333 protein-coding genes, 4 tRNA genes, 1 pseudogene and 1 riboswitch (1 of these 339 cut by a window edge) are annotated in these 461373 nt (G+C 53.6%); of the genes and pseudogenes, 201 read left to right on the top strand and 137 right to left on the bottom strand.

Going from position 1 to position 461373, the window contains the following annotated elements:
• From PLIM_RS05895 to flhA, 3 genes are all read right to left on the bottom strand, one after another.
• Window positions 1-491: the 5' portion of a P-loop NTPase gene (locus PLIM_RS05895; protein ID WP_013109406.1), read on the bottom strand. The gene continues 469 nt to the left of window position 1, outside the view; 491 of the gene's 960 nt are visible here — the first part of the coding sequence; the start codon lies at window positions 489-491; its stop codon lies off the left edge, out of view.
• A 76-nt stretch (window positions 492-567) separates the two neighbouring features.
• Complete coding sequence (gene flhF / locus PLIM_RS22530; RefSeq protein WP_013109405.1) at window positions 568-2448, bottom strand: flagellar biosynthesis protein FlhF; 1881 nt, start codon at window positions 2446-2448, stop codon at window positions 568-570.
• A 94-nt stretch (window positions 2449-2542) separates the two neighbouring features.
• Window positions 2543-4696, bottom strand: coding sequence for a flagellar biosynthesis protein FlhA (gene flhA, locus PLIM_RS05885; protein WP_013109404.1), 2154 nt, complete (start codon window positions 4694-4696; stop codon window positions 2543-2545).
• A gap of 379 nt (window positions 4697-5075) precedes the next feature.
• Between flhA and PLIM_RS22525 the strand changes: the two genes are divergently transcribed.
• The 4 genes from PLIM_RS22525 (at window position 5076) to glgA (ending at window position 8906) form a co-directional block, all read left to right on the top strand.
• Window positions 5076-5540 carry a DUF2752 domain-containing protein gene (locus PLIM_RS22525; protein WP_148226998.1) on the top strand — a complete coding sequence of 155 codons (465 nt, stop codon included), beginning with the start codon at window positions 5076-5078 and terminating at the stop codon, window positions 5538-5540.
• A gap of 166 nt (window positions 5541-5706) precedes the next feature.
• A complete protein-coding gene (locus PLIM_RS05870) occupies window positions 5707-6408 on the top strand; it encodes a hypothetical protein (protein ID WP_013109402.1) in 702 nt (233 codons plus the stop codon).
• 66 nt (window positions 6409-6474) lie between these two features.
• On the top strand, window positions 6475-7191 hold the full coding sequence (locus PLIM_RS05865; protein WP_148226997.1) for a hypothetical protein: 717 nt from the start codon (window positions 6475-6477) through the stop codon (window positions 7189-7191).
• Between the two features lie 230 nt (window positions 7192-7421).
• The gene (glgA, locus tag PLIM_RS05860; RefSeq protein WP_013109400.1) at window positions 7422-8906 is read left to right on the top strand and encodes a glycogen synthase GlgA; all 1485 of its coding nucleotides are present in this window, start codon (window positions 7422-7424) and stop codon (window positions 8904-8906) included.
• 110 nt (window positions 8907-9016) lie between these two features.
• Here the strand turns inward: glgA and PLIM_RS05855 are convergent, their stop codons facing one another.
• On the bottom strand, window positions 9017-10006 hold the full coding sequence (locus tag PLIM_RS05855; protein ID WP_013109399.1) for a malate dehydrogenase: 990 nt from the start codon (window positions 10004-10006) through the stop codon (window positions 9017-9019).
• Between the two features lie 433 nt (window positions 10007-10439).
• Here PLIM_RS05855 and metG point away from each other — a divergent pair, with 433 nt between their 5' ends.
• The 4 genes from metG to PLIM_RS05835 all read left to right on the top strand — a co-directional run bounded on the left by metG (window position 10440) and on the right by PLIM_RS05835 (window position 16375).
• Window positions 10440-12530, top strand: coding sequence for a methionine--tRNA ligase (gene metG / locus PLIM_RS05850; RefSeq protein ID WP_013109398.1), 2091 nt, complete (start codon window positions 10440-10442; stop codon window positions 12528-12530).
• Window positions 12531-12732: 202 nt separating this feature from the next.
• Window positions 12733-13836 carry a phospho-N-acetylmuramoyl-pentapeptide-transferase gene (mraY, locus tag PLIM_RS05845; protein WP_013109397.1) on the top strand — a complete coding sequence of 368 codons (1104 nt, stop codon included), beginning with the start codon at window positions 12733-12735 and terminating at the stop codon, window positions 13834-13836.
• Window positions 13837-13902: 66 nt separating this feature from the next.
• Complete coding sequence (locus PLIM_RS05840) at window positions 13903-15123, top strand: FtsW/RodA/SpoVE family cell cycle protein (RefSeq protein WP_013109396.1); 1221 nt, start codon at window positions 13903-13905, stop codon at window positions 15121-15123.
• 301 nt (window positions 15124-15424) lie between these two features.
• The gene (locus PLIM_RS05835) at window positions 15425-16375 is read left to right on the top strand and encodes a hypothetical protein (protein WP_013109395.1); all 951 of its coding nucleotides are present in this window, start codon (window positions 15425-15427) and stop codon (window positions 16373-16375) included.
• Between the two features lie 203 nt (window positions 16376-16578).
• Here PLIM_RS05835 and PLIM_RS05830 read toward each other — a convergent pair whose 3' ends face one another.
• The 4 genes from PLIM_RS05830 to lepB form a co-directional block, all read right to left on the bottom strand.
• Window positions 16579-17523, bottom strand: a complete 945-nt coding sequence (locus PLIM_RS05830) for a sigma-70 family RNA polymerase sigma factor (protein ID WP_196349536.1) — start codon at window positions 17521-17523, stop codon at window positions 16579-16581.
• Between the two features lie 369 nt (window positions 17524-17892).
• Window positions 17893-19035: an FtsW/RodA/SpoVE family cell cycle protein gene (locus PLIM_RS05825; RefSeq protein ID WP_041403046.1), complete on the bottom strand. Its 1143-nt coding sequence runs from the start codon at window positions 19033-19035 to the stop codon at window positions 17893-17895.
• Between the two features lie 68 nt (window positions 19036-19103).
• Entirely contained in the window at window positions 19104-19892 is a 789-nt protein-coding gene (lptB, locus tag PLIM_RS05820) for an LPS export ABC transporter ATP-binding protein (protein ID WP_013109392.1), read from the bottom strand.
• A 100-nt stretch (window positions 19893-19992) separates the two neighbouring features.
• Complete coding sequence (gene lepB, locus PLIM_RS05815) at window positions 19993-21858, bottom strand: signal peptidase I (RefSeq protein WP_013109391.1); 1866 nt, start codon at window positions 21856-21858, stop codon at window positions 19993-19995.
• Window positions 21859-22418: 560 nt separating this feature from the next.
• Here lepB and PLIM_RS05805 point away from each other — a divergent pair.
• A complete protein-coding gene (locus PLIM_RS05805) occupies window positions 22419-22787 on the top strand; it encodes a hypothetical protein (protein WP_148226996.1) in 369 nt (122 codons plus the stop codon).
• A gap of 1840 nt (window positions 22788-24627) precedes the next feature.
• Here the strand turns inward: PLIM_RS05805 and PLIM_RS05800 are convergent.
• On the bottom strand, window positions 24628-26085 hold the full coding sequence (locus tag PLIM_RS05800; protein WP_013109387.1) for a DUF1501 domain-containing protein: 1458 nt from the start codon (window positions 26083-26085) through the stop codon (window positions 24628-24630).
• Between the two features lie 86 nt (window positions 26086-26171).
• Entirely contained in the window at window positions 26172-28673 is a 2502-nt protein-coding gene (locus PLIM_RS05795) for a DUF1549 domain-containing protein (RefSeq protein ID WP_230849411.1), read from the bottom strand.
• 186 nt (window positions 28674-28859) lie between these two features.
• Between PLIM_RS05795 and PLIM_RS05790 the strand changes: the two genes are divergently transcribed.
• From PLIM_RS05790 to PLIM_RS05765, 6 genes are all read left to right on the top strand, one after another.
• Window positions 28860-29210 carry a hypothetical protein gene (locus PLIM_RS05790; RefSeq protein ID WP_013109385.1) on the top strand — a complete coding sequence of 117 codons (351 nt, stop codon included), beginning with the start codon at window positions 28860-28862 and terminating at the stop codon, window positions 29208-29210.
• Between the two features lie 167 nt (window positions 29211-29377).
• The gene (locus PLIM_RS05785; protein WP_013109384.1) at window positions 29378-30022 is read left to right on the top strand and encodes a TetR/AcrR family transcriptional regulator; all 645 of its coding nucleotides are present in this window, start codon (window positions 29378-29380) and stop codon (window positions 30020-30022) included.
• A 57-nt stretch (window positions 30023-30079) separates the two neighbouring features.
• Window positions 30080-31216, top strand: a complete 1137-nt coding sequence (locus tag PLIM_RS05780) for an ABC transporter permease (protein ID WP_196349535.1) — start codon at window positions 30080-30082, stop codon at window positions 31214-31216.
• A gap of 29 nt (window positions 31217-31245) precedes the next feature.
• Window positions 31246-31941: an ABC transporter ATP-binding protein gene (locus tag PLIM_RS05775; protein ID WP_230849410.1), complete on the top strand. Its 696-nt coding sequence runs from the start codon at window positions 31246-31248 to the stop codon at window positions 31939-31941.
• 44 nt (window positions 31942-31985) lie between these two features.
• Complete coding sequence (locus tag PLIM_RS05770) at window positions 31986-33029, top strand: HlyD family secretion protein (protein WP_013109381.1); 1044 nt, start codon at window positions 31986-31988, stop codon at window positions 33027-33029.
• 428 nt (window positions 33030-33457) lie between these two features.
• On the top strand, window positions 33458-33760 hold the full coding sequence (locus PLIM_RS05765; protein WP_013109380.1) for a hypothetical protein: 303 nt from the start codon (window positions 33458-33460) through the stop codon (window positions 33758-33760).
• Window positions 33761-33769: 9 nt separating this feature from the next.
• Here PLIM_RS05765 and PLIM_RS05760 read toward each other — a convergent pair whose 3' ends face one another.
• Both PLIM_RS05760 and PLIM_RS05755 read right to left on the bottom strand, forming a co-directional pair.
• Window positions 33770-34042 (bottom strand): S1 RNA-binding domain protein, encoded by a 273-nt coding sequence (locus PLIM_RS05760; RefSeq protein ID WP_013109379.1) that lies wholly within the window; start codon window positions 34040-34042, stop codon window positions 33770-33772.
• A 746-nt stretch (window positions 34043-34788) separates the two neighbouring features.
• Complete coding sequence (locus PLIM_RS05755) at window positions 34789-35283, bottom strand: HesB/IscA family protein (protein ID WP_013109377.1); 495 nt, start codon at window positions 35281-35283, stop codon at window positions 34789-34791.
• Window positions 35284-35554: 271 nt separating this feature from the next.
• On the opposite strand from PLIM_RS05755, the gene PLIM_RS05750 reads away from it, so the two are divergent.
• Window positions 35555-37384 carry an ABC1 kinase family protein gene (locus PLIM_RS05750; protein WP_230849409.1) on the top strand — a complete coding sequence of 610 codons (1830 nt, stop codon included), beginning with the start codon at window positions 35555-35557 and terminating at the stop codon, window positions 37382-37384.
• Window positions 37385-37427: 43 nt separating this feature from the next.
• Here the strand turns inward: PLIM_RS05750 and PLIM_RS05745 are convergent, their stop codons facing one another.
• Window positions 37428-38369, bottom strand: coding sequence for a TIGR01777 family oxidoreductase (locus PLIM_RS05745; RefSeq protein WP_013109375.1), 942 nt, complete (start codon window positions 38367-38369; stop codon window positions 37428-37430).
• A gap of 435 nt (window positions 38370-38804) precedes the next feature.
• On the opposite strand from PLIM_RS05745, the gene aroA reads away from it, so the two are divergent.
• The 4 genes from aroA (at window position 38805) to PLIM_RS05720 (ending at window position 43918) form a co-directional block, all read left to right on the top strand.
• Complete coding sequence (gene aroA, locus PLIM_RS05735; RefSeq protein ID WP_013109374.1) at window positions 38805-40130, top strand: 3-phosphoshikimate 1-carboxyvinyltransferase; 1326 nt, start codon at window positions 38805-38807, stop codon at window positions 40128-40130.
• The gene (locus tag PLIM_RS22520; protein ID WP_052301505.1) at window positions 40127-42391 is read left to right on the top strand and encodes a transcription antitermination factor NusB; all 2265 of its coding nucleotides are present in this window, start codon (window positions 40127-40129) and stop codon (window positions 42389-42391) included. Before aroA ends, PLIM_RS22520 begins: the two co-directional genes overlap by 4 nt.
• A gap of 92 nt (window positions 42392-42483) precedes the next feature.
• Window positions 42484-42557, top strand: a tRNA-Arg gene (locus PLIM_RS05725).
• A 122-nt stretch (window positions 42558-42679) separates the two neighbouring features.
• Window positions 42680-43918 carry a tyrosine-type recombinase/integrase gene (locus PLIM_RS05720; protein ID WP_013109372.1) on the top strand — a complete coding sequence of 413 codons (1239 nt, stop codon included), beginning with the start codon at window positions 42680-42682 and terminating at the stop codon, window positions 43916-43918.
• 173 nt (window positions 43919-44091) lie between these two features.
• Here the strand turns inward: PLIM_RS05720 and PLIM_RS24705 are convergent.
• Window positions 44092-44604, bottom strand: a pseudogene (locus PLIM_RS24705) (transposase); the annotation flags it as partial.
• A gap of 54 nt (window positions 44605-44658) precedes the next feature.
• On the opposite strand from PLIM_RS24705, the gene PLIM_RS05710 reads away from it, so the two are divergent.
• Both PLIM_RS05710 and PLIM_RS05705 read left to right on the top strand, forming a co-directional pair.
• A complete protein-coding gene (locus PLIM_RS05710; RefSeq protein ID WP_041401244.1) occupies window positions 44659-45753 on the top strand; it encodes a recombinase family protein in 1095 nt (364 codons plus the stop codon).
• Between the two features lie 527 nt (window positions 45754-46280).
• A complete protein-coding gene (locus tag PLIM_RS05705; protein ID WP_013109371.1) occupies window positions 46281-46751 on the top strand; it encodes a hypothetical protein in 471 nt (156 codons plus the stop codon).
• A gap of 76 nt (window positions 46752-46827) precedes the next feature.
• Here PLIM_RS05705 and PLIM_RS05700 read toward each other — a convergent pair whose 3' ends face one another.
• The 6 genes from PLIM_RS05700 to PLIM_RS05665 form a co-directional block, all read right to left on the bottom strand.
• Window positions 46828-47196, bottom strand: a complete 369-nt coding sequence (locus PLIM_RS05700) for a hypothetical protein (RefSeq protein WP_013109370.1) — start codon at window positions 47194-47196, stop codon at window positions 46828-46830.
• Window positions 47197-47381: 185 nt separating this feature from the next.
• Entirely contained in the window at window positions 47382-48617 is a 1236-nt protein-coding gene (locus PLIM_RS05695; RefSeq protein ID WP_013109369.1) for a response regulator, read from the bottom strand.
• On the bottom strand, window positions 48614-49078 hold the full coding sequence (locus tag PLIM_RS05690) for a PleD family two-component system response regulator (protein WP_013109368.1): 465 nt from the start codon (window positions 49076-49078) through the stop codon (window positions 48614-48616). Before PLIM_RS05690 ends, PLIM_RS05695 begins: the two co-directional genes overlap by 4 nt.
• Window positions 49075-52500 (bottom strand): hypothetical protein, encoded by a 3426-nt coding sequence (locus PLIM_RS05685; RefSeq protein ID WP_148226995.1) that lies wholly within the window; start codon window positions 52498-52500, stop codon window positions 49075-49077. Before PLIM_RS05685 ends, PLIM_RS05690 begins: the two co-directional genes overlap by 4 nt.
• A 691-nt stretch (window positions 52501-53191) precedes the next feature.
• Window positions 53192-53539: a DUF1580 domain-containing protein gene (locus tag PLIM_RS24975; RefSeq protein ID WP_013109366.1), complete on the bottom strand. Its 348-nt coding sequence runs from the start codon at window positions 53537-53539 to the stop codon at window positions 53192-53194.
• Between the two features lie 2269 nt (window positions 53540-55808).
• Window positions 55809-56843 carry a hypothetical protein gene (locus PLIM_RS05665; protein ID WP_013109363.1) on the bottom strand — a complete coding sequence of 345 codons (1035 nt, stop codon included), beginning with the start codon at window positions 56841-56843 and terminating at the stop codon, window positions 55809-55811.
• Between the two features lie 3166 nt (window positions 56844-60009).
• On the opposite strand from PLIM_RS05665, the gene PLIM_RS05635 reads away from it, so the two are divergent.
• The 8 genes from PLIM_RS05635 to PLIM_RS05600 all read left to right on the top strand — a co-directional run bounded on the left by PLIM_RS05635 (window position 60010) and on the right by PLIM_RS05600 (window position 66019).
• A complete protein-coding gene (locus PLIM_RS05635) occupies window positions 60010-60519 on the top strand; it encodes a hypothetical protein (protein WP_013109361.1) in 510 nt (169 codons plus the stop codon).
• A gap of 68 nt (window positions 60520-60587) precedes the next feature.
• On the top strand, window positions 60588-60950 hold the full coding sequence (locus PLIM_RS05630) for a hypothetical protein (protein WP_013109360.1): 363 nt from the start codon (window positions 60588-60590) through the stop codon (window positions 60948-60950).
• Window positions 60951-61057: 107 nt separating this feature from the next.
• Window positions 61058-61279 (top strand): DUF2997 domain-containing protein, encoded by a 222-nt coding sequence (locus tag PLIM_RS05625; protein ID WP_013109359.1) that lies wholly within the window; start codon window positions 61058-61060, stop codon window positions 61277-61279.
• 161 nt (window positions 61280-61440) lie between these two features.
• Window positions 61441-62946 carry an AAA family ATPase gene (locus PLIM_RS05620; protein ID WP_013109358.1) on the top strand — a complete coding sequence of 502 codons (1506 nt, stop codon included), beginning with the start codon at window positions 61441-61443 and terminating at the stop codon, window positions 62944-62946.
• Window positions 62947-63091: 145 nt separating this feature from the next.
• Entirely contained in the window at window positions 63092-64060 is a 969-nt protein-coding gene (locus PLIM_RS05615) for a hypothetical protein (RefSeq protein ID WP_013109357.1), read from the top strand.
• Window positions 64057-64299: a hypothetical protein gene (locus tag PLIM_RS05610; protein WP_013109356.1), complete on the top strand. Its 243-nt coding sequence runs from the start codon at window positions 64057-64059 to the stop codon at window positions 64297-64299. The genes PLIM_RS05615 and PLIM_RS05610 overlap by 4 nt, the downstream gene beginning before the upstream one ends.
• A 98-nt stretch (window positions 64300-64397) precedes the next feature.
• On the top strand, window positions 64398-64577 hold the full coding sequence (locus PLIM_RS05605; RefSeq protein ID WP_013109355.1) for a hypothetical protein: 180 nt from the start codon (window positions 64398-64400) through the stop codon (window positions 64575-64577).
• A gap of 125 nt (window positions 64578-64702) precedes the next feature.
• Window positions 64703-66019: a beta clamp domain-containing protein gene (locus PLIM_RS05600; protein ID WP_013109354.1), complete on the top strand. Its 1317-nt coding sequence runs from the start codon at window positions 64703-64705 to the stop codon at window positions 66017-66019.
• Between the two features lie 917 nt (window positions 66020-66936).
• On the opposite strand, the gene PLIM_RS05590 is transcribed toward PLIM_RS05600, so the two are convergent.
• The 4 genes from PLIM_RS05590 to PLIM_RS05575 form a co-directional block, all read right to left on the bottom strand.
• Window positions 66937-68043: a J domain-containing protein gene (locus PLIM_RS05590; protein WP_013109353.1), complete on the bottom strand. Its 1107-nt coding sequence runs from the start codon at window positions 68041-68043 to the stop codon at window positions 66937-66939.
• Between the two features lie 123 nt (window positions 68044-68166).
• Window positions 68167-68856 carry a hypothetical protein gene (locus PLIM_RS05585; RefSeq protein WP_041401225.1) on the bottom strand — a complete coding sequence of 230 codons (690 nt, stop codon included), beginning with the start codon at window positions 68854-68856 and terminating at the stop codon, window positions 68167-68169.
• A gap of 498 nt (window positions 68857-69354) precedes the next feature.
• Entirely contained in the window at window positions 69355-70362 is a 1008-nt protein-coding gene (locus PLIM_RS05580; RefSeq protein WP_013109351.1) for a DUF2167 domain-containing protein, read from the bottom strand.
• 167 nt (window positions 70363-70529) lie between these two features.
• Window positions 70530-71894: a hypothetical protein gene (locus PLIM_RS05575; RefSeq protein WP_013109350.1), complete on the bottom strand. Its 1365-nt coding sequence runs from the start codon at window positions 71892-71894 to the stop codon at window positions 70530-70532.
• A gap of 1482 nt (window positions 71895-73376) precedes the next feature.
• Between PLIM_RS05575 and PLIM_RS05565 the strand changes: the two genes are divergently transcribed.
• The 4 genes from PLIM_RS05565 to PLIM_RS05550 all read left to right on the top strand — a co-directional run bounded on the left by PLIM_RS05565 (window position 73377) and on the right by PLIM_RS05550 (window position 83075).
• The gene (locus PLIM_RS05565) at window positions 73377-76787 is read left to right on the top strand and encodes an AAA domain-containing protein (RefSeq protein WP_013109348.1); all 3411 of its coding nucleotides are present in this window, start codon (window positions 73377-73379) and stop codon (window positions 76785-76787) included.
• A gap of 569 nt (window positions 76788-77356) precedes the next feature.
• Complete coding sequence (locus tag PLIM_RS05560; RefSeq protein ID WP_013109346.1) at window positions 77357-79564, top strand: tellurite resistance TerB family protein; 2208 nt, start codon at window positions 77357-77359, stop codon at window positions 79562-79564.
• Window positions 79561-80901 (top strand): ATP-binding protein, encoded by a 1341-nt coding sequence (locus PLIM_RS05555; protein WP_013109345.1) that lies wholly within the window; start codon window positions 79561-79563, stop codon window positions 80899-80901. Before PLIM_RS05560 ends, PLIM_RS05555 begins: the two co-directional genes overlap by 4 nt.
• Entirely contained in the window at window positions 80898-83075 is a 2178-nt protein-coding gene (locus PLIM_RS05550) for a DEAD/DEAH box helicase (RefSeq protein WP_013109344.1), read from the top strand. The genes PLIM_RS05555 and PLIM_RS05550 overlap by 4 nt, the downstream gene beginning before the upstream one ends.
• 156 nt (window positions 83076-83231) lie before the next feature.
• On the opposite strand, the gene PLIM_RS05545 is transcribed toward PLIM_RS05550, so the two are convergent.
• The 6 genes from PLIM_RS05545 to PLIM_RS05520 all read right to left on the bottom strand — a co-directional run bounded on the left by PLIM_RS05545 (window position 83232) and on the right by PLIM_RS05520 (window position 90752).
• Complete coding sequence (locus tag PLIM_RS05545) at window positions 83232-84131, bottom strand: hypothetical protein (protein ID WP_148226993.1); 900 nt, start codon at window positions 84129-84131, stop codon at window positions 83232-83234.
• A gap of 417 nt (window positions 84132-84548) precedes the next feature.
• Window positions 84549-87026 carry a S8 family peptidase gene (locus tag PLIM_RS05540; protein WP_013109342.1) on the bottom strand — a complete coding sequence of 826 codons (2478 nt, stop codon included), beginning with the start codon at window positions 87024-87026 and terminating at the stop codon, window positions 84549-84551.
• Window positions 87027-87044: 18 nt separating this feature from the next.
• The gene (locus tag PLIM_RS05535) at window positions 87045-88031 is read right to left on the bottom strand and encodes an AAA family ATPase (protein ID WP_013109341.1); all 987 of its coding nucleotides are present in this window, start codon (window positions 88029-88031) and stop codon (window positions 87045-87047) included.
• Between the two features lie 689 nt (window positions 88032-88720).
• Window positions 88721-89164, bottom strand: coding sequence for an IS5 family transposase (locus PLIM_RS05530; protein ID WP_081440341.1), 444 nt, complete (start codon window positions 89162-89164; stop codon window positions 88721-88723).
• Window positions 89118-89339 (bottom strand): transposase, encoded by a 222-nt coding sequence (locus PLIM_RS05525; RefSeq protein ID WP_196349534.1) that lies wholly within the window; start codon window positions 89337-89339, stop codon window positions 89118-89120. Before PLIM_RS05525 ends, PLIM_RS05530 begins: the two co-directional genes overlap by 47 nt.
• A gap of 717 nt (window positions 89340-90056) precedes the next feature.
• Window positions 90057-90752 (bottom strand): ArdC family protein, encoded by a 696-nt coding sequence (locus tag PLIM_RS05520; RefSeq protein WP_148226991.1) that lies wholly within the window; start codon window positions 90750-90752, stop codon window positions 90057-90059.
• A 1287-nt stretch (window positions 90753-92039) separates the two neighbouring features.
• Here PLIM_RS05520 and PLIM_RS05510 point away from each other — a divergent pair.
• From PLIM_RS05510 to PLIM_RS24695, 6 genes are all read left to right on the top strand, one after another.
• Window positions 92040-93776 (top strand): SIR2 family protein, encoded by a 1737-nt coding sequence (locus PLIM_RS05510; protein WP_013109336.1) that lies wholly within the window; start codon window positions 92040-92042, stop codon window positions 93774-93776.
• A gap of 194 nt (window positions 93777-93970) precedes the next feature.
• Window positions 93971-95194, top strand: coding sequence for an argonaute/piwi family protein (locus PLIM_RS05505; protein WP_230849407.1), 1224 nt, complete (start codon window positions 93971-93973; stop codon window positions 95192-95194).
• Between the two features lie 351 nt (window positions 95195-95545).
• The gene (locus PLIM_RS05500) at window positions 95546-96367 is read left to right on the top strand and encodes a Hachiman antiphage defense system protein HamA (RefSeq protein WP_013109334.1); all 822 of its coding nucleotides are present in this window, start codon (window positions 95546-95548) and stop codon (window positions 96365-96367) included.
• The gene (locus tag PLIM_RS05495; protein WP_013109333.1) at window positions 96357-99455 is read left to right on the top strand and encodes a DEAD/DEAH box helicase; all 3099 of its coding nucleotides are present in this window, start codon (window positions 96357-96359) and stop codon (window positions 99453-99455) included. Before PLIM_RS05500 ends, PLIM_RS05495 begins: the two co-directional genes overlap by 11 nt.
• 340 nt (window positions 99456-99795) lie before the next feature.
• Complete coding sequence (locus PLIM_RS24700) at window positions 99796-100410, top strand: hypothetical protein (protein ID WP_052301499.1); 615 nt, start codon at window positions 99796-99798, stop codon at window positions 100408-100410.
• A 117-nt stretch (window positions 100411-100527) separates the two neighbouring features.
• On the top strand, window positions 100528-101187 hold the full coding sequence (locus PLIM_RS24695) for a hypothetical protein (protein WP_230849406.1): 660 nt from the start codon (window positions 100528-100530) through the stop codon (window positions 101185-101187).
• 57 nt (window positions 101188-101244) lie between these two features.
• On the opposite strand, the gene PLIM_RS05485 is transcribed toward PLIM_RS24695, so the two are convergent.
• The 3 genes from PLIM_RS05485 to PLIM_RS22490 all read right to left on the bottom strand — a co-directional run bounded on the left by PLIM_RS05485 (window position 101245) and on the right by PLIM_RS22490 (window position 103484).
• The gene (locus tag PLIM_RS05485) at window positions 101245-101976 is read right to left on the bottom strand and encodes a toll/interleukin-1 receptor domain-containing protein (protein ID WP_013109332.1); all 732 of its coding nucleotides are present in this window, start codon (window positions 101974-101976) and stop codon (window positions 101245-101247) included.
• Window positions 101977-102331: 355 nt separating this feature from the next.
• Window positions 102332-102871, bottom strand: coding sequence for a hypothetical protein (locus PLIM_RS24055; protein WP_013109331.1), 540 nt, complete (start codon window positions 102869-102871; stop codon window positions 102332-102334).
• Entirely contained in the window at window positions 102861-103484 is a 624-nt protein-coding gene (locus PLIM_RS22490) for a transposase (RefSeq protein ID WP_013109330.1), read from the bottom strand. Before PLIM_RS22490 ends, PLIM_RS24055 begins: the two co-directional genes overlap by 11 nt.
• A gap of 943 nt (window positions 103485-104427) precedes the next feature.
• On the opposite strand from PLIM_RS22490, the gene PLIM_RS05465 reads away from it, so the two are divergent.
• The 4 genes from PLIM_RS05465 (at window position 104428) to PLIM_RS22480 (ending at window position 112617) form a co-directional block, all read left to right on the top strand.
• Window positions 104428-106323 carry an AAA family ATPase gene (locus tag PLIM_RS05465; RefSeq protein ID WP_041401213.1) on the top strand — a complete coding sequence of 632 codons (1896 nt, stop codon included), beginning with the start codon at window positions 104428-104430 and terminating at the stop codon, window positions 106321-106323.
• A gap of 230 nt (window positions 106324-106553) precedes the next feature.
• Entirely contained in the window at window positions 106554-107483 is a 930-nt protein-coding gene (locus PLIM_RS05460; RefSeq protein ID WP_013109328.1) for a hypothetical protein, read from the top strand.
• Window positions 107480-109132, top strand: coding sequence for a glycosyltransferase (locus PLIM_RS22485; protein WP_013109327.1), 1653 nt, complete (start codon window positions 107480-107482; stop codon window positions 109130-109132). Before PLIM_RS05460 ends, PLIM_RS22485 begins: the two co-directional genes overlap by 4 nt.
• Window positions 109129-112617, top strand: a complete 3489-nt coding sequence (locus PLIM_RS22480) for a glycosyltransferase (RefSeq protein ID WP_013109326.1) — start codon at window positions 109129-109131, stop codon at window positions 112615-112617. The genes PLIM_RS22485 and PLIM_RS22480 overlap by 4 nt, the downstream gene beginning before the upstream one ends.
• 818 nt (window positions 112618-113435) lie before the next feature.
• Here the strand turns inward: PLIM_RS22480 and PLIM_RS24355 are convergent.
• Window positions 113436-113954, bottom strand: coding sequence for a hypothetical protein (locus PLIM_RS24355; protein ID WP_013109324.1), 519 nt, complete (start codon window positions 113952-113954; stop codon window positions 113436-113438).
• A gap of 356 nt (window positions 113955-114310) precedes the next feature.
• Here PLIM_RS24355 and PLIM_RS22470 point away from each other — a divergent pair, with 356 nt between their 5' ends.
• From PLIM_RS22470 to PLIM_RS05380, 8 genes are all read left to right on the top strand, one after another.
• Window positions 114311-116224, top strand: a complete 1914-nt coding sequence (locus PLIM_RS22470) for a glycosyltransferase (RefSeq protein WP_081440216.1) — start codon at window positions 114311-114313, stop codon at window positions 116222-116224.
• Window positions 116225-117149: 925 nt separating this feature from the next.
• Window positions 117150-124493, top strand: a complete 7344-nt coding sequence (locus PLIM_RS05415; protein WP_230849404.1) for an RHS repeat-associated core domain-containing protein — start codon at window positions 117150-117152, stop codon at window positions 124491-124493.
• Between the two features lie 28 nt (window positions 124494-124521).
• On the top strand, window positions 124522-125160 hold the full coding sequence (locus tag PLIM_RS05410; RefSeq protein WP_013109320.1) for a hypothetical protein: 639 nt from the start codon (window positions 124522-124524) through the stop codon (window positions 125158-125160).
• A gap of 278 nt (window positions 125161-125438) precedes the next feature.
• Window positions 125439-126932: an IS4 family transposase gene (locus PLIM_RS05400; RefSeq protein ID WP_013109318.1), complete on the top strand. Its 1494-nt coding sequence runs from the start codon at window positions 125439-125441 to the stop codon at window positions 126930-126932.
• A gap of 326 nt (window positions 126933-127258) precedes the next feature.
• Entirely contained in the window at window positions 127259-129814 is a 2556-nt protein-coding gene (locus tag PLIM_RS05395) for an RHS repeat domain-containing protein (RefSeq protein ID WP_196349532.1), read from the top strand.
• A 325-nt stretch (window positions 129815-130139) separates the two neighbouring features.
• On the top strand, window positions 130140-130448 hold the full coding sequence (locus PLIM_RS24965) for a transposase (protein ID WP_390416242.1): 309 nt from the start codon (window positions 130140-130142) through the stop codon (window positions 130446-130448).
• Window positions 130445-130678, top strand: a complete 234-nt coding sequence (locus tag PLIM_RS23915; RefSeq protein ID WP_095522491.1) for an IS3 family transposase — start codon at window positions 130445-130447, stop codon at window positions 130676-130678. Before PLIM_RS24965 ends, PLIM_RS23915 begins: the two co-directional genes overlap by 4 nt.
• A gap of 36 nt (window positions 130679-130714) precedes the next feature.
• The gene (locus PLIM_RS05380) at window positions 130715-131311 is read left to right on the top strand and encodes an IS3 family transposase (protein WP_095522490.1); all 597 of its coding nucleotides are present in this window, start codon (window positions 130715-130717) and stop codon (window positions 131309-131311) included.
• Between the two features lie 137 nt (window positions 131312-131448).
• Here the strand turns inward: PLIM_RS05380 and PLIM_RS05375 are convergent, their stop codons facing one another.
• The 4 genes from PLIM_RS05375 to PLIM_RS05360 form a co-directional block, all read right to left on the bottom strand.
• Entirely contained in the window at window positions 131449-132411 is a 963-nt protein-coding gene (locus PLIM_RS05375; RefSeq protein ID WP_196349531.1) for a glycosyltransferase family 10 domain-containing protein, read from the bottom strand.
• A 322-nt stretch (window positions 132412-132733) separates the two neighbouring features.
• Entirely contained in the window at window positions 132734-133690 is a 957-nt protein-coding gene (locus PLIM_RS05370; RefSeq protein WP_013109314.1) for a GDP-L-fucose synthase family protein, read from the bottom strand.
• A gap of 117 nt (window positions 133691-133807) precedes the next feature.
• Window positions 133808-137176, bottom strand: coding sequence for a glycosyltransferase family 25 protein (locus PLIM_RS05365; protein WP_013109313.1), 3369 nt, complete (start codon window positions 137174-137176; stop codon window positions 133808-133810).
• 126 nt (window positions 137177-137302) lie between these two features.
• Window positions 137303-138277: a hypothetical protein gene (locus tag PLIM_RS05360; RefSeq protein WP_148226988.1), complete on the bottom strand. Its 975-nt coding sequence runs from the start codon at window positions 138275-138277 to the stop codon at window positions 137303-137305.
• A gap of 95 nt (window positions 138278-138372) precedes the next feature.
• Here PLIM_RS05360 and PLIM_RS05355 point away from each other — a divergent pair, with 95 nt between their 5' ends.
• Window positions 138373-139362 carry a glycosyltransferase family 9 protein gene (locus PLIM_RS05355; RefSeq protein ID WP_013109311.1) on the top strand — a complete coding sequence of 330 codons (990 nt, stop codon included), beginning with the start codon at window positions 138373-138375 and terminating at the stop codon, window positions 139360-139362.
• Window positions 139363-139572: 210 nt separating this feature from the next.
• On the opposite strand, the gene PLIM_RS24530 is transcribed toward PLIM_RS05355, so the two are convergent.
• On the bottom strand, window positions 139573-140082 hold the full coding sequence (locus PLIM_RS24530) for a hypothetical protein (RefSeq protein ID WP_013109310.1): 510 nt from the start codon (window positions 140080-140082) through the stop codon (window positions 139573-139575).
• Window positions 140083-140116: 34 nt separating this feature from the next.
• Here PLIM_RS24530 and PLIM_RS05350 point away from each other — a divergent pair, with 34 nt between their 5' ends.
• The 7 genes from PLIM_RS05350 (at window position 140117) to PLIM_RS05310 (ending at window position 153082) form a co-directional block, all read left to right on the top strand.
• Window positions 140117-145765, top strand: a complete 5649-nt coding sequence (locus tag PLIM_RS05350; protein WP_013109309.1) for an AmoP — start codon at window positions 140117-140119, stop codon at window positions 145763-145765.
• Between the two features lie 180 nt (window positions 145766-145945).
• Window positions 145946-146959 (top strand): hypothetical protein, encoded by a 1014-nt coding sequence (locus PLIM_RS05345; protein ID WP_148226987.1) that lies wholly within the window; start codon window positions 145946-145948, stop codon window positions 146957-146959.
• 640 nt (window positions 146960-147599) lie between these two features.
• Window positions 147600-147743, top strand: coding sequence for a hypothetical protein (locus PLIM_RS24960; protein WP_390416235.1), 144 nt, complete (start codon window positions 147600-147602; stop codon window positions 147741-147743).
• Window positions 147744-148968: 1225 nt separating this feature from the next.
• On the top strand, window positions 148969-149322 hold the full coding sequence (locus PLIM_RS05325; protein ID WP_013109306.1) for a hypothetical protein: 354 nt from the start codon (window positions 148969-148971) through the stop codon (window positions 149320-149322).
• A gap of 691 nt (window positions 149323-150013) precedes the next feature.
• Window positions 150014-150496 carry an EVE domain-containing protein gene (locus tag PLIM_RS05320; RefSeq protein WP_013109304.1) on the top strand — a complete coding sequence of 161 codons (483 nt, stop codon included), beginning with the start codon at window positions 150014-150016 and terminating at the stop codon, window positions 150494-150496.
• Window positions 150493-151635, top strand: a complete 1143-nt coding sequence (locus tag PLIM_RS05315) for a lysylphosphatidylglycerol synthase transmembrane domain-containing protein (RefSeq protein WP_013109303.1) — start codon at window positions 150493-150495, stop codon at window positions 151633-151635. The genes PLIM_RS05320 and PLIM_RS05315 overlap by 4 nt, the downstream gene beginning before the upstream one ends.
• Window positions 151636-151768: 133 nt before the next feature.
• Window positions 151769-153082: a hypothetical protein gene (locus tag PLIM_RS05310; RefSeq protein ID WP_013109302.1), complete on the top strand. Its 1314-nt coding sequence runs from the start codon at window positions 151769-151771 to the stop codon at window positions 153080-153082.
• A 427-nt stretch (window positions 153083-153509) separates the two neighbouring features.
• Here PLIM_RS05310 and PLIM_RS05300 read toward each other — a convergent pair whose 3' ends face one another.
• The 4 genes from PLIM_RS05300 to PLIM_RS05285 all read right to left on the bottom strand — a co-directional run bounded on the left by PLIM_RS05300 (window position 153510) and on the right by PLIM_RS05285 (window position 157024).
• On the bottom strand, window positions 153510-154058 hold the full coding sequence (locus PLIM_RS05300) for a histidine phosphatase family protein (RefSeq protein WP_013109300.1): 549 nt from the start codon (window positions 154056-154058) through the stop codon (window positions 153510-153512).
• 237 nt (window positions 154059-154295) lie between these two features.
• A complete protein-coding gene (locus PLIM_RS05295; protein ID WP_013109298.1) occupies window positions 154296-155132 on the bottom strand; it encodes an adenosylcobinamide-GDP ribazoletransferase in 837 nt (278 codons plus the stop codon).
• A 266-nt stretch (window positions 155133-155398) separates the two neighbouring features.
• On the bottom strand, window positions 155399-156460 hold the full coding sequence (cobT, locus tag PLIM_RS05290; protein ID WP_013109297.1) for a nicotinate-nucleotide--dimethylbenzimidazole phosphoribosyltransferase: 1062 nt from the start codon (window positions 156458-156460) through the stop codon (window positions 155399-155401).
• A gap of 3 nt (window positions 156461-156463) precedes the next feature.
• Window positions 156464-157024: a DUF6580 family putative transport protein gene (locus tag PLIM_RS05285; protein WP_148226986.1), complete on the bottom strand. Its 561-nt coding sequence runs from the start codon at window positions 157022-157024 to the stop codon at window positions 156464-156466.
• A gap of 189 nt (window positions 157025-157213) precedes the next feature.
• A riboswitch (cobalamin riboswitch) is annotated at window positions 157214-157412 on the bottom strand.
• A 619-nt stretch (window positions 157413-158031) separates the two neighbouring features.
• On the opposite strand from PLIM_RS05285, the gene PLIM_RS05275 reads away from it, so the two are divergent.
• From PLIM_RS05275 to PLIM_RS05185, 15 genes are all read left to right on the top strand, one after another.
• Window positions 158032-160320: an efflux RND transporter permease subunit gene (locus PLIM_RS05275; protein ID WP_013109295.1), complete on the top strand. Its 2289-nt coding sequence runs from the start codon at window positions 158032-158034 to the stop codon at window positions 160318-160320.
• 482 nt (window positions 160321-160802) lie between these two features.
• Window positions 160803-163109 carry a DUF1559 family PulG-like putative transporter gene (locus tag PLIM_RS22460; protein ID WP_013109293.1) on the top strand — a complete coding sequence of 769 codons (2307 nt, stop codon included), beginning with the start codon at window positions 160803-160805 and terminating at the stop codon, window positions 163107-163109.
• A gap of 331 nt (window positions 163110-163440) precedes the next feature.
• Window positions 163441-164199 (top strand): DUF1559 domain-containing protein, encoded by a 759-nt coding sequence (locus PLIM_RS05260; protein ID WP_148226985.1) that lies wholly within the window; start codon window positions 163441-163443, stop codon window positions 164197-164199.
• 189 nt (window positions 164200-164388) lie between these two features.
• Entirely contained in the window at window positions 164389-164760 is a 372-nt protein-coding gene (locus PLIM_RS05255; protein WP_013109291.1) for a BlaI/MecI/CopY family transcriptional regulator, read from the top strand.
• Entirely contained in the window at window positions 164757-165896 is a 1140-nt protein-coding gene (locus PLIM_RS05250) for a M56 family metallopeptidase (protein ID WP_013109290.1), read from the top strand. The genes PLIM_RS05255 and PLIM_RS05250 overlap by 4 nt, the downstream gene beginning before the upstream one ends.
• Before the next feature lie 107 nt (window positions 165897-166003).
• Window positions 166004-166684, top strand: coding sequence for a methyltransferase family protein (locus PLIM_RS05245; RefSeq protein ID WP_013109289.1), 681 nt, complete (start codon window positions 166004-166006; stop codon window positions 166682-166684).
• Between the two features lie 167 nt (window positions 166685-166851).
• Complete coding sequence (locus tag PLIM_RS05240; RefSeq protein ID WP_041401180.1) at window positions 166852-167700, top strand: homing endonuclease associated repeat-containing protein; 849 nt, start codon at window positions 166852-166854, stop codon at window positions 167698-167700.
• 210 nt (window positions 167701-167910) lie between these two features.
• On the top strand, window positions 167911-168252 hold the full coding sequence (locus PLIM_RS05235; protein ID WP_013109287.1) for a hypothetical protein: 342 nt from the start codon (window positions 167911-167913) through the stop codon (window positions 168250-168252).
• A gap of 370 nt (window positions 168253-168622) precedes the next feature.
• Window positions 168623-169720, top strand: coding sequence for an isoaspartyl peptidase/L-asparaginase family protein (locus PLIM_RS05230; RefSeq protein ID WP_148226984.1), 1098 nt, complete (start codon window positions 168623-168625; stop codon window positions 169718-169720).
• Between the two features lie 329 nt (window positions 169721-170049).
• Window positions 170050-171039, top strand: coding sequence for an alpha/beta hydrolase (locus tag PLIM_RS05220; RefSeq protein WP_013109285.1), 990 nt, complete (start codon window positions 170050-170052; stop codon window positions 171037-171039).
• Window positions 171040-172137: a S1 family peptidase gene (locus tag PLIM_RS05215; RefSeq protein ID WP_013109284.1), complete on the top strand. Its 1098-nt coding sequence runs from the start codon at window positions 171040-171042 to the stop codon at window positions 172135-172137. It begins immediately after the preceding gene.
• A 274-nt stretch (window positions 172138-172411) separates the two neighbouring features.
• Window positions 172412-173218 (top strand): DUF2971 domain-containing protein, encoded by an 807-nt coding sequence (locus PLIM_RS05210; RefSeq protein ID WP_013109283.1) that lies wholly within the window; start codon window positions 172412-172414, stop codon window positions 173216-173218.
• A gap of 99 nt (window positions 173219-173317) precedes the next feature.
• Window positions 173318-174370, top strand: coding sequence for a hypothetical protein (locus PLIM_RS05205; RefSeq protein ID WP_148226983.1), 1053 nt, complete (start codon window positions 173318-173320; stop codon window positions 174368-174370).
• A gap of 646 nt (window positions 174371-175016) precedes the next feature.
• Window positions 175017-175889: a hypothetical protein gene (locus PLIM_RS24050; protein ID WP_013109280.1), complete on the top strand. Its 873-nt coding sequence runs from the start codon at window positions 175017-175019 to the stop codon at window positions 175887-175889.
• Window positions 175890-176180: 291 nt separating this feature from the next.
• Complete coding sequence (locus tag PLIM_RS05185) at window positions 176181-176696, top strand: DUF6714 family protein (RefSeq protein ID WP_230849403.1); 516 nt, start codon at window positions 176181-176183, stop codon at window positions 176694-176696.
• Between the two features lie 303 nt (window positions 176697-176999).
• On the opposite strand, the gene PLIM_RS05175 is transcribed toward PLIM_RS05185, so the two are convergent.
• From PLIM_RS05175 to PLIM_RS05135, 9 genes are all read right to left on the bottom strand, one after another.
• Window positions 177000-177896 (bottom strand): formylglycine-generating enzyme family protein, encoded by an 897-nt coding sequence (locus tag PLIM_RS05175; protein WP_013109278.1) that lies wholly within the window; start codon window positions 177894-177896, stop codon window positions 177000-177002.
• Window positions 177897-178374: 478 nt separating this feature from the next.
• Window positions 178375-179850 carry an SUMF1/EgtB/PvdO family nonheme iron enzyme gene (locus PLIM_RS05170; RefSeq protein ID WP_013109277.1) on the bottom strand — a complete coding sequence of 492 codons (1476 nt, stop codon included), beginning with the start codon at window positions 179848-179850 and terminating at the stop codon, window positions 178375-178377.
• A gap of 132 nt (window positions 179851-179982) precedes the next feature.
• On the bottom strand, window positions 179983-182085 hold the full coding sequence (locus PLIM_RS05165) for an ABC transporter permease (RefSeq protein ID WP_013109276.1): 2103 nt from the start codon (window positions 182083-182085) through the stop codon (window positions 179983-179985).
• Window positions 182082-182978, bottom strand: a complete 897-nt coding sequence (locus tag PLIM_RS05160) for an ABC transporter ATP-binding protein (RefSeq protein WP_013109275.1) — start codon at window positions 182976-182978, stop codon at window positions 182082-182084. The genes PLIM_RS05165 and PLIM_RS05160 overlap by 4 nt, the downstream gene beginning before the upstream one ends.
• Window positions 182979-183014: 36 nt before the next feature.
• Entirely contained in the window at window positions 183015-185102 is a 2088-nt protein-coding gene (locus PLIM_RS05155) for a hypothetical protein (RefSeq protein ID WP_013109274.1), read from the bottom strand.
• 101 nt (window positions 185103-185203) lie between these two features.
• Window positions 185204-188014: a hypothetical protein gene (locus PLIM_RS05150; protein ID WP_013109273.1), complete on the bottom strand. Its 2811-nt coding sequence runs from the start codon at window positions 188012-188014 to the stop codon at window positions 185204-185206.
• 94 nt (window positions 188015-188108) lie between these two features.
• Complete coding sequence (locus tag PLIM_RS05145; RefSeq protein ID WP_013109272.1) at window positions 188109-188837, bottom strand: tetratricopeptide repeat protein; 729 nt, start codon at window positions 188835-188837, stop codon at window positions 188109-188111.
• A gap of 636 nt (window positions 188838-189473) precedes the next feature.
• Complete coding sequence (locus tag PLIM_RS05140) at window positions 189474-189908, bottom strand: cytochrome c (protein WP_013109271.1); 435 nt, start codon at window positions 189906-189908, stop codon at window positions 189474-189476.
• A 238-nt stretch (window positions 189909-190146) separates the two neighbouring features.
• Window positions 190147-190392, bottom strand: coding sequence for a hypothetical protein (locus tag PLIM_RS05135; RefSeq protein ID WP_013109270.1), 246 nt, complete (start codon window positions 190390-190392; stop codon window positions 190147-190149).
• A 532-nt stretch (window positions 190393-190924) separates the two neighbouring features.
• Here PLIM_RS05135 and PLIM_RS05130 point away from each other — a divergent pair.
• The 7 genes from PLIM_RS05130 (at window position 190925) to PLIM_RS05100 (ending at window position 196789) form a co-directional block, all read left to right on the top strand.
• Entirely contained in the window at window positions 190925-191251 is a 327-nt protein-coding gene (locus tag PLIM_RS05130) for a hypothetical protein (protein WP_148226981.1), read from the top strand.
• 72 nt (window positions 191252-191323) lie between these two features.
• Window positions 191324-191749 (top strand): hypothetical protein, encoded by a 426-nt coding sequence (locus PLIM_RS05125; RefSeq protein ID WP_013109268.1) that lies wholly within the window; start codon window positions 191324-191326, stop codon window positions 191747-191749.
• A gap of 129 nt (window positions 191750-191878) precedes the next feature.
• The gene (locus tag PLIM_RS05120; RefSeq protein ID WP_013109267.1) at window positions 191879-193072 is read left to right on the top strand and encodes a hypothetical protein; all 1194 of its coding nucleotides are present in this window, start codon (window positions 191879-191881) and stop codon (window positions 193070-193072) included.
• A gap of 143 nt (window positions 193073-193215) precedes the next feature.
• A complete protein-coding gene (locus tag PLIM_RS05115) occupies window positions 193216-193410 on the top strand; it encodes a hypothetical protein (protein ID WP_013109266.1) in 195 nt (64 codons plus the stop codon).
• Window positions 193400-193612, top strand: coding sequence for a helix-turn-helix domain-containing protein (locus PLIM_RS05110; protein ID WP_013109265.1), 213 nt, complete (start codon window positions 193400-193402; stop codon window positions 193610-193612). The genes PLIM_RS05115 and PLIM_RS05110 overlap by 11 nt, the downstream gene beginning before the upstream one ends.
• 61 nt (window positions 193613-193673) lie before the next feature.
• Window positions 193674-194192 carry a hypothetical protein gene (locus tag PLIM_RS05105; protein WP_013109264.1) on the top strand — a complete coding sequence of 173 codons (519 nt, stop codon included), beginning with the start codon at window positions 193674-193676 and terminating at the stop codon, window positions 194190-194192.
• Window positions 194189-196789, top strand: a complete 2601-nt coding sequence (locus PLIM_RS05100; RefSeq protein ID WP_013109263.1) for a DUF3987 domain-containing protein — start codon at window positions 194189-194191, stop codon at window positions 196787-196789. The genes PLIM_RS05105 and PLIM_RS05100 overlap by 4 nt, the downstream gene beginning before the upstream one ends.
• A gap of 327 nt (window positions 196790-197116) precedes the next feature.
• On the opposite strand, the gene PLIM_RS24045 is transcribed toward PLIM_RS05100, so the two are convergent.
• A complete protein-coding gene (locus tag PLIM_RS24045) occupies window positions 197117-197422 on the bottom strand; it encodes a hypothetical protein (protein ID WP_148226980.1) in 306 nt (101 codons plus the stop codon).
• Between PLIM_RS24045 and PLIM_RS24955 the strand changes: the two genes are divergently transcribed.
• Window positions 197349-198422, top strand: coding sequence for a tyrosine-type recombinase/integrase (locus PLIM_RS24955; protein ID WP_390416241.1), 1074 nt, complete (start codon window positions 197349-197351; stop codon window positions 198420-198422). The genes PLIM_RS24045 and PLIM_RS24955 overlap by 74 nt on opposite strands.
• Here PLIM_RS24955 and PLIM_RS05085 read toward each other — a convergent pair.
• The 4 genes from PLIM_RS05085 to PLIM_RS05070 all read right to left on the bottom strand — a co-directional run bounded on the left by PLIM_RS05085 (window position 198382) and on the right by PLIM_RS05070 (window position 202922).
• Window positions 198382-198455: transfer RNA gene (locus tag PLIM_RS05085), tRNA-Val, on the bottom strand. The genes PLIM_RS24955 and PLIM_RS05085 overlap by 41 nt on opposite strands.
• Before the next feature lie 147 nt (window positions 198456-198602).
• Window positions 198603-201131 carry a WD40 repeat domain-containing serine/threonine protein kinase gene (locus tag PLIM_RS22455; RefSeq protein ID WP_013109262.1) on the bottom strand — a complete coding sequence of 843 codons (2529 nt, stop codon included), beginning with the start codon at window positions 201129-201131 and terminating at the stop codon, window positions 198603-198605.
• 2 nt (window positions 201132-201133) lie between these two features.
• Complete coding sequence (locus PLIM_RS05075; RefSeq protein WP_041401158.1) at window positions 201134-201751, bottom strand: RNA polymerase sigma factor; 618 nt, start codon at window positions 201749-201751, stop codon at window positions 201134-201136.
• A 727-nt stretch (window positions 201752-202478) separates the two neighbouring features.
• Window positions 202479-202922 carry a hypothetical protein gene (locus PLIM_RS05070; RefSeq protein WP_013109259.1) on the bottom strand — a complete coding sequence of 148 codons (444 nt, stop codon included), beginning with the start codon at window positions 202920-202922 and terminating at the stop codon, window positions 202479-202481.
• A gap of 846 nt (window positions 202923-203768) precedes the next feature.
• Between PLIM_RS05070 and PLIM_RS05065 the strand changes: the two genes are divergently transcribed.
• From PLIM_RS05065 to PLIM_RS04975, 17 genes are all read left to right on the top strand, one after another.
• Complete coding sequence (locus PLIM_RS05065; RefSeq protein WP_041401155.1) at window positions 203769-205073, top strand: outer membrane protein assembly factor BamB family protein; 1305 nt, start codon at window positions 203769-203771, stop codon at window positions 205071-205073.
• Between the two features lie 47 nt (window positions 205074-205120).
• Window positions 205121-207244 (top strand): excinuclease ABC subunit UvrB, encoded by a 2124-nt coding sequence (gene uvrB, locus PLIM_RS05060; RefSeq protein ID WP_013109256.1) that lies wholly within the window; start codon window positions 205121-205123, stop codon window positions 207242-207244.
• Window positions 207245-207399: 155 nt separating this feature from the next.
• Window positions 207400-207840: a hypothetical protein gene (locus PLIM_RS05055; protein WP_013109255.1), complete on the top strand. Its 441-nt coding sequence runs from the start codon at window positions 207400-207402 to the stop codon at window positions 207838-207840.
• A 300-nt stretch (window positions 207841-208140) separates the two neighbouring features.
• The gene (locus tag PLIM_RS05050) at window positions 208141-208488 is read left to right on the top strand and encodes a hypothetical protein (RefSeq protein ID WP_013109253.1); all 348 of its coding nucleotides are present in this window, start codon (window positions 208141-208143) and stop codon (window positions 208486-208488) included.
• Between the two features lie 468 nt (window positions 208489-208956).
• Complete coding sequence (locus tag PLIM_RS05045; protein WP_013109252.1) at window positions 208957-209475, top strand: hypothetical protein; 519 nt, start codon at window positions 208957-208959, stop codon at window positions 209473-209475.
• 525 nt (window positions 209476-210000) lie between these two features.
• Window positions 210001-210567 (top strand): hypothetical protein, encoded by a 567-nt coding sequence (locus PLIM_RS05035; RefSeq protein WP_230849401.1) that lies wholly within the window; start codon window positions 210001-210003, stop codon window positions 210565-210567.
• A 102-nt stretch (window positions 210568-210669) separates the two neighbouring features.
• On the top strand, window positions 210670-211137 hold the full coding sequence (locus PLIM_RS05030) for a hypothetical protein (protein ID WP_013109249.1): 468 nt from the start codon (window positions 210670-210672) through the stop codon (window positions 211135-211137).
• A 219-nt stretch (window positions 211138-211356) separates the two neighbouring features.
• On the top strand, window positions 211357-211737 hold the full coding sequence (locus PLIM_RS05025) for a hypothetical protein (RefSeq protein ID WP_041401153.1): 381 nt from the start codon (window positions 211357-211359) through the stop codon (window positions 211735-211737).
• Window positions 211738-212398: 661 nt separating this feature from the next.
• Window positions 212399-212803: an SMI1/KNR4 family protein gene (locus PLIM_RS05015; RefSeq protein ID WP_013109246.1), complete on the top strand. Its 405-nt coding sequence runs from the start codon at window positions 212399-212401 to the stop codon at window positions 212801-212803.
• A gap of 143 nt (window positions 212804-212946) precedes the next feature.
• Window positions 212947-213324 (top strand): hypothetical protein, encoded by a 378-nt coding sequence (locus PLIM_RS05010; RefSeq protein WP_013109245.1) that lies wholly within the window; start codon window positions 212947-212949, stop codon window positions 213322-213324.
• A gap of 112 nt (window positions 213325-213436) precedes the next feature.
• Entirely contained in the window at window positions 213437-214090 is a 654-nt protein-coding gene (locus PLIM_RS05005; RefSeq protein ID WP_013109244.1) for a suppressor of fused domain protein, read from the top strand.
• Window positions 214091-214188: 98 nt separating this feature from the next.
• Window positions 214189-214608, top strand: a complete 420-nt coding sequence (locus PLIM_RS05000) for an SMI1/KNR4 family protein (RefSeq protein WP_081440211.1) — start codon at window positions 214189-214191, stop codon at window positions 214606-214608.
• Window positions 214609-214819: 211 nt separating this feature from the next.
• Complete coding sequence (locus tag PLIM_RS04995; RefSeq protein ID WP_013109242.1) at window positions 214820-215239, top strand: hypothetical protein; 420 nt, start codon at window positions 214820-214822, stop codon at window positions 215237-215239.
• Between the two features lie 115 nt (window positions 215240-215354).
• Entirely contained in the window at window positions 215355-215855 is a 501-nt protein-coding gene (locus PLIM_RS04990) for a hypothetical protein (protein ID WP_013109241.1), read from the top strand.
• A gap of 703 nt (window positions 215856-216558) precedes the next feature.
• A complete protein-coding gene (locus PLIM_RS04985; RefSeq protein ID WP_013109239.1) occupies window positions 216559-217050 on the top strand; it encodes a hypothetical protein in 492 nt (163 codons plus the stop codon).
• 108 nt (window positions 217051-217158) lie between these two features.
• Complete coding sequence (locus tag PLIM_RS04980; RefSeq protein ID WP_013109238.1) at window positions 217159-217548, top strand: lysozyme inhibitor LprI family protein; 390 nt, start codon at window positions 217159-217161, stop codon at window positions 217546-217548.
• A 996-nt stretch (window positions 217549-218544) separates the two neighbouring features.
• The gene (locus tag PLIM_RS04975) at window positions 218545-220023 is read left to right on the top strand and encodes a TIGR01777 family oxidoreductase (RefSeq protein ID WP_013109236.1); all 1479 of its coding nucleotides are present in this window, start codon (window positions 218545-218547) and stop codon (window positions 220021-220023) included.
• 198 nt (window positions 220024-220221) lie between these two features.
• Here the strand turns inward: PLIM_RS04975 and PLIM_RS04970 are convergent, their stop codons facing one another.
• Window positions 220222-220704: a hypothetical protein gene (locus PLIM_RS04970; protein WP_013109235.1), complete on the bottom strand. Its 483-nt coding sequence runs from the start codon at window positions 220702-220704 to the stop codon at window positions 220222-220224.
• A gap of 930 nt (window positions 220705-221634) precedes the next feature.
• On the opposite strand from PLIM_RS04970, the gene PLIM_RS04965 reads away from it, so the two are divergent.
• Window positions 221635-223863, top strand: a complete 2229-nt coding sequence (locus tag PLIM_RS04965) for a DUF1559 family PulG-like putative transporter (protein ID WP_013109233.1) — start codon at window positions 221635-221637, stop codon at window positions 223861-223863.
• A gap of 58 nt (window positions 223864-223921) precedes the next feature.
• Window positions 223922-224065 carry a hypothetical protein gene (locus tag PLIM_RS24350; protein ID WP_013109232.1) on the top strand — a complete coding sequence of 48 codons (144 nt, stop codon included), beginning with the start codon at window positions 223922-223924 and terminating at the stop codon, window positions 224063-224065.
• A gap of 72 nt (window positions 224066-224137) precedes the next feature.
• Here PLIM_RS24350 and PLIM_RS24035 read toward each other — a convergent pair whose 3' ends face one another.
• Window positions 224138-224347, bottom strand: coding sequence for a hypothetical protein (locus PLIM_RS24035; RefSeq protein WP_148226979.1), 210 nt, complete (start codon window positions 224345-224347; stop codon window positions 224138-224140).
• Between the two features lie 470 nt (window positions 224348-224817).
• Here PLIM_RS24035 and PLIM_RS04960 point away from each other — a divergent pair, with 470 nt between their 5' ends.
• Window positions 224818-225123, top strand: a complete 306-nt coding sequence (locus tag PLIM_RS04960) for a hypothetical protein (RefSeq protein ID WP_148226978.1) — start codon at window positions 224818-224820, stop codon at window positions 225121-225123.
• A 993-nt stretch (window positions 225124-226116) separates the two neighbouring features.
• On the opposite strand, the gene PLIM_RS22450 is transcribed toward PLIM_RS04960, so the two are convergent.
• Window positions 226117-228198 carry an SLC5/6 family protein gene (locus PLIM_RS22450; protein WP_013109230.1) on the bottom strand — a complete coding sequence of 694 codons (2082 nt, stop codon included), beginning with the start codon at window positions 228196-228198 and terminating at the stop codon, window positions 226117-226119.
• Window positions 228199-228658: 460 nt separating this feature from the next.
• On the opposite strand from PLIM_RS22450, the gene PLIM_RS04950 reads away from it, so the two are divergent.
• The 3 genes from PLIM_RS04950 to PLIM_RS04940 all read left to right on the top strand — a co-directional run bounded on the left by PLIM_RS04950 (window position 228659) and on the right by PLIM_RS04940 (window position 233103).
• Window positions 228659-228940, top strand: coding sequence for a small basic protein (locus PLIM_RS04950; RefSeq protein WP_013109229.1), 282 nt, complete (start codon window positions 228659-228661; stop codon window positions 228938-228940).
• Window positions 228941-229258: 318 nt separating this feature from the next.
• The gene (locus PLIM_RS04945) at window positions 229259-231019 is read left to right on the top strand and encodes a GH3 auxin-responsive promoter family protein (RefSeq protein WP_013109228.1); all 1761 of its coding nucleotides are present in this window, start codon (window positions 229259-229261) and stop codon (window positions 231017-231019) included.
• A 275-nt stretch (window positions 231020-231294) separates the two neighbouring features.
• Window positions 231295-233103: a hypothetical protein gene (locus PLIM_RS04940; RefSeq protein ID WP_013109227.1), complete on the top strand. Its 1809-nt coding sequence runs from the start codon at window positions 231295-231297 to the stop codon at window positions 233101-233103.
• A gap of 758 nt (window positions 233104-233861) precedes the next feature.
• Here PLIM_RS04940 and PLIM_RS04935 read toward each other — a convergent pair.
• A complete protein-coding gene (locus PLIM_RS04935) occupies window positions 233862-234500 on the bottom strand; it encodes a methylated-DNA--[protein]-cysteine S-methyltransferase (protein ID WP_013109225.1) in 639 nt (212 codons plus the stop codon).
• A 423-nt stretch (window positions 234501-234923) separates the two neighbouring features.
• On the opposite strand from PLIM_RS04935, the gene PLIM_RS04925 reads away from it, so the two are divergent.
• The 3 genes from PLIM_RS04925 (at window position 234924) to PLIM_RS04915 (ending at window position 237480) form a co-directional block, all read left to right on the top strand.
• Window positions 234924-235880 (top strand): DUF1559 domain-containing protein, encoded by a 957-nt coding sequence (locus PLIM_RS04925; protein WP_013109224.1) that lies wholly within the window; start codon window positions 234924-234926, stop codon window positions 235878-235880.
• A gap of 181 nt (window positions 235881-236061) precedes the next feature.
• Window positions 236062-236436, top strand: coding sequence for a carboxypeptidase regulatory-like domain-containing protein (locus PLIM_RS04920; RefSeq protein ID WP_148226977.1), 375 nt, complete (start codon window positions 236062-236064; stop codon window positions 236434-236436).
• A 69-nt stretch (window positions 236437-236505) separates the two neighbouring features.
• The gene (locus PLIM_RS04915; RefSeq protein ID WP_013109222.1) at window positions 236506-237480 is read left to right on the top strand and encodes a DUF1559 domain-containing protein; all 975 of its coding nucleotides are present in this window, start codon (window positions 236506-236508) and stop codon (window positions 237478-237480) included.
• Window positions 237481-237589: 109 nt separating this feature from the next.
• Here PLIM_RS04915 and PLIM_RS04910 read toward each other — a convergent pair whose 3' ends face one another.
• Both PLIM_RS04910 and PLIM_RS04905 read right to left on the bottom strand, forming a co-directional pair.
• Window positions 237590-238933 carry a DUF1552 domain-containing protein gene (locus PLIM_RS04910; protein ID WP_041401137.1) on the bottom strand — a complete coding sequence of 448 codons (1344 nt, stop codon included), beginning with the start codon at window positions 238931-238933 and terminating at the stop codon, window positions 237590-237592.
• 33 nt (window positions 238934-238966) lie between these two features.
• Window positions 238967-239878: a hypothetical protein gene (locus PLIM_RS04905; RefSeq protein WP_041401135.1), complete on the bottom strand. Its 912-nt coding sequence runs from the start codon at window positions 239876-239878 to the stop codon at window positions 238967-238969.
• Window positions 239879-240290: 412 nt separating this feature from the next.
• On the opposite strand from PLIM_RS04905, the gene PLIM_RS24030 reads away from it, so the two are divergent.
• From PLIM_RS24030 to PLIM_RS24950, 4 genes are all read left to right on the top strand, one after another.
• The gene (locus tag PLIM_RS24030) at window positions 240291-240530 is read left to right on the top strand and encodes a hypothetical protein (protein WP_148226976.1); all 240 of its coding nucleotides are present in this window, start codon (window positions 240291-240293) and stop codon (window positions 240528-240530) included.
• A gap of 196 nt (window positions 240531-240726) precedes the next feature.
• Entirely contained in the window at window positions 240727-241902 is a 1176-nt protein-coding gene (lpxB, locus tag PLIM_RS04895; RefSeq protein ID WP_013109218.1) for a lipid-A-disaccharide synthase, read from the top strand.
• Between the two features lie 435 nt (window positions 241903-242337).
• Window positions 242338-242607, top strand: coding sequence for a hypothetical protein (locus PLIM_RS04890; protein WP_013109216.1), 270 nt, complete (start codon window positions 242338-242340; stop codon window positions 242605-242607).
• 209 nt (window positions 242608-242816) lie between these two features.
• Window positions 242817-243068 (top strand): Imm74 family immunity protein, encoded by a 252-nt coding sequence (locus PLIM_RS24950; protein ID WP_013109215.1) that lies wholly within the window; start codon window positions 242817-242819, stop codon window positions 243066-243068.
• 612 nt (window positions 243069-243680) lie between these two features.
• Here the strand turns inward: PLIM_RS24950 and PLIM_RS04880 are convergent.
• Window positions 243681-245423, bottom strand: a complete 1743-nt coding sequence (locus PLIM_RS04880; protein ID WP_013109213.1) for a hypothetical protein — start codon at window positions 245421-245423, stop codon at window positions 243681-243683.
• Between the two features lie 403 nt (window positions 245424-245826).
• On the bottom strand, window positions 245827-247206 hold the full coding sequence (locus tag PLIM_RS04875; RefSeq protein WP_013109212.1) for a hypothetical protein: 1380 nt from the start codon (window positions 247204-247206) through the stop codon (window positions 245827-245829).
• Window positions 247207-247719: 513 nt separating this feature from the next.
• Here PLIM_RS04875 and PLIM_RS04870 point away from each other — a divergent pair.
• The 3 genes from PLIM_RS04870 (at window position 247720) to PLIM_RS04855 (ending at window position 253152) form a co-directional block, all read left to right on the top strand.
• A complete protein-coding gene (locus tag PLIM_RS04870; RefSeq protein WP_013109211.1) occupies window positions 247720-249159 on the top strand; it encodes a sulfatase-like hydrolase/transferase in 1440 nt (479 codons plus the stop codon).
• 572 nt (window positions 249160-249731) lie between these two features.
• Window positions 249732-251771, top strand: coding sequence for an ABC transporter ATP-binding protein (locus PLIM_RS22445; protein ID WP_013109210.1), 2040 nt, complete (start codon window positions 249732-249734; stop codon window positions 251769-251771).
• Window positions 251772-252192: 421 nt separating this feature from the next.
• The gene (locus tag PLIM_RS04855) at window positions 252193-253152 is read left to right on the top strand and encodes an alcohol dehydrogenase catalytic domain-containing protein (RefSeq protein ID WP_013109209.1); all 960 of its coding nucleotides are present in this window, start codon (window positions 252193-252195) and stop codon (window positions 253150-253152) included.
• A gap of 154 nt (window positions 253153-253306) precedes the next feature.
• Here the strand turns inward: PLIM_RS04855 and PLIM_RS04850 are convergent, their stop codons facing one another.
• Together PLIM_RS04850 and PLIM_RS04845 are read right to left on the bottom strand one after the other, a co-directional pair.
• The gene (locus PLIM_RS04850; RefSeq protein ID WP_013109208.1) at window positions 253307-255271 is read right to left on the bottom strand and encodes a heavy metal translocating P-type ATPase; all 1965 of its coding nucleotides are present in this window, start codon (window positions 255269-255271) and stop codon (window positions 253307-253309) included.
• Entirely contained in the window at window positions 255268-256263 is a 996-nt protein-coding gene (locus PLIM_RS04845; RefSeq protein WP_390416240.1) for a formylglycine-generating enzyme family protein, read from the bottom strand. The genes PLIM_RS04850 and PLIM_RS04845 overlap by 4 nt, the downstream gene beginning before the upstream one ends.
• A gap of 305 nt (window positions 256264-256568) precedes the next feature.
• Here PLIM_RS04845 and PLIM_RS04840 point away from each other — a divergent pair, with 305 nt between their 5' ends.
• Both PLIM_RS04840 and PLIM_RS04835 read left to right on the top strand, forming a co-directional pair.
• A complete protein-coding gene (locus PLIM_RS04840) occupies window positions 256569-259175 on the top strand; it encodes a DUF1592 domain-containing protein (RefSeq protein WP_013109206.1) in 2607 nt (868 codons plus the stop codon).
• Between the two features lie 86 nt (window positions 259176-259261).
• Window positions 259262-261151 carry a glycosyltransferase family 39 protein gene (locus tag PLIM_RS04835; protein ID WP_013109205.1) on the top strand — a complete coding sequence of 630 codons (1890 nt, stop codon included), beginning with the start codon at window positions 259262-259264 and terminating at the stop codon, window positions 261149-261151.
• A 233-nt stretch (window positions 261152-261384) separates the two neighbouring features.
• Here the strand turns inward: PLIM_RS04835 and PLIM_RS04830 are convergent, their stop codons facing one another.
• From PLIM_RS04830 to PLIM_RS04810, 5 genes are all read right to left on the bottom strand, one after another.
• On the bottom strand, window positions 261385-262023 hold the full coding sequence (locus tag PLIM_RS04830; RefSeq protein ID WP_081440207.1) for a histidine phosphatase family protein: 639 nt from the start codon (window positions 262021-262023) through the stop codon (window positions 261385-261387).
• A 364-nt stretch (window positions 262024-262387) separates the two neighbouring features.
• Entirely contained in the window at window positions 262388-263287 is a 900-nt protein-coding gene (locus PLIM_RS04825; protein WP_013109202.1) for a polyphosphate kinase 2 family protein, read from the bottom strand.
• A gap of 120 nt (window positions 263288-263407) precedes the next feature.
• Window positions 263408-265387: a tetratricopeptide repeat protein gene (locus tag PLIM_RS04820; RefSeq protein ID WP_013109201.1), complete on the bottom strand. Its 1980-nt coding sequence runs from the start codon at window positions 265385-265387 to the stop codon at window positions 263408-263410.
• A 47-nt stretch (window positions 265388-265434) separates the two neighbouring features.
• Entirely contained in the window at window positions 265435-266388 is a 954-nt protein-coding gene (locus tag PLIM_RS04815) for a YybH family protein (RefSeq protein WP_013109200.1), read from the bottom strand.
• A 346-nt stretch (window positions 266389-266734) separates the two neighbouring features.
• Window positions 266735-268066 carry an NAD(P)/FAD-dependent oxidoreductase gene (locus PLIM_RS04810; protein WP_013109199.1) on the bottom strand — a complete coding sequence of 444 codons (1332 nt, stop codon included), beginning with the start codon at window positions 268064-268066 and terminating at the stop codon, window positions 266735-266737.
• Window positions 268067-268507: 441 nt separating this feature from the next.
• Between PLIM_RS04810 and PLIM_RS04805 the strand changes: the two genes are divergently transcribed.
• From PLIM_RS04805 to PLIM_RS04775, 6 genes are all read left to right on the top strand, one after another.
• On the top strand, window positions 268508-268765 hold the full coding sequence (locus PLIM_RS04805; protein ID WP_013109198.1) for a type B 50S ribosomal protein L31: 258 nt from the start codon (window positions 268508-268510) through the stop codon (window positions 268763-268765).
• 233 nt (window positions 268766-268998) lie between these two features.
• Window positions 268999-270090 (top strand): peptide chain release factor 1, encoded by a 1092-nt coding sequence (prfA, locus tag PLIM_RS04800; protein WP_013109197.1) that lies wholly within the window; start codon window positions 268999-269001, stop codon window positions 270088-270090.
• Between the two features lie 536 nt (window positions 270091-270626).
• The gene (locus PLIM_RS04790) at window positions 270627-271304 is read left to right on the top strand and encodes an OmpH family outer membrane protein (protein ID WP_013109195.1); all 678 of its coding nucleotides are present in this window, start codon (window positions 270627-270629) and stop codon (window positions 271302-271304) included.
• Window positions 271305-271479: 175 nt separating this feature from the next.
• Complete coding sequence (locus tag PLIM_RS04785) at window positions 271480-272415, top strand: UDP-3-O-acyl-N-acetylglucosamine deacetylase (RefSeq protein ID WP_013109194.1); 936 nt, start codon at window positions 271480-271482, stop codon at window positions 272413-272415.
• Between the two features lie 205 nt (window positions 272416-272620).
• Window positions 272621-273469, top strand: a complete 849-nt coding sequence (lpxA, locus tag PLIM_RS04780) for an acyl-ACP--UDP-N-acetylglucosamine O-acyltransferase (RefSeq protein WP_013109193.1) — start codon at window positions 272621-272623, stop codon at window positions 273467-273469.
• The gene (locus PLIM_RS04775; RefSeq protein WP_013109192.1) at window positions 273466-274545 is read left to right on the top strand and encodes a Gfo/Idh/MocA family protein; all 1080 of its coding nucleotides are present in this window, start codon (window positions 273466-273468) and stop codon (window positions 274543-274545) included. The genes lpxA and PLIM_RS04775 overlap by 4 nt, the downstream gene beginning before the upstream one ends.
• A 454-nt stretch (window positions 274546-274999) precedes the next feature.
• On the opposite strand, the gene PLIM_RS04770 is transcribed toward PLIM_RS04775, so the two are convergent.
• Complete coding sequence (locus PLIM_RS04770; protein ID WP_013109190.1) at window positions 275000-277762, bottom strand: S9 family peptidase; 2763 nt, start codon at window positions 277760-277762, stop codon at window positions 275000-275002.
• Between the two features lie 492 nt (window positions 277763-278254).
• On the opposite strand from PLIM_RS04770, the gene PLIM_RS22440 reads away from it, so the two are divergent.
• From PLIM_RS22440 to PLIM_RS04740, 5 genes are all read left to right on the top strand, one after another.
• Window positions 278255-278824 carry an RNA polymerase sigma factor gene (locus PLIM_RS22440; protein ID WP_013109189.1) on the top strand — a complete coding sequence of 190 codons (570 nt, stop codon included), beginning with the start codon at window positions 278255-278257 and terminating at the stop codon, window positions 278822-278824.
• Complete coding sequence (locus PLIM_RS04760) at window positions 278821-279684, top strand: hypothetical protein (RefSeq protein ID WP_013109188.1); 864 nt, start codon at window positions 278821-278823, stop codon at window positions 279682-279684. Before PLIM_RS22440 ends, PLIM_RS04760 begins: the two co-directional genes overlap by 4 nt.
• A 151-nt stretch (window positions 279685-279835) precedes the next feature.
• A complete protein-coding gene (locus tag PLIM_RS22435; protein ID WP_013109187.1) occupies window positions 279836-281242 on the top strand; it encodes a hypothetical protein in 1407 nt (468 codons plus the stop codon).
• A gap of 497 nt (window positions 281243-281739) precedes the next feature.
• Complete coding sequence (locus PLIM_RS04745) at window positions 281740-283272, top strand: hypothetical protein (RefSeq protein ID WP_041401127.1); 1533 nt, start codon at window positions 281740-281742, stop codon at window positions 283270-283272.
• A 323-nt stretch (window positions 283273-283595) separates the two neighbouring features.
• Entirely contained in the window at window positions 283596-284048 is a 453-nt protein-coding gene (locus PLIM_RS04740) for a fasciclin domain-containing protein (RefSeq protein WP_041402968.1), read from the top strand.
• A gap of 221 nt (window positions 284049-284269) precedes the next feature.
• Here PLIM_RS04740 and PLIM_RS04735 read toward each other — a convergent pair whose 3' ends face one another.
• Complete coding sequence (locus PLIM_RS04735; protein ID WP_041402966.1) at window positions 284270-284776, bottom strand: acetolactate synthase; 507 nt, start codon at window positions 284774-284776, stop codon at window positions 284270-284272.
• Window positions 284777-284947: 171 nt separating this feature from the next.
• Here PLIM_RS04735 and recG point away from each other — a divergent pair, with 171 nt between their 5' ends.
• Window positions 284948-287059: an ATP-dependent DNA helicase RecG gene (gene recG / locus PLIM_RS04730; protein ID WP_013109183.1), complete on the top strand. Its 2112-nt coding sequence runs from the start codon at window positions 284948-284950 to the stop codon at window positions 287057-287059.
• A gap of 290 nt (window positions 287060-287349) precedes the next feature.
• Here the strand turns inward: recG and PLIM_RS04725 are convergent, their stop codons facing one another.
• Window positions 287350-288429 carry a formylglycine-generating enzyme family protein gene (locus tag PLIM_RS04725; RefSeq protein ID WP_013109182.1) on the bottom strand — a complete coding sequence of 360 codons (1080 nt, stop codon included), beginning with the start codon at window positions 288427-288429 and terminating at the stop codon, window positions 287350-287352.
• Window positions 288430-288878: 449 nt separating this feature from the next.
• Between PLIM_RS04725 and PLIM_RS04720 the strand changes: the two genes are divergently transcribed.
• Entirely contained in the window at window positions 288879-290099 is a 1221-nt protein-coding gene (locus PLIM_RS04720; RefSeq protein ID WP_013109180.1) for an FAD:protein FMN transferase, read from the top strand.
• Here the strand turns inward: PLIM_RS04720 and PLIM_RS04715 are convergent.
• Together PLIM_RS04715 and PLIM_RS04710 are read right to left on the bottom strand one after the other, a co-directional pair.
• Entirely contained in the window at window positions 290087-290533 is a 447-nt protein-coding gene (locus tag PLIM_RS04715) for a zinc metalloprotease (RefSeq protein ID WP_041402960.1), read from the bottom strand. The two genes, PLIM_RS04720 and PLIM_RS04715, sit on opposite strands and share 13 nt — an antisense overlap.
• An 89-nt stretch (window positions 290534-290622) precedes the next feature.
• On the bottom strand, window positions 290623-292716 hold the full coding sequence (locus PLIM_RS04710) for a prenyltransferase/squalene oxidase repeat-containing protein (protein ID WP_013109178.1): 2094 nt from the start codon (window positions 292714-292716) through the stop codon (window positions 290623-290625).
• 514 nt (window positions 292717-293230) lie between these two features.
• On the opposite strand from PLIM_RS04710, the gene PLIM_RS04705 reads away from it, so the two are divergent.
• Window positions 293231-296650: a PVC-type heme-binding CxxCH protein gene (locus tag PLIM_RS04705; protein WP_013109177.1), complete on the top strand. Its 3420-nt coding sequence runs from the start codon at window positions 293231-293233 to the stop codon at window positions 296648-296650.
• 359 nt (window positions 296651-297009) lie between these two features.
• Here PLIM_RS04705 and PLIM_RS04700 read toward each other — a convergent pair whose 3' ends face one another.
• The 7 genes from PLIM_RS04700 to PLIM_RS04670 form a co-directional block, all read right to left on the bottom strand.
• Entirely contained in the window at window positions 297010-297816 is an 807-nt protein-coding gene (locus PLIM_RS04700; RefSeq protein ID WP_013109176.1) for a lipopolysaccharide kinase InaA family protein, read from the bottom strand.
• A complete protein-coding gene (locus PLIM_RS04695; RefSeq protein ID WP_013109175.1) occupies window positions 297797-298942 on the bottom strand; it encodes a glycosyltransferase family 4 protein in 1146 nt (381 codons plus the stop codon). Before PLIM_RS04695 ends, PLIM_RS04700 begins: the two co-directional genes overlap by 20 nt.
• A gap of 13 nt (window positions 298943-298955) precedes the next feature.
• Window positions 298956-300020: a lipopolysaccharide heptosyltransferase II gene (gene waaF / locus PLIM_RS04690; protein WP_013109174.1), complete on the bottom strand. Its 1065-nt coding sequence runs from the start codon at window positions 300018-300020 to the stop codon at window positions 298956-298958.
• Window positions 300017-301579, bottom strand: coding sequence for a D-glycero-beta-D-manno-heptose 1-phosphate adenylyltransferase (rfaE2, locus tag PLIM_RS04685; RefSeq protein ID WP_013109173.1), 1563 nt, complete (start codon window positions 301577-301579; stop codon window positions 300017-300019). The genes waaF and rfaE2 overlap by 4 nt, the downstream gene beginning before the upstream one ends.
• Window positions 301580-301821: 242 nt before the next feature.
• Window positions 301822-303090, bottom strand: coding sequence for a phosphotransferase (locus PLIM_RS04680; RefSeq protein WP_013109172.1), 1269 nt, complete (start codon window positions 303088-303090; stop codon window positions 301822-301824).
• A gap of 8 nt (window positions 303091-303098) precedes the next feature.
• Window positions 303099-303518 carry a hypothetical protein gene (locus tag PLIM_RS04675; protein ID WP_052301494.1) on the bottom strand — a complete coding sequence of 140 codons (420 nt, stop codon included), beginning with the start codon at window positions 303516-303518 and terminating at the stop codon, window positions 303099-303101.
• Between the two features lie 108 nt (window positions 303519-303626).
• Window positions 303627-304772: a citrate synthase gene (locus PLIM_RS04670; RefSeq protein ID WP_041402951.1), complete on the bottom strand. Its 1146-nt coding sequence runs from the start codon at window positions 304770-304772 to the stop codon at window positions 303627-303629.
• Window positions 304773-305468: 696 nt separating this feature from the next.
• On the opposite strand from PLIM_RS04670, the gene PLIM_RS04660 reads away from it, so the two are divergent.
• Window positions 305469-307202, top strand: coding sequence for a sigma-70 family RNA polymerase sigma factor (locus PLIM_RS04660; protein ID WP_013109168.1), 1734 nt, complete (start codon window positions 305469-305471; stop codon window positions 307200-307202).
• 402 nt (window positions 307203-307604) lie between these two features.
• Window positions 307605-309056 carry a porin gene (locus PLIM_RS04655; RefSeq protein WP_230849399.1) on the top strand — a complete coding sequence of 484 codons (1452 nt, stop codon included), beginning with the start codon at window positions 307605-307607 and terminating at the stop codon, window positions 309054-309056.
• A 28-nt stretch (window positions 309057-309084) separates the two neighbouring features.
• Here PLIM_RS04655 and mdoH read toward each other — a convergent pair whose 3' ends face one another.
• From mdoH to PLIM_RS04640, 3 genes are all read right to left on the bottom strand, one after another.
• Window positions 309085-311136: a glucans biosynthesis glucosyltransferase MdoH gene (mdoH, locus tag PLIM_RS04650; RefSeq protein WP_013109166.1), complete on the bottom strand. Its 2052-nt coding sequence runs from the start codon at window positions 311134-311136 to the stop codon at window positions 309085-309087.
• A gap of 310 nt (window positions 311137-311446) precedes the next feature.
• On the bottom strand, window positions 311447-312106 hold the full coding sequence (locus PLIM_RS04645; RefSeq protein WP_013109164.1) for a hypothetical protein: 660 nt from the start codon (window positions 312104-312106) through the stop codon (window positions 311447-311449).
• Window positions 312103-313659, bottom strand: a complete 1557-nt coding sequence (locus PLIM_RS04640) for a glucan biosynthesis protein G (RefSeq protein WP_196349530.1) — start codon at window positions 313657-313659, stop codon at window positions 312103-312105. The genes PLIM_RS04645 and PLIM_RS04640 overlap by 4 nt, the downstream gene beginning before the upstream one ends.
• A 637-nt stretch (window positions 313660-314296) precedes the next feature.
• Here PLIM_RS04640 and PLIM_RS04635 point away from each other — a divergent pair.
• The 7 genes from PLIM_RS04635 to PLIM_RS04605 all read left to right on the top strand — a co-directional run bounded on the left by PLIM_RS04635 (window position 314297) and on the right by PLIM_RS04605 (window position 322730).
• The gene (locus PLIM_RS04635; protein ID WP_081440201.1) at window positions 314297-316102 is read left to right on the top strand and encodes an alpha-keto acid decarboxylase family protein; all 1806 of its coding nucleotides are present in this window, start codon (window positions 314297-314299) and stop codon (window positions 316100-316102) included.
• A gap of 81 nt (window positions 316103-316183) precedes the next feature.
• Entirely contained in the window at window positions 316184-317098 is a 915-nt protein-coding gene (locus tag PLIM_RS04630; protein ID WP_013109161.1) for a hypothetical protein, read from the top strand.
• A 200-nt stretch (window positions 317099-317298) separates the two neighbouring features.
• Entirely contained in the window at window positions 317299-317808 is a 510-nt protein-coding gene (locus PLIM_RS04625) for an REP-associated tyrosine transposase (RefSeq protein WP_013109160.1), read from the top strand.
• A gap of 127 nt (window positions 317809-317935) precedes the next feature.
• Window positions 317936-318421 carry an ankyrin repeat domain-containing protein gene (locus PLIM_RS04620; RefSeq protein WP_013109159.1) on the top strand — a complete coding sequence of 162 codons (486 nt, stop codon included), beginning with the start codon at window positions 317936-317938 and terminating at the stop codon, window positions 318419-318421.
• Between the two features lie 423 nt (window positions 318422-318844).
• A complete protein-coding gene (locus PLIM_RS04615) occupies window positions 318845-320893 on the top strand; it encodes a prolyl oligopeptidase family serine peptidase (RefSeq protein ID WP_013109158.1) in 2049 nt (682 codons plus the stop codon).
• Between the two features lie 110 nt (window positions 320894-321003).
• On the top strand, window positions 321004-322050 hold the full coding sequence (locus PLIM_RS22430) for a fused DSP-PTPase phosphatase/NAD kinase-like protein (RefSeq protein WP_196349529.1): 1047 nt from the start codon (window positions 321004-321006) through the stop codon (window positions 322048-322050).
• Between the two features lie 218 nt (window positions 322051-322268).
• A complete protein-coding gene (locus PLIM_RS04605) occupies window positions 322269-322730 on the top strand; it encodes an SMI1/KNR4 family protein (protein ID WP_013109156.1) in 462 nt (153 codons plus the stop codon).
• A gap of 109 nt (window positions 322731-322839) precedes the next feature.
• Here PLIM_RS04605 and PLIM_RS04600 read toward each other — a convergent pair whose 3' ends face one another.
• Entirely contained in the window at window positions 322840-323595 is a 756-nt protein-coding gene (locus PLIM_RS04600) for an SDR family NAD(P)-dependent oxidoreductase (RefSeq protein ID WP_013109155.1), read from the bottom strand.
• A gap of 285 nt (window positions 323596-323880) precedes the next feature.
• Between PLIM_RS04600 and PLIM_RS04595 the strand changes: the two genes are divergently transcribed.
• Window positions 323881-324366, top strand: coding sequence for an FHA domain-containing protein (locus tag PLIM_RS04595; protein ID WP_013109153.1), 486 nt, complete (start codon window positions 323881-323883; stop codon window positions 324364-324366).
• A gap of 14 nt (window positions 324367-324380) precedes the next feature.
• Here the strand turns inward: PLIM_RS04595 and PLIM_RS22425 are convergent, their stop codons facing one another.
• Window positions 324381-324827: a hypothetical protein gene (locus PLIM_RS22425; protein ID WP_013109152.1), complete on the bottom strand. Its 447-nt coding sequence runs from the start codon at window positions 324825-324827 to the stop codon at window positions 324381-324383.
• Window positions 324828-325043: 216 nt separating this feature from the next.
• The gene (locus PLIM_RS04585; RefSeq protein WP_013109151.1) at window positions 325044-326204 is read right to left on the bottom strand and encodes a DUF1559 domain-containing protein; all 1161 of its coding nucleotides are present in this window, start codon (window positions 326202-326204) and stop codon (window positions 325044-325046) included.
• A gap of 478 nt (window positions 326205-326682) precedes the next feature.
• Here PLIM_RS04585 and PLIM_RS23590 point away from each other — a divergent pair, with 478 nt between their 5' ends.
• The 4 genes from PLIM_RS23590 (at window position 326683) to PLIM_RS04570 (ending at window position 329662) form a co-directional block, all read left to right on the top strand.
• Window positions 326683-326856 (top strand): Flp family type IVb pilin, encoded by a 174-nt coding sequence (locus PLIM_RS23590; RefSeq protein WP_013109150.1) that lies wholly within the window; start codon window positions 326683-326685, stop codon window positions 326854-326856.
• A 330-nt stretch (window positions 326857-327186) separates the two neighbouring features.
• Entirely contained in the window at window positions 327187-327954 is a 768-nt protein-coding gene (folK, locus tag PLIM_RS22415; protein WP_013109149.1) for a 2-amino-4-hydroxy-6-hydroxymethyldihydropteridine diphosphokinase, read from the top strand.
• Between the two features lie 83 nt (window positions 327955-328037).
• On the top strand, window positions 328038-328721 hold the full coding sequence (locus PLIM_RS04575) for an HAD family hydrolase (RefSeq protein ID WP_013109148.1): 684 nt from the start codon (window positions 328038-328040) through the stop codon (window positions 328719-328721).
• A 152-nt stretch (window positions 328722-328873) separates the two neighbouring features.
• The gene (locus PLIM_RS04570; protein WP_148226973.1) at window positions 328874-329662 is read left to right on the top strand and encodes a hypothetical protein; all 789 of its coding nucleotides are present in this window, start codon (window positions 328874-328876) and stop codon (window positions 329660-329662) included.
• A gap of 66 nt (window positions 329663-329728) precedes the next feature.
• Here PLIM_RS04570 and PLIM_RS22410 read toward each other — a convergent pair whose 3' ends face one another.
• A complete protein-coding gene (locus PLIM_RS22410) occupies window positions 329729-330601 on the bottom strand; it encodes an alpha/beta hydrolase (protein ID WP_013109146.1) in 873 nt (290 codons plus the stop codon).
• A gap of 829 nt (window positions 330602-331430) precedes the next feature.
• Between PLIM_RS22410 and PLIM_RS04560 the strand changes: the two genes are divergently transcribed.
• The gene (locus PLIM_RS04560; RefSeq protein WP_013109144.1) at window positions 331431-333350 is read left to right on the top strand and encodes a vWA domain-containing protein; all 1920 of its coding nucleotides are present in this window, start codon (window positions 331431-331433) and stop codon (window positions 333348-333350) included.
• 157 nt (window positions 333351-333507) lie between these two features.
• On the opposite strand, the gene PLIM_RS04555 is transcribed toward PLIM_RS04560, so the two are convergent.
• Window positions 333508-334593, bottom strand: coding sequence for a metallophosphoesterase (locus PLIM_RS04555; RefSeq protein ID WP_013109143.1), 1086 nt, complete (start codon window positions 334591-334593; stop codon window positions 333508-333510).
• Between the two features lie 697 nt (window positions 334594-335290).
• On the opposite strand from PLIM_RS04555, the gene PLIM_RS04545 reads away from it, so the two are divergent.
• The 3 genes from PLIM_RS04545 (at window position 335291) to PLIM_RS04535 (ending at window position 339285) form a co-directional block, all read left to right on the top strand.
• Window positions 335291-338353, top strand: coding sequence for an FAD-binding and (Fe-S)-binding domain-containing protein (locus PLIM_RS04545; protein WP_013109141.1), 3063 nt, complete (start codon window positions 335291-335293; stop codon window positions 338351-338353).
• Between the two features lie 160 nt (window positions 338354-338513).
• Complete coding sequence (locus PLIM_RS24525) at window positions 338514-338792, top strand: MoaD/ThiS family protein (RefSeq protein ID WP_013109140.1); 279 nt, start codon at window positions 338514-338516, stop codon at window positions 338790-338792.
• Window positions 338793-338877: 85 nt separating this feature from the next.
• The gene (locus PLIM_RS04535; RefSeq protein WP_013109139.1) at window positions 338878-339285 is read left to right on the top strand and encodes a molybdenum cofactor biosynthesis protein MoaE; all 408 of its coding nucleotides are present in this window, start codon (window positions 338878-338880) and stop codon (window positions 339283-339285) included.
• A gap of 271 nt (window positions 339286-339556) precedes the next feature.
• On the opposite strand, the gene rpsR is transcribed toward PLIM_RS04535, so the two are convergent.
• Entirely contained in the window at window positions 339557-339841 is a 285-nt protein-coding gene (rpsR, locus tag PLIM_RS04530) for a 30S ribosomal protein S18 (protein WP_013109138.1), read from the bottom strand.
• A 331-nt stretch (window positions 339842-340172) separates the two neighbouring features.
• On the opposite strand from rpsR, the gene PLIM_RS22405 reads away from it, so the two are divergent.
• Together PLIM_RS22405 and PLIM_RS04520 are read left to right on the top strand one after the other, a co-directional pair.
• Window positions 340173-341897, top strand: a complete 1725-nt coding sequence (locus PLIM_RS22405) for a M28 family peptidase (protein ID WP_013109137.1) — start codon at window positions 340173-340175, stop codon at window positions 341895-341897.
• Between the two features lie 543 nt (window positions 341898-342440).
• A complete protein-coding gene (locus PLIM_RS04520; RefSeq protein ID WP_013109136.1) occupies window positions 342441-344483 on the top strand; it encodes a hypothetical protein in 2043 nt (680 codons plus the stop codon).
• 31 nt (window positions 344484-344514) lie between these two features.
• Here the strand turns inward: PLIM_RS04520 and PLIM_RS24345 are convergent, their stop codons facing one another.
• The 4 genes from PLIM_RS24345 to PLIM_RS04500 all read right to left on the bottom strand — a co-directional run bounded on the left by PLIM_RS24345 (window position 344515) and on the right by PLIM_RS04500 (window position 347897).
• Window positions 344515-344673: a hypothetical protein gene (locus tag PLIM_RS24345; RefSeq protein ID WP_155523241.1), complete on the bottom strand. Its 159-nt coding sequence runs from the start codon at window positions 344671-344673 to the stop codon at window positions 344515-344517.
• 172 nt (window positions 344674-344845) lie between these two features.
• Window positions 344846-345583: a hypothetical protein gene (locus PLIM_RS04515; RefSeq protein WP_013109134.1), complete on the bottom strand. Its 738-nt coding sequence runs from the start codon at window positions 345581-345583 to the stop codon at window positions 344846-344848.
• Between the two features lie 116 nt (window positions 345584-345699).
• Window positions 345700-346758 carry a flotillin-like protein FloA gene (gene floA, locus PLIM_RS04510; protein WP_013109133.1) on the bottom strand — a complete coding sequence of 353 codons (1059 nt, stop codon included), beginning with the start codon at window positions 346756-346758 and terminating at the stop codon, window positions 345700-345702.
• A gap of 371 nt (window positions 346759-347129) precedes the next feature.
• A complete protein-coding gene (locus tag PLIM_RS04500) occupies window positions 347130-347897 on the bottom strand; it encodes an NfeD family protein (protein ID WP_013109132.1) in 768 nt (255 codons plus the stop codon).
• Between the two features lie 453 nt (window positions 347898-348350).
• On the opposite strand from PLIM_RS04500, the gene rpsT reads away from it, so the two are divergent.
• From rpsT to PLIM_RS04485, 3 genes are all read left to right on the top strand, one after another.
• A complete protein-coding gene (gene rpsT / locus PLIM_RS04495; protein WP_013109131.1) occupies window positions 348351-348665 on the top strand; it encodes a 30S ribosomal protein S20 in 315 nt (104 codons plus the stop codon).
• A gap of 349 nt (window positions 348666-349014) precedes the next feature.
• The gene (locus PLIM_RS04490; protein ID WP_013109130.1) at window positions 349015-349539 is read left to right on the top strand and encodes a hypothetical protein; all 525 of its coding nucleotides are present in this window, start codon (window positions 349015-349017) and stop codon (window positions 349537-349539) included.
• Between the two features lie 42 nt (window positions 349540-349581).
• Window positions 349582-350439, top strand: coding sequence for an ExeA family protein (locus tag PLIM_RS04485; protein ID WP_013109129.1), 858 nt, complete (start codon window positions 349582-349584; stop codon window positions 350437-350439).
• 103 nt (window positions 350440-350542) lie between these two features.
• Here PLIM_RS04485 and PLIM_RS04480 read toward each other — a convergent pair whose 3' ends face one another.
• On the bottom strand, window positions 350543-351967 hold the full coding sequence (locus tag PLIM_RS04480; protein ID WP_013109128.1) for a class II fumarate hydratase: 1425 nt from the start codon (window positions 351965-351967) through the stop codon (window positions 350543-350545).
• Window positions 351968-352360: 393 nt separating this feature from the next.
• Window positions 352361-352444: transfer RNA gene (locus tag PLIM_RS04475), tRNA-Leu, on the bottom strand.
• Window positions 352445-352970: 526 nt separating this feature from the next.
• Here PLIM_RS04475 and rpsU point away from each other — a divergent pair.
• Window positions 352971-353165 (top strand): 30S ribosomal protein S21, encoded by a 195-nt coding sequence (gene rpsU, locus PLIM_RS04470; protein WP_013109127.1) that lies wholly within the window; start codon window positions 352971-352973, stop codon window positions 353163-353165.
• Between the two features lie 470 nt (window positions 353166-353635).
• On the opposite strand, the gene PLIM_RS04465 is transcribed toward rpsU, so the two are convergent.
• Window positions 353636-355828: a hypothetical protein gene (locus tag PLIM_RS04465; RefSeq protein ID WP_148226972.1), complete on the bottom strand. Its 2193-nt coding sequence runs from the start codon at window positions 355826-355828 to the stop codon at window positions 353636-353638.
• 485 nt (window positions 355829-356313) lie between these two features.
• Between PLIM_RS04465 and PLIM_RS04455 the strand changes: the two genes are divergently transcribed.
• From PLIM_RS04455 to trpD, 3 genes are all read left to right on the top strand, one after another.
• The gene (locus PLIM_RS04455; RefSeq protein ID WP_013109124.1) at window positions 356314-358851 is read left to right on the top strand and encodes an ATP-dependent helicase; all 2538 of its coding nucleotides are present in this window, start codon (window positions 356314-356316) and stop codon (window positions 358849-358851) included.
• Window positions 358852-359169: 318 nt separating this feature from the next.
• Window positions 359170-360120 (top strand): hypothetical protein, encoded by a 951-nt coding sequence (locus tag PLIM_RS04450; protein WP_013109123.1) that lies wholly within the window; start codon window positions 359170-359172, stop codon window positions 360118-360120.
• A 107-nt stretch (window positions 360121-360227) separates the two neighbouring features.
• Entirely contained in the window at window positions 360228-361307 is a 1080-nt protein-coding gene (trpD, locus tag PLIM_RS04445; protein WP_148226971.1) for an anthranilate phosphoribosyltransferase, read from the top strand.
• 631 nt (window positions 361308-361938) lie between these two features.
• Here trpD and PLIM_RS04435 read toward each other — a convergent pair.
• The gene (locus tag PLIM_RS04435) at window positions 361939-362964 is read right to left on the bottom strand and encodes a DUF1559 domain-containing protein (protein WP_013109119.1); all 1026 of its coding nucleotides are present in this window, start codon (window positions 362962-362964) and stop codon (window positions 361939-361941) included.
• 382 nt (window positions 362965-363346) lie between these two features.
• Between PLIM_RS04435 and PLIM_RS04430 the strand changes: the two genes are divergently transcribed.
• From PLIM_RS04430 to truA, 3 genes are all read left to right on the top strand, one after another.
• Window positions 363347-364723, top strand: coding sequence for a dipeptidase (locus tag PLIM_RS04430; RefSeq protein WP_013109118.1), 1377 nt, complete (start codon window positions 363347-363349; stop codon window positions 364721-364723).
• Window positions 364724-364842: 119 nt separating this feature from the next.
• Complete coding sequence (gene serS / locus PLIM_RS04425; protein WP_041402918.1) at window positions 364843-366132, top strand: serine--tRNA ligase; 1290 nt, start codon at window positions 364843-364845, stop codon at window positions 366130-366132.
• A gap of 377 nt (window positions 366133-366509) precedes the next feature.
• On the top strand, window positions 366510-367427 hold the full coding sequence (gene truA / locus PLIM_RS04420; protein WP_013109116.1) for a tRNA pseudouridine(38-40) synthase TruA: 918 nt from the start codon (window positions 366510-366512) through the stop codon (window positions 367425-367427).
• Here the strand turns inward: truA and PLIM_RS04415 are convergent.
• The 5 genes from PLIM_RS04415 to PLIM_RS04395 all read right to left on the bottom strand — a co-directional run bounded on the left by PLIM_RS04415 (window position 367328) and on the right by PLIM_RS04395 (window position 377774).
• A complete protein-coding gene (locus PLIM_RS04415; protein WP_148226970.1) occupies window positions 367328-368146 on the bottom strand; it encodes a hypothetical protein in 819 nt (272 codons plus the stop codon). The two genes, truA and PLIM_RS04415, sit on opposite strands and share 100 nt — an antisense overlap.
• Before the next feature lie 32 nt (window positions 368147-368178).
• A complete protein-coding gene (locus PLIM_RS04410; RefSeq protein WP_013109115.1) occupies window positions 368179-372207 on the bottom strand; it encodes a coiled-coil domain-containing protein in 4029 nt (1342 codons plus the stop codon).
• A 68-nt stretch (window positions 372208-372275) separates the two neighbouring features.
• Window positions 372276-374660 (bottom strand): hypothetical protein, encoded by a 2385-nt coding sequence (locus tag PLIM_RS04405; RefSeq protein WP_196349528.1) that lies wholly within the window; start codon window positions 374658-374660, stop codon window positions 372276-372278.
• Between the two features lie 200 nt (window positions 374661-374860).
• A complete protein-coding gene (lysS, locus tag PLIM_RS04400; RefSeq protein ID WP_013109113.1) occupies window positions 374861-376324 on the bottom strand; it encodes a lysine--tRNA ligase in 1464 nt (487 codons plus the stop codon).
• Between the two features lie 259 nt (window positions 376325-376583).
• On the bottom strand, window positions 376584-377774 hold the full coding sequence (locus PLIM_RS04395; protein ID WP_013109112.1) for a DegT/DnrJ/EryC1/StrS family aminotransferase: 1191 nt from the start codon (window positions 377772-377774) through the stop codon (window positions 376584-376586).
• Window positions 377775-378668: 894 nt separating this feature from the next.
• Here PLIM_RS04395 and PLIM_RS04390 point away from each other — a divergent pair.
• Both PLIM_RS04390 and PLIM_RS04385 read left to right on the top strand, forming a co-directional pair.
• Window positions 378669-379733, top strand: a complete 1065-nt coding sequence (locus tag PLIM_RS04390) for a peptidylprolyl isomerase (RefSeq protein ID WP_013109110.1) — start codon at window positions 378669-378671, stop codon at window positions 379731-379733.
• Between the two features lie 72 nt (window positions 379734-379805).
• On the top strand, window positions 379806-380585 hold the full coding sequence (locus PLIM_RS04385) for an acyl carrier protein (protein WP_148226969.1): 780 nt from the start codon (window positions 379806-379808) through the stop codon (window positions 380583-380585).
• Between the two features lie 51 nt (window positions 380586-380636).
• Here PLIM_RS04385 and PLIM_RS04380 read toward each other — a convergent pair whose 3' ends face one another.
• Window positions 380637-381068, bottom strand: a complete 432-nt coding sequence (locus PLIM_RS04380; RefSeq protein WP_013109108.1) for a hypothetical protein — start codon at window positions 381066-381068, stop codon at window positions 380637-380639.
• A 281-nt stretch (window positions 381069-381349) separates the two neighbouring features.
• Here PLIM_RS04380 and PLIM_RS04375 point away from each other — a divergent pair, with 281 nt between their 5' ends.
• The gene (locus PLIM_RS04375) at window positions 381350-382663 is read left to right on the top strand and encodes a sulfotransferase family protein (protein WP_013109107.1); all 1314 of its coding nucleotides are present in this window, start codon (window positions 381350-381352) and stop codon (window positions 382661-382663) included.
• Here the strand turns inward: PLIM_RS04375 and PLIM_RS04370 are convergent.
• Window positions 382658-383125: a YkgJ family cysteine cluster protein gene (locus PLIM_RS04370; protein WP_230849398.1), complete on the bottom strand. Its 468-nt coding sequence runs from the start codon at window positions 383123-383125 to the stop codon at window positions 382658-382660. The two genes, PLIM_RS04375 and PLIM_RS04370, sit on opposite strands and share 6 nt — an antisense overlap.
• A gap of 218 nt (window positions 383126-383343) precedes the next feature.
• Here PLIM_RS04370 and plsY point away from each other — a divergent pair, with 218 nt between their 5' ends.
• The 3 genes from plsY (at window position 383344) to PLIM_RS04355 (ending at window position 386201) form a co-directional block, all read left to right on the top strand.
• Entirely contained in the window at window positions 383344-384006 is a 663-nt protein-coding gene (gene plsY / locus PLIM_RS04365) for a glycerol-3-phosphate 1-O-acyltransferase PlsY (protein WP_013109105.1), read from the top strand.
• A gap of 586 nt (window positions 384007-384592) precedes the next feature.
• Complete coding sequence (locus tag PLIM_RS04360) at window positions 384593-385474, top strand: hypothetical protein (protein WP_148226968.1); 882 nt, start codon at window positions 384593-384595, stop codon at window positions 385472-385474.
• A 373-nt stretch (window positions 385475-385847) separates the two neighbouring features.
• Window positions 385848-386201, top strand: a complete 354-nt coding sequence (locus PLIM_RS04355) for a hypothetical protein (RefSeq protein WP_013109102.1) — start codon at window positions 385848-385850, stop codon at window positions 386199-386201.
• A gap of 138 nt (window positions 386202-386339) precedes the next feature.
• Here the strand turns inward: PLIM_RS04355 and PLIM_RS04350 are convergent, their stop codons facing one another.
• The 6 genes from PLIM_RS04350 to PLIM_RS04325 form a co-directional block, all read right to left on the bottom strand.
• Window positions 386340-387215: a transporter gene (locus PLIM_RS04350; RefSeq protein WP_013109101.1), complete on the bottom strand. Its 876-nt coding sequence runs from the start codon at window positions 387213-387215 to the stop codon at window positions 386340-386342.
• A gap of 494 nt (window positions 387216-387709) precedes the next feature.
• Complete coding sequence (locus PLIM_RS04345; RefSeq protein ID WP_013109100.1) at window positions 387710-389680, bottom strand: vWA domain-containing protein; 1971 nt, start codon at window positions 389678-389680, stop codon at window positions 387710-387712.
• Window positions 389677-390573, bottom strand: a complete 897-nt coding sequence (locus PLIM_RS04340) for a DUF58 domain-containing protein (protein WP_013109099.1) — start codon at window positions 390571-390573, stop codon at window positions 389677-389679. The genes PLIM_RS04345 and PLIM_RS04340 overlap by 4 nt, the downstream gene beginning before the upstream one ends.
• A gap of 64 nt (window positions 390574-390637) precedes the next feature.
• Window positions 390638-391381 (bottom strand): hypothetical protein, encoded by a 744-nt coding sequence (locus PLIM_RS04335; protein ID WP_013109098.1) that lies wholly within the window; start codon window positions 391379-391381, stop codon window positions 390638-390640.
• Window positions 391382-391515: 134 nt separating this feature from the next.
• Window positions 391516-393093 (bottom strand): serine/threonine protein kinase, encoded by a 1578-nt coding sequence (locus tag PLIM_RS04330; RefSeq protein ID WP_013109097.1) that lies wholly within the window; start codon window positions 393091-393093, stop codon window positions 391516-391518.
• Between the two features lie 54 nt (window positions 393094-393147).
• On the bottom strand, window positions 393148-393738 hold the full coding sequence (locus PLIM_RS04325) for a VOC family protein (protein WP_230849397.1): 591 nt from the start codon (window positions 393736-393738) through the stop codon (window positions 393148-393150).
• Window positions 393739-394068: 330 nt separating this feature from the next.
• On the opposite strand from PLIM_RS04325, the gene PLIM_RS22400 reads away from it, so the two are divergent.
• A complete protein-coding gene (locus PLIM_RS22400; protein WP_013109094.1) occupies window positions 394069-394560 on the top strand; it encodes a DinB family protein in 492 nt (163 codons plus the stop codon).
• 67 nt (window positions 394561-394627) lie between these two features.
• Here PLIM_RS22400 and PLIM_RS04315 read toward each other — a convergent pair whose 3' ends face one another.
• Window positions 394628-396286: a DUF58 domain-containing protein gene (locus tag PLIM_RS04315; protein WP_013109093.1), complete on the bottom strand. Its 1659-nt coding sequence runs from the start codon at window positions 396284-396286 to the stop codon at window positions 394628-394630.
• A gap of 334 nt (window positions 396287-396620) precedes the next feature.
• Between PLIM_RS04315 and PLIM_RS22395 the strand changes: the two genes are divergently transcribed.
• Together PLIM_RS22395 and PLIM_RS04305 are read left to right on the top strand one after the other, a co-directional pair.
• A complete protein-coding gene (locus tag PLIM_RS22395) occupies window positions 396621-397226 on the top strand; it encodes a peptide chain release factor family protein (protein ID WP_196349527.1) in 606 nt (201 codons plus the stop codon).
• A gap of 186 nt (window positions 397227-397412) precedes the next feature.
• Window positions 397413-397910, top strand: coding sequence for a hypothetical protein (locus tag PLIM_RS04305; RefSeq protein WP_013109091.1), 498 nt, complete (start codon window positions 397413-397415; stop codon window positions 397908-397910).
• 80 nt (window positions 397911-397990) lie between these two features.
• Here the strand turns inward: PLIM_RS04305 and tsaE are convergent, their stop codons facing one another.
• Window positions 397991-398476, bottom strand: a complete 486-nt coding sequence (gene tsaE / locus PLIM_RS04300) for a tRNA (adenosine(37)-N6)-threonylcarbamoyltransferase complex ATPase subunit type 1 TsaE (RefSeq protein WP_013109090.1) — start codon at window positions 398474-398476, stop codon at window positions 397991-397993.
• A gap of 437 nt (window positions 398477-398913) precedes the next feature.
• On the opposite strand from tsaE, the gene PLIM_RS04295 reads away from it, so the two are divergent.
• Both PLIM_RS04295 and PLIM_RS04290 read left to right on the top strand, forming a co-directional pair.
• Complete coding sequence (locus PLIM_RS04295) at window positions 398914-399708, top strand: gamma-glutamyl-gamma-aminobutyrate hydrolase family protein (RefSeq protein WP_013109089.1); 795 nt, start codon at window positions 398914-398916, stop codon at window positions 399706-399708.
• Window positions 399709-399946: 238 nt separating this feature from the next.
• Window positions 399947-401215: a PP2C family protein-serine/threonine phosphatase gene (locus PLIM_RS04290; protein WP_013109088.1), complete on the top strand. Its 1269-nt coding sequence runs from the start codon at window positions 399947-399949 to the stop codon at window positions 401213-401215.
• A 15-nt stretch (window positions 401216-401230) separates the two neighbouring features.
• Here PLIM_RS04290 and PLIM_RS22390 read toward each other — a convergent pair whose 3' ends face one another.
• Window positions 401231-401734: a chemotaxis protein CheX gene (locus PLIM_RS22390; protein ID WP_013109087.1), complete on the bottom strand. Its 504-nt coding sequence runs from the start codon at window positions 401732-401734 to the stop codon at window positions 401231-401233.
• A gap of 361 nt (window positions 401735-402095) precedes the next feature.
• On the opposite strand from PLIM_RS22390, the gene PLIM_RS04280 reads away from it, so the two are divergent.
• The 4 genes from PLIM_RS04280 (at window position 402096) to PLIM_RS22385 (ending at window position 406331) form a co-directional block, all read left to right on the top strand.
• The gene (locus tag PLIM_RS04280; protein WP_013109086.1) at window positions 402096-403106 is read left to right on the top strand and encodes a cytochrome-c peroxidase; all 1011 of its coding nucleotides are present in this window, start codon (window positions 402096-402098) and stop codon (window positions 403104-403106) included.
• A gap of 284 nt (window positions 403107-403390) precedes the next feature.
• The gene (locus tag PLIM_RS24520; protein ID WP_013109085.1) at window positions 403391-404626 is read left to right on the top strand and encodes a hypothetical protein; all 1236 of its coding nucleotides are present in this window, start codon (window positions 403391-403393) and stop codon (window positions 404624-404626) included.
• Between the two features lie 338 nt (window positions 404627-404964).
• Window positions 404965-405507, top strand: a complete 543-nt coding sequence (locus tag PLIM_RS04270) for a peroxiredoxin (protein WP_013109084.1) — start codon at window positions 404965-404967, stop codon at window positions 405505-405507.
• A gap of 182 nt (window positions 405508-405689) precedes the next feature.
• On the top strand, window positions 405690-406331 hold the full coding sequence (locus PLIM_RS22385; RefSeq protein WP_052301486.1) for a carboxymuconolactone decarboxylase family protein: 642 nt from the start codon (window positions 405690-405692) through the stop codon (window positions 406329-406331).
• A gap of 57 nt (window positions 406332-406388) precedes the next feature.
• Here PLIM_RS22385 and PLIM_RS04260 read toward each other — a convergent pair whose 3' ends face one another.
• Window positions 406389-407381, bottom strand: coding sequence for a vWA domain-containing protein (locus PLIM_RS04260; protein ID WP_013109082.1), 993 nt, complete (start codon window positions 407379-407381; stop codon window positions 406389-406391).
• Window positions 407382-407659: 278 nt separating this feature from the next.
• On the opposite strand from PLIM_RS04260, the gene PLIM_RS04255 reads away from it, so the two are divergent.
• Window positions 407660-408928: a DUF6263 family protein gene (locus PLIM_RS04255; RefSeq protein ID WP_041401105.1), complete on the top strand. Its 1269-nt coding sequence runs from the start codon at window positions 407660-407662 to the stop codon at window positions 408926-408928.
• Window positions 408929-409015: 87 nt separating this feature from the next.
• On the opposite strand, the gene PLIM_RS04250 is transcribed toward PLIM_RS04255, so the two are convergent.
• The 4 genes from PLIM_RS04250 to PLIM_RS04235 form a co-directional block, all read right to left on the bottom strand.
• Window positions 409016-409822, bottom strand: coding sequence for a dioxygenase family protein (locus PLIM_RS04250; protein WP_013109080.1), 807 nt, complete (start codon window positions 409820-409822; stop codon window positions 409016-409018).
• 125 nt (window positions 409823-409947) lie between these two features.
• Window positions 409948-410961, bottom strand: coding sequence for an aldo/keto reductase (locus tag PLIM_RS04245; protein WP_013109079.1), 1014 nt, complete (start codon window positions 410959-410961; stop codon window positions 409948-409950).
• A 75-nt stretch (window positions 410962-411036) separates the two neighbouring features.
• Window positions 411037-411744, bottom strand: coding sequence for a hypothetical protein (locus PLIM_RS04240; RefSeq protein WP_013109078.1), 708 nt, complete (start codon window positions 411742-411744; stop codon window positions 411037-411039).
• Window positions 411741-412442, bottom strand: coding sequence for a MotA/TolQ/ExbB proton channel family protein (locus PLIM_RS04235; RefSeq protein ID WP_013109077.1), 702 nt, complete (start codon window positions 412440-412442; stop codon window positions 411741-411743). The genes PLIM_RS04240 and PLIM_RS04235 overlap by 4 nt, the downstream gene beginning before the upstream one ends.
• A gap of 195 nt (window positions 412443-412637) precedes the next feature.
• On the opposite strand from PLIM_RS04235, the gene PLIM_RS04225 reads away from it, so the two are divergent.
• The 6 genes from PLIM_RS04225 to PLIM_RS04195 all read left to right on the top strand — a co-directional run bounded on the left by PLIM_RS04225 (window position 412638) and on the right by PLIM_RS04195 (window position 420794).
• Window positions 412638-413936: an MFS transporter gene (locus PLIM_RS04225; RefSeq protein ID WP_148226966.1), complete on the top strand. Its 1299-nt coding sequence runs from the start codon at window positions 412638-412640 to the stop codon at window positions 413934-413936.
• A gap of 470 nt (window positions 413937-414406) precedes the next feature.
• A complete protein-coding gene (locus PLIM_RS04220) occupies window positions 414407-414580 on the top strand; it encodes a Flp family type IVb pilin (RefSeq protein ID WP_013109074.1) in 174 nt (57 codons plus the stop codon).
• A gap of 625 nt (window positions 414581-415205) precedes the next feature.
• Window positions 415206-415757, top strand: coding sequence for an A24 family peptidase (locus PLIM_RS04210; RefSeq protein ID WP_013109072.1), 552 nt, complete (start codon window positions 415206-415208; stop codon window positions 415755-415757).
• A 412-nt stretch (window positions 415758-416169) separates the two neighbouring features.
• Complete coding sequence (gene cpaB / locus PLIM_RS04205; RefSeq protein WP_196349526.1) at window positions 416170-417336, top strand: Flp pilus assembly protein CpaB; 1167 nt, start codon at window positions 416170-416172, stop codon at window positions 417334-417336.
• A gap of 214 nt (window positions 417337-417550) precedes the next feature.
• Window positions 417551-419419: a type II and III secretion system protein family protein gene (locus PLIM_RS04200; RefSeq protein ID WP_013109070.1), complete on the top strand. Its 1869-nt coding sequence runs from the start codon at window positions 417551-417553 to the stop codon at window positions 419417-419419.
• Between the two features lie 154 nt (window positions 419420-419573).
• Window positions 419574-420794, top strand: a complete 1221-nt coding sequence (locus PLIM_RS04195) for a nucleotide-binding protein (RefSeq protein WP_013109069.1) — start codon at window positions 419574-419576, stop codon at window positions 420792-420794.
• 209 nt (window positions 420795-421003) lie between these two features.
• On the opposite strand, the gene PLIM_RS22380 is transcribed toward PLIM_RS04195, so the two are convergent.
• Entirely contained in the window at window positions 421004-421612 is a 609-nt protein-coding gene (locus PLIM_RS22380; RefSeq protein WP_052301485.1) for an FxsA family protein, read from the bottom strand.
• Between the two features lie 143 nt (window positions 421613-421755).
• Here PLIM_RS22380 and PLIM_RS04185 point away from each other — a divergent pair, with 143 nt between their 5' ends.
• From PLIM_RS04185 to PLIM_RS04150, 8 genes are all read left to right on the top strand, one after another.
• Entirely contained in the window at window positions 421756-422721 is a 966-nt protein-coding gene (locus PLIM_RS04185) for a nucleoside hydrolase (protein WP_013109067.1), read from the top strand.
• Window positions 422722-422781: 60 nt separating this feature from the next.
• Window positions 422782-422866, top strand: a tRNA-Leu gene (locus tag PLIM_RS04180).
• Between the two features lie 621 nt (window positions 422867-423487).
• On the top strand, window positions 423488-423883 hold the full coding sequence (locus tag PLIM_RS04175) for a hypothetical protein (RefSeq protein WP_013109066.1): 396 nt from the start codon (window positions 423488-423490) through the stop codon (window positions 423881-423883).
• A gap of 425 nt (window positions 423884-424308) precedes the next feature.
• A complete protein-coding gene (locus PLIM_RS04170; RefSeq protein WP_041402894.1) occupies window positions 424309-425856 on the top strand; it encodes an arylsulfatase in 1548 nt (515 codons plus the stop codon).
• Between the two features lie 158 nt (window positions 425857-426014).
• Window positions 426015-426386: a hypothetical protein gene (locus PLIM_RS04165; RefSeq protein ID WP_013109064.1), complete on the top strand. Its 372-nt coding sequence runs from the start codon at window positions 426015-426017 to the stop codon at window positions 426384-426386.
• A gap of 296 nt (window positions 426387-426682) precedes the next feature.
• Window positions 426683-427402, top strand: coding sequence for a hypothetical protein (locus PLIM_RS04160; RefSeq protein WP_013109063.1), 720 nt, complete (start codon window positions 426683-426685; stop codon window positions 427400-427402).
• 97 nt (window positions 427403-427499) lie between these two features.
• Entirely contained in the window at window positions 427500-427733 is a 234-nt protein-coding gene (locus tag PLIM_RS04155) for a hypothetical protein (protein WP_013109062.1), read from the top strand.
• Window positions 427734-428010: 277 nt separating this feature from the next.
• Entirely contained in the window at window positions 428011-428589 is a 579-nt protein-coding gene (locus tag PLIM_RS04150) for a GNAT family N-acetyltransferase (RefSeq protein ID WP_013109061.1), read from the top strand.
• Between the two features lie 228 nt (window positions 428590-428817).
• Here the strand turns inward: PLIM_RS04150 and PLIM_RS04145 are convergent, their stop codons facing one another.
• Window positions 428818-430395, bottom strand: a complete 1578-nt coding sequence (locus PLIM_RS04145; RefSeq protein ID WP_013109060.1) for a transglutaminase-like domain-containing protein — start codon at window positions 430393-430395, stop codon at window positions 428818-428820.
• A gap of 391 nt (window positions 430396-430786) precedes the next feature.
• Between PLIM_RS04145 and PLIM_RS04140 the strand changes: the two genes are divergently transcribed.
• Window positions 430787-431470 carry a hypothetical protein gene (locus PLIM_RS04140; RefSeq protein ID WP_013109059.1) on the top strand — a complete coding sequence of 228 codons (684 nt, stop codon included), beginning with the start codon at window positions 430787-430789 and terminating at the stop codon, window positions 431468-431470.
• 221 nt (window positions 431471-431691) lie between these two features.
• Window positions 431692-433236, top strand: a complete 1545-nt coding sequence (locus tag PLIM_RS04135) for a DUF2817 domain-containing protein (RefSeq protein WP_013109058.1) — start codon at window positions 431692-431694, stop codon at window positions 433234-433236.
• Between the two features lie 69 nt (window positions 433237-433305).
• Here the strand turns inward: PLIM_RS04135 and PLIM_RS04130 are convergent, their stop codons facing one another.
• The 7 genes from PLIM_RS04130 to PLIM_RS04100 form a co-directional block, all read right to left on the bottom strand.
• A complete protein-coding gene (locus PLIM_RS04130) occupies window positions 433306-435147 on the bottom strand; it encodes a glutamate mutase L (RefSeq protein WP_013109057.1) in 1842 nt (613 codons plus the stop codon).
• A 199-nt stretch (window positions 435148-435346) separates the two neighbouring features.
• Window positions 435347-436333 (bottom strand): ABC transporter permease, encoded by a 987-nt coding sequence (locus PLIM_RS04125; protein WP_013109056.1) that lies wholly within the window; start codon window positions 436331-436333, stop codon window positions 435347-435349.
• Window positions 436330-437895: a sugar ABC transporter ATP-binding protein gene (locus PLIM_RS04120; protein ID WP_148226965.1), complete on the bottom strand. Its 1566-nt coding sequence runs from the start codon at window positions 437893-437895 to the stop codon at window positions 436330-436332. The genes PLIM_RS04125 and PLIM_RS04120 overlap by 4 nt, the downstream gene beginning before the upstream one ends.
• Before the next feature lie 76 nt (window positions 437896-437971).
• The gene (locus tag PLIM_RS04115) at window positions 437972-439072 is read right to left on the bottom strand and encodes a sugar-binding protein (protein ID WP_230849396.1); all 1101 of its coding nucleotides are present in this window, start codon (window positions 439070-439072) and stop codon (window positions 437972-437974) included.
• A 127-nt stretch (window positions 439073-439199) separates the two neighbouring features.
• The gene (locus PLIM_RS04110; RefSeq protein WP_196349525.1) at window positions 439200-440117 is read right to left on the bottom strand and encodes a beta-propeller domain-containing protein; all 918 of its coding nucleotides are present in this window, start codon (window positions 440115-440117) and stop codon (window positions 439200-439202) included.
• A 165-nt stretch (window positions 440118-440282) separates the two neighbouring features.
• Complete coding sequence (locus tag PLIM_RS04105) at window positions 440283-441737, bottom strand: DUF1501 domain-containing protein (protein WP_230849395.1); 1455 nt, start codon at window positions 441735-441737, stop codon at window positions 440283-440285.
• A gap of 97 nt (window positions 441738-441834) precedes the next feature.
• Complete coding sequence (locus PLIM_RS04100; protein ID WP_013109051.1) at window positions 441835-444486, bottom strand: PSD1 and planctomycete cytochrome C domain-containing protein; 2652 nt, start codon at window positions 444484-444486, stop codon at window positions 441835-441837.
• A 447-nt stretch (window positions 444487-444933) separates the two neighbouring features.
• On the opposite strand from PLIM_RS04100, the gene PLIM_RS04095 reads away from it, so the two are divergent.
• Complete coding sequence (locus PLIM_RS04095) at window positions 444934-446088, top strand: XylR family transcriptional regulator (RefSeq protein ID WP_013109050.1); 1155 nt, start codon at window positions 444934-444936, stop codon at window positions 446086-446088.
• A gap of 107 nt (window positions 446089-446195) precedes the next feature.
• Here the strand turns inward: PLIM_RS04095 and PLIM_RS04090 are convergent, their stop codons facing one another.
• The gene (locus tag PLIM_RS04090; RefSeq protein WP_013109049.1) at window positions 446196-447404 is read right to left on the bottom strand and encodes a 2,3-bisphosphoglycerate-independent phosphoglycerate mutase; all 1209 of its coding nucleotides are present in this window, start codon (window positions 447402-447404) and stop codon (window positions 446196-446198) included.
• Between the two features lie 265 nt (window positions 447405-447669).
• Here PLIM_RS04090 and PLIM_RS04085 point away from each other — a divergent pair, with 265 nt between their 5' ends.
• The 3 genes from PLIM_RS04085 (at window position 447670) to PLIM_RS04075 (ending at window position 450618) form a co-directional block, all read left to right on the top strand.
• Window positions 447670-448623: a dihydroorotate dehydrogenase gene (locus PLIM_RS04085; protein ID WP_041402889.1), complete on the top strand. Its 954-nt coding sequence runs from the start codon at window positions 447670-447672 to the stop codon at window positions 448621-448623.
• A gap of 76 nt (window positions 448624-448699) precedes the next feature.
• Window positions 448700-449677, top strand: a complete 978-nt coding sequence (trpS, locus tag PLIM_RS04080; protein ID WP_013109047.1) for a tryptophan--tRNA ligase — start codon at window positions 448700-448702, stop codon at window positions 449675-449677.
• A 251-nt stretch (window positions 449678-449928) separates the two neighbouring features.
• On the top strand, window positions 449929-450618 hold the full coding sequence (locus tag PLIM_RS04075; RefSeq protein ID WP_013109046.1) for a hypothetical protein: 690 nt from the start codon (window positions 449929-449931) through the stop codon (window positions 450616-450618).
• On the opposite strand, the gene PLIM_RS04070 is transcribed toward PLIM_RS04075, so the two are convergent.
• Together PLIM_RS04070 and PLIM_RS04065 are read right to left on the bottom strand one after the other, a co-directional pair.
• A complete protein-coding gene (locus tag PLIM_RS04070; RefSeq protein ID WP_052301484.1) occupies window positions 450600-452897 on the bottom strand; it encodes an ABC transporter permease subunit/CPBP intramembrane protease in 2298 nt (765 codons plus the stop codon). The genes PLIM_RS04075 and PLIM_RS04070 overlap by 19 nt on opposite strands.
• A 67-nt stretch (window positions 452898-452964) precedes the next feature.
• Window positions 452965-453732: an ABC transporter ATP-binding protein gene (locus tag PLIM_RS04065; RefSeq protein ID WP_013109044.1), complete on the bottom strand. Its 768-nt coding sequence runs from the start codon at window positions 453730-453732 to the stop codon at window positions 452965-452967.
• Window positions 453733-454095: 363 nt separating this feature from the next.
• Here PLIM_RS04065 and fhcD point away from each other — a divergent pair, with 363 nt between their 5' ends.
• Window positions 454096-455127 carry a formylmethanofuran--tetrahydromethanopterin N-formyltransferase gene (gene fhcD / locus PLIM_RS04060; protein WP_013109043.1) on the top strand — a complete coding sequence of 344 codons (1032 nt, stop codon included), beginning with the start codon at window positions 454096-454098 and terminating at the stop codon, window positions 455125-455127.
• Window positions 455128-455180: 53 nt separating this feature from the next.
• The gene (locus tag PLIM_RS04055) at window positions 455181-457325 is read left to right on the top strand and encodes a hypothetical protein (RefSeq protein ID WP_013109042.1); all 2145 of its coding nucleotides are present in this window, start codon (window positions 455181-455183) and stop codon (window positions 457323-457325) included.
• Between the two features lie 52 nt (window positions 457326-457377).
• Here PLIM_RS04055 and PLIM_RS04050 read toward each other — a convergent pair whose 3' ends face one another.
• Window positions 457378-457959: a hypothetical protein gene (locus PLIM_RS04050; RefSeq protein WP_013109041.1), complete on the bottom strand. Its 582-nt coding sequence runs from the start codon at window positions 457957-457959 to the stop codon at window positions 457378-457380.
• A gap of 205 nt (window positions 457960-458164) precedes the next feature.
• Between PLIM_RS04050 and ispD the strand changes: the two genes are divergently transcribed.
• Window positions 458165-458929 carry a 2-C-methyl-D-erythritol 4-phosphate cytidylyltransferase gene (gene ispD, locus PLIM_RS04045; protein ID WP_013109040.1) on the top strand — a complete coding sequence of 255 codons (765 nt, stop codon included), beginning with the start codon at window positions 458165-458167 and terminating at the stop codon, window positions 458927-458929.
• Between the two features lie 58 nt (window positions 458930-458987).
• Here ispD and PLIM_RS04040 read toward each other — a convergent pair whose 3' ends face one another.
• Complete coding sequence (locus tag PLIM_RS04040; protein ID WP_013109039.1) at window positions 458988-460058, bottom strand: protein arginine kinase; 1071 nt, start codon at window positions 460056-460058, stop codon at window positions 458988-458990.
• Between the two features lie 113 nt (window positions 460059-460171).
• A complete protein-coding gene (locus PLIM_RS04035) occupies window positions 460172-460693 on the bottom strand; it encodes a UvrB/UvrC motif-containing protein (protein ID WP_013109038.1) in 522 nt (173 codons plus the stop codon).
• Window positions 460694-461373: the final 680 nt, after the last annotated feature.

The raw sequence follows: 461373 nt of genomic DNA, 5'->3' as shown, positions 1-461373 counted from the left end.
ACAATCAAGGTGTCGCAGCTTTTTTCGAGCTGAGCCAGTTGTTCGATGAAAAATGTCCTGAGCGGGACTGGGATCAGTTCCGGCTGCAGTAACAAGCGGCAGCCGGTGAGCAATTTGACGTTGCCCGGACAGTTAAGAATCACTTCTGATAGCTGTCTGGCACCAGTTCCAACATGCTCCAGATTCCAGTAACTGTGTAATCCGCACATCAGATCGAGATGAGAAACACCTTCGGCAGCATCCAGCAGGAGGACACGTTGGCCCATCTCTCCCAGTGCCACAGCCAGGTTCAGTGCATAAGTCGATTTGCCGACGCCCCCTTTTCCAGATGTCACTACGATCACCCGGCATCGCGAATCGCTTATCGCGACATCTTGCTGACCCTTGAACCACGCGATTCCGGATTGAGCTTTGAGCGAACGCAGACCTGTGGCTTGATCGCATGGGATCGCCAAGGCTTCTGACTCAGTCATGGTCAATGGTAAGGTCATGGGCTATCGAATGATGAGGAAGCGGGGCGGGATGGAACTTACTGAAAATGGATGATTCGCTGGTGGCAGATCTTGTTCAGACGGGAGAGGCATAGGCATTGGTTGTCGTAATCGAACTTGTTGCGAGAATCGATGGGCGCAGTGGTTCCGCAGAGAGAATCAGTCGGGCAATCCGCGAAGCGGCCGCTCGCTCCAGGTGATCGGGAACTTCCTGGCCTGTTGTCAGATAAGAAAGTGGCAGAGTGGAATTCAGATTGGTGGCCAGGACGGCACCATAATCCTGAATCTCATCGAGTTTTGTCAGGATGAGCTGATTGGCACCGATTGTGATGAACTTCGAAGCAATCATCGTGGTTGAACGCGGATCGCTTGCCATACTGATGCACAAGTGAATTTCGTGTGCATGGGCTTCTGCCAGAATCGCCTTGAGTTCCTGATTCTTCAGTTCATCGTAAGGACTTCTGCCAGACGTATCGATGAGGACCAGATCCATCGTCGCGTAGTCATCCATCGCACTTCGCATTTCTGCAGGCGATGAAACCACACGCATCGGGAGTTCCATAATCTCGGCATATGTCTTGAGTTGTTCAACGGCGGCAATTCGAAAGGTATCCACAGTAATGAGGCCGACTTTTCGATGCTCACGCAGCCGTGCCTGGGCTGCCAGCTTTGCCAGCGTGGTTGTTTTCCCAACTCCCGTCGGGCCCACCAATGCGACAACATGTGGAGTACCCGGTGCAATTTGCACAGGTCTGGAAAGATTCAATTCCTGCTCAATCAGGCTCAACAACAGTAACCGGGAGGCCTGTGGATCAGTCAATTCTTTGGGAGTGGCCAGGCAAGCGAGCTTTTTTAACAGTTTCCGGGCGATATTCTCTGGCAGGCCTGTCTGATTCACCAGGTGATGCCAACTGGTTGATTCGACTTCCCGCCCTTCATGCAGGCGATTCATCGAACTTGTCTTGAATTGTTCGAGACTCTTTTGAGTTTCATGGAGCCGCTGATCGATCTGCCACCATTGGGAGTCATGGACAGCATCTGCCGTGGTCAACACCGCTGGTTTTTCAATGCGCGCACCTGGCAGAGTTAATCCCGAAGGTTCGTAGGCTGGCAAGAGCGAGACTGGCTCAGCTGGTAACTCCACACCGGACGCCAGAGAGGAATGTGTTGTCGAAACGGTCGGTTCGGGTGCTGATTGCCTGACATCCTTCGCTGGAGACGACTGGTCCTGCTGCTGATCGCGAGCGGCTGGACTCGTTTCACCGGGATTGGGATCAACTGGCGATTGTTCAGAATTCTGCCGTGGTTGCCAGCGACCCAGCCCTCTGGGCGCAGGCGTGAGAGCGGGCGAATTTGAAGGAGGCGTCACGCGTGTTGGCAAAGGCGTCCGACGTGGCGACGTCGTAGTTTCCAGATGAGAAGGTGGATTCTGAACCGAGCCTGTCGTCGCAGACGGCTGTGAATTCCCCTGAATCGGTGGTGTGACCTTGGTGTTTGGCTTTTCTGGTTGATGACCCATCCCCCGGCCATTTCCCGTTGAACGGACATCATGAGTCGATGTGCCAGGCCGCGGGCTGCCAACTGCCGGTGAAGAAGGATGGCTCAGTGGACCGCTGGTACGCTTCTTGAGTTCCGCTTCTAGGGATCGAGCTGCTGATGGCCCGACACCCAGAAGTGGCGGTGGACTGGCTAATGTTTCATCCAAGGGTCGCGGAGTGGGCCGAGTGGCGGTCGACTTAGGTTTTGGAGGAGTATTGCCTGGTTTTGTCACAACCGGCTGAGGTTGGCTGGTGGCGGTGATTTCTACTTCGCTATTGGTACGTCCAAAGGGAAGCCACGAGCGATGTTCGATCTGCCGTGTATGCAGAATCGTCGCCTCAGTCCCCAGTTCCCGATAGGCCTGCTCGAGAGCATCGTCGAGCGTCGCGGCACGATAGACGCGAATGTCCCGATTCATACAAGCCCTCCGGCAACACCACAACGGGTTAAAGAAGTTTGCACTCTCAAATTCATTTGATCAGTCATGACGGCTGATAAACAAGGGGTCGTTCTCATCGCCTGGCTCCTGTCAAATCGGCCTGTGGAGCAGGCATCATGGTGGGTCTGGCTGGTCTGATGGCAGCAATACCGATCACACCATGAGGTTCGACAGCCGTATCCCGCGTGATTTCGTTCAGACTGATCACAGCCAGTCGTGGTAAGGTGCTGGACGTCATCTGTCGCACACCGGCACGCAATTGCGGGCCGCACAACAGCACGGGTGGCCGGCCAAATTGCACCAGTTTTTCCAGTTGCTTTGCCAGTTCCTGAGTAAACGACTCCACGATCTGAGGCGAGAGCTTGACCAGCATGCCGCGTTCGGTGAATTCAATCCCGGCCGACAACGTATCTTCGACGGCAGGTTCTAACGTCACGACATGCAACGTACGCTGTGAATCGCGATATTGCTGACAGATGGTGCGGCTCAAAGAATGTCGCACGTATTCCGTCAAAATGGCAATATCCTTCGTGCGATCGATGTAATCTCCTAACGTTTCCAGAATGGTTTCCAGATCCTTGATCGGGATTCTTTCCCGGAGCAGGTTTGCCAGAACCTGATGAATCACACCGATCTTGAGGACATCAGGCACGAGGTCTTCAAGCAGTTTGGGGGCTTTGCCTTTGAGTGTGTCGATCAGTTGATGAACCTGTTGACGGGAAAGTAACTCGTCAGCATACGAGCGAACAATCTCTGTCAGATGTGTGACGATCACAGCTGCCGGTTCCACAACGCTGTAGCCCAGCAGTTGGGCGCGTTCATTCTGTGAAGGTTCAATCCAGACGGCAGGTCGGTCAAAAGCCGGATCGCGGGCATCCATACCCGGAATGCGGCCAGTCGTTAAACCGGTATCGATGGCCATTAACCCGGTGGGATAAACGGCACCCCAGGCAATGGGCGTATCTTTCAGTTTGATCTGATATTCGTTCTGTTCCAGGCGAACATTATCGCGAATACGAATCTTGGGAAGAACAAGCCCCAGTTCCTGAGCGATCTTATTGCGGACTCGCGTGACTCGATCGAGAAGATCTCCATTGGAAGCCGGGTCGGCAAGGCGGATCAGGCCAAAGCCCAGTTCGACTTCCAGTGGTTCAACACCCAGATGATCTTCCGGACGAGGCTGCGGTTTCGCTGCGGCTGCTTCTTGTGTTTCTGCCTGGGCTTTTTGCAGCTTCCCTTTCTCCTGGGAGGAACGCAGAAAGTAGCCTGCGACGGCCAGTGCCAAACTTAATGAAAGCAGAGGCATCATCGGCAGGCCTGTAAACGCCATGGCGCCGACAAAGGCACTCGACACAAAAAGTGTCTCGCTGTGCCGAAAAAGCTGGCTAAGAGTTTCTTTGGAAAGATTTGATTCACTGCTGGAGCGAGTCACCAGCAGGCCAGAAGCCAGCGAGATGAGAAAGGCCGGTACCTGGGAAACCAGTCCATCGCCAATGGTCAAGGTTGTGTAGACTTTGATCGCTTCCTCAAACGGCATGCTGTGCATGAACATGCCAATGATGATTCCACCCAGAACATTAATCAGCGTGATGATAATACCTGCAATGGCATCGCCACGGACAAACTTGCCTGCACCGTCCATAGCGCCATAAAAGTCGGCTTGCTGTGTGATTTCCAGACGCCGCGCTTTGGCCACCTCTTGTGTGATGGCACCGGCATTGAGATCAGCATCGATCGCCATCTGCTTGCCGGGCATTCCATCCAGAGCAAAGCGAGCCGCCACTTCGCTGATGCGGCTGGAGCCCTTGGTGATGACGACAAACTGAATCACGACGAGAATCACGAAGAGAATGATGCCTACGACTAGTTGTCCGCCGGCAACAAACTCGCCAAAGGCTTCAATCACCTCGCCTGCCGCACTGGTTCCATCGATGTTGGCCCGTGTAAGAATCAAACGTGTCGAGGCCACGTTCAGCACCAGCCGCGCCAGGGTTGTCCCCAGTAATAGTGATGGGAAAACACTGAAATCGAGCGGCTTCGAGACGTAAATGGTCGTCAGCAGAATCACCACCGCCAGCGTAATGTTCCCCGCCAGCAGGACGTCGAGCACCACGGGTGGTAAGGGTGCAATGATCACCAGAATCGACATGACGAACAGGCCTGGCATGAGCAGACTCTGCGCGAAATTCCCGGCGTCGCGCAGATTCTGAGCGCGAGGTGCGGGCATGTGATACTCCAGGAGTGAATAGGGGCTGACAAAAACTGAAAACGAAGGGAGTCCGGCAAGCCGGGATCAACCAGGTGACGAGTTCTCTGTCGATGGATGAAAGAACTTTGAGAATTCCGTGGTGTTGTTATGAAAAAGGCTGAAGTCTGTCCAGTCGGGTTTCGCTGAGAAGCGGTTCCCAAGAGCGAGTTTTCGCTGCTTTGAATTGACGCAACGTCTTGAACCAAAACAGAAAATGGCGAAATCCCGAGGTGTTTTGCCATGCTCAGACAAGCTATAACTGTCAGTGCTGAAGACCGATGATGCCGGGAGATGCAGAATCCGCCGATAAACCACGCCTTGCAGCAGTTGTCATAAGAAACTACATAGCCACTCAAACGTGTACAGATTCATTTCCCGTCTTTCTCCGCCTCACCGCCTGTCGAACACTCATCGAGTGCTGCTGCTGTTGGCTGCAGTTCTGCTGATCAGTGGTTTTACACTTGCCGCCTTTTTGAAGCCTCACCCTTCCGGGGTGGGAACTCATCAACAACTTGGTTTCCCCCCCTGTTACTTTCTCGCCTTGTCTGGTCTCCCTTGTCCTGCCTGTGGCATGACGACCTGTTTTTCCCATTTTGTCAGATTGGAATGGATTGATGCCGCCCGATGTCATCCGGGAGGTCTCTGTCTCGCATTCTTCGCCTTGATAACAACGGTCTGGATTCTGGTCAGTGTGATTCGAGGAGTTTCATGCTTGACCAGTGATTACCTCGAAGTGTTTGCTGTGATTTCGTTTGTGGTACTGGGAATCATTCTCTTGAACTGGGTAGGACGAATTGCCTGGATCTACTGGAGTGGTTTCTGAGTCCCATCGTTGGTTTCCTGCCTTTTGCCCTTCCGCCTTTCCTCGCTGAATTCACCTCGCCTTTCTTTTCTGAATCAAAAATCCCGAATTCTTGATGACGACTTGAGGTCAGTCATGGCCAACGGATCGTTACCTCATCGAATTCCATAATGTGGAGGTCCCCTTGATGGACAACACAGCACGAACATGTGCGACTGGTTCTTCGCGTCGCGAATGGATGCGAACTGCACTGGGATTCAGCGTTCTGGCCGCGATTGGTTCAGCTCCGGGTTGTTCACTCTTTGTGATGGCCGGAAAAATGGTGCAGGGAGACCCTAAGCATACATGCCGCTTTAAGGCCATGACGGGGATCGATCTCACCAAAGGGAAACACAAAATCATGGTGGTCTGCTCGACACCGGCAGATCTCAAACAGGAAAATTCGTCCCTCGAGTATGACCTGATTGACGGAATTACCCGCCGCATGAAGCGTCGCAAGGTCGATGCCGTCGATCCGAAGAAGATCACGAAATGGCTGGATGACCATGGCGGCATCGATGGTGATCTGACAGACATCAGTCAGGATATCGAAACCAATTACATTGCCTGGGTGAACGTCCATCGATTCCAGACGACAGAAGATAATGCCCCGCGTTTGCATCGGGGAAGAATGTTGGCCGAGGTCAGTGCTTTCGAAGTGCAGGATCTGGGGGGGAGAAAGTTTCCCAGTCAGATTTTCACGACTGAGTTCAACTCGACCTATCCCGAACACCAGCCCATTTCTGAAAACGGACGATCTGCGCTGGTCTTTCAGAAAGAGTACCTGGATCGCGTCAGCGAGATGCTGGGCGAAATTTTCTTTGATAAGTCTTTGAACGACACACTTTGATCGATGTGTGATGGTGCAGAATTTTTCTGTCGTCTTGCTCTCGATTCCATATTGCCGGGGTCTGCCATGAAAACCTGGATGAAAAATCAGTCCGATGCCCATACCGCGATTGCCAGGCGTTCTTCGCGCATGCGGCTGACAGCCATGGTCTGCGCACTCACAGCATGTCTGCTGTTTCATGGTTGCAATTACGTGGTCATGATTGGCTATCTGATTGGTGGGCCACCCTCCATCGAACCTGAGTTCGATGCCATGACCAAAGAGTCGATGACTGATAAAGACGTGAAGGTTGCCGTCGTTTGTTATGCCCCCAAGGAAGTGCGCTTCAGTTTTGAAGACATTCACCTTGAAGTCAGCAAGTTTGTGACCTTCCGGCTCGACTCTCACAAGATCAAAACCGTTCCTCCCGATTACGTCAAAGCCTGGCTCGATCAGAATCCCGATTGGGATCGTGCGGAAGAAATCGGTGCGGCTTTCAAGGCGAGGTACGTCGTCTACATCGATCTCAAGGCCTTCTCGCTGTACGAAGAAGGAAGTGCCTCGCTTTACCGCGGACGTTCCGAAGCGATCGTCAGTGTCTGGAAGATGGACGAATCGTTTGAAGCGGGTGAAAAGATCTTCAGTAAAGAAATCATCTCCAAGTACCCGCTCTATCAGCCCAAAAGCGCTGCCGACGAAACACTTTCCAACTTCAAAGCACTGTATATGACCCGTCTGAGTGAAGAGATCGGCCGACTCTTCTACGAGCATTACACGGGCGATGATATGGGTGATGCGACTTAGGTCAATCTTCCGGGATAGGTTAGAGTCAATCACAGCCTGAGGTTGTCAATCTGGTATAAGACGAAAAGATGTCTGTTGAATACTGGGCTGATTGAGCAGGATCGGGTTGCAGTTGCTCGAACCTCGACGTACTGTTTCGATGATTTCCTGTATGAACTGGCCCAATTGCTGCGATTTCTCATGCGGGTGGGCCCGACAACTTCAGATGCGTCACCGACGGATGTTTTCTCATGCGGATTGTTTTGACCAGTTCTGAAGCTGTCCCTTTCTCGAAAACCGGGGGGTTGGCTGATGTTTCATCGGCTTTACCCAAGGCTTTGGCTGCTCTCGGGCACGAACTCTGGCTCATTACGCCTTATTATCCGCAGCAGGCTGAACTGAACGGGTTGGCCAAGCAGATTCAATCCACAGAGCAGTCGATCACCATTACCATCGGTCATAACGATGTGACTGCTCGAATCCTCGAATCCCGCATTCCCGGAACATCCGTTCGAGTTTTTCTTGTCGATCAACCGGATTATTTTGATCGCCCCGGCCTTTATGGAGATGCCCAGGGCGATTATCGGGACAGTTGCGAACGATTTGTGTTTCTCAGTCGCGCCGTTCTCGAAATCTGCCGCAAGTTTGACATTCGTCCGGATGTGATCCACGCCAACGACTGGCAGACGGGGCTCGTTCCTGCCTTATTGAAAATTGAAGGGCATCGCTACGGCCTCGAGCGCACCGCCAGCATTTACACCATCCATAATATGGCTTTTCAAGGCCAGTTCTGGCACTGGGATATGGTACTCACAGGTCTCGACTGGAAGTACTTCAACTGGCGACAGATGGAGTTCCACGGACAGCTCAACCTGCTGAAAACCGGGATCACTTTTGCCGACATGCTGACGACTGTCAGCCCGACTTACGCCCGGGAAATTCAGACGGCCGAATTCGGTAATGGCCTCAATGGCGTGCTGACATCCCGCCGGGAAGACCTGGTCGGCATTCTCAATGGCATTGATGAAGAAGTCTGGAACCCAGCCACCGATCCTTACATTGCAGAGAACTACGACCACACGACAGTGTCCATCGGTAAGCCCGTCTGTAAAGTGGCCTTGCAAAAGGCGATGGGGCTCCCTGTCCACATGAATGTTCCGCTCTTCGGAATGATCAGTCGGATTACTTCGCAAAAGGGCCTCGACCTGATTCTGGGATGTTCCCGCGATCTGGCCGATTTGAATGTGCAATGTGTCTTTCTGGGAACGGGAGATCCTGTCCTCGAAAAAGGATTGATGGCACTCGCGAAAGAGCATCCCGAAAAATTCGCCGTCAAGATTGGCTATGACGAAGCGCTCTCGCACCAGATTGAAGCCGGCAGTGACATTTTTCTGATGCCCAGCCAGTTCGAGCCTTGCGGCCTCAATCAGATGTACAGCCTCGCTTATGGCACTGTTCCTATCGTGAGAGCTGTGGGTGGCCTGGCCGATTCGGTCATTGATGTCACCGAAGCAAATCTCGGTAAAGGGACAGCCAATGGCTTCAGCTTCTATGAATATAAAAGCGAAGTTCTTTTCCGGCAGATCTGCCGAACTCTGGGTTACTTCCTCGACAAAACCACCTGGCTTAAACTGCAGAAGACCGGCATGACACGTGACTGGTCATGGAAACGGAGTGCTCAAGAGTATCTCAACGCCTACCAGCAGGCTTGCCTCAAGCGATCACATGGTCATTGATTCGACCAGTTGACATGGTCGATCCATCAAAAAAACCGGTCGATTGCCTCGAGGCAATCGACCGGTTTTTACGTTGAAGTCTTCTGTTTATCGAAAGAGCACCGAGGCGGTTAAGGGAGCAGATCTTTCACAGTGTCCCGCTCGGTCTTCAGTTCGTTGATGGTCGCATCGATTTTCGAGCGGCTGAATTCATCCACCTGGAAGCCCTGAATGATCTTCCAGTTTTTGCCGTCGCTGGAGAGTGGGAAGCCGCTGATGATCCCTTCTTCGACACCGTAGCTGCCATCGCTCAAGACGGCGGCTGAAATACAGGTTCCAGCCGGTGTAGGATTCACCAGACTCTTGACGGTATCAAGAGCAGCATTCGCTGCAGAGGCTGCGCTGGAAGCGCCACGGGCAGCAATCACGGCAGCACCGCGTTGCTGGACAGTCGAGATAAAGGTCGATTTCAGCCATTCATGATCAGTAATGACCTGAGAAGCTGGCTGCCCATCAATCTTGGCGTTCATGAAATCCGGGTACTGAGTGGCGGAGTGATTGCCCCAGATCGCCACGTTCTGAACGGCTGCCACAGGACGCTGGGCTTTAATGGCCAGTTGTGAAGCTGCCCGGTTCTGATCCAGACGGGTCATGGCGAACCAATTTGCACGGGGAATGTCTGGAGCATGGGACATGGCAATGAGGCAGTTGGTATTGCAGGGGTTCCCCACAACCAGCACCTTCACATCGCGAGAGGCTGCTGCATTAATGGCCTTGCCAGTATTGGTGAAGATCGGGCCGTTAATGCGAATCAGATCGCTGCGTTCCATCCCCTTTCCACGAGGAATTGAACCAATGCACAGCACCCAATCGACATCTTTGAAAGCCAGTTCGAGATTGTCACTCGAAAACTTTTCGACGCCCGCCAGAGTCGCGAAGGCACAGTCATCCAGTTCCATGTGAATGCCATCCAAAGCCCCCTGGGCCTGGGGCAACTCAATGAGGTGCAGAATAACGGGCTGCTGAGCACCAAAAATCTCGCCCGAGGCGAGGCGGAAAAGTGTGGCGTATCCAATCTGACCAGCGGCACCAGTCACTGCCACGCGGAGAGGCTTCGTCATGTTCGTTAACTCCTTAGTGCAGGCCATGTTCGGCTGCGAAATATCTCAAGGGTGGGAAAATCAAAGTCCCGGTACCAAGACCACTGTTCGGCGAGTATCAAACCTCAATGCAGGTTAGCCTGACCACTCGTGAACAGCAATTGAGCGATCAGTCCGTGTCCACAGAGAATTTTTGAAATCAGCGGAAAAACCTGACCGTTTCCGTCAAAACCTGATGGCCAGACCGTTCGCTGGATCGGGTCTGGTATCCTCAACGTAGACACCATGGCAGACAGGTTCTACGCTATCGTGCTCTGTGAGCGCTTAGTCCCAGATGATCAACGGGCCTGAATAATCAACAGCCCCAGTGAATCATCGGCCACAGTTGATCAAACCGGACCAATCGCCAGAGAGTTTGAACTCGAAGTATTGAATCGCTGAGAAATCGAGATCCATGACACGCCAGATTCTTGTGACTTCTGCTCTCCCTTACGCCAATGGCCACATTCACATTGGCCACCTGGTCGAGTATCTCCAGACTGATATCTGGGTTCGCTTCCAGAAACTGGTGGGGAACCGCTGCGTTTACGTCTGTGCTGACGACACTCATGGCACGGCCATTATGATCCGCGCCCGCCAGGAAGGCCGATCAGAACTCGAAGTCATTGGCGAAATGCGCGAGTCGCATCTCAAGGACTTCACTGGCTTCGGGATTGAGTTCGACAACTACGGCAGCACCCACTCCGATGAAAACCGGGCCCTGTGCGCCGAGATCTGGCAATCGCTTCGTCAGGCCGATCTGATCGTCGAACGGAACGTCGAGCGATTCTACGACCCGGTGGAGGAAACGTTTCTGGCAGATCGATTCATCAAAGGAACCTGCCCCAAATGTGGGGCCGAGGATCAGTATGGCGACAATTGCGATAAATGCGGTTCAACTTACGACGCGACGGAAGTCATCAACCCCATCAGCACGCTGTCGGGTGCCACACCTGTTCGCCGGGAGTCGTTGCAGCTCTTTGTCGAGTTGGAGAAGCTGCACGGCTGGCTCAACGAGTGGACGCAAACAGGCGGCCATCTTCAGGAAGAGATTGCCAATTACCTCCAGGGCCACTTTCTGAACGATCCTTTGCGCGACTGGGATGTTTCTCGACCTGCGCGTTACTTTGGCTTCGAGATTCCCGACTCGCCCGGCAACTACTGGTATGTCTGGTTCGATGCGCCGATTGGTTACATCGCCTCCACACATCAGTGGTGCAAGGCAAATGGTGAAAAACTGGAAGACTGGTGGAAGAGTGACCGGACGGAAATCCATCACTTCATCGGGAAAGATATCACCTATTTCCACACCCTTTTCTGGCCAGCCATGCTCAAAACGGCAGGGCTGAACCTGCCGAAGAAAGTGCATATTCACGGCTTCCTGAGGGTGAATGGTGAGAAAATGTCCAAGTCGAAGGGGACCTTCGTCATGGCGTCGACTTACCTGAAGCATCTGGATCCGGCTTATCTGCGATACTACTACGCCTCCAAGCTCAGCAGCCGAGTGGAAGACCTCGATCTGAACCTCGACGAGTTCGTGGCCCGTATCAACTCGGATCTGGTGGGGAAGGTGGTCAATCTCGCCAGCCGGACGGCTCGATTTGCTCAGCCAACCGGTCTTTCGGCTCAATATCCCGACGATGGCGGCCTCTTCGCCGAAGCCGCTGCCGAAGCTGGCAAAATCGCAGAGCTCTATGAAGCCTGTGAATATGCTCAGGCCATGAGGGCCATTATGGTTCTCGCGGAGAAGGCCAATAAGTATGTCGAAGACAACGCTCCCTGGACACTCAAGAAAGATCCTGCGCAGGCGGGGAAGCTTCAGGATGTCTGTACCGTGGCGCTCAATCTGTTCCGTCAGTTGGCAGTTTATCTGGCTCCCGTGTTGCCGCAGTTGGCCGAACAGACCGGACGCCTGTTGAATGCACCGATGAAATCGTGGGATGAAGCCCAGACTCCTCTGGTCGCTTCGCCTGTTAATCTATTCGAACACCTCATGAAGCGGGTTGATCCCGCACAGGTTCAAGCGATGACCGAAGAAAGCCAATCCGCACCGGCTGCAGCCCCGGCTGCTACTCCTCAAGTCGACAGCTCCTCTGCCGCCGCGACCCCCGCACCGACAACCGCCAATGCCTTTGGTGACACGCTCGAAGCACTCACGAAAGAGCCGCTTACCGAGGCTTACTGCTCGATCGATGACTTCGTGAAAGTCGATCTGCGGGTGGGGCGTGTGCTGACAGCCGATTTTGTGGATGGTTCCGACAAGCTGCTGAAGCTCACACTTTCTCTCGGGGGAGATGTGACCAAAACAATTTTTGCGGGCATCCGTCAGGCCTATGAACCTGCCACTCTGGTCGGCCGAATGGTCGTCTTCTGTGCCAACCTGGCCCCTCGCAAGATGCGTTTTGGCACCAGTGAGGGGATGGTTCTCGCTGCTGGTGAAGGTGGTACTCAGGTTTTCGTCCTGAGCCCGGATAGTGGTGCCAAAGTGGGGCATCGCATTCACTAATCTCCGATGCGACTGAATTCCCAGAACATCGACATGCATCGCCAGAACTTCTTTTCTCTCGGTAGAGAGAAGAAAGTCTGCCAATCGTTTGGCGGTGATTTGAGGGCGGGATTGGGGCTGGTGTAAGTTCACCGATTTGGCCACAATCTCGCCGCTATCACTTGGGTTATGGTCTTTCCTTCTCAGAGGGATCGCAGCAAGGATGCTGTTCTGGCTGTTGAACATGTACGCCGACGAGATCTCACGCTGGCAGAGCACCTCGCCTGGCGAGACTCGCGTCTATTTAACGGCTCGAACGGCTCTCGCCACGTTTTCTTCGTTCCTGGTGGCAATCTTTTACGGCCCATTTGCCATCCGCTGGCTGAAGTCGAACTTTCAGGAGCGTATCGATAGTGCCTCCGCACGATTGAACGAGTTGCATTCCTCGAAAAAGTCGACACCAACGATGGGGGGGCTCTTTATCGTCGTGGCAATCGTTGTGGCGGCCCTGTTGTGTGGCGACCTCAGCAATCGATACCTTCAGTTGGCATTGTTAACTGTCGTGCTGTTCGGTGCGATTGGTGCTATTGATGACTGGGTCAAGAACCGTACCTCGCGGCGCGGTCTGACGGCTCGTCAAAAATTCGCCGCCCAATGCATCGCCAGCATGCTGGTGCTGTTTCCACTCTACTGGAATTTACGAGCCGCACCGCAACTTGAAGATCTGCCACTGAATCTGGGGTTGGCAACCATCAGTCTGGGCCCTGCGTTTGTGTTGTGGGGCAGCTTCGTCATGGTCGGCAGTTCCAATGGAGTGAATCTGACGGATGGACTCGATGGACTGGCGGGCGGATGTCTGTTGATCGCCGGGTCGGCCATGGCCGCTCTCTGTTACCTTTCGGGGCATAAGACGATGGCGGCCTATCTCGAAATGACCCATGTCGTCGGTGCGGGGGAGTTGTGCATTGTCTATGGAGCGATGACCGGGGCGATCCTGGGTTTTCTCTGGTTCAATTGTCATCCGGCCATGGTCTTTATGGGGGATACTGGCTCACTGCCACTGGGGGCTTTGCTGGCATTTGGAGCCCTTGTCATTCGGCAGGAACTCCTGCTGATGATGATTGGCGGGATCTTTGTTGTGGAAACTTTGAGTGTGATAGCTCAAGTTGCGTCCTTCAAATTGACGGGCAAACGCGTACTCCTCTGCTCGCCACTGCATAACCACTTCGTCTTTCGAGGTGATCCGGAAACTCGGATCGTGGTGAGATTTTGGATTGGAGCGGCTGTGTTGGCATTGTTGGCTGTGGCCAGCCTCAAGCTCCGATAAATACTCATGGTGAGAAATTGCCCGGGGAGTGTCGTTGTCGCGTGAAATGTGGAGCCGAGGGGACAAATGAGCACTGCCATTTCCCCGGAAATCCTGGAACTTAAGCCCACTGTTCCCACCAGCGACGAAAAACTGGCCTCTCAGATCGAGTTTACGAGAACTGTTTTTGTCGCTCTCGCGGGATTGCTGCTAGGTTTCGGGCTCTTCGTGGTCCACAGTGCCAGTGTGACCAGTCGCCCCACAGAAATTGATCAGGTTTATCTTTCCAAGCATCTGACATTCATCGCCCTGGGGCTGGTTGCGGCTGGTGTGGCCGCTGCAATCCCGGCCAAAATCTGGGTGAGAGCCGCACCCTGGCTGCTTTTGGGAGTCATGATTCTGCTGGTGTTTGTGCTGATCCCGGGAATTGGGGTTCGGGTGAAAGGAGCCCGGCGCTGGCTGCGCCTGGCGGGATTGACACTGCAACCTTCAGAACTGGCCAAGATTGCCTTGCCACTTTGGGTTGCCGTGAGAATTTCCCTGCAGAATCCGACTTTGCCTCGCTGGTCGCTGAGTGAAACATTGACTGGCTTTCGCGTCCCGCTGCTCCTTCCGCCATTCATTGTCATGGGACTGGTGGCTCTGCAGCCCGATCTGGGGACGACCTTGTTTCTCTTTGGCGGAGTCCTACTCACATTGTTCACTGCCGGTTTACCGCTGAGGTATTTTGGATGGGGGCTATTGTCGTTGATTCCTGCCAGTCTGGGAGTTTTTCTCCTGAAGGACTATCAGCTTCGCAGAATTACAGGCTTTCTGGAGACATGGAGTGATTGGCGCGAAGCACCTTATCAGTTGAAACAATCGTTGGTGACTTTAGGAAGTGGCGGCTGGACAGGCGTTGGTTTAGGAATGGGGTATCAGAAGCTCAGCTTTCTGCCAGAAGCGAATACCGATTTTGTGTTCGCCGTGATCGGTGAGGAACTGGGGCTGGTGGGAACGCTTTCTCTGCTGATTTTATGGGGCAGCCTCTTCTGTTTTGGACTGCAACTCATTCGACAAGCGGGAGGGCAAGAGAGGCCAGAACTGAATGTCGGACGATTGGCGAGTTTTGTGCTGCTCACTCAACTGGTCGGGCAGGCTCTGTTGAATATCGCTGTGGTGACAGCGATGGTTCCGCCCAAGGGAATTTCTCATCCACTCATCAGTGCGGGGGGGAGCAATCTCATTGTCAGCCTCGTCAGTATGGGCATGATTTTAAGCCTGACGAGACAAAGTAAATCTCCTGAAGCCCCTGTCTTACCATCTTGAAGCCCTTGTCTGACGATCTTGAGGACTGAGTCGATCAATCAGTCAATTTGCGTTGAGATTATCGGCTGTAACGTTACCATCGGCTGTAAGGTGCTGATGGATAAAATCGATCAATCAGGCCGGCTCTGGCTCCACTTGTGAATCAACTGGAAGAATCGACATCGCCGATACTTCTCGCATGGTGGATAGCCCAGCCATCTCGCACGGATGCGAGAGTCGATGAAACTGCAAGTCGCGGCAAGATGTCGCGACTGCAGCTTTCGCCTCGGGCTCTAGTCCTCTTGTGATTTCGGGGAATGCAATGTCTTTGCGTACTTTGGCCTGTTCTGCGGCGATTCTTCTGGGGTTGGTTCCTGCCCTGGCTGATGCACAACTCGTCCCCGGTACTGGGACACTCCTTTCCAATGCCTGTGATGACTTCGAAGACGAAAACTGGAACTTTACTTACAACTTGCCTAAGGCAAGTTCGAACATTGATAAGACCGTTCGCCATCCGGCTGGATTTTCTGCCAATTACAAATGGCACGAGAGCACCTATCGCGGCACTCCCGATTTTGTCAAACGCGTGGAAACTCCTGCTGGCGGAATCGCCGGCAGTAAAGGAGCACTCGCGATTCAGACTTTGAATTCAGGAATCCCCGGTCAGCTCTCCGGCAAGTTCCAGCAGGATGATCTGATCGCTGGTGTCGCTCAGACGATTGGTTACCTGCCAGTCAATCGATCTCCCAGCTTTGTGGTACGCGTCTATATGCCCCCTTTTGAACAGTGGGAAAAGCGCACCGGCTCACAGTTTGGCTTCCGTACCGATTGTCAGACAACGATTAACAATCCAGCAGCCAGCAGTGGCTTTGGTCGATTGAGACGCAACTCCACCCCTGCCAAAAAACTTGAGAATTACTGGCCGGGCTTTTTCGTGCAGTACAATCGCAAAGCCGATGGATATCAGGAAGACCACGCGATTCTCTTGCTTCGCTCGGGCTCACGCGGTGAAGATGTTCCCGGGCCGAAAATCACTCAGCCCGGCTGGTGGACCTTGGGGATGTCTTTCACCCCTGATGGACAGGTGCATTATTATGCCCATCCCGGTGTTGAAGATCTCAAGGCGAGCGATCACCTGTATTCGAGCTTCCCTTACAGCTATCGCTGTGAGCAGGTGAATACATTCTTCTTCAACATCGTCAACATGGATGATGGCAAGACCTGGTCAACGCGATTTATTGTCGATGATCCCAAAATCTATTCCGTTCGCTAACAAGCACCGCCAACGAGTCTGTACAACATCTCGCTACGATATCGCGGCTCACAGGCCGATGGAACTTTCTGGTTAAGTTCCATCGGCTGTTTTGTTTGCCGAAGCGGTTGATAGACTTTCCACGAAACGACAGCGGTCTGTGTTCCATGCCTGCGGCACTTATTTCACGGAAAGCCTGTAAGAATTCCGTATGCAGGAGTCACTCAGGCCTGGAACAATTCCACAAGGACTGGCTTCTGCTCGGCATAGAGTTTCAGCTTATCGAGAGCTTTGAGCACGATTTGCCTGACGCGTTCTTTGCTCAGACCAATTCGTCCGGAGATCTCGGAAAGTGACTGGCCACGAGGCTGGCCATCGAGACCAAATCGAGCGGCAATGACGGCTCGCTCGCGATCCGACAATGTTTCCAGAAGTGATGTCAGCTCGCGCTGGCAGGCCTCTTGAGATTCTCCAGGCTGGGTTTCTACCGGGCTGCGGAAATCTTCGAACTGCTCGAGGGCTTCATGGATGTAAGCCGTCGTGTGTTCATTCCAAGTCTGCACCTTTTTGAAGTGGCGGTGCATCTGATTGCGGACGGCCCAGGTGGCGTAAGTGCTGAAGCGATTTCCCAAGCTGATATCGAACAGCTCAACCGAACGGATCAGAGGCATGACCCCTTCGGACACGAGTTCGGCAAGCTGTTCAATCGATCCACAGCATTTACGAGCCAGGGCTACGACGAGCCGGAGGTTGGCCTGAACAATCTGATTGCGAGCGGTGATCGATTTGTTCAGCCAGAGGTTGTACTGAGCAAAGTAGGCATCACTGGCAGGAGATTTGGCGAGCTTCTTGCGAGCGGCTTCGGCCTGATAACGGCAGAAGTTCATCCATAAGAAGAGATAATTTTCTTCGTCCGGAGCCAGTAGGCGAGAGCGGGCGAAGGCGGGCAACAGTGCTCCGGCCGTGGTCGCCTGAGAGACAGGTGAGGCACTCAGAGAATCAATTGTGAGTGGCTTCAACTGTTCCAGTTGAGCTTCGGCTTTTTTCCGTGCGAAGAGTGGATGATCCACGTAGGCCAAAGGAGGGGGAATCAACCGCTGGGGAGCCACAGGGCGTGGAGCTCGGGCAGTTGGTTTATTCTTCGCAGCCGTGACTGCGGATGAATTCAAAGACTTGCAAATACGCTTTTCAGACACGAGGGTCGAAAGGCAGAGTTCCTCTGTCAAATTTTGAGATTTGCTGGGGATTCTGCCAGAAACTTTCGTCGCAGCAGTTGCCGATTTCGATCTGGCTGTCTTTGATCCCGAGGGAGACTTCTTGCTTTTGCTTCTGGATCTTTCCAAAGTTGCAATCATGTCAAACCTTTAATAGCAGCCGATTAGTTGTTCGGACAAGTGATCCTGCACAACGAACCGCAGCGTGACTTGAGGTTTAACGGCCGAACTTCAGCAAAATTGCTGATGAGATTTTTTGCAGAGAAAACTGATCTCTGCGAACGCCCTCCCACCGTCTGACAAGCACCTCGAAAAAGACGGGTATCAACTGCCGGAACGGGTATTCAAATCCTTGAACATGAACGACTCGGATTGAATTTCTGATCGTCCATTCAAGTCGATATTGACCAGCATGGCCAGAGCGATCGAGGTGGCGACTAAACTGGAACCACCGTAGCTCATGAGCGGTAGCGTGATCCCTGTGATCGGCAGTAATCCGACAGCCATGCCTGTGTTGATGATCATTTGCGTGATCAGAAGCACAGTGATGCCCGTGGCGACTAATCGCCCATAAGGCTCTTTGCATCGCTGCGAAATCTGCATGCCCTGCATCAGGAAGATGGCATAGAGAGCAACCGTCGCCAGAGCTCCACCCAGGCCGAAACGTTCGGCGACCATACAGAACACAAAGTCAGTCTGGCCGGCGGGCAGGTGATAAGCGGCCGGTTCTTCGAGCAACTGTCCCTGGAGCTCACTTCCCCAGAAGCCTCCCAGTGCGATGACCTGCTTGGCCTGATGTTGATGATAGCCGTCACCTCGTGGGGCTGGCCCGCCATCGGTCTGATTGAAAAGTGCCGTCACCCGTGAGCGTTGCTCGGCATTCATCCCCTGCCAGAAGAAAGGCATCAGACAGGCGGCCAGCAGCATGACCGCCAGCAGATGCCTGGCCCTTGCTCCCGCAACAAACAGCATGCTGAAGAGGACGGGGATAAAGAGCATTGCCGAGCCAAGATCTGGCTCCAGCAGGATGAGTGCGACGGGAAACAGCATGACGACAAAGGGGATCACTAAACCGCGCAATGTGCGATGATTATCGCGGTACATCAGGTAATGTGCCAAAGCCATGATGAAGGTGAGTTTGGCCATTTCCGAGGGTTGGAAATCGAGAATGCCCAAAGGAATCCAGCTTCGAGCCCCATTGCGAGGCGGCATGGCAAGTACCAGCACCAAGAGCGGCAGAGAGGCCACAAAGAGCCAGTCACTGAACCGCTTCCAGCGGGAGTAAGGAATGGCCACGACGAGAGCAAACGCGATCACTGCCGGAATGAGCCAGACGACCTGCCGCTCGTACCGGGGCGTGACGGTCTGCAGTTGATCAGCCCGGGCAATGCCACAGAGACCCAGGACGACAAGACCGAATGCACAAGCCAGGAGAATGAGCGACGGGTGCGAGAAAAAGCCCGTCATTGAAAACGAACTTCTGCTGGTTGGCGAAACATTGCGCCCGATTGTGATGCCAGCCATGACGACCTTTGTTACGCAGCGCGGCGTTCTTCGAATTGCCCGGCCTGAAAGATCCCTTTGCTCTCGATAATCGACTTGGCGTCAAAGCGGCTACCGAAGTAATAGCGCTGGGCGTCCGGGTCATTCAGGACCTGTTCCGCATCGCCACTGCAGAGAATGCGCCCGCCGAAGACGATGTAGCTGCGATCGGTAATCGTCAACGTTTCCCGTTCGCGGTGATCCGTAAGGAGAATCGATATCCCGGAGTTCCGGAGTTCGGCAATGATATCCTGAATGCTGTTGATGGTGACGGGATCGATCCCCGTGAAAGGTTCATCGAGCAGAATGAGATTGGGGCGACTGGCCAGACAGCGGGCGATTTCCAGCCGGCGGCGTTCCCCACCAGAAAGTGTGGAGGCGATCTGATGCCGCTTTTCGGCAATGCCAAACTCATTGAGGAGTTCGTCGCAACGGTAATTTCGTTCTTTGGCTGTCAGCGGCATGAATTCGAGGACAGCAATCAAATTCTGATCGACAGTCAACTTGGTGAAGATGCTCGTGTCCTGCGGGAGATAACCCATCCCGGCCTGAGCCCGCCGATAAAGGGGCCAGTTGGTGACATCGATGCCGTTGAACATGACCTTGCCGCGAGTGGGTGTGACCAGCCCGCACGTCATGCGGAAGCTGGTCGATTTCCCGGCCCCGTTGGGCCCGAGCAGACCGACGACTTCGCCTGGGTTCACATGGAAGCTGACATCCGCCACAGCCAGCTTGCGCGGGTATTGCTTGACGAGACCTGTGCATTCCAGCAGTTTGGGCATCTGATCCTCCTTGATCCGATGTCAGTTTAGCCTGATTGAGGCGAACCGTACAGATGATGTTGGCAGCCCGAGATTGTGGGACAACCGCTCGCTGGCTGTTTTAGCGAATACGAGTCCAGCGCCACCACTGGGGATAGAAGGGGATGGAGAACCTGGGATAGTTTTCGACATCCGGGTTCTGGGCTTTATTGACCTTGTGATAGAAGAATGGCAACGGTGCGTACCCTTTGCCATCGTTCATGAAGGGAACACCGTGCGGCCAGAAGATACTGAAGGCCTTACCGACTAATGCTGAGCCAGGGACAGCATGCCTGCGGTCGGCCCCGCGAGTATTCGACCATTGGCGGGCATCCTGACTTCGCGGTGAGTTATCGCCCATCATGAAGTATTCGTCGGCTCCCAGAGCGGGGAATTCGGCGGCAAACGCATGGGCTTCGTACTCGGCTCCCCAGGCGAGCGGATCGCTCAAAAGTGCGGCTAAACGACCAGGGCTCGAATACTCGCTGGGTGAAACGGCAGCATCGGGAAAGGCCCGTCCGTCACTCAGATCGCGGTCGGCCCGGTAATAAATGTCGCGGAAGATGCGGAGTTCTTCGACATCGACTTCGCGGCCCTGAGCAAAAATCCCCACGGGAGAAAGGTCTCGCAATTGTGGACCATAGAGAGCTGGCGGTGCATAGGTGGTCTCGGCATCGAATTCGACCAGTTGATCGTTGATCCAGACGCAGAGTCTCTGATCGAAGTTGGCAAATTCCAGATTGAACCAAGAACCTGTCGCAACGACAGGACTTTTGCTGCGGGCAATGGAGCGAAAGGCCTCTTCGCCAGCCAGTTCATCGGACATTCTCAGTGTGATGAAACCATCGGTTCCAATGACACACTGGTACACTCGCACGCCACGTGTGAGTTCGATAATCACGTTTGCATTCTCGACCCCTTCTGCGGCAGGGCCCAGCCGGAATCTCCCGGTAACGGCGATATCGCCGACCCAGTAGGGATCGGGTTCCCCACGCTGGCCATTTCCCATGGGGGCGTAATGGTTGTAGGAACAGAAATCGGCGATCAGTTGAGGTTTCGCGGGGAAGATCATCGGCTGATTTTCCAGGGCCTGACTCCAGGCTTCGGGAGTGGGGAGATAATGCCGGTACCTGAGCCATTTACCAGATTGAGACTCGTTCCCGGTGATCGAGAAGGATCTGGCTTTTCGATCGGCTTTCCACCCGGCAGGATCTTCTTTCCAGTCGGCTGGGGAAACATCGTTGGCGGGAAATTCCACACCCTGCCAGCGTTCGGGCCAGCCGGCATCGATGAGAACTCGTGGTGCTTCGGTGTCGTCGTAAACTGATTGCTGAATAACGCGCTGCTTGTTGGGATCATCCTTGCGAGCGATCTTGTATTCGCCATCCAAGCCGGGACGGACGTAGATATCGCCCCGCCAGACACGGAGCATTTCGCCGGGAAGACCGACCAGACGTTTGATGTAGTTGGTCTCGGGCTCTTCGGGGAACTTGAAGACGACCACATCCCACCGGCTGGGCTTGGCGAGTTCGTAAGTCCATTTGTTGACGAGAATTCGGTCGCCACTGAAGACCGGGCGGTCCTTGATATCGTTCTCAAAGCGGCAATTGGGGCAGGTGGCCGTTTCGATCCGCATTTCGAGAGTGCCATTCGAGCGATTGAGTTCATCGCTGGCACCAATCGCGAACTGATGTCGGCACTGGCTGCAGGTCACTTCTTTGCAGCGGCCATACAACGTGGGCGCCATGGATCCGGTGGGGATGACAAAGGCCTCGGCAAGAAACGTGCGCAGAATGAAGGCGAGAATGAACGCAAAGGCAATGGACTCAATGACTTCCCGCGTATCATTCCCGGAGCGGACGCGCGTCTTCGCCTGGGGAGCGGCCAGCGAAGCCGACGGAACTGCGACTCCTTTACCAAACCAGGTACTCTTCGCCGTCAATCCCATTCAAGCCTCAAATCTGTATCGGTACGCTGCGATCGTGACGCCAGTTGTGGTGCCACGGATTACGACTGACCACCCAGGACAACACCCTGTTTACGTTTGCGAGAGACATCTCGTGAGAATGAACCCGTGAGAATGACCTTGGGAAGTTTACTCGAAAACCTGCGATGGGGAGAAGTCTGGCTTGATGCGTTTGTTCAGTGGTGGATTTGTTTGGGGAGGGATGGATGATGGGGCTGATGGGCATGAGCCAGAATGCGTGACAAGGACAAAGCCAATCAAGCATCATGGTGGGCGGTGGGTGGTGGAGTGCAAACCACAGGGTGGCACAGGTTGCTCGGTATACCAACGAGCCGGAAGCGTCAACGACGGGCACTCGAAAGAGATCAAAGAGATCTAAAGAGTCCCGTATGCCAGTCTCCCGCCTGCCGATTGGATACGCCACACACTTTAACTCAATCCAAGGATGTGGCTAAAGGCTGTTGGGTGTGAGAGGCCAGCTTCCGGATCAGGAAGTATCAAAGGGGTCAGGGCTCTTTGATTTCCCTAGAAAGGTGTTTAACGTGAATGATGTTCAGAGTATGTTCAAACACGAGAATGGATCATGGGTCGCTATTCAGGAGTGTGACAGGCTGGGTCGATTCACTTTGTTTCTGGATGACAATGCTGGCTTTATGTTCTTGTCATCAAATGCCAGCAGGGTACGAGACCTGTTAGACTCGCTGGAGCAAATTATTGTTGCTGCACGCAAATATGCTATTGGGTCAGTATACGGGCCTATTATCGATGCTGCGAGTGGCTTGCGTATTGATGGTGTGGTACTTCATGGATGGAATGATCTCAGGGTGTGGTTTTCCATTTCCGATTCTGGTCGCATGGTAGGTGTGAGGGTGCGGAATGGTGAATGCGTCGATGTTTATTGCGATCATTGACGTCCTTGCAGTAAAGAATTAAAACGAATGAAATCAAGAGGGGTCAGGACTCATTGAGTGTGATTCTGCTCGGTGTTCGCCTCCTGCGAGGCCCAGGTCACCACGAGCGTGTGAGGTGGATGGGTAGCATCATACACTCGATCCAGGCAATGGCGAGTTCGCAGGGTGCGTCATGTGACTTTCGTCACCCAGACGTGCAGAGTCACGTCTGGGCCACCCTGCCACCTAACAGCGCTACGAAAACATTTGGGGTGAGACGTTTTCAGCCTGAGAGAACAATACGTAGGATATCGTGTGCTTAAGTATCGCTTGTATTTTCTCTGGACATGCTTCGCATTTTAGAGGAGACGTGGGTATGCAGTTGCGCGAATAGCCGAGATTGCGACCTTTTCCAGGTAGGTAGTCGTATGAATATAGTCCCCTGCCCGACATTGCAAGAAAGAAGTCGTTGTTACCGGCTGCGTCAGTACAAACGCTTGCACAAGACACAGGCAATTCAACAAAAAAAGAATGCAACGCCAAACGATTTTCAGAAGAATTCTTGACGGATCGAGGCAGGAATCCACGCCCTCCGGTCGCAAAGTGCCCAATACACCCCGATTTATCAACAGCATACCAGTCTAAATCTTCACATTCCTCTTCAATATCTGATATTTCCGCCATAGATGCACCTATTTTTGTGTGCCAACGGTCCGTCAATAGTCGCTTTAAACAACGTTCTAGTTATACTTTCAGTTCTTCATTTCTCGCCGTCATGAAATCATCGGCTGGATGGTTTGTTCAGAGAGGATGAGCTTTGTTCGATCGTGGCGGTTTTGAGTGAGCGTGCTGGATTCGTGGATGGCATTGATCTTTGAATTTGAAAACACATGCTTGCTCAGAGCCACAAGCATGGCTCACAATAGGGTATATTTCCATCGTGATCCATGGTTAAAACCACGCCCTTCGGGGGACCTCAGGGACGTGCAACCCCGTCGATGGAGTTTCTTGTGACTGTCGTCACCCAGACGTTTAGAGCCACGCCTGGGCCACCCTGTTTGATCAGAATAAGAGAGCTTCGTGCGATCGTGGCGGTTTCAATTGAGCATGCTGGATTTGTGGATGGCATTGATCTTTGAATTTGAAAACACATGCTTGCTCAGAGCCGCAAGCATGGCACACAATGGGGTATATTTCCATCTTGATCCCTGGTCAAAACCACGCCCTTCGGGGGACCTCAGGGACGTGCCACCCCGGGGAAACGGTGTTTCTTGTTTCTATCTTTACCCAGACGTTTTGAGCCACGCCTGGGCCACCCTGCGAGCTCACTTCGATCTCATTAACCTCTTGTGGCGTTGCCACCCAGGTAGACTGAGTACAGTCAACCTGGGCCAACCTGTTTGATCAGAATAAGAGAGCTTCGTGCGATCGTGGCGGTTTTGAGTGAGCGTGCTGGATTTGTGGATGGCATTGATCTTTGAATTTGAAAACACATGCTTGCTCAGAGCCGCAAGCATGGCACACAATGGGGTATATTTCTATCTTGATCCATGGTCAAAACCACGCCCTTCGGGGGACCTCAGGGACGTGCCACCCCGGGAAACGGTGTTTCTTGTTTCTATCTTCACCCAGACGTTTAGAGCCACGCCTGGGCCACCCTGCTTTCCTTAACCACTCTTTCTGAAGAACCACTGCTGGGCAAGCCAGCAGTGGTACCCGGTTGTGCGAGTTGGTGTATTGGCATGTCCCCTACCTTTGAAGATGTCGCGGGTGGTGGGATGCCGAATATGGTCCGCAGAGCGGACCCTACGGTGCTAGGCAGAAGGAAGGCAGGCGGGAGCCTGCCCTACCTCAGGGACAGTTAGGTGAAGAGCTGCTGGACGGGGAGGCCTTTACCATCTTCTGTGACATAGAATGGGCGGCCTTCAATGGAATAGGCCGTCTTGGGGCTGATGCCCATGGCCGTCATGATTGTGGCATGCAAGTCCATGACGGTGACGGGATCTTTGATGGCAATCAGCGGGCGTTCATCAGCCGTCTGGCCATGGACGTAGGCTTTTTTCATGCCACCGCCAAACATCAGGACGCTGCTGCCGCCAGTGAAATGTCGATGCAGGCCGTAATGGGCCATTTCACTGATGTTGTCGTCGCGGAAGGCGGCTTGATCCCCTGCGTTTGAGCCGGGTTTTCCTTCCATGAGGGCGTCGCGACTGAACTCGCTGGCGACAATCACCAGGGTGCGATCGAGCAGCCCTCGTTCATCGAGTTCTTGAACGAGTGTGGCAATCGGGCGATCAATTTCCTGGTGCATGCGGGCCACGGTTTCATGCCCATTTGCATGCGTGTCCCAGTGCAGGAACGGAACATACTCGGTCGTGACTTCCACGAACCGTGCGCCATTCTCAATGAGTCGGCGGGCAAGGAGACAACCTCTGCCAAAGCGACCGGTATTGTACTTTTCCTGAACCTCTTTCGGTTCCAGCGTGATATCAAACGCTTCCCGCTCTTTGGAACTGAGCAGACGGTAGGCGTTGTCGAGACTGCGGAGCATCGATTGCTGCTGATAATCGCTGAGCTGGTCGCGATGGGGATTTTTGTCGATCAACTGCCGGAAGAGCCGCTCACGATTGGCGAATCGCGCGTTGGTCATGCCCTGGGGCGGCTTGACCGATTGAGCCGCTTCTTCCGGGAACGGAAGGTTCATCGGCCCGAACTCGCTGCCAAAGAATCCGGCTGTCGTAAACGCCTTGAGTTCTTCGCTTTCACCGACACCTTCCAGTCTCTGCCCGATATTGATGAACGCGGGCATGACGGGATTTCGCGGCCCAAGGACCTTTGCCATCCACGAACCTAAATGCGGGCAGGCGACTGTCTGGGGAGGGACATAGCCTGTATGCCAGTGATACTGATGGCGGCTATGGAGAATGCTCCCCAGATCGGGTTGGACAGCACTGCGAATGAGCGTCCCGCGATGGAGGATCTGCGCGATGTTTTCGAGCCCTTCGCAAATCTGCACACCATCAATGGAGGTATTGATGGCGGGGAACGTGCTGAGCATCTCCGCGACGGCCAGGCCCTTTTCGAAAGGGCGGTAGCGTTTGGGGTCAAAGTTGTCGGGAGCCGCCATACCGCCGGCCATCCACAGCAGAATGCAGGCATCGGCCGTCGGTTTGGGATGGACCAGCGGCTCTTCGGAATTGGCCCGTACGACTCGTGGTTCGCCTGTGGCCATGGCGGCCAGACCAGCCATCGTCAAGGCTTTGACAAAATCCCGCCGGACAATCGACCGCGGCGTGGAAGGATCAATTTCAAAAGCCATTTTTCCATCTTTCGTATGGTGCGATCTCGAAGGGAAACCGTTGCCTTCCCACGAGATTGATGTTCAAGTCATTGGAAATTATCGGATCAATTGACATAGAAAAATTCGGGTTGCATCAGGATGGCCCAGAGCAGGTCGGCCACGTTTTCCCGGGTGGGTTCGTCACCCAGAGCCGCCACTGTGGTTGCTAATTCCGTTTCTGTTGGCGGCCGGGAAAGTGCGTAGCTATAGATCCAATTGACCAGTTCGGGAGTTGTGGCAAAATCTTTTTCCAGAAGCAACCTGGCACCTTGATCCAGAGCCGTTGCTAATGTTTCTCCGTTGGAGAGATCAATCGCCTCGAGCGTTGTGAGATCATTGGGCCTCATGGAAACAATCTGATCGCGGTTGGGGCGTCCGAGGGAACGCATGAGAAAATCACTTTTCACCAGCGAGCTGCGGACCATGTGGTCTTGATCAAAGTTGAGTTCGACGAGACGGTTGATGGCGGGCTGCATGGTACGCTGCGTCCAGACATCGAGTGCCGGGACTTTGACGGCTGGTTTCCAGTCGGTCGGCTGCTGGGCGTATTTCCCTTTGGCGTCCGGGAGCGTGGGGCTCCATTCCCATTGGGTCGAGCTGCCAATGTGCTGCCGGCTGCCGTCTTTCTGAATGAGTTGTATTTCCACAAACAAACCGGCGGGATTGTTGCCTGCTCCCGCATTTTTGCCGACGACCAGCAGTTCATTGGGTTGATTGGCCTTGAGGGCGGAGGTCAGTGAATAGCTACCAAGAGTTTCCCAGTTTTTGCCATCGCCCAGCTTCTTGCCGTTCAAATAGATGGTGTACTCGTTATCGCAGGAAATGATCGCCGCTGCTTTGTGAGGCACTTCGAGCAGGTTGATGGTGGTGCGGAAGGTGAGCGTTTCGTTGGCTGGTGGAGACTTGCCATCTCGCGCAGAGTCTCCCCAGATCCATGCGGCGGTCATGGCCTGGGCTGTGGCCTCCAGCAGAGAGGGATCGAGTTTGCCTCGCACGACGTTGGCATCAGGCTTTTTGGGAGCAGTGCCGGTGAGTTGCCAGACGGCATCGACGAATTGCTCGGCGGAAAGGCGTCTGGCTCTCGGGCCGTGGAAGTTCGCCTGCATCGATTCTTCGGAAACGGATGCGGCTTTTGCCTGGTAAATTTCCGAGGTGGCGATGAACTCCAGTGTCTGCTTGAGATCGTATTGATGCTCCTGCAGATGATTGGCCAGATAATCGAGCAGGTCGGCGTTCTCGGGCTCGCTCTGCATGGCATCGAGAGGGTGAACAATGCCACGGCCCATCAGGCGATGCCATAAACGATTGACGATCGTCCGTGTGAAACGCCCGTTTTCGGGATGCGTCATGAGGTTGGCCAGTTGTTTCAGTCGTTCTTCACGCGGAGCGGCAGCGTCGACTTGCCCGAGTTCCGGGAAGGGCCAGTAGGCCTTCGCCATACGGCCTGTGGGCTTGTCGCAGCGATGGATCTCCAGGGGTCTCGTCGAGTAGATGGCGGCGAGTCCATAGGCTTCATCCAGTTTCCAGCGATCGATGAAACTGTCGTGGCAGGAAGCACATTTCAAGTTGATGCCCAGGAAGGACTGGCCCACGCTTTGAGCAAATTGAATCTCGACGGTCTGACCGGCACTGACTGTGCCGCGCCAGGTAATCCCATCGATATAGCCACGACTTTCAGGGTTGGGTGGTGCGATGAGTTCACGGGCCAATTGATCGTAGGGGAGATTGTTGAGGAGTGATTCATAGAGCCAACTGCTGATCTGTTTGCGTCCCCCCGTGATGAAGCCGGTGCCGCTGTAATCATTGCGTAGTAAGTCGTTCCAGAAGCTGAGCCAGTGTTCGGCGTAATCGACATCCCGATTCAATAACGATTGAATGAGCCGCGTGCGTTTGTCCGGATGATGATCAGCCATGAACGCGGCATATTCTTCCGGTGTGGGGAGCAAGCCAATCAGATCGAGTGAGGCACGACGGAGAAACTCACCATCGGAAATGCCGGCGGGGCGCTCGATTTGTCTGCTGGCAAATGAAGCATCGACCAGACGATCAATGGGATGAGCCCGGCCATTCAGAATGGGGGGCAATTCCACTTTTCGTGGCTTTAAAGGAGGTTCATAAGCGGGCCTGGTGAAGGCGAAGCCAGGTTCCCAGGGTGCCTTTTCCTTGATCCACTGGCGGAGCAGAGCGGCTTCTTCTTTTGTGAGCCCCGGGCCTTTCGGAGGCATGCGGAAATCGGTGTCGTCCGTGGTGACCACATGGAGTAACAGACTTTTATCGGGCTGTGCGAAATCGACGATACGACCGTTTTCACTGCCTTGAAGAAACGTTGCCTGATCATTGAGTGAGAGGCCGCCGCTGATTTTTGTCCCGGAATGACATTCCACGCAGTGTTTGCGGAGAATCGGGACGATCTGATGCGCAAAATCAACCTGAGCAAATGCAGACGTCGATGGTGAGCAGAGCCAGATGGCGAATGCGAGGCAGACCCAACACAACCCACGAAGCAACGCAATGCCATTTCGAGGCATGACGTGAGGGACAAATTTGAGGACAGGATAGTGCGACATGGGATGGATAAACTCGGCAGGCATGTTTTGTCGCGACAATCAAACTTTGGGCTGGCGGCACAAGGGTTGGATGTCGGCGCGACTTCAGTGTTGAGGAACAATTCACTGTAACTGTGATGACGGGGGAATCCAAGAGGTAAGCACTCATTGATGTGTTTCTGCGGGGCGTAGACCTTTTCGAATCCCATGAGCCTGATCAATCAGGCACTGGCCCCGTACAACTATTACAACCTGCCGTTCATTCCCCAGGCGTTCACCAACGCCATGGGTGGCTATGAACCGTCGTATCTGGGCGACTGGCATCTGTCGAGTGAAGGTTGGGCCAGTGATACGCAGTATTACAAGTACTACGAGAACGACCGCACAGGGGATTGGCGGATCGATTACTGGGATCACAAGCCTGCCGAGAACGAAACACCGCAGCGCAGCGAATACGGCGGCCCCAGCTATGATTCGATCCAGCAGGAAGCCTACGCAGCCCAGCAACAGGCCCAAAGCCAGGCCAACCAGACACCTCCCGACTCAACAAGACGTTGAGCACGATTCTCATGAATCAATTGTGGCCGCTCGACCGGCATAACAGTCGTTCTTCGCCGTCATTTTGTCAGAGCAGTTTTTTTCTTCAGACGAGACTTGACGCTGTGTAATACATTCGTACAATACATCCGTACCACACGCAGAGGCTGGAATGGGAGAAAGCCGAAATGGGTGCTGCCAGAGATTCACAAAAAACGAAAGCCACAGTGATTCAGGCCGCAGGCGAATTGTTCGCAATTTCGGGCTTCTCCGGCGTTACTGCCAGGCAAGTTGCCTCAAAGGCTGGCGTTTCTCTGGGGGCGATTCCTTACCACTTTGGAAGCATGGAAAAGCTGTACGACGAAGTGCTCATTACGGCAGTCAAGATATCCGAGGAGGCCCAGCCCCTGGCGGAGCAAGCCCTCGCAGCTGCTCCCGCTGAGGGTCTTCGGTTGGCCATCCAATGGATGATCAAAGATTACTCAGCTCAAAAGGTCGCGTGGCCCCTGAAGCTGATTGAACGCGAAGCCATCGATCCGTCAGCCTCGTTTAGGAAGGTTCTCAAGCGGCATTACTTGCCCGAGTTTGATTGGCTCTGCGAAGTGATCAGCCGCGCTTCTGGCAAGTCCAAGGACTCTGACTCTGTTCGGTTCGGCACGATTTCGATGCATCTTCTCACTTCGACCTTTATGACGCACCGACGGCTTCTTGAAGACTTCGCACCCAGGGTTGTCGAAAATGTTCGAGAAAGCGAATCCTTTGTGGAAATGATCGCTCACGTGACCCTCGATGCGGTCACTCGCTACGAACAGGCGTACCCGACAATAAATTGAAGCAAGGCCATTCCTCGATCAGATCATCGAAAGGCGAAAGAGGGAATCATGATATTTGTGGCATTCAAAATATTGTTGCACGACAAGGCCAAGTATCTGGCACTCGTGTTAGGGATCTCATTCGCTACGCTTCTCATCAGCCAGCAATCCGCAATTTTCCACTCGCTGATGTATGCATCGACACGAGAAATCCTCGAAGCAAACCAGGCCGATATCTGGGTCATGAAGCCCAGTGTCGAAACGCTTGAGCAAGGCTACCCCATGGCGGAGTTAGCCGTGAATCGCGTCCGTTCCATCGATGGTGTGGAATGGGCAGTGCCCTACTATCAATCCATTGCACAGCTGCGGACCGAGGACGGCAGGATGAAGTCTGTGCAATTGATAGGCATCGACGATCTATCAATGGTAGGTGCTCCCCAGCAGATGCTGATCGGCGATCTCAAGGATCTGCAGCGTCCCGACGCAATCATCATGGATATTGCCGGCTACATAAATATCTTCCCGGAGACACCACCCCAGACGGGTGCCACCGTTGAAATCGGGCAGCGCCGCGCAGTCATTGTCGGGATTTGCTACATCGGCACCTCCTGGAACGGTTTACCTCGCATCTACACGCGAAGAAGCCTGGGTGTGGCCATGGCAAGAGAAACTCTGAATCCCGTGACCTATGTGCTGGCGAGGGCTCGTCAAGGAAACTCACCCGAAGAAGTCGCTCGGAAAATCACCAGCTTAACGGGTCTTAAGGCGCGAACTCGCAATGCATTTATGGACGAAACTCGACTCTGGATCCTAAAGTATTCAGGTATTGCTGAAAATTTTGGAATCACAATTTTAATGGGGGTCGTCATCGGTGTCGCAATTGTAGGACAGACCTTCTACATGTTCAGCGTCGAAAACCTGAAGCAGTTTGCGACCTTGAAAGCGATTGGTATCGCCAACTGGATCATCCTCAAGATGATCATGATCCAGGCACTCTTTGTATCGTTGATCGGATACTGCCTCGGCATCGGTGTTGCCAGTTTGTTCTTTGCCATCTCCAGCACTCAACTCTCGGGCGGCTTACGGGGGATGTTCATGCATCCGTTCATCTTCATGGGTTCAGGAGTTTTTATTGTATTAGTCACCTTATTGGCCTGCATCGTCAGTGTTCGAAAGGTGTTGACAGTTGATCCCGCGATTGTCTTCCGAGGTTGATCATGAGTGTGAACTGCAAGAACGTGAAAATGTCCTTTAAGTCCGCTGCAGGAACGGTGAACGTCTTGAAAGGGGTTGATTTCGAGGCCCCGATTGGCAAACTGACCATGCTCGTCGGGCCGAGCGGATGCGGCAAGACAACCTTGATCTCGTTGATCGCAGGCTTGTTGCGTGGAGCCTCGGGGACAATGGAAGTCTTCGGCAATGAAGTGTTGACCATGTCGGCTTCAATGCTCGTCCCATATCGACTGAAAAACATCGGATTCATCTTTCAGCAATACAACTTGCTCGCAGGCTTAACCGCCTCGGAAAATGTCGCAGTCCCGCTCGTCGCCAGTGGGACAGGCTGGCCAGTCGCACTGGAAAAAGGGCGCATCTTACTGGGCAAACTGGGGATGAATGCCCACATCGATAAACTTCCCAGTCAACTCTCCGGCGGCCAGCAGCAGCGAGTTGCCATCGCCAGAGCTCTGATCCATGAGCCCCGACTGCTGCTCTGCGACGAACCGACCGCAGCACTTGATGGACAATCGGGAAAAGTCGTAATGAATCTCCTCAAGGAGCTGGCGGTCGCCGATGATCGAGCCGCTATTGTTGTCACTCATGATCCACGAGTTTATAGCTTCGCTGATCGCGTGGTACATATGGAAGATGGTTTGGTCGCCAAGGTCGAAAGTATTGTGACTCCCAGCTCTACCGACAGCACGAACGACACTGCACATTGAATCGATTTGATAGAGATTGCCATTCATTAATGAAGGGTAAAAGTATGTTGATCAGATTTGGTACGCCCCTCTTGGCGGCCCTGGCCATGGGATTTGGAATTGCAACGTTGACTCATCTCACGCCCAAAGAGCAACTCACCCCAGCACCCAATCCTCCCACTTCATCGACGATTAGCGAAAGCACGATCTCGGGTCTCGGAGAGGTTCAGATGGCAGGAGAACCCATCGCGATCGCCACCCCGCTCTCTGGAATTGTCACCCGCGTACACGTGGTCACTGGCCAGTCAGTTCGAGCCGGAGATCCTTTGTTCACACTCGACGATCGCGCACTCACTGGCGAACTCAATTTTCGCAAGGCGACACTGGCCACCGCCCAGGCGAAACTGGGCAAATTAGAAGCAGGCACGCGGCCAGAAGATTTTCCATCAAGCCGCGCCAAGGTCGAAGCCATGACGGCATTATTCAAACGAAGTGAAGACGCATGGAATCGCGCTAAACTCTTGATTGACAAACGGGCCTTGAGCGAAGAAGAGCAGAATGCTCGTCGCTATCTGTACGAACAGTCCGCCGCAGAACTGTCTCAAGCAAAAGCCGATCTGGCAAAACTCGAAGCGGGGACATGGAAACACGATCTCGAAATCGCCCAGCGCGAAGTGGAGGCTGCAGCCGCCAGTCTGGCGATGATACAGATCGATCTCGATCGTTTGGTGATTCGTGCCCCTGTTGATGGTCTCGTGCTTCACGCAGACGTCCGGCCCGGAGAATTTGCCGAAGCAGGGAATCGCGACAAACCGCTGATCCAGCTTGGGCAGCACGGACCACTTCGAGTTCGCGTGCAAATCGATGAAGAAGATGCCATCAGGGTCAAAGCCAATTCGAAAGCCGAAGCATTTGTTCGCGGAAGGGACAGAACGGCCGTCAAACTTCAATTCGTCCGCATCGATCCGCGGATCGTTCCCAAAAGTTCGCTGACCGGCGGCACAACAGAACGGGTAGATACCCGCGTCCTCTTTGTAGTTTATGAAGTCGTTGAAAACCCCACCCGGATCTACGCTGGCCAGAAACTCGACGTTTTTATGGAGGGCTAACACAGGCTGACACACCTTGCTCGTCTTCGATCGACCCGTGTGCCGCACGCAGAGGAGATGACCGTAACAACCAGCAAGCCACTCTCATCTACACCATAAAATCAGGCGGAATCAGAACAGTTGTTGACGGGGAATAAGACCTCTTGCGGCTTCAACACTGCGAAAGAAATCGGATTTCAACGGCAGCCACCCTGCCACCAAAGAGTCCTGCCCCGAATGGCACTGCCGGTTGTATGATAGTTCGTTGATAGCGCGTAGCGGTAGGAGGCACGCGCGAGGGGCATGTGCTGTCGGTGATTTGATGGCGGGGAGGGGCGGGCGTAATCAGGTTTTCGTCTTGGCGTGGAGACATTTCGGGCCTATCGTTCGCAGGGTGTCCCCGGTTGAAATGCTGATTTCTACCGGGGTGGCTTTGCCACAGGAGGTTTTTGGGCACCACCCTTCCCATGGCGACCATCATGGGCTCAGGCACATCCCAAGCCGACGATCTCCACACGGATATGACGTTCGATCTGGCATCGTCGGGTTTTGGTTTGCATTACGAGATCACCCAGATTCAGGGACAATCTCGGATCAAAGCCGGTTCTCTCACGGAAGAAGTGGTCATCGTTGGCCGCATCTGTGTGATCGTGCCAATAATTGTTGCATTGGCAGGCACTCTGCTTTTGAAGATGTCGTGGGTGGTGGTGGGCGGAAGATGGTCCGCACAGCGGACCCTACGGTGCCATTGATAGCCTAGTTCAATACCATTCCAGATGGTCGAGGTTGGTCAATCGGACGTCCACAGGCTTCAGGCACCAGCCCAGAACTCTGACTTTCAGCTGGTCACCGACTTGAGGATAGTCTTCTGGAAAGTTGTTTTGGCCAGGTGGCTTGGTAAACAATGGTCCGAAGTGAATGATTTCCAGGAGTGCTTTGACGTCTGGGATTTCATCCAAACGGACAAATACACCGAAGACAGCCGTATCAATCACCTGACCAGTCATGGGTGTACCCGGAGGGAACTTCGCCATGAGTTCTTCCCATGCCTCCTGGGAGTAACTCTTCCACGTTGCTGAAATGCTCTCGTAAGAGTTCGGTTGTTGACTTTTTTGTCCCAAGGCTTTTTTCTCTAGAATAAGTGACGGTGACGACTGTCACAAGAAGCTGTTGTGTAAAATACGCTAAGTGGCGAGGATTGCTCGTAGAGAACTATAGGTGTCACGGAGCGAATTGGTGCATTGGCATGCACCCTACTTTTGAAGATGTCGTGGGTGGTGGTTATCGCGAGATGGTCCGCACAGCGGACCCTACGGTGTTGTTATTGCTATACATCTTTTAGAAATGGGTTCAGGTAATTAGATTACTTTGCCTATTTACAACAAAAGACCAGCATCTTATTACCGGCAACAAGCACACGATACCACAAAGCGTCCGAGTGGCACTGCCGGCTTGTCCAGCAGTGCTCGTATAACTTTGCCACGATCACACATTCAGCCAAGTTAACATCACCATTTGAATGACATCCTCAATTGCTTTTACCAAGACTGCAATCAATCCTTTATAGCAATAGGGTGATCTCGAATGGACCACCTTAACCACGTTCCCTTAAAACCACTGCTGGGCAAGCCAGCAGTGCCACCCTGTCGTGCGGATTGGGGCATTGGCAGGCACCTTGCTTATGAAGATGTTTCCATTAGCAGTGCTATGGGCAATATGGTCCGCACAGCGGACCCTACGGTGAAAGGTTCAATAAAGGGAGGCGACTTTTTCACAATTCCTATTTCTGATCATGCTCTTTGAGCCATTGAATCCAGTAATCCGAGTTTTCGCCCTCGAACTTGGGATTGGTCATTTGGAATCCTTTGCGATCTTCAAGCTCCAGAAATGAAATCGTCGTACCATCGATGACCTTTGCGAGATGCCTGGGAGTGATGATGTTCAGACCTTGATATTGGATCACCTGATGGCCTTCTTCGATCTCTTCTGCAAATCCAAGTTCATAGAGATAGCCCGTGCAGCCTCCTGATTTCAGGACGATCCGCAAATATTCGTCGTCGGCGACATGAATGCGTTTCATGATCTGCCGGATCTCATTGAACGCTTCGGGAGTGATGATAATCTCGGGACGGGAACTTGCCTGTTCCTGCCCGGTCTCATTAACGACAGGTACAGAACCTGGTTTGGCATTCAAGCTGGGTAAAGAAAGCTGTTCACAACCCAGCACCATCAAGGCAAAACCACAACACATTAATCGCTGAAAACCTGGACTCACGGGCGACCCTTGTTCATAAGTTTTGATTTCCTCTCAGCCTGCCCAAAGAATCATGACTTTTAACGGGACATAACTCAAGAAGTTCTCTGTTTTATGTCTTTTCGCCTCGTTTCTGGCTGCACGTCATGTTCACAGCACGGATGAGCATGCCGGATTTGTGGATGGAGTTGATCGTTCAAAGTAGAAGAGACATGCTTGCTCAGAGCCGCAAGCATGGCACGGGGGCAGGCACCTTGCTGTTGAAGACGCTGTGGGTGGTGGTGGACGGAATATGGTCCGCATAGCGGACCCTACGGTGCTGGTGGGCGAGTCAGCAGTGGCGCCCAACGCTGGTGAAGTTTGGTGTGGCAAATTGGTGATGGTCTGGCTGTGGGTTGGCTGGCCAGATAAACTGCCGGGAGGTCTTTATGCGGCTGAGGAGGTGTGGGCGTTGGAAAGCAGTCCGTTTCGATTGTTGCGGAATTTGAGTCGCACGCGAGAAATTGCGACCGTGTTGCTGAATCATGGGTTTGGCGACCTCGTCGATCGCATCGGGCTGCGCGAAGTGTGGTACCAGAGCATTCGCCGCGTTTTCTTCTGGCGGAGGCACAAACCGCTGCAGAAATGCACGACTGTTGAACGAGTGCGTCTCTCGCTCGAAAGCCTGGGGCCGACGTTTATCAAGTTCGGCCAGGTGATGAGTACGCGGCCAGATATTGTGCCGCCCGCGATGATCACCGAACTTAAGAAGTTGCAGGAGCATGTCCCTCCTTTTGGCAGCGAGGCAGCGATCCGCGAAGTCGAAAGCGAGTTAGGGAAGCCAGTTCACGAACTTTACCGCGAATTTGATATGGAGCCTCTGGCTGCCGGTTCGCTGGCCCAGGTGCACCGGGCTGTGGCGTTTGACGGCTCACAACTGGTGGTCAAGATTCGCCGGCCGAACGTCGTGCGAGATATCGAGCGCGACCTTTCGCTGCTTGAACAGATGGCGGTGCTGGCCGAAGCCCATGTCCCGGAAACGCGCGTGTTTGATCCGACGGGACTCGTGAAGCATTTTGCGCGCTCCATTCGCCGCGAGGTGAACTTCGCACGCGAAGGCCGGACGATGGATGAGTTCCGTCGGCTCTTTGCCGATGATCCTTCGCTCTATGTGCCGAAAGTCTGGATGGATCTGACGACAGAAGCTGTCCTGACAATGGAGTACATCGACGGGATCAAAGTCGATGATCGCGATGCGCTGTTGAGTGCGGGCTGTGATCCGTGTGCGGTGGCAGCCAGCGGCGCCAAGCTCTATATGAAACAGGCGTTTGAGTTGGGCGTGTTCCATGGAGACCCGCATCCCGGGAACGTGCGAGTCAAGCCTTGCGGCACTATCGTCCTGCTCGACTTCGGGATGATTGGCATTCTGGATGCCGATATTCGTGAGCAACTGGTCGATTTGTTTGTGGCCATCAGTCGGCAGGATGTTCCGCTGGCGGTGCGTGCGGTGTTGAAATTTGGAGAAAGCTCGACCGCAGTGGATGAAGCTTTACTGCATGTCGATATGCGGGATTTTCTCGGGAATTACTACGGTGTGCCGCTCGATAAGCTGAATGTCGGCACGTTGCTCGGCGACTTCATGTCGCTCCTGACGACACATCAGATCCGTTGCCCGGGGAGTCTGATGCTGCTGATTCGTGCCATTGTCACTTTAGAAGGGATTGGCCGACGGCTCGATCCCGATTTTAATCTGGCCCCTGTGCTGCAACCTTATATTGAAAACGTGGTGAGGGCCCGTTTCTCGCCGCAGCGATTGCGGGCGGAGTTTCGTGCAGAGGCGACAAAGCTCTGGAATGTCGCACATGAGCTGCCGGCACATATCAATAAGGCTGTCGCCAAGTTGAGTCAGGACGACCTGCGTGTGCATCTGGAACATCAGGGTTTGGGGCAGCTGATTCTTGAACTTGAGCGGGCGAGTAATCGACTGGTGGTCGGGTTTGTCGTTTCGGCTTTAATCGTCGCTTCGGCCCTGATTATCCGGCAGGGGATGGACTCGTTGTGGTTCAGCGTACCCATTTACTTTACATCGAGCGTGCTGGCTCTCTGGCTGATCTATGGGATCTTCCGGAGTGGTCGACTGTAGGTACTGAATCGATATAGACGATACTATTGAATCAAAAGGATATCTATTTTCGACAGAGATCTTCCAAGGCGGCTTCAAGTAATGGAAACGTAAACGTGAAGCCTTCGTTTGCTAATCTTTGGGAGACAACATATCGGCCATAGAGTACGAGTTCTGGATCCGTGCGAAAGAAGAGTGGAGCACCGATCCGAACCATCCACTCGAATGCCGGTAAACCAATAGGCATTCCCATCGTTTTTCGCAGTATTCGCATGAATTCGGCTTGAGAAACTGGATTCGGAGCCGATGCGATATAGATACCTGACATGGATTGCTCTGTGATGGCTCTGGTGAAAAGCCTGTTTAGATCATGCTCGTGGATCCATGACAGGCCTTGTGTCCCTTTGCCGACCCGGCCTCCCAGGCCCAGCTTTGTGATCAAGCCTAGAGTTCCCAGTGCACCACGACCGGCACCGCGATCACGACCGATCACAAAGCTTGTTCGCAGGATCACACCCCGCTGACCAGATAATTGACTTCGCGCGAATTCAGACTCCCAGGCGCGACCGATCATGGGTGCAAAGCCGATGCCTTCGATACTCTCCTCGCTACAAACGGCAGTGGGCGGATCGCCATAGATGTGTGCCGTACTCATCTGCACCCAGACAGGAGGCGGAGAGTTGACGAGACGCATGGCTTCACCGAGTACCCGCGTCGATTCGACTCTGGATCGAAGAATTTCATCCTGATGATCCGGAGTCTTGATACAGTTCACGGTTCGGCCCGCCAGATTCACAACGGCATCTGCACCGTCCAGTGACTCCATCCAGTTTCCTGGAGTCCGACCGTCCCACGTGACCGTTTCCCAGCGACCACTTTTCTTCAGCTGGGAACGGGAAAGTATTGTGACCTGACCTCCAGCCTCTACGAAGTGCTCTGCCAGCGACAGACCGATAAAGCCGCTTCCTCCTGCAATCACAATCCGCTTGCCACTAAGTTCTGCCATGGTTCATCAACCTCAGGATTTGCTTCCATTTGAACTGGCCCCATCACGTGAGCTGAACGAGATTTCCCCAGTGAAGTGCCTGTGACAGGCTAGAGATGGCTTTGAAAGGTATTACGTGATGAACCGGATAAAACTGCACACGATAACCTCAAATGCCGGTACGTTTTCGTGGAAAGCACACGATTGGTCATGAGCGAGGCATCTGGTTCTCAACACGTGAATGACTTCACAAACCGTGGCAGCCAATTATGGCATCGAATTTTGTGCTGCTGTTCAAACGGTTCCGCTCGCCACTTCCGCTCTTCGATGGGCGGGAATTGCCGCGTGTGATGGTAAAGACTGCGGCTCTTGATTAAGATCATGGTTTCGCTTTTCCGCCAGAATTGCCTTTGCATCTGAGTTTTCACGTCGAAGCAACATTGAGGATGTTCGGGAGTGTCTGCCAATTCTACTTACGCCATGCAACCTGTTGGACGAGCGATTTCTGGCGTGATGCGTCCCCCGGGATCAAAAAGCTTAACCAACCGAGCTTTGGTGACGGCGGCACTCGCTGCAGGAACGAGTGAGCTGACCGGTGTGCTGCACAGCCGTGATACAGAAGTGATGATTGACAGCCTCCGTCGACTGGGGATCTCAATCGAAGAGTACACAGACGAACATCGTGTGGTGGTGCAGGGTTGCGGTGGGCAAATTCCCAATGCGCGGGCCGACCTGTGGCTCGAAAACAGTGGAACGAGCATTCGTTTTCTGGCAGCGATGTGTGCACTGGGGCCAGGAGATGGTCAACCGGGGAATTACCGGCTGGATGGTAACGGCCGCATGCGTGAGCGACCGATTGATGATCTGATTTCTGCCCTGGGGGCCATGGGCTGCCAGGCGCGGTGCGAACTTAATTCGGGCTGCCCGCCGGTGGTGATTGAATCGACCGGGTTATCCGCTTCGAAGGTCGCGATTCGAGCCGAGAAGTCGAGCCAGTTTTTGAGTGCGCTCCTGTTGGCCAGCCCCTACAATCAGCAAACACTGCAGATTGAAACAATCGGAACAATGGTTTCTGAGCCGTACGTGGAAATGACCTCCGGTGTGATGGCGGCTTTTGGGGTGACTGTGGAATGCCCGCAGCCCGGCACATACATCGTCAAGCCAGCGACGTACCAGGGGATTCGGTACGACATTGAACCGGATGCTTCAGCCGCCAGCTATTTCTTTGCCGTGGCGGCGATCACAGGTGGCGAGGTGACAGTGGATGGTCTCAACGCCAACGCGTTACAGGGCGACGTGATGTTCGTCAAAGCCCTCGAGCAGATGGGTTGCGAAGTTCACTGGGGCGAGCGGCAGATCACCGTCAAAGGCCATCCTCTCAAAGGGATTGAGATCGATATGAATGCCATCAGCGACACGGCTCAGACATTGGCTGTGGTCGCCACGTTCGCTCAAAGCCCCACGACGATTCGCAATATTGCTCACGTCCGTCATAAAGAAACGGATCGCATTCAGGCCGTGGTCACTGAACTCAGCAAGCTGGGGATTCACGCTGTCGAATTTGAAGATGGCATGACCATTCATCCGGGGACACCTCGCTGCTCTGAGTCAAAACCGGCACTGGTCGATACTTACGATGATCATCGCATGGCCATGAGTTTTGCCCTGTTGGGGCTCGTTCACTCCGGGATAGTGATCGACAATCCTGGTTGCACCTCAAAGACGTATCCCGACTTCTTTGCGGATCTCGCCCGCCTCTGCGAAGAAAGTAGCTCACTATGAACGATGAAAACTCACCGGAACTTCCTCCCCGCGCGGAAGCTTCCTCGCCACCACCAGAGAACTCAGGGACGCCAGAAACTCCGGTGAATACATTCCGGCAGCGTCGTGGGGAGATTCGTCGTCCGGGCCGTAAAAAATCGATCTCGCGTCAAAAGAGTTCGCCCAATCCACCGCGGCCTGTTGATCCGGCAGGTGCCGGAGGAGCAGGACAAGCCCCTCGTTCGAATCAGCCTTACAGTGAAAGTGAAACGCGGTCGTTTCCGCCGGGAAGATCTGGCCGGCCCACACAGGGAGGTGATGGCCGACCACGTTTCAGTCGCCCTGGTTTCAGTCGGCCCGGTTTCAGCCGTCAGGAAGAGAACCGATCTGGTAATCGACAAGAGCGCAGGCCGTATGCCTCTGATCGCAGTCAGCAGCCTCCAGGCGGACCCCGAATTGGGCGCGTCGGGCCGAACCCCTTTTTGTGGGTCGCTCCCGGAACTGAGGGCTCAGCACCAAAAACCGATGTTTCTGCGAGTGCTGGAGCGAATCCCTCGGAGACAACACGGCCACCGCATGAGCAGAGGCCTCGCTTTCAACGTCCGCCAAACCAGAACTCCCAGCCGCGCACGTTTCCGAATGCTGGTGCGGGTGCAGGTGCTGGTGCTGGCGAGACACGCACGCCGCGTGGTGTCACCAGTTGGAGTGAAGCCCGGCCCGCTGGCTCAAAGCCACCGAGAAGGCCAGCCGCCCCGAATGGCGAGCAGCCGACGCGTTATCACGCGGGAACTGCCCCGCGTCGCGAACGCCCTGCGCCGGCTGGTCGTCCACCACAGAGTCAGCATGCCCCGGATGCCGGGCGGCGGTTGCATGCCCCAGATATTTCAGTGCTGCCTCCCATGCAATTGCTGGCCCCGCGCACTGCCCGCGAACTGGCCTTTAATGTGCTCGAAGCTCACCATGCCGGCAACAAGCATATCGGCGAAGTCTTCGATCAGGCTGTGGATCGAACGACACTCTCTCCCAGTGATCGCCGGCTGGCTTATGAACTGATTTGCGGGATCGTACGCCGCCAGTCGACATTGCAGGCGCTGCTGATGTCACTGGTTCATCGACAGATGGAAACGCTCGAAAGACCGCTGCAGACGATCATCAAGATTGGTCTGTATCAGATCTTTCTGTGCCAGGGTATTCCGCAACATGCGGCTGTTCACGAGACGGTTGAGCTGGCCAAGCGTGCGAACCTGCGCTGGGGTGGCTTTGTGAACGGTGTTCTCCGCAGTGCGATTCAGCTCATGACGGAGAACATTCTCACAGCACCTTCATCGAAAGCGTTGCCGATCGGTCATCATCAGTATCGAGAACTGACGACCGATCTCTTCCCTTCGCCGACATTGACACCTGGGTCTTATATTGCCGCTGCCTTCAGTTTTCCTCACGATCTTGTTGAGCGATGGGTTGGACAATATGGGGTCGAAGCGACGATTCGCATGGCCTTCTGGTTCAATCAAGTCACCGAGACAGCCCTGCGGGTGAACCTGCTGAAGACCGATCGCGAGACGTTCCGGCAGAAGCTCTTTGCAGCCGATTTCGTAGCGGAAGCTGGTGATTTGCCGGAAACGATTCGACTCCTTTCGACTGTGCGGATCAGCACGTTACCTGGTTTTCCGGAAGGGGAATTCTCGGTGCAGGATCTCTCGGCTCAACATGCGGCCAGGCGATTGAATCCACAGCCGGGTGAAGTTGTGCTCGACCTGTGTGCGGCTCCGGGTTCGAAAACCTGTCACATGGCGGAACTGATGCAGAACCAGGGCGAGATCATCGCTGCGGATACTCATGGTGGCCGCATTCGTCAGGTGTATGAGAATGCCGAGCGGCTGGGGCTGTCGATCATTCGGACGATCACCATTGGGCCACGCGGCGAGAACCTGCCTTCGATGGAGTTCGATAAAGTTCTGGCGGATGTCCCTTGTTCGAATACCGGCGTGCTGGGAAAGCGTCCTGAGGCGCGATGGAAGTATTCACCCGCTCATCTCGATGAACTGCGCGAGATGCAAGCGACAATCCTGCGCACGGCTGCCGGTAAAGTCCGCATTGGCGGCCGAATTTTGTATTCGACGTGCAGTATTGAGCCTTTGGAGAATGAAGAGATTGTCCAGCAGTTTCTGGCGGCGACGAGCGAGGCGGGTGGGCCACAATTCCGACTGGTTGAAGAGCAGAAGTTTATGCCCGGGAGCCCAGCCGATGGTGCTTATCAGGCTCTGATCGAGCGGGTTTCGTAAGTTTGGAAGGTTCATCAAGAGGGCATTGGTTTGACTCTTTCCCATTTCTTGGGATACTTCAAAGACCTGATCAGCATATGGTCAGGCCTGTTGTCTCCGTAGCTCAACTGGATAGAGCGTCGGCCTCCGAAGCCGAAGGTTAGTGGTTCGAACCCACTCGGGGACATTTTTCATAAGTCCAGCCGAATGCTGTAGTTAGCATACCTGCCTGCGTTGGGCAGTGCGGCTCGAAACTGTTCGAAAAAGTGGTAGTACTACCACTTTTCGAAAATGTTCGAGGATCGCACTATGCCCAAGACGCCCAGAATTCCAAAACTCTCGCTCCACAAACCTTCAGGTTGTGCCCGTGTCCGGATCCAAGGTAAGGATCTTTATCTGGGGCCTTACGGTGACCCTGAGACACTTCAGCGGTACTCCCGCCTCCTCGCCGAACTGGCGTCACAACAGCATCAGTTGCAAGTGGCCCAGGCCAACTCAGGTCAATCAACTCCCACTCAGGATCTCACCATCAGTGAGATGATTCTGGCCTATCTCGAATTTGCCACGACTTACTACGGTCCGAGGTCCCGTGAACCACAAAGCATGAACCATGCTCTTCGACCACTTCATGCACTTTATGGAAGCACTCTCACTCAGGATTTTGGCCCCAAGTCGTTCAAAGCTGTTCGGCAGCACATGATTGATGTCCACAAACTCAGCCGCACGGAAATCAATCGCCGGATGGGTCGCATCAAACGCGTCTTCAAGTGGGCCGTCTCGGAAGAACTCGTCTCTCCGACCATTCTGCATGGTCTTAGTGCCGTGTCAGGCCTGAGACGTGGACGATCTGAGGCCCACGAGTCGCGACCAGTGCGTCCTGTCGATATCTCACAAATCCATCTGACACTCCCCTTCCTCCCACCTCCTGTGGCCGCCATCTGCCAGCTCCAACTGCTGACCGGCATGCGACCTTCCGAAGTGCTCCATATGCGTCCCTGTGACATCGATCGATCGGGGGCCATTTGGCTTTACACCCCCGAACATCACAAAACCGAACATCTCGGCTTTGAGAAGCATGTCCCGTTAGGGCCTCAGGCGCAGGCCGTTCTGGCTCCCTTCCTGAATCGCGATCCTAAAGACTTCTGCTTCACTCCCGCAGAAGCCGAGGCGTGGCGGAACGAGCAGCGTGCTGTCCACCGCAATCCTGATCGCAAAACAAAAATCTTTCCCTGTGAACTGAAGGCTCGGATCCAGCGCAAAGCCAAGCGTCAAGCGGCTCCCAAGGTGAGGCAACTGCAACCCTGCTACGACGTCGATGCGTATCGCCGCTGCATCACCTATGGAATTCGCAAGGCCCAGAAGGCTGGTCATGCCGTCCAACACTGGTTTCCCTACCAGATTCGGCATACACACGGCACAGAGGTCCGTCGCCGGTATGGGCTGGAAGCCGCTCAGGTCGCGTTAGGTCATGCAACAGCGGACGTGACTCAAGTCTATGCCGAACGCAATCTCAAGCTGGCCATGCAAGTCGCTGCCGAAATCGGTTAAGGTGACTCCCTCGTCAAGCTTATGGCGATCATGCTGCCCTGCAGCCTGATCGCGATCGCAACATCTTGGTGCAAAGCTTAACTTCGCACACTGGCAAAGACCTAAAAAATACAGGGAACTGGATCCGCAGACTCAAGCAGATCCGATTCCCTGTATTCATAGCCTAGAGCCTGTTACGGACTGTTCTGGATGATTTCCGGGATATATTTGATCAATAGTGACATCATGGCGACCCAGTGCCAGCCTGCCACAACTTTTGTCAGTCGTTCATCATCACGGGTCAATCGGCGTGAGCGTCCCAGCCAGGCAAATGTCCGTTCGACAACCCATCGACGAGGCAGCAGTACAAAGCCTTTCTTCGCCTCGGTATGCTTGACCACTTCCAGCTGAATCCCATTCTCAGAGGCGTCGTTTCGTGGCTGATCTCCGGTGTCGCCCTGATCAACATAGGCCACAGTGACCTGCTCATGAGTCACTTCCTGGATCACTGCTGTCAGTTTTGCCACCTGCTGACGCTCCTGTTCATTCGCTCAATTGACCGTGACCGCGATTAAATGCTCTCAAGTATCAACCGCAGCATGAGTTTTTGATCCTTTTCTCCTTTTGTGACCATCATAGACAACTCTGCCGCCGCTCTCAGGAGTGGATTGTAACGTCCGTCCATCCAGAATGACGGCTGTGGGCTCTGTGCAGGGCAATCGCATGTTAATTGCTTGAAAAATTGGCGATAAGCTTTTCGATTGCTGAGTTATCCCAAGCGCATCGCTTACGTTTACGACGTCGATCGAGCGACCAAGAAGCTGATCGTCAACGAACTGGAAGCAGAGCGAGTTCGTCAGATCTTCGATCTCTACCTTGAATGCGAGGGACTCATTGGAACTCTCGAAGCCATCCAAGCCCGAGGTTGGCGAGCAAAGAGCTGGGTCACCAAAACTGGCAAGCAACTCGGCGGCGGTCTGTTCTACAAAACGACACTGCACAGCTTACTAACCAATCCGATCTACATCGGCAAAGTCAGCTATCGCGACGAGATGTACGAAGGCGAGCACCGAGCCATCGTTGATCCGGAGGTCTTTGCAGCGGTAAAGAAGAAGCTCAATGCCAACCGCGTCAGCATTGGCGATCGCATCCACGGCAAATCCCCCGGCGTGCTGGCTGGTTTGCTGCGTTGCTCAGCCTGCGATTCCATGATGACGCATTCGACCAGCGGCGGAAGCGGCCGTGGCAGCAAACGATATCGCTACTACGTTTGCAACAAAGCGAAGAAACGCGGCCACAAGACTTGCCCCAGGCCATCGTTGCCGGCGGAGGAGGTCGAACGTTTTGTGGTGGCACAACTCCAAACGCTGACAATCGACGAACACCTTCTCAACGAAACCAGCCTTCGCGTCAGCCGAACCATTAACGACAAAGGGGATACGCTTCGGAAAGAGTTGTCTCTACTGAACGAAAGCTTGGTCAACCTCGAGCGAGCAATTGACGCCATTTCGATTCCCACAGGCGATGATGCACGCGAAGTCAAACGTCTCGATTCACTTGCATCGCTCACCGAGCAACAGACTCGCGACCTGCGCCGTCGCAACGATTTGAAAGACCAACTCGCAAAGATCCACGCCGGTGCACCTGATCGACAGACCATTCGCAAGGCCATCAAGAATCTCGAAGGATTGTGGGAACATCTCACGATGGGCGATCGCAGCCGACTGATGTCCCAGTTGGTAGCACGCATCGATCACGATCCAGCCGACAGCACCTTGTCCATTACGCTTAGCCCGCTCGGGCTGAAGTCATTTGCAACCCAGAATCCTGACAAAGAAGAAAGCGAGAAGTCATGAGCCACTTCAAGATCCAGTTCGAAACAAGTTCATCATCCCACGGTCGACAACGCGTTGGAGCACCCAAGCCTAAGAAGTCAAACGCACCAGCCAAGCTTCCTCTCATCCCCAGCGCCGCTGTTTTCGACCGAACCGCGCCACCATTTTCATCCGGGCTTAACAATACGCGACTTCATCCGAACGATGCCGGCCGCCAGAATCGCAGCGATTTCCGATCGCCGAGCCGGCGCAGACAAGGAAGAAGGGGGAACAGTCGAAAGCAACTCGCACCTCCATGCTCAACGCCGCCATGATTAGCGGCTCGAAGACAGACATTCGCAGCCACAACAGCCGCGTCTATCTGTAGGAATACCCGGTGCGGGTTCGAAATGACGGATTAGGGTGCGAAAGAGAACGCATTCGCCGTGGACTCAATCTGCTATCTCTCGCGGAATTTTTTACGAATTGCCCTGCTCGAAAGTAATAAGCATGTAGGCGGGCAACTTTGCCTCGCCACAATTCAAATGCTTATCATAGGAGCCGTGCCAATGAGAATTGGATTGACCTTTGGAGAATTTGTAGAGCTTGAGCGCAAGCCTATCGTTCGCGGTGAACAGCTGCTGACGATTGAGGAGGCAGCAGAGCACATTAGGCAACGTGGGTATTGCTGCCGACCACAATCACTGAAACTTTTGATGAAATGTAGGCAGCTTGAAGCCTCTAATCGCATCTGCACGCAAGATCTCATCGAGTCCTGTTGTGACTACTTCGAAACTCACGAGTTCTTTACACCTTACGTTGAGATGTGCAGGGTCTTGGGATGTAACTACTTCGCACTCTTGCGAGCCTTGAAAGATGCCTCGGAACGCGAGTCAGAAAAGTATGGCACCAGGGTACGGATGGACGATCAATTGTTCGTGATGCATAGAAGTCCAGCCCGCGAAGAACATGCCGCTGTCATAACCTTCACGTTTTGTGAAGACATCCGCGATCGACTCATTCGCGGCGAAGGCGTGTAGGGCATCATCCATCGATCGCGTATTTGTGCAACGGTGGTGTTAGACGACGCCACCGTTAAACAGATATACCTGGCAGTCAACGGTCGGGAATGTCGTCTTCGGACGCTCGGTTGCCAGACTCAAGCAGTTCAAAAACTTGATTGATCGGTTCTTCGTCAAAATCGCCCCAAGCAAAACCTTTCTTGGTGAGTAGGAGAACCTGGTTCCCCATTTCCATTTCTGACGCGTCGAACGGCACATCATCGAGGCATCCTTTGTCTTGAAGCAACTGGATGAAGTCTGGCAGCTCCGCGTAGTCGTACAGGACTTCGCAAACAGCGTCGAACTGTAGTCCGGTGGCATCCATGATTTGATTTATTGTCTGCACCTCAGCGTTTTTGAGGCGTTTCCAGACCTGTTCGAGAACAGCGACCTGGTGGGTTGTTGTCTTTTCTTTGAACTGCATTGTTGGGCTCCCATTGAGTTTGGATTGAAACGAAAATGATGGGAACCAATCTAAGCCCGCGTTTTGACACGTTTGGTCACGCGCTGCCTATGTTTTTTGAAATTTGCCTGAATCGTTTCCGGCGTTAGCTTGGCCTGCCGCTTGGTGCAACCGGCCGATCGTGGAAAAAGTAATCCTGGCAGAGACTAGCGAAGATAGTGCTTCGCAAATTCTAGGACAAACTGAGCGCTGGTAAATGCCGCATATTTTTGGTATTCGTCAGTTTTGGGTGGAGCGCCAAAGTCACAAATGGACTTTGCCGCGAAACACTTCGGGCGAGGAGCCCTGGCAGTCCGGCAGGCTAGGAAGCTTCCGTAAACTTCCATCTCTACTCCGATTAGTTTCCTGTTGTGAGTGCGTATGGCATCAATCATTTCTTGACTCTCGACAACCGCTGCCCCAGAGGCAACGGGACCAATACTGAGATTTAGTCTCGATGACGGTGTATTGCCCTGCCATCTGGATTCTATCTCATGCAAAATTGCACTTCGAGTCTGCTTAAAATGTTGCGCTTTTTCCTTCAGTTCAGCATCCACAGCAATGTAGTTTGGTCCAGGCTTAAACACACTTTCAGCGTTGGACGAATTTATGACCTTGCCTGCCCCGTAGTCCCACGACTGATCGGCAAAGATCACGTCCCCAAAGTTGCCCGCCATTCCGGCTGTTATTCCTGCCATCGCTAGATAACGCGGCGAAAAATTGTAGATAACCTTTGTCGCTAGGCAAGCAGTTGCTGCCATTCCCATCTCAATTGCAGCACAGCACACAACCTTAAGCGGTCCGCCTTCGGTTTCAATACGTCCCTCATAGTAATACGTGTCATCTTGGCTTCTCCGCAAACTCTTCCATTCACACGGAAGACTAAGGACAGCGTCTAGTTCGATCTCCTTCAGTGCAGTGATTATCGCTAAATCAGTCTGGTACTCATCGTCGGAACGCATACCCGCCAAGGTCCCGGTGATATAGACAGCTTTCCTGCCTAAAACATCCTGCCATGCAGATGAGTCAAAGGCATAATGCAAGAGTTGCCAAGACTCTGACTCCATCTCAGATTCAGACTCTTTGAAGAGATCTGCGAATTCTGTGAGCCCAACGATATGCTTGGGCCGCCTGAGCCTTGGCCCGCCTCGAACAATAGTTCGCAACAAACGCATACCACCATCTTTGACCGGAGATTCACCATCTCTCATAGGCAGGTTGAGGTCAAGAATCAGTAAATCGAAATCATGCGACTCAAGCATTGCACCTGCGGCGGCAACTGAAGAAGCTGACTTCAAATCAAGTTGCGGTTCTCCTACGGCGTCTGCGAGAGCGCCACGAATTCGGTTGCGCTTTGCCTCATTGTCATCAACAACCAGCACTCGGAGCGGAATATCTGTCATTCTATAGCCCTTTCAATTGCCATATCGAGTGCCACCCTGAGATCGTCACGCCATTGCGCATCGGAGGCTTGGTAGTAAACGGTCACGATGTAGCTTTCCGGATATTGTGTCGCCAACTGCTCCTTTAGCTGCTCTAACGTCATTTGGTCCGCGCCTTCTCCGAATCGTTCGAACTGAGTGACGATTATTACGCGTCTTGCTTTTCTCCTTCGCTTGAGCCTACGCAAAACTTCAAAACCCGCATATCGCCTCTCGTAGCCACCTGTCTCTTTGCCACCGACATCGAAAGTCGGCATTGTCATGTCAAGGAGGATAACTGTAGGCTCGTCCAGCATTGCGCAACGAAGCGCGCTATTAAAGGAGTTTCGTTCTAGTATTTCTGCATCGACAAACTCCTGCATAACAAACGACTTGAGCTGCCGCATCTTATTTGGGTCGTCATCAGCGATTAGGATTTTCATTGCCGTCTCCATGGTACCTCGAGCTCAATGACTGCCTGAAATTCATTTGAATCAGCACTAACAAAGACTCGATAATTGTCTAGTCCCATCTCATAGCACAAAATCTTGTGTAGCTTGCCGTATCCGCTCCCGCCTTCGACGCGTGAAGTCGCGAGCGAATGCTCGTCTGCGGTCATCTGATTTAGTCTCGCCGCTTTCTCCTTCAGAAGCTCTACGTCGATGTTGCTCGGCAATTCGTTCTTGCAGACCATCTTAATAACCGGCCCATTGGCAACAACCTCGATTGTCACATTCGTCTGCGTCGATTCTGAGTGTTTCGCCGCATTATCAAGAAGTATGAAAAGCATGTCCCATAAAGCACGGAATTGGTTGCCGGGTACAGTAACGTCGTTATCCAAAATGACGTTTATCTCCAATCGCGAAGGCCCACAAAATTGCTTCGCCGCTTCCGTGCTAGCCTCTAATAGAGAGCGCAACTGACAGTCAGGCACATGCTTCTGCTCATCGAGTCTAAACCATTCCGAAATTGCTTTCAGCGCCATGGTCAAATGCGTTCCACAAGTTGTGAAAGCAGCACGAATAGGCATTGATTGATCATGCCCAATCACTGAATCGATTCGCTGCTCGCAACGCTTCATTGCCTCAAAGAGTTCAGATGAAAGAGCATTTTCTATAGTTGCTCTAACCTCCTTTAGGGCTTCGTCAGTGCGTTGCCATAACGCTTCAAATACTTTCCGAACCATGTCGGCTGGCGATTCCGCGCTAAGCGTGGCTTCGTACAAGCAAACGAGCTGGTCTTCTGTGAACTCGAAATTGAAAAGTGCGCTACTTGATCCCGAGCTCTGTCGGATTTGAACCCATTCATTCCTGACTCGATAGATAATGCCATCAACGGTCGCCGAAAACTCTGCCAAGGCTTCGCTTAGGCCAGTCGAATCATGCTCACTGCGACAAACTCGCCTTATCCAGAAATCGTTTTGCATATAACTTCCTGAGCTGTCTTTAAGCGTGACAAGTTGTTGCGATTCGAACGGCGCGCGGAGAGCCCCAGCTAGCGTTCCATGGCGGATTCGCTGGCTCAGATTAGCGTCTAGACCGTACTTATTGCTGGATAAAAATTGTGTCTTCAGGTCCTCAAATACTTGTTTGAAAAGCCGAAACCCTTCGTCAATGATGAAGATCCTGCTATTGTCAATTTCCTCCATTAGAGCTTTTGTAATCTCTATAGTTTGACGGAGACTGACGTCTTTGAGCATGCCGAGCGTCATGCACCGAGTCGCTCGGTCAAGAATTGTCTTTGGAAGAGACTCGATGATTGCATCCGTATCCACGAAGATTCTTGACCGCTCAGCATGATGTGTTAATTCACGAATAGCGAGAATCCTGCTGATCTCAGCAATCTCCGCCTGGTCGATTCGCCGGTTCTCCGGGTCGTTCTCAATAAGCCATTCACAAAGGGAAATTCGCTCGAGAGCAATTTCGTCTTGGGATTCGAACCAAAACGATTCTGCGAGGACTTCGAAAGCGCACACGTTTCGAAGGAAGAACGAGAACTCTCGATTGTTAAACTGGCTCGAGATCTTTAGCAACTCTGATGGCTTTTTGCAGGAACATGCAATTAGGAAGTCTTCGAATACGTCGTGGAGTCTTGAAGGTGATCTCTCTTCGTATTCTAACTGTTGCGAGAGAAAATGGAGAATCGGCCATGCTATATCAGAACTGACTTCGTCATCACCACCTTCTGGATATTGTGTCAGTAATTCGATGAGCGTCGACTTTCCAATGATCTGCGGTCTTTCGAGGCTTGTCTCTACGATAAGCCTCGCAGCTTTAGAGAACTCATTCTTTGCTGTCAAACAGCGATATAGGCCTGAGGCAGCTTCTGATTTCTCCCCTAGTGTAGAGTCGCGTTCGCGTAAGACTTCATCATATTTGTGCGTCGCGGCATCATACAAACGCAACTGTTCGCAAACATTAGCTTCGTTTCGAAGCAGTCGCTTTTTCGGAATATTGAGATCGATTTGAAGCTGGGTCGTGCTTGATCGAATCGCTATCTGATTTGCCTTGAATAATGATACGGCTGCATTCGAGGGATGCAGTTGCTCAAGTGATTCTAGTTCACTGTACGCATTAGGCGAGTCCTTGTAGAGAGACACAACGACTCGAGGGGTGAAGGCCGAAGAATAAATTGCGCATTCGCGACTCAGTACGTGTGGGTTCGACTCGTATGAATGCAATGCGTAGAACGCTCTTAATTGCGGGCCAATTGCGAATCCATCCAACTGGTAGCCGAGTCGCAACAAAGTTTCCAATGCAGAATTAATCTTGTCCTCGCGCGAGAAAACAATTGACAGATTGCTACAGATCTTGGCCGCGATTGAATCTTGACTGAAAGGGCACACAGGAGGACGGCCTAAACGAAGGCTCGACTTTACAAATATCTCGTACGGCTCCAAGGTTTCTGGAGAATCAACTATCGCTTGTTCCGCAAACGAGCGTGCATTTTCGTAATCACCAAGAGTGTAGTAGTGAACAGCTTGAAAGATTTTTTGTTCCAAGGATGTCGCATCGAGTTGCGTCCGCGTTCTCAGTGCCTTTTTCAGGAAGAGGAATCTCGGGCAAATTATTGAGTCAGCTAACGACTGGATAGCGTCTGACAGTCCGGGTTCTAGATCACTCGATTCTCGAAAAATCAGGTTTTCCAGGACCCGTGTGCTTACTATCAGCCTATCGCACAGCGAGTGACTTTCCTCGACATTTAAAACATCTTCGAGATTTGCTATAGAGTTCCGTTTTGCAGGACTAACACGAAAAAATGCGCTTCTCGCAATGGGGTGAAAGTCGTCATTGAAGTCCAGGTGCGACTGGACGACGGCTTCGTATTCCACCGGCGCTAGCGCTGTCTCAACGCGCTCACTTAGAAAGGTTGCAAGTACTGCGATCCAATTTGGTGCCTCGGACGTGATTCGGTGTAGTGCTATCCGATTTCCTTCTATGCCCTCGGAGCATTCCGCTAGAAGAAGCTCGCTTTCAATCGCCCAAATCGATTTTCCAAAACGAAGTTCGGCTTCTGACAGCTGGACACGTGCTTTCGGGTAGTCTCCCGACACCATTGATCGCTCAAAGTCCGTGCGGAGAGAGACCCATTGTTCAAGCCTTTCCTTATGACGAAGAAAGATTGCGGTAAGCCACCTCAGTTCACTTGCCAGTTCGGTACATGGGCTTGTGTGCTTTAGCCTCAAAGACTTAAGAGCCTGAGGGAAAAGTTCGCCGACAAGACCTGCTGCTGACTGCGGCACCGACTCAAGCAAGTGTCGCACGTAGCTTACAGGTTGGTCTTTGAGCAGGATAAGCGAAATCGTGTCCGGCTTTATTCCGGCTAGAATGGGTGCAGAGAAAGGCCTGACACTGCGCCGACTCACCCCCTCTGGAACCCTGCGTATGGTTGCCGTTCGACTTTTTCCCATCAAGCGTCCGTCCTAAATTCTGGTTATTGAAAACACCCCCTTCTCGCTCGTGATGGCCGAATTGCGGGCCAACAGCACGTTGCTGACAGGGGACCTCCTTGCAGGTTGTCGTTCAGGCCAAAACAGATCGTCACAGACCTGAGCCTTGCGAACGCATGAGGGGCTGATGCGTTAACAAATGCAATAGCTTTCTAAATTGTATCGCGAGACGCATTTGCTGTCATTCCGAACGATGTCGAGTGTTCGAATGCATTCTCATCCGGACTCCGAACGAGAACTCTGCGTTAACTCTGGAGGCCCCCGAAAAGAGAGAGTCAGAGAGTTCGGGACCGATTTTTCGCACCGGCGGGTGCAACCTTGAAGGTTGCGTTCGAGAGACGGAAATCTCTCTGCAAACAGAGAGCGCGGCGGATTGGACCGGCGGAACGCGAAAAGCGTTGGAAACCCGCGAAAAACTGGGTAGAAACGAAAAACGCCCGGCGGTCGATCTCTCGACGCCGGGCGTTAAGTCTTTTGGTCGCCAAAGTTCGAATTTTGACGAAAGCTCCCCGACTTGGATTCGAACCAAGAACCTAAAGATTAACAGGCCGATTCGGCCTAAGGGGCTCTCTGCCACTTCATGGCAGGAAACATTAGACCGATGCCTTTAGATTGTCTTTTCGGGTGGAAACTGAAATCGATTGACAAGCTCACTCTGGACATAGAGAACCCGCCATCGTTTTTGACGGTCAAACTCTCTGTCGACGCGCGACATATCCAAATGAGGCATGACATTGTTTGGAGATTCGGGAACACAAGGTTCCATCATCATCCGCACATCGACGAGAGACGACATCCAGCGTCCCCCACATCTCCAGGCATTTAAAAATCTCCCGCGAACTCCTCTAGTCCGCCAGCGATGGAGTGTCCCTAAATGCAATTTCACTCCATAAACTCTCTCAATCTCCTTTTTTAATTCAGAAAATGTCAGTGGGCGTCCCAAACTGTCTTCCATCGTTCCCTCCTGGCTCATCACTAATCTGACATTGAATCCGTTTTCGCAAGCTGACGGACCATCTATTGAACCGTCAACCTATCTCCTTTTGAGGCAGATCTATCTATTTTACGAGAAGCACTCCCTGCGCAATAGCTTTTTTGTTTTCTTGATCACTTCGCCCTACTTTTCGCATCATTTCATTGAGCTGTGAACCTTTCCGAAATGCATCATTTACTGCATTTCAACTCAAAACCATGCGTTCTAGAGAAAGAGAATCAGCCGCAGATCAGCGTATCTCGACAATAGAATTTCAGCTCAAGAGATGTGGGATCTAACGTAGATGCACGCAAGTTGCATCACTATTTCTGATGTTCTCGGACTCCACGCTGCCACTCTTCATTCGACAGCTTACAATTACAGAGCCTGATTTTATTCTCCACGGTAATGCTCCGATCGGGTCTCAACGACTTCTCTGATTGCGTCCCTTATAAGCCGGTCAATCAAATCGGATCTTGATGCTCTCTAGCACGGACTGCTCGTACTCCAGTACTCCGAAACAATGTCTGCACTTCGGCAAAGCACTATGGCCAGAGCGGTCATTTTCTTACCCAGTGTCGCTCGTGGCTCCCTGATACCCCCTAAAACCTCAGGAAACATCTCCGCAGAAGAACCGTTGAGGAATGAATGCTCACTGAGAATTGCCAGCCTCAGGTGCTTGGGCTTCGAGCGTTCTTTGAATCATGTGCTGGAAAAGCGGTGTCAACTTGCCGAGAATTTGCGAGTATTGCCTGACAACCTCACGCGCCTTCGATGCTTTGATCTTCAACACGGGCAGCGTCTGGGAAATCGACTCTGGATGAGTGATTTCCTCTCGGCATCCTAGCCCGTCGCCAAACATGTTGTCTGACTCGCGCTTACGGGCTTCCCCCGTTTGATCCCAATCGCACCCTGGCATGCGAACGTCCACTCTTCACTCGCAGAACCTTTCGTCAAAGGGACTGACTCGCGGATTCTTGTCGCCCCCAATCATTCCTTTGCCAAACTCCGCCCACAATAACACCTCTCTCGACTGCGGAGTGACTCGCCTGGGGAAGTTTTCTTGAACTCTATTCTCTCTGATCCGCAAATGCTCCCACTAAGAGGTCATCTTCGAATTCCCGACCCTTCACGCGACTCGTTCCCCGGCAGATTGAACTCCACTTCTGGCCCATACTCTACGGAGAATCTCACCCCAGACTTCGGATGATAAGCTCTGTATTTATCAGACACCTCTTGGAATGACGTCTTCAACCACTTTGTCGTCTCGGTGAGAAGCTGTTTTTCTTGCCTCTCAGTGGCTTTGAAAACGACCTCTACAACAGGAATAACACTCCTTTAATATTAAAGAAGCTTTCTACCTCGATTACTCAGCATTCTGACACACAGAAAACAGATGCGTGTATCAATCCCTGCGACTCCTGATCGTACTTCGTTCCACGCGAGCTTTTCCTGAAAGGTCAGGTGGGGCCACGCATTGTCTCTGAGAGAACGTGTTTGAGCTTTTTCTCCTCCATCAGAAACGAGATGCATCACTCGCTTGCTCTCTTGGGAAGTGGATGATGTTTGTCCTTGGCTTTCAGGCCGACACTTTTTGAACTGGACAGAACATCTGCCCGCGGTGACCCATTAGGGACTCAGTCACCAAGAGCAAAAAAAAGATCCGCGACATGGCTGCACTCGTTGGTTCGCGATGTACGAAGACGGGGTCCGCAGGCCTGGCTCCCCGCAGAATTTTGTCTTTGAGAAGTCACTTCGGAAGTCCATCCGTCTTCTGTGCAGAATCTGGCGGCACCCAACACCGTTGATGACTCATAATGGCGGGTGATGCGATGCAGATGCAGGCTGCGTAAGAGAAGTGACCCATCGGGAGAGCCTGAGTTACAAGACTCAAGTACCACTCGGGATACTGGCTGTCGCGACTGAAAAGTCGGCTGGAACTGCGCGAAGCACGTCAGAAACTCTACCGCTGGTCTCCTGCAGCCTCACAGCGAATACTTCTGAGAATTCTCAAGGACGACCGAGAGATCCCTGAGAGTCTGACCGACTGCTGAAAATCGGTGTCGAACAAGGCTTTGAAAAATGAATACCGCCGGAAAGGGAGTAAGAAATCGCAGCCATGGCCACATCAACGGCAGCCACTTCCCACTCCCCTTGAAACCCCTGGCAAAAGCCCAACGTAAACCCGCTCAACACCTGCTAAAATCTTGAACGGCGTTGCGTGGCATCTGCCCTGATGCTGTTTTGTTTTTCAGAAGGTCCATTCCGGGTTATCAAATTTGGATCGAAGCTCGCCGTAGTGCGAATGCACATTGAACGGATAATGAGAGCCAACACACCGATGTCGCGGATCTCTCTTCAGCCGATAAAGGGCTGCCAGGTTGGGAGCGAAACGTTTTGCCAACAAGTTACGTCGAAACTGACAGACTTTGCCGACATAACGCGCCAGAACTTTTGTGGAAAACCAGTCGTAATTCTTCAAATACATGCGGTCATTTCTCGGCAGCTTCATGTCGACGTCTGAAGGATAAAACAACAGGTAACGACGCTCGCCAGCCCAATTACCGGTTAAACGATCCGGGCATTCTTTATGCCGCGTATTGCCGGATTCTACAGGGTACAAGGTACACCAGGTCATCGCAGCTGTGGGGTGTCCTTTCCGCATGCGCAAGCGATAAGGGTACTGCAACAGTGTGAAATCAAAAGTTTCTGCGGCTGTCTTCGCTGTGACTCCGTCATAACGGAAATCTTCTTGATAGTAGGCAAGCACGCCATTTTTGCGATTCGGCAATCTTGTCACCCATAGTCCATAACTGCGAAGAGCAGACGCAAGACAGCAGTACGGGCAAAACCATTTCTGATGGCAACTTAACTGTTGTAGACGCGAGCGTCGCCCTGGCGGCGAACAATGATAACGGTTGAGAAACACCTCACCGGTAAACTCTGGATCGATTTTTTGAATGTCATAAAGGCGTCGAGCTTGAAGGATTCCGGCGGCTGCCAATTTATGGCGGACACGCAATCGCGTGAAGTCATACTGCCAGTAGCTGTCGCACAATCGCCAGATCTCGTCGAGCACGCTGTAAGCAACCGACTGCCATTCTTTCACGAGGTCACTGCTGGGATATGGATTTCTAAACCCATAACGCCCCCAGGATGCCTGCAACTCCTTCTCAATCTCCTGTTTTTTGGAAACTTTCTGCGGTATCGGTTTCCCCATAACCGACCAGTCCAGATCATCGTCGTCGTCATCGAAATCAAACCAAGATTTGTCGCTCTCAATCACAGAATTCACTCCTCAAAAACAGAAACGGAACACCGAAATCATTTCCAGTGTTCCGTCTTTTTGTCAAAAACTGTGTCGTAAAAACAGCAAAAACCAGCGGAATCGATTTTCGAATCTTATTTGGTGGTTTGGTCAATGTTTTGACACCTTTCTCCTCCCCTTTCAGGTGAGGAGAAAGGTGCCGTCGACGTCGGCGTTGCGCAAAAACGCTTCGCTACCGCTCGCGTTTTCGCGGTGTTTTGCTTCGCTTCGCTTGCAATTTAGAAATCGTTTTCGTTTCCAGTTTTGAAGAGTTCTCCAAGTTCTCTTTCGAGCTGGTTTTCTTTTCGAAGGCTGTTGTTCTTTCGAGAGATTTCCGTCTGATTTTTCTAAGACAGTCAGTCAGTTGTTCTGAACTGATACTTTTGCGACTGACATTCGCTAATTCATGACTGAGTCTGTTCAAATCAGAAATATCTCGGCGATCATGATGCCAACTCATTCGAATGCCAGATTCTGCGGCTGAGCATTCTGAAGTGTCTTTCTCTCAAGGTTGATGATTACGTTCCCAAGTTTCGCGACTGAGCAACTTCTCACTGAGATCTGTTCATGCAAAAGTTTTCCCGAGAAAAAAGTTTCAGCACTGCCAGTTCTTGTTCTGACGTTTTTTCGTGCTGCAGATTTTCGACTGCGCAGAAAGTTTTCTGCGCAGTCGCAGGTGAGCACCACTCGCACTCAACTGCATTTCAAAACTTGGTGAAACTGACAAATTGGTGACACTGAAAGAACATGTTCTGAAGAACGATCGACAGCCAGATCTTTTTCTGAAAAAGATCGCGCTGACCATGTCTGAGAATCTTGTCACAAATCGAATTCTCATCACCGCTCACAACGAAGTTTTTCAAAGCTGTATGTCTGCGTGCTGATTCTGCTGCTCAAACTGCGAGAGAAGGTTTGCACAAAGAATTTCGAAGTGATGATTCTGGATGCTCACGATTTTGCGAACTTCACTTCGTCACGGAAGATCAACATTTAGAATCGATGATTGGTCTTCTGAAGTTCTGGACTCTTCAAGAGCCGAAAAATTGACGACACAGGCTGGACTGTTTCAGCACAAGTTTTCTGAACGACAGTTCGAATTTCCTGTCAGACATCAGCTCGTCTGACATCATGTTTGAAGACTCTCTGCCATTGTGTCTGACCACCGAGCTGACCGCCGTCAGACCCCTGAACGAGCGTTTGAGTTCCACAAACATGACTCTATGTGAAAAACTTGCTCGCCAGCGCTCTGAAAATGCCCCCTGAGGCACAATGGACGGCCTGGACGGCCAAACGTACTACCCTGACTACCCATTGATTTTGGAGCGATTTCTTAAGAGCTGCGACATCGTGAGAATCAGGCGACTCACCTGGCACAACAATCCATTTTTTGGGAGAGCAGGCAGTCGATGCTGTCAGGCGCCTCAAAATGCTCCGATGCCTTGATCAGCACCTGCATCTGGGAATCGAGACGACAGAAACTTCGAGAAGATCAAAGACGACTCTCACAACGACGAGCATTCGAAAATCGTCTCTGAAACCTGATCCGAATGTGGACTGGGTTTGTTGAGTCCCATTTTCTGAAAATCATCTCCTCAAGAGTCTCTTTGAAGTCTGGTGTCCATAGGGATCATTTTTCAGATCTCTGTTTGAACAGCGACATGGTTAATGAGATACCAATGGTGGCCACTGCGTGTTCGATGTGCGCTCGTGAAACCTCAGTGACTTTTGCGCCGATCCAAACACCATGATTGTTTACCTCAGCACATGGCATCGACGGCTTGACTGAGTGATCTTCTACACAAGGAACTCAGGCCTCGAATTCCAACTCTCAAAATCTCCGACCAAAAATTCCGCAATCAGAGTTCAGATCTGGAAACTCGCTTCTGGAAACAAAGGACTGAGAATTCGACACTCGCCGCTTGCACTCAAACTCCTGAGTGTCCGAAAAATCTCTCCCGCACAACCCGTAATAGCGCGGATCAAACTTCAACGCGGACCGAGAAACATCGACTCACACGGCGTTCGTCACGGATCGCCACGGATCTGGGCAGAGGAGTTGCGGATCAGCCTTCGAGTTTTCACATGGCGTTTTCGTAGATTCGTGCTAAAAATTTTTCTTCCAATTGATGTTATGCCCGAAATTCTTGAACCTCATTGATCCTATGTAATGTTCGCACCCCCTTCACTTTTCACCTAGTCTGCGATTTACTGCCGCTCTGCCGAAAGACGTAGGCTTGCGTTTGTCTATAAAAAAGAACGAATCCAAAATCCGCAGCCACGCGGCGTTACGACACATCCGGTTGGCCATGGAAATCCCACTGTTCCATACAAAGCGGTCCAGTTGTTCTCGAAGGCCCGTTTCTGGTCTTCAGCACGACTGACATTTTCATCGTAAAAACCAGTGGTTTTGCAGGGATCAGCTCTTCTGTTGGAGTGATCACACTGTCGTTAATCGGAGTCGCTGCCATTCGACTGGAGTCATCTGGCTCCCACAGATCTCTGGATGACGTGCTGGCTGCAGGACGGGAGTGTCACAGCTCCTGTTGAGCCTTCTCCAGAGACCGACGATTACCACCCAGAGTTTGGAGACCAGACTCCGCAATCCTCCCAACACACGAAAAGTTGCTGGAAAACGTCAAATTGAGCGGCCATCTGATCTTTCGTCGGTGAGTGAGTGCTGGCCGTGTGCGCACTGTGCGCGCGCTCCAGAGCCCCTCCGGACCTCGAACACGGCACTTTCCTAAAAAAACCGCGTTTTTGCGTCAGAAAGGGTGTGCGAGATTCCGGCTAACTGTGGCCGACTCATTTTTTCGACATCTAACGCCCTTTTTTCCCATTGCACGTCCGTTTTGAGCGCGTCGATTCGTGCGCTCTCAGCTGTCGGAAATGACCATGCATCGCGCCACATTCTGTGCGCAACACACTGCGCACAGAACGTGGCTCGCAGAGCCGTGACCTGCCTGCGCACTCCGCGCAGGTGTCCTTCAATTCCCTCGTCAGAAAGGAGCTTAGCTAATGTCTGCAATTCTCGGTTTATGCAGTGCCGCACTGGTACTGGCCTGTCTGATCATTCTACGTGAGCGACGTCTGCGCCGTGGTTGGCAGCAGGTGGTTGCTCGCTTGTCCTCCATCAAGGAGAAACCCGATGCCGTGGTACCTGCTGCTGATTCTCGGATTCCTGCTGTCTCTCTTCCTCCCGAGTTGCCACACCCCCGAAAGCTCCATTCCCGCTCGGGAAGCACTTCACACTCAGGCTGAACAGAATCGCCGACTGGCGGAACTCCAGCAGACCTGGATGCAGGAGCGCCAGGAACTCTTTCGACAACGTGATACGCTCGAACGGGAACGTGCCGAGTGGGCCACTGCCCGCGTGCGCGATCCTGTGATTGCGGCGGCCATTCTCCGCGTCGGCGAACTGGCACTCTGTGTGACACCACTCGCACTCTGCTGGATGCTGCTGCGAACCTCAACCTCGACTTCCCCGGATGAACTTCTCGCCGAGGTGCTCCTCGAAGCCCAATTGGCGACTCCAGACTCTCCCGTGTTGCGTTTGGAAGCACGCCCGGCAGCACCTCTCTCACACAGTCCCCCATCACGACTGACCGGTCCCACCGAAGCCACGCAAATCGATGATGCGGATTCGCCAGAGTGCTGACGAGCCCAACCGTACGTTTCAGATTGTCACAGGTTTTCCAACACCGCTTTCTCTCAGGAGTTCTTTTCATGAGTCACCTCGTCACGATTCAAACGCAAGTCAAAGATGCCGCCGCCATTCACCACGCCTGTGAACGTCTGCAACTGGCAGCACCGCGTCAGGGAACAGCTCGTCTGTTCAATCGCGAATGCACGGGCTGGCTGGTGGCTTTGCCCGAATGGAAATACCCCCTGGTCTGTCAAACAGAAACCGGGACAGTGCAGTACGACAACTTTCTCGGTCATTGGGGGGATCCCCAGCGACTGGATGCCTTTCTGCAACACTACGCCGTCGCCAAAGCCACACTCGAAGCCCGGCGGCAGGGGCACTCGGTGCAGGAATTTCAGGAAAGCAGTGGTGCCATTCGTCTGGTCATCGGCGTCAGTTCCTGAAACCGCATGCCACCCCGCACCACACCCACCACGGCCTTGGCTCGGGAGCGACCGCTCTCACTTTCTCCAGTCCCATAGATCCCTCATGTCCCTACAGGAATTCTTCCATGTCACTGACCATCGAAATTCGAGTTGATCCCACCGGAAAGGTGCAGGTGCAGGCCCAGGGATTCACTGGGAGCACCTGCCGTCACGCCACAGCGGGCCTGATTCAGGCACTAGGTCTGCCACTCCAGGAACAACTCCAGCCCGAGTACTATCAACCTTCGTCGACGTCACAAAACACACCGATGACCCATCAATCGCACGCACCATTTCCCGAACACTGAAACGAAGACGACTTCTCGTTGTCACAGCTGTTTGTGGTGATGGCGCGGTGAACGCATTCCTGCGCGGAGTCCCCACACAGATTCGGAATCTCACTTACCCACTGGCATTTCTCCAGTGGGTTTTTTCGTGATGCATCCCCTTTTTCTCCCGGAGTCTCTAGATGCACTTTTCTCAGCAACTCGTCGAACACATTCAGGCCGCTTTCAGTGGCCTGTGGATTCAATCGCCTGAAACCGATGAAGTCGAACGGCAACTGCGTGCTCTCGCTCAGGAGCACCACTGGCAGTTGGCGGCCTGGGATCTCTCTCAAGGCTTTCTCTCCCTCTCTGAGTCCGCAGAAGGTCTCTCCGCAGGTCCTGCAGCCCCGGACAGAATTTCCGATCCTCTCTCGGCTCTCCAACACTTTCTGGAACGACCAACCACCGCTGATTTCACGGCCGAACTGCTGGTCTTACCCAACTTTCATCGTTTCCTGCAAAACCCGGAAATCATTCAGCAGCTCATCCGGGGGCTGCGACTGGGCAAACAACTCCGCAAGTTCCTGGTGATCCTCGCTCCTGTTGTCCAGTTACCTCCCGAACTGCAGCGGCAATTTGTGGTGCTGGAGTTTCCACTCCCGCAAGCTGACGAACTGGGAGAGATCGCGCGGGAACTCGTGGCCGATGCCCCTTCACTGATTCCCACGGGCCCCACCTGGCAACAGCTCCTCGATGCCGCTGCCGGACTGACTCGCAGTGAAGCGGAAAATGCCTTTTCCCTTTCCCTGGTAAGGCATGGAACATTCCAACCGGACGTTATCTGGGAACTCAAGTCTCAGACGTTGCGGCAACAGAGTCTTTTGCGACTGCATCGTGGCCGCGAATCGTTCGCCGCTCTGGGAGGTCTTCAGGCTCTCAAACAGTTCTGTCGCCAGGCACTCCGTCCCCAGTCAGGAACTCAGCGGGTCACGGCCCGGGGAATTCTCCTACTCTCACCACCAGGTTGCGGCAAAAGTGCCTTTTGCCGCGCTCTGGGTCAAGAAACCGGACGCCCTGTTCTGACACTCGATCTGGGAGCCGTCCTGGGAGGGATTGTGGGGGAGACCGAACGGAATATCCGCCAGGCTCTGCAGGTTGTTGATGCCATGGCCCCTTGTGTGCTCTTTGTCGATGAACTGGAGAAAGGACTCTCGGGGGTCGGGGGCACTGGCGATGCCGGAGTGGCGACCCGCCTCTTTGGCACACTGCTGACGTGGCTTTCCGATCACACGAGTGATGTCTTCTTCGTCGGGACTGCCAACAGCATTCAGCAGTTGCCTCCCGAATTCACCCGTGCGGAACGACTCGATGGGGTCTTCTTCGTCGATCTCCCGGCTCCTCCCCAGCGTCAGGAAATCTGGTCGCTCTACCGGCAAGAGTATGACATTGCTGCCAGTGAACCGATTCCCGCTGACACGGGCTGGACAGGGGCCGAAATCAAATCGTGCTGCCGACTCTCCGCCCTCTTGGGAATTTCCCTGACCGATGCGGCCCGACAAGTCGTCCCCGTTTCGCGGACTTCTGCGGAAGCCATTGAGCATTTGCGGCAATGGGCCAGTGGACGCTGCCTCTCGGCCGATGTCCCCGGCCTCTTTACCCACACCTCCAACTCAACGTCCCGCCGGAAGGTGACTCCCTCGACCAACTGAGCAGCCTGCGTCTCGGCCTAGCCACGCACTGACTCTCGGAACATCAGTGGAAGCGTTCAAACGGGACGTTGTTTTCCACCGGTTGTTGTCACTCGACAACACCTTTCGCACTGTTTTTTCCATTGAGAAATCAAGGAGCCTTTTCATGACCATGTTGACCACAGAACCCGAGCCTGCTCAGCAGGCTCCTCGTCCTCGCCCGCTGGCACGGGAACTTCAGGAGATCACCACGGCTGTCCGAGTCAGTTTTCATTGGCTGGGGACCAGTCGTTCGCTGACTCATAGCCAGAAGGCTCAGGCTGCGGAATCTTTTGGTGCCGCCGAAAAGTTTCTCTCGGCGGGCAAGAAACTCTTTGATACGAGTGCTCCCGCCTATCGCCAAGTAACTGCGGTTCGCAGTCGGATTGTCCAATACTGGAAAAGCACGACGCTCCCCTTTCCGGAACCTGGGATTCGACTCCTCCGCAAAGAACGTCTGGGAATCTTTGAAGCCCAACTGACGGAGTTTCGCCAGGAACTCGAAGAGGCTGTGGAGCGGCTCGAAGAAGAATTCGAGACACTCCAGCAGCAGGCCCGGGAACGACTGGGCTCGCTCTATGATCCTCGGGATTATCCTCACTCCCTGCGGCAGGAGTTTGCTGTCGAATGGGATTATCCCAGTGTGACTCCTCCGGATCACCTGCAGCAGTTGGCTCCCGAACTCTATGCCCGGGAATGTGCCCGCGTTTCGGCCCGCTTTGAAGAAGCCATGCAACTGGCCGAAACCGCCTTCCTCGAAGAATTCAATGGGCTGATTACGCATCTCTGCGAACGGATGAGCGGTCAGTCGGGAGCTTCTCCCAAAGTCTTCCGGGATTCGGCGGTCTCACGACTCCATGAGTTCTTCGAGAGGTTTCGCACTCTGCAGATTGGCTCTCACGAACAGCTCGAAGGACTCGTGCAGCAGGCTCAAAGCCTTCTCCGCGGCATCACTCCCCAGCAACTGCGGGATCACTCTTCTCTGCGTCAGCACGTCTCCCGGCAGATGTCAGCTGTTCAATCCCAACTCGATCAACTCCTCGTTGATCGTCCCCGACGTTCGATCATGCGTCCCTCCACGGGAGAGGAGGCATGAAGCAGATCCTTCTCATCCGCCCTCAGGGAGTGATTGTCACGCTCTACAGCGAGTCACTCGACTGGCAGGCCCTGGGCCAGGTGTCGATTGAACGGGCCAGTGATGTTGAGCCCGATGTGAACGGAGCGTGGTGGGCGCACCTGCGAGATGGTCCCTCACTGGGGCCGTACCCTCACCGCAGTCAGGCCCTCACGGCAGAAATCGACTGGCTTCAGCAGCATCGCCTGCAGGCCGATTAGCCAACTCATGAGCCCCCCACTGGGGGCTGTTTTTTTGAAAACTCCCCGGGAACTCTCGCGGGAAATAACCATTCCTTGAACTTGGAGACACGGACAAGATGACACGACGTGAATTCGAACTGGCCGTTTCGGAAATGACGGGTGAAGACCTGCAGGTGATTCACCAGCGGGGCTTTGAACTCATTGACCTCACTCCTCCGCTGACTGACGACGACTCGCTGGTAGCGGCCACTCTACTGGCTCCCTATCTCGACTGGGATCACCTCGAAACGGCGTGATTCCCAGCAGGACTGTCCGCACTGACGACTGAGTACTGCCAGGCCGGAGTCCATCGCTCTGGCCTGGCATTGTTTTCGGGGGCCGACGCCCCTGATTTCCCTCACGCTTTGATGAAAGTGACCCCATGTTTCAATTCTCACGACAGACAGCCCGGCAAGTCCTCACAGCGTTTCGACATGCCGGACTCATCCATTTCTCCCGGCGCATTCAACCCCCGGTCACGCTGATTCAGCGCGGCACTCAACTGCAGATGCTCTGCCTGACTCCTGAAGTCTGGGTTCTCTGGCAGAACTTCGATCCCTCCCGCAGTCCCACTCCCTCACCTCTCACGGAACTCTCCCTGGGCCATGCCGAACAAGTCACCGTCCCGGCAACACTTTTACGAGACGTGCAGGGAACCACCCCGGATATCGTGACCATCGAAGTCGATCAGGATCTGATCAAGGCCCGTTGGACAACCTCGGGTTTTGAGATGGAGCGTGAATATCAGCGAATGGATCCTCCCGAAGGCTGGCCCCGAGCCATCTGGTCTGAACTGGTGGAAGCCCCGCCGGGGTTTCTCGCCGCATTGCAGCGAGTGATGTCACTCCGTGACCCCAGCATCAAGCGGTACTCCCTGAGTTGTGTGCAATACAGTGCTCAACATCAGCGACTCGCAGGGTCGAATGGGCATCAACTGCTGATTTGGAACGGGTTGCCACTTCCCTGGTCAGACGATCTGCTGCTGGCAGGCACAGATATTTTCGCACTCCCTGAATGGGAACGTGCCAGTACTGTCCATCTCGCTCGCACGCCCACCGATTTAGTGGTGCAATCTGGATCCTGGGTCGTCGGACTGAAGATTGAAACCGAAGGACGGTATCCCCTGATTGACCGGGTTGTGCCGCAACTCTCTGAGACCGCCTCACAGATGGAACTCCATCCTGTGGATGCCTGCCGTCTGATAGAACTTCTGGAACATCTTCCCCAGGCCCAGATCACCTCGGAAGAACGGATTCATCAACCGGTGACCGTGGATCTTTCGCAGGCGTTTCCCGTGATCCGAATTCAGACACGCTGTGCGGCACGTGCCACGGAAATTCAACTGACGCGATCCACCTGCTGGGGCACATCCGGGGCAATCTCACTGGAGACCCGCTATCTTCTCTCAGCCCTGAAGATGGGGTTTCAGCAACTCGGTTTTCAGAGTTCGGAGAGTGCCGTTCGTCTCGACACTCCGGAGGCCTTCTACGTCATCATGCCACTCACGCGTGACAGCCTCATTCCGCCGGGAGATCACCACGTGCTGGCCACTGGCCAACCACAGTCCGGCACACGCGAACCCGTCGGCCTCCCAGCAATGCGCTTGGAACCAGTCCACCCAGTTTCCGAAAACTCACCAGTGGAGATCTCACGTTCCCCATTCCACAAGGCCCATTCACGTGAGACGATCATTGTTTAACCTCCTCGATGCCGCGTGACCTCAGGAACACGGGGGAAGGATCAGAGGGAGCAGTGTGAGCCCTGGGCAGGAGTTTCACACTGGAAGCGAGAACTTTCACTGGGAGAGATCCCGCTCATCTGGCAGGGGCTCATCCCCCTGCCAGATTTTTTTAGCCCCACCCCACGCATTGGGTTTCGGTTTTCACCGGCCCATGGCAGACGACCACTCGGTGCCAGTTCTTGCAGTTGAGCTTTTTCACGCACCATCAACCCGATTGATTCTCAGCGTTTCTGAGAGATGTTCCCTGTGAAGGGTGGATAAGGATCTGGTCGAAAAGCGGTGCTTTTTCCAGCAACAAATAGTTATTGAAATGGCACCTGTGGGAGGCACTTCCGCAGGGCATTTGGCGAGCATTTAATCGGCGATAAAAGACACACCAGAAACCACCTTTTCTTTAATATTAAAGAGATCCAGAGTTTCAATAAGAAATAAATGCCATTTTTTCGATGTTCAGGAGAGCGTGTTTCGGGGTTTTCTCTCCCTCTCTGAGATCCTATTTTCTACCAGTATCTTGCTGTAACTAAGCACAGCTCTACTTGTGCATCGAGTAGCCTGTTCGCGCATAGACCTTCATGTCCCCGGCGACGTTGGTACTCATCCAGACCGGTCACCGTGCAGCACCACTCCACTGGTAAGATCCCATGACCGGTGACTGTTGAGCGAAACCCGAATGTCTGCCGGGGCAGTCGGCGGGAAAGTGCCACCCGAGAGACCCACTTCCATTCCGGGCCTGATCTTGGGGCTGCAAAAGACTGCCAGCCAGAGAGAGCAAACGCCTCTGGCTAGACAGCGAGTGGCTTCGACGAGGAGCCTTGCCCTTCGTCCCATGGTGACGACTCTTCGAAATCGAATTTGGGGAATCGAGGAGAGGAATGTCAGGCAGGCGAAACCGGTCGGCCGAGGAGTGCATGGCAGCCACCACAGCGCAGAGAATGCAGTACGACTTGATCGGGAATTCGATTGGCCTTTCGGCAGAGCCAGCAGCGGCACAAAAAGCCCGATTCCCCATCAGGAGTGATCACGGCATCCTCCTCCACCCCACGAAAATTGTACTTCAGCGAGGCGGGATCCGAGGTCTTTAGCAGATGATACGCTTCATTGATCTGGACCATCTTATCGCGAGCCAGAGCTGAAAGATGATCCGGAACGCCTTGCACACGATCGGGATGAAACTGACGGACAGCATCTCGATACGTCGCATCAATCTGTGAGTCTGTTGCATCAGCAGAGAGTCCCAACACATGCAATGCCGGGATACGCATGTACTGAATCCCTACGGAACGATCGTAGACACCAATGACATTGAGACTCTGCAGGTTGAGGAATTGCTCCAGTTCTACGACGAACTGCCGTTTCTCGGGAGGAATGCTCTCCCGGGAATAAATCACCTGCAGACAGTTCCAGACAATCCGGAACCGAAGCTCCTCGTTAGCAGTCGGAAGCCAGTTGACGCAGTCAGGCTCATCAATCAGCCTTCGGGAAATGTCCAAAACGTTCTGCACATCCCGCTTGTGATGGAGCCCCAAGGGCTGCAGCAAGAGTCGGGCAATCTCGTGTATTGTCTTCAGTTCGCGAGGATCTGGAGATGAATCCATACCCACGAGTGCCAACGGATATGTCAACTGGATTGCCCGCATAAAGAGATCGTTCTGCGCCTGCTCTGCACTCCATCCCAATCGTCCGGCAATCCATTCTCCCGCAGTACGGCCACCGACGAGCCCCAGGAGCGTCCCCCAGGTTGGGCCCAGCAGATAAGACCCCAGAATCACCAGAATCACAACAACCACAAATCCGGCAATCTCCGTTCGATGCCGCGCGAAAAACCCCTCCAGCGTTCGCTCCAGGAAGAGCACATCTTTGACAACGAGACACAGAAACAGAGCCCCGAGGCCTCCCACAAAAGACCCCAGATTTCCGCCCCACATGCCACCCAAGAAAAAACCAGCCAGCACGGCTGTCAAAGTGACCACGTATTCAACCATAAAAATTCCACTGGCCTGAGAATTGAAAGCAAGCCCATCGCCTGGCTTTAAGTCAGTTGCTGTGTGTCGATCTGGGGGACTTTCCCCCCTAACGGTTCCCAACAGTGGGGAATGTCGTTTTTGTTAGGACTCGATGGAGCTTTGGTAATCTTTGGGAGGAGGCTCTTCAGGACTGGTTTCCACAGCCAAAGTTTCTTTCCATGAAGTGCAATTCCAACAACATTCCACCCAGCGCGTGTATTGAGCATGGCAGCGCGGACAAAAGCAGATTGCATCAGAATCGGGATGCGGAGTAGCAATCGCCACAGATAGTTCTATGCCGCGCAGCTGAAGCAACTCTTGGAGTTGTCCCGGCGTCGGGGTTTCGAGATTGGCAGAAACTCCCGTCGAGAAATCCTGAAGATTGGGTGCGACAGTGGCATTGCGAGCCCATTGATGAAGCACCGCATGTGGAGCCAGAGCCCAGGCGACAGTACTGAAGTGATATCTTTGGCATCCCATCTTTCCCAAGAGTGAATAGGCTTTGAGTGCAGACAGCGGACTGATTAAGACGTCGGCCACAGAGGCGGAGACGTCTCCCCAGCCCTGCCGCCGAAGTGAGCGAGCGGACTGCCAATAGAAGCACGCTGTTAGTGACCAGCAGGTGAAAGTGGCTCCCAGGGTCCAGCGTATGGCATAGGGAATACTCACCGTCAAGAAACCAGCCCAGAGGAGGATCAGCATGCCCAGACAGAGAGCCAACCCAGTCGATGTCAGCTGCACCAACTGACTGGCTCGTTGCCAGGCCGCGAGGAATGCCTGAAAGTCTTTCACCTCGTCTGGTCGCGGTAATAACGACGAAGTTCCAGCGGTCCAACAGTATGTAAGGTCGAAAGTTCCCTGATCTCCTATGAAGACTCGACAGGTGGAAGAAATAGGTAACCACACGAGGCGACACCTGGAGTTTTCCAATAACACGGGACAAGTTCTCCAGAGCCCTGAACGCATCTCAAAAATGGCCTGCTCTTCTCTCCGCAGCAGTCGGAATTGCTCCAGAAGAAAGAGTCCCACCAAGGCAACCCAGAGCCATTGGTCAGTTATCCCGTACATCGTGTGGGTCAATCCCGCCTGTGCCTGCAATCACCGCTAAAAATGATTGGATTAACTGCTGATATCTCTGCCGCCGAACTATCTGCCAATCTCCTCTCCCTACTTCCTGACGTGCCCGCCGATCTCTAAGGCTCGGCCCGTCTGCAACCCGCCGAAGATCTTCTACGATCGTCGCATGGCTGGGCTTTGAGGCGGAGACACATTACGTCCCTCAATTGCACGTCAATCACTTGACTGATTGTCGGGAGACTGGGGCGTTCGGGGACGTGGTCCTGGAAGTGTCGGGGGACGAGGAAGAGCCGAGTCGCGATTCATCGCGACTGAATCTGAAGGAGACGAGTTGGATGCGGATTTCCCAAGGAAGCGCGCTCCGACGGCCCCCAAAGCTGCCAGAATCAGATAGATGTATTTAAAAATAAAGACACCCATTTTCTGAAAGAATCCCAGTTTGGCAGCGACCGCGGTTGTGGATCCAGCCACCAATGCGGTCACACCCAGTGCGGCCACTTTGTCTCCGGGTTGCCACGATGCGTAATCACTTCCAGCATTGAATGAAAAGCCTTGCAGCAGCTGATTAACGCCGGGAATTACAGACTCAATTTCGTCTGGATTTGTCATCACCAGCTTGACGGACATCATGCCGTAGCGTCCCAAGATCCTGGTATCCCAATTGGCGACGGGATTCCCACTTTCCGAATGCCCGCGAAGTGCCCATTCCAATTGCTTCGTAGTGGAGTTGTAACGCGGAGGAATGATCCAGCGATCAATGTAGAGTGGCTCTAGTCCCAGTTGTTTGCGATGAGCGTTTCCAGCATTCGTATTCTCGCGAAGCTGCTTGAGGAGCTCATCCGCATTGAGATTACTCGCATCACGATCATCGACTTTCCCCGAGTCCTCATAAGAGAAAATCAGGTAAAATCCAAATGGCTCCTCTGTAAATGTTACCACACTCTGAATGTTTGCGGATGGCGGGTTACCACTTAACTCCATGTAGATCTGAGCACCGGCTGAATTGGTGATCTGAAATCCGTCAGGGATCTGAATGGTGGCTTGTGGCCCAACTGCGAATCGGCCGGGCCCCTTTTGCCAGGAAATCTGTTGGAATCGTTCGAGGATTCGACGCTGCTCGGGAGTCAGTGGAGGATCGGCCGGAGCGGCAATCAGTCTTTCCGGGAGGCCACTGAACACCAAAATGCAAACGACCGTGAACCAGAATCGATGCTGCAACATGAGTTCCCTTTGCAAGAATTTGGTTTTGACTCTGTAGTGATTGAAGTGCCCAGTTTGTCTGGCGATTTGGTGCAGGAAACGACATCGATTCCACCACTCTTTTTGTCCAAAGTACGAGACGACCTTTGGAACCAATGACCCGACAAATAACCGCGAGTCGTACTGGCTTACTTCGAGACTTTCAGCCGCTCTGTGAACACGGTCGCCGTGTCTGGAAATGAGAGTTCCACATCAATCTCTTGAGGCACAAACTCCAGAGCGCCCTCAGGTGTGGTGAACGTCTTTGCCTCTCCGTTCGGCCATCCGGAATGATCCCAGATCCAAGCCTTTTCTTTTCTTCGATTTCCACGGAACGTGAGAGTCACCTTACCTGGAGGAAGCCATTCCACACCGTGGAGAGTCAGTTCAGCACCTGGTTGGGTATTCCAAAGGACCCCTTGCTTAAACGGGAGATACTTCCCTTGAATCTTGAGGGCTGATCCAAATCTTTTGACATCTTCATCTCGGCCCGCCCCCTGATAGTCGTAACGAAACTGTGTCGAGTACTCAGGTGACCACAGTTTGACTTCTGCAGACTGGATGGAACTAACTGTCTGCGAATCGACATAGCTTCCATCGGGGAGTTGAAAACCGACTTGATAGAGGGAGTACATCCAGGTGTTTGCTGGCCAATGCTTGATGAAGTGGACATTGCTGCGTGGTGGTCCGTTTTGGCCCGTCAATTGAACTTGCAGAGTGCAATCCCGGAGATCATCTCCCCCATTATGGAAGCAAATCCACTTTTTGGGGGCATGTGCTCCCCACGGATCATCAATATCAATTTTAAATCGATCCCCCGCAGCTGTGACCGGGGCCGCAAAACGCTCAGCGATCCGAGATAGTGTGAGCTGGATCGCAACACATTGCTGTTCGGCATGACATAACGCAATCGCCGCACGCTGTTTGGCCGCTGCTCGGGAATCGGATGCTGCCGTACGCTCAAAGGAACCTTTGACGAGTTCAAGGTCGCCAGTAAATCCAGAGACAAACCCCGAAACAAATGAATCAAGCATGAGATCACTAGTCGATGTTGGATCTGGTAAAGCTTGAAATTCTTCAAAGTGCTTGATGAAGGTGGCAAGTGCCGTATGTGTTCGCTGGGCCATACTCTGAATCTCTTGATCCGAACTGGAAAGATTGCGGAGTGCATCCAGTTGCCGATGCAATTCCGCTAGTACGGCGGGCTTGGGTACGACTTCCCATTCCGCAGGTGATGGAACGATTTGATGAGTCAGAACATCGGCCAAAACTCTATATTCCTGAGGTAACTCGACCTTGGAAATTGGGACTACGGGAGGGACTGGTGGTAAGGGAGTGGTCGATGACTGCGCAGGGGGAGTTACTGAGCCGCTGCTCCACCACCAACCACCAAGAAAGACAACCGCGGCAACCGTAATTCCCAGAAGCAGTGATGTTCCTGCAGCCAGTTGAGACGGATTGGCTGTCGAATCTTTGGCAGTAGTATTTGCTTGAGAAAAGAAATCGTAGGGCATGTTTATTCTCCACTCAGGGAAGAGCAAATTCGCAAGAGCTGGTGTCGATGGCGCGGGGATGCCGCAGCTGAAGACCCGAAAAGCGTGAGCCGAGATAATCTTCCATCTGGCTCGCGAATCATGGCCCACCACAGGGGAACCACGACTTGAAAAAGGGATCAGAAAGTCAGATTGTGGTCGCCAAGATGACCGCAATCCCTGAACTCACTGTGCCTGACACTTAGAACATATAAAATGTTCCAAACCGAGACCGCACACTACGCACGGGACGTAGGGATCGAGTTGATGACGACCGGCTAAACCCAGGGGACAACTTGGGATAGACCCCACCATGAACTGGACGCTTCAGCAATTCACTCAACTGTTTCTGGGAATCATTCGTGAGGAGAGCTCTGGGCTCATTTTTGCTCGGGTCGACGTGATTGCTTAAAGCAGATCGTTGGCTGTCTTGAGCTTTGGTGGTCTGATCTGAAGTAACAGAAGTTCCTGTTCGCGGTTCGCTTCGCGATTTGGATCGCATCAATTCGATAAACGTCATAACGTCTTGATTGACCGGTTTGTTGTTTTGAGGTTTCGGTTCTGCAGCCGGTCGATGAGCCATCAGTTTCGAACGATCTTGAGCTTCATCGAACTTCTTCGTGTCGCTGAGTTGTCGCTTGCTCAGACTTCTGGTGTTTCTTGATCCGGCGAGATCGCTTCGTCCCGACCAAGAATGGACCCACCACCAGACGCCAACGAAGAGATAGAGGCTGGCGAACAGTATGCCCGCATAAAGGAGGACTCTGCGAAACAGCGCTGAGCCTGTCATAAAATCGAACGGCGTCGACGGGTCTGATTTGAGAGAAAAACGATCGAACATGCGAATACCCCGCTGGCGGAAAAGAAAGAGAGCGCCGAACCACGACCGCTCTCTCAACCCCCGCCAAGGGGCGTACAAAACAGTACATGGCCGACGCCCCCTTGCGGGGGCGCGGTCCAAGCACTGCTCTTGTACTCAAGGGCTTTACAGCCCAGGTTGGCGGTTTTGAGAGAAGCAGTTCCTGACGCTCGCGCGCGTCTCAGCGATGTCAACGAGGCCGCATGCGTGCGTCCTCGACTTCAAACAAAAATCACTCCGAAGGAGAAATAAAGACCATTTCAGTAATTGGTCGACCTCAAAAATCTATCCAAGTGTCAACGTTCTCGCCAACGAAATTCTGTTCAGTTTTTCAAAAGTCCCCTGCACTATGGCGCAACCGTCTCGGAAGAGTTCTCCAATCATCAAGGGAGGATTTCAGCGAAATCACCTTGATTTTCCAAGACTTGCTGACTGCCACGGGTTCGATTCACCCCTCTGGTCAGCCTCTTTTGTGATGACGTCCTGTCGAATAAATTGGGCTCACATTCACTCAAATTTCATCTTCGCAAATACCTTCCTGCTCGCATTACACTTCCTTCAGTGAACAAAACAAAACTCAAATCCATTCGAAAGCTGTCACCCCTGTGCGTGAGGACACTCATCAAGATGCCGCTGACTCGTTCATTGGAGATGCGTGCGGGGAACCCGCCCGATTTCCCCAGGAACTGACCCTGTCTAGCGGTGATCCGACCTATCTTCGAGATGCTCGCAAGGCGGTACGCGAAGAACTGCGAATCAGCTCACGATGGGTCCGTCTGACTTGCCAGAAAGTGCATGTGTTTTCCGAGAGTGATCGTGGAGTAATCTTTGCGATCTATGTTGGCAGCGGTCTTGAGTTTGATTGGACGTGGGAAGGTGCCTTGGCCTTTCGGCCACACGCTCTGGAGGAGAATGATGCCATTGACCTGGCCGACTTTGAAGAATCGCCTGTCGAAGAGGCCAGCCAGTGGTCAGGCGAAATTCTGGAAGTTGATCCCCAACAGGGATGCTTGTTCATTAGCTTGACCAGTTCGGATCATCCTCCCACTGTGGGGACATTTCTGGTCAGGCCCTTTGATTTTCTCGGTACCCTTGATGACATTTACCATGAAGAGCGGTTCCGGTCACTTTCTGAAGTTCTCAGTCAACGATTGAGCGCTGCCACGGGGAGTCAATCCCCCCAAGTCCGGCATACCGCCGCTGGAGGACTCAAAGAACTCTCCCCATGGTGGCAATACAGTTGGAGTATGCTCTGGGGTCCACCCGGAACAGGCAAAACCTACACCATCGGCCGTCAAGTGGCTGCCGCACTGGCGGACCCTACGGAACGAATTCTGGTTGTCTCCACGACCAATCGGGCAACAGATGCAGTGGCTTTATCGATCGGAACTGCTACGGTCGAACTCGCAGACTCCCATGTTGAAGAACTAGGACTTGTTCGGATTGGACGCGGGGCGGCCGTCGATCGATTTCAGAGCCATGGTCTTGACTCAATGCTCGTTGGCACAGAAACCGAGAAGTTGCGTGAGATCGAATTGTTGAGTCGTCAACTGCCTCTGGTTGACTCCTGGGAAGAGAAGGCCTTCCTTCGAAAGAAAATTCAAGAACTCCGATCCTCGGTGGGCGACCATGGGCGAGTCATCTTTACCCATCGCGACTTCCGGGTTGTGATCACAACGTCGTTTAAGGCCCTCCAGTTTCTCCACCAGGAGACAGTACGTTCGTTGCTGGAGCGTAACGAGGCCCCCTTCACGACGATTGTGATTGATGAAGCAGGTCTCATCTCCAGGGCAGCGACAGCGGCACTTTCTCTTTTGGCAGCTCGACGAGTTGTGTTGGTCGGTGATTCCAAACAGCTGGCGCCCATCAGTCGCGTGCGGCGCGTGTTGACGACGGTTCAACAGGCTTGGCTAGCCAGTAGTGGTGTCAGCCATCTTCATCACATGACCAACGTCTCGCCTGCTGTCCATGTGCTAACAGAACAACGGCGAATGCGTCCTGAGATCTGTCAGGTCGTCTCGGCCTATCAGTACGGTTCCATTCTGACCACGGCTCCAGAAGTCAACTCGCGACCTTGTCCATTGCCTCCATGTCTTAGCCAGCAGCCACGGGCCATTTGGTACGTGATTGATGAAGAAAACAAAAACCTGGCCTCCATTCGTGCCGAGCGTGGGCCAGGAAATCGGAGTTGGATTCGAAAGGGATCTCTGGCCGTCTTGGAGAAGATCCTGCAAGCATCGGAAATGAGAACTTGCCATGGGCTTTTCATTTCTCCCTATGTCGCCCAGGCTCAAATGTTTGGTCAATGGTTTGCTGAAAACAGGCTCGAAAGCTGGGAAGCATCAACGGTGCATCGTCAGCAGGGATCAGAAGCTGATGTTGTGATTTTTGACACGGTGAACGCAGGGAGTCATCAATGGCCCCATGACGAGTGGAAACGCTTGGTGAATGTGGCGATCAGTCGTGCACGAGAAGCCGTGATTGTGATCGCCAGTCGTAGTGAAATGGAAGAACCCTATCTCAGTCCTCTAGGGCAATTGCTCACCCCTCAAGTTCTGGTTAAGAAAAGAGGGGGAGTTCAGTGGCAGTCCGCAAGTCAGCTCACACCTCCTGATGCCGATGAACCTTGCGAGGGGGACGACACGTTGGGTGGGCAATTTGCCTTGCGCCGCAAGATGAAGCCCATTTTGTCCCAGGAACAGCAGCGACTGAGTCAACTGGAGTTGGATGGGAAACCACGTCTGGTACGCGGTGTGGCGGGAAGCGGAAAGACCGTGGTCCTTTCCAATTGGCTGGCTCAGACAGCCAGTCGTTTGCAGGGTGATCCCCAAGCAAAAATCTGGGCCGTTTACGCCAATCGAACACTGCATAGTTTGCTCAGCAGTTCCATTGAGGCCGCCTGGAAGAATCAACGGAATCTACTGGAGTTCCCTTGGGACCAAGTGGAACTGATTCATGTGCGCGATCTGCTTGCGCAGCTCCTGCCGAGCGTCGGGCTTTCGATGGAGCAATACAAATTCAACTACGATAAGGCCTCGGAGGACTTTTTGAATCAGCAGTCAGAAACAACAATCCGACATTCATGCCGGGCCTTGTTTCTGGATGAAGCCCAGGACATGGGCCCCCACACTCTGAGACTTCTCCTCTCCCTCGTGGAACAAACTCGACCTGAAGACCACAACAGTCGGTCGGCACACATTTTCTTCGACAATGCCCAGAACTTATATGGTCGGAAAACACCAAAATGGTCCGAGTTTGGCCTCGATCTCCGTGGCCGATCGACCGTGATGAAAGAGAGCTTTCGCTCAACCCGTCCGATTACCGAGTTCGCTGTCAATGTTTTGCAGCGATTAGCGCCAACTGCCGATTTGCAGGATCACAAAGAACTCCAGTCACTCGGACTTTTGACCAAAGAATTGCGAGATCGTGAAGAGTGGTTGCGAGTGGAATACAACCAAATTGACGGACCCCGACCCTATGTTCGCCAGCACGCCACCAGAGATCACGAACTGGAAGTTCTCCAAAACGATTTGGTGAAGCTTTTGATTGACGAGAAAGTGCCACCAAATGATATCTGTCTGATTATCAATGGGAACTGGATTTGGGAACGGCTGCTGTCCGATGTCGCCCCGCGACTGGAGCAGTTCAATGTCGAACTCTCCCTGCAAAAAAGCCAGAAGTTCGAGCGGAAACGTAAGACATTGTTGGTGACGACCGCAAATTCATTCAAAGGCTACGAAGCTGAAGTCGTGCTCATTCCATGTGCCGATAATTTTATTGACTCAGACGATAACGTGCTGGCATCCAGTCTCTACGTCGCCATGACGAGAGCACGCTCTGTACTCGGCATCTACTCCACGCACAACGCGAATTCATCTGCTACACTCCTGAATCAAACTCTTGCCCGATGTGGACAACTTCTCAAGACGCCGCCAGCCATCAGGACACTCAGTGGCCGAGAAGAATTGGAAGACATTATTCAGCAAAGTTCAGATCATGGTTTGGAGAGTGACTAAAAGTTCTGGATCTTTTGTGGTCGGATACTCTGGCGTGCAAACATTCCATGTTGAGGTGGAGTTTTAGATACCGGAACAGGTACTTTAACGAGAGAAATCCAGCTCAAGTGACATTTGTGTCCCTCCAAGTGCGAAGACGGCAATGAACCACCTTTCCTGGCAGCACTGCGGATGTCAGACATCCAATTCATATCCTGAAAATCTTCCAAGTCTACGACGTCTTTGTTTGGGACCGTCAGATGAGTTTCATTTGGATGCGTAAGCAAACTTAGAAACAGATGACACAAAGTGAGTTCGTAACACATCGGTTACTTTTAAACCTCGATCCAAACCCTCACGAGTTCATGTGAAAATCTGATGCCTGCAGAACGATCTATTTTCTGTGCTGAATTCTCCAGGATATTGGTAGAGCCTCAGGTTTGGCGTGAAATCGGTTCCAAACGCTCGATCAGGGAACTCCGTGATGTGAAAAAAATGAAGAACAGATAGTAGAGGACCCATGCACATACTGGTAAATTCATCGCATAATCTCTCTATCGCCAACTTACTTTCTTGAGAAACTGAATTCTATGGAACCGTTCGTCGAACTTTGGAGGCGGGTGACGGGGGCGCAGGCTAAGCAGGAGCAAAAAAGGTCAAGTGGGAGTTCCAGAGAAAACGTCTGGGATTTCGCTAAACGAACCTGGAATCCCAAACCTCAACCACAAGCAAAGTTCTACGATTCAAAAACGAAACTACTGTTTGATCGTGGTCAAGTTGTCAGCCCACTCGTGTATGTGTTTCCGGGAATAGCGGACGCCGCACCGGATGCATCTCTCATCGAAACCGGCTTGCCAGTAGCACCATCAGGGACAGAGGCTGAAGACCTTCCTTATTGGCCGAGTTATCGAGGTTCCTCACCCGCCCAGAGATCGCGTTATCTCGACTGGTTGATTGGTGGCAGGTCTGATCCGGCAATCCCCTTGGGTTACGTTTTTATCTATTTTTATGGCCTCGAACGACGGGTATTGATCGACGGAGCCGACCATACGTCGATCGCAGAGGAACTCATTCGGCTGCTGAAAATCTATTCTTCGTCGCGATCATTTCGACAATACGGCACATCGTTGCTGTGGGCGACCATCTGGCTCAGTTTAAAATCAACATCGGTTACCGGAAAGGTGATGGAGCAAGCGCTCGAAACAGGGTCTTGGAGCGAACAAACTTTGAATACCTGTCTAGCATGCTTTGCAAAAATGCAGGCAGTACTCCCCACTACCCTGGTTCATCGCCTCGTCGAGAACGATGTTCGCACGCCTCGCAGCGTCATCTCACAGCGACATGCGGAACTCCACCGCGATTCGTTCGAACGTGGCCTACGTCAAAAGTATCCGGATGGCTTTCGTTTGCGGACTGGAAGGCGTGACAAGCAATTTGAATACTATCCCGCCAGTGCCACGCTTGGGCGTTTGCAAGATTCTGGCGGTCCCTTGGCGGAGGAGCGAATTCCCAATGTTCTAGGGCTCAACTCACAACTTCAACCATTGATCGATGTCTGTGTACAGACCAACGAAGAGCTCAAAGCCTACGATCGGGCTCATCGAAAGTCTAATGGTAGTGCGATGACGGCCGAGATGTATGAGTCATTGCCCGAACATCTGCGTGGATGGGAACATCCTCACTTCAAAATCTGGCATGCGGTCATGAATCGTCATGTCACGGAAGATGGCTGGACGGTCGTCCCGATAGGAGAGCTCGCCAAGCTCGAAGGAATCTCGGAAAGGAAGAAGCTGACAAAAAGTCAATCAATGGAATTGGCACTGACAGCGACTCACATGCGACTGGCACTCGAACCAGACCCTCGACTCACAGGAAAAGCTTATGATTGGGATCAGCCGGTCAATGTCTTTCCGGCTAGTGAGGAGTTGAGCGAAGACATTGCGTCGTACCATGCGGCAGCAGTCGTAATGGAGTTAGGTGTCGCGATTGCAGCCGCTGATGGTCAGATCGACCCGATCGAACTCGGTCGACTCGGCACCCACCTGGAAACTCAATTTCAACTCTCTGCTCAAGATTCCTTGCGACTGGAATATCTGCGGTATTTGCTAACGAAGTATCCCCCGACAGAATTCTCTGCTGCTCGTACTCTACAAAAAAACCTGACTGTCCCCCAACGGAAGCAAGTGGGTGAATTCCTTGTCGGTATTGCTGCTGCCGATGAGGTGATTGATCCCGCAGAAGTCAAAGCCCTTGGAAAGGCCTATCGAGCGCTGGGATTGGAAACATCAGACCTCAAGCAGCTCCTCCAGTCGATTTCAATACCAGCTCAGGCTGTCGCATCAACCGCCGCGCAAGCTTCGGAGACCTTCCAGCTTGATCTCAATCGTATTAATGCAATTATGACCGAAACAGCTAAAGTAACACAGTTCCTCCGCGATGCCCTACGGGAGGATTTTGAAGTCGATAATGCTGACGTCGAACTTCCCACGCATTCGACAGAATCCGTTTCCGCTTTAATCGTTCCAGTCGCGACTTCTCAAGAAACTCTGGCGGACTCACGCTTTGAAGGACTTTCCTCTCGGCTTGTTCCTTTTGCAAGGTTCCTTATCGCAGAAGAACAATGGCCGCTAAAGTCATTGGAAACAGAGGCTAGGAGTCGCGGTCTCATGCTGGGAGCGGCGATTGAGCAAATCAATGAGTGGGCTTTCGACCGACTGCCTGACGCGTTGCTGATTGAAGATGGCGAGTTCATCGTCGTGCAGCGTGAACTACTTCCACAAGTTAGAGAGACTCCATGACCATCCCTGCCCGAGAACGGACTGCGATCATTCAATCCTTGGCTGCCGGAGTGGTTCCCGGTATTGGTTTGCACCATATTCAGGTAGGCCGCAACGACGAGGTACAAGCTCTCGTGCGGGATCTTGAACAGGTTGGACAAGGTGGTGCGGCTTGCCGCTTCATTATTGGGCGATTTGGCAGTGGAAAGACATTCTTTCTGAACCTACTGCGAACCGTTGCTCTCCAACGGAAGTTTGTGGTGGCCCAAGCAGACATCACGACAGAGCGACGACTGCACGGATCAAATGGCCAAGCAAGATCTCTTTATGCAGAGCTAATCAAGAATCTGTCGACGAGATCCAAGCCCGACGGCGGAGCCTTGCCAAATCTCGTCCAACGCTGGGTTGGTGATGTGGATCATGAGGTGCGCGAAGATGGGGGCGACGATGAGGGCGTCCGCAGAGAACTTCTCAAGCGACTTCAACCGCTGCAGGAACTCGTCAGTGGCTACGACTTTGCCAATGTGATTGTCAAATATTTTGAGGGCTTTTTGACTCATAACGAAGTACAACAGCAAGCTGCATTGCGCTGGTTGCGTGGAGAATACGCCACAAAAACAGAAGCCCGGCAGGACCTTGGAGTCCGCTCCATCATTGAGGATGATTCATTCTATGATTATTTGAAACTCCTTGCTGCATTTGTCCGAATGGCAGGATTTGCAGGGCTGCTCGTCAACGTTGATGAGTTAGTGGTTCTATCACATCGTTTAAACAACACAGTGGCGCGTAACAACAATTACGAAGCGATTCTTCGTATTGTGAATGATTCGCTGCAGGGGCGCGCAAGTGGAATTGGTTTTGTTTTCGCAGGAACACCCGAGTGTCTCGAAGACCGTCGCAGAGGAATTTTCAGCTATGAAGCATTGGCCACACGACTTGCTGCCAATCGCTTTGCTTCGGAAGGATTAAGGGATCTCAATGCGCCTGTCGTCCATTTAGAAAGCCTCACTGCCGAAGATTGTTATGTGCTGCTCGACAATATTCGAAATGTGTTTGACGGTGGCGACCTTGCGAAGCGACTACTTCCCGATGAAGGTATTGTGAGATACTTGGAAGTCTGCCAGCAACGCATGGGATCGTCCTATTTCCAAACGCCGCGTGATACTGTTAAGGATTTTGTGGGCCTAATGCAGGTTCTTCAACAGAATCCCACAGCATCTTGGGAGCAATTGCTCTCGATAAAACAGGCTGAATCTTTTGTCCCCACTACGGACGAGATGAACCTTGATACCGCAAGGGAAGAAAATTCTGAAAATCTGCCAAAAAACTCCGACGACCTAACGACGTTTCGATTATGAAGCACCATCCCGATGAACTTCTCGCCGAACCAATTCGGCGTAGCCTCTGGAGAATGGGCTGGAATAAGCTACGCCCATTGCAGGAACATGCTATTACTGCTGTGATGCAGAGAAAATCAGATTTGATTCTTGCAGCACGGACTGCGGCTGGCAAAACAGAGGCTGCGTTTCTGCCAATCCTTTCAGATGTCTGTACTGCTCCTGTCGGATCTGTCAGAGCTCTCTACATTGGGCCACTCAAAGCACTCATCAATGATCAGTTTCGTCGTCTTGAAGAACTTTGTGAGTATGCAGAAATCCCAGTCCACCGTTGGCATGGAGATGTTTCGGCCGACAAAAAGAAACAACTTGTCACTTGCCCTGGAGGCGTCTTATTAATTACGCCGGAATCACTTGAATCGCTGTTAATTAACCGCAGTACAGCCTTATCTCGAATCTTTCATTCCCTCTCCTTTGTCGTTATTGACGAACTCCATGCGTTGTTGGGAAATGAACGCGGCACGCAACTCCGGAGTCAACTTTACCGGCTTGACCACCACGCAATAACACGGCCTCGAATCCTTGCGCTATCTGCAACGATCGGTGATCTCAAAGCTGCTGCCGAGTGGATCCGACCAGGCGACCAGGACTCTGTCGAGATTATCTGTGATGAAGGTGACGAGAAACGGATTCAGTTTCGTCTGCATGCGTATTCGCAGATATTGGATAAAGACTCAGATCCATCAGATCCTGAGTATGTCTCACCGGAGGATGTCTTTCAGGAACTCTTTGACAATTACCGCGGCTCAAAGAATTTGATTTTCGCGAACAGCAAATCCGTCATTGAATTGACGACTGATCGTCTGAACGAACTTGGGAGAAAAAATTCGACGGGAGAAGAGTTTCTAATCCATCATGGATCAATCTCCAAAGACATTCGCGAAGAGACAGAGCGGCTGATGCAGGGCCAACGCCCTTATACTGCAATTTGTTCTTCAACACTTGAACTAGGGATCGATATTGGAAATGTTCGCGGAGTGGGTCAAATTGGCCCCTGCTGGTCTGTAAGTTCGATGCTGCAGCGGTTGGGCCGGAGTGGACGTCGTGATGGAGAAACTCATCAGCTTCGCATGTTCATCATTGAGAAGCATCCTGGAGCACATAGCGAACTTTCAGATCGTCTCTACCCAGACCTGCTCCAGGGAATTGCGTTGACAGAACTGATGCTTGATCGATGGGTGGAATCTCCTCGCACACGACCATTTGATCTCAGTACGCTCACGCAACAGATTCTCAGTGTTATCGCTGAAAGGGGTGGTATTTTAGCGACGTCACTCTTCGACCAACTTGTTTGCGATGGCGTCTTCAGTTTCATCAACTCCCAGCAATTCGTGACACTTCTAAGGGGACTCGCAAGTCATGATTTGATTGAACAAACACCAGATGGCCTGTTGATACTCGGGTTGTTCGGCGAACGATTTGTTCGTCATTATGAATTCTATGCGGCTTTCATTTCACCTTTAGAATATCGAGTGGTTTCGGGAAGTCGTGTCCTGGGGCGACTCACTAGGGAAAATGTACCACCTCTGGGAGAACATTTGATTCTTGCAGGCCGTCGCTGGCAGGTGGTGAATGTCGATCACGAGAGGGAAGAGGTTCAAGTACAGTCGGCCCGTGGTCGTAAACCCCCAATGTTTTTTAGTAGTGGTGGCGAGATCGCTCATGAGATTCGAGTAAAAATGCGAGAGGTGCTGCAAAGTTCCGCTGTCCCTGTTTATCTGGATTCGTTTGCCGTGAAACTGCTGAATGAAGCTCGTCAAGTTGCAACGGATTCTGGGCTTGCCACATCAGATGTTGTTCCGCTTACCAATGACGTAGTTGAATGGTTTCCCTGGACGGGAACAGCCGTGATGCGAACGCTCCAACTGTTGTTTGAATGGGCGGGCGTCTCAGCAGAACTGCGACCGCGGGGCCTTTCCTTTTCGATTGAATTTTGCGAGGAGAATCGATCCAGCCTGGAGCGAATTCTTCGCCAAACGCCATTCGGATTGGAATTGGCTCAACTGAGCCATCAACTTGTACGACGCAAATGGGATAACTTTATCCCCGAGAGTTTGCTTCAGGAATCGTTTGCCGCAGATTGCCTCGACTTACCTGGCGCACTCAGGTCCCTCAGAACCTTCGTGAGCAATTAGCGGAACTTTCGCAGGCGACTTATTGCTCGTCGCCTCGAAAACCACACTATTATCAACGTCCATAGACCATAGATGATTGACAAAATTCGGCGAATGCATTTTTCATGGTTATCTTCCTATTCTCCACACTTTACCGAACACGCCTGGAAACCATGATCACGTCTGATTTGTTTTCGGTTTCTTGTGCGACTTTCGCGGATCCTTCCAGTCAACTTTGTCCCCCAGCAACGAGCCCTCAAAGAGAGTCTCGCAGATAACGGATAGTGCTTTGAAACATCCAATGAGCCCTCCACAATAAGTTGGTTCCAGAGCAATAGTCATTCCACGCATTGGCCGAGCACCTAGATGCGCCATGAAATCACCATCTAGATCTAAAAGACTGCGGATCTCCTCTTCAGCAATCATTACCTCTGCACCGCGGACCTTTCCCCTGCCTTCACGGAAGAAATAATCAACATCGAGGTCGAAGTAAGTCGGTCGAGATTCTGCTTTCTTGAGATGCTTAAGCAGGTCTCGCACGGTCCTGACGTAATGAATTTCATGCTGGTTTCCATACTGGTCAGTCATTCTACAGCTGTGCTTCTCTCGTTGCTTGTAGAGCACATATACGTTGCCAATCGCATTAAGATACTGTGCTGGAAAAATGTGACCATCATTAAGCGAACGCAGCCCCAGCATGGAATAAGCAATGACGTTGTTCTCACTCATTTGTCGCCGCTGCACAGCGTCTCTTAGACTGGCATGATCGTCAACGTTTTCCACCTCTAAACGTGCGATTAAAGAATGCAATTCGTCGAACACGCAATCGGGCTCACCACCCACGTCATCATGCCAGTCCACCGTCACTAAATCTGGTGCAAGCTGATCCGACCGGAGTGAGCAGCTCCAGTCATTTGTTGTCCAGCAAAGCCAGTAATAGAATGCCATCCGATGGTGATAGATTACAGCCACCTCAATGGCACGATTGTGCTCAGACAATGATGATAAGAATGACGAGTCTCCTGGTGATGGAGCATGCGGCCGATCCAGAAGCCTGCGAAGTAGGACTTCATCCATATTTTGCACGTCACCCTATATTTCGAATGTATTCTTGGTTTAACTCGAATCCAATCACTCTCGGAGTATGCTTTAGGCGGCGAAAGGTGATAATGATCATAATTGAGCAGAGTGACCCTGCTGCTATGGACTCACCCGAGTTTAACGGCACTTCAAACAATACGTCATCGCCGATCTCTTCTCGGCTTAGGAGAGCGTCACCTAAATCAGAAGAGTGAATATTGATTCCTCCCAGTAATTCTCGTCTCGGGAACCTCACGTGTTTCACCATGTTGTACGGAAAAAGTGAGGCCATCAATAATCATATCTGTGACTGGACCGATCGGTTTACCAGTCGCCGTTTTCCACCAACAGAATACTAGAAACGAAAGAAGAACGACTTTGCGGCGCGATCAGAACACGTAAAACTCACGTCCTTCAAGTCGGAATCTCCGTAGCGATACCAGCAGAAATTCGTGAGCTGATTTCATTCGCAATGATGTTATAGAGGTCCACTGTGGTGTCAGAAGTCGAGATACTGACAATCAACGAATAACGGGCTGACTTTTCAACGATGGTGCGATCCTTGCGATAACGCCACCAACCGCTGACAGGATAGACTCCGATTAAGTTTGATAATGCCAGTTGAGCCGCAGTTCCCTCCCAGGCATCCGAGTGAATCGAGCCGCGAACACTGACTGCCTCAGGTCCCAGATCCCAATTTCGATCATCCGAAATTGTTTCAAATGGTCGTTTCTTTTTCCCATTCTCAATCGGCCATTCTGTAGTCGAGAGACGAGCGATCATACGCTCTGGTGTCTCCTGGGGACGACGTACTGAGAACCTCAACCCGTGCGAAGCATACTGATAACGCGCCACATATCCGCGACGGGGAGGGTTGGGTTCAATAAAGTAAGACAAGGTTACTCGCATTCGGACGGGCGTGCTTCCTAACTCTTCCAGCACTTTTCGGGGCAAAGGAAGGTGATGAAAATGCATCTCATGCGTGGCATTGTCACCCGACGTCAACTTGTATGGCTGCAAGTGATCCTGAATCACCATCGTGGCGAATCCTTCTGCCGAACGACGTGCCCGAGTCAGGTTCGGAACCCCCATGCCATAGACTTTCAGTCGTTGCCTACGATCCCGAAACGGAAATTCCTCCAGCATTTGCGGTGTCCACTCCGCCGAGTGGACCATCAAACCTCGGATCGATTCTGGCCAATACGCGGGGTACTCTGCTTGTAATATCGCAGCCATACGTGCCGCCAAAGCGGTTGCAGCACTCGTATTCCGTGTCGTTCCGAGGAGAGCTTGCGTCTTTGTGAGGGAGGCAGTCGTCAGTAGATCCAGGTCTTCAACACTTGTGATAAAACACTGAGCATTGCGAGCGTAGTTACCCCCTTCGAAAACGACATCGGGTTTGTATGGCCCGTTCTCGTTCCAGCAGAGGGATGTGCGACTCGCGGGCGAAAGACTCCCCGGTTTGGCGATCGGCGTGTATCCCTCCAGAGCCACTTCATCCATCCAAGCCATGTTTGTATAAGCGCCAACCGTTAAGGCATTCCAGGCCTGCGCTGGATCTTCCACACTCGATACATGATTCTCTGCCGGGTAGTTCTTACCAATGACTTCTTCACCAAGATTGCCAGCAGAAATAATCACCAATCGTTGCTGTTCATCCAGCGCACCAGCGCAAGCCTGGTCTATGGCGGCTGACCATAATGTCGGACGCCAATGGTCCTCTCCTTCAACGGTCACTGCCAAACAGAATACACGTGAAGAATGAGGAGAGGAGGTTTCCGCCAGTGCCATCGCGCCCACCGTAATTGGTCCATAATCCGGAGGCTCGTTTCGGCCAAAAGGTGGAATGATTTTTACCGATTCGAGACGATGTTTCAGTTCGATTTGCTCACCGTCATAGAGCGGCCCCACAAGGGAACCGAACAGGCATATTCCCGCTAATTCTGTTCCATGACCAGCATGGTCATTAGCCCCCCATTCCTCTCGCCAGGACTGCAAATCTGTGACTGACAGGGAGGCTTCCAGGAGTGGGTGTCCGCGATCCACTCCGGTGTCCAGCAGACAAACTCGCACAGCATCACTAGGAGCGAATTGAGTACGTGACAATAGATCCTGAATGTACTCTGCCTGACTGGCGGGATTGAGACGAGTGAACTCACCCGCCACCAGTTTGGCCCGTCGAAACTCGGCGAGATATTGCAGGAGGCCAGGAAAAGCTTCCCATTGAGTGATCGTTGCATACGCCAGAATCACCAGGCGATCCGGAAAGCGAACTTGCTGTGAGCTGACCAGTATTTTTTGTTCTCCAGCCACGCGGCGAAACCAGGCTTCCACTTCATCACCCGGAGAACTACTCAGCCAGACCTCCCACCAGAGCAAATGATCGCTGACAGGTAATGCGCCTTTTGGTTCAGTCCAGTAATCGGCCAACTCTCCCGCTTCGATGCTTGCCACGCTGGCAGCAAAGTCTTCGTTTTTGGGACGGCCTGTCTCAGAATCCTCGTCCCGGTACTTGCGAAACTTTTTGCCCAGTCCTGCGACTTTGCCGTCTGGAACCGCAACCAGATATTCCTTAGTCGTTCCCTTCTCCCGGACGCTGAGAATGCGAATGCCGCTGCTCTCGTTGCCTGCCAAACTCTGGAGCTTGAGGTCAAAGTCCGATCCCTCGCTGAACCGCATTGGGATGAATTGCAGGCCTTCCCGAATCGGTTCTGATTGTTGGCGTGCCTGTGCGTTACGCTCGGCACGCTCCAGATCCTGAAGCAGCTTCTCACCATGAGTGGCTCGGTCGGGATAAGGAAGACTTTTGCGATCGCCACCACCAGGAGGAGGAGTCGTATAGCCTCGTGAAGTGCGAGTGCCTGTTAACGTAAAATGTCGATAATCCGGCATGGCCCTTTGATATCTCTCCTACCTCACGGAGCGTTTGCGTTCCTGGCGTAAGCGAATTGCACGCTGAACATCTTCTCTGGCAATTTTTCGTCGATCATCCAGGACAGCCACTTTCGCCGCCTCATCACAGGCACGGCAAATCTCTGCATGGCTAAGTCCTTGAGCTTGGCTTGCCATTTCTCGCAATTCTTTGTTGTCAATCTTGAAGGCTGCCAAGCGATTGGCGATCAAATCCCGGAGTTCTATTTCGGTCGGCAGTTGATACCTAATCACATCGTCAAACCGCCGGAACAATGCTTCATCCAAGATCTCTTCCAGATTGGTTGCAGCCACAATCAGGCTGTCCGAGTCGTCCTGCTCCAGAAATTGCAGGAAGGAGTTCAACACGCGACGGATTTCTCCCACATCATTACTACCAGCTCGCATCGAGCCAATCGCATCGAATTCATCGAACAGGTAGACCCCACGCGTATGCCGCATCGCCTCAAAGACCGCAAAGAGCTTGGCGGCGGTCTCTCCCATGTACTTTGTGATGAGCGAATGTAGCTGCACTGTGAAGTGCGGTAGCTTCAACTCTCCTGCCAGAGCCCACGAAGTCATCGTCTTACCGACGCCCGGAGGACCAACCAACAGCAGTTTCCGGCGGGCAGAGAGTCCATATTCTCGTAGTTTTCCCTGCTGACAATATTCACGGATGACCAACTCCAGCGACTCTCGCTGTTCCGGAGCCAGTACCATCTCCGCCAGCTTCGTGTGGGGATACGTCGCGGAAAGCAGTGTCGCCAATTCTCCGGTCGGACGAGTGATCGGAACCGATTCTCCCAGGCTGGAGGATCGCTGCTTTCCCTTAATTTCGTCGACGAGCTTCTTGATTTCTAACGCAAATTTACCTTTACCCGTTCGCGCTTCATGCGCAGCAATCTGCAACGCGACTGAGACGAACATTTCACTGTCCGCCTCGCTATAGCTTTGCAACAGGGCTTTGAGTTGTTGTGCCGTGGCCATCGTGGCCAACTCCATCATTTAGTGATCAATCAATTCCGCGAGCACTCCTTCAGCCGCGTCCTGCACGAGGAGAGGTGCCACCTTCATCGGACAATCGGCCATTCGTCTATTCTCAAGAACTGCTTTGCACGCTTCAGGGCGCTCGCATGGCTTCGCTCATGGAGTGCTTCCGCTTTAAAGTCCACACCGAGCCACTGGGACGATCCGGTATTCTCCCTGACCTGGCGTCAACCGGAAATGGAGTCGCTGGCAAAAACTCACCACAGCTTCCATTTCCCATGCACCAAGATTGTTGGCTAGTGCCATGACCCGAAATTCTCCAGCGCGCGACCGTGCAGGCAGAACCTCCCAGAGTATCGGACTTTCAGTGCCGAAAGTGAAGCGGGATGACGACAGTGATCCTCAAAAATAGCCTGGCTTGCTCAAAAAAAGACTTAACTGTGCCACAGTGGCAGGAACAGGAGGTGGTTGTCAGCTCGCCGTCAGATCTGAAATGAGCCTTAAACTCCTGTGGAATTCGAATAGAAAGTCTCTGACGGCAATCAGAATGTTTGACTGCGATTGCTTCGGAAGCCAGATTGGGACCCGACACTACGCGTCGACGATGTCACCCCAAACACCTAACTTCTGACCAACATGGCGCTGCGACCTATGGTAAGTCGAAATGGCTTGGCCAAACGGACAACAAGTCAGAGGAAGCCCGCGAAGTTCGCGGCTTTCTTATCATTACGGGTGCCGATACGTCGAAAGCGTTTCAGGGCTCCGAAAAACCTCTTGATCACGTTCCGATGCCGGTAGCGTTCCTTGATGCACCGCTTTCTCGCCTTCCGGTTTGCCTTCGGTTTGATACACGCCTGTGCCCAGATCCGCTTCACACGCAGCCGGTTCGCGTCGCTGTCGTAGGATGCGTCTGCCAAGACATGATTCGCACAAAGACCTTCCAGCAGCTTTTCTCCCACAGGGGCATCGCCTGCATGGCCGGGAGTCAGTATCAACTTGAGAAGGCGGCCTCGACCATCCACAGCGGCGTGAACTTTCGTCGTCAATCCACCGCGACTGCGTCCCGGGCAGCGTCGTTCATCGGCCTCAACTTTTTTCCTTGGCCTGACGGCGCCCTGTCGCGGCGACGGGATGGGCTTTGGCCGTCGTCGAATCGATCTGAACTTCTTCCAGTTCTGGATCTTGCAGAGCCTGGGCAATCTTCTGCCATGTTCCTCTCAGGCACCAGCGGTTATACCGCCTCCAAACCAAGTTATGTAAACCAAATCGCTCGGGGAGATCTGCCCATGAAATCCCAGATTTGAGCACGAAAATCACTCACTCGACAAAGAGTCGATTGTCGGCCGCCGTACGACCGGGATCACAGGCTTTGCCGGGGCAGAGTGGTTCGATGCGCTTCCAAAGCTCTTCCGAAAGTGCGTATCGCTTGAGCATAGTCCCTTTTCCTTGAGTAGACTTATACTCGCTTAACCAGCTCATCACCTGCAAGATCGAATGTCCATACGGCCTAGCACCTTACGAAGCGTCTCGACAACATGTTTCCACCCGCCGAACCAGCTTGGGCTGTGCTACCCTTGACCACGAAATGTCTTTGTTCAATTCGAAGCTGAAAGGTGGAGGTCCAGGTGGCGTGTATTCCATTTTGGACCTCGAATTGTGAATCAATCGATTCACCTCAGCCAATTGCAGCTTACTTAGCAGCAATTTGGCAGCACAAAACTATTCCCCAAGATCGAAAGTTTCCGGAGTTGAGTTAGAAAAGCATCAGCATTCAGCATGAGCCATCTCTGTCGCAGTCTCATGGCCGACTTCAGATTCAAGCTCTGCGATGATTTCGGTTGCGACATGACGAACGAGTTCCAGCGACTGCACGAGAACTTTGTCGTCCCCATTCCAGATCTGGATGTAGTCAGACGCCCGTGTTGAACATTCAAGCCAAACGGAACGACAGACCACATAAGCGACTGCTTCTGCTTCTGTCTCGCGAATGACCTTCGTTGTTTCGCTTCGTCTATCACCGCGATGCTAAAGTTCCTGTGCCAGATAGTGAACAAGCGTATAGAACTTCTGCGGTGCCGGAAGCGTTGAAACAACTTGCACCATTCCTCCGAGTGAAACTCCATTGGCTCCGCCAGGTAGTGAATCCACGAATTCGACGTCGATCCCTCTTTCTGTGGTGATATCGACCAAGCGGTCAATTTTGTCACCGGGATCTCCACCAAGGTGCGCGAACTCTGGAAGTTCCTTGCCCTCGGTCTGTTGAACGTCGAATACATACGCGACGCGGAATCCACATAAGGTTGAGGTTCGTGTTTCGGACGGTTCCTCCCCTACTTCTGCCGAATCACTCTCCTTGTCTTTGCGAGAAACCATAGGAGCGAGGATCGCAATCCCCTTCTCATCTTTCTTCACCCAACGTCCCAACTGCTTCCAGCGATGGAGACCCGCCACCATACTGGCATCTGGCCGTTGCACACCAATCAGAATGCAATTCCCAAAGGAATACCGATGGAAGCGACTGAGCGTATCGAGGTACTTGAGCAACGTGTCGATCTTGCCATGCTTCAATGCTTCAGCCAGTTCCTTCAACGCATCATCACTTTTTTCAATGCTTCTTCTCGATTCATGAATGCCTCCAAGGTGCCGAGCCGACTGACTAGTCGTGAAACGGATTGATTGAGGCCCGTCGGCGGCCCAGCTTTTGGCAACGCGGTCAGTCAAGTTTGCTTCTTCGCGGGAACCGCGAAGAAGCAAACGCTCTACTGAGCGTTGGACCTTGACCACGCGTTAAGCTGGAAAAAGCCGCAGAAGGGAAAACAATGGAAAACCTTTGGATGCACGCCACCGGTCTCCACTGGCTGGCTCGTAAGCCGTCCAATGGAAACGGTGGGCATAGGTCTTCTGCCCGTTTGGAGATTGCCAAACGGCAATCGAAGGTGAGAGATCGGTGGTGCGTGAAACCGAAGAAAAGAACCTCTCACTGTTCGGTCGATGCAATTAGCGTGCACCGGCCCTTTCTCGTCGTCGTCCGGATTTTGGTTCAGAGCTTGAGGGCAACGTTTGAGGCTGCTCCTTAGGCTCTTCAGTTCGTTCCGATTGCTGATAGATCCATGTGTGGACCATGTCTGCAACTTTGCTGACGAGTGGCAGTTCATCGCGACCGAAGGACGTGCTGGTTTCCCAGTTACCTCCTTCGACCTTGTAGAGCCGAGCGATGCTCACGCTGTAACGTGTTCCCGCGTCCGTCTCATTTCTCTAAATTGCTGCCTTCACCTTTCCGAGTCGAATTTCGTGAACAGGCTTTTGATTCGCCATGCTGTGCCCCATTTCTGTATCTGAGGAATGACAAACCTTACCTTTCACGCAGCACCGTTTCTCTCGGTCAAAGGACGTCTCCATCGTTTCACCGAGAACGAAAACGGGCTTCTAATCTCCGTTATGCGGACCGTTCGGAAAACGTGACATAAGCAGAAGAATAAATTGCAGACGGAATAAACCCTTGATTTGACGGGGGAGATTCCGCCAACAGTTAAGCGGCGGCGTAGCCTCCTTGGGCTTTTTACCGGTGGAGCCCACTATTGGCGAATTCCAGTTTTCTTGAGTAGAGAAAATGGCTGTGGCAGGCTCAGTTGTACTCGGTGAAGCGGAGGCAGGCTCTGCTGGGAAGCAACCTCGCCAAGGAATAACCGAGTCGAAGCGTCGAAGTGACGTGGGGGCGGATCTGGTGATTTCAATCCCAGATCCGCCTAGTCTTTCCCGAGGTTCTTCTGACGGTTCTGCCGCGCGGTCCGGCCACCATCTCGACCGCACTTCCCCCAAATGCCCTAAAGTCAACGTGAACCTGCTTGCGTTGGACGTTTAACGGGACAATTGCAGCTTCCCTCGGCTTATTCCAAGTCGAATTGTCGTGTGTTATTCTGGACTGCTCATCCAGTAGGGCGATTGACACGTTTTTGGCAGAATTCGAATTTCGGATACTTCCCGTGACCGATTGAAAAAAGTGAATGTATGGATGCATCCAGTGATGTTCCGCAACTCGGTTTGGACGACTTCGCTCGGCGTTTCGCGTTGCGAGCCAAAAATCTGATGTGGATGCTGGGTGCCGGGGCTTCAGCTTCGGCGGGAATTCCAACCGCTTCGGATATGATTTGGGAATTCAAGCAGCGGCTTTTTGTGAGTCAGAGGCGAGTTTCTCCGCAAACAGTGGCCGACCTCTCCAATTCAGTAGTGCGTGCCCAGCTTCAGGCTCACATTGATTCATCCGGTCAATTGGCTTCCGCTGGCTCACCAGAAGAATACGCGAGCTTGTTCGAATCTGTTTATCCAGCAGAAACTGATCGACGAGCATACTTAGATTCAAAGTTGAACGGAGCAAAGCCATCGGTCGGGCACCTAGCGATCGCGACGCTCATGCAATCCGATCTCACCAGGATTTTGTGGACGACTAACTTCGATTCGCTCGTTGCCGACGCCTGTGCCAAGGTCTACGGAAACACTGGAGCATTGGCAACGGTGGGGTTGGACGCTCCTGAAGTGGCGACACAACTCGTTGGAGATCAACGTTGGCCAATTGAAATCAAATTGCACGGAGATTTTCGATCAAGGCGATTAAAAAACACTGACGACGAGTTGCGACACCAAGATGTCCGCTTGCGCCAGCTTCTAGTCGAATGTTGTCGACGATTTGGTCTTGTGGTCGCTGGCTACAGCGGACGCGACGATTCAATCATGGACGCCCTGGAGGAAGCCGTGACCAGTGGGGCTTTTCCTGCTGGATTGTTCTGGTTGCAACGCGGAGACGGTCGCCCATTGCCCCGCGTAGAACAATTACTCCGCCATGCAATGGCATCGAATATCGAAGTGGCCTTGATTCCGATTGAGAATTTTGACGAAACACTTCGGGATGTGACGCGTCTTCTAGAAGGAATCGACACAAAAGTGCTCGATGCTTTCAGCTCAGAGCGACGTCACTGGAGTGGTGCACCGCCTCCCACCGGCAGGATGGGATGGCCAGTGGTAAGGTTTAATGCACTTCCAATTCAAACGCCTACCGTTTGTCGACGCGTTGTATGTGAAATTGGCGGACATGCCGAAGTTGCGGACGCAGTTAAGCAAGTTGGTGTTAATGTATTGGTTGGACGTGTGAGTTCTGGCGTATTGGCGTTCGGTCAGGATTCAGAGATTCGTCAGGCATTTTCTAATCATGCGATTTCAGAATTCGATTTACACACAATCGAAAAAGCGAGATTGCGGTATGATTCGGGTGAGCGTGGCTTGCTTCGAGCGGCGCTTACTACGGCACTAGTTCGAGAGCGGGGACTCGATGCTTTTCGACATCGTCGGGCAGACTTGCTCGCGCCTCAGAACCCCAGCGATCCTCGCTGGGCACGGCTTAAAGCGTTAACTGGTTCTATAAGCGGGTCGGTCCCAAGGGATTCAGAATTAACCTGGAGAGAAGGAATTGGAGTTCGTTTAGACTGGGCGGAAGAGCGGCTATGGGTACTCATCGAGCCGCGAGTGGTGTTCGTAGGAATGACAGAAGCCAATCGAGCCGCTGCTACTGACTTTGCACGCGAAAGAACAGTGAAACGCTACAACAGGCAATTGAATGATGTGATTGAATTCTGGGCCAAGTACCTCGAAGGTGATGGTATTGAGATTCGAGCGCTGGGAATTGGCAATGGCGTTGACGCAACGTTCTCAATTGGTTCGGAAACAGCGTACTCTCGAAGGCTTTCTCCATGAGCAGCAGAATTCAATCCCATATCGCGTTTCCGGAGCCTCTTCTAGCGTTTCATCCTGATCGTGCATCAGATAGAGAAACGCATCCCCTTCGTGGCCTACTTCGATTCGGACCTCATTCTAAAGGGTTGGTACCTGATCCGATTCGCGTTGCCACAATCGCACCGCATGGTGAGTCCGGGCGACTTTACGATTTCATGAAGCAACTCAATTCCTCGCATCAGCCAATTGAACGCAGAGAGTACCTGCCAGAGTGGCCGGGGTTTCACAGAGTCTTTGGTCTTCATATGAAAGGAGCGGGCGGAGCTTGTCATGTTGAACTCGATTCAAGTGTAGAGGGTGAATTCCAAGATTCTTCAACTCCGCAGATTGTTTTGGCCGACCGTCTTGTACGGGCGGTTCAAGCGCTCGAAACTCGGCGTCCCGATTTCGATGTGCTTTTCATTTATCTTCCGCAGCGGTGGGAAGCCGGATTTGTAGGGAAGGCTGGCGACGATTTCGATCTTCACGACCACCTGAAGGCTGCTACCGCCGCTCGAAGATTGCCCATTCAGATTGTTCGCGAAGACAAAGCGCTCTCGTATCCGTGTCGGGCCAGCGTGATGTGGCGGGTCGGATTAGCTCTATACGCCAAAGCGGGTGGCGTGCCATGGAAACTGGCAGACGTTGATCCGGAGACTGCCTATATTGGGATTTCGTATGCCCAGCGCCCAGTGGAATCGGATCGGCCCCGGTTCGTCACCTGTTGTAGTCAGGTATTCGATGCTGAGGGTTCGGGACTGGAGTTCGTCGCATACGATGCTCATGAATTCGACCTTCAACGAGATAATCCATTCCTTTCCAGGACGGAGATGTTTCGAGTTATGACGCGTTCAATGGACCTTTACAGACGACGGCATGCTGGGCGCACTCCACGTCGGGTCATGGTCCATAAAACCACTGAATTCAAACGTGAGGAAGTCGATGGGTGCATGGAAGCTCTGCACCTTTGTGAAGCGGTTGACCTTGTTCAAATTGTTGAGAGCGTCGGATGGCGCGGTGTCCGAATCGACCCTCAGGGCGGTGCGACAAGAGGGGCAGCAGCAGGTTATCCGGTTGCACGGGGCACGTTGGTTGGACTTAGCCCACGCGAATGTTTGCTCTGGACGCATGGAGATGTGCGAGGAATCAGCGACCGTGGAGCGTATTTTCAGGGCTCTCGTAGCACTCCAGTTCCGCTTCGTCTGGTGCGACATGCTGGACATGGAACGTGGGACGACGCGGCGAGAGCCGTCCTTGCTCTATCAAAAATGGATTGGAATAACGACGCCCTTTACGATCCGCTGCCTGTCACCCTCGGATATTCAAAGGTCTTGGCGCGCGTCGTGAAACGGATGCGTGGACTGGGAAGTGCGCCATATCAATTCCGCTTCTTCATGTAAATGCTCCCGAGTCTGATGGCGATTTGTACGCCGCAATTCGCAGTCAGTTTCCGGAATTGGTGCCCATCAGAATTCGGACCGCAGCCGAGATTCGCATCACAGTCGAGTGATCCTCTGGTGACATCAAAATGTGCCGTCGATCTCGCTTTTTTCAGGCATTTAGGTCTCTCGGGACAATCACCGGGGATGCACTCTTTCGAAAAGTTGTGATACAGTCCTTTCATCCCGTTGTTCAAACACTGCGCAAGGCGAGTGCAAGTTGCTCATTCGAGACGAAGTCCTTCGTGCTCGTCGACGATGGCCAGCTTTGCAAACCGCTCAATGAGGCTACTTCTGGAGTGACGCTTAGGAATGCCGTGGTCAAATCAGCACCTTGGATGGTTAGTCCAACTCTCGCCGCCGCAGAAGACAGCGGATGGGAAGCCGATTCATGTCTGGGCGTTTCAGTACGACCAGACGGATAAAGCGCTGATGTCGTCTTGGGCAAAGCATTTTCGCAACCACTACTGCCTCGATACGCAGATCGATGCCCTTCGCAAGGGGACTGGGCACACGAGAAGCCAGTATCTACTCACGATGAAGTTTCCGAGCAAAACGATCGCTCCTGGCCCCAGTATCCGATCAGGAGATTTCTGCGAAATCCTTGTGGCAGATTTCCTGCAATACAACTTGAATTACTTCGTACCGCGCACTCGGTATTCATCGAAAACGATTAAAAATGAATCAACAAAGGGCGGAGACATACTCGGATTCAAAATCCTGAAGTCGGGTAAGCATTCCAAAAACGATGAGCTTGCTATTTTTGAAGCCAAAGGAGCACTTTCAGGGGCAAGAAAGCCCCCCCGGCTTCAGGATGCAGTTGACGATTCAATCAAAGATGAGATTCGCAAAGCCGAGTCCTTGAATGCGATCAAGCAACGTTATCTGGATGCAAATGCTGTGAATGAGATCGCGACGATCGAGCGGTTTCAGAACTTCGCCGATCATCCATACAAGGAAACGTACGGCGCGGTCGCGATCTTCACGAGCACGGCGTATTGCCAAACAACTCTCTCCAAGACAGATGCTTCAAAGCACCCGAAATCCTCTGGATTATCGCTTATGGTGATTAAGGGCGATGATCTAATGGCGTTGGTACATACCTTATATGAGCTCGCTGCGAATGAAGCCTGAACAAGCCTCAGAAAGTTTGCTTGGAGCAACGCGTGCGCGGGCCAAGATGCACGAATACGGTGTGCCGAGCGAAGATTTCATCAGAATTCCGAGAGACCCAGCCCATCTTTTTTCGCTGACAATCGGAATGCTTGGTGATGTGGCCGCGGGTACGTCAGTCAATCACAAGACGTCAGAGCGACTTGCTGAAACCTCAAAGCACCTACTGTTCTGTGCACGCTTCTTCGATTCCTATTTGGAATCGAAACTCGACTCACAACTTGACGCGTACATGTTGCTCCTTGCAGGAGCTACGTACTATCTCGCAGCACTTCCAGGAAGTTCATCTGTCATCGCTTCGCGAATCCCTGAACCATGTCCCGATTTGGGTGCAAGAGGACTTGAACAGCTACTGTCGTGGAGTTTAAGAGGCGATTTTCAAGTCGCTCCCGCTTTTCCGATCGAAACGTACGCGGAAATTCGAAACCTTGCAGATGCTCTGGGAAATTTCAATTCGACGGGAGAAGGCATTCAAGAGCTGGATCTAGCGATCCGTACTTTAAGAACGTCAGCCTATGCTGAAGGTAGCCCCCGTGAAGTCTTGTTCGCTGATTTGATTGGTGCCATCGCCCGAACAAGGCAAGCCAAGTCAACCTGGACAACGCTTCCCCGCTACACCGATGTTAGCGAAACACTTTGGGCTCCAATAATTCGCAAGAGTACCTTTATCCGTGAAGTGTGGCCAGCGCAGCAGTTGCTCGGGGACCATGGTCTATATCGGGGTAAGTCGGCGGTTGTGCAAATGCCCACAAGCGCCGGGAAGACTCGATCGCTCGATTTGGTGATTCGTGGCGCGTTCTACGCTGAACGAACCTCGCTTGCGATTGTTATTGCCCCCTTCAGAGCGTTGTGCGAGGAGATTCGACAAGCTCTGGCACGTAGCTTTAGTGGCGAAGCGATTAACGTAGATGCGCTCTCAGATGTTTCACAAGATGACTTCGATGTCTCTGATATCTTATCAGCGAAGCAAGTGCTGGTGATGACTCCGGAGAAGTGCCTGTACCTGCTGAGGCACAGCCCGGAAATTGCGGAGGAATTGGGATTGTTGCTCTACGATGAGGGCCACCAATTTGACAGCGGCAGACGTGGAGTGACTTACGAGTTGCTTTTAACGTCGTTGAAATCCGCAGTCGCGGAAACGACACAGACGGTGCTAGTCTCCGCAGTCTTAAACAATGCACAAGCAATCGCAGACTGGCTTCTTGGATCTGGAGGCGCCGTCGTCTCAGGCAACGGACTTCTTCCAATGACGCGTTCCCTAGCATTCGCAAGTTGGAAAGATCGACTCGGGCGGCTCGAATTCACAGATTCCAATGATCCTGATATTGGCGAATTTTTTGTACCACGAATTATTGAAAAACAGTCCTTGAATCTGTTCCGGCGAGAACGAAAGCCTCGAGAGTTCCCTGAACGGGACAGCACTTCCATCGGACTGTATTTGGGAATGAAGTTAGCTGCCTCCGGCGGAGTGGCGATTTTCGTTGGCACAAAATCTACGGCTAGCTCAATTGCTCAAAGTGCAGTTGAGGTGTTCAGTCGCGGCTTAGCAATGGCATCTCCTGACACATATTCAGATGCAGGTGAGATTCAGCGGCTCGTCTATCAAATTGAGAGGAATCTGGGAGACTCGGTCGCATCTTCGAAGGCTGCAAGACTTGGCGTATTTACGCATCACGGGAACACCCCGCATGGAATTCGACTCGCGGTCGAATTCGCAATGAAGGAGGGCTTAATAAAAGTCGTCATCTGCACATCGACACTTGCGCAAGGTGTCAATTTGCCGATTCGGTATCTGATTATCACGGGAGCCAGGCAAGGTAACGAGCAGATCAAAACACGTGATTTTCACAATCTTCTTGGTCGTGTCGGCCGCTCCGGGATGCACACGGAAGGAACCGTGATTTTCTCCGATCCGAAAATTTATGATGGACGAACCGACGCGAGCGAACGGTGGAGATGGCCAAATACAAAGGCACTTTTGGATCCGTCAAAGTCTGAGGAATGTCGGAGCGCATTACTCTCCGTTCTTGATCCGGTGTACTCAAAAGATCGCGAGATGAGTCTCCGTTTATCTGTCGGTCTGATGGTGCAAGCGCACAAGAAAGGTAAGAAGGGCTGGCACGGTGTAGCCAACCGACTCGCTGTGAAGTATCGAGAGAATAACTTCGACGAGGCGGATCTCGAAAATCAACTGGAAGCGAAATCTGACATCATGTCAGCGATTGAAAGTTTTCTTCTTGCTAATTGGGAAGAAAACAGTGACGAGTTGAGCGCTTCGATTGAGTCGCTCGCCGCGTCCACCCTTGCATATCACATTGCCGAAGAGGATGAGCGCATCAAGCTGGTCGAATTATTTGAGAAGTTGGCTGAGAACGTAGCGACGAATATTCCAGACTTGGCAACACGTCGAATATTTTCGCGGAGCCTTTTTGGATTGGCTGATAACCTCACAATTCAGAAATGGGTCACAGACAATCTGAGTGAGCTGTTAAGCCGTTCCGATACAGCTTCCTTATTGCGTGACATCTGGCCGCTGTTTACTGATTTTGTCAGGAATAAATCATTCGTCGGTTGCTCAATTCCGTCATCGGTGAGTCAGGCCGCCCAGAGTTGGATAGAGGGAAAGCCCTTCGAATCAATTTTTGCAGACATATCGGGAGCCGGATGCCGGTTCAGTGCCAGAAATCTACATCCGACAATCGAACACATTGTCGACTTATGCGAGAGCGGTTTCGGATTTGATGGAATGCTGATTGTGGGAGCTGTGGCTGAAGTCCTGACAATCCAAGAATCGACTGCGACCGACACGATCGAGTTGCTACGCCAGCTCCAAAAGGAACTCAAGTACGGACTTCCCTCGTCTCTATCGATCACCATTTACGAATTGGGATTTGCTGATCGCGTGCTTGCGCAGGAGTTGGCAGCAAGCTTGATTGGTGCGAGTGAACGTAAAAAGGTGAAACGACGATTGCTCAACAAGAAGGAAACTGCCCGGTCGGTTTTACAGGCCTTTCCGAGCTATTTTACGTCAGTGCTCGACTCCCTTTGAGAGGTGAGAACTTCCAATCGATCGGTTGATTTGATGAGATTAACGCAAGAAGTCCAAATAGCCTACGGTTCAATTCGCCAACAGTTAAGCGGCGGCAGAGCCACCTGGGGCATATCACCAGTGGTGCCCACTATTGGCGAACCTCTTTAGGTGCGTGTCAGAGAAGTGTCAGAGAACTTGATTGAAAACGATGTAAAACACAGTACACCTTGTGATCTGTGGATTGGTTCGGCACCTTGCCGAAAAAGACCTAAATCTCTGAGAAAAGCAAAGTTAGATACCCACCCACAAGGATTCGACCAACGGCCTACGGAACCGAAGGACGCCGATCAGTAATTCGATGGTCGAGATGTACACCGTGCAGCGGCATTTCGATCCCGCCGGACTTCGCTCGCGCGGTATCGATAATTTCGACACATGGGCTGCGACTTTCGGTGAAGTCGTCGAGGCGATGGAGATTTCACCGGACGGCAAGAGCATCCGCCCACGTTCCCGGTTCGCCAAGTTCGTGAACCTGCCGGAGTTTCAGCAGATGTTCCAGGCATTCTCCGAGGTCCAGATAGCGGAAATGCTCAACCTGACACGACCCAAGCTGGCCGGTGGAAAGCCGCAGACCATCGCTTGCCCGATGTCGGATGACCAGTTCGGGATTCAGGAGGAGCTGGTGAAGCGCTACGAACGAATCCGCACCGAGAAGGTCGATACACGCGAGGACAACGCACTGGCGATCACCACGGATGGCCGGAAGCTTGCCTTCGATGCCCGTATGGTTTCGGCTGAGGCAGAAGATACAGGAGAATCGAAGATCAATGCATTGGCCGACGTGGTGGCTATATGGAAGGAAACTGCCTCGACTCGCGACACGCAGTTAATTTTCTGTGATATGGGCGTGAACGAAACCGCGTGGGGATATTCGGCCTATGAGGACATCCGTAGCAAGCTGATCGACCGGTGAAATCCTGCCAGCCAGATTGCAGACATCGGACCTGCCGATACCGACGGCAAGAAGCAAGTCCTGTTCGAGAAGGTGCGGAAGGGAATCGTCCGGGTTCTCCTCGGATCAACCCAGAAGATGGGAACCGACACCAACGTCCAGAAACGTCTGGTTGCCCTGCATCACCCTGACGCACCATGGAGGCCCGCCGAGGTAGAACAACGTGACGGTCGAATCCTCCGGCAATGCAATGACAATGAGGAAATCTCGATCTACCATTATGTCACGGAAGGCAGCTTCGACGCCTATATGTGGCAGGCACTGGAAACCAAGGCACGACTCATTGCCCAGGTGATGAATGGTAGCAACATCGCGCGGAAGGCCGAGGATGTCGGCGGGCAAGAACTGAGCTATGCCGAGGTGAAGGCGATTGCTTCAGGCAATCCCGCTGTGCTGACCCTCGCGGAAGGGGACGCCGAGTTGAAGCGTCTCTCGATCCTCCAGAATAATCACCATGACGAGCAGTTCCTTGCCCGCAGGAATATCAAGGAGTTGCCGGATAAGGTCAGGCGACTGACCCAGAGGATTGAAGTACTGGAAGGCGACATTCTCGCTCAAGACTCCTCTCAAGACTCGTTCTGCGAGGCCATGAACTGGATCAGCGAGACGGATAAGTCGCAGCTTGTTTGCGCGAACGAGCAGTATTACCTGCTCCGAAGCGGGTCACCGGTATGCTGGGAGCCATGGAAATGCGATAAGTTTCTCGCGGAGGATGCCGATCTATGGGAAAACTGGTAGGCCGCACATGTCAACGAAACGACGGGATGCACTCAGCCTATACTGCATGAAGACGCGCTACCCGCATCGGCCTGCACTTACTGGCACCCTGACCAATTCGGCCAACTTTGCGGCGACATCTGCCATCGGCTCTTCGGATGTGTCGAGGCCGTTTCGCGAGGCCAGCATCGGACTTACATCGCGGAGGGCATCGTAAGTTGTGTTATGCACGATGGGAACAAGTTGGTCACGCGCGAGAAGCACCGAAAGTTCCTTGTCTGCAACGCCCGCTGCCGGAAGTCGCTTCAGCAGCGCGGGAGTAACTAGCACGATTCCGATTCGCGTTTTTGCCAATCCCTTGTCGATTGCACGAAGGAACGGTTCGCCGAGGCCAATGTCATTCTCGCTGAACCAGACCGAGACGCCACTTGCCAAAAGCAGTTCGGACAGTTGTTTGGCAGCGCCTTGCCGGTCATCCCACGCATGGCAGAGAAAAACATCCCGAATACCAGGCACGGACGCTCGCTTTTCGACGGCTTCGCGAATTGGAGTGAGCGCCCGCACTTCTTCGGGTGTGTAGAGCTGGACTGAACCCGCTCCTGACCAGCGCGGCCTTACATTGCGGCTTGAGCTACCGCCGATGCTTCGACTGATCCCGCTGCCACTCGTAGATGAGGAATACGACGAGTACGAACTCACCCTGTAGCCGCTATATCCGCTGTAACGGCCACTACGACCTCCACATGCAGGACAGGCTTCTGCCGCTGCGGCTGATCGATGACCACGTACTGGTGCTGTGCATCTAGACATAAGCCATATGGTACTGAGCGCCATTCGCGCTTTCAATGGTACCACTGATCATTTTGGCACCTCGGACATTTCGACACTTGCCCGTAGCACTCCTCACTCCCTCCGAATGCTTACGGGGAACGCACTGGCAATCAGCGCTGTCCCGGAAGTTTGTCCGGGACCTCAGAACGGTCAGGCGGAGGGCGTCAGGCGCGTCGCCAGTGCCAAAGGTGATTGCAGAGTGGCTACTTTCCGGGCAAAAGGCCGAATCGCCGACTTCTTGAGGCTGAAAATCGTTCGTCTAGATAGAGGGCAACTGCTTTGGCCATGACTTCACGCAATTCACTTGCGTCGTATTCGAGCTTTTCTCGCAACTCTACGGCGCGTACGCCGACTTCTGCCGCAATTGCGTCCCGACATGGATGATAGCTGCGCGACCGTCGCGTTCTGGTGGATTGACTTTTACGTACTTTCGGACATCGGCGATCTCACCTACCCGACATGATTCGCTATCGTCAAGAAGGTCGACAAACACCGCATTCGGGTAGCCATCCCCGAAGCGGCGCTCGACTTTACGCAAGCCACCCCGAAGGACTAAGAGGCTGACAAAAAACCTCTTTGCTGCTGAATAGTTTAGACTGACTTTTTCATCAGCACGCGATAGCAGAGGGCAGCGAGTGCCAGGTGGTTCCAGGCGTGGATGATCTGCTGATCGCGGTCGTAGCGAATTCGGAATCGGCCAAGGCCGCCGAGCCAACTGATGGTACGTTCCACCACCTCTGTCTTGTGACTTCACAGGAACCTTTCCCAGTCCACTTCCATGGGTGGTGTTTCTGCGCCGAATGTGGGGGATGATGTCGCGACCCTGGAGTGCCTGGCGAGCGGCTTCACTGTCGTAGCCTGCGTCAGCATACAACGCTCGTGGACGCTTCCGAGGTCTGCCCGAAGCCCCCTTGACGAGAGAGTAGCTCGACCACGGGCATCAGGCAGCGATGATCGCTGGTATTCGCCGGAGTCGAGATCATGACCAGGGGCGTACCATTCCCGTCAGTCATGACCGTGTACTTTGTCCCAGTTTTCCGGCGATTCACAGGGCTGGGGCCACTGACCGCTCCGCCTCTAAAGGCCCGGACGTGCGTAGAATCGACGATGACAACTTCCAGATTCAAGGCCTGTGTCCGGTGGAGTTGCGTCAGAACGCTGGCATACAATCGCCGCCAGATCCCCAGCTCTTCCCAATGAGCAAAACGTGTCCGAGCGGTCTCGCCAGAGCAGCCCATGCCTGCTGGCAGTTTGCGCCAACTGCAGCCGGTGGTGAGCACGAACCAGATGACACGGAGAACAATGTCATGGGAAATTGGCGGCCTGCCACCTCCCGAAAGATTACTGGAGGGCGTCCCTGTGGGGATTGCTCGGGGAGCATGTTCATGACAGGCTGACAAATCGCATCCGGCAAATGAGCATTCATGATCGGCTCCAGAAGGAGTAGAAGGTGGTACTTCCACTTTCTGGCGCAAATCCCGTGCCATTTGCCGGGTGCTTTGGATGTTTAGTTTTTTGTCGGGCTCTAAGGGAAGCAGTCCCGATAACCCTTCAGATCAGACCCGAAGACGGCCAGGGATCGAGATGGTTCTTAACCGCCAGCAAATCTGCCAGTTCATTGCGATTTCATTTCGATAGGATTTTTCTCACCTGGCCTGAGAGGCCTTTCAACAACCCCTCTTTCATCTCGATAGTCGAATCACTGGGAAAAATCTATTCGCCTAACTCACGGCACCGGAGAAGAATCTCATAGGAATTGTTTGTCGATAAAATAGGCGGCTTGATTAGAACGACCAAGACTTCCGCAAATGGTCACGCGTGTTACTCTCGCCAGGGACTGAGAGAAGGTGGAAATAGCCTAACTATCAGTCAAGTAGGCCTTGGACATAACCAGGAAAGGGACAACCCGACGCTGCAACCTATTTGATCCGATCGGTAAATCCTAAAACGGCGGCGATGATTCTCTTGGACAATTCGATTTCTTTAACATTAAAGGAAACCATTCCTTCTTGGATCGATCAAAACTGGCCAGAACTGATATTCGGAAGTACGACCTTCGGTATGATCTATTTTGACGGCGTCAAAACCCTAGATCTGCTTGCCCTCAGGAAAGGAGTCCAGTGGCGAGCGAAGCTTTGATCTCTTTACACTCCGAGCGACTAGCAGCAATTTTACTGGCTCTATCTTTGATCTGACTTTCTTTGCACACGCCATGCGTTGAATTGGATTCATTCGTTGATCATGGATGAATTGATTGGAAGTCCACGGGTTACTCGTCTTGATCGAGGGATAACGAGAGGTTGTTCGCTTCCATCAATGGTCATCGAAGCTCTATGATCTGGCATCAAATGAATTTTTTGGGGTAGGTTGATTGGCTGAGTATTGTTCAGCAAAAACAGAACTCCCCAATCAGTCTCCATGGAAATTGTCATGTCATCCGGTACTCAGGCTTCAATGCCGACAATTCTCCCAGCTTCGGCCCAAGTTTCCGAGAGATCGTCCCCTTTGCCACTCCATCAATTGGAGACGACAGCTTCGAAGGATGATTTCCATAAGTCGCCAGACCGTGTCCCTTGGCTCAACTACCGGCCTGAATTCTTTGAGAATCTGGCCACGATTTTGTTTCGCTCCGCACGTCGCCATATCGCGGTGACAGGAATGCCGGGAGTTGGCAAAACATCTGCCCTGCGAGCATTTTCTTCACTCCTGCAGTCTCAGGAGTGGGCTTTCCTCAAAGATCATGTCTGCTTAGAACTCGATGCTCGAAATATTGGCCCTGAAGATACTCGGGCCGTGCTGGAAATGACGATCTCTTCAATTCCGGCCAACACACCTTGCCTGCTTTTTGTTGAAGGCCTCTCTCCACTAATGAAGAGATTGCAGGGAGCCACGAATGCTCCACTGTTTCGAGCTCTCCTTGGTCGACGAAACGTTTCGGTGATCGCGATGATGTCACCCTGGGAATACGCCGACACGATCTCGTCAGACGCCGCCATGAGATCACTTTTCAGCAGGGTTGAGTTTCCCGAGCCACACGACAGTGTGCTTCAAGAAATTTTGAAGTTGCATGCTCAGCAGCTTTGCCAAAAATTTGAGCTCGATCTTGGCCCAGAGCTGATTGATCGCTGCCATCACCTCTCATCGATCTATCTTCTCAGCGAGTTTGAGCCAACAAAGTCCATCCGACTGTTGACTGAAGCCTATGAACTCGTCGCCTATCGTCGAAATGAGCGACAAGCCGCTCAACAGACCGTCGAACTCGAAGATTTAATTGCGGTCTTGGCCGACAAGACTGGCATTCCTGCAGAAACGTTAGCAGGGACACGTACTCATGGAGATTTTGAAGAAACACTATCGGCTGTGGTGACTGGCCAGGAGACTGCAATTCGGCAGGTCGCGGCTGAACTGCGACTCATCAAGGCAGGACTCACCTCACCCAACAAGCCAGCCTCAGTTCTGCTGTTTGCGGGGTTAACAGGGGTCGGAAAGACAGAACTTGCAAAAAGAATTGCTGAGATCTATTCAAGCAGTCGCCGTCCACAGATCTACTCCATGGGAAACTTTACCGAACCCCACAGCATTTCGGGCATTATCGGTGTTCCCCCTGGATATGTCGGTCATGAGCAAGGCGGACGTCTGATTAATGAACTCAATTCGGATCCCTACTCTGTCTTCCTGCTGGACGAAGCAGAGAAGTGTCATCCAAATGTCTGGAAGCCCTTTCTCAATTTGTTTGATGAGGGCTGGATCGTCGATCAACGAGGCGTCAAGGCGTACGCAGATCGTGCGATCTTCATACTGACGAGTAATGCGGGAGATCGTCAGATCACCCAACTCACAGCCAATTCGACACCAGAAGACACGATTGCCGAAGCAGTCCGACAAGCCTTGGGAAAAGTACGGCACGAACGCTCGACTCAGCCAATATTCCCACCGCAGTTTCTGGCCAGAATCCAGCGAATTGTGGTCTTCCGTCCTCTCAGTGAGGAAGCCTTCATTGGCATCGCGGAAGCCGCCTGCCAGCGGCTCCAGGAATCTTGGGCACGGAAGCTGGAAATCAGGCTCACTCTTTCACCACGAATCCCCCATCAATTGGGAGTGTGGGCTCATGAAAAGTCGACCTCCAGCCACCATCAGGAAGGAGGGCGTCTTGTGCAAAAACTGGTCAATCAAGTCTTGCTGGACGCCCTTGAAACACAGCTCCTGAGCCGAAAATCGCAGTGGCAGGGAATCCACTCGTTTCAAGTATCTTGGAAAGATTGGCCCGACGAAAAGCCGGAGTCTGTTGAATCTCTGAAGGCCTTAATTCAGGTTTCGCACGAATAACTGGAGGCCAATCCGCTCATCATCTCCAGCAGATCTTGCCCAGATCACTTCAGTTATCATAGCAGAAAATTGTTGACAAAAATTTCACTAACAAGGTCTAGCTTTTTGCTCATGAGCATGGCAGACTTCGGCCACTCAACTGGTGAACAAACTCTCCTTAGTGGTTGATGGATGAGATTTCTCCCCAGAATCAAACCGATCAATTCCGATCGGAACTGAGTGGAGACTCCATGTCCTTGATGCGAACAACTCTCGCTTTCGGCCCGGAATTGCCCCATTTTGGGTCGTGGCAGTGGCTGGGAGCAGATCTGCAACGAGGACTTTCACACGAGTTTGAAACCTGTTCTTTCTCAACAGAGATCCCCGCGGCTGATATCGTGGTGATTATCAAGTTTCTCCCCTCGCTGGAAACTTTGCAGGTACTAAGACGATCGTCTCGGATTGTTTTCTGCCCAGTGGATATCTACTTCAGTGACATCGAAATTCAGCAGGATGCCCAGCGGCTCAAGCTGTGTCACGCGATTGTCACACACGCCCCCTCACTCCAGGCTTATTTCCGCCCATTTGCCCCCACTTTTGACATTCCGCATCACGTTAAGTACGTGACAGAACTCAATGCCCAACGCTCTGATCAGGGACCCATTTTATGGGTCGGTGTCCAGGCAAATCTCGAACCGCTGGTCACTTGGCTCAAGGGTCACAAACTTCCCCGTGAACTGGTGATTTTAACTGATGAATCTGACCTAGCAGGTCGGAACAGGATTCATCAGCAGATTCGTGCTCTTCAGCCCGTCGAAGTCCATCCCTGGACTCCGGAAAACCATCTCCGCTGGCTCGATCGTTGCTCCGCTGCGATTGACATTAAGGGGGATGATTTTCGTGCACGACACAAACCGGCCACGAAGGCTTGTGACTACCTGGCGTCAGGGATACCGATCGCACTAGAACCTGAAAGCAACCCGGCGCAGATCCTCCAACAATTGGGGTTTCGAGCAGTCAGCCCCACAGACGACAACTGGTTATCACCAGAATACCGGCAAGAATGCCTTCAGTTCGGAGCAGCACTTCGAGAAGTCTTGAGCCTGCGGCGGATTGCCATTCGCTGGGCCTGGCTGTTCCATAAACTGATGTCTGTCCCTCTGCAGAGGGACCTCCTATGAACGATCGATCTTTTCCAGGGTCTTCCGGGGAGTTCACTTCCCTCCAGGAAAGCCTCACCGAAGATCAGTTGCTTGAGGCCGAAGCCTGCATTGCCAACGGAGAGATGGCAAAAGGCCAGTCGCTGTTTCATCAGCTCCAGAAAGATCTTCAAGACTCAAGATCTCAGGCACGAATCTGGAATGGACTGGGTGTGATTGCTGCACTGCAGTCGGATCATGCGACGGCGATCGATAGTTTTGAACAGGCTCTCCGCTGTGATCCATCCTGGAAGATACCGATTGTCAATCGAGACCGATGGTTGGCGTCAGACACCGAACGGTCGAGGGCGAAAGAGACAAGTTGCCCCGACACCTGGACCACTGAGCAAAATCACTCATTACCCCGCATCGCCATCATCAGTCTGCTCTTTAACTGGCCCTCCACCGGTGGTGGGACCGTGCATACTGCGGAACTGGCTCGATTCCTGCATCGAGCAGGTTATCCCGTTCGGCATTTCTCTTTTCGTTACGATGCCTGGCAATTGGGTCAGATCCAGGAACCTGTGGATTGGCCTCTCGAAGAATTGCTGATGCAGGCTTCGGATTGGAATGCTCTCCAGATTCAGCACCGATTGCAGCAGGTACTTCGCCAGTTTTCTCCAGACGCTGTGATTGTGACTGATAGCTGGTCCATGAAACCCATTCTGGCAGAAGCGTGTGAGGGATATCCCACTTTTCTACGCCTTGCCGCTCAGGAGTGCCTGTGCCCGCTCAACAATGTTCGGCTGCTCCAGATTGCACCTGTCCCCCGCTCCTGTCCCAGACAGCAACTGGCGACACCAGAGATCTGCATCCAGTGCGTCACTGAGAATGAGCGTTTCTCGGGAGGACTGCATCGCCGGGAGCGTGCGCTGGCAGGCTTTGGGACCCCTGAGTACAGCCAGCGGCTGCGCCGGGTCTTTGCCCAGGCAACGGGAATTCTGGCAGTCAATCCGCTGATTGCCGAAGCCTGTAAGCCGTTCGCTCAAGCAGTGCATGTGGTTCCCAGCGGGTTTGATCCGGCCCGTTTTCCGATCGCACAGACTGCGCCTCGCCACCCCGAACATGTCGTGCGACTGCTCTTTGCAGGCCTGGTTCAGGAACCCATGAAAGGGTTTCATGTGCTTCTGGAGGCGGCTCGTCAGCTCTGGCAGCATCGACAGGACTTCCAATTGGTGGTCACCGATGAGCCTCTGGATCTCGCAGATCCTTTTGTGAAGTTTGTGGGATGGCAATCTCAGGCCCATCTGCCACAGGTCATGCAATCGTGTGATATCGTGATCTGCCCCACCATTGCGGAAGAAGCACTTGGTCGAACGGCCGTGGAAGGGATGGCGGCAGGTCGTCCTGTCATCGCCAGTGCCATTGGCGGATTGTCTTTTACCGTTCTGGATGAGGCGACGGGACTCTTGTTTCCGCCGGGAGACAGCCCTGCTCTTTCGAGACAAATTGAACGGCTTTTGGATGATTCCTCGCTTCGAAGAAGCCTGGGAATCCGCGGTCGCGAACGATTTGAAAAAGAATTTACGTGGAATTCGATACTCGATCGGCATTACCGCCCATTATTCGAAAGTACTCGCAGGGAATTTCAAAATCGAGCCCAGGGCCTTGTCTCATCGGAGGGTGTATGAACCTTCAGCGTGTGGCTGTCGTCTTCGATAATCGTCCCCGTCCAGAGACGACGGGAACGTACCTCCTGCGGGCGATTCAATCACTCCTGCCACAGACGGTGCACCTCCTTCCCGATCAGCTTTCGACACTTTCCCCAAAAAGTTTTGATGGCTACGTCTGGGTCGATGATGGTCTGTCCTGGACCTGGCCTCAGGGAGTGGGACCTGTCGCCTGGTGGGCGATTGATACCCATCTTGATTTCCCACGGGCCTGGCAGCACTCCCAGTCCGCCGATGCTGTCTTCGCAGCACAGAAAGATGGAGCCGAACACCTGCGTCAGAAGGGACTGACTGAGGCCCGGTGGTTGCCCCTGGCATGTGATCCCGAGATTCATGTGGCCACAGGAGAGGCTTGGGAATGGGACTGGGGATTTGTCGGCAATCTCTTTCCCGGGCCGAGGACTCAATTGCTGGAATGCCTGATCCGGCGTTTTCCACAGGGATTTGCCGGGCGAGCTTACTTCCACGAGATGGCCAGTATCTACAGTCGCTGCCGCATCGCTTTTAACTGCAGTCTCAAAAACGACATCAATATGCGGGTCTTTGAATCGCTGGCATGTGGCCCTCTTGTGGTGACCAACGATCTCCAAGCGAATGGTCAGGAAGAACTTTTTGTCACCGGACAACACCTGATCACCTACGAGTCAGCTGACGAAATGATCGATCAGGTGACGTACTACCTGAAACATGAAGACCAGCGTCTCCAGATGGCTCGTGCTGGACGGGCACTTGTGCTGGCCGAACACACTTATGTCCATCGTGCCAAAGTCCTCCTGCAAAGTCTGGAGAAACTGATGTCTCGCTCAGTCGTCCCGCAGCCTGAGACGTTCTCATCGACACCTCGTATCCAGGAAACATCCTTTTCCAAAGGGACGGAGTATTTCGAACATGCCAGGCCTGAAGTTCTGGCCCTGATCCCCCTGGATGCCAACACCATTCTGGATGTGGGTTGTGGAAGTGGACGTTTAGGAGAATCACTGAAACAACGACAGATCTGCGCCGTCTGGGGCCTGGAACGGGATCCACAGGCAGCCTCATTGGCATGCCAGCGTCTGGATCACCTGCTGAATGTCGACCTGGAACATTCGCAATTTGAGCTTCCCACACAATTTTTCGATGTCATCGTCGCTGCGGATGTTCTGGAGCATCTCCGCGATCCAGAACGTTTATTGCGAAAGTTGACAGGTGCACTTCGACCGGGAGGACACCTCATTCTCTCACTCCCCAATCTTCAGAACCATGTTGTCATTCGCAACTTGCTTGATGGCCATTTCACCTATGAATCAGCAGGTCTCCTCGATGAGGATCATGTTCGATTCTTTACCCGGAATGAAATCGAAAAACTCCTGCTTCGTGCTGGCTTTGATGTCGAAACAACTCAAGCGGTTCCTGGACCAGGATGGGCCGAGTGGGAAAAGCAAGGCTCGAAGGGGGAGGTGCAGGTGGGAGGCCTGAGAATCTCCGGGTTAACCCGCGAGCAGGCAGCTGACTTTTTCACATATCAGTTTCTTTATAGAGCACGACTGCGCCATCGTAATCCTGCATTAACATCGGTCATTCTCGTCACCTGGAATCAACTGGCCTATACACGCCTCTGTCTCGACAGCCTGCGTTTACGCACTTTTGAACCTATTGAAATCATTGTCGTCGATAACGCCTCAACAGATGGGACTCTCGAATACCTGCGCTCACAACCCGAGATCCGCTTGATTGAAAATGCAGAAAATCGAGGGTTTCCAGCGGCAGTGAATCAGGGAATGGCGATCGCTCGCGGCCAGCAACTCCTGCTGCTCAACAACGACACAATTGTCACGACTGGCTGGTTAACGCGAATGCTGGAAGTTTTGAATACCGATCCCCAGGTCGGGCTGGTAGGGCCGGTCTCAAATTGTGTGAGTGGCCCCCAGCAAGTCCCTGTTTCTTATGACGATTTAAGTGCCATTGATGGGTTTGCCTGGAACTGGGGCAAGCAGCATCATCAGGAGCGATATTCACTGGAGCGACTGGTCGGATTTTGCCTGTTGATTCGCCGCGAGACCTACGAGGCACTGGGTGGTCTCGATGAGCGGTTCGGCATCGGTAACTTCGAAGATGACGACTACTGTGTGCGGGCCCGAACCGCCGGATACAAAGTTATTGTTGCTGTCGATAGTTTCGTTCATCACTTCGGTCACCGCAGCTTTCTGGCAAGCGATCTGGATTTCGGAGCCCTGCTGGAAGAAAACCGCGTGAAATTTGAGGAAAAGTGGGCTTCTCGCCTTAAGCCCCCCGCATCACCATTTCATGCGACACAAGTGCCTGATGGTGGGCTTTTACTTCAACCAACCCAGCCAAAACTCTCGCTCTGCATGATCGTGCGAGACAACGAGACGACAATCGGCCCCTGCCTCGAAAGTATTCGCCCCTGGGTCGATGAGATGATCGTCATCGACACCGGCTCGACCGACGCCACACCAGTGATCTGCGAATCAATGGGAGCGACAGTGCATCACTGGGCCTGGAGGGATGACTTCTCTGCCGCCCGCAACGAATCCCTGCGCTATGCCACGGGAGAATGGATCTTCTGGATGGATTCGGACGACACAATCTCCGAAGAGTGCGGACGTCAGTTGCAGGCCCTCGTTCGCCAGACTGCTCCACCCCATCTATTGGGCTATGTGATGCAGGTCCATTGCCCCGGTCCGACTCAGGAAGGTGGCCGGAATGTCACGGTCGTCGACCATGTCAAAGTCTTCCGCAACAGACCCGATCTAAGGTTTGAACATCGTATTCACGAGCAGATTCTTCCGGCGATCCGCCGCGCGGGGGGAGACGTGGCCTTCACAGACATCCATGTCATTCATTCCGGCAGCGACCATTCCGTAGAGGGCAAGGCTCGAAAACTGGAAAGGGATTTCCGGTTGCTGGAACTCGATCTGAAGGAACGACCGGAACACCCCTTTGTATTGTTCAACTTGGGAATGACTTGCTGTGACTGTGGTCGCCACCGAGAAGCCGTGGACTATCTGAATCGCTGCCTGGCGGTGTCAACTCCCGCAGAATCTCACGTCCGCAAAGCTTATGCAATATTGCTTTCAAGCTTGTATGCACTCTCTCAGCATCACGAGGGGAACTCAATTGCTCAAAGAGCACTGCAATTGTTTCCTAATGACAAGGAATTGCTGTTTCGCGCAGCCATGCTTGCCCACATTCGTGGAGAGTTCGCTGAAGCAGAATCTCATTATCTGAAGATATTAAACACTAAATGGGATATCGCTTTTTCAAGTGTGGATGCAGATTTGTCAGGATATAAGGCTCTCCACAACCTCGCAATAGTTTACATGGATAGCAATCACCCAGAGAAGGCACTCAAAGCCTGGAATCAGATTCTGTCACAACACCCAGATTATTTGCCTGCCCAAAGCGGGATATCCGAAGTTATGAATATTCTCAACGTGAACTGTTGAATCACCTGCTCATTCTTCATTACAAGTTATTCCAACACTTATATTTCAGGTATTTTCTGAATGACAGCATCGAACCCAAATCCATGTGCCTACTGCTGTGATCTTATCCCCGACTATTGGGAGTTTAATGCATATGGCATCGGTTCCTGCCATCCACGAATCAACACTGTAATTGGCATGAGTAGACAGCCTTCTTCCGTCCCGGGCGAGAGGGTTTGGCGCGGACAGGGCCAAATGAATTGCAGCGACACATATGATATTTATGTGTATTGCAGTGATCAGTACTCCCTTTATGCTGAATGTTACATGCCATGTGAGGATCAACCATTCACGTGCGAAATCACAGCAAATTGTCAGCCTGGAGCTCCATTCAAGGCGGAGATCACATGTCTATCAAGTGACCTTGACCGATGCTTCTGTTGCCCGGATGGCGGAGGTGGGATTTTTGGGCCAATTTCATTCCCCCCAGAAACCAGCACGAGTACAACAACATCTTACCCCTGTCTTGGAACAGGCCGGTTTATCTGTAGTGGAGACGTTGAGAACTGCGAATGGACCCTACTGGAGAGTGACTGCGACCCTGAAGGCGACTGTCGCCCCTGTCCTCCAGCCTGGCAAGGCGAATTTCAAGAGGAGGTTGTAGTCCCCTGCACCCCTAACACTGTTCCTTGCACTTCATCAAGCTCAAGTAGTTCCTCTTCTTCATCACCGTCTTCTTCGCAATCATCTTCTTCGCCACATTCAACAACAACTCCCACTGCCTGTGAGGGAGAAGGTCTTTATGAATGGACCGGTACCAATTGGGCTCTGGTCGACAATTATTGCAGTTCAGGTTGCTGGCCTTGTCCGCCAGATTTTGATGGAAGCGAGATCGGAGAAACAGTAACAGTATTTTGCCAATCGACAGCATGTAGTAGTTCATCAAGCCCGAGTAGTTCATCAAGCCCGAGCAGTTCATCAAGCCCGAGCAGTTCATCAAGCCCGAGCAGTTCATCAAGCCCAAGCAGTTCATCAAGCCCAAGCAGTTCATCAAGCCCAAGCAGTTCATCAAGCCCAAGCAGTTCATCGAGCCCAAGCAGTTCATCAAGCCCGAGCAGTTCATCAAGCCCAAGCAGTTCATCGAGCCCAAGCAGTTCATCAAGCCCGAGCAGTTCATCAAGCCCAAGCAGTTCATCAAGCCCAAGCAGTTCATCAAGCCCAAGCAGTTCATCGAGCCCGAGCAGTTCATCGAGCCCGAGCAGTTCATCCCCCTCTAATACAACATTACCTGCATGTGAGGGCTTTGCCTTTTTTATCTGGGATGGCTCAGCGTGGGAACTTGAGAATAGTGATTGCACCCAAGGTTGTTATGCTTGCCCGCCTTCAGGACCAGGAGAACTCCCAGGGGAAGGTGTCTATGTGCAGTGCCAAGCAACCCCATGTTCATCATCATCTTCACGCTCTAGCAGTTCATCATTTTCTTCCAGCAGTTCACATTCAAGTTCAACGACCACAGCAGGCCCAACGACCACAGCAGGCCCAACGACCACAGCAGGCCCAACGACCACAGCAGGCCCAACGACCACAGCAGGCCCAACGACCACAGCAGGCCCAACGACCACAGAGGGCCCAACGACCACAGAGGGGCCTGATCAACCCTGAACGTAATCGTATGCAACAGGACCATTAATCAATATCACGCAAGACAGACTTTTTGGCTTCATTACCGCCTCATGAGCAACAAAAAGGTGAAGCAACTAAGGAGATAGATTTGACTCCCGTACTCACCGTGGGGATACCAACCTGCCACGATTTTAATGGCCTTTGGCCAACACTGATTGATCTCCATAAAACACAACTTGCTGACGATCTCTCCTCCCGAATTGAGATCATCGTTATAGACAATGCGCCAGAAGGAAAGCACGGAAAGCCCAATCGTGATCTTGTATCACAAATACCTAACGCACGATACGTTCCTTTTACTGACAAACAGGGAACCGCCCCAGCTAAGCAAGAAGTTTTCCGACAGGCCACTGGCTATGCTGTTGTATGTCTTGACAGCCATGTCATGCTCATGCCAGGTGTTCTTGCCAGGCTAGTAAATTATTGGGAGTCCGAAACATCAGATGACTTGTTTCAGGGCCCCTGTCTTCATTACAGCATGCAAGACTCTCATGGCCGCTCAAGAATTGTTGGAACCCATTTTTCAGAGAGATGGGGAGATGATGGAATGTTTGGACGTTGGGGGGTATTCGAGCCAGCAAAAGATCCAGAGTTTCCACCTTTCCGTATTGTCATGAATGGGATGGGACTCTTCAGCGCCAAAAGAACTTCCTGGCTGGGATTCCATCCCGAAATTCGAGGTTTTGGGGGAGAAGAAGGTTACGTCCAAGAAAAGTATCGTCAAGCCGGTCGGCAAACCTGGTGCCTTCCTTGGCTCCGCTGGGTGCATCGATTTGGATATGTCGACGGCGTGCCATACACCGGACTTGACTGGCGACAACGAGCAAAAAATTACCTTCTTGGATACCGAGAATTAGGTTATCCAGATTTATCAGGTATTCGCTCAGCGTATACCAAACCAGGCCGACTTACCGAGGTTGAGTTTGACGATCTAATGAAGGAACTCGGTGTCGTTCCACGTCTTCGAGGTCAACTTCCATCGTCACTCGAAAGTCGAACTCCCAGTCAAAAGAAGGCAACAGTAAACCTATTGCTTACAGAACTTCAACCGGGTGAAGAGGAACTCTTGGAGGCGCTTCCCTGCACTCTTCGCGGACGAAAAAGCGGAGCTGTCCTCTGCAATATCGGCTGCCCGTCGATGCAATCTCAATTGGTTACAACATTTGATTGTCGAAAACATGGCTTGGTCACTCTGGGCAAGAGACGAAAAGATCTCATCAATTGTCTGAATTGTGAGCAACGTATTGATGATCTACCAGATGCTTCCTCCAGGTCCAAATTAATTACAAAGAGCCATCAATCACCAGTCGATAGACGCCAGAATGAAGTCGAACTGATCATTGGAGTCTTATCTGCAACCCATCACCGGGACAAAAGAGAAGCTATTCGCGACACATGGGCCCCAATCGGAGATGACGTTGAAAGTGTCTTCATTCAAGGCGACGCAAATATCATGTCGCTCTCAAACACTGGAACACTTCGGGTGCCCTGCAAAGACACCTACGACACACTCATCCACAAAGTTCAGCATTTCTGCCGCTGGGCAACTCGCTTCCGTTCTTTTAAATGGCTCTTCAAATGCGATGATGACACGTATGTCTCAATTCCAAGACTCAAGGAATTCGTAAGAACCCTTCAAGCTGATTACGTGGGGAGAAACTACGGAGGATTTGCGAGTGGAGGAGCTGGATATCTTCTCTCCCGGAAGTCAGCTTTAGTTATTGCTGACGCTCCAGATCTCGACGTGGGTGTACCAGAAGATGTTGGAGTGGCCGAGCTCCTGAAAAATGCTGGCATACTTCTTTTAGACTCGAAACAATTTGAAGGTGATCAGCGAGGACCATGGCCCAGTCATTCTAACAACTTAATCACAGGCCACTATCTCACACCGGCACGAATGCGTGAAATACATAACGCATTCTGTGTTTCTCCTGTTCAACGCTAACATAAACACTGTTAGAACAGCCTTCCCTTTTTTTCAAGCATTCATAACAGACTACACTCGACTGGAGAACTTCATGGGCTGCGGATCGTCAACAACATGTGGTGCTGCAAAATCTCCAATCGGTATCTCCATACCTGCAAGATACAAGCCAAAGAAGGATGCTCCGAATTACAAATCGCTGCGCAACAGCAAATGTTCACCCCGCAGTTCGTGTCAAACGAATCTCGGAGTACGTCCGCAGACGCAACAAGCATCTTTGGACGCACTTGCCGAATCAGTTGGATTTGTGGAGGAAGCTCAGAGCCAGACTCTCCCAGTACTACCCGGCGCGACAAGCTCTCCTGCAGAGATCAACATTTCCACTGGGAATCTATCCTACCAATTTGAACCGCCCGAAGTTGGTGGAGCCGCTGCGTTACCAAACTTGACTTATGCCGCACGTGCCGCGATGACAAACAGTGGCTATGGCTATGGCTGGGCTAACGTCTTTAATCCCGTCGTCAGCATGATTGACTCTTCAACGGCGATTACGATTGGAGGTAGCGGGGAGACTGCGCGTTATACAGACAAAAGTTCATCAACAGGCTTTTTCAAGAGTCCAGGATCACTAACTACAAGCCTGCAGCAGATCTCCTCTGGAGAGTTTGTTGAAAATTTTGGAGATGGCCTATCAAGAAGATACTCCTCTGATGGCTTACTCACCTCAATTAACAGTAATGGTACTCTTGGATGGACTTTTTTTCGCAATGCGACAGGTCAGGTCACGAAAGTCACATCACCCGGAAACAAGGCCACTACGTTCTCTTACGATTCCTCAGGAAACGTACGCACGATTGTAGACCCATCAGGCCGCCGAACTACTTTTACAATTGACAGTTCTGGGAATCTGACACAGATCATTCGACCCGATGCAAAAGTCATAACGATGGTCTATGATTCGGCCCATCAAATGACGACACATATCGAAACTTCAGGTCGCCGAGTCACTTACGCGTACGATAATGTTTCCCGTGTCAGACAAATGACACTTCCGGGAGGTGGAGTTTATACATACACCTTCGGAAACCCTCATACAAAAGTTGTTGATCCCTCCGGAGGCATCACCACGATTTCGTACAATTCGTGGCTTTATGTGTCTAGTATCAGAGCTCCACTGTCACAGGTTACCACTTACTCTTGGAATACCCAGGGGCAACTTCAAAGACTTGTCAGCCCTGCCGGAGCTGTGACAACATTTGGTTACGGATTGACTTCAACTGGCGTGTCTGTCTTGGAGAACATCCATTGGCCTGATGATACCGAAAGCCAATTTGCGTATAATTCAGTAGGACAATTGATCTCTGGAGCGATTCCTGGGGGTGATGCATCCCTCGCCGTATGGAATTCCAACAATCAGATTTCTGCGGTCGTTGATGCATTGGGTAGCCGAACGACATCGATCTATGATTTACAAGGACAACTCATCGGGGTCATTGATCCGCTCGGACGTCGTACGACACAAATTTACGCCGATAATGGAACTCTTACAGCGGAAATTGACTCAGTCGGTGCACGAACAACTTATCTGTATGACTCAGCTCTGAATCCCATCGTGACAATTCAGCCGCTTGGAGGTCGCACCACACTTGTGCGAGATATTCTTGGACGAGTGGTTCAAAGCACTGAGCCAACCGGAGGTATCACCACCTATCTCTACAGTGCCGATGGATCCGATGTTGTCACCATCAATCCCCTGAATCATCGTACCACCTCGATCTCCGATCCTGAACTCAATCGATCAGTCATCATTAACCCTCTGGGCCAGCGAACTACGACTCTCTATGACTTACAGGGGCTGGTGTCTGCCACAATCGATCCGCTGGGTCGACGGACCAGCATGGTTTATGACCAGAATTCCCGCCGGATTGCCACAATCAATCCCATGGGACAGCGGACGTCGATGGCTTACAACGCCGACGGCAATGTGGTTCGCACAACCAATCCCTTAGGTGATGTGACGACCACGTTGTACGATATCGTTAAACGTCCTTACGCTACGATCAACCCGCTCAATGAACGTACAACATCCATTTTTGATGCCAATGATCGAGTGATTGCCACCATTGATCCACTCGGTCGCCGCTCATCCACGATTTATGACGCCCTGGGACGTCAGATCTCCACAATCAACCCTCAATCCGAGCGGACGACCACCCTCTACAACGCGGCCAGCCAGACGATCGCCACCATCAATCCTCTCGGCTACCGCAATTCGACGATCTACGATGATGGTGGTCGAATGGTGGCAAGTATCAATCCGCTTTGGGAACGAAATACAACAGTTTATGATATCCAAAGCCGAACCATCGCTTCATTGAATCCCCTGTCGGATCGAATCTCGACAATCTTCGATGTCGCTAGCCGCCCAGTCGCAATGCTCAATCCAATGGCGGAACGCTCAACGACGGTCTATGACCTCGCCAATCGCACGATTGCTTCAGTCACACCACTCGGGTTTCGCAGCACGACAGTCTACGATGCTGCCAGCCGAACAATTGCGTCCATTGATCCCCTCGGTCGTCGCACGTCAACCACCTACAACGCTGCCGGAGAAGTCGTTCGCTCGACGAACCCACTCAATCAATCGACGACGACGGTTTACGATGCTGCAGGACGCTCGATTGCTTCAGTCGATCCTCTGGCCCGTCGTTCCACCACCATCTACAACGCAGCCGGTTGGACGATTGCGAGCATGAATCCCATGTCGCAGCGATCGACCTCAATCTACGATCTCGCGGGCAGGAGGATCGCAAGTGTCAATCCGCTGAATCAAACGAGCACGACCTGCTACAACAAGGCCGGGCAGACGATTGCTCAAATCGATCCGCTGGGGCGGCGAACGTCCATGATCTACGATCTGGCCAGCCGAGTTATCGCCAATATCAACCCTCTGAGCGAACGCACCACCAGTCTCTACGACGCTGCCGGTCGTACCATTGCCATTATTCAACCCCTGGGTGAACGCACCACGACGGTCTACGATGACGCCAGCCGTTCTATTGCCACTGTCAATCCTTTAGGATTCCGCATTACCACAGTCTTCGATGTAGCTGGCCGCGCAATCGAGAACGTCAACCCCTTGGGAGAAGTGACGACCACTGTCTACGATGCTGCTAGCCGCACGGTTGCTCAGATTGATCCACTGAACCACACAACGACAACTCTCTACGATATCGATAGTCGGGCAGTAGCCAGTATCGATCCGCTAAACCGTGTTTCGACGACCACCTACGATGCGGCCAGCCAGGTCATCGCAGGAATCAACCCTCTCAACGAGCGGACCACCACACTCTACGATCTCGCTGGCAGAACCATTGCGAGCGTGAATCCTCTGGGCAATCGCACCACTACCGTTTACAACGCTGCCGGGGAAGCAATCTCCAGCCTCGATCCTTTGGCTCGCCGATCAACGACCATTTTCGATCAGGCTTCGCGGACCATCGCCAATATCAATCCATTGAATGAACGCGCGACGACTGTCTACGATTCCGCAGGCCGAAACATCGCTGGGGTCAACCCTCTTGGTTACCGTACCACAACCATCTACAACGCTGCTGCTGAGGTTATTGCGAATGTCACTCCAATGCTGGAGCGGACGACAACCATCTACGATCTCGCAGGCCGGTCGATCGCGAGCATCAGTCCTCTTTCTGAAGTTAGCACCACCGTCTACGATGCCAATGGTCGAGTGATTGCCGCAGTGGATCCCCTGGGAAATCGAACCACTTCCATTTACGACCTCAACAGTCAGGTCGTCGCATCGATCGATCCCCTCTCCCGGCGTTCAACCACCGTTTACGATGCGGCCAGCCAGGTCATCGCAGGAATCAACCCTCTCAACGAGCGGACCACCACACTCTACGATCTCGCTGGCAGAACCATTGCGAGCGTGAATCCTCTGGGCAATCGCACCACTACCGTTTACAACGCTGCCGGGGAAGCAATCTCCAGCCTCGATCCTTTGGCTCGCCGATCAACGACCATTTTCGATCAGGCTTCGCGGACCATCGCCAATATCAATCCATTGAATGAACGCGCGACGACTGTCTACGATTCCGCAGGCCGAAACATCGCTGGGGTCAACCCTCTTGGTTACCGTACCACAACCATCTACAACGCTGCTGCTGAGGTTATTGCGAATGTCACTCCAATGCTGGAGCGGACGACAACCATCTACGATCTCGCAGGCCGGTCGATCGCGAGCATCAATCCTCTTTCTGAAGTCAGCACCACTGTTTACGATGCCAATGGTCGAGTGATTGCCGCGGTGGATCCTCTCGGGAATCGAACCACATCCATTTACGACCTCAACAGCCAGGTCGTCGCGTCGATTGATCCCCTCTCCCGGCGTTCTACCACCGTTTACGATGCGGCCAGCCAAGTCATCGCAGGAATCAACCCGCTCAACGAGCGGACCACCACACTCTACGATCTTGCTGGGAGAACCATTGCGAGTGTGAATCCGCTGGGTAATCGCACCACCACGGTCTACAACGCTGCCAGTGAAGCAATCTCCAGCGTGAATCCTCTCGGATTCCGGACCACAACGACTTACAACCTGGCTGGACGACCTCTGCGAATAACGAACCCGCTGCTGGAAAGAACAACAACCCTTTACGATCTCGCCGGACGAGTCATTGCCAACATCAACCCACTGCTGCAGCGATCGACCACGGTCTACAATGCGGCCAGCGAAACGATCTCGCAGGTTAATCCTCTCGGTTATCGCACCAGTTCCATCTACGACGGAGCGGGAAGGCTGTTGGCCAGCATTGACGCTCGTCAGCAGCGAACCACCACCATTTATGATCCCGCTGGGCAGTCGATTGCCACAGTGAACGCTCTCGCCCAGCGCTCAACGACACTCTACGATCCCGATGGTCGAGCGATGGCCTCGATCAATCCACTGAATGGGCGATCGACTACCATCTATAATGCTGCCAGTCGAACAGTGGCGATGCTGGATCCACTCAACCAGCGATCCACCATGCTCTACGACCTCGCCGGGCGGCAGATCGCCACCATCAATCCACTGCTGCAACGTGTCACAACTCTTTATAATCCGGCCAGCCAGACAATCGCGACGATCAACCCACTGGGATATCGCAGCAGCACTGTCTACGATGCTGCTGGACGAACCATCGTTCAGGTCAATGCCAATGGCGGGCGAGTGACCACAGTCTATGACCGGGCAGGTCAGACGATTGCCAATGTCGATCCGCTGGCGCATCGGTTAACAATGGTCTACGATGCTGCCGGACAACAGATCCGGCAGGTGAATCCATTGGGGCTTCGTACAACGATGGCTTACGATCCAGCTGGGAAGTTGATTGTCAAGATTGATCCACGATCTCTACGAGTCAGCACCACGTATGATGCCGCCAGTCGACCTGCGGTGAGAAATGCCGCCGGTTCCCTCATGACCTGGACTTACGACGCCGCCGGACAACCCACCATCACCGGGACTTCAGTGGGCAGATTCACGCGCACTTACGATCCCATTGGTCAAGTGGTATCACTCACTTATGCGTATGGGCAGGTTCTGCAGTGGAACTGGAATGCCGTTGGCCAGCGCAGCCGGTTGATTCATCCGGGGGGTGCCCGGACCACCTACAGCTACGATGCCAATCAGCGGATGACCTCGCTGGTGAATCCTCAATCTCAGCGAACAACCTGGGCCTACGATGCCAACGGTCAGGTTGTGTTGAAGTCTGTCGGGAATCTGGTCACTACCTACGTCTACGATCCCGCAGGACGAACCACAGCCATAGGTGCCGGAACATTTGGTTCACTTTTCGCCTATCGGTATGACGCCGCAGGCAGGAAGCAGACCTGTATCGAAGACAGTGGGATTCGCACCACCTGGAGCTATGACCCTGCCGGTCAATTGACAACCGAACGAGCCAACATTTCAGGATTCAGTCGAACCTCCTATACCTATGACCCCGCAGGGAATCTTCTCGTCAAGACGGTGGATGATGATGACTCGTTCAGCTACACCTACAATGCTGCCAACCAACAGTTGTCCAATGGCGTCTACAGTTACACCTACGATCTGGCGGGTAACCGGCGGTCGATGATTGACAGTAATGACAACATTACGACCTTCACTTACGACGCGTTGAATCACAACATCGCATTTGAGTCACCCCTGGGTGCCGTGGTGACCTACACCTGGGCTCCGGTTAACAAAGCCAACGACGAGCGGCAGATCGAGCGGAATGATGGAGCCGAGATCGTACGCTATATCTGGGATGACCAGTCGATCCTGAAAGAGGTGGACGAATTCGGCATTGTGGTGGCCGAGAACACAGTGCAGCCGGGAGGATATGGCAAGTTGATCAGTCGGCGGGAGGATGACGTCACCAGCCGTTATCTCTTTGATGACCTGGGCAGCACCCGCAGCCTGTTTGACAACAGTGGTCCTGCCGATGAGTATCGCTACGAAGCGTTCGGTCGCCAGATCTCTTCGACCGGCTCCACCGAGAATCCCTACACCTGGGTGGGTGAACAAGGCTACCGGCAAGATGAGGAGACTGGTTTAGCGAACCTTCGTGCCAGGGATTACGATCCCCAGGCAGCACGGTTTACCTCGGAAGACCCGCTGGGTCTTGCAGCCGGTGACAGCAACTTCTACCGGTATGTGGGTAATGATCCGATCAACAGAACCGACCCGAGTGGATTAGACGAATCTGCACGTGTCGTGACCGCACCTCCTGAAATCATTGGCGGATCAAAGCTTGTTGTCGTCGAAGGGGCCAAGAACCCGGAATTGAATGGGTTCGTGGGTCAATTGATTCACAGGGACTCGCAAGAGGTTGTCGTTCGAACGGTAGATCTCCCGTTCGGTATTGGCATGCAAGACCAATTATGTGTTTTGCGAAAACAGGTGGAATTGGCCGTTCGTTCGGGTAGCGTGATAAAATCAAGCGACTGGAATGCATGGTTTTTGAAGAATGGGCAGCCATGCACGGGCTTCAAAACGCCCGTGGCCGCTTTCGGAAAGTCGTCTCCTGTTAATGCGGGAAGCCAATCTTCGACATGTACTACTCCCAATAAGACAGACCAGTCCATAAAGGATTGCTTAGAGAAGGCTTACAAAGAGCTGGGAGTAAAATCGGTGGAGGATCTTCTGGATGTTTCAGACTCCAAGATTGCTTCGCGGCTATTCGATAACGGCGATTGCTGCCCGATCTTTCACTCAAAAGATTTTGCAGGCCGTCTTTGCAGAATTAAAGTCGATGTTGGTTGTGAACCAGTCTACTTATGGCTGCTATATGAATCCCCTGGCTTCTTTACGGGAGGAAGGCTCAGGATTGTTGGTCAAGGAAATGGCTCGGATGAGGAAATGCGTCGTATTTGCGCCGAGTTTTTTAGGAACAGCAGCGAACAGGTCTGTGAAAACTTCAAGAATCGGTTCCCCATATTGGGGACAATCAATCAAGCTTCCCAGGGTCAGTGGGGTGGAGCAGCACTTTCAGCAATTGGAGATGCGACTCTCGTTTTAGGAGGACTCGGAGCAGCCTTCAAATCCACCACTTTATTGAAGGCGGCCTCCGCAGTGAGTCTTGGTGGTGGGGCAGTTCATGCCGGAAAAGGATTGTACCATCTCATTAATGGAGATTATGATGCTGCTGCCGCCGACTCTTTGGCAGCCATACTGTATTTGTGGGGATCCAATACATGCCGTAGCCAATGTAACCGATCCGTTAAGAGAACATATGAATTCAACGGATCGTGGGATGATCTTTTCCCTCCCCCAGATAAGCAGACAAGACCTAGGGGTAAATATTTCGACGAGCTCTTTGGGATGAACAGAGGCATGAAAGCCGAAGATTTGGCAAGGGGCGTAAGGTACTTCACAGCAAGCGAAGTGCAGGCCTACCTCGTTGTTGTTGACGCAGAAGGAAGGCTGATTTACGCACAGTCTTCGCAGCGAGTCAACACATCGCGCGGAATCTACATCATGGATGAGTATGGAAGGTTTTTTATTCATCCCGAGCCAAAAGACGGTGTCATTCACCACTCTAGCCTAAGCTCTGGCGGAAAAGTAGCCGCTGCAGGCGACATCAGCGTAAAAGATGGTATTGTGACCAAACTAAACGACTCGACTGGCCACTATTTCAAGGGGCAAATTAAAAATGGATGCGCGCTGAAACGAGCAGCCAATGAGCTGACACAACAAGGAGCGAAGTTTGACCCGGGGGTTGTTCAGCCTTTTTACGAGTGATGCAGACTAGTAGTTTTCTGGAGATTTTATGAGTAGCGTGGTAGATCGACTTGTGGAAATTTGGAGGAGAGATCAGGAAGATGGCAATCTAGATTGCGTCATACGCAATGGAGATCTCTCTGAGAAAGAAGCCCTAGCTGCCCTCTCCTCCTCTTTCCAAAAAACTCAGATTGAGCAAGGTCTCGAGATGTTTCTGTTTAGAGTTGTCGAAGCCTATGACAATGGTGAGCTTTCCTATAAACACGGAGGGCGTGATGGGTTGAGTATGCGGTCAAGAGCGGTGCTCTGCGGAGCGTTGCTGGGTGACAACAATCACTTAACGTTTTCGCGCCACCTTCTGCAAGAAATGATTAGAACCTACCCAGTGCTAGAATGGCACCAGACAATCAGGAGGATAATTGAAGTACATGTCACTAAAACGGACGTCTTGTATGCCTTGGCTGACGGCCTGCAGTCCAAGCGTATGGGCCAGGTGTTTTCTTCTGCTACTGGCTTGGCTTTCTATGCAGGTTATGCAAGTGAGATAGGTGGGACACAACAGAGTGTTGACCACGCAATTGTTCGAGTAAAGGCTAGGATAGAATACTTGCTACGGAAGCCATCATTACCCTCACTCTTTGCCACATCACTCAAGGCTGGAATCCGTCACATCGAAAAATGGCAATAGAGATTTGGTGTGTGTTTGTTATCCCCCGCGGGGAGAACAAAGGGGTCAGGGAGAACAAAGGGGTCAGGACTGAATGGCACTACCGCTGGTTTGATAGTTCGTTGATAGCGCGTAGCGGTAGGAGGCACGCGCGAGGGGCATGTGCTGGCGGTGATTTGATGGCCGGGAGGGGCGGGCGTAATCAGGTTTTCGTCTTGGCGTGGAGACATTTCCGGCCTATCATTCGCCCGGCGTGAGACCTTTCCTGGGTGCTGGCCAGCTTGACCAGGGAAGGTCTCATGTCTTTTACTTCCAGAGCCCTCGGCAGAGATAGATCATTTGAACTCGTGAAGCAGTCTTTCTGGCAGGACGAAGGTCTGCCGTTCTCGGATGCGCTGACAACGCGGCAGTTGGAAGAGGTTTTTGAGGCCGAAGAGGTCTCGTTTGGAAGAGACCCGTGCGTAAGCGAACAGGCATCGATCGAGGATGGCGGGCTGGTCTACACACGCGGCGTGACGTTATGGGCCATGCTCTCTCAAGCCCTCTTCACCGACGTTCAACGAGCCTGTCGCGCGGCGGTTCAGCGCGTGGCGGTGTACTACGCTCTATCGGGCATCAGAATCTCCTCGACGAACACCGGTGCCTACTGTCGCGCGCGGGCCAAGATTCCGGAAGGTGTCGTCCAGCGACTGGCAGTCGGCGTCGGCCAGAGGTGTGAGGCAGCGGTTCCCGACAAGTGGCGCTGGCATGGATTCCGCACGCTGGTCATTGATGGCACCACATGCTCGATGCCGGACACCCAGGAGAATCAGGCGGAGTACCCTCAACCCTCTTCGCAGGGGAAAGGCTTGGGATTTCCCATCCTGCGGGCCGTGGCCCTGACATCGCTCGCGACAGGGATGATTCTGGCTCTGGTGACCGGTCCCTGTGCAGGAAAGGCGACCGGTGAGACGGCTCTGTTTCGAACGTTGTTCGATCAGTTGAAAGCGGGTGATCTGGTGCTGTCAGATCGGTACTACGGCGGCTGGTTCATGCTGGCACTGCTGCAAGAACTGGGGGTCGAGTTTGTAACTCGGCTGCACCAGTTTCGGATTGCAGACTTCCACCAGGGGAAACGGCTGGGCCAGAGAGATCACGTCGTGGCCTGGGCCAAACCGCAAAAGCCCGCGTGGCTCGATCAGGCAACCTATGATCGTCTGCCCGATCAGTTGGAAGTCCGTGAGATCGAGGTGCAGGTCCCCGTCCCCGGCTTCCGCACCGCCTCCCTGGTGGTGGTCACGTCGCTGCGAGATCACAGACGTTTTCCACGGGAGGAACTGGCCCTGCTCTACCGCCGCCGGTGGACTGTGGAACTCGAACTGCGAGACATCAAGGCCACGATGGATCTGGCCGTCCTGCGCTGCACGAAACCGGCATGGGTGCGACAAGAACTCTGGACGGGCCTGTTGGCGTATAACCTGATCCGTCAGTCCATGCTGCAGTCGGCACTGGGCGGCGAAGTCCGACCCGAACAGTTGAGCTTTGCCGCATCCTTAACAAATGCTGGCCAATATGTGGTTGCTGGCCGCGATGCCGCGCGACCATACGAGAACCGATGTAGAACTCCTCATTGTGCTGCGAATGATCAACGGTTATTCGCATCGTGTCGGCCACCGCCCGGATCGAATGGAGCCCCGCGCGGTCAAACGCCGCCCCAGTCCCATCGCCCTGCTCGCCGCACCCCGCGAGGCCGCTCGCAATCAAGTCCTTGCGGGTATCAATGGAAAGTGGTCAACGCGATGACGCGTTGTTAATCACCACAGCCGCCATGTCGATGTAACTCTCGATATACCAACCGGCAGTGCCATTCGGGTCAGGACTCGTTGATTTCTGCGAAATTTTTGTGGGGCGGCTACGCTGGCGCTCCATCGATGCTTGAGTCGTTCTTTGGCATGACGTAAAGAAGTACAGTTTTCCCCCTCCGGCCATGCGACGCGTGTGGCAGGCGGAGGGGGAACGTTGTGGCGAGTTGTCGTTAGCCCTCTGGGCCAACCTCTTCACGCGCACTTACGATCCCATCGGTCAAGTGGTGTCGCTCACTTATGCGTATGGCCAGACACTCCAGTGGAACTGGAATGCCGTGGGCCAGCGCAGCCGACTGATTCATCCGGGAGGTGCCCGCACAACCTATAGCTACGATGCCAACCAGCGGATGAGCACACTGGTGAATCCCCTGTCTCAGCGAACGACCTGGACCTATGACGCCAATGGTCAGGTGCTGGATCAACTGGTCGCTAACGGCACGCGGACCAGTTACTCCTACGATGCAGCGGGCCGGACGACGCAAGTCATTCATCGCGATGGCCTGGGAGAACCAACGGCAGCCTATATCTACGCTTATGATGCCAATGGTCGTAAAGTGGAGATGGAAGAGTTCGGCCCCACCAGTGAAGGCTGGAATGGGTTATCGCTCTCCGACTGGTCCAACCTGACTCTGGAGCAGTGGTCAACACTGACACTTTCAGGATCAGCCACAGGCCGGACCACCTGGACTTACGATCCAGTGGGTCAACTGGTGAGCGAAGCGATTACCGGGATCAACGAGGTGAAAAACAGCTTCACCTACGATCCGAGTGGAAACCGGCTGAAACTGGAAACACTCAGTGATGGGATCACGACGAGTGTGTACAATGCAGCCAACCAGCTGCTCATGGCAGAATCGCTCTCTGGCATCACCACCTACAGTTACGATCTCGCTGGCAACCGGCGAAGCGTGGAAACACCAGTCGGCGAGATCACGACCTACACGTTCGACGTGCTGAACCACAACATCGCGGTGGAACTCCCGACATCCGAGGTGGTGACGTACACTTGGGCTCCGGTTAACAAAGCCAACGATGAACGGCAGATCCAGCGGGATGATGGGATCGATATCACCCGTTACCTCTGGGACGATCAGGTCATTCTGCTGGAGACCGACGATACCAATGTGGTGCTGGCAGAGAACACCGCTCAACCCGGCGGTTATGGGATGGTGCTGAGCCGTACCCAGGATGCAGACACCTCGTTCTACCAGTTCGATGCCATCGGCAGTACCCGCTCACTGAGTGACGGGACGGGCACACTGACTGATGAATACAGCTATGAAGCGTTCGGCAAGGCGTTGGCGCAAACCGGCTCCACCGAGAATCCTTACACCTGGATCGGTGCGCAGGGTTACCGGGTAGAAGAGGCCACGGGCGAGTACAACCTGCGGGCGCGGGACTACGACCCTCATGCAGCTAATTTCACTTCTGAGGATCCGCTGGGGTTGGAGGCTGGGGATTCCAACTTCTATCGGTACGTAGGAAATGATCCTGTCAATCAGACCGATCCGAGCGGAAAGTCCAATATCAACTACCGTCTCGTCTGGGGAACGGGTTCAAAATCTGGGGAACTTCAGTTGTGTTGGGACGAGTCCGGTGTTTTTTGGGGAGTACGAAAAACAAAATGTGAATCATTGGGCACCATTGATGCGAACTCCCATGTTACAAGAGATGTCTTATATACCGGGGGAGTAGACGGAAAGGTGCTTCGAAACCCCAATTGCAAAGTCCATTATACACAAATTGTCGAATGGCTTCGAGATGGTTCATTACAACATGCTGCCGAAAATTACGAAATTGACCTACTGTTCTACAGAAATTGTTCTAACGATCCTCAGCCTCACAAGCCGCCCACCCCAGTAAACCAGCCATCCGCTCCCGCCGGTTCAACCTCGTGCGGCGTATCAGGGACCTGCACAACGTCTGCCACAAACTGCTCCACGCCCGCTCCAACAAGCAACGATAAAGTTCATTGTAATTCCACCGGGACCGTTTGCTGCAACGAAACAAAATACTATTGTGACATTACTATCGCAAACACCTGGACAGAGTCGGCGTTGCAAGCAATCCCTCACCGGGAGCGTTTGTATTTCGATCGCGGTAACACGTCGATTAATCCGGCGTGGGACATCGATTGGATTGCCTTTAAACACATGGCCGAGAAGCGGCAGGCACGCGGTGGAGTAACTTCACTCAACAAGAGTATTGAAGAAGGAGCAGACGGAGTCGAGTTTGTGGCCCGCGAGGTCTTTGTAGCGGCGGATACAGCGGACAAGGTGATCATTTTCGTCAAAAAGCCCTGTTTTCAGACAGGGGCCGATGTCGCTCTCTCCTCCCTCCCATTTTCGGTTACCTTTGTTCGGCAGTCTGCCTCCGTCAGTTTCAGCGGAGTCAACATCGACCTCAGTGATTTCTTCGGGAGGAAATTATTTAGAGCTGACGACTTCTGGGATGGTGGTCCAGTGGGAATTCCATTAGCTGAAGCGGCTCTAGCTAAAATACAGACGTTTGCAGAACATGTTCTTCGAAAACGGCGAAATGACACAAGTCGATACACCTCCTTCTCGACAATGCTTAAAGATGCAAAAAGATTCACAGACGCCCCCGACAATCGTTATATCTCCAAGGCAGAGTTTGATGCGTTACATAAACTTGAGCAAGATGGAATCATTAAGATACATACTCCCGAATCGGTCTATCAGAGGATGATGGCAGGAACAGCTGATGAAGTAAAAGAAGCAAAAGATGTGAGGGACGCAATGATAAGAAATCATGAAATATTGATTGAAGGGCAGATTCCGGCAGGACTACTTAAGAGATGCAAAAACTAAATGAAAGGGGCACTCATAACATGCCAAACACGCTAAACATAACCGCTGCTGGAAATACATACAATCCTTGTTTGATCGTTCTTAAAGACAAGGGGTATGAACTATACGCTGATTGCAGTGAAAATGACACAACAGTTTGGTATGCGAAAAAGCCTGGCCTGCGGCTTTCTGGTTTTTCCCCTCCCGAATTGCTTGGAATTGTTATACTTGCTGAGACATTTGGGGATGACTGGAACCAACAGGAGCCCAACGTTATTAGAGAAATTCCGAGATGCTGACGATTTCACGGACAGTTCAACATCTTAAAATGGAATGACCAGAAAGGATTGTTGGATGTCCAAGAGAGCTGAAGAGATGGCCAGACGTACTTCAGAGGACTTTCACTGAGGAGTTCAAGCGGGAGGCCGTTGCACTGCTGCTGAATGGGCACTCGGCTGGCTCGGTGGCGGAGCGGCTCGGGCTTTCGAACACGAATCTTCTTTACCGCTGGAAGCAGGCACAACTTGTCCAGTCAGGCCCCATCGCCACCTCACTTGAGGCGAGGGTCCACGAATTGGAGCTCGAACTTCAGAGAGTCGTGCGCGAGCGGGACATATTAAAGAAAGCGTTAGCCATTTTCGGCCGCAACGAGTGACGGATCTCTATGCCGCAATTCCGAGTATCGAACAATCCAGCGGCGCCCAGACAAGTTCGATCCGCGAGGTACTGGAACTCAGCCGGTCTGCTTACTACGCCTGGAAGAATATAATTCCTTCAGATCGGGATGTACGTGATCAGCGGTTGGCTCAGCAGATTCAAGTGATTTTCTGGAGGCATCGCAGGCGTTATGGAGCACGTCGAATTGCTGCAGAACTGGCCGATTAAGGCGAGGTCTGCTCTCCACGAAAAGTGGCGGAACTGATGGCTTTTCAGGGGTTGCGGGCGATCCAGCCAAAGTCTTTTGTTCCCAGAACGACTCAAAGCCGTCATCGATTGGGCTACAGTCCGAATCTGCTGCTGGAGACCGGTGAACCAGACTCACCAGACCGCCTGTGGGTTGGGGATATCAGCTATCTACCATTATCAGATGGAGGGTTCTGCTACCTGGCGATTCTGATGGATCGATACTCACGCCGGATCGTGGGCTGGCATGTCGAGCCCTCCATGACGGAAGACCTGGTGATTCCCACATTGCAGAAGGCGATTCAGGATGGCCAGCCTGCACCTCTGGTGATTCATCACACGGATCGGGGCGGTCAATATGCGAGCAGTCGCTACCGGGCCATCTTGAACAGGGCCGGGTTCCAGCAAAGGATGAACCGGGCTGAGAACTGCCATGACAACGCATTTATGGAATCATGCTTTGGTACGCTCAAGACGGAACCGCAAATAACCGAATACAAACATCATGGAATGGCCCGGCGTGAGATCGGCGAATACATCGCCTACTACAACCTCGACCGAAAACACTCCGCCCTGGGCTACCTGACGCCTCACCAGTTCGAACGGCACACCTGAAACCCAAAAAATCTTTTCTTGTGTGTTAGACTGTCCGTGAAATCGTCAGCACCTAAGCAGATTACCTTTTGGGATAGGTAATGAGCATTACACCTTTCCGGACGCGACGCAGAAACAACTCCGATCTACACCTAATGTCATTTATTTACATTTGCCACAAGCTTCAGAATCGCATCCTTCGAGGTCTCAAATGAAAAGTGCTCAGAACTCTTGATTTCAGGAAGCCACGGCTCTTGGAACAGATTGTTTTGAAGTCGTTCGTCTGAATCCAGTTCAATCACATGCTGAACCATCGCGTTGACATCATTTCCGTATACCCCAAGATTGATAAAACTATTCTCATTGAAATCTTCCCCGACACGGTGATCTCCCCAGTACAAGGGTATGCAGCCTGCCAGCATGGCGTCCACCAGCTTTTCTGTCACATATCCTTCAGATCCTCTGGTCGAAGTATTCTCAAAGCACACAGCGTATTTGTATTGCTTCAGAAAATTGATTTTTCCATGAAGATTTCCCCGCTGGCCCAGTGTCTCGGATGTCATATTGTTCAAAACACGACCAGGACAATCGACTCTGCGGTATCTGGATAACTTTTCCACGAATCGATTTCGTGTCTGGCATCCCTCATTGAATGCGATGAATGCACAAAATCCCGGGCGTTCTGCCCAAGTACTGACAGACGACTGGCACTTCACAAGATCGTTAAATGACATGGGCAACGATGCCAAGTGCAGTAAATAGTAGGGCCAGCGAAGATGTCTCGGATCCTTAATATCCCGATGAAAGCTGAGACATTTATCGAACTGATCCAGCGGCGGAGCAACATTTTCTCCCGTGTACCAGACCTGCCGAGCCTTTGGCCAACGCTCGCGTCCCTTCCCCGGAGTTCCGAAAACACTTTCAAACACGATCTGTGGATTTTGTTCGGAAATTCGAAACTTGTGTTTTCCTGAAACACCAAGCAGGTGACGCTCAAAAGCGAGTGCATCAAAGCCGCTCCAGAAATTCGCGAAATTCCATCGAATCGCATCCACTGGAACTGGGCGTAGTGAGAAAGTTTTTTGCAAATTCTGATAAATTTGCCTTTCTTCACACCACATGAGTTCTTCTGGCGACCAATGATCCCATTTCAAGAGAAGGCGATGATGTTTCTCAAACTCGTATCGACCTTGATCGATTCCTGGGCGGGCCATTTTTCCGTCATCATACAGGCACACATCTCCTTTCCAGTCTCGATGGTGAGCCTCAAAAGCATAGATCGGTTCATCGAGTGAAGAAGACATCGTGATCTCTCAAGATTACTGGATTCGTATTCCTCGTCAGCACTCACACCAGAAGAATGATGAAACCAAATTATCGAGTTGGGGCCGCTAAGATACTTTATGTTTATTACTACCGACTCCAGAAGCTCTTCAACATCGTCTACTGTGGTAAGCCAACTTGACGGCAGTACCATTCGACAGTGGTTTCCAAGCCATACTCAAGAGATGTACTGGCCTTCCAATCTAAAAGCTGAGTTGCTCGCGTGGAATCAAGATGTCGTTGTGGTTGTCCGTCGGGATATGTGGCATTCCAACTGATGTTACCATCAAAGCGACAAGCTTTTGCCAAAACTTCAACGAGGTCCTGAATTGTCAGCACCTGCCCTGAACCAAGATTGATTGGCGAAGGATCATCAATGCGTTCGGCCGCTCGGACAATCCCTTCTGCAGCATCGGCGACATAAAGAAACTCGCGTGTGGCCTTTCCAGAGCCCCAAATCTCAATGTCATTTTGGTGAGTGGAGCGGGCGTGAATCATTTTCCGAATAAGGGCAGGAATAACATGTGATGACTCCTCATTAAAGTTGTCGTGTGGCCCATAGAGATTCGTGGGGAGAACGACGGCCGAGGAAAAACCATACTGACGACGATAACTGTCCAAGAGTACGATCAGGGCCTTTTTTGCAATGCCATAGGGCGCGTTGCTTTCTTCTGGATAGCCATCCCAAAGCTGTGATTCGGAAAATGGTGTTGGGCAAAACTTAGGGTAAGAACAAACAGTTCCGACGTGCACAAGCCGTTGTACATGATGTATTCTTGCCTGTTCAATCAAATGCAATCCCATCGCCAGATTTGCGTAACAGAATTCACCAGGGCGACTGCGATTGGCTCCAATCCCGCCGACGAGGGCAGCCAGATGGATTACGACCGATGGTCGGAGTTCAGCAAACATCTGTTGAACATCTCGCTCGTCTGTCAAATCGAAATCTTTGTGCCGAGGCAGAAGCAGGGACTTTTCCGACAATCCTCGTTGTTTAAGAATCTGAACAACATGTTGGCCAACGAATCCACTGCTTCCTGTCACACAAACTCGTTCATGAGTTAGGTCAAGATTCATGAGTTGCCTTCCAACCTGGTATGAAAAATCATGAGATAAAATGTATATCCATTAAATGATCTGCATAAGACACCAAAAGAAGATCATCCTGTTACAGCATCCACACACATACAACAACTACTCCCGATAGGGTCGCACCATTCCGCGAAAATCATTTCCCACATAAGTCGAGTCGCCCCGATGTTGGGCGATTGGCGGATCGAGGAGAGCGTAAGCTCCCCGCGAGCAGAACTCTCGCCAGATCCAGTCCGCAGGTTGATCGAACTTGATGAGCGACTCATAGGCTCGACAGAGGCCAGCGTGGCTATACCAAGTGATATGCGTTCCCCAGGGTGGACTCAGGGCTCGAACGGCTTCTCCGCAGCTTTCACCTCGTTCCCAAGAATCCAAAGCTTCATGACAGGCGATGGCTTCGACACCAGGTAAGGCAGCGGCAGCAGTTTTCAATCGCTCGAAAAGATCGACAGCACCCCATCGAGGCGTCACATCGTCTTCGAGGATTATGACTCCTTCAGGACCCGTGAACTCCATTTCTTCACGTATTACCAGAGCATGTGAACTTGCACAAGCAATTTCTCCTGCTGTAAGTGGGCGTCCGATCTTGTTGATGGCAGCTGAATCCTCGTATTGGAAAAAACTTCGGCCTTTTTCCAATTCCCGCCGATCAAATGCCGGAAAGAACTTAATGGGGAATCCTAATCCATCGATCCATTCACAAGTGATCTTCTTTCTCCGCTCAGTGGCTCGTGGAAGATTGACACAGCGGAGGCGTGGGCGAGGTAGCCACGTGCGAACTTCTTCTGTGACGGGAAGGCGGCCACCCAATCGTTGCTTGACTCGCTTCCAGGCTGTCAGCCTCTCTTCCACCGCATGCAGTTGATCAATTTCACGAAGCTGGGGGTTGGGTCCTGGCCGATCTTTGGGATTACAAATTGTGATGTTGTGAAGCACGCCAAAGGGACGACTCTCTTGGAAACAGGCCGCCGTCATCAACCAATCATCACCCCAACCGGTTAATTCAGAACCGCACCAGAGGAAGTGATTCAGATATTCGCGAAGAGCATCTGTCTCAAAGAGCGGGCAAGTCACTTCGACGAAATTGGTTAACTCCACTCCAGCAGGAGGTTCAGCAGCCCGGCGACCACTTCCGCGGGCTCCCATGTGGAGCCAGGAAATCCTTCCTCTCCAGTCGTGGCTAGGTGAACAGATGGGGAGATCGAATTCCCGGGCCGTTCGCACCACGCGCCCAATCATATCCGGCGTAATGCGTAAGTCGTCGTCAAGAACGAATACGTAGTCATAATCTTCAAGCAAAGTGGGATGCTGCTTTATTAGCCAAGAGAGATTTTGAATTTTACCCCCACGATGACGCCCAAAATAGCAGGAGCGTGCGCGGAGTCCCTGTGCCCAGTCACCGGTCGGATAGTTGCCATAATAGACGATGGCTGTATCAAACGGTCGATCCTGTCGTGCAGAAGAGATCCCCAGCCACGAGTTAACAGCAATTCCCCGATCACCAACAGAACTAAAGACCAGAATTCGAGGCAAAAGATCGCGGCGCGAGAGTAGATCCGGAAGTGGTATTGTGAGGTGCTTAAACGACTTAGGAGTTTCTTCTAGGGATAATGCTTCAACTTGGCGGTTCAAAAGACGTTCTATATCCATGGATTCCAGAGAAGTGAAAGGTTCCAACCAAAAATCCAGCAGATCATGCACATATCTTTGGACAGTGGAATCCCACCGAAATGTATCAGAATGTCCCGAATCCCAGTGCAAGGTCAGTTGTTCGGCAGAGGCCTGGAAACTACCAAACATTCCTCCCGGACGCCCCATTCGTCCAGTTGTGAAGAACTGTATCTCTCCCTGCCATTCCGGGTGATGTGCTGAGAGTCGCCACAATTGCTGGACTGGGCTTGTAGCCTGTTGATCTATTCGAAAGAAGTCGCTCTGAGCAGGGCGAATGTAGTAAGCATGTCGCAACGACTCGGGATGCCATTGATGTCGGAAACCGAGACTGACTTCGCGAATGCCCGGCTTGATGGATTGCAAGCGATCTGCAAACAGATTGTCTTCACCGCCCCAACTGTAAAACTCGGGAATCTGACCTGCTGCATTCCAAACTTCCCGATCACAGGCCACGTTCCCCAAAAAACCCCAACTGTCGAAGGTTCCATCGGACTTCACACATTCGCAGATGGGAAGCCAGACTCGACCAGAATTGACGACCTCGTAGGCTCTTTCAAGCACAGAATTGTCAACAAGCATGTCGGCATCGAGAAACAGCAATCGATCAGATCGTGCAGCAGATGCTGCAACATTGAGTCCCCGCCCCCGTGAAAAAGGTTCCCGCAAAGTGATTAACTGATGAGCAACGTCACCCACCAAATTTGAGAACCACTCTTCGAGTGGCCAATCGTCCGACTGAAAATCCACCACGACGAGTTCAATTTTCAAGCCGCCAGCCGACGCACTGAGCAGACTGCGGATACAGTTGGGAAATAATTCCCGACTTTCTAGCCCGACACTTACTTTCGAGCGATTTTTGATCGCCACACAAACACTCAACGCAGGTTTTGACCTCTCCTCGGGAGAACTGATTCCAAGGTTTTTGTTTGAGCCCATCGTTGGCTCGGTGATCTTTCGCATAGCATCAAAACATCGCAGGACATCACCAGCAGATGCGAAGAAAGTGCGACCTTCGTCTGTCCACCACTTAGGGCCAGAACTGTGCAGAACTCGCTGCTGTTCTCCGCCAGGTTCATGAATCACACTCAAGCGGTTCCCCTCCTGATGTGTAACGCGGACCTTTCGCCCCTCTTTCCATCCAGCAGAGTTGCACCAAGTGTTTTCCGGAAGAGCATGCAGAAAATCAGACTTTTGTTGGAGGGCCAGCAGTGCGTTGAAGACCCCCTGATCCCCATGTCCCGGAAATGCGAAGGGCCAACCCTTGCCGGGGGAGTAACCGGCGAAGCGAGCCGTGAACGACCACAGGGCGACGAGATCCCAGTGCTGGCGAAGATCGAATATGAGAAATCCCGAGTTGATGTAGTCCTGCCGCGGCCCCACCAGAGCGGGTGAGTAAACCTGGTATTCGGGCCCGAACTGCATCCCCTCTCCGTCGCGCGAGGAGATGATTTTTCCCTGCTCCGCCAGTTCGAAGATGTCGTCCACCCGCGAGAGAAGGATCAGATCGGCGTCCATCAGACAGACGGTGCGCACGGACGCAACCAGCTCGCTGAGGCAGAGCTGCTTGGCTTCCCAACATCCGCTGGGCCGGGAGGCGAAGTCCTGGGTGCGGAGCAAGGTAATGGCGGATCCCAGCGGGTGGTTCTTCAGTGACTCCACCTGCGGTGCCGTCAGTCCATGACCGACGACGAAGACACGGATCTCTTGTCCGTAGTAGGCGTGGATACTTCCCAGTGCGGCTTGAAGTCCGGGGAAGTATCGATCGTCGGAAACGATGACGAACGCGCGGGCGTACTCCATAACGCTTGATTCCTCTGCTGTTGGGGCTCGTGGTGGGGCTGGCGATGGAAAGGTGAATCAGTAGTCGTCGAAGAGCAAATTGGTCACACCATGGAACCTCGGGGCGTTCCGGCGGGAGCCATGGGTCTAGGTGGAGACGGCCAGCGAGACTTCGGAAGGGGGTGCTTCCGTCGTGCGAGGCGTGCTTCGCTCACTGGCGGGGGAGTTGGGGAGGGCGATGCGTGACATCTCCTCGAAGCAGGTCAACACGTCACCGGCGGAGCTGAAAGCCCGTTGTCCTTCCGGGGTCCACCATTTGGGACCCGAGCTGTGCAGGACACGCTGCCGAAGACCTCCCGGCTGATGTTCGGCGGTGATCTGATGGCCGTGACGAGCCACGATCCGCAGACCATGCCCCCGGTTCCAGCCCACGGAATTCGTCCAGGTCCGCTCCGGCAGGACATGCACGGCGTCGTCCTTGTGCAGCTGGCAGAGCAGTGCGTTGAAGATCCCCGGATCGCCATGTCCGGGGAAGCTCAAGGGCATTCCCCGGCCGGGCGAGTAGGCACCGAACCGGCTGGTAAAGGCCCAGAGGGCGACGAGATCCCAATGCATTCGGGTATGGAACGTCACGAATCCCGTATTGAGGTTGGGTCGGACACAACCTGCGAGTCGACGTGAATAAATATCGTAGTCGGTATTGAATCCGATCGACCCGCAATCCAGCGGAGCCACGATCTTACCCCGTTCGGCCAACTCGAAGACATCGTCGATCCGGGAGAGCAGGATCAAATCGGCGTCCAGTAGCGAAATCGTTTTGACGGATCCCACCAGTTCGCTGGCGCATTGCTGCTTGGCTTCCCAGCAGCCGATCGGTCGATGCGAAAAGTCCTCGGTATCAATTAGTGTAAGTGAAGCTCCCAGATTAGTAGATTGCAAGATTTGTCGCTCTGCGGCACTGAGGCCATGCCCGACGACATAAACTCGCAGGTCGCGGCCGTAGTAGGCGTAGATGCTTCCCAAAGTGGCCAAAATCCCTGAAAAATAGCAGGAATTCGAGATTACTGCGAAGGCTCGCGAGTATTCCATGTGTCGTGTCTTTCGAGGGCGAAGGGAATTCATGGTGGATTTCATATTGACTGTTCCCAGATGTGTCACTACCGTTCTAAAATAATTCACAGAAATTCACTGCTTCGGACACCTCGAAGGATCGACGGGTGCCTTCTTCGCCGCAACGATTGCTGCTCCGCTGTCGGTTAAGTCCCGGCGATATCGTCATGATGACTGCTGCGGTTCGGGATCTGCATCGGGCGCATCCCGGTCGATTCCTCACGGCGGTCGACACGAGCGCTTCCTCTCTGTGGGAGCACAATCCGTGGGTCTCGATATTTAATGAAGCGGATCCGGACGTGCGTGTCATTGATATGCACTACCCGTTGATCAACTCAAGCAATACGGCCCCATATCATTTCATTCACGGCTATGCTCAGTTCTTGGAACAACAGTTGGATCTGAAAATTCCACTGAGTGTGTTCAAAGGAGATATTCACCTCTCCCCGTTGGAAAAATCGTGGATGAGCCAGGTCGAAGAGACTGGTTATCGAGGGCCTTTCTGGATCTTGATGGCCGGTGGCAAGTTCGACTTCACTGCCAAATGGTGGAACCCTGAGTTTTATCAGCAGGTTGTGGATCACTTCCATGGTCGAATTCAGTTCGTCCAATGCGGTGAGTCCGGCCACTGGCATCCGCCGTTAAGAGGCGTCATTAATCTTATTGGAAAAACAGATGTGCGCCAGTTTGTGAGGTTAATGTACCACGCAGATGGAGTTGTCTGCCCTGTAACCTTTGCCATGCATCTTGCTGCAGCGGTTGAGACGAAACCAGGGCGCCCGAAGAATCGGGCGGCAGTCGTCATAGCAGGAGGTCGAGAGCCTTCTCATTGGGAGGCCTATCCTCACCACCAGTTTTTGCACACGAACGGTGCTCTTCCCTGCTGTGATCAGGGCGGTTGCTGGAAGAGTCGCTGTCAGCCTGTCGGCGACGGTGATTCAAAGGATCAAAGCCTGTGTCTCCGACCAGTAAAGGTTAATGAAAAACTTCAGATCGCACAGTGCATGCACATGATCTCGCCGCAGGATGTGATCCGCGCCATTGAACGCTACTACGAAGGGGGATCGCTGCAACCGATGGTTGCCAGCGTCGCCTGACTCTCTGAAACCAAACGACTCTCCGCCTCCAGACCCCTCAACGTCGCCGCCCCACGGGCCGGTGCAACCCACGGAGTGATTTATGCCCGGCGAAAGCAGCAGCTACTACCCTTCCGAATCCAGCCACTCGGACGTCCCTCCATCGAGTGAGTCCTCGGAGAGCCTTTCGTCGGAGAGTTTGTCTTCCGAAAGTCTGTCCTCGGAAAGTAGTCACTCGTCTTCATCGTCGTCATCGTCATCCACCACCCCCATCCCTCCATCGAGTGAATCGTCGGAGAGCCTTTCCTCGGAAAGTCTGTCTTCTGAAAGTAGCCACTCACCTACGCCGTCGTCCTCGTTGAGCCAGTCCTCGGCCAGCCCGTCGTCAGAGAGCCTCTCTTCGCAAAGCAGTGCGAGCCCCAGCTCCAGCGAATCCCTTTCCAGCCATTCTTCGAGTCCGTCACCCTCAAGTTCCCACTCGCCCAGCTCGTCACATTCCAGCACCCCCTCTCCCTCTTCGGAGAGCGGTTCGTCGGAGTCGAGCCATTCAAGCGGCAGCGGGTCCTCGGGAAGCAGTGGTTCCAGTGGTAGTTCGGGAAGTTCTTCGTCAGGAAGTGGCGGGCCTCCCCTCACTCCCACACCCCCCAGCGACTGCTCACAGGAAGAGTGCCAGAATTGCCCGACGACAGAGTCATCGAATCCGGTGCAGTATTCCAACGGAGCCTTACGAATCTCCTCCATCGACGTTCGTTCAAACGGATTCGGTGCGAATTGGATGCATCAGCGCAGTTACACCAACCAACTCACCACTCCGACGAATGTGGGTCAGGGGTTCGGTTGGCTGGTATTCAACTGGCCACACATTGTTGATGGTGTCGAAGAAGTTGTCGTTATCCGCTCCTCAACCAGTTCACTTTGGTTCAACAAAGCGACTCCGCAATTCGTACCCATGTTTGGCAGCAATTCTCGACTGGAGCATGACACCTCTGCTCACGTTTTGCGTCTCACTTATGCAGATGGTGTTCAGTTCGAGTTTCATGACTTCATCCAGACCACATCACCTTCCGGTGCATTCGCTCGAATGGTTGAAGCCGGAGGCGCCATTACAGAAGTGCTGTCTTACACGCCGACAGGCAAAATTGCCGAAATCCGCCGCACTGGAATGGTGGGTGCGGAAGTGCTGACTGAAGCATTCGTTTACACCTACGATGCCACATCAGGAAATTTGACAAGCGCTACGCTTCGCCGCGAACTTGGCTCTGGTGGTTGGGAAGATGTTCGTCGGGCAACGTATGGTTATTACGATGGTACGACAGCGAACGGTAGCCTGAGTGATCTGGAACTCGTCGAATTGGAGGAACCGACCAGTACTGGCTGGGAGCTTACTCAATCGATGTACTACCGCTACTACAAGGCGGGAGATATCCATGGGTTCGCTCATGCACTCAAGTATGTGATCGAACCAGACACTTTCCAGAGGATGGTCAACAACAGTGTTGATCCATTAACAACGAGCAACAGCATCCTGGCAACTTACGCTGACAATTACTTTGAATACGATGAGCAAAAGCGTGTGACCTTGGAACGCGTTAACGGAGGTTCGCGTACTTTTGAATTCGCTTACACCAACCGCATCTCGAATGGAGCCTCCAATGCATGGGCGACTCGTACTGTCGAAACTTATCCTGACGGTACGGAGTTAATAGTCTACAGCAATACAATCGGACAACCACTGATTCGAGACTTCTCGGATGGATCCGACCATTGGATCACGGCCTATCATTACGATACCGATCATCGAGTGCTATGGGAGGCATCCCCCTCAGCCGTGCTCGCTTACGACGATACAGCGGCTGACCTCGACATTGAACTCAAAACCGACGAAGGCCTCATTTCGACCACCAGCTACTACACCACCACAGGAAGCGGTGCGGCGGCAGGGTTTGTCTCTGGTAAGGCACTTCAGCAGGGTACTGCGGGAGATCCAGTTCCCCAGCTGTCCTATGAATACACCTCGCGCACTGCCGGTGGAGCCACGGTCTATCCCGTCTCGAAAATGACCCGCTTCCGCAATGACGACGGAACCGGACTCATTGAATCGACAATGTCGTACACCTGGTACGACGGCACGACTCAAATGAAGCAACGCTCAACCACTCTCCCAGTGATTCCGACCGATCAAAATGGAAGCGGTGTCGCCGCGGCAAACCAGGAGTACTTTGATGATCGCGGTCGCATGACCTGGAGCATGGACGAGCGAGGCTACATCACTCATACAGTCTACGACTTAGCCACAGGGGCGGTTGTCCAAAAGATTCAGGATGTCAACACCACAATTGTATCAGGAGCTCCCGCCGGTTGGACGACTCCGACAGGTGGCGGTTTGAACCTTGTCACCGACTTAACGGTTGATGATCAAGGTCGCACAGTTCTCGCCCTTAGCCCAGTGCATTTTATTGACATCGAAGGCACGGCGACAGTCATTCGAACAGCAAGTTATGCTGTTTATGACGACGTCAATCATGTTGTTTATCAGGCCAGAGGTTGGTGGAATCCCGCCACGGATAGCTATGAATTGATCAACCCAGTTGTCATCGTTCTCCACGATGCTGGAGGCAAGGTCCTGGAACGAATCCAGGCAACCGCCTCCACCACCACGGGCAGTCTCGCCGAATACGTCGCCGCCACGAATTCCGGTGGCACAGTCCCGTTGGGAGGGTTCCCGCAGTTGTCATACACCCGCTGGGTAACCTACGAATACACCGATTGTTGCCTCGCGGCGTTCCAACGGATCTACCACACAATTCCCACTTCAGGGACCGGCGTCAGCGGCACGAACTATGACCAGACGACCTACGGTTACGACGCGATGAAGCGGCGGAATCGGACCGTTACTCCTGGTGGCACCATTTCGTTTCAGGTCTTCGACGCCCGTGGCCTCGTCTCGGCCACCTACATCGGCACCAACGACGATGGGGCGACGGAACAGGATCCGACTGGAGGCGGTGTCGATCCCGACAACAACATGGTGGTCATCATCTCGAATCAATACGATGGCGGCACCGATGGTGGCGATGGCAATCTGACCGAGGTCACACAGCATGTTGATGCTTCCACCATACGCGTCACCAGCTATGGCTACGACTGGCGCAATCGACAGGTGACGACAGATGGCGAGATCGATTACTTCGCCAAAAAGACCTACGACAACCTCGATCAGGTCACGCTCCAGCAGCAGTATGACACTACGATCCTTGGGAACCTCATCGCCCAGAGTGAGACCAAATTCGACAACCAGGGCCGTACCTATCAGTCGATTCAATATGGCGTCGATCCGGCGACGGGAACGATTGGCAACAATCTGGTGTCCAACACATGGTACGATGCCAGCGGCAATGTTGTGAAATCGTTGCCTGCTGGTTCCTCCCTGTTCGGTAAAACGACCTTCGACGGTATTGGTCGAGCCATCGCGAACTACTCCGGCTACGGTACCGATGCGACCTACGCTGACATTTTCGATGTTATCAACAATACGGTATTGGAGCAAACCGAGACGACCTACGACTCGACTTCGAATGTCATCTCCATCACTGCCAAGCAGCGATACCACGATGCGGTTGCTACCCAGACAGGCGTCTTGGGGGATCCGCAGACCAGTCCAAAAGCACGCGTCACACATACCGCAGCATGGGCCGACGGCATTGGCCGCACTCAAGCCAGCGCCAATTACGGTACCAACGGCGGTTCCTCGTTCACACGCCCCGACACAGTTCCTGTTCGCTCCGATACTGTGCTGGTCAGCAGCCAAGTCTATGACGAAGCGGGGAATCTCTTTGAAACCGCGGACCCTGCCGAGCTGGTGACACGATTCGCCTATGATGATGCGGGACGGGAGATCTCCAGGATTCAGAACCCCACATCGAGTTCCGTGTTCGTGGGGCCCGTCACTGACTGCGATCCTTCGGTCGATGAAGATGTCACCGTCCTCACCACCTACACGCCGGATGGCCAAGTCGCGACGTTGACGGCGGTCAATGCGACCACCGGCAATCAGGTGACCACCTACGCCTACGGCAGCACATTGGACGATTCGGACATCGCTGCCAGTTTCCTCAAAGTCGCTGAGATATATCCCGACTCGACGGGTGGCAGTGATCAGGTGGAATTCACGTACAACCGCCAGCAACAGGTCACGCAGCTGACCGACCAGGGCGGGACGGTCCACCAGTACGACTTCGACCTGTTGGGCCGCCAGACTCAAGATCGCGTGACAGCCTTCGGCACCGATGTCGACGACACGGTGCAGAGGATCGAAACGGCGTTCGACGAAAGAGGTCTGGTCATCCGCATCACAAGCTGGGACAATGCGACCGTGGGCAGCGGCACCGCACTCAATGAAGTTCAGACCATGTACAATGATTTCGGGCAAGCTATCCAGACATTCCAAGCGCACGACGGGGAAGTTGAACTTCTGTCGACACCCAGCGTCCAGATGGGCTACGCCGATGGATCCGACAACACCATCCGGCAGACATCGCTGACATACCCCAACGGCCGGGAACTGACATACAGCTTCGGAACTTCCGGCAGCATGCCCGATCAACTCAGCCGGGTCGCGGCCATCATCGACGATGACAGCACCCATCTCGTCGATTACGAGTACCTGGGCCAAAGAACGTTCGTCATCAGCGATTCACCCGAACCGGGCATCCAATGGACTCTCGTTGGATCCAGCGACGATCCCGACACGGGGGACATCTACACGGGCCTCGACCGGTTCGGCCGGATCAAGGACAACCGTTGGCACAAGGGAGGAATGGATCTCGACCGGATCAAGTACGGCTACGACCGGGCCAGCAACCGCATCTGGCGGGAAAACCCGGTGGCCACGGCTAACAGTGCCGAATTCGACGAGATCTACTGCTACGACGCCATCCAGCGTCTGAAGACGATGGCTCGTGGCACGTTGAATGTCGGTCACACCGCGCTGACAAGCGAAACATTCGGCCAATGCTGGCAACTGGACGCCACCGGGAACTGGCAGGGGTTCAAGGAAACCGACAACGGCTCCACCTGGACCCTGGAGCAGGAGCGGACGGCAAGTGAAGTCAACGAGATCACGGACATCACCAACTCTGTTGGCAGTGCATGGGCGGAACCCGTCTATTCCTCCTCTGGCAACATGACGACCATTCCCCAGGGAAACAACCCAACCAACAAATACTCTGCGACCTACGACGCTTGGAACCGTTTGGTGACAGTGGAGGAAGAGGTTGAGAGCGCCATGGAAGTCATCTCTCTATACCAGTATGATGGCAGATCCTATCAAATTGCAGCCACCTCCTCAAATGGCGGAGATGCACCGTCGGTTTGCAACAAATACTACAGCAGCAGATGGCAGTGTATAGAAACGACCACGGCACAAGCAGGCCCCGATATTGACGTTGAATATGTATGGGGGTTGCGAAACATAGACAACTGCATCCTCCGTGACAGGGATGTGCTAACAGTAGGCTCTCAGCGTTTATATGCTTTGCAAGATGCCAACTGGAATGTAGATGCAATCACCAATAGCTTATCTATAGTGACGGAGCGATATTCCTTCACACCGTACGGCTTCCCGACAGCACTGTCATCAGGGTTCTCACCGATGGCCCATACCAGCCCCTGGGATATTCTAGCCTCAGGCTATGCGATGAATTTAGATATTGGATATTATTCGATTAGGACTCGCATCATGCTGCCACAGATGGGCCTGTGGGCCCAGCGCGACACTGCAAAGTATATTGACGGCAACAACATGTATTCATACAACGGCCCGATCAATACAACGGACCCATATGGATTGACATCGAAACCTGCAAATCCGTTCATTTTTACTCCACCTCTGTTACCTACACCGGAGCAGATCAAGAACTTCATTGACAAACTGGGCAAAGACATCAAAAACAAGTCAAAAGAGCTTTGTGAAATAGAGTGTGCGGCTTGGGCTGAATGGGACGCGACCGAAACGCCACTAGATTGGAGTGAGAAAGTACAGCCATGCCCTTGTAATCAGTCTTCGCTGGAGACGGGTAAGGAGCGTGTAAGGTGGGTGGAATCGCCGACGGATGTTGCAACACATCCGGGATGCAAGACATGTTTCAGGTCTCTAAACACATTACCCTGGTTAGCACTGGTTGTCCCAGGACAGCAATGCTGCTTTGACGATGGGGGAAAGCTTCTGACATGCGGAACAGGAGCGGGAACCGTCGATTACAAACATTCAATTGACAACCCGATTGGCCATTTCCTTAGGGATGTGTACCCCTATATGGTGTGTGAGAAAGCCGGGATGCTAGACAAGTATCTTGAGCGGAGGCCAAATAATCAGGGCAAAGACAGTGATGGCAACCCTTGCCCGCAAAATCCGCAGAAATGTTAGAGTATTTTTCGACGCCTTCCAACCATAGCTGTTCCAGTGATCTGCATACGCCAACACGGACGCCCAATGATGTCTATTGTAAATCGGTTTTTTACGACACCCATCAGCTTATGCGCGCTTTGGGGTGCGTGTTTCTGCGACTCTCACACTAGTCTGTTGCTTGCGGGACAGGTGGTACAATTGGCTGCAGATACGGAAACGGAAGCGACTGCTGAAGAGTTTGCGGCTCATTGGTTACGACAGAGGCCAATTGATGGCCTTCCGATCGGAAGGGCTATTGGGATTCTCGTGAACCCTCGATTTTCCGAGGACACGCGGATTGCAATGTGCAGCCTTTCCCTGATGTATGCACAGTCCGCTGAGAACAGAGAACTAGTTAATGAGGTAGCTGTCGAATTTCTTGCCATGGATGGGGATCGAATTTCGAAAGCCGCAAGTATTAATTTCGCGACATACGGTATGAAAAACCCAGAGGAAGTTGAGCGTAGGATTATTGAAGAGATTTTTGATCCTTTAGTTCCTGACGAATCCGCTAGATCTGGATGTGTCCTACTCTTACAGTTGTCTTTGGTAAGTAAGTCGATCTCGCCTACGTTGGAAGGAATTCTTGACAAGGTTGCGTCATCAAGTCTTTTTGATTCGAGGCGAGCATTACTATTAGAAGGGATTTGCCAAGGGCTACCTCCATTTGAAATTGTGGAGATGTCGGTTTCCGTAGACTGTTGGAAGCATCTTGGCCAAGTATGTGACAAGATTTATTGTGATCGAATGCAGCCAGAGAAGGTGAGGAGTGCCTGCGCGAATATACTTGGCCATCCTTTCGTGATCAAGAGTTGTCCGGTTTCAACCACCGCAGCTGGAGCTGCTAGCGAGATCTTTCGGTCGAGTGAGTCCAGTGTGCATGCGAGAGAGTGCTCGGCAAGGCTTTTGGCTTCATTAAATAGTGTTGATGCAGATGTCGTACTTGTGGCACGAGATGTTGTTGCGAGTTTTAGTGATGCAGAAGTTGGAACCAACAGAATTACAACACCGTGCCTCAGGCTGATTTCAATGGCCACGCAACCAGGCGATGAAGATCGCGCGTTGTTCTGTAGAATTTTGATGGCCAGGGGAGTCCAGAGTGGTCAACGTGACATTATTGAAGCGGCCTTGCGTAAATGGGGTTCTTTTCCGCAATGCTCTTTCACTAACTGAGCTTTCTTGGCCGCATGGTATCGAATGCTCATATCAATGTGCCTCCCAAGGAATGTGCTCATGCTCTTTCCGTTGGGTTGAGGTTCGTGGAGGATGCCGTTTGCTGATGCAGGTGAGTGCTGGATAGTAGTATGTTCGATATGCTGGTTTGTCTCCAGATTCGTGTTTTATTGTGCAATTTGATGTCGTTCAGAAGTGTCGGGCTACGATCAGCGGGATAAGGGAAGTCCGGTAAATTGTCTTTCTTCGCGTCCACGCTTGAGTAGATATGAAGTTATTCATCTGTCTCTGATTGTGTCGGCCGCATCGCTGGCGACCCAGAACAGAAGGGCGGAGCCGAGGAGGCCGATCACAGCTTCCGTTGTCCCCACGTCTCGGTATCCAGTCGTTCCCTTCGCTCGGTTGGGTGGCAATGATGGCGGCTGCTCCGAGAGAGCGTTCTACGCCGGATCCGCATCGACACACCGCATCAGATCATCATTGTCATCATCGAACACCAACGCGGTGGGCAACGTCTTCCGAGCCAAGAAGCGATACACGCAGTCCGGTTTGCCGCAGGTCGCACTCCGGCCGCCGCATCATCTCCCACATTCGGCGCAGAGACACTGCTCATGGGAGTGGACTGGGGAAAATTCGCTGGGTGGTGGAACGTACCATCAATTGGCTCGGCGGGCTGCGCCGATTCCGCATTCGCTACGACCGGCATCAGCAGATCATCCACGCCTGCAATTATCTGGCCCTGGCAGCTCTCTGCTATCGCATATTGATGAGAAAGTTAGTCTAAACTATTCAGCAGCAAAGAGGTTTTCGTCAGTCTCTTAACAACGGACTGGATTCCTTTAATAGTAAAGACATCGAATCGTCCGGGAGAATCGCGGGTAGCTTGCTGGATGTCGAGGAATTTCAATCGGCCAGAAATTCAGTACCAAACATGCGCTAATGCCCCACCAAATTCACTACCACTCAAAAAGTGGTAGTCCCATTTTCCACTTGAAAAAATGGGGTAACAAAATTCGATTAATGTGGTATGGCAAAAAGTGCGAAACGTTGTAAACTACTGAAACAATTGTGTTTCGAGCTTTTGGCAGTACTCAATTAATTCGACTCCGAAGCCGAAGGTTAGTGGTTCGAACCCACTCGGGGACATTTTTGGTACGTCGTGGCGGATGAGGCAGTTGGTAGACCTGCCGGGTGACACTGCGGGCTTGCCAGCAGTGCTCCTGAAAAGCTCCAACCAGATCGCCCATCCCACGATCTCTTCAACAGCCGCTCTCTGAGTACCACCAGCCAGCTCCATTGGTCGATTGATGGCGAATGATGTCGATCACCCTCAATCATGCTTTGAAGAAACCACTGCTGGGCCAGTCCGCAGTGTCACCAGGCTGAAGGCATGGCGTGGATGATTGAGCATTTTAATTCTGAGGATGCTACTCAGTACGGGCGATGGGGTGCGTGGAGTTCTTGGAATCCACCAGTTTCAAAGTGGTGGCCAGAATTGGTGCATGGGCATGCCCCCTACAGTTGAAGATGTCGTGAGTGGTGGTGGACGGGAGATGGTCCTCATGGCGGAGCCGGAGTGCCACACCTTGGTTTTCTGAAAAATGAGTTGTGGAATTTACAACGAGGAGTGGTTCCCGCCTGTGTCGGCTGAATGATGGCTGAGGTGATGTTGATTGCCGGGGTGTTGGGGATGGTCAGGTGTTTGGGATGCTCAGGGAGGCGACAAGGCGACATCAAATCGAGGACATTGCGGGTCATTGTGATTGCAGATTGAGTTCATGCGAATGGAAGCGGCCATTGGATATCAGGCCGACATATCATGAGATCACAATGGTATGGGATCTGCTGTAATGTTTTGAAGAGGGAATTGACACAGCGCGTGTCAGCCCGTCTAATGCCTTCGCCGCGAGATGCGGCAAGAGTTGTTTCCGCGTTCGGTGGAAGTCAGGCGTTCCTGATTTTCACTCCTGCCCCCATACCCGGGAAATTCGTACGAGAGGAAAGCATCAATGCGTTTGACTTGGATTTCGCTAGCCTGCTGTACCGCAATCGCCGCCTTTGTATCTGGCAATTCGGCTGAAGCTCGCCCGCCCTACCTTGCCGCTTTCAAGGAAACGTATGCCAATCTTGCCGATAAGGCAGCCGAATCGAAGTGCATGATTTGCCACTTCGGTGAGAGCAAAAAGAACAAAAACGACTACGGCAAAGCGATGACGACCGCTCTCGGAGCGACCAACGTCAAGGACACCGAAGCGATTAAGGCGGCTTTGAAGAAGGCTGAAGCTGAGAAGAGCTCCACCGAAGGCAAGACCTTTGGCGATCTCATCAAGGCTGGTGAACTCCCAGGCAAGAATCCCGCCTAGTTTTCAAGGATTTATCAGCGGCACTTGTGAGATTTCCTCAGGTGCGTTGTGACAATCCACGAATATTCATACGTTCAGAGGGCGTCCATGTGAAGTGGTCGCCCTCTTTCGTTGGTGCGGTCAGGCATGCTGGCCCAGAGCTGCAAGCATGGTACAAGAGCCATTGAGTTGTGATGAGTTATGGGAGTCCTATGACCAGGGGGCAAACGAGGACGTTTGACCCCTGCCACCCGGCCGTTGGTGCGGTCGGGCATGCTGGCCCGGAGATGCAAGCATGGTACAAGAGTGGGGCGTGCCGTCCGTTATCATAACGAAATACCGGAAAACCCCTCACCCTGCCCTCTGCCACGCAGACGTGGGCGAGGGTTCCAGAGGGGCAAAGAGCCACCTTACAGAAGAAATTCTTGCTCAGGCTGGCCAGACTTTTCCTGAAAGTCTTTTCACAGATTCGAACTCAAGCTACCTTCACAGCTCGTCATGGAAGTGAGACTGTTACGGATTCCAGTGTTCGACTGCGGTCCTTGGTATAGGGTGGCTAGGGCCAAACGTCTTCGCAAACCCCTAATTCGTGCCGAAAATCGCTGGGGGTTCGAAGACTCAACCCCAGCCAAAATCTGCACATTTGTTTATTAGAATCCGTGTAACAGTCACTTCCATTGTTTTCGTTTCCACTTCATCGTTGAGCCACGTTATGGCAGATCCGGTTCGCTACTGGCTCTTTAAATCCGAGCCAAGTGCATTTTCGATTGATGATCTGGCGGCGTCTCCCAAGCAGACGGCCCTGTGGGATGGCGTCCGTAATTATCAGGCGAGAAATTTTCTGCGTGATGATGTGCAGACAGGCGATCTGGTCTTTTTTTACCACAGTCGAGAAGAGCCGCTGGGGATCGTGGGAACCATGAAAGTTGTGCGTGCGGGTTATCCCGATCCCACGCAATTCAACCCCGCCAGCAAGTATTACGATGCGAAAAGTCCGCCCGATGCTCCGCGCTGGATTGGTGTTGATGTCCAATTGATGCAGAAGTTTCCTGCCGTCGTTACTCGCGATCAATTAGCCGCCCATCCCAAGACCGCCAGTATGCTGGTGATGAAACGTGGCATGAGATTATCGATTCAACCTGTCACGCGGAGTGAATGGTTACATGTGCATCAACTGGCAGGAGTTCGCCAGTGAGTGTTCTATCTTACCTGCCCATCCGGTGGTTCAAGTCTCATTGGTTCTGGCTGAAGTGGCTGCTGGCGGCGGCCCTGATGTCGTGGCTGGTTTCTTCCAACTGGAAGAACCTCGCGAATCTGAGTGAGCGGCAAATTCGCTGGGATTTCTTCGCACTCGCTTTTGCCACCTGTTTAATTGGTGTCGTCCTGACGTTCTTCCGCTGGTACCTGCTGGTGCGAGCTGTGGATCTCCCGATGACACTCAAAGAAGCGTTTCGTCTGGGTTCTTTGGGGCTGATGTGTAATTACATTGGGCCGGGTGCCGTGGGTGGCGATCTCATCAAGGGGATGATTCTTGCCAAAGGGCATCCGGAACGTCGGGCGGCGGCGGCGGCTTCCGTGATCTATGACCGCGTGCTGGGTCTGGTGGCACTGGTGATTGTGGGTGCTGCTGCGGCACTTCTGCCCACGACGTTGCCCTTCAACGCTCAGTTACAACTCATCATGACGTTGACGTGGGTGGCGGCCGGTGCCGGTATTCTTGGCCTGGTGGTGATTCAATCTCCTTTTCTTCATCGCTACCACTGGGATCGATTTTTCAGCCGCTTTCCGGTGGGTGGCAAGTTGGCCCATCAGTTGTTTCAGGCGGCCACGCTCTACAAAGACCGAACTTCGACCATTCTCGCCTGTATCGGGATCAGCATTTTCGGACATCTTTTCATGCTGTTTTCCTTTTACCTGTGCGCAGAAACCATTCGCGGGAATGATCCCATTCCGGATCTTGTCGCTCACTTAAGGTTTATCCCCGCTGCGGAAGTCTTTGGTGTGCTGATTCCGACACCGGGTGGAATGGGTGCACTGGAAGGAGCGATCAAAGCGTTTTACTCGCTGACGGTCGATCCGAATGATGCTGCTGCCGTGGCTCGTGCTGCGGGGAATGGGCTGCTGATGGCGATCACCAGCCGGGTGATTCAAGTAGCGATCTCGGCGATTGGATTGATCTACTATTTTGCGGCACGTCGGGAATTTGAGGCTTTACCATCTTTGGATGAAAACCCGGATTCTGAGACAGAAAGTCCGCAGGATCCCCACCAGGTGGTCATTTCCTCAATCCTGACCGATCCCCCCTCGTTGACAGAGCCAGCAGCACCACGCTAGAACGGAGATTCGAAAATTGCGGTCTCAGCGGAGTCTGGGGCGTTGGTAGGAGTTACCGACAGGCGGCTTGCGTCATGGAATCGGGAGGACGCACCCCTTTGCCGTTCGCGATTTCCAGATCCGGGATCGCACCATGAAGACGTATTTCAAGCTCTCGCGCAGCACCATGGCCTGGCTACTGGCATTTGCCGCCAGCTTTGGCAGCACAGCAAGTCCTGTCCTTGCCGGTGAATTCTACTCGAATTACCGCACCAGCTATGCCCCCAGCTACTATTCCACTCCCACAGGTGGGGGCTGGGCGACCTATTACTTTCCTGCCGGCCAAAGCTCTGTGGTGAGCGGGCAAAACTCTGTCGTGACCAGTGGCTACGCTTGGACGGGGAACTCCTGCAACAGTTGTCAGACCGCCAGCTACGCTGTTTCTTCATGCGACTCCTGCAATCCCTGCGGATGTAATCCGTGTGGGAGCGGCAGTTGTGGTACTGCCTGCACAGGTGGTAACTGTGCGAATGGGAACTGCACGACCAATATGGCTCCTTCGGGAACACCTACACCCATCCCCGAAACCACACCTCCGCGGAGTAATCCCACAACAACTCCACGCAATAATCCGCCAGAGACCTTTGAGCCGATTCCTTCGCGCAATCCTTATTCACCACCACCACGTAATACGTTTGACGAGCCGGAAATCACTCCAGTGACACCTCGCGAATCGACACCTTCTCGAACAACTCCTGAACGCGATGGATTTATTCCGCGGAACACGGGAAGCGAAGCACCGATGTTCGATGCACCGGCGACCACCAATCCCACTAATCCCACCAATCCATCCTCACCTGGCCGAAGCACACTTCCTGCCGGGCGAGATCCGATGATTGACCCCATGGGCCGGGAACCTTTTACTCCCAGCCGATCGAATCCACCAGCCAGTAGTGGCGCGGGTTCTGCTCCACTGGATAATTCGGCAACACCTATGCCTCCCATGAGAAGGCCGGCACCGACGACAGAACCTGCCGGTGGCTCGACGGAGTTTGGTGGTTCCTTCCGACCGAGTTATGAAACACCTGCTGCAGTTCCAGCCGACGCAGCGGGCAATAAGGTCGAGACCAATCCCACCAAGTCCAACAAAGTTGAGACCCCTGCGGATGCTGCTAAGCCTGATGCAGCCAGTCCTGATGGTACCAAGCCTGGTTCAACTGACAGTTCAATGAAAGTTCCTGCACCAATTGATTTCACACCGATCTCGCCAACGGAGAAACCTGCTGCGGAAGCTCTGCAGCTCGATGAGCGGTTTATTGCTCAAAGCGAGGTTTCGTTCCAGAGAAAGGCCGTGATCATCAAGCGTACGCTGCCGGCTCTGGTTCGCACGGTGGTTCGCCCACAGACCGATTGGGAACGCAGCCTGGAACCACAAATCAGTCTGGCTTCTTCGCTGGTGGCCAAGTAACGATTGGTGGCCAAGTCACTCAGTGCTGCCTGTGGTTGCGAACGGAGTGGCTGGGATTAAACGTCCGCATTTGCCGCGAGGTCATGGGACTTGGTTGATGGTGGCAAACATGCTGAAAAGTTAGAACAGCACGTTTCGGATGCATTGGCGCTGGTGACGTCAATCAACCAGGGGGCGGATGAAGACATCCGACCCCTGCCACCCTTCCAGACATCAAATGTTACGTTGAAGGGCGCAAAGACCACGCCCTTCCGCACTGTATTGTTTTTTGGGTGCTCCAGGGACGTGCCACCCAAGGGCGTGCCATGCGTCATCACAATGAGATACGGGAAAGACCTTCACCCTGCCCTGTCCCAGGAGGACATGGGCGAGGGTTCCTGATGGATAGACATGGCACACAGTGCGATGTCATCCCATAGAAAACACGTTACCACTTGACTTCAACAATTTCGCCCGGGTTAGGAATGAGTTCCAGCCACGCGCGAACTTCCAGTCCGAGTAACAATCCACGTATGGCGGCAATGCAACCACCGTGGGTCACAGCCAGATATCGTCCATGAGTCGGAAGTGACTGGCACCAGTCCCAAACTCGATCAGCGAACGAACGAGTGGTTTCACCTCCCGGCGGGGCAAAGGTTTCGGGCTGGTCGATGAGGCCATCCATGGCTGTACCTGTGGCTTCATAAATGGAAGTCCACTGCTGGAGTTCCCAGGCGCCAAAGTTTCTTTCCATCAAACGATGATCGAACTGCACAGCTTGGCCCATCTTTTCGGCCAGTGTATGGGCCAGCTTCGCACAGCGACTGAGTGGGCTGGAGTACAGCCCATCAAATGGCTTCTGTGAGGAAATGTTCTGTGCGATCCGGAAGAAATCGTCCTGCCAGGTCGAACGTAGAGGAATATCGCTCTGGCCATAACAGATGCCGCGATAAGAGTCACAAACGGTCGTGTGGCGAAGCAATAGCAGTGACGGCATATCTCATACCCATCGCGGAACGTCATAGCGAGTCGAGAGTCTATCAGGCATGCTTGCGAATTTTAGTGACCAGGGGGCGGATGAAGACATCCGACCCCTGCCACCCGGCCGTTATCAGATGTGGCATCAAAACGCCAAGACCACGCCCAAGATTGGATGACAAGGTGTGTAATAGACAGCCCAGAGCTGCAAGCATGGCACACAAAGTCGTAGTGATGGCATATCTAACTTTGGCAATCAACGAGGAATCGATGCTGTCAGCACCAGTAGTGTCATGATCTGCCCGAGGTAACAGCCGCAGCCGAGGACATCGCCTGTCAGGCCGCCGATCTTCTGAACTGCGTATCGGCCCCAGAGCCATCCGCAGATGGCAGAAAGGGACACAGCCGCAGCCAGTTTCACGCTGATCGTGATCACTTCCCACTGATCGGCAGCAGTTGTCAGCGTTACGGTGAACACAAATATCAAGGTGGGCAAGAGCCACAAGGTCCCTGCCAGAAACATTCCCGGTCGAACATCACCGGCAATATCTTTCGATAAGCCATCGCGACCACTGACCAGTGGATAGAGTGTCCGCATGACAAGAATCGTCCAGCGGCCAATCGCACCCGAACTGGCCACCAGGGCCACGACCAGCAGTAACTTTTCAGGTGTCACGACGAGACTGCTGATGAGACTTGCCCGGAGAGTAATGGCCAGAATCAGCCCCAGAGCACCGTAGCTGCCCACCCGGCTATCTTTGAGAATTCGGAGGATATCGTCCCTGGTCCAGCCTCCACCAAAGGCATCACAACTGTCAGCCACGGCATCTTCATGAAAGCCACCGGTGGTGAACGCTTCGAAGGCCAGTGCCAGCAGGGCAGCCACCAGCGGTATCCAAGCAAAACAGGCCAGACCGTAGACCGTGCCCGTCAGGAATGCCAGCAGGCCACCGACCAGCGGATAGTAGATGATTGAGTGTTGCAGAATGGCCAGATCGGCGCCTGGCTGATGCATGCCGCCGGGGACTGGAATGCGTGTCAGAAACTGAATTGCTGACATGAGTGCATGCCATTCGAATAACCAGCGGGACATGTCCTACTTCCTGATCGATGGGTGAACTCAGCGATGAATTGTCGTTGGAGGCGAACCTCTATGTTTCTGGGAAGTCATGGGGCGTGGAGAGATTAACAAGCATGCTTGCCCAGAGCTGCAAGCATGGCACAAAGGCTCGGAGCTGCAAGCATGGCATGGAGCTTTCAATGATCGAAGTCCAGCGACCTGGGGGCAAACGAGGACGTTTGACCCCAGCCACTCGCTGTTTAGCTACCCGCTGTTTGGCCACACAGTCAACCGGCTCCTTATGTCCTGGAATGAACCAACTCTGTCTGCAACTGGGCGATCGTGGTCATCTCGGAGAGGATGGCACAGGCGGCATCGAGCATGGGCATCAGCAGCAGGGCTCCTGTCCCTTCACCCAGTCGCATCTGCCAATTGAGAAAAGGATCGAGCTGTAAGAACTTGAGTGCAATGGCATGACCTGGTTCTGTCGAACAATGAGCGGCAATCCAGTTGCGACGACTCTCTGGCCAGAGAACTTCGGCCATGAGAGCCGCTGCTGTGGCAATAAATCCATCAAGAATCACCACCATCCCGAGTTGCGATGACTCTGCAAAAAAGCCTGCCAGAGTTGCCAGTTCGACACCAGTCACTTCGGCGAGTTGTTTTCGCAATTGACCCGTCCCGTGCTGTCGTGCGCGCTCGACAGCCTGAGTAACGACTTGAGTTTTTCTCTGAAGTGTTTCGTCATCAGCGCCGGCGCCGCGACCCACGACGAGTGCTCCACTTTCGTTACAAATCAGGCTCGTGAGGCAAGCGGCGGGAGTGGTGTTGCCAATTCCCATTTCACCACCGGCCACAATTCGAAAACCTTGAGCAGCGACTTCCCGGGCAATCTGTCGTCCTGCGGTCAGTCCCTGCTCGAGTTCATCGACGGTCATTGCTGGTTGTTGCGCCAGGTTGCGCGACCCCGGCAGCATCCAGTAATCTCGACGGACCGAGGACGAACCTTGATGTCGCAAAGCTCCGCCACGAAAGGAGCCGACATCGAACACTTCCAATGAGGTCGAAGTCGCCATGGCCAGAGCGCTGGAAGCTGCTTTCCCCTTGGCGATGGTGTCGAGCATGATTTGCGTGATCTCGCCGGGCCAGGCGGTCACACCTTCGGAGATGACGCCATGATCTCCGCCGAACACGATCAGTTTGCGTGGCGAGGAGACTGGTCGCAAGGTCTGCTGGATGCGGCAGAGTTCAAAGGCGAGATCTTCGAGTCGGCCCAGACTTCCCGGCGGTTTAGCAAGACTAGCAAGATGCTCACGAATCACCTGATTCGTGAGCGGTTGAGGACGATGATCTTGCGACAATTCCTAGACTTCCGTCGTCTGGCGCGAATTGTTCCAGCCAGCCACTACAGACTCAGCGAAATGCCAGCCACCAAAGAGGACAGTGGTGAAGAGCAGATCACTCATCACGGAATTCTGGAAGTAAGGAATTGCCAGAATGTAGTTCTCCAGGAACCCTTCTCGTGTATGAGGATAATAGGTCCACCAGTTCGCCAGATTCGTGATCAGAAAGAACTGGATGGAACCTGCTAATGCGGCCCCCGCAAGAACCAGGGGGTTGGAATGTCCACCGACCCAGCGGCCAATCAGCACATTGATGAGAAAGCAGCCGTAGACCACGGGGACCAGAGAGTGGAAGCCGATGAAGGCATCCGAAATGGTGAGAATGGCGATGGGAATCAGGAGTGCAAACCACCGTTGGGTCAGAAAGGCACCGCTGAAGAGGGCGACCGCTCCCACGGGTGAGAAGTTGGGAGGATGTGGGATAAACCGGGCCAGAATGGCCAGCAAGACCAGTGCACACATGGCAACCAGACGGACTTGCTGTGACGACTCAGATTTCACCACAGATTGACGATCGCTCATAACTTCCACCAGCATTCAGGACGAGGGCACAACCAAGTCTCGTGCAGGTGGACGATCGAAGCGCAAAGAGAATCAGCCCTGAGATCTCCTGATTGCAGCCAGTCGGATCAAGTGACCTGACTCCGGCAATGGGGAACTCTCAAGATGTTGACTTCAAATCACTCCGATCAGCAGCCTGTGTCCGAGACACCGATCAGCAAAGTTCTGGCAGGTCTTCTGACTGACAGCATGAGGATCTGTTCGTCTTCCCACCCCGGAGTGATCATCCGTGGGCAGTGACATTATGAACAGATCAATAGCTGATCACAGCAGCGGCCCTGTGTCGGAATTTCGCCGACTTCCCTCTTACCTCGTTGGAAAACTCACGGGATGAATCTCATCTGTAGGATGAGTTTCTTCGAGTGGGCTTTCCTCGGAACCTGAACCTGATATGCGGGAGAGTAACGATCTGCCGGCGCGGATGCCACTGTTTCGTTGCTGAATCAGATTTTCGCGATGATCCGCAGGTGTTCCGATTTCTTGAACCAATGAAAGCCACAGATTTCGTCTGGCAGATTCGGCTTGGACGAACGAGGCAAACTTTTCAGCCTGAGTAAAATGTTGGACTCTCTCCGATCATGACGACCCAGGGGATGACTCTCGTAAAGTGCTGCGACAAATGCCGAAAGCAACACGGATGAATGTCGTAGCGAATCAACCTTCCTGAGAAGTTCAGTGGAAGATTCGCCGTGAATCGTCAAGCGGTTGTTCGACCGACAAGCGTTATGCATGGATCGATCAGGCACTTGCAGATTTTCATTCTGGTGTGAATTCGGCCACACCAGGTGAACATGCTGCACGCTGCACAAGCAACTCGTGCTCCTGAGAACTATCCAGCATCATGTTTCAATCAGTCACACCCACCTGATGCCTTGCGACGACTTTCAATCATGTGATGTTCACGAGACGAGCGGTGGCAGCAACCCTGTGTGATGCCACAACTGCTTTTCGCAGGGAATGGCTGGCCCATGATTTCGACCCTGTATGCTCGCTACTACAAACACATGTTGTGGTTCGTTGCGCTCACATTGCCCCTGTTCTGGTATCAGGCCGAGTCGATCAAGTCGAATAACGATATCGAAACCTGGATGCCCCGGGATACCGGTGTCCGCCAGATCTACGAACAGTTCAAGCTCGACTTTGGTGCTGAAGAAGTCATTCTGATCGGTGCCAGCGCCAAAGAACTTTCGAACGACGCGATTGAAGCACTTGCGGGTCGATTAGAGCGTTTGCCAGGCATTCGCTCCTGCTGGACGCCGGGACGACTGGCTTATCGCATGGAGGCCTTAGGCGTCTCTCCCGAAGAAGCTCATGCCCGGCTCGAAGGCTTATTGACCAACCCTGATAAAGATATGGTCGGGCTCTCGGCGGTCCTTTCGGAAGCCGGGACAAAAGACCGCGCGGGCACAGTGGCTCAGGTTCGCGAAGTTCTTAAGTATTGTCAGCTCAATTCGGCGCATGTGGCACTCACGGGGGCCCCTGTCATTGTGACCGAGCTGGATACACTCGGTAATGCGAAATCTGGCCGTAAGTTCTTTGCGATTACGTTAGCGATCTGCCTGGGGTTACTTTACTTCTCGCTGAGGCATTGGAATTTGTCTCTGGGAATTCTCGGTGTGACCTTATGGGGGATTTTCCTGACTCAGTCGATCATCGCCTGGTGTGGCGGCGAGATGAACTTTATTCTCGGTTCACTCTCCGTCCTCGTGATGATCTTTACGCTCTCGATCGCAGTGCACTTCGTGAGCTACTATAGCGATGCGGTTGCCTCGGGTGAGGCTAAGCCACTCGACCATGCCTTTAAGGCCTCGTTTAACCCTTGTTTTCTCTCGACTCTGACAACATTGCTGGGCCTGGTTTCGCTGAATGTCAGCAGTATTCTGCCTGTGGCGCAATTCGGCTATGCCGCAGCGACTGGTGCTGTGGTCGCGATGGTTGTCGGCCTGGGCCTGACACCGGCTCTCTTGATGGTCTGGCCAGATTGTGCTGTGAAGTCCTTCCGCATCCATCACGTTGATTTCGACTGGTGGGGACACTTCGTCAATCGACATCGTCATGGCATTCTGGCTGTGGCTACTGTGATGCTGTGTGTCGCCATGGTCGGGATTGTTCGTCTGCGGCCCGATGTGGATCCGGTGGACTTTCTGCCCCGAGACAGCCAGGTGCTGGTCGATCTCGGACGGGTTGAAAAGAAGCTGACTAATGTCGATTCGATTGAAGGGGTGGTCGATTTCACCGGGAAGAATCTCACCTTTGTCGATCAACTGCAGATTGTCAGAGAGTTGGAAGCCGTCCTGCGGCAACAGCCGGGCGTGCGGCATGTGTTGAGTCTGGCGACATTCTTCCCCAATGAACTTCCGGATGGGGCTCTCGCGACTGCCCGGATGTTTTCCACTGCACGCAGCTATCAGGGTGAAGATGGTCTGATCGCTGCCGATCAGCAGTTGTGGCGAGTTTCGATACGAGTGGAAGACAACGCGATTGTCGGCGGTGGTGCCGATCGTGTGCTGCATAGTATTCAACAAAAAACTGCCGGCTTTCCTGTGCATTTCACGGGGATGACTCCTCTATTAGATAGTGCCCAGAAGGAGATTTTCAGTGGTTTCTGGGAGAGCTTTACTGCGGCAGTTCTGACCATCAGCCTGGTCTTCCTGATCTCGCTGAGATCGTTCGTGGGTACCTTGATTGCGATGGTGCCGAATATTGTCCCCATTTGGCTGGTCTTCGGCTCGGTGGGCTTTTTCGGGATGCCGGTCGATATTGGCATGATGATGACGGGGAGTATTGCCCTGGGTATTTCGGTCGATTGCACGTTCCACTTTATGGTGCAGTACAATCAGGCTGTCAAACTGGGTGCCACTCCATCTGAAGCAGTACGTATTGCACTGCAGCATTCGGGCGAACCAATGCTCGATTCGACTTTGATTTCGAGCACAGGGATGCTGGCACTCTGCCTCAGCAGCTTTGCTCCGACGGCTCGGTTTGGCTGTCTCATGTCGGCCCAGATGATTGCTTCGATTCTGGGGGAACTGGTCTTTCTCCCGGCACTTCTCTGTTGTCTGCCAGAAAAACGCAAGGCAACGAACACTTCTGCAGCGTCAGAAGAGTCAGCAGAAAGCTCTGCGACGCCTGGCGACTTGGCACACGATGAGATCGAGCCGCAGATTCATCGCCTCCCGGCACCGGCACCACATATCGGGCACATCGGCCGAGGAGCAAAAGCGCCACGACGAGCCGACAGCTCGTTCCTCAACTAGCGAGGATGGATCGCAGTTGAGTGCCGTAGGGTTCGCTGTGTGGATCATACTCCGCTGTAAAGCCGGTCCGCACAACGGACAATTCCGGGCATGGCTACCAGACGCATGAGGCGGCCCTATGGAAGCGGCTTTCATGATCCGCACAGCGGACCCTAAGGTGCTTCACAGTGGCAGCCTGAATAGGTGCGTTGGTATGTACCTTGCTACTGAAGATGTCGCCGGCGGTGGTGCGCGGAAGATGGTCCGCACAGCGGACCCTACGATGCTCAAACCATTCCCGAGTGAAAGACGCCGTCCCTTAGTTCTTGAAAAATTGATCTGCAGCGACTTGACCTTCTGATGTCGGCGCGGAACGATTCGTGGCTGTTCCTGTGCCTTCCGGCTGCAGCCATTGTGTTGGCACCATCTCTACAGACGGGGACTGATCGGGCTGATATCCGTTTCATTTCTTTGCAGAGCTAGTACAGCTTTCGAGGTGAGTGATGCCTTCATTATCTTTCGTGATCGCTCGATTGAATCAATTTGGCTCGTCTCGTCGTACAATCCAGAGGTCATGCTTCTGGGGTTGGCGACTCTCTTTACTTGCCATGCTATCGCTGATCACCGGCTCAGCTGTAGCGGCTGAGCCTCTCCCGGAAGCGAAGTATCTTCCGGAAAAATCAGTCGCCATTGCGTCAATCAAAGTCAGTCAGCTCTATCACTGGAAACCAGTACAACTTGCGAAAGAACTCGGAGCCTTCGATGAGGCTGATTTCGGTCCACTTCCATTCACGATCGAAGATTTCAGCAAGATTGATCGGATTGTCGTCGCCCTCGATCAGAACTTCATCAATGCGATCGCGAACGATTTCGGATTGGAAACTCCCCTCAGCGGAGCAGCAACTCAACATGCACCGGATCCACATAATAATCTTTTGAATATTAGCCTTGCAGCACATAACTACCATGAGCAAAACGGCCGATTTCCCCGCGCCAATGGCGATGGAGAAGGTCGCCAGACAGGTTTAAGCTGGCGGGTGCACCTCCTTCCTTATCTGGATGAAAACACGCTCTATCAGCAATTCCGGCTGAACGAACCCTGGGATAGCGAACATAATAAAAAACTGATCGCCAAGATGCCGCATTTCTACAAGTCGCCTGGTGTCAAAGTGACTGGTAAGACTTCGATCCATGTGATCACCGGCCCTGGAACTATCTTCCCAGACGATGCAAAGCGTGGCACAGCCATGGGTGATATCAGCGATGGAACCGCCAATACGATCATGGCCGTTCAAGCTGATCCATCGACAGCGGTCGAATGGACAAAGCCGGGTGGGTTGCCGTTCGATCCCAAAAATCCGAAAGGATCGCTCGGCCCAATTCCCGAAGCTGGTCTCTATATAGTATTGGCAGATGCCAGCGTTAAGAAACTTTCTGCAAAGGTATCCGGGAAGGATCTAGCCGCTTTCATCACGCCTTCGGGAGGCGAACCTGTTGATATGGAGGTTTTAGGCAAATCTCGGCCAAATTTTCGGTTACTTCCAACGGTCGTCATAAGTCCAACGGTCGTCATCAATCTTAAAGAACCGTTTGAGATGTCCCGAATCGAGGCGTTTTTCGACGAAAAGCTGACTGTTGGAAGGCATACTATCTACTGTACCCGTGGAGTCGGCTTATGGCCTACCACGCCCTATGCTCCCACCACATTTGTACTAGGGTCGATTGCGGATCTGGAGGCGAGGCTGAAGGGGAACACTATCACCACCATCAAGCCATCCCCTCTGGTGGCGCAATTGGATCCGGGTGCCGATTTCTCCATGGTGGTCAGCCTGCAGGCTCAGAAACCGCTGCTCAAGCAACTGGTAGGACAGATGCCACAACTGCAGGAGTTACTCGATTATCAGGTGCTCACGCAGAGCTTGCGACTTACGAATCTTAACCCCGGAGACAAGATCCTCGTATCGACCGGAACCTGTGCGAGCGCTAAAGTGGCTGCTACGAAAGCTGCCGAATTGAAAAATCAGATGCAGCTGGTCCAGACACTTCTCCCGGCATTAGCGAACGATATTCCGAATGCGGACGATCGAAAGTTGATGACCAGTCTGGCCACAGGACTGAAGGTGGAACAGGTCGGCAATAAAATCACGACTTCGCTGGTCGCTCCTCAAGGGATCGAAAGACTGCCCGACTATTTCGATACAGCCATTCGGCAGGCCATTGCAGCTGCAGACGCGACCAAGCAACGAAATCGTCTCAAACAAATTGGTTTAGCATTTCACAATTCACACGATATTTTCAATCGCTTTCCCTCTTCGTCTCGAACCACTAATCCAGATGATTCCAAAGCCTTGAGCTGGCGCGTGCATATTCTAGGCTACCTCGGTGAAGCTGAACTTTATAATCAGTTCCGTCTCGATGAGCCCTGGGATAGCCCGCACAATCTCAAACTGGCTGAGAAAATGCCCTCAGTTTATAAGACACCCGGTGTGAAGGACGCCAACAAGACCTCATTCCACCTGCCGGAAGGAGCGGGGATGCCCTTTGATGCAGCGAAGGCACCCCATCTTCGAGACTTTACCGATGGTCTATCCAACACGGTGATTGTGGTTCAGGCTGGCGCGGATAAAGCCGAAATCTGGACGAAACCCGGCGGATTACCAATTGATCCCGAGGAACCCCTGAAATCACTGGGGCAGATCAGCGAGAAAGGGATTCTTGCTCTGAATGGTGATGGTTCGCTGCGAATGATTCCCGCTTCCGTCGATACCAAGACACTGCTCAATCTCTTGAGACACAACGACGGAAAATAGCCATTCTTCTCTGAGAATCCGCTGAAAACTCAAGGCTGGGAAAAGCCGCAAGCGTCAGAGTCATGCACTCTCATAAAGGCCTGAACAGAGTTTTCTACTGGTCAGGCCGTGACTTCGGCAAAAACGGCTTGACGGAAATACTACAACTTTAGTATTTTCCGCCCGCAAATTGGTTTTTGGCCATTTTGCTCATGACCTTATCAGGAAAGGATTCCTCATCAGGACGTTACGCCCCAGCCACTGCTGCATTCCCGCGTCAGGACGCACTGGGCTGTCAGGACGCTCTGGGCTGACGATTCTTGAGTTGCTGGTGACCAGCGGAATCCTCTCTGTGTTGACTGCACTGCTGTTACCAGCCGTGATGGCAGCGCGGGAAACTGCACGGCGTATGGAATGCACAAGTCATTTGCGTCAGATCGGGCTGGGGCTGCATCAGTATCACGAGACACATTCGTGTCTTCCTTCCGCCTGGCTGACAGACTCTCAAGGAAAAACGGCTTATGGCTGGGCGGCTGCTTTGTTGCCGTTTGTCGAACAGCAGGCCACATCAGCAGTGATTCAGCGACAGGTGGGATTGAGCGATGTTTCTAACGAGCAGGCCCGGTCGATTGTGCTGCCACTTTTGACCTGCCCTTCCGATGTCGCACCACCGGTCTTTGAGCTTTATGAACCTGGGCTGACAACACCTTTCCTTACGTTGCCGCATGCGAGTTATCTTGGTGTTTATGGGACTTCAGAAGCTGATGAAATTCGTCCGACTCCACCTGGGGACGGTACCTTTATTAACGGGCGCCCAGTGCGTTTATCCGAGTTAACCCGCGGCCTGAGCCAGGTGATGATCGTGGGTGAGCGATCGGTTTCTATGTTTGATACGACATGGATTGGTTTTGATCGCCGGGATGAAGATGCCGAATGCCGGATTTTAGGAAGCGCGCTGCAACAGCCCAACTGCCAGACCTGTGATGAATGTGAGTTCAGCAGCCGGCATGCAGGTCTGAGTCATTTTCTATTCGGAGACGGCCATGTGCGTGGCCTCTCGAATTCTATTGATCAGACGGTCTATCAACAAATGGCGCGTCGTTTCGAGTAAGTGGCACCTCATACGCATCGCAACTTGAAATAGCGAGTTGAAGATCGCAAGAACATGCTTGCCCAAAGCTGCAAGCATGGCACACAGATCGCATTTTCTAATTGGAATTCGTATCACGTATTTAGAAGCAATCAGCTGTTGGCTTCCGGCAATATGGATAGGAATCAACAGGCGTAGAGCGGAGATTTTATGACGGTTTATCTGACGCGCGGCGAGATGGAGATTATGGATGTCGTCTGGGATCGCGGGCAGGCCAGCGTCCAGGATGTCTGTGATTCACTGCATCGCCCGCTGGCCTATACGACAGTGATGACTGTCCTGAAGACACTGGAGTTAAAGCGTGGGGCTTTAAGGAAGGTCAAGGTGGGCCGGGCCTTCGTTTATGAGCCAGTCGTCTCCAGAGAAGAAGTCTGCCAGACGATGCTGGGGCAACTCCAACAGCAGCTTTCCAAATTGTCTGTCAAATCATTGGTGCTCAATTTAATACAGAGTGAGAAAGTTTCTACAGAAGATCTGGCTGAGATCAAAAAGGCTATCTCCATGCTGGAAAAGAGATCATGAACTCAGCTCAATTTCTGGAATTTCTAGTCTCGCTTTCCATTCAGGCCACAGTAGTTGTCGGTATTACGGAATGGCTTTGTCGCGTTTCCCGATGGCCACAGGCACAATACAAGCTCTGGAATTATTGCAATCTCCTGCTTCTATTGATGACTGGCTGTGGTTTGCTACTGCCTCATTTGCGAGTGCTGACGAATCCATGGCAAGTCATGAGTCCAGCGGCCTTGCAGCAACTGGTCTCTGTTGAACAATCGCTTGGTCAGCTGGCTCTCGTCATCTGGGGGACAGGAATACTCTTGTCGTTCATCATGCTCGCCTCGGAGTGGATGATGGTGGCGAGGTTTCTCAAGTCGTGCCGGCCGGCGACAGAGAGTGAAGTGAAACTGGTTTTTCACGACCCAGCTAACAATTTGACCAGTCGAATCCTGCAACCGAATGCTTCGATTCAACTGTTGATCAGCCAGCGTTTCAACAGCCCGTTCTGTTATCAATGGCATGCACCAGTTCTCGTGCTGCCAGAATATTTACTGAGCCTGCCTCAAGACGAAACCACTTTCATCACCCGCCACGAACTCTCCCATTTACGCAGTGGTCATCCACTGCAGTTATTTATTGAGCGTCTGGTAATGACATTATTCTGGTTTCATCCGGCGATCTGGTGGGCTTCACGGCAATCGATGCTAGCCAGGGAATATGCCTGCGATGATGCGGCCATTTCCGCGCGGTATGAAGTTGTGGGATATCTCAAAACATTACTCGCTGTGGCGGAACGGGGATTTCATAAAGAGCCTGAAGGATCGGCTCTATACTTCGGCAGCGGTAGTAACATGATGGCGTTGCGGGGGCGAAGAATACTGGACCGCTTTGAGTCAGCAGCAGAGTGGTCGCAGCCAGATCAACGTGCCAGGTGGTGGCCATTCCATCTGCTGACGGCTATGGCCATTGTCACCTGGTCTTTCTGGTTGCCCGTCGATGCACTGGCTTCATCGCGAATGCAGTGGTCTCCGTGGCCTGGATGGTCAGCCGCTGTTCTGCGAACGATCGATATCCCCGCCCGGGATTATGAACCTTATGACCGGACGACTCGCCTGCATGAACTGTCGCTGGAGTTCAGCCAGCCTCATGCTTCGTCGCAATAACTCTATTAATAACCCTGGCCCATAAAAAACACATCTTCGTTCAGAGAAATACTAGAAACTTAGTAGAGACAACGAATTCACCACCCTTTTGGCAAAGGATCTGCCCGATGAGAACACTGGAAACGACAAACATTCCCTTCCAAGCCCTTCCCGATATTGGCCATGTGGCCAGTGAATACCTGACAGTCGGCGAGTTCGAGCGCCGACGTCGCCCTTTGACGATCGTTTTCGGTCTTTTCGCCATGACGACCTTATTAGCGACAGGAAGTGCCTGGCCGCTGCATGGTGTCATGCGAGAGCTTTTCTTCTTCATCGGGATCTGTATGGCCGCTATTGGTATGCTCGGTCGTACCTGGAGTAATCTGTTTATTTCGGGATATAAAACCAGAGTTCTTGTTCAATCCGGCCCCTACTCGATCTGCAGGAATCCCCTCTATTTCTTCAGCGCGATTGGTATGATCGGGATTGGTCTGTGTTCAGAGACAATCCTGCTCCCACTGGTGATGCTCCTCTTTTTCTCGCTGTATTACCCATGGATCATCAGTTGCGAAGAGGTGCGACTCTCGGCTGCTCATAACGAAGAATATCAGGAGTATTGCCGGCGCGTTCCCGCATTCTGGCCCAAGCTCTCTACCTATGAAGAACCACAGTCGTACACTATGGTCCCCCGGGTGATGAGAAAGAATATTGTCGACACGTTCTGGTTTGTCGCGCTGGCGGCGATCGTACATATTGTTGCTGACCTTCATGAGACCCATGCATTGCCTGAGTTTTTCACGTTCTGGTAAATGCGAGTGTGGAAGGCAGGCGGGGGCCTGCCCTATATAGATCAATGCTGAATGTCCGTCGCTGACGCTTCCGGCTCGTTTTTGGGGGCGAGTGATGTTCCCTTGAGGAATGGGAAGGTGGGTTGCGCGCAACATGGGCTGGTTCTATGAGAGGGTATCTCGTGTGAGTGGCTTTGTGGAAAATTGCCAACGGCACCCTCGAAGGGACTATTTCGAGGCCTGAGATTGCTGTGAAGCCCAAAGCTGCCGAGATATTGAGAAGTCTGCGAAAACTGGTGGAGCGTCTGGGGCCGGAGATTTCTCTGCAGCGGTTTACGCGCGAGACGGGGATTTCGACGACCAAGGTCTTTGCGCACTGGCAATCGTGGAGCCATCTGCGGCGTTATGCCGGTCTGAAGCGGCGTGCTCCGATGCCGAAGATTTACACCGATGAGGAGTTGCTCCGCGAGATGAATCGCGTCTGCGGGGAGATCAATCATTATCCGACGAGGAGTGAATTTGACCGCCTGGCGCGGTTGAAATGGCAAACTCTGGAACGTCGCTTCGGGCCTAAAGAACAGATCATCAGGGTCTATCGCGAATGGCTGCATCCTCATCAGGCGGGACTGTCGAAACCTGAATCGGAAGGGATAGCGGAAGCCAAAGATGGATCGCGCATTGAGGTTCCTGAATTTCTGCGGGGTTGTCCGCTGGATCATGAGCCGACCATGATCCCGGGGTTATTTTTGCCGGTATTTACCTCTCCGACCACTTCTAAAGAGCAGCCCGGTTCGCCGGGGCGAGGTTTGCAGGGTCATACTTCCAAGGGTGGGTTGGTATCGGCAGTTCCTGAGGATGAACGACCCAGGCCCGGGCCTGTGGGTCAAAGCCAGCCGCCAGTGGATCGTGAGCCGCGACGAGGTGGCTACGGTCGTGGGGAGTTTTTCCTGACTCCTGAGGAACGCCAGCAGTTGCTCAAGCTGCTGAGAGAGCATGAGGCTAAGAAGGCTGTTGAAGAGGGGCTGGCGGAATCGTAGGAATGAGTTGGCGGTAATTTGTGATCGAATGGCGAGGGAGCTTCAGATTTCGCTAGTACGGTAAGAGGCCATTTGCCATGATTTGGTGGAATTGAATGTGGGTCGGCCCTCTTTGTTATTGGGAGGAGCACTGCTGGGCAAGCCAGCAGTGGGGTCCCGGCAGGGTTGCCTAATGCTCTCTAATCAAGAGCGTTAGTCGTGGAGTGAAAAATGTCAGGCACAATTCATATTACTGAAAAAGACATTTGGACATCTGGATCAGTCGCATTTTGGATAATCGTCGAATTCACATGGCAACGACTTAACTCTTCCGAACAAGAGATTCTTGAGGAAGCATATTCGCCATTGCGACAGGGTTTTGAATTCATCGTTCTCGACGAACTTGATAAAGATACTTTTGGAGTATTCTTCCGAAATTGTTCATCAGCGTTCGAGGGATTCAAGGAGAATCGCAGTACTACGGACTTCCCCGATGAATTGTTTGATGGAGTAGTCAATTGCTGGGAAGAGTTTCTTAGCACCTTGAAGAAAGATGATCGTTTCGATCATTAGTCGTATTGTTTCGCAGGGTGGCTTCGGTTGAAATACTGTGCTCTATCGTGGTGGTAACGCTGCAGGAGGGCATTTGCAGAGGTGTTCTTCGGGTAACGAACCTCGTCTGTTTCCGGCACGAAGGTCGATCGGGACGGGCAATCTGTGACGAACAGCGGGTTATGGTCCGCACAGCGGACCCTACTGAATGCCCGTCGCTGACGCTTCCGGCTCGTTGGTAGGGGCCCATGGGCTCAATTCACAGAGGGTTGATGAATTTCCTGGCGATTTTTGCGATAGTTCAAATCGTGAGAAAGATGCCCTGGCTGCTGCCGCCGGGGCGGAGTGGTGCAGCGAATCCAGGTTCAGCCTTCAAATGGAGTCATTGACGATGCGGGGATCACATGCTGGTGGTGGGAACTGTATTCGACGTGTCTGGCTCAAATGGTGCCTGGTGCTGGGTGTGCTGGCGGGGTGCAGCGAATTCGGGTTGAGGGTGGTCCGGGGACAGGAGATCCAATTGGATAACGTCGGCAGTGATCTGATTATCGAAGATGTGGTGCTGGGTGTGCATGGCGGCACGGGCGTTGACAAAAAGGACATGACTCCCGAGTTGGAGAAGAAGATTCGAGCCGGGCTGAAGGCTGCTCTTGAAGCAGGAGCCAAGCGACTCAAAGAGCCCAACGCGTTGCCTCTGGATGGCCTGGAAGCCGCGATTCGAGTGCTGGAGGATGATCCGAACTTTAATGCCGGTCGAGGGGCGGTCTTTACTCATGAAGGCCGTAATGAACTTGATGCTTCGATTATGGAGGGGACGACCAAGCGGGCCGGTGCCGTTGCCAGTGTGACCATTGTGCGGAATCCGATTTCTGCTGCACGGGCTGTGATGGAAAAATCAAAGCACGTGATGATGATCGGCCGGGGTGCGGAAGTTTTTTCGACACAGCAGGGTCTGGAGATTGTCGATCCCGCCTACTTCTGGACAGAGAGCCGGTGGAAAGATATCAGCCGGGTGTGGGCTGAAGAAAAGAAAAACGGCGGCCGAGCTGATCTGGAGCCCAAATCGAGCACTTATTTTGGAACAGTCGGAGCGGTGGCTCGCAACAGCCAGGGTCAGTTAGCAGCCGGAACATCGACCGGCGGTATGACGAACAAGATGTTCGGCCGAGTGGGAGATTCGCCCATTATTGGTGCGGGGACATACGCGGAGGATGGCGCTGCAGCTGTCTCCTGCACCGGGCATGGAGAATTTTTTATTCGCTATGGCGTCTCGAAAGAGATCGTTTCGCAGATCAAGTATCGCGGCCTCAATGTTCAGCAGGCGGCTCAGGAAGTGATCAATCGCCAGTTGAAGGCGGCTGGCGGAGAAGGTGCGGCCATTGTGCTCAACAGTCAGGGTCAATGGACAACTTCGCGCAATTGCGAGGGCCTGTATCGCGGCTGGATCAATTCCCGGGGTGAGATCTTCACACGCCTGTACGAGGAATAACGGACTCGAAGTTTGGCAGTCGGCTGACATCCGGCACGTTCATCGCTTTCTGACTGTCGGGAAAGCTGTATGGATCGTACGAGGATGGATTTGAAGAATTGGCCTGTGAGTGAGAATTCACGAATTGAACTTGGCCATGTTCAGGTTTAGACTTCAAGAGATCGTTACATCTGGATGAACCACAGTTATTGAACGCGATTTTCCGGGCAGCGGAAACCTCGATTGAGACCACACTTGAGATCACAATTGAGAACATCTGAGCAAGCGGATGGCTCTCGCCTGTTGACCTGCACCTGATTGGCCCGGAAGGCGTTCTAGAAGGAACAGCAATGCTCCGTCTGATGATTGATAGACTGTCGCAAACATCGTTGTGTGGTCGTTGCCGAGCTTGGGGGCAATCGCTGGCACTGGCGGTTCTGGCCACGTGTGTGAGTGTATGGGCTCCAGAATCGTTGTATGCCCAGGCGACCAAGCCAGCCGCTGCGGTGAGCCGGTTTGAAGACAAGACGCTGGTGACCAAAGACGGAATCCCACTGAAAATTTCTTACTTTGCAGGGAAAAAAGGCAAAGACACACCCGTTGTGATCTTGCTGCACGGCAAGAAAGGTTCACGGCAGAATTTCAACAGCTCGCTGGCACCATTTCTGAATGATGCCGGTTATGCCGTCGTGACGGTTGACTTGCGCGGGCATGGTGAGACTCCCCTGGTTCCTGGGCCAGCGGTGGCCCCTGGAGCCACCAAGAACAATGCACCTCAACTCAAGCCTCGCGATTATCAGGCCATGATTCCCGGCGATCTCGAAGCAGTGAAAAAGTTTCTGTACGACGAGCACATGGCCGAAAAGCTGAATATGAGCAAGCTGGCTATTCTTGGTGCCGATTTTTCGACAGCCATTGCCACAGCTTATACGGAACTCGACTGGTCGAAGATTCCCTGGGATGATGCCCCCACTGTCGCAGCGAGAACGCCTCGCGGGCAGGATGTGCGGGCCCTGGTGCTGCTCTCTCCAGAAGGCTCCATTCAGGGGATGAATACGGCACAGTCAGAAACAGCCGTGCGAATTCTGGGCTTGCCGGTCTTGATTGGCGTCGGTTCCAAAGATACGGCTGATAAAGGTGCTGCCAAAAAGCTGGCTGAAAAGCTGAATCCCGACAAAAGGGATCACATTTATCTGGAAACCTATGAGGGTGGGCTGCGAGGTACTGGACTTTTGGGTCGCAAGCTGAAGACGGAAGACCATATTCTGGCCTTTCTGGATAAGTACGTGGGAAAATCGACCATTGAGTGGCGGGATCGTCGTTCACGCCTGGAGCGATAAATGACGCACTGGCTGGAAAGGCACTGGAGTCGAGTTGCTTGTCTCGCTGCTGCGATCGTATTCGTTGCGGCTGGAAGCTGGGGATTTTCCCACCTGCTGAAATACTCCCCGGCGCCTCTCCCGACACCGGCATGGAACACCGAGGCTGAGACGCGCTCTCCTTCTGAACGGCAAGTTGCCAAAAATCCGAGAACCTCAGTTCTCTGTGAGCAGGAAGTTTTGCAGGGCCAGAAGCTTGTTGCACAGACAGCAGAGGCTGCGGCTGAGGCTGGCAATCGGCCAGTGGTTGCCAATGATGAGCCGGTGTTTATTAATGATGAAGAGTTTTCCCGGAACTTCGAGCGCAAGGCGATTTTGCTGGCGAAAGGGGGCCAGTGTCTCTCTTCTCGCGATATGAAAAAGCAGCTTGAGCGGCGGCAGGTCACACTCGAATTGCCACCGCCTCGAACGGCCGTCCTTTCGCCCGAAGAAGTCTACCGGATGGTCGCTACTTCTACCCTGCTGATTGGCAGCTTACAGCAGACTCGCACGCAACCACCGCGGTTTCATTATGTCAGCAATGCCACCGCCTGGGTGCTGGCTGCCGATGGTGTGATTGTCACCAACTATCATGTGTTCGATACGACCGAGCTGGAATGCTTTGCTGTGATGACCCTGCAGGGTGATGTCTATCCGGTGACGGAAATTCTCGCTGCCGATCGCCGGGCGGATGTGGCGATTGCCCGGATTACGGCGAAAGATCTGACGCCCATTCCCTTGGGGAAATCGGCTGCCGTCGGTGCCTGGGTGGGAGCGCTGACGCATCCGGGATCCGCCCATTTCATGTTCACACAAGGTTATGTGACGCGTTATCAGCAGATTGGCAGTCGCAAAAATGAGCGGCCTGAAAAATGGATGTCGATCAGTGCGGACTACGCCATTGGATCAAGCGGCGGGCCGATCCTCGATCGATATGGCAACGTCGTCGGCATGGCCTCAATGACCGAACCCGTCGAGTTCGATACGGATGAGACGGCCGATGTCGGCTCGACCTTGCAGATGATCTTGAAGCTTACGGTGCCGCAAATGGAAATCCGGCGGCTGGTCGTCGCGCCGTAGGGTCTGTGCGTGGCGATGATCTGGATCTCGCGAAGACGCGAAGGCAGCGAAGAACCTCATGAGTCTGTCGAGGGTCCATCGGAAGGTTCAATAGAAGTCGACAGTTGAAGGATGGTGTTGATCATATAGGTTGACTGGCTATTTATTGCAGTGTTCAAGAGTCGATCTTGGCTTGGCTATCTTGAATTTACTGATAGCCTCAAATTGATAGGCCGACGTTCACACTCAGTTTACTTTTTGTCTACCAACTGAATTGCTATCTAAGGGCAGCGTAATGAGTGAACGACCAACGACTCTTTACAAGTATGAACCATTTACACTCCGAGCAATTCAGAATCTAAAACAACAATCTCTATATTTTGGACCTCCATCTAGTTTCAATGATCCGTATGATTGTGCCCTGACGCCGCGATTTAAGGCACCAACAGACATTGAGGTTTGCGCGGTGTTAGCGAAGCTTATTTCAAGTCCAGATACGCCAAAAGAAATCAAGCAGCAATTGGAATTGTCACCGATTCCAACCCTGAAAGAACAATTGGTGGCATCCACTAGATTTCTCGTTGAAAAAAAATGTAACGAATTCAACACCTCGCATGGAATTAGCTGCTTTTCCGAGATTAACAACAACCTACTGATGTGGTCACACTACGGAGGGCAGCATCGTGGGTTTTGTTTAGAATTTAGTACTGACTTTGAGCCCTTTATTAAAATTCACCGGGTCACCTATGGCACAGACATTCCGGAGGTAAGTGTGTCTCGCCTAATGGTAGACGAGGATTACCAGCAAGTACTTGATCTGTTTTGCAGAAAATCCGCTGATTGGGCGTACGAAAGAGAGTGGCGAGTAATCCACAAGGAAGTAGGAACTGCATATACATATAACTCATCCGCATTAACGGCTGTCTACTTCGGAGCGCAAATGACAGTCCAAGATATTGACATGTTATGCCTGATTCTACATGGGCAGAATCCTGACGTGAAGTTGTTTCGTGGATTCAGGAGTGAATCGGAGTACAAGATTGACTTTAAGCCATTCACATATACAACACTTCGTGACGCAAGAGTCTCCGATTTGACATGAGAGTTTATCGAACGGGAGTAACAAGTGAAATGTTTTTTCTGTCTCGTCGAATGTGACAGTACGGTTAAGTGTGTTTGCGAGGATCGGGAGGTTTCAATCTTGTTAAATATCTTCCGGATGGTCGTCGTGGTTGTGGTGGCGGGTTTTGGTGTGGCTACGCCCTTGATCGCGCAGGAAGCTGTTTCCTCCTACGATGCGAACACTCGCACGCTGAGTATCAGGACGGCGGCCAATCGACGCTTTCAATATGTCTTCAACAAAGGAGGGGCCATTTGTGGTCTTTACGATGTTGATCTCGCACCTGAGACTAATCTGGTGGGCGATTCGTTCCAGGGGGAGACGACAGATCGTGTGATTCAGTGGACGTATTGGAATTCACGCTATCTGGGTTCGCCTCATGATTCCGGTGACAAGGACGTCAGAGCGAACGTGACGATGGAAGGCTGTTTCCATGGAAAGTTCACGTGCGATGCGTTGGAGTCGCCGAAAACCGGCCACATGGGCACGCTGGTTTTCAAGTCGCAGATCACGCACTGGTTCTATGCGGAACTTGACCGCCATGGGCGTCCCGATTTTGAGACCACTTGCCGCTACGAGGTTCTTGAGGATGGCAGCCTCAAACTGGAACGCACCGTGCTACGCAGACCCTGGGAACTGCGCGACGTGGTTGTGAGAACGTGGGATGGGAAGCAGTGGGACGCGTCGGCATCAGAAAGGACAGTTCTCGTTGCTGACCAACTGTGGCGAGGCTCGTTGACGTCTTACTTCGAGAACTGGATTCCCCTGCGGCGTACCGCCCTGCCCTATCAGCGATCTGCCAGGGGAACGTTCACCGAAGATGGCTATAAGTTCTGGAAGCCGCAGGATCTGGGCGGATGGGCCATGGCGTTTGGTGACAAGTTAGCAGTGGCTGTCGTTTTCGGCGAAAAAGAAACTGATCAATCACCGCATCAGACGCAGATGGTGTTCAACAAACTCGACCTGGCCCAGCATCAACTCAATATCCTCCTGCCAGGTATTGAGACCGATTGGCCAGATCATGCCACGCTTCGCCAGACATTGATTTTTGTCGTGGGCGAGCCGACGGATGTTACCAGTCGCGCCGATCGACTGGTGGATCAAGTGCCGTTCCCCAAGATGGAAGTGAAATAGGGGCCTGCAAACGACGTTTGTAGTGGTGGCAGAATTGACTGGCCCAGTAGTGGTTTTAGAAACCGTGATGGGCAGCCACCAATCTCGATTGAGACACATCGACAATGGAGATGGCTGATGGCACCCACGGTGCGGGTATTGTAGTGATCGTGGGGTTGGTGAAGTGGTTGAGCTGGCTGGAGGATCCGAGGAGCACTGCTGGCAAGCCAGCAGTGGCACACAGAGTGCATCGCCATGTCGTCGTGTTAGAGCAGGATAATCCAGCCACAAAATGGCCGAATCACCACAGCAACTCATGATTAGAATTGATTCTCAACAGGTCAGAGACTCTACTTACACTATAACTTTCCCGCTTTGTAGAAGCATGCTGCGAAAATGTGCTTTAAAGGGTTGTAAAGCTATGTTTTGGAGAAGAGTTCTGAAGGTATGTGTTGTTGTGTCGCTTGTTGCATTAATTTTAGGTGCGATTGCGGCTATTTTCACGCCAACTGTGTCACATTAGCCGGCGAATGTGATACACCTGTCGCCTGATCGGTGAGGTGGATGAGTTGGTTAGAGGATCCGAGGAGCACTGCTGGCAAGCCAGCAGTGGCACACTGGGCGGGTTTCCATTCGCAAGCGGGATCGATCATGAAAGGAAGAGTTAATGAGATCAGCGTGTAATACAATCCTGTATATACTCCTTATCTCTGTTGCGGCGACGTGTATTAGCAATAAAGCCGTCTGCAGTGACAAGGAGTTGCCACAATTCCCAAAGGCGATCGGAGAAAACGATTGGGACACGTTTCCTGACGCAGCCAGCAAGGTACTGTTATCGTCCAGTGTGGATGAATTAAATGATCTTGAAGCGTCTGATGACATTTCTGCACAGTTGTTTGCTCGATGGGAGAAGCTCTGCCGACGTCATGGCAACTCAAGGGATCTCATTGGGTCAGTCGTCGGCGGATCTACATTTTCAGGCTTCGTACAAGGTCGACTTCATTGCGTTCTCCCAGATTGGTGGGGCCGCTCCTTCTCGGACAGGTTAAATCTTGAGACAGAAGCAGGTGCGGCGAAACTTGCCAGAATCGGGTGGCAGAGAACCGGTCGATTTTTCCATCCACTTGACACCACGGTTGAAAAAGTCGGGCATCAACTTTTCGTTCAAATGAAAGGTATGACTGTGCCCTTGGACTTGAGTGAAGTAAACCCTGCAGCAGGAATTTTTACTCTCGCTGTTGCAAAAGAGGGGCCGAAATGTTTTGTGGCAGTTGCCGGTACGTGGGCATTTCCCTACAGCATCTTTTGCTTTGATATTGATTCAAAGAAATTGGTATGGCGGCAGGAAGTTTGGTGTAGTTCACTGGCCGGGGCATCTGGCATTTCTGGTATTCACCTTGCCGGGATCAGTGTTTCGGACGGTGTTGTCGCCAGTTATGGTGCGACATGTGACGCAACATATATTGAGGGATTTGAGATTGCGACGGGATCGCCTCGCTTTCGATTTAGTACGGCATATTTTGATCGCACCGACCCCTGATTCGATATGATGAATAAATGTGCTGAACTGATTATCGGGTTGTCACCTTGGCGGCGGGTGAAGCAACTGGCTGGTCCCGCAGTAGTTTCAGGAACCGTGAAGAGAAGCCATCAATCTTGACCGAGACACATCGACCAGTTGAGATGGCTGGTGGCAGCTAGTGAGTGGGAGATTGTCAGATAGGAGATGTAATTGAGTTGGCTGGAGGATCAGAGGAGCACTGCTGGCAAGCCAGCAGTGGCACCCGGGGCGTGAGTGTTTTACTTTGGCGCTGAACGCAGAAAGATGGATATGGAGACGCGGTCGATGACGTTGCGGGAATGGCTGATCCGCTTCATCGAGGGTGCGTTCGCGGGGGTCGAGTTGCATGATGGAACAACATTGTATGAAGCGGCCTTCCATGCGAGCTACGGTTTTGATTGTCACGAACTCTCTTTGGCAAAGACCGCTGAACGGACTGACTGGCGCCGTGTGCCCGTCGATCATCTCTTCGCCCGGACAGATGCGGTCTTCTTCATGAACCCGGCTGCCAAAAAGTTCTATTCGCCGGCGATCCTTCGCGCAGTTCTTCAAGAGGGAATTCGAGATGGATTGATGTATGACGCTTTTCTCTTCGACCTCTCGGGATTGATTCGCGGATCAAGAGGAGACGACATTTCCTTTGCGAAACTTTACAACACAGCTCAACGGGCCGCTTTTGTCCGGTTTTGCAAGTTTGCCGCATTCAATGCACCAAAAGAATTCGGTCGCGAGCAACCGCTGCGCATCCTGGAACGAATTCGTCAATTGGATTCACCCGCCAAGTAGTTTTTTGGATACGAGGGGTTGGCAGAATTGGCAGGCACAGCTGTGCCTTTAAAAGCGTGTTGGGTGGCCATCAATCTCGATCGAGACACATCGACCAATGATACTGGCCGGTGGAAATCAGGGGTAGGGATTGAAGTGATCGAGGAGTTGGTGAGGTGGCTGAACTGCTTGGAGAGTGTTTCTTGTGACTGTCGTCACCCAGACGTGCAAGGCCACGTCTGGGCCACCCCACGCGAAGGCAGGATTTATCAAGTCAAAAACAGCAATCCAGAAAAAGTTCAAAAGTTAAAAGGTTTAAGCGGCTCAGGGTAATTCAATCCTCGATACACGGAAACCGACGAGGTAGCTCCCGGCGTCTGGCGAGCCCCCGCCGCGTTCAGCCGAGCGAATGCCCCTCGTGATACTGTCCCAACTCCCACCGCGAATCACACGATCACTCCCAGACGATGGGCCACACGGGTCGATCGAACTAATTATGGAATATCTTTCTCCGTACCAATCCTGACACCATTCCCATGCGTTCCCATGAATGTCGGACAGGCCAAACGGATTGGGCCGCTTTAGGCCCACGCGGTGGGCATACTTTTCGTCGGCGGCATTATCATTAAACCATGCGTATTCCGTGAGATACTTCTCATTGGGGATCGAGAACCGGGTTGTCGTGCCTCCCCGGCAACTCCACTCCCACTGGGCTTCCGTCGGTAACAGATATGTCTTGCCTTCTATCTGACTCAACTTCTCACAAAACGCCCGGGCATCCTCCCAGCTGACAAATGTCGCAGGATAGTCTGGCCCTTTTTTGATGAAGTTTTCTCGGTTCCAGGGAATGGTTCCCATCACCTGCCTCCACTGTCCCAGGGTCACTTCCGTGCGGCCCAGCCGGAAGGGCTGGGTGAGCGTTACGTCGACCTGTTTTTCGTCGGTATCACGACCATTTTCACCGGGGGGACTTCCCAAGCGAAATTTACCTGGGGGAATCAACACCAGATCCATGCCGATTGTATTTTTCTCAACAACAGACTTCCCCAGATGCTTGGCCCATGCCTCCTGACCGGCTTTGGCTCCATCAGCTGTGAACGGGGACTCAAGGGAGGAAGGTGTGGTCAACGTCTGTGCGTCCACTGGAGCGACTAACACCACACTAAAGATCAGATTGGCAAGAATCACACTATTCCAGAGATAAAACTGTCGTTCGCTCATACCACACCTCATCGTGAAGCTGTAAATCAATACTATTATAAAAGACAAGAGAGCCTGAACAAGATCAATATCTCATTGAGCATCGTTCCGATACTAGCTATCAAAATCCAGTGCATCATTTAGGACCACACAAGAAATCCAAGATACTCGCCAGGTTGCTATCACGATCTGCCGACGTTTTCTGTCTAATCGCGTTAACTTCGGAACTCCACACGCATTCAACTCAAATCGATATAAAATCGAAGTTAGATTCTCGTGAACTCAGTCTGCATGCCAAAATGTCATTACAATTGCCAATTTAATAACATATAGTACTCATAACCGGTTGCATGCTGCCTGACTAATCACGTAATGCTCCTGTGTGTATACCCAGACGTGCAAGGCGACGTCTGGGCCACCCTGTCTTCTTTGATTTCTTTGGTAACCGGGGTGATACGGCGGGTGGTGCAACGGGCTGACGGGACGATAAAACATTCCGTTAATTGGGACGGGCTGATTGAGCCATCGACAGTGTCTGCCAGAAGAGGGCGTCGTCGTTGACGGGAGTGGCTTCGACGGTTGCAGCGGGTGAGGGGGTGTCGTCCAGTAGCGCAGCGTAGTTGGGTTTTGCTCGTGCTGGAGCTTCGGGTTTCGCCTGGGCGAGACGATCGAACATCTTTGCGGCACGTGATTTCCCGCCTGAATCGAGCGTTTGAAGAGTGCGATAAAACTCGATGGTTGCGATGCCGGGATGATTGGCGTCGGCGAGTTCATCCAACAATCGCTGACTCTCGTCGAGGTAAGTTCGGGCCGACGGTTGCCATTGGCCTTGAGCGTAGAGTCCTCGTCGCAGGGCAAACAGCCAGTCTGAGGCAATTTTCCGCTCCATCAACACGCGAAAGCCTGGAGAAAACTCTCCGACCAAACCGGATTCATATTCGAATGGCTGTGGTGCCCCCTCGGTCAGTTTCGGGCCGCCCCACAGGGTGAAATGGGAGAGAATGTTCTCTCCGTGATAGGGCTCAGCGAAGAAACCACCCGCGAGGAAGAGATCGCCCTGGCCATCCAGCGAAGCTCCGGTCGCGACTTTGGAGGCGAGCGATTGCCAAAGTTCATCGCGTCGATCCGAAGTTGTTGCCCAGATCACCCATTCGGTCAGATTGTCGTGGCTATCGTGAATGTTCCAGGCATTGGCCTGAGCCTGGGCCACAGGCCTGATGGCGCCCAATCCACTGGCGTTACGAGCAGGGACACCCAGCAGTTTCGTGAACCACTCGGCCAGAATGTCTTTGACCTTGGCCTGCTCTTCCTGTCCGACTGCTGCTGTGAGACCAAGCAGCTGTTCCTGCGAGCCAACAAAGGGATCGGTCCGTCCCAGTTTTGACCAGACTTCGCGGCACTTTTCCTGCGTACCGGCAGACAACTGGGCGAAAGGGATATTGCGATTGAAGTGAGGTAACCGCGACTGTTGACCCGCGTCGGCAATGGCCCGGGCGGCATACTGCCATTCGACATGCGACGGCAACCTGATCCGTCGAGCTTCGATTGACGGTGCGGCCTGTTTCATCCGCTCTTCGTCGATGCCGGCTTGTACGCGAAGGCAGAACTGAACGGCACCCTCCAGCCCGACATAGAAGGCTGGTTCCGATTCACCCTGTTGGATGAGATCGAACAGCTGGGGGTTCATGGCCTGAAACTTCGCTGCTTCCTTCTTGAGGACTGCCATTCCCGGTGCACCCAGGACTGCGCGGAACTGAGCCAGCGTGACCTCTGTCTCACCCAGATAAAATTCACGGAGGGAAATGGGGGGCAGCGCGTTGGCGGAGCTGCCTGAAGCGTCGCGTGTCGGTTGGCCTGGCCGAATTGTTCCGGCGGGGCAAAAGCGAAATCGCAACGTCTGAGCAGGTGCGGTCCCTATTAATGGCAACTCGAACAGTTCGCCCGGTGGTGCGGCATGAGCGACGGTTCGAGGCATTCCCCATCCTGCCAGGGCCAAGAACAGGAGTAACAATGGTCCTGTTTGCAGTCGTCGATTTTTGGAGTGCATGAATGAGCCTATGGTGACAAAGACGTTAAAAACAGGTCGGGTTCAGATGGCAGGGCATGGTCAACGAAAGCGACCTTCGACGATGGCATCGAATGGATCGAGACGGCTGGCTCGCCACGCGGGAGGAAGCGAACCAAGGCCACAACAGAGCAATGCACCGGCTGCGACAATGGCCATGTCCCAGGGATGCAACTCAATATGGACGACCGGTTTCCAGCTCAACCAGTGGGCTGTCGAAGCGGGTTGCCATTCAAGAGCTATGGCCAATCCCACGCCACAGGCCAGACTTAAGGCGGCAGCGAAGAGACCGATCATGGCTGATCGGAGCAGGATCGACACAAAGATGCCGCAAGGTGAGACACCCATCACACGCAGAATGCCGATTGTGCCTCGCTTGCGGTCGGTCGAATCCATCAACACGCTGACGACAGTCACGATGCCGAACAGGAAGACTCCAATGCCGACCACCCACACCAGCAGTTGCAGGGAACGGTCCTGGCGATGAATCTCGGCAATGCGGCCTGTCTCGGACATGACGGCAAACTGCTGGTTCGAGAGCGCCGAGACCACGGCGGGGACATCGTCGATGGTGCGGGCGTAAAGCCGGGCGCGGTCGTACACAGGTGACTGTGGCAACGGTACAAAGAGTTGAATCGTCGGGTCGTAGACGGCCATGCTGGCGCGATAAGCCGCGAGCCACGCGGTAAGGTTCGCTGGTACGATGGCAATGTCGGGTAAACCGGGAGAGGCCTGGCGATTGTTTGTCGTGATATTGTCGGGAGTGAGGGCACTGGCGGGAGCGAGAGCACTGGCGGGAGCGAGAGCACTGGCGGGAGCGAGGGCACTGGCAGGATTCAGGTCACTGGCGGGAGCGATTGGTTCGGTTGAGGAATCGCCGGGAGGTGATGCGTCCGAGGGAGACTCAGCGGGTGATGTGAGTGTTTCCGAAGAAGAGCTATTTCTACCAACGCAGGGAATGGCGAGACGTTGCTTCGCGTCGAGCAGGCAGACCAGCGAGATCGGTTCCAGCGGTGCGAGTGTCCGCGCCTGAAACGGTTCGGCATCGTAATCGAAGGGCAAATCGGCCTGAACGAAGTACTCACGCAGCCATGTTCTTCGTGGCAGAGAGAGACCGGCTAATATCCATGGGCGACCTTCGTGTTCGGCACTGGCGGGTGGGTTCCAAGGGAGGATGACATCGTCGGCAGTCGTCTGTTCACTGAGTTCAGATGGTGCAAAGAATAGACGCGGTTCTGGGCGCTGGCTGGTTTGAGTCGTCGCAGCTTCATAGATCCGCAGCTCTTCTCGCGAGCCGGGTGCGAGCAACCTGTCGAGCGGAGTGGGTGGTTCAGCCGTTCGATCTGTCAATAAGAAGCCTCGATCGGCGAGAAACTTGCGATCGTCTTCTGTCAGGTCGTTCTCGCGTTCGCAGAAGATGAGGTAGCTCGAATAGCCGTCGCGTGCCGGAGTGCGGGCGCTGGGCCAGTTCAAGGACTCCACCCGTTGACCGCGCACGAACTGCTCGCAGGCGTCGAGCAGGTCGAGGTCGAGGTAGCCGATGGCGGCATCCTGTTGCTCGGTGGGCATCACAGCCAGGATGGTACAGGTCAGTGAGACTTGTTCTTCCTGATGATCGCGACCGCGCGTCAGATGGAGATCGACCTGTTGACCTGCGCCGACTTGCAGCCGCCGGGCCAGTCCTTCTCCCAGCACAATCGAGCGCTCACCTGCCGCAGGTGCTGCTATCCCGAGTTGAGCCAGCATCGGATCGCCCGGGCGGGTGGCATAGAGTGTGGCGGAAATGCCCATTTCCTCGTTTGGCGATGAAGCGGAAGAGATCGACTCAGTCCGAGATAATCTGACGACACGCTGAATTTCGGGAATGATGACTTCGACTGATGGCAGCTCACTACTGAGACGGGCAACGGCAGTACGATCCATCAGCTCGCCCTTGCGAGCCGACCAGAAGGTGACCTGCCGTCCGATCGGACTGGTCACGAGATCGCGACGCAATTCGGCTACATGCCCGCGTTTGATTCCCAGCAACATGAGAATCGGCAGGCAGATTCCGGCGACAATGATGGCGTGATGCCTAGTTGTCGGCCACAAGCGAACCAGATCAAGCCAGCCGAGTCGTAAGTAAAACTGCCAGCGCCGCATCATGTTGCAGACTCCGTGAGGGTTGTTTCCGGCACTTCTGCGGCCGCGGAGGGTACATTCGCAACGATCTCGACCACCTCGCCGGCTGATTGACCGGGGACGGGAGCCATCCGCACGATCATGTCAGCAAAGGCGGCGGCGAGTTGTTCGTCATGCGTGATCATCACGGCTGCCCCGTGTGAGTTGGGGCTACACTGGAGCGACCGCACCTGCTGCAAGGCTCCCCAGGCCAGGTCCCGGTTCAGAGCACTTGTCGGTTCATCGACATAGAGCAGTGTGGGACGGTGGACGATGGCCCGGGCGAGAGCGACGCGCTGGTACTCTCCGCCCGATAACTTGTTGATCCGCGATTGATCAATCCGCCGACCTTTCCCATTGGCTCGTGGTGCCCCGTTCAGTGCGAACGATTCGAGCAATTCATCGACCCGAGTGCGGCAGACGGCTGACGTGACACCGTTGAGCATCAAAGGCGTGGCGATATTTTCGCGGACTGTGAGCGCAGGGAGGAGTTCGCCACTTTGTAACGCGAAGCCGATCCGTTGACGCCGCAAGCGTTCGATGCTCCGCTGTGCTCCACTCAGCCAGAGCGAACGCAGGTCGTGTTCCTCCCAGAACCCGTTGGGGTTGGGCGTACGCATGACGAAACGGCGTAATGTCTGTGGATGGGACGGAGCTCGTAACAGACCAAGAATTGTCAGCAGAGTTGTCTTGCCGCAGCCACTGGGACCGAGCAGCGCAACCAGATTGCGGCTGGCAATGCGCAGTGGTTGAGAGACCCGTACGGTGAATTCCTCACCCCGTTCGGGATCGTACAGCCGCTGTTCAAGGCCGTCGAGTTCGAGCACGATCTCGGGCGGAGACTCGAACTGTCGTTCATTGGTTGAGTGATTGTGCATGGATTGGCCCGTCTGATTGCTTCGTCAAGATGGTGGTCAGGGAAGTTCGCTGAGTCGCAGAAACGTAAACTTTTCATTGACCGCTTTTTCCGAAAGTGTCAGCCAGTCCTGTTTGCTGGTGAGCAGATCGTCAATACGGAAGACGGCTGCTTCGATCCGTTCGAGCCATTGTTTGAAGGCCTCGGTCGTCATGAGGGCCAAGTCTGCCGGAGAGGTGTCGAGTGCTGCGGTCTTGAGCGGCAGGTCCGAGATCAAATCCTTGAGCTTAACCTCGGCCGTCAATTCCTGCCCGGCACCGGCTTCGGCGAGGACCTCTTTCAAATCGTTGAGAATACTGCCGACGTCCTGTCGATCGGCCTTGCTGCTCTTCGATTTGAATTTTGTGAAGAGGGCGTCGAGGGTACTCTTCACGTGGCGCAACTCCTGCTCGGAGACCATGACCTTCTTGAAGGCGACTTCACGTCCCCGCTTATCGCGCACGGTGGCTGTTCCGGTTAATACGGGTGAGTCCTTGAATTTCTCGGCCGCCGCTCCGACGAGTGTGTAGAGTGGCTGCGAGATTTCGTTGGTTGAGGCAGCTGGCAAGCCTTTCCCTTCGCGCACGCTCTCCAGCGCCACGAATGATTCCTTCAACTTGGCCGATAGTGCGCGGGCCGCCTCAGTCACCTTCGCGCCACTGGGCTCGACGGCCATGTAGATGCCATCCGCTTCGCCATTGTTTTTGGCGAGTTGGCCGTATTGTGACTCTGCTAACTGTCGCTGATTCTTGATGACTTGGATTGTGTGAAGGAGAACGAGCGTTTTGACTCCCGCCTCCTTGCCCAATCTATTCGTGAGCATCGTGAAAATCGGTTCAAGTCCATCATCACTGGAATTGGCAATCGTCTCACATAGTTGCAACAGATCATCATCAAGTTTCAGATCTCTGATCACATCCCGCCCAAGCAACATGGCATGTAAAGTTTTAGTGATTCGTGCTCGGGAGTCGGATCCCCCTTGCGGACGCGCGCGGCTAATCAGTTGGGGTACAGAGAGTCCGGTGCTGTTGTAACCGCGAGTTTTGGGTTCGAGCAAATTCATTCGTCCTCCGGATTGCGGAGGATTTCGGCCACGTTCGCTAAGCTGGAATGAAGCTGACCCTAGGAGAATCACATGCTTCACGCTATTGCCGGACCAAGTGGCTTTCTGAACGGCTTCATTGAGCCCCGCAAGCCCATCATCCGGAAAATCGTCCTTGAGTTCGGTTGCGGCCAAAACGTCCAAGCGTGAAAGAAACTGGTCGTAGTTGTCCGTCAGGTCGCACGTAAGGCGACTGGTGAAATTTGCCTTCGGCACATTGTCCTGGTACTCGGTAAAGCCCAGTTTGATCGCGCCCTTCAGGCCACTGTCCTCGCGGATGACATCGACCGTTTCGCGAATCGCATCCTTGAGATAGTCGAACAGCGGGCGATTGTCGTATTTCTCGACCATGAAGTCGGTCGATTCGATGACGAACATCAGTTCCAGTTTGACGTTTTCTAAATCGTTCCGCTGTTTGTTCAAGGTTCCCTGCTGACCGACACCCTGCACGTTGCCCGCATAAACGACCACCGGATACTCCGTGTCGTCTCCCTTTTCAGCGGCGGGAGTTTGCGTGATCAAGGCGTAGCGGCGTTTGCCTTCCGGCGTCGCATTCTGGCGGGCTGTGCCGCCGCCCGTCACGTTCAACTCGAAGGCGCGTTCCTTCTGAGGGTCAATCGGTTCGAGGACGAACCGGGTATCCCACTCACGCACGTCCTGTTCGCCAATCCAGCCGAGAGGATTGCCTTCGGAATCGCCCACACGCACGCGGCCATTGACCGCTTTGGTGGAGCCGTCTTCGTTTTTGATACGGAAGAAAATCGCCCACGGCTCGATCGGTTCGCCCGGTTCCTTCGGTGAACTGGCAAGTGTCGCCTTGCCGCTCGTCACGACGACCTTTTGAAGGAGTGATGTCGTGTGGCCGTTCTTGTCCTTCACGTAGATCAGTGACTTCTTATCGGCCGCGCTGGCAGTGAGGTCACCAGTGGCGATCAGCACGAAGAGCCCAAGGAGCACTTTTGCGGTGTTGAGCCAGGTTTCGCGGCGATTTAATCGGATTGGCATTGTTTATCTCCTGGAAAGAAACGTGGCGAAGGGAAACCGGCCTGGGAGGTAGCCATCACGGGATCATTCCGACGGTTCAATTGTCGAAGTATCGGGAGGGATCAAGGAGCCACGGCTCGGACTTGCAACACGGCCAGACGAGAGCGGGCAAGCAACTGCTGACGGGGATCGGTCGCCCGTTTCACCACCTGCCGGTACAACAATTGGGCTCCAGCCTCGTTCTGAACCCGTTCAAACAATTCGGCGAGTTTCAATTCAGAGCCCAGAGAGCCCTGTGAGGGATTGGCCGTCAGAACTTTGAGTTGTTCGATGGCCCGGGCCATGAGTTCAGCCGACTGATCGGGGCGCAGATCGGCCTCATCGATCAGGGTTTGAACGAGTGCCTCGCGCAGCGGAATCGAATCGGGATGACGACGGCTCCCGGCTTCGAGCAACTCGCGGGCGTCGTTCAACCTCAGTTCGGAAACCAGCTTACGCGACTGGGTGAGATAGAACTCAGGATCAGTCAATCGCTGAACGGCCCGGCGGTTCAGTTCGACCTCAGTCGGATGTGTCTTCGGCAGGATCGACGAGTCGGCGAACTGCTGCATGGCGCTCTGCTGCAGTTCCTTTGCGAGCGCCAACCACTCACGCGATAGCCGATTGTCGGACGGCGTCACCATCGAGGCGGCGTACTCTTCGATGGCCAGTCCCGCGATTGATTTACGGACGGGATCGCTCTCGTCCAGGAGGCTCTCGCGGATTGACTTCACATCGAGCGAAGGCAAATCCTCTAATTTCAAGTCGGCGCGCCAGGGAATCAGCGATTCGCGAAGTGCGGCGGCAGGTTCGTTGGCCGCGAGGAACGCCATGACTGTGGCGGTACGAACTTCACTGGCGGCGGTCATGCGGGCGTTGCCCTTCTCGCGTGGATCGAGTTCGGAGCGAGAGTCGATACTGCCGGCGGGGGCCTCCAGATCGCGAGCGACCTGGCTCAGATTGGTCGCCATCGCTGCGGAGGGTGTGAGCTGCATCGCCGCCACAGCGGGCAGCAGGCGTTGCAAAGAACGCCTTACCAGTTGCTCTTCCTGAGCTAAACGGGCATCAGCACCATCGGCCCGCCCCGACAGTGATTGCAACACTGGAGTGCCCAGCACTCGCGGCATCATCATTCCGGTAGGAGCCAGTGCCAGCGCATCAGCCGCACTGGAAAACGCACGGGGTGCAGTCGATTGATATTCGGGCAACAACCGGAGCGCCAGGTACCCCTGAGCCAGGCGTCCAGCAATCACCGCCTCGCGTCGAATCCACTGTTCGAGCAGCGGGGCACGATCGAGGTCTTGTTCCAACTCGGCAATAGCCAAGGGGACACTCTCTAACTGCATCCGAGCGAACTCGGGATTGGAAGCTGGCTTGTGCAACAACTGCATGGCAGCCGCCAGCGAACGATGGCACTCCGCAATGCGTCGCGTCTGTGAGCTTTCGGACTTCGCGGCAAATGCCAGGTCTGCAAGGGCTGCGTCGAGTCGTATCGAGAAAGTACGAAGCCAATCCTCATTTCGCTGAGACTGCCCTTCGTCAGAGAGTTGACGCCAGAGGCCAAGGACACCCTGTCGGCCGCGAACCAACCGGGCGGCATCGTCTTCATCCGTCCAGAGTTGACTGGCCCATAACTGATCCGTCAGTTGATCCATCTCTGACGGCGCGGCTCCTGCGAATCTTTTGCAATCGGTGAGTAATGCCGCCACCTGCGGCGTGCGATGCAGCGTGGCACATCTTTCGACCAGCGCCACCGCTTCGTTTGGCTGACCAGCCACCAGCCGAGCCATCGCCTGCTGCAACGCGGCGTCGGGTGATGTCAGTTCTGTCAATTGTCGATCGACTTCCTGGATCCATGTCGCTTCCTGGGAATCCTCTGGAATCTGTGCCCTGGCGGTGATCAGACTTTGCCTGGCACGGCCAAATCGAACTGCGGCCCGTTCATGAGCGACCCGATCCCAAGGTGCGACGATCGTTTCCAGACGACCAAGCTCGCGACTGGCCATGGCCAGTGCCCAGTGCCCGAGGACGTTGGGCGCATTCGAATCTGCGAGTGAAGCTTCGGCCAGGCTCTTCGCCAACTCCAGCTTCTCGCGAGAATTGGTCGTTGTGGGCTGGGCCAGTTGGGCCAGTGTGTAGGCTTGCAGGGCGAGTTGGTGTCGGCGGACGTCGCCAGTCAGCGGTTGATCCAACTCGCGTACCAGCTTCAACTCGCTATCCCCGGCGGCTCCCAGTGCCGGTTCGTCCTGAAAGAGGTAGAAGTCTCGTCGCTGCCCCACAACTTTCTCGATGTCGGCCATCAGCTTTGTCGAATCGTCGCCGAGGCTGGCAACATCCCGTGACTGACCCAGGATTTGTGATGTCTGCAGCCGCATCAGGTTTTGCACGAGGTTGCGGTAGGAACGATTGATCTCCCGAAGCTGGCTCAGACGCTGCAGCTCATCTGCCCGGCTGACCTCACGCTGTTTCTCTAATTCTGCGTGGCGCGCCTGCATGGCATCGAATCGCATGGTGAGCTGCAAATGCTTCGTCAAGTCGCGTTCGAGTTCCGGCTGAGCTTTCAACTCTGCCATTAACTGGTCGAGGTCTTTGAGTCCTTGAGTGAGTTCGTCAAACGAACCACTGGACAATCCGACGCTGTCATCGCCAGCCAATTCGCCGACGAGCAGTTGCCAGGTCATTTTTCGGACACGCGGTGCGATATCCGGCGAGCTTTCGACTTCTGCACGAGCGGTCGCCAAACGCTGTGAAGATTCCTTCAACAGAGAGGAAACCGGAGGTTCGGCCGCTGTGGCGTTGACAGAAACCTGTGCATAGACGGCAACCTGCGCGAGGCAATGCACCCAAAATACAGGTTGTCCGTATCGATGAATTCGACCGAGAAGTAATTTCACGAGAGTAGCCTCTAGCATGGCGGGTGAAGCATCCCTGTCGATCTGGCTCGACGGCCCATCCTCGGCCGTTCGGTCAACGCATGTCGGGATTGGATTAGTGAGCTGCGCCCGGCTTCGTGGCTGGCGATTTACTGATCAATTCAAGTTCGCGGGAGAGCCACAGACGTGACGGACCTTGAATGTGTTCCAATCCGCGATGGAGCAACTGCATCTCTGCTGATGCACCCAGTGGGCTCTCGCGGATCAGGCTCAGGGCAGCCGCCACTTGTCGATGGGCCTCTTCATTCCGGCCGAGTTCGCGCAAGGCGAGAGCACGATACACCCGATAGAGAGGCACTTCTGGCATCAGGCGACAAGCTTCAGCAAAGTGGGACTCCGCCATGGTGTGTTCACCACTTCGACTTGCCAAAAGTCCTTGTGAGTATTCAGACGCAGCCTCATTGGGGTAACGAGGTTTGGGTTGCTGGACAACCGCATCCAGGGCCCGCTGCAACTGTGAGAGGTACCGAGCCCGTTCGCTGGGTGTGGGCGAGCCCTGGAAGAAGAGCTCTGTGGCCTTGAGATAATCGGAGAGCGCATCTTCGTGACTGCCAACTCGACTCCACAAATCCCCCCGAGCCAAATAAGGTTCTGGTAGTGGTTGTGGCAGTTTTTCGTTCTCGTTGACGACTTTTTCGACCTCAATCCACGCCTGCTGGATGCTGGCCGGTTGTCGCTGAATGAGACTGGGAATCTCAGCCTGCGCCACACTTCCGAGTCCAGGCAAGATTGCAAAAATCAGGCCGGCGTAGCAGCGGGCCATCCCTCGTTGCGTCAATGTCATCTTGCTTCCCCAAACAGACATGTCTACCGATGTTTACACAGGAAAAATGCAAATATGTGCAGTATTTTATTCGTCTAATATCTGTTGTTAGTATTTTCAGTACACTGTATACATGCGCGCCATGGTCAGTGAAATCAAGTGTAATTCTGCAACATAATACTAAATGTCAGCTCAAGCGAATGGCTGACGTGTCGCCCACTCCAAATGAAGTGGCTTGGGGAGGATGTGGAGCCGAATTTTTGGGGAGATCGATGACCGAGCCCGGCTGAGAATGGTGCCGCCCTCCGGGAGAGAATTGGAGAGTGGGGCCTGAGTAGGAAGAGAAATGGCGACGGGGGGAGGAGAAGTGAGGAAATGACGACCAGTCCGACGCTAGAAATCAGCAGCTGAAGCTTGCCGACGATGCTGTGACTGAGTGGCGACTGCGGAGCGGTGGTGGTCGTTTGATGCCGACTGAGCGACTCTCCAGTTGAGTTGCGCGGCCCAGCAAATGGGTCGAATGTTACGAGGGGGTAGAGCCCTGCAATGGCTTCGCCACGCCGGTCGAAATCGGAATTTCAACCGGGGGCGCAAAGCGAGGGATGACCTCGGGACTCACCGCAGTTCCAGACTCGCCGACATTACTTCTGACCAACTCTATTTCACAACAGGGCGCTGGCTCCGTACGTATTTGTGACACTCGACGCATGACTTCACCGCATCCATCCATTGCAAGGTGGCATTGTCGAAATTTCCCTTTTCGGCGGCATCCCGCAATTTGCGGACTGACCCACGGAATTCCGTATTGAAGTCCCGATAGTCCTGGTCGAGGAGGACATTCCAGATCTCGGTTTTACTCATCGCGAGCAACGCATCCGCCCCCTGCACCACAAGCTGAGAATCTTCAGTGGTAATCCCCTCCAGAATCTTCGATGACGCATCGAGTTTCTTCCGCATGAAGACACTCAATGACTGGTCTTCCTTATCCGCAGCTGTCGTAGCGCGGTAATAGATCCCCTCGGTCAGGGCCAAGGCCAACAGGAGGAATGCACCGGTCATCCAACGAGCACGAGCGGAATGGAGTGAGAGCATCGATGAGCCTTTGAATGGGTGGACGTCACGGGAGCTTGTACGGGAACACTGCTGGACTCGGACAATTCTGGAAACTGAATTTCTTCAAGAATCGGGATTGTGAGAAATACTGTCAATACCCTGTTTCCTGAAGAGCTCAGCGAATACGGAACAATCGCGTGGGGATTGCCCAAGGGGGCTTCGTGATGCCGGGTGACCTGGCAAAGGAGGGCCAATCAACTGGCGGGTCAACAGGACATCAGCATGTCGAACGAGTCGGGCACACGCGAGAAATCAAAGGGAGACCGAGGTTGGCATCAGAAAGTGAATTACTTTTGTAAACTCCTTCTAGAAATTCAATGACTTCACTTTCCGGCGGCGGGTTTGCTTGAAACTCGGAACGCAACTCATCAAACATCATGACGCTGTCTAAGTAACGCTTTTCTAACGATGCCGCCCTGATCTTCTCAAAGAATCGGCTTATTGTCTTCCTGAGTGCCGTCATTATTTCGTTCCAGTGGGCGGCGCAAGGTGGCCGTTTGTGAGTTTGGTGTGTTGCCGTTTGAATTGGTGCATTGGCATGCACCCTACTTATGAAGTTCTGTGGGTGGTAGTGGGCGAAATAAAGTTCGTAGCGCGGACACTACGGTGGTGTATTGTGAACCATGATTTCTTGTGACTGTCGTCACCCAGACGTGCAAAGCCACGTCTGGGCCACCCTGCGAGTGGCAGGCGGGAGCCTGCCCTACTTTAATTGGGAAGGTAGTTGGTGCATTGCGTCGGAACTTCAGGCAACCTACGGGGCTTTTGAAGCGGGTTATGGTCCGCAGAGCGGACCCTACTGAATGCCCGTCGCTACTGAATGCCCGTCGCTACTGAGTGCCCGTCGCTACTGAGTGCCCGTCGCTACTGAGTGCCCGTCGCTACTGAGTGCCCGTCGCTACTGAGTGCCCGTCGCTGACGCTTCCGGCTCGTTGGAAGGGGGATGCCCGGGAGAAGAGAAAACCCCACAAAACATGGGGTTTTGCGGGGTCGTGATGCTTGCTGATGAGGCGTGCGAAATGGCTTTGATGGGCGGTGAGGGACTCGAACAACCCCCACTTTCCAGCTTGAAAACCGCATTTCCTGGTTCAAGCGGTGCAGAAAGCGGTGCAGTTCAGAATTCATCCGCTCTCGTGGCTGGGTTGGTGCAAGCTCTAGCCACGGATGCCGATCTCCGGCGACTGGCGGCATGTTGGGGGCGGCTCTCTCCCGATGACCGGCAAGCCCTCGCCAGCCACGCGGAAGCGATGGCAGCGGCCCGTGGATCGACTCAATACTCACGGACGGGGAAACCATTGTCCAAAGATCTTTCAGCCCGATAGGGGCACGCTGGCACGTCTTGCGGCCCGTGGGCTGGCCAGTGATCTCCAGCGGGTCGAAAGAGGGGGAATCCGATGTCAACGGATGGGAAGATCACACTGAGGATGAATGCGGAAATGGTGCGGCAACTTAAGTTGAGATGCTGTCATGCGGATATACGGGTTGATGATCTTGTGGCGGCACTCGTGCTAACTCACTTGAATCAGCGTGATCCGAGCGATTTTGGTAAAGGTCTATTGGCGGCTTACCAAAACTGGGTGGGCGGGAATAAGCATCGGATTCGGCCCTGGCCCGAGGAACTCTTGCAAGCGGCACGGAGAAAGCTCTCTGCGCAACAACAACCAACCAAAAAGCCGGAGGGTGATCAACCGGCCAAGAAACGACGGCGGCCAGCGGCGGAACGTACCGCTGCGAAATCGAGTCCAAGAATTGAAGCGATGAAAGCGAATGGCTTGCGTCAAAATGACGGGAGTATTCAAACTCCACACTTGCCACGATAGAATCGAGTCTTAGGGTGCCATTGAGGGATTGCAAGCCCTTAATGCTGAAATCAGCACCCGTGGCTGCGGGGAACCCTACTCCCTGGCGGCTGCGGGTGCTGTCCCGTTTCAGGAGTAGGGGGGGGAAACATGACGACGAGTGGCAATGCGTTGAAGGTCTGCCTAAAGTCGCTTGAGCGTACGCAGCAACAAATCGTTCAGGAAACAACCCGGCCGGGTTACTCGCCACTTGGCATTGTGGTCGTATATGTCCCGGACATTGCGAAAGCATCAGGGAATCGCACTATAGAGGCGCTGAAAGATAACTATAGCGAAGACGATGATCCCTGGCCGTATGTGTACGGAAAGCATCTTCGAGAACTGAATCGCTTTATGTTCACCATTCCAGCTCAATCTTGGAGCGGGGCGACGGGAGAATATCGAGTATTTGATCCAACAATGCGGGACGTAAAGAAGTTTGGCGATGAGCTAAAGGGGTTGTATTCGTTTCGCTATAACCAATTCATGAAATCGTATGAGTCTGGGTTGGTCAGTGCGGTGACGCAACAAGCGTCAAAGCTAATAGAGTTCAATTCTGCATTGGACCTTGAGAGTGATTCATTGTGGCTCTCGTGGCTTGTCAAGCTGGGTAATCTTCAGCCGCCGATTCCTGCGCATCATATTTATCCACGCGGTTGGTACTTCGAGAAGCTAGACAATGGGCAGGAACTGTCTGCGCCGTTCCGGTTCGACATGAGGACTTGGAAGGACGATTTGGAACGTGCCTATTGGGATGAAGAGTTGCAGTTGGGGCTACTTCCCGATGCTAAAGATCGTGCGGGCAATCCTGTTCAAGTGCCGATGTCTTGGTATATCCGAATTGATGACTTACACATGGCCAGCATTCATGCAATCGACTGGGTGATTGCGAACTGGCCGGAGGAAACTCCGGCAGTTCAACCGAGTGCCTCACCTAAGCCCGCCACGAAGAAAAATCGGCAGTCTAAAGAAGAGTCAAATCGCATACTGGGAGAACTTGCAAAAGCTACACAAGGGAGGTGTTTCGAATTGACCCATGAGCAAGCTGCCAAAAAAATCGGTTGCTCCGTAGGAATGGTTGGCCAGTTGCCTCTCTGGATAGCTGCAACAAGAGATGGAAAGGTGCCCAAAAAGAAACGCAAAGGGACCAGCGTGCGAACTGGAAGTGTTGATGGCCATACAATGAATCAGTTTGCTGTTCGGTCTGAAAGAGATCAACAGAAAGAAATCGCTGAGCTTGATGAGCTTATTGATGAGCAGCAGCGAGAGATGAAATCCGCTTCAAGAAAGCCACGACAGCGTTAATTGCGTTCATGAACGCATTCACGATATTCATGAACAACAAAAGCCGCTTTCCTAGCTGAAAAACTCAAATCCACGGCCATTTTCTGTGAACGCTGCAGATTGGTGAGCGAGTGCTCAAATCACAATCTGTGGAGGTTTTCATTATGGAAGTGCGACTAAGGACGGCTGGTGTTCTTGCCAGTGAACTGGGAGTGCCAATTCATCGGGTCCAATACTTGTTGAAGGCACGCGGTATCGGTGCGAAAGCTCGCGCCGGCCGATTGAGACTTTTCGATGTGACGGCGCTTAATGCCCTGCGGGAAGCTTTAGCGGAAAGCGGGGTGGCCAATGCCCGCTAACTCTCCCGAACCCCTGGCCTGTGATCGTGTTCAGGCGGCTCGATTGTTGGGGCTGTCTTTGGCCACTCTGGATCGACTCGTGAAGCGGGGCGAAGTCCCTCACCGCAAGATCGGTCGAAGAGTGTTGTTTTGCCGGGAAACTCTCGTGAAGTGGCTGCGTGGTGAATCGTGTGATTCCCCGGCCAATGCTCCCGTTCTCTAATCAAAAGAGAAGCCACGTCTCCCCCTTCAACTGGCGGACGTGGCTCCCGAAAGGCACAACTATGTCTCATTATAACGCTACCAGTGCGCCTCGAAAATCCCGATTGACGGATGCTGATAAGCTCCATCTGCGAATTGTTTCCAAGTTCGCATTCTTTGCGGTTGCTCGCGAAGATGTTCAAACACTAGGACTTCATTGGTTCGATGATAACTCTCGATGGCTGGCGACGGGTGAAACTTGCGGCTTTCATCCGTTTGTCTCAAAGGCTGGCCCTCGCATCCTGCGGGGATTCCCTCGATATCCACATGGCGGCCCGGTCTGGCAGATAGAAACGAACGGGGATCGAAGCAATGATCCATTCGCTTTCCATGTGGCGATTGTGCGGCAGTCTCAATTGATCATGGCCTCACGTTTGCCGAATTGGTTTGCTATCGAATGGCTGAATCGATACCGACAAGTCTACACAAGCTCTGATCCATGCGAATTCTTTGAAGCTCAACGCAAGTTTTGGCATGGAGTATGGCAACCTGAATTGATTCAGCTCTGCGGTGAAGATGTTTTGGAAGGGGGTGCCGAATGAACCATCCTTCCCAGTCTCTCGATGCGAACGAAATCAAAGCAGCGGCCCGTGGCCAATGGGAGATGATCCTCTCTACGGTTGGCGGAATTGATAGTGCTCTCCTCGATGGCAAACATCATCCCTGCCCGAAGTGTGGGGGCACAGATCGATTCAGAATGCTGGATGCTGACGCCGGTTCGTTGTACTGCAATCAATGCTTCAATGAACGAAATGGCGATGGGCTGGCGGCTGTTCAATGGTTGCGGGGGTGCGATTTCCCTGAAGCTCTCCGGCTCGTGGCCGATGAACTCCGGCTGAACACTGGCCAGCCATCGGCAAAGCGGGAACCGATCTCCCGGCCAGTAAAGCCCATGGCCGAACCGCCGGACTTCGATTCCAAAGTGGAACGGTTCGACAATCCCGAAGCACTCTTCGATGAATACCTGGCGGCAGTCGGCCCGGCCACGCTTCAAAGTCTGCGGGATGCGGCGGCCTGTTCGGTCTGGTGGCCAGCCACGGGGAATCATCGTCAACGGTGCCTTTTGCTCCCAGCCACGCTTCCGGGTGGCCAGCGGCCCGTCGGGGTGATCCTGCGGCGAGTGGACGGGAAACCCTTCCCGGCCATCCCGAACGGCCTTCCCGAGCGGAAAACGCACACGGTGGGCGGCTCACGCGATGGCTGGGTGGTGATCGGGGGCTGGCAACGCTTTGCCGAAGCTCGCATCGTCTGGAAGTGTGAAGGGGTGCCCGATGCTTTGGCCCTGGCAAAACATCTGCCAGCGGGGCATATCGCTTTCACAAACATTTGCGGCTGTAAGCCGATTCCCGATGAACTCCCTGATTTTGGCGGGAAGGAACTCCGGGTGATCGGCGATTCTGACGAACCGGGACAAACTGGTGCCCGGAAGTTCGCCGAGCGTGTCGCCACGGTTCAGCAGACGGCCACAATCAAACTGCTGCCCGCTCTGCATGAAGTGACTCCCACGCATGGGCTGGACTTGCGGGACTTTTTCAAAGAGGGGGGCACACTGGAAGGGTTGGAAGCCCTGGCGGCCAATGCCGAACAGATCGAACCCGCCGGAAATGAGATTTCAAACGGGGCAGGGACTTTTGTAGACAACAAAAGCCTATTGATCGAACCGTTTCGTGAATTCCCCGTGGAGGCACTTCCGCATCCTGTGCGGGGGTTCGTCCTGACGGCGGCGGCGGCTTTGGGGTGCGATCCATCATTCATCGCACTGCCGCTACTCGTGGCCTGTGCGGCGGCCATTGGAAACACTCGCCGATTGCAGATGCGACGCGGTTGGACGGAACCGGCCATCCTGTGGGGAATCATCGTCGGGTTTTCCGGGGAAGCGAAAACCCCGGCCCTCGAAATTGCCCTGCGAGCAATCAAGGAAAGGCAACGAACTGCGGTTCGAGAATGGCAAAGCCTGATGCGGGACTATGAAGCCCAGCTACCGGCCTATCGCCGGGACTTGAAGGATTTCGAAAAAGGGAAGTTGAAGGAAGCTCCCGTTGAACCCGTGGAACCGGCCTGTAAACAACTCCTGACATCGGATGCCACGATTGAGGCTCTCGCCGGGTTGCTGGTCGATCAACCACGCGGAATGCTCGTGGCAGTCGATGAGCTCGCCGGATGGTTTGCCAGTCATGAACGCTATTCAAGCGGCGATTCATCCGCGCCATGGCTGGAACTCTTCGGGGGGCACTCCCTGACGATCAACCGGAAGACGGGGCAGAAGCGGCTCTATATTCCGAACGCATCCGTTTCAATCATTGGCGGAATTCAACCCTTCACACTCAAACAGCATCTAACATCGAAGCATCGCGCTAGTGGAATGGCGGCCCGTTTCCTGATGACCATGCCACCACGCCGCAAGCTGGAATGGACTGAGTGTGAAATTCCTGATGAACTCTTCGATGCGATGAAGGGACTATTCAACCGACTCCTGGCCCTTGAACCCGAACCGCCGGAAGGGGAGTTCGATGAACCACGGGCGAAACTGCTGCGGTTTGATGCGGCGGCGAAGTCTCGATTCATTCAGTTTCACGATCTGCACGCCAGCGAACAAAGAGAACTCGATTCGGAACTGGCGGCCAGTTGGTCGAAGCTGCGGGCATACGCGGGGCGGCTGGCCATCGTGATTCATGGCATTCGATGGGCGAACGGGGAGATTGCTCCCGAACGGGAATTGATTGTCGATGCTGAGACGGTCGATGCGGCGGTTCGCCTGGTGGAATGGTTCGGCAATGAAACCCGCCGGGTCTATGCCACGCTCCGGGAAACTGAAGGACAAGCGGAGATGCGGGACTTCCTCGATTGGCTGGTTCAACGGGGCGGGGAAATCACGCCACGCGAACTGGTTCAATCCCGACGCCAGTTCAAAGATGTGAGCGAAGCCCGAACCTATCTTTCGGGGCTGGAAGCTCTGGGGTATGGATCATGGCGGGAGGCATGCTCCGGCGGACGACCGAAGCGGACTTTTGTTCTCTCGCCGCAATATCAGCGGAATACTTTTGTAGACAACGAAAGCCTGAATGCGTTTCCAATTTCGCTGGGTGATCGGTTCATCGATGAAAACGAACTGGCGGCCATCCATGCGGACTTCGATTGACCGGCCACGGGAAAAGCTCGTGGGTCCTTCCCGGGGGTCGATTCATCCCCGCGATGTTCGCACCCGCGCGGATTCGATAGACATGCCGATTTCCCCTGGCTGTTAATGTCCCACGTTTTTGGGGTCCTTCCAGCGGGGGGCATGACCTTTGACGGTTTTCGGCATGTGGGAATTTCTGCCGATATGGCCACGTAAACTCACTGCTGCTGCTGACCTGTGAAGCATGCAAGCTGCTGATGACTCTTGCGCGCTGTTCGTGATTCGTGATATCGTTTGATTGTTCTAGCTCATTCGAACTGTAGGGGTTCATTCAATGGCAAGTCTCTCTCAAGATGCTTCTGGCAATGTCACGTTACAAGTCGTCTGTTCTGATGGGCGGCGGCGGTCGATCCGACTGGGGGCACTTCCTACCAAAGCGGCCAAGTCCTTCCGATTGAGACTGGAAGCTCTCGTGGCCTGCCAGCGGTCGGGAACTCCCTGGCCAGTCGATCTCGCTGCATGGGTTGGCTCTTTGCCAGATGACGTACACGAGAAGCTATCGCGGCCCGGCCTTGAACTGGTGCCACGCCGGGAACCTGTGGCGATTATCACGCTGGCCAGTTTCGTCGATGAGTTCATCAGCAAACGCGCCATCAGCACAAAGCCATCAACCCGGGCAGTCTATGGGCGAGTTCGCAAGCATCTGGTCGAACACTTTGGCGAGAAAATGCGGTTGGATGAAATCACAGCAGGCGATGCCGACGACTGGGTGAGATATCTCCAGCGAGAGAAGTTGGCCGAAAATACGATCCGGCGGCATACAGGAGTGGCCAAGCAATTTTTCAATGATGCCATCCGGCGGAAGCTCCTGACAGAAAACCCGTTCAAGGGGTTGAAGCAATCCGTTCTCGCCAACGAAAGCCGATTCCACTTTGTGACGATTGACGATGCCGAGAAAGTGATCGACGCTTGCCCGAATGGCACATGGCGGTTGATCGTCGCTCTTGCCCGCTACGGCGGCCTGCGGACTCCCAGCGAGACGTTTGCCTTGAAGTGGTGCGATATCGACTGGGAACGCCAGCGGATGACCGTTTCCTCACCGAAGACAGAACATCATCATGGGGGCGATAAACGGGTGGTGCCGATCTTTCCCCGGCTCAAGTCTCACCTTGAAGCGGCTTTCGATGCGGCAGAACCTGGAAGTGTATTCGTGATTCCTTCCATGGGTGATGGTCGGAAGAATCTGCGAACCCGTTTCGAAAGAATCATCCGGCGGGCGGGGCTGACTCCCTGGCCGAAGCTGTTCCAGAATCTGCGGTCTACCTGCGAGACAGAACTTTGCGAGAACTTCCCTTTGCATGTTGTCACGAAATGGCTGGGGAACAGCGAGCAGATTGCCAAGCAGCATTACCTGCAAATGACCGATGAACACTTCGAACGCGCCACGTTCCCCGAAGCGGTGCAGAAAGTGGTGCAGAAAGCGGTGCAGTCGGAAGCCATCAGAACGCTTCCCGAATTGGCAGGCGATTGCCCGGGAAAAGAGAAAACCCCACAAAACGAGGGGTTTTGCGGGGTGCTGATGCTTGCTGATGAGGCGTGCGAAATGGCTTTGATGGGCGGTGAGGGACTCGAACCCCCGACATTCACGGTGTAAGCGTGACGCTCTAACCAACTGAGCTAACCGCCCTTCGTGCAGGTTCGAAACTCGATCCTGAACACTCGGTTCCCAAACAATAATTGATCGGAAACTGGCAAACAACTGTCCCGCGGCAAATGTTGGTCATCGGACCGTGAGATTTGTGCCCGTGGTCTGTTTGCTCACCTGTTTGCCCGCTTATTTGCTGGTCTGGGGGACACTCCATTCCCGCGTAATGCCATCGCGGCCGGTCGTGAGGACCGATTTTCCGTCAGCCGAGAAGCAAACCGAGTAGATCGTGCCCGATTGATCGTTCAGCACTGCCACAGGTTTCATGGTGTCGAGATCCCACAGTCTGAGCATCCGGTCTTCACCGGCAGAGGCCACCAGTGCACCAGCAGGAGAGCACGCCACCGACCAGATATCGGCCGTATGTCCGTCCAATTCTCCCAGGCTCGAACCTGTCGCGGCATCCCAGACATGCAGTTTTTTATCCCAGCCTCCGGTGACAATCTTCTGATCATCAGCCGTAAAGGCAACGCTGTAGACGCCTCCGGTGTGACCCGTCATTTCCAGCAGGAGAGAACCATCGGCTGCATCCCACAGATTGACTGTCTTATCTCCTCCGCCAGTCGCCAGAAACTGTCCATCATTCGACCAGGCGACAGAGACGACACCACTGGTATGACCAGGGTTCATCAGGAGGCGTTCTTTGGTATCCACATCCCAGATTTCCACCTGACCTGTTCGAGTACCCACAGCCAGGCGATGTCCTTTCGGTGCGAATTGCAAGGTTCGCACCGGGCCACCGGCTTTTAAGGTTTCATGCAGCTGGCGAGTGGAGAGATCAAAAACTTTCACGCTGCCGTCATCTCCGCCGCCGGCGAAGAACTTGCGATCTTCAGAGGCTGAGACATCCCAGACCTGACCGGCAAATGCCTGGACAGTGCCGGCAATGCGATGCTGATCACGGTTCCAGACGCGGATGGTGCCGTCGTCTATTGCCGTGAAAAGCTGCTTGTTGTCCGAAGTGATCTCCATGCCCCAGACCGGGCCGGCGTTGTTGGTGTAGACCCTTCCTGGTTTGACGCGTGGAATTGTCTCATTCGCACTTCCGGCACCATCCAGCCCACCGATGGAGGCTGTATTGGCACCCGGTGAATTGGCTGAGGCACCCGTAGGATTGGGAGTCGTCAGGCCCAGTTGCCACCAGTAAAAGCTGACTGCCGAAAGTGTGAGGATCATGCCTCCCAAGATGCCGCCAGCCAGTGCGAACAGACGATTGCGGGCGTGCCGCTTTTCGGCCTGTCGGCAGGTGAGCGACGTTTCATGGAAGGCATCGCCAGCGACTGTCGGGAGCTGTAACGGCGAAAGGTGCTCCAGTTGCTGATACTTCGAAGCGAGGATGTGAGCCACTTCAGCCGCTGAACTGTAACGATCGTTACGATTTCTCTTGAGCAGATTGCTGATGATCTCGACCAGCCAGGTGGGAATCTCCGGGTTGAGCTGGCTGATGGGCCGGGCATTTTCTTCGGTGATTTTGCGCAGGATGGCCAGTGGTGTCGTCCCGGAAAAAGGAGGGACACCCGTCGCCATTTCGTACATCACAGCACCGAGGCTGAAGAGGTCGGAGCGTTCGTCGATTTCCTCGCCCAGGGCCTGTTCGGGAGCCATGTAAAGTGGAGTGCCAGTGACGAAGCCGGTCTGCGTGAGTTTGACATCTTCGACACAGCGGGCGAGGCCGAAGTCTGTCAGCTTCACGCGTCCACTGGGCCCTTCCAGAAGAATATTCGCCGGTTTGACATCGCGATGAATCAACCCCTCGGCGTGAGCTGCTGCCAGACCGGCGGCAACCTGCATCCCGATCCTGACGATTTCGCGGACGGGGAGTTTGTGTTCGCTGGCAATTCGAGCTTCAAGAGTGGTTCCTTGAACCAGTTGCATCACCAGAAACGGCAGGTCGCCATTGTCCGATTTTTCAACATGATGTAGGGAAACCACATGCTCGTGAGTAATGGCGGCGGCGGCGCGAGCTTCCCGGCAGAAGCGAAGTCTGGCGGTCTCGTTGGAGGCGAGTTCCGGATCAAGCACTTTAATGGCGACGGCGCGCTGAAGATGCGTATCAAACGCTTCCAGCACCACACCCATACCGCCACGGCCAATCACGCGGGAGATATCAAAGTGAGACAGCCGCCCCAGATAGGCCGGGTCTTCGGGAGGAGATAGAAAGTCGAGCTTCAAATCTCCCCGGCTGGGATGAGAAAAGTTCGAGGGCTTTCCACCCGATCCCGAAGTGGGGGCCGCACTGTCTTTCCCCAGGCCCGATAAAGAACTGGGGAGTGGGCTCAGTTCTGGAACAAAGGTCTCAGCCAGATCGACTTCGACCTCGCGTAAAGCGGGCCAATAGGCGGAGCCCGATTCGGGAACAGTCTGATCGACATGCTGGCACAGCTGGCCCATCTTTCGGCCAAGTGCGCAATCGCCAGTGGCCAATCGTTCGAGGGCTTGCTGGCAAGCCGTGCAATGATCGAGATGGCAGATACAGACCTGCTGCTGCTGCGAATCGAGTGTCCCGAGCATGACTTGCTTGAGCACTTCGACCGAAGGACAGGGCGAATCACAGATCTGCCGGGCTTCGGTCGTCGATGAATTCGTTGTCAGATCAATATCTGACGAACTCTTTCCGGTCGAATGCTCGGCGGGGAAAGGAGCGGGCTGTGATGGCATGACTACTGATCCTCTTCATCGATCAACCGCTGAACCTGCTCTTTGAGACGGGCAAGCACGCGACTTTTGGCAACATAGACAGCACCACTGGACATTCCCAACCGCTCACCCACATCCGTCGCGGATTCTCCGTTGACGGCTGTCCCCCAGAAGGCTTCCCAGGTGTTGGGTTGGAACTCTCCTTTGATGCGTTCAATCGCAATGCCAGCCAGCCTGCGGCGATATTCGTCTTCCCAGGACTCTTCGAGGCTGTTGTCGTCGGAAGGGGTGGCTTGCAGCAACTCGTGGGCTGCTGTGTCACCAGCCGCCCGCGGCTTGTTTTTCCGCGAAGAGAGCAGGTTGAAAATCTTGTTCCTGGCAATAGTAAATAGCCACCCTCGGAAGCTTCCTTTCGCGCTATCGTAGTCGAGACGACCGATTGCGTTAGAAACTGACCTGAGCGTGTCCTGCATCACATCGGCGGCGTCAGCATCCTGAAGTCCACGTCCGCGAGCAAAGCGATAGATGACAGGGCCGTACAGTTCTGCAAACTGCTGCCATGCCGAGTGGTCTGCCGTATCCCTCAGGCGGAGCAGCAGGCTGACTCGTGTAATCGGTGAATTCTGAAGCACCCGGTCCATCCTTCAGAGATGTCGGCAAGTTCGACTCAGATCGAGTCGCCACCGCCAGTGCTCGAAATTCTATGTGTTTTCGGGGCAAGAATCGATGCTTCTCTCTGAGAAAGCAGACAGCTTGCGAGAAATTTAGGGATGATTAAAAGCGATAAATGCTGTTGACAGTTGGCCTGAATGACCCACTACAGGACGCCCGACGAACTCAGATCGAGCCGGTATGGGCGTGAATGTTGCCTGTGAATCCGTGGAATATGGCTGTCCATGTGCTCGGAAATTGTGAGTCTCTGAAAACATGCTTCATGGCAGTTGAGAAAGTTCGCCAGGGACAATCGAAGTCTAATGTCCTGGGGGCAAACGAGGACGTTTGACCCCAGCCACCCAGCCGCAGGTGCGGTGATTGTCTCGGCGTGGCATAAGGTGAAGAGTGTGCTGCGATGAAGCCGCTTGTTGATCGCACGCTCCATAAGTGCGAGTTCCCCTCATCCCGGCCTTCTCCCGTCGGAACGGGAGAAGGAGTCAAGAACCCCAGCCACCCAGCCGCGAAGGGCATGAAGTGCATGACGGGTGGAGAAAGCTGAGACGTGTTGGGCGGGCTCGTGGGTGCCTGTCTTTCTGGATTGAGTCCAAAGGGTGCGGTAAACCTAATCGGCAGGCGGGAGTCTGCCCTACTAGGCTGGAAACACAGTTTTGACCTCGAAACACTGTTCCGAGAATAAGCGATCCGAATGGTGTCTTAGTGTGCCGTCAGAGCGGAAGGATCCATCGACAATCCAGCCTGAGCACTGATCCCCACGGCACTTGTCCCCACAGCAGTTGTCACCGACGATGTGACTCGTGGCTCTGTATGGACGGGACGGGTGAGCATCGCTTCCGTATTGGCCGATGGCGCTACAGCCTGATTTGCTGCTGTGGAGGGCAAGACCGCCTGAGTCTTACTGGCAGTGTTCGCCTTAACGGCAGCGTTCGTATCGAGCCAGACCACAGCAGAGATTAATCCGACAGCGGCCAGAAACAGCACGATGGTCTGCTGGACTCTCCGCGTCCTGGCTTGCTGGATCTGGTCAACCACTTCCCTGCGCGCCACCTGTTCCAGCTTGATGGCGGCCTGCCAGGTGTCGGTACGGTTATTGAGCCAATCGGGTTGTGAGGAAATTTGCGGTGCGGCAGGAGGGGTCATCTGGCAATCCATTTCTATCTTCTATGCCAACCTGTTCGAGCAGCAGGCCGACGAATGTATGTATTCATCTTGATCCGTTAAGCCGTGTTCCATGCAGCGAAGTTCTGAGCTGGCTGCCTGAATGATAGTCGGCTGCATCAACCCAGATCGGACGTGGCCCAGAATTCTCCATGACTTGGAAAAGTCGAGCTTTTCAGAGATATCGAGCTTTCTTGGGTGTCGGGCTTTCGGGATTGCCAGCCAGGCAGAAATCTGTCCGCCCGTAGCAAGTTCCCGTCAGCCGTCGTTCTGAACACTGCGAGTGAAACCTCTGACCCGCAGATTCAGGAAAAGTTCAGTTCATCTGGTCCATTCGCACTGTTTTTGATCTTGCCCATCAGGTTTTGATGTTGCCCATCAGGGCGATTGTGACCAGCGATTCATCATTCTCAGTAGCCATCAACCTGGTGTTGGTTATCAAAAATCCCGGCATGACCATTGATTCTCAGGTTCACCACAGGTCACTCAGGTCAATTCAGTTCCACGACAATGCTTGTTAAGGGCTACTCGCTGAAGCGGAAAACCTTACAACAAGTCGTTCCATGTGCTGAATTTCCATCAAGCGAAAGTCCGCTTTTGCTGTATGTTCTGGCAGATTGGCTCTGATTTGCTGACAATACGTTTTCCCTCGCGAAGCAGATGAATCTTTCCGGGAGAAAAAATGACTGTTGCCGGGCGCACTGCGTCACCTTAGATTTCGAGAGATCCACGCTCGCCCAAAATTGCTGGTCTCCTTCAGGAAAACCTGACCTTTTCATTTCCCTGCTCCTCCTCATTTCCCTGCTTAAAGGTTCTTTGGTGATAAACATGAATTTGTGGAAAGCTTTTGTACCCCACCTTTGGTTACTGACAATTTGTGGCCTGGGGCTCTTCGCATCGACACCTGTTGATGCTGAAGATCGTGGCATTGCTGACTTTCCTAAGCTGAGTCCCAAAACTGACTGGCCATGGTGGCGCGGGCCGAGCCGGAATGGCTACGCTCAGCCGGATGCTCAACCTCCCACAGAGTTCAGTGCCAGCAATCATGTGAAGTGGAAAGCACAGGTTCCCGGCCGCGGACATGGCTCCCCTATCGTCGTGGGATCCAAAGTCTTTTTGCCGACGGCTGACGAAGCGGCACAGATTCACTCTGTCATTGCGTTTGATCGAAACACGGGGAAAAAGCTCTGGGAAACTGAGGTCAATCGCGGGGCTTTCCCGGAGAACAATCATCCCAAAAACACCGAGGCTTCACCCACGATTGCCTGCGATGGTGAGCGACTTTTCATCTCCTTTTATCATCACGATCAAGTCGAATTGATCGCGTTGACACTCGACGGCAAAGTGAGCTGGCGGAAGTTTGCTGGTCGCTTTAAGCCCATGCGTTTCGAGTATGGCTATGCACCTTCACCTTTGCTCTACCAGAATTCGGTGATCGTCTCGGCTGAATGGGAAGGGGAGAGCTTTATTGCAGCCTTCGATCGCCAGACCGGCAAACCATTATGGAAAACACCACGCGCCGGCATGTTGACCTTTTCATCGCCCGTGATTGCCCATGTCGCGGGGAAAGATCAACTTCTCATCAGCGGCCAGGAGAAAATCTCTGCTTATAACCCCACCACCGGGAAACTCCTCTGGTCCACTCCCGGAACCACCATGGCCACCTGCGGCACCATGATCTGGGAAGATGATATCGTCGTCGCCAGCGGCGGTTATCCCAAAGCTGAGACCATTGCCGTCAAGGCTGACGGAAGTGGCAAAGTGCTCTGGAAGAACAACCAGAAATGCTACGAACAATCGATGATTCTCATTGATGGCTACGTTTACGCACTCACTGATAACGGTGTGATGTTCTGCTGGAATGCCGAGACTGGAAAAGAGATGTGGAAGCAGCGCTTAACAGGGCCCGTGAGTGCCTCGCCGGTCTATGCCGGTGGTTATATCTACTGGGCGAATGAACTGGGGACGATGTACGTCTTTAAGCCGAATCCACAGAAGTATGAAGAAGTGGCCCGCAATACGCTGGGAAACAGCACCTTTGCCAGCCCGGCGGTCGTCGGGAAAGAACTCTTTCTGCGCGTCGGCGAAGAATCGGGCGGCAGTCGGCAGGAGTGGCTCTACTGCCTGGAATAGATTGAGAATCGTAGGATGGGTGATCGCTCAGTCGGGGAAAAGTAGCTATGCCACAGTTTCAGATAGATTCCCGTTTTCGTCCCGCAGGGGATCAACCCAAAGCGATTGAAGCGCTCGTCAAAGGCCTGAAGAACGATCGAAAGAATCAGACACTGCTGGGGGTCACCGGTTCGGGGAAGACATTCACCATGGCGAATGTCATCGAGCAGCTTCAACGGCCGGCACTTGTGTTGTCTCACAACAAGACGCTGGCGGCACAGCTTTATGCCGAGTTTAAAGAATTCTTCCCGCATAACGCCGTCACTTATTTTGTGAGCTACTACGACTACTATCAGCCGGAGGCTTATATCCCTCAGCGGGATATTTATATCGAAAAAGACTCGTCGATTAACGAAGAAATCGACAGGCTTCGTCTGCTCGCGACGAGTGCTCTGGTGAGCCGGCGGGATGTGATTGTGGTGGCTTCTGTCAGTTGTATTTACGGGCTGGGTTCTCCCAAAGATTATCTCGAAATGATGATCCCTCTGCGTAAGGGGGAATCCATTGATCGAGACGAACTGCTCCGCAAACTTTGCGATATCCAGTACACCCGGAATGACCATGCACCCGAACGGGCCAACTTTCGTGTGCGGGGCGATGTGATCGACGTTTGGCCCGCTTACGAGGAATTTGCCTATCGCATTGAGCTGTGGGGAGATGAGATCGACAAACTCTCCATCATTCACCCGGTAACGAGTGATGAAGTGCGCTCGTTGGAAGAGATCTATATTTATCCGGCTAAGCACTATGTCCTCCCGGAAGATCGTGTCGCGAGTGCTGTGGCCGAGATCGAAAAGGAATTAGCCGAACAACTCGAAAAGTTCAAAAAAGAAGGCAAACTTCTCGAAGCTCAACGGCTCAATGCCCGCACCCGGCACGACCTGGAACTTTTGCGCGAAGTTGGCTTCTGCCCCGGGATCGAAAACTATAGCCGAGCCCTTTCTGGCAGGCCGCCTGGTGAACCACCCTATACGCTACTCGACTTCTTTCCTAATGATTTCCTCACGTTTATTGATGAATCGCATGTAACAATTCCGCAGATTCGTGCGATGTTCAATGGCGATCATGCGCGGAAAACGACACTGGTCGAACACGGCTTCCGCTTGCCCATGGCTTTGGATAACAGGCCTCTCAAATTTGATGAATGGGAGACTCGCCGTAAGCAGGCCATTTTTGTATCGGCCACCCCTTCCGACTGGGAATTAGAACAGTCGCAAGGTGAGATTGTCGAGCAGGTGATCCGTCCCACCGGACTGGTCGATCCGGTCATCCATATTCATCCTTCGCGCGGGCAGGTACAGCACTTGATGGGGCTGATTAAAGGACGTGCCGAGAAAGACGAGCGCGTGCTGGTCACCGCCCTCACCAAGAAACTCTGCGAAGATCTGACCGCTTATCTCCGCGAAGAAGGTTTACGCTGCGCCTGGCTGCATAGCGAACTCGATGCGTTCGAGCGTGTCGAAATCATTCGCGAACTGCGCGAGGGGAAATACGATACGCTCGTGGGTGTGAACCTGTTGCGAGAAGGTCTTGATATTCCTGAAGTTTCGCTGGTTGCAATTCTCGATGCCGATAAAGAAGGCTTCCTGCGTAGCGAAACCAGTCTCATTCAAACGATTGGCCGCTCTGCACGAAACGTTAATGCAGAGGTCTATCTGTATGCCGATTCGGTCACGAACAGCATGCAGCTGGCGATTGATGAAACCAACCGCCGCCGTGAACTCCAGGTGGCGTATAACAAAAAGCACGGCATCACGCCCGAAACCATCCGCAAATCGATCCGGCGAGGGATTGAAGAGGATGCCGAGGCAAACAAGATTGTGCAGCAGGCCAGTGGCAAGTCAAGCGAGGTCGAGTACGTCACACTGGAATACATTTCAGAGCTTGAAGCGGAAATGCTCAAGGCGGCGGAAAGTCTCGACTTTGAACGGGCTGCTCAACTACGTGACCGGATTCTGCAACTCAAGAAGCAGGTGGGCCAGGCGATTCAGGCGGATGAAGACCTGACGACCCAGCGCGATCGGGAACCGAAGAATCGAGGCCGGCGTAAAAGTCGAGGTGCCGCCGCCCGCGGAGAAGAAAAGCCCGCCCAGCGCGGGAGAGTTCCGAAGCCGAAGAAGTTTGGGAGTTAGGTGTTATCGACTGGTTTATTTATTTAATGCTGGTGGGTTGCGCAGACTTAACCCACCCTACATGGCTAAATGGCTTTTTCGATTGATGTGCAGCTTGCAAATGGTATTTTCAGAGCGTTTGATCCAGAGAGTCACAAGTCAGGTATCTCTCGCATATGTCCAGTTGCATCTCCTACCAAGACCAGTTCTTCTACGTCTCCAATCAGCGGTTTCATTCGCTGATTGAGTTTGGATTGCAGGTCGCGGAGAAAACGGCAGATTCAGATGGTGAGAGACCTTTCATCGCTGGACTTCGGGAGAGGAGCGTCGCGTTCTTTCCGGGTTATGAGTTCGCGATTGAGCGGGAGTTTCCCACGCGAGATGAGCGCAAGTTTTGGGCGAGGGTTTTCTTCGACTTGGCCTATCTTATTTTCAAGCGAGAGATTGGGAATCAGGATACCACTTTCTGGCAGTATTCAGCAGTGGGAGATGCATACTTGCTTGGCCGGATGATTACCCGCTCGGTGCAGGAAGAAGAGCTGGCTTGGCATCCCAAGACTTTGGCCTCAGTCGAGGCTGATATGTTTTATCAGAAAGGTGTTAATGTGAGATTGTAAGTGCCACTCACAGATTGCTGAGCCGCATCTTTCTGCTGCGGAGGTAAAAATGGCAGGTTGGCCCAGGGGAGGAAAAGGGGGCAGGACTCGTTTGTGCTGACCGCTGCGATTGGTGTCAGGCTGGAGGTGACGGACGCACGTCGGGTCGCGATTGTGAAGATTGCGGCAACGTCTGGTGGCCAAGTGCGGTGTAGCATGAAGTTATAATCAGCGGTTCGTCGCAAGTCGTTTCGCAGTTTGACAAATCAATATCTACCGCACTTCGGCGGTCGAATTCCTGTTCTGCCGACTGGCAATACAATGGAAATTACGGACATCTGGTTCAGATCGACATGCTCGCTGGAGGAGATTGCCGATATCCTCGGTCTTGCCGACGTTTCGTTCGATGCTGAGGATTACTGGGAATGGGCGATTGGCACCCTGGTCGTTGAGAGAATTCAATTAGACATTACACGGACGCATACAGCGCCCCCAGGTTTGACTGAAACCCGGATATTCCGATTGGACTTGGAGTCGTTCACCGACGATCACATCAAGAAGATCAGCCTTACCCTATTGCCGATTGCGATCACAGGAGTAGTTTGGGGAGAATGGAGACATAAGCAAGGCAACGACTTCCAAATGATCGAAAGTGGAAGAAGCCCGTAGCAGACAAATCGGCAAACAATCGGGGGGTGGCCCAGACGTGGCTTTGCACGTCTGGGTGAGGATAGGCACAAGAAATCGTTTAGACAACGAAGAGTCCTGGCCTCTTTGAATTTTTGATCCCTTTGAATTTTCGGCGTTGATCTCTTTAGAGTGCCCGTCGCTTACGCTTCCGGCTCGTTGGTGGGGGATACGGGGTTAGGACTCGTTTGTGCTAACCGCTGCGATTGGTGTCAGGCAGGAGGTGACGGACGCACGTCGGGTCGCGATTGTGAAGAATGCGGCATAGTATGGTAGCCAAATGCGGTATAGCATGGGACTGTGTGAGACGATCTGTCGTAGATCTTTGGAGAATCTGGCACATTAAAATTGACAAGTCCACGCCACACCGCAAAACTACAGCAATTTTCTACCGTACTTTGGCGGTCGAATACCTGTTACCCGACCAAATCCTTTTCTGACTCCATTGGCATGGCACTCGTCTTCACTGTTTCTGCACCGACGACTGTATTTACGGAACCGCATGGCACTCTCGTTGCGGACACATTGCGCGCTCACTTCGGTGACGCGATCGATTACGACTCCACTGACGAACGTTACTCCTACGAATTGGGCTGGTCCGGATGGTCCACGCTTCAACAACGAGCGGCGGATGCGTGCGGTGCCGAAGCCATTCCGCACTTCTTGTCGATGGAAGCATGGAGTGGCGTTTATGTCCCGATCGAGACTGAAACAGGAACGTTTGAATTCCCGGGCGATGCGACAAATTTGGACATCGGCTGCCTGTCAAATCTAATTGCCGAACTTGAACTAATCGGTAACGCCCTAAATCTTCCGACGGATGACGATTCGCTAGATAAACTGTACCATCACTATGCTGACGATGATGATCTAATCGACGACGACATGGAGATCCAAACTTTTACCCAACTGCTTCCACTTGCTCGCTACGCACTTAAGAAACGACTGCCATTATGGGTGGTGAAGTAGCGGGTAACAATCGCGTGCACCGGAGTACGCGAATCGGGCGGTTTTGAAATTGACAGTTTTTCGCGCGTACCCGGTGACGCGTGACGTTCGCCAACAAGCACAACTCGTTCGGTAACATGAATCCTTACGATCCACCACTGGCCAGCACAGCAAGCGTTGAGCGTTCCGGCATCGACACTGCCTCCGCTCCTCAGCGGATAGTGTTTGTTGTGATTACAGCGATGAAAGCCGTTTGCTTCGGTGCGTTCGTATTCTTCGGACTACTTCAGATTCTGGGTGTATTTGTAAACTGGCCAAATGTAGTTCCGATTCTTGTTGGATCCGCGTTCGTCCTGACGGGGCTTCACGCGATTCGAAAACGATTGCTCCACGGTTCGTTTACGGCGTGGCCACTGTCATCGACTGCGTACTTCGTTGGCGGATTACTCGGCATTGCGGCAGCCGCATGTGCCAAGGCGGGTTGGATTTGATAACCTTAAGTCACACAGGACGTTGTGGCAAACCATCGCATGCAACGGAGCGGCGGTGGAGACGATTTTACAAATGGAAGCTTTACTCCCGCCGCCCGCTGATGCGGGACGTTATCGCTATCAAACCGACGGATCGACACGATCAATGGTGACTCATACGGACAAATGCACTGACTGTGGCGCAGCTGCATCCATTGCATTTGGGCAATCCGTTGCTGGTGCCAGTCTTGTATGGTTTAAATCAACGCGGTGCGCGAGCTGCGGAATGGCAATTGAAGCCGACGACTATGGACTGCCACCGAACGAGATTCGCGACGAGATCATGGAATCCTCAGGAAGATGGGGATTGCAAATCACTGTCGAAGGCCCAAAACGACTTCAAGCCTGCAAGATTCTTCATTGCGATTTGAACACGACCATGGAAGAGGTCGCTCCTATGAAAAACCGCATGCCCGGCGTCGTGTATACTGGAACAAGAACAGAGATGGAATGGTTGCACGGCCGATTGACTCAATTCGGAATTGAGTCGAACGTAGTGCAACAACCGGACGATGCAAATGCCCAATCAATCGACATTGCCTGTTTGAAATCCATCGCATTCGAAGATCGAAAATTGCGATAACAATGGGTTGCAACGGAGTACTCGATCAGCCGTTTTCGCAATGGCGACTCAACCACTCGTGCCCGCTGAACCCCAACGTTATCGGAAACAGGAAAGGACGAGATGCAGCGCCCGCCTTATGGAATCACGGGGTTCTATTACTATCTCGACCCGCCGCCACCATCTACTGACGAATCAGCATTCCTTAATCACTGTTATGCATTCGCCAGAAAACTAGCTGCAAAAATTGTTCGGGTCGATCGCAGAGTTGGGACGGCGGAGAAGAACTTCACCAGTGTGACATTCGAGACCAATAGTGATGGGTTCGCGATTCTTTTCAACGCTCACTATCCAATGCTCGCATTTGCGGAACCGATGTGTGTTGGCGAGGTGATTGCCAAATTCATTGATCGTCCTGAATACGCCATTTACTGGAATGAGATTGGTGGCTATGCGATACTTAGCCATTCTGACTTGACAATTCCTCCTCACAAAATGGAGCTTGTTGACATGTCGGATTCAGAATACGATCAGATTCTTGTGCACAATCCAAGCACGTCCGGAGAGATCATCTTCAACTTCTGGGATTGACGAACAGTCCGATAACAAAACCATGCACCGAATTGGCCGATCGGCGGCGCTCGACTATAGAACCTTTTTCGGCGGCCACTCGGTGATGGTTGCCGTTCGTCCTCCGAAGGGAGCAACCATTTGGCTGTGCATTAGTACCGATTCGGGCTGCTTCCTTGCGGTCTACTGATCGCCAAGTACGGCACGCTGCCCCAATCCTCGATTGCTGAGGATTTTGATTTGGCATGGCAGCAACAACCCGGCTGTGACGTGGCGCCGATTGTTGACGCCATTTCACATCAGTATCATTCATGGTCGAACGAGATCCTGATGTGGGGATCGGAAAACGGGAACCGCATCCATTTTGTCTACGAGACCGCAAGAATCGTGGAAGTATCGTGCAGGATTGCCCTTCCGACGGAATACAAAGAATTTGCAAACGGTGTGACAAAGTTGGCCTGTCACTTTGATTGGCTGCTGGTGCTCACGAACGATATTCTTGCTGAACCCAAATTAGATTTGCTGCTTGCTGCTGTTCGCAATTCGAATGCGGCGAAGTTTACCGCTAACCCGATTGAGTTGTTCGATGGACTTTCGTCCGGAAAGTATCATCCTGAATAGCAGACAAGGACGAACCAAAAAATGCACCTGAGTTGCCGATCGGGCGTTTCCTGAAGTCAAAGTCTCTTAGCGGCAACCGAGTGATTTTAGCCGTTCGGCAACCAGAGGTCTTCACGGCGATGAGCATTTACGGCTACTTAAACTGCCACGACTGCCGACAGTCGCTGTTCCTTGGTAAGGCGCTCCATTGCAACTACCGTCCGTTTGCTTTCCATATTGGCGGGCCCGAAGAACCTGCTCACTGGGCGCGGCAGCAACTCAACCAAGTGCTTTCGAAGTTCTTGGCAGACCACAGCGGGCACCGGATTGACGTGCGTCTAGAGCACGAGATGACCGAGGATATGTTCGGATACCAGGACATCGGTGGGCATACCGACGACGGGTCAGAAAAAGAGGCAGGACTCGTTTGTGCTAACCGCTGCGATTGGTGTCAGGCTGGAGGTGACGGACGCACGTCGGGTCGCGATTGTGAAGAGTGCGGCCTACTATGGAGGCCAAGTGCGGAGTCGCATGGAGTTGTCATCAGCGGTTCGTCGCAACTATTTTCGCAGTTTGACAAATCAATTTCGACACGTCCATACTACGCCGCCGAAGTGCGGTAAAATTCTACCGCACTTCGGCGGTCGAATACCTGTTCTGTCACTGGAAACCTATCACTGCAATGCCGTTCCCTGTTGACGAAAAATGGATCAGGCAGACCGAGCAGAAACTCGGTGTGCGATTTCCGGCGTCATTCGTGACGGCGATGGTACAAAAGAATGGTGGCACTGTTCGAACTCGGATCGACCACTTTGAGTTATTCCCGATTCTTGACGAGTCCGATCGCAAACTCATCCAACGAACATGCAGTAGCATTGACCGAGAAACAACCACCGCGAGAAAAGACTGGTATGCATTTCCGACAGACGCCGTGGCGATTGGCGCAAACGGTGGCGGTGATTTGCTGGTGCTGATACCAATGTCGGAGCATCCCGACACGCTACAGCATTCGGTATACTGGTGGGATCACGAAACGGGCGAAATCGAACTGATCGCCGACGACTTTGGCGATCTCCCCAAAACGTGACAGAACAAAAAAATGCACGCGAGTTGCGGATCGCGCGTTTCCTGATGGTAAGTCACTTGGCCGCAACCGCGTGATTTTAGCCGTTACTTGCAAATACTGCCCGGGCGGCTGTCGTCTTGCGGAACCAACAAGGGACATTCACAATGCCTTCGCCGCAAACCTACATGGCGATAGCCAGCTTCAGCCTGTGGCTGGTGGCTGTCTGCGGGTGCACCCGAAACCCAGATGTTGACGGCTGGACGACCCATTCACTGACGCAAGCCCAGGAGGAACGACAAGACGAACTCCTGAACGAGATTCGTTGGCTCATCAGTGCAAAAGATGATCTCGCAGGCAGACCTTCCGCAGACTACGCAGAATTGTTGTCGCTGGCTGACAGGACGAAGACTGATGGCGACAAAAAGATTCACGCTTATAATGTTTTGGCTGGCGGAGGTGGTGACCACAAGCCGTGTGAGGCAAAAATCATTGTGTCTGACGGCAAAATACTGCAGGCAGGCTGGCCCTACGGCGAATACTGAACGCACAAAACGCAAGTAACAAAAAGATGCAGCCGAGTTGCCGATGGGCTGCGCACACATTGGAACGTCAGTCGCGGCAACCGGCTGATCTTGGTCGTTATCCGTCACGTCTATGGACCTTAAAGAATACAAGCGACGTTTCGCCGAAGACTCATCGCCCGGTTGGGATTCGTTGAATGCCAGCCTGCGCGACGAGTATGGTGACCTCGAACCCAAGCACTGGGGGACCATCATAAGCCACCGTCTTGGTGGTCCTGATCCACTTGACGGTATCAGCGCCTATCCGTGTGAAGATGGGGGCATTGACCACTTGCACTTTGTGACGTTCGGATATTCCTCGCTGTACTACGATGAAGAATCAGTGGGTGGTGATTTCAGCAAGTTCGGATTCGAAATGACTTTTCGATTGGCGAGCTCGCTCCCGCCAAGGGAAGAACCAATCTGGGTCTGCAACTTATTGCAGAATCTTGCTCGGTACGTATTTGAATCTGGCAAATGGTTTGACAACTACCACTGGATTCCTGCCAACGGTCCAATTCGCGCTGACCATGAAACTGACATTGTGGGCCTCGCATTCGTGCATGACACAAAGCTTCAGGCGGCAGAAACTCCGCACGGTCACGTAGACTTCATTCAAGCCTTCGGCATCACGCAGTCGGAGCTCGACAGCCTGATGAACAAGTCCACAACTTGCGAAGAGATCATTGAACTGCATCGCAAATCGAATCCACTGCTGGTCACTGATCTTGCGCGAAAAGACGGATAAAAATGCGGTGAACGGGAGCCGGCGATGACGCGAGATTTGAAATCATAGTTTTTTGGCGGCGGCCCCGTTACCGCTGTCGTTCTGCCACTAAGCCACCAATGCCCTTGATTCCAACCCAAACTGAGATTGACGATTTCCTTGCGGCATGTCCAAAGACAATGCCGCAATCGTTCGTTGATTTTCACTGTCAACACGGGGCCGTAAAAATGGATATCGAGTCAATTGGCTCTGGTTTGGTGTGCATGTGGCCGTTGCGTGACGTTTTGCAATTCAGCCGAGAATACGGATTTGATGAATTCGCGCCCGGACTGCTCGGCTTCGGCACTGATGGATGTGGCGAACTATATGCAATTGATGTTCGTGAAAACGGAACTGGTGCTGTCGGTGACATTCCCGCAACGTCGCTTCAATGGGAGGACTTTCGAGAACTGTCCCCATCATTCGATGCCTTCTCGGCCAGACTCATGGCCGGTACACCGATCATCGAACCTGATGACATGGACGCGAACCATCACTAAAATGTGGCAGAACCATGGCATGCACACGAAGCACTCGATCGGCCGTTTTGACTTGCGCTGAGTCAACCGCTCGTGCTCGGTGATGCCCGTCGTTAGGCAGGGTGGCCCAGATGTGGCTTTGCACGTCTGGATGACGACAGTCACAAGAAATTGTTGAGACAACCAAGAGTCCTGACCCCTATGAATTTTCTGTGTTACCGGACAAAGACTCATGCTCGACCTTGATCATCCGGATACGCCACCGACATTCGCGATTTCACGTGAGGACGGCGCGATCCTGTCGATAGCGAAGCGGATGACTCTGGTCTCAAGTGAAGCCAAAATAGAACTGCTGGCCCAAGCGGCACTACATTTCGCCAAGATGCGCTCAATCACAATCGATCATTGGGGCAAATCGAAACCGATGCTTAATGCCATTGATTTGCTCGAATCGGACTTACAGCGTCTTGCGGGACTCGAATCCAAAAACGACTATGTCACTGATTGGCGCGGCAAACACTGTACCGTTTGCTCTTCAGCCATCACCAACTTAGAATCGTACGAAGACATGCTGTATTGTCCCATGTGCCTAAAAGTGATCGATCAAGGTCGTGACGCTGTTGATCAAGCGTTTGGGTTGTGGTGCATTTAGCCAATGACGGGCGGGTAACACTCGCGTGCCCCGGAGCACGCGAGTCAGGCGGTTTTGAAGTTCTGATTTTTTCGCGCGTACCCGGTGACGCGTGACGTTCTGTCGCTGAATCCATATGGGAACCACGTTTGTCACAATTACGGAAGGCACCACCGGCAACGAGCCCGGCTTCTGGATGACCGACGGCATGCTCACTTTATGGCTACGAATGTTGGCCTTACACCTTCCCGAGCCTAACGACCTTGGCGAACACGCGGCAACACCTGAAATACGAAATCGATGGCTTCTTGCGTCATCCATTTATTTTGGCGGATGTGTCCCTCACGAAATGGAATTCGCTGCGGCGACACCTGAGCGCCAAAGTGTCGTACGAAAAGCGATTGACTCATTGATAGCAGCGCTTGACAAATCCGATGCACCGCTGAACGCTGACACCATCAACTCGTTGGGAATCGTAGGGAGGGACTTCTTTGATATCGATCGCGCGCATCTCAAAGATATTGGGTATGCATTTCTGGATTTGCTCGACGGTCATGTCGAATCCACTGCATGGACGACAGATGTCATGCCGGGATCGAAACCCTATCGGCGTGAACGCGACAGAACCAAGCGGTGAACGGGAGCCGGCAGGGTGGCCCAGACGAGGTTTTGCACGTCTGGGTGACGACAGTCACAAGAAATTGTTGAAACAACAAAGAGTCCGTGACTCCTTTGAATTTGTCGCCGCCGCCCGTGGAGAAGAAAAGCCTGCCCAGCGCGGAAGAGTTCCGAAGCCGAAGAAGTTTGGGAGTTAGGCCTTTTCGATCGCTAATTCCAGTAAACATGTAGTAGATGCTGGTGGGTTGCGCAGACTTAACCCACCCTACATGGCTCCGTCAAAATCACGACTTCAACCGGAGCCTTCTCGCTCTCCATTGAACGATTCTTGTGATTCACATCACCCACTCGCTCAAAGCCAACTCTCGGCCACCCTGCTGGAAGTCTGATTCGACTACGAAGGTCACGAAGAGGGCGAAGGTTGGGGGAGAGTTAAGTGCTGGTGGGTTGCGCAGACTTAACCCACCCTACATGACTAACATGTGGCAGAACCATGGCATGCACACGAAGCACTCGATCGGCCGTTTTGACTTGCGCTGAGTCAACCGCTCGTGCTCGGTGATGCCCGTCGTTAGGCTGACCACTCGCTTACAAGGTGCGTTGTGCTGATGAATCGCTTACAAGTAATTTTTCCATTTGCCCTGTGTCTGTCCGTGGCAAGCTTATGTTCCGGGTGTGGGGGTGCTGATGGGACGCGAGCTCCGGCATCGAGTGTTCAACCCATGAAACGGAACGACCGAACGCAATTCCATCCAGCCGAAACGGCTGCGGAGGAGTTTCTGTCCATTTTCTCAGGTGATGAACTTCCAAATCCTCTACCCAAGATTCCCGTCTTCAGCAAACTCAAAGACGATGCCCGCGACGAGGCGCTTCAGTCGTTGGGGCAGTACCTACGGTCCCAACGCTGGACGCTCTGGTTTACGGAACTCGTCGTTTTGGGCGGCCGGGAAGATGTGGCCACCTGCTTTTTCAAAGGGAGTGCCCGTGAGCAACTTGTGTTGATGCTGGCATATCATGAAAACATATGGATCGTCACCGCGTACGAAATTCCTGCGAAGTCGTGGGCGCGCCCCAAAGGTGAATCACTTGACGAATACGTGAACAGAATAGTATCAGAGGCAAAGAAACAAGGCGCACCCTTTCGCAAGGGTCTGCTTGCAGATGGGTTATATGTACTGGAGTATTGGCCGCACGCACAAAGCTGTACAAAGTGAATAGACGCATTACAAAGCGATGAATGGTAGCCGTCGATGACGCCCATTTTGAACACATAGTTTTTTTGGCAGCGGCGCCGTTACCTTTATCGTTAGGCAGAAGAATACATGCAAACGAAGCTTCATTATGCGGTTCTTATGGCGATGGTTCTCACCAGTGCATTACGTGCTGATGATGCGAAGCTACGGGACTTGGAGGCGCATCTCCAGTCGGCGTTAACCCAGATTGAAATGAATATTGCGTCGAGTAAGATTGCTGAATATTTAGATAAAAAGCTAGTTGAGAAAGAGCGGGACGTCGCCAAAGATTTAGATCCTGAGGCGCTACGACTCTTCTCGGAGGCATCGAAGCTCTGGAGAGATTATCGTTCTGCTCAAACCACGTTTGAGGCGGATCTCTACCGCGGAGGCAGCATCCGTCCTCTAGTCCATAACCGGACATACAGCCGGCTCACCCAAGAACGGCTCTCGGCTCTCGAAGGCGTCACTAAACCATAAGAAGATCAAAACTGAGCCTGATAAATCGCAGGGTGACCCCGGTTGAAATTCTGATTTCTACCGGGATGGTGACGCCACAAGGGATATTCTTCCTGGCCTGGCGGGGTGGCATACTCGCGATTCACGAATTTCGGAAATTCGTGTCCTGCTTGCGGGGCTGAGCAAGCATGTGTTTTCCACTTTTAACAATCAATAACATCCGCAAATCCGGCATGCACATTCTGAGTTATGGGCATCGCAAGAAGAGTGGCACATCCGCTTTTGGATTCTGTCAAAATCACGAGTTCAACCGGAGCTTTGCTGCGTTTCACTGGATGCATTTTAGTGAAAAGCGTTTTCCAGTTGTTCAAAGATACGCCTTTGGCCACCCTGTAAGAAATGTGATTCTACCACGAAGTTCACGAAGAGCACGAAGGCTGGGAGTCGAGTGCGGGGTGGGAGGAGCACTGCTGGCAAGGGTGCTGGTGGGTTGCGCAAAGCCTTAACCCACCCTACCGGGCTGCTGGGCTGGTGGGTTGCGAAGACTTAACCCACCCTACTTGACTTTCGTCGTGTTAGAACGCTTCGTGGCTTTGATCCATTGATCTCTCTCGAGTGCCCGTCGCTTACGCTTCCGGCTCGTTGGTGGCAGATGCGGGGTGGACGTGGGATATGCTTGTTCGTTGGTGGGAGGAGCACTGCTGGCAAGCCGGCAGTGGCACCCGCGAAAGTTAGACCCGAGGGAGTGGCACCCGAGAAGGTGGCAGGCAAGAAAGTGGTAGCCGAGCGGAATATGGTCCGCACAGCGGACCCTACGGGATTGCCGGAAAAGTGGTGCTGATGGGTCGTGGGGGCGGTGTGTGATATGATTCATGTGTGACGATTCATGAGGGCCACCCCTCCTTTGGACTTGAATTGGGCAGCGTTCACGATCCGACCTGATCATGAACCGATCATGAACTGATTTAAATCCAGAGGTGCCCCTGGTGAGTGAATAACTGCAGTGGGAGAGACATCTTGGCCAGTCATGCAGCGACAGCGATCGAGCAAACATTGACCACAGAGGCCACTCTGCCTGTCCATCTTCAATCGTTCCAACGCTCGGTGGTGCTGCCGGTGAGTGCCGAGAGAGCGTTTGAGTGGCATGCGGCTCCGGGTGCACTCGAGAGATTGACGCCGCCCTGGGAAGAGATCCGTGTGATCTCGCGAACCGGTGGCATCGACAACGCGGGTGAGGTGGTGCTGTCGGTTCCTGCAGCTGGGATGCGGCAGACATGGGTTGCCAGGCATAGCCACTGTGTCTGGGGGCAGGAGTTTCGCGACATCCAGGTGCGGGGGCCGTTTGCTCACTTCGAGCATCGCCATCGCTTTGCGAATCTGGGCGTCAATGAATCTCAATTGACGGATGAGATCAGTTATCGATTGCCGGGAGGATCATTGGGGGCGTGGCTGGGAGGATCGTTTGTCGAGCAGAAGCTGGCCACAATGTTCGGCTATCGCCATCGCACGACGCTGATGGATCTGACTCAGTGGAAGCAACTGCATGAGTCGGGTTTTTCCAGCCGGAAGGTGCTGGTATCGGGGGCTACAGGCTTAGTCGCTTCGACGCTGATCCCCATGTTGACAACGCAGGGGCATCGCGTCGCACGGCTATTGAGAAAGCCAACTCCCCAGGTGTATGCGACCGGATTACCCGATGTGATCTGGAACTCGGAATCGGGTGAGGTGCAGGAGGGTTCGCTCGATGGCGTCGAAGCAGTCGTGCATCTGGCGGGTGAGAACATAGCCGGAGGACACTGGACACCGGCGTTCAAGCAGCGAATTCGTGACAGCCGGGTGGTGGGAACGCGGAAGTTGTGCGAAAGACTGGCAGCGCTTAAGGAGCCACCCGCCGTCCTGGTGTGTGCTTCTGCCATTGGCTTTTATGGCGATCGCGGTGACGAGGTGTTGACCGAAGAATCGGCCGCGGGGCAGGGATTTCTCCCCGAAGTGAGCGAAGCCTGGGAAGAGGCGTGCGAGCCTGCGCGGAAGGCGGGGATTCGCGTGGTCAATCTGCGGATTGGGATTGTCCTGACACCACGAGGAGGGGCTTTGCAGAAGTTGCTGACACCGTTCTGGTGGGGTGCCGGCGGTGTCGCTGGGAATGGCTCGCAGTATTGGAGCTGGATTTCGGTGGATGATTTGTGCGGGGCGATTTTGCACTCGATCGCGACTCCGAGTTTAGCAGGGCCCGTGAATGCGACAGCTCCCCAGGCGGTGACAAATCGGGAATTCACACAAGTGCTGGCCCGAGTGATGAAACGGTATGCCTGCGTGCCATTACCAGAGTTCGCCGCCCGAATGGCCTTGGGGGAAATGGCACACGACCTGCTCTTTGCGAGCAGCCATGTGCAACCCGTCAGACTGCTTTCGACGGGCTATCAGTTTCGATTTACCGATCTGGAGTGCTGTCTGCGGCATCTGCTGGGACGTCCGCTGGAACTACCGAAGGGCTGAGCGGGCTCGTGGGTGCCTGTCTTTCTGGATCGAGTCCAAAAAGTGTGGCATACCCAGTCGGCAGGCGGGAGCCTGCCCTACGCTCTACCGAAGTAAATGCTAAATGCCCGTCGCTTACGCTTCCGGCTCGTTGTTTTTGGGTTGGCGATGTCCGTTTGGGGAGTGGGATGGCAGGTGGGGGCCTGCCGTGTGAGGCTGCTAAGGTTGGCTAGCTTCGTCCGCCCGCTTCCAGTTCAGCACATTGCTCTCACTGGAACTTGACCGCCCGGAACCGTCGAATGGTTGAGGATATTGATGGCCGATCGTGTTCCCGTGCTCGTCATAAACGAATTCCAGGGAGTGGCCAACGGCTACTTCTTTCGCAGCATCGTAAAGTGCAATGCATGTCATGATTGGCTCAATGAAGAAAATCAATCCTGACGAAGATCCCATGGGCATGGCTGTATTAAACTTGGCATGAACATGATACTGCTCGACTTCAAACTGGCGGATCTTTTCACTGCGGGGATCGACCAGATCGACGACGGAAACATTGTCCGGTTGACCGAGACGGTCATGCACCATCTGCCGCGTATCAAGATCACGAAGCACGATGCCGGAATTTGCAATCAGCAGGCTGCAACCCGAGAAACTGATCACTGCGATCGCCAGTGCGGTCATCCCCAACAGCCGGGTGAACATGGTTTCGCCGACTCCTCAACCGCAAGGTACTTCCAATCAGCAGGGGTAAACGCCCAAGAAGCCCCGTCCAAAACGCCGTCAAACACGCATCATTTGACGGGCTGCAACGTTTTTACAACTCCATACCGCCGGGGTAATACCTGTACTGCCAGTTCACGTCAATAGAGTATTCAGCGTCTGATAGGCTCTTCGATTGGCTTCGCCATTAAATACTCTCCCGGCCTGGCCCAACAAAGCGAGAAGCGTCAGCGACGGGCACTCTCATTATGGATCTCGCGATCGGGAGCGAGATCAATTCAAAAAAATGATGTAGGTCGGAGGGAGTGGTGAAACCAGTCCAGATCGCCCCCCCCCGGATGCGATGATCGATGATTCCAGTAAAGTCGGGCAGGCTCGCGCCTGTCCTTCATGCCCAACAGCCTCCAATCAGATCGTTGGATTGAGTCCAAAGAGTATGGCATATTCAGCCGGCAGGCGGGAGCCTGGCCTGCGAGACTAAGGAATATCGACGGGGTCAGGACTCATTGCGTTTATTCGGTGTTTCTTGTTCCTATCGTCACCCAGACGTGCAAAGCCACGTCTGGGCCACCCTGCCGTGAAGTCTTCGGAAGGCACTGGTCTCATAGTGGCAGCCCGAATTGGTGCATTGGCATGCACCCTACTTTTGAAGGTGTCGCGGGTGGTGGCGGGCGGAATATGGTCCGCACAGCGGACCCTACGGAATGCTCGTCCGGCTCGTTGTTTTGGGGGAGGCGATGTTGCGGGCATCATTCTTTGAAAATCACGGGATACTGAACGGAATTCTTCTTGCCGGTGGATTGGTAAATGGTGAGATTAATACGAGCGGCGTGCGCCCCGTCGCGAACCTCTCTTCGGGAATTCTTCCCCTGTGCCAGCGGCACGTCTGTGTTCGAGAATGAAGGGTGAATCATGCGTCGCACGTTTTGGATCATGGCCGCACTGTGTGGCAGTTTCCCGATGGCTGATGGCCTTTTCGTGGGCTTGTCGCACATCGCCGCTGCCAGCGAGATGTTTCCTGAGCAGAAGTATCTTCCGAACAACAGTGTGGCTGTGGCTTCGGTCCGGCTGCGGAACGTCGTGGAGTCGCCCCTGTATCGACAAGCCGAAGGTGCGGGGCTGCTGGCTGAATCGCCACTCATGAATTGGCCATTCCTTCAAAATCCCGCCTATATCGAACGCTTGCTGATTGCCGTCGATCAACCCGTCGTCGACCAATGGGCACAACTGGCCAAGCTTGGCGGCGAAGTGAAAAAGCCCGACAGGACGCGCGATCCGTTGTGGGGTCTTTTAAAGGTCGATCTCGCTATGCATAACCACGCCAGCGGCTGGAATTCTCTGCTACCAAGGCCGGATGGTGACGCTGAGGGAAAAGCCACCGGCTTGAGCTGGCGGGTCCATTTGCTCCCCCTGCTCGACGAGTTGGAACTCTACAAACAATTTCACTTCGATGAACCCTGGGATAGTCCGCACAACAAAACGTTAATCCCCAGGATGCCCAAGGTCTTCGCCACAGCGGGCGTCACCGAACCAGGTAAGACCTCCATGCACCTGCCGGTGGGTGAGAAACTCGCCTTCCAGAATGGTATGGCGCGAGGCCCCTCGTTACGTGACGACAGGGATGGTCATGATAGCACAATCATGATTGTGGTGGCCGATCAATCGCTGGCCACCGAATGGACAAAGCCCGGCGGCTTGCCCATCGACCTTGATCATGTGCGTCAGTCCCTCGGCGGGATTCCCTCCGAAGGTCGGCCCATCGTGATGTTGTCGGGGAGAATCCTGAAGGCCTCGCCCAACATCCGCGATCAGGATCTGGTCGCCTTCATGACGGCACGCGGCGGTGAATGGCTTGACTTCCGAGGGGTCTACGCTCCATCAAATCCCTTACAACCTCTCCCCACCTTCGTCGCGACTCTCAAGGAACCGGTCGCCGCCCATCACATGGAGCGATCCGCGAATGAGTGGACCACCATCAATGGCGAGACAGTTTACCTGAAAGATGGCGTCGGCCTGTGGGCACCCACGCCGACCACGGTCGTCATGGGAAACTACGAAACGCTGCAATCCCGCCTGAGAACCGGCACAGCCACCACGATGACACCGCATGCGCTGGTCGATCGACTCAGTGGCACCGATGATCTCTCCATCGCGGTCGATATCAAGTCGCAGGATGCTCTTTGGGTAAAAATGGCCACATTCTTTCCGCAGGCGGATCAGCTCCGGAAATTCGAGTCTATCGTGATTGATGCCACTCTGAGCCGAGGGACTGCGGGGAGTTCATTGGCGCGAGTGGAACTGCTGACCCGTCAACCAGAAGCATCGGCAGTGGCCACTGAGGAACTGCGGAAGCAGTTGAACATCGCCAGGGCGGTCGTCCCGGGCCTGATCGAATCCGCCGCGGGGGCTCCATTGGTCGATTTTGTCGTCAACAGCCTGAAAGGTGTCGTCGTCAGGCAGGAAGGGGCACACATCGTCTTGACGGTGCTCGCACCCGCGAACATCAAAACGCTCCCTGATCTCGCCCAACCTCTGTTCGAGAAACTGGGCCGCGAATTGTTTGCCAAGAGCGAACGAAACTCTTTGAAGCAGATTGGCCTGGCCCTGCATCGATATCACGACATCCACCATCGATTCCCCTCAAACTCGCAGGGACCGGAAGTCGGCGACAAAGGAGGCTTGAGCTGGCGGGTCCATTTGCTCCCCTTTCTGGGCCGAGCCGATTTATACAACGAGTTTCATCTTGATGAGCCCTGGGACAGCGAGCACAACTTGAAGCTCGTGCAACAGATGCCCGAAGTTTTCCATTCGGATCTTGTCGCCGACCCGACGAAGACACCTTTTCAAGTCTTCATGGGAGAAGGGACACCGCTCGGCGGCGACGAAGGACTCCCGCTGAAGGCTCTCCGCGACAGCACCATGCATACGATTCTCGTCGTCCAGGCGGGAGCCGATCAGGCGACAATCTGGACCAAACCCGGCGGCTTGACCTACGAGAAGCCCAACCCGGCACAAGGCCTGGGCAAAGTCGGCGATCGAGGTTTTCTGGCACTCCTCGCGGATGGATCGGTCCAACGATTTTCAGCAACGCTCATGGCCCACGAATTGCGTTTTCTGATCGAGCACAACAACGGATGGTGACCGATCCGCGTACAACTCCTCGATAACGGTTGCATCAATCAGAATCAGGTAGTGGCTGATGAGTAGGACAGAGCATTCGATCCCTTTCCTCCTCAGGCAATGGTCTCCACAGATCACCCAGCTTTTGATTGTGACGCTGGTCTATACTCTGGTGTGGTTTGTGGCCGATCTGGGGATGTTGCCGCAGGGTGGCTCCGGTTGACATTCTGATTTCTACCGGGGTGGTGAAGCCGCAATAGGGCATTGGCAGAACCGCAAATCTGCTCGAATTCCGTTAATGATCCTCAAAGACTCGTATTGCCATGCTTGCAGCAATCAAACCTCCCCTGCCTCCGGCACACAGGTAGCTCGCAGACGAGCAACCTGTGCCACCCTGCGGGGGTACCTGTCTTTCTGGAATGAGTCCAGCGAGTGTGGCATACTCAGCCAGCAGGCGGGAGCCTGCCGTGCGAGATTGAGGAATATCGAAAGGGTCAGGACTCATTGCGTTTATTCGGTGTTTCTTGTTCCTATCGTAACCCAGACGTGCAAAGCCACGTCTGGGCCACCCTGCCCTGAAGTGCTTTAAAACATAGGTGGGTTAATCATGATCGTGCGTTGTTCTGTGTTGCTCGGGATGCCAGCTTTGGCAGCATATCTGATATTGGTGGCAGGCTGCGGCCCAAAGGGACCTTCGAGCAGCTACAATAGCCAACCTGAAGCCGCTGGCGAACTATTAACTGTTTATCGTGAAGGCTTTGATCCACCTGCTGGAGCCATGCCCCTTCCGTCGCCGTATGGTGAGCGACTTTTTTTCCACCGGTGCCGACATTCTCTGACTTGAAAGCCATTGAAAAGCAGAAGCCAGCGGCAATTTCAATACCCTATTGGTGGTTTGAGCAGGTTTTCAGCGAGCCTCGCCTCCCAAGTCTCAAGGCCGTGTATTTGACGTCTTTCAAAAAGAGGAACATAGACATGAGGGATATTGACGTGAATGGCGTGTTTGCCTCCGTGAAAGCCTTGCAGATACCATTTGCAACTGGTGTTGATGACGGACTAGAGGATCTTCTTAAGCACTTTCCAAATGTGGACTTTCTTGAGTTATCTGATAGCGTTTTTGGTGATGAATCGTTCAAGGCGATTGTTCGTAGTGAGAAGATTCGCTATTTATATGTGTCTCGAACGCGATTAACATCTGCTTCATTTCCTTTATTCGAGGAGTGTAAGAATAGGATTGAGATTGTGGCGAACGGAACTCCATTGGAGGTTGACGGTAGGTGATGTTCATCTGAACGGATGGTGTGCGCAGGGTGGCACAGGTTGGCAGAGTGGCTCCGGTTGAAATTCCGATTCTACCGGGGTGGTGAAAACCCAAAAGGATGAACGCCTCGCCTGATTCAGTTGAATATAAAAAACTGTCATAAACTAACTGAAGAGGGCTTTTTCCAACAATGCCTCCTTTTCCTCCGGCACACAGGTAGCTCGCGGACGAGCAACCTGTGCCACCCTGCGAAGGACACGAAAAGCACGAAGGTCGGAGAAGACTCAGTGATGTTGGGCGGGCTCGTGGGTACCTGTCTTTCTGGATTGAGCCCAAAGAGTGTAGTATTCGCAATCGGCAGGCGGGAGCCTGCCCTACAGGGCTACCGTGCGCTTTATGGAAGTACATGATGAATGCCCGTCGCTTACGCTTCCGGCTCGTTGTTGTTTTGGCGACGTCATGTTGGGGAGTGGGATGGCAGGCGGGGTGTGGCCTATTTAAATTGTGGAATATGTAGTAATATGATGGTGCATTGCGTCGGAACCTCATGCACCCTACATAGGACCTGGCGGGTTAAGCAGAGCCTTAACCCACCCTACGTGCACTGCATGCACTACGTGAACACATAGAAAGGCGGCCCTCACCCGGCCTGCGGCTACCCTCTCCCGGAGGACCGGGCGAGGGTTGACGATAGTGGGTTGCGCGGGGCTTAGCCCAGCCGACGGGGGAATGTCGCAGCAGGAAGATGGTGCATTGCGTCAGAACTTCATCCACCCTACATAACACTTGGTAGGTTGCGCAGAGCCTTAACCCACCCTACATGCTTTATGGAAGTAAATGATGAATGCCCGTCGCTTACGCTTCCGGCTCGTTGTTTTTTTGCTCGCGATGTCGCGTTGGGTAGTAGGAAGGCAGGCGGGGGCCTGCCCTACGATTGACAAGATATATACAACATAGCACCGGGTTATGGTCCGCATAGCGGACCCTACGGGGTTAAACAATAATTCCGTCGCTTACGCTTCCGGCTCGTTTTGTTGGGGCGGGGATTGACGGACTTGTCGGTCAGATTTTGTGGCCCAGGCGAGGCCTACCAGGAGGGCGACGAGGCCGATGACGGTGACGACTGAGGCGCGGGCCATCCAGATGTAGCCGCGTTGTTCGGGCAGGAAAGATTCGACGGAAGTGAGGGTTTGCCATTCCTGCGAGATCCAGAGGCCGAGAATCACGAACATATAGATCGGAGCGACGTAGCGGACGAGGTAGTAGACGAATCTGGGCATGGGGATTTGCGCACCGCGAGTCATTTCGGCCCACATTTCTTTACCGCCGAAGATCCAGCCAAAGATGATCAGTTCAATGAGAGCGAAGATAAAGAGGCCTAATGTTCCGGCCCAGAAATCCAACTGATCGAGGTAGGCGGAGCCTGGAAAGACGACGACGGGGATGCCGAAGCCAATGAGGATGCCAAAGAGGATGCCTGCGGCCGATTTGCGGGAGATGCCGAATTCATCCTGAAGGAAGGCCATCATGGGAGAGGCAAGGGCGACGGAGGATGTGATGCCTGCAAAGAAGAGGAGAGCAAACCAGACGGGGCCGAAGAGACGGCCGAGGGGCATCTGTTCGAAGATGAGAGGCATGGCGACGAAGCCGATATTAAATGAGCCGCCACTGGCAATGGCTTGAGCACCGAAGAGGCCGAAGACGGCGACGGCCATGGGGATAGCGATTGAGCCGCCGAGGACAATTTCGCAGAACTCGTTGGTGGAAGCTGTTGCGAGGCCAGTGAGAGCACAATCGTCATTCCGCTTTAAATAGCTGGCATAGCAAAGGATGCTGCCTGTGCCTACGGAGAGCGTAAAGAAAATCTGTCCGGCGGCAGCGAGCCACATTTCGGGATTGGCGAGTTGATCGAAGCGGGGCTCCCAGATGAAGTTCATGCCATCCCAGACGGTGTAGCCATGCTCGGCTGTGGATGGGGACTGGAACGTGAGGACGCGGGCAGCGAGGATGATAGCAAAGATAATGAGAGCGGGCATGGCGATTTTTGCGAGACGTTCGATGCCGGCATTGATATCAGTCCCCAGGACGAGACAGTTGATCGCTACGGTGACGATCCAGAAGAAGACGGCGGGCCAGAGAGTGCGGAAGTAGGTGGCTTCGATAGCGGGGTCTTCATAGGAGCGGCTGCCGAGGTATTCATCGAGGAAGAGTTGTGTGCGGGCATTGGCGAGGGGTTTTTCGATGGCGAGGCGTTCGGGGGGATCGAGAGCGTTATTTTTATTGAGATCGATGGCTGTAAAAGCGGCATCGCTGGGAAGTTTGAGAAGGCGAGCCATCTCGGGATTGTGCTGAAGGATAAACTCCGTTGCGGCGAGCCATTCGGCTTTGGTGATGGGTTCTTTGGCGAGCTGGGCCTCGCGATCCTGCGAGATGAGATCGCGCATGAGGTTTGAGTTGTTGGAGGATTGCAGGGTCAATTCATCGGTGGTGAGGGAGTCGTCGCGGTTGGTATCAAGGTTGGAGAAGATGGCTGGTGGGTTGAGTTTTTCGAAGCGGCGAGGGTTGGCGGATTTGAGATTCTGGCCTTTTTGTTCCCACTCAGTGCGAGAGATGGGGAGTGCGAGAGCACGGGATGACTTCCAGGCGGCGACTTCTGTAACGAGTTGTGGAGAGACGGGCGAATAGAGGATCTTTTGGGTGTCGCCTTCCTGCGGGGCGAATGGTCTGGTGACCGAGTACCAGGTATAGGCGAGGCACCAGGACTCTATATAGCAATAGTAGATGGTAATGAGTAAAGGGAGTGCTACGCCGAGAGCACCTAGATATTTTGAGAAGCGGTTGCGCCAGAGTTTATCGAAGACGCCCGGTGCGGTGGAGTGTCCGAATTGTCCGCCGTAGCGACCGATGGACCATTCGACCCACATGAGTGGGATTCCGAGGAGGAGGAGAGCGATGAAGTAGGGGATGAGGAAGGCACCGCCATACTTTGTGCAGAGGCCTGGGAATCTGAGGAAGTTGCCGAGCCCGACGGCATTTCCTGCCATGGCCAGCACGAGACCGATGCGTGAAGCCCAGGCACCTCTGGAGGAACTCATGATTGGCGGACTTTCGGCGGAACGAGGGGTTGAAGTTGTTGGGGGGGAGAGTCGCGAAAGGATTGTAGCGGAGGATACTGGCGGGACTGAATGGTGAGGGGTTGATCGGCCGGGATTTTTGGGGATCGGGTTGTGATGGGAGTGTTCAGGTGATTGATGATATGCGAAGCCGTTGTGCCAGCAGGTCATGCGGAAGTTTTGTCACTCTTTTGATTGGTGATATAACAGATAGCTTTGCTTCAGGGGCAAAACTATGGCAGGCGCCGAGCTGGAAGTTCGGTAATCCACGAGTGGAGTTTCCTTGAGAGTGAAGGAAAGTGAAGATTCTGAGTGCGTATGGAGCGTGAAAAGTCTGGCGACTGGCCTCGTGGGCCTCGGGTGGAGAAGAGAGTGCAACGGTTGCGAAACAACGAGATGGCGATTAGACTTAAGGGATGAGGAGCGTGCAGCGGATGCGTACATGCTCTGGTTTATTGCCGGAACTACTGACGAGATCTGGAGTTGGGTCGTGTCGATCGATAAAAGTTTGAAGCGTAAGGGCCGTCTCGCACGTTCCCGCAATGTTCTGTCGCGAAGTGAGCGAATTCTGCAGATGATTGGAGAAGACAAGCTGGGCACACAGGATAGCCCGTTTGGACTTCCGAAGCTTCGTATCGTGAAAATGGTGATTGGCAAGAAGAAGAAGAAGAAGGCTGCAGAAGATAAGAAGGATGATAAGAAGAAGGCAGCTAAGAAGAAGTAGTGCATGCTTTTTCTTGTTCCTACTCTTCTCTAAGTCATTACGCTGTATCATTTTAAGGCCTCGTCACTTTTGTTGGCGAGGCCTTTTTCGTTTGCAGGGCTTGATTCTGCGGGATGGAATCGAGCTTGATCACCGGTATGAATTCGCTATTGGAGATCGCTTGCGGGGGCGGACTTTGCGGCAGAATCCCCCCAACCGGTAGTGGCCTCTCAACTCTCCCTCCTTTCGCACCGATAACCCTGAGTAGTGCACTGATTGCCTGTTTTCTCCACAGATACGGGCGAAATCACGACGGCCGGAAACTCTGGGAATTTTTGTATGCTGAGGATGTTGCGTTACCTTGGAGGCAAGCTCGTCCGGCGTCGTTTGAGCCACGTTGCCGACGAATATCTTTCTCGTTGTGAGCAGTGCTATCGGACTCAGCGTGAGACGTTGTCGAGAATTCTGGCACTCAATGCGACCAGTGAGTTCTCTCGCAAGCACGGATTAAAGGCTTCGCTTTCGCCAGATGATTACCGGCTCCAGATCCCGGTCTCAGATTTTGAACTCGTCAGGCCTTACATTGAGCAGGTCCAACGGGGAGCGACCTCTGCACTGCTAGGGGCGAATAATCCACTCCTGATGTTCGCATTGAGCAGCGGAACAACCGCTGAATCGAAGTATATTCCCATCACAAAACCATTTCTTGATGATTACCGGCGTGGGTGGAATATCTGGGGGCTTCGTTTCTTTAACGACCACGAAAAAGCCAATCGGCTCGACATCGTGCAGCTCACCAGCGACTACGAACAGTTTCACACATCCGGCGGGACACCTTGCGGCAACATCAGCGGCCTGGTCACGAGCATGCAGAGCCGCATTGTGCGCTCGATGTATACGATTCCACCCGAAGTTGCCAAAGTTCGAGACACAGAGGCCAAGAGCTATATCAGCCTTCGATGTGCGATGGCCAACGAACATGTGGGATTGATTACAACTGCCAATCCGAGCACATTAATTCGATGGGCACAACTGGCCAACGAACACAAAGAGACTCTCATCCGAGATATCCACGACGGCACAATCCATTATGCACAGTCGATCCCGGCAGAATTTCGGACAACCTTTACCAAGGGCCACTTTCGCCCCAATAAATCGAGAGCGTTGTGGCTCGAAAATCTCGTTCAGCAGACGGGGCAGTTAACTCCCGGCGATTTCTGGCCGCACCTGCAAGCTCTGGCTGTGTGGACGGGTGGCGCAGTCAAGCATTATCTCCCTTCGATGCGAAAACTTTATGGCAATGTCCCTGTAAGAGATCACGGGCTTTCTGCCAGCGAAGGCCGCATGACAATTCCTCTGGAAGACGAAACGAGTTCTGGCGTACTGGATATCGGAACTCACTATTTTGAATTCATTCCGGAAGCTGAGTATGGTCGCTCGAATCCTGTCGTTCTGGGTGCTCATGAACTCGAACTGGGGCAGGATTACTACATACTCCTCACAACGACGTCTGGCCTTTATCGTTACGATATCCGTGATGTCGTGAGATGCACGGGGTTTTACCATCAGACTCCCATGCTGGAGTTTCTCCACAAAGGAGCCCATATCTCTAATCTCACTGGTGAAAAGCTCTCCGAATCCCAGGTCGTAAACGCCGTTCATCATGCGTCTCGAGAGCTTCATTGTGAAGTCGGTTGTTTTACTGTCGCTCCTGTTTGGGGAGCCCCCCCTCACTACAGGTTGCATACAGAAAGTTTTGCCGAAGGTGTCTCTGCTTCCCGGCTGGCAAAGGCCATCGATTGCCAATTGATCAACTCGAATTGCGAGTATCGAGACAAACGTGAATCTCACAGGCTGGGGCCTGTCGAAGTGATTACAGTGCCCCAGGGAACGTGGCAAGCCTTTCGCCAGGATCGACTCCAGCGCAAAGGTGGCTCTCTCGAACAATACAAGCATCCCTGCCTGGTGCCAGATCTCGATTTCAGCGAGAAAATCCTGGCTCTCTCAGGCCTTTCCAAAGTCAGCGTGGCTGCTCCGCATTTTCTCTCGGTTGAACACTCCGCCAGAATTCACACCGACCAAGGTGCCGAGCATTTGTAAATACGGGGCGATCTACACATTTCCACCCGCTGAATCACACTTTCTCGGGTCTGATTGAGAACCTCGGGACTCTCCAACCCCTGACGCCTGGCCTGAAGTGTTTTCCTGCTGGATTCTGCCGCCAATTACGAGTAGACCATCTGAAACCTGCCGACTCCCACATGGGTACTCTTCACGAGTCTGCTCAAACGGCTTCATTTGTCGGTGGTCGTTCTCATCAGCAATGGCTCAGCAGCACTTCATCATCTCCTCGACTCGATTCACCAGGGTGGCTCATGCAATCGATTGCCTCGCTCCAAGCGTCCGTTCAATCCATCAGTCGCTTTTCGAATCCCTGCCAGATTTCCCGGGGCCCACTTCAAATCCATCGCTTGCTGCTGGGTTTGATTCTCATCTTCAGCACGTTTCCAGCCGCCGGTTTTTCGCAAGAGGCACCACAAAAGCCCGCACGTGTCGATCAGCCATTGCTGCTTTCCCAAATCGCTAATGTCGAAACTCTCGAAAAGCATGGCCGGACGTTATTCGAGAAGTGTGAACGTCCTGACATGATCCCCGCCATGGAAATGTGGCTCAAGAACGATCTCAAAGAACTCAAGGGCGTCGACAGAACACGCCCCCTGGGGATGATGATGTACCTCGGAGACATCCTCACCGAACCCATGTGGGCTGCCACATTTATCCCCGTCACCAATGTGGATGAGTTCCTGGGCTGGATGTGCAGCATGTCTCCCACTCCCGGAACATTTCAAAAAGTCGAAGGCTCGGCAGATCGCTGGAAAGTCGTCTTCGGTGAAAGCACGACCATTCACGCTGTCACTCGCGGCAACTACCTCATTATGGTCGGCGAGGCAGAGCATGCGGATCGGAACTTCCCCGATCCAGGCCCACTCACCGAACCCTTTGCTGCCCGTTACGATGCCAGTTTCAGTGGCTTGCTCAAGAACATTCCCGTAGGTTTGAAAAGTGTCTTTCTCGAATTCGCCAAGACGACTTTACGAGCAGATCTCCAGCAAAGAGATAACGAGCCCGCAGAGGGTTACCGCCTCAGGCGTGCCGGCGGCGAATCCGTGATCAAGCAGTTTGAGCGAATGGTTTCCGACACCGAAGAAGTCACCATCGGTGCCAGGCTCAATCGCGAGACAATGGTCGCCACCATAGAACTCGAAGTCGTCGGAACCCCCGACAGTAAACTCGTCAAAGCCTTCAGTGCCTTTCCCGGTCGGCACAGTCAATTCGGAGCCCTGCTGGATCGGGAAACGACCCTAACGGTCGGTGTCTCGACCATTCTGGAGCCCGAGCAGCAGACACTGCTTCAGCAGGTCTGGACAACAGCCGAACAAGTCCTCAAAAAGGAAATCGAAAAGTCGATCGCTGCCGGTAAACCCGGCGCTCCCACAGATATCGATGCCTTTCAGCCCCTCTTCGGTGCTCTCCAGAGATCGACCCAGGCGGGCCTGGTCGATGTTTTCGTCCAGATGATTGGCGCGGAACAGTCGCAGTACGAGGTCGTTGGTGGTTTTCGTCTCCCCGGCGGCGAAGAGTTTCCCCTCGCACTTCAAAAACTGGTGCAATTGATCAAAGACCGCCAGCCCGAAAATGATCGCTTGCAGAAACTCGAACTCGATGTCGCCCGCATCAACGATTTTCCGGTGCATCGAGCCACTCTCGATCCCAATGGTGCCAATCGACGCCTCTATGGCGAAGACGGTGGAGAACTCGCTTTCCTCGCCACTCCAGAAGCCATCTGGTTTGCAGCGGCCAGCAAAGGTCAAGCGATTGCCGCCTTGCGAAAAACGATCGATGAGGCTGCGAAACCAGCCGACGATACCACACGACCAGAACGTGCTCCCATCCTGGTGACTGCCGAAATTTCCCGGTGGGTCGATTTGATTGATCGTCGAGGACGAGCCGTGGAAACTTTCAAGGAAGAATCGGCCATTGCCTTCAAAGGAACCGGGCATCAAGTTCGCTTCCGCATGAAACCCAGCGGCGATGCCCTGAAACTCCAGCTCGAATTCGATGACGGCCTCGTTAAACTCTTCGGCCGCCTCATCGCTCGCAGTCAACTCGGCAACGAACTCTAAGCAACTCAGAGTAGGGTAGTCATCTAGGGCAGGCTCCCGCCTGCCTTCCTGACTTATATACGTCCAACTCATATCCAGCCAACTCATTTTTCCGGGAGCACTGCTGACTCGCCAGTAGTGCTCCTCCCACTATCCACCCGACATCACACTTTTTTGCTGCCCCCCCACGCGTAACAACCTCCCACTCGTCTCTCCCCCAAACTTCGTGACCTTCGTGGTGACCTCAGATTCTCTTTCTGCGGCAGGCCCCTCTGGAACCATCGCCCCGTCTTCCGGGAGAGAACCAGGTGAGGGTCTTCCCAACCGATGCGTCTTGATATAAACGTTTACGCCAGAGCGCCAATCTACCAGTCGTGTAGTCGTGTAGTCGTGTAGGGTGGGTTAAGTCCGCGCAACCCACCAGCATCTACTCTCCCACGTGCCTTCATGTGAAAGCGAGGCCGCAAGACCGCTGAAGCCGAACGTGTGCCACTGCTGGCTCGCCAGCAGTGCTCCTCTCAAAAACGACCGGCGTCCAATACTTCATTCCCCAGGTTCACAACAACCTCTCTTAACCTTCGTGCTCTTCGTGTCCTGCGTGTTAGCTCAGCATCCCTCTGATAGAATAGCCAGGCAACAAACCGCTGCGCTCATACATAACCATCGCCGACTCCCCAAAAGTCACTCGGAGAGCCAGCGAGCGATCAGTTTCCTCATGCTTCTTTAAGGCGTACCCTTTCTCGTATTCACCAGACAGGCGATTCACCAGACAAGCGGAATCAATCAGCCAGCACCCGTTCGAGTTGGAGCAGTGCTGCCTTACGCTCGATTCCCCAGCGGAAGCCAGTCAGTTGACCATCACTGCCAATCACTCGATGGCAGGGGATGACGATGGCCAGAGGATTGGCCCCGCAGGCATTGGCGACAGCACGGACAGCCGCCGGCTTGCCAATGTTCCTCGCCAGTTGAGCATAGGTGCGAGTTTCCCCATAAGGAATCTGCCTTAAAGCCTCCCACACCTCCTGCTGAAATGGCGTTCCCTGCATATCGATCGGGAGGCTCCAATCTCGCAACTTTCCAGCGAGGTATTCGAGAATCTGCTGAGTCCAGTGGAAGAGTTTGCTGGCTGAGGAGTCAGTTAGGCGAACACCCAGTTGCAGGCCTTTCTTTTCGAATCTGCGGGAAAAGTCCTCAGCCAGACTCTCCGCATCACCGCTCATCGCGACATACAAAAGTCCACGAGAACTACCGGCGACCATCAATAATCCGAGCTCGGTCGGAGTGATCGTATAAGGAATCATCTCCCCGGAGATTATGCCCGCACTGCGGGCCGCATCTTGACTCCCTGACGGGAAGATTGCCAAAGACAGTTGGCTTTCCTTTGTTCGCAATTTGCGAGCCGGAGTTTTTACGACCATCGAACGTTTCCTCGATCAATGTTTGGAAAAGCCAGAGCGTCACGCGGGGTGCACAAAGCTCCTTTGAGCATACACCGCGCGAGTTCACCAGAGACAGGCTCAATCTGCAAAAGGGATCTGTCGCCAATCGGACACTGTACTCGGCCCAAGCTCAGTGTGATGAGTTGGCCCCCTCAATTCGGCACCCGACTGGCGTGTTTCCTGAATGTCAACACGCAGTCTTCCTTCACCGAATCAGCTCACGACTCGAAGTCCCCGCCCTGCATCTGACAATCGATTGATGAGCCACCCACACGTTGATTGATTCACAAAAGTGTATATTCAGGAAACTTTATGGAGCATTAATACAAATTTTATATCAGTGTTTATTCTTAGCGGCACTCTTTGTTTGTTCTGAAATTCAAATTCTCAGGAGTGCCTCAGTTGACCAGCAATCCACAAAAAAACCGTTCAGCAGGCTTCACACTCATCGAGCTGCTGGTGGTGATCGCCATTATTGCGATTCTCATTGCCCTCCTTTTGCCCGCTGTTCAGCAGGCACGAGAAGCAGCCCGTCGGACGGCTTGCCGGAACAACATGAAAAACCTGGCCCTGGCCATGCACAACTACCATGACCAGCATGGAACCTTCGTCTTTGCCTTCGACTCGCTCGAAGGGAGCTGGTCGAGCCAGATTCTGCCACAAATCGACCAGGCTCCGCTGTTCAGCACAATCATCCGCGCCGAAGGAAACCCGGGGAACTGGAACACCAGCAGCCCTGCCAATAACGCGGCCGGCGGAGCCTCAATTCCCGTCATGTTCTGTCCCAGCACCGCCATGTCACCCCAGTTGACCAATGAGAGTATCCCCAATCGCGGCGTCGCCAGCTACGGAGTCTGCGGCGGCGGTAATGTCTTCACAGACAACGCCAGCGAACTGGCCTCACTCCCCGTCCCGGCCGGTGCCAAGGCCCTCTCAGATAATGATCTCGACGGGATCTTCTGGGGTTGCAGTTCCGTCCGTATTCGCGACGTCATCGACGGCACCTCCAACACCGTCATGCTGGGGGAGTTTTACACCAACATGAACGGTCGAGATGGCCAGGCGTTCGATCACTGGATCATCTGTGTCCCTCAATCCGGCAACTGGGCACCATCGAGCACCACAGGCGGCACGGAATTCAGCGAATGTATCGGTGGAACTGGCTCCAAGATCAACGGCTGGCTCGATCTGACAGTCCCCGGTCAATTTGCCGAAGCCGGCTTTGGCAGCTACCACACGGGCGGAGCCTTCTTCGCGATGGCCGATGGCTCTGTCAAATTCATCTCCGAAAACATCGACCTCACAACATACCGAGCCCTCGGCTCCCGAGCGGGCCGCGAAACTGTTGGCGAATACTAGTACTAGACAATCATCTTTTTCGTCCCGGTGTTCGCTATCTGGCCAGACTTCACACATCAACATCAAGGTTCAATTGATGCACGCGAGATTCTTCAGATCCCTGCTCGTTCCCGGCTCCCTGTATTTATATATCCTGAGTTTCGCAGCAGGCTGCTCGAACGATGTTTCCGGTAATTATCAGATGTTTGAGTGGGCACCAGTCACAGGCCGGGTCACTCTCGATGGCACACCGCTCCCGAACGCCATGGTCACATTCTCCGAAGCGGGCTATAGCAGCTCCTGGGGCATTACCGATAGCGACGGTCGATATGAACTGATTTTCGACCAGAAGCAGAAGGGGGCGGCCATCGGTAAGAAATCTGTCGTGATTCGCACCGTCTTCAGTCCACCCGAAATCTCCGGGTACACACCTTCTCCTGTCGTTGAAGGTGCACCAGAACCAGTCGAGAAGCTACTCCCCATCTACCACAACAAAACCACATTAACCGCGGATGTCGTGGCAGGTACTAACGAAATCAACTTCGAACTCTATTCAACTCCGCAGGGGCAGTATTAATTCTCCCCACTGAGTATTCCTGAAAAGCGCGCTCTGCTCGTAATCTTCTCAAATTCTATTAGGAACGAAATGGTCATTCGTAAGTCGGAACCTGCCGCCCATCCTGCCAGAAATGGCTTTACACTCATCGAGTTGCTCGTCGTCATTGCGATTATCGCGATCCTCATTGCCCTCTTGCTACCCGCTGTGCAACAGGCACGAGAAGCCGCTCGCAGGACAGCTTGCCGCAATAATCTGAAAAACCTCGCTCTGGCGATGCATAACTATCACGACAACTCGAATACGTTTGTTTTTGCCTGGGATACTCTGGAAGGCAGTTGGACCAATCAGATCCTCCCTCAGATTGAACAGACAGCTCTATTCAACACGATCATTCGAGCCGAAGGTGATCCCGGTAACTGGAATAACAGTAATTGTGTCGCAAACATGGCCACTTCTGGTGCCAATATCCCCATCTTCCGCTGCCCCAGTATGGCTGTCGCCAGCAATATCGATAGCGAATCGATCCCAGGTCGCGGGGTTTTAAGCTACGGAGTCTGCTCGGGCAGCAACGTCTACGCCGATCAGGATTCAGAATTAACCACTGTCGGTGCACCCACCGGTGCGGTCTCTCACGAAAATGCTTCCGCCCCGGACGGGATGTTCTTTGGAGTCAGTTCTGTGCGCATCCGCGATGTCATCGATGGAACATCGAACACCATTATGATCGGTGAGTTCTACACCAATCCCTCAGCCGGCCGGAATGGTGTTGCTTTTGATCACTGGATCATCTCCATCCCCCAATCAGGTGGTTGGGCTCCCGGCAACACGAGTGGATCAGAGTTTTCCGAATGTACAGGCTCGGCTGCCGTCAAAATCAACGCAGCTCTCGACCTGACTGTCCGTGGTGAAGCTGCTCAGATCGGTTTTGGCAGCTGGCACACAGGTGGTGCGTTCTTTGCCATGGCCGATGGTTCAGTAAAGTTCATCTCCGAAAACATCGACATCACCACCTACCGCGCTCTCGGTTCACGAGGTGGTCGCGAAACAGTCGGCGAATACTAAATCGATAATCCCGGCAATCGAGTCTTGATTGCCAGAGTTCTTGCAACCGGTTGGTGAGCATCGTGCTTATCAACCGGCTGTTTTGCTCTCTGGAAGGATGCCCCTGGCTTCAAACGAGTCCCGTCAGCGTACCCGTGGCGTCCGAAAAGCGGTCCGATTCCACACCCATCTTCTGAGCCAGCGAAAGCAGCACGTTCGACAACGGAGGATGCTTATCGGAATCAAACGCCAGATGCTGTCCATGCTTCAGGCCCAGCTTCTTGCCACCAGCCACCAGCAGAGGCAGGTTCTTCGGTGAGTGCTCGCCCCCTTTGCCGGAATTCATCCCACTGCCGTAAACAATGATCGTCTGGTCCAGCATGTGGCTGTCCGCCTCAGTCGTCGATTTGAGCAGATTCATAAAGCGGTCGAGCTTCGACAAATGAAAGCGGTCAATTTGCCCCAGCTTGGCCAGCATCCCGGCATCCCCACCATGATGGGAATACTCGTGATGATTCTCACCGCCACCGCCAAATCCACCCGCTTCGCGCGACCATTCGAACGTGATGACGCGCGTCGTATCTGTCAGAAAGGCCAGATAAGCCAGTTCCAGCATCACATCAATCCACATCGGGCGATCATGGGCATTGCCCGGTTGACTCGCCAGTTGCAGATTCGTGGGTGGAACTTCCGGCTTGGGCCGATCAATCCACGCTTCCATCCGGCTGAGCTGCTCTTCCGTCGTGCGGATACTCGTGAAATACTCATCGAGTTTTTGTCGATCACGCTTGCCGAGTGTTTTTTCCAGCCGCTTCGCATCCTCACGCACGCTGTCAAGAATCGATTTCTTCTCGGCCAGACGACGAAGCGTCGCCGTTTTATCAGCCGCACTTTCGGGAACAAACAGTCGCTCGAATAATCGTTGCGGCGAGTTCTCGGCAGGAAGTGGCGTCCCATTAACATCAAAAGAAAGTGTATGGCTATGCCCTGCACTCCCCGTTCCCGATTGATCACTGAGCTGCAAAGACCCGTAGCGCGTGTGCTTCCCATGAAGATCTGCCACGATCTGATCCATCGACACGCTATTCGTATAATCGGCACCCGGCACCGCTTGCAGATTGGCCCCCGTCAGCCACGTATCGGCTCCACTATGCCCACCTTGCGAAGCCGGATGCCCCAGTCCCGACAGGACAGTGAAATCAGCCCGATGAGGCTCCAGCACCTGCAGAGTCTTTGATAACTGGTACTCTTTCCCCGTTGTTTCGGGCACCCATTCGAGGATATTCACACCATTCGGAATATAGCAGCAGATCATCCGCGGCTGTGGTCCATGCGAGCGATTCCACGGTTTGAACTGCGAAGGCGCTCCCCACGTTCGAGGGAGCATGGCGTCCAGAAGTGGCAGCGCCAGCATAGCTCCCGCTCCCCGCAAAAGATGCCGACGGGATAACATTCGTGTTGAGGATGTCTGCATAGCCTGGCTCCGTTCTGACAAACCACCGATCGATTACAGCATCGCGAGTTTCATAATGCGCCCGGAGGGAAATCCCACAATCACCGCATCCCCCATTGCTGTCACCTGCAGACGATGCAGTGGTTCCGGCAATCCTAAGAGATAAACCAGGTCTCCCGCTTTGCTCAGGCAGGCCAGATGTTGCTCCAGCGTGGCTGAGTAAATGCGATGTTGATGAAAACTCTGGCCCACATGGCTCGCTGTGCCGTCGAGCATCAAAGTTCCCGCCGAAGAACCATCATTGCCGAACATCTGCAGCCCGTGCATGTAACCTGCCAGCAGAATCGATTCGCCATTCCCGGTGACTGCCAATCCACCCACTGTCGACCAGAGCGATTCGGACCACAGAATCTGTCCATCCAGGCGGATTTTGGAAATCAGTCCATACTCAGCCGCACCAATCAATGCCGCTTCAGTTCCCAGAAACGCCAGATGTTTGAGCGGTCTGGGCGTTTGAAAAGTCGCCTGTTTCTTATTCCCCAGTGTATAAATCGCATTCATGCCATCGGTCAGCGAAACGGCAACATGTTCACCATAAGGGGCAAGTGCAGTGGCGAGAATGCTGTCAGGGAGTTGCCTCGTCCACTGGAACGAGAGCTTTCGATTCATGAGAGAAAGCGAACTCGGCCCGGAGACCGCAGCAATCGTGGCCCCATTATCAGCAAAGCCGACTTCGCGGGCGACTTGCCCTAAACGGGTCAGTGCGCGCACCCGCCCTTCAATATCGATCAGATAAATCCCACCCGAATGATCGCTGGCCACAACTTCGCCCGTCTCCCGAGCCAGCTTCAAATCCGCGAGTGGCGCATCAGTGGTAAACGACCAGAGACAGACAGGCAGCCGCCCCTGCCCTTCCTGCAACCAGTGCATGTTCTCCTGAGTCACAATGGCAATCCACAGGGCCAATCGAGAAGTTCTGTCTCACCAATCAAACATTGTTGATCAGATTGCTCGTCGTTTCCAGCTGAAAAAACATCTCACACGCTTTCCATAAAATATGAGCGATATGAGTGCCATGCTTGCAGCCCTGGGCAAGCATGTTTTCGCAACCCACAACGCGCTGTCACTTTCTGGGAAGTATCCCACCACGAAATTCCACAATCCTGAGAGTCGCTCCGCCCTCCTGCAGAATGAGCCGATCAACCATCGCAGGTTTTACCTGAAAGTCGTCCTATTCGTTAAAGTCCCACATTTCATATGGCGGAATTGCCGTCTGGCTGTCGATCTCCACCGAAAACATCTCCATCTGTCGCCACTGAGTCACTTGAGGCCGTGGTCGCGAATGATGGAAAATTGGCCCCCAACAGAAGGTAAGACGATGGAACAGACATCTGCTCCGATGTTCGTTCTTTCAACCGACGGCGAGCTGCATGGCGTCGATACGGAAGGAAATCGCGAACTTGTCCGCCGGATTTACGCCTGCGTACAAGCCTGTGAAGGGATTTCCACCGACGAGCTGGAAATGGGTGTCGTCGCCGAAATGAAGCGTCTCCTGGGACAGGTCGTTCCACTGCTTCAAAATCGCTCAGCAGCCGTCGCCGAACGCGAAGCCGCCTGAAGACAGTCCTGATAGCGCAGGCTCAATTTCATCGGCCAGCAAAACCTCGCCTTGACCGCAAACGCCATCCATCGGACGATCTGTCTCAACACAGATCTCAAATGGATGGCGAGATTGTTTACCAGGCTTCGTAAGTGATGCCAGCGATGGCCTTAACCACTGGTGAACGACGACCGGGCAGTCAGGGACGATCATCATGCATATTTTCTTTTCCGTGGGCGAACCCAGTGGCGATCAGCATGCCGCTCACCTCATTCGCGCGCTCCAGCATCGTCATCCAGGCCTGAAAGTCAGCGGACTGGGCGGCCCAGCCATGGAAGTCGCTGGATGTGAAGTAATCTACCCTCTCACCAATCTGGCGGTGATGGGGATCTTCCGGGTCCTCCCACTCCTGACCACCTTCTACAAAGTCTTCCGCCAGGCACGTGCTCATCTGAAGCAGCACCGCCCGGATGCCGTCGTGCTCATCGATTTTCCCGGCTTCAACTGGCACATTGCCAAAGCAGCCAAATCGTTAGGGATTCCCGTCTACTACTTCATGCCTCCCCAGATGTGGGCCTGGGGTGGTTGGCGAATTCACAAACTCAAACGCACCGTCGATCATGTGATTTCAGGTTTACAGTTCGAGACCGAATGGTACGCCCAGCGAAATGTTCCCGTCACCAATGTGGGACACCCCTTCTTCGATGAGATTGTCCATCATCCACTGGATCAATCTTTTGTAAGAGAATGGAAACCACAAGCCGGTCGCGTCGTCGCCTTGCTCCCCGGCTCGCGTGGTCATGAAGTCACCCATAACTGGCCCCGCATGCTCGAAGCGGCCCGCATGCTCCACGAGCGTTTCGACGATCTCACTTTTTACGTTGCCAATTACAAAGAGAAGCAGCGCCAGTGGTGTAGTGAAGAATTTGTGCGCACAGGCGGGGGATTGCGCATGAACTTTTTCGTGGGCCGCACTCCCGAGATCATCGATATTGCGGATTGTGCCCTGGTTGTCTCTGGTTCAGTCGCGCTCGAACTTCTGGCCCGCCGCACTCCGTACGCCACGTTCTACTCCTGCAGTAAGCTGACACACTGGATTGGCCGCCAGATCATTCACATTCCGCACTTTTCACTCCCGAACCTGATGGCCAATCGCCGCATCTTCCCGGAACTGCTCTTTGTGGGAGAGGCGCCGGAAGCCGGCCGGCAGATGGCTGATGCGATTTCTCCCTGGCTGGCCGATCCTCAGCAGATGACCCTGAAGCTGGAAGAACTCGATGCCCTGAGGCGAGATGTTGTAAACGCCGGAGCTTTGACTCGCACTGCCGATCTGATTCTCCGGCTCACCACAGATCAAGCCCAGACCGAACAGCTTTCATCCGCAGCATGATCAGTGAAGATCAGCGAGTAGGGTCCGCTGTGCGGACCATCTTCCGCACACCACCACCGATCACTTTCTTTGTCTCCAATTGGTAATGAGGCTCGTTCCCGTCGTTTACCCAGGCTCTCCGGGCTGCAATCAAAAAGTTCCTGACAGGGTGGCCCAAATGTGGCTTTGCACGTCTGTGTGACGACAGGCACAAGAAACTACCCTCACAAGGCATCGTTGTGCATAATACGCAGGGTGGACCCCGTTGAAATTCCGATTTCTACCGGGGTCGTGAAGCCACAGGAGAGCCCTGGCAGAGTTGCATCCGAGATCTTCAGGGACTCATACTGTAATGCTTGCGACAGCAAAACCTCTTCTGCCTCCGGCACACAGATAACTCACAGACGAGCAACCTGTGCCACCCTGCGGTGGATTCGTGCCGATTGGAGCAACCCCATGAGCCAAGAATTCGATTTCGCGGAAGACGATAAGTTGAAGGAGAGAGAGAGCCAGCTTTCAGAGTTCCTTGATCGCATGTTCGATAACGAGGATCGGCCTTACTTTGTTTCAGACGATGCCTGCCTTTACGACATATTCAGCGGGAGGGACGAAGACTTCAATGATCGCCTTCAGAAATGGTATGGCAAAGCGTTGACAGGAGATGACTTTCGACGACCTGTCTGGCAACTTCTCGATTCTCTCTACAGGCAGTGTGGCCCCGGTTGAAATTCCGATTTCTACCGGAGTAGCCAAGCCACAAGAGGGCACTGGCAAAGTCCCATCTGTGATCTTCAGAGACTCATATTGCAGTGCTTACAGCAGCCAAACCTCTTTCGCCTCGAGCACACAGGTAGCTTGCGGACGAGTAACCTGTGCCACCCTGCATGACAAGTGTGACAGCAAAGTTTTGCCTGGCAATGCGTTTGGAGTGAACTATGATAATCGATGTAACCCCCAGTCATTTCGAGGTAAAAATAGGTCACCGCGTCACGCTCGTTTACACCGACATCTACTTTACAGATAAAGCACTGTTGAAGTATGACACTATAGTGTTGCCGCGTGGGACAACCCAGTGGGAGCCTCCACATGATTGTGAGCCGTTTACTGATGCCGACAGACAATCTGCAGTTGAGGAGGTCGTTAAGTGGTTGACTGATAAAGGAAGTCCTGTCGTAGTGGAATGGTAGCATTCTCTGGAGTTGCGGGTGTTTTGTTTTTGGGTGGTGTCAGATTTTCACATGGAGTCTTTGTGCCCCCGGTTGAAATTCCGATTTCTACCGGGGTGGCTTCGGCACAAGACGGCATTTGCAGACATGCAACTCCGTCAAGTTTCCACCTGAATTCCTCAGAGACTCATATGACATTTCTTCCGGCAGCAAAACCTCTTTTGCCCCCGTCACACAGGTAGTTCGCAGACGAGCAACCTGCGCCACCCTGAGAGCCCGGCCCGAACCACTTTCATCCGCAGCATGATGAATAAAGATCACGCATTAATGAATCAACTCGTAGGGTCCGCTGTGCGGACCATCTTCCGCACACCACCGGCAATAACCTTCTTTGTCTCCAATCGGTAATGAGGCTTGTTCCCGTCGTTTGATTTGTGCAATGTTTGCAGCGAGTAGGGTCCGCTAAGTGCCATGCTTGCAGCTCTGGGCAAGCATGCCTCCGTAAACAACGACGCGCTTGTGATTCCTGGACAACGCATTCGTTGAGGATCACAAGTTCAAAAAAAAGCCCCCGGCATTTGACCAATGCCGGGGGCTATCTTTTCACCGCATCATGTCGCTCATGTCACCAGCTTATCGCAAAGCTTCCTTCGAGAAGTTCGCAATCACCGAGCCCACATATCGCAGAATTCCCTGGTTAACATTGAGTTGGCCCACGACTTCTTTATCTTTACGCTCGAGGCTGAAGGTCAGCAGGTCGTCGCCACTGGCGAAGGCATCGACAGCCATCTTACGCAGGTTCTCAATCTTCTTGATGCGGTCCAGTTCTGCCTTGGATTTCCCGGTCTTCGAGACAGGAGTGTTCCCACGGAAGATTTCCAGGAGCTGCACCGTCGGCCCAAACTTGACCGTACCGGAGAGTACCACCGGGCTGACTGTCTTCTCACCACTGGCTTGCTGGTCGATGGCAGCTTTCAGTTCGTCCAAGCCACCTTTGCCAGCCGCACCCCAGACGATCTCCTTCCCGACGCCAATGTAAAGATCGCTTTGATCTTTCCCGAAGATCGACTGAAACCCTTCCAGGCGACGAGCGGGGAAGGTCAGCTTGTGGATCTTCACGCCATTATGTTCTGCCACATTGGCTTCGTATTTCCAGTCGTCTCGAATCTTGGGCATAAGTGCTAACAGAGCGGGAACCGTCGAAGTCTCCTTCGCCAGAATTCCACACGTCATGTTATGCACATTCCCCTCGACAGCATGCAGGTCGACATACGAATCGACTACACCTAACGAGACACCGTCTATCAGAAGCGCAAAGAGTGTCTTGGAAAATTCGTTGGCAGCCGCTTTCCCTTCCGCCGTGAGATTCGGACGGTTCTCGATATTCACGCCAATAGCGGCATTCATCACCGGATAAAACTCGATCAAATGCTTCTGCCGCATGTCGTCGAGTTCAAAGCAGGTCTTACCCGAGATCACGGGCTGATCATGCAGCTTGATCGCCGAAAAGGCACTTGGTTTGGTTCCGAGTAAGGCAATGCTCTTTTCAAGCTCAGTCCCCGGAAGAGCCGTCAGGAGCAATGTCCCTGAACCTTTCCCCGCCTCAATATCTGTGGTCCACGTCGCCTGCAGATGCTCAGACTGAACGATAAACCGTTCGAGTTCGGACAACTGGTGGTTTGTCCCCAGCTTGCGCAGCTCAAAAACTTCTTTGGCCTCGTCGCGTTTGAATTTAACAGCCGCTTCGAGTTCTACGCGAAGCTTGGTGAAGTCGGCTTGTCGCTGGGTGATGGTGGCGGGATCATTCTTCAGGTCAGCCACAATATCCTGTGACCCACTGAGGAGATTCTGTGCCAGCTTCCCGGGATCCGGTGCATTCGCAGGAATGTCCTGTAGCCGCTGGCTGAGCATGGCATACTTGCCATTGGCCCGCAGAAAATACTTGCGCTTCGAAGCCCCCTGCTCTGTCAGATCATAATGACCGGCAGCATTCTTTTTGACCGTGTAGCCAAACGAAGCCACGTTGTCCAAAAAGCCATCCCGGCCTTCGAGCTTGGTGGTCGGGAAGTTCAGCTGATAAATCAGTTCCTTATCGCCCAGAATCACATCAACGCGAATGGGCGTTTTGCCATCCACACCCGCCAGAAAGCTTTCCAGCGTGGCGTCGAGGTTTTCCCATTCCTTTTTGAGTGCCGGCGTGGGGGCCAGATTCACCAGATACTTCAGATCTTCCCGAAGTCGGTCAGCACCCGGTTGCACGAAAGTAATGCGTGGTTCATCAGCCCGAGTCACCATCGTGGCTGCCAGAAGACTGGCACCAAGTGCCAGAGCAGAAAAGCACTTCGTAGACCACTTACCCAGTTGAATCTGCAACACGGATGAGACTCCCTTCGCTTGCAACGCTTCTCAGGTGAACTCCATTAGGTGGCTCTGGATACTCGCCTCAACAAGTACACAAAGTTTCCAAGAATGCTTAGGTTCACCGACTGTCAACTTATTTGTCAACCTAAACTCGGTTCTTTGATTGTTTGATCCCCAGAGTTTGCCAAGGGAACAACAAAGAAACTCTCAAGAATCAGCAGGAATCACCACAAATCCTCTCACGAAACTTTCCGGCTATGGATAACTGCACCTCTCTCCAAAATTAGCGTTTTTAGAGGTTTGCAGGTTGGCTTTCCCCGTAAGATCAACTCGATGCTCACGCCACGATTCCAGAAAAACAATCAGCCAGGGAGGCCTTGAGGCAACACCTGGCTGATTGAAATCTGTAAGGAAAGACCTACTTGGTGCATGTGCTGCAGGGAGCCTGAGCCGTAGCTGCAGGAACTGCACAGCTCGGATCAACAGCGGCACAGGCCGTGACAGGCACCCGGCGGCAAACAGTTCGTGGCACGCAGACCGTCTTGGTTTCGACCACTTTACGTGGCACGCAACTGGTCTTTGTCACCATCTTGGTCTCACAGACCTGACGGCAGGTCGTGTAAGGCACCTGACGGGTTTTCACTTCACGTGTCATCGAGCAGGTCGTGTAAGGCACCCGCTTGGTGATGCATTCCGTTGTCCACGAGCAGGTTGTGTAAGGAACTCGCTTGGTGATGCACTCAGTTGTCCACGAGCAGGTCGTGTATGGCACCCGCTTCGTGCATGTTTCACGAACCATCGAGCAGGTCGTGTAAGGAACGCGCTTCGTCACGCATTCTTTTTCCCAGCGAACGCAGGTGTAAGGAACTTGCTTCACAGACTGCACAGGTACTCGTCGGCAAACAGTATATGGCTGCTTGCAGGTTTGTGTCTCACGGACATACGTCGTGCAGGGAACTTGCTTGCAAACCTTACGGGGAACCCATGTTCGCTTGCAGCAGGTTGTTGGTGGGCACTGCTCGCAAACCATCCGGGCACAACCAGGACGATAAACACACTTGCAGGCACAAGGATCCCATTCCCATGTCCCGGGATCTTGCACGCACTTCTGCACCATTTTGCCAGGGATCTGATAAGTTTCAGTCACCCATTCGCCAGTGCACTCTTCCACAGTCTTGTATGTTGTGACAGGCTTGCAGACGGTGTAGCAGACGTCTCGGTAGCAGGTCTCGGTCTCTGTCCGATAAGTTGTGCAGCAGACCTGACGATAATGCGTTTCGCAGACAGGCTTCTTGACTGTGCAGGTCACATCGCGATAGCAGGTCTGGAACACAGGACGGCACTTGGTGTAGCAGACGTCGCGATAGCAGGTCTGGTAAACCGGCTTCTTGATGGTGCAGGTCACGTCGCGATAGCACGTCTGGTAAACCGGCTTCTTGATCGTGCAGGTCACTTCCCGATAGCAAGTCTGATAAACAGGCTTGCACACGGTGTAACACTCTTCACGATAGCAGGTCTCGCGAATGGTACGGGTGCAGGTCACTGGCACTTGGCAAGTCACCTGATCGTACACCGTGCGGCAGCACTGGTACTGCTTCGTATCCCAAACCGTTTCCTGAACGGTCTGGTAGCACGTCGTGGGGCAGGCCTTGGCGGCGCAGTAATCGCCAGCCGGGGCACATGCCTCAGTAGGACAGCAGCGATACCTTGCGGCACCGCAGTATTTTGCTTCGGCAACATCTGCCAGTCCGAAGGCCAGCAGGCCTCCCAGAGCGACCATCATGGACGCAATTTTCATCGCTCGATCCTTGTTCCTGTCAGAACGGCGTGAAGCTATCCCCCGGCATTTGTTCGCAGGTGCCAGAAGACAACTTGTCTCATCGTCTACATCGACGGCCCCCTCACGAGGCTTGAGACAAAAGTTGGATTTTTTTTTCGCAAAAGTCCCGATTCGGCATTTCTGGAATGTTTTTGCCCGGTAACGGCAAAAACTGCCGAAAAACTGCCTGCCAGCAAAAGCAAAATCCCTGACCTACCTATCTTGCGGCATTCGAATCGGAGCCTGATTTCCCTCACCGCTCCAAAGATCGGCATTCCCAGCCGCTTCTCCCACGAAAAGACAACCTGTCACTGGTAATCGTCAGGATCGGAAAATCCATCACCCCATCTGCGCATACTGGCCAGGCTTCCCAAGATGCTGAATCTCCCAGTCCTCCAGAATGTTTGGAATCGGCAAACCAAAGGATTGATCACATGAGATCGTGTTGATATGACGGAGTCGTCACCGGTTCGCACCCTTAGGAAGATGCTCATGTCATTAGGAAGTCACCCGGCTATCGCACTTTGGTTGGCTCTTGTGGCATTCTGTTCACAAGCCCTCTTGGCTGCCGAGGATGTGAATCAAACCAGCAAATCCGGTCGTCCCAACATTCTGGTCATTATGGCAGATGACCTGGGATACGCTGACCTGGGGGTTCAGGGTGGCTGCGAAATCCCCACACCTCACCTGGATCAATTAGCCGCCAGTGGCATTCGCTGCACCAACGCATACGTCTCGGCACCCTATTGCAGCCCCTCTCGCGCCGGCTTTCTCACCGGGAAGTACCAGACTCGGTTTGGACACGAGTTCAATCCCCACGTAGGCGAAGAAGCGAAACTCGGCTTGCCGCTCGAAGAAGTGACGATCGCCAATTTATTACAAACAGAAGGCTATCGCACGGCCCTGATCGGCAAATGGCACCAAGGTTTCAGCAAAGATCATCATCCGCAAAGCCGGGGGTTCGATGAGTTTTTCGGCTTCCTCGTCGGTGGCCACAACTACCTCTTACATAAAGAAGTCAAAGCCAGGTTTGGAACTGCTCACTCTCACGACATGATCTACCGGGGCCGCGAAGTCGAACCACAGGAAGGCTACGCGACAGATCTCTTCACCAACGAAGCTCTTCGCTGGATGAGTGGCCCGCCCAACAAACCCTGGTTCTTGTATCTTTCGTACAATGCCGTCCACACACCACTCGAAATCGCCCCGCATCTCCAGAAGAGAATCCCAGAGTCTGTAAAACTCCCAGCTCGCCGCGGCTACCTCTCCTTACTGGCCGGCCTCGACGATTCCATCGGCCGGATTACGCAGCACCTGAGTCAGCATGGGCTCCGCGAAAAGACACTCATTATATTTCTCAGTGATAATGGCGGGTCGGGACGCGCACCCATACTCGCGTACAACTCCGGGCTCAACCATCCCCTGCGCGGAGATAAAGGGCAAACTCTCGAAGGCGGCATCCGCGTCCCCTTCTTTGTCTCATGGCCCGGGCAACTTCCCGCCCGCACAATCTACGAGCAGCCCATCATTTCTCTCGATCTTCTCCCCACGGTTTGCCAGTTGGCTGCCAATAATCCCGCAAAACCACAGCCACTTCCTCAAGGAATCGATGGGGTGAATCTCATGCCCTATTGGCTCGGCCAGCGTTCGGGAGCTCCTCACGAATCGCTCTTCTGGAGATTTGGCCCCCAAAAAGCCGTCCGCGCAGGAAACTGGAAGCTCGTGGATTGGCGAGATTTTCCCGCATCAAAAAATAGTGGCTGGGAACTTTACGACCTCTCCACAGACATCAGCGAAAAAAACAACCTGGCAGAAACTCATCCCGAAATTGTCGCCCGTCTGAAAACTTCCTGGGAAAAGTGGAATCAATCCAATATCGAGCCCCTCTGGAGAGGCTCCAAGATGGAAGACGCCACTCCAGTGACGAAATAATTTTGCTCAATAACCTGCTGTGTGCCATGCTCAGTGTGCCATGCTTGCAGCTCTGAGCAAGCATGTCTTCCCATCCAGCAACGCGCGTCGGGTGGCAGGGGTCGGATGTCTTCATCCGCCCCCTGGTCAACAAGGTTCCCTAGCGCAAACGCATCCGAAACATAGATTCATGACTTTCCATGCTGTTCGTCAAAAACGATCAGAGACCTATGAACTGGGGGCAAACGAGGACGTTTGACCCCAGCCACACGTCAAAAAGCGTTCGGGAAAAGATGTGTGCAATAGACAGCAGCTCTGGGCAAGCATGTTTTCACAACCAGCAACTCTCAGCAATTTTCTGGAAAACGCATAAGTCAGCACAAACACCTGCCAATTCCCAGATTCGTTGTTTTCCGTGGCATTGAACGGCTGGAGAACTCTTCTTGCCCACCTTCGCCACTTCTGCGAAAGTCTTACAGCGTGCGACTTTTCGTAAGAAAAGCTCCCAGCCAAAAATCAGGAAAGACTTTTCGAACATTTGACCTGGGCCCACAGACAATCGTCGGCCCTTGGCACAGGGATGTGCGGGATCTATGGAGAGCCTGAACCAACTAGCCCCTTATCTCTGGCGTGTCCGGGGATATCTGATTGGCTCATCAATCGCAGCCCTGCTGGTGGCCATTTTCTGGTCAGCCGGGCTGATGCTCTCCTATCCTCTCGTCAAAGTTCTCTTACAAGGCCAGAGCCTGCAGGCTTATCTCACAGAAGAAACCCAGAAAGCCGAAACCGAAACAGCCCAGCACCAGGCCGAAGCCGCCCGAGTTCAACATCAGCTCGACCAACTCGACCCGAATGTCTCATCCTCCGAAAAAATCAGTCTGCTCAAAAGCCTCGACCGTGCCCAGCGGCAACTGGCCTCTTCGGGCTGGCGGCTCATGTTCTGCACCTGGCTGTCAAAACAACTTTCCTCGTGGCTCCCAGAACAGGCATTTCCCACACTCGTCCTGCTGCTCGCATTATTGGCAATAGTCACGCTGGCCAAAGGTTTAACGGTTTACCTGCAGGAAAATCTGGTCGGTATCGCCGTCGAATCGACCATGGTCATGCTCCGCCAGCGCATGTTCCAGCACGTTCTCAGGCTCGACCATGTCACCTTAAGTCTCCTGGGTACACCCCAGTTGATGGCGCGCTTCACCTATGACCTGCAGCAGTTAGGGACAGGGCTCACCCTGTTCGGCGGACGTTTAATTGTCGAACCTTTAAAGATTCTCAGCGTGCTGATCTGCTGTTTTCTCGTGAACTGGCGATTAACAACGCTTTCGCTAATCGTCGTCCCGCTGGGAGCATTACTTTTTGGCCGCTATGGCAAGAAAATCAAAAAAGCCAGCCGCAAACAGATGGAAAGCATGTCACGGATCTTCACTCAACTCGAAGAAACACTCAGATCATTTCGCACAATTCTCGCCTTTGGTCTCGAAAGGCAAAGGCGGCAAAGCTTTCATCGCGAACAGAAAGTGGCCTTCGAAAAAACGATGAAAATCCTGCGGATGGATGCGCTCTCCAGCCCCACCACAGAAATTCTCGCCACACTGGGAGCCTGCATGGCGCTGCTTCCGGGAGCTTACATGGTCCTCCGCCAGAAGTCCGAAATTTTCGGGATTCAACTCTCCGAAGGGCCTCTCGATATCGCCGAACTGGCGTTACTTTACACGCTCATGGGTGGCCTCCTCGACCCGGCCCGCAAACTCTCTGCCGTCTATCCCAAGTTCAAAAAATCTTCCGCCGCCTGCGATCGTGTCTTCAGCCTGCTGAAAACTCACACCCGTTTACAGCAGGATCGACAATGGGTGCCATTACCTCGCCACACCGACAAGATTGAGTTCGAGAACATCACCTATACTCACCCCGTCGCCGAAGACCGCAATCAGGCACGTCCGCCGGCTCTTGACCGAGTCTCCCTGAGGATTGCCTTCGGCGAAACCGTGGCCATTGTCGGCGGGAACGGCTCTGGAAAATCTACACTCATCAACCTGCTCCCCAGGCTCTACGACCCGGATTTCGGCATCCTGCGCATTGACGGAATTGATATTCGCCACACTCAGTTGGCACTGTTACGAAAACAGATTGCCGTGGTCCCTCAGGAAACACAGCTCTTCAACCGCACCATCTCCGAAAACCTGCGCTATGGCAGTTGGGATGCTCCCGCTGACCGCGTGACTCGACTGGCACATGATTTTGCCGTCGATTCCTTTGCCAGTCGTTTCCCCGATGGTCTCGAAACTTCCGTCGGCGAGCGGGGTCAACGGCTTTCCGGTGGTCAAAGACAACGCATCGCCCTCGTAAGAGCACTCCTGCGCGATCCTGCCATTCTCATTCTCGATGAAGCCACATCAGCCATTGATCGCGAAAGCGAAACACAGATTTACGAAGCACTCGCCCACCACAAGCAGAACCGCACCGTGCTGATTGTCACACACTCTTTGACAGACACACTGCTCAAAATCGTCGATCGAGTGGTGGTGATGGATCATGGTCAGATCATCGCACATGGCGAACATACCCAACTGTTGAAGACCTGCCCGATCTATCGAAATTTGTTTGCCGCCCAGCGCGAACAAGCCCACGCCGCCTGAAGTAACCACTGCTCGACTCAATTCCTCAGCGCCGGCTGGCACGACCCTGGGTGGCACGACCCTGGAGGCTTTGCGAAAGGGCGTGGTCTTTACGCTTTTCAATGTGACATTTGATGTCATGACGGTTGGCAGGGGGCGAATGTCTTCATTCGCCCCCTGGTCAATCGACCTTACCAGCGCAATTGCATCCGGAAAAAGCCTTCATGGCTTTCGAGCACAATCGACTGAATTCATAAGAGTCGAATGACCTGGGGGCAAACGAGGACGTTTGACCCCAGCCACGCATCTAATGAGCACTCCGTCAAACTTATGTGTCATAGACTGCAGCTCTGGGCAAGCATGTTTTCGCAACCAATCACGCGATGTTATCTTCTGGGAAACGTACGATAAGCCCCCCCACGAAAGAACTCCGGAATACATCATGACCAAGATCGTTCTTTCTCGCGGCAACATCGTCATTGATTCTTCGATTGACGACGCTCAGCTCTCCCCATCCAGCACCGCTGACGAGACCATCATCGAATTAAGGCTCGCCGGCATTTGCGAAACCGACCTGCAGCTCATCTCCGGCTACATGGGTTATGAAGGGGTGTTAGGCCACGAATTTGTCGGCACCGCCCTCAATGGCCCGTTCGCCGGGAAGCGCGTTGTTGGTGAGATCAACTGTCCCTGCGGTCAATGCGTCTATTGCCAGCGCGGTCAGAAATCGCACTGCCCGCATCGAACTGTCCTGGGCATTTACCGCCGTCATGGAGCATTCGCTTCGAGGTTCTCACTCCCAGCCGAAAATCTGCATGTGGTTCCGGAGAGCCTGCCGGATGATCTCGCCGTTCTCACTGAGCCACTGGCTGCCGCACTTCGAATCCCGGAACAACTAAGTCTGGCCGGGAAAAGTGTGCTGGTCGTGGGTGACGGCCGTTTGGGAAGCTTATGTGCCGCCGCCTTGTTCCCATTGGCCAGGGAGCTTGCCGTCGTCGGCAAACATCCCGAAAAACTGCAATTCGCCAACGAACTCGGGCTGACGACTTATCTCAAAGACCAACTTCCCGCACAGCGAAAATGGGAGGTCGTCATCGAGACGACAGGTCGCAAGGAAGGTCTTGAGTTTGCCTTGCCACTGGTGGAACCCGAAGGGGTTGTCGTTCTCAAAACGACAGTCGCCGCCCCGCATCAGCTCTCGCTCGCACCGGTCGTGATCGACGAAATCCAGGTCATAGGCTCACGCTGCGGCCCCTTCGCCAAAGCTCTACAGTGGCTGGTTCAGAAAGGCTCAATCCTGCAACCACTCATTGAAAAAACGTACTCCCTTCACGAAGGCCGAGAAGCTCTGGCTCACGCTCAAAGGCCCGGCACCCGCAAAATTCTGCTGAAACCATCATAAACCAGAAAACATCTTCAGATGGGTGCCCCGGTTTTGTGAATCCCGTGCCATGCTTGCAGCCCTGGGCAAGCATGCCTCGCCGTCCCTCAACTCACCATGGATTTCCGAAACGCAAAACAGTTCCAAACCTCAACCAGACCTGAAATTCCAGTTCTCACGACGGAACATTCCCGGAATCTACCCCGGAATCCGATGAGTCATAATCAACCAAAGATCCTGCAGGAAAACCGACGCGCAACGCATTCAGGACAGCAATCACATCGATCACTTCCTGTAGAATCGCGCCAAACACCGGTGGTAAGTATCCCATCGCTGCGAAGCTCATCCCCGTGAGACTCAAAACAATCCCCCCCACAGCACTTTGCAGGGCAATGCTGCGTAAACGCCGGCTGATGTGCAGAAATTCGTCCACTCGTTTGAGATTCCCATCCAGAATCACGGCACCAGCCGCCTCAGCCGTCACATCACTACCCCGGCCAAACGCCAGACCCACCGTCGCTTCGAGAAGAGCCGGTGCATCATTGATTCCGTCACCGACATAAAGTGTCTTAGCTTTTCGAGTTTCGGCTCGGACAATCGCCACTTTTTGCTCGGGTGTTTGAGAGAAATAGATCTCCGAGATCCCGACCGAATCAGCCAGATACTTGACTTCGCTTTCACGATCTCCCGAAACGATCATCACCTTCTGGAAATGATGTCGTTCGAGAAGATGATCAATAAATCGCTTGCCATCATCTCGGGGTCGATCACGAAAACTCGTCACAGCCGCCAGTTGTCCATCGACCAGAATGACGCATTCGAGGCCCCCTTGTGTGGGTGGTAACTGCTCAGCCAGAGCCGGTTGATTCTTCTGAAGTTTTGCACGTCCCGTCACAACGATCTGATGACCTTGAACCAGCCCTGTCAGCCCTTGCCCAGGGAGTTCCGCCACACTCGAAACTTCCAGCAATGGCAAACCCGTTTTCTGAATCGCTTCCAGAAATGGCATAGCCAGTGGATGTCTCGAATATTGTTCAAGTGTGGCTGCCAGTTGCAGAACATGATTACGTTCGAAGCCCGAAAGTGGCGTCAACTCGACCATCGCAGGGCGGCCGTAGGTCAGCGTTCCGGTTTTATCAAAAATTCCCACCCGGCACTGCGTGACTGTTTCAAGAACAGCGGGATCCTTAATGACGATTCCTTTTCGGGCAGAAAGTGAAACCGCACCGATGATCGCCACCGGGATCGCAATCAGCAGCGGGCAGGGAGTCGCCACCACCAGAACTGCCAGAAATCGAATCGCTTCGCCACTGATGACCCACGCCGCAATCCCAATACCTACCGCAAGTGGTGTGTACCAGGCTCCCAGTTGATCACCCAACCGCCTTAGGCGCGGCCGCTGCTGCTCAGAAGCCCGCATGACCTCCATGATCTTGGCATGGCGTGAATCACTGGCAGGTTGATCGACACGAATCGTCAGTGCCGCCTCCCCATTGATGGCCCCCGAAAGCACACTCGCCCCCACCGCCTTGGGAAGCAGATAAGGTTCACCCGTGAGGAACGATTCGTCCATCGTGCCACGGCCTTCGGTGACTGTGCCGTCTGTCGGACAGAACTCGTGCGGCAGCACCACCAGTAACTCTCCGACTTTGACCTGATCGAGCGGGACATCGGTCAGGTGCCCATCAATCAACCGATGCGCGACCGTGGGCATGCGCTTGGCGAGTGCATCAAGAGCACTCGAGGCCCGGCGGACAGCGTAAGCTTCGAGTGCTTCACCCCCTGAGAGCATCAGCACCACCAGTGTCCCTGCCAGATATTCCCCTAGCAGCACAGAGGTGACGATTGAGATACCAGCCAGCAGATCCGAGCCAAACTCTCCCCGGAAAAGATTCCCCATAAGGCCGGCCACCAGGTAGCCGCCCCCCAGCAGCAAGGCCACGAGCAGTGGCAGATCGGCGAGATGAATCGAACTGTAAATCGTAGAATTGGGTGAACCATAGGCGATGATTCCCCATACAAGCATGGACACGATCGCCAGACCGGCAATCGATGTTTGCAGTTGTCCCTCAGTGAGCCATCGATTGCTGTTTTCCGCCGTGGATTCAGCTCGGGTTGGTTGCGGCTTGGGAGAAATCATGGGACCACCGACTTTGCACAGCGGAAGCCCACATGCGACATCCCGGTATCAGGGCTGCAGCCATGCCGGGCACTGGGGCGATAGCGTGAACAATAGCTATCATTACATAGAAACGAACCGCCACGTTGAGATCGCAACTGCTGGAAAGGTTGCGTGGGGTCGTGGCTTTTCTCGGGCCCAGACGGATTTTTTGTCACTGCCAGTTGTGGCCGTTTGGAATAGAGCTCCCGGTCATACCAGTCGTGACACCACTCCCAGACATTACCAGACATATCGTACAGCCCGTAATCGTTGGCCGGGAACGATTTGACCGGAGCCGTGCGAGTAAAGCCATCTTTGGCAGTATTCTCATAAGGGAACTTTCCATTCCACAGATTCGCCTGTGGTGAAGTTTCACTGGGGGGAGTCGTCCCCCAGACGAATGGCATGCCCTCTTTGCCGCCGCGTGCCGCCCGTTCCCACTCAGCTTCCGTAGGCAACCGTTTACCTGCCCATTGGGCATAGGCACTGGCATCATCCCACGAGACATGCACCACGGGATGATCCATTCGCTCGTCGATATTCGAACCCGGCCCTTCGGGATGACGCCAGTTCGCACCAGGTGTCCAGACCCACCACTGCGAAAAATCATTCAAAGGGACCGGATGATCGGGCGGAGTAAACACTAACGAAGCCGGCACGAGCACTGCAGGATCTGGTGCTGCTGTGCCGGGAGGACTGTTCGCCAGAATCTCTTCGACTGTCGGAGCTTTTTCAGCAGTCGTCACATAGCCCGTGGCTTTAACAAACTCGGCAAACTCCCGATTGGTCACTTCGTGCTCATCAAGCCAGAAACCCTCCACAGAAACAGGATGTGTCGGACGTTCGTCATCCCATGCCAGTGGATCATTCGAACCCATGCGAAATTCACCACCAGGGATCCAGACCATCCCCGCAGGTGCGACCACACCTTCTGGCGGTCCACTTTTTTCCCCTCGGCCTTTATTGGCCATGATCCATGAATTGGCGAGCATGCCCGCTCCCAATCCAACTCCCGCCAATAACAGCAGGAAGCCCCACCACCAGGCATGTGATTTCTGAACCCCAGAGGCTGCGCGGGTTTGAGTCGGTCTTGGCGAGAGAGCATCCGGCATAGTGATCCCACAAAACGCAATCCACATTCTCAAAAGCCATACGCCGAAAACGGAGTGCTGCCTTTTGGTACATCGGCATTGTATAACAAATCGTGGATGCGATGCTCATCCCACATCAGACATTTGCGACATGACGAATCAGCCATGCTTCCGGATACGATCCCATGCTGAAAATCTACCAGTTTTCCATCACTTTATGTGATTCTGAAGGGCGAAATCCTTTCTGGCTCACCTTGTGCATCCTGTTCCTCTTCAGCGTGCAGCCCACGGTATGGGCTGCCGAGCATCGAACCACTGAGTTTGTCCCCGATCAGCAGGGGTATCAAAAACTTGTCGCACCTTTTTTCAAATCGTACTGCAGCGAATGTCACTCAGGGGACAAACCCGAAGGCGACTTCAGCCTTGATGCAGCACTACTGAAGAATCAATTGACAGACCCCGTGGCCAAAGCTCGCTGGCGGGAGGTCGTCAATGTCCTCAACTCCCACGAAATGCCACCCGAAGAAAGTCCTCAGCCACAGGCGAAAGAAGTCGCCGCCGTTGTCGACTGGGTAACAGCCGAAGCCGTCCGTGCAGAGAAATTTTCGCGAGAACAAACCAATGTATTAAGACGCCTGACACGCGATGAATACCGCCGCACAATTCGCGATCTCGTGGGCCTTGATTTCGATGTCTCAGCATTTCCAGAAGACCCCGCGGCAGGAGGTTTCGACAACAACGGAAGTGCGTTGACAATCTCCCCCATGCACATGGAACTCTACCTCGCTTCAGCCAGGCAGATTCTCGATCGCGCACTGGTCGAGGGGGAACAACCTCCGACGATCCGCTGGAAGTTCGACCCAAAGGCCGGCCCTGCCGATCGAGTGCGTCTGCGGCTCGATCCCAAAAACAATCCTCTCGTCAATGGTGGCAACAACCGGCAGGATGGCGAATGGGTCGCTGTTCACCACGCCTCGTGGGATACGAATGTGGGGGCTCGCGATTTTCGTGTTCCCATTGCCGGCACCTATCGCATCCGGGCGCAACTGGCCGGGACAAAACCCACTCGCCAGGAAGTCATCGCCAGTGCCGCAAAAATTCTCGCGAAGCGGCGCGACGAGCAGATCGCCAAACATCCCGAACGAACCCGACAGCATGAAGAGCAGTACCAGCGAGATCTCCAGCACTTCGAAACCTCCCGGATCTACGATTACGGCCCAGTCCGCGCCAAACTCAATGTTCAACTGGGTTCACAACCTCGCACCATTGCCGAGTTCGATATTGAAGGGACCCGGGAACAGCCCGAGATCAAGACATTTTTGACCCGCATGACGACCGAAACGGCAGGCATCTCTTTCGAGTATGCCTATTCAATTCCGCGCGAACTGGAAAATTTCTGGCTGCAATCCGCACTGGAGTTTGCTCGACCCGAGTTACTGGTCGACTGGTTCGAAATCGAAGGACCGATCTTCGAAAGCTGGCCACCTCCCAGTCATCAGCTCATCGTCGGGAAACAGCTTCCTTCCGCCGACAAAGAGGCATCCGCAGTCACCTCCATCCTCCGGAACATGATGCAGCGGGCCTATCGTCGGCCACCTGACGAAGCCGAGGTGCAGCAGCGTCTGGCTCAGTTTATTTCTGCCCGCAAATCCCGCACCTTCATTGAAGCCCTCAAGCTGCCACTCATCTCGATTCTCACGTCACCCAACTTTTTATATCTCGTCGAAAATCCCGTACAAAACCCCGCCCAGCCACTCGATGACTATCAACTGGCCACCAGACTCTCATACTGGCTCTGGTCAAGTATGCCCGATAATCAACTCTTGCAACTCGCAGCCGAAAAGCGGCTTTCACAGCCAGAAGTCCTCAAAAGCCAGGTCGCACGAATGCTCAAAGATGCTCGTTCGCGAGCCTTTGTCGAAAACTTTGCTGGCCAATGGCTGGGTTTAAGGCAAGTCGGAGCCAATCCTCCCGCCAAAGATCTCTATCCGGAATACGACCGTCATCTCGAAACATCGATGATCGAAGAATCACTGGCCTACTTTCAGGAGTTTCTGCAGCACGATCTCGATGTCCGGCAAATGATCCAATCCGATTTTGTCGTCATCAATGAACGACTGGCCCGCTTCTATGACATTGATGGAGTCCGCGGCGATCAGTTCCGGCGCGTCCAGGTTTCCAGCGATATCCCTCGCGGCGGAATCGTCACCCAGGCTTCGATTCTTTGCCTGACCTCCAACGGAACACGTACTTCTCCCGTCAAACGAGGAACCTGGATTCTCAAGACATTATTGGGGACAGATCCCGGCCTCCCCGTCGCCAATGCCGGCGAGATTGCCCCCAAAGTCCCCGGCATCGACAAAGCCACCGTTCGCCAGCGGCTGGAAATCCATCGCGAATTGCCTCAATGCGCCCGCTGCCACAATAAGATCGATCCCTTGGGGTTCGCACTCGAAAACTTCAATGCCACCGGTGATTGGCGCGAACGCGAAGGGTTTGGCTACCAGGGCAGAATCCAGGCCAATGATCCACTGATCGATGCCTCATCCCGCATGCCCGACGGGACAAACATCGTCGGCGTTCGCGGATTGCAGCAAGCTCTCTACCAGCGCCACGATCTATTCGTCAAAGCCCTGGCAGAACGTCTGCTCACTTACGCACTCGGCAGAGAACTGGGTCTCTCCGATCAACCCGCCATCGACCGCATTGTGCAGGCCGCTCGCGACAATGATTACCGCTTATCCGCCATGCTCGAAGCGATTGCCACCAGCGAAACATTCTGTCTCAAATAGCACTCCAGCAGCTTCGCTCTTCCACTCGACCTTCGCCAATCGTTGACGATTGGGTGGTAAGATAACCATGGGAAAAACTTGAAAACATGATAGCCACGGCCTCTCAGCCAAATCTGACTCTCTCAGCCATCAGCCGCAAAATTCCGGTCTATTCGTGGCTGGCCTTATTTCTGGCGATGGGGCTTTTGGGCTATGCAAGCTTCCAGATTCAAGCGACATCGAGCCTCACGTTCGACGAAACATTTTATCTCAATGCCGGCGTCAGGACAGTCGCTTCGGGAACACTCGATCCTGCCATCTGCGATTGCGGCGTCGCACCACTCCCCATCATCATCTGCTATCTTCCACCACTGCTCCTCTCTCGAAATGAGTATCGCCATGAAGTCTGGGTCGGACAGGAAAATGATCCTCAGTTGATCATCTGGCCTCGCCGCCTCAACACACTTCTCGTGGGCATGCCCCTGCTCATCGTCATCTGGTTATGGCTGGGCAAAAAGTGCGGGCCTGTCGGTGCGACCCTGGGTGTCCTCATGACAGCCGCTTCACCCACAATTCAGGCCCATGCCGCCCTGGCGACAACCGATTTAAGCTTCACTTTGTTCGGATTGCTGGGAATTCTGGCGTTAGCCCACTATCTCGAAAGGCCAACCTGGGTGCGGCTTGGAATCCTCGCCATCGCCATGGCCGCCTGCCTTTCGGCAAAGTACTCAGGGGTCTTTCTCTTTCCCGTTGCCGGACTGATGTTCCTCGGGCGGGCTCTTCGCGACCAAAACGTTTCCCACACAGACGAGCCCGTCGAATCCAGTTCTAAAAGTCAGTTATCGCGTGTCTGGTGGCCTGTGGTCCGGCAGACTTTCATCACTTACACGTTACTGCTGCTGCTCGTGATCCCCCTGTGGTGGGCCATTCATGGCTTTTCGTTTACCGGTCCACTTAAAAATGTTCCACTGGAAGTCACGCCTCCCGATTCACCCTGGGTCGAAATCCTTGGTCGCGGACCCTGGGCCGACTGGATCATGGATCAGGCCCATCGTCGCTGGAAAAGGCCCGCTCCAATTGCGGGTGTCCTTTTTCAATACCTCCACAACAAAAGCGGACACACAGCCTTTCTGATGGGTGAAACCTCACTCACTGGCTGGCGTACATACTTCCCCTGCACCATCGGATTCAAAAGCACACCCTCCGAACTGATTCTGATCGCTCTGCTGCTTTTGGGCACGATTTTCCTGAGGCTGGCTGGTTGCATAAGCTGGAGTAAACTCGATTTCTCCCGCCGCTGCTTGTGGCTTTCTTTCGCTGTATTGGCAGCACTCCTGCTCTTTGCCCGCATCAATATCGGCCACCGCTATGTATTGATCCTCTACCCACTCTTCATCATGCTGGGTATTGATACGATCTTCATGATTTATCGTAGTTTTATAGATCGCTTCCTTAATACGAATGGTACCTCGAATGCCTATTGGCCTCATATGATAATCACACTAAGTACCAGCCTGTTGTTGGCCATGCAGTTTTGGAGTTCATGGTCGATACAGCCCCACGCCCTCTCCTACTTTAATGGGCTTTGTGGTGGGCCGGAGCAGGGTGGCAGGTTGCTCCTCGATTCAAACATCGATTGGGGCCAGGATCTCCCCACCTTGCAGCAGTTACTCTCCAGCGAAGACTCGTCAAAAGTCGCTTTGCAATACTTCGGGACGGCTTTACCAACCGCTTATGGCATTGAGGCCGACCCCACCAAAGCACTCCGCCGACCACTGGAGGACTATGAACTTCTGGCGATTTCTGTCACCCACCTGGGTGGGCTATACGTCTTCGGCAACGATCCCTATCAGAAATTCCGCACCTGGCAGCCCGATGCGCGCGCCGGCTATTCCATCAATCTCTATCGACTCGATACTCCCGAACGAAAAGCGGCCTTTGCACAAGCCATTCAAGAGTATGAAACGGCCCGCGCCCAGAATTCACCTAAGCAATAGATCGATCCGAGACAGATACCAAAAATAAACTCTGCTCGTCGGTATGGCGTGGCTGGGGTTGAGCGTCTTCGCGAACCCCCAGGTCATTCGACTCTGATCGGTAATGGCGAACATGCCTTGCGTGCCATGCTTGCGGCTCTGAGCAAGCATGTTTGAAAACCTCTCTACACGCCTTTGACTTCTGGGATGAGTAAACCACCGGATCTCTGGCTCGCTGCTCAATCTCCATGCGATCAATCAAGATGAAGCACACTGTTGAGCGTGATCAGTTCGGCTCGGTCAGTCGTCCACTCGATCACATTAATACAGCAATTGGCCTGCTTGACCTGACGCGCCAGGCGGAGAGGTAAACCCAAGAGCGGTGTCAGCATCACTCGATTGAGCATATTGTGAGCCACCACCACAATATTCTCACCCTGATGCCGCTCAGCCAGTTGTTTCAGAGTCGGCTCAGCACGATGAAGCACATCAGAGTAGGATTCGCCCCCCGGGTGAGGATTGGTTGCGGGATCAGCAAAAAAATGATCGTGAGCCTCTTTGTCCTTCGTCCGGATCGTTTCCCAGTCGAGCCCTTCCCAGCGACCGACGCTGCATTCCCGTAAGTTCGCATCAGTCTCTACCTTCAACTGATGGCTGTTCGCAATGAACTCTGCTGTCTGATGAGCCCTCTGAAGTGGGCTCGCATAAACCCCTGCAATACGAAAGGCACTCAATGCCGCCGCGAGCGATCGGGCTTGCGCTTCACCAATCGCCGTGAGCGGCCCGTTCATTTCACACCCCTGCAAAATGTAGGGACGCATCTCATTCGCAGCCGTCGCTCCATGCCGGCACAGCAGCATTCGACACACATTCTCAGGCGGGGCTTGTCGCATCAATCGGCTTTCTCAGGAAACACGGCAGGAACAGTTCATCAGCACACGCTGCAGCATGAACTTTAGCGACATCACCCAGAAACAACAGCCTCGCACCCACAGTCTCCCCGGCAAGATGCTGTCAGTGGAACGTCAGCAGCCACAGAATTCCATTGGGGCGGCGGGTGGCTGGGGTTGAGTCTGCGAACCCCCAGCGATCTTTGGCATGATCTGGGGGATCGCGAAAACGCTCAACCCCAACCTCCCCATACTAGGGAGCATAGCTCATCATTGGAATCCGTCTTACCAAATATCGAAAACGACAACTTCATCAGTTCAGATAAGATCAATTCCGATGGAAATCGATAAGCGGCAACGTGCGGCACTACTCGTTTTCCAACTGCTCCTGCAGCTTGGCAAACTCCGCCAGTTGAGCTTGAGTCACTTCAGGATATCGGAGTTGGAGTGACTGGATCGTTGTCGCGATGATATCTGCCACAACCGCTCTCGTGACCCATTTCTGATCGGCCGGAATCACATACCAGGGCGCCCACTCGGTACTGGTCGCAGCGATGGCTGCTTCATAAGTGGCCTGATAGTCATCCCAGAACTTGCGTTCCCGCATGTCGGCAGCCGAGAATTTCCAGTGCTTGTTCTGTTTCGTGAGTCGATCCAGAAATCGTCGCTTCTGCTCATCTTTAGAAACGTTAAGAAAGAACTTGATTACAATGGTGCCATTACGCACCAGATGCTTTTCGAACGCATTGATATCTTCATAACGTGCTTCCCAGAAGGACTGATCCCGTTCTCCCGGAGGAAGTCGCTGCAGCTCCAGAATTTCTGAATGAACTTTCACGACCAGCACTTCTTCGTAGTAAGATCGGTTAAATATCCCCAGCCGACCTCTTTCCGGCACACTCTTCATGCACCGCCAGAGAAAGTTATGGTCAAGTTCTTCCTCCGAGGGTTTTTTGAAGCTGTAAACCTGACAACCCTGCGGATTCACCCCGGACATCACATGCTTGATCGTGCCATCTTTACCGGCGGCATCCATCGCCTGAAAAATGATTAATACCGAGTATCGATCATTGGCATATAGCAACTCCTGGGCTTCTGCAAGATCGAGAACGCTCTGATTCAGCACCTCAAGAGAACGCTGCTTCACAACGTCTTTACCAGAGTCCTTTAATTCTTCAGTCTGAGCCCAGCCGGGATCATGATCTTTAAGTCGAAAGGGCTTACCCGGTCGGATTCGAAACAGATCAATAATATCTTGTCGAATCATAGCGTCTCATTCCATTCGCTGGAAAGATTCACTCTAACAACACGACCGCACAGCAAGGTATCACTGCACGATCCAATTGTCGTTGCGAGCTGAAGGCAGATCGACACTTCGATGGAACGATCACTTCGTTTTGGTGAACTTCAAGCCCGGGCTCTTCTCGCTGTCACCAATCATCTTGAATTGAAACTCTGTCGGACTGGTGAACTGCACCTCGGCCAGCATGGTCTCGCCCCCATCATCAGTTTCGAGGGCCAGATTGTTCTGATCGACAGCAAATACACCTTTGACCGATTGCTTACGTTTCCCTTGAGTATATGTCCATGTATAGGCACCAGCTTTTGTCATATCGAGTTCAAATGTCGCACCCTGTTGACTGGCTTTCCAGTTTCCGATGAACTGATCCGCTTGAAGCACCTTCTCTGCCGGAACAACGGGAGGCGCAGGAGGAGCAGTCGGTTTCGTCGCCTCCTCAGGAGGTGTTGTCATCCCGAGCAGCTGTTTGATCAATTGATCGTTTGGCAATATGTTCGATGCCAGACGGAACTGGTTCGCTGCCGCACTGTCATGTTTCATCGTCTGATAGTGATAACCCAGCAGAAAATGTCCATCGGCTGACATCGGGTTGGCTTTGACGAAAGCTTCCAGCACTCGTAGCTGCTCTGTATATGTCTCGGTAGAGGGGTAGAGACTGATCATCGTCGTCCAGTCCCAACCCGGGCCGGCAGCCAGAACAGCATAGATCGCCGCCGCAGATTCCGGATACTTCTGCAGGGCGAAGAGCACGAGACTGCGAAACTCATGCACAACAGTATCATTCGGCATCGTCTTAAGTGTGATATCGAGCTTCGCCAGTGCTCCTTTGTAATCACCGCTTCGAAATGCCTCCCGTGCGGCTTCGAAAGCTGCCAGTCCTTCATCGGTTGGCTGCTGAGGTGCTGACGGTGTCGCCTCCGCACTCGCACCCGGGTCGCTTGCAACGGCATAGCTTTCCGCAGAAACCAAAGGCTGCGAATAGTCGTAGCCATAAGAACCACCACTCGAAGCGTAAGGGTTCTGATAATTCCAATAACCCCAGCCATAGCCAATGCGGTTAATACCCCACGCAGTCAGACCGATTGCGGCTGCCACGGGGTAGTTATCCCACATATAGCCCCAGCCAGACCCGGGATGCCAACTATCGTGGTACCAGTCCCCATAGTTGTCGCGCCTGGTGTCAGCCCAGTTCTGCCAGTCTTCGCGATTCTGATCTCTCCAATCCTGTCGGTTGTCTTGCCAATCTCCCCGATTCGCCATGCGGTCACTCAGGTTATTCTGTCGATCCTGAACCGAAGGACGATCTCCCATTCGATCCTGGACCCGGGCTCCCTGATTGGGCAGCCGCTGGGCGACATCACCACCACCTAATCCCGGCAAACGAGCTGGCAATTGAGCAGGACGATTGCTGATTCCCTGACCTGTCCCGGGTCGATTGGCGACACCACCAGTACCTGGCCTGGTCGCAGGCAATTGAGCAGGTCGCGAACCCGGCAACTGACCAGGTCGAGTCCCTCCGATGGCTCCAGCTCCTGGGCCAGCGCCAATACCCGGGCCAGTGCCAATTCCCGATCCTGATCCGATCCCCGCACCCGTGCCAATACCCGTCGCTGGCCGGGTTGATGGTAACTGCGCAGGGCGCGCACCTATCGAACCGCTGCCAGCACCAACATTGGGTCGAGTACCAGGCTGAACTGCCGGGCGACTTCCCGAGCCAATGTTGCTGCCACCAATACTCGGCCGCGCGCCTGCACCAGAATTTGGGATGGAAGGTCTGGCAGCAGGTGTCGCGGGACGAGCTTGTGGAGCAGATGGCCGCGCTGCGGGTGCCGCTGGTCGACTGGCCGCTGGTGGCGAAGGACGACTGAAGGAAGGTGAACTCCCCACAGATGGCCTCGCACCGCCGCCTCCACTGAATCCGCCACCACCACCACCGACTCGACCACCGCCGCCCCCACCTCCACCGCCACGGCCACCACCACCACCGCGCCCAAAAACCTGAGTTTCAGCAAGTATCGTCAAACTTGCGATCACCAGACCTGTCAGAATCCATGCGTAAGTCTTCATCGGGATGTCTCCGGTTGTGAATTCAATTCATCAGTCGATCAAGACGATTACTGCAATGGTGCCGGTGGGCGTCGAACCACCCGTACCGAGGCATCAGGCTGGATTTCATTGCCAATCAGCAGGTTTCTGGAATCGATCTGGAAGGAGTCGTTGTCAAATAACGTGATCTGCCGCGTAACCGAGACTCGACGACCATCTGGCGTGACACCTTCGGCATTCACGATCCAGGCATCTTCCAATGGAGTCCACGTCGCTTCAGTAAATGCTCCACTCTGATCAAACGCCCACGAACGCACAGTACGCCGCAAGGGATCCCAGCCAATACGCTGCGATCCTTTCATCACCCCTCCCCACCGCGACTTCACAACATAATCCTGCATCAGATAATTGCCGTCTTCCGACCACTGGCAGGTGGTTTCGACACGTCCCTCAGGACTTTCGTCAACCCAGTGACCAACCAGCCATTCCAGAGCCTGAAGCTCTTCATGGGCAGTCGCCTCTGTCGATTCAGCCGGAAAATCACGGACACTGGCCATCAGCCACTTTCCGTCACGTTTAAGATGCACCACCGCATAGGGAGATCGCGAACCTGGCTGGCTCGGATCCAGAGTCGTCATGCTATACCCATCTTCAACCGCCACATCCGGACTGATCAATCGCAGCGATGTCAACGTCACGGCGATCTGAGCTTTGGGATAATCCTTGAACAATTCCGCAAATCGGCTTTCGATATTCGCACGACCTTCCAGAATGTTCCCTTCCTCATCCACGGTCTCAGCCAACTCTGTGAATTGCGCTGCAATCGCTTTCGCATCTCCTGCATTAAAAGCTCTCTCAAATCCAGCGGCAGAGGCTTTCAATTCCTCCAGATCGGTTGACTCATTCAGCTTTTTCGACTGAGGAACTTCCTGGGAATTGGCTGGTTCAAGACTTTGTGCCTGCCAGATCGTCAGACTCAAAGTGAAAACAGCCAGCAAAGCGAACACAAATCGAGTACGCATGAGAGCTTCTCCTGGTGTGTGGCAACTGGCGCGACAACCGCATGATCACCATGCTGTGAAGACGATTTTGATTCTCTGCCTCGCGAAACAGTTTGTCACGAAGAATGCCTCGCGATTATTCATCTCGCTGAATAAACACTTTTAGCAGTCAAAAATTGTTTATTCCCAGCCCATGCGCGTGCCCTGCCACCACACCTGACTTTGTCTTAGGCGTCGGGTGGCTGGGGTTGAGCGTCTTCGCGAACCCCCAGTTCGTGTCGAAAATCGCTGGGGCTTGAAGGCTCACTCTTAGCCGCCCGCCGCGCAGTCGCTTAATGGTATCCGTATTACTTCATCACACTTTTCCCTAACTGTTATCCGCCGAATTTGTGACATGGGTGGTTCGCAGATGTCCGCCGTGGGTATAGCCACTTTGCGTAATCAACCGGGCCGAACGACTGAATGTGAGATAGTTCCACGCCCATTGAATCAGCACCAGAATACGGCTTTCAAAGCTGACGATTTGAATCAGATGAATAAACAGCCACAGGATCCAGGCAATGAGTCCTGTGAACTTCCATGTTCCAATCTGCGCGATCGCTGCCTTCCGGCCAATCGTGGCCATGCTCCCCAGATCGGTATAGGTGAACGGTGATAAAGAAACGTTTTGAAAGCGCGATTGAATCGCTTTAGCCACATATTTCCCCTGCTGCATTGCCGCCGGAGCCACACCAGGAACGGCCTGCCCACTGGGAAGTTTGAAATGGGCCATATCCCCAATCACATAAACTTGAGGATGTCCCGGCAGCGTGAGATCGCTTTGAACTTCAATCCGTCCTTGACGATCGAGTGGCGCACCAGTGGCTTCCGAAAGCAATTTTGCAAGTGGTGAAGCCGTCACACCCGCCGCCCAAAGGACATTCGCCGCAGCGATCTGTTCGACTCCCTGTGCCGTCATCACTTCTACACCCGAGGCATCCACTTTTTGAATTTTGACCTGCGTGCGGACTTCCACACCCATGTCCATCAGTTTCTTTTGCGCATTCAGCGCAAGGTCTTCGGCATACGCCATGAGAATGCGCGGGGCCGCATCGATCAGAATGATGCGGGTCTCGGCAGGATTAATAATGCGGAAATCATGCCGGAGTGTATGGCGGGCAATTTCAGCGAGAGTTCCCGCCAGTTCAACACCCGTCGGGCCGGCACCCACCACCACAAACGTCAGCAGATGTTCGCGGGCCTGAGGCGTCGGCAGCTTATCGGCCTCTTCAAAAGCCGTCAGGACACGCCCGCGGATCTCGATGGCATCCTCGACAGTTTTCAGACCCGGGGCATTTTCGGCCCATTGATCATTGCCGAAGTAGCCTGTCTTCGCACCCGCAGCCACCACCAGCGAATCAAATGCGAGTTCTCCTTCCTGGAGCAGAACCCGCCGCCTCGGCAGGTCAAACCCGATCACTTCATCCATGACCACATGGACATTTCTTTGCCTCGCAAAAATCGATCGCAAAGGGGCGGCAATATTTCCGGGAGATAACCCTCCCGTAGCCACTTGATAAAGCAGCGGCTGAAAGAGATGAAAATTCCGTCGATCCACTAGCGTAATATCAACCGGGGTTTTCCGCAGAGCTTTGGCCGTGGTCAGGCCTCCAAATCCGCCGCCGACAATCACCACGCGATGCTTACCAGAAAGGCTCATCAATTTGACTTTCGCTGAAGGACGATGGCCAGGGGCGTTTCAGAAATTCTCTGCATCATGATCATCGAAACGGCCACACACTCGTAACTGCATTCAATGGTCACTTTAATGCTTCACAGTGCCCAGTTCCCCTGACAAATCGACGTTCCGGAAGTTTGAACAACCACTGGAACTGAGATTCTGTGAACGACTGGTCATTGCAAACCTCTTTGATTTATGAGTTTACGGCAAACAGCCCGCTTCCTTGCGACTCGATTTTGTGGAAGTTACACTCTCCATACCGCAAAAGTTTGGTGGAATTGTGTTTTTTCGAGCACAGCCTGCACAAAATCATTTGCATCTCACATGGCAGTTGAACACTTGTGAGTCAAAATTCAGGATATTGCTCCCCGCTCGTTGGGTGGTGGCTCTTCAAATAGAGAAGAATTCAAGGTTAGGCCGATGAAAAAAGACATTCACCCCCAGTATCGCGAAGTTGTCTTTCTGGACATGTCCACGGGCGAAAAGTTCGTCACTCGCTCGACAATCAAGACCGAAAAAACCGGTGATTACGAAGGGCGTCAGCTTCCACTGGTGACGGTCGATATCAGCTCGCTCTCCCACCCCTTCTTCACCGGCAAGCAGAAGTTCATCGATACTGCGGGTCGCGTTGAGAAGTTCCAGAAGAAGTACAACTGGGATAAACGCGAAAAGAAGTAGTGATCAGAGTCCTCCGGGGCTGTTGGCTGGGCCGATTTCATGGCTCCTGCCGGCTGCTGCCGTACCTCATTGCCGTCGGGTCGGCTGATCCGACGGCATTGCCGTTTTCTGGTGGCTAATCAATGAGAGTTCCCGATCCATCGGTATAGCTCACAATCAACGCCAGATTCCTGCTTCCATGAGCGACTTGATGCTCTGATCATCTCTTGTCCTTCTATCGTCCGGATTTTGCCATGACAACCCGCATGTTCCCCACACTTCAGGCCAAGCTCGCACGCTTCGAAGAGCTGGAAGCACAACTTCAGGATCCGGAAGTGCTGGCGGATGTCAGCAAGATGCTGGAAATTCAGCGAGAGCACGGAGGCTTATCAAAAATTGCCTCGACCGTTCGTGAATTCAACACCTTGCAGGACGATCTGCTCGCTGCAGAAACCATGCTGGCGGAAGCCACCGATGATGAAACCAAAGAGATTGCGCAAGCCGAAATCGATGAACTGAAGCCCCGCTTCGAACCACTGAAGACCGAACTCGAAGACATGGTGACCGCCGGCGATTCGCTCACTCGCGGCAGCCTGATCATGGAAATTCGTGCGGGAACAGGCGGAGATGAAGCCGCTCTGTTTGCCCGCGATCTCTATGAAATGTACACCCGGTACGTCGATCTCCAGGGCTGGAAATACGAAGTCATGGAGTTAACCACGTCCGAACTGGGTGGTCTTAAGGAAGTCGTAATCACCATCACCGGTTCCGGCGCCTATCACCGCTTACAGTTTGAAAGTGGCGGGCATCGTGTCCAGCGTGTTCCGGAAACGGAAACTCAGGGCCGTGTCCACACCAGTGCTGCGACAGTCGCCGTCATGGCGGAAGCCAGTGAAATCGATGTCGAGATCCGTGATGAAGATCTTCGAATCGATACCATGCGTGCCGGCGGCCCCGGTGGTCAAAAAGTGAATAAGACCGAATCCGCCGTGCGTATTACCCACATTCCCTCGGGCTTGGTGGTGCGTATTCAGGATGAAAAAAGTCAGCACAAAAACAAAGCCAAAGCACTGCGCGTCCTGCGATCCCGGCTCATGGAATTAAGGGAGTCTCAGGCTCATGCAGTCCGGGCCGAACAGCGGCGAACTCTCGTGGGGTCTGGTGATCGAAGCGAACGCATCCGCACGTACAACTTCCCTCAGAACCGCCTCACAGATCATCGCATCGGCCTGACCGTTTACAAACTCGATCAGATCATGCAGGGAAATCTCGATGAGCTGATCAATCCGATTCTGGCGTTCGATCGCGAAGAACGCCTCAAGGGCAATGTGGCGCCCAGTAATTGAAGCAATTCCCGGAATTGCTTCAATTACTGCAGACTCATCTGCTCATCGATCATCACCACTGTGTGCCATTCTTGCAGCTCTGGGCAAGCATGTCTTCGCGACCAACAACTCGCTGTTATTTCCTGGGAAGCCGATGACTTATCCGCTCACCCCTCTTCCAGGCAGCGTTCGCACTGTTAACTACGAAATCCGCAGGCAGTATATCCTTATAAGCAAAATGTGTTCTTTTGTGCAGTATTCACATCGATTTCATGCCACTCTACCGATGAAATCGATCCTATCGCCCACTCATCGGCCATTTTTGCCGACAGAACGGCTCTTCCGCTCTTCTCTTCGTCTTGACGATTCGCGACTCCTTTGGGAAATTCCCTGAACGAGCGGGCATACGTTCCCGAAAACTTGCCATGAAGGCATGTTCGAAGAAACGGGCCTCTGCAGTATCAGATCTGTGTCTTGGCTGACCAGTTTTTGATCTACGGCGGATCTGCACCGCATTGTGAATGTTGAAACCCGGCTTGCAAAGGAGTGCCCGCGCCGTGAACATCGTTATTCGTCCGCTGCATCAACTGGCCCGTGTGGCCCTTGTCCTGGCTGTCTCTTTTGCTGCCATCAACATCAGCCAGCCAGCATTGGCTCAGGCACCTGCTGCGGATGCTGCTCGTGCTCACAAAGTGGCACTGATCGACATGGCCGTGATCTTCAAGCAGTACAAAAAGTTTGAAGTCCTCCGCGAAGACCTCAAGGCCGAAATCGAGCAGAGCGAAGTCAAAGCCAAGGAAATGGCCACCAACCTTCAGGCCCTTCAGCAGAAAATGAAGAGCTTCAAAGAAGGCAGCCCCGAATTCTCGGCTACCGAAAAGCAACTCGCCACATCATCTGCCGAATTCGAAGCCTTTCGCCGCTCCGCCCAGCGTGAGTTCCTCAAAAAGGAAAGCGAAATTTATCACACAGTCTACCTCGAAGTGACTGATGCCGTCGCCAAGTATGCCCAGTACTACAAGTACACACTGGTCTTGCGGTTCAGCAGCGAAGAGCTCGATCGTGACAATCCTCAGGGATTGATCCAGGGCATGAACCGCCAGGTCGTCTACTTCGAAGCTGAAAACGATATTACTCAGCCCGTGCTGAAGTATCTGAACCAGAAGTTTACAGGTGCCGCTGGCGCAGCAGCCCCACGAGCTGCAGAAGCCACCCGCCCTGGAACATCTCGCTAATCATAAGCAAAGTCACGCCACAGGTCTTAAGTCATTACGACCTGTGGCTCTCTTGCTCTCGTGACTAAGATATCTACAGACTCAGAATTCATGTTGCATCGCTTGCGAGTTCCTGCTGCATCCTAAATTACGATGTAGCTTGATTAACCGGTCTTCTTCCCCGATGGAGCAGGTCATGCGCGCGCCCAGACGCCAGAGAACACTGGAACGGGCCGTTGAAATGAGTGGGATCGGCTTCTTTACGAATGCCGATGTCACCATTTCGTTTCATCCGCAGGCCGAAGGAATGGGGATCAGCTTCCAGCGGACAGATCTCAAATCGACCGGCCCTGTGCAGGCTCGTATTGAGAACGTCATCCGCAAAGAGCGTCGCACCGCCATTTCACAAGGTGGAGTCACTGTCGAGTTGATCGAACATGTGATGGCTGCCCTCGCTGGTCTGCAGATTGATAATTGCCTGGTACGTCTCAATGCTCCAGAACCTCCAGGCTGTGATGGATCAAGCCTCGATTTCGTACAGTGCCTGCTCGATGGTGGGATTGTCGAACAGAATGCCTATCGCGACCTGATCGTGGTCACCCAGCCTCAGGCAATTGTGACCGAAAACGACTCGGTCGCTTTGTCAGCCAGTCCCATCAGTCGGCATGGCCTGGTGATTACTTACGAACTCGATTACGGCCCGCGCTCACCAATCAAACCTCAGTCCTTTTCGCTGGAAGTCACCCCCGAGACATTTATTACCCTGGTGGCTTTTGCTCGGACCTTCGTCGCTGAAGAGGAAGTCAAATATCTTCAAAGCCAGGGTTACGGCCAGCGTGTCACAGAAAAAGATCTTCTCATTTTTGGCCCTGATGGCCCGATTGGAAACGCACTGCGGACGCGAGATGAATGCGTCCGCCACAAGATTCTCGATTGTATTGGCGATTTCGCCCTGATTGGCTGTGATCTGCATGGCCACTTCCGGGCCTTCCGCACCGGGCACCATCACAATCACCAGATTATTGAACGGATCAAGCAGACTCACGAAATCATTCGGGCTCCTGAATATGTATGTTTCCAACCCCACTTCCCTTTAAAAGATTTACCGCAAGAGATGGCCTTACAGTCCTAGGTTGATTGCGTATAACCTTTGATGTGAAAACGAGAATCATCACGTTTCCAGATTGATCGAGAGTATCCGCAGAAAGCACTTTTACCACCTTCCCACCACATGAAAGACGCTGCGGCCCTTCGTGAAGCAGCTTGCAGAACTCAACATTCCGCAACCCGACTTCTCCATCCGCCCCGCGTCATGCGTTAGACAAGGATGTCGCCGCATGGCCTCAAGAATTTCACCACTTGCTCAGATCGATCCACACGCCAGGATCGGCGACAACGTACATATTGGCCCATTTTGCGTAATTGGCCCGCATGTAACGCTTGGTTCGGGATGTCAACTCGATAGTCACGTCACGATCACTGGTCACACGATTATTGGCCAGCGAAATCGTATGCATCCATTTGTGGCACTGGGTGGCGAACCGCAGGATCTCGGTTACTCCGGTGCTCCAACTTACCTGGACATCGGCGATGACAACACCTTCCGCGAAGGTGTGACTGTCCATCGCGGTGCCGAAAAAGAAGATTACATCACCCGCATTGGCAGTCATAATTATCTCATGGCCAATAGCCATGTGGGACATAACTGCTATGTGCACAACCACATCATTCTGGCGAATGGCAGTCTGCTGGCCGGACATGTCCATGTCTATGACCATGCCTTCGTCTCGGGAAATTCAGTCGTTCATCAGTTCGCTTCGATTGGGACACACGCCTTTCTTTCTGGTGGCTGCCGGGCTCCCACAGACATCCCTCCCTACATGATTTCTGCCGGGAGCGATGAGCCCAAGATCGTTTCCGTCAATCTCATTGGCCTCAAGCGACGTGGTTTACCCGATTCAACAATCAACATTATTCGTCAGGCACATCGCCTGTTATTCCGTGAGCACAAGCCTCTCGACGAGGCCAGGCACACTTTACTGGCAGCCTGTGACGATGTAATTCCCTGGGAACTTACCAACCTGCTCGATTTTCTGGAGCAGCAGCGACAGGGCAAACAGGGACGTGCTCGTGAAGCCGTCCGCAGTCGCCCTGCCAATCCACATCCATTACGGAGAGCGGCATGAGCCGGGTCAGAATGGCAGTTATTGGAGTCGGTGCTCTCGGTCGGCATCACGCCCGCATCCTGAGCGAACTTCCCAATGTTCATCTCGTGGCTGTTGTTGACAGTCACGCCGAACGTGGTCAGGAAGTAGCCGAGAAGTGTCGTACTCGCTGGGTATCGAACTACAAGCATCTCCTCGATCGAGTCGATGCCGTTTCGATCGTGGTGCCCACGTTTGCCCATCTCAGTGTCGCCGGTGATTTCCTCCGTGCGGGTGTCTCGGTACTTGTCGAGAAACCGCTGGCTGGAAATCTCTCCGACGCCCAGCAGATTTCTCAACTGGCACGCCAGATGGGAACACTCCTCCAGGTGGGGCATATCGAACGCTTCAACCCCGCGATGGTCGCTGCCAAGCCTTACATCGATACACCTCGCTACCTGAAGGCGGAACGCGTCAGCCCGTATGCGTTCCGCTCGACCGATATCGGCGTCGTTCACGACCTCATGATTCACGATATCGATCTGATGCATTGGCTGGCTGGCTCGAATGAAGTCGAGCACGTCGAAGCCATGGGCGTCTCCGTCATGGGCGAACATGAAGACATGGCACAGGCCCGGCTTTACTTCGCCAATGGCTGCATTGCCGATCTCACAGCCAACCGCGTCCATCCGACAGCATCTCGAAAAATCGAAGCCTACAGCCTGCAAGGCACCGTTCATGTCGATCTGCATGCCCGGACAGTCTGGCGGATGACTCCCTCGCTCGAACTGCTGCAGGGGGAATCTCCTCTGGCCCGTTCGAAAGAACCTGGTGCCAATATCGAACAGTTGAAAAAAGAAGTCTTCACTCGTTATCTGCACCCGGAAACATTGCCTGTTGCTGAAGCAGATGCTCTCACGGCTGAACTCAAGCAGTTTGTCCGCTGTGTGCAGACTGGGCAACAACCGCTGGTGGGGCGCGATGAAGGCGTGGCTGCCATGAAAACCGCACAGATGGTGCTCGAAAGCCTCCACAAACACCAGTGGAATGGAGTTCCTGATGGCCCCACAGGCCCAACTCCCTGGCACACCACACCACGCTTGCGAGTCGCCGCTTAAGCGAATCACGACTCAGTAAGTCGAACACTCATCCAAGAGACCCCGGAAAGACCTTTCCGGGGTCTCTTGGTATTTCACAGCTTTGCATACAACCTGCCGTCATCGTCCCACAAACAATATTGGTGACGGGTGGCTCGCATTTGGGTGGCACGCCCTGAAGGCTTTGCGAAAGGGCGTGGTCTTTGCGCCCCTCAATGTCACATTTGCAGTCAGAGCGGGTGGCAGGGGTCGGATATCTTCATCCGCCTCCTGAACAATCGACGTCACCAGCCAGAATGCATCCCGAACATGCATTCATGACTCTCGACGACAGCAGCATAAACCACCAACGTCAAACAATTTGGTGACACGTGACAACGCCATCGCGTCAATTGTAACGACCAGCTCCCAGCCGCCACCATCGCACACAAAGATCTGTTAAATCCTGGAGTCCAATTCAACAACTACCAACAAATTATGGCTCAATCTCGTCCACCACTCCTTCCGTCGCGTCACGATCGGCAGTAGGTGCTTTGCCCGTTGAAACCGGATCCGAGGCCTTAGCACTGGCTGCGGCAGCATCTCCATTCGCAGGCACATTATTGCCCGGCGATTTGTTCTCGCTCGGTTTGATTCTCTTTCCATTCTTGGCATATCGATCCGCCCAGGCCGTCATCTCCGCCAGTTGATGCAGGATCGATTCCCGCGAGAGATATCCATGACCCTCATGAGGGAGCAGCACTAACCGTGCAGTTGCACCATTGGCAGCCAGAGCTTCATAAAAGCGTTCGGATTGCATGGGGAATGTCCCCGAGTTCTGATCTTCCTGCCCGTGGATCAGCATGATCGGTTCACGCACGCGGTTGGCATGAAAGAACGGCGACATCCTCGCATAGACCGTAGGTGCTTCCCAGAATGTTCGCGGCTCGTTCTGAAAACCGAAGGGAGTCAACGTCCGGTTATAAGCTCCACTGCAGGCAATACCCGTCGCAAAAAGATCAGTATGGGCCAGCAGGTTGGCAGTCATGAATGCACCATAGCTATGACCCGTGACAAGGATTCGATCAGGATCACCCACGCCCAGATCTGTGACCACTTTCACAGCCGCCTCGGCATCTGCCACCAACTGCTCAACATAAGTATCGTTCATCTTGCGGGGCGAACCAATAATCGGCATCGCCGTATCCATCATGATCGCATAACCCTGAGTTAAAAACATTAAAGGGCTGGCACCCCATAAGCGGGTAAACTTATGAGGAGAGCCTCGCACCTGGCCGGCTGTCTGGACATCAGAATATTCACGCGGATAGGCATACATGATCACCGGGAGTTTTTTCCCCGAGGTACGGTCATAACCCGGCGGAAGATAAAGCGTAGCCGACAGGGGCACACCGTCACCCCGCTGATACGTCAGGAGTTCTTTCGAACACGAAGTAAACTGCGGATGCGGATCATTAAACTTCGTGACGGCTCCCAGCAATTCCCCACCCACGGGGAACTCAGGCTTTGCAGCCCCAACAATGGGATCCAGCGACCGACCGCCTGTATCAAATTTGACAGGCGCCAGCGCACTCACTGCAGCAGCTTCTCCCGCTGTCTCCACTTCCTCCCGGCGAAGCGGAAGTTGTTTTAGTAAATAGTTCGGTGGAGTCGTGGGGCTCTGAAACTGAGTAAGTATCGTTCGCTGAGTCTCATCGGTGAATGCTACAAAAGTTTCATAAGTTCCCCGCTGAGATCGGAACAGCCGTGATCGTTGGCCAGTCGCCAGATCAATCTGATCAAGGAATGGATAATCCCCTTCGGGTGAACTCCCTGTTCCCTCCATGAAGAAGGTCGTCCCCTGCTTGAGGATGACGCTTTGCCCATCCACCGTCCGAGTTCGCACGGGTTTACCAGGGTCGGCGTAAGCATCACTCGTCGAAAGATTAAAGAGCACCCGTCGGCTCGCAATTGGGTCGGCCAGATTCAAGACCGCTGTTGTTTTCCACCGACGGATCGTATTAACTTCGGTAATCAGAACTTCATCAGGAGTCGTTGTAAAATCCAGATCATTGAGCCGCTCGGCTGTTTGCAGGACTTCTGCAATCGGCCCACTGAAAGGAGTCGACAGCGTGACCAGTCGATCGCGAAACTTCGATTTGGCTTCTGCATTTCCACCATCGAGAGTCTCGACCCAATAAAGTTTAGCAGGGTGATGAGGATCCCATTCGAACATGCGGCCACCCGCACTCACGCCATAACTCGACGAGAACTGTGGCGACTTGATATCACTGAGCGTACGTAGCGTGGCACCTGTTTTGAGATCAACCACCTCGACTGTTCGAGGGAATTGACTATAGGGAACTCGATAGGAAAACGGCCTTTTCAGTTTTGTCACCACCATGGCACTACCATCAGGCGAGACGGAAGCCGAGGTATATAATCCCGGCTGGCCTACAGGAATGATTTCCAGCGTTGACGCATCAACACGAGCCAGTTGCACCGTCGCAAAGTAGTCGAAGAGCGTTTCGTCGTAAGGGGTCTTCAGCAAGTCCTGATAGGTTCTGGCTTTCGTTTTCTGACCAGACGTCGATTGCACAATCGGACCTGTCGGCTGGGTCGGTTCGACAGGCATAGCGCCGCGAGCAGGTGGAATCTGCCGGACAAGCAGTTCTTTCCCGTTATTGATCCAGCGAAATGGCGAACCCGCAATGTCAGTCAGCAGAACTCCCGGCACCTGGCGAGGGACAGGCTGGGGAGCATTCACATCGACAACCCACAACTCCATCCCACCCGTTGTATCGACCGTGTAGGCCAGTCGATCACCGGCTGGTGACCAGATCGGCGTCGATAACCCCTTCTGTTCGACAAGCACCACCGGTTCAGTCTTGGGTGGCAGCGAACTCAGTGAAATCCGAAAATACTCGGCTGTTCGCCTTTGAACTGAAAGTTCAGGATCCACACGCAAACTGGCCAGCTTCAGGAAGGGGCGGGCGAAGAACTCAATCGATGGCCACGGAGTCCGATCAATCAGCACAAACTTCTGATGGTTCGGCGAGAGCAATAACTGCGAAGGAAGTGGCGCATCAATGATCTCGACCATTTCTTTGGGCGGCAGCTTGTAGCCACTGGGGCTCACAGCTTCACCATCATCGGCCCAAAGAGTTGCTGGAGAAATGCCTCCAGCCAGACTGGCACACAGGCTCAGAACGATGAACGAGTATCGAAACTGAAAGACAGCACGGAAAACTTGACGCATACTCAGGCCCTACTATTGCTCGACGACCGCAGAAATTGTGGGGAGTCAATCAGCAGGCCTAACGGGTCGCCCGGCTGATCGAAACTTCGACGAAGAAGATCATCACCCTTGGGGTGATGCCTTTTTCTGGAACTGCATGATCCAGCCGTGAGCGCAACCGGTGTCACAAAATCTTACGAAAGTTTATCCCCCCGCGTCATGGAGGAGATCTCGTTTTATCCCAGGATTTTTTCGTCTGGTGATCGATTCACGATGACCGACATGCATCATGTTGATACACATAAAGAAACGTCGATGTCGCAAGTTTTTTTGCAACAATCTATCCTCACAAGACTTACGTCGCAGTAACATGGTCATAACACGCTGCATTGCTCCAAACTGACCTAAAAAGCACAGAATCCCTGCAAGTTTTTGTGTCTTCTGGCAACAGTAAGGTGAGTCGTCACCGTTTCGAGTTGAGTCACTAGTCACAGCCTGCAGGCGAGATCACGGATGAAGAATTTTCCCTGCCTCGCCTCTCCCGGCGATCAGGCCGAACACACACGCAAGTATCTGCTGGAGCAGCAGAGTTGGATTCGTCAGGTGCTCTCGATCCGCTCCGCTGATCCACAGGCCGTCGACGAATTGTTTCAAGAGTTCATAGTCTCCGTGCTTAAGTCCGATTTTTCGATTCAGCAGGCCGAACCTCCCCCTGCCTGGCTCTATGTGGTCGCTGTCAGAACCGCTCTCATGCACCGCAGACGTTTAGGAAGACGCCGCCGCATGTTGCATCGCTACGCCACTTCAGCCAACCGGCAATACGACGAAGAATCGACCCCAGATCCACTGGGCCTGTTGCTCGCCAAAGAACGAGAGAAGCTGATTCAGTCCGCCATAGCCCGACTGCTTCCCAAAGATCAGGAACTGCTGACCTTAAAATACACCCAGGGATGGAGCTACTTCGAAATCGCAAAGCATCTCGGCCTGACCGAATCACAGGTCACAACACAGCTTCATCGAGCGCGAGTCAGATTACGCCAGCTCCTCTCGGCGCATTTTTTATTGAGTGAGACGACCCCATGAAATTTCAAACCAGCGAATGGCAGCCCGAGCAACTCGACAGGTTGATCGATCACGAGTTAACCGAAGCCGAGGAAGCGTTGTTCCTTGAACAAACAGAACTTCACGGCGAGTGGCGGGCCGTCGCACTGGCACTGCTCGAACACCGACTGCTCGAAAGAGTTTTCCAGCAGACTCCGTCCACGACGCTGCCAGCAGCGTCACCTCCTGCAGCCCTTTCAGTGATTCCTCAATCGTTGACCACACCAGTGACATCGTCAATTTCTGTTCATCGAAAAACACTGAAAAAGTCCAGAAGGGCAAACATTCCCGGATGGTCACAAGGAGTTCTGGTGGCTGCGCTGCTGGTCATGGCCTTTAGTGGGGGCTGGTGGTCATCTCAGTCGATCACAGGATCTCGCCAGGATTTGCGAATGGCCGCTCAACCAGCCAATTCCACCATTGCCGGCAAAAACCCGACGAGTCCGACAGGCAATACTCCCCAGCCGGTGGTTGTCAATTCTCTCGATGAAGATCAAGCCGACTCCGCAGTGACAACCACGATCGATGCGTTTCCGCACGCTCGCGATCAATTACCTCTTCCCGGCGAAGTTCAGATCATGTTCGCGGATGATGTCGAGCTGGCTCGTCCAGTGAGTGTTCCGGTGATTGAAGCCAGTAACATGGAGAACGTCTTCGCGATGACGGCTGATCAGCGGGAATCGCAGGAGAAGTTAACACGTCAGCTCAAGGAGGCTCTTGCTCCACACAATGCCGAAGTGATTCAACAGGATCAATGGATCGAAGTCTCTCTGGAAGATGGCCGCCGGGGCCTCATGCCAGTCCGAGATCTCATGGTCGTTGCCAAACAACCGCTCCCTTAAGCATTTAAAAACACCCAGCAGACCCGCAGGGTGCATGAAGTTCCTCTTGTAGGGTGCATGAAGTTCCGACGAAATGCACCAACTCCACGCCTCTCTCTAAAGAATCATCACTTCACTTAACAACCAACTTAGCTCTCTCTAAGGATTTCCCATGCAGACTCCCCGCTGGTCCCGAATTGTGGCAGCCCTGATCCTCACGGTGCTGGCATCCCACTCCGCGAACATCATCGCCGATGAGATCAAAACTCCTCAGGAACAGGCTCCCTCACCGCGCCTCAAAAAGAATACAGCTCAGCCCGCGAAGCCCAAAACTGGTCAGTCAGTCACGGGTGGTTTTTCCTCGGGCAATGCCTCAGCCTTCGGTACAGCCTCCGCATCAGGCGGTGCCTTTGCCTCCGGAGGAGCCTCTGGTTCCGGCAGTACATCCGGCTCTGGTGGCAGTTCAGGCACAGGGAATAACTCCGGCTCTGGTGCACCATCAAGTGGCCAGGGCTCTGGAACATCGTCCTCGCAAGGGTTCACTCAAAGTTCCAGCAGTGGTTCCGTCACTCTGGAAATCAGTGATGGCACACCCGGCAAAAACAACACCACAACCGAAAAGAAAAACACCACGCGGACAGGTCAGCCCATTGCCAAACAGCCTGCAAATGGCGAGATCCGCAGCGGTCAGGTGATTGTCCAATCGGGCAAAGTTACGCTGAAAAAATCTGACTCTGACGACACCAGCAATTCTGAGACACAAACCTATACCGTGATTGCCGAACCCGCGGGTGATGATACCACTGAAGTCGTCGTTTCTGTCGCCGATGATGGTCAGGGAAGTTTCAAAGTCACCACCACCAAGGACGGCAATATTCTGATTCTCAAGCCTTCCACAGAAGTTCCCGTCGAAGGGCAACGCACAGGCATGCGGATTGCCGGCCCTGTCTTCGTCACGACCACGTCACAGCATCTGCCCGAGAACATGACGGTTAACTACACCAAGACGGGCAAGGATGAAGGGAAAATCAAGGTCACACGCGGCGATTCGACCTGGGATGTTTCCGAAAGCGAAATCAGCACTCTCCCTCCCGAAGTTCAGGCTCAGGTTCGTACTCTTTTTGGCCGACTTTCCGGCCCGCATGCCATGCCTTTGCCCCCCATGCCTTCCATGGGCTTCATGCCTGTCCCTCAAGGTCAGTTCACCGAAGCCACACAGGAAGCCCGGCAGCAAGCCGAAAAAGCCATGAATGATGCCCGCCGCCAATATGAACAGGCCGTCAAAGAGCAACGCGAGAAAATGGATCGCATCATCAAGGAACAGCAGCAGCGCAGCGGACAGCCAAACATGGCTCCAGCCGCACCAGGAGTTCCCGGCGCTCCCAGACTTCAAACCGCACCACTGGCACGGATGGAACGCCTCTCGTTCCCCCAGGCCGAACCCAGTGCCGATATCCAGGCCATCAAGGCTCAGCAAGAATCTCTCCGAAAAGAAGTCGAAGCCCTGAGACTCTCGATCGAGGCCCTTGTGAAAGCCAGCCAGCCACAACCTCCCAAAACCGAAGCAGAAAACAAGTAATCCACTTCGAAAAGACTTATCTCTTCCTCCTTCTCCCGCGTCTTCGCGGGAGAAGGCCGGGATGATGGCCGCCTTCCTGAATTTGTAGGGTGCATGAAGTTCCGACGAAATGCACCAACCCTTCCCCCTTCTCCCACGTCTTCGTCAGTGAGGCCCGGGCTCATCCACCATTGTTCCCCAACTCCATGATGTGGCCAATCGCCGCGTCCCCAAGTTCCAGCAGCCTCAATTGCTCCAGGATCACAAGCTCCCGCCCAATCACGATCCTCTCGGTATGCCCTTCCCGACCCTCTTGATCAACTTGGCACCTCACTGCCCAACTCGAACACTCTCCCTTTCAAGCCCTAAACGCCAAAGTCTGTTTCCATCAGCAGTGGATCACCAGCCAACACGAATTCACATCGAATTCAAATGCAAAACCGTGCTCATCGAGTATGCTGTGGCTCTTCTTGAACACTTCTGAGTGACACTACTGTGGTGAGTGAAAGGTGGGATTCGTGGTCAATTTCCTGCTCGCTTCTGGTCGGAATCTCCGCCGATGGACTTGGCCACAAGCCACCACTCCCCTGCGACTCTCGTTGGCTTTATTCGCCTGTGGATTCCTCCATATATCGAGTGTGTCTAACGCAGCCGCCCACGAACCTCAAAACTGGTTACCAGAAGATGCGAACGTCGCCGCCTGGGTCGATGCGGCTACCCTTTACAAGAGCCCTCTGGCTCTTCGCGAAGGTTGGGAAGAAAAGTCGCGGGCTGGCTTCGTCAACAAAACCACCATTCTTGTTCCCGGCCTCGATCGTTTGCTGTTGGCCGCCCAGATGGATTTCGAGCCGGGACTTCCGACACGACAGGATTACTCCATCGGTGTTCCCTCACCACGCCTCACGCTCGACAGCCTGTCCCTCATGACGGGTGCAAAAATGGAAAAACTTTCCGAGAGACCTGCCACCCTCACTCGTGACGGCCAGTGGGTCGTTGAAACAGCCGATGGTCTTTGGCTCTCAACAGGTCGCGGCGGTCGCCAGGCATTGTCGCGCTGGCTCGAAAAGGGAGCGGCGAACAATTCCCGCCCCGGCACACTACTGTGTGAAGAGTACGCCACACGATCTCCCACAGCCGTCATCGGCATGGTGGTTGACCTTCGAGACAGCCTCAGTTCTGCCACTGCCGGGCGGTTTGTCGAGACTCTGGTTAATGAAGCGAAAGTCAAGGGTGTCAACACAGCCAACGCGACCAGCGTGCTCAGTTCATTGCAGTCGGCCAAACTCGAAGTGACCGTGGAGGATGCGATTCGTGGCAGACTCGTGGTCCATTTTGAACAGTCTGCAGCCGCTCTGACACCACTGGTGAAAGTCTTAGTCCCTCAGGGATTACAGGCTTTGGGAGCCTCACCCGGTGCTGCCGAAGACTGGACATGGCGCGTTGAGTCGCATTCGATCATTGGCGAAGGAAGTCTGACAGCAGCCGAAGTCCGCCGCATTCTCAGCCTCTTAAAAAACCCGCTCGAACACAGCGGATCTGCAGGAAATACCCCTTCCACAGCCCAGCCACCCAGCACAGAACAATTGACTGTCGCCGCTTCGCAGAAATACTTCCACTCGGTTGATACGCTGCTCGACGATCTCCAGGATGCGATGAAGCGATCACGCGATAATCACATGACCATGCTCGAACGCAGTGCCGATAAACTCGACAAACTCCCTTTGCTCAATGTCGACGAAGATTTGTTGAACTATGGTCGCAGAGTCAGCAGTTCTTTGCGATATCAGGCCAACGCTTTGAGGAATGCCGGGCTACAACGTGGCGTATTGCGTGCTGCCAGTGGAGCCGATTCGTATTACGCCATGGCTCAGGCCAATCCTTATGGAGCCTGGAGCACTGCTGGTTACGCTTCGAATGGCGACGGCATGACGATTGACCTCACTGTCAATGCGAATGCCAAAACCGTGCAGCTTTCAGAGATGAAACAGATTCGCGAAGGCTTGATCGAAATCCGCAGTCTCCTGACCAGAAAATACAAGGCTGAATTCTGAAGATGCTCCTCTTGAAGAGCACGAATTCACGTTCACGATGGATCCATGAGGGACTTTAATTGTTTTAACAAGAAAGTGGTTGTCGATTCATAATCAGTGCCTAGAACCTTTCAGGTGTTCTCAACTCACGCTTCTCAGGAGTATCTGAAATGAACCGCATTGGCACTGGTCTTTTGTTGGCATGTGTTGCCTCCGGCTTGATCCTCTCCTCAGGTCAGGCAGAAGCTGGCCGTCGTACCCGTCAGGCACAGGTTTGCCCAACGACCTACACGACACATGCTCCCGCCGCTGCAGTCGCAGCCACCACCTATGTGGAATCTGCCGTGCCGGAAGCACCTGCTCCCCCCGCCGAAGCCGCTCCTGCTGCCAAGGGTGGCGACATTGTCGACGTCGCTGTGGGTGCTGGAAGCTTCAAGACTCTGGTTGCCGCGGTGAAGGCTGGCGGTCTGGTCGAAACCTTGAAGGGCCCAGGTCCATTCACCGTCTTCGCCCCCACAGATGAAGCATTCGCCAAGCTGGGCGATGCCGCCATTGCCGACCTGCTCAAGCCAGAAAACAAGGCCAAGCTCGTCGCGATTCTCACCTACCATGTTGTCCCTGGTAAGGTGATGGCAGCCGACGTGGTGAAGCTCAAGGAAGCCAAGACCGTTCAGGGCGGCGTCCTGAAGATCGACACCACCGACGGCGTGAAGGTCAACAGCTCCAAGGTCGTCAAGACCGACATCGGAGCCTCGAACGGCGTCATCCACGTCATCGATACCGTTCTGATTCCGTAAGCCTCGTCTGCTCATTGCTCATATAACAAAGATCCTGATTATCGATCGATAGTCAGGATCTTTTTGTATTTTGATGGCGGCCGGTGGCTGGGGTTGAGTCTTCGAACCCCCAGCAATCTTCGGCACGATCTGGGGGTTCACGAAGACGCTCACCCCCGGCCACCCCATTCCAGGGAGCGTAATTTATTATTGGAATCCGAATGATAACGTTCATCAATCCGCTAAAAAGACTCGTCATCATCCAGCAGTGAACCATCTGTCAGAATTTCCATGCCGGCCGCCCGTAGCGCCTGTGCAGCACGGTCATTGTCGTCCACAAATAGTGCAACGGCTCCCATCCCATTTTTCCGGAAGAGCAGCGGATAGGCATGATGGATATTGATTTCCGCCTTAACCAACTCTGTACAGACGCTTGACATCGGCTTGTCCCCATCGGGAAGCAGCACCCCAATCACGTCGCTTTCACTGAAGGCAAAGCCGGAGAGTTCCAGCTTTTCCCGCGCACGCTCGGCATTGCTGAACATCAGCCGGGCCATCGCAAAATCGACAGAATCGACCAGCGAGACAGCAATGACACGCGTGTCTGCCGATTCCAGCAGCCGCATCAATTCATTGAGCCGACCGACTCGATTTTCAAGAAACACGCAGAACTGCCGCAGGCAAGGCCAATCATGCCCATGCATGGTTTCTGCCGAGACGACATCCTGATCATCAAATCCCATGGACATGGATTCGCTTTCCATTGCAAAATTGATCTGGCCCGCGTTGCTTTCCGGGCCATTGACACTGTCACTCCATCGACGAAAGAGAAAATCGTCGTTGGGAGTTATTGTCAGGCTATGTGACGAGTTTCCCGGCGTCAATTCCGTCGGCAGGCGAACTTGGGCTAGAATGCCGTTGTGGCAGAACTTTCCCCCTCGACTCCTGTGGAATTTTTACGCACCGTGGGGCCGCAACGAGCGGCTTTACTGGCGAAGCTCGACATTTTAACTGTCGAAGATCTCCTCTTGTGGATGCCGCGTGATGTACTGGATTTGACCAGAACCACCCGCATCGAAGGATTGATTGAAGGCACGACACAGACTCTCCGCGGCATAGTCGTCGACCGCGATAGCCGGATCTCCCGTGGCCGCAGCATGGTAGGCATCCTGCTCAAAGCCGATGGTGGCTATTTGCGCTGCGTCTGGTTCAATCAGCCCTATGTCTTTCGGAAGTATGAACCCGATAGCGTCCTCCTGGTGACAGGCCAGCCGAAACTTCGCGATGGACGGTGGGAAATGTCTCATCCGCTTGTCCAGCGGCTGGAATCGGACGATGAACAGGCTGGCCCCGGCATTCTGCCGCGATATCCCTTAACTGAAGGGATCTCCATGCACGAAATGCGACGGATGACCAGAGCCGCCGTCGAAGAATGTGCCCACCTGTTGACCGACCCGATTCCCGCCAGCTTTCGCCAGGTTCATCAATGGCCGGCTCGCAGCGAGGCTTGCCGTGGCCTCCATGTGGCGCAATCTCTCGAAGAGTACGAACGTTCCCGCAAGCGTTTGCTGCTCGAAGATCTCCTCGAATTTCAATTGGGGCTGGCACTGCGCCGGCGCATGAGAATTGAACAGCAGGAGGCGATTGCCTTACCCGCTGATCAACGCATTCGCGCTCGCATTGCCCGCCTGTTCCCCTTTGAATGGACGAACGGACAAAATGAGGCTCTCGAAGAGATTCTCACAGATCTTGAGAAAACGCGGCCCATGCATCGACTCCTTCAAGCCGACGTCGGCGCGGGAAAAACGGCTGTGGCCATTGCAGCCATGCTGGTCGCTGTGGCCAACCGCATGCAGGCCATACTGATGGCGCCGACAGAGATTCTCGCCAGGCAGCATTTTGAAACGCTCGAAGAGTTGCTCGCCGAAAGCCAGGTCGAGCGTCGCCTGTTGACAGGTTCTTTGACGGCTGCTCAAAAACGCACAACCCTTTCGGAAATCGAAGAGGGCTCAGCACAATTGATTGTCGGTACGCAGTCACTCATTCAGGAAGGTGTCAAATTTTCAAAGCCCGGACTGGTCGTGATCGATGAGCAGCATAAGTTCGGCGTCGAGCAGCGTGCGCGTTTTGCCCAGGGCTCAACCATCCCGCACATGCTGGTCATGACTGCGACGCCCATCCCTCGCACACTGTGCCTGACTGCGTTTGGCGATCTGGATTTATCCATCATTCGCGAGCTGCCTCCCGGGCGACAACCCGTTTCCACGCATGTCGTGACCGATGCACCCAGTGCCCGTAAAGCCTGGGATTTTCTCAAAAGCAAACTGACGGAAGGTCGACAGGCTTACGTGATTTGCCCCAAAGTGGAAACGACCCGCAGTTCCGAACAAGCGTCGTCGCCACAGATTGTTCAAGCCGCTCCTCAGACCTGGGAAAGCGCCGAGGACCTGTACCAGCGTTTGCAATCCAAAGAGCTGGCTCAGTTTCGGGTGGGGCTCTTGCACGGCCGGATGTCCCCCGAGTTACGAGCCGAAACCATGCGGAAGTTTCGTGAACATGAACTGGATGTGCTCGTGGCCACCAGCGTGATTGAAGTGGGTGTGGATGTCCCTTCCGCAACGCAGATGATTGTCTATCATGCCGAACAGTTTGGCCTATCGCAGCTGCATCAGTTTCGCGGGCGTGTCGGACGTGGTTCGAGGCAGGGGTTCTGTTTTCTGTTCACGAAGTCGACCGACCCCGATGCCCTTTCCCGCCTCAAGACACTCGAACAGACCAACGATGGATTCGCTGTGGCGGAAGCCGACTTTCAGCTTCGCGGACATGGCGATGTTCTGGGAACCCGGCAACATGGCCAGACCCCACTCAAAAGGGCCAATCTCATCCGTGATGCACAACTCGTCGAAACGGCCCGGGCTCTGGCCACGTCACTCATTGATTCCGGGCAGTTCGATACCCCCGAATTCTTGACGCTCAGGCGTTTGGTTCACGAACGCTTCAACAAACTCGAAGAGACCACCCAATCCGGTTGAGAGTACCCTCTGGAACCCTCGCCCGCGTCCTCTTGGGAGAGCGCAGGGTGAGGGTCTTCCCCTATCTCAATATGCCAACGGGTGGCACGCCCTGAAGGCCCCAAATCAGAACACTGCGTAAGGGCGTGGTCTTTACCCGCGTGGTCGAGGGCAGAGACTTCATTCGACCCCAGATACTTGATTCTACTCCACGTCACACGTTAGATGGAACGCGTATGGCGCAGCTTCTTGTGATCGTGCCCATCGCACGACCACCCGGCCACATGTTGGCCGGACCACCCCGAATGACTTCAATCAACTTTACGATTAGGGTTCTCGCGAGCATCCGATGGCAGAATGGCATCGTAGGTTCTCGCCTTACGCTCTTCGGCTGAAGGAGGCGTGAGCGGCCGCACGACGCGGAAGCCGACCTGCAAGGCATCGGTCATGTACCAGACCGACTTGGGCAGGTTCGGATCCTGAATCTTCCATTCATCCGAAGAAGGAATGCGTGATGCACTGCGGAGCACTTCGGGATCATCATCCCATGATCCACCTCGAGCGACACGTGGGTACTCGGTGATAGGGATGTTCACAGGATTGACCGGGATCTCACCCTTCTTGAAAGTGGCGTAAAACTCGGGATCATACTTGTCTATGCACCACTCAGAGACGTTGCCGTGCATGTCGAACAGGCCCCACGGATTGGGTTTCTTCTGGCCCACCTGCTGGTACTTTTCGCTGGAGTTCTCGAAGTACCACGCATAATCCCCTAACTTCGAGACATCGTCGCCGAAGGAATAAGGGGTGGTTGTGCCTGCGCGGCAGGCATATTCCCACTCAGCTTCCGTCGGCAAACGGTAATAGTGTCCGGTCTTGGCCGAAAGCCATTCGCAATACTTCTTCGCTGCATGCTGAGTCATGCAGATGGCGGGATAGCCTTTCTGGCCCATGCCAAACGTCATATCGGTGTAAGGCTTGGTCGGCCGTGCAACCAGGTCGGCCACTTTATCACGTGCCGTGGGGGCTTCACCGGTAAACTGCCGACGCTGAATATCCAGGTTGTACGACCAGATGTCGTATTCATCCCAGGTCACTTCCGTCGCACCCATCCAGAAGGGCTCGATCTTCACGGTATGCTGCGGACCTTCATCCGGCTTGCGGCCTTCTTCCGAATCGGGGCTCCCCATCACAAATTCCCCACCGGGAATGGGGAGCATCTTGAAGGTGATGTCGGTATTGCCAATCGTTTCGGTATAAGGCTTCATGCTCGGTGGCAACGGGTCAGCGGCTGTTGCTGTGACGGCCGATGTACCGACGGCCATCGCGACCGCCAGTTGAAGCACTGAACGAAGCCCGACGAGATCGATCATGAATGTTCTCAAACGCATTCGCTGTTCCTGAAAATCAATGGGTTTACCAACTGCTGGTAAACTTCGAGAATCTACGTTCGCACACACCTTGACTCATTGAAAAATCTTTCGTCAACGTATGACTGGATCCAGTGATGCATCCAGCTTCATCCATCAACCAAAAGAAACAGAACATTATGGGCAGGGATCAAGGTGAGATTGTTAGCAGGTTTACCAGTCTAACCTCTCCGGAACCCTCCGGCAAATCTGATATGACCTGGGAACTGGCTAAATCTGGTGGAAATCGTCGTCATGATTGAGTTTTTCAGTGACCAGCCACAATACACCGTGACTTTGCATTTTCTGTCAAAACCTTCCTGCCAAGAGAATTGAATCCGGAAATTGAACCCGGGAATTGAACTCGAAACGACTGCAACTCAAGGCCGCTCGTCACTTCCATCCGGGTGACAAAGCATCGGAGAACATCAGTGATAGTCGCCTCAACGTCAGCTTTTACGCCGCGCTCTCATCAGATATCGAGGCACGCCTGGCAGGTTCTGGCACTTCTTGCATGGCTTCTGCCAATTGGCTTCACCTGCCTGGATGACCGAAGAACCTATGCCGAGGAAACACCCGCCTCGCCCCCCTTGAAGTTGTTCTCTGACCGGGCCATTCGGCTGGGTGTCGATGTCGTCCTGCAGACTTACGCTCCCGACGAAACTCGTGCGAAAACGGCCTTTGCCAAAGTCTGGCCCCGGATTGATGAACTCAACAGCATTTTGAGTGATTACGATCCCCAGAGCGAAGTGATGAGGCTCTGTGCCAGTGCCCCTCATGCCGAGTTTGTGCCCATCTCAAAGGATCTCTCAACTTGCCTGCAGGCGTCGGTCCGTCTGGCCCGTGAATCGGACGGTGCCTTTGATGTCACGATCGGTCAACTGGTGAAACAGTGGCGCCGGGCACGCCGCAAGCAGAGTTTACCGACACCCACGCAGATTGCCGCAGCCCGCGAGTCGATGGGCTGGCAGAACGTCTGCCTCTCGCCGGACGGCAACATGGTGCGGCTGCTTAAGCCCGGGATGCAGATCGACTTTGGCGGCATCGCCAAGGGATATGTAGCCGAAGAGGCACTAAAGATCCTGCAACACGAAGGACTGCCAATTTCTGCCGTCGCCGTCAGTGGTGATCTGGCACTGGGGGATGCTCCTCCATCACCAGACGCTGCTTCATCGAGTCCTCAAAAAACATCGGGCTGGAAAGTTCTCATGCCAATCCCGAAGTTTCGCACGGCCTCTGCTGAAAATGTCGAGAGTTCAACGCCGGTCAAGAACTTGGGCGCAGCAAACTCAGAAGAACCAGATTCTCCTGTCGTTTATCTGTCAAACTGTTGTGTCTCGACAGCGGGCGACGAATTTCAGTTCCTGGAGATCGACGGCGTGCGCTACTCCCATATCCTCGACCCTGCCACTGGAATGGGTCTCACGCGGCAGATTCAAGCGACCGTGATTGCACCACATGGCATCGATGCCGATGGCTTGGACACGACCCTATGCATTCTCGGCCACGAAAAAGGAGCCCGCCTCATGCAACATCACCCGGCAGCCGCCTGGATCGTGCATGAACTGACACCAGCAGGAAAAGTCATCAGCACGCCGAACGAGAAATTCAAAAAACTGACGGGAATTGGTAACACATCTCACTGTGACTGAGCATGTGTTTTCTTCCGTTCGTTTGTCGGTGCATCACTTATAAAGTTGATACAATCTCTCCGGAAGCGCAGATAGCCGGTGCTGATGGTGAGCGCACAGTAAATACCGACAATCACTGGCGAACTGCCCGCCGCAAAGAGTCTCGCGGTATCGAGGTGGCTGTCTCCTGTGTACCACGCGACAGCCAGATAAATCCCATTACTGAGGATACAGAAGTGAGCAATCATCCAGGCCAGTCGATGCCGCACGATGACTGCGATCAGCACCGGGATGGCAATGCCTAACAACGGGACACCCCAGAGAGTGATCAGGGGATGAGGGTTGGGCTCAAAGTGGCTTTGTGGAAGGTGCCAGGGGCGTAAATCGGCCGAGTGCAAATGCCCACCGGCCACCCACCCCGCCAGAATGTGACCAACTTCATGTGTGAACGTCATGACCATCCAGCACACGACCAACAACAGCAGGAACTGCAGCCAGCGGATCATTGAACCCACATGGCGATATGATTTCATTCGAGACGCTCTCAAGCCAGGGTGATGCCCCCATTCGCTAGATTGATCGAAGGTGATGTTCGCTGAAGATGCATTGAGTCAGCCACTCGATCAGTCGCAATGGGCGGAATCGGTGGTTCCGCAGAACTGGGAGCAGGTTCATTCTCCGAGACTGTCGTCAACGCTGAACCCAGTCGCAGTGCCAGAGCTTTGAGTGCACCGACCGTAAAGACCTGCGGATAGAGTTTTTCGTAGTACCAGAGTTTTGCAAAGTAAAAACCAATCGGCGTCGGTTCGCGCCAGGTCTCGTTTTCAACCTTTGTAATGAGCCACGAAGCGCCGCGATGCAGGACGTTATGAGTAGCGTCGAAGCGACAAAGAGCCATCAAGGCGAGAGCCGTCTCTTCGATACTCGCGGGTTCTCCTTCGACATCGGACTCGGCATCGGAGGTATCAGCAGTTTCTATGGATGTACCGGGCCCCCAGGCACCATCCGCATGTTGATGTCTCACCAGCCAGTCACAGCCGCGTAAAGCTGCCGAGCTTCCTTCAAGACCGGCATCAGCATAGGCCAGGAGCACTCGTGCCGTGCCGTACAAGGGGTTTTCATCATCGGGGCTGTGCTGATTGCCAAACCATAATGGCAGCCAAGACCCATCTTCCCGCTGCGTCTTTTCGAGATACTCAAAGCCTTGCTGAATGCTTCGCTGCATCTGCTCTCGCAACTTTGGGGATGGCACTTCGACTGCGAGTGGTCTGGAAGTGGTATCGCCAGTGGCATCAACAGTGACGTCATTGAGCCTGCGTTCATATTGAATCAGCGCCCGCAGGCAATGGGCAGTGATATCATTCGAACTGCGGTCAAAAGGGAGTGCTCCCCAACCTCGGCAGAAAGTCGGCCAGCCACCATCGCGATTCTGCAGCTTGATCAGCCACAGCGCAGCCTGATAGAGGGCCTGTTCAATCGAAAGACTCTCTTGCGAGGAAACAGAAACCCGGTCGAGTTCCATCAGAGCCAGCATGGCTCCGGGGGTATCGTCAGCATCGGGAACACCCCCCGAAAGATTCGTCCAGGCCCATCCGCCGGGAGCAGCATTCGTATAGGGGTGCATAGTTCGATACTGCTGCTGTAACAACCAGCGCATCAGAGCTTCACGCTCGTCCGACGAAAAGGCCTCAGCCCCCAGATGATTGATCGAAAGTGTGGTGACCCACGTGGCCAGATTGGTATCGATGGGCCAGCTTCCATCGGGCCGGACGGAATCACGAATAAACTTAAGCCCTGCCTGTGTGACGGGATGATCGACACGTCCGACACTCGCTAGGCACATCGTGACGAAACTCGTCAGTGGAGTCGCTTCGAGAAAACCTCCACTTTCCGGCTGAATACTCTGCAATTTCTGCAATGTGCCCGGAATGGCGGCTCGCCGCACCCACCACCACGGGTTCCACGTGCGCTGCCTCAAATGCAGCGTCTGCCCGATCGCAATCAGAGCGGGTAAGGCATACGAAACGACCGGGAGCTGAATGACCTCGAAAAAGCGATGCGGCAACAGTGCCAGTTCATAAGGGAGTGCGGGGATCTCATTCCATGACACCAGCCCAGCCAGTGCCGCATGGGTCAGGATAGGGACTGAAAACGTGTGATCTTTCCCGTATCGATCACGAATCGCCTGAATGCCCCCCAACTCTTCGATCAATCGGCCACTCCGCTCAATGGCGGCGTCGATATCGCTGGCGTTCAGCACCAGACTTTTTTGTCTGACAGCTTCCCGGCAAGCGACCAGCGTGGCATGGGCGAGCATGGTGGTACTGATGTTCGAGATACTTTTGTCAGTATCGCCCCAGCCGCCGTCGGCCAGCTGATGCTGAAGGAGCCACGCCAGACCTTGTTCGATCAGTCGCCAGTCGCCTTCAGACTTCCCATCGAACACCTTTTGCAGACGCCCACTGGCCTGTTGGCATTTGGCATACTGAAACAAGGCCATTACAGCTGTGGCTGTGGATAATGCCGAGGTCGAGAGTTCGCCTTCCCAATGGGCCAGGCCAGGTCGCACACGCTCATTCAGCAGTGCTCGGGAGGCGAGCTGTAAGGCTTGCTGAAGTTTTTGGGTGAGATCTTCCATACTCGTATTCTGGAAAGTTCATACCGCCTGCAACAGGCCGGGAAATCGCAGTCGCGCAATTTTGCTCGTTTTCTCATCACGTTTACTGGAAAAGTCTCGTACAGAAGGAAATGTTAATTGATTCAGGGAGGCAATTGGCAGAAGGGGCGTCAGAAAATCCGGCCTTGATCCATCAGACATTCAAACATTCGTGATTGCTTTCGCACAGGCTCGTCTGGCAAACTGTCACATGGAATTTTCTTGATATCAACCCGCCTGGTTTTTACTCCCCAATTACAACTTTCCCAAAATAACAATAATCGTCAGTGGTCATCGACCGAGATTCATTCATGAAGTTGGAATCATTTGCCACGAAAATGGTAACTTCTGACTTTTTATGACAGAATCTCGAAACAGAATTGACGGTTATTGAACAGTTGATGCTCTGCAAACAGGTTCTTTCTGTAAGCAGAGTGGATTCGAGTGATGTCGCCACGATGAGAAATCACCTTTCGTGAATTGCAGGACAATACGCATGACCTTGAAATCGATGATGACTTGGAATTTCTGGCAGAGCCGCAGAGCCATCACTTCGCTGGCGGTATTCGCTGCTGCCAGCCTGGGTGGGGCAATCCTCACAGAGAGTCTTTCGCTCGAATCGCTCACTGGCATGCCTCAGGTACTGGCGCAAGCTCCGGATAAAGCACTGGCCGAAAAACTACTGGCGGTTCCTCCGCGTCCCAAGCGGCCAGATCTTCCCGTCAGCAAAGTGCCACTGGAGTTCATCGAGGGTGAGCGCATTGCCTTTCTGGGGAACAGCTTTGCCGAACGCATGAATCTGTTTGGCAATTTCGAGACGCTGCTGCACAGCAAGTTTCCAGAAAAGAAGCTGGTGATTCGCAACTTTGGCCGCCCGGCGGAAGAAGTTTCGATTCATCAGCGCTCGAGCGATTACACCAATCTCGATGATCCTCAAAAAGCTTTCGGTGCAGATACTTACATCTGCTTCTTTGGTTTTAATGAATCGTATGCAGGCCCGGCAGGGGTCGAAAAGTTTAAGCAGGATTACGAGAAGTTCATTAAGGAAACCACTCAGCGATATCCTCGCGACGATGCCAAGTCGCCCCCTCGATTTGTGCTGGTGACACCCCTGGCCTTCGAAGTTTCTGGAGAGCCGCTGCTTCCGAAAGGCGACGCCGAAAACTCGAACCTCGCCCTCTATGCCCAGGCGGTTCGCGATGTCGCTGCCCAGAACAAGCTCGCCTGCATCGATGTCTTCGCTGGTTCCAAGGCCTTGTTCGATGCTCAAACAGGTCTGCAGCACACGATCAATGGCTGCCACTTGAACGAAGAGGGTGATCTGGCGGTTGCCAAGCTCCTCTTTGCCAGTGCGTTCGGCCAGTCCGCATTGGGTCAACTCAGCTCGATCAATCAGGAGTTGCGCAGTGCTGTTAACGATAAATCGTGGATCCACCTGCAAGACTACCGCATGCTCAATGGCTGGTATGTTTACGGTGGCCGCCGGACCTGGGATACAGAAACATTCCCGCGCGAATATGTGAAGATCCGCAATATGGCCGCAGTGCGTGATCAGTACATCTGGGATCTGGCCAGTGGCAAACCCGCCTCGAAGCCCAATGACGACAACACGGGGGAACTGATCGTTCCACCCACCCGCTTCGGCAATCCCCGGCAAGCCTACTCCGAAGCGACCGAGTTGCGTTACCTGACACCTGAGCAACTGATCGCACAGACCAAGGTTCCCGAAGGCTTTGAAATCAAGGCTTTTGCTGATGAAACGATGTTCCCGGAACTCGCCAAGCCAGTGCAACTGAACTTCGACAACAAAGGTCGGCTGTGGGTCTCCTGTATGCCCACTTATCCCCAGTGGCAGCCTGGCGACGCGAAGCCAAATGACCGCCTGATCATTCTGGAAGATGCCAATCAGGATGGCAAAGCTGATAAATGCACCGTTTTCTACGACAAGCTCCATTGCCCCACAGGTTTCGAGTTCTGGAATGGTGGCGTGCTGGTTGTCGATCAGCCTCGACTGTTGTGGCTCAAGGATACAGATGGTGATGATAAGGCCGATGTGGTCGTGCATCTCATCGATGGCTGGGCCACTGATGATACTCACCACACCTGCAGTGCCTTCGAGTGGTCGAATAGCGGCCTGCTCCACATGCTCGAAGGGATTGCGACCAGTACAACCTTGGAAACACCCTGGGGCCCGCATCGCAGTCAGGGGAATGGTGGCGCGTATGTTTTCGACCCCAGGTCGCAAAAGATGCGCCAGTTCGCACTCCCCGGCCAGTACAACATGTGGTGCTATGTCTTCGATGAATGGGGCCAGGGGATTGTGGGCGATGGCACAACCGCCAACCACGCGTGGGATACCCCCCTTTCCGGTGCTCAGTTCCGCGGTCGAACCGGCCTCAATATGGTCTTCAATCAGGAAGGGATGCGACCGGCTCTGGGATGCGAATGGCTCGTCAGCCGACAGTTCCCGGAAAGCGTCCAGAAGCAGTTCACCTATGCCTGCGTGATCAACATGAACGGCATGCCCCGCTTCACCATCAACGATGATGGCGGTGGATTCGCAGGCAAGAGAATGAAACTGACTGATGGAAAACCCGACGACCTGATTGCCTCCACCGATAAGCACTTCCGCCCGGCAGATCCTCAAATTGGCCCGGATGGTGCCTTGTGGTTTGGTGACTGGGCCAACGCGCTCATTGGTCACATGCAGTATTCGCAGCGCGATCCGAATCGCGATCATACCCGCGGTCGCATTTATCGCCTGGTGGCGAAGGATCGTCCCCTGCTGACTCCTGTGACACAGCATGGCAAGTCGATTGAAGAACTCCTTGATCAGACCAAAGTCTACGAGTGGCGGACCCGCTACCGCGCCCGTAATGAACTCAATAGCAGACCGACCCAGCAGGTAGTTGACGGCGTGAAGGCCTGGCTCGCCAAGCTCGATCCGAAGTCTGAGGATTATCCTCGCCTGCAATGCGAAGCCATGTGGGTGCTGGCCAGTCATCATCAGCATGATCCAGCCTTGATTCAGGCTCTGTTGGCTTCGCCTCATCCCAACGCGCGGGCTGCTGCTGTACACATTGTGGCTGATTACCGTGACGAGCTTCCCGATGCGTTGTCCTTGCTGATCACTGCTTCCCGCGATGAACATCCCCGCGTTCGCACGGAAGCAGCTCGCGGACTGAGCTACTACGATGATCCTGCTGCTTCGCAGGCCGTGCTGGCGATGACTGAAAAGCCAGCCGATTACTGGGCGGACTACACCATCCGCCATGCACTCGCTGCCCACGAACCACTGTGGCGTGCGGATTACCTGACGGGGAAGATTCCTGCACCACCTCGCTCGAAAGAGATTGTGACACAGATTCTTTCCGCGTCGAAATCAGGGGCAGCTGCTTTGCCGTTCATCACGACATTGCTCAGTGCGGAACCCAAGCCTGAAGAAGAGCGAAATAAAGCGATGACGGGGCTGGCTGATCTTTCGGGAGATACCAACCGCGGCCGCGAGATTTTCGTTCGCAACTGCACTTCGTGTCACAAGGTCGGAAATGGCGAAGGCCGGGAGTATGGCCCGAACCTCGCGGGCGTGGCCAAACGCTTGAAGCCCATCAAGATCGTCGAATCGATTATCGATCCGAATGCGGAAGTCGATCCCAAGTATCGGGCGACGCTGCTGATTACTGCCGACGGTGTGGCGGTTTCAGGCCTGCTGGTGAAGGAAGACGACACCACCATCGAGATTTTCGATGGCAAGATTGTCCGCAAGATTGCAAAGGCGGATGTCGAAGAGCGGGCTGTCCAGAAGATGAGCAGCATGCCAGAAGGGACTGCTTCGTCAATCGCTCCTTCGGAACTGGTGGACCTGCTGACCTACCTGAAGGCCCAGAATCAGGATGTGAAGCCCGCCACCAACTGATTTGCCGTGATCTGAAATGAGTCAGACAATGATCCCCAGTGACAAGAATGTCGCTGGGGATTTTTCGTTGCCCTCGTAGAGATATTCCGAAATACACTTTCGGCCGGCTGGCCGGGGTCAAACGTCCTCGGTTGCCCCCGGATCATTGGACTCTGATCGTTGACGGCTGTGTGCCATGCTTGCAGCTCTGGGCAAGCATGTTTTCGCGACCAATACAGCGCCGTTATCTCTTGGGAAATTTCTTGAAGAAGGCCTGAATGTACTACGGTTCCCAGGTATCCATGAGGCTTTGAGAGTCCGTCCAGCATGCTTGCTCAGAGCCGCAAGCATGGCACAAAGAAGCTTCAGATCACCTGGCATCAAAGCTGGTTCTTGCGGGAATGTCTGGCAATTCGACTGGTCTTGGCCATGATCGAACGGATGAGGCTGAGATCGTGTTGACCGAATGATCGGCCCAGATACAGCTTGAGAAAACGCAGACGCATGAGCCCGGAGATCTGCGATGCACTGTAATTGAGTTGGGCAAGATCTTTCACAATCCAGCGACGGGCCAGTTTTCGGCAATGGCGAACTCGCCCCAGATCGATGATCCACGGCGTGGCTGTTAAATCCGCTTCAGGAACCATTAAATGGCCCAGATAGTAATCCTGATGATGAAATCCCTGGCCATGCATCCGGGCTGTGAGTCGGGCCACATTTTCAAGCAGAAGCTGCTCCTGTGGTGCCGAAAGTTGCTGCCGCCGATAAAGTTCCGAGAGTTTAACGGATCCTTCGAGACTGCGCGTGATAAGGCCGCTGTATCGTCCATGCCGAAACAGAGCCACCGGCTGCATGGTCGGCAGTTGATGCTCAACAAACAGCCACAAGGCTTCCCACTCATGCTGTGCGCCTAATTGTGGCCACTGACCTCTCAGAAGGGGTTTAATCCATTCTTTAAGTGAGCTGGGAGAATGCCGCTTGATGTAAAACCTGCGGAGAGTTCCATCAGCCTGCTGGAGTTCAAACCGACTGGTGACGCGTTCGGCTCGCAGATTCTTGGCGGTCTCGCTGGAGAGATGCCATAACGACTCTGCCGAAAGCAGACCATGTTCTCGAAAGAGTGGGGCATCTTCCGCGAAAATCTCGACTCGACCGGCATCATGAACTTCAAGCGGCCGCTTTTTCACTGAGCACCTCTTGAAAGACGGCCAATGTCTGTTCAGCGTTCGCTTCGGGCGTGTAACGCAGGGCTGTCGAACGAGCGGCGGCCGACATCAGTCGTAACTGTGTCTCTCCACGACCGAAGTGAAAATCAATACGATCAGCCAGACACTCGACATCGTCTGGTGAGGCAATGACATAGCCATTGATCGCTGGTTCAATCGCATCCGCCCCGCCAGCCGTTGCCGTCGTGATCACAGGAATGCCACACGCCATGGCTTCAAGATTCACATTCGGAAAGGGTTCATAAATTGTGGGCAGGACAAACAGGTCGCTGGCAGCATAGAGCCTGGCAATGGCCTGCTGGCGACCCGTAAACACCAGTCGATCAGCCAGATTCATAGAGGCCGCCAGGGCCTTGAATCGGGCAATATCCCCGTCACCAATGACCATCAGCCACATTCCGCTCGTTCGGGCAATCGACATGGCCTGGAGCAATCGCGAAAGACCTTTGCGGCGGAAATCCATCGAAGCAAACGTCAGCAGCGGCGCTTCATCAGGAATCTTCCACTCAGCCCGCACTGCCAGCCGTTCATGCTGATAATCGGGATGAAAGTTCTTTGTATCGACCCCATTGGTGACACGGCAAAGACGCTTGGGATCGACGTCAAAATACTCCTTGAGCAGCCTCTCATCGAGTTTTGACTGGACGATGATGCGTCTGGGGCCATCTGGCCCGAAGAGCTGCTTCTCTATTCTTAAAATGGTGCGATGTCTGGGATTCAACCTTTGCAGGAACTGCTGCATCTTGCCCCGATAAAAGACTTTAAGCCAATGCGTCTGCAGCGGGTCAGTGAGCCGATAAGTGTCGAGGCCATAGACACGAGAAAGCCCATGCACAATATCGAAGCCCTGATTGGCAAAGACCTTCCTTGCATTGCGGGCGAGGCTCAGGTTTTTGGTCCAGGAAGTCCACTTCGAAACAGGCACCTTTAAGTGAGCAGCTTCAGCCTTCAGGGAATCATCCATCGACTCTCCCACGATGGTGACTTCGTGCCCTTTGGCCCTGAGTTGCCGCATGAGATTGATGCAGTACCTTTCGGCCCCTGCTTTTTTCAGCGAGCAAACGCGACGGACGAGTGCAATCCGCATTTTGCCTCTCCTTCTAAGCAGCCTTCCGCTGAGATAATTGCCGCTGGATTTCTCGCCAGACGAGATCAACCTTGAGCAGACGCATGCAATCATGATGCCCCAGTGGGCAAACTCGCTTCTGGCAGGGGCCGCAGAGCATGGCGAGTTGAATCGAAGTCGACAGGGGCGACCATGTTTCACTCCAGGCCTGATGGGTCGGGCCAAAGAGAACGACATGGGGCACATTCAAGGCAGCGGCAAAATGCCGGGGGCCTGAATCGGTGGTAATCAGCATCCTGGAACCGGCAATCGCCGATTTCGTCAGCGACAATGAGAGTGACTCGCGCCCTAAGGACCGCACGCGAAGATCGTTCACACGCGACTCAATTTCGATGCTTTTCTCTTTCTCTGCCGGGCCACAGAGCACAACAACGGCGTACTCTGTCGAGTTGATGATTTTTCGGGCCAGCTCGACGAAAGATTCTGTCGGCCAGTCTTTGGCAGCACCAAAGGCACCACCCGTATTGAAGGCCACAATCCCTGGTGCAGCGGAAATCGCGGCTTCCTTCGCGAGAAAACCTTTCCACGCGAACTGGCCTGGTTCCGTTAATGCCAGTTCCATGCGTGCCTGTCTGGGCAAAGGCACCATGGCCCCGGCCGCTTCGACAATCTGCAGATAATCCTCCATCGCCGGATGAGGAATTTTCTTGTTACTGGAAGGAATGCGCTGCGTGAGCAATAGTCCCCTCCCATCCCGGTTCAAGCCAATTCGCTTTCTGGCTCCACCGGCCCAGCCCAGCCACGCAGAGTGCAATGAGTTCGGAAACAGAATCGCTTCGTCGAAGCGTTCTTTTCTTAATTGAGAAATCAGCGACCAACCCGAGAAAACTGGCGGCGAGTGCTCCGATAGACGCTTCGATGTTTTGCTGCGCAGAATCAGACGATCCACCAATCCTGTGCCGGCGAGAACCTCTGCCACGTAAGGTTGCAGAATCGCGACCGCTTCATCGCCCGGAAACGTCGATCTCAAGGCACGCAAAGCCGGTGTGGCCATCAACGCATCACCGACCCAATTGGGCATGAAAATGGCCCGTTTCATGCCGCTTTCCGATCCACATGACCAGCCGATGCTGGTGCACCGACTGCCTGAGTATGTGCCGCCAGCGAAAGCACAGTCGCATCCTGCTCGCGAAGTCGGCGGACGATCTGAGTGGTCGAAAGACCTTCAACCATCCCCATCGGCTTCACAGTTCCACCGTAAGCCAGCACGACCTCCCGGCCCACAATTTCTTCGGCTGAGTAAGTACCGCCCTTCACCAGGACATCGGGCTTCAAGGCATGCAGCAAGGCGTGAGGGGTATCTTCATCGAAGACAACGACGTAATCGACGACTTCCAGTGCAGCCAGCATGCGGGCGCGATACTCCTGATCGAAAATTGGTCGATCGGGAGCTTTCCCCAGTCGGCGGACGCTGTCATCACTATTGATCGCCACAATCAGGCATTCGCCTTCGCAGGCCGCTTCCGTCAGGTAACTGACATGGCCGGCGTGGAGCAGATCAAAACAGCCATTGGTGAAAACAACTTTCTGGCCAGTCTTCTGCCGGGCACTGACATGCCGTTGCAGTGCCGGCACGTTCAGAATTTTTCCTTCGGCATGTCGATGGGTCCGCATGAGATCGGTGAGGATCTCTTCCCGCGAAATGGCGACCACACCAATTTGTTCGACTTCGAGCCCGCCTGCGACATTCGCCAGCCGCCCCAGATCGGCAGGTGCCAATCCGGCTCCCAAGCCCACGCCAATCATGGCCATGACCATATCGCCAGCGCCGGTAATGTCACAGACTTCGCGCGGCCGGGTCGGAAGATGTTCTGAAGTTCCATCCTTGTGCACCAGCGCAATTCCGTCACGATCCATCGTCACGAATGCGTAATCGAGCGACATCAGTTCGCAGAGCTTTTTACCGGCAACGAAGGCATCTTCCACCGTGCGCACTTCAACTCCCGTGGCACGCGTGGTTTCCAGGCGATTGGGTGTGACGGATGTGGCACCGCGATAAGCGGCACATTTTCCATGACTGGCGGGATCGACCACGACGGGAATTCCCGCCTTTCGAGCAGCCGCAATCAATGGTTCAAGCAACTCCTGTGTACACAGACCTTTGCCGTAATCGGAAACCAGGATGGCCTGAAAGTCTTTCAAATGGGGCAGAATCTGATTGAGCAATCGGTTTGCCAACTGAGAGTCAATCGCATTGCGAACTTCCCGATCGACACGCAACATCTGATGAGGATGCCGGTACTGCGCACTCCCCATGTAGCGTGTTTTCAACGTCGTTGGCCGGGAGGGATCGATACAGACCGAGCCGGAATCAATATCGAGTCGTTCCAGTTCGCGGCAGGCCTGCCGCCCTTCTTCATCAGCTCCAATGATGCTTAGCAAGGTAACTTCGGCATCGAGTCCTTTGACCATCTGGGCGACGTTCGCAGCACCGCCCAGCCGAAGTTCCTGACGCTGTTCATGCAGCAGAATGACCGGAGCTTCCTGGGAGATCCGCTCGGCATCACCCCAGACGTAACGATCCAGAATGAGATCGCCAACGACCAGTAACCGTGGGCAACCCAGACGCTCGACTGCGTCGATGAGGTGATACGACATCCTTGGCAATCCCTGCCTTAAGTAAATCGCTGCTGGCAATCTGTTACCACAGCGAAAAGTGTCTTCCTGACATTTGCCAGCTTGTCTGAATGCCCTTTTTGAACCGACGAAGGGCTCCCATCACAGGACTTCTCGACTCAAGTTGGCTCACGCAATCCGGGATAATCCCTGTAAAACCAGACTTCGTCAATCCCGATTCTCCCTGGATGAGGAACAATCGACTGGCAACGTAACATTCACGCCTATCTCAAGTTAAGCCCTGGATTCTCCAGCAGCTCGGCATGCAGAAGACTCAGGCGGCACAACAGCCAGTCCAATCGCATCGAGATCATCTGCCACTGCTGCAGATTCCGTGACTGGTGATCTCGGGCGTTTTTCCCAATCAATGATTCGATCCAGAACATCCCCGCCATCAGCAAGCCCACTCGCTCCATGACACGGGCAAGGCGAATCTCGATTTCGGAGAATGAACGAACACCACGATAAACTTCAAAACACAGCTCCCGGGTGGAAGGCCTGATGATATGAAGACTTCCCAGAAACCTCGCAAGATCAATGGCGACGGAATCTGTTCGAGCGGCCGTCGCATCGAGTAACCCGGAAACCTCACCATGCTCCATGAGAACATGCTGGCACCAGAAATCGCCCCAGCACGGCGTGAGCGGAATTTTTTGGTGCGCCCAGGGTGCCAATTCCCGGGTGATTAGTGGAATCAAACCATCGACAAGTTGAGCTAGCTTGCGAAGTTTAGCCAAACACCCAAAATCATCGAAACTGTTGAGACGAGTTTCCCCAACGCCATGTTCCACCGCATCACGATGGGCCAGCCCAGCCTCTTGGCGGGTAAGCTTGGCCAGACATTTGAGAACTGTCGGCGAAACGCCCTGGTGGCTCGGACCAAACCATGCCTGGCACGATGGCGGTGGTGCAAAAGAACTGGCAGCCGTATGCCAGCGCGCCAGCATGGCCATGGCTTTAGTCGCGTCTGACTCATCGAGATGATTGGCATCGAGTGGTTGCCCCTTCAGCCACGGTTCTAGCTGGCAGAGGAAATCTTCCTCCCGGCCCAACGTATTCATGCCCGAAGAGTTCGTGCGCAGTCTGTCAATGCTCGCTGAAATCGAGCCGGTCAATCGCGGTGAATTGGCCATGATCCAAAAGCAACTCATGGTTCCTTGAGCGACCTTACGCTTTGAAACAGGCACAGGAGCAGCAACTGGTAACCCAAGTTGCTGTGTATGCCGCAACAAGGCGTGGAGCCCCGTCAATCGCGCGGGTGGCATGGCATCAGTCGGCCAGAGCCTGAGTGCAAACTGCCCGAGCTCTGGTACATGCAACTGAAAAACCTGAGCACCACTGAAGGCGGCACTTTGAACCCGTTGAATTTCCAACTCAGAAACTTGACTCAACCAGTCAAAATTCTGGCGGCACGTTTCGATCAAATACTGTTGCCAGGAGGCAGGAATCGGCTCCAGACGCGTTGCCACTTTCAATGCTGACTCCACCATCATCGCCAGCCTTACGGGATATCTCGGTCAGACGAAACTTCGCTAGGCAGGGATGGTACTGATTGATGATTGGCAACTCTCCATTCGAGGAGACCCATCCCACCGACAATCAACGCCTCACCGACAAAATGCCCGGCTCCCAGAAAACTCGCGGTACCCCACCAGACAAAGAACATCACCAGACAGACGATGGCCCACAGAATGTTCGCTGCGGCGATAATCTGCAGCCCGGGGACATGATCCTGACGACTCAGCAGCCAAAGAATGAACGAAAAACTCGCATAGGCCAGATTTACCATCCCGAACGTCAACATTAGCCCTGCAGGCAAATGATAAAGTTCGGCGAGCCAATAGCGCAGGAGAATCATGAGTACTCCTGCACCAGCCCCAGCCGTCCAGTCCAGAAAAATCAGAAGCCTGGCAGAGGTCATACTTTCGGCCTTACCAGACTTCTTTGGCCTTGCTCTATCGTGACGTAGTCGATGCGGGCCAAGACTTAACCTCACTCGCACAGGCCAAACCCGTCATCAATCGACGCGTTATCGCTGGCTCACGGGAACGTAATGACGTTCTGGTGCACCGATGTAATTCGAAGAGGGCCGGATGATCTTGTTATCAGCCAGTTGTTCAAGCACATGGGCACACCACCCGACAATCCGGCTGGTGGCGAAAACACAGGTGAACAGATCGCCGGGAATCCCCATATAGTGCTGCAGACTGGCCGAGTAGAAATCGACGTTGCAATATCGGTTGATCGACTCACGCACCAGCCGCTCCATCAGGATCGACATGTCGTACCACTTGGGATCTCCCGTTTCTTTCCCCAGTCGCTCGGAGAGTGCTTTCAGATGGCGAGCCCGTGGGTCTTCCACTTTATAGACCGCATGGCCAAAGCCCATGAACTTGCCCTTGTTCGCCCGGGTTGTTTCCACATAGCTGGCCACGTTGTCCACGCTGCCGATTTCCATGAGAACCTTCAGCACTTCAGTATTCGCACCACCGTGAAGTGGCCCCTTGAGGGCACCAATCGCACCTGTGACAGCCGAGTAAAGATCGGCCAGAGTGGCAGCAATCACACGGGCGGCAAACGTGCTGGCATTCAGCCCATGCTCGGCATGCAGAATCAGAATCAGATCCATCGCTCGGGTAGCATCTTCGGATGGAACTGTCCCATTGAGCATATACATGAAATTGCCCGCATGGCTGAGATCCTTGCGGGGAGCAATCGGTTCGAGACCTTCTCGCAAGCGGCGGAAGGCGGCAGTAATCGTTGCCATTTCGGCTGTGAGGCGAACAGATTTCTCCAGATTCGCGGCTCGCGAGTTGTCCTCGGCCAGCGGGTCGTAACATCCAGAGATCGACACCGCAGTCCGCAAAGCTGTCATCGGCGGGGTGCTGGGTGGCAAAGATTTCAGACAGTCGAGAACAGGGGCATCGATCTCACGATGGTGAATCAGAAGTTCAGTAAACTCCTTCAGTTGTGTTGCCGTAGGGAGTTCGCCAAGCAGAAGCAGGTAAGACGTTTCTTCAAACGTGCTCGACTCAGCCAGTTCGTGAATGTTAAAGCCGCGATAAATCAGTTTGCCCAGATCGCCATCCACATCACAGACTTGAGAATCAGCAGCCACGATCCCTTTGAGACCTTTGGCAGCGATTTTTTCCTTGTCGAGCGTAGCGTCGGACATTGGGTGGGCTTTCTCGTGTTCAGGCAAAGGCTGGTGATGTTGGCGGATTGATCCGGTGGTAGCAGTGATTGACACAAAAGTCGTCACCACATGAGTATAGCAGTGGCGAATTTGTTGAATCAACGCTCGATAGAGCCGAATCAGCATTCGAGACGAATTGACGTCCTGACAATCTCGTCAACTAGAAAATCTTTCAGCAAACGAAGGGAGTGAAGGTGCACAACTGGACAGAAAAAATCGAGCGTTTTGATCGCGAGATGAATCGAAGTCAGTTGTGCAAGAAAATTTTTGGAAAAAAATTATCGAATGCGGCAGATTTCGCAGAAGTTTTCTTCTCTCGACGTTAGCATTTCGCAAGCAATTGATCGCAGAGAGAGAATGGAAGCTGTCGACGCGACGGTCGTTGCCTTGGTTTGCAGGCTTTGTTCTGCCTGAGCCATGGAGGCCGATCCTGCTAAGCAGACTGGACTGACCAATAAGATCTGAAGGCATGATGCCGTAAGATTTGATTGATGATCAGCCAGATTCGTTCTTTCCCTGTGGTACGTTTGCGACGTGGATCGCCGGCCCGGGGGTTACGAGCAGTTTTTTTGCATGCTCGTCGGGCGGCTCCATGCCAAAGTGATACGGTCAAGGTACCGCCATCGCTCTGGTTAATGCGATCGGAAGCTGTCTCGACAAGGAGGTTTGACACTTATGGATCAATCACAACTCGCACTTCGTGAACTGCTGAATCAGGGCGCCTCGCGCGGCTTTCTGACGTACGCGGAAATCGACAGGTACATCCCTGATGAAGGGGGTGATCCTGCCCTCGTTGACGAACTCATCATGGCCCTTGAGGCTGCCGGTCTCGATGCCGTTGAGCCTGAGGGTGGTATTGATCCACTGCAATCGTTGCCTCCGCTGGAAATGCTTGAGCCGGAATCCAACTCCAGCTCGCGTGATCCGATTCGCATGTACTTGAGCCAGATGGGCCACATCCCCCTGCTGACACGCGAACGGGAAATCTACCTGGCCAAACAAATCGAAATGACTCGCCGCTGGTTCCGCCGACGCATGCTCGAATCCGATTTCGCGATTCGCATTGTTGTCGATACGGTTCACAAAGTCCGGCTCGGGGAACTTCCCTTTGAGCGCACATTGCGGACTTCAGATACCGAAAGCGTTCAGAAAGATCAGATTCTGGCTCGTATGCCTCACAATCTGCCGACCATTGAGCGCATGCTCGATGAGAACAAGCAGGATTTCACACTCCTTCGAGCAGCCATCGGGACTCCCGAAGAAGCCGTCATTCGCGAACGCATGGCCATTCGTCGCAGCAAGCTGGCCACCCTCTGTGAAGAACTCAGTGTCCGCACACAAAGGCTCCAGCCTGTCATGCGGCGTATGGAACAGATCTCGCTTCGGATGACAGAACTCCAGAAGCAGATTTCTGCCCGCCAGATTCGCAAGATGCCGATGACAGCCGCTGACGTGGCTGCCGCTGAAGCCGAACTGGAAGGGTTGATTCAGGATGTGCAGGAACTGCCAGCCGATTTCCAGAAGCGCATTCGCCGAGTTCTCGAAAAATTTGGTGGCTGGACACGTTCCAAGCAGCAGCTTTCTGGCGGTAACCTCAGGCTGGTGGTCTCGATTGCCAAGAAGTATCGCAACCGGGGCCTGAGCTTTCTCGACCTGATTCAGGAAGGAAATGCCGGTCTGATGCGTGGTGTCGAGAAGTACGAATTCCGCCGTGGTTATAAGTTCTCCACCTACGCCACATGGTGGATTCGTCAGGCGATTACCCGTGCCGTTGCCGATCATGCCCGGACGATTCGTATTCCAGTCCACATGTTCCAAAGCATTTCCACGCTGAAGAACAAGAGCGAACAGATCCGCCAGGAAACAGGTCGCGAGCCAACCATCGAGGAGCTGGCACTGGCCGTCGATATGTCGGTCGAAGATACCGAACGAATCATGAAGACCTGGAAGCACCCGATGAGTCTCGATACACCGATCGGTGAAAGCGAAGACTCCAGCTTTGGTGATTTCCTGGAAGATAGTCACGAATCGACTCCAGCCGACAACGCCCTGCGTGAAATGCTGCGGGATAAGATCGATATCGTGCTCCGCAGCCTGACGTATCGCGAACGGGAAATCATTCGTTTGCGTTACGGCCTGGGCGACGGCTACAGCTACACTCTCGAAGAAACGGGCCGAATTTTTAAGGTCACTCGCGAGCGTATCCGCCAGATTGAATCGAAGGCTCTCAAGAAGTTGCAGCACCACACGCGTGCTCATCACCTGCAAGGCTTCGTGGAAGATCTCCTTCCGAACCCTGCTGCCCCCGGTGCACTGCTGAACTCGGATACGATTCTTTCTGAAGAATCGAAAAGTTCACCTGCAGCACGTCGGCGCAAAGACTCCATGACACTCGCGGCAGCCAACTGATGACCTGATTCGAGTCGAGAAATCTCTCCATCTGTTTTTCTAAAGAGACCTCACTTTGTTACGACAAGGTGAGGTCTCTTTTTTTATAGTCTGGGTGGCACGACCCTGAAGGCCTTGCGAAAGGGCGTGGTCTCTAAGCCTTTCAACATCAGATTGGCTTTAACACCGGCAAACTTCTGCCGAACAATCCATGAACGAACTCGAGGCATCGCACTTGACGGAGAATCAACAGAATCGCCTGAAAACCGTCAACAACTTTGCCGGTTATGACGATAATTCTGAGAGCGTAGGATTTTCCATTGACTCAGAGGAGCCATCGTGCCCTTGCCGACCCGATGTCGAGTGCTGGTATTGGCAATTTCTGCCACTCTAGGAATCTCGGGGTTCGCACAGGAGAGCTCCTTGCCTCCAGAACCTCCCGCTGTGACCGAGGGCAAGGTTCGTCTCGATGAATCGGAAACAAATCCTTCGCTTCCTGCCAATCCTGCGCCAGGCTCCTACGACGAACTGCTGAAGCGTCTGGAAAAAAACGAACAGGAAATCGCCCGGCTGAACAGCGAGTTAAGTTCCAACGTCGACAATGACCGCTCGTTCCGCGATGTCTTTGAGGAACGCTGGAGCAAGGTTCAAGACCCTTCGATTACAACCGTCGATGAGCAGACCTATACTCCCGGAGGATCAAAACCCAAGCAGTGGTACGACCGCCTGAGCATCAGGGGTTATGCCCAGTTTCGATACAACTTCGTGGTCGATGAAGACGGCGCACCGGCTCAACTCATTGGCGACCGCTCGGTCAGTGATGATCAGTCATTTCTCATTCGACGGGCACGACTGATCATCTCAGGCGATGTCTCCGAGAATCTGTATGTCTATCTTCAAACCGATTTCGCCTCCACGGTGCCGGATAGTGACGATTCGACCTACTATGCACAGATCCGCGACTGGTATGGCGATCTGTACTTCGATGAGGATAAAGTTCACCGCGTTCGTATCGGACAGTCCAAAGTCCCTTACGGCTGGGAAGACCTCCAATCCAGTTCCAACCGGGCTCCCCTGGATCGCAGCGACAGCATTAACTCAGCGACCAGAAACGAGCGCGATCTGGGTGTCGTCTACTACTGGACACCTGAAGGAGCTCAGGACCTTTTCAAAGAAGTTCTCGATCGAGGTCTCAAAGGTTCTGGAAACTACGGTGTCTTCGGCATTGGGGCTTTTAACGGTCAAGGGGGCTCGACTCTCGAAGAAAATGACAACCTGCACCTTTACACACGACTGTCTGTCCCTCATAAGCTCGATAACGGCCAGATTCTCGAAATGGGCGTACAGGCCTACACCGGAAAGTATGTCGTGGGCTCTGCTCCCATTCGACCATTAGGTGTGCCCCCCGCCATGATCCCCGCGGGCACCATTGGAGCCGGAGATGATGGTGGCATTGTCGATCAGCGCCTGGCAGGGACGTTCGTCTGGTATCCTCAACCCTGGGGCTTGCAGGCCGAGTGGAATATTGGCAATGGCCCCGGCCTCAATGACGAGCAGACGGCTGTCGTCAAACGCTCATTGACTGGTGGCTATGTCATGGCCTTATACCGTCTGGAAACCGAGTCACACGGCACCATCTTCCCTTTTGGTCGCTACACCTATTATCAGGGTGGACTCAAGAATTTCGCCAACGCCCCCTACGGCACGATCAACGAATGGGAACTGGGTTTCGAGTGGCAGATCAATCCGCAGATGGAATTTTCTACTCAGTACACGATAGCCGATCGTACAAATGTCTCGGCTCGCTCCTCAGGAACATCTTATGGACAATTCCGCGGAGATATCATTCGCTGTCAGTTCCAGATTAACTATTAAACAGCCGAAACTCATCCATTGAGGTCATCTACATAGGCGAAGCAGTCGCTGCCTGATCGGGATGTAATTGCCGCACTCGATACTGAATATGCAATTCACGCAGTGCCTCTCGATCGAGTAATAGCTGCCGGCGATCCTCGACACTCAAACTCTCGGGCCCTTGAGTAAGTATGGCTTGAGTCCATTCGCGAACTTTGGCTTCCGGAGCCGGGAGCCCAGCGGCTGTCTGCTGCAGGATCGAAGCATGCAATGCTTGAAAGCCCGGGTCGGAAAGCAACTCTCCGAGTAACTGGCTGCGATCATGGGCATTCGCGTATTGCTCATGCTGTTCCAGAGCACGCTGCTGCAGCTTGAGAATCGGTGTGAGTTCCGATTCTTCTGGAATCAGGAGCAGTCGCCGATGAGCGAGCCATTGCCCCAGTTCGACACTGCCCAGAATTCTCGAGAAAGGAATGGTCAGCGATAACCCCAGCAGAATGGGCGATAACCACAAAAACAGGCCGGGAGCAAAGAAAAGTATCAAGGCACTTCCCACCAGCCCGGTCAATGTATGCGGGCCAAAAACCCGGCAGGCCGCCAGAAAATCAATATCACCATCTCCCCGGTTCTGGGCATTCCACTGCACTTTCTCGCCCAATAAGGTGGAAATTACAAATCGTGTATGAAACAGCATCATGATGGGCGCCACGAGCACTGAGGCGGCGGTTTCGATCAGCACGCTGGGAATAATCTTCGACCAGCCACCGAACTGTTCTCTTCGCGGGCGATCAAACGCCAAAGCCACCAGACTCCAGACCTTCGGGGCCATGAGTAGAAACATGGTGAAGGCAAAGACCACCAGCCCGCTGATGCGTTCTTGAGTACTCCCCAGCCAGATCCCGTCGATCGCCATGGCCAAGAGCCCCAGCAGCGTAAACAGCAGCCACAGAGGCGATGCCAGATAAGACATCACGCCCATGGCCAGATGCAGACGGCTGATCGGCCTCAAACCTTCGCTGATAATCAGCCGCATGTGCTGCAGATTTCCCTGGCACCACCGCTGATCTCGCTTCGCATAATCCAGCAGTGTCGTGGGGCATTCTTCATAGCTCCCCGCCAGATCGTGCGCGAGAGCCACTTTCCAGCCACCGCGTGCCATCAGAGCGGCTTCTACAAAATCGTGGCTCAGAATTTCGCCACCTAGGGGTGCCACGCCCGGGAGTGTGGGCAACCCGCAGTGATCAATAAAAGGAGCCACGCGGATAATCGCATTATGTCCCCAGTAGTTGCTGTCAAAGCTCGCCCACGAACTGAAGCCTTCCATATGGACCGGGCTGTAAAGTCTGGCTGAGAACTGCTGCAGTCGTGCAAAAAATGAAAGCCGGTTCACAGGGACAGGTGGCACCTGCAGAATTCCCAGGGCAGGGTCATCCTGCATGCGACGGGCCATTTCGACCATCGTCTGGCCATCCATCACACTGTCGGCATCGAGCACAATCATCAGATCGTATTGTGTGCCCCAGCGTTCACAGAAATCAGCAATGTTCCCCGCCTTGCGTGCCGTATTTTTCGGCCGTCGGCGGTAAAAAACGTTGGTCGGGCCGGTCAGTCGCTGACAAAGGCGGCCCCACATCCGCTCCTCTTCCAGCCAGATATCCGGGTTCGTCGTATCACTCAGAACAAACAGGTCAAAGTCCGCCGCATGCGGTGTGGTGGCAAGCGATTCAATCATCGCCTGGACATTCGCGAACACACTGGCGGGAGTTTCATTGTAAACAGGCATCAGGATCGCCGTTCTTGGTAAAGAACTGTGCGATGACTGCGAAGTCGATGCTGACTGGCGACGCTGGGTAATTGTCAGCCACAAGCCGAGGGTGCTGGTCCAGAACGAGAAGGAAATGATCAGCACCAGCAGAGCAAATAAAGGCACCAGCAGCCAAGTTGCCGGATTCTTGGAAATATCTCCCAACGACCACAAAAACAGCCAGATCGCAAAAGCGGTTGTCGTCAGAGTGAGCACAGCGAGCGACAGTCGAAAGCGACGACTTCCCGGCTGAGAAACCTGTGAGACCTTCAAAGGAGTGATGCTGCTGGCATTCACGAATTTAATCCTGAGAGCATGAACCAGTCGCTGCTGTCTGTTGCACCCTCAACGGGGAACAAACAACGTCTGGTGGTGAAAAATGATTTCGTTGATCGAGCCACTACCAATCCATCAGTCACTATCGAGGGGCTTGCTTATCTCTGACTCATAGAGACTCTTTTCAGACACTGCCTCTCGAAAACTCCCTTGGGGAAACTGTGTCCGCACCTGTTCGGAAGCCAATCGCAACAGAAGACAAACTGGAGCGGGCATCCGATTTCCGAAGGCCAGCACCAGTCACCAGGTATCTTCCGCAAACATTCTCGGCTCAGCGGACAGGTTCGAGTCGCAGCTTGACTGTGGTGAGCACCTGACACAAATTCTTCCAGACGCCTCGCCAGTAGCCCTTGCGGAAGACACGCAACAGCTTGGGACGAAGTTGGGCCCGCATGGCAATTCTCTGGCTTTCCGGAGCCACATCACTGGGCCGAATTCTTACCATGGAAATCTGCGCGAGATGCGGCACAGCCCCCTGAAGCCGACGATCCAGATATCGTGAGCTATTGCTGCTTCCCAAAGACTTGCTGCCGGCTTCCACCCCTTCGGCGAGTTCCGCAGGTGCCTCCTGCAATTCCGCTGTTCCCCCATTCGAACCGCCCGGAATCACAGTCATTTTGCCCGAGAAGTCCTGTGCACCAGGAAACAGTTCCACGGTCGATTCGAGCTCACGTAAAGCCAGCCTCAAAGCCGCTTCACACAACTCGGCAGCACTGTAAGGATGATGTTCCCCATCCATCCCTGCAGGTTGCGTATCTTCCAGAAGCTGTTCAGCTTCTTCGACAAATCGTTTCGAAAGCGACGACAGCAGATCGGGATGCCGGATCCCTGCATCTCGCAGATAGTCGGCCACATGGCAGCGGGCGACAATCTGTGCGGAGCTTCCCAGATCAACCGGTGAGTCTTCAACTGCGAAAGCAACCATGATCATCGAGATGTCTCCTGTTGATTCTGTTGAACACGCCACGGTGGCAAAACCACCGGGGGAGCCTCCAACGGGCACAGATAACTCCATCGTTCTGTGATGGGCTGGCCTTCATCGCTCAGCCGGGCAATCAATTCCAGGGGGCCTTCACCTGTCGGTTCGGCAACAAGATGCAGTACCCACTGCTGATCTGAAACTTTTTCAATCCGCTGAGAAGTGATCGCACAGCGGATCGAGATCAGTTCCAAATTCACTTTCTCCGGATTCGCTTCTGCAAGACGTGCGCCAGTTAGATCGACTCGAAAGACAAACTTCTTGGGACTTTCCCGAACCAGATCAACAGCCGTGACTTTCGCCTGTTGATGTTCGGGCGGATCACCGCCAAAAAAACTGACTCGATACTTCAGATCCAGTGGCTGACCAACGACCGGCTTCTGATCAGGCACCCACCACGTTGCCACGTTATCGATCCCCTCATGTTCCGCTGGCAACTCCAGGAGTTCCAGAGCTCCCTTTTCCCACGGAACCTGTGGTTCGATCCAGACACTGGGACGCTCCGAATACCGCGCCTCATCATCTTTGTAATGCTCGGAATTTCGATCGCGCTGAATGACGCCAAAGCCTGCGAGCTTTTCAAACGGGTATCGCACCAGCGATGGGTAATTCTGCCTGTAAAAACTTCTCCAGGCCCACTGACCATCGCCACCCTTCATCAGCAAACCGTCGGCATCATGCACTTCGGGGCGGTGATCGCCTTTGGGACCTGCCAACGCATCACCCCACATCCACATGCTGGTTAAGGGCGCGATCCCCAACTTCTCGGGAACTTTGCGGAAATGCAGACGAGCCGTCACATCAAAGGTGGTCGCCTCAATTCCAGGAGTCATCACGAACTGATAAGCCCCCGCCACACTCTCGCTATCAAGCAGTGCCAGAAAGGTGAGCGACAAATCACCCGGCTTGGGTTGTTGCACATAAAACGCCCGAAAGACCGGAAACTCTTCCGCTTTAGGAAGCCCGCAGTTAATCGCCAAGCCACGGGCCGAAGAGCCCCAGACTGTCTTCTCACTGTGAGCCCGGAAGTAACTGGCACCCACAAACGAGGCGACTTCCGAATACTGCGGATTGCCCGGGAAAAATCCAATGAAGCGGACGCCCGCATAACCGAGATCGGCCGGCAAATCCCCCGCCTTCAAGTCGCCTTCGTACTTGAAATGAGCCTTATCGAACTCTACCAGCCTTGGCCGGACAGAATTCTGTGTGGCGACCCCCAACCCCAGAGATTCCAACAGGTAAAGCTGCACCTGGTCTTTGTGCACGAAACCGCGATGGAAGGTCTGCAACCAATAGGGCCGCTTCTCATCCAGCCAGAAACTTCGCTCTGGCCGAAAGCGAATCATCCGGTGCTGATCATAAGTCATCTCGGCCAGCGATTGAGGCAAAGGATCTGTCGGGAGAACGGGACCTTTCGCCAGTTCACTGGCCACCAGATCCAGATCTGCAAACGACTGCACATGGCTCATCCGACTCTCCAGCTTGGGAGGTGAATCGTTCGCCATGCTAACAAAAGTCATGCTGCAGAAAAACAGCGTTTTGGAAAATACGGCAGCCATTCGTCCTGCTTTGACAAACAGTGACTCAGGCAACAGAGAGTCCATCACGCGAGCGGCAAGCGTGGGATTCAACATAGACAGATCTGACTAGTGCCTCCAAATTGAGCGAGGAGCGGGTTGTAGGAAGAATGAGCAAGTCGTATGCCAGCAGCTAAAGACGGTACTTATTCCCTGATGAATCGATCGCGAGTTGAAGAATCTCTCGCAATGGGCCCGCTACGCCAACTTTTGATCGCTTCCTCAATAAGGTTACAGAAGGAATCGCAGCGGCCTTCCAGTTCGAAACATATGTCTTTAGCGTGATGCGTTCCCTCACGCTAGCAACTCTCTGTGCATCTCTCCCACGGCGCGAGGAGTTTGCCAATTCGCTTTTCCACTGTGAATCAACGGTCATTGATACCAGCCATTTTCTGCCAACCTGGCCAATCATTACCCGGCAACTTCGATTCTTTCGGAATCTCGAATTGACCCTGAATCGTCAGCACCTGAGAATTTCCAGTGAGGCACCGACGCGCAGATCGAATTCATTCACGAATCAATACTCTTCACTGAGCGATCGATTCTATTTCCAGGGAGTCAGGATATGGCCCGCAATACATCAAAAGCAGCCGATTCATCACCCAGACGAAATGGCGCTCCAAAAACCAGAACGACATCCAAAGCCTCACTGGCAGGCAACTCGCGAAAAGGGAGTTCCCCCAAAGCGGTCGAAGAGTTGGCAACTCATGCTCACGGAACAAGCACCACTGCTTCTATAGAGACAAACCCCACCATTGGCGATTACCTGATCCGCCGTCTGCTCGATTACGGCATGAAGGACATCTTTGGCATCCCTGGCGACTTTGTCCTGCAGTTTTACGGCGATCTCGAAAACAGTCCCATTCGTGTCATTGGTTGCACGCGCGAAGACAATGCCGGGTATGCCGCCGACGGTTATGCCCGCATTCATGGCATTGGTGGAATTTGTGTGACCTATTGCGTGGGCGGATTGAGCGTTTGTAATTCTGTCGCCGGGGCCTTTGCAGAAAAGTCACCCGTCGTCGTCATCACCGGCTCGCCAGGAGTCGAAGAGCGACGCTCGAACCCGCTGTTACATCATCGCGTGCGGGAATTCAGCACTCAGCGCGAAGTCTTTGAAAAGATTACGATCGCTTCGACAGTCCTCGACGATGCCCTGACGGCTTGCCGGGAAATCGATCGCGTGCTCGAAGCCTGCGTCCGATTCAAGCGGCCGGTTTACATCGAATTGCCGCGCGACATGATCAAGGTCCGTTGTCCTTATCAGCATGTGCCTCAGGCCGGAACCATCAAAAGCGATAAAGCCGCCCTCAAGGAGGCCTTGAGCGAAGCGGGAGCCATGCTCGCCAAAGCGGAGCGGCCCATTATTCTCGCCGGTGTCGAAATGCACCGCTTCGGACTGGCGGATGAACTGATCCACTTTGCGGAAAAGTTTGAGATTCCGATCTCTGCCACCTTGCTGGGGAAATCGGTCATCAGTGAAAAACATCCCCTCTTTATTGGCATTTACGAAGGGGCCATGTGCCGGGAATCGGTGCGAAAGTATGTCGAACAGAGCGATTGTATCGTCATGCTCGGAACGTTCATGACAGATATCGATATGGGGATTTTTACTGCCGAACTCGACACATCCAAAACTATTTATGCGACAAGTGAAACCCTCAAGATATCCCATCACCATTTCCATGACATTCTGGTGGCCGACTTTGTCAAAGGCCTTTCCAAACTCGATGTCAAAATCGCCAAAAGGCCTTTACCACCGAAGGCCAAGCCGACGCCCAAATTTGTGGCGGTCCCCGAAACCGCTGTGACAAGTGCCCGGCTCTTCGCGCGGATCAACGAGCTCCTCGATGAAAAAATGGTCGTCGTGGCGGATGTGGGCGATTGCCTGTTTGGCGCGGCCGATTTGACCATCTACCGCGATACCGAGTTCCTGAGCCCGGCTTACTACACTTCGATGGGCTTTGCCATCCCGGCCGCCTTAGGTGTCCAGGTCGCCCGCAAAGATCTCCGACCGATTGTTCTCGTAGGCGATGGCGCCTTTCAGATGACCTGCCTCGAACTCTCAACTGTCCTGCGGCACAATTTCAATCCCATCGTCATCGTGCTCAACAACAAAGGTTACACCACCGAGCGATTCATTCAGGATGGCCCCTTCAACGATATTCTCAACTGGGACTATCATCGGCTGCCCGATCTCCTCGGCGGCGGCTGGGGATTCGAAGTCCGCACAGAAGGCGAACTGGATCAATCGTTGCATGCCGCTCTCAGCAACAAAGAAACGTTCTGCCTCCTCAACGTACACCTCGATCCACTCGATGTCAGCCCGGCTCTCAAACGACTGGGCGAGCGTCTTTCCAAACATGTTTAAGTTCCAGTACGTTAGTTCTGCAGGTCAGTATCCCTCGCCACAGATTCCGTTACGTTCCCAGCGACAAAAGTGCCCGGTGACATGACAGATCAGAACCATCACTCATCGGCACTTGCTCAAACCGGGAATGTGCACCTGGGAGTGACCCCTTACAACTTCCTCACGAGTCTGCTCGTGGTGCTGATCTGTGGGCTGGCGTTTTCTCTCACGGGATTAGTGATCTACTTCGGCTCCATTCGTCCCGTCAAAATCATCGAAGTCGTTCCCGTCGAAATGCTCGAACTCCCAGGGGGCTCGGAAGACGGAACTCCTGATGAATCGTTACGCGTCGAGAACGAATTCCCCGAAACGAATGATGCCTCACCTGCCGAGATCCCCTCCGAGATAGCCGAGGTGGCTGAGACCATCGAAAAAATGCTCGACGTCTCCGATCAATCGACCGAACTCGTCGAGCAGCAGTTTGATCTCGGGATTCAGAACTCCGGAAAAGTCGGGAGTGCCCGCGGCACAGGATCCCGCGGCTTAGGCAAAGGCCCCGGCAAAGGTGGGCTTTCCCGGGAACAACGCTGGTATGTCAGCTTCAATGACAGACTGACGGCTGACGAATACGCCAGACAACTCGAATCTTTTGGCATTGAGCTGGGAGCGATTGAGCCGGATGGGACTGTCAGTTATTTGAGTCGCCCGGCAACAAACCCCAATGTCCGCAAAGGCCCCTCAGCAGCCGAAACACGCCTCTTCATGTCCTGGCGTGGCGGCAATCGCAAACAACTCGATCAGGAGCTCCTGACCCGTAGTGGCATCCCTGTGCGTGACGACACTCTCATTGTGCACTTCTACCCGGCCCAATTGGAACAATCGATGCTGAGGCTGGAACAGGACTTTCAACACCGCCCCATCGAATCGATCCGCCGCACATACTTCGAAGTGACGCAAAAGGAAGGGAAATACCAGTTCATCGTCATCCGCCAGATACTGAACTCTTCCGGCAAGTAGCGGCAGTTCGGGTTTACTGAAGTGTAGGCAGGGGTGACCTAGATTTCCCGGGTGGCCCAGACGTCGCTCTGGACGTCTGGGTGACGCAAGTCACAAGAAACATTCTTTACGATGATGCACAGTTCAAAAATGGTCCTGATCTTCTTAATCAGCAATACTGACAAATATTGATCAGTCATTTCAGAACAGGAAAACGTTCGATGAAGCCACGTCGAGTGGATGACGCCCCGTATGTCCACTTCGTTACGCTTTCCTGCTACCATCGCCGAAAACTGCTGACAAGAGACCAACCGAAGCGAATCCTGCTTGGAGTATTAGCAGACGAACTGGAGCGACATCAGGCGCGCTGTGCCGGATTCGTGATCATGCAGGATCATGTGCATATCCTGCTGTGGCTTCCTGTAATTCAGCAACTCAGTCGGTTCATGCAATTGTGGAAGGGGCGATCATCACGCAATATTAAGAATTACTTCGCTGAATCCGCGCCGGCGTATCAATCGGAGATATCTGCCCGTGATCCGATCTGGCAGGTACGATATTACTCATTTGAGATCTACTCGGATCAGAAGTTACAGGAGAAGCTGCAGTATTTACATCTCAATCCCGTACGTGCCGGACTGGCAAAGAAGGCCGTGGATTGGCGATGGAGTTCGGCTCGCTGGTACGAACAGGGACGAACAGTGGGCGTGCCCATTTCGTGGGTGCAATAATTCCCTTTCAATGGAGAGCGTTTGTGGTGTCTTTCTTATGACTATCGTCACCCAGACGTGCAAAGCCACGTCTGGGCCACCCTACCACCCCACCATCAACAAACATGCCTCTCAAGGAAGATGATTCATGGATATTGAAAACATCATCGAAAATGGGACACTCGACGACTTAAATGACTACCTAAGCAAGCATTCACATAATGCAGAAGAACTTAACTACGCACTATCGGAAGCCATTTGGTTCGAGAAAGCGCCAATGATCGTTCGCCTACTTGAAGTTGGGGCGCCAATTAACATGTTCGCCGGTATAGGCATGCCACCCTTGTATTGTGCCATAGAGAAAGGTGACCTGAGTCTAGTTAAGATGCTGTGTGAGCACGGTGCAGATGTAAACTTTCAACCTACGGTTATGTCCTCGCCACTTCACTGGGCAGTTGACTCAGAAGCTGACTGTGCACGACAAATGGGGACAAAGCCGAACGTAGAAATTGTTCGCCTACTTTTGGAATATGGTGCTGATCCAAACTCAAAGAATAAACATGGCACACCGTATGACATGGCTCAACGGTATGGGTTTTCTAAGGCGTGCGAGTTACTCAAGCCGCAACAGTAAATGGGCATAATGCTTAACGCAGGGTGGCCCAGACGTCGCTCTGGACGTCTGGGTGACGTAAGTCACAAGAAACATTCCGATTGATGCGTTATCGCCTAGTGATGGATCATATCTTCTTTGCCAAAAGTGCTGGTATTAGCAGGTAAGAACACCTGCCGCCGTCGCCAGAAGATTAAAATCTCTTTTGGTATCCTTGCCCCCCGAAAGAAATGGAAGTTTCAACCGGGGCACCCTTCGTCGTTCGGTTTGGGGCTTGATGTGGCCTGAAGATGGTGCATTCCGTCGGAACTTCATGGCACCCTACAAAGGGCCATGCGCGGCCACCCCACAACACACAGTCGATTGCCATCAACGCCCGTGAATCGTAACTTCTTGTGCATCAAACCTTCCTGATGCGTATTCAACTGACGAGACGATCCACCGATGAAAAAATTTCCGGCTGACTCTGTGCTGGTTCCATCTGCCCGGCTGTTGTGTGTGGCATTGGTCCTTTCAAGCCTCGCCTGGGCTGATGGGCCGGGCGATAATCAGGTGCAGAGTGTGCGACCAGTCCCACCCCCCGGGATTTCCATCGATCCTGCCATTCGTGCCGAACTGGAAGCGGGCCTCAAACAACTCGAAGAGAAGTTTAAGCTTCTCAAGGAGAAAGCCGGCAAGGATAGCTTCACAGCTCGGTACCTTCCCGATGTCGAGATCTTCCCGCGAGCAATCAGGCTGGCACTCGAAGAGGGAACCTTCTACGACGCCAAAGAATTCCAGCAGGCCAAAGATGTCCTCGCTGAAGGGATGACTCGGGCCGAAGAACTTGCCGCCGGTAAAGCCAGCTGGGCCACGCGTACGGGCCTTGTGGTCCGCGGATTTCGATCGCGTCTGGATGGGACAGTACAGCCTTACGGCGTGGTCGTTCCCGCCAGTTACAATGCCGACAATCTGCATCGCTGCGATCTGTGGTTTCGCGGGCGTGCTGAAAAGACGCCCGAGCTGCAGTTCATCTATCAGCGCAGCCGGCAGGCGGGAGAGTACACGCCGGCGCGAACAATCGTGGTCCATCCCTTTGCCCGCTTCTGCAATGCCAACAAACTGGCTGGCGAAGTCGATTCTCTGGAAGCGCTGGAGCATGCCCAGAGCCACTATGCCGTCGATCCGGATCGGATCTCGATTCGTGGTTTTTCGATGGGTGGCGCCGCGGTCTGGCATCTGGCAGTCCATTATCCTGATCGCTGGTTTGCTGCCAATCCCGGGGCAGGATTCTCGGAGACGCCATTGTTCCTCAATGTCTTCCAGCAGGAAAAGCTGGCTCCTTCCGAATTTGAGCAAACCCTCTGGAAGCTCTACGACGCGCCTTATTGGGCACTGAACCTGAAGAACCTGCCCACCATTGCCTACAGCGGCGAAATCGACAAACAGAAGCAGGCGGCGGATGTCATGGAAGCCGCCATGGCGAAACTGGGGGATCGACTGGTCCATATCATCGGCCCGCAAACCGCCCACAAGCTGCATCCTGATTCGAAAGTGGAGATCGAGAAGCGGATGGCTTCACTGGCAGTCGCAGGGCGAAATCGAGTCCCCGAGCGAGTCCATTTCACGACGTGTACGCTCAAATATGACCGTAGTTTCTGGGTGCGGGTGACGGGACTGGAAGAGCATTGGACGTTTGGAACGGTGGACGCCACGCTGATTTCTCCCGGCGGGATTCGCATTCGATCTGAGCGGGTCACCGACCTCGAATTGAACTTCGAGGCGGGAGCTTTCCCATTGATCAATCAGAGCATTGTCGTTGAGTTCGACGGAAAGAAGCCACAGAGTCTTTCCGTCCCCGGTCGGATGTCGGATGGCTCGTGGATGGCTCAATTCCACCAGGTGAACGGGTTGTGGAAAGCCGGCCCCCGCCCTGTGGAGGGCTTGAGAAAATCCCACAATCTGCAAGGCCCGATTGATGACGCTTTGATGGATTCGTTTGTGTTTGTGCTTCCTTCGGGAAAGAGTTCCAGCCCGGTGGTGGAGGCGTGGGTGCAGAGTGAAGCAGCCCGTGCCCAGAAAGAATGGCAGCGGCAGATGCGGGGTGAAGTTCGAGTGCTGAAGGCCGATCAGGTGACGCCAGAGGTCATGAAAAACTCGCACCTGATTCTGTGGGGCGATGAACAAAGCAATCCGCTCATTGGCCAGTTGGCCTCCCAGTTGCCAATCCGCAAAACAGGCACGAACTGGACTGTGGGGAATTCCAAGTTCTCCGATACCGACCATCTGCCCGTGTTGATTTACCCGAATCCATCAGCACCAGATCGGTACATTGTTTTGAACAGCGGGCTGACATATCGTGAATACGATTATCTGAATAATGCCCGTCAGGTGCCGAAGCTGCCCGATTGGGCGATCATCGATTGCCGCACACCTCCTGATGCCCGCTACCCGGGCAAGATTGTCAAAGCGGGCTTCTTCGATGAACAATGGCGGCTGAAGTCCGAGAAGTAACGTGAACCTCGACAGGTTCACATCGCCTAGCAAGCCTTTTGAATGCCGGAGTACCGCACATGCCCCATCCCCATCAGGGAAGCTGCTTTCGATACTGGGGATGGGTTCTGATGGCCACAGTGTGGCCCCTGGGACTTGAGCTGCAGGCTTCACTCTGGGTGGAAGATTGCGCCTGGTGGCCTGCTGTTGCCCAAGGACAGGAACCAGCACAGGCTCGCCAGCCCGCTGTCGAGTTTTCTGCGAAGAAAATCGAGTCGGCTCACCTGGAAAATCTGCATCGCATTGAGTTAAAGCCTGCTGAAGCATCAGCGACTGATCAGGCCGTCGACACGCAGGCCATTTGGTTTGGTGGCAGCCCAGAGACCGACGCTGCCATGGCGGAACTGGCTGCCTCGGGAGTAAAGACGATTATCTCAGTCGATGGAGCGCCGCCCCTGGTCGAGCTGGCGAAGAAACATGGCTTGAAATACGTGCATATCCCGGTCAAATACTCGGCACTCTCGCGCGACCAGATTGTTTCGCTCGCCTCAGTGTTGCAGCGAAATCATGAGCCGGTCTATGTCCATTGTCATCACGGCAAACATCGCGGGCCGGCAGCACTGGTCGCAGCACTCAAGTGCACCGTGACCGATCTGGAAACCGACACCTTACTCAAAACGTTCGGCACCGATCCGAAGTACCGCGGGCTCTACGAAGCTGCTCGCACAGCGCAACCGCTTCAGGCTCAAGAACTCGCCCGGGTGCCGGAAAAACTTCCGGAAGCGATCCAGGATCTTTCGCCCGCCAGGTTGATGTCCGAAATCGACTGCAGCTTCGATCAACTGCTGGTCTTGCGAAAAGTGGGCGAGCCGCTGGCGAACAAAGAGTTACCTGCACAGCTCAAAATCTGGCAGGAACAGGCAATTGATATTGAAGAAGCATTCCTCGAATACCAACGGCTGCTGGAGCCACAATTCCCCATGATGCCACCCGAGCAGCAGACGCAGTATCGACAATTCCTCAAAACCTCCCTGAGCCATGCTGTAGCGATTCGCAGTGAACTGGCTGCGGCCGTGGACAGCTCAGAAGACATCTCAGCACGACTGAAAACATGCCGCACAAGCCTCGAAGCCTTACAGCAATCGTGTGCAGGGTGTCATGCACAGTTTCGTAATTGAAAAGTATATCTCGGCAGGACAACATATTGACCGTATATGGGATACCTGCGGGCCGCAGGTAGCGGATGTGCGGTGCCATTTAGTGAGCGATCTTGGCTGTTCACGTGAAATACGACTGAACCAGAAATATTGTTAGTCAGGAGCTATGCCGTGTTTGACGTCATCACCTACGAGGATATCAGGATTCCAAACTGTGACACCTGGTGATTAGGAATTAAATGATGACAGATATCAAGTTATTGATTGAAAAGCTTAAAGACGCAGGAAGTGACATTTATTGGCTGGGAAATGCATCGAGAGGCTCGATCGAGAGACTACAGGAATTACTTCATACACGGCTGCCCCTGTCACTCCAGAAGTTCCTCGAAGAATATGGCGGTGGCGGCATTGTTGGCGAAGAGATTTCTGGCATTGAAGACGATAACCCTTCACTTGACTATCGGGGAACCATTTACGGCGACACGATGTTAAGCCGTACTGATTATGGGTTACCATTAAATCTGATCGTAGTTTACTTAGGCTCAGACGACGTTGTATTGTGTATTGATACTAACTTGTTTACAGGCGATGAATGCCCCGTTGTTAGTTTTGATGTTTTTAAAAAGACTACCAAGCATTTGGCTAACACATTTGATGAGTTTCTGATGGATTATCTCGAGTTGAGGATTACTCGTGTGTGAGCATTGAAGTCGTCGGAGAATGAGAGTGCCCGTCGCTGACGCTTCCGGCTCGTTTTGATGGCGCTCGTTTGGTGGGACGACGATGCAAACTTTCTAAGTAAGGGGGGCATCAACCGGCGCTTTGTTTGGGGCGGGGAGCGATGACGCCCAGGCCGCCGTCGATGCCGAAGATCTGGCCTGTCACCCAGGTCTGGGCAGGATCGAGCAGCCATTGCATCAGGCTGGCGACATCGTCGGGTTCACCAATCCGGCCTAATGCATGCATCTGGGCCGACATGGCTTCTGACGCTGAGCTTTGCCAGATCTTCTGCGTAAGTGCTGTTCGCACAAGTCCCGGGGCCACGACGTTCACGCGGATATTTTTACTGGCATAAGTCGCGGCTGCCGAAAGGGCCAGGCCTTGAATGCCTCCCTTAGCGGCGGCAATCGCCTCATGATTCGCCAGCCCGATCCGGGCAGCGGCCGAAGAGACCAGCACAATCGAACCACCGGCACCTCGCATGAGCTTCGCAGCGGCCCGCACAACCGCCAGACTGCCCCCGATGTGCAGCATGAGCGTATTCATCAGTTCCTGATCAGTCGTGAGATGGGCGGGCTTGAGAATGAGCGAACCGACGCAATTCGCAATGCCGGAGAGGGTGCCTGTCGTCGAGGCTGCATTCTGGCAGGCCGCTTCGATTTCACCCGACTGCAGGACATCGACCACCTGACCGGGAGCACCCAGCTCATTCATCAAGACCTGAAGCTTTTCAGGATCCCGGCCGGTCAGATAGAGCGGCGTTCCCGCGTTGTGCAGGCGACGCGCAAGAGCCGTACCAATTCCACCGGTTGCACCCAGAATAACGACGGGATCAGTTGCCGACATGAATCAAACCTTATGTCTATGGAAATCTACTGTGGGAATCTGGCGTATTTGCTGTTGTGATCATGGAATAACTCGCGGGTTGTTCTGTTAAGGTTGTAGGCGCATTGCCGGAGAATGGCATCTGGCAGATTTTCGATGTGGTCTTTGGTTCTCGAAATGCGATAATTGACGTCAGGACAACGGGATCCATGAATTGACCCTCGAAAAGCGCACGTTCGAGATCAAAAGCATGAACCGTTGTCGTCTTGATCGCGGGCCCGTCGCGAAACAGACATGGAAAGAACTATGCTCGGTCAGTTAGTCCCGGTCGGAGGTGGTGATCCGATTCCGTTATTGCAATCGCGGATTGTGGTGGGCCGCCGCCCGACGTGCGATATTGTCCTCGAATTCTCGAATGTTTCCTCGCAGCATTGCGAACTGCTCTACGAGCAGGGGCATTGGAAAATTCACGACCTGGGTTCGAGCAATGGGACCAAAGTCAACGGCGTTCGCCACGACGAGCGCTGGCTCAAGCCGGGCGACGAAGTCACGTTTGCAAAGCACAAGTTCGTGATCGATTTTGTGCCGGGCAGCTCAGATCCACCCCCTGCCAATGAAGAAGTAAATCCCTTCTCTCGCTCGCTGCTCGAAAAGGCCGGTTTAGCTGAACCAGAACGCAGACCACGACCGCCCCGAACCCAGCCGCCAGCCCGTCCCCCGGCACGTCCTCAGCCTGATCCAAACTCTAAAGAAGGCGAGGAAGACATCCTCCGCTGGCTGGCTGATGAGTAAGCTTGAGAGCATTGTTACTTCAGTTCAAAGGGAGGAAGTTGAGTACCTCCTGATGGAACCTCGATAATGAGGTCTGTGGTTTCTTTCGTCGCGTATTTTTTCGGCAGGTCATTGGGTTTTGTTCCCATACCACCTTTGGAAACGACAATCTCGTGATGCACGACAGTCACTTTATATTTTCCTGCCGGTGCGCCATCTTCGCGATCATAAGTCCCTACGACGAATTCGCCCGATTCTTTGGTTTTTGCCAGTGGCCGGACCGATTCGGGAAATCGTTCATCCAGAGGGAAGAAAGCAAGTTCAGCATCTTTCACTGGCTTGCCTTTATAGGTGACAGTCCCACTCACCGGGTGAGAGATTTTCCAGGGTTCACCAGATCCACAACCGAAGACTGCTAAGGTCAATGCGGCGAATACGAGTCCAGTGAGGTGTTGGTGGAGACGAGAGGATCGAAGCAACATCTTGTGTATCTCTTTCGAGCGAAACAGAGAGATCGAGGGAAGGCGCAACTCGCCAGGAAAGCTCCTTGGGGCGAAGAGCGAACTTGCAGAACGAGGGCAGGAACAGAAAGGGGTGCTGCAGGAAGCTGAGCACCCCTTTCCTCATACAACAGGCTGCGGGCCAATCTTTATCAGTTTGACCAGCCACTGGAGCAAATCCTTGGGCAGAATAATGGCTTAGAATTCACCAATCACTTCACCACCTGAGGGAGTGCACAGGTTGATGAAATTCCGGAAATCGACGTTCTCGCTGATGAATCGCACAGAGCCATCCCCCATCGTAAAGTGAGCACCACCCGTGTGGAACGAGAAGGGAGAACCGGTTCCGTGAGTGGCAATCGGCAGACCGAGAATTGTCGTAGCAATCCCGGAATTGGTGTAAGAGAGGCCGCGAATGTTATGCCCGTTCGTGGCATTGATGGCGACAGCACCACCCAGAGCACCCGTTGCCGATGTCGTTTCGCCAAAGATGATGATGTCGCTCGCTGGACGTGACCAGCCACCTGAATTGAGGCGATCTGTGCTTGTTGAGCTGCCGTCGGTATCTGTGAGTGCATTCCCACCAGCCAGCTTCCTCGGCCCTTTGGTGTAAACAAATGGACGACCAGCCGATTCGGCCACGGCGATGGTATTGCTGAGCCCATCGGTCACATCACGGAATTTTTTCCCCTGGCGGGTTGGCTGACCTGTCGTGGTATCAATGGTGGCATTCTTCGGGAAAAAGCCAGGAACATAGGTGTAAGGTGTCGTGGAGCCAGCGAAAACTTCGGCTGGATCGACAAATGTTGCCGGGGCTGTGGTTCCTAATGTTGTGGTAAAGACACCCGGTGCAATCCCGAAGATCGGCGAGTAATCCGTCGTCGCAGCGATGTTGGGGATAAAGACGCCGGCTGTGGATGGGGGTGCCAGATCAAGCACACCCGCATCAGGATTCGAAGGGCACTGGAAAGCCGTGATTTTCGTTTGCGAAAGCGGTGTGTTGTTCGCTGAGTTCCAGTTCGTGGATTTGTCGTAACGGTTGTAAATCGCGGCCTGATCAATGTACGGGAGCAGATCAGTCAGGACTGCCACACGTGATGCCGTATTCAGCGTGGGGCGAATGCTGGTGGGCAGAAAGCCATAGGTGCTTTCAAAGTTATGAAAAGCCAGGCCGATCTGCTTGAGATTATTACGGCACTGGGTCCGCCGGGCGGCTTCACGAGCCTGCTGAACAGCCGGTAGCAGCAGAGCAATCAGGATCGCAATAATGGCAATGACCACGAGCAGCTCAATGAGCGTAAAGCCTCGTGAGCGTGGGCGGCGTCGAAGTGCAGCAGGAACAAAGGATTTAAAGAGCATTGGAAAACCTTTCTCAGATGATCTGGCGAGCGACAGATTCAATAATGGCTGTAGCCATCGGGGAAGTTTGAGTTTGAGAGACGGATCAGCAGGCTGGCGCCCGCAATGGGTGATGATTCGCATGAACCGTTGTGGAAAATCGAGGGGCGGTGGGCAGGATCAACACCCCTCTTTACCGTCTCCCCTGTCAGTGTTCTTCAGGTGGGGAAACCGGCAGGCCAGTCTTCGTTGCTGAGTTATCTGTTCAGGATTGTTCATAGGATCAGGTCACACACGGCCCGCTAAATAACACCCACCAACAAGGTGTGTATTAAAATAACTCGGAGATATTCAGCTGTCAAGTCGATAGAATCCGTACTTTTGGAAGCGATTTCTGGACGAATTGCAGAAAAAGTTTCTCCAATCGGAAAAATCGAGCTAGGTTTCGACAGATGGCCATGTCCGAAATCTGAGATTCTCAGGCGAGGTTCCGACTTCCATGGAAAGCGTGATTCGATTTCTCCGGAGTGAAGATGGCCCCACCGCCGTCGAATATGCGGTCATGCTGGCCATGATTCTGCTCGTCGTGATCACCGGTGTCTCTGCGTTCGGTAATGCACAGGCGAACTACTGGGGCGGGATCCAGTCCGATCTGGAAGGCCACGGTTTTTAAGTCACACCGACCACTCCTCAACTCTTTTGCATTTCATCCATCTTCGCGTTTCATTCAACAAGGCTTCAGCGATCTGGCCACGGGGTGTTTCCCGCCAATTGCTGAAGCTTTCTCTTTGGAATCATCCCGGCTGCCAGCGAAGAGCCAGGTCTTCATCCACTCGATCACTCACCCAAATCCATTCGAAACCAGGACCAACGCTGGTGAGCAGAAATGGATTTGGTTAGTTTTATTCTTGGCCTATTTCACGGCTGAGAGTTTGCCTCATCCGTGAACTGATGCCTCAAAGACTGCAATTTTTTCACTGTTGATATGCGGGGTCCATGGCACATGCCAACCTGTTGTGTGGCTGCTGGTGGTAACATTGGAGATGTTGCCGCCACCTTTCGACAGGTCTGGCAGATACTCGAGCAGACTCCAGGTATTGATGGAGTGATCGCAAGCCGCCCTTACCAGACAATCCCCGTCGGCGAAAACGCAGGCGATGTCTTTCTGAATGGCGCTTACCGCTTCGAATCAACTCTCCCGGCAACCGTAATTCTCAATCATCTACGCACCATTGAGGAACAGTTTGGCCGATCACGATCACTCGCCTGGGGTCCCAGAACAATCGACCTCGATCTCGTGATCTACGGCGAAGATGTCATCCAGCTGCCGCAACTCTCGGTTCCGCATCCGGCGGCCTGGTATCGCCGCTTTGTCCTCGATCCCATGGCCGAAATCGCTGGCGAACTGGTGCATCCCGTCCATCGTGTCACTTTTCGAAGGTTGCAGGAGAGGCTCCTCGAACTGCCGCTCAAGGTCGCGCTGGGGCCGCTTGCAGAAGAAAGCGAAGACCGGCTTTCTGATCTGCGATGGCAACTTCAGCAGGAGTTCCCGCAGGTTCAACTGATGGAACTCAGCCAAGCCGCGACTGCAGATCTGATCCTGGCCGGCCGAGTCGATGTCCTCGAAACATTGGGTGCCAGACTGATTGGCACAACCAGCACTCGTCTGGTGGATACAGCCCAGCGACCTGTGCGAACTCTGGCAGAAGTTCGTCATGTCCTCCTGTCCGCCACAGACTCGCCTCAACCCTTAGAGCCAGTGTGCGAATGACGAGGCAATAAGTTGATGTCTTTCGCAGAAATGGTGATCTGTTTCGTTCCAGTTCAAGATTTTCAGCAAGTGAGAAACCCGAAATGCCGACTCGACGCGGGACTGTGCTGTTCGATATTGATGGGACACTCATCGATGCTGGTGGAGCCGGACAGGCTGCCATGGAAGATGTCTTCCGTGAAGAATTTCGCACGCTGAAAGAAGTGACAGGAATTCCCACAGCTGGGCGAACGGATCGTGCCATCACGCGTGATCTCTTTGCGTTTCATGGTGGTGAGTGTGATCCACTGAGCCTAATGAAACTGCGCGATCGATATCTGGCCCATCTGCCAAAATATCTCGAAACACATGCTGGGGGGCTCTTACCGGGAACGGTGGAAATTCTCAGCCAGCTTTCGCATTCGGGGGAATGGCGGTTGTCGTTGCTGACAGGCAACTTCGAAGAAGCTGCCTGGATCAAACTGCGTCATTATGGGATCGACCACCATTTTTCCGATGGCGGTTTCGGTGATGAACATGTCGATCGCGATGATGTCGCGCGATCCATCTGGAGTCGCCTCACAGGTGATGAACCTCAATTGGAACGTTTGCCGGTGATCGTCGTGGGAGACACTCCTGCCGATGTGAAATGTGGTCGCGCAATTGGTGCCCGAGTTGTGGCTGTAGCGACCGGCGTTTATGGGCGTCATTCGCTGGAAGCTGCAAAACCCGATTGGTTGATCGACAATCTGCACGACACCCGCTGGCTGCAGGAATTGCTGGCATGATTGCGAACTCCATCGCTCAACAACAACGCCATCATGAACCAGACTTCTCGATTTTTCTCATGCTTCCAGCGTGCGGGATCTGTTATTGATAGTTGTCTAAACCCGCTCCTCAGCCGATGTGGAAACCGGAGTTGGGATTCAGAGAACAGACCGTGAAGGTTGTCGCTATGCAGGATCGCCGCAAGTGGCTGAGTCAGATGCTGGTCGGGGCGTGCCAGATTTCTGCCGGAAGTTTTCTGGGGAGTGGTGCCACTTCGATCGCCCAGGCGCAATCGAAAAAAAGCACTGGTCCGAATGCCAAAGAGGCTCAAAAGACTCCGCCCTGGGAAGTTTTGTTCCTTCCACCCCGACAGCGAAAAGTGGGCGTGCAGGCCCTGCCTGAGAAAAGCCCGATCAAACTCGTGAAGACGCTCAATCTGTCCGGGCCGGCCAAAGGCCATCCGCACCTGCTGGGTGAGTTTGCCATCAATGGCGAGTTTGGAATTCTCAACAATCTGCTGTCGCGAGTGACAGGAGCCAATGCCGCCATCGAAATTGGTAGTGCCCATCAGTTCGAACTGGAAGGGATGATGCAGGCCGAAGGAACGGGTGGCTGGTTCTTCCTGTTAGGCTGGAAAGACGGCTCTGGCCACGCTCTCTTCCAGATCGGCACCAGAACCAGTGGTTCACCCTGGTTCCATTGTGTGTTCAAAGAAGGGGCCGCAGAAAAAGATTCACACGTCGAATTCGGGCGGATGGAATGGAAAGGCTCTCTGCCGGTGTCACTGGTCGTCAAAGATCAGGCGGCATCTCTCAAAGTCGGCACTCTCCAACTGGCCCAGAATCTATCGCTGAGGGATTACAGCGAAGGTGGCATTGTCATTGGAACGTATGACACCCAGTACGGGCCCAGAAACCTGCAGATTCAGTCACTCAGACTCAGAAAATTCGCAGAGGAATAATTCGGCTCTGGTGGAGAAAAAATATTCCTGAAGGCGTGGTGGAGTGAAGTCAGTTCATAGAATTCATCAACCCGTCGGTCGAATGTGCCGCAGGGAAGGCTGAGCGATCTGTTCGTTGCCAAAATCGAAAAAGCTCTTGAGAGAAGTTTCCCAGTCGGACTCCTGGAGAATTTCGTGCAGATGCTGGGGCAGATATTGAAGTTCGGCGGTTATGCCTGGGCTCAACTCATTGAGAAATTCCTGTGCCCCTGAGGGATGCACTGTGCGATCATCTGTCCCTTGCAGAATTTTCACAGGGACACGAATGGCCGATGCTTCCTGGTGAACCTGCTGAAGTGCCGACTTCATACTGAAAAACCAGCGAGCCGTGATACTCTTCAGGAGAAAAGGATCGCTTTGACGTTTAGCCAGAGCCAGCGGATCTTTCGTCATCTGTCCATGTCGGAATTTCGTGGGGAAACGCGTCGCCGGCGCCACGATGTTACAAATGGCCCCCATCGCCAGCGTGAGCGGTGAGATCTGTTGCTGAAGTTTGAGAAGTGGGGAAGAGAGTGCCAGAACTGCCAGGCCGCGCGGTTCGAGCTGAGCATATCGAGTAGCGACCAGCCCCCCCATGCTATGTCCCAGCACCATCAGGCGTTGCGGATCGATTTCGAGAGATTTTCTCAACAGCACCAGATCATCAATGTACTGGGAAAAGTGCTTGACGAAAGTTCGCACACCGCCCGAGCGACCATGGCCGCGAAGATCCGGGACGATCACCCGGACACCGCGCTGCAGCAGCCAGCGAGAAACATGGTCATAACGGCCACCGTGCTCGGCCACTCCATGGACAATCAAAGTCGTCCAGCCAGCACTTCGATCAGGGCGATAATCCCGGTATCGGAGGTCGACACCGTCATTTCCACGTTTTTCTGCCAGCCAGCAGGCCCCATTCACGGTGAATTCTCCCAGATGGCGGGTGCGTCCTGAGTGCCAATACCCCAGTCGATTGTCATTTGTCCATCGGCTGAAGTTTGCTCACCGATTACAGGAATCTCCGGGATTCAGGGATTTCACCTTAACCCTTGATTTAATTGCATGTTACGATAAATCGATCTTGATAAAGGCACTCTCAATGACCATCGGTCAGCGGGCTACTCTGAATACACTTTCCTTGATTTTGTACGATTCTCCGGGCCAGTCGCAAGAAATCGAGATCGTTCCAGAGAGAAATCGTCGAACCTTAGCCAAGTTCAGAGAGGTAATCTATTAACAGTATGGGATTAAAGTGCGGTTCCGCTGCTTTGGAAGGTTCGCCTGAAGATCAGGTCATAAGTCAACGGGAGTGCTCGAAGGACCCAGGTACCCTACGCTTAACATAGACGCGAATTTTGAATGCAATATCAACATTTGTTTCGGTGTTTGCAGGAGTTGCACTGAAATTGGGTGTGCAGATTGACCGAAAATGCCAATTGCACTTCTCGAAACTGAGCGGTAGCGTATGCTGAATAAATAGTCACATCTGGTAAGACCGGTTGATTTTTTAAAGATATCATTGAGTGGCATGCTCAAGCGAATTCGGCAAGAAATTGAAGCGTAAGCTGCGACTCTCTGAAACAGAAGTTGCTGCTGAAACAGAAGTTGCCAAGAGTGCGTTAAGTTGGGTTGGGTCGATTGGGATTGGTCTTCAAGGATCTGCTGCAGATCAATGACAGTGAATTCAGTAGGGCATTACTTCTGAAATATTGGCATTGCCGATCTGCAGTGAGCCTCTTCAGGTGCAAACATGGCCAGCATAACACAACCGCAGGATGATGTTGTTTACGAGATGGACTTTGGTCCTTCCTGGTGGGATCGCATCAAGGAATCTGGTGCGTGGACCGTCAGCCTGGCACTCCATGTGGTCGTGCTCTTCTGCTTTTCGCTCATTACGTTCTCGGAAACCATCCGTGAGCAGTTGATGATTACGAGCGAAATTCAGGACATTCCGCAGGAAGCTGAATTCAAATTCGACGTCGCCGTCTCCGATGTGATGGGCAATGACAGCAACTTCAACATGCTGGGTGCCTCGCAGCAAGCCTCTGTGGCGATGGGCCAGAAGTCGGAAGAAGAATTCAAAGAGCAGTTGGAAGATCCATTCAAACCCGAACTTCCTGCGACCGAAGCCATTGTCGAACCTCCTCGGACAGAATTGACTCAAGCCATCAATGCCCAGGGTGCGACGGAGCATCCCGGTGGTGTGGAAGGTGCCGTCGATCGCATGGCTTTCGAAATCGCCGCCTCCTTGCGTGAGAAGAAAACACTGGTCGTCTGGCTGTTTGATGTTTCTCCCTCGCTGCACAAGCGGCGTAACGTCATTGCAGATCGCGTGGAAAACATTTACGCACAACTCAACGCCATGAATGTTTCCGCAGACAAAGCTCTTAAGTCAGCCGTCGTGACTTTCGGCGAACGAACAAACATTCTGACCGAAGAACCGGTCGATGACGTGGCACAACTTGTCAAAACCGTGCGTGGTGTGAAAAGCGAATCCGGAGGTCATGAGAACACTTTTGGAGCAGTGATAACCGCCGCCAATAAGTTCCTCTCTTACCGCACAAAAATGGGTCGCAACGTCATGCTGATTGTCGTGACCGACGAAGCCGGTTCCGACGCTCGCGAAAAGCTCGAGCAGGCCATTTCATCCACCAAACGTGCCGGCATTCGCTGCTATGTCGTGGGTGATGCGGCTCCCTTTGGCAAACGTCAGGTCGAAGAGCCTTTTGAACTGGAAAATGGCGAGCAGGTCATCGGTGTCATGGATCGCGGCCCCGAATCGTTCTACCAGGAGTTTGTCCATTTAGGATTCTGGGGGATTAACGATTACGGCCTCGAAAATCTTTCCTCAGGCTTCGGGCCTTATGCACTGACTCGCCTTTGTGCCGAAACCGGTGGCCTCTACTTTGTAGCAGATAGTGGCAAAGGGCCATCCCTCGATCCACAGACGATGCGCAACTATCAGCCTGATTACCGCACGATCACGTTGCTGGATCAGGATATCCGCAAGAACATGGCTAAGCAGGCCCTCGTCACATTGGCTGAGCAGAACAAAGACATCCAGATTCCATTGCCCAGCCTCGGCTTCCCCGCTGCAAACGACGGTGAACTGCGCACCTCGATCGATCGCGCTCAGCGTCCTCTGGCTGATTTCGATTACAAGATTTCGCAGCTTCTCACACAATTGGAAGTCGGCGAAAAGGACCGTGCAAAAATCACCGAACCTCGCTGGAAAGCCAGCTATGATCTGGCCATGGGCCGCTTGCTCGCGTTGAAGGTGCGTGCCTTTGGCTACAACACCATGCTGGCGGAAATGAAGGCTTCGCCACGCAAATTCGAGAAAGCCGGAAACAACCGCTGGGAATTGATTCCTGCCAAAGAAATTACTTCCGGGGCCAGTGTCAAAAAATTGGCGAACCGGGCCAATGAGTACCTCAAGCGCGTGGTGGATGAGCACGCTGGCACCCCCTGGGGTTTGATGGCTGAACGTGAACTGAGTCGTCCTTTGGGTTGGGAATGGAAAGAGGGCTATTACAACGCGGCAGCTATGCGAGGTGGAAACGGGAACGACGAAAAGCTCCGTCCACGATTTATCGAAGAAGAAGATCCCAAGACCGGCAAGAAGGTCAAGAAGATGGTTCCCGCCGGCCCTGTCCGACGAGAGATTTAATCATTCCATCTAGTATCGATACTGATGTGCCATGCTTGCAGCTTTGGGCAAGCATGGCTTTGCAACCACCACCGCGCTGTGATTGCCTGTGAGGTGTACCAGGTGCTGATTTGTACTTCATTGGTTGAATCCAACCACTAAAATCAACCCAGAAAAATCAACCCAACAGGCGTTTCCACCAAGACATTTTCTGAACTGTACCCGTGGGTTGTTCTCTGCGATTTGAGTGAGACGACCCTCGCTTCTTTTCAGAAGCTGTTCTTCCCTGCTCAGCATGTCCTGAGGGCGTTTTGTCCTCGGCTGATCGATCGCGTGGAACTCCATGTGAAGTCGATACCCGCTCGGACATTCGATTCGATTCCGTTGATACCCCTCGCTGCGGAGTGACTGCTGGCTGGCGTACTGTGGCAGAGGACTGAACGTGAGCAGCATTTGCTGTTGCTGCTGATGATTCGTGATGCCGGGTGGGAATGGATTGATCGCCCTGAGTTACAGCGCGATCAACCCCGCCACGACTCTGGAGAATCCGGCACTCCGGAAGAATCACACAGCTCAGTTCGCCGCGTAGTCCACCCGTGGTGTCTGTCAGAATTCTCTTGGGCCGGATAACGACTTCTGCTGTGGGAACGTGCCCGGAAATAATCCGTCGCCAGTTATCGGGTGGGCCATCCTGGGCCGCAAAAGCTTTATCGCACAGCCAGGGTGGACGAACGAGCGTCCAGTCTTTGGCATGCAGAATTCTGAGCTGCATTTCGGTCGGCTGATTGGCATCCAGACCAGCATGCACAAAGATGTTCTCTGGATGTTCGACCACCCATGGCATCGTTGTCAGAAATTCTCTGTGTTCTGGAGGAATGGCACGGGCCAGACCTTCCAGATCACCGGGCTCAACCCCGTAAGAACGAAACGTCGGCTCGGAGTCGTAGAATTGAACCCACCTTGGGTTCCATTCGGCAAACTCTGGCGTGGGCACCCAGCCCAGGGCACCCAGCATGGCCAGTTCGTGATTACCAAAGACGACCGTAGTGCGACGATGTGCTTCCCGGAGTTCGACAATCCGTTGAATCACCCCCGCAGGATCGGGCCCACGATCGACAAGATCACCAATCAGAACGATCCATAACTCATCATAGTTGGGTAGCTGTTGAAGTTGCGAAAGGATGAAATTCAACAGGTCGAGTTGACCGTGAACATCGCCAATCACAGCCACAGGCCCCTGAATACGGGTTGGCCAGGGTTGCATGAATCATCCTTTGGTGGAGTCCTGACTTATGAGAAATCGCAACAACACGGCAATCTCGATGACGTCATCTTCTGCGCATCGTACCAGATCTGGCGACATGAGATAATCTCAGGTCTTCCTGATGACATTTACACATCACTTGCGGTCATCATCCAGCAAGCGACGACTGGCCAACTGGCACCCAACACATCATTCACACTTCGTGGTGCATCGCCATGACGACAAGAAGGCGCGACAATACGAGTGTCTTGCAATATTATTTTTCACGGCCTTGGGTGGCACGCCCCTGGAGGCTCTGCGGAAGGGCGTGGTCTCTACTTCCTTGATTGTCATATTTGATGTCCGCGCAGGGTGGCAGGGGTCGGATGTCTTCATCCGCCCCCTGGTTAATCGAGTTCACCAGCACAAATGCATCCATGCCATGCTTTAAGGATTTTCAAGCATGTTTACCATCAACAATCCGATTCAAATGATCTGGGGGCAAACGAAGACGCTTGACCCCAGCCACGCGGTCTTGAACCAAATCGCAGAAAGACACGCCAGGAAAAGATGATTCCCCGAGAGCAGCCCATAGTTCCCAACGCTACGGACTACTGGAAGACCGTGAGATGAGGTAGTCTATTCTCTCAGATGATGTATTCGACGAGCAGTAACCGTTGATCTCTGGTGGGGCCTTTCAGTCAGGATTTTTGAGGCTGTGGAAATCTGGGCGACTCGAATCAAGGAAGACCTCTCCGGTTTGTTTCGGGGCAAGCTCGATGTGAGCCGGGTGGCATCGATTGTTTACTCCCAGGATGGAGGTGTCACTCGTGAGGCTCCCTGTGGAGTCGCGCTGCCAGAAGATGCTGAAGATCTGGTCGTGCTGGTGCAGTATTGCCATGAGCACAGCATTCCGATGACTGTGCGAGGTGCTGGAACTTCGCTCTTTGGCCAGTCTCTGGGCCCGGGTTTGATCATTGATGTTTCGGCCAGCATGAACCGTGTGCTCTCCCTGAGTGAGCGCACTGTCCGCGTTGAGCCGGGAATCACCATTGACGAACTGAACCGCCGCTTAAGGCCTTATGGCCGCGAGTTCGGGGTCTATCCTCTGGATTCTGCCGTAGCGACCGTGGGCGGAATTGTCGGAGTAGACGGTATCGGGCCACACGGCTTACGTCATGGAGCAGCCCACGACCATGTCGCCTCATTGCAGGTCATGCTGGCCAGAGGGACGCAGTTTACGGCGGGACTGGAACCCTTAGCCATGCCTGATCGGAAGGCCACGGAAAATGAGCCCCATCAGGTCAAACGAACCATCATCTGCCGGCTCGAATCGATCTTGAGAAATGAGGCCGCCCTGATCAAGGCGTCTCAACCGGGAGTCACTCTGCTGCGCCGGGGTGGCTATCAATTACGGGGAGTTCTGACCGAAGAGCGGCTCGATTTGTGCCGCCTGCTGGTCGGTTCCGAAGGCACCTTGGGTTTGTATACAGGGATCACGCTGCATACGACCCCATTGCCAGCCCATCGAGGCGTTCTGCTGTTACTTTGCCCGACACTCGATTCAGCCATTGAAGTGGTGCATCAGGTTCGAGTGATGGAGCCTGCAGCATGCGATTTGGTCGATCGCAGAATCCTGACTCTGGCAAGAGAGCTCGATGACCGGTTTCTGATGATTATTCCTCCGACCATTGAAGCTGCGGTGCTGATTGAAGTCACAGCCGAGACGGAATCGGAGTGTCGCGAACAGTTGACCAGCCTCAGACGCTGCACCGCACGCATTGCGGAAGGGCATTTAACGGCCTATGAAGCGAATTCACCCAGTGATGTCGAGTTTCTCTGGTCGCTTTCTCGTAAAATCCTTCCCCAACTGGAAAAGCCTCGTGGTGGCGTACGGACTGTGCGGATCTTTGATGATCTGGTCGTTCCTCCAGAAGCACTCGCGGAGTTTCTGGCAAAAGCCCACAAAGCTTTTCAAACGGCCGATATCTCGGCGGTCATGTATTCGCATGCTGCCATGGGTGTGGTGCACTTTCGACCCTTACTGACAGATCGAGCAACCTGGCCTGTTGCTGCTTTAGAGCAGTTGCAGTATGCGTTGTATGAAGCCGCCTGGTCTCTGGGTGGCTGTATCGGCAGTACTCAAGGCCTGGGCAGCCTGCGGACGAGCGCGCTGCGAGAGCAGTATGGTTCGTTGTGCGATATCTTCAAAGAGGTCAAAAACATCTTTGATCCCGAAGGATTACTGGCTCCCGGACATGTTGTCCCTGCCGCAGCGCGAGTCGGTTGGGGAACGGCTTTTCCCTCTGCCAATCAGCAGGCAAAAGCTGTGGAACCCATTCACTTTTCTGGTCGGGAATTGAAGTCGACTTTTGAGCAGGAGCTGCCGGCTCAAGCTCCTACCGGCGAACTGGTGGAGTTATGCCACTCGTGGCCCCAGGGAGAAGCGATTGAGTCCGTCAATGCCTGCAACGGCTGCGGAAATTGCCGTCGTGAAGATCGCAATCACCGGATGTGCCCGTTCTTTCATGTGACTCATCAGGAGGTCTCCAGTCCACGAGCCAAAGCTGTGGTGTTTCGAGATATTCTTTCCGGCAGACTTTCGCCAGAGACGCTGACTCGCCCGGAAATGCTTCCTATTCTCAATTCGTGCTTTAACTGCCAGCAATGTTCTCTCGAATGCCCTTCTCATGTTGATATCCCGCGAATGGCCATCGAATTGAAAGGTCAGGCGGCAGCTCAACAGGGTGTTTCCCGAGTCGATTGGCTCCTTTCGCGGCCTGATGTCTGGGGGCCATGGGGCAGTTGGTTAGCACCAGTCCTCAACCCATTGCTCAACTGGGGCACATTTCGCCGGGTTCTGGAATTGCTGACTGGAGTCGCCCGAGAGCGGCGATTACCACTTTTTTCTCGAAAGTCTTTTCTCCAGCAAACCGCCCAACAAGCCGTTGATGTTCCGCGATCTGCATCTGAGCCCGTCGCAGGTCAGAAAAAGCCACTTCAGCCAGTGGTTTACTTTGTCGATCATTTTGCAAACTACCACGACACGGAACTGGCGATGGCATTCAGCCGAGTGCTGGAGCATCTGGGGTTTGAGCTCATTGTGCCGAAGGGACAATTGGCCTCCGGGATGGCCTTGATCTCCGCTGGTGAGTTGCCAGCGGCACGTGAACTGGCACTGGAAAATCTGCGAGTGCTGGCCCCTCACGCTCGTGACGGGTTACGCATCATCTGTACTGAGCCAACGGCGGCTTTGTGTTTGAAGAAAGAATATCCCAGGCTGACTCAACATCCGGATGCCGAACTGGTGGCACAACAGACCGTGGAAGCGGGGGCATTTTTAGCAGAATTAGCGGCACAGGGGCGCTTACCCATACCGACAGAGCCTCTCGCGATGACCCCCATGCGGGCGGTTTATCATACTCCCTGCCATTTGAAATCACTCGGCGAAAGACAGCCTCTTCTGGAGATCTGCCGGCTGATTCCCAAGCTGGAACTGCATGCCGTCGAACGGGGATGTTCGGGCATGGCTGGCACCTTTGGGCTGTCGAGCAAACATTTCCAGACCTCGATGAAAATCGGCCATGAACTCATGGAAACCATGCGATCCCGGGACTGGGATTTTGGCGTGACTGAATGCAGTGGCTGTCGTTTGCAGATGACCCAGCGCACCGCCACGCCGACATTACATCCCATCAAACTGATGGCGATGGCTTATGGTCTCATGCCGGAACTCAAGGTCCGGTTCAAGCACCAGACCAGAAAATATACTCTCGAATGATGGACAATCCGCGTCGATTAAGTTACCCACTTCTTTTCCGGGAATAGTAAAATCGGGGTGCGGCACATGGAAGTTGTTATCGGTTGGTGATGTCTCCCGTTGTCAATCAGCGACCAGACCCGTGCCAGCAGATTTCATTTCCGCTTCAGGAGGTGATCCGATGAATTCCACGATGATTCATGAACAGGTTGTGGACGTGCAATTGTTTGCCCTGGCACGGGAACTCACCAATGTCGCCAGGGTTTCGCTCGAAGTTCCTGTCGACGGGCGACCTGTCACAATCGCAGATGTTCAGCACGCTCTCATGACTCGATTTCCGCGACTGGCTTCCCTCGGGTCGAAGCTGCTCTTTGCCGTCGGGACTCAGTACGCAGATGAAAATACCGTGGTTCAACCCGGCGAGCCGGTCGCCTGTTTTCCACCCGTGAGTGGTGGGTGAGCCTCTCGCGTTTTATGCGTCTTCATCATGAAGGCCTGATCTCACAACTCATCAGCTTTGTGTCAGTGGAAAAACCAGGAGCAAGATGCCAAAACTGACTGAACAACCGATTGATTCACAGCAGTTGCTTTGCGCTGTCCAGACAACACAAGCGGGGGCCGTGATCCTGTTTCTGGGAACCGTGCGGGAGTTTACGAATCAGCGACAGACCCTGGCTCTCGATTACGAAGCATTCGCACCCATGGCGATTGCCGAGATGGAGCGAATTGAAGCCGAGGCCCGCGAAAAGTGGATATTGGCGAAGATCGAGACCATCCATCGGCTCGGCCACCTGACGTTGGGCGAAATCAGCGTGGGAGTCGCGGTCTCTGCTCCTCATCGAGATTCCGCCTTTGCGGCAGGGCAATACGTTATTGATGAGTTGAAGCGGCGTGTCCCCATCTGGAAGAAAGAGAACTGGTCCGATGGCAGTCAGGAATGGGTTCATCCCTGATCGATCAGCATGTCAGGGACAGTTCGCCGGGCATCTTCCGACCCGAAGACTGCTCATATGCTTTCTATGAAAAAATATCGCTCTGTGTGCCATGCTTGCAGCTCTGGGCAAGCATGCCTTCGCGACCAACAACGCGCCGTTGTTTCCTGGGAACCGTATCAGTGGCTAGTCAAAAATCATGGTCCCTAATCGTGATCAAACAGAAAAAGGGCTGCTGGAAGTCATCCAGCAGCCCTTTGAATATCTCTTTACTCTTCAGCCGCGTAGGGCCTTACTCTTCAGCCACGTAGGGGAGAAGTCCCATGAAGCGAGCCCGCAGAACTGCATCACGCACCACACGCTGATACTTCACGCAGGTACCCGTCTTGCGGCGAGCGAGCAGATTGCCTTCGCGGTCAATCATTGCGCGGAGTGTCTTGAGATCTTTGTAATCGACAAAGATCGGACGTGGTGGCTTATCGCAGCCATCCGGACAGAAGCGGCACTTGAGCTTCTTCTTGAGACGCTGACGCTTCTTGCGAAGCTTCTTGATTTCGGTTTTGGTGTACTGGGCCATTCATTTCCTCTCGTTGGGAGACCTGATCAATCAGGCCCGTCTCTGAACAATTTTCAGAAACGCTTCGATGTGGCAGACATTTCTTTTTCAAAATCTCTGCATTGCTTAGTAATTAAGCATTATCGCAGCAGCGACAAAGTTTGCAACTGTCGCCCCACCTCGCTGCGAATTCTTTGTAAGTCATTTCCGGGTTTATTGTTACAGTCAACCTTCAAGGCTGGCAGGAATCCTGAAGCTTCGGCATAAGCTTTTCTGCCATCGGGATTTGACACATCGAAGCGAAGAGATTCTCAAAACGTCGGCCCGCAAGTCGCGGCAAGGGCATGCATTCATGAATTTCGGATTTCCAGTAAGTGACAGTGATCAGAAACGCTGCGGCTTGAGCCATGACCGGAGATGCGAACATGCACCCTCACTCAAGCTGTGGCTGTGCCTGCTGACACTCATCGCCTGTATTGGGCCAGGTAACGATCAAACGCTGCATGCTGCCGAAGCACAGGTCTCTCCAGCAGAAGTTCTCCAGAAGCCAGACATACTGACAGCCGCCAATGCTGAAGCCAACGCAGCACTCAACAGCAAAACTCACTCATCCGCCTCTTCAGCCGAAAGCCTGTCCGCGGAAAGTCTGATTCATCGCGATGCCATCCGGCAAACGGTCGGAGTTCTGGCCAGCGATGCATTAGAAGGCCGTCAGGCGGGAAGTCGTGGCGGTCAGGCAGCGGCGGCTTACCTGGTAACCGAACTCAAGAAAACCGCTCTTGAACCAGCCGGCACATATCAGTGGTATCAGGAATTCGGGAATAACTGCCGCAACATTCTCGCGAAGAAAACCGGCAGTGATCCCGCGTTGCGAGAGGAAGTGATTCTCCTGGGAGCCCATTTCGATCATGTGGGTTATGGGAATGTGAACAACAGCCGGGGTGGCGTGGGACAGATCCACAACGGAGCCGACGATAACGCCAGCGGCACATCACTGCTGTTGAGTATGGCCCGTGCTCTGGATGCACACCCACCACTAAGGCGTACGGTCATCATTGCCTTTTGGGATTCAGAAGAAAACGGCCTGATCGGCTCGACTCATTGGATTAACAGCGGCTTAGTTCGCACAGATCGAATTCGAGCGGTGATCAATACCGATATGGTGGGACGTTTACGCAACGATACCGTCAAGGTACAAGGGTGGCGTTCGATGGCAGGGTTTCGCGAGATCCTCGCCCGGGCCAATCAGAGTTCGAAGCTGCGCATCAAGTTTGATGACACAGTCAATTCCGATTCCGATCACTGGCCATTTTACAGCCGCCGGATCCCGGCCTTGCAGGTCGATACAGAGCTGCACGAAGACTATCACCGCCCCACAGACGATGCCGATCGACTTGATTTTGAAGGCATCGAGCGGATATCCCGCTGGATCTTTCGAGCAGTGCTGGCTTTGGGAAATCAGGACTCCCTCCCAGCTTTTCGAAATGAAGTTTTCCAGGAAAGCCAAAGGGGTATCCAGTATGTCACTCCTCTGGCAGCGACTCCTCCAAGACTCGGGCTCACCTGGAAAAACGAACCGGCCGAGCAGGGCGAAATATTGATCGATTATGTGCGTCCCGGCTCTCCGGCTGCGCTGGCTGGTATTGAAGTCGGCGAGCGGATGATTTCATTCGGCCCATTTACCGAATTGAACACACCACGACTGAAATCTCTCGTGGTGACAGCTCCGCCCGTCGTCCCTGTCATACTCAGGAAACCCGATGGGACTCAGCGAGAGGTCAATCTTCATCTGGCGGGTTCCGCGATCCGCGTCGGTGTCGCCACTCGCTCAGATTCCGCCATGCCTCAAATAGTGGGAGTCACAGATGTCATCCCTTTTTCGCCAGCAGCCACAGCAGGTTTGGTTCCCGGAGATTGGATCTACACGGTGGCTCGTCAACCCGTGGGATCCATTCAAAAATGGAGACAAACTGCCGACCAGATGACAGAACCGACAGAACTGGAAGTTGAGAATATGGGACAACTACGCAAAGTGATTGTCACCCCAATTCTCTTCAACATGTCGAGCGGCTCATGACGCGGAATACATGCCCTGGCAAATCATTGGTTGCAAAAATTAAATCGAAGTGGCTGAAGTGTCGTGAACTGGGCTAATGAAAGATCGGCAGTTCATGCATTGAAATGGGCAATTGTCAGAGTTTTTTGCAATAGTACGCCTGAGGGAAGCAGCTTTTGCATGATTGATGCTGAAGTGTGGAACTGGCCATGTTAACGTTTCAATTCGAGTTCGATTCCTGTTCAATCCACCCTCATGATCCTGCCGAAAAGTCGCGTATAGGGCAGAACTCTCAGGGATTGATTGAAAAACATCTTTGAGACGTTCGGCCGATTTGGCCGGTCATATCTCTCAGATATTCAAATAAGACAGCGTTGATGGAAAGTTGACGCATGATAATGGCCTGAAGGAAGCTCTCCTTGGAGAAGACCTTTGGCCATCAGGCATTTGTTCGAAGTCAGCTTGGATGCTGCAGTCAGTCTTTCCTGTACAAAGGCTTGAAAACGTATGTGGTGCGTATCTGCGGGCACAGCGATCCGAGTTCGTCGTCAAGGAATACTTCGAATGCACTTCCTGAAAAGGGCGCTGGCCTGCGGATTGCTTTCGCTGGGGATGTTGTCGTCTGTCCACGCTCAGACAGGTGCGATCACCGGGCCATCGTCTCTGCCACCAGGTGCGAACCCCACGGGAGTTGCGACTCCTGTGAATCCTGCCACGGGGGGAACTTCGGCAGGTGCCAGTTCACCGGCGGGAAGTGGAGTCGTAACACCTCCTGCCGCGGTAGCGCCCAGAACCTTTATGGTCCCCGCACCGCCCTTTCCTGCGAATGATCCTTTGAGCGATCCGCTTTATCAGCAGGTTTCGACAGCCATTCAGGTCACGAGTCAGCGATATCTGACGGCTAACGTGCATACGCCGTGGCAGATTTTCCATGGGATCCTGGCACTTCACGAATCATTTCAACTCAAACTGGGTAACGAGAAGGTCTCGGCCATTTCCTGGATCGCCAGTTCGAATCCCCAGTTTGATGGTAAACCCTGGATCCTGATTACGCCTAATGGCGGGAAGTTTCATCCCTTCACACGCGCCTATGCCTTTGAAGGTCACCCATCACAATTCCTCGCCTTGCTGTCGGAATCCGATCTACCGCCCACCTTCGCCTTCAAGACCCCCACTCGGGATGTCACGATCACCGAGATGCTGCAGACGAGCATGCGCGATGTCAACGACCGTGAAGAAATCACGTGGGTGCTGTGGGCTCTGGTTCACTATTACCCCACCACGACTCAGTGGGCCAATGCACGAAACGAGCCGTGGAGTATCGAACGACTGGTGCAGATCCAGAATGCAGCCGCCGTTGAAAAGGGGGCTTGCGGAGGGAACCACGGCTTGTTCGCGCTGGCGCGTGCCCGAGACAAGCACATCAAGGAAGGCCTGCCCCTGAACGGAGTCTGGTTTGAAGCCGATTACAAGATCAAACGATACACCGAGACGGCCCGCTCCATGCAGAATCCGGATGGCACCTTTTCGAGTAAGTTCTATCAAGGCCCAGGCTACTCGACCGATCTCAATTCCCGATTGAATACCACCGGGCATACTCTGGAATTTTTGGCAGCCGCACTACCAGCCGAAAGGCTCAACGAACAGTGGGTGCGAAATGCCGTGACCGTGCTCTCCAAGGATATGATTGACAATCGCAAAGCTCCTTCGGACTGCGGACCACTCTATCACTCTTTGAATGCTTTGCGGATTTATCACAGTCGGGTCTGGCCTAAGCCTGTTGCCGAACCCACTCCTGAATCAAAACCAGCGAACGATCCCCAGCCTTCCGCAATGCTACCAGGGATCACCGCCACCCCGGGTGCTGTGCCTGCCACGAAACCTGGGCCTGATCAGAACACTCTTCCAGCGACGGAAATCAAATCAAACTCTCCAGACAAATCGAGTACCGAGACCGGGCCTGCCAGTGCCAGTTCCCCAGTGATACCTGGTACTGCACCAGTGGTATTGCCACCAGCCGTAGTCCCCACTCCTGCGCCAGTCCAGGTGACACCCGCTGAACCGGCACCTACGCCACTCAAACCCGCCACGACCACTCAGAACATGAGCCCCGCCGGGCAACTCCCTGTACCGACAATTGAAGACATTCGAGAGCAGCAGGCCCGGCTGCGATCGTTAAATGTCTCGGGAACAATCACTCGTCCTACGCTCAACTCTGGCGAGGAACCAGAACGCTTCAATGCGGCTCCGTCGGCAATTTCGATTCTGGCACCGGCCTCCGCCCTGAAGGTGGAAAACGTGCAGGATCGTTCGCTCTCCAGCACTTCGCCTCAGAATGACAAACTTCTCGCTGTTCCCGAAACCAAAGATTCGACCAGTGGAAAAGTAAGTCACTCGCTGTCAACGGATGAGAATCGAAGTGGCTGGAAGATTCGGGCTGTCCCCTTTGATTTGGGCTCACTCAAGCCAGCTTCGAATCAGACAACTTTGCCAGCCCAATCAACTTCCGATTCCACAGCACCTGCCGAATCCCGCAATGAGACGCTTCCCACCAGCGAATTGCCACCACCTTCCCGTCCTTTGACCAAAAGCAGCGATGGCACATAGCAGCCATCCGCAACTCGATGGATTCAGGGATTTAATCGCGCTCCTTGGCATGGGGTGGCTGGGGTTGAGCGTCTTCGCGAACCCCCAGTTCGTGCCGATAATCGCTGGGGCTTCGAAGACTCAACCCCAGCCATCCGCCCGTAGTACGCTGTTTATAGATGTCGGGCTCATGTGGTGTCCTTCGTGCCATGCTTGCAGCTTTGAGCAAGCATGCCTGACAAACCTCTCTCAGCATCACAGATCTCTCGCAAGCGTCTAAAGTCATCACTGGCGATTTAAACCACCACGTTGATGCATCAGCCAAGACCAGCGACCTGTCGATTATTCCCAGTCTGATACTCTGTGAGCAGAGTAACCTGGGGCTATCGAAGCGACCTGGGACGCGAGAGAATTTCATTGATGAGGACGGCCTGTGCTGCACCGCCGGGACGTTTCAGCATTTCAATAATCGGGTGCGGCCCCGTCGCTGCAGACATTCGCCCGGGGTCAGCCAGATTCCCCGTCTGATTACCAGCAGTCCCTCCGGCCATCATCCCCAGCTCACCAAATTGCGATGGGTTCGCCGTCTGAGACGCAGTACCGGACATGCTGGCTGAATTTGCAGTTCCCACAGGCTCATTGAGATTGAGTGCTCCAGAGGAACTGGGAAATGAACTCGGGTTCGACGAAGGAGCCGTGTTCGCAAATGGGCGGTTCGATGGATTCGCAAGTCCTTTCCCACCAATGCTGCTACCTTGTGGTCGAGCAGTCGAATCCTTAGGTTTTTTCTGCTGTTTTTGTTGCTCTTTGGCAGTTTTTCGCTGCAGAGCTTCCTGCCGGCGACGGGCTTCTTCCGCACGTCGTTGAGTTCGCTCCTGATCCCCCCCCGAAAGCTTCTCGTTGGCTTCTCGAAGAAATTCTTCTATTTTGGTGGAAGCGTTGTCTTTGGGAGGCGTGCGAAACTTCTCTTTCGCCTGCTTTTCAGCCATCGCCTTCTGGGCACCCTGAATCGCATTGACGACCCAACTCAGGACAGTAAACAGGAGCACCAGCAAACCGACAATCTGCCCGGCATCAATCCCTAACGAGGGAGCCAGCAAGAAATCGCCCGGTGTGAACATCGGCCTGCCCTCATCATGACTCAATCGATCAACCGGGTCTGATTCCCCGGTCTCCAGCTCTCACGAACACCACACTCAAACAGGATCGTGATGAGTGTTAACAGAGCAAATCAACATTATCTCTGTGTGACAGATTGCCCGGCAATAGCAGATCGCATCTGAGTATCCGCCTGGACGTTTTTCAATTCGTAGTAATCGAGCAGCCCCAATGCGCCGTTCTGGAAAGCTTCGGCAACCGCTTTAGGAACTTCCGCTTCTGCCAGAACAACTTCCGCTCGATTGGCCTGGACTTCAGCAATCATTTCCTGTTCGCGAGCCGTAAACTCCGCACGTCGTTGCTCAGCATTCGCCTGAGCGACACGCATGTCAGCTTCAGCCTGATCAGCAGACAGCCGAGCACCGACATTCTCGCCCACATCGATATCAGCAATGTCGATGGAGACAATTTCAAAAGCCGTATTCGCTTCGAGTCCCAGTTCCAGCACTGTTTGTGATATACGGTCGGGATTCTCCAGAACTTTTTTGTAGTTTTCGGTCGAGCCAATCGCCCGCACAATCCCCTGCCCCACACGAGCAATAATCGTTTCTTCGGTGGCACCACCAATTAGTTGCTGGAGATTTGTACGCACAGTCACTCGGGCTCGCGCTTTCAACTGAATCCCATCCTGAGCCACAGCGTCGAGTGTGTTCGAACCTTTGCGTGGATCAGGACAATCGATGATTTTGGGATAGACACTGGTGCGAACAGCTTCCAGCAGATCACGTCCGGCAAGATCAATCGCCTGAGCGGTCTGCCAACTCAATTCAATCTTGGCGCGATATGCTGCCACCATGGCTTTGATGACATTCAACACATTCCCTCGTGAGAGGTAATGGGCCTCGAGATCGCGAGTCGTGATGGGATAGATCTCTGTCATCCCAGATTGCACGGCCATAATCTTGGCCCGCACGATGACATCGGGATCAACCTTACGGATCGACATCGTGACAAGTTGGAACATACCAATCCCAACGCCCGTCAACTTGCACTGAATCCAGAGGCTGAAAAAACGAATCAGCAGGTAAGTCAGAATCAGACCGAATATGACAACGACGGCTGTCACACCAATGACAATCCCCGTCGTTCGGTTCTGGGCCAGCAAGAATCCAGAATCAGCCGCAAAATCACCTAGCATGCGAACCTCAAACTCGGGTCAGAAATGGATGTTTTTTACGGAAGTTGAAAGTCTGACGAAAATGCGACAACAGCAACTTTCTGATGAGGCCTCTCAGAATTCACAACGAAAACTCTGCCGCATCAGATCAGTCCCTTTAACGCTTCATTCTCACTCGGGAGCAGCAGTACGAACCCACTTGATTTCCTACGGTCTAACCTTACGAGAAGCACAAATCAAGGAGTGAATCGTTTTCTAGAGCCAAGCCAATAGATCTCATCTCTTCTTCACAAAGGGATGTTTCACTCCCGTCGACATGGGATTGCCTGCCGAGGCGACCTGATTCCGTGCTCTTGCCCCAGAGTGTGAGCATTTGCAGTCGTCGATAAAACTCAAACCGCTTTCGTGTTATCTGAGGCGATGTTATCAGGATCGTCAGCCAGTTGAGCGAATGGATCGAGCTCCACCACAGGAGAAGGCTGTGGAAAGGACGGCGAGGTTTCAGGGTTTGGCAACTGAGCCTCCTGAATTGTCGATGATCCGGGCTCCGTTGCTGGAAAAACTTGATCCTCCCGAAGATTCGTCCTTTGATCCGTTTCAGGCGGGAGGGATTGAGCTGGTGAACCAGCCGGGAGCTGGGTCGTCACCAATTCCTTTGCTAAAGGGGAAACAATCAGCGTCGATCCACGTAAACCCGTGACGACAATCGGGGAACCTGGGTCAATCAACGATTCTCCGGAAATGGCCGAGTAGCGAACGTCGTCGATCATTACTGATCCACCTGGCGATAATGCTGTTCTAGCCAACCCTTGGCGTCCCACCAGAGAAGCCAGTTTTTCGTCCGTCGATGCCTGTGGCGCTTTCAATCGATCACCATCCGGCCCTTGCAGAATCATCCGCTTACCAGCTCGTGTTCTCGGGAGAATTTCAAGAGCCCCCAGCAGGCAGAGCGGCACCAGCACCAGAACGAGAGCAAAATGAGCCGCGAAAACGAGTGGTGCCGCCCACAGCCACGCCATGGCCGAAAAAATCAACGAGCCCACAATCGCCAGGACAGTAATGACTGCTAGTGCCCCGCCAGAGGGAATGAAGACTTCAGCAATTAATGTGGTCAAACCAAAGATCAGCAACAGGATTGACCAGAGTGCGTAGCCGTTCATTCCAATTCCTGAGAACTTTGATTGCGGGTCGCTGCGAGCCTTCGATGGTAACGGAAGCGAGGATGTCGTGCTGGTTCATTTTCAGACAGGGTTTTTCATCTCGCCACAACTCCCCGTGGCAGGATTGTCCGAGGATCGAGATGTCTTGAGATTCACTGGATCGCGCAAATAACTCGCTCTCGTGACACTGAATTACCAACGGATTCGCACGCTCACATTGTAGACAACAATCCGGCAGAATTGTGAGACTAAGCTCTCCAGACTTTGTTGAATGAATAACACCCGCAATTATTTGCAGCGAAGTGACTTGAGGAACTCGAATCGCAGGGCGATTGACTGGAAATACCAGAGAACAGGCGATAAACTCCCAGTTCTCTTTGGGTGCTTGTCTCTTGAAAAGTGTTTATGGCAAGCATTTTTAATGCAACTTAACGTCAATCTGGTTCAGTAGTTATGCCAAACAGCGACGGTGCAAGACGATCTCTTCGCAAACAGTTAAAGCGACGAGCCGCCAATCGAGTTCTGCGTTCTGTACTGCGTACGACAGTGAAAAAGACACGCCTGACGTTCACAGCTGTTGTCACCGGCGGCCCTGTGGATGATGCCACCACTCAGTTGCGCGTGGCGATTAAGAAGATTGATCAGATGGCAGCTCGCGGCCTGATCCACAAAAACAAAGCCGCCCGCGATAAATCGCGACTCACAATTTCGCTCAACAAAGCACTCGCCGCCAAATCTGCCGCAGCACAGGCACCCGCCGCTGAGTAGTTCGTCAAGAACCACACGCAGTGAGTTTGTGTAGGGCTCACAAAATGGCATTGCGTGATCGCCCAGTCCTCACAACCTGCTGCGACGCTGAATTCTAAGAGGTACTGACCATGGTCAGTACCTCTTTTCGTTCTAATCGAGTCTTGAGAAGCTCAATTAGAAATTGGCGAACAGAGTGCTCGGGAACTCCACCCCTTCCAACTTCCAACTTCCAACTTCTAACTTCTAACTCCTCCTTCGTCAAAACCAGAAAAATCGTTAAACTCGACTCCATCATCGAACCGATAGGTGACACAGGTAGTAGTCCAGGCATGGCCTGGCCATTGAATCACTTGATCGGGAGTCGACGATGGCCTTCTTTTCCGGCCTGTATGCCCAAAGTCGACTGCGTATCATCACTTCTGCCGTGATTCTGGCTTTGATGGCCTTGCCTTGTGCCGCCATAGGCTTGTGGTGGGCGACACCGTCTCCAGCCGTCGTCGATCAGGAAGACTCATCCACCGGGATTGACGCCCTGCTCGGCTCACTCGAACGAGGAGATCCACCGCAGGCGCTCGTGCCTGTCCCTCGATCAAACCCCAACGCTGGCAAGCTTGAATCCTCTGACGCCGCTCACGTGACAGTCGCGCTCCACTCGGTGCATGAAAATGACCGCACAGAGACGATTGAGCCCGCGTCTTTCAACTCGTCAGCCACAATGCCCGTCTCCCAGCAGGCCGTCTGGTTTGCTGGCGAGATTGAGCCCATTGAAACAGATCCACAACCGCCCATGGCTTTCTCGCCAGATCGTTCCGCTGAAACTTCTCCCACAAAATCATGGGTCGAAGTCGTCCCTTATTCCCAGAGTGCAGCACCTGTAAACCTTGCCCCGTAAGTGCAGGTTTGCAGAGTGAATTTGTTTTGACAGGTCAACAACATGTACGAATCTCATTGGGGATTAACCCGGCCGCCATTTGGTGGAGAACTTCCCACGTCTGGATTTCTCGGGAGTCGCTCACATCAAGCCGCACTGCTGAAGCTTCGTTATCTGATCGAGACGTCGAAAGGGGCGGGCCTGCTGGCCGGCCAGCCAGGATTAGGAAAAACAACCGTTCTGGAAATGCTCTCTCGTGAGTTACAGGCTGATGAAAACTCAAAGAACTCAGAGAGTGGTACAGCCAGATACCGCTTTGTCCCCGTGCTTTTCCCACAACTGACACCCTCCGAACTTCTGGGATATATTGCCTCCAAACTCGTCCATGCATCTACCGGAGACCATCGTCCCGGCACTGCAGATTCCAGCCTGCAAGTGATCGAGCAGCACCTGACATCTCTGACAGCCGCAGGCACCAAAACGATTCTTCTCTTTGATGACGCCCAGTTGATCGAAGACCGGCGAGTCTTTGGAGTGATTCAGTCGCTGATGAATTTTTCTCAGCCGGGGAAGATGGAACTCGTCACAATTTTTGCCGGCCAGCTCGAACTGGTCAGCGCGATCAAACGGATGAGACCACTGGACGAGCGGATGGCCTTCAAATGCCTGCTCTTACCACTCTCGCTGGAAGAAACGACCCAGTACGTCACCGGACGGATGGCTGCCGCCGGGTGTCGCGCGAACGTGTTCTCTACCGATGCCCTGCAGGCCATTCATCTCCTCTCGGCAGGAGTTCCTCGCAGAATCAACCGCTTGTGTGATTTCGCACTGCTGGTCGGTTACTCAGAAAACCTCGCCCGCCTGACGGCCGAACACATCCATGCTGTCGCGGAAGAGATGCTCTCTGCCATGGCGGCATAAGGATCTCGGTTTGAACTTCCATGTTGACGCAAACACAAATGCGGCCTGATCAGGTATGATCGGGCCGCATTTGTTGAGTTCGACGTATCAATCGAGTTCGAGATCAGGCATGAGGCTCAGTCATGCTGTAAGGGTCGAGAGCCTCAGTGAGTTGTTCCTCGGAAAGAATCTTCTGTTCGAGGCACAATTGCCGAATGGTTTTTCCGGTTTTAAAGGCTTCTTTCGCCAGTTGTGCCGCCTTCTCGTAGCCAATGTATGGATTAAGGCTGGTGACCATGGCGAGACTTTTTTCGATGGAGGCTTCGCAAGCTTCAGGATTGGCCTCCATCAGTTTGGCGCAGAGATCATCAAAGGCTTTGACACCGCCAGCCATCACCACCACACTCCCGACCGTCGTCTGCCCCATCACCGGCATCATAATATTCAATTGGAAGTTTCCACCTGTGGCACCACTGATTGCCACCGTCTGGTCATTTCCCATCACCAGGGCCGCCACCTGCATCAGGCTCTCACACATGACCGGGTTCACCTTCCCGGGCATGATCGAGCTTCCCGGCTGAAGATCAGCCAGGATCACTTCATAAAAACCGCACCGTGGGCCCGAACCGAGCCAGCGAATATTGTTGGCGACATTGAAGAGCGTGACGGCAATCGCCCGCAAATGGCCATGACACTCAACCAAACCATCGCGCTGGGCATTGGCCTCAAAATGGTTCACAGCTTCGATAAAGGGAATACCCAGCTCTTTGGCCAAAACGGCACAGACTCGACTGCTGAACTCAGGGTGTGTGTTGATTCCCGTTCCGACAGCAGTACCACCCACCGGAAGTTCCATCACGGCTGCCATAGCCTGCTGAGCCCTCTGAACGGAAAGCTCAAGCTGGCGGGCAAAACCACTGAATTCCTGACCCAGCCGAATCGGTGTCGCATCCGCCAGATGTGTGCGGCCAATTTTCAGAACTTTATCCCAGGCCTTGGCCTTCTCAGCGAGCGTATTCGCCAGATTCTTCAGCGCAGGAATCAGTTGAGTTTTGATCGAATGAGCCACAGCCACATGGATGGCCGTCGGGAAGGTGCAATTCGTCGACTGCCCCATATTGACGTGATCATTGGGGTGAATTGGCTTTTTCGCCTCAAATCGATCGCCACCAGCCAGCTCAATGGCGCGGTTGGAAATGACCTCATTGACGTTCATATTACTCGAAGTTCCAGAACCTGTCTGGAAGACATCAATCGGGAACTCGCCATCCCATTTCCCATGGGCCACTTCCAGTGCCGCATCGAGCATGAACTGCACTTGCTGGTCGGTCAGCTTGTTCTTTCCCGAGTGAGTGAGCTTGCCAAGATCTCGATTGGCCACGCCACAGGCATACTTGACCCAGCCCATGGCTCGAATCAGTTCCGGGTGCAACGTCCAGCCAGAAACAGGGAAGTTCTCAATCGCCCGCTGAGTCTGAGCACTGTAGTAGGCTTTGGCAGGGACATGAACTTCACCCATGGAATCTGTTTCGATGCGAGTTTCCGTCATGAGCCGTGATCCTTAATCGCTGTAATGTTCGGGTTGGTCAGACATCGCCAGGAGAAAACGACAAACGTCTTATCAGGTTCAAGTTTGAGATTGTCCCTTGGATTGGAGCAGAAGACCACTCAGCGGGCCACGGTTTGGTCGGGAAAAGCGATGGTGGCCAATCTTCATGAAGATTCCGGAACCATAGATTTTGTATTCTCAATCGCCCTGATGGCGAATAGTGCCGGGGTGTTCGAGATTCGCTAACTGCCACCTTTTGGAGAAAACCTCACCATCAATACTGGCGTGAGCAGCTTGAGAAATCCTCACGACGCCATGGCATAAAAAGCAGAAGTCCGGCTCACTCATCGAGTCAGCCGGACTTCTGCAAATCGAACTTCAGGTTTCATCAAGTGCCCAGGACAGGAATCGAACCTGCACGGGAGTTACCCCACTAGGCCCTCAACCTAGCGCGTCTGCCAGTTCCGCCACCTGGGCATTACGGCAATCGATGAAAACTGCGTTGTTTCTGTCAGCTTCTTGTAACTGTGTTGCCAGGAAGAATTCTGCTCTTCCCGTTTGAGGCACAAATCACAAAGTAAGCTGGCTGACAGGTCTGGCGAGTATATCGCCAGATCAGGTCGCCGCAAGTCAACAGCACAGCCTCAGGGCATTGATTGTCAGTTCCTGGGCCCGAAAAGCATGTTCCAGGTAAGTTCTGCTGAACCGGTAAATCCGGCAAAAGCTGATCAACCAGCGGAGGATCTGTTTCGACAAGAAAAAGCCATACGTTTGCCCTGCATTTTGTTGACGAAACTTACCAACTGGAGGTCTGTTGGAGTTCGTAAGTTGTTTTCTACCATAAATTACGGTCAAGGCCACGATTTCGTGCTTCGGACAGTTGGCGAATCGTTTTCCATCGATTACATTTACTTGCTACAAAGTGGCAGCCTAGCGGGCTTTTCCGATGGTTTCACCCATACAGGGCCATTCCGATGCAGACACAGAATGAAGGAGTTTTTTCGTGGTAAAGCTGCGGTTGCGCGAAAATGAGTCGATCAATGATGCTGTCAAGCGATTCCGTAAACTGGTTGAGCATGCTGGTATCAAGAAGGAAATGCGCCGCCGCGAATTCTACGAAAAGCCCAGCGAAACCAAGCGTCGCACACGTCGTCGTGCAGATCGCCGTGCCAAGCTGCAGCGAGTGATGAGCTCCTAGTCCTGCAATGAATTCGGGTTTGAATCCTCAGCATTCAACCGACCACACACGCGAATTTCTAAAGCCTGTCTCATGAGAGACGGGCTTTTTGTTTTTGGTTGAGCTCACCACTGACAGACAACTCATACGCTTTCATTGAAACAATCTCGCTTCAAGTGCCCTGCTTGCAGCTCTGGGCAAGCATGCCTCAACGCCCTGTTTTTGACACTCATCGCTGATTGCGGCGGGTGGCTGGGGTTGAGTCTTCGAACCCCCAGCAATTTTCGGCACGACCTGGGGGTTCGCGAAGACGCTCAACCCCAGCCACCCTATACCAAAGAGCGCAATTGATTATTGCAATCCGTATTACTGAAAACGATCTCACTGGATCAAACCCAGTGCAGGAATAAAAAGAGAGGCAGCCTGTGACAGGCTGCCTCTCGATAGAACACGCGATGATCCCGGCAATCAGCCAGGCTCAACAACCATCTTTACTGCACATCGACGATCACCCAGCCATCGACCACAGCCAGCTTGGTGACGTTTGCAAAGACGGTCTTTTTGGGGCCATCAATCTTGAACTTGCTTTCCACAGTGCGATCTGGCAAAGCGTCCTGAATCTTCTTGCGAATCACACCCTTCGTAGCAATCCCCAGATCGCCTTCCACATCAGCCACGGCAATAGTCCCGCGAGTGACGGTGATTTCCGGACCCGCCACCGTGAAATTGAGTGGCACTGTGATCTCAGAAACAGGGATGTCTTCCCGGTCATCCGATTTGAAACCGGTCCTCAAGGTGAGAGTTAAACCACCTGAAGCGGCCTTAAAGCGGATGGGGTCTTCCTTGGCGAAGACAAACGAATTCTTGCTGGGCATTTCGCCTTCGGCTCGTGGGCGATCCTTCAATACAATCTCGCGACCTAGAGCTGTGCTCAAAAACGTCTGAATCTCCTTGCGGAACTCTTCTTCCGTAAAGGTCTTTCCGGCAAAGCCCATTCGGTCAATCGAGTTATTGAGCAGCGATTCATGCAGTAGAATGGTGGCACCTGTGGTGGCCGTCAGGAAGTTCGGAGGAGGAACATTCCCGCCAATCTCTTCCGCTGTCATCAAACGACTCGAAAGCTTCAAATCGGTTTCGCTGGTCTGATAGACTTTGGCATCCGGGAAGAGGTTGACTTTCTTGAGGCCGGCGAACAGTTCGTTTTCCAACTTCGCACCAGCGTCCTTCATGGCGACGTCGGCTTCCTGATTGAAGCGAGGCAGCACACGTTCACGCACACGCTGGGCAGCAATGGCTTCGGCCTGTGGACGGCGGGAAGCCACTTCACCCGCAGCAACTCGGTCAGCATAGTTACCAAACAGTAACGAACCACTGTAACGAGTGGAGATCCCTGTCGTCGTGTTGTTCGGGCGAACGCTGATTAACGCGGGTGCTGTGGTGAACTTTTCACCATCAAAGTTGACGTCTTTCGTGGCGTAGAAGGTGTGGTAACCATAGGTGTTCACTGTGGCTTCACTGGTGACACCCGTGGTATTCGACTGCACAGTTCCGTTGAGTGTCAGATCGAATCGCACAGAGTTCGGCGAGGGCTTCAGGTTGACACCCACCACGGTCGATGTCGTCTGGTAACCACCGACGTTCGCTCCGAGAATAAAGTCGCGGACACCGCCCGATTCGGTCCGTGCATCGGACATCAGCTTCGAAAGGAACGTCTCGCTGGCCACCAGCCTCAGGTTGTAGTTCAGGAAGTTTTTCTGAACGACAGCCAGCAAGGCGGCACCACCACCAGGCACAGTTTCTTTCACGCTCTTGATGGCTACTCGCAGAGCTGCCGCATTCGCAGAGGTCGGATTATCCTCGGCATTCCTGGCTGCGGCAGCGAGTTGTGCAATCACGGTACGAATTTTTTCTTTCGAAGTTTCGTCAACCGGAGCATTGATCGCAGCCACATATCCTTCGAGTGCAGCTTTCAGCGCGACAAACTCGGGCCGTGATAAAAATGCCTTCTGGGCTTCGTTTTCAATCTTGGCGACACCGTCAAGACGTTCGATTGTGGCCTTGGCAGCCGCTGTGGCAGCAGCTTCGTCATCTCCAGCCATAGCCTTGGCGAGTTCTTCACCACGGACAAACGGGAGCCACGCCTTACCACCTGGAATTTTATCCAGAGCGGCCTGAAGAGCCTCCAGAGCCTTAACAGATTCAGCCTTCTTGGATGCAATCGTTTCGAGACGAACCTTGACGGGATCGAGTGCTAACGATTCGAGAATTGCATCTGAGAATTCGATCGTGCGGCTCAACGAGCCTTTGAGTGTCGAAAGTGGTCCAAAAATCGTGCGATAACGGGGATCAGCCAGCGACTTATCGACAATCGCGAGCCTGGCTTTGAGCTCATCCAGCGCGGCCTTCTGGGCAGCGATATCGCCTTCAAGCTGGAAGAATTTTTCCACGGCGGCCGTGGTGTTCTCGCTCCACTTGGCCCAGTTGGTTCCCAGTTCATCGAGAACGTCACTGCTCAAACGGGAAGGTACAGTGTTCGGCAGAATGCCTCGCAAACCTTCGGGAGCAGGATCCTGATTGCCAAACGCCCAGCTTCCCATCGCCAGGCCAGTCATGGCGCCGACAGAAAGAACACCTCTCCAGGCACGGTTTTCTCGCCTCGATAGGCGGGTCAAAACTTGGGACATTGTTCGCAAGGCCTCCGTGTGTAAAGTCATCAGAAAGTCCGGCAAGGTGTATCTGTGGCAGAGTTGGCAGGTCGGTTGTCCATCGACGCTTCGCACTGGGAAATTTCATCGACCGGCAGTTTTTTGCGACCGTAGCCGACGCTATTCCTTTTCGATCCTCTGCAACACGAACATCACGCTCGACTGGTACAATCCACAACATCCTTAATTCTTTACTAACCGACAAACTTTGCCAGTCCTCAATATGCTACCCTTCGCACCCCGCTCCGGCAATGACTGCCGCCGGATTGACGCCCAGCCTCATTCCAGAATCAACGGCCTCATCCCAACGAGTGAAAATGGAATCAGTGGGCTTCACAGCCGATTTGCAGGATCCAATCCAGCGAACTCACTTCTCGTTTGCCACCGATTTGGGCATATTATTTGAAGGAATTCTGCCTGCAGAGAAATGAGAAGTTTGTTCAGCAACGGAGTGCTCAACCGCTGTGACTCAACTTTTAGATGATTTGACACCATCGCAGGCAGCAGCCGTAGAACACTTCGAAGGGCCCCTGCTGGTTCTCGCCGGCCCAGGTTCGGGAAAAACCCGTGTGGTCACTCGGCGGATTGCCAGACTCATCGAACGGCGGGTTCATCCTGCGGAAATTCTGGCCATCACATTCACTAATAAAGCCGCCCGGGAGATGGCCGAACGTGTCGAGCATCTCATTCCCGGAAGACGTGTGGCCGTCAGCACATTTCATAAGTTTTGTGCCCGCATTTTGAGGCAGTATGGCGGTGTCGTTGGCCTCAAACCCAATTTCTCGATTCTGGATGTGAAAGATCAGGATGCGGCTCTGAAAGAAGCCGTCAAAGAGGAAGGCTTCGACCCCACACATTACAGCCCCAGTCGCATTGGCTGGCGGATTGGTCAGTTAAAAAACGAGTGCATTTCACCGGGCATGTTTGCTCAGCAGGCCGGTGAACGCGTCGGTACACATCTCGATTCGGTCGTCGCAAAAGCGTATGGGCGATATCAACAGATCCTCCTTGATGCCAATGCCGTCGATTTCGACGACCTGTTGCTGCATGTGGTGACCATCCTCAAAGAGAACCCGAATCTGCGACAATCGCTCGATGAACGGTATCGCTTCATCCTGGTCGATGAGTATCAGGATACCAATCAGGCGCAATACCAGATTGTCTCCGCCCTTTCACAAAACGAGCCCAACCTGTGTGCCACAGGTGATCCTGATCAGTCGATTTACGGCTGGCGGGGAGCACAAATCGAGAACATTCTGCGATTTGAACGCGACTTCCCCCGCGTCAAAATGGTGCGACTCGAAGACAATTTCCGAAGTACCCCGGAGATCCTGGCAGCAGCCGACGACCTGATTCGCCATAACACCCAGCGCAAAGCCAAAAGTCTCAGAACGTCAAACCCTTCGGGTTTACCTGTCGAGATTCGACAGTATGCCGATGGCTTCCAGGAGGCGGATTCGCTGGCGGCCGAAATCCGCGAGCGAGTGGCCAGTGGCGAACGTCAATACTCAGATTTTGCCATATTCTACCGCGTGAACTCGCTCTCCCGCTCCATTGAAACAGCTCTCGGACGAGCCCGCGTCCCGTTTGCCATCACCGGAGGTGTCGCGTTCTATGAACGGACGGAAGTCAAAGACCTGATTGCCTATTTGCGAGTCATTGAGAATCCGGATGATCGCCCTGCGTTTCGGCGGATTGTGAACACACCCGTCCGTGGGATTGGCAAGAATTCGCAAGAAAAGCTGGATCGCTGGGCCAGTGCACGAAATCTCAATCTGTGGGATGCCGTGCATCAGATCGACGCTTCGATCGGTCTACCGAAAAAAGCCGAGTACTCGCTGAAGCTGTTTGCCAATCTGCTCGACGAACTGGCCCGTCGATCCCATGGGCCGATTGCAGAACTGTTGGAGGTGATTGTCGAGCGAACTGGCTACCTGCAGAACCTGAGTGGACTGGAACCCGAAGAGTACGCCAACCGCAAAGCCAACGTGGAAGAACTGGTCGCCAGCGCCCGCCAATTCGATCAGGATCATGTCGAAGGGGGTTCACTCAGTGAATTCCTCGAAACCTGCTCCCTGGTGCAGGATGCCGACACGATTGATGAATCGGCCGGTCAGGTGCAATTGATGACTTTGCATTCTGCCAAAGGTTTGGAGTTCCCTTGCGTCTATCTGGTGGGTGTCGAACATGGATTGTTACCTCACGAGCGCTCGTTGCGTGAAGGAGATCCGCTCCAGATCGAAGAAGAGCGGCGGTTGCTATTCGTCGGCATGACTCGGGCCCGCGAAGAGTTGTATCTCACCTGGACACGCTTGCGATCCACACATGGCCGGTTACTCAGTACGATTGCCAGTCAGTTCTTGACTGAGTTGAATGTCGCGCGACATGATTACTCCACCGATGATGACACCTCTTTTGGCGACTGGTCTCCTCAGGAAATGCGACGGGGGACATCCGGAGATTCGATTCTCGCGCAAATGGCTGACTGGGGAGAACAGGCCAGAAAAGAGTCCTCCAATCCATCTGACAAAGCCACCTCGACAGAAGATGATCAAGCAGATCTGGCCGAACCCGGCGTTGACTCACAACTCTTCGCTTCCTCTGAAGAAGACACACAACCGAGGGCGACCTTTATTGATCGTGTTCTGGAATCGGCAGTGACTCCCGAAGATCCGAGTGGCCACGAGACAACGGCCAGTCAGCCGGTGACATCGCGAAACTCCCGATCTTTCTCGAAGAAAAAAGCTCCTCGCGTGCCCGAAGCCGAACGAATCGACCAACTCAAGTCGCGGCTGATGACCGGGGCTGATCTCATGGCTCGCGATCAATCGCTCCACAGGTTTCAACTGGGTATGCAGGTCAGGCACCCGGAATACGGCCGGGGGCTCGTGGTCGGATTATCGCTCGCCAACAACCGGCCCACAGTCCGCGTCGAGTTTGAATCCAGCCACGAAGAAAAAGACTTCATTATTTCTCACGCCCCGCTGCAACCCCTTCGCTGATTGAGTGTTACGCTCATTAAAACATCTCCATCCTGAGCACCGCTTCAGGATGCCTGCTTGGCGAATTGTTTTTGCGTGAAGTATTTCGGCCCACCATGATCTCAGCAATCTGCAGGGCTGATTTCAGAATCTGCGTAACGTGATCCAGCGTCTCAGCCAATCAAAACATGGAAATCATGGCTATGTGTATGCCATCCCAAATTTCGACGCTAACGCGAAATCAAACGGTTTTACGGAACTTTTCCTCGGACAGCCGGGTTCCAATGGTAGGTTTTGAAAGCCACCATCAATGCTTTCTTTAGAGGTGTCGAGTCCATCATGCGATTTTCCCATCGGCATTTGAGCAGCCATGATGTTTGCCCGATTCCGATGGAAGCACGGGAATCCCCTCTATCGGCGATCACTTCAATCTCCCGGTGGCTGGGTTTTCGGCTTTCGATTTGCCTGGTGATTCTCGCGATAGGAATGTCTGCCTCCCCGTCACTGGTTCATGCGGCCCCGCAATTCGGCACTCCTCAAGATCTCACACCCGACGGTACAGACCCTCAAGCAGCAGTTCAGCCCACGATTTCTCTCGAATGGACACCACCGGTCAATGTGGTCATTCGCCGGACAACCGGAGGAATTCTCCAGGGACGAATTCGACTCCTCACCAATTTAGGTGCCCAGATCGAAAATCCCGCTGGCCAGACCATTGATCTGCCCAAGTCGGCCATCAAAACCTTGCGGCTTCCCGATTTCAGTCTCCAGTTCACCACCAAAGACGACCCCCTCGAAGAAACGATCCGCAAGTGGGCCAATCTGTTCAACGAAGGGCGCTCCACACTGCATTTAGCCAATGAATCCACGGCGGGAACTCCCGGCGCGGCCCATGCCATGCCCACCCGCCCAGATCCAGCACGTACAGAGCCAGGAAGCACCCAGATTGCCGAGCCCATAGCACCCGTAGAAAATCCGGCTTCCGTGGCATCGGTTTCTCTGCAACCCATGACGCCCCCTGCCTCCCAAGGCATTACCACGACTCCAGCACCCACGGTTCCTGCCTCAACTTCTCAAACGACAACCACAATCTCCGCCAACTCTCCACCTGTTTATCAAACGGCTCCCGTGCAGGGATCCGCCACGCCTGTGACAGCCTGGTATCCGGCTGCAGGAAACTCACCCGCTCCCGTAGCTGCTTCCGGTTCGTGGTCGCTGGGAAGCTATCTGGCAATTGCCTTGGCGGCGGCTCTGGTCGGGTTTGTCGTGTTTCAGTCTCGCAAAGCCTGAAGTGGTGCTCCCCACGAACTCGGTCTTTTGCATCCATCGAGATCTCTCAATGTGGTTGAGAGTTTTGCGTCGGTTGTGCATGCTGGGATCAGCGAAGAAAAAATTCTTTGCCGATCGAAACCGATCGAGCACACGCCAGCCTCGAAAGTGAGTTCATGACGGTCTTCCACGCTCCCAGCTTCCTCGATCGTTTGGTTTCTGGGGAATCGCTCACACAGGAAGAAACAGATCAGTTTGTCTGCGAGATTATGCAGGGGAAACTGACCGATGTGACGATCGCAGGCTTTCTCACAGCCCTGGCCTGCAAAGGCCCCGCAGCCACCGAATTGGCAGGAGCCGCCCGCGCCATGCGTAAGCATGTCGTGCCATTGAAGCCACAATCCACTCCACTGCTCGATACTTGCGGCACCGGGGGTGATGGCCAGGCCACTTTCAACATCAGTACCGCAGCAGCGATTGTTGTGGCGGCTGCCGGATGTCCCGTCGCCAAGCATGGCAACCGCAGTGTGACTAGCTTGAGTGGTTCGGCTGATGTGTTAGAAGCGATGGGGGTGAGGCTCGATTTACCCCCTGATGCAGTCGCGCAATGTATTGATGAAGTCGGGATTGGCTTCTGTTTTGCCCCGTTATTTCATAACGCCATGAAGCATGTTGCCACTGTGCGTAAACAGCTTGGTATCCGCACGATCTTCAATCTGTTAGGCCCCTTGACCAATCCCGCTGGTGCCCAGCATCAGGTCCTTGGCGTCAGCAAACCTCATGAAGCGGCGCTTGTCGCCGAGGCTCTGGCACTTCTGGGAACAGGCAAATCCGCAGTGATCTGCGGCGATCGAATTGACGAAGTGAGTCTGTGGGGCCAGACACAGGTCTGGATTGTGGAAGGTTCTACGATTCATCAGGAAACCTGGAACGCTGCTCAACTGGGATTGCCCGAGTGCCAGGTGGAAGATTTGAAAGTGGCGAATCCACAGGAGAGTGCCGCCCTGATCTGGAAAATCCTGGCAGGGGAAGCCGGTGCACCGGCCCACATGGTCACCGCAAATGCGGCTGTGGGATTATGGCTGGCAGGGAAAGCTTCTGATCTGATCTCCGCGACTCAACTGGCCCAAGAGACCATTCAAAATGGCCGTGCGCTCTCACAATTAAAATCGCTCGTGGCCTGGACAAACTCCCACGCCAGTCTCTAACGCCTTCGCCCGTTCCGACGGGAGAAGGCCGGGATGAGGGCGAACTCGAACGTATTGGGCGAGCAATCAACGAGCAGCTGGGTGGCTGGGGTCAAACGTCTTCGTTTGCCCCCAGTTCGTTTGACACTGGTTGTTCATCGAATTGTTCGTTGGGAGGAACTCAACAGTTGCATCTGTGCTGGTGAACTCAATTGATAAGGGGGCGGCCGGGTGGCTGGGGTCAAACGTCTTCGTTTGCCCCCAGTTCGTTTGACACTGGTTGTTCATCGCATTGTTCGTTGGGAGGAACTTAACAGTTGCATCTGTGCTGGTGAACTCAATTGATAAGGGGGCGGATGAAGACATCCGACCCCTGCCACCCGGATGACGCGGGCGAGGGTTTTTTCTCCTTCTCCCGTTCCGACGGGAGAAGGCCGGGATGAGGGTGAGCTCGCACGTATTGGGCAAGCAATCAACGAGCGGCTTCATCGCAGCATGCACAGAATCATCACAGCCTCGCCAGCCACTCTCTTACCGAGAGACGGTGACAATCGTCACAAAAAAGAAAGTGACCCATGTGATTCTTAATCACACGGGTCACTTTGAAGATCATCATTGAAGTTCGACAGAACAAAAGCTCTGCCAGACTCAATTAGAACTCGCCAATGACGTTGCCGTCGTTAACGCGAGCCAAGTTGCGGTAGATGGTGATGTCAATGTTCTCGCTGATGAACTTGACAGTGCCGTCACCCAACAGGAAGTGGGCACCACCTGTGTGGAGACTGCTGAATGCTGAGTTCTGCCCGCGAGGACCGTTAGCTGTGATGGCAACGGTAGCACCGGCAGTGCTCACAACTGTTCCACTTGCTACGTTCACATTGATACGCTGGGCGGCGTCGCCGTAGGCCGATGAACGACCAGCTTGTGTACCGCGATCAAAGCAGCTCACCCAAGAAGCCATACCATTCGTTCCTGCAGTCTCAGTTGCTGGGCTACAGCGTTCACCAACAACGATACTGTTGCTTGTACCGTCAGTCATGTCGCGGATACCAACTCGGCTATTCTCAGCGAAAATGCCACGGAAGTTAGCGACTGTCCAGTTAGCCTGTGCTGTTTCCAAACCATCCCATGTTGTACCGTTCAACCACACACCAGTGACACCTGGGTAGTTTGAACGACCCACAGCGTTGGCATAGGTGGCTGAAGCCGCCGTACCGGAAATGGCAGTGGCATTCACCAGGTTGGAACCCACGTCCGAAGGACACCGCATCGCTGGGAAAGTCGTAGCCACTGCGGCCACTTCAGCAGCAGTCGGTACAACAGGAGTCACAGCTGTGGAGTAAGGCACTGAGGAACTAAAGCGGTTTGCCAGCACGTTGTAAAGTGGTGCCTGATCCACAAACGGCAGGATCATGGTTGACCAGGCGAAACCCTGGAACGATGGAGTGGTGGCGTTATTGAAGCCAATGTGTCCTGGTGGGAAAACCAGTGCATTGTCATGGTAGTTGTGCAGTGCCAGACCCAACTGCTTCAGGTTGTTACGGCACTGTGTACGGCGTGCAGCTTCACGGGCCTGCTGGACAGCAGGGAGAAGCAATGCAATCAGGATGGCGATAATTGCAATCACCACCAGCAACTCAATCAGTGTGAAGCCAGACTTCCGCGAACCCATCTTCATAAATCGTCCACCTCGAAAGGACATCAAAGATTCAGGCTGACACCGCGTCCAACACAGACGCACCGCAACCATGACAACATCTTTTGGATAAGCATATTCTGCGCCAAACTGCAAAAAGCATCTGCCGCATATCGACTAGTCCATTGACAGTATCCTACATGCTAAACCCACCCGATGCTCTCGGGATTCGCTCACTTTTTCATCGGATTAACAATTCTCTCTGTTTCTCCAGAATCACCTTTTTCATGATCTGTCGCTTTTGTGAACAAACTCCTTTTTTCTGCATCAAACTGGTACAACCCTATGACAGTTCTCATGGTGCTGAAGCAAAAATACACACCTCCCCAAGGCCGTTGGTTCGCCTCGCAAAGGATCGATTTTCATGATGCCATCCACACTTGCTGATGAGTTGAAAAATCGTCGTGCAGAAAATGTCAAGATTCTTTGTCAACTCCTGTCGATCCCCTCCGTCAGTGCTGATCCTCAGTGCGCTGATTCACTCCACCAAGCTGCTGCAACTTTGAGCGAGTTGTTTCAAATTGCAGGCACTGGCTGGTCGTGTGAAGTCATGCCCACCGCTGGTTATCCGATCGTCTGGGCCCGCTATCGCGCACCAGGAAATCGTAGACGCGCTATTGTTTACGGGCACTACGATGTTCAACCGGCAGACCCTCTGGATCTTTGGACAACGCCCCCTTTCAAGCCCACCCTGCGTGATGGCAAAATCTATGCACGAGGAGCCACCGACGACAAAGGCCAGATGCTTACACACATCCTCTCGGCCCTCGCCTGGATGAAGACCAAAGGCCAGCTCCCCATTGATCTCGATTACATTATTGAAGGCGAAGAAGAGGTCGGTTCCGAGAACCTCGAACGCTTTCTCGCAGAGCACCGCGACGAACTCAAAGCCGATGTGGCGGTCATCAGCGATACCAGCCAGTACGCGCCAGGCTGGCCAGCCATCACCACAGGCTTAAGAGGCATTTTCGCCTGCGAAGTCCGCGTACATGGCCCACGGAAAGATCTGCATAGCGGTGTCTTCGGAGGAGCCATCCCGAATCCCATTCGCGAATTGACTCGCCTCTTAAGCCTCTTGCACAACGAACACAACGAAGTCCAGGTGCCAGGTTTCTATACGGATGTCGTCCCTCTGACAGACGCAGACCGGGCCGGGTTCGCCGAGCTCCCTTTCGATCAGGCCGCTTTTCTGGCAGAAACTGGTGCCATCGGTTTACGAGGCGAAGCCGGCTTTACTCCCCTTGAACAGCGCTGGGCCAGACCCACACTCGAATTCAACGGCATCTACGGTGGGTATACGGGCCCCGGCCCGAAAACCATCGTTCCCGCGAGTGCCACAGCCAAAATCACCTGCCGCCTGGTCGCCAACCAGAATCCAGATGTTCTGATGAAATCGCTCGAAGAGTTTCTCCGCAGTCACCTGCACCCCTCCTGCCGACTGGAGTTCACAGCCGATCACGGTTGCCCTGCATTTCTGATGGATCGGCAAAGCCCATTTCTGCAGGCTGCCAGCAAGGCCATTGAAGCCGGTTTCGGAAAAGCTCCGGTTTTCATTCGAGAAGGTGGTTCGATTCCAGTAGTGGCGACCTTCAAGCGTTTGCTGGAAATCGATACACTTCTCTTGGGATGGGGCCAGAACACTGACAATCTGCACAGTCCTGATGAGCATTTCTTAATCGAAGATTTTCATCGGGGAACTCTGGCCAGTGCCATCCTTTGGGAAGAACTGGCCAATGTTTGATCTGGCCACGATCCGAACCAATTCTCTTTGATTGCATCTCTGGGAATCCGGTGTTCCAAGCACCTCCAGATTCTTTCAAACTCCTGAAGCCCAATAAGACCATACGCGCGAAAGCTAACATGCTGGATCTTCAGTTTATCTGCGACAATCTCGAACTGATCACGAAGAACTGTGCCGACCGCAACGTGACCATAGATCTGTCGCGATTATTGGAACTGCGGGACAAGCGGATTGAACTCATCCAGCAGGCCGATCAGACCCGCCATGCCCAGAAGGAACTTTCGGCGGCCATCCCCAAAGTGGCTGACCCCGCCGAGAAGCAGAAACTCGTAGCCGAAGGCCGGACTCTGCGCGAGAAAATCGCGACATTTGAAACGCAGCAGCAGGAGGTCGAAGCTGCCCTGCGCGAAATTCAGGCTCAGGTGCCCAATCTGACTCATCCTGACGCACCTGTCGGCCCGGATGAAACCTTCAGCAAAGTCATTCGCACTTGGGGAACACCCAAGGCGTTCGATTTTAAAGTGCGAGATCACGTCGAGCTGGCTGAGATCTGCGACCTGATTGATTTTCAGGCCGGTACTAAAGTCGCTGGCCATGGCTTTTACTTTTTGAAAAACGAAGCGGTGCTCCTCGAACTGGCACTGGTGCAGTTCGCCATCCAGAAGCTCGTGGCCAAAGGTTTTACGCCTTACGTCACTCCTGATCTGGCACGCCACGAAGTGCTCGAAGGGACAGGCTATAACCCGCGCGGCAACGAAACTCAGATCTACTCAATTAATGGAACTGATTTGAGTCTCGTCGCGACAGCCGAGATCCCGCTGGGTGGTTCCTTGAAGGATGAGATTCTCGATATCGAACAGTTACCCATTCGCATGGCCGGATTGTCACATTGCTTCCGCACAGAAGCCGGCGCTCATGGCCGGGCCAGCCGGGGGATTTATCGCGTTCATCAGTTTACCAAGGTCGAGATGTTTGCCTTCACAGCTCCCGACCTGGCCGCTTCCAACGCGATGCACGAAGAGATCGTGGCCATCGAAGAAGAAGTCTTCCAGCAGTTGGGCATTCCTTATCAGGTCCTCGATACCTGCAGTGGAGACCTCGGAGCACCAGCCTATCGCAAGTACGATTTAGAAGCCTGGATGCCCGGACGAAACACCTTTGGCGAAGTGACTTCAGCATCGAACTGCACCGATTTTCAATCGCGTCGGCTGGGGATTCGCTGCCGTCTGCCGGAGAAGAAGGGAACGCAGCATGTCCACACACTCAATGGAACCTGTGTGGCCATCAGTCGCGCCTTAATTGCCGTGTTGGAGAACTATCAGTTGGCTGATGGCGGGATTGAAATCCCGGAAATCTTGAGGCCCTGGGTGGGCAAAGCTCGCATTGAACCCCGCCACCCGATCGCCTGAGGCCCGATCTGGTAGGGCGGCTCCCGCCTGCCAATCAAGTTGCTCAAAAAATGTAGGGTGCATGCCAATGCACCAATCTTCGCTTCCGTCACGTCAACAACTGTTGAGATGCCTATTAATCGGCAGGGTGGCAGGGGTCGGATGTCTTCATCCGCCCCCTGGTCAATCAAGTTCTCGAGCGCAAATGCATCCGAGACATACATTCATGACTTTTAAAGCTCTTCATCAAAAACGATCATAGTCCCATGAACTGGGGGCAAACGAGGACGTTTGACCCCAGCCACCCCGTCGCCTGCGCGAGCCCTTGATTAACGCAGCCACATACCACCACCGGCAGGCGGGAGCCTGCCCTACAGTAAAGGTTCCTTTCACGACCAGTGAACAATCTCTCGCGAACATTGAAGCTGACCATTGCCTACGATGGAACGGCCTATTGCGGCTGGCAAACTCAGCCCAACGGCGTGAGCATTCAATCGACGCTCATGCAGGCGATTCAAGAATTCACCGCCGAGACTCCCGTCCTCTATGCGGCTGGGCGGACCGATGCCGGTGTGCATGCTGTTGGGCAAGTCGTGAGTTTCTCGACGACGAGCCCTGTTCCCGCAGCCAACTTTCGACCAGCACTGCAAAGATTTCTGCCCGATGACATCGTGATCCGGCAGGTCGAAGATGTGCAGCCCGGTTTTCATGCCCAGTTTCATGCCCGGCTCAAAACCTATCGCTACCTCTTTCACAACGCGCCCGTCTGGTCACCTTTCTATCGGCAGTACGCACTCTGGCATCGCACGAGGCTCGATGAACAGGCGATGGACTTCGCGATTCGGCAGATCGTCGGCACATTCGATTTTCGCAGCCTCGAAACGCAATGGCCTAATCGAAAAACCAGTGTGCGAACAGTCATAAAAGCCAGTGTGCAACGCATTCGAAACTGGAATCTGCTGGGAGAAAACGGCCCTCCATCTGAGGAATGCCAACTCGATCCTGAGGGTGAGTTCCTCTGCATGGAGATCACGGCCAATGGTTTTCTCTACAACATGGTACGCACAATTGCCGGGACGTTGATCCATATTGGTCGCGGCAAGTGGGGCCCGGAAAAACTGCGTGAGATTGTTGATCTGCAGGATCGCCGACGGGCGGGTGAAACAGCACCGGCCCACGGACTTTATCTATGGCACGTCGACTACGCGCCAGCGACTCAATCTTTGCCCACTGGCGACTTGCCACCGGCTGCTGATGATGGTGGAGATCCTTTGGCACCACCAGATGCCGGCTGTCCTTCTGCCAGCGCCTCGTAGTATTTCTTGACCAGCCGCTCATACGAGGGCAGGATGCGTTCATCAAAAGAATTGAGCAATTCACCACGCACCGTATCGGGCAGGTGGCCCCAGACATCGACTTCGAGTTGTCGCTTGCGGGCAGCTTCTTTCGCCAGTCGTTCACGCTCGCGGTTGCCGGCTTCCGCTTCATTTGCGTTCGCGTTGTCACCTTGCTTTTGAGAGCTTCCCTGCTGGGATGCGTCGCTCTTCGCAGCTTGATCTTTGGTTGTCGTCTCTTTTTGTTGCCGCGAAGATTCTTTCTCAGAAGACTGACCTTGAGACTTGCCAGATTCGGGCTTGGACGAAGCATCGGGATTGGCAGGAGAAGAATTGTTCTCGGGAGAACCTCCGGGGGAATCAGAATTCTCAGATTGCTGTTCAAGTTGCTGAATGAGTTTGTTCAACAACTCAATAGAGTTCTTTTGATGCAAAGAAGCCGGCTGCTCGGCTGTGGCTCCGGGGCGAACTGGTTTTGCAGATCGCAGTGCCGCCTCCGATTGATCGATCTGCTTGAGAAGTTCCGCCGAAAGTTGCTGCGGTGACAGGCCGGTTGCAGATGATTTCACCGGCTGGTCAGGCGGGGTTGCAACCGGCCGGTTCGCATCTGGAGAGAGTCCTCCGTCAGGTTCCGATTGACCCGCTAATACGGCATTCCCTACCGAAAGCAGCATGCAGCCAGGTAGCAGCCAACTTGCCATCGTCTTCCTTAGAACAGAATTCCGGAATGGTTTCATGGCTGACTCCCTTCGTCTGCAGGCCCATTGAATGGACGATCGATTGGCCTGTCTGTTGAGTCTTTGAGCGGAGGACTCGGTGCCGGCTGTTCCGAAAGTGGCTTCTCGCTGGGACGATTCTCGCTGGGACGACTTGAAGCCTGCGAAGAAAGTTGATCCAGCAGGTTCGAAAGCAGCTCACGAAGTTCCGCCTGTTCCCGGGCGAGTTGTTCTCGTTGAACGTCTGTTGTTCCCTGAGCACCGTCCGCCTCAAACTCTTTGGTTCGCGCCATGAGATCCTGCTGCAAGTCGCGAATGAGCCGCAGTTGCACCAGCTTGGATATCGCTTCACCGGGTGGGCCGCTACCTTCCTGATTTGCGGGCCCATTCTCGGTGGAACGACCGCCACCAGACCCGGTCTGTGACTGGCTTGAGGACGATTCACGGAGCACCTGCACGATGGCCGTGAGTCGTTTGATCAACTGCTGGCTGCGCTCCCGGGCTGCTGGCTCAACCTGTCGTTCCCGCAAATCGCGAGCGACATGACCTGCCAGCTCAGAAGTTTGACGAATGCTCCACGACAAAATTTCTGCCGGTGCCACGTTCTCCGCAATCGCACCTAACTCATCACGAATCGATGTTGTGGCTTCTGCCACACCAATTAACGTCTTCAATTGTGATCTGCTGAATTGGCCCGCCGTTCCACCAATCTGAGCCAATCGCTGAATTTCTGCATCTTGTCCCTGCACACGCTCCAGCAACGATTGAAGCTGATCCACGACTTTCGAAATCTTCTCGGCAAGCAGCTTTTCCTGCAACAGGCGGCGTTCTTGAGCAATTTCCCGAGTGGCCTGTTCCATCAGTTCCCGCCGCTGCTCTTCCCGCTGGCGCCGGAGTGTCAGTTCCTCGGGGGACAGTTCGTCTGGCTCCTCGTCTTTGCGAGAAGCATCAGAACTTTTTCTGTCGCGAGGTGATGTCACCTCCGCCGCTTGTTCGAGTGTCGCAGCGGCTCGTCTCAAACCCAGCTTGCCGGCTCTGGCAGAGAGTTCCTCATCACGCGTCCGTTTTTGCAGTTGTTCTTCATCGGTACTGTTCTGGTCGGGCTGGCTCAATGTTTTGAGGAGTTCTTCCTGAACATCCCGTTCGAGATTTTCGATTTTCCCCAGCAATAACTCATCGGCTGCAGGCGGTCGATTCAGAAATTCCTGACGAAGTTTCTCCATGCCATTGAGTAGCTGAGTCTGTTTTTCCGCGGCCTTTCCCAGCTGGTTTTCAGCCAGATGTTCAGCCGCATCCAGAGCCAGCTCCTGGAGTGCGGCCTGATCGAAAATCTGTTGAGAACTCTTCAGGCTCTGGCGATCTTCAAGGTCCATCTCTGCTTTGGCTGATCGAGTTCCCGCTTGCAGTTGACCAAGCGTTTTTCGCCATTGTTCCACACGTCCTGCCAAGGCCCGTTGACGATCTTTCAACGTGAGTAACTGGCTTTTCTGTTGGCTGCTCAACTCCATTTCACCACGGGCAATCGTTTCTGTCGCAAGCTCAGCCGATTCCTTCTGCAGAGCGGCTTGCTGCTTTTGCAGTTCATCAAGTTCCCGCTGCAATCCCCGCTTCCCCTCCCACTGACTCAATCGAGAAATCAGAGCGCTGGTCGTCTCGATGGCCGCTTCCTGGTTCTGACGGAGAGCCTCAGCCAGCGTCTGAGACGGGTCAGCCTGGGATGGATCAGAATCATCTTTCGCAGGGGTCGTTTCCTTTTGAGAAATGGGTTGTGAGGCTTTCGAGGAAAGCTCTGCTAAATCGGTCAGTGGGCCAGTCGTCAGTTCCCGGAGTTCCTCTTTTACCGCTTGCCATTCTCTCGCTTGCGTTTCATCGATGACCTGATTTTCCATCCCTTCCCGACGGATTCGCTCGAACTCGGGAATAATATTCGCTTCCACCTGCTGGCGGGCCTGTTCGTTGGCTTGCGTCAGTTGTCGCCCCAATTCCTGAAGTGTGGCGTCGGGAGGAACATTCGACTTTTCCTCCTGGAGCCGCCGCTGAGTTGTGGCCCATTCGGTGGCAGTCTGCCGACCTTTTTCCAGTCGCTCGCGAACTCTCCTGAGAGCTTCGATCTGACTCAATACACGCTCAGCGAGTTCATTCTGCTTTTCCGCTGGGGTCAGAATCGTAATCCAGCGAATCGTGCTGCGGCCTTCATGACCGAGTTCGTCTCCATCGGCATCTTCGGGCGCAGTTCCCAGATGAAAGCGGTCTCGAGCAAACGCCATGACCGAGATTTTCATTTCCCTTGGGGAAGATTCTGGAACAGTCAACTTGGCAAGATCGAGAGTGGTTTCGAACTGAGATTGTCTTTCTGCTGAAGCAAGCTCAGCTCCCTGATTGTCGAAGCTCACAGGCCATGAGGCCAGCGTTTCCCACTGAGCTGTTCCATTCCAGCGATAGGCAAATCCAGTCAGTGCCAGGCTGTGATCATCACGCGCACGAGCCCTTAAAGGGATCATCGCCTGCATGGTGACTGTCAGATCGGTTTCCGGCGCTTCAAGCGTGACGATGGGGGCCTGGTCGGCAATCACTCGAAAAGGGAATCGAGTGGGATCGATCTCTTGAATGCCGGTGGCATCAGATAGCTCGATCGTCCATGAACCATTTCCAGGCTGCGTAAGTGCGAAGACGCCTTGAACTTCCTGTGTCTTGGGCAAAAGCCGCAGCTTTAAGGATTTTCCATCGCCGAATCGCAAGCGGGCCGATGTGGTCTGGCGTGAAGTTGTTCCCTCGAAAAAAACTCTCGAACCCACAGGAGCCTCAAAGCTCCCCACATTCTCAGGAAGTGTCACATGAGTTTGCTGCAAATACGTGGGTGGTTCTAAACGAATCTGAAATCGCTCCAGACGAACGGGTTCAATCCCTCGAATCAGCCGCCACGCTGTCGCATGATCTCCACCGGCAACACGAAACCACATGCGGTTCTGAGTGACCGGCAACTGAAAAAGTGCCATCTCCGTGAAGCGGTTCAACACACCGTTTTTGACTTCTACGGGTGAAATCTGCTTGGGCAGAAATCTTTCGAGTGGGCGAGGATCGGGAATCTCGAGTGCCACACCGGCAGGAATCATCGGCGTCACATTTTGAATTGACTGCGCATCCACTGGCTCTGACGTGGTGGTCTCAAGCTGTAAATTGTCGGGTAGCTTTCCGCGGCGGTTATAGACCAGAACATCCAGAGTGCTCCCCAGCCGGTGATCAAGCGGAACTTCTTCACTGGAGGGAGCAGATTCAATCTGCTCTGCACTCGTCAGGTGGGAAAACGGCACCGGATCCATGAGCTTGTGCGAGAGTGATGTCGGAAGACCATCTTTCGCCGAAAGAATCTGCAGGTGGACATTTTCCGGCCAGTTGACCGCCAGCCAGGGCGTATACAGGCGAGCCAGAGCCGTGCGTGCCAATACCGGGCGCGTCATGGCGAAACCACCCAGCACAGTCAGGAACGTCACCGCCATGACTGCCAGACGTAAAGTGTGGCCAGAATTGACGACGAGTTCGGCAGGCTTGCGGGGAAGTTTGCTGGCAGCCAGATCGATCGCGTATTTCTGCAAGGCCACCGAACCGGCATCCCGATCAAAAGCTCGCGATGAAAATTCGACTCCACTGGCCAGTCGATCGACCAGTTGTGGTTGCTTCCGCTCCAGTTGTAGCCCCAGCCCGACAGCACTCAGGGTTTGAAGTGATGAACTTCGCCAGAGCGTTCGAATCCCATAGCTTCCCACTCCCAGAAAGACGATCAGCCATAACGATCGAGATGGCCAGTCGGCTGGACGCAGCCAGTAGTCAAACATTCCCCCGACCAGAGTCACCAGGCTCCACCAGATGATCAGCAGACAAAACCCCTGAATCGCTCGATGCCAGGTAATGAATCGCTGCAGATCTGCGAACGTTTCGAGAATCTTTTGCGCAGAGGATTTTCCGAATGTGGCCGGAGCGGATCTTCGAGAGCGCTCTGTCCCCGAAAGTTCGCCAGACCATCCCGCATTTCGTGATTGGCCGGCCATCAACACACCTCATCGCTCCCATCCATCCGTGGGAAATCGGTCGCTCACGCTTCTGGAGCAACAGTCGATTATAGCGTCTGCCAGCGCCTGCGCAGCCCCCATTCCAGACAGATCAAGCTTCCCAGCAGAATCAATAACTCCCAGCGATTCCAGATTCTTACCGATTCAATCGTCGCCACTGGCAACAACTGGCTGCGAGGCAACAGCTCGGGAAGTTCCTCGATTCGATCGATCGGCAGATACTGGCCACGAGTCGCTTCTGCCGCCAGCTTCAGATCCGCCGTATTGGCGGCTGTCGCCAGAAGTTCTTTCTGCGGCGCTGTGACCAGAATCGAGAGTAGCGGCAGCTTGGCCAGCAATTTGTCATCGACCATCTGCAGGCGATACGGCCCCTCACGAATGGGAGTCCAGTCCGCTTCGAAAACAGCCGCGGATTGTCCTGTCCTTCGGAGTTCAATGGTTTCTCGTTGTCCCTCGGCAGATTCGACCTGAGCGATGAGTTTTTCGGTTCCCTGTGGTAAGGCCCGTTCATCATTTACTTCGAGAGTCAGGTGAACTTTCTGGCCAATTTCATAGGTCGCACGATCTGCCAAAAAGCGAACAGGTTCTTCGTCATCGTTCTGCCGGCGACTCATAAACCGAATCGCCTGAACCCAGAACTTGCCAAAAATGTGGTCACCCTGGCGGAATCGCCAGCGCCAGGTTTCATCTGTCGCCAGAAACAGAACTTTCCCGACTCCCACACGCTGCAAAATGATCAGTGGATTAGCTGTTCGCTGGCCGCGATCTTGACGTTCAACCAGCACCGCAGCCCCGGGTTTAAGGGCACTGATCTGCAGATTCCAGAACCACGGAGCTAACTCATTCCAGATCGACTGATTCTCGGCTGGAGACTGCGCGAATCGAAACAATCGCGAGCCACGCGTCGCTTCGAATGTTAATAGTGGCTGGAAGGGAGTCTCCGCACGCTCGGGGAGTTGGGCATCACTGACTCGGAATGGCAGCAGTTTTTCGAGTAACGAACCACTCCACTTGGAAGGGTTATTCAATTCCCCAGCGATCACAATCAACCCGCCCCCCTGATTGCGAACGAAGTCATCAATCAACTCCAGGCTCGATGGGCTCAGCAGCCGGGGATCAATATCGCCGAGAATCAGGACATCGAGTGCCGCAAAATCTTCCCGTCGAATCGGGAAGTTCCGTATCGCGGTGCGATCCTCTTTTGCATATTCGAGATCCGCTTCCTGGAGAAGTGTCTGCAGTTCGACAGAAGGTTCCCGCTCGAGAAACTGTTTCAGAAATCGAAACTCGTAGCGCGGCGTCGATTCGACAAGTAAGACACGCAGCTTATCTCCTCGAACTTTGACCTTACGCGTCTGGCGATTGTTTTCCTGATCAGGTTCATCAGCCAGTGGCGCCACTTCCGCCACCAGTGAAAACTCGCCCGGCGATTCAGGAATCCAGGAGAACTCGACCGTTTCTAACTTTTTACTTCCGTTAAGAAACAGATCGCGTGTCTCAAGCACCTTCCCTGAGGCACCGTCCTTCAATGTGACTTTCACAGTCTGTGGGAGAATCCCGCGTCCTTTAACTTGAGCCGCCACGATGAGTGGATCATTCTGAAAGGCGACGTCGTCCGAGTTCAATTCGACCAGTTCGAGATCTGCAACTTCGCGATCACTCCCCACCGCGACGGGGAAAACAGGAATCGAACGTGATGCCAGCAGACTGCCGACCACAGAGAGTGCCTCTGCCGACGACGGATTGGGGACACCATCGGTCAGCACCACGACACCCGCGAGCGGGCTCCCTCGCAGTTCGTCCATCACCTGCTGCACACTGGGGCCAATCCGGGAAGTCAGCCCGGTGGCTTCAAGAGTGAATCCCTGTGAGGGAGTGGGTGGCCATTCGATGGGTGTTGCTTCATGAGAGAATTGATACAGCCTGAGATCAAATCGCTTCTGAAGTCGCCGCAGCCATTGTGAATCATCACGCGTCAGTGCCTCGCGAATCGCAGCCAGTCGGGAATGCTTTTCAACGTCAGCACGATCCGCAGAAGTCTTTTCGTTCACCGGAACATCGGCAATCGACATGCTGCCGGAGGTATCAATCAGCACAGGTAACAGTGGGAGCCCGACTTCACGAATTTCCAGGGCCGGCAGGCACAGCAGCCCGATGATCAACAGCAGCGAGGCCACCCGTACGCCCACGAGAAAGCTCTTTTTGGCTGTCGAAAGTGGTGCCAACCGACTCCAGAAACGCAGGCAAAAGAAGCCCCCCACAACCACTAGCGCCAGCCAGCCAAACAGCGTTGTCTGACTCGATCCAAAAATCCAACTCCAGGGGTCTTGATAAACGAGGCTCATCTCGGCGCTGTTGGCTTTGCCGGGCTGTGCAGCCGGTGATTCCCCCAGGAAGTACCAGATGCCCAGTTCTTTCAGCCAGTCAGGCAAGACCATATTGTGCTCAAACCGCGTCGCTGCTCGAAATCAGTCATGGTCAGATTCTTCAAGTGGATCTCTGCCACTCACGAATCCTGACCCTACTCGACATCATAGCAGCGATACGAGGGTCTTACAAAAACTGAATGGGCGACAGCACATTATCCCGTCGCAGATCAGGGTTGATTGACCGGGCACCACTCGAAAAAAGACTACTCGACTTCGGGCTTCAGCAGCGGGAAGAAGATCACATCACGAATGGTCTTAGTGTTGGTCAGGAGCATGACGAGCCGGTCAATACCGATCCCCATACCACCCGCACAAGGCATACCAACCTTGAGAGCACGCACGAAGTCATGATCCATCTTCGCCATCGAGTCTTCTTCTGCCAGACCTGCCAGCTGTGTCTTGAACAGATCTTCCTGCAACCTGGGATCGTTCAATTCGGTATAGGCATTGGCCAGTTCGAGACCATGAATAAAGAGTTCAAATCGTTCGGCAATCTCGGGCTGGCCGTTCTTTCGCTTAGTCAGCGGGCACATACTCGATGGGTAATCAATCACAAACACCGGGCCTTCGAGATGATCTTCCACGGTCGCTTCAAAGACATCGTTAACAATCACATCATGATGCCGCCCCTCGGTAGGAATGTGCAGCTTGCGGGCAACTTCAGCCACTGCCGCCGCATCGTGCATGTCGCAGCCAGCATGCTTCAGGAACAGATCACCATACTTGGCCCGCTGGAATGGTGGTGTGAAGTCGAGCGTCTTGTCTCCCCACTCGACAACCGTCTTGCCATCATTGGCAGCCTTGCAGGCTTCGGAAATAATCTTCTCAGCCAGTTCCATCATGATGTTGTAATCGGCATAAGCCTGATACAGCTCGATCATGGTGAATTCCGGGTTATGCGTGGCGTCAACACCTTCATTACGGAAGACGCGGCCAATTTCATAAACCCGCTCAATCCCGCCCACCATCAGTCGCTTGAGATGCAACTCGAGGGCAATCCGCAGATAAAGCGGTATGTCGAGCGCATTATGATGCGTAATAAATGGCCGTGCTGCAGCCCCCCCGGCAATCGCATGCAGAACAGGCGTTTCAACTTCGAAAAACTCTTCCCCTCGCAGCGTTTGACGGATCGAATCGATGATCTTCAATCGCCGCAACATACGGGCGAGAACACCATCGTTATAGATCAGGTCGAGATAACGCTGGCGAAGGAGTGTCTCGATATCCTGCAGGCCATGCCACTTTTCCGGCGGCTGTGAAAGACTCTTACCTAACACATGCAGCTTCGTGGCAAAAACAGAAATTTCGCCCGTATTGGTGCGGCGTAACGTTCCATCCACCCCCAGCAGGTCGCCCGTCTGGAAGCATTCCATCAGTTCCCACTGGTCTTCGGCAATGTCCTTCTTCGAGATCATCACCTGAATACGACCGGTGTAATCCTGAATTGTCCCAAACCGCAGCTTGCCCGAATCACTCCAGCGCATGACGCGACCGGCCACACGCACCACTTCGCCATCGATTCCCTTTTCTTCCGGTGCCTTGGCCCGGGCGGCATCAATGTGCATGTGTCCATCGAAACGCTGCCCCCAGGGATCATGCCCCAGGGCTTCCATTCGCTCAAGCTTTTCAAGACGGGCGGCCAGCAGATGCTCAGGAGTGTCTGACATTTCAAATTTTTCTTTCGAAGACCTTCAATTTTCCTGCAACTATCGACAACAGAGGTGCGGAATGCAAACGATTCGCGACAGTTACCCGCTGATGAGGCCGTGTGCACAGAGCCCAATCGCCCTAGGCAAGTTGTGAGTGGACACGACCGATCGATGGATTGTTCGCGTTGTGGCCACCGGGATGCGATACAAAAAGCGAGAGAGGTGCCAGTTGGTACAACGGGCACCTCTCTCGAAAATTGTCGTCATCCAGCGAATACTAGGCAGCTTTGCGAATGACCTGAGATTCGCTCACACCGTGACAAACTTCGACGAGAGCCGAAACCACACGATCCTGGTGGGCAGCGGGAAGTTCGGGATAAATCGGGAGTGCGAGAATATCCTGGCAGGCCTTTTCCGCTTCCGGGAACTGACCAGCCTGATATCCGAGTGGGGCAAAGCAGGTCTGGAGGTGCAGTGGTTTCGGGTAATAGACCATGCAGCCGACCTGACGACCGCGAAGCTCTTTCAGAATTTCATCGCGGCGGCCATCTTTCACTCGCACACAGTACTGATTGTAAACGTGGCGGCCGGTGGCATCGCTGGAGGGCATGACCAGCGAATCGGTCAGACCAGCCTGAGTCAGCATTTGAGCATATCGTTTCGCGTTTTTCTGACGTGCGACAGTCCACGATTCGAGATGCCGCAGTTTGACTCGCAAAACCGCAGCCTGAAGTGCGTCCAGACGACTGTTCATACCCACTTCAATATGTTCGTACTGACCGATATCGCCATGCACCCGCAATCGCTTGAGTCGCGCTGCCAGTTCGGGATCATCAGTCGTCATCATTCCGCCGTCACCAGCACCACCCAGGTTTTTGGTCGGGAAGAAGCTGAAGCAGCCGACATTTCCGAGAACACCCGCTTTACGACCCTGGTACTCCGCACCAATCGCCTGAGCGGCATCTTCCACAATCGACAGACCATACTTGGTTGCCAGACGATTGAGAGTTTCCATATCACAGCACTGGCCAAACAGATGCACCGGCATGATCACTTTGGTATTGGGAGTGATCGCATCTTCAACAGCTTGTGCATCGAGGTTGAACGTTCTAGGGTCGATGTCCACGAAGACAGGCTTGGCACCTGCACGAACAATCGAACTGGCCGTGGCAAAGAACGAGAATGGCGAAGTGATGACTTCATCACCAGGCTTCAGTCCCAGCGCCTGCAAAGCGATGATCAGAGCATCTGTTCCCGAGTTGCAGCCAATGGCGTATCGGGCATCGCAATAAGTCGCCACTTCGTTTTCGAGCGCCACCACTTCTTCGCCCAGAATAAATCGCTGTTCCGCGAAGACTTTCTGGACGGCTGCCATCACCTCGTCAGCAATGGCATTGTGCTGCGGCACAAGATCGATAAAGGGTACCGATGAAACTAAACCCGAAGAGAGCGAGATCGTAGCGGTCATTGCGACTCCATTCGCGATGAATTTGAGAGTGCCGAACTGTAGGTCTGGCTCTGCCCAAGTGTCAAGGTGGCTTCATCGAAAGAGACGATGCAAATCCTTTGTCAGGACGAATGACTGGTTTTCGATTCCAGATTTATCCCGCCCACAGGATTTGAAACATCCCGTTCTGTCTGTTGTCTGGCCTCGTTCTGGCATCAGGCTGGCTCGTTGCTGCAACCTTCAGCCTGCGGACAGACTCTGAATTCATCCATCGGCTTGCCAGTCGATTTTGCGTGAATGATACAACCCGTAAATTTTGACATCACAAGATTCGCGAGCTGAGTAGCAGGCCAGTCCCACTGAACGAATATCTACCTGAAAACCTCGATTCGCGAGACCTGCAGATACTGGCCCCATACAAATGGGAATTCAGGCTGCTCATGCTCGTCGGGAGCATCGGCAGAATTTGCCCGAACAAGTTTCCTCAACTCCCTGTTGACCTGATTGGAAGTCATCCCTATGTTTCGCCTCGCCTGGAACGCACACGGATGTGCTGCACAGGCAAAGAAGGTTTTCCTTCTTCGATTTGGTCAGGCTGATCCCTCAGCCCGACACGCGCCATCGCTGGCATGGATGCTCGGCGATGGCTTTTCCAATCCGCTGAAACCGCACACATCGAAGCACAAATCTTCTCAGGAAGATACAGCTTCAATATCGACTCCGATCGCCCCGGAAGTAGTCATCCTTCGCCCCCCTAGGATGGCTGCTTCCGGGTCTGTTTTTTTGAGTCTGATCTATTGGCGAAGCAGCTTCCATCTTTCTGATTCCCTTTGAGAGTGATAGTCTTTCTGCTCTCGAGAGTTTCACTGGTGATCGACATGCTTCTGCCGCAGTTCAAGATTTTGGTAACGTTCTATGCCCTCCTTGCATTCTTTCCCTCGATTGGCCGTCCTTCCTGCCCGTCGTCAACCAGACTTCTCACAAACAACCTCCCTCAGGACATGGCCACAACAGCACACCCAAAAACTTTTCCAAACGACCGCCGTTCTATGGGTGGGGCTCTGTCTGACTCTGGCACTTGGAGAACTTCCCGATAATGGAAGGAAAGCTGTTGCCAGTGAGCAGGAGTCACAGGCTACGTCGGTGGGCAAGCAGACGCCGCTGCATCAGGTGATTGTTCGCCGGGTGAATGGCCGCCCGATTTCTTTGGCACAAGTGGAATTCCTGCGGATTTCACGAGGCATCACTGACCAGGATGCTGCCGCAGCACACAAATCATTGACGGAAACACTCGTCGATAACGAATTGATCCGGGAATTCCTCGCCCGGCAGAAGGTCACTGTGGCCGACGCTGATATCGCCAGACGTAAAGAACAGTTCATTCAGCAATGGAAAAACTTTGGCTACGATCTGCCCGCGATCACGAAATCGTGGGGGTTAGCCGAACCAGCGTGGACTGCCGACATCACGACACCTCTGGCGTGGTATGTCTACAGCCAATCTCAGATCAACGATGCAGCCATTGCAGCCGAGTTCAAACGCCAGCCCGCACGCTGGAATGGTACAAGATTGCGTGCCCGGCAGTTGTTTCTCAAATGGCCCGCCGGTCAGCCCGATGCAGCCACTCGCGAAAAAATGGCTGAGATCAAAACGAAGATTCAGGCAGGGCAGTTAAGTATGGAAGCCGCGATCCGCCAATACAGCGAATCTCAGTCGGCGAGCCAGGGGGGAGACGTGGGCTGGTTCGGCTATCGCGGTCGGCTACCGGCGGCAGTCAGTCGAGCCGCTTATTTGCAACAAGTGGGAGAAGTGGGGCAACCCGTCGAATCGCCACTGGGGATTCATTTGATCGAAGTCACCGATATCCGCCCGGGTGAACTGGGTATCGAAGACGCCCGCAAAGAAATCTTTGACGAACTGAGCCAATCTCGCTGGAATGAGATTGTGACCAAGAGCCGCGAGTCAGCCAGGATTGAGTGAACTATTGGCTGAAGAACATCAGATTCCAAAACGGCCTTCTCATTCTGGATTCGACAACCTCTCAAGAGGAGCGTGGCCACTATGGGACTCGATTATGTTGAATTCGTCATGGATCTTGAAGAGACCTTCGACATCAAACTGGATGACAAACATTTTTCAGCAGTCAAAACACCACGCGATTTGGCAATCATTATTCGGGATCAATTAGCTGCTGAAGGCAGAATCTGGGATGAATCGAATGCTTTTCGCAAAATCTCGAATTTGAATTGGACGATGTTGCCCGAGTTCCGGATGTGGACTCAAATCAAAAGCTCTCTACCAGTTTCTTTTCACCGACTGCGTCCCAGCACCCGTCTCGATCAACTGCTGCCGGCTCCACGCCTCAAATCCTTTTGGCAGCAATGGCAGATTCAAGCGGGGATTCCTCTTCCAGAGCTCCAGCATCCTTCACCCGATGGAGCCGCATGGCTCGCCTTGATAATTTTGCTGATGCTACTCTGGCCAGCCTATGTCGTGGGTGGAGCACTGGGATTGAGCGTCTATTTGCTCGGCTCGGCGAGTTTTGTGTTTACGGTCTATTGCATCAGCCAGGGTGTGGCGTCATCTAAGACCTCTCTGCCAGCTGGCTGTGTCACAATTGGGGATCTCGTAAGAACTGTTGTTCCTGAGAGCGATCGAAGCTTGTGGAGCCAGAAGACGTTCAAATTCCGAGCTGAAAATGGCTTTGGCGATACACCATCCTGGCCACTCGACGGCATTGAAGGCAGAGTGCTCAACGTCTTGTGCGAGAACCTGGGCTTAGCCCAAGGCTCCATCTCGTCATCTGAGAAGTTGACTGCGCTCTTCGCCTGATGATCTTCCGGCGTAGGTCGAAACTCCACTCACCCCAGAGTTTCTTTGCCTTTAAGGCTGAATCTGAATGAAACCCTCGGCCTGAATCGAACGGTCAGTACTCGGGCCAACCTGGATCACGCGATTGTTAATGCGCAATTCACTGCGGAAACTCAGTGAAGGAAGTTCCTGATAATAAGCAGTGCGGTACGCCGAACGGCTTCTCGGCAGCCAGGCTTCTTGAGGTGTTCCTTCCGGCGGCAGGTGGGAAAAGTACGACCTCTTGAACATCCAGTCTTCGGCTCGCACCGTCGGTGTGGCAAACAGCATCGCCCCACAGAGAGCCATCAGCCCCCAACAGATCCGGCGAAAACGAATGACTGGTGGCTCAGCAGCCACACTGTGCTGCCAGAAACCAGTTTGTGACAGAGTTGACGATTTCGCCAGGGATTCACAACGTGCAGAATCTGCGAAGCTGAGGGCTGATCGTTTTTTTTGACACATCGCGTTGTCTCCTGGCATCGCCTGTTGTCATTTTCCCCAAAATTGAGGTGCTTTGGCAACATTTCTGCTCTGATTAAGGCTGCCAGAAAGTATGAGGCAATTTGCGCGCCAGTGGGCCTGTTGCAGAAAAGAAGCCGGGGTTGCGGTTGCGACAAACGCAGAACTGACTTATACCGGTATTCAATTCGCAAAGGAGAGCGCTCGTCCACTTTCCGCGTGGATCAAAGCGACAAGAATTATTGAAGGGGTCACCCCGGTTTCGGCCCAGGAGAACAGCACCAGTGACGACAACTCCCGAGGCTCGCTCTGCTCTGTCCCATCCCCCGGCGGAAGTTGTCGAACAAGCGTTGGACAGCCAGTTGAAATCTACAAACAAAGCGGCCTCATCGGGCGGAAATCATCACTCGCACGAGTCAAACAACGCTGCGAAAAAAGCCGAGACCTCTAAAGAAGTCACCAAGCTCAAATCGACTGGCCAGGGTCTATTTACCGTCTGGCACGGTCTGACTTTTGGCGGGCTGTTGCAGTTAATGGCCAAACGCCCGCGGATGCATTATTCCCGCGCACTCAGGCTGGTTTCGCTGTTCTTTATCTGCCCGTTCAATTCGATCTACAGCATGATTTCCGGCCTGATTTACGGTCGCAAAATCCAACAGACTCAAGTGACCAAGCCCCCAATCTTTATTCTGGGGCACTGGCGGAGTGGAACCACCCTGCTCCACAACCTGATGACGCTCGATTCGCAGTTCACGTATCCCAACTTGTATCAGGTCATGTACCCGCAGCACTTCCTGCTGACAGAAAGTGTCATTTCCAAATTAGCAGCTCCCTTCCTTCCCAAAACCCGGCCTATGGACAACATGCCCGCCGGCTGGAAATTGCCACAGGAAGACGAAGTGGCCTTGCTGATCGAAACACAGCTTTCCCCCTATCTGATGGTCGCCTTCCCCAATGAGCGGAAATACTACGGCCACACCTTCGATGTCCGGCACATGTCCCCCGGCGATCAGGCGAAGTGGAAACGCTCACTCGTCAACTTCGTCAAAAAGCTGACTGTTCGTGCCGACAAGCCCATCGTGATGAAATCGCCCTCCCACACCTATCGAGTGGCGACTTTGCTCGAACTCTTCCCGGATGCCAGGTTCGTTTACATTCATCGTGACCCTTACGCCGTCTTTTCCTCGAGCCTACACCTGCGGCGCACGATGTACATGGAGAACAGCTTTATCGAGCCCAGTGAGGAGATGCTCTACCAAGATACCCTCGAAACACTCGATACCTGCCTCAAAACCTACGAAGAAACCCGGGACATGATCCCCGAGAAAAATCTCGTGGAAATTCGCTATACCGATCTCGAAGCTCATCCCGTCGAACAAATGCAGCGCGTCTACGAGACCTTGGGCTTCGATGGCTGGGATCGCATGAAACCGATCTTTGAACGCGAAGCCCAGGCGATGTCAGAGTACAAAAAAAATCGCTTCATCATGGACGACGAGACCCGGCAGATGATCTACAGCCGGCTCAAGGATTTCTTTGACAAGTACGGCTACGATCCGCAAATCGGTGCAGCCGAAAATGGCGGAAAGTCGTCATAGCCGCGATTGCCGGGCACTCTCCCGAATGATTTCAAGCGGCACAAGTTCTCCCTTTCCAGCACCGGGGCAGACTTCACATGTGGCTTGCCACGCCTCGGGAGTTTCAATGGTTTTCTCCCAGAAGGGCCATGTGCGGCATTGGGCAGGCCGCACGGGATAAATGCGGCATTTGCGTGTAGCCCCATCCAGAAAGACACAATCGCCATTCGCGTGGTCGGCGAGAGAAAGTTTCCCCTGAGCGACTTTCGTATGCATGAGGCGCAGTTCACCTGTGGAAATGCTCAGGAACTCGGCGATCTCGATCATCTCCTGTGTGCTGAGCCACACATAACCGGGTGTTCCCGTGCAGCAGTTGCCGCACTGCGTGCAATGAAACCTCAGCCCGGCCGAGTACCACTCACTGGCTTCCGGCGGCTTTTCGTCGGCTGGAACTTCATGGTCAGATTCGGTGGGATCACTCACAACGCAAAGCTCTTTCACAATAGAGAAGTACATTCTTCACAGGGAAAAACTATCTCCCGATAGTTCATCATCGAATCATGGCATGCAGAGTTCGATCATGGCAACAGAATGGCATTTCTCCCCCCTGATGTTTCCATCCTCCGCCGGACTTTGTACTTTCCTGCTGCTTGATGTAGAGATGGTTCTGCCGGTCCGACTTTTGTTGGGGAAGATGGTTCATGCCCTGGGTGTTACTGATTGTGGCCAGCTATCTGGCAGGTTCGATCCCTTTCGGATTGCTGCTGGCGCGGGTTATTCGCGGGATTGATATTCGCCAGGAGGGGAGTGGCAACATTGGTGCCACCAATGTCAGTCGCTCACTCGGCAAAAAGTGGGGGCTGGTGGTCCTTGTACTCGATGCCCTCAAAGGCTACTTGCCCCCGCTCTTTCTTCCGGGGATTGTTGGTTTGGGAGGCGATACAGGCCCAGCCAGCGAGTGGGTGATTCCCATGTCGGCCATGACGACAGTCATCGGTCACATGTTCCCGATCTGGCTCGGCTTTAAAGGTGGCAAAGGGATTGCGACTTCACTGGGAGCTCTCGGAGCGGCTTCTCCCTGGGGATTGCTTGTCGCGACCGTCTGCTTCTTTGGCAGCTTCGCAATCAACAAGATTGTTTCGCTCAGTTCGCTCATGGCACTGGCGGGATACCTGGCGTTTGAATTGATCTGCTGGCAGGTTCCTTTGGCGTTCCGGCAATCAGACGGTCTTCAAGGAGCGACCACTCCGCAGGCGATCATGGCGATCGTCTTGTCCATCCTCATTGTCTACCGCCACAAATCCAACCTCGCCCGCCTCCGCGCCGGCACCGAACCCACGTTCTTCCAGAAGAAGACGAGTTGAGCTCGATGGGCTATTGGGGATCAACCTGGGCAACACAGCAGCCATTAATCCGTGCCATGCTTGCGGCTCTGACGAGCCATAATGTGCCAAAGGATCAACTGAGCCGAATGCCAATGAGATGCAAAAAGTCTAATCAAGGCAGTTGAGAGGCTACTCATCAACTACTTACTACAGAAAACAAAAACATCAAATGCCACCAAGTAACATGAAAAGACCATTCTTTCGAAAACTTCTACACAAAAGCCCACTATCGCCTCACCCTGCTTTAGTGCATATACTTACTATCTTCGTCTTCATAGCAATGTACCTAGGCCTTAAACAATGGCTACCGTCCAACGTTACAGCAGCCGACCTCGAAGACTCAATTCAGTTTCTGGGCCAAGTTCTCGCGCTTGTCGTAGGCGTTTTACTTATTGGTACAACCGTCAGCCTCACTTCTTACGATGGATCAGACATTCTCTCAACTTTGTACACTGAAATAACAACGTCTGTGTCTACCTTCTTCTCGAAGTTCTTCGCTAGTGGACCAACAAGACACAAATTAAAGAGCTCCAAATATCGCCTCCGAACGCTGCAACGACCAGGAGTGGCAACACTACTCTTCAAACAGTATGATCCAAGAGAGACAAACAATGGTTGGTACGTATACCGCCCCGAATGGGACGGCGCATGGTACCAAATCTCACACTCCCCCTTTAGTCACCACAATCACACGGGTGTTCAACTGGAGCAGATTCGCTTTCTGCACGAAGCCGTTATATGTGCGAATTGCGTCCTTAGAGCTGTTGATAAACTCCGCTCCTCCGGAGGCGCAATTGTTGAGTATGGTTATGGGACCAATGGATCAATCTGGTTCTTGGAGTCCTTTGAAAAGTACAAGTCAAGCGGGCACCTTGAAATTCCACAAGAACTTTCACTCAACGAAGCAGTTTCAAAAATCAAATTGGCGCTAGATTCGGAGCACTACCTTCAAGAAGAATTGCGAGAACATGCACGAAATGTTCTCTGGGCACCGTTTGTGCTAACAACTTTTCAGCTAGAGTATATAGATTACGTCAAATCATTAACTCACTTAGTTGAGAAGTTGCAACTTCTACGCTGGGCAAACATAAGAGCAAAATTCCCACAAGTGTGCGAAATTCAAGAGCAGCGTATTGTGGATTTTCTTGGGATTAATAATTTCCTCAAAGTTCGAATGGCTCTCTATTCATTACGAGCAAAAGTGGTTACAGCACACGGCGCCACCAGTTATTTCCATCAAGTCAAGTCATGGTCGATTCCAGGTATTGGCGTGTCTCTCATTGTCTTGCTTGGACTACTTTGCGGTTGGCCATATCTTAAGTGGGCAGCAGACCATCCAACGCGTGACGAGGGCTTTGTAATCCTCTATGCAGCCGCTATATCCGCAATGTGTGAGAGTTCAATTTTTCTCGTTCGCCTTCTATGGAGTCGAAGATTAGGTTACTGAAATGACGGCTGCGCAATGCTGCTGCTGTCTTAAGAAAAAAATGCTTGGTATCGCGCGGTAGCACAGGTTGAGTGTCGCAAGCTACTTGTGTGTCGTGATAAAGGAGGCACTGTCGGCAGAAGTTCCCTCCGGTGAATTTGAAAAAGAGTTCATATTCAACTGAATCAGGCAAGCCGTCCATCCTTCTGTGTCCTCACCGCCCCGGTAGAAAAAAGAATTTCAACCGGGGTCATCCGGCGGTACACTGCCGTGTGTTGTTCTGCATGCTCGAAGTATTGCGAAGAGCCTGGTTTTTGCCTGCCTCAATGAGGAGACACTTCCGTTTTATAACTCGCGCAATAGATGCGTGGTCGGAATTTATAGGAGAGTATCAATGGAATCAGACAAGGGCTACGCGACTTGGGGTGTTCTTGTTAATGGCTTTGAAGAAGGGAATATCACAAAAAGGCAATGTGCTGAGAATATTGTTTTTAAACTTGTGCATCGTCGCGACACTTCTGCGACAGAGATACTTGACGGCTTACCTGTGACGATCAAGAAAGAGATGCTTTGCTATTTTGACGAAAAAGTCAAACCTCTAGATTTTCTTCCTGATCCGTCAGTGTTTATGGCGGATACTAGAGATCCTGAGCAGATGCTTGCAAAGGCGGTGGAACTTCGACCGCGATATGTTTCCATTTACGAGGCACTTGGTGATTTAGAGATTTCCCCCGAGAGGAGTAGGTGAATTAGTTGGGCGGTAGGGAGATGAGGAGTTCAAAACTCTCGGTGATCCGTGCCATACTTGCGGCTCTGAGCAAGCAGACTTTGCCAATCGAACAGAAGTGCTGGATGCAAAGTACGCGGGAGCCTGCCCTACTTTTCACTAGAATCGCCAGCCGGCACCGACATTCGAGAAGAATCGTGCTGAGTCGCTGTTGAGTCCCCAGCCCACACGAATTCCGATTTCCAGATCTGGTGTGATGAGATAGTGGATTCCCGGGCTGATGTATTGTGAGGTCTGCGCTGTCTCCTGCTGATCCGAGAAGATGCCAAAGTATTCGATATGGGCTTTATATTTTGTTCCGACAGGAACTTTGAGCACCACAGACGGAGCCCACAGATTGAAATGATCTTCCTCTTCGGCGGTGGCTGAATAGCGCATGGCGGCGTCAATCGTCCACGCATTCGGCAATTCCCAACCCACCACATAGCAGAGTGTGAATTGTGTCGTATTCAGACTCCCGGATGTCGGAGTATTGGCCTGCACAATAAGCGAGGATTGAGGCAGCCAGTCGGCCTGTTCATTCACAAACAGCTTCAATCCATAGAGCAGATCTCCGTCGTTCTCGATCTCATCAACCAATGGTTCTTCTTCGATGAACGAAGAATTCCCACTGACGGAACCGCCACCACCCGTCTCGTAGTTCCATCCCAGCCGGATTTCAATGCGGTCGCTCACGCCATATCGAACCAGCAATTCCGGGAAACTGTGTGTCTCCCGGCTGGAGGGATTATCAATGAACGAGTAAGCCGCTTCGACAATCGTTTTGTGGTGGCCCACCACTGTCGTTGCCGGTGTAAATGAGTCGCGATCGGTTTCGATTTCATCGCCAGACGTTGGACTGAAAACGATCGACGGATCTGCCAGCAGAGAGCGATCCAGAAAACCCGCTTCCTGAGCTGACGCACAGTCAGGCCAACCCGCCAGACTCAGCAGAGCGAGCGTGAATGCTGTCCATCGTAAGGAGTTTAGGGGCATTCCAGTCACTCACTGCAGAGACGCGCTGCCAACTCACTTGAACAGGCCTCATCGATCCAGCGGCAATTTCTGCCGAAGACAGTCCGAACCTGATGAAATCACAGGCCTTCAAGATTCACCGCCTGCTCAAAACTATCGGCAGAGACACAACAGAACTGTCAGATTGTTTAACAAGCTGACTTTCATGCAGGCCGCATGCGGAAAAGTTGAAAATTCTATCGACCTCGGCCATCAGTCATTCACGCGGGAGAAGCTGTTTTCCGGAAATTCTTAACGGGTAGCCCGGCCAACTTGTGTCCGGGTTGTCGTGCAGTTCCGCGACAACAAGAAGCCACGCGATGCGCAGGCCCTGCCCCCAGACTTGACTTTGTTTTGGGTGGCACGACCCTGGAGGCTTTGCGTAAGGGCGTGGTCATTTACAGGGTGTGTGGAATGCGAAAACATGCTTGCTCAGAGCCGCAAGCATGGCACAAACAGGGGAGGTCTTGATCAAACTAAGCACGTTTGAGAGGCAGTGCTGGTTTCTGGAACAGCCACCATTCCCAGAGCAGAAAAAGCAGCGCTGCCCAGGCAAACCAGCGCCAGAGTGGTGTTTCGACAGCCAGTTTCTCATCGGCTGCGGAAACTTTGGCTTCTGAAAATCTTAAGTCCTGCTGCACGAACAGAGATGTCTCCTGCACACTCTGAAGCGCTACGCCGATCTGCTTGACGAGAGTTCCACCATCAAAAATCTGGTAGACACCCACAGCCGGTGCTGCCACACCTGCCAGTTGTCCGTTGGCATCTGTCGTCAATTCTGTGGTTCGCGCTGTGGTGCGCTGGCGACCATTGGCAGCCATCGGGCTTAATCGTAACGAACTCCCTGCAGCCAGTTTCCACTCCGGTTCGACCGGCCCCACAATGCGATAGCGGGTCTCCGGCTGAAGTGTCAACGGGGGGAAGACACCCGTCCGGAGTGCTTTGGTTTCATTCAAGCCTGCCAGATTCTGAGCCAGATCAACGGCATTGGCCACGAGGATGGGAAACCCGACACGGAAGGGCAGCGTCGAACGTTCCATCGGAAACAAAATATGATAGCGCTGCTGTGCCCCCGAGGGCCTCGACACAACCAGCGGGCCTCCTGTGGATGTCGCTACCACCTGAAAACCTGCCGCTTCAATGGTGCGGTCGGACTCACCTTCCTTCAATTGCGGTGCCCCGCCAATCTGCACATCTAAAAGCTGCACATGCCTCAGGAGAGGATCTGTCCTTAACCAGTCCGTGACCTCTGCCAATCCCGAACCTGTGGCCACTTCTTCCGTCGAAATAAATGATTCCAGCTCGGCGGGAACCAAACCCACGGTCAAAATGACCCGCGCATCACGTTCGGCATCAGCCACTTGATTAGAAATCACAAGATCCACTGAGGATGGTGTCGCAGCCCCTTCAGCGGGAAAGACAACCACGTCTTTCATGGCAGCCAGGGCATGACGAAACGTCGTCAGTTCGGGAGGGCAATAGATACTCAGTGGCCTGACCTGCGGAGTCACGAGAAAAGCTTCATTATCACTGCCAACCGCATCCACACCATCCGGAACAAGGCGCAGAGCCACCTCCGTACTTTCTGGCGAAGAAGTGCGAAAAATCAGTCGCTCTGCGGATCCGCCAGCCAATGAAATCGACTCACTGCTCAGGAGTTCTCCATTCTCGAAGAATTCAACTTGAGTGAGCCCGGCAAATTTTGACGAAGCCTCGACCCGGGCAAAGACCTCCCAGTTCTCGCGTGATTTTCTGGCATTGAATTCGGTGATCCCCACATTCGACGTTGCCGCTGGGACTTTCTGAAAGCTCACTCGAAAAGGAAGCTCCAGATCGAATTCTGGAGGGACATTTCCATCACTGAAAAGGACAACCGTCTCGACAGGCACAGTGCGTGCCAAAGCGATCGACATGCGGAAGGCATCTTCCAACTGACTTGTCGATTCAGAAATCGTCAGTTGATCAAGTGCTGCTTTGAGGATGCGTTGATCATTCGTGAAATCCGTCAATCGACGGGCCGAGTCAGAGGCGGCAATCAGGCTGATTTTCTGATCGGCCATAAGACCATCGATCAGTTTGGTCACTTCCTGTTTCGCCAGTTGCAGTCTGGTCTGGCCACCCGCTTTCTCCACACCTTCCATGCTGGCCGAGATATCAATAATCACAGGCAGATACCGTGCGGTTTGCGAACGAGCCGGCCAGAAGGGCTGCATGGCTGCCAGTATCAAAGCCAACAGCAACAGAATCTGTGCCAGCAGCAAAAGGTTTCTTTGGAACCTTTGAAACGGAGAGTTGACGCGAGAATCGCGAACCACCTGCTGCCATAAGGCCAACGAAGGGATCTCGACTCTCGGTCGGCGCAGCTTGAGAAAATAAAACAGGATCAGCGGTGCCAGGAGCAGCAGATACCAGGCCGCTGAAAGTGATGCAAAGCCAGGCCAACTCATCGCACCCAGCCTTTACGAAGGAGTGTATCGAAGACGATGTTGTCCACGCTTTGGCTGGTGTTGAATGACAACGACCGCCCGCCACGTTGCCGACAGACCTGCTCCAGTTCTCGTTCGAGTGACAACCGGTATTCCTCGTAAATTCGCAACAGATCTCCCCCGGCTGTCACATCCAGCGTTTCTCCCGTTTCGGAGTCGACAAAACGAACATCCTGTTCTAACTCAGGGTTATGCTCGTCGCTGGATAAAATCTGAATGGCCCAGGGTTCCAGACCAGCTCCAAACAACCGGCTGATGGCCTGATCAATTCGGCCAAACGTCAGGAAGTCTGACAGGCAGATGACCACCCCGCGACCCGAGTGCTGCCGGAGTGCAGCGTCGATGGTAAAGTCAATCTCGGCATCACCCCCAACTGGCAGGTTTTCGAGAAACTCAAAAAGTTTGCGGAAAGAACTTTTCCCGCGCAGTCGTCGAATCTGATGCGTGGCCTCATTCCGGCTGCCCAAGGCGTAGATCGAGACTGGCTCCATATTCATGAGCCCCATCATGGCCAGAAGTGCGGCAGCCTGCCGGGCTCGATCAAACTTTTCGCCAAACTTCATCGAACTGGAAGCATCCAGCAGGATGACAACATGCATTTCTTCTTCGTGTCGGTACAGTTTCAGATAAGGGCGATGCAGACGGGCAAAGATATTCCAGTCGACATACCGGATGTCATCACCAGGGCTGTAATCTCGAAAGTCTTCAAACTCGGTACTTGAACCACCGCGACCAGCCAGATGTTCACCCCGCATGCGGTTGGTTTTGCGGAATCGTGGAGCCAGTCGCAGATTCTCCGCTCGAGAAAGTGCGCTGTTCGAGACCAGTGAAGTCAATTGTCTGGCGTTAGCCATGGGGTACTCTCAATACGAGAACCTGGTCTCTGTTTGTCGGCTCTGGCGAGTCTTCCACAAGAGTCTAACGTGCATCAATCGCCTGTTGAATGGGCTTGAGGATTTGTTCAACCACACATCGATCGACAAGTTCTTCGCAGATCGATCTCAACTGGCGAAAGGTTGTATCGTAACTTGAAGAAGCATCCAGACTGCCATATTGCCGCACACAAAAATAGACACTGATCTGGTCTTCACCAAACTCACCTTTACGAACCTGGTAAGGATTGGTTCGAGTTTCGACACTCAATCGCGCATGCCGACGACATGTATCATCCAGGGCCATGACAATTCCCGGCTGATAGCTCAAGGGTTGGGCCCCGGGCAAGGCCAGCAGATTTTCGATTGCCGGGCCGGGTGAAAGAACTTCCGCCAGCAAAGCATCGTGGTTACCTCGATAAGCGAAATCGAACCCCAGCATATAGTCCAGTGCTTCACAATCGAGCGGCGAGACTGAAAGCATATACGGGGCCAGTTGCAGCACCAGTTCATGCTGGGCAGCTGCTTCATCCAGATCCAGCGGATTGATCAGCCCACTCGAGATGCGTTTGGTTTCCATCGAAACCCACCTCTGCTGCTCCTGATCTTTATCCGATTCGAGGATGTAATCCTTCCCCTCGCGCGAATGAAAATTCCTCATCGAAGGATAGGTTTTCTGCAGCCTCTCGAAAAACCCCAGGATCGTTTCCCGGCTCCCGGGAAGAGGCATTTCTGTGTGAAGATTCAAATTCGCGTAGAAGTCGTCCGCGAGATGGGCATACTTCTGCATGCGAACTCCAGTGTTGTTGCCCGAGTTGTTGTCAGATGATAAAAACGCTTGATTTCTCGCAGATTTTATCGTGAGCACAACATCTGGTCAAAGCGGCACTGATCGACTGGCTGTGCTGAAGTGATGGTTATCGTTCATTCCGATGAACTGCGTTTCTCGGAAAGTCTTTGCCTCGCCTGCCGCACCTGGACTTCCAACTCCTGATTTCCCGCATAGAGCGTCATGATGCTGTTCCAGATGGTGCGAGCTTCAATCGTTTTCCCCTGCTGGGCCAGTTCATCAGCTCTTGCCAGTGATTGATCAACCATCTGCACTCGATCGACCGGGTCGCCACCAGCGGCTTCGATCTCTTGAATCCGCTTTTTGGCCAGCATGACGAAGGCCCGGTCCTGCTCTCGATCTTTCAGCAGCACGACCATGCTCTCATACTTTTCCAGAGCCGAAATACGGTCGCCAAACTTTTCGTATCGGTCAGCTTCCAGGAACAATCGCTCCGCTTCAGAATTCGGATCTCGCCCGGTTTTCGCAGTGGCCCGGGCCCTGCGCTCCGCCTGATGCATCTCGACCTGATCGACATATTGCTGAACCTGGCCGGCATGTTTGCCTTGAGGAAACTTCTGCTGAAGAGGCTTCAGATACTTGTCGTAGGCATCTCCCCAATCGGTGGGCTCTTCACTCTTCATGAGTGCTTCCGCCCGGGCAAACAACTGATCTTCCGACATCGGCCAGAACGGAATTGTGGCCAGAAACAGGATCGTCACCAGAATTGAAGCGAGGAACCACGCCCGTTCATAAAAGGGGACTTTGGCCGATTTTTTTCGTTTTTTCTTCTTGGGAACATTGGCTTCAGCAGTTTTGGCTGCCTCTGGCGAGATCGCTTCGACCGGCTTTGTGAGTTGTTCCTGAATCTGTTCAATCGCCACCTGCACTGCGAGCGCATCGAAAAATCGATCCTCGGGATCTTTGGCCAACAGTTTGAGAATCAGATCTTCGACAACCTGCGGACATTCTGCGTTCAACGATGACGGGCGCGGAGGATCTTCCTGCAGATGCATAATCAGCATCTCGCCCGCGTTGTCTCCGCGAAAGGGAGTCTCTCCCGTAATCATCTCGAACATCACACAGCCGAGTGCATACAGATCCGTACGACGATCAACCGGCGGCTTGCCGCGAATCTGCTCAGGGGCCATATACGAGTATGTGCCCACGGTTCGGCCAGCAGCCGTCAGTGCCGTCGCTGTGGTATCACGCGCAATACCGAAGTCTGTCAGCTTGAGTGTGCCGTCTTTGGCCCTTAACAGGTTGGCAGGCTTCAAATCGCGATGAATTACACCGGCAGCGTGAGAATGTTCCAGCGCCTGGGCAATCTGAAGTGCCAGGTCGAGCACTTCTTTCCACGGAAGCTGGCCGTGTTCTTTTAAGTAGCCCTCAATGGAACCACCCGTGACCAGTTCCATCGCATAGAAGCGCTGTGTCCCCAGTTTCCCGCCGCCATAGTAGCGCACAATATGCGGATGCTGCAGCTTCTTCAGAATGGCGACTTCGCGTTCAAACCGCTTCTGTAATGATTCTGCCTGGCTGAGATCCGGCGAAAGAATCTTGATCGCCACGGGAGCACCCGTCTTGGTGTAGGTGGCACGGTAGACAATCCCCATACCACCGACACCCAGTCGATCCCCCAGTTCAAATGGTCCGATCATGCGGCCAGCCATGAATCACTCTTCTCTCGCCAGTGCCAGAAACCAGTTTCTCACATACTGTATGATTTACGGACGATATGGCCCCACCAGTTCGACCAGATTTCCATCGGGATCGCGCAAGTTACAAAGCCCCACACCTTCTGGAAAACCGGCTGGCAGCAGCTTGGGCGAACTGGCGATCGGCTTGATTTTGTGCTGCTTCAATTTTTCGAGCGAGGCATTTACATCTTTGACATGAATCGTCAGATACCGAATGCCATAGGTGGACTGAATAAACGATTGATCGACCCGCGCTCCCGGAACTTTGGGAAACTGAATCAGTTTCAATCTGGTGGCCGTTGGCCCCGTTCCGAGAGTCAACACTTTGACATCCAGCACCTGACCGTCAGATAACCCAACCTCCTGGGCATAGTCAGCGGGGACTGAAAATCCAGGCAACTCCTGAAAGCCGATGGCCTTGGTGTAAAAATCGATCGACGCCTGCATATTGCTCACACACAGACCCACATCGATTGTTTCCGAACTGAAGGCAATTTCTGGCGACTTTTCTTCCTGCAGTGCCGCCACCGCAATGGAAATCCCCGAAAGCAACATGGCCCCGAATAGTGAACACAAAGCGCCGCGTGCCATACCCAGGTGCTGCATCTTCCAAGCCATTCGGATCTCCTTGATGTTCAGTCGTCAAAGTGTTTATTCCGGCAATCCACATCCTGCGGTCTATCGCTGGTCGTTACGGATTGTGCCTGTTTGGAAGGGTCGAATCAAATCGACAATCACAATTCAGCAGGCAAGTTCAAGAATTTGTCACCTGCCAGCCCGGAAAAGATCTCAACCAGGAAAAGATCCAAAAGCGACGAGGAACGATTCCACAATTCGCATTGGCCGGAAGAATCGCTACGCTGGCCAGCATGTCGAACCAGGAAGCACTACCACGATTCAGCAGCTATCTGCGACACCACCAAAACACTTAAGCTGACAGAGATCCTCATGTTTGCACGCGACCTCGTCCTGTATGGCGTCAATCAAAAGTATCTGCAATCACTCGTAAGCGGTATCAGTACACAGGAGGCTAAAATTCAGCCGATGCCCGGACTGAATACTCCTTTCTGGATTACAGGCCATCTCGCGATTTCCACAGACTATGCCCGGCAACTTCTAGGGGAAGAGCTGAAATGTCCTCCCGCCTGGCACAAAGCCTTTGGCCCAGGTTCGATCCCTGGAAATGAGCAGAGCATTACCGCCAGTATGGAAGAACTTCTCGCTGCGGTGCATGCCGGACACGTCGACATCACCACCTTGTTACCCAGCGTGAACGAAGCGTGGGCCGCTCAGCCAAATCCGGTGGAATTTCTGGTGAAAAACTACCCCTCCACCGGCGATCTCATGGCCCACCTGCTCACGACGCACGAAGCCATTCACCTGGGCCAGTTGAGTGCCTGGCGACGCTTCCGTGGTCTGCCTGCCGTCAGTATTGGCTAGTACTGGCAGTGGACGACCAACTTCTGGACAAGAGTGTTGCAGACAAAAGAGTGTTGCAGGGCCGAAACTACAGATCATCGTCTGGCAGAAGTTCCGCTTCTTCCGCATCGCTTTCAGCCAGTATCGAAGTTCCTCGGGGAGCAAAATCCTGATCCAGCACGACATAATCGGCATAGGTTGATGGATCAATATGAATCACCTGAGCTCGCCCCGTCTGGGCATGGCTCAGATCGCTCTCTGTGGTTTTTCCGTGTAGTCTGGATGTCACCAGAACCAGTCTTGTATTCGCACTGAGAATTCTCTGGGCTTCTGCCAGCATCGACGTGGTCGTGGTCGCTGCACCAGGTTCGGCCAATGCCAGCTGATCGAGCAGGAATTCAAGATTGGCAGGTGAAGCGGCTGCTTCGTAGACCGTAGCCGACTCACCACTGATGGCCAGACGCACTGTCGATTCCCGGCATGTCTGCGAATGCTCGGCACAAAGTGTCGCCACAAAGCTCAGAATCAGTTCAGCCTGCAGGTCTTCCTCGGGAGTCGGATGAGCCGATCGATGGAGATCGACCACGACCGAAAGATGATGTTCGCGATTCTGATGAAACTCGCGGACAATCAGTTCATTCCGGCGGGCAGAACTTCGCCAGTGAATCGCCTTCGGGTTATCGCCACTGCGATACTCGCGCAGATGATGAAAATCATCATTATAAATCCCGCCCCTCGACTGGCTCGATGTCACAAGTTCAGAGGCACCGACCAGTTCACGTTTCCAGCGGGGATGCAATCTGCCAATGATGGGATAGACCAGCATTTCTTCATGAGCATTCACCACCAGCCCGCGTTCAATCAATCCCAGTGGATAGCGACTGGAGACACTCAGTGGCCCGAAGATGTACCGGCCGCGATGCCCCAGTCGAATGCGATAATGGGCCAGTTGAATCGATTTGGGCCCCACGCGTGTAAAAAGGACACTGGCGACAGCGGCTATCTGAGAGTGTCTCGCTTTGGCTGGCCGTGCCTGATCCCGCACCAGCATCATCCAGGCGGATAAAAGTGGTCGATCATTCCGGAAGCTCACTTCGACACTGAACTGCTCACCACACATGGCTCGTTTGGGTAAGGTGCGCGACACCTTCGAGCCTTGCAGAGCGGTAAAGGCCGCCCAGCCATTGAGTACAAACGGGCCAGCCATTACCGCAAAAACAAGCATCATCATATTCGACTGGCCCAGCATCGAGCCCACCAGCAGCACAATCATGATTCCCAGATACATCAGCCCTTCCTTGGGAATATGCACCCGGTTTCGCTGAAACACGGGCATTTTCCGCATACTGGCCGATTGTTTGCGAATCCAGTCTTCCACAAAGGTCTGCAGACTGAACAGGATCAATACGCCAATCGCTACAAAAAACGTCATGCGTGTGAGCGATGACCAGCGGGCCGTAATTGGCGAGGCCACAAAGTAGCCCAGCAGCAATAGACCTGCGACAGCCAGGGCAATCAAGGCACTGACTGGCAAAGCCAGCCGTCCGGGAGCCTGATTGCGAAAACTCAGATTTCTGGCAGCTGCCGCTTGCGCCTGACTGGCCGGAGATGTGGCAGTGCTTGCTGCTGCCGACTGCGTCATTGAAAGCATTTTCTCAGAGGCTGCCGCACTCCCAGTCAAGGCAGGTAAGCCACCAGTCTCTGTCTCCGCCTCGGGAGAATTCGACGATGCTGATGTCAGCGCCAAGTGAGTTACTTCCTGTTGAGAGATGTCTACAATCAGTGATTATGCTGCGAATACGAAATAAAACTCGGTTTTTGAAGCCAGTTGGCTCGCAGTGCGCTTTCTTGCTGATAGTAGACTCAACTTTTCATGGTCTTGCTATCCTCAAAAGCATGAACTTTTGATTCAAAGTTGCATCTCTTTCCAAAGGGAATCCCAAGCCGCCAATCGCTTTGCCACAAACCATGCACACTTGTCAGAAGTTTTTCCCCAAAAGGTTCGTCCCGAAACTCATCCACCCGCCGGCAACATCATGACTCGAGAGGATTCTGGAAACCATCCACGCACCAAAATGAACATGACTTCATCAGAAACAACCGAGAGTCTGCAACCCTTGGAGAACTTTGAACCTGTGGAAATTGATCCACAGACTCAGCCACACGCTTCGCAGATTCAAGGATGGAAACACCCCGTGTTACTGAGCCATGAGCAACTCCTGAGCGAGTGCAAAGCGCGTCGCCAGAAAACTTCTGGCCCCGGTGGTCAGCATCGCAACAAAGTCGAAACGGGAGTTTTTCTGAAGCATACTCCCACAGGAGTCGAGGCTCAGGCCACCGAACGTCGCAGTCAGGCAGAGAACCAGTCGAAAGCCCTCAAACGTCTCAGGCTGCAACTGGCACTGGAAATCCGCAGTCAAAAGTCTGCTCTTGAGGCCCCTTCTCCACTCTGGAAATCACGCGTTCGAGAACAGAAAATTATCGTTTCTGACGAACATTTTGATTTCCCCATACTGCTCTCCGAAGCTTTGGACGTTCTCGCCGAAAATGCGTGGGAACCTCAGCGGGCAGCTCTGCAACTCGATTGTTCTACCAGCCAGCTCATCAAGTTGTTGAAGAAGTTTCCGCCGGCCTTTGTGCTACTCAATCAGCAAAGAGCCCGGCGAGGGCTGGAGAAGTGGAAATAAGCATTCTGCAAACCTTCAAATTCCGGGCTGACAGAAAGTCCTCTTTCCAGTTACATTGGCCATAAATATTGCCTTTGAACCCTGATTAAACACGGACCAGTCATTCGCGCTGCTTCGACTGGCAAGAGGCAGAATCACTCTTTTCCATGGCCAACGAGCCCTCGTCATGAACCCGGAGACCCTGACATGAAAATGGGACGCACACTTGGCGTGGTGGCGACTGGCGGCATTCTGTTTGGCCTTTGGATCAGCGGCTGGCTCAAAGGCTTCGGGCTGGGAGACTCCAAGTTTCCAGGCGTGCAGGTCTCGACACAACAGACCAAAGTCAGTGACGAAGACGTCGATCAGACGTTATCAAAAACCAATGCCTCCACCACGTTGGCCTCATCCACGGATTCTCGACCAGAAACCCAGGCAGCACCTCCAGTGCTGGATATCATTATCGACGATGCGGGATTTCACTTCCGCAACAGCCAGACTTATGCCATCGAACCGGCTGTCATACCGCTCGATCAGGTGATTCAACAGGCGTTATTGACCACACCCTCGAACGAAGGCCCGCGAGTCAAGATTTATCGCAAAGCCTCATCTCGAACGAGTAATGAGGCCAGACTCAGTGCAGCACTCACAGAAGCGGGCCTCAAACCCGTTGACATCTACTGGCATCCGGCAGTGACCGAATAGCTGACCAACTCCAGCAAGACGCCCCCTCGGAATTCGTCATCATTAACGCGGGTTAATGGGACCTGAAGACCACTCAGGATCTACGGGGCTCCCAAGAGTTCCTGCCATCTTTCGAGCACTGGGCAAGAGGTGGGCCCCGTCGCTTTGGCCGTTAACTCCCGGGTGTTTTCGGGTTGATGAACAATCTCGATTTCCAGTCGATCCGCTGGCAGGTACTCACTGACAAGCTCAGGCCATTCAATCAGCACGACGGCCTCAGATTCCAGCAGTTCATCGACCCCCAGTTCAAAGAACTCGGCTGAGGTTTTCAGCCGGTAAGTATCCAGGTGATAGACACTGAGACGAGCCTGATATTCATGGATCAGCGTGAAAGTGGGGCTGGAAACATCGTCAATCACTCCGCCCAATCCCTCCACGATCCCGCGCGTGAGTGTCGTTTTTCCCGCCCCGAGCTGCCCCGAGAGCAATACGATCAGGGGCTGCTGACAGCTCATTCCAAGAAACCGACCGGCCTTCAAGGTTTCTAACTCATTTTCAAGAAACACTTTAAGTTCTTCTTCAAACATCAATTGATCACCTGGAAGAGAAGCCTCAAAAAACGGAAGTCGTGCATCATTCGACTCAAAAAGAACTTTCTGCAACCCATCGAACCAGATTGCAAGACACAAGATGTAGTATGCCTATCCAGCAAAGGCCGCAAAATCGTTGAAATCGTTGCAGTCTTCCGAAACTGTAATTATTTGTATTGCAGTCAACGGCAATTCTTGCCACTCGGCCAATGTTCAAATCTTGGCCAAAGTGTTCGAGCCGGTCTTCATTATCAAATCGACATCCGTGTACTGCATGCAAGTTTGTCTTCGCCATGAATGGCAACAGGGTTTGATCTGCTGATTGGTGGTCTGTTGATTGCATCGAATGGATTCGTACCCCGTGCTGGGTATTCCTAAGGGGGGAGTGCCAGCATTTTTCAGGTTGAAGTTCAACCTTAGCACAAGGAAGTGCCATGAGTCGCAAAGTTGCTGAACCTATTTCCAAGCCCGTTGTTCTGCTCAATGGGGATTTTCGCCCCAAGAAGAAAGACGGCCCGGCACTGAGCTGGTTTAACACCGGCTATTACGACTCAGTCACCGCCGCTGGTGCTTTACCGATTCTGACCCCTCCACTGGAAGATACGGACGATTTGAAGCAGATTCTCGACTCGGTGGATGGCGTGGTTCTGGCCGGTTGTGGTCACGATCTTGACCCCGTTCGCCTGGGTTTGGAACCGCACCCACACACTCGCCCCATGCCACAACGCCGGGAAGATTTTGATCGCTTGCTCTGCAAGATGGCTGTCGAAATGAAGCTGCCAATCCTGGCGATCGGCTCGGGCATGCAGACGCTGAATATTGTGCTGGGTGGCTCGATCTTCCAGCACGTTCCGGAAGAAGTTCCCCGTGCTCTGCACCACCGCGATTCGGTCGAAAAATGTAATCGCCATATTATTGAGATTACCGAAGGAACCCGTGTCTGGGATGTTTACGGCCCTGGTGAAATCCGCGTCAACAGCGATCATCACATGGCTGTCAATCAGTTAGCTCAAGGCTTCCGTGCCTCAGCCTGCTCACCAGACGGTGTGATTGAAGCTTATGAATCAACTGACCCGGACTGGTTCTGCATTGGTGTGCAATGGCATCCGGAAGATGACACCGCCAGTGCTCTCGACATGCAGTTGTTCCAGGAATTCGTGGGTGCTTGCCGTATGGGCAACATGCCAGCTGTCATTCCAATGACAGGTCGCCAGAAGGTGGCTGCCTGAAAAGGCCTTGTCATTCAAGCTGAACTTTCTTTGAGGAGATCGCCTGGTCTGCAATGGGGACGGACTTCCATTCAGATCAGGTGCTAAAGATGCAGCGCGGGTCGAGCACGGATGTTCGCCCCGACGTTGCGCCACACGTTCAGATCCCCCTCAAATTCATCACGCCTGACTTGTTGACCGATGGCTGAATAACCATGCTGAGAACCTGTTCGACCACGCTGTCGTTAAGGTTCTCAGTATGCTTTCGGCCCCCCATCTGCCCAACGAAGAGCAGCGAATCCAGGAGTTGTATGCCCTGGAACTGCTGGACACCCCGCCCGAAGACCGCTACGACTCAATCATTCGTGCCTTAAGAGCCGTCTACAAGGTTCCGATCGCTTACATTTCGCTGGTCGATCGTGATCGACAATGGTTCAAGGCTCGGGTCGGCCTCGAAATTCTCGAAACACCTCGCAGTATCTCATTTTGTGGCCATGCAATTGCTCAGCAGGAACCACTGGTTGTTCCTGATCTGACGCAAGATAGCCGCTTTGCCGATAACCCGATGGTGCTGGAAGCCCCTCATTTGAGGTTCTATGCCGGTCTTCGCCTCTCAGGTCCGACCGGGCAGCCCGTGGGGACACTTTGCATGGCGGATACGGTCCCCTTTGAGAAGCCATTTGATGATGCACCACTCAAAGAACTGGCCCATCTCGTCGAGCAGCAGTTTCAAATGCTCGATCTGATTTCGGCTCAGAAAAAGCTCCTCGAAGTCCGTGCCCAACTCCTACAGACTCAGGCTTTACTGCAGAATGAGTTGCGAGATGCGGCAGAATACATTCACTCGCTGCTTCCGACCCCGCTGACGGAATCAATCTCCACCAGTCACGAGCTGGTGGCCTGCTCGGAACTGGGTGGAGATCTCTTCGGCTATCACTGGATCAGTGAAGAAGAACTGGCGATTTACCTGCTCGATGTGAGTGGGCATGGAGTCGGAGCATCACTGCTTTCCGTTTCTGCCCTGAATGCACTCCGCAGACAGGCCTTGCCCGGGATCTGCTTTACCGATGTCGAATCGGTGCTGTGCGCCATGAATTCAGCATTCCCGATGGAAGAGCACAATGGAAAGTTTCTCACCTTGTGGTACGGAGTGTTTCACACAGGACGACGAGAACTGGAGTATGGCGCAGCAGGTCATCCACCCGCCCTGTTGTGGCAACGTCCCGGCGGGCCCTGCACAAAGCTCGTTTCCAATCAGATCATGATCGGAGCGGCAGCCGACTTTCCTTATCAGGCAGAACGCGTGCGAGTTCAGCAAGGGGCCAGGCTCTATGTTTACAGCGATGGTGCCTTTGAACTGGATTCACCAGCAGGTGAAAGTCTGGGGATTCAAGGCTTAATCCAAACCATCGAGAAAAATGCCCACCGATCCAGCCAGCGAGTATCAGCCATTCGAGAATCGCTGCAAGCCTTCCAGGGATCGGCAGATTTTGTGGACGACTTTTCCATGATTGAACTCTGCTTGTAGCAGTTGATGTTCGCCTCAGCGGATGACAGGCACAGTCATCCTCGCGGGTACTGTTTGGCCGCGATTGGGCTGCGCAATCATGGAAAAATCGATCGTTAAAGGTCCCCATTTGGAATAGAGCGGCACTCGTACAACGGGTGTGCCGCTGAATCGCACCATGTGCAGTCGATCTTTGAGCACTGTCGGCAGCCCCAGTGACAGTTGATGAGCGGCCAGTTCTGACTTCGCCTGTCCGGCGATAATGTTGACCATTTCGCCAATGGCATCGAAGACCTCTGTGTTGACTTCGCGAATTTTTTCTTCGCGCATCGTGCTGGCAGCAGCAATCGCAAGGTGATTGCTGAGATTCAAAGCGATCGTCCCGACGATACCGCCACGAATCTCGATGACACCGGTCACCCCACTATAGGGTCTGCGAGGAGCCAATCCTGGTTTCCCCAGATCCAGAGGTGATCTGAGCATCTGAGCAAACAGAGATGTGGCAGCGCGTATGATGGGATTAACAAAGCGAACGTCCACGCGAATTCCCCAGGATTTGCCAGGTTGACAGACGAGATCGTCCCACATGCAGCGGGTATTGATTTGGACACACTGCTGGCATGAGTCCACAGGACTGCCACTCAGTCGAAGTTCAGATCTTCACCAGCCTGTTCAAAACCTACACGCTCAATTCCATCAGGCGGTCGCTGGTTCCGACGGCACCCACGCTTCGTGGGATTTTCAGGTGTTTCACCTACGTCGAATTTCAGTAAAATCAATGGCGAGCTATTCAATTGCCTTCCAGAACTAATAAAGTGCTCATCGCGATGAATGCACTCGATTGATGGGGAATGCGTCAAGACGGTATAGTATAAATACTATGCTTAAAGGAGATTGAGCCATGATGCAGCAACGTAGTTTAGGGGTTTTGACATTGATTCTGGCCTGCGGGCTTTCCATTCATGGTCCATCGACTCATCTGGCAGTCGCGAACAATGGCCCCTGGCCACTCCCTCAAGTGACTTCACCAGCCAACAATCCTTCGACGCCAGAAAAAGTCGAACTGGGTCGGCAACTCTTCTTCGACCCCCGGCTTTCGAAAACTCAGGAAGTCTCTTGCGCCAGTTGCCATAATCCGGAAAAAGGGTACAGCGACGGTGAGTCCAACTCTCAAGGGATTGGCGGCCAGCGTGGAAATCGGAATTCCCCTTCGATCATTAACAGCGCGTACCACAAGTTTCAGTTCTGGGATGGACGCTCCAAGACTCTCGAAGAGCAAGCCCTGGGACCCATGCAGAACCCGATTGAAATGGGGATGACACTCGATGAACTCGTTAAACGTCTGAATGAAGTGCCGGGGTATCGTGCTCAGTTCCAGAAAGTTTTTGGGACGGATGTCACTGCGGAAAACATGGCTAAGGCGATTGCCGCTTTTGAAAGAACTATTGTTTCCAACAACTCGCCTTATGACCGTTTTGTTGCCGGCGATACGACAAACTGGAACCCGACGCTCGAACTGGGGCGGGCTCTCTTCTTCGGAAAAGCCAATTGCAGTGCCTGCCACAGCGGAGCCAACCTGACTGATAACGCCTTCCATAACATCGGTATTGGCAGCCAGGATGCGGGTCGTGCTGCGATCTCCAAGCTGGAAGCCGATCAGGGGGCCTTCAAAACTCCGACAGTAAGAGAAGTTGCTCGTACTGCTCCCTACATGCATGATGGCAGTCTCAAGACACTCGAAGAAGTGGTCGAGCATTACAACAAAGGGGGCACTCCCAACGATTACCTCGATGAAGAAATCTTCCCGCTCAAGTTGACGGACGCAGAAAAAGCGGCTCTGGTCATCTTCATGCGGGAAGGGTTATCCAGCCCGGATCTTCCTATTATCACCAAGCCCGAACTCCCCCAATAACCGCCCGACAAGCCAGACAACCTCAACAGGCTCGATACCGCAGTAACTTCTTACGCACCTAACCGCTTTGCTTTCGCCACCATATCGAGTTAGCATCGTAAGTCTGAAGGAGACAATTCGATCAGTTGCCAGACACAATCTGGCTCGATTCGAGTTGTTGGAACGAAGCAGCAGGCGGCTCACTCGGAAGAATCCCTTCGAATCATGACCGCAAGTTGAATATCTTCGAAATGGAATGCCACAACAGGACGAACCAGACCTTATTTAGATGAGAGGAACGAGGGATGCGTTTCTGGATGAATGAACTCCCATCGGCACGAAGTTTGGCTTCAGCATTGCTGGTTTCAGCAATCACAATGACCTCAATCAGTGCTCAGGAAACTCCTGCACCCGCAGAAGCCCCGAAGGCTGAAGCTCCCAAAGCCGAAGCACCACAGGTCGAGGCTCCCAAGGTCGAAGAAGCCAAGGCTGATACCCCAAAGGTCGACGTTAAGCCCGAACAGGCCAAGCCTGAATCAGGCAAGCCTGAAGAAACCAAACCAGCTGAAACCAAACCAGCGGAAGCTCCTGCAGCACCCAAGACCGTAGAACTGGTCGAGCACCTGGATAACCCCACGGGCGTCGCCATTCATGGTGGAAATGGCCACGTTTTCATCGTCTCCAAGCAGGGTGTCTTTCGACTGGTTCAAGGGAAACCTCACAAGATCTTCCTCGAAGTCGAAGGCTTCCCGACAGATGTCTACGGCAAAGGCCCCAAGTACGATATCGGGCCATTGGGTGTCGCCTTGCTGGGGACTGACAAGCTGATTGTGGCAGATGGCAGCCGCCCTGATGGTGAAGAGCTTGTTCGAATCTACAAGATCGAAGACAAAACTCCCGGCCCTCCCCGCAAAGAAACCGATGCGGAATTCACCGTGGGCCCCATCGCCCCTGGAGATGCCAGCCCCAAAGGTGAAGGCAATTTTTACGGCGTTGCAGTCATTGGAAACAGCTTTTACGTCACGGCCAATGGCAACGATGCCAAAGGCTGGGTCGCCCGTTCTGTCATCACCGACGGCAAGCCAGGCAACCTCGAACCATGGCTCGCGACTAAAGAAGCAGTCAATGTTGATGCCCCGATCGCAGCCACTGTCACACCTGATGGAAAAGAACTCGTCATCAGTCAAGGTGGCGAAGTCAACGTCGCCGGCGATTCACTCGTGACGTTCTACAATCCAGAAGACGGCAAACTGCTCAAGAACTACAAGACAGGTTTGCACGATATTACCGGTTTGGCTTACGCCCCCAATGGCAAACTTTACGCTGTCGATTTTGCCTGGCCAGATCCCACACAGGGCGGGCTTTTTGAACTCGTGATCGAAGGCGAAGAGATCAAGCCCAAAAAGGTGCTTTCACTCGATCGACCGACAGCCCTGGCTTTCGATAAAGATGGCAACGCCTATGTGACTGTCTTCGGTCTCGGTAAAGAGACTGGCGATAAGCCCAAAGGTGGCCTGCTCAAGATCCCGGCAGGTTTCTAACTGAACAGCGAATTGATAGCAGCCAGTTGATTCCGCAAAGCATCTGAACTGGCTGGAAATTCACACGCTTAACCCTGGAAACTCTCCGTTTTCCAGGGTTAATTTGTTGACGAATCGCCTCCATGATCAGATTCCGGCGGGCGACACTCATAGGGAAAACCTATCGAAGGCATTGTCTCCGCAGGGTTTGTCTGCCATCCTTGGCAGGCTATACTTAGTTCAGTCAGCACAGGCAGTATCCAGTGACTGATTGGCCAAATGATCAACCATTCAGCCAATTTGAGTCTGCACTCAATCGGTTTTGAATGATTTCGTGTTCTTACAAGGTGGAATTGATAATGACTGCTCGCGTTGGTAAGCCTGCTCCAGACTTCTCGGTTCAAGCCTATGACCGTACCAAAGACAATACCGATGCCCAGTTCACCAAGGTGAGTCTGGCTGATCTTCGTGGGAAGTGGGTTTGCCTCTACTTCTATCCACTCGATTTCACATTTGTCTGCCCGACGGAAATTGTCGCTTTCGACAATGCGGTCGGCGACTTTACTGATCGCGATTGCGTACTCCTCACAGCCAGCACAGACAGCGTGTTCTCTCACAAAGGCTGGTGCGATAGCCATAAAGACCTGGCAACCCTCAAGCATCTGATGCTCGCCGACACGGCTCACACGCTCTCAACGGCTTATGGCGTCCTCGACGAAGAGCAGGGCATTGCCTATCGCGGCATTTTCCTGATCGACCCCACTGGTACCGTCCGCTGGCTCGCCGTTCACGATCTCTCCGTGGGCCGCAGTGTGGAAGAAGTTCTGCGAGTCCTCGATGCGCTCCAGACAGACAAGCTTTGCCCCTGCAACTGGAAAAAAGGTGAGTCAACACTCAACTAGTTCCTTATCAGTTGGTGTCGGTACATCAGTCTCGATCTTCCGGCAGGAAGATTCTCACATCGTACGAATACAGCCCTGGAACGTTCGGACTTCGAGCGTTCCCAGTGGCTGTTTTCTTTACTCGACAGCGCTCCAACCATCTCATATCGAGCGTTTATTCCCACATCTTTTTGACAGGAATCATGATGCATCCTTACTGGCCTGCACGCACACCAGCAGAAATTGATGAGAAAGCCCAGCAGACGTTATCCAGGCTGGCCGAAGTCTTCGGGACAGATTCCATCCCGGAGTTCTTTCATCACATGGCCATCGTGCCGTCATTCGTCAATGACTACTACATGAACTTCAAGAAGTTCTGCTATACCCAGGGCAAACTCAGCCTCAAAGACAAAGCCTTGATTGGACTGGCAGTCAGCCATACAGCCGGTGTGAAGTCGATGACGGAATTTTTTGCCCAGCGTCTGCGAAACCTGGTCGAAGGGAGTGAATCGGCCCAATCTCAGTTCGTCGCCGATGCTCTTGCCGTTCAAGCCACCTGTGCGATGTACAACGTCTTCTTCAAATTTCGCGATTTAAGTGGCAGTGATCTTTTCAGTGGCATGCCCGTGGGACTCAGAGCCCATACGTTTGCCGGCACCAGCCTGACAGATACTGAAGTCGAGTTGATCAACATCACCGTCAGTGATGTCAATGGCTGCAAACCTTGCACGGAAGGACATGTGGCCAAAGCCCGTCAACTGGGTCTGGCCGACGAAGCCATTCTCGAAGCGATTCAATGTGCTGCCACCGTTTACGCTGGTTGCCAGTTTGCGAAAGCACTCTGATTGGCGTCATCGAAGCCAACGGAAAACAGACAAATTACACCACTCCAAAGAATGCCGCTAAGGAACAAATGAAAACTCGCCTCGATTGCGGTCCGAAATCTGCTTCAACACGGCCTCTGCAGCAGGTTCACCGAGAGCGATCGTGTGAATTTGAATCCGATCCTGCTGCAGCTTGAACAAATCCTGTTGAATGACAGGATGGAAAGAACCGTCACTGAGCAGATAGATCATTTCGGGTTGCATCTTCAAAGCCACTCCAAGAGCTTCACGTGGATCGGTACCGCCGGACATCGTCATGGATGACGCGACCCACTTCAGCACTTTCACTTTGTTTTCCTGAGAGGCTACCACCATGGCCTCTCCCGGCATGGCAAAGGCTCGATCACTGAAGAAGACAATTGAAAACTCGGTCTCTTCAGGCAATGCCTCAACAGCCTGCACCAGTTCCAACTGCACACGCTGAAATCGAGTGGCAGGGACCCCCGTGCGATAATATGTTGGTGGGTGAGGTGCATTCATGCTCAACGAGCAATCCACCACATAAACAACCTTTCGAGCAGATGAACTCCGCGTAAAAATCCCCTGCCCGGCTGCACCGCGGCCAGAGCCTTTCCCGACGCCCTTTCCATTTCCACTTCCCCCTGTCCGATTTTTGCCACTGGCTTTGATATTCCTCGCAGGTTTTGCCACGGCGCCAGGCACAGCGGGTTGCAATTCCAGCAGCATCGCAGGGTTGGTTTCAAGGAAGAGTTCATCGACCATACTCAAGCGATCTTCGGCCAAGAGGACTTCCGCAGATCCTCCCTGGTCCATGCGGGTCTGGGCTTTTGTCAGAGGATCAACTTCAACCTCTTCCAGGACAGAAACGATGGCAGACAGCGGCTCCTGTCGTGATTCCTGATCAGCCCACACGGTGGTCAAAAGCGGATGATCGGGCAGCTCTTTTGAATGAAAGACGATGAAGCTGAGCAAAACCAGCAGAGCCGCATGCAAAGACGCCGAAACGATCATTCCTCGAAAGGAAGCGGATGACATGAGGCGTTTGACCATGGCAGTCTCCCGGCAACTTGCTTGCCAGATCGAATTGGGCCGACACTAACATCCTGCCTTGTCACTGACCGGATTTCCACGAGAATCTGCCTTCTCCAACTCCCGGTTGTTCAAGCTACTCTTCCTTAAATCGCCATTTCGCTGATAATCTCTGGATGCGGTAATCACTGCCAGAGGATCTCAAGGAATTGTCGCACTACGCTATATTGCAACAAAGCGTTTCCACAGAACAATTTAAGTCTATTCCATCTCAGACAGGATGTCGGCAGAACATGGGAATGACATCTCCTGAATTCCGTATTCTCAGCGCCAGACTTTTCCAGAATTGGGGTTGGTTTGGCTGTTTTCTCACAATCGTCATTTTCATGGCTGGCTGTGACTCATCGGGAAGCGACGAGACTTCCGATCTGGAGCTGGATTTTGGCGATTCTTCCGAAGTCGCCAAAGACATGGGAATGTCTACTGGCAGCCAGACGAATGCTACAGACTTATCGAATGGAATTGCGCAAGCACCCGCAGCACCGGCACTGGCATCCGAAAAACTCGAATTACGCGTCAAAGTGGGCGATCGTTTTCCACTACTAAAGACGGTCGATCAACGTGTCTCACAGGGAACACCTTCGCAGGTGGTGGGGACGAGCCGACTGGAACTTCAACTCGTCCTGCAAGTGGATGAGATTCAGGCTGATCGAACGCGTTTCTCAGTGCAGTATCACCGCGTTCAATTTCAGCAGAATCTCGGTGGCAAGTCGATCAGTTACAACTCCGCTGAGAACGCAGCGGCGATCCCCCAGGAAGCGGTGGCTTATGCCGGTCTCCCTGGCAATGGATTTGGCTTCTGGCTGGGGCCTGACCGCCGGGTAGCGGAAGTTCTGGGCTTCGAAGAATTTGTACAACGCTGTGTGGCACATGTTCCTGCGGAACGCAAGGCGCATGTGATTGGTCAATTGGCGGTGCTGCCTCACGATGAAGGTGTTGCAAACTTTATTGATAACTCAATTGGACTCCTGCCCGCTCGCGGAGCCCAGGAAGTGATTGTCGGTTCCACCTGGGTGTTACCACCCAAACGAACCGACGGCCCGATTCCACTGACATTGGAAACTCGCTGCCTGGTCAAAGACCTGGGCCCTCGCGAAGTCGTGATCGATGTTGTCGGCGCCTATGCCCCATCATCGGCTCAATATGGCCCTCAAGGGATCAAGGTTTCTGTGCGAGGTGGACGACAGGCGGGCGATTGCCGGGTGGATCGTGCGACGGGCCTGCCCACAAGTTCCCGGCTGACAAGTGTGCTGGATATGCTCGTCCAGACTGCCGATGGCCGGGAAATGCAGCAGGTCAAGGAAACCATCACCAGCATTCAGTCATTCCCGGATCAGTCCTCTCTGCAGGCTCAATCTCAGTTGGCGAATCCAATGTCGAGCAGCCCATCCCTGGGGATGAATACGATCCTGCAGACAGGTCATGCCCAACCGACAACCTCTGCACCAGCCGGGGCTGCCACCCAGCCACCGATGTCGAACTCTTCCGGCTGGCCACGCGACCGTTAACTTCTTGATGACCTCAACAAACGAAAACACGTTGCAGCACTTCAAGAGATCATCATTCTCGAAGTGCCGCAACGCGCGTGATGCCTGTTACTCTTCAGTGGAACCCGAAGGTGGCACATTGGGCCGTTGCGGCCTTCCACCTGGCCCACCGGCACCACCGGGTGGACGACCGCCACGCGGGCCACCCGGCCCGCGGCCACCGCCGGATGCCATTTCCGATTTAGCAATCCCGTGGACCTGATGATCGTCTTCGGGTGTCCGGCCCAGAACCATGTCAAACTTCGCCGCGAGTTCACCAATCGGCGAATTGGGGATCTTCTCGAAATCTGCCAGCAACAGGTTTCGCTCTGCTTCAGACTTCAATCCACGAAAGACACCATCCCGCTCATTCTGCGGGTGTCCCTTTATCAGGAGTTGAGTCGTGAGCACCCTCTTCCCACCCAGACTGACACCAAAGTGAATGTGCGGAGTTCGCCCAGGATAAGGAACTGGCCTCACCGTGCGGAAGTAATAGCTCCCGTCACTCGCTGTCAGAAAGCGACCATATCCCTGAAAATTCTTGTCAAAACTGGCATGCCGGCTGTCTCCGGTATGCAGATAAGCCCCGTTCCCATCGACCTGCCAGATCTCAATGAACGCATTACGGATGGGCTCACCCGTAGAACTCAGCAATTTCCCCGAAAGATGAGTAATCTCGCCCACAGCAGGAGTGATCTGGTTATTCACCACGAGCAGATCGTTATCGGTATCCAGCGGTAAATGATCCGGATAAAACGGCCCCTCCGTGAGTGCCGGTGTTCGCATTAACTCTTCTGCAAAAACACCAGAAACGTTGATTGCCGCAGCAAAGCCAGCGGCCCTTAAGAATGACCGACGACTCACAAGATAGCTCATGCTGTTTTCTCCATGGCCAGACAACGACGTAAGGAAAGCCCGTGTTCAACACTCTCATTGAACACTCATCTCACCAGAAGTCGCCAAAATTCAGGACGAATTCAGACAAAACCTCTGGTTTGCCGTTACTCAGTCGCCCAGGGGCTGGCTGGCAATTCGATACTGCTGGTCCACGCGTCAATCTGCTGAAGTTCTTCACGGGTGAAGCTGAGTTTTTTTACACACTCGACATTTTCCAGAATCTGCTGCGGCGAGCTGGCGCCAATCAGTGCTGTCGTCACTCGGTTGTCTCTCAAGACCCATGACAGTGCCATTTGAGCCAATGTCTGGCCACGTTGCTTCGCCAGTTCTGCCAGCTTGCGAACAACCTCGATCACTTCTGGCCGTAGATCTCCTTCACGCAAGAGGGAACCCGTTACTGTCGCGCGCGACCCTGCCGGAATGCCATTCAGATATTTATCCGTCAGCAACCCCTGATAAAGCGGGCAAAAGGCGATCACACCCATGCCGTGTAATCCCGTGACATTCAGTAACCGCTTTTCAATCCAGCGGTTGAGCAGGGAATAATTGGGTTGATGAATGATCAGCGGTTGAAAGCCTTTAGCAGCACACGTCTGAATGGCAGCAATCGACTGATCCGAAGTGTAACTGCTGATCCCGGTATACAGAGCTTTCCCTTGTTTTACAGCCGTTTCCAGGGCACCCATCGTTTCTTCAAGGGGAGTCTCGCTGTCAAATCGATGGCTGTAGAAGATGTCGACATAATCCATGCCCAGCCGTTTTAACGATTGATCCAGACTCGCGAGCAGATATTTGCGGGAACCATATTCGCCATAGGGCCCAGGCCACATCAGGTAGCCCGCTTTCGAAGAGACAATAATCTCATCGCGAGGAAGCTCGCGTAGTAACTTGCCGACATTTTCTTCGGCTGAACCCGGCGGCGGGCCGTAATTGTTGGCCAGATCGAAGTGCGTGATCCCCGCATCGAAGGCGGTGTGAATCATCGCCCGCTGATTAGCCGTGGGCGCACTCCCGCCAAAGTTATGCCAGCAACCCAAAGTAATCGCCGGAAGTTTGAGGCCCCATTTCCCACATTTGCGATAAGGCATCCGGCCATCATATCGATTATCGTCTGACATGCTTCTCACCTGTTGTCTATGGCTCTGGTCATCATTCGTGCTGGCTGATAAGTCAAACTCGTCATGCCGTGGGAATCAAGGCACTTGCGGAAGACGATCAGTATCGCTGCGATAACCCAGCGTGGCCCGCTCAATTCGAGACCTCGTCCCGGCATCTTTCTGCATCCGCTCAGCCGCCAGTTCCAACCCCTGTTCCATCACCTGGCGATCACCGAACCTGGCATCACCCCACGTTAACAACATGACGACGAGACTCTTGGGCTGATCAACGGTTTTAGAAAGCGCAAAGAGATCCTGTGCGACTTGTTCAGCCGTCGTGACGCGAAACTCAACTGTCGGCAAGCCCCGGCCGGTATCGACACGCACAATTCCATTGGCTGCCAGATGAAGCTGCCATAAGTCGATCCGTTTTCGCATCTCGTCGTGTGTCTGAAAATGTCGCACCAATCGAGTTCGCAGCAGCTGTACTTCAGCCTGTGCACCGGCAACACCTTGGTTTTGAGTGATTCCAGGTGGCTGCTTATCGAGCAGTTTCAGCAGTTCTTGAGGATCTTGCTGAAAGACTCGCTCGATAACGCCCATCAATCGCTCGATCTCCTGTCGCGATAATGAGGCTTCGGTCGAGCGTCTCCAGAGTTCCTGCTCCAGCGATTGTCTCTCAGCAGCCATCGTGGAACGAAGTTCTTCTTCCTGCACACGCATCTCGAGATACTGTGCGAACATCACAATCAGCAGCAGATCCAGCAGTGATGTGAGTTGAAACACCAGTCGATGCGGCTTCATGGTGCCAACCTCGTCGTTTCAACGGGCCTTGTCTGGTGATCCCCGCCATTCCCGGCGGGAACAATGGCCAGTTCTCGGCGAGCCATCGCGACGGTTTCACGAGCAAAAGTTCGATTCTCTGCCAACCGCCGAAATTTCGTTTCGAACAAACTGTTGATAAACATCAGCAGAATAGCCGCCAATAGCCCGGCAAAAGTGGACCAGATCGAATTGCCAAAGAACTGCACAATGGCCTGAATCGTTTGCCGTCCATCTTCACCCGGCGATTGTTGCAGTGCACAACCAATGGCAATGATTGTGCCCAGAACACCCGCCATCGGATAAGCCTCAATCATCGACCGGGCGACGTTATAAAGAGTCTCGAAGCTTTGCGACTGCAGGTAGCGGCGGTGTTCATCCAGCGTCACTAAACGATCCAGCAATAACCGACGTTCTGTTTTTCGCAGCGGATTTTCCAAGACGTCGCGAACATCCGCCAGAAAGGCATCGATCTGATCAGAAAGACTCGAGTAAGGCTCCAGCACACTGCGATGATCCAACCCGCGTGTGAAGCGTTCAAACTCGGCAGAGATTCTCTTCAAATCGCGATTGGCCCAGACCCACAGATACAGAAAGATCAGCACATGGACGACGGCAGCTCCGGCAATCACCGGAGTGGTCAGCCGGGAAATCTCTTCCAGCAACTCCATCGAAAACATATTCAGGCCTTATCGAAAGTCCCAGCGACAGCAAGGTATCGGAAATCGATGTTGATCCAGTCGTATTGGAACTGCCACAGTTTAAGCTCACCTGACATCGGATTCGAGTCGCAACCTGAGATCAAGACAATTTGGATCGCCCCCTGCCTACTAAAAATCAAATTTGAGTTTGCCCGCTGATCGAGGAATGGATTCTTGAAAGCCACATTGCCCATGCCTGCAGGACTTTCCATCAGAATCGCCCTGACATCCTTCCTCTGGCAGGCAGGCAGCACGTTGACCAGTGGTGTCTTCTTTAACTGGTTCGTTCAGGAAGCGGGTGCGAAGGGCTGGATGCTGGGTTTATTGCTCGCTCTGCCCGATTTATGCGGTTTAGCCGGACTGTATGCGAGGCCGCTACTTCAGAGTGGCTGGGGTCGCCGTCATCTCTGGTGGTTTTCAACCGTTGTCTCCCGGCTGTTCTTCGTCTGCATCCCAGGGATTGCGCTGTTGCATCACGACTTTCCTGATCCTCAGACGGCACTCTGGCTGATCATTCTGGCCATCTCTTTAGCCAGTATCTTTCAGGGGATTGCCTTTGCTGCCTGGAGTGACTGGATCAGTCTACTCGCTGCGCCACCACTTTGGGGAAGGACTCTCGCGATACGTTCCATGGCGATGATTGCCACACAACTGCTGCTGCCATTCATCGCAGCGGCGATTCGCGATTTTGCACAGTCACAGGCCCGCATGACTGGCTCCAATCAATTGCTGATTATGGTCTATGCAGGAATTTTTCTCACAGGTGTCCTGCTGCAATTGGCTTCTCTTCTTCCCATGCTCGCTCTGCCTGAAGTCTCATTGGCCCAGGTTCGAAGAAGCACGGGGCTGTGGGCCACTTTACGCGAATCGTTTCAACAGCCGGGGTATGGCTGGCTGATTGCTCATGCGTGGTGTCTGGGAGCAGCGAACGGGTTAACTCAGGCTGTTCTGGCGCAGTATCAGTATCAGATCCTCAAAATGTCGATTCTCCCCATGCAGGCCATGTTCTCTCTCATGTACTTGATTCAACTGCCAGCCTCCTGGCAGGGAGGGCAATTCTCTTCCAGACAACGAGAAGGATTTGTGCTGACTTTCGGAACAGCGATCACTGCCAGTTCGATGCTCTTTTTCTACTTTTCATCGCCGCAATTCTGGTGGATGATTGGCGGTGCGTATGTCGCGTGGGGAGCCTTTGGCGCAGTGAACGTAGCCGGCCCCCACATGGCGCTACGATTAAGCCCCGAGGGTGACCGCAGTGCCTCATTTGCCGTCTTTCGATTAGGTGCTGGTATGGCCGCTGGCCTTTCTGGCATTGCCGGAGCCTGGTGGTTGAGCTGGCTGTTAGAAGCATCAACACCCGAAAACGCCATGGCGGCTTATCAGACGTTGTTTCTGGCTTCGCTGGCAGGGCGCTGCCTGGCGTCTTTACTCGCCTGCGGAACCTGGTGCTCTCAAAAACATCGCGAGGGTTGAAAAGTGACTCTCCAATGGCAGTCGCAGATGCTCCTCAGAACTCCGTGACCTGCTGCAGATCCATTCATCGAAAATGAACCATTGCGATGGTGATGTTGCGGAAATGATTCGCCTGGCGCACCTTTTCGCAACTTGATTCAAACTGGCCCTGAGCTCGTTTCTGATTTGCCACATCACCGGCACGACCCGGCAAGGCAACGAGATCCTCAAAATTTTTCTACAAGCAGCAATTTGACTCATCGTAAATGTGACCTAGCTTTCTGGTGAAGCCCTTCAGCGAGGCCAACAACAACCCTCGATGAAGCGGTCGTACGAAATGCAAATGCCAGCAACCACGAACAGATTGCCGTCTGGGTTACTGAAATTTGCGAGCCTGTATGTGGATCGGGAATCAGGGACTGCAACTCCGGTGGTAGCAGCGGGTTCTTGACACATGCTGGTCACAGTCATCATTCAGAGGGTGTGTCGAAATGCAGATTATCAACAGCGTCAAGAAGTTCCTGGTTTCTGAAGATGGTCCAACAGCCGTTGAATACGCGGTCATGCTGGCCCTGATCGTGATCGTTTGCCTCACAGCTGTGCAGGCCATCGGCACCAACGCCGCTGCCAAGTTCCAGAACGTCGCCGATACTCTCGCGACATAGTCTGGGCTGATTCTGAAAATTCCATAGCCGCCGCAAGACAAACCAGTCGTGCGGCGGCTTTTGGAGCATTGATGCGGGCTTCACTCACGAAATTTCAGTTTACGAAACGGATTGGTTTATGTTTCCCTTTTGGATCGAATTTGCCGCCAACGGTGTCGCCGAGCTGATCACTGCGACTTTTGCGGGTCTGATGGTGGCTGTCACCTTACTGCTGGGCAGATAGCAAACATTCAGCTAATTCACCTTCTTGCCACTCCCTGGAGTGTCACGACGAAGGACGTGTTACCGATTTCAGCCAGTCGCCAGAATGACGCCATTTGTCATTCCGGCGTCTGGCTGTCTGTTTTTAATGTTTTTTCGATCGATTCGACTGAAACGTTTCTTCCATCATGTGGAAGCAGAGGCCAGGAAACTTTTGGCCATCGCAAGACATGCAGCATTCTCATGGCCCGGAAATCCGGTCTGGAAAAAAGAATTCTCAAGAATTTCTTCCGTCGCCTTTGCGAAACATGACCTAGATTCCCAGTGAAACGGCCTTATCTGGAAGGCCGAAATCGGACTTTTCGTTGCTGGCTGAACTCCTCCTCACCAGCCCAATTGCCCCTCAAATGAAAGGTTATGGATCATGGACTGGCAGAGTTTTCTCATGCAGCATTGGGATGTCAAATTTGTTTCTCTGGTGCTCATTCTTGCTGCCTGGATCGACGGTAAAGAATTGCGAGTTCCTAACTGGATTACTTTCCCCATGGTGCTCAGCGGCCTGATTTATGGCTTCGTCATGGGCGGCTGGGCCGGTCTGGGTGATTCACTGATTGGTATGGTTGTCGGCCTGGCCTGCCTGCTGCCACTTTACGCAGTGGGTGGTATGGGTGCTGGTGACGTGAAGCTCATGGCGGGCATGGGAGCCTGGCTGGGTGCAGCCATTACGTGGCAAGCCTTTATGGTCTCTGTCGTTGTCGGTGCGATTATGGCCATCATCATGGCCTGCTATCGCAAAGATCTGCATAAGCACGTCGGTCAGGCCATGTTGATCTGGACCGAATGGACGACCATTCGCGATCCACGCAAGCTGTCAGAAATTGCAGCCGAACGTAAGCCCCGGATGCTGCTGTTGCCCTACGGAATTCCCATCTGCATTGGATCGATTGCTTACTTTGTCTATGCCGGTCTGATCTAAAGCCAGTTTCTCGATGGATTCGAAAATCACAGTCAGAATTTATTGCAGACTCTGCTCTCACCGGCAGAGTCTGCCTGCTTTGGAATCTTGAGAAGTTTCGCAGATCGATCACGCCGATTGCACAAAATCATTTGCCAGAAGATCACTGATTTTCTGCAGAGTTCGCCATAGCAGCATCTGCGGCATAACTCGTTCAATCGTTCTGACGGTTGCAGGCGTCAAAGAGTGAAGAGTCTGCCATTTCTTGACCGATCAATGCTGATAGCGTCCATTCCGCCTCGCCGCGGAGGGCTCTTTGTATCGAGTCAGGAATCTTTCGACCTGTCCTGAGAATGTGACCTATGCTGAATGTTAGTGACAATTCAGCCTCGTTCTCTCGACCAGAGATTCCACTCGGAGTGGTACTATGAAAATGAAACCCATGATTCTCATGCTGGTGGCTGTGGCCTGCGGGCTGATTGCCATGATGGGAGTTCAACAGACATTAGGCAGTCGTTCCGGAGAAGGCTCCGGGCCGAAAATCAAGGTGCTCGTGGCTCGCAAAGAGGTTCAGGCAGGGACTCCTCTGGATGAAACCTGCGTGGGCTTTAAACTGGTCTCGAAAAGTGAAGCTCCTGATGACGTCATCAGCAGCAAAGAAGAATACGATAAGCGGGCTCCTCGTGTGAAACTCTACGAGGGCCAGTATGTTCTCAAGAAACAATTGGGAAACAAGGGCGAATACGGCGCTTCAATGGAGATTCCGCCAGGCATGCGCGTGGTGACTGTACCTGTCACTGCCACCATGACGCACAGCGGTTTGCTCTCCCCGGGCGACCGTGTCGATGTGCAAGTTACCTATTCCTACACGCGTCCCAAGTACGGCAAGACATTCAAAACTCGCACAGTCCTCCAATATATCGAGGTCTGGGCGACAGATTCCGTTCGCATGGGAACGGAAGCCGCTAAAGAAGATTCCTCTCAATCCAAGAACGTTTCCTTGCTGGTTTACCCAGGCCAGGGAGCCTTGCTGCAACTCGCACAGGAAAAGGGAACTCTCCACCTGCTCTTGCGAGGCCGCAACGATAAAGCTCCTGCCGAGCAGACTGGTGATCTCGATGAAAACGCCCTCGATCGCAAGTTAGCAGAACTGTTTGATGAACCTGAAGATCAAGAACCTGCCACAACTCCACAAAGTGTGGCCAGCAGTCTCCCCGCATCGCCATCTCCAACACCAGCAATGCCTCAGCCATCGTTCGCTGATTTTCTGAATTCCAGCACCGATGAAACCGCACCAGTGGTCGAACCACCGCCTCCACCAAAACCAACCTGGAAAGTTGAAATTTTTAATGGCGACAAAAAACAAGTCGCTGAATTTGAACTGCCAGAAAGCCCAGAGACTCTCACCCCCTCGACCAGAGCTCAAAACCAGCCAACCAAAGGTGGCTGGTTAGGAATGCTGGGCCTGGGAAAATCGAAATCTCAAACAACGACCAGGAAAACCAATTCGGTATCCACACCCGAAAATCGTACGGATCGCATCAAGTCACCCGAAGATTCACCTTCGGCGATGCAATCTTCAGACGCTATGAAAAGATAAACCAACAACTTCAGTCATGATGAACCAAGACTTAAATCTCGCTCAGCACGACTGAATACATAAGAAGATTTTCACTTCGCGGGCCATGCGAAAATAGTCAGTGAGTGCGTACCTGAGTTCTAACGATCATCTCCTGATCTTGAATCACCAGGTCGCCATGAAACGAGATCAATTGTTTTTCAATCGTTCGACGGATTGAACGAGAGGTGCAGGGATGCAGGTCAGAATTCACACTCACCGCTGGCGTGCAGCACTGGTTTGGGGACTTTGCCTCTGCCAGTCCTTTCTTTCCTATCCAGGGCTCACTTCGTCCTCTGGAATGGCCTTCGCACAGAACGGCAATGCTCCCGTCGCCGGAGAAGTCGTTCAGATCACGGCATCGCGAACAAAGCTCGAAATTGCCGAGCGCTTTGCCCGCGTTGTCCAATTCCCGCGCAAAATTCTGCGTGTTGATGGATTTGATCCGGCAGTTCTCAGTGTGACTGCTCTCGCCCACGATCAGCTTCGAGTGCAAGGAATCACCGAAGGAATCACCACCATGGTGATCACCGACGAAAATGGAGCGATCACCACCATCGATGTCATGGTGGCGGGCGATGCTCGATTACTGCAAGCGGTCCTGAGCCGCGAATACCCCAATACCTCCGTCACCGTCACCAAGCTGAAAGACAACGTCCTTTTGCGTGGCTGGGTCGTCGAACCACAACAAATCACCGAGATCGTAGATATCGCCAAGCTCTATTATCCTAACGTCTTGAATCAGATGAAGATGGGTGGCCCGCAACAGGTTCAACTCCGCTGTAAAGTGATGGAAGTTCAACGATCCAAGCTGCGTTCACTGGGCCTCAATTTCACTTATCTGGGCCGTAATGTCGCCTTTTCGAGTACCCCGGGTGCGATCTCTCCCCTGGATGCATTCACCGTACCGATTGGCGGGCCGCCAGGTGTTGGTCTGGCTCAGTCGGGTTTTCGTAACGCGACCATGTCATTAGGAATTGTGGGTGACGACTTTGCTTTCGGTGGTCTTCTCGAAGCACTTCGCGAAGAAGGCTTGCTCAAAATCCAGGCCGAACCAACCATCGTCACCCGCAGTGGCGAACCAGCCAAAATTGTCAGTGGTGGCGAATTCCCCATCCCGGTTCCTCAAGGTTTAGGAACCATTGCCATCGAATGGCGAGAATTCGGCGTCAGGCTCGAATCAGTCCCGATGATTCTTTCACCCAATCGTCTGAAACAAACCATCATTGCTGAAGTGAGCGAAAGAGACCTCACCAACGCTGTCACACTCAACAGCACCACAGTTCCCGGCTTGACCAAACGAACTGTCGAAACTCAAGTCGAAATGAACTTCGGTCAAACACTGGCCATCGGTGGTCTGATTTCCTCCCGCAAAACCGCACAAACATCGAAGATCCCCTTCCTGGGCGAACTTCCCTACGTGGGGGCCGCATTCCGCCGCGTGAATTACGATGAAGCCGAAACCGAACTCCTCGTGCTGATCACTCCCGAGTTTGTCAGTGCCATGGATCCTGCTCAGGTTCCCGACAGGCTGCCCGGTACCGCATCGGCAGTTCCTACAGATCGCGAACTCTTCGGCCAAGGGATCATCGAAGTTCCTAACTATGGCGATCCCTGCCCCAATTGTGGGCCTCGTGGTGGATCGTCCACACCATCCGGTGTGACAGGTTCAGGCCTCTCGCCAATTCCTGCAGATTATCCATTGCCACCTGCCGCACCAGGTCTGATTACTCCTGGCGGGCCATTGCCACCACCACCATCTCCCGGAATCAGCAATCCCGGTGCTGGCCAGCCATCAGCACCATGGCCAACAGAACGATCCACGCCTGCACCACAAGAATTTGTACCTCCGATCAGTCCGCCAACTGGCTCACCAGGAGATATCCCGGCTCCTCCCGGGGTGACTCGCAATCGCAACAACTCCACAGGTCAATCCGTTGCCGGAAGTTCGAAGTTCAGCGGGCCTCGCACTCCAGCGACGGGTCGATCGGATGTCGAACAAGCGGGAAGCCGAAATCCAGCCTCTGGCGGTTTGATTCAACCAGTTTCAGGAACTCGTCCATAGACAAAAAACATCGTAGGGCAACATCAGTTTCCTGGAGGAGGATTTCTGATTCAGCCTTGAACGCATCACTCAATTTCCAGGGTCAGCATTCACTTCACAAGATCGTTGGGCCGGTTATTCCTGCTGGCATAGCTCGAAACCGGATGGTTGTATCATGAAAAACGTTATTCGACTCGCACTTGTCGATCCGCATGACAGTTCGAGGAATGCGCTCAAAACGCTCCTCCTGGGCATCGACATGGTCTGGCTCGAAGCCGAGTGCTCAAAGTACGAGTTCTTTGCCGACGTCATCATGCAGACCCAGCCGAACATTGCACTGATTGCCCTCGATTCCAATCCCCAGAAAGGTCTCGATCTCGTCAGCCGGATCTCGACAGAACTTCCCACCACACAGGTGCTGGTCATCAGCAGTTCCACCGAAGGTTCGCTGATTTTGCAGGCCATGCGAAATGGGGCCCGGGAATTCCTGAATGCTCCACTTAAGCTGGATGATTTCCTCGCTGCCATCGACCGAATTCAACAGGCCGGCGGTGTCCGCACCAGTGAAGGCACAGTGCGCAGCAGCCAGGTCATCGCCGTCGCTGGGGTCTCCGGCGGGATTGGCTGCACTTCATTGGCAGTCAATCTGGGTTGTGCACTGGCCAGTCAGCCTTCTGCCAGTGTAGCAATCATCGATCTCGATCTGGCTCTGGGAGATGCCGACGTCTGGCTCGACATCATTCCCGATTACACCATTCAAGATGTCGCCGATAACATCAGTCGGCTCGATTACGCACTCCTTAAACGATCGCTCACCAAGCACGAATGCGGCGCTTTCCTGCTCCCCAGGCCCGTCCAGTTGGATGATCGTATCTCGATCTCTCCCGAAGTCTTGCGGCGAGTGATTGCTCTGCTCAAGGCGACTTTTACGCATCTGGTGGTCGATATCAGTAAGAGCTACGGCCCTTCCGATCTGGCCGCTCTTGAAGTCGCGGACATGATCCTGCTCACCACTCAGCTCGATCTTCCCAGCTTGCGAAATACAGTGCGTCTGCTGCAATTCTTCAGTAATCACGAAGGACTTTCCGAAAAGACCCGCATTGTCGTCAATCGCATTGGTCTCGAAGACAGCCAGATCAGCCTGACCAAAGCTCTCGAAACACTGGGGCGGGAAGTCTTCGCTCAGATTCCGAACGATTACGCAGTGATGGTCGAAGCCCGCAACAATGGCGTGCCACTCATCATTCAATCTCCCAAGTCGCGCTTAACCAAGAGCTTCATTCAACTCGCCCAGCAACTGATTGAAAAACCGCAGGCGAGTGAAGAAAAACCCGATGAAAGCAAGAAGCCGCGTAAAGGCCTCTTCAGCTTTCTCAGCACTGCGAAATCGACTTAAGCAGTCCACATGACAGCAATCGCTCTTACGAAGAGCGTGGTCGATCTGTCGTCCGGGGGGACAATTGAGACAGATCGTCTGCGCTCTTCGTCTTTTGAAAATGTTGTCCGCATTCCAATTTGAAACAGGGTGCTGTGTGCCATGCTTGCAGCTCAGGGCAAGCATGCTCCCTTCGATCCGCAACGCGCGATCTCAAGCTGCAATTTGAATTAGCGATCTTCACCCGACTTACGCACCCATTCGGCTTCAATGATCTCCGGCCCGCCGGGTCTTGCCGAACCGCCTTCATGGGCAGCCGCTGGATGAGGATGGAGGCGAGGCTGTTCTGTTCCCTGGCCTTCGAAGTCTGCCGCATCTGTCATCCGTGGGCCCGCTTGCCAGACCGTGCTCTGGTAAACCTGAAAGCCTGATCCTCCAAAAGCACTTCCTGCCGAACGGAAAACTGTGCTCCCTTGCGGCCAGACCCAGTAGTTGAACAGCTTGACCATCGGTCGGCGCGTCAGCGGAAAGAGCAGGAGCGCTGCGAACACATCGGTCAGTGGCCCGGGAAAGATCAACAGCACTCCCGCCAGAAAAATCGCCGCCGCATCTGAGACATGCCCGGCCGGAAGCTCCCGGTTTCGAGCCGCCATCTGCAATTGCACAGACACCCGGCGCAGTTCAAACTGCAGCAGAGAAATCCCCGCCACAATCGCCAGCACCACCCACGCTACTGTGGCCAATGCGCCAATCTGCTGACCAAGCTTGATCAGCAGATATAGCTCAATCAGTGGCAATACAAGAAAGATCAGGCCAAATCGGGCAAGCAACACAACCATCCTCTCTGATTCATCTCCACTCGATCTCTTTCGAGGATCAGCGATGAACTCTCAAAATGACTCGACTCTCTCGGCGTTCTCTCGCATTATAATGAGGACGTAGACTTTCTGCTGATGGATCAGAGAATCTGAGAGATCTTGCCATGAATCCAATCCGCTTGCTGATCGATGCCGATCCCGGCTTAGGCGATGCCCTCGCCATTGCCATCGCTCTGAAAGATCCCCGGCTCGATGTCGTCGGTCTCACCGCCGTCGGCAGTTTTATTTCTGCAAAACAGGCCGCGGTCAATCTGCAGGAACTGGTCACCATCATCGATCCTCAGCGCTGGCCTCGACTGGGCGTACAACTGACCGATGCTCACGAATCGACAGCCAGTGTCCCGTCGCAGCATCTGGCCCATTATCGCCAGCTCAATGGAGAGAATGGCATGGCCGACTGGCCTTGCCGGAATGTCGATGCGGCTCATCCCAAAGAAGCGGCCAAGGTCATCATTGAACTTTCCCGCGCTTACCCTCAGGAACTGGTGATTCTCAGCCTTGGCCCGCTGACCAACATCAGCCTGGCTGCCGAGAAAGACCCGGAACTGCTGATGCGACTCAAAGGTCTGGTCATTTCTGGCGGTACTCTCGAAGGTCCCGGCAACATCACTCCCGCTGCTGATTTCAACATTTATCACGATCCCCTGGCCGCCCGCTCGGTTCTGAAATCGGCCTGTACCAAAACGCTGGTTCCCTTTGATGCCTCGCAAAAAGTGGGGATCTCTTTTGGTCTCCTCGACCGCCTGCCCATCGAACACATGGGGCGCTTTGGCGAGTGGCTGCAGACGATCGTTCCCTTCGCACTGCGCAGTCATCATCAATTCCAGGGGATGGAATCGTGGCGATTGCCCGAACTCGTCGCACTCGCCGCGGTGGTGAAACCAGAGTTCTTCCAGCACCTCACGTTAGCAGTGGATGTCGAAACCGATGCCCACCTGACGCGGGGAATGACCATTTTCGACCGCCGCAGCCCCCCCGTCTGGCGACCCAATGTTGAAGTTCTTAAAGATCCGGAAGTGCAAGGGATTCTCGACGATTTCATGTCTGTCTTGAGAAGCACTGTGGTGTAGACTTGCATTCTCGCGGCAGGTCATTAATCATTCGTGTATCGGCAGGCTCTTTGGGCTGTCGCCGGAGTGGCGGAATGGCAGACGCACCGGATTCAAAATCCGGCGAGGTTCACCCCTCGTGTGGGTTCGACTCCCACCTCCGGCAATTGCAGTGCTGGCTGACAGTTGACCTTGAAAAACAAAACCCCTTCGCTGCGATCAACTCGCCGAAGGGGTTTTTCGTTTGAAGGACAATTTGGCTGGCACACCGGATCCAAAATCCGGCTATGTGCCGTGCCTGTGTGCGGCACCCTACAACACTGTCAATCATTCGTGAAAGGGTGGCCAGGCCAACTCGTGGCCGGGTGCCGCAGGCACAAGAAGCCCCACCCTCCGCGTGTCCCGCGGCCAAAGCCCTTCTCGCAGGAGTGACCCAGACGCCGCTCTGGAGGTCTAGGTGCCGTAAGGTACAGGAAAGCCAACGAGAAAGACGCTGCGTGCTCACATTGCCGGCCAGTTTCCGCAAAAGTGACCCGACCGCCGCATAGCGAGCAAGAAGCATCGAACCTTGGAACTCGCTCGATTCCCCTGAGTCTGTGCCGATAAGTCCTGATGCGAGAAAAACGGTTGGCCATCATCTGTTGATTGGCGTTACAATTCGTGTTTGTCGTGCCCGTTCACCAACACAGACTTGAATAGCCCGAGCTTATGGCATATGCGGTCTGCTGTTGTGCAAGGTTTCGTGTTTCATTGAAACTTAGCGGATTCATCAGGAGAGTTAATCACAATGTGGCGTTCGTTTGCCGTGTTAGGTGTGATGATGATCTCTGGCTGTGGGCCGAGTGCCTACGAACGCACCTTGTCTGTTCTCAATACAGAGGCCGATCGCTGGGAAGGCGGTAAAGACTTTAACACATCGGCCATGGACAGTTACGGTCGCCCATTGTCCACATCGATTGAGAAAGGGGTCCTCAACTACACACTTGAGGTGAGGTCCAACGGCCCGGACGGCCTCCCCAAAAACTCTGACGACATTGTCGTCACCCGCTCCAAACGGCACGGGGAGAGTTCCGTCGCTGAAGAGGCGAAAAAAGTGACGGAAGGCGTTGCTGGTGGTGCTGCAAGTGGCGCGATCAAAGGCATAAAAAAGGGCCTCGGCCTGGGCCGCGAGGAAAAAAAATAGCCAGCCTCAGTGGAATGCCGTTTCCAAAGATGTTCGTCGAGACGCTTCACCAACATAAATTCCAACGGCTCGACGCTACGGCAGTCGCTGTCTGTTGTAATGAATGGTTTCCTGTTCTGACGAACCCAGACGCCCAAAGCAACGTCTGGGCCATCCTGCCGAAGGGGTTTTTCGTTTTCTGGTAAGTCAAATGGGCAAGAGTCTCGCTGCGTCTTAGAAACAAATAGTTTGACATTGCCGCGCCGCACTGAACAATCTGCGGAAAAATGCTCCTGTCCTGTGCCAGTCCAATCATTGCAGCCCAATCGATAAGCCGCCCTGCCTATTGCATGAGACGATCGTCCGATGCAGGTCTGCTGGGCTAATTGCCAACCATTCCAACGAAAGGATCGACGATGTTTCTCAAAGGAAGCCGGTGGCTTTCCATGCTCGCTGTTGCGCTTGTTCTCGTGGCTCACACGGGAGTAGCGCTGGCCCAAACCAGGAAGCCCAACATTCTGGTCATCTGGGGCGACGATATCGGCACCTGGAATATCAGCCACAACAGCCGCGGCATGATGGGCTACCAGACGCCGAATATCGATCGACTGGGCAAAGAAGGACTGGCCTTCACCGATTATTACGGTCAGCAAAGTTGTACGGCGGGCCGCGCTGCTTTTCTGGGAGGCAACGTCCCTGTCCGCACTGGCATGACCAAGGTGGGTCTGCCCGGAGCGAAAGAAGGCTGGCAGAAGACCGACGTGACCATCGCGACCGTCCTGAAGTCACAAGGCTACGCGACAGGTCAGTTTGGTAAGAATCACCAGGGCGATCGCGACGAGCATCTTCCCACAATGCATGGCTTCGACGAGTTCTTCGGAAACCTCTACCACCTGAACGCTCAGGAGGAACCGGAGAATGAGGATTATCCCACCAACATGAGGATGGCCAATGGCAAGACTTTCATCGAGAACTACGGGCCACGCGGCATTATTCGCAGCAAAGCCGATGGCAAGGGTGGTCAGACAATCGAGGACACTGGCCCATTGACCAAAAAGCGCATGGAGACCATCGACGAAGAAACCGTGGCGGCCGCTAAGGACTTTATCACCCGCCAGAAAAATGCCGACCAGCCCTTCTTCTGCTGGTGGAACGGCACACGAATGCACTTCCGCACACATGTCAAGAAAGAGAACCGTCATCCGGGAAATGACGAATACACCGATGGCATGATCGAGCACGATGGTCACGTGGGCGAATTGCTCAAACTGCTCGATGAACTGGGGCTCGCCAAAGACACGATCGTCATGTATTCCACGGATAACGGCCCGCACTACAACACCTGGCCGGATGCGGGCACGACGCCTTTCCGCAGCGAGAAAAACTCGAACTGGGAAGGTGCTTACCGTGTCCCCTGTTTCGTGCGCTGGCCAGGCCGGTTTCCGGCAGGCAAAACACTGAATGGCATCGTCTCTCACGAAGACTGGCTCCCCACACTGGCTGCCGCCGCTGGTGCCAGCGATATCAAGCAAAAGCTCGCACAAGGGGTCGAACTCAACGGCCGCAAATACCGCAACTATGTGGATGGCTACAATCAGCTCGATTACTTCGGCGGCAAGACGGATCAATCGCCCCGGAACGAATTTATCTATGTGAATGACGACGGCCAGATTGTCGCCCTGCGATACGATGCATGGAAGGCTGTGTTTCTTGAGAACCGGGGGGAGGCATTTGGCGTGTGGCGAGAACCCTTTACCGAGCTGCGTGTGCCGCTGTTGTTCAATCTGCGCCGCGATCCCTTCGAGCGCTCACAGCACAATTCGAACACCTATAACGACTGGTTCCTCGACCGCGTTTTTGTGATCACGCCGATGCAGCAGATGGCGGGCAAGTTTCTGATGACGATGAAGGAGTATCCACCCAGCCAGACACCCGGCTCATTCAACCTGGAAAAAATCCAGAAGATGATCGAGGCCGGTGCCAGCGGGAAGTAACGGGACTACAGAAGACCATGACGGGGCACTCTGCTACAGAGTGCCCCGTTGGTGCAAGTAGAAGAATCGACGGGGGAGCCTGGAATTCAGCTGGCATTCCAATCCATACGTCTTAACTATGCGAATTATGTTCGACGTTCGCCTGTAAAGCACAGCCCATGAAGGTCTATCTCACACGCCCACTTCGGCCGGATGGCCGAGATGAACGAACTTCGCTTCGGCAAGACAGAAGCTACGATGTGCTTGCGATTGAGTGTGATACGTTCCGGATCGTTAATCAGTTCGGCGAGCCAACACTGCATGATATTGATGCGTTTGAAATATTCAATGCGGATGAACCAAAGTTCTGGATTCATACAGACGTTGATGGCTGCCGATACTCAGGTCCCGCAGATTGGGATCGTCCCGGCTTTTTCGAGGACTGGCATGATGGAGTCGCCGATGTACGAAACACATTTCGCGACGATATCATGCGATATTACCCTCAGGTCATCGGTGATCTTGTCGATCTTCAGGGAGGCGTTCAATAAAGAGTCAACACACAAGCTTCGCAGGGTGACCTCGGTTGAAATTCCGATTTCTACCGGGGTGGCAAGGCCGCAGGAAATTTGATGCGAGTCAGCCAACCATCGCAGGGCCTCATACAAGTCACCCCGACGGAAACATTGCACACATTCCAAATTCAATCTCCACTGCCGACTGGCCATAGGAACTCAAGGAGCAGCAACCAACGAAATGTTGACAAGTTCCTACCACACCGCCAATCTGCGGTAACTTTCAACGCACTTTGGCAATCGAAAACCTGATATCCCTTGGGTTCCAATCGATGAGGCGACTGACCTGGCTTGAGCGTGAACAATTCTTTGAGATTGCCGAATCTCGTCCACGAACCTGCCGCGAATGGCAGTGTTATGCCTTCGATGTTGACCACTCCATCTACTCGGAGATTCCGTCGCCATACAAAGAGAATCCTGACGAAGATTCTTTCCCGTCTCCCGTAAGACGCTGGTACGGACGGATTGATGACCAGCTTTTCCTTATCGACGTCTTCTTTGTCATTTGCCCCAACGAATGTCAGGTCTGGATTCCTTTTTCCGATTCGCACGAATTTGCCTGGCAGACTTTGCAAGACCTACAATTGCTTCCCGCTGCAATTCGAACCAATCGAACATCGGGAATATCGAACGACTCCAAGTCGCGGATACGAACTGTTTTTCGACATGATGATCGTGGATTTGATTACCCGATTTATAACGGTGCATCCGATGACGACGCGGAATCTCTGATCCATTTTCTACGATCACAGGACTCCACGATCGTCTATTCGCTGGGTGAGCCTGAACCCTCTATCAGTTGGGTTGCCATCGAATCATCAGGTGCTTCCCGCATCCACCGTGCTCGCTATAACTCGCGCACATCTACGATCAGTGTCGGGTGCGAGATGTCAAAAGAATCGCAGAATGATTTTTTCGTATACTCCGAATCACCCGAACTCGATGCCCGCAGATACTCAATCCGTAATGGCATCGTCGTAAACATGCTATAACAGAGAATTCTATCCAGGCCGGAATCCGCTAGACCTACAAAACAGAATTTTCCCCCACAGCTAGATGATCGTGATCACTCGTTGTTTGGAGAACAGGATGTCGAGAATTGAGGATTCTTTGACCTACGCACAACTTTGCGCTGAACATCCTCACGTTGAACTCTGGTGCGACGACAAATCCCCCGATTCAAACTGGGATTACTATTGGGTCATTTCCCATCCAGATAATGAAACGGTGCGAAACGTCGCCTATCTTCGTACGGCAAATGATCAATTAGAACGACGCCGGTATGACGAAAATGGCGATGAACAATGGGTGTCGGTTCGCTGATGGGCTAAACAGATCCGCAGCGTGGCCCCGGTTGAAGTTCCGATTTCTACCGGGCTGGCAAGGCCACAGAAAATTTGATGCGAGTCAGCCACCCATCGCAGGGCCTCATCCAAGAAACCTCGACTCAAACATCGCACTCGCTCCAAACACAACCTCCACTGCCTCCCGGTCACAGGCCGCCTAGCGAAATGTTGACAAGTCCCTGCCACGCCGCCAATCTGCGGTAGCGATCTAACGCACTTCAGCACTTGCAAACCTGCTAGGCCTCGGAACACACATGGCCGATCCCCTGCTTTTCCCGGTTCCTCTATTGTTTGAAACCGAGCGTCTTGAGCTCCGCCCCTACCGGACATCTGATGCGCCTGAGCTCCACGAGGCCCTGCTCGAGTCCATCGCGGAGCTGCGTGAGCACTTGTGGTTCTTGCCGTGGGTCGCCGAGGAGCCGACACTTCAGACTGCCGAGGCCCGCTGCCGCCGGGCGGAAGCCAACTTCCTGATCCGCGCGGACCTGCCCTACCTGGCGTTTTCCAGGAGCACCGGGCGACTGGTCGCCTCGGCGGGGATGCATCGCACCGATTGGTCTCTGCCCAGAACAGAGGTTGGGTATTGGGTCCGTACTTCCGAAGCTGGCAAAGGCTACGCGACCGAAGCCGTCCTTGCGCTGACGAACTGGGCGCTAGTCGGCATGAAAGCCAAGCGCGTGGAACTCGTGACGGACGAGGCCAACGTCCGCTCACGCCGACTGGCCGAACGCTGCGGCTTTCACCTGGAGGGAGTCCTACACAACACCATGCAATCCCCCGACGGCCAACTACGCCACTCCTGCATCTATGCGAGGCTTCCCTCTACGTCCTGACCCAAGCTCAATCGGAGCACAAGGTGGCCATGCTACGCAAGGTTCAGGACTGGCCACCCATCGCCAAGTCCTTCGGGTCAGCCGCTGTCTCGAATTGGACACGCGCCGTGAACACAGCTTCCGCGGGCCGCTGCCTAAAGACACCTCTACGTCGCGCAACTTCTGAGCCGCTCAGCTCGCCATCTCCCCTTTATGACTCCAGTCATGGTGGCACGATTACGATCGCCCTTACGGCACCACCTTCACCTGTAAGCGGCCCGGGAGCTTTCGGGCGTAGATGTCCATGCGCAGGACTGGGTCGCCGGCCGATTCGTCGAGGGAGTCGGCTGTCATTCGTAAGTGGGCCACACTCGTGCGGCCGCTGGCTGCGACCGAATCGAGGGGATACCAGTCGTCTCCCAGCTTTGCTTCGGTCCAGGCATGCAGGCCGAAAGCGGACTCATCAGGGACGTAGACCAGCCCCATCACAAATCGCGAAGGGATTTTTTGTGCCCGCAGCATGGCCGCCAGCAAGGTGGCATGCTCTGTGCAATCGCCAGAGCGGCTCTTGGCCACTTCCGCAGCCGATGCCAATGCCGTCGATAGATTTTTCGTGCTGATGGTCTTGTGAACATACCGGCTCATTGCCAAAGCCTGCTCGCGTAAGTCGTTTCGCTTCTCTTGGGGCAGGCTGGCCAGGGCGTCAGTCGCCAGTTTTTTGACGGCAGGATCATCAATCTGCAGGAGTGATGTTCCTTTCAAAAAGAGATCGTCCGCAGGGAGTGGCAAATTGCTGGTCGAGAGCGGGCGACTCCAGGGAGTCAACTGGACGGTGACCCGCACAGTTTCAGGATCGATGACTTCAATCGTCTGGCCGGGCCCGCTGGAAAGGATGCGTGCGAGGTCATCGCCGGGAAGTTTCAATTCGTACGTGAGTGACTGACGCGTGGCCCAGTCTTTGGGGAGTTGTGCCTTGATGAGCGTGAGTTTGCCGATTTCCGGGCCTGTTCCTTCAATGGGGAGGAGTGCCTGCTCGCGGGTGGCGAGGTAGGTGAACATTTCGGTGCCGAAGATCCCCATGCGGGTCACAATGGCTTCTCCGTTCTGATCGACATAGACGGTGATGGGGGAATCTTCGATGAGCGAAATCCGCGCGGTCACCCGCAGCAGATTCTTTTCCTGCCGGTCGAGATTGAGGATCGGCACCATTTCCCGGGCCTTCAGATCGAGCACACCCATGGAGCGGAACTCGGGAAAGAAAATCTCCAACCGACGCTCTTCTCCCGGTTGAAGTGGTTGAGCCCGCAAGGTTTCGTCCTGATAGGCGGGTGAACGCCAATCGGGACTCCAGGGGATCGAAGAGGTTTGTTTGATGCCGCCAGTGGTGGCCACCAGCTGGCACTGTTTGCCTTCGATGGTGCCTTCCAGGGTCATGGGGGCGGCTGGAGGATTTTCCTGGCGATGCACAAACCGGCGAATCTCTCCGCCTGTCGTTTCTATCGTCTCGACCGTCGATTCGAGGACCAGCGGTGTGCCAAATCTCGTGAGCTTGAGTGCGGTCTTCTGCTCGCACTTCACGAGCTTTTCACCGTTTGCTGACTGGAAGAGAGTGCGTGTGCCGGATTGGTAACCGGCACGCTGCCCCTGCAGGTAGATCACTCCCCAGACAGTGCGAGTCTCCGGCTCCTCGGCCTGGCCAGAAGCAGAGACAAAAACCACCAACACCAGAGACAAGCACAGCCACCGGATCAACTGGCGATGGGACGGCCGTAGAAGCATCGTGGGCTGGCCGTTCGAGAGGACTGAATACTGCTCACCAGATGTCATCGGATCCCTCCTGTGCGCCCAAATTCTAAAGTCATGCAGAAACTGCAGAGTGTAGGGATTGTAACGATTTGGCAGAGTCGCCCTACCCCGCCTCTGAAGAAAGGGGCTAGATCCTGCTCCATTTTCCTGCAAAGGTCTGCCAGACCAGGAGTTTCGCTGCTTCTGAGAGGTGATGGGTGGCTCCGCAAACTCAACCAGGTTTACCCTGAGCAGCCATTCTTCCCGTTGCGATCAATCTGACAACTCGCCGTGAAATTTACGCCCCTCACTCGTGACCCGTTCCGATGCCCCTGGAATTCGTGTGCTAAGTTTGCATGTTCCTGTTGCGGTAACACCCCTTCCTTACCGCCTCACTAGATCTGCCGCTACGAACTCTAGAAAGACTTGAACCATGGGGTTCCTGAAGAAATTCTTTAAGAATACTTACCGCGACGGTGGGGTGCGTCACGGAAAGAGCAGTTTCGATCATCTGGATGACGAACAGCTCGAAGCCCATTTGAACATTGCCAAATATGGGTCGTTCATGCTGACGGATGCCGTCCGCCCTTCATATGACCTGCAGGTGGTTCCAAGAGCGGGTTATCGCCACGACGCCTATCACGACAAAGAAACCGGCATCAAAATCCCCGTCATCATGGCTTCGGTCTCCAAAGAACATCTGCTCGATGTCTTCATCGATCTGATGGCCCCCCTGGGTGATGAAGTCGATGTCGTCCTCGAAACCAGTCATGAGCGACGTGGCGGGCATCAGGATCTTTACCGCGAAAGTATCGATGTCCCCATTCTGAAGAGCACGCTCTACGACTTTGAAGATCTCTTGCTCAACGATGGCTGCACCGGATTTGCCGTCCTGAATCCCAATATTCCACTCGAAATCCAACTCGACGAACATAAGCTGATCATTATTTACGGCAACGAACTCGTCGATTTCAAAGACATTCTCGACGACTACAACATTGATTGTAACGAAGACCTCAAATTCATTACCGAAGCCGAACATGTCCATTCTTCATCCGAAGACTTCTCGCGGCAGTTCCGCCAGTTGCAATACCGCCTGGGTATCGATGACGAATGATCTCTAGTGTCCGTATGACATATCAGATTCTCAAATATTGATAGCCCTTGAGTGACCTTTGAATTTGTGTTGACAGTCTATTCCGCCAAGGGCTCAACCTGTCGAGCCCGTGGCGAATTTCGAGATCCGGTTACTCATGCTGTAAGTGAGAACCCAAAGCAAACGAGTGACGACTCAACTTCATCCCCGAGGTTGAATGAAGTTCTTCGATGGAGGGAGCCTTGAAAGTCTTACCTATGTTGTCATTTGTCACAGCCGCCGGTCTGGGTGTCATGTGGTGGGCCTCCGAGAATGACATTCGTCTTCCCGATGGGATCTCCACACCACTTCTTGTCTCACAGGCCACCATCCCCGAAGATCCTCCCGGGACTCCACCTGCCCGGCTAACGTTGGCAGATGCTCGCCCTCTGGCTTCAACAAGCTCTTCATCAACCGTTCCGAGTGCATCAACCACTCTCAAGAGGACGAAATCGTCGTCGGCCATCGAGATGGAACTGGCGACCGATTCTCCGTCGGTCAGCCTGGGTGAATCCGAACCCATTCTGATGGCGCTGTCCAAGCCATTACCGGCCGAATCGGAACTGCACTCTGTCTTTTCAGATCCCGCAGCGGCTCCTTATTCGCCATCTTCCAAACCATCGACGCGTCCCAAGACAAAGTCGGCACCTCGTCGTTTCTCCAGTCAGCCGGCTGATTCCACAGCCGGTGAAGCGGCTTCCAATTCTCCCGCAACCTTCGGTGATTCGATTGAAGCCACTGAGCAAGCCACTGAGCAAACAATCGAAACAGAAAAGCCGGTTGTCACTCAGAAGCAGAGTACGCCAGCGACCAGAGAATCAGAAACGGTGACCAGACCGGTTTCAGACGAAGAGAAGCTTCTGGGACGCTGGGAAATTGCCTACCAGTCGACCGATGGTTTGCCGATTTACATTCGCACGATGGGCCGAGGGAAGTTTTCGACACTGGTGGTGGCTGGCCTGGAAGGGACAGATCGTGTCTCTGTGCGCTGGGCCGACAAGCTGGTGACTTCTATTTCCAAGAATCCGAATATCCTTAATTCTTCGACAATCACGATTGTTCGTGCTGCGAACCCGGATGGTTTGCAGGCTAACCGGAGAACCAACTCACGAGATGTTGATCTCAATCGAAATTTCCCGACAGCGAACTTCTCGCGCGGCCAGACCAAGCGCAGTGGCGAAGCGCCAGCCAGTGAAATCGAAACTCGGGCAATTCTTCAGACGATTGCCACACATCAGCCCAACCGAGTAGTCATTCTGCGTTCGACACCGACACGCAACGGAGAAGTCATTCATTCGATGAATGCCAAAAACATTGCCAACCAACTGATGACCACTTCGCGGTGGACTCCTCAACTCCTGCTCTCTCCCGATTGGCCTGGCTCGCTGGAAGTGCTGGCTGACGAAACGGTTGCTGCTCAGGTCCTCTCACTCAGTCTGCCTTATGGGCAGGATCCGATGGTGGAGTTTGATCGGCATGTCAACGGGCTGATGATTGCCATTTCGGATCAGGCCGGAGAGAGCCTATCCCCCATGGCTCGTAAACAGAATTATCAGCAGCTTGAAAATCTGATGGCTCAAAGTGCCAGATCGCGAGTGGCTCCTGCAGATCCTGTTGAGGCACCAAACCTGGATAAATATAAACTGAAACAAGGCGGGATTCCGACATCCAGTCCACAAGGCCCAGCTCCTGTGGGTAAGCCGCGAGGCTATCAGGAGCTTCCACCGCCACCACCATCGAAAACCTGATGCCTGTTCAACTTCGATCTGCTTCAAAAGGGATTGGTCTCGTCGGATCGAGATCAATCCCTTTTTTATCTAGTGGTTATGACCGGGGTAGACACCCAGTGCCTGATTCCAGGTTTTGAGGAGTGCGCGTCGATCCTCGGTGTTTGATGGCAGTGCCAGAGGCCGACCACGTCCATCGAAGACGACGCCGACCATTCCACCACGAATTTCGCGCTCGAGCGGCTTTCCGGGGCCGGCGCCCACATCGTAGCCAGCAGCTGGCACAAGCTTCAGCCGGGCCAGTTCATCTGGCCCCAGATCGAAACGCTGCATTTCGTGGCCGTGGAGTTCTCCTTCTACCACCCTGCTGCCCACTTCGAGTGAGTACTTCAACAGCAGTTTGCCAGAAGCTGGCGGCCCCTTGGGGGCAATACACGTCGCCAGCATGATCAGGCAATCCCGCTCGAAGACATCCATGGCAGCCTGAGGATGAATCTCGGCCAGTACGCCTAAATGGGGCATCATGAAAATGCTGTCTTTAGCAAGGACCGTTATCCCTTCCGGCTCAAAGGCATCAATCATCATCATGGTGGTCTGCTCCATACGTGGAGCATGCGAGAGCACGCCGCCGGAACCCACAATCAAGTCGAGCTTAAGGTTGTTCACAATTGTCTGCTGACCGCCAGACTGGGCAAAAGCATCGCCAATCGTGCGCTGCTGCTGCACCCCGGCCAGAGTCGTGGCGAATTGTTTGTGCTGCACATAGGCCAGCCGCAAAGCTTCCCGCGCGACAGCCTGCTCAAAGATCAAAGCTTCCATGGTTTGAGGAATTGTCGTCGGGCGAATCATTTTGTTCTTCACCCGGTTGCGCAGCTCTTTTTCACTCTCGGGATAAGGCACCCACCGGAGGATGGCATCAAAGCCAGCTTCGGCACAGACATTCGAAATGGAGTAACTCATCCCCAGATTTGCACTGACCGTACGGTTGAATGTCCCGCTGAAAACGCTGAAGACATCTGTCGTGGCGCCACCGATATCGACACCCAGAGCATTCAGGCCGCGTGTGCGGGCAATTGTCTGCAGGATGTTTCCCACAGCACCGGGAGTGGGCATGATGGCGGTATCAGCCCATTCAATGAGCTTGTCGTACCCAGGGGCATGTGCCATGACATGCTCGAGGAACAGATCGTGAATGGCATCCCGCGCACCAGCCAGGGCTTCACGCTCCAGGACTGGTCTGACATTCTCGACGAATGACAACTCCGCCACGTTCCCCAGCACATCGCGAACAACAGGAATGGCCGCCTGGTTCCCGGCGTAGATCACGGGCATTTTATACTGACCACCAAACCTGGGCTGTGGTTTGGCAGGTGCAATCAACTCGGCCATGGCAGCAACATGGCGCACAGTGCCACCATCAGTCCCGCCAGCGAGCAGAATCATATCCGGGCGAAGATCCCGAATTCGCTGAATGCGATCATGTGGTTTACGACGATCGTTTGATGTCATGGTTTCGAGAACAATGGCGCCGGCTCCTAAAGCGGCTCTCGTCGCGCTGGCAGCGGACATCGTGGGGACAACGCCGCACACCAGCATCTGCAAGCCACCCCCTGCGCTGGAAGTGGAAATGTAGGCATCACAACCGACATTTCCACGAGCCGGGCGGATCAGCAGGCCATTTTCATCGACCAGTTGACGCCCAGCGAGTTCGCCTACTTCAGTCGCTGCGTTCACAACACCGATCGTGACATCGGCAGTTGGTTCCTCGACAGTTGTGGGAGCTTCACCACGATAGGTTTGACGGTAAACTCCATCAATCTTCTCGATCAACAGAGCTTTGGTCGTGGTGCTTCCGCAATCGGTCGCGAGGATGACTTCCAACTCATCGGGATTTTCAGGAAGCCGCCTGGGGCCAGTTGTCGCCTGCGTCATGCAGTTCCTTCGGACGATGCAACACGCAGGTCATCTCGATGAATAACCTCCGTCGTCACAAGTTGTTCTCAAAAGTCAGAGCTTCTGTCTATTGGCGAGCGACATAAGTCTATCCCGCCAGGGAGAGAACTGCGACTAAAAACCTTCTCTCAGGTTTTTGCTGAAATCAAGCTTCCAACTCGAGGGCGACTTCTCAAACTCAAGCGGCGACTTTCCTGGCGGATTGAATCAGTTTTCTCCGCTGCGAGTACCACTTCACACCTTCATCGGCCAGCACACCCGCCAGAAGCACCGTGCCGATCGTCACATATTCCAACGTGCTGGGAATCCCGAGCATATTGTTAGCACTGTAGAGCACTCTCAAGAGGACCGCGCCAATCACCACACCCGCCACTGATCCTTCACCGCCGCGAAGACTGCAACCCCCTAGAACTGCGGCCGCAATCGCATACAATTCATAAGTGTTCCCATGCGAACTGGGTTGCATCGAATTGAGGTCAAAAGCGAGCAGCACCCCGCCAAACCCGGCGATTGTTGAACACAGTACATAGGCCATCAACTTGATTCGATCGGTGTTAATCCCGCTGAAATGTGCGGCCTGTTCATTGCGACCAATCGCATACAGGTAGCGACCCCAAACCGTCTTGTTCAAAAAAATGGCAGCCAGCACAGCGATAATCAGCATGTAAACCACCGGGATCGGCACTTGATAATCCCCGGGCAAAGGGATCTTTTTGCGAGAGATTTCCAGCAGGCCGTTAAAGCTATTCCCAAACCCCTGGTTGGCATCTCCTGTGATCCAGCGGGCCAGACCACGATAAATCAGCCAGCCGCAAAGTGTCACCACAAACGGCTGAAGCTTTGCCTTGGTAATCAACAGACCATGCGTCGTCCCGATGAGTGCGGCTACTCCCATGACAAAAGCAATAGCCAGGGCCGGATGAAAACCATACTTCACAATGAGCAGCGGGAGCAGGCAGCCCACAAGGCCCACGACTGGCCCAATCGAAAGATCGATCCCGCCGGTGATGATCACGAACATCACGCCAATACTCAGGATGGCAAAGTAGGCCGAAAGCTGAGTGACGTTTGAAAGGTTATATCCACTGAGGAAGGCTGGTTGAAGAATGCCAGTCACAACCATCACGGCGATCAGAATGCCAAGAATTCCGAGTATTCTCTTCATGAGAGCGCTCCTCCGGTCGCCAGGGCCATAATGGCTGTTTCACTCAGTTGCTGGCGACTCAATTCGCCGGTGATCTTTCCTTCGTGCATCACCAGCACGCGATCCGACATGCGAATCACTTCTTCCAGATCACTGGAAACAAACAGCAGCGACAGACCCTGCCCCGCCAGTTCCTCCATAATCCGATAGATCTCCTGTTTGGCACCCACATCGACACCACGCGTCGGTTCATCCAGGAGCAGGATTTTGGGATTCGAAAGCAGCCATTTGCCAATCACAACTTTCTGCTGGTTTCCGCCAGATAAGTACTGCACGGCCAATTGGTCACTGGCAGTCTTCGTACGCAGGGCTGTGATCATCCTCTGGCTGTCTGTGATTTCCTGAGCAGTATTGATGAAAACACCCAGAGAGGCCTGGCGGGCCAGAGTCGCCAGCGTGTGGTTGTGCCGGACAGACATTTCCAGCACGAGTCCTTCGCCTTTGCGATCTTCAGGAACCAGCGCCATCCCCAGATTCATCGCGGCTCGTGGTGAAGAGATTCTCACCAGCTTTGAGTCGCAAAAGATCTCGCCAGCCAGTGGTCGATCAATGCCGAAAACTGCCCGTAGCAGTTCTGTCCGCCCTGCTCCCACTAAACCGGCCATCCCCACAATCTCACCTGCCTTGAGGGAGAAAGAGTTTCGAGCTTCCGGGAAGGCCGTGGTGACCAGATCTTTGATGCGGAAAACTTCCGGACCGGGAGTGTGGGAATGCCGCTCGATGCCACTTGTCAAACTGCGGCCAATCATCATCGAGACCATTTTTTCGCGAGTCATTTCAGCCCGCGAAATTTCTCCCACATACTGTCCATCGCGCAGCACCACCACTCGATCGGCCAGTTCCTGAATTTCACTGAGTCTGTGCGAAATATAAATGACGCAAACACCGTCCGCCTTCAGTTTCCGTACGACGCCGTAAAGCAGTTCCGTTTCATACTGAGAAAGACTGGCGGTGGGTTCGTCCATAATCAGCACCCGTGCCTGAATGGAAAGTGCTTTGGCAATTTCCACCAGTTGCTGCTGCCCGGTTGATAACTCTCCGACGATTGTCTCCGGAGTGTAGTTCAGGCCCACTCGATCGAGCAGTTCCCGGGACAATCGACGAATCGTTTTCTGATCAATGAATCCCCAGCGTGTCGGCTCACGTCCCAGGAACAGATTGGCTCCGATACTGAGATTTTCCGCGAGGTTGAGTTCCTGATGGATGAGGACAATCCCGTGCTCAATCGCGTCGCCAACATCTCGAAAAATGACAGGCTGGCCGTCAACCAGCAACTCACCACCATCTGGTGGCTGTACGCCAGCGAGGATCTTCATCAGCGTGCTTTTGCCAGCACCATTTTCACCAAGAATCGCGACGATCTCGCCGGGTGAGAAAGAAATACTGACTCGATCGAGCGCCTTACAACCGGGAAATTCTTTCGTGATCTGACTGGCTGCCAGCAATAACGGACTGTCATTCGTTCGATCAGGGAGCCGGCCTGTCGTCACATCTGTCGTTGTCTTTGATGTTGCAGAGACCATGTTCTCGCGACGATCTCCCATCCGCTAAAATGCACATGCCGGGCTGAACTTATTTGCCTTCCGAATGACTCCCCGGTCATTTGGCCTCTGGAGCGGGTTTACCCAGCAACTGGTTCAATTCTTTCCAGAACTCGTTCACATTGGCTTTGGTAATCTTGCGGACGGGAATCTCGATAAATTTGTCTTCGGGAATGCCGGACTTGTCTCCCGATTTGATTTTGTCGAGCATCATGACCGACTGATAGCCGTACTGATACGGGTTCTGCACACAGCTCCCATACATCACTCCATCCTGGATGCCCTGCAGAGTCCCCTCGTCTTCATCGAAGCCCAGAATCTGAATTTTGCCAACTTTGCCAGCGTCCTTAACGGCATCAATCAGCTTGGGGGGATTGTAGGCGAACAAACCCACCATACAGTTGAGATCCTGATGCCTGGTAATCGCATCCTGGGCGAGAGATTTCGCTTTCACAAGATCAAAGTCGTCAGTTCGGGTATCGAGAATGGTGTATTTGTCACCGACCAGTTCTTTTCCGGGCTCATCATATCGCTCAGGATCCACACTGCGTCCCAGCAGTTCATCAATGATTCCCTGACGACGTTGTTTGGCATTGAGCTGTCCCAGTCTGCCGACGAAGATCATGACCTTCCCACCGTCAGGCAAGGCTTCTTTGATCATCTCACCACACTGGCGGCCAGCGGTGTAGTTATCCATGCCAATGTAAACCAGCCGCTCGCTTTTGGGAGCATCTGAATCATTCGTAATGAAGATCGTCTGCTTCGCAATTTCCGCCAGCAGATCGCTTTGATTCTCAGGATCAATCGGCGAGATCGAGATGCCATCCACGCCGAGCGTCAACAATTCCTGCACCATCCGCTTTTGATCGACCACACCATCCGGAGGGTGACGAACTTCAACTTTCGTGCTTTTCCCGGCCGAATTCAGATCCTTTTCCGCCTGACGGACACCCGCCTCAGCCACATTCCAGAAGTCGGCCACACCGTTGGTGACATAGGCATATTTCAGAGGTTTGGATGAACCACCGGGCCCGTTACCTGTCATTCCTCCTGGTCTGGTTTCACAGCCGCTCGATATCAGCAGAGCACTGGCGGCCAGCCAGCCCCAAAAGGTGCCCATCACGAAACGTGGCTGCCAGAAAAACCCGATGTGCGACATGGTATGCAACTTTATAGATGAAGACAGAAGGGGAGATTGTGACAAGTTGAGTGAACTGCCAGAAGATTCAGTTCGACTCGTATCTGACCGTCTCGGGAGACAGATTGCAACAAAACATTGACACTCTTTAACGCGTTGTGCCCGATCCCTGGGCCACGAGTTTCAAAACCGGCAGATTATTTCCAAAGCGGACATGGTCCTTCAGTGTCCAGACAACCTGCTTCTGAGGTGTCACAATCAATGCATGGGGCTGATTGTCTCCACCATGACAATTGACAATCAGGGTGTTGCCATCGGGTAATCGTTCCACCATGGTGATCCAACCCAGCTTGATTCCTGGAAGCTCGTTCTCAGTGACTGACCAGACCACCTCTTTCTGGGGAGTGACTTCGATGACGCTGTGACCATTCCCCGTACCAATCAGCGTGTTTCCATTGGGTAATCGTTCGGCAGAATAAAGAGCTGTCCCCGTTACATAGTCCCAGACCACCTGGCCCTTCTCGTCGTACTCCCGCACAGTCTGGTCTTTCTCATGGCAAACGAGGTAATGGCCATTTTCCAGCTTGCGAGCCAGTCGGCTGTCCCGATGCGGATCCCGATTCTTCACCACCAGCGGAATTTCCCTGAGAACTTTTCCTTCGGCGTTTACCTCGAGAATCCGGGCGGGCCCACTTTCGACTATCATCGTCGAGCCATCCGCCAGTCTTTGAAACGCATGGATTTCCACTTTGCGATCCGCATTCCCTGGTGACGATTTGGCATCGTAACTCCAGACGATCTCGCCTTTGTCATTCAACTCGACGATCGTCTGGAAGTTCGTTTGTGTGAGGAGATGGCCATGGGGCAGAATCTGGAGATCATGCACATCGCGAATTGTCTGCTTCCAGACATCTGAGTTATCTGCCCCTACATGGACGAGAATCTTTTTGGAATAATCAGCCGCGATGTAACTGCGTGGCGTCCCCGTCTGCGTCGGATGCTCAGCAGCCGAGATGTTCTGTATCGAAAATGAAAGAATCGCCAACAGGGCGAACCAGCGATTCATAGTCGGGCAATTCATGGAGTGCGCCTTGGTGGGAAATCGTTGCGAAGTGAAGAGTAGGGCAACTGACAGCGAGACATGGACGAGTTAAGCACTCCAGGAATGCCCTGGAATACCGACAATCAATCGTTATCGGAATGATCGTCATCGCCAGTCAGGCATGTGGAATCAGGCAATGATCTGCTTGATCGGATCAGCTCCTTCGACGCCCACCAGTTTCTGATCGAGACCGCCGTAAAAGAAGGAGAGGTGATTCGGATCGAGACCCAACTGATGCAGAATCGTCGCATGCAGGTGCTTGACGTGGAAACGATCCTTGACGGCTTCATTCCCCAGTTCATCGGTCTCACCGACACTGCATCCACCCTTGATGCCACCACCAGCACACCACATGGTAAAGCCAGCTACGTTATGATCTCGACCAGTCCCCTCTTTGTATTCAGCGACTGGCTGCCTGCCAAACTCACCACCCCACACAATCAGAGTATCATTGAGCAAGCCCCGTGCCTTGAGATCCTTTAATAGCCCGGCAATCGGCTTGTCGGTTCGACCGGCGTGTAACGTGTGATTCTTCACCAGATCGCCGTGAGCATCCCAGTTGGCGTCGTTGTGATTGCCACCAGCATAAACCTGAATGAACCGGACTCCGCGTTCTACCAGGCGACGAGCGAGCAAGCACTGCCGACCGAAGTATTCGGTCTGCGGATTATCCATCCCGTACAGCTTGAGTGTCGATTCCGTTTCCTGCGAGAGATCGGTCGCTTCCGGTGCTGTGGTCTGCATCTTGTAAGCCAGCTCAAAACTGGCAATACGAGCTGCCAGATTCGAGTTTTCACCTCGCGAGAGTTGATGCTCCTGGTTGTACTCGTTGATTGTGGAGATGAGTTGCCGCTGGACGTCATCGGACATGTTTTCAGGTGGCACGAGATCGAGAATGGCCGGGCCCTTTGATCTCATCACGGTCGCCTGATAACTTGCCGGCATGAAGCCGCTGGACCAGTTTTTGGCACCACTGATCGGCCCGCCCGAATGGTCGAGCATTACCACGAAACCTGGCAGATTTTCGTTTTCTGTCCCCAGGCCATAATTGACCCAAGAACCCAGGCAAGGATAACCACTTTGAATTTTGCCCGAGTTCATCTGCAGCATGGCGGAACCATGCACCGGCGCTTCAGCCGTCATCGACTTGATAAATGCGATATCGTCCACGCAGGTCGCGAGATTCGGAAAGAGATCTGAGACCCACTGCCCCGATTGGCCATATTGCTGAAAATTCCATTTGGGGCCGACGACGCGCCCTTCATTGCGTGCCCCGCCGCGCCCCTTGGTCTTGACGGGAATCGTCTTGCCATCCAGCCCGTACAATTTCGGTTTGTAATCAAAGGTGTCGACCTGGCTGGGGCCACCGTACATGAAGAGAAAAATCACACTTTTGGCTTTGGGAGCATGGTGAGGCTCTTTAGGAGCCAATGGATTCACAAAGGGGGTGACACCATCAGCACCGACCGCCTGCTTCACGAAGAAGCCTTCCTTCTGCAGGAGCCCTGTCATGGCGAGGCCGGAAAAACCAGCCCCAGCCTCCCACAGAAACTCCCGGCGAGTGCGTCCACAAAAATTATGCATGGGCTGGTTCATGAGGTTCTCACATTACGCAAAGTTCAATGAGCAGTTGCCATAATCACTGGCAGAATCGATCTCAGCAGCCGTCTATTTCGAGAAATCAGTCGAGATACAGAAACTCATTCAGGTTGATGGCCACGAGGCAGAAACGTTCCAGAGCCAAGTCGGCACTGACCTGACCACGATCCCGCAGCGACTGAATCAAGCCGAAACCGCGCTCGACTTCCGCAGTCGTCGGTGGGCGATTGGTGGTCAGCGTTAACGCCTGTGCGACACATTGGCGCAGCGATTCATCATTTAATTCGTTGATCTGCAGATCTGCCCGCACTCTCTCGGCGAACTCCTTGGCCTGCTGGTTATAGAAGGCACTGTTGAGGCTCGTTAAGGCTTGTGTTGGCTGTGTCGTCGCAAACCGAATAGGGCATGTCCCATCAGGATCCGGGAAATCGAGGCTCGACAACGTGGGAACCAGCAGTGATCGCTTCACATGAATGTAAACACTTCGGCGATTCTGCTCCTCGGGTGAGGATTGCCCCCAGCCTTGACCCGGAACGGATTGCCCAGCCAGGACTTCTTTGGGCATGGCGGTGTAGACACTCGGGCCACCCACCGCCAGATTGAGTTCGCCACTGACCGCCAGCAGTCCATCCCGGGTCTCTTCGGCCGTCAGCCTGCGCATCTCAAAGTGCGAATAAAGATCGTTCTGAGGATCGGCATTGAGCTGGGCCGCCGTGGGCCGGGATGACATCTGCCAGGCATACGAATTGAGAATCAGCCGATGTAGCGGCTTAATCCGAAAGCCACCTTCAATAAACCGCGTGGTCAACCTGTCAAGAAGTTCGGGATGAGTCGGAAGATCCCCCTTCAGTCCAAAATTACTGGAAGACTTCACCAGTCCACGACCAAAGTGCATTTGCCAGATGCGATTCACCATGACCCGGGCTGTCAGCGGATTTTCTTTCGAGGCAATCCAGTTCGCCAGCACCAGTCGCCGACCTGCCGTCTTTTGACCGGGAGTCAGAGTTGGCAGTTGTGGCGCATCGTCAGTCAGCACAGAAAGAAACCGCGGTTCGACCGGTTCACCGGGAGTCGCGGGGTTACCGCGAATCAACAAGGGCGTCACTCGCGGTGGCATCTGACAGTTATTCACGGAGAGCACCATTTCGCGCGGTGGTAAAGCCCGCTTACGAAGCTCTTCCAGCTGATTTTTTAAGCCCTGATAATGATCAAATTCTTCTTTTGATAGAAAATCCTTCAGCTTTTCACGCAGGACCTTTTTTCGCTCGGCACCTTCGGTCTTGCGCTGGTCTTCACCTTTCATCTTCAGAATCGCACCCTGCTCGATCTGACGCATCTGCTCTTCCAGTTTCTGAACAGCGGCATCGCGCTCGGCATGCGCCTGAATGACTTCCGGGCTGCTGATATCGGTCTGGCTCCAGCGGGAATTCATCTGATCGCCACGTCCGGCATACGATTGCAGATCCGCCATGAATGCCAGAAACCCGTAGTAATCCTTCTGAGGCATCGGGTCGAGTTTGTGATCATGACAGCGGGCACAACCAATTGTCATTCCCAGCATGACCTGACCGGTTGTCGAGACAATGTCGTCCATCTCATCGTAGAACGCCTGCCTCTGGTCGGCGGGCTCATCATCCCAGGCATTGAGACGGTAATACCCCGTGGCAATGACCGAATCACGTGTCACCTGTGGAAGTTCATCCCCCGCCAGTTGCTCAATCAAAAACTGGTCATATGGTTTATCGCGATTGAAGGAGTTAATCACATAATCGCGATACTTCCAGGCGTTTGGTTTTGGGTTGTCGCGCTCGAAACTGTTGGTCTCGGCATAGCGCACCAGATCCAGCCAGAAGCGGCCCCATTTTTCACCATAATGTGGTGATTCGAGAAGATCGTCGATCACCTTCGAAATCGCTTCGGGTGAGGCATCCTGCACGAAGGCTTCCACCTGTGCTGGCGAAGGAGGTAAACCAATCACGTCGTAATAGAGCCGACGAATGAGCGTCCGCTTTTCAGCAGGCCCGACAGGTTCCAGACCAGCAGCTTCCATTTTGGCAAACAGGAAGCGGTCGATGTCGTTCTTTGCCAATCGATCCCATTGGCTCACGGGAGGCCGAGGATCTGTGACCGGCCGGAAGGCCCAGTGAGCTTTCGTCGTCTCATTAACCTGAGGTGGCCCTTCATGCACTGGCATCGCGACAGGGACAGCAGGTGGCGGCATCGGGGCACCCCGCTTGACCCATTCCGTAATCGAAGCAATCTGATCGGCGGGAAGCTTCCCGGATGGAGGCATTTCGTAGGTGCGATAATTGATGACATCAATCAGCATGCTTTCGTCAGGTTTATCGAGCAAGACACCTGGCCCACTTTCGCCCCCCTTCAAGAGATGTTCACGAGCCGCCAGCGAAAACCCACCACGAAACTTCGAGCCAGTTCCGTGACATTCGTTGCAGTTCTTGACGAAAATCGGTTCGATCTTCTCTCGATAAAACGCCAGATCTTCGGGACTGAAACCCGGCGATGAGTCACCAGGAGCTGGATCATCAGGAGCCTGCCGATTTTCTTCGGCAACGAGTGCCTTACCGGCAACCGCATGATCCCCGGAAACCAGTCCCTGTATGAGCCATGCAGCCGCTGACAAAATGCTCGCTGCGAGCAAAGACGTTCCCCATCGGGAAGATCTCTTCACTTGGCGTGGTAATCGAAAATCATCGCGATTTTTTACAAACAACATTCGTCACCTGTCGCGAAAGCGTTGTTGTTATTGCCCTACAGCAGCGAGGGACACCTCGAAATGGCGATGGGAGAACCTCGCTTTGTAGAGAGACTTCCCGCATCCATCTGTGTTCCACACAACATATCCATCACTGCAAATCTATTATGGAATGATTTACGACAGAGAAACAATGAGAATCGAAGTCTATTGTCTGAGTTTTATTTCGCATTGGGAAAAACACCCCGGCCCCCCACGTCTGCTCAACCAGCGGTGATTGCAGCAACCAATTGTTAACACAGTAGTTAAAACCAATGAATCACACCCGCATGAATCGATTTACAAGATTCTCAGGCTCATGGAATTCAAACAGAAAACCATCAAATCTTTGAGACAGGTTGCGGCTGGATCTGATATGTTCTCGGCTTCCACCTGATCGTTACTTCACCACCTTACCGGATGCATGTTGTGAAGCCCCGAAAGCGAGTTGCCCTGGTCATCGAAACGTCTCTCGCTTATGGGCGCGCCGTTTTGAGAGGGATTTCCAAATATCTCGTGGCGAACCAGCCATGGTCGATGTATCTCGATCTGCATGAATTGATGGCACAACCTCCCCGCTGGCTCGAAAACGCCGAGATCGACGGTGTCATCAGTCGATCCACCACACCAGAACTCGCTGCTTCACTTCTCAGGCGGCGAATTCCCACCATCGATATGACGGATTTCCGGCTGCACGATGGCTTGCCGCATGTCTATACCGACCATCGAGCGGTCGGGAAACTGGCTGCGGAACATCTGCAGGAGCGAGGTTTCCGCCAGTTTGCGTACTGCGGCTTTTCGGATCATGCCTGGTCATCCGAGCGTCGCGAAGGTTTTGCCAACGCCATCACTGGCCAGGGCGATCTTCATATATATGAATCACGCTGGCAGACTTCATCCAGCCAGACATGGGCGCAGCAGCAGCAAGAGATTCGTGGCTGGCTGGAGGCGCTTCCCAAGCCTATTGGAATCATGGCTGCCAACGATATGCGCGGGCATCATGTGCTTGATGCCTGCCGGCAACTGGAACTCGCCGTGCCGGAATCGGTCGCAGTGATTGGTGTCGATAATGACGAAGTTCTTTGCGAGTTGTGCGATCCTCCGCTTTCCAGTGTCGTGCCTAACCCGGAACGCATTGGATACGAGGCCGCTGCCATGCTGGATCGCATGATGGCAGGAGATTCCTGGCCGACGGAGACGCTTTACATTCCCCCCATGGGAATCGTGACCCGACAATCGACCGATGTGCTGGCGACGGACGATCCGATCGTTGCCAGCTCATTAAAAATCATTCGTGAAGGTGCCTGCCACCAGCTCACTGTCGATGAAATTCTCGCTCGCGTGAACACTTCACGCAGTGTTCTCGAACGTCGATTTCGCAAACATCTGGGGCGTTCACCGCAAGAAGAAATCCGTCAGGTTCAACTGAAGCGAGTGAAACAACTTCTCGAAGAAACCGAATTACCATTGAGCCGCATTGCCGAATTGAGCGGCTTCCAGCATGCCGAATACCTGAGTGTGGTGTTCAAACGGGAACTTGGTATGACGCCGGGAAGTTATCGCAAAAGTGCCAATCTGCGATAAGGACTTATCCTGAATTCAAACCCGCACCCTCGCAAAGTGTACAAATAAAAAACACCCGGTGGCTCGATGAGTACCGGGTGTCTTCGTTGAACGAGTCGACATGGCGTTTACGCGCCGAATTTTTCCAGTCGACCAGCATGTGCCATGGCCTGCAGCATGAGGTACTTGGCTTCAAATGTCCCCAGACCACCGCGGGCACACTGCGATTCGCCGAACTTGGTTGAACCATCGAAACGACAGGTGTCAGCCGAGAGGAGCACGGGCACAGGATGCCAGCTATGCGATTTCATCTTGCTCGGCGTGCTGTGATCTCCGGTCACGATGACAACTGTCGGATCGAGTTGCAGGATTTTGGGAATGCAGCTGTCGAGTTCTTCTGTTCGCTTCACCTTGGCAGCAAAGTTACCGTCTTCACCGGTTGAATCGGTGTACTTGAAGTGAATGAAGAAGAAATCGTAGTCATTCCAGGCGGCTTTAAGGCAGCTCATCTGGTCATCGAGAGTTTGCCCCGCATCGAGCACATCCATGGAAACCAGTCGGGCCAGACCTCGATACATCGGATAAACCGCAATGGCTGCTGGCTTCATGCCGTAGACTTCCTGAAAAGTCGGAATGGCTGGCAACGTATCAATGCCTCGCAGAGTCAAGAAATTGGCAGGAGCATCGTTTTTGAGTATTTCTTTGGCTTGACGCAGGAACTCATTGCAGATTTCGGCAGTCTTCTTGGAACAATCGCTCTTGGCAACAGCCTCCAGTGGAGCCTTCCCTGTCGCCTGAGGATCTGTATCGTGAACCTGGCCACCCAGCCCTTCACTGCGGAAGACAATCACCAGCCGGTACTCTTTCACCGGGCGGACAAATACTTCCACTCCCGGAATCTTGATCTGATTCAACTTCTCGCACAGAGCGGCGCCAATTTCACTGCCAATACGGCCTGCACGACGATCTGTGATAATCCCGGCCCCGTCGATCGTGCAGAAGTTACCGCGAATCGCGACATCTTTCGGCCCGAGTTCGAAATCGATCCCCAAAGCTTCGAGAACACCACGCCCAATCTGGTACTGTAGTGGATCGTAGCCAAAGAGTCCCAAATGCCCTGGCCCACTGCCAGGAGCAATGCCCGGCAAGACAGGGATGGTTTGCCCCAGGCAGCCACGACTTGCCAGAGCGTCGAGATTGGGAGTTAACGCTGATTCGAGTTCTGTCTTCCCTCCGGGAGTTAACGGAAGACCTCCCAGCCCATCGCCCACAAGCAGGACGATCTTGGAGTCGTTGGATTTCTGAAGCTGCCGAGTGAGCACATGTGGATCGGTCATGGTCGTTCAGTGAGTCTGGTGGACAGAAATATCGGAACGCGAAGATTTCTCGCACGAAGTGCATCTTCGGCCCGATCCGCCTTGACCGCAAGTGTCTACCCAAAACTTGATCCGTTCTGGCCTGAGGTTGTGACGAGGAATCCCGAATCGTTACCCTTCACGGGATCAGTGACTTCCGTGAAACATGTGCGATTCTGCATTTTGTTTTCCACCACTGATGACGCCTGGTTCAAACCGTGTTTCCTTCATCAAAAAGTCTTCCGTGATGTCATTGACTTCGAATCTGCCGGTGTCTCTCAATGTTCAACTGGGAAGATTGTCACTTAAGAACCCGATTCTTGTGGCCTCTGGAACATTCGGCTACGCCCGCGAAATGTCGGCATTTGTCGATTATGCTCAATTGGGAGGGATCATTCCCAAAACGGTCACTCGCGAGCCGCGCGCTGGAAATCCCCCACCGCGAACTGTCGAAACGACGGCAGGTCTTTTGAATTCGATTGGCCTCGATAACGACGGCATCGAAGTCTTTATCACCAAGCATCTCGAAGCTCTTTCGCTGCTGCCGACGGCGTTAATTGTCAACATTGCCGGGAAGAGTACCGACGACTTTGTTGTGATGGCTCGGCGACTCGATGAGTTCAATGCGATTCAGGCGCTGGAGCTGAATATCAGTTGCCCGAATGTCAGTGGCGGAGTCGATTACGGTACGAATCCGACGATGACAGCCGAAGTCGTGGCTGCGGTGCGGCAAGCGACATCCAAGCCGATTATTGCCAAGTTGACACCGAATGTAACGAGCGTCGTGGAGATTGCACGTGCGGCCGCAAGTGCCGGGGCCGATGCCCTTTCGCTCGTCAATACGTTTCAGGGTTTTGCCGTCGATTGGAAAACGGGCGAGCCACGGCTGGGGAATGGTCTGGGGGGACTCAGCGGCCCAGCGATCAAACCTCTGGCGTTAAGAATTGTCTGGCAGGTCGCGCAGGCGGTGGACTGCCCGATCATTGGCGTCGGCGGGATTCAATCACTCGATGATGTCCTCGAATTTCTGGTCTGCGGAGCGACTGCTGTGCAGGTGGGAACGGCGAACTTTTACAATCCATCGTTGTCGAGTCAGTTAACGAGCGGGTTGGAAAAAGTTTTGCAGGATCGAGGTTGTTCACGAGTTCAGGAACTCATCAAAACCGTCAAAGTTCCCAAGAATCAGCGGAAAACCTGCTAGGTATTTCCAAGGCTTACGAACTCATTCTGATATTGGGCAAACTGCTCACAAAATCATGATCACGAAGGGAAGCAGCATGCGGGTGCTATCAGGAATCCAGCCAACCGGGCGATTCCACTGGGGAAACTATTTCGGAGCGATCCGCCAGTATCTGGCCCTGCAGGGACACGAACAATCGTTCTACTTCATTGCTGATCTGCATGCGCTGACCACCATTCGCGATGCAGCGCTCCTCAAGCAGAATACACTGGATGCCGCTTTAGACCTGCTGGCATTAGGGCTCGATCCAGAAAAGGCCACTTTGTTTCGACAATCAGATGTGCCCGAAGTGACCGAACTGACCTGGCTGCTCATGACGGTCACTCAAATGAGCCTGCTCGAAAAATGCCATGCCTATAAAGACAAGGTCGCTCGGGGAATACCGGCTGATGCAGGACTGTTTACTTATCCCGTCCTGATGGCTGCTGATATTCTCGCCTACGACAGCGAAGTGGTGCCTGTCGGTGTGGATCAGGTGCAGCACATCGAAGTCACTCGGGATGTCGCCCAGAGATTCAACTCGTTCTATGGCGGGGAGTTTCTCAAGCTTCCCACAGCCCGCGTGCTGGACGATTCGGCCAAAGTCGTGGGAACTGATGGCGAAAAGATGTCCAAAAGTTACGGCAACACCATCGAACTCTTCGAATCGGCGAAGTCACTCAAAAAGAAAATCAATTCGATCAAGACAGATTCCACGCCAGTGGAATCTCCCAAGAATCCTGAAACCTGCCACCTCTTTACCTTGTATAAACTCTTTGCGACGACCGAACAGCAGGAGGTGCTGGCAGCACGCTATCGCGCTGGCGGGATGGGTTATGGCGAAGCGAAAAACACGCTCTTTGAAGCGGCGATGGAGCACTTTGGTGTCGCCCGCGCCCGCCGGGATGAATTAGCACTTCAGCCAGATCTTGTGGAAGAAATTCTTCAGGCAGGAGCGGCTAAAGCCCGTAAAAAGGCCAGAGAAGTCCTCAACCGCTGCAAGTCGGCCTGTGGCCTCGCTATCCAGGAAATTTGAACACCACGCTCAGAAAAGACTCATGACTTAAAACCAGGGGCAAATCCTCTTAACAGGAATCCTTTTTTTCGCGACACTGATTATTTGCGAGACGCCCTCATAACCATGAACCTCGCCTGAGAACTTCAGCGGCAAACTAAGGTGGGAGAAGTGCATTGATCTTGCAGGGCTGTCTCTGAAAAATTTTGATACGGAAAAATAGAAGCTCTGGACTGTTCATGAGAAGAGCTTTGTGAACGGAGTATCTTTCGATGTCGTCGTCGGTTCGGCACAAGACATATCTGCTTAAGAGTGATCAGCTCAAGCTGCTGCTGGCGGCCTGTACTTTCGCGACCACAACCTCCTTCAGCGGCTGTGGCTCAGTGGCCGAAAGTGGTCTGCCGACAGTTCAAGCCACTTCGGTCCAACTCGATAGCCAGACGGTCAGCACATCGAATCAGACCCCGAAAGATGAAAATCAGGCCGCTTCATCGACAATTGCGGAGTCGGCGCCGGCTCCTGCAAAAGAAAACGCATCTGGCAAGAGCACGAATCCAATAGAAGCGGTCGATCAGGCCAAATCAGAACTCTCCGGCAGTGCAGAACCAGTGAAATTTCTGGGCGAATGGACAGACCATTTTCATGGACGCAGGGTCATGAAATTCGCTGAAGATGGCACGGGGGTGATGATCCTCGAACTCGATACTGTTGGCGCACTGCTGTATGGCTCGAAACTTGAGTTCGATTTCCAGTGGTCAGTGACTGGCAATATTCTGGAAATGAAAATGAAGGGTGGTCGTCCCAAAGCGACGACTGAATCGTTGAGTAAATCGTGGGGTGCAGAACATCAGTATGAGATTCTGGAAGTCTCCCCTGAAGTCTTCTCGATTCGCAATCTCAAAGGCCAGACGGTTTGCCATCTTAAGCCATTTGTCAAAGTTGCTCAGACAGTCAAACCCTGAGGCAATGGCGTTTCGTTTTCTGTTGATCGAACCGGTCGTCCCACGCTTAGTAACAGGCCGACCGAAGTGGCGCTGATCACCAGGGCACTGAGCCACCACGCGACGGGCAATGTTTTCAGCTCGCGTGTATCAAAACCCCAGGCAATCAAGGCTTCGGCATACTGGCCAAAGATGAGTACTGTCCCGTTATTGAGGACATGGAGAAGAATTCCCGGCCAGAGCGAATTGGTTTTTTCCCGGACTGCACCCAGGAGTATGCCCAGGAGTGCCGTGGGTAAAAACCGTTCGAGTACAACTGCATCCCGTATGAGAATATGAAACAAGCCAAAGACCAGGCCGGTCAAAATGACGGTGGGCCAGGCGCCTAGCGATCGTCTCCAGGCGGAGAACAGCAATCCACGAAAGAAAATCTCTTCGCAAAATGCGGGAATAATCGCCAGTGCCAGCAACTTGATCGGCAGTGGGATGGCGCCAATCTGAATCTGAAGACTGCCAAAGAGTTTGACGAGTTCTTCCTTCCTGGCGTCTGACATCATCCCCGATTCTACCTGCAGCAGGACAATCCAGAGCGATAGACCTGCCAGAGAACTTAAGAGCAACGCCAGAAATCTGGGTCGCTGAAGTGCCAGTGTTCGTACAGGGGGCCACCTGTTCCAGAAGATCATCAGGCCAGGGACACCTGCGAATAATGCGATGGTCACCAGGCCATTGAGCAATAAACGAACCTCAAGTGTTAAAGAACTCAGGCTCCCAGCCAGTCCTCCGATGACGATGAAGAGTGGCGTCACGACCAATAAAGCCACCCAGCCGGCGACCGGTGGGAGAGAGGACTTGTGCAGGCCGGTGCTCTCCTGAGGGCGCTGAAAAAATTCTCGCCACGAAGTTTGCGAGACCCCCAGCAGTGCGTCTCCACCAAATGAACGGGCTGCGAGAGCGAGGCAGGCCCCTGTGGCAATTGCCGTCGTTCCGATCGTCAGTGCCAAAAGTGACCAGTCGATGGTGGCGGAGAAAACATCGCGGGTGGCGAGCACCAGGTTCAATACCGGGATACACGCCATGGTGGGAGACAACTGAAACTGTGGCAGCAGGCTCGCCACTCCGGGAGCCAGCGAAATGATCATCAGTGGAATCAGATACGCCTGAGCTTCTTTGAAACTGCGTGCATGGCTGGTGATTGCCAATAGTGCTGCCGAGAAGAAACTGGCGAAGAGGGCCAGCATCGCGGCCAGACGTAAGATCAAACCGATGGTGATCCCATCTTCTCCCAGCAACGTGGCCGAGAGCCCGGTGGAGCTGAGTGTCACAAACATCGCAAATAAGTTGACTGCTCCCGTGAGCATAGCCACAGCCACGACAGCAATGTACTTGGCAGTGAGGATCTCTAAACGTGGCAATGGAGCTGCCATCAATGTTTCCAGCGTTCCTCGTTCACGTTCACCGGCTGTCAGATCAATCGCTGGATAAACAGCCCCGGTAATCGTCATCAAGATGAGCATCAGCGGGATCAATGCTCCTATGGAAACCAGGGGGCCTCCCTGTGAAAGTTTCAGCACGAGATCTGTGGTGGCTGCGGGAAGACGGGCGGGAGGATGTTGTGCCGCCAACAGATCATCCACAAACTTCTGATTGACGATTTTGAAACGGGAAAGAAGCGTTGCGTGAGCATTCTGGCTGGCGGTGAACTGCGGTGCATAGACCAGTTCCCAGCGTCCTTTCTCTTCGCGACGAATGCCGACATCGGCATACCCTTCCTCCACGAGAAGTTTCACATCGAGTGTGGAGTTCTGGTCTTGTGGCAATACGACGCGGATATCTGGTCTCAGCTTCGCACGGATTGTTTCGCCGAATTCCTGTGTCCCCGATGTTGTCTGATGGGGCGCTGATTTTGTGCTCAGACCCTCGATACCGTTGAGCATCGGAGACCCCGGCAGAATCTGGTCACGTGGGGATGATGCATCGGCAGCGGTATCTTCAATCTCTGCAGGTTGCGATTCTTCCAGTTCATCCGCTTCTCGTAGAACGGCAGCTACTTGCTGAGAAAGCTCCAGATCTGTGGCGACCACTCGATAAACAGGCCGTTCGATCGCTGTGAGCCCGGAGACCATGAATTTCTGTAAGACACTTCCGACCAGCGGATATGTGATGAGTGGCATGACCAGCAGCGTGAGCAGAGTGCGACGATCTCGCAATGTCTCGCGAAGCTCTTTCTGGGCCAGCTTCCAGAGCCGGGCCAGTTGACGATAGAACGAGTAACTCTGCTGCCTGGTCGATGGTGCCATCAAAGAGTTTCTTTCGACAGGGCTGTGCATTTCGTGTGCTTGTTTGCGTGCTGGCGTATTTGCGTACTTAAACTGCTGCCGGAGAGTCAGAAGCTGGGGCAAGGAGCGTTTTCCCCAGATGTTTGACGAACATGTCGACCAGATGGGTACAACCTGTCTGTTCCTGCAACTGGGATAGAGTCCCCTCGAATCGAAGTGAGCCCTGGTCAATCAGGCCAAATCTGTCAGCGAACCTTTCTGCTTCATCGAGCCGGTGGGTTGAGAGGACAACGGCTTTTCCTTGAGATTTCAGCAGGCCGATATATTCGAAGATCACTTGAGTCCCGAGGATATCGAGGCCTCGTGTCGGTTCGTCGAGGAGCATCATGGGAGGATCATGCAGCAGAGCGCGAGCCAGATTGATCCGCTGCTTCTGCCCGGTTGAGAGATTGCCACAGGCTCGATCGAGGAATTTGGCAAAATCGAGCAATTGGCTTAATTCCAGGATGCGTTGGGAAATCTGCTCAGTACTCAGACTGTAGATATTTCCAAAGTATTCCAGCATCTCACGCGGGGTAAGCCACTGGTAAATGCCAGTGCTTGCCGAGACCAGTCCAATCCGGCGTTTCACCTCTTCCGGCTCTCGTGTCACGCGAAAGCCATCGACAGTCACTTCTCCGGAAGTGGGAGGCAATAACCCCATGATCATGCGTAACGTCGTGGTCTTGCCAGCACCATTGGCTCCCAGCAGGCCATAAACTTCACCCGCTTGAACTGTCAATGAGAGCTGATGCACAGCCCGTACACGGCTGGCTCCTTCTCCAAAATCTTTTGTCAGTAAACTCGCTTCGAGCATTTCACCGGCTTTCCGGTTGTAAGAAATTGATCACGAGAGGTGTGTGCCTCAGCCTGGTGCGGAACTTCCCGGCGAATCTTGTGATGATTGCAGAGAGCAATCATGAAGAAAGAGAATCAACTTTTGATCATCACTCAACCTCTTCGTTTTTGCAATCACACTGCATCAATGGGCATGGCTAGGGGATCCCTTTCTGACAGAATCTGACTGTCGCTGATCGACTTCAAATACCAAGTGCAAAATCGATCGGCATGCTTTCGAGAACTGTCGAAACTTGTGATAACCATGTTCTTCTGCTGGCCAATTCCACTTCAGCATGCATGATTACGATCGATTTGAAACTTGTGTCGGAAAGAAATTGTTTTGTCTGAGCCAGCCAACCGGGATGCTGTCAAACTCCAGAACTCTTTGCCGGAGGGTTCAACACTGAAGGGGTTCTCGCAAGAAGACCCCGCACATGCAGGAGTGCGCTGGCTGCGAACTTCATCGGGCGTCATTGTCGAGCAGACTTTTGCCGAAGCCTTCCCGATGTCATTTGCCCGATTGATTGTGACAGCCGAAACGGAGCGATGGGTCGATATTGCGTCTGTGACATTTACCGGGTACGCGACGAGTGTGATCGGATGTGATCTTGAAGCGGGGATCGAAAGGAAGCTGACACCGGATGAAACGCCGGACGGCCGGCCCGGTGTGGCGTTACTGATGTTCAGTTTCAGTCGCGATCAACTCGCCAAAGCTGTGTTGAATCGAGTGGGACAATGTCTTTTAACATGTGCCACCACTGCGGTCTTTGATGGCTGGCCGCAAGGAGATCCTCAAAAGCGAATTCCCCTGGGGGATGGATTACGGTACTTCGGAGACGGGTATCAGATGTCCAAGATGCTTGGTGATCAGCGCTACTGGCGAATTCCCGTAATGGATGGAGAATTCGTGTGCGAGGATTCTATCGGGACTGGCAAAGGGGTCGCAGGTGGTAACCTGATCTTTGGTGGAACGACTCAAGCACAGACGTTGCTCGCCGCTGAAGAGGCCGTCGTGGCGGCTCGATCAATTCCGGGAGTGATTCTCCCTTTCCCCGGTGGAATTGTTCGCAGTGGAAGTAAAGTGGGGTCGAAATATGCAGGTCTCCGGGCCAGTACAAATGATCAATTCTGCCCGACAATCGGTGCCATCCACAAAGATCCGCTGCTCCCTGAGGGGACAGTTGCCGTCTATGAGATCGTGATTGACGGTGTCGATTTCGATGCGGTGGAACGTTCAATGAAAGCGGCGTTTCAATCGTTGCTCAGCGTCCGGGGATTAACAGTCATTTCGGCTGGTAATTATGGCGGGAAGCTGGGACCTCACCATTTTCCGATCTCTCGTCTAGGGATCGATGGATTACACTCGGCTTGAGATCCATGGTTCCCCCCCGAATATGCTCCTCCTGATGATTTGAACGATCTTCAATGTCGAACGACACCTTATCAAACTCGTTTTCAAGCGATCACGCTTGCAGAAGTTCACTCAAACATTACCGCGACTTTGTCTTCTGGATCCTGCTGATCGCGGGTGTCATTCAAGCCGCCGTCATCCTGCAGGCGCGTCCTCTACAAAGTGCGAATGACCGTTCGCGCTGGTGTGCAGTCTGGTCGATTGTTGAACGGGGGACTTTCCAGATCGATGAAATCCGCCGAGTTCCCGGTTGGGATACCATCGACATGGTCAAGATTGACGGTCACTTTTACAGCACCAAGCCACCGATGCTGGCCATGCTGGCAGCCGGCATCTACGCACCACTGCGATTGTTGGGCTGGGATCTGATTCAGCACACCCAATGGGTTTCCGGCATCACCTTATTGATCTTGAATCTGGTCCCTTATCTCGGGGGACTGTGGCTGATTTCACGAGTCCTGCCTGTGATTTCGAGTGGCCTGAGGACAGCCGGCGTCGTGCTGGTGGTTCTCACCTTTGGAACGATGGCCATCCCTTTTCTGGCCACATTGAACAATCATGTCCCTGCTTTCGCCATTTCTCTGATGGTGCTCTGGAGTCTGACAGGCTGGCTGGTCTCAGTGTTGCCAGTGGTGAATGACGCCTCCGAGGTGGAGTCAGAAATCAAGCATGCTCTTCGCCAGAGATCACCAAAGCTGTGGGCCAGTGTGACAGGTCTGTTGGCGGGTCTCCTGTTCTGTTTCGAACTGCCGGCTGCTGTGCTGCTGGTCGCCATTCCCTGTGTGCGAATCTGTTTTCACTCCCGGCGAGATGGACTGCTCCAGGAAGCTCTGGGATTTGGCTGTGGTGCGGCCCTTCCTCTGGGAGCATTTCTGTTGTGCAATTTTGTGGCCTCAGGAGAAGTCATTCCGCTGTATGCCTCGTATGGAACGGAACGATATCGCTTTGTGGAGGAGGGGATTCCCAGTTACTGGATGGAACCGCAAGGCGTTGATCTGAATCTCGATTCGTTCCCGGTCTATCTGTTTCATTGCCTGGCGGGTCACCACGGGCTGTTCTCTCAGATGCCATTTCTGCTGCTGGCCATCCCTGCCTGGATCATGATTCTGCCAAGTGTCTGGAGGGAGAAATTTCGCTGGCATCTGACGATCCAGGAACAGTTGGGGTTACTCAGTCTTGCCACCTGGGTGATCGTGCTGTCGTTTTATATGACACGCACGCAGAACTACAATTATGGTGGTGTCAGCGTCACACTGCGGTGGGCTTTGTGGCTGGTTCCCTTTGGAATCGTCTCGGCGGCCACGAGACTCACCGTCTGGTTCAGCAGCTGGCCTCGATATGCACTCATTGTCGGGCTGGCCTCGATATCGATCTTCTCGGCCTGGCTCCCCCTGGGGAATCCGTGGCAACAGCCCTGGATCTTCACAGCCATGGCACGCCAGGGCTGGCTGAACTATCAACAGGCTCCGCCTCCCTTCATGGCTGAGCTCTCGACCTGGTTTTCCAGCATTCCTGCAGAACCCGCCTCGGCTGTCTGGCAGGCAGTTTCCCCTACCGGTTTACGACAGACATTGAGGCTCGAAACCACAGGTGAAGTTCGTCAGCAGGGAGAAAATCGCTACACACGCGTCGATGTAGAAGAATCGACAGGGGACTGGAATGAAGTCCCTCAGATAGCGGTCATCTCGACAAAGACGCGAACTCTCTGGATTGATCGAGAGGGTTTAATGGCCGGAAAAAGCCCGGCGAACATTCTCAGATGGTTCGAGCCAGTCACCCTCGCACAGCAGCTGGATGATCTCAATTTTCTGCGTGGACTGCCACTACTGAGACCTTATGCGCCCGGGCCGATTCGTTATCTGAAGACGCCACTCAGGCGAGATGCCTTCCGGACGCAACGTGCTGCGAGCGAGGTCACTTTTCCACAGGAATCGAACGCGAAATCAACTCAACCTGTGCTGAGATATCGCAGGGACTTGTGGCTGTCGGATGAAGTTCCTTTTGGAACAATTCAGTGGGAGCAGACCTTACGGGATGCTCAGAGTGGCCAGCTTGTGGCGACGCAAACCTGGCAAATGATTCAAGCCAGCCCAGCCCCTGCTCCCAACAGCCCACTCTCAAGTTCCCAGCCGGCATCAAACAGAGGAGCCGGAAAGTGATATTTGCATCACTCTCCGGCGTTGGTGGCTGCTGTCAGTTATTGAGCATGAATTACTGTGGAGTATATGGAGTTTCGTCTTTTGCAGATGCTCCGAAGGTCTTTCTCAAATCATCGGCGGCAGCCTTAACAGTGGCATCCGGCCCCGTGAGTTTGAGAAAGAAGGTCCCTTTTTCGGGTGTGAGGAGCATCACGGAGAGGGAACGAGTCCCTGGAACAGCTTTCGTCTTACCCGCCATCGGAGGCCCGACGGGCTGGTTGAATGTCCCGGTGATGTCACTGAGGTAATACTCACCTTGAGGAACTTTCCCGCGAGTGACCTTCACTTCCCGACCATCAGCAGCAAACTGAGCAGCCCAGCGGTTGAGGTTCGCATCGACAGCTCCACCAAATGAGCTGATCACGAGTTCGGCAGAAGCCTCAGGAGTCGCTCCTGGCACAACAAACTGAGCCAGTCGCATACTGTTGGCGGGTGGCTGAGAATTCCAGGCAGCAGGAACTTCTAATTCTAATCCCTTGATCGTGACCTTGTTGGTCTTAGGCTCATCGGCCGATGCTATTGTCGTCGAAACAGAGACAACACTCGCTACCAGCAGAAAACTGCACGCAAATCGCAGGACACCATTCAAACTCATCTCGCAGCTCCTCTCATCATGATTGACCGGCACTTAACAAGCACTCACATGCATTATGCACCGGACTTACTGAAGTCGTTCTTTCGTCATCAGACAACGTCTGATTCGAGGCGTCAAGCAGCGAGTTGGTGATCGCTGACTTCCTTGTCCGATCAGGCACTTTATAATGTAATCAACGGTCGAGCGATCTTTGAGGAGCCTTGTGGTGAGCAAGTTTGCTGTCGTACTCCCGGCTGCGGGGAAAAGCACACGATTTACTGGCAATAACCGCATGGCTTCAACAGCCAGTCGCAAAAAGGTATTTGCCGACCTTAAAGGCCGTCCTGTGTGGCTCAGAGCCGTCGAACATTTTGTCGAACGGCCAGATGTTATTCAGACGATCGTGGTGCTCTCGCCTGAAGACATCGAGTGGTTCAAAGAGAAATTCCGCTCTCATCTGGCATTACTGAATATTGAGTTATGCGAAGGTGGTGCTGAGAGATCGGATTCGGTGCAGGCAGCACTGCAGCGAGTGAAGCCAGAAGCCGAGTTTGTCGCGATTCACGATGCCGCCCGGCCGCTGATTAGCAAGCTCTGGATTGACGATGTTTTCGCCGCAGCGAAGCAATATGGCGCTGCAATCCTGGCCCAGAAAGTGACCAGCACCGTCAAACAGGTGAATGAAGAAGGACGGATTACGGCCACAATCCCGCGAAACCAACTCTGGCTGGCACAAACGCCTCAGGTCTTTCGGCGAAAGGATCTTCTTGCGGCAATCTCCGTTCGACGAACTGCACAACCGACCGACGAAGCTCAGATGCTCGAGGAGGCCGGGCAGAGCATTCATGTCGTCGAGTGCTCGGCTTGCAACCTGAAAATCACGACACCAGACGATTTACGCATGGCCCACGCACTGATCGACCAGCTTCCGAAAGAGAGAGTTCTGGATGAGCTCCTGGAGCCCAAGTCGGTGAACCTGCTCGATCTGTAACAGTGCTCGAGTGACTAAATGTTCGTGTCGATCAAGATCCAGGTGAAAGGGGTGAGTATTAAGCCGAGGTGTGCGGGTTATTTTCTGCCAGCCTCTGGCGAATATAGGCCGCACGAGCAATGTTCCGTTCAGCTGATTCCAGCTTCTGGTGCCTGAGCTTTTGTAAGTGTGCGGGCTGAGTCTGAATAAAGAGTTCATTGACTGTGGGAATCTCCACATCGTCAATCAGGCCGAGATTCACACCCATGCGCACACTGCTCAGCAGGTGCATGGTTTCTTCGGAACTGATGGTCTGCGCGTTCTGCAGAATGCCAAATGCTCGCGAGACCTGATCATGCAGCGCCTGTCGATTTTCTTTGACGAGTGCTGTCCGCACGCGGCGCTCGTAGCCAAGAATCTGGGCGACGACATCTTTGATCGATTTCATGATGTCGATTTCACTCTTGCCGAGTGTGACCTGGTTGGAGATCTGATAAAAATCCCCCATGGCCTGGCTTCCTTCGCCGTACAGGCCACGCACAGCCAGGCCAATCTTCTGCAAGGCCTGGAAGACTTTCTGAATTTCTTTGGTGGCGACCAGTGCTGGTAAGTGCAGCATCACACTCACGCGGATCCCTGTGCCCACATTTGTGGGGCAGGCGGTCAGGTAGCCAAACTGAGAGTCGAAAGCGTAAGCGACCTCCTGCTCCATGAGATCGTCGATTTCATTGATCTCCGCCCAGGCGGCATCCAGATCCATCCCGCTGCGGAGCACCTGCATCCGCAGATGATCTTCCTCATTGACCATCAAGCTGACATTTTCTTCGGAAGAGACACCAACGCCGCATTGTCCATGATCTTCGGCATGCTCGCGGCTGATGAGTTGACGTTCCACCAGAAACTGACGATCGAGAGGTTCCAGATCACTCGTTCTCAAGTAAGTGAGTGGACGGCGACCTTGCAGCTTTTCGATACGTTCCCGCAGGAAATCTTCGATCTGTGCCCGGACAGTATCGGAAGCACGATTCACAAACGGAAACTCAGCGAGATTTCTGGCCAGGCGAATCCGGCTGGAAATCACGATGTCGGCCTCTGGCCCGGTGCCTCGCAACCATTCTCCGCTGCGTTGTGTGAGGACATCCAGATTCACAGGCCCACTCTCCCTCTCTCACAATTGTTTCAGACTCAGCAGATTGGATCAGTTTTGCGTCACGGTTACAAACCATCCGCCTGGTATCAGGGGTCTTCCGTTACGATCTGACGCTAGGTGGCAGGAGAGGAACTTCGCAGTTCGAGCTCTACCTGCCGGATCTGATCTCTAAGTCCTGCTGCTTTTTCGTAATTTTCTTCGTCGATGGCTTCCTTAAGCTGCAACTTGAGCCGAATGAGATCAAACTGCTGTCGGCTGGCATCGGGCTGCCTTTTGGGAACTTTACCCACATGCTGCACTTCGCTGTGAATATTCTCGATCAGTCGAGTCAGTTCCTCGCGAAAATGCGAGTAATCGTGTGCACACCCTAAGCGGCCCAGGCTGCGAAATTCTTTGAAGGTGATGCCGCAGTTCGGGCAGGGCGGCTGCTCCTGGGGAGCAGCTTCAGAGGTTTCGGAGTCGTCACTCTCATCGATCGAGAGAGACGATTCGACTTCGACAGATTCCGGCTCAGAATTTTGTGTCAGATACTCTTTTGCACAAGACTCGCAAAGGTGGTGTGCCTCAACGCTGCCGTCTTGAAGTTCGGTAATGTGGAGAACTGCAGGTTTTGAGCAATGCTCGCACTTTTTCATGCTCGACCTTTCTTCTCCAGGATCTGACTCAGGGTCTGCGGCCCCTTGATTTCAAGCAAATACTGCTAAATGCAGTCTCTCATTTCGCCACTCATTCAAAACGATCCACCCACTGTGCGGATGCAGTCAACTCAGGGAGGATGCAGCTCAACTCAGGAAACGTTCCAGCGAGTTCTCCAGCCATTCTCAGTTGATGTCCCGATTAGCATGGAAGTACAGGAAATTTCTCTATGACCTGAATCGAACGTATGAAACCTTGATCAAAAATGACGTAAGTACCTTGCCAACAATCACTTCGTCTGACATCCAAGTAATCTGATTAAGAGAATTCTATCCCTCTCCAGGTGACTGTCAAGGTGGGAGCCCGCGGACTGTCAAGGCTCCAAGTCTTTACCAAATGGGGAGTTTCGTTCAGCACCCGTTTTATTCTCATCCGGCCATTCTCAACCTTCCATGCTCAGCCTCCCCGACTCAGCCGTCGCCAGGTGCTCACAGTCTTTCCTGCAGGAAGTCCTTTCTTCTATGACGGATGCTCCTCCCCCCATTTTGAGACCGAATTCAAAGTGCAAGCCACTTCCAAAGAACCTGATGTTCTGAGCGGCTGTCTCCGTTGAACCTTTTGTTGGCACACGACTCTTTGTAATGTGACGACTTTTTAATGAAATCAGCCACCTGCCAAT

This window comes from Planctopirus limnophila DSM 3776 (genome assembly GCF_000092105.1).
Lineage (GTDB): Bacteria > Planctomycetota > Planctomycetia > Planctomycetales > Planctomycetaceae > Planctopirus > Planctopirus limnophila.
Note: the sequence above shows the minus strand (reverse complement) of the source record. Positions and strands in the feature narration are given on the sequence as shown.

Coding starts and splice junctions, on each gene's coding strand:
- flhF (WP_013109405.1), bottom strand. CDS start 2,448: ATGAATCGGGACATTCGCGTCTATCGTGCCGCGACGCTCGACGATGCT.
- flhA (WP_013109404.1), bottom strand. CDS start 4,696: ATGCCCGCACCTCGCGCTCAGAATCTGCGCGACGCCGGGAATTTCGCG.
- PLIM_RS05870 (WP_013109402.1), top strand. CDS start 5,707: ATGGACAACACAGCACGAACATGTGCGACTGGTTCTTCGCGTCGCGAA.
- PLIM_RS05865 (WP_148226997.1), top strand. CDS start 6,475: ATGAAAACCTGGATGAAAAATCAGTCCGATGCCCATACCGCGATTGCC.
- glgA (WP_013109400.1), top strand. CDS start 7,422: ATGCGGATTGTTTTGACCAGTTCTGAAGCTGTCCCTTTCTCGAAAACC.
- PLIM_RS05855 (WP_013109399.1), bottom strand. CDS start 10,006: ATGACGAAGCCTCTCCGCGTGGCAGTGACTGGTGCCGCTGGTCAGATT.
- metG (WP_013109398.1), top strand. CDS start 10,440: ATGACACGCCAGATTCTTGTGACTTCTGCTCTCCCTTACGCCAATGGC.
- mraY (WP_013109397.1), top strand. CDS start 12,733: ATGCTGTTCTGGCTGTTGAACATGTACGCCGACGAGATCTCACGCTGG.
- PLIM_RS05840 (WP_013109396.1), top strand. CDS start 13,903: ATGAGCACTGCCATTTCCCCGGAAATCCTGGAACTTAAGCCCACTGTT.
- PLIM_RS05835 (WP_013109395.1), top strand. CDS start 15,425: ATGTCTTTGCGTACTTTGGCCTGTTCTGCGGCGATTCTTCTGGGGTTG.
- PLIM_RS05825 (WP_041403046.1), bottom strand. CDS start 19,035: ATGACGGGCTTTTTCTCGCACCCGTCGCTCATTCTCCTGGCTTGTGCA.
- lptB (WP_013109392.1), bottom strand. CDS start 19,892: ATGCCCAAACTGCTGGAATGCACAGGTCTCGTCAAGCAATACCCGCGC.
- lepB (WP_013109391.1), bottom strand. CDS start 21,858: ATGGGATTGACGGCGAAGAGTACCTGGTTTGGTAAAGGAGTCGCAGTT.
- PLIM_RS05800 (WP_013109387.1), bottom strand. CDS start 26,085: ATGGCTTTTGAAATTGATCCTTCCACGCCGCGGTCGATTGTCCGGCGG.
- PLIM_RS05795 (WP_230849411.1), bottom strand. CDS start 28,673: ATGTCGCACTATCCTGTCCTCAAATTTGTCCCTCACGTCATGCCTCGA.
- PLIM_RS05790 (WP_013109385.1), top strand. CDS start 28,860: ATGAGCCTGATCAATCAGGCACTGGCCCCGTACAACTATTACAACCTG.
- PLIM_RS05785 (WP_013109384.1), top strand. CDS start 29,378: ATGGGTGCTGCCAGAGATTCACAAAAAACGAAAGCCACAGTGATTCAG.
- PLIM_RS05775 (WP_230849410.1), top strand. CDS start 31,246: ATGTCCTTTAAGTCCGCTGCAGGAACGGTGAACGTCTTGAAAGGGGTT.
- PLIM_RS05770 (WP_013109381.1), top strand. CDS start 31,986: ATGTTGATCAGATTTGGTACGCCCCTCTTGGCGGCCCTGGCCATGGGA.
- PLIM_RS05760 (WP_013109379.1), bottom strand. CDS start 34,042: ATGGCGAAGTTCCCTCCGGGTACACCCATGACTGGTCAGGTGATTGAT.
- PLIM_RS05750 (WP_230849409.1), top strand. CDS start 35,555: ATGGTCCGCATAGCGGACCCTACGGTGCTGGTGGGCGAGTCAGCAGTG.
- PLIM_RS05745 (WP_013109375.1), bottom strand. CDS start 38,369: ATGGCAGAACTTAGTGGCAAGCGGATTGTGATTGCAGGAGGAAGCGGC.
- PLIM_RS22520 (WP_052301505.1), top strand. CDS start 40,127: ATGAACGATGAAAACTCACCGGAACTTCCTCCCCGCGCGGAAGCTTCC.
- PLIM_RS05720 (WP_013109372.1), top strand. CDS start 42,680: ATGCCCAAGACGCCCAGAATTCCAAAACTCTCGCTCCACAAACCTTCA.
- PLIM_RS05705 (WP_013109371.1), top strand. CDS start 46,281: ATGAGAATTGGATTGACCTTTGGAGAATTTGTAGAGCTTGAGCGCAAG.
- PLIM_RS05700 (WP_013109370.1), bottom strand. CDS start 47,196: ATGCAGTTCAAAGAAAAGACAACAACCCACCAGGTCGCTGTTCTCGAA.
- PLIM_RS05695 (WP_013109369.1), bottom strand. CDS start 48,617: ATGACAGATATTCCGCTCCGAGTGCTGGTTGTTGATGACAATGAGGCA.
- PLIM_RS05690 (WP_013109368.1), bottom strand. CDS start 49,078: ATGAAAATCCTAATCGCTGATGACGACCCAAATAAGATGCGGCAGCTC.
- PLIM_RS24975 (WP_013109366.1), bottom strand. CDS start 53,539: ATGGAAGACAGTTTGGGACGCCCACTGACATTTTCTGAATTAAAAAAG.
- PLIM_RS05635 (WP_013109361.1), top strand. CDS start 60,010: ATGCCGTGGTACCTGCTGCTGATTCTCGGATTCCTGCTGTCTCTCTTC.
- PLIM_RS05630 (WP_013109360.1), top strand. CDS start 60,588: ATGAGTCACCTCGTCACGATTCAAACGCAAGTCAAAGATGCCGCCGCC.
- PLIM_RS05625 (WP_013109359.1), top strand. CDS start 61,058: ATGTCACTGACCATCGAAATTCGAGTTGATCCCACCGGAAAGGTGCAG.
- PLIM_RS05620 (WP_013109358.1), top strand. CDS start 61,441: ATGCACTTTTCTCAGCAACTCGTCGAACACATTCAGGCCGCTTTCAGT.
- PLIM_RS05615 (WP_013109357.1), top strand. CDS start 63,092: ATGACCATGTTGACCACAGAACCCGAGCCTGCTCAGCAGGCTCCTCGT.
- PLIM_RS05610 (WP_013109356.1), top strand. CDS start 64,057: ATGAAGCAGATCCTTCTCATCCGCCCTCAGGGAGTGATTGTCACGCTC.
- PLIM_RS05605 (WP_013109355.1), top strand. CDS start 64,398: ATGACACGACGTGAATTCGAACTGGCCGTTTCGGAAATGACGGGTGAA.
- PLIM_RS05600 (WP_013109354.1), top strand. CDS start 64,703: ATGTTTCAATTCTCACGACAGACAGCCCGGCAAGTCCTCACAGCGTTT.
- PLIM_RS05590 (WP_013109353.1), bottom strand. CDS start 68,043: ATGGTTGAATACGTGGTCACTTTGACAGCCGTGCTGGCTGGTTTTTTC.
- PLIM_RS05580 (WP_013109351.1), bottom strand. CDS start 70,362: ATGTTGCAGCATCGATTCTGGTTCACGGTCGTTTGCATTTTGGTGTTC.
- PLIM_RS05575 (WP_013109350.1), bottom strand. CDS start 71,894: ATGCCCTACGATTTCTTTTCTCAAGCAAATACTACTGCCAAAGATTCG.
- PLIM_RS05560 (WP_013109346.1), top strand. CDS start 77,357: ATGGAACCGTTCGTCGAACTTTGGAGGCGGGTGACGGGGGCGCAGGCT.
- PLIM_RS05555 (WP_013109345.1), top strand. CDS start 79,561: ATGACCATCCCTGCCCGAGAACGGACTGCGATCATTCAATCCTTGGCT.
- PLIM_RS05550 (WP_013109344.1), top strand. CDS start 80,898: ATGAAGCACCATCCCGATGAACTTCTCGCCGAACCAATTCGGCGTAGC.
- PLIM_RS05545 (WP_148226993.1), bottom strand. CDS start 84,131: ATGGATGAAGTCCTACTTCGCAGGCTTCTGGATCGGCCGCATGCTCCA.
- PLIM_RS05540 (WP_013109342.1), bottom strand. CDS start 87,026: ATGCCGGATTATCGACATTTTACGTTAACAGGCACTCGCACTTCACGA.
- PLIM_RS05535 (WP_013109341.1), bottom strand. CDS start 88,031: ATGGCCACGGCACAACAACTCAAAGCCCTGTTGCAAAGCTATAGCGAG.
- PLIM_RS05510 (WP_013109336.1), top strand. CDS start 92,040: ATGGATGCATCCAGTGATGTTCCGCAACTCGGTTTGGACGACTTCGCT.
- PLIM_RS05505 (WP_230849407.1), top strand. CDS start 93,971: ATGAAGCAACTCAATTCCTCGCATCAGCCAATTGAACGCAGAGAGTAC.
- PLIM_RS05500 (WP_013109334.1), top strand. CDS start 95,546: ATGCCGTGGTCAAATCAGCACCTTGGATGGTTAGTCCAACTCTCGCCG.
- PLIM_RS05495 (WP_013109333.1), top strand. CDS start 96,357: ATGAAGCCTGAACAAGCCTCAGAAAGTTTGCTTGGAGCAACGCGTGCG.
- PLIM_RS24700 (WP_052301499.1), top strand. CDS start 99,796: ATGGTCGAGATGTACACCGTGCAGCGGCATTTCGATCCCGCCGGACTT.
- PLIM_RS24695 (WP_230849406.1), top strand. CDS start 100,528: ATGGGAACCGACACCAACGTCCAGAAACGTCTGGTTGCCCTGCATCAC.
- PLIM_RS05485 (WP_013109332.1), bottom strand. CDS start 101,976: ATGTCTAGATGCACAGCACCAGTACGTGGTCATCGATCAGCCGCAGCG.
- PLIM_RS22490 (WP_013109330.1), bottom strand. CDS start 103,484: ATGGCACGGGATTTGCGCCAGAAAGTGGAAGTACCACCTTCTACTCCT.
- PLIM_RS05465 (WP_041401213.1), top strand. CDS start 104,428: ATGTCATCCGGTACTCAGGCTTCAATGCCGACAATTCTCCCAGCTTCG.
- PLIM_RS05460 (WP_013109328.1), top strand. CDS start 106,554: ATGTCCTTGATGCGAACAACTCTCGCTTTCGGCCCGGAATTGCCCCAT.
- PLIM_RS22485 (WP_013109327.1), top strand. CDS start 107,480: ATGAACGATCGATCTTTTCCAGGGTCTTCCGGGGAGTTCACTTCCCTC.
- PLIM_RS22480 (WP_013109326.1), top strand. CDS start 109,129: ATGAACCTTCAGCGTGTGGCTGTCGTCTTCGATAATCGTCCCCGTCCA.
- PLIM_RS05415 (WP_230849404.1), top strand. CDS start 117,150: ATGGTCTATGATTCGGCCCATCAAATGACGACACATATCGAAACTTCA.
- PLIM_RS05410 (WP_013109320.1), top strand. CDS start 124,522: ATGAGTAGCGTGGTAGATCGACTTGTGGAAATTTGGAGGAGAGATCAG.
- PLIM_RS05400 (WP_013109318.1), top strand. CDS start 125,439: ATGTCTTTTACTTCCAGAGCCCTCGGCAGAGATAGATCATTTGAACTC.
- PLIM_RS05380 (WP_095522490.1), top strand. CDS start 130,715: ATGGCTTTTCAGGGGTTGCGGGCGATCCAGCCAAAGTCTTTTGTTCCC.
- PLIM_RS05375 (WP_196349531.1), bottom strand. CDS start 132,411: ATGTGGTGTGAAGAAAGGCAAATTTATCAGAATTTGCAAAAAACTTTC.
- PLIM_RS05370 (WP_013109314.1), bottom strand. CDS start 133,690: ATGAATCTTGACCTAACTCATGAACGAGTTTGTGTGACAGGAAGCAGT.
- PLIM_RS05365 (WP_013109313.1), bottom strand. CDS start 137,176: ATGGAGTACGCCCGCGCGTTCGTCATCGTTTCCGACGATCGATACTTC.
- PLIM_RS05360 (WP_148226988.1), bottom strand. CDS start 138,277: ATGAATTCCCTTCGCCCTCGAAAGACACGACACATGGAATACTCGCGA.
- PLIM_RS24530 (WP_013109310.1), bottom strand. CDS start 140,082: ATGGAGGAGATTCGTAAGGCTCCGTTGGAATACTGCACCGGATTCGAT.
- PLIM_RS05350 (WP_013109309.1), top strand. CDS start 140,117: ATGCATCAGCGCAGTTACACCAACCAACTCACCACTCCGACGAATGTG.
- PLIM_RS05325 (WP_013109306.1), top strand. CDS start 148,969: ATGCGTTTGACTTGGATTTCGCTAGCCTGCTGTACCGCAATCGCCGCC.
- PLIM_RS05320 (WP_013109304.1), top strand. CDS start 150,014: ATGGCAGATCCGGTTCGCTACTGGCTCTTTAAATCCGAGCCAAGTGCA.
- PLIM_RS05310 (WP_013109302.1), top strand. CDS start 151,769: ATGAAGACGTATTTCAAGCTCTCGCGCAGCACCATGGCCTGGCTACTG.
- PLIM_RS05300 (WP_013109300.1), bottom strand. CDS start 154,058: ATGCCGTCACTGCTATTGCTTCGCCACACGACCGTTTGTGACTCTTAT.
- PLIM_RS05295 (WP_013109298.1), bottom strand. CDS start 155,132: ATGTCCCGCTGGTTATTCGAATGGCATGCACTCATGTCAGCAATTCAG.
- PLIM_RS05285 (WP_148226986.1), bottom strand. CDS start 157,024: ATGAGCGATCGTCAATCTGTGGTGAAATCTGAGTCGTCACAGCAAGTC.
- PLIM_RS05275 (WP_013109295.1), top strand. CDS start 158,032: ATGATTTCGACCCTGTATGCTCGCTACTACAAACACATGTTGTGGTTC.
- PLIM_RS22460 (WP_013109293.1), top strand. CDS start 160,803: ATGCCTTCATTATCTTTCGTGATCGCTCGATTGAATCAATTTGGCTCG.
- PLIM_RS05255 (WP_013109291.1), top strand. CDS start 164,389: ATGACGGTTTATCTGACGCGCGGCGAGATGGAGATTATGGATGTCGTC.
- PLIM_RS05250 (WP_013109290.1), top strand. CDS start 164,757: ATGAACTCAGCTCAATTTCTGGAATTTCTAGTCTCGCTTTCCATTCAG.
- PLIM_RS05245 (WP_013109289.1), top strand. CDS start 166,004: ATGAGAACACTGGAAACGACAAACATTCCCTTCCAAGCCCTTCCCGAT.
- PLIM_RS05235 (WP_013109287.1), top strand. CDS start 167,911: ATGTCAGGCACAATTCATATTACTGAAAAAGACATTTGGACATCTGGA.
- PLIM_RS05230 (WP_148226984.1), top strand. CDS start 168,623: ATGCGGGGATCACATGCTGGTGGTGGGAACTGTATTCGACGTGTCTGG.
- PLIM_RS05220 (WP_013109285.1), top strand. CDS start 170,050: ATGCTCCGTCTGATGATTGATAGACTGTCGCAAACATCGTTGTGTGGT.
- PLIM_RS05215 (WP_013109284.1), top strand. CDS start 171,040: ATGACGCACTGGCTGGAAAGGCACTGGAGTCGAGTTGCTTGTCTCGCT.
- PLIM_RS05210 (WP_013109283.1), top strand. CDS start 172,412: ATGAGTGAACGACCAACGACTCTTTACAAGTATGAACCATTTACACTC.
- PLIM_RS24050 (WP_013109280.1), top strand. CDS start 175,017: ATGAGATCAGCGTGTAATACAATCCTGTATATACTCCTTATCTCTGTT.
- PLIM_RS05185 (WP_230849403.1), top strand. CDS start 176,181: ATGGAGACGCGGTCGATGACGTTGCGGGAATGGCTGATCCGCTTCATC.
- PLIM_RS05175 (WP_013109278.1), bottom strand. CDS start 177,896: ATGAGCGAACGACAGTTTTATCTCTGGAATAGTGTGATTCTTGCCAAT.
- PLIM_RS05170 (WP_013109277.1), bottom strand. CDS start 179,850: ATGCCTCGAACCGTCGCTCATGCCGCACCACCGGGCGAACTGTTCGAG.
- PLIM_RS05165 (WP_013109276.1), bottom strand. CDS start 182,085: ATGATGCGGCGCTGGCAGTTTTACTTACGACTCGGCTGGCTTGATCTG.
- PLIM_RS05160 (WP_013109275.1), bottom strand. CDS start 182,978: ATGCACAATCACTCAACCAATGAACGACAGTTCGAGTCTCCGCCCGAG.
- PLIM_RS05155 (WP_013109274.1), bottom strand. CDS start 185,102: ATGCCAATCCGATTAAATCGCCGCGAAACCTGGCTCAACACCGCAAAA.
- PLIM_RS05145 (WP_013109272.1), bottom strand. CDS start 188,837: ATGACATTGACGCAACGAGGGATGGCCCGCTGCTACGCCGGCCTGATT.
- PLIM_RS05140 (WP_013109271.1), bottom strand. CDS start 189,908: ATGCTCTCACTCCATTCCGCTCGTGCTCGTTGGATGACCGGTGCATTC.
- PLIM_RS05135 (WP_013109270.1), bottom strand. CDS start 190,392: ATGACGGCACTCAGGAAGACAATAAGCCGATTCTTTGAGAAGATCAGG.
- PLIM_RS05130 (WP_148226981.1), top strand. CDS start 190,925: ATGCTTGCTGATGAGGCGTGCGAAATGGCTTTGATGGGCGGTGAGGGA.
- PLIM_RS05125 (WP_013109268.1), top strand. CDS start 191,324: ATGTCAACGGATGGGAAGATCACACTGAGGATGAATGCGGAAATGGTG.
- PLIM_RS05120 (WP_013109267.1), top strand. CDS start 191,879: ATGACGACGAGTGGCAATGCGTTGAAGGTCTGCCTAAAGTCGCTTGAG.
- PLIM_RS05115 (WP_013109266.1), top strand. CDS start 193,216: ATGGAAGTGCGACTAAGGACGGCTGGTGTTCTTGCCAGTGAACTGGGA.
- PLIM_RS05110 (WP_013109265.1), top strand. CDS start 193,400: ATGCCCGCTAACTCTCCCGAACCCCTGGCCTGTGATCGTGTTCAGGCG.
- PLIM_RS05105 (WP_013109264.1), top strand. CDS start 193,674: ATGTCTCATTATAACGCTACCAGTGCGCCTCGAAAATCCCGATTGACG.
- PLIM_RS05100 (WP_013109263.1), top strand. CDS start 194,189: ATGAACCATCCTTCCCAGTCTCTCGATGCGAACGAAATCAAAGCAGCG.
- PLIM_RS24045 (WP_148226980.1), bottom strand. CDS start 197,422: ATGGCGCGTTTGCTGATGAACTCATCGACGAAACTGGCCAGCGTGATA.
- PLIM_RS22455 (WP_013109262.1), bottom strand. CDS start 201,131: ATGCCATCACAGCCCGCTCCTTTCCCCGCCGAGCATTCGACCGGAAAG.
- PLIM_RS05075 (WP_041401158.1), bottom strand. CDS start 201,751: ATGGACCGGGTGCTTCAGAATTCACCGATTACACGAGTCAGCCTGCTG.
- PLIM_RS05070 (WP_013109259.1), bottom strand. CDS start 202,922: ATGACCCCTCCTGCCGCACCGCAAATTTCCTCACAACCCGATTGGCTC.
- PLIM_RS05065 (WP_041401155.1), top strand. CDS start 203,769: ATGAATTTGTGGAAAGCTTTTGTACCCCACCTTTGGTTACTGACAATT.
- uvrB (WP_013109256.1), top strand. CDS start 205,121: ATGCCACAGTTTCAGATAGATTCCCGTTTTCGTCCCGCAGGGGATCAA.
- PLIM_RS05055 (WP_013109255.1), top strand. CDS start 207,400: ATGTCCAGTTGCATCTCCTACCAAGACCAGTTCTTCTACGTCTCCAAT.
- PLIM_RS05050 (WP_013109253.1), top strand. CDS start 208,141: ATGGAAATTACGGACATCTGGTTCAGATCGACATGCTCGCTGGAGGAG.
- PLIM_RS05045 (WP_013109252.1), top strand. CDS start 208,957: ATGGCACTCGTCTTCACTGTTTCTGCACCGACGACTGTATTTACGGAA.
- PLIM_RS05030 (WP_013109249.1), top strand. CDS start 210,670: ATGCAGCGCCCGCCTTATGGAATCACGGGGTTCTATTACTATCTCGAC.
- PLIM_RS05015 (WP_013109246.1), top strand. CDS start 212,399: ATGCCGTTCCCTGTTGACGAAAAATGGATCAGGCAGACCGAGCAGAAA.
- PLIM_RS05010 (WP_013109245.1), top strand. CDS start 212,947: ATGCCTTCGCCGCAAACCTACATGGCGATAGCCAGCTTCAGCCTGTGG.
- PLIM_RS05005 (WP_013109244.1), top strand. CDS start 213,437: ATGGACCTTAAAGAATACAAGCGACGTTTCGCCGAAGACTCATCGCCC.
- PLIM_RS05000 (WP_081440211.1), top strand. CDS start 214,189: ATGCCCTTGATTCCAACCCAAACTGAGATTGACGATTTCCTTGCGGCA.
- PLIM_RS04995 (WP_013109242.1), top strand. CDS start 214,820: ATGCTCGACCTTGATCATCCGGATACGCCACCGACATTCGCGATTTCA.
- PLIM_RS04990 (WP_013109241.1), top strand. CDS start 215,355: ATGGGAACCACGTTTGTCACAATTACGGAAGGCACCACCGGCAACGAG.
- PLIM_RS04985 (WP_013109239.1), top strand. CDS start 216,559: ATGAAACGGAACGACCGAACGCAATTCCATCCAGCCGAAACGGCTGCG.
- PLIM_RS04980 (WP_013109238.1), top strand. CDS start 217,159: ATGCAAACGAAGCTTCATTATGCGGTTCTTATGGCGATGGTTCTCACC.
- PLIM_RS04970 (WP_013109235.1), bottom strand. CDS start 220,704: ATGTTCACCCGGCTGTTGGGGATGACCGCACTGGCGATCGCAGTGATC.
- PLIM_RS04965 (WP_013109233.1), top strand. CDS start 221,635: ATGCGTCGCACGTTTTGGATCATGGCCGCACTGTGTGGCAGTTTCCCG.
- PLIM_RS24350 (WP_013109232.1), top strand. CDS start 223,922: ATGAGTAGGACAGAGCATTCGATCCCTTTCCTCCTCAGGCAATGGTCT.
- PLIM_RS24035 (WP_148226979.1), bottom strand. CDS start 224,347: ATGAGTCCTGACCCTTTCGATATTCCTCAATCTCGCACGGCAGGCTCC.
- PLIM_RS04960 (WP_148226978.1), top strand. CDS start 224,818: ATGAGGGATATTGACGTGAATGGCGTGTTTGCCTCCGTGAAAGCCTTG.
- PLIM_RS22450 (WP_013109230.1), bottom strand. CDS start 228,198: ATGAGTTCCTCCAGAGGTGCCTGGGCTTCACGCATCGGTCTCGTGCTG.
- PLIM_RS04950 (WP_013109229.1), top strand. CDS start 228,659: ATGCTCTGGTTTATTGCCGGAACTACTGACGAGATCTGGAGTTGGGTC.
- PLIM_RS04945 (WP_013109228.1), top strand. CDS start 229,259: ATGCTGAGGATGTTGCGTTACCTTGGAGGCAAGCTCGTCCGGCGTCGT.
- PLIM_RS04940 (WP_013109227.1), top strand. CDS start 231,295: ATGCAATCGATTGCCTCGCTCCAAGCGTCCGTTCAATCCATCAGTCGC.
- PLIM_RS04935 (WP_013109225.1), bottom strand. CDS start 234,500: ATGGTCGTAAAAACTCCGGCTCGCAAATTGCGAACAAAGGAAAGCCAA.
- PLIM_RS04920 (WP_148226977.1), top strand. CDS start 236,062: ATGTTTGAGTGGGCACCAGTCACAGGCCGGGTCACTCTCGATGGCACA.
- PLIM_RS04915 (WP_013109222.1), top strand. CDS start 236,506: ATGGTCATTCGTAAGTCGGAACCTGCCGCCCATCCTGCCAGAAATGGC.
- PLIM_RS04910 (WP_041401137.1), bottom strand. CDS start 238,933: ATGCAGACATCCTCAACACGAATGTTATCCCGTCGGCATCTTTTGCGG.
- PLIM_RS24030 (WP_148226976.1), top strand. CDS start 240,291: ATGGAACAGACATCTGCTCCGATGTTCGTTCTTTCAACCGACGGCGAG.
- lpxB (WP_013109218.1), top strand. CDS start 240,727: ATGCATATTTTCTTTTCCGTGGGCGAACCCAGTGGCGATCAGCATGCC.
- PLIM_RS04890 (WP_013109216.1), top strand. CDS start 242,338: ATGAGCCAAGAATTCGATTTCGCGGAAGACGATAAGTTGAAGGAGAGA.
- PLIM_RS24950 (WP_013109215.1), top strand. CDS start 242,817: ATGATAATCGATGTAACCCCCAGTCATTTCGAGGTAAAAATAGGTCAC.
- PLIM_RS04875 (WP_013109212.1), bottom strand. CDS start 247,206: ATGAAAATTGCGTCCATGATGGTCGCTCTGGGAGGCCTGCTGGCCTTC.
- PLIM_RS04870 (WP_013109211.1), top strand. CDS start 247,720: ATGTCATTAGGAAGTCACCCGGCTATCGCACTTTGGTTGGCTCTTGTG.
- PLIM_RS22445 (WP_013109210.1), top strand. CDS start 249,732: ATGGAGAGCCTGAACCAACTAGCCCCTTATCTCTGGCGTGTCCGGGGA.
- PLIM_RS04855 (WP_013109209.1), top strand. CDS start 252,193: ATGACCAAGATCGTTCTTTCTCGCGGCAACATCGTCATTGATTCTTCG.
- PLIM_RS04850 (WP_013109208.1), bottom strand. CDS start 255,271: ATGATTTCTCCCAAGCCGCAACCAACCCGAGCTGAATCCACGGCGGAA.
- PLIM_RS04845 (WP_390416240.1), bottom strand. CDS start 256,263: ATGGCCAATAAAGGCCGAGGGGAAAAAAGTGGACCGCCAGAAGGTGTG.
- PLIM_RS04840 (WP_013109206.1), top strand. CDS start 256,569: ATGCTGAAAATCTACCAGTTTTCCATCACTTTATGTGATTCTGAAGGG.
- PLIM_RS04835 (WP_013109205.1), top strand. CDS start 259,262: ATGATAGCCACGGCCTCTCAGCCAAATCTGACTCTCTCAGCCATCAGC.
- PLIM_RS04830 (WP_081440207.1), bottom strand. CDS start 262,023: ATGCGACAAGCCCCGCCTGAGAATGTGTGTCGAATGCTGCTGTGCCGG.
- PLIM_RS04825 (WP_013109202.1), bottom strand. CDS start 263,287: ATGATTCGACAAGATATTATTGATCTGTTTCGAATCCGACCGGGTAAG.
- PLIM_RS04820 (WP_013109201.1), bottom strand. CDS start 265,387: ATGAAGACTTACGCATGGATTCTGACAGGTCTGGTGATCGCAAGTTTG.
- PLIM_RS04815 (WP_013109200.1), bottom strand. CDS start 266,388: ATGCGTACTCGATTTGTGTTCGCTTTGCTGGCTGTTTTCACTTTGAGT.
- PLIM_RS04810 (WP_013109199.1), bottom strand. CDS start 268,066: ATGAGCCTTTCTGGTAAGCATCGCGTGGTGATTGTCGGCGGCGGATTT.
- PLIM_RS04805 (WP_013109198.1), top strand. CDS start 268,508: ATGAAAAAAGACATTCACCCCCAGTATCGCGAAGTTGTCTTTCTGGAC.
- prfA (WP_013109197.1), top strand. CDS start 268,999: ATGACAACCCGCATGTTCCCCACACTTCAGGCCAAGCTCGCACGCTTC.
- PLIM_RS04785 (WP_013109194.1), top strand. CDS start 271,480: ATGCGCGCGCCCAGACGCCAGAGAACACTGGAACGGGCCGTTGAAATG.
- lpxA (WP_013109193.1), top strand. CDS start 272,621: ATGGCCTCAAGAATTTCACCACTTGCTCAGATCGATCCACACGCCAGG.
- PLIM_RS04775 (WP_013109192.1), top strand. CDS start 273,466: ATGAGCCGGGTCAGAATGGCAGTTATTGGAGTCGGTGCTCTCGGTCGG.
- PLIM_RS04770 (WP_013109190.1), bottom strand. CDS start 277,762: ATGCGTCAAGTTTTCCGTGCTGTCTTTCAGTTTCGATACTCGTTCATC.
- PLIM_RS22440 (WP_013109189.1), top strand. CDS start 278,255: ATGAAGAATTTTCCCTGCCTCGCCTCTCCCGGCGATCAGGCCGAACAC.
- PLIM_RS04760 (WP_013109188.1), top strand. CDS start 278,821: ATGAAATTTCAAACCAGCGAATGGCAGCCCGAGCAACTCGACAGGTTG.
- PLIM_RS22435 (WP_013109187.1), top strand. CDS start 279,836: ATGCAGACTCCCCGCTGGTCCCGAATTGTGGCAGCCCTGATCCTCACG.
- PLIM_RS04735 (WP_041402966.1), bottom strand. CDS start 284,776: ATGTCCATGGGATTTGATGATCAGGATGTCGTCTCGGCAGAAACCATG.
- PLIM_RS04725 (WP_013109182.1), bottom strand. CDS start 288,429: ATGCGTTTGAGAACATTCATGATCGATCTCGTCGGGCTTCGTTCAGTG.
- PLIM_RS04715 (WP_041402960.1), bottom strand. CDS start 290,533: ATGACGTTCACACATGAAGTTGGTCACATTCTGGCGGGGTGGGTGGCC.
- PLIM_RS04710 (WP_013109178.1), bottom strand. CDS start 292,716: ATGGAAGATCTCACCCAAAAACTTCAGCAAGCCTTACAGCTCGCCTCC.
- PLIM_RS04705 (WP_013109177.1), top strand. CDS start 293,231: ATGACCTTGAAATCGATGATGACTTGGAATTTCTGGCAGAGCCGCAGA.
- PLIM_RS04695 (WP_013109175.1), bottom strand. CDS start 298,942: ATGCGGATTGCACTCGTCCGTCGCGTTTGCTCGCTGAAAAAAGCAGGG.
- waaF (WP_013109174.1), bottom strand. CDS start 300,020: ATGAAACGGGCCATTTTCATGCCCAATTGGGTCGGTGATGCGTTGATG.
- rfaE2 (WP_013109173.1), bottom strand. CDS start 301,579: ATGTCGTATCACCTCATCGACGCAGTCGAGCGTCTGGGTTGCCCACGG.
- PLIM_RS04680 (WP_013109172.1), bottom strand. CDS start 303,090: ATGATGGTGGAGTCAGCATTGAAAGTGGCAACGCGTCTGGAGCCGATT.
- PLIM_RS04675 (WP_052301494.1), bottom strand. CDS start 303,518: ATGACCTCTGCCAGGCTTCTGATTTTTCTGGACTGGACGGCTGGGGCT.
- PLIM_RS04670 (WP_041402951.1), bottom strand. CDS start 304,772: ATGTCCGACGCTACGCTCGACAAGGAAAAAATCGCTGCCAAAGGTCTC.
- PLIM_RS04660 (WP_013109168.1), top strand. CDS start 305,469: ATGGATCAATCACAACTCGCACTTCGTGAACTGCTGAATCAGGGCGCC.
- PLIM_RS04645 (WP_013109164.1), bottom strand. CDS start 312,106: ATGATCATGGTTGCTTTCGCAGTTGAAGACTCACCGGTTGATCTGGGA.
- PLIM_RS04640 (WP_196349530.1), bottom strand. CDS start 313,659: ATGGCGAACGATTCACCTCCCAAGCTGGAGAGTCGGATGAGCCATGTG.
- PLIM_RS04635 (WP_081440201.1), top strand. CDS start 314,297: ATGGCCCGCAATACATCAAAAGCAGCCGATTCATCACCCAGACGAAAT.
- PLIM_RS04630 (WP_013109161.1), top strand. CDS start 316,184: ATGACAGATCAGAACCATCACTCATCGGCACTTGCTCAAACCGGGAAT.
- PLIM_RS04625 (WP_013109160.1), top strand. CDS start 317,299: ATGAAGCCACGTCGAGTGGATGACGCCCCGTATGTCCACTTCGTTACG.
- PLIM_RS04620 (WP_013109159.1), top strand. CDS start 317,936: ATGGATATTGAAAACATCATCGAAAATGGGACACTCGACGACTTAAAT.
- PLIM_RS04615 (WP_013109158.1), top strand. CDS start 318,845: ATGAAAAAATTTCCGGCTGACTCTGTGCTGGTTCCATCTGCCCGGCTG.
- PLIM_RS22430 (WP_196349529.1), top strand. CDS start 321,004: ATGGCCACAGTGTGGCCCCTGGGACTTGAGCTGCAGGCTTCACTCTGG.
- PLIM_RS04605 (WP_013109156.1), top strand. CDS start 322,269: ATGATGACAGATATCAAGTTATTGATTGAAAAGCTTAAAGACGCAGGA.
- PLIM_RS04600 (WP_013109155.1), bottom strand. CDS start 323,595: ATGTCGGCAACTGATCCCGTCGTTATTCTGGGTGCAACCGGTGGAATT.
- PLIM_RS04595 (WP_013109153.1), top strand. CDS start 323,881: ATGCTCGGTCAGTTAGTCCCGGTCGGAGGTGGTGATCCGATTCCGTTA.
- PLIM_RS22425 (WP_013109152.1), bottom strand. CDS start 324,827: ATGTTGCTTCGATCCTCTCGTCTCCACCAACACCTCACTGGACTCGTA.
- PLIM_RS04585 (WP_013109151.1), bottom strand. CDS start 326,204: ATGCTCTTTAAATCCTTTGTTCCTGCTGCACTTCGACGCCGCCCACGC.
- PLIM_RS23590 (WP_013109150.1), top strand. CDS start 326,683: ATGGAAAGCGTGATTCGATTTCTCCGGAGTGAAGATGGCCCCACCGCC.
- folK (WP_013109149.1), top strand. CDS start 327,187: ATGCCAACCTGTTGTGTGGCTGCTGGTGGTAACATTGGAGATGTTGCC.
- PLIM_RS04575 (WP_013109148.1), top strand. CDS start 328,038: ATGCCGACTCGACGCGGGACTGTGCTGTTCGATATTGATGGGACACTC.
- PLIM_RS04560 (WP_013109144.1), top strand. CDS start 331,431: ATGGCCAGCATAACACAACCGCAGGATGATGTTGTTTACGAGATGGAC.
- PLIM_RS04555 (WP_013109143.1), bottom strand. CDS start 334,593: ATGCAACCCTGGCCAACCCGTATTCAGGGGCCTGTGGCTGTGATTGGC.
- PLIM_RS24525 (WP_013109140.1), top strand. CDS start 338,514: ATGAATTCCACGATGATTCATGAACAGGTTGTGGACGTGCAATTGTTT.
- PLIM_RS04535 (WP_013109139.1), top strand. CDS start 338,878: ATGCCAAAACTGACTGAACAACCGATTGATTCACAGCAGTTGCTTTGC.
- rpsR (WP_013109138.1), bottom strand. CDS start 339,841: ATGGCCCAGTACACCAAAACCGAAATCAAGAAGCTTCGCAAGAAGCGT.
- PLIM_RS22405 (WP_013109137.1), top strand. CDS start 340,173: ATGAATTTCGGATTTCCAGTAAGTGACAGTGATCAGAAACGCTGCGGC.
- PLIM_RS04520 (WP_013109136.1), top strand. CDS start 342,441: ATGCACTTCCTGAAAAGGGCGCTGGCCTGCGGATTGCTTTCGCTGGGG.
- PLIM_RS24345 (WP_155523241.1), bottom strand. CDS start 344,673: ATGGCACGAAGGACACCACATGAGCCCGACATCTATAAACAGCGTACT.
- PLIM_RS04515 (WP_013109134.1), bottom strand. CDS start 345,583: ATGTTCACACCGGGCGATTTCTTGCTGGCTCCCTCGTTAGGGATTGAT.
- floA (WP_013109133.1), bottom strand. CDS start 346,758: ATGCTAGGTGATTTTGCGGCTGATTCTGGATTCTTGCTGGCCCAGAAC.
- PLIM_RS04500 (WP_013109132.1), bottom strand. CDS start 347,897: ATGAACGGCTACGCACTCTGGTCAATCCTGTTGCTGATCTTTGGTTTG.
- rpsT (WP_013109131.1), top strand. CDS start 348,351: ATGCCAAACAGCGACGGTGCAAGACGATCTCTTCGCAAACAGTTAAAG.
- PLIM_RS04490 (WP_013109130.1), top strand. CDS start 349,015: ATGGCCTTCTTTTCCGGCCTGTATGCCCAAAGTCGACTGCGTATCATC.
- PLIM_RS04485 (WP_013109129.1), top strand. CDS start 349,582: ATGTACGAATCTCATTGGGGATTAACCCGGCCGCCATTTGGTGGAGAA.
- PLIM_RS04480 (WP_013109128.1), bottom strand. CDS start 351,967: ATGACGGAAACTCGCATCGAAACAGATTCCATGGGTGAAGTTCATGTC.
- PLIM_RS04465 (WP_148226972.1), bottom strand. CDS start 355,828: ATGTCCCAAGTTTTGACCCGCCTATCGAGGCGAGAAAACCGTGCCTGG.
- PLIM_RS04450 (WP_013109123.1), top strand. CDS start 359,170: ATGCGATTTTCCCATCGGCATTTGAGCAGCCATGATGTTTGCCCGATT.
- PLIM_RS04435 (WP_013109119.1), bottom strand. CDS start 362,964: ATGAAGATGGGTTCGCGGAAGTCTGGCTTCACACTGATTGAGTTGCTG.
- PLIM_RS04430 (WP_013109118.1), top strand. CDS start 363,347: ATGATGCCATCCACACTTGCTGATGAGTTGAAAAATCGTCGTGCAGAA.
- serS (WP_041402918.1), top strand. CDS start 364,843: ATGCTGGATCTTCAGTTTATCTGCGACAATCTCGAACTGATCACGAAG.
- PLIM_RS04415 (WP_148226970.1), bottom strand. CDS start 368,146: ATGGCAAGTTGGCTGCTACCTGGCTGCATGCTGCTTTCGGTAGGGAAT.
- PLIM_RS04410 (WP_013109115.1), bottom strand. CDS start 372,207: ATGGCCGGCCAATCACGAAATGCGGGATGGTCTGGCGAACTTTCGGGG.
- lysS (WP_013109113.1), bottom strand. CDS start 376,324: ATGTCAGACACTCCTGAGCATCTGCTGGCCGCCCGTCTTGAAAAGCTT.
- PLIM_RS04395 (WP_013109112.1), bottom strand. CDS start 377,774: ATGACCGCTACGATCTCGCTCTCTTCGGGTTTAGTTTCATCGGTACCC.
- PLIM_RS04390 (WP_013109110.1), top strand. CDS start 378,669: ATGCCCTCCTTGCATTCTTTCCCTCGATTGGCCGTCCTTCCTGCCCGT.
- PLIM_RS04380 (WP_013109108.1), bottom strand. CDS start 381,068: ATGTGTCAAAAAAAACGATCAGCCCTCAGCTTCGCAGATTCTGCACGT.
- plsY (WP_013109105.1), top strand. CDS start 383,344: ATGCCCTGGGTGTTACTGATTGTGGCCAGCTATCTGGCAGGTTCGATC.
- PLIM_RS04355 (WP_013109102.1), top strand. CDS start 385,848: ATGGAATCAGACAAGGGCTACGCGACTTGGGGTGTTCTTGTTAATGGC.
- PLIM_RS04350 (WP_013109101.1), bottom strand. CDS start 387,215: ATGCCCCTAAACTCCTTACGATGGACAGCATTCACGCTCGCTCTGCTG.
- PLIM_RS04345 (WP_013109100.1), bottom strand. CDS start 389,680: ATGAGTTGGCCTGGCTTTGCATCACTTTCAGCGGCCTGGTATCTGCTG.
- PLIM_RS04340 (WP_013109099.1), bottom strand. CDS start 390,573: ATGGCTAACGCCAGACAATTGACTTCACTGGTCTCGAACAGCGCACTT.
- PLIM_RS04335 (WP_013109098.1), bottom strand. CDS start 391,381: ATGCAGAAGTATGCCCATCTCGCGGACGACTTCTACGCGAATTTGAAT.
- PLIM_RS04330 (WP_013109097.1), bottom strand. CDS start 393,093: ATGGCTGGCCGCATGATCGGACCATTTGAACTGGGGGATCGACTGGGT.
- PLIM_RS04325 (WP_230849397.1), bottom strand. CDS start 393,738: ATGGCTTGGAAGATGCAGCACCTGGGTATGGCACGCGGCGCTTTGTGT.
- PLIM_RS22400 (WP_013109094.1), top strand. CDS start 394,069: ATGTTTGCACGCGACCTCGTCCTGTATGGCGTCAATCAAAAGTATCTG.
- PLIM_RS22395 (WP_196349527.1), top strand. CDS start 396,621: ATGACTTCATCAGAAACAACCGAGAGTCTGCAACCCTTGGAGAACTTT.
- PLIM_RS04305 (WP_013109091.1), top strand. CDS start 397,413: ATGAAAATGGGACGCACACTTGGCGTGGTGGCGACTGGCGGCATTCTG.
- tsaE (WP_013109090.1), bottom strand. CDS start 398,476: ATGTTTGAAGAAGAACTTAAAGTGTTTCTTGAAAATGAGTTAGAAACC.
- PLIM_RS04295 (WP_013109089.1), top strand. CDS start 398,914: ATGAGTCGCAAAGTTGCTGAACCTATTTCCAAGCCCGTTGTTCTGCTC.
- PLIM_RS04290 (WP_013109088.1), top strand. CDS start 399,947: ATGCTTTCGGCCCCCCATCTGCCCAACGAAGAGCAGCGAATCCAGGAG.
- PLIM_RS04280 (WP_013109086.1), top strand. CDS start 402,096: ATGATGCAGCAACGTAGTTTAGGGGTTTTGACATTGATTCTGGCCTGC.
- PLIM_RS24520 (WP_013109085.1), top strand. CDS start 403,391: ATGCGTTTCTGGATGAATGAACTCCCATCGGCACGAAGTTTGGCTTCA.
- PLIM_RS04270 (WP_013109084.1), top strand. CDS start 404,965: ATGACTGCTCGCGTTGGTAAGCCTGCTCCAGACTTCTCGGTTCAAGCC.
- PLIM_RS22385 (WP_052301486.1), top strand. CDS start 405,690: ATGATGCATCCTTACTGGCCTGCACGCACACCAGCAGAAATTGATGAG.
- PLIM_RS04260 (WP_013109082.1), bottom strand. CDS start 407,381: ATGGTCAAACGCCTCATGTCATCCGCTTCCTTTCGAGGAATGATCGTT.
- PLIM_RS04255 (WP_041401105.1), top strand. CDS start 407,660: ATGACATCTCCTGAATTCCGTATTCTCAGCGCCAGACTTTTCCAGAAT.
- PLIM_RS04250 (WP_013109080.1), bottom strand. CDS start 409,822: ATGAGCTATCTTGTGAGTCGTCGGTCATTCTTAAGGGCCGCTGGCTTT.
- PLIM_RS04245 (WP_013109079.1), bottom strand. CDS start 410,961: ATGTCAGACGATAATCGATATGATGGCCGGATGCCTTATCGCAAATGT.
- PLIM_RS04240 (WP_013109078.1), bottom strand. CDS start 411,744: ATGAAGCCGCATCGACTGGTGTTTCAACTCACATCACTGCTGGATCTG.
- PLIM_RS04235 (WP_013109077.1), bottom strand. CDS start 412,442: ATGTTTTCGATGGAGTTGCTGGAAGAGATTTCCCGGCTGACCACTCCG.
- PLIM_RS04220 (WP_013109074.1), top strand. CDS start 414,407: ATGCAGATTATCAACAGCGTCAAGAAGTTCCTGGTTTCTGAAGATGGT.
- PLIM_RS04210 (WP_013109072.1), top strand. CDS start 415,206: ATGGACTGGCAGAGTTTTCTCATGCAGCATTGGGATGTCAAATTTGTT.
- cpaB (WP_196349526.1), top strand. CDS start 416,170: ATGAAACCCATGATTCTCATGCTGGTGGCTGTGGCCTGCGGGCTGATT.
- PLIM_RS04200 (WP_013109070.1), top strand. CDS start 417,551: ATGCAGGTCAGAATTCACACTCACCGCTGGCGTGCAGCACTGGTTTGG.
- PLIM_RS04195 (WP_013109069.1), top strand. CDS start 419,574: ATGAAAAACGTTATTCGACTCGCACTTGTCGATCCGCATGACAGTTCG.
- PLIM_RS22380 (WP_052301485.1), bottom strand. CDS start 421,612: ATGGTTGTGTTGCTTGCCCGATTTGGCCTGATCTTTCTTGTATTGCCA.
- PLIM_RS04185 (WP_013109067.1), top strand. CDS start 421,756: ATGAATCCAATCCGCTTGCTGATCGATGCCGATCCCGGCTTAGGCGAT.
- PLIM_RS04175 (WP_013109066.1), top strand. CDS start 423,488: ATGTGGCGTTCGTTTGCCGTGTTAGGTGTGATGATGATCTCTGGCTGT.
- PLIM_RS04170 (WP_041402894.1), top strand. CDS start 424,309: ATGCTCGCTGTTGCGCTTGTTCTCGTGGCTCACACGGGAGTAGCGCTG.
- PLIM_RS04165 (WP_013109064.1), top strand. CDS start 426,015: ATGAAGGTCTATCTCACACGCCCACTTCGGCCGGATGGCCGAGATGAA.
- PLIM_RS04160 (WP_013109063.1), top strand. CDS start 426,683: ATGAGGCGACTGACCTGGCTTGAGCGTGAACAATTCTTTGAGATTGCC.
- PLIM_RS04155 (WP_013109062.1), top strand. CDS start 427,500: ATGTCGAGAATTGAGGATTCTTTGACCTACGCACAACTTTGCGCTGAA.
- PLIM_RS04150 (WP_013109061.1), top strand. CDS start 428,011: ATGGCCGATCCCCTGCTTTTCCCGGTTCCTCTATTGTTTGAAACCGAG.
- PLIM_RS04145 (WP_013109060.1), bottom strand. CDS start 430,395: ATGACATCTGGTGAGCAGTATTCAGTCCTCTCGAACGGCCAGCCCACG.
- PLIM_RS04140 (WP_013109059.1), top strand. CDS start 430,787: ATGGGGTTCCTGAAGAAATTCTTTAAGAATACTTACCGCGACGGTGGG.
- PLIM_RS04130 (WP_013109057.1), bottom strand. CDS start 435,147: ATGACGCAGGCGACAACTGGCCCCAGGCGGCTTCCTGAAAATCCCGAT.
- PLIM_RS04125 (WP_013109056.1), bottom strand. CDS start 436,333: ATGAAGAGAATACTCGGAATTCTTGGCATTCTGATCGCCGTGATGGTT.
- PLIM_RS04120 (WP_148226965.1), bottom strand. CDS start 437,895: ATGGTCTCTGCAACATCAAAGACAACGACAGATGTGACGACAGGCCGG.
- PLIM_RS04115 (WP_230849396.1), bottom strand. CDS start 439,072: ATGTCGCACATCGGGTTTTTCTGGCAGCCACGTTTCGTGATGGGCACC.
- PLIM_RS04110 (WP_196349525.1), bottom strand. CDS start 440,117: ATGAATCGCTGGTTCGCCCTGTTGGCGATTCTTTCATTTTCGATACAG.
- PLIM_RS04105 (WP_230849395.1), bottom strand. CDS start 441,737: ATGCATAATTTTTGTGGACGCACTCGCCGGGAGTTTCTGTGGGAGGCT.
- PLIM_RS04100 (WP_013109051.1), bottom strand. CDS start 444,486: ATGTTGTTTGTAAAAAATCGCGATGATTTTCGATTACCACGCCAAGTG.
- PLIM_RS04090 (WP_013109049.1), bottom strand. CDS start 447,404: ATGACCGATCCACATGTGCTCACTCGGCAGCTTCAGAAATCCAACGAC.
- PLIM_RS04085 (WP_041402889.1), top strand. CDS start 447,670: ATGTCATTGACTTCGAATCTGCCGGTGTCTCTCAATGTTCAACTGGGA.
- trpS (WP_013109047.1), top strand. CDS start 448,700: ATGCGGGTGCTATCAGGAATCCAGCCAACCGGGCGATTCCACTGGGGA.
- PLIM_RS04075 (WP_013109046.1), top strand. CDS start 449,929: ATGTCGTCGTCGGTTCGGCACAAGACATATCTGCTTAAGAGTGATCAG.
- PLIM_RS04070 (WP_052301484.1), bottom strand. CDS start 452,897: ATGGCACCATCGACCAGGCAGCAGAGTTACTCGTTCTATCGTCAACTG.
- PLIM_RS04065 (WP_013109044.1), bottom strand. CDS start 453,732: ATGCTCGAAGCGAGTTTACTGACAAAAGATTTTGGAGAAGGAGCCAGC.
- PLIM_RS04055 (WP_013109042.1), top strand. CDS start 455,181: ATGTCGAACGACACCTTATCAAACTCGTTTTCAAGCGATCACGCTTGC.
- PLIM_RS04050 (WP_013109041.1), bottom strand. CDS start 457,959: ATGAGTTTGAATGGTGTCCTGCGATTTGCGTGCAGTTTTCTGCTGGTA.
- PLIM_RS04035 (WP_013109038.1), bottom strand. CDS start 460,693: ATGAAAAAGTGCGAGCATTGCTCAAAACCTGCAGTTCTCCACATTACC.